Annotated in this window: 349 protein-coding genes, 27 tRNA genes, 3 rRNA genes, 2 other RNA genes and 2 pseudogenes (2 of these 383 running past the window's edge); 209 read left to right on the top strand and 174 right to left on the bottom strand. The window is 25.0% G+C overall.

Annotated elements, in window-relative coordinates:
• From rsmA to UPA3_RS03100, 21 genes are all read left to right on the top strand, one after another.
• Positions 1–713 carry the 3' portion of a 16S rRNA (adenine(1518)-N(6)/adenine(1519)-N(6))-dimethyltransferase RsmA gene (rsmA, locus tag UPA3_RS03200; RefSeq protein ID WP_006688630.1) on the top strand. Its footprint begins 121 nt before the window's first position, so 713 of the gene's 834 nt are visible here — the last part of the coding sequence; its start codon lies beyond the left edge, outside the window; its stop codon occupies positions 711–713.
• A 33-nt stretch (positions 714–746) separates the two neighbouring features.
• The gene (locus tag UPA3_RS03195) at positions 747–1,544 is read left to right on the top strand and encodes a 4-(cytidine 5'-diphospho)-2-C-methyl-D-erythritol kinase (RefSeq protein WP_006688809.1); all 798 of its coding nucleotides are present in this window, start codon (positions 747–749) and stop codon (positions 1,542–1,544) included.
• Positions 1,534–2,982 (top strand): glutamate--tRNA ligase, encoded by a 1,449-nt coding sequence (gene gltX / locus UPA3_RS03190; RefSeq protein WP_006688453.1) that lies wholly within the window; start codon positions 1,534–1,536, stop codon positions 2,980–2,982. Before UPA3_RS03195 ends, gltX begins: the two co-directional genes overlap by 11 nt.
• Positions 2,983–2,990: 8 nt before the next feature.
• Entirely contained in the window at positions 2,991–4,208 is a 1,218-nt protein-coding gene (locus tag UPA3_RS03185) for an HD domain-containing protein (RefSeq protein ID WP_006688577.1), read from the top strand.
• 47 nt (positions 4,209–4,255) lie between these two features.
• Positions 4,256–4,738 carry a DNA-directed RNA polymerase subunit delta gene (rpoE, locus tag UPA3_RS03180; protein ID WP_006688513.1) on the top strand — a complete coding sequence of 161 codons (483 nt, stop codon included), beginning with the start codon at positions 4,256–4,258 and terminating at the stop codon, positions 4,736–4,738.
• A 4-nt stretch (positions 4,739–4,742) separates the two neighbouring features.
• A complete protein-coding gene (gene fba, locus UPA3_RS03175; RefSeq protein ID WP_006688794.1) occupies positions 4,743–5,615 on the top strand; it encodes a class II fructose-1,6-bisphosphate aldolase in 873 nt (290 codons plus the stop codon).
• Between the two features lie 10 nt (positions 5,616–5,625).
• On the top strand, positions 5,626–6,732 hold the full coding sequence (gene ychF / locus UPA3_RS03170) for a redox-regulated ATPase YchF (RefSeq protein ID WP_006688686.1): 1,107 nt from the start codon (positions 5,626–5,628) through the stop codon (positions 6,730–6,732).
• Between the two features lie 6 nt (positions 6,733–6,738).
• Positions 6,739–7,410 (top strand): thymidine kinase, encoded by a 672-nt coding sequence (locus tag UPA3_RS03165; protein WP_006688765.1) that lies wholly within the window; start codon positions 6,739–6,741, stop codon positions 7,408–7,410.
• 36 nt (positions 7,411–7,446) lie between these two features.
• Positions 7,447–7,887 carry a hypothetical protein gene (locus tag UPA3_RS03160; protein ID WP_006688427.1) on the top strand — a complete coding sequence of 147 codons (441 nt, stop codon included), beginning with the start codon at positions 7,447–7,449 and terminating at the stop codon, positions 7,885–7,887.
• An 11-nt stretch (positions 7,888–7,898) separates the two neighbouring features.
• Positions 7,899–8,720 (top strand): ribosome biogenesis GTPase YlqF, encoded by an 822-nt coding sequence (gene ylqF, locus UPA3_RS03155; protein WP_006688464.1) that lies wholly within the window; start codon positions 7,899–7,901, stop codon positions 8,718–8,720.
• A gap of 50 nt (positions 8,721–8,770) precedes the next feature.
• Positions 8,771–9,481, top strand: coding sequence for a DNA-protecting protein DprA (locus tag UPA3_RS03150; RefSeq protein ID WP_006689068.1), 711 nt, complete (start codon positions 8,771–8,773; stop codon positions 9,479–9,481).
• A 74-nt stretch (positions 9,482–9,555) separates the two neighbouring features.
• Positions 9,556–11,589 (top strand): type I DNA topoisomerase, encoded by a 2,034-nt coding sequence (gene topA / locus UPA3_RS03145; RefSeq protein WP_006689031.1) that lies wholly within the window; start codon positions 9,556–9,558, stop codon positions 11,587–11,589.
• Positions 11,590–11,617: 28 nt separating this feature from the next.
• Positions 11,618–11,938 carry a thioredoxin gene (gene trxA, locus UPA3_RS03140; RefSeq protein ID WP_006688452.1) on the top strand — a complete coding sequence of 107 codons (321 nt, stop codon included), beginning with the start codon at positions 11,618–11,620 and terminating at the stop codon, positions 11,936–11,938.
• An 89-nt stretch (positions 11,939–12,027) separates the two neighbouring features.
• Positions 12,028–12,116: transfer RNA gene (locus UPA3_RS03135), tRNA-Ser, on the top strand.
• 78 nt (positions 12,117–12,194) lie between these two features.
• Positions 12,195–13,793 carry a phospholipase D-like domain-containing protein gene (locus tag UPA3_RS03130; protein WP_006688738.1) on the top strand — a complete coding sequence of 533 codons (1,599 nt, stop codon included), beginning with the start codon at positions 12,195–12,197 and terminating at the stop codon, positions 13,791–13,793.
• Between the two features lie 99 nt (positions 13,794–13,892).
• Positions 13,893–14,156, top strand: a complete 264-nt coding sequence (locus UPA3_RS03125) for an HPr family phosphocarrier protein (protein WP_006688423.1) — start codon at positions 13,893–13,895, stop codon at positions 14,154–14,156.
• Between the two features lie 29 nt (positions 14,157–14,185).
• Positions 14,186–16,147 (top strand): transketolase, encoded by a 1,962-nt coding sequence (locus tag UPA3_RS03120; protein WP_006688522.1) that lies wholly within the window; start codon positions 14,186–14,188, stop codon positions 16,145–16,147.
• Between the two features lie 11 nt (positions 16,148–16,158).
• On the top strand, positions 16,159–16,806 hold the full coding sequence (gene deoC / locus UPA3_RS03115; protein WP_006688583.1) for a deoxyribose-phosphate aldolase: 648 nt from the start codon (positions 16,159–16,161) through the stop codon (positions 16,804–16,806).
• Positions 16,807–16,954: 148 nt separating this feature from the next.
• Positions 16,955–18,517: an MATE family efflux transporter gene (locus UPA3_RS03110; protein ID WP_006688716.1), complete on the top strand. Its 1,563-nt coding sequence runs from the start codon at positions 16,955–16,957 to the stop codon at positions 18,515–18,517.
• Between the two features lie 473 nt (positions 18,518–18,990).
• A complete protein-coding gene (locus UPA3_RS03105; protein ID WP_006688420.1) occupies positions 18,991–20,595 on the top strand; it encodes an MATE family efflux transporter in 1,605 nt (534 codons plus the stop codon).
• Positions 20,596–21,927, top strand: a complete 1,332-nt coding sequence (locus UPA3_RS03100; protein ID WP_006688762.1) for a DEAD/DEAH box helicase — start codon at positions 20,596–20,598, stop codon at positions 21,925–21,927.
• A 486-nt stretch (positions 21,928–22,413) separates the two neighbouring features.
• On the opposite strand, the gene nusG is transcribed toward UPA3_RS03100, so the two are convergent.
• The 5 genes from nusG to UPA3_RS03080 form a co-directional block, all read right to left on the bottom strand.
• Positions 22,414–23,190, bottom strand: coding sequence for a transcription termination/antitermination protein NusG (nusG, locus tag UPA3_RS03095; RefSeq protein WP_006688771.1), 777 nt, complete (start codon positions 23,188–23,190; stop codon positions 22,414–22,416).
• 25 nt (positions 23,191–23,215) lie between these two features.
• On the bottom strand, positions 23,216–23,716 hold the full coding sequence (secE, locus tag UPA3_RS03090) for a preprotein translocase subunit SecE (RefSeq protein ID WP_006688437.1): 501 nt from the start codon (positions 23,714–23,716) through the stop codon (positions 23,216–23,218).
• Positions 23,717–23,719: 3 nt separating this feature from the next.
• Positions 23,720–23,866 (bottom strand): 50S ribosomal protein L33, encoded by a 147-nt coding sequence (gene rpmG, locus UPA3_RS03265; RefSeq protein ID WP_010891820.1) that lies wholly within the window; start codon positions 23,864–23,866, stop codon positions 23,720–23,722.
• Between the two features lie 46 nt (positions 23,867–23,912).
• Positions 23,913–25,526 carry an amino acid permease gene (locus UPA3_RS03085; protein ID WP_006688438.1) on the bottom strand — a complete coding sequence of 538 codons (1,614 nt, stop codon included), beginning with the start codon at positions 25,524–25,526 and terminating at the stop codon, positions 23,913–23,915.
• Positions 25,527–25,720: 194 nt separating this feature from the next.
• Positions 25,721–27,301 (bottom strand): hypothetical protein, encoded by a 1,581-nt coding sequence (locus UPA3_RS03080; RefSeq protein WP_006689042.1) that lies wholly within the window; start codon positions 27,299–27,301, stop codon positions 25,721–25,723.
• Between the two features lie 313 nt (positions 27,302–27,614).
• Between UPA3_RS03080 and rplM the strand changes: the two genes are divergently transcribed.
• The 4 genes from rplM (at position 27,615) to UPA3_RS03060 (ending at position 30,428) form a co-directional block, all read left to right on the top strand.
• On the top strand, positions 27,615–28,061 hold the full coding sequence (rplM, locus tag UPA3_RS03075) for a 50S ribosomal protein L13 (RefSeq protein WP_006688786.1): 447 nt from the start codon (positions 27,615–27,617) through the stop codon (positions 28,059–28,061).
• Between the two features lie 19 nt (positions 28,062–28,080).
• Positions 28,081–28,482 (top strand): 30S ribosomal protein S9, encoded by a 402-nt coding sequence (gene rpsI / locus UPA3_RS03070; RefSeq protein ID WP_006688496.1) that lies wholly within the window; start codon positions 28,081–28,083, stop codon positions 28,480–28,482.
• Between the two features lie 69 nt (positions 28,483–28,551).
• Positions 28,552–29,505, top strand: coding sequence for a DUF2156 domain-containing protein (locus UPA3_RS03065; protein ID WP_006688790.1), 954 nt, complete (start codon positions 28,552–28,554; stop codon positions 29,503–29,505).
• A gap of 5 nt (positions 29,506–29,510) precedes the next feature.
• Positions 29,511–30,428 carry an ATP-grasp fold amidoligase family protein gene (locus UPA3_RS03060; RefSeq protein WP_006688475.1) on the top strand — a complete coding sequence of 306 codons (918 nt, stop codon included), beginning with the start codon at positions 29,511–29,513 and terminating at the stop codon, positions 30,426–30,428.
• Between the two features lie 37 nt (positions 30,429–30,465).
• On the opposite strand, the gene UPA3_RS03055 is transcribed toward UPA3_RS03060, so the two are convergent.
• Both UPA3_RS03055 and UPA3_RS03050 read right to left on the bottom strand, forming a co-directional pair.
• Positions 30,466–31,752 (bottom strand): potassium channel family protein, encoded by a 1,287-nt coding sequence (locus tag UPA3_RS03055; RefSeq protein WP_006688606.1) that lies wholly within the window; start codon positions 31,750–31,752, stop codon positions 30,466–30,468.
• A 64-nt stretch (positions 31,753–31,816) separates the two neighbouring features.
• On the bottom strand, positions 31,817–33,553 hold the full coding sequence (locus UPA3_RS03050) for a hypothetical protein (RefSeq protein ID WP_010891819.1): 1,737 nt from the start codon (positions 33,551–33,553) through the stop codon (positions 31,817–31,819).
• 195 nt (positions 33,554–33,748) lie between these two features.
• On the opposite strand from UPA3_RS03050, the gene UPA3_RS03045 reads away from it, so the two are divergent.
• From UPA3_RS03045 to ssrA, 18 genes are all read left to right on the top strand, one after another.
• Entirely contained in the window at positions 33,749–37,852 is a 4,104-nt protein-coding gene (locus UPA3_RS03045; RefSeq protein ID WP_006688805.1) for an AAA domain-containing protein, read from the top strand.
• A 239-nt stretch (positions 37,853–38,091) separates the two neighbouring features.
• Positions 38,092–39,882: a ribonuclease J gene (locus UPA3_RS03040; protein WP_006689021.1), complete on the top strand. Its 1,791-nt coding sequence runs from the start codon at positions 38,092–38,094 to the stop codon at positions 39,880–39,882.
• 30 nt (positions 39,883–39,912) lie between these two features.
• Positions 39,913–40,746, top strand: coding sequence for a Cof-type HAD-IIB family hydrolase (locus tag UPA3_RS03035; protein ID WP_006688535.1), 834 nt, complete (start codon positions 39,913–39,915; stop codon positions 40,744–40,746).
• An 86-nt stretch (positions 40,747–40,832) separates the two neighbouring features.
• Positions 40,833–41,138, top strand: a complete 306-nt coding sequence (gene rpsP / locus UPA3_RS03030; protein ID WP_010891817.1) for a 30S ribosomal protein S16 — start codon at positions 40,833–40,835, stop codon at positions 41,136–41,138.
• A 12-nt stretch (positions 41,139–41,150) separates the two neighbouring features.
• Complete coding sequence (gene trmD / locus UPA3_RS03025) at positions 41,151–41,837, top strand: tRNA (guanosine(37)-N1)-methyltransferase TrmD (RefSeq protein ID WP_006688650.1); 687 nt, start codon at positions 41,151–41,153, stop codon at positions 41,835–41,837.
• A 9-nt stretch (positions 41,838–41,846) separates the two neighbouring features.
• The gene (gene rplS, locus UPA3_RS03020) at positions 41,847–42,218 is read left to right on the top strand and encodes a 50S ribosomal protein L19 (RefSeq protein ID WP_006688591.1); all 372 of its coding nucleotides are present in this window, start codon (positions 41,847–41,849) and stop codon (positions 42,216–42,218) included.
• Between the two features lie 134 nt (positions 42,219–42,352).
• Positions 42,353–43,837, top strand: coding sequence for a YitT family protein (locus tag UPA3_RS03015; protein WP_006689046.1), 1,485 nt, complete (start codon positions 42,353–42,355; stop codon positions 43,835–43,837).
• A 187-nt stretch (positions 43,838–44,024) separates the two neighbouring features.
• The gene (locus UPA3_RS03010) at positions 44,025–44,204 is read left to right on the top strand and encodes a hypothetical protein (protein ID WP_006688494.1); all 180 of its coding nucleotides are present in this window, start codon (positions 44,025–44,027) and stop codon (positions 44,202–44,204) included.
• A gap of 62 nt (positions 44,205–44,266) precedes the next feature.
• The gene (locus tag UPA3_RS03005) at positions 44,267–45,460 is read left to right on the top strand and encodes a hypothetical protein (RefSeq protein ID WP_006688586.1); all 1,194 of its coding nucleotides are present in this window, start codon (positions 44,267–44,269) and stop codon (positions 45,458–45,460) included.
• 34 nt (positions 45,461–45,494) lie between these two features.
• A complete protein-coding gene (locus UPA3_RS03000) occupies positions 45,495–45,935 on the top strand; it encodes a hypothetical protein (RefSeq protein WP_006689058.1) in 441 nt (146 codons plus the stop codon).
• Between the two features lie 14 nt (positions 45,936–45,949).
• Positions 45,950–47,083, top strand: a complete 1,134-nt coding sequence (locus UPA3_RS02995) for an ABC transporter permease (protein ID WP_006688659.1) — start codon at positions 45,950–45,952, stop codon at positions 47,081–47,083.
• A gap of 4 nt (positions 47,084–47,087) precedes the next feature.
• The gene (locus UPA3_RS02990; protein ID WP_006688752.1) at positions 47,088–48,086 is read left to right on the top strand and encodes an ABC transporter permease; all 999 of its coding nucleotides are present in this window, start codon (positions 47,088–47,090) and stop codon (positions 48,084–48,086) included.
• Between the two features lie 3 nt (positions 48,087–48,089).
• Positions 48,090–49,610 carry an ABC transporter ATP-binding protein gene (locus UPA3_RS02985; protein ID WP_006689057.1) on the top strand — a complete coding sequence of 507 codons (1,521 nt, stop codon included), beginning with the start codon at positions 48,090–48,092 and terminating at the stop codon, positions 49,608–49,610.
• A gap of 20 nt (positions 49,611–49,630) precedes the next feature.
• The gene (locus UPA3_RS02980) at positions 49,631–50,950 is read left to right on the top strand and encodes an ABC transporter ATP-binding protein (RefSeq protein ID WP_006688676.1); all 1,320 of its coding nucleotides are present in this window, start codon (positions 49,631–49,633) and stop codon (positions 50,948–50,950) included.
• An 18-nt stretch (positions 50,951–50,968) separates the two neighbouring features.
• Positions 50,969–56,620 (top strand): PDxFFG protein, encoded by a 5,652-nt coding sequence (locus tag UPA3_RS02975; protein WP_006688978.1) that lies wholly within the window; start codon positions 50,969–50,971, stop codon positions 56,618–56,620.
• A gap of 18 nt (positions 56,621–56,638) precedes the next feature.
• On the top strand, positions 56,639–60,034 hold the full coding sequence (locus tag UPA3_RS02970; protein WP_006688653.1) for a peptide ABC transporter substrate-binding protein: 3,396 nt from the start codon (positions 56,639–56,641) through the stop codon (positions 60,032–60,034).
• 8 nt (positions 60,035–60,042) lie between these two features.
• Complete coding sequence (locus UPA3_RS02965; RefSeq protein ID WP_006688639.1) at positions 60,043–60,531, top strand: hypothetical protein; 489 nt, start codon at positions 60,043–60,045, stop codon at positions 60,529–60,531.
• 328 nt (positions 60,532–60,859) lie between these two features.
• Positions 60,860–61,272, top strand: a transfer-messenger RNA (tmRNA) gene (gene ssrA / locus UPA3_RS03230).
• Between the two features lie 104 nt (positions 61,273–61,376).
• Here ssrA and UPA3_RS02960 read toward each other — a convergent pair.
• Complete coding sequence (locus UPA3_RS02960; protein WP_006688484.1) at positions 61,377–61,886, bottom strand: GNAT family N-acetyltransferase; 510 nt, start codon at positions 61,884–61,886, stop codon at positions 61,377–61,379.
• Between the two features lie 168 nt (positions 61,887–62,054).
• On the opposite strand from UPA3_RS02960, the gene rpsF reads away from it, so the two are divergent.
• The 11 genes from rpsF (at position 62,055) to gatB (ending at position 71,922) form a co-directional block, all read left to right on the top strand.
• A complete protein-coding gene (gene rpsF, locus UPA3_RS02955; protein ID WP_006688782.1) occupies positions 62,055–62,537 on the top strand; it encodes a 30S ribosomal protein S6 in 483 nt (160 codons plus the stop codon).
• Between the two features lie 44 nt (positions 62,538–62,581).
• A complete protein-coding gene (locus UPA3_RS02950) occupies positions 62,582–63,082 on the top strand; it encodes a single-stranded DNA-binding protein (RefSeq protein WP_006688666.1) in 501 nt (166 codons plus the stop codon).
• Between the two features lie 8 nt (positions 63,083–63,090).
• Positions 63,091–63,330, top strand: a complete 240-nt coding sequence (gene rpsR, locus UPA3_RS02945) for a 30S ribosomal protein S18 (protein ID WP_006688517.1) — start codon at positions 63,091–63,093, stop codon at positions 63,328–63,330.
• 83 nt (positions 63,331–63,413) lie between these two features.
• Positions 63,414–63,851 (top strand): 50S ribosomal protein L9, encoded by a 438-nt coding sequence (gene rplI, locus UPA3_RS02940; protein ID WP_006688495.1) that lies wholly within the window; start codon positions 63,414–63,416, stop codon positions 63,849–63,851.
• A gap of 5 nt (positions 63,852–63,856) precedes the next feature.
• The gene (locus tag UPA3_RS02935; RefSeq protein ID WP_006688818.1) at positions 63,857–65,317 is read left to right on the top strand and encodes a replicative DNA helicase; all 1,461 of its coding nucleotides are present in this window, start codon (positions 63,857–63,859) and stop codon (positions 65,315–65,317) included.
• 2 nt (positions 65,318–65,319) lie between these two features.
• Positions 65,320–67,086, top strand: a complete 1,767-nt coding sequence (locus tag UPA3_RS02930) for a hypothetical protein (protein ID WP_006688454.1) — start codon at positions 65,320–65,322, stop codon at positions 67,084–67,086.
• Entirely contained in the window at positions 67,065–67,703 is a 639-nt protein-coding gene (locus UPA3_RS02925; RefSeq protein WP_006688756.1) for a uracil-DNA glycosylase, read from the top strand. The genes UPA3_RS02930 and UPA3_RS02925 overlap by 22 nt, the downstream gene beginning before the upstream one ends.
• A gap of 26 nt (positions 67,704–67,729) precedes the next feature.
• Positions 67,730–68,758 carry a membrane protein gene (locus UPA3_RS02920; protein WP_006688584.1) on the top strand — a complete coding sequence of 343 codons (1,029 nt, stop codon included), beginning with the start codon at positions 67,730–67,732 and terminating at the stop codon, positions 68,756–68,758.
• A 20-nt stretch (positions 68,759–68,778) separates the two neighbouring features.
• Entirely contained in the window at positions 68,779–69,063 is a 285-nt protein-coding gene (locus UPA3_RS02915) for a hypothetical protein (RefSeq protein WP_006688729.1), read from the top strand.
• Positions 69,053–70,486: an amidase family protein gene (locus UPA3_RS02910; RefSeq protein WP_006688421.1), complete on the top strand. Its 1,434-nt coding sequence runs from the start codon at positions 69,053–69,055 to the stop codon at positions 70,484–70,486. The genes UPA3_RS02915 and UPA3_RS02910 overlap by 11 nt, the downstream gene beginning before the upstream one ends.
• A gap of 2 nt (positions 70,487–70,488) precedes the next feature.
• Entirely contained in the window at positions 70,489–71,922 is a 1,434-nt protein-coding gene (gene gatB, locus UPA3_RS02905) for an Asp-tRNA(Asn)/Glu-tRNA(Gln) amidotransferase subunit GatB (RefSeq protein ID WP_010891814.1), read from the top strand.
• A gap of 48 nt (positions 71,923–71,970) precedes the next feature.
• On the opposite strand, the gene UPA3_RS02900 is transcribed toward gatB, so the two are convergent.
• The gene (locus UPA3_RS02900) at positions 71,971–78,762 is read right to left on the bottom strand and encodes an FtsX-like permease family protein (RefSeq protein ID WP_012316980.1); all 6,792 of its coding nucleotides are present in this window, start codon (positions 78,760–78,762) and stop codon (positions 71,971–71,973) included.
• 269 nt (positions 78,763–79,031) lie between these two features.
• Here UPA3_RS02900 and rplK point away from each other — a divergent pair, with 269 nt between their 5' ends.
• The 6 genes from rplK to truA all read left to right on the top strand — a co-directional run bounded on the left by rplK (position 79,032) and on the right by truA (position 84,602).
• The gene (gene rplK / locus UPA3_RS02895) at positions 79,032–79,493 is read left to right on the top strand and encodes a 50S ribosomal protein L11 (RefSeq protein ID WP_196792401.1); all 462 of its coding nucleotides are present in this window, start codon (positions 79,032–79,034) and stop codon (positions 79,491–79,493) included.
• A gap of 2 nt (positions 79,494–79,495) precedes the next feature.
• Positions 79,496–80,185 carry a 50S ribosomal protein L1 gene (gene rplA, locus UPA3_RS02890; protein WP_006688527.1) on the top strand — a complete coding sequence of 230 codons (690 nt, stop codon included), beginning with the start codon at positions 79,496–79,498 and terminating at the stop codon, positions 80,183–80,185.
• A gap of 139 nt (positions 80,186–80,324) precedes the next feature.
• Positions 80,325–81,209, top strand: a complete 885-nt coding sequence (locus tag UPA3_RS02885; protein WP_006688425.1) for an energy-coupling factor transporter ATPase — start codon at positions 80,325–80,327, stop codon at positions 81,207–81,209.
• Positions 81,197–82,498, top strand: coding sequence for an ATP-binding cassette domain-containing protein (locus tag UPA3_RS02880; RefSeq protein WP_006688554.1), 1,302 nt, complete (start codon positions 81,197–81,199; stop codon positions 82,496–82,498). Before UPA3_RS02885 ends, UPA3_RS02880 begins: the two co-directional genes overlap by 13 nt.
• Positions 82,499–83,815, top strand: coding sequence for an energy-coupling factor transporter transmembrane component T (locus UPA3_RS02875; RefSeq protein ID WP_006688626.1), 1,317 nt, complete (start codon positions 82,499–82,501; stop codon positions 83,813–83,815).
• Positions 83,816–83,876: 61 nt separating this feature from the next.
• Positions 83,877–84,602 (top strand): tRNA pseudouridine(38-40) synthase TruA, encoded by a 726-nt coding sequence (truA, locus tag UPA3_RS02870; protein ID WP_006689087.1) that lies wholly within the window; start codon positions 83,877–83,879, stop codon positions 84,600–84,602.
• Here truA and UPA3_RS02865 read toward each other — a convergent pair.
• Complete coding sequence (locus tag UPA3_RS02865; RefSeq protein ID WP_006688585.1) at positions 84,599–85,495, bottom strand: DegV family protein; 897 nt, start codon at positions 85,493–85,495, stop codon at positions 84,599–84,601. The genes truA and UPA3_RS02865 overlap by 4 nt on opposite strands.
• Before the next feature lie 152 nt (positions 85,496–85,647).
• Between UPA3_RS02865 and thrS the strand changes: the two genes are divergently transcribed.
• The 6 genes from thrS (at position 85,648) to UPA3_RS02835 (ending at position 90,995) form a co-directional block, all read left to right on the top strand.
• Complete coding sequence (thrS, locus tag UPA3_RS02860) at positions 85,648–87,390, top strand: threonine--tRNA ligase (protein WP_006688784.1); 1,743 nt, start codon at positions 85,648–85,650, stop codon at positions 87,388–87,390.
• Between the two features lie 60 nt (positions 87,391–87,450).
• Entirely contained in the window at positions 87,451–87,612 is a 162-nt protein-coding gene (gene rpmG, locus UPA3_RS02855; protein ID WP_006688661.1) for a 50S ribosomal protein L33, read from the top strand.
• 10 nt (positions 87,613–87,622) lie between these two features.
• Positions 87,623–88,696, top strand: a complete 1,074-nt coding sequence (locus tag UPA3_RS02850; protein ID WP_006688572.1) for an aminopeptidase P family protein — start codon at positions 87,623–87,625, stop codon at positions 88,694–88,696.
• 10 nt (positions 88,697–88,706) lie between these two features.
• A tRNA-Trp gene (locus UPA3_RS02845) sits at positions 88,707–88,782 on the top strand.
• A 124-nt stretch (positions 88,783–88,906) separates the two neighbouring features.
• Positions 88,907–89,302, top strand: coding sequence for a cytidine deaminase (gene cdd, locus UPA3_RS02840; RefSeq protein WP_006688691.1), 396 nt, complete (start codon positions 88,907–88,909; stop codon positions 89,300–89,302).
• 34 nt (positions 89,303–89,336) lie between these two features.
• Positions 89,337–90,995 (top strand): phospho-sugar mutase, encoded by a 1,659-nt coding sequence (locus tag UPA3_RS02835; protein WP_010891810.1) that lies wholly within the window; start codon positions 89,337–89,339, stop codon positions 90,993–90,995.
• Between the two features lie 129 nt (positions 90,996–91,124).
• On the opposite strand, the gene UPA3_RS02830 is transcribed toward UPA3_RS02835, so the two are convergent.
• Positions 91,125–91,880, bottom strand: a complete 756-nt coding sequence (locus UPA3_RS02830) for a tyrosine-type recombinase/integrase (RefSeq protein WP_006688485.1) — start codon at positions 91,878–91,880, stop codon at positions 91,125–91,127.
• A gap of 214 nt (positions 91,881–92,094) precedes the next feature.
• Here UPA3_RS02830 and dcm point away from each other — a divergent pair, with 214 nt between their 5' ends.
• The 10 genes from dcm (at position 92,095) to UPA3_RS02780 (ending at position 108,180) form a co-directional block, all read left to right on the top strand.
• Positions 92,095–93,342, top strand: a complete 1,248-nt coding sequence (gene dcm / locus UPA3_RS02825) for a DNA cytosine methyltransferase (protein ID WP_311590532.1) — start codon at positions 92,095–92,097, stop codon at positions 93,340–93,342.
• Positions 93,343–93,345: 3 nt separating this feature from the next.
• Positions 93,346–96,261 carry a DUF262 domain-containing protein gene (locus UPA3_RS02820; RefSeq protein ID WP_010891809.1) on the top strand — a complete coding sequence of 972 codons (2,916 nt, stop codon included), beginning with the start codon at positions 93,346–93,348 and terminating at the stop codon, positions 96,259–96,261.
• A gap of 210 nt (positions 96,262–96,471) precedes the next feature.
• Entirely contained in the window at positions 96,472–97,983 is a 1,512-nt protein-coding gene (locus UPA3_RS02815; RefSeq protein ID WP_006688770.1) for an HAD family acid phosphatase, read from the top strand.
• A gap of 185 nt (positions 97,984–98,168) precedes the next feature.
• Positions 98,169–98,594 (top strand): 30S ribosomal protein S12, encoded by a 426-nt coding sequence (gene rpsL / locus UPA3_RS02810; RefSeq protein WP_004026220.1) that lies wholly within the window; start codon positions 98,169–98,171, stop codon positions 98,592–98,594.
• 27 nt (positions 98,595–98,621) lie between these two features.
• Positions 98,622–99,089 carry a 30S ribosomal protein S7 gene (rpsG, locus tag UPA3_RS02805; RefSeq protein ID WP_004026103.1) on the top strand — a complete coding sequence of 156 codons (468 nt, stop codon included), beginning with the start codon at positions 98,622–98,624 and terminating at the stop codon, positions 99,087–99,089.
• A 26-nt stretch (positions 99,090–99,115) separates the two neighbouring features.
• Entirely contained in the window at positions 99,116–101,182 is a 2,067-nt protein-coding gene (gene fusA / locus UPA3_RS02800; protein ID WP_006688607.1) for an elongation factor G, read from the top strand.
• 136 nt (positions 101,183–101,318) lie between these two features.
• The gene (gene tuf / locus UPA3_RS02795) at positions 101,319–102,503 is read left to right on the top strand and encodes an elongation factor Tu (protein ID WP_006688507.1); all 1,185 of its coding nucleotides are present in this window, start codon (positions 101,319–101,321) and stop codon (positions 102,501–102,503) included.
• Positions 102,504–102,597: 94 nt separating this feature from the next.
• Positions 102,598–104,433, top strand: a complete 1,836-nt coding sequence (gene pepF, locus UPA3_RS02790; protein WP_006688433.1) for an oligoendopeptidase F — start codon at positions 102,598–102,600, stop codon at positions 104,431–104,433.
• A 62-nt stretch (positions 104,434–104,495) separates the two neighbouring features.
• Positions 104,496–106,298 carry an MATE family efflux transporter gene (locus UPA3_RS02785; protein WP_006688750.1) on the top strand — a complete coding sequence of 601 codons (1,803 nt, stop codon included), beginning with the start codon at positions 104,496–104,498 and terminating at the stop codon, positions 106,296–106,298.
• An 88-nt stretch (positions 106,299–106,386) separates the two neighbouring features.
• Positions 106,387–108,180, top strand: a complete 1,794-nt coding sequence (locus UPA3_RS02780) for a hypothetical protein (RefSeq protein WP_006689100.1) — start codon at positions 106,387–106,389, stop codon at positions 108,178–108,180.
• A gap of 113 nt (positions 108,181–108,293) precedes the next feature.
• On the opposite strand, the gene UPA3_RS02775 is transcribed toward UPA3_RS02780, so the two are convergent.
• The 4 genes from UPA3_RS02775 to UPA3_RS02760 form a co-directional block, all read right to left on the bottom strand.
• Positions 108,294–108,512, bottom strand: coding sequence for a DUF2188 domain-containing protein (locus UPA3_RS02775; protein ID WP_006689081.1), 219 nt, complete (start codon positions 108,510–108,512; stop codon positions 108,294–108,296).
• Positions 108,513–108,583: 71 nt separating this feature from the next.
• Positions 108,584–110,194: a DUF31 family putative serine protease gene (locus UPA3_RS02770; RefSeq protein WP_006688615.1), complete on the bottom strand. Its 1,611-nt coding sequence runs from the start codon at positions 110,192–110,194 to the stop codon at positions 108,584–108,586.
• A gap of 39 nt (positions 110,195–110,233) precedes the next feature.
• Positions 110,234–111,259, bottom strand: a complete 1,026-nt coding sequence (locus UPA3_RS02765) for an iron ABC transporter permease (RefSeq protein WP_006688668.1) — start codon at positions 111,257–111,259, stop codon at positions 110,234–110,236.
• A 1-nt stretch (position 111,260) separates the two neighbouring features.
• Positions 111,261–112,316, bottom strand: coding sequence for an iron ABC transporter permease (locus tag UPA3_RS02760; protein WP_006689097.1), 1,056 nt, complete (start codon positions 112,314–112,316; stop codon positions 111,261–111,263).
• Positions 112,317–112,509: 193 nt separating this feature from the next.
• On the opposite strand from UPA3_RS02760, the gene UPA3_RS02755 reads away from it, so the two are divergent.
• From UPA3_RS02755 to UPA3_RS02710, 10 genes are all read left to right on the top strand, one after another.
• Positions 112,510–112,584 (top strand) — tRNA-Asn (locus UPA3_RS02755).
• A gap of 1 nt (position 112,585) precedes the next feature.
• Positions 112,586–112,662, top strand: a tRNA-Glu gene (locus tag UPA3_RS02750).
• A 46-nt stretch (positions 112,663–112,708) separates the two neighbouring features.
• Positions 112,709–112,784, top strand: a tRNA-Val gene (locus UPA3_RS02745).
• Position 112,785: 1 nt separating this feature from the next.
• Positions 112,786–112,861 (top strand) — tRNA-Thr (locus UPA3_RS02740).
• A gap of 71 nt (positions 112,862–112,932) precedes the next feature.
• Positions 112,933–113,008, top strand: a tRNA-Lys gene (locus UPA3_RS02735).
• A gap of 4 nt (positions 113,009–113,012) precedes the next feature.
• Positions 113,013–113,096, top strand: a tRNA-Leu gene (locus tag UPA3_RS02730).
• Between the two features lie 147 nt (positions 113,097–113,243).
• Positions 113,244–114,119, top strand: a complete 876-nt coding sequence (tsf, locus tag UPA3_RS02725; protein WP_006688642.1) for a translation elongation factor Ts — start codon at positions 113,244–113,246, stop codon at positions 114,117–114,119.
• A gap of 83 nt (positions 114,120–114,202) precedes the next feature.
• On the top strand, positions 114,203–114,910 hold the full coding sequence (gene pyrH, locus UPA3_RS02720; RefSeq protein ID WP_006688575.1) for a UMP kinase: 708 nt from the start codon (positions 114,203–114,205) through the stop codon (positions 114,908–114,910).
• A gap of 17 nt (positions 114,911–114,927) precedes the next feature.
• A complete protein-coding gene (gene frr, locus UPA3_RS02715) occupies positions 114,928–115,479 on the top strand; it encodes a ribosome recycling factor (RefSeq protein ID WP_006688460.1) in 552 nt (183 codons plus the stop codon).
• Between the two features lie 10 nt (positions 115,480–115,489).
• Positions 115,490–116,626 carry a phosphatidate cytidylyltransferase gene (locus UPA3_RS02710; protein WP_006688680.1) on the top strand — a complete coding sequence of 379 codons (1,137 nt, stop codon included), beginning with the start codon at positions 115,490–115,492 and terminating at the stop codon, positions 116,624–116,626.
• Here UPA3_RS02710 and UPA3_RS02705 read toward each other — a convergent pair.
• Positions 116,615–116,977, bottom strand: a complete 363-nt coding sequence (locus UPA3_RS02705) for a hypothetical protein (RefSeq protein ID WP_042467191.1) — start codon at positions 116,975–116,977, stop codon at positions 116,615–116,617. The genes UPA3_RS02710 and UPA3_RS02705 overlap by 12 nt on opposite strands.
• Positions 116,955–118,931 carry a cysteine peptidase family C39 domain-containing protein gene (locus UPA3_RS02700; RefSeq protein ID WP_006689049.1) on the bottom strand — a complete coding sequence of 659 codons (1,977 nt, stop codon included), beginning with the start codon at positions 118,929–118,931 and terminating at the stop codon, positions 116,955–116,957. The genes UPA3_RS02705 and UPA3_RS02700 overlap by 23 nt, the downstream gene beginning before the upstream one ends.
• Positions 118,932–119,070: 139 nt before the next feature.
• Here UPA3_RS02700 and UPA3_RS02695 point away from each other — a divergent pair, with 139 nt between their 5' ends.
• The 3 genes from UPA3_RS02695 (at position 119,071) to UPA3_RS02685 (ending at position 124,541) form a co-directional block, all read left to right on the top strand.
• Positions 119,071–120,741 (top strand): ribonuclease J, encoded by a 1,671-nt coding sequence (locus UPA3_RS02695; RefSeq protein WP_006688789.1) that lies wholly within the window; start codon positions 119,071–119,073, stop codon positions 120,739–120,741.
• 16 nt (positions 120,742–120,757) lie between these two features.
• The gene (locus tag UPA3_RS02690; RefSeq protein WP_006688781.1) at positions 120,758–123,061 is read left to right on the top strand and encodes an FtsK/SpoIIIE domain-containing protein; all 2,304 of its coding nucleotides are present in this window, start codon (positions 120,758–120,760) and stop codon (positions 123,059–123,061) included.
• Between the two features lie 112 nt (positions 123,062–123,173).
• Positions 123,174–124,541: a leucyl aminopeptidase gene (locus UPA3_RS02685; RefSeq protein ID WP_006688463.1), complete on the top strand. Its 1,368-nt coding sequence runs from the start codon at positions 123,174–123,176 to the stop codon at positions 124,539–124,541.
• 967 nt (positions 124,542–125,508) lie between these two features.
• Here the strand turns inward: UPA3_RS02685 and UPA3_RS02680 are convergent.
• From UPA3_RS02680 to UPA3_RS02660, 5 genes are all read right to left on the bottom strand, one after another.
• Positions 125,509–125,583, bottom strand: a tRNA-Trp gene (locus tag UPA3_RS02680).
• A gap of 63 nt (positions 125,584–125,646) precedes the next feature.
• Positions 125,647–125,880: an acyl carrier protein gene (locus tag UPA3_RS02675; protein WP_006688580.1), complete on the bottom strand. Its 234-nt coding sequence runs from the start codon at positions 125,878–125,880 to the stop codon at positions 125,647–125,649.
• A gap of 16 nt (positions 125,881–125,896) precedes the next feature.
• A complete protein-coding gene (locus UPA3_RS02670) occupies positions 125,897–126,706 on the bottom strand; it encodes a DUF5452 domain-containing protein (RefSeq protein WP_006688695.1) in 810 nt (269 codons plus the stop codon).
• 22 nt (positions 126,707–126,728) lie between these two features.
• A complete protein-coding gene (locus tag UPA3_RS02665) occupies positions 126,729–127,871 on the bottom strand; it encodes a hypothetical protein (protein WP_006688980.1) in 1,143 nt (380 codons plus the stop codon).
• Complete coding sequence (locus UPA3_RS02660) at positions 127,861–128,064, bottom strand: hypothetical protein (protein WP_006688530.1); 204 nt, start codon at positions 128,062–128,064, stop codon at positions 127,861–127,863. Before UPA3_RS02660 ends, UPA3_RS02665 begins: the two co-directional genes overlap by 11 nt.
• A gap of 97 nt (positions 128,065–128,161) precedes the next feature.
• Here UPA3_RS02660 and UPA3_RS02655 point away from each other — a divergent pair.
• The 15 genes from UPA3_RS02655 to UPA3_RS02585 all read left to right on the top strand — a co-directional run bounded on the left by UPA3_RS02655 (position 128,162) and on the right by UPA3_RS02585 (position 134,299).
• A tRNA-Arg gene (locus UPA3_RS02655) sits at positions 128,162–128,238 on the top strand.
• 76 nt (positions 128,239–128,314) lie between these two features.
• Positions 128,315–128,391, top strand: a tRNA-Arg gene (locus tag UPA3_RS02650).
• A gap of 86 nt (positions 128,392–128,477) precedes the next feature.
• Entirely contained in the window at positions 128,478–129,416 is a 939-nt protein-coding gene (locus UPA3_RS02645) for a glycosyltransferase family A protein (protein ID WP_006688448.1), read from the top strand.
• Positions 129,417–130,238 carry an RDD family protein gene (locus UPA3_RS02640; RefSeq protein WP_006689090.1) on the top strand — a complete coding sequence of 274 codons (822 nt, stop codon included), beginning with the start codon at positions 129,417–129,419 and terminating at the stop codon, positions 130,236–130,238.
• Between the two features lie 24 nt (positions 130,239–130,262).
• Complete coding sequence (locus UPA3_RS02635; protein WP_006688638.1) at positions 130,263–132,494, top strand: ATP-dependent helicase; 2,232 nt, start codon at positions 130,263–130,265, stop codon at positions 132,492–132,494.
• 3 nt (positions 132,495–132,497) lie between these two features.
• Positions 132,498–133,289, top strand: a complete 792-nt coding sequence (locus UPA3_RS02630) for a TIGR00282 family metallophosphoesterase (RefSeq protein ID WP_006688486.1) — start codon at positions 132,498–132,500, stop codon at positions 133,287–133,289.
• Between the two features lie 120 nt (positions 133,290–133,409).
• Positions 133,410–133,484 (top strand) — tRNA-Cys (locus tag UPA3_RS02625).
• A gap of 3 nt (positions 133,485–133,487) precedes the next feature.
• Positions 133,488–133,564, top strand: a tRNA-Arg gene (locus tag UPA3_RS02620).
• Positions 133,565–133,611: 47 nt separating this feature from the next.
• A tRNA-Pro gene (locus tag UPA3_RS02615) sits at positions 133,612–133,688 on the top strand.
• A gap of 4 nt (positions 133,689–133,692) precedes the next feature.
• A tRNA-Met gene (locus UPA3_RS02610) sits at positions 133,693–133,769 on the top strand.
• 2 nt (positions 133,770–133,771) lie between these two features.
• Positions 133,772–133,849 (top strand) — tRNA-Ile (locus UPA3_RS02605).
• Between the two features lie 68 nt (positions 133,850–133,917).
• Positions 133,918–134,010: transfer RNA gene (locus tag UPA3_RS02600), tRNA-Ser, on the top strand.
• Positions 134,011–134,067: 57 nt separating this feature from the next.
• Positions 134,068–134,144, top strand: a tRNA-Met gene (locus UPA3_RS02595).
• A gap of 2 nt (positions 134,145–134,146) precedes the next feature.
• A tRNA-Asp gene (locus UPA3_RS02590) sits at positions 134,147–134,222 on the top strand.
• Position 134,223: 1 nt separating this feature from the next.
• A tRNA-Phe gene (locus tag UPA3_RS02585) sits at positions 134,224–134,299 on the top strand.
• Positions 134,300–134,346: 47 nt separating this feature from the next.
• Here UPA3_RS02585 and UPA3_RS02580 read toward each other — a convergent pair.
• Positions 134,347–136,038, bottom strand: coding sequence for a hypothetical protein (locus UPA3_RS02580; protein ID WP_006689036.1), 1,692 nt, complete (start codon positions 136,036–136,038; stop codon positions 134,347–134,349).
• A 265-nt stretch (positions 136,039–136,303) separates the two neighbouring features.
• Between UPA3_RS02580 and rpsD the strand changes: the two genes are divergently transcribed.
• The gene (gene rpsD, locus UPA3_RS02575) at positions 136,304–136,912 is read left to right on the top strand and encodes a 30S ribosomal protein S4 (RefSeq protein ID WP_006688490.1); all 609 of its coding nucleotides are present in this window, start codon (positions 136,304–136,306) and stop codon (positions 136,910–136,912) included.
• 98 nt (positions 136,913–137,010) lie between these two features.
• Here rpsD and UPA3_RS02570 read toward each other — a convergent pair whose 3' ends face one another.
• Positions 137,011–138,144, bottom strand: coding sequence for a DUF1410 domain-containing protein (locus tag UPA3_RS02570; protein ID WP_010891804.1), 1,134 nt, complete (start codon positions 138,142–138,144; stop codon positions 137,011–137,013).
• 227 nt (positions 138,145–138,371) lie between these two features.
• On the opposite strand from UPA3_RS02570, the gene UPA3_RS02565 reads away from it, so the two are divergent.
• On the top strand, positions 138,372–155,783 hold the full coding sequence (locus UPA3_RS02565) for a DUF1410 domain-containing protein (protein ID WP_012316995.1): 17,412 nt from the start codon (positions 138,372–138,374) through the stop codon (positions 155,781–155,783).
• A gap of 78 nt (positions 155,784–155,861) precedes the next feature.
• Here UPA3_RS02565 and dnaG read toward each other — a convergent pair whose 3' ends face one another.
• Genes dnaG through ybeY form a run of 5 tightly spaced genes read right to left on the bottom strand, consistent with a single transcriptional unit; the run spans position 155,862 to position 161,308 of the window.
• Complete coding sequence (gene dnaG, locus UPA3_RS02560; RefSeq protein ID WP_010891801.1) at positions 155,862–157,787, bottom strand: DNA primase; 1,926 nt, start codon at positions 157,785–157,787, stop codon at positions 155,862–155,864.
• A complete protein-coding gene (locus UPA3_RS02555; RefSeq protein ID WP_010891800.1) occupies positions 157,775–159,196 on the bottom strand; it encodes a glycine--tRNA ligase in 1,422 nt (473 codons plus the stop codon). The genes dnaG and UPA3_RS02555 overlap by 13 nt, the downstream gene beginning before the upstream one ends.
• A gap of 33 nt (positions 159,197–159,229) precedes the next feature.
• Positions 159,230–159,946 (bottom strand): DNA repair protein RecO, encoded by a 717-nt coding sequence (gene recO, locus UPA3_RS02550; protein ID WP_010891799.1) that lies wholly within the window; start codon positions 159,944–159,946, stop codon positions 159,230–159,232.
• Positions 159,946–160,848, bottom strand: coding sequence for a GTPase Era (era, locus tag UPA3_RS02545; protein ID WP_006688444.1), 903 nt, complete (start codon positions 160,846–160,848; stop codon positions 159,946–159,948). The genes recO and era overlap by 1 nt, the downstream gene beginning before the upstream one ends.
• Entirely contained in the window at positions 160,841–161,308 is a 468-nt protein-coding gene (gene ybeY, locus UPA3_RS02540; protein WP_006688705.1) for an rRNA maturation RNase YbeY, read from the bottom strand. Before ybeY ends, era begins: the two co-directional genes overlap by 8 nt.
• Before the next feature lie 321 nt (positions 161,309–161,629).
• Between ybeY and UPA3_RS02535 the strand changes: the two genes are divergently transcribed.
• The 5 genes from UPA3_RS02535 to UPA3_RS02515 all read left to right on the top strand — a co-directional run bounded on the left by UPA3_RS02535 (position 161,630) and on the right by UPA3_RS02515 (position 171,896).
• Positions 161,630–164,641 carry a hypothetical protein gene (locus UPA3_RS02535; protein WP_006688609.1) on the top strand — a complete coding sequence of 1,004 codons (3,012 nt, stop codon included), beginning with the start codon at positions 161,630–161,632 and terminating at the stop codon, positions 164,639–164,641.
• Between the two features lie 20 nt (positions 164,642–164,661).
• Positions 164,662–165,183, top strand: coding sequence for an adenine phosphoribosyltransferase (locus UPA3_RS02530; RefSeq protein ID WP_006688428.1), 522 nt, complete (start codon positions 164,662–164,664; stop codon positions 165,181–165,183).
• Between the two features lie 213 nt (positions 165,184–165,396).
• Complete coding sequence (locus UPA3_RS02525; protein ID WP_010891797.1) at positions 165,397–168,138, top strand: MBA family surface membrane protein; 2,742 nt, start codon at positions 165,397–165,399, stop codon at positions 168,136–168,138.
• Between the two features lie 151 nt (positions 168,139–168,289).
• Positions 168,290–169,594: an endonuclease/exonuclease/phosphatase family protein gene (locus UPA3_RS02520; protein ID WP_004026782.1), complete on the top strand. Its 1,305-nt coding sequence runs from the start codon at positions 168,290–168,292 to the stop codon at positions 169,592–169,594.
• A gap of 184 nt (positions 169,595–169,778) precedes the next feature.
• Positions 169,779–171,896, top strand: a complete 2,118-nt coding sequence (locus tag UPA3_RS02515) for a DUF1410 domain-containing protein (protein WP_010891796.1) — start codon at positions 169,779–169,781, stop codon at positions 171,894–171,896.
• A 3-nt stretch (positions 171,897–171,899) separates the two neighbouring features.
• Here UPA3_RS02515 and UPA3_RS02510 read toward each other — a convergent pair whose 3' ends face one another.
• Positions 171,900–173,063 (bottom strand): acetate/propionate family kinase, encoded by a 1,164-nt coding sequence (locus UPA3_RS02510; RefSeq protein WP_006688690.1) that lies wholly within the window; start codon positions 173,061–173,063, stop codon positions 171,900–171,902.
• A gap of 270 nt (positions 173,064–173,333) precedes the next feature.
• On the opposite strand from UPA3_RS02510, the gene UPA3_RS02505 reads away from it, so the two are divergent.
• The 3 genes from UPA3_RS02505 to UPA3_RS03375 all read left to right on the top strand — a co-directional run bounded on the left by UPA3_RS02505 (position 173,334) and on the right by UPA3_RS03375 (position 194,136).
• Positions 173,334–176,645 carry an MBA family surface membrane protein gene (locus UPA3_RS02505; RefSeq protein WP_006688723.1) on the top strand — a complete coding sequence of 1,104 codons (3,312 nt, stop codon included), beginning with the start codon at positions 173,334–173,336 and terminating at the stop codon, positions 176,643–176,645.
• Between the two features lie 226 nt (positions 176,646–176,871).
• Entirely contained in the window at positions 176,872–191,079 is a 14,208-nt protein-coding gene (locus UPA3_RS02500) for a DUF1410 domain-containing protein (RefSeq protein WP_012316981.1), read from the top strand.
• Positions 191,080–191,358: 279 nt separating this feature from the next.
• A complete protein-coding gene (locus UPA3_RS03375) occupies positions 191,359–194,136 on the top strand; it encodes a DUF1410 domain-containing protein (RefSeq protein WP_012316983.1) in 2,778 nt (925 codons plus the stop codon).
• A 331-nt stretch (positions 194,137–194,467) separates the two neighbouring features.
• Here the strand turns inward: UPA3_RS03375 and UPA3_RS02495 are convergent, their stop codons facing one another.
• Entirely contained in the window at positions 194,468–196,087 is a 1,620-nt protein-coding gene (locus UPA3_RS02495) for a BMP family ABC transporter substrate-binding protein (protein ID WP_006689019.1), read from the bottom strand.
• A gap of 310 nt (positions 196,088–196,397) precedes the next feature.
• Between UPA3_RS02495 and UPA3_RS02490 the strand changes: the two genes are divergently transcribed.
• The 5 genes from UPA3_RS02490 (at position 196,398) to UPA3_RS02470 (ending at position 205,705) form a co-directional block, all read left to right on the top strand.
• Complete coding sequence (locus UPA3_RS02490; RefSeq protein ID WP_012316992.1) at positions 196,398–199,475, top strand: DUF1410 domain-containing protein; 3,078 nt, start codon at positions 196,398–196,400, stop codon at positions 199,473–199,475.
• Positions 199,476–199,628: 153 nt separating this feature from the next.
• Positions 199,629–199,979, top strand: coding sequence for a hypothetical protein (locus UPA3_RS02485; RefSeq protein ID WP_010891792.1), 351 nt, complete (start codon positions 199,629–199,631; stop codon positions 199,977–199,979).
• A 25-nt stretch (positions 199,980–200,004) separates the two neighbouring features.
• Positions 200,005–201,216: a site-specific DNA-methyltransferase gene (locus UPA3_RS02480; RefSeq protein ID WP_231140604.1), complete on the top strand. Its 1,212-nt coding sequence runs from the start codon at positions 200,005–200,007 to the stop codon at positions 201,214–201,216.
• A gap of 5 nt (positions 201,217–201,221) precedes the next feature.
• The gene (locus tag UPA3_RS02475; protein ID WP_010891790.1) at positions 201,222–203,699 is read left to right on the top strand and encodes a DEAD/DEAH box helicase family protein; all 2,478 of its coding nucleotides are present in this window, start codon (positions 201,222–201,224) and stop codon (positions 203,697–203,699) included.
• Positions 203,700–203,854: 155 nt separating this feature from the next.
• Complete coding sequence (locus UPA3_RS02470; protein WP_006688780.1) at positions 203,855–205,705, top strand: hypothetical protein; 1,851 nt, start codon at positions 203,855–203,857, stop codon at positions 205,703–205,705.
• Between the two features lie 86 nt (positions 205,706–205,791).
• Here UPA3_RS02470 and UPA3_RS02465 read toward each other — a convergent pair whose 3' ends face one another.
• From UPA3_RS02465 to def, 9 genes are all read right to left on the bottom strand, one after another.
• Positions 205,792–209,712 carry a DUF1410 domain-containing protein gene (locus UPA3_RS02465; protein ID WP_006688663.1) on the bottom strand — a complete coding sequence of 1,307 codons (3,921 nt, stop codon included), beginning with the start codon at positions 209,710–209,712 and terminating at the stop codon, positions 205,792–205,794.
• 67 nt (positions 209,713–209,779) lie between these two features.
• A complete protein-coding gene (locus tag UPA3_RS02460) occupies positions 209,780–212,107 on the bottom strand; it encodes a DUF1410 domain-containing protein (protein ID WP_006689018.1) in 2,328 nt (775 codons plus the stop codon).
• A gap of 289 nt (positions 212,108–212,396) precedes the next feature.
• Positions 212,397–212,648, bottom strand: a complete 252-nt coding sequence (locus UPA3_RS02455) for an urease accessory protein UreE N-terminal domain-containing protein (protein WP_004026601.1) — start codon at positions 212,646–212,648, stop codon at positions 212,397–212,399.
• A gap of 106 nt (positions 212,649–212,754) precedes the next feature.
• Positions 212,755–213,447, bottom strand: a complete 693-nt coding sequence (gene mtnN, locus UPA3_RS02450) for a 5'-methylthioadenosine/S-adenosylhomocysteine nucleosidase (protein WP_006688483.1) — start codon at positions 213,445–213,447, stop codon at positions 212,755–212,757.
• Positions 213,448–213,456: 9 nt separating this feature from the next.
• Positions 213,457–214,635 (bottom strand): nicotinate-nucleotide adenylyltransferase, encoded by a 1,179-nt coding sequence (locus UPA3_RS02445; protein WP_006688791.1) that lies wholly within the window; start codon positions 214,633–214,635, stop codon positions 213,457–213,459.
• Positions 214,636–214,661: 26 nt separating this feature from the next.
• Entirely contained in the window at positions 214,662–215,747 is a 1,086-nt protein-coding gene (yqeH, locus tag UPA3_RS02440; RefSeq protein WP_006688742.1) for a ribosome biogenesis GTPase YqeH, read from the bottom strand.
• Positions 215,747–218,299, bottom strand: a complete 2,553-nt coding sequence (gene parC, locus UPA3_RS02435) for a DNA topoisomerase IV subunit A (RefSeq protein WP_010891786.1) — start codon at positions 218,297–218,299, stop codon at positions 215,747–215,749. The genes yqeH and parC overlap by 1 nt, the downstream gene beginning before the upstream one ends.
• Positions 218,300–218,304: 5 nt before the next feature.
• Positions 218,305–220,233, bottom strand: coding sequence for a DNA topoisomerase IV subunit B (parE, locus tag UPA3_RS02430; RefSeq protein WP_010891785.1), 1,929 nt, complete (start codon positions 220,231–220,233; stop codon positions 218,305–218,307).
• A 6-nt stretch (positions 220,234–220,239) separates the two neighbouring features.
• Positions 220,240–220,836 (bottom strand): peptide deformylase, encoded by a 597-nt coding sequence (gene def / locus UPA3_RS02425; RefSeq protein WP_010891784.1) that lies wholly within the window; start codon positions 220,834–220,836, stop codon positions 220,240–220,242.
• Between the two features lie 249 nt (positions 220,837–221,085).
• On the opposite strand from def, the gene UPA3_RS02420 reads away from it, so the two are divergent.
• The 8 genes from UPA3_RS02420 to pheT all read left to right on the top strand — a co-directional run bounded on the left by UPA3_RS02420 (position 221,086) and on the right by pheT (position 229,593).
• Complete coding sequence (locus tag UPA3_RS02420) at positions 221,086–221,811, top strand: DUF5385 domain-containing protein (RefSeq protein WP_010891783.1); 726 nt, start codon at positions 221,086–221,088, stop codon at positions 221,809–221,811.
• Positions 221,812–221,884: 73 nt separating this feature from the next.
• A complete protein-coding gene (gene fmt, locus UPA3_RS02415; RefSeq protein WP_010891782.1) occupies positions 221,885–222,802 on the top strand; it encodes a methionyl-tRNA formyltransferase in 918 nt (305 codons plus the stop codon).
• A gap of 183 nt (positions 222,803–222,985) precedes the next feature.
• Entirely contained in the window at positions 222,986–223,687 is a 702-nt protein-coding gene (locus UPA3_RS02410) for a hypothetical protein (RefSeq protein ID WP_041941993.1), read from the top strand.
• 2 nt (positions 223,688–223,689) lie between these two features.
• The gene (gene obgE / locus UPA3_RS02405) at positions 223,690–224,997 is read left to right on the top strand and encodes a GTPase ObgE (protein WP_006688605.1); all 1,308 of its coding nucleotides are present in this window, start codon (positions 223,690–223,692) and stop codon (positions 224,995–224,997) included.
• Between the two features lie 7 nt (positions 224,998–225,004).
• A complete protein-coding gene (gene nadE, locus UPA3_RS02400; RefSeq protein WP_006689045.1) occupies positions 225,005–225,772 on the top strand; it encodes an NAD(+) synthase in 768 nt (255 codons plus the stop codon).
• The gene (locus tag UPA3_RS02395) at positions 225,765–226,235 is read left to right on the top strand and encodes a hypothetical protein (RefSeq protein WP_006688722.1); all 471 of its coding nucleotides are present in this window, start codon (positions 225,765–225,767) and stop codon (positions 226,233–226,235) included. The genes nadE and UPA3_RS02395 overlap by 8 nt, the downstream gene beginning before the upstream one ends.
• A gap of 6 nt (positions 226,236–226,241) precedes the next feature.
• Positions 226,242–227,243 carry a phenylalanine--tRNA ligase subunit alpha gene (pheS, locus tag UPA3_RS02390; protein ID WP_006689319.1) on the top strand — a complete coding sequence of 334 codons (1,002 nt, stop codon included), beginning with the start codon at positions 226,242–226,244 and terminating at the stop codon, positions 227,241–227,243.
• Positions 227,244–227,274: 31 nt separating this feature from the next.
• Positions 227,275–229,593: a phenylalanine--tRNA ligase subunit beta gene (gene pheT, locus UPA3_RS02385; RefSeq protein ID WP_010891780.1), complete on the top strand. Its 2,319-nt coding sequence runs from the start codon at positions 227,275–227,277 to the stop codon at positions 229,591–229,593.
• A gap of 126 nt (positions 229,594–229,719) precedes the next feature.
• On the opposite strand, the gene UPA3_RS02380 is transcribed toward pheT, so the two are convergent.
• Positions 229,720–230,379, bottom strand: a complete 660-nt coding sequence (locus UPA3_RS02380; RefSeq protein WP_006688574.1) for a ribulose-phosphate 3-epimerase — start codon at positions 230,377–230,379, stop codon at positions 229,720–229,722.
• The gene (locus tag UPA3_RS02375; protein ID WP_006689041.1) at positions 230,379–233,765 is read right to left on the bottom strand and encodes a DUF3713 domain-containing protein; all 3,387 of its coding nucleotides are present in this window, start codon (positions 233,763–233,765) and stop codon (positions 230,379–230,381) included. Before UPA3_RS02375 ends, UPA3_RS02380 begins: the two co-directional genes overlap by 1 nt.
• A gap of 211 nt (positions 233,766–233,976) precedes the next feature.
• Between UPA3_RS02375 and UPA3_RS02370 the strand changes: the two genes are divergently transcribed.
• The 7 genes from UPA3_RS02370 (at position 233,977) to ruvB (ending at position 240,996) form a co-directional block, all read left to right on the top strand.
• On the top strand, positions 233,977–235,185 hold the full coding sequence (locus UPA3_RS02370) for a cysteine desulfurase (RefSeq protein WP_006689089.1): 1,209 nt from the start codon (positions 233,977–233,979) through the stop codon (positions 235,183–235,185).
• Positions 235,172–235,639, top strand: coding sequence for an iron-sulfur cluster assembly scaffold protein (locus tag UPA3_RS02365; RefSeq protein WP_006688443.1), 468 nt, complete (start codon positions 235,172–235,174; stop codon positions 235,637–235,639). The genes UPA3_RS02370 and UPA3_RS02365 overlap by 14 nt, the downstream gene beginning before the upstream one ends.
• Before the next feature lie 25 nt (positions 235,640–235,664).
• Positions 235,665–237,083: a proline--tRNA ligase gene (proS, locus tag UPA3_RS02360; RefSeq protein ID WP_006688815.1), complete on the top strand. Its 1,419-nt coding sequence runs from the start codon at positions 235,665–235,667 to the stop codon at positions 237,081–237,083.
• A 96-nt stretch (positions 237,084–237,179) separates the two neighbouring features.
• Positions 237,180–238,196, top strand: coding sequence for a hypothetical protein (locus UPA3_RS02355; RefSeq protein WP_006688417.1), 1,017 nt, complete (start codon positions 237,180–237,182; stop codon positions 238,194–238,196).
• A gap of 79 nt (positions 238,197–238,275) precedes the next feature.
• Positions 238,276–239,439: a lysylphosphatidylglycerol synthase transmembrane domain-containing protein gene (locus UPA3_RS02350; protein WP_010891778.1), complete on the top strand. Its 1,164-nt coding sequence runs from the start codon at positions 238,276–238,278 to the stop codon at positions 239,437–239,439.
• 41 nt (positions 239,440–239,480) lie between these two features.
• Positions 239,481–240,068 carry a Holliday junction branch migration protein RuvA gene (ruvA, locus tag UPA3_RS02345; RefSeq protein WP_006688612.1) on the top strand — a complete coding sequence of 196 codons (588 nt, stop codon included), beginning with the start codon at positions 239,481–239,483 and terminating at the stop codon, positions 240,066–240,068.
• Entirely contained in the window at positions 240,058–240,996 is a 939-nt protein-coding gene (gene ruvB, locus UPA3_RS02340; RefSeq protein WP_006689015.1) for a Holliday junction branch migration DNA helicase RuvB, read from the top strand. Before ruvA ends, ruvB begins: the two co-directional genes overlap by 11 nt.
• Positions 240,997–241,071: 75 nt before the next feature.
• Here ruvB and UPA3_RS03220 read toward each other — a convergent pair whose 3' ends face one another.
• Entirely contained in the window at positions 241,072–241,515 is a 444-nt protein-coding gene (locus tag UPA3_RS03220) for a restriction endonuclease subunit S (protein WP_267961695.1), read from the bottom strand.
• A 6-nt stretch (positions 241,516–241,521) separates the two neighbouring features.
• A complete protein-coding gene (locus UPA3_RS02335) occupies positions 241,522–241,971 on the bottom strand; it encodes a restriction endonuclease subunit S (protein ID WP_010891777.1) in 450 nt (149 codons plus the stop codon).
• Between the two features lie 58 nt (positions 241,972–242,029).
• Here UPA3_RS02335 and UPA3_RS03360 point away from each other — a divergent pair.
• The 5 genes and pseudogenes from UPA3_RS03360 to UPA3_RS02310 form a co-directional block, all read left to right on the top strand.
• Positions 242,030–243,048: pseudogene (locus tag UPA3_RS03360) on the top strand (DEAD/DEAH box helicase family protein); the annotation flags it as partial.
• Between the two features lie 155 nt (positions 243,049–243,203).
• A complete protein-coding gene (locus tag UPA3_RS02325) occupies positions 243,204–245,090 on the top strand; it encodes a hypothetical protein (protein ID WP_006689030.1) in 1,887 nt (628 codons plus the stop codon).
• A gap of 339 nt (positions 245,091–245,429) precedes the next feature.
• Positions 245,430–246,680 (top strand): hypothetical protein, encoded by a 1,251-nt coding sequence (locus UPA3_RS02320; protein ID WP_010891774.1) that lies wholly within the window; start codon positions 245,430–245,432, stop codon positions 246,678–246,680.
• Positions 246,634–247,986 (top strand): S8 family serine peptidase, encoded by a 1,353-nt coding sequence (locus UPA3_RS02315; RefSeq protein WP_006689094.1) that lies wholly within the window; start codon positions 246,634–246,636, stop codon positions 247,984–247,986. The genes UPA3_RS02320 and UPA3_RS02315 overlap by 47 nt, the downstream gene beginning before the upstream one ends.
• A complete protein-coding gene (locus tag UPA3_RS02310) occupies positions 247,934–249,433 on the top strand; it encodes a hypothetical protein (protein WP_010891773.1) in 1,500 nt (499 codons plus the stop codon). The genes UPA3_RS02315 and UPA3_RS02310 overlap by 53 nt, the downstream gene beginning before the upstream one ends.
• A gap of 81 nt (positions 249,434–249,514) precedes the next feature.
• Here UPA3_RS02310 and UPA3_RS02305 read toward each other — a convergent pair whose 3' ends face one another.
• Positions 249,515–249,766, bottom strand: coding sequence for an urease accessory protein UreE N-terminal domain-containing protein (locus UPA3_RS02305; protein ID WP_006688998.1), 252 nt, complete (start codon positions 249,764–249,766; stop codon positions 249,515–249,517).
• Between the two features lie 92 nt (positions 249,767–249,858).
• Here UPA3_RS02305 and UPA3_RS02300 point away from each other — a divergent pair.
• A pseudogene (locus UPA3_RS02300) lies at positions 249,859–250,232 on the top strand (Holliday junction DNA helicase RuvB C-terminal domain-containing protein); the annotation flags it as partial.
• Here UPA3_RS02300 and dinB read toward each other — a convergent pair.
• From dinB to UPA3_RS02285, 3 genes are all read right to left on the bottom strand, one after another.
• The gene (dinB, locus tag UPA3_RS02295; protein ID WP_006689004.1) at positions 250,221–251,303 is read right to left on the bottom strand and encodes a DNA polymerase IV; all 1,083 of its coding nucleotides are present in this window, start codon (positions 251,301–251,303) and stop codon (positions 250,221–250,223) included. The pseudogene UPA3_RS02300 and the gene dinB overlap by 12 nt on opposite strands.
• A complete protein-coding gene (locus UPA3_RS02290; protein ID WP_006689051.1) occupies positions 251,293–252,036 on the bottom strand; it encodes a TlyA family RNA methyltransferase in 744 nt (247 codons plus the stop codon). The genes dinB and UPA3_RS02290 overlap by 11 nt, the downstream gene beginning before the upstream one ends.
• Positions 252,037–252,118: 82 nt before the next feature.
• Positions 252,119–253,282, bottom strand: a complete 1,164-nt coding sequence (locus UPA3_RS02285; protein ID WP_006689086.1) for an ABC transporter ATP-binding protein — start codon at positions 253,280–253,282, stop codon at positions 252,119–252,121.
• Between the two features lie 301 nt (positions 253,283–253,583).
• On the opposite strand from UPA3_RS02285, the gene UPA3_RS02280 reads away from it, so the two are divergent.
• From UPA3_RS02280 to UPA3_RS02245, 8 genes are all read left to right on the top strand, one after another.
• A complete protein-coding gene (locus UPA3_RS02280) occupies positions 253,584–253,889 on the top strand; it encodes an urease subunit gamma (protein WP_010891770.1) in 306 nt (101 codons plus the stop codon).
• A gap of 46 nt (positions 253,890–253,935) precedes the next feature.
• Entirely contained in the window at positions 253,936–254,310 is a 375-nt protein-coding gene (gene ureB, locus UPA3_RS02275; protein ID WP_006688518.1) for an urease subunit beta, read from the top strand.
• A gap of 45 nt (positions 254,311–254,355) precedes the next feature.
• Complete coding sequence (ureC, locus tag UPA3_RS02270) at positions 254,356–256,152, top strand: urease subunit alpha (RefSeq protein ID WP_006688455.1); 1,797 nt, start codon at positions 254,356–254,358, stop codon at positions 256,150–256,152.
• A 64-nt stretch (positions 256,153–256,216) separates the two neighbouring features.
• The gene (locus UPA3_RS02265; protein ID WP_006688775.1) at positions 256,217–256,666 is read left to right on the top strand and encodes an urease accessory protein UreE; all 450 of its coding nucleotides are present in this window, start codon (positions 256,217–256,219) and stop codon (positions 256,664–256,666) included.
• A complete protein-coding gene (locus UPA3_RS02260; RefSeq protein ID WP_006689006.1) occupies positions 256,653–257,360 on the top strand; it encodes an urease accessory protein UreF in 708 nt (235 codons plus the stop codon). Before UPA3_RS02265 ends, UPA3_RS02260 begins: the two co-directional genes overlap by 14 nt.
• Positions 257,361–257,441: 81 nt before the next feature.
• Positions 257,442–258,062, top strand: a complete 621-nt coding sequence (gene ureG, locus UPA3_RS02255; RefSeq protein ID WP_006688745.1) for an urease accessory protein UreG — start codon at positions 257,442–257,444, stop codon at positions 258,060–258,062.
• Between the two features lie 9 nt (positions 258,063–258,071).
• On the top strand, positions 258,072–258,935 hold the full coding sequence (locus UPA3_RS02250; RefSeq protein ID WP_006688613.1) for an urease accessory protein UreD: 864 nt from the start codon (positions 258,072–258,074) through the stop codon (positions 258,933–258,935).
• Between the two features lie 106 nt (positions 258,936–259,041).
• Entirely contained in the window at positions 259,042–259,554 is a 513-nt protein-coding gene (locus UPA3_RS02245; RefSeq protein WP_010891768.1) for a ferritin, read from the top strand.
• 211 nt (positions 259,555–259,765) lie between these two features.
• Here UPA3_RS02245 and UPA3_RS02240 read toward each other — a convergent pair whose 3' ends face one another.
• Positions 259,766–260,317 carry a hypothetical protein gene (locus tag UPA3_RS02240; protein ID WP_010891767.1) on the bottom strand — a complete coding sequence of 184 codons (552 nt, stop codon included), beginning with the start codon at positions 260,315–260,317 and terminating at the stop codon, positions 259,766–259,768.
• Between the two features lie 56 nt (positions 260,318–260,373).
• Positions 260,374–261,051, bottom strand: a complete 678-nt coding sequence (locus tag UPA3_RS02235) for a hypothetical protein (protein ID WP_010891766.1) — start codon at positions 261,049–261,051, stop codon at positions 260,374–260,376.
• A gap of 250 nt (positions 261,052–261,301) precedes the next feature.
• Here UPA3_RS02235 and UPA3_RS03390 point away from each other — a divergent pair, with 250 nt between their 5' ends.
• The gene (locus UPA3_RS03390; RefSeq protein ID WP_006688975.1) at positions 261,302–261,499 is read left to right on the top strand and encodes a hypothetical protein; all 198 of its coding nucleotides are present in this window, start codon (positions 261,302–261,304) and stop codon (positions 261,497–261,499) included.
• A 157-nt stretch (positions 261,500–261,656) separates the two neighbouring features.
• Here UPA3_RS03390 and UPA3_RS02225 read toward each other — a convergent pair whose 3' ends face one another.
• From UPA3_RS02225 to UPA3_RS02205, 5 genes are read right to left on the bottom strand one after another with little or no spacing between them, the layout of a single operon-like run.
• Positions 261,657–262,421, bottom strand: a complete 765-nt coding sequence (locus UPA3_RS02225) for a DUF3196 family protein (protein WP_006688797.1) — start codon at positions 262,419–262,421, stop codon at positions 261,657–261,659.
• Positions 262,414–263,124 carry a DUF402 domain-containing protein gene (locus tag UPA3_RS02220; protein WP_006688560.1) on the bottom strand — a complete coding sequence of 237 codons (711 nt, stop codon included), beginning with the start codon at positions 263,122–263,124 and terminating at the stop codon, positions 262,414–262,416. The genes UPA3_RS02225 and UPA3_RS02220 overlap by 8 nt, the downstream gene beginning before the upstream one ends.
• A gap of 11 nt (positions 263,125–263,135) precedes the next feature.
• On the bottom strand, positions 263,136–263,639 hold the full coding sequence (locus tag UPA3_RS02215; RefSeq protein ID WP_006688424.1) for a hypothetical protein: 504 nt from the start codon (positions 263,637–263,639) through the stop codon (positions 263,136–263,138).
• A complete protein-coding gene (gene hrcA / locus UPA3_RS02210) occupies positions 263,629–264,702 on the bottom strand; it encodes a heat-inducible transcriptional repressor HrcA (protein WP_006688647.1) in 1,074 nt (357 codons plus the stop codon). Before hrcA ends, UPA3_RS02215 begins: the two co-directional genes overlap by 11 nt.
• Positions 264,689–265,435, bottom strand: a complete 747-nt coding sequence (locus UPA3_RS02205) for a hypothetical protein (protein WP_006689050.1) — start codon at positions 265,433–265,435, stop codon at positions 264,689–264,691. The genes hrcA and UPA3_RS02205 overlap by 14 nt, the downstream gene beginning before the upstream one ends.
• 114 nt (positions 265,436–265,549) lie before the next feature.
• Between UPA3_RS02205 and UPA3_RS02200 the strand changes: the two genes are divergently transcribed.
• From UPA3_RS02200 to UPA3_RS02165, 8 genes are all read left to right on the top strand, one after another.
• Positions 265,550–266,416, top strand: coding sequence for an MPN551 family DNA-binding protein (locus UPA3_RS02200; RefSeq protein WP_010891763.1), 867 nt, complete (start codon positions 265,550–265,552; stop codon positions 266,414–266,416).
• Complete coding sequence (thiI, locus tag UPA3_RS02195; RefSeq protein WP_006689025.1) at positions 266,394–267,566, top strand: tRNA uracil 4-sulfurtransferase ThiI; 1,173 nt, start codon at positions 266,394–266,396, stop codon at positions 267,564–267,566. The genes UPA3_RS02200 and thiI overlap by 23 nt, the downstream gene beginning before the upstream one ends.
• A 17-nt stretch (positions 267,567–267,583) precedes the next feature.
• Positions 267,584–268,549, top strand: a complete 966-nt coding sequence (locus tag UPA3_RS02190) for a DHH family phosphoesterase (protein WP_006688714.1) — start codon at positions 267,584–267,586, stop codon at positions 268,547–268,549.
• 84 nt (positions 268,550–268,633) lie between these two features.
• On the top strand, positions 268,634–268,846 hold the full coding sequence (locus UPA3_RS02185) for a hypothetical protein (RefSeq protein WP_006688799.1): 213 nt from the start codon (positions 268,634–268,636) through the stop codon (positions 268,844–268,846).
• Positions 268,846–271,755, top strand: a complete 2,910-nt coding sequence (locus UPA3_RS02180) for a DNA polymerase III subunit alpha (RefSeq protein WP_006688481.1) — start codon at positions 268,846–268,848, stop codon at positions 271,753–271,755. Before UPA3_RS02185 ends, UPA3_RS02180 begins: the two co-directional genes overlap by 1 nt.
• A gap of 3 nt (positions 271,756–271,758) precedes the next feature.
• Positions 271,759–272,628 carry a 5'-3' exonuclease gene (locus UPA3_RS02175; RefSeq protein WP_006688635.1) on the top strand — a complete coding sequence of 290 codons (870 nt, stop codon included), beginning with the start codon at positions 271,759–271,761 and terminating at the stop codon, positions 272,626–272,628.
• A 41-nt stretch (positions 272,629–272,669) separates the two neighbouring features.
• Positions 272,670–273,497 carry a DNA-formamidopyrimidine glycosylase gene (gene mutM, locus UPA3_RS02170; protein ID WP_006689001.1) on the top strand — a complete coding sequence of 276 codons (828 nt, stop codon included), beginning with the start codon at positions 272,670–272,672 and terminating at the stop codon, positions 273,495–273,497.
• A 63-nt stretch (positions 273,498–273,560) separates the two neighbouring features.
• Positions 273,561–273,642, top strand: a tRNA-Leu gene (locus UPA3_RS02165).
• A gap of 57 nt (positions 273,643–273,699) precedes the next feature.
• Here the strand turns inward: UPA3_RS02165 and metK are convergent.
• From metK to ileS, 3 genes are read right to left on the bottom strand one after another with little or no spacing between them, the layout of a single operon-like run.
• The gene (gene metK, locus UPA3_RS02160) at positions 273,700–274,830 is read right to left on the bottom strand and encodes a methionine adenosyltransferase (protein WP_006688973.1); all 1,131 of its coding nucleotides are present in this window, start codon (positions 274,828–274,830) and stop codon (positions 273,700–273,702) included.
• Between the two features lie 23 nt (positions 274,831–274,853).
• The gene (gene tsaD, locus UPA3_RS02155; RefSeq protein ID WP_006689092.1) at positions 274,854–275,816 is read right to left on the bottom strand and encodes a tRNA (adenosine(37)-N6)-threonylcarbamoyltransferase complex transferase subunit TsaD; all 963 of its coding nucleotides are present in this window, start codon (positions 275,814–275,816) and stop codon (positions 274,854–274,856) included.
• A 3-nt stretch (positions 275,817–275,819) separates the two neighbouring features.
• Complete coding sequence (gene ileS, locus UPA3_RS02150; RefSeq protein WP_006688542.1) at positions 275,820–278,522, bottom strand: isoleucine--tRNA ligase; 2,703 nt, start codon at positions 278,520–278,522, stop codon at positions 275,820–275,822.
• A gap of 151 nt (positions 278,523–278,673) precedes the next feature.
• Here ileS and UPA3_RS03355 point away from each other — a divergent pair, with 151 nt between their 5' ends.
• The 4 genes from UPA3_RS03355 to grpE all read left to right on the top strand — a co-directional run bounded on the left by UPA3_RS03355 (position 278,674) and on the right by grpE (position 281,935).
• The gene (locus UPA3_RS03355) at positions 278,674–279,594 is read left to right on the top strand and encodes a DUF5378 domain-containing protein (RefSeq protein WP_006689037.1); all 921 of its coding nucleotides are present in this window, start codon (positions 278,674–278,676) and stop codon (positions 279,592–279,594) included.
• Positions 279,575–280,024 (top strand): IS3 family transposase, encoded by a 450-nt coding sequence (locus UPA3_RS02140; protein ID WP_006688772.1) that lies wholly within the window; start codon positions 279,575–279,577, stop codon positions 280,022–280,024. Before UPA3_RS03355 ends, UPA3_RS02140 begins: the two co-directional genes overlap by 20 nt.
• A gap of 127 nt (positions 280,025–280,151) precedes the next feature.
• Positions 280,152–281,279 (top strand): molecular chaperone DnaJ, encoded by a 1,128-nt coding sequence (gene dnaJ / locus UPA3_RS02135; protein WP_006689084.1) that lies wholly within the window; start codon positions 280,152–280,154, stop codon positions 281,277–281,279.
• Entirely contained in the window at positions 281,279–281,935 is a 657-nt protein-coding gene (gene grpE, locus UPA3_RS02130; protein WP_006688590.1) for a nucleotide exchange factor GrpE, read from the top strand. Before dnaJ ends, grpE begins: the two co-directional genes overlap by 1 nt.
• Before the next feature lie 92 nt (positions 281,936–282,027).
• Here the strand turns inward: grpE and UPA3_RS02125 are convergent, their stop codons facing one another.
• The gene (locus UPA3_RS02125; protein WP_006688697.1) at positions 282,028–283,224 is read right to left on the bottom strand and encodes a DUF1600 domain-containing protein; all 1,197 of its coding nucleotides are present in this window, start codon (positions 283,222–283,224) and stop codon (positions 282,028–282,030) included.
• 214 nt (positions 283,225–283,438) lie between these two features.
• Between UPA3_RS02125 and plsY the strand changes: the two genes are divergently transcribed.
• On the top strand, positions 283,439–284,212 hold the full coding sequence (gene plsY / locus UPA3_RS02120) for a glycerol-3-phosphate 1-O-acyltransferase PlsY (RefSeq protein ID WP_006688736.1): 774 nt from the start codon (positions 283,439–283,441) through the stop codon (positions 284,210–284,212).
• 59 nt (positions 284,213–284,271) lie between these two features.
• Positions 284,272–285,078, top strand: coding sequence for a transposase (locus UPA3_RS02115; protein ID WP_006688478.1), 807 nt, complete (start codon positions 284,272–284,274; stop codon positions 285,076–285,078).
• A gap of 230 nt (positions 285,079–285,308) precedes the next feature.
• Here the strand turns inward: UPA3_RS02115 and UPA3_RS02110 are convergent, their stop codons facing one another.
• Positions 285,309–286,205 (bottom strand): DUF6856 family protein, encoded by an 897-nt coding sequence (locus tag UPA3_RS02110; RefSeq protein ID WP_006688476.1) that lies wholly within the window; start codon positions 286,203–286,205, stop codon positions 285,309–285,311.
• A gap of 108 nt (positions 286,206–286,313) precedes the next feature.
• On the opposite strand from UPA3_RS02110, the gene mnmA reads away from it, so the two are divergent.
• The 4 genes from mnmA to UPA3_RS02090 all read left to right on the top strand — a co-directional run bounded on the left by mnmA (position 286,314) and on the right by UPA3_RS02090 (position 291,079).
• On the top strand, positions 286,314–287,471 hold the full coding sequence (gene mnmA / locus UPA3_RS02105) for a tRNA 2-thiouridine(34) synthase MnmA (protein ID WP_006688685.1): 1,158 nt from the start codon (positions 286,314–286,316) through the stop codon (positions 287,469–287,471).
• 80 nt (positions 287,472–287,551) lie between these two features.
• On the top strand, positions 287,552–289,000 hold the full coding sequence (locus UPA3_RS02100) for a hypothetical protein (protein WP_006689048.1): 1,449 nt from the start codon (positions 287,552–287,554) through the stop codon (positions 288,998–289,000).
• 10 nt (positions 289,001–289,010) lie between these two features.
• Entirely contained in the window at positions 289,011–290,030 is a 1,020-nt protein-coding gene (locus UPA3_RS02095; protein ID WP_010891761.1) for an iron ABC transporter permease, read from the top strand.
• Positions 290,031–290,032: 2 nt separating this feature from the next.
• On the top strand, positions 290,033–291,079 hold the full coding sequence (locus UPA3_RS02090; protein ID WP_010891760.1) for an iron ABC transporter permease: 1,047 nt from the start codon (positions 290,033–290,035) through the stop codon (positions 291,077–291,079).
• Positions 291,080–291,171: 92 nt separating this feature from the next.
• Here UPA3_RS02090 and UPA3_RS02085 read toward each other — a convergent pair whose 3' ends face one another.
• Entirely contained in the window at positions 291,172–291,777 is a 606-nt protein-coding gene (locus tag UPA3_RS02085; protein WP_006688702.1) for a hypothetical protein, read from the bottom strand.
• A gap of 99 nt (positions 291,778–291,876) precedes the next feature.
• On the opposite strand from UPA3_RS02085, the gene UPA3_RS02080 reads away from it, so the two are divergent.
• Genes UPA3_RS02080 through UPA3_RS02060 form a run of 5 tightly spaced genes read left to right on the top strand, consistent with a single transcriptional unit; the run spans position 291,877 to position 294,140 of the window.
• Positions 291,877–292,827 (top strand): ribonuclease HIII, encoded by a 951-nt coding sequence (locus tag UPA3_RS02080; protein WP_006689032.1) that lies wholly within the window; start codon positions 291,877–291,879, stop codon positions 292,825–292,827.
• 49 nt (positions 292,828–292,876) lie between these two features.
• Positions 292,877–293,155, top strand: a complete 279-nt coding sequence (locus UPA3_RS02075) for a hypothetical protein (protein WP_006688482.1) — start codon at positions 292,877–292,879, stop codon at positions 293,153–293,155.
• 1 nt (position 293,156) lies between these two features.
• The gene (locus UPA3_RS02070; protein WP_006689080.1) at positions 293,157–293,438 is read left to right on the top strand and encodes a hypothetical protein; all 282 of its coding nucleotides are present in this window, start codon (positions 293,157–293,159) and stop codon (positions 293,436–293,438) included.
• 50 nt (positions 293,439–293,488) lie between these two features.
• Positions 293,489–293,788: a DivIVA domain-containing protein gene (locus tag UPA3_RS02065; RefSeq protein ID WP_006688558.1), complete on the top strand. Its 300-nt coding sequence runs from the start codon at positions 293,489–293,491 to the stop codon at positions 293,786–293,788.
• A 4-nt stretch (positions 293,789–293,792) separates the two neighbouring features.
• A complete protein-coding gene (locus UPA3_RS02060; RefSeq protein ID WP_006688628.1) occupies positions 293,793–294,140 on the top strand; it encodes a holo-ACP synthase in 348 nt (115 codons plus the stop codon).
• A 29-nt stretch (positions 294,141–294,169) separates the two neighbouring features.
• Here the strand turns inward: UPA3_RS02060 and UPA3_RS02055 are convergent, their stop codons facing one another.
• The 9 genes from UPA3_RS02055 to UPA3_RS02015 form a co-directional block, all read right to left on the bottom strand.
• Positions 294,170–295,954: an ABC transporter permease gene (locus UPA3_RS02055; RefSeq protein ID WP_006688987.1), complete on the bottom strand. Its 1,785-nt coding sequence runs from the start codon at positions 295,952–295,954 to the stop codon at positions 294,170–294,172.
• A gap of 153 nt (positions 295,955–296,107) precedes the next feature.
• Positions 296,108–298,222 carry an ATP-dependent Clp protease ATP-binding subunit gene (locus UPA3_RS02050; protein WP_006689023.1) on the bottom strand — a complete coding sequence of 705 codons (2,115 nt, stop codon included), beginning with the start codon at positions 298,220–298,222 and terminating at the stop codon, positions 296,108–296,110.
• A gap of 106 nt (positions 298,223–298,328) precedes the next feature.
• The gene (locus UPA3_RS02045; protein WP_006689065.1) at positions 298,329–299,144 is read right to left on the bottom strand and encodes a hypothetical protein; all 816 of its coding nucleotides are present in this window, start codon (positions 299,142–299,144) and stop codon (positions 298,329–298,331) included.
• Between the two features lie 60 nt (positions 299,145–299,204).
• Positions 299,205–303,059, bottom strand: coding sequence for a DUF4011 domain-containing protein (locus UPA3_RS02040; protein WP_006688704.1), 3,855 nt, complete (start codon positions 303,057–303,059; stop codon positions 299,205–299,207).
• A gap of 4 nt (positions 303,060–303,063) precedes the next feature.
• The gene (locus UPA3_RS02035) at positions 303,064–303,939 is read right to left on the bottom strand and encodes an Abi family protein (RefSeq protein WP_010891759.1); all 876 of its coding nucleotides are present in this window, start codon (positions 303,937–303,939) and stop codon (positions 303,064–303,066) included.
• 95 nt (positions 303,940–304,034) lie between these two features.
• On the bottom strand, positions 304,035–305,216 hold the full coding sequence (locus UPA3_RS02030) for a hypothetical protein (RefSeq protein WP_006688645.1): 1,182 nt from the start codon (positions 305,214–305,216) through the stop codon (positions 304,035–304,037).
• A gap of 18 nt (positions 305,217–305,234) precedes the next feature.
• On the bottom strand, positions 305,235–306,161 hold the full coding sequence (gene rsmH, locus UPA3_RS02025) for a 16S rRNA (cytosine(1402)-N(4))-methyltransferase RsmH (protein ID WP_010891758.1): 927 nt from the start codon (positions 306,159–306,161) through the stop codon (positions 305,235–305,237).
• Positions 306,151–306,588 carry a division/cell wall cluster transcriptional repressor MraZ gene (gene mraZ, locus UPA3_RS02020; protein ID WP_010891757.1) on the bottom strand — a complete coding sequence of 146 codons (438 nt, stop codon included), beginning with the start codon at positions 306,586–306,588 and terminating at the stop codon, positions 306,151–306,153. Before mraZ ends, rsmH begins: the two co-directional genes overlap by 11 nt.
• Positions 306,589–306,663: 75 nt before the next feature.
• The gene (locus tag UPA3_RS02015) at positions 306,664–307,761 is read right to left on the bottom strand and encodes a ComEC/Rec2 family competence protein (protein WP_006688634.1); all 1,098 of its coding nucleotides are present in this window, start codon (positions 307,759–307,761) and stop codon (positions 306,664–306,666) included.
• A 135-nt stretch (positions 307,762–307,896) separates the two neighbouring features.
• On the opposite strand from UPA3_RS02015, the gene der reads away from it, so the two are divergent.
• The 5 genes from der to UPA3_RS01990 all read left to right on the top strand — a co-directional run bounded on the left by der (position 307,897) and on the right by UPA3_RS01990 (position 313,438).
• The gene (gene der, locus UPA3_RS02010) at positions 307,897–309,225 is read left to right on the top strand and encodes a ribosome biogenesis GTPase Der (RefSeq protein WP_006688696.1); all 1,329 of its coding nucleotides are present in this window, start codon (positions 307,897–307,899) and stop codon (positions 309,223–309,225) included.
• A 7-nt stretch (positions 309,226–309,232) separates the two neighbouring features.
• Positions 309,233–310,207: an NAD(P)H-dependent glycerol-3-phosphate dehydrogenase gene (locus UPA3_RS02005; RefSeq protein WP_006688719.1), complete on the top strand. Its 975-nt coding sequence runs from the start codon at positions 309,233–309,235 to the stop codon at positions 310,205–310,207.
• Positions 310,207–311,961: an excinuclease ABC subunit UvrC gene (gene uvrC / locus UPA3_RS02000; protein WP_010891756.1), complete on the top strand. Its 1,755-nt coding sequence runs from the start codon at positions 310,207–310,209 to the stop codon at positions 311,959–311,961. Before UPA3_RS02005 ends, uvrC begins: the two co-directional genes overlap by 1 nt.
• Before the next feature lie 167 nt (positions 311,962–312,128).
• Positions 312,129–312,635, top strand: coding sequence for an NAD(P)H-dependent oxidoreductase (locus tag UPA3_RS01995; protein WP_006688984.1), 507 nt, complete (start codon positions 312,129–312,131; stop codon positions 312,633–312,635).
• A complete protein-coding gene (locus UPA3_RS01990) occupies positions 312,635–313,438 on the top strand; it encodes a hypothetical protein (RefSeq protein WP_006689011.1) in 804 nt (267 codons plus the stop codon). Before UPA3_RS01995 ends, UPA3_RS01990 begins: the two co-directional genes overlap by 1 nt.
• A 79-nt stretch (positions 313,439–313,517) precedes the next feature.
• Here UPA3_RS01990 and UPA3_RS01985 read toward each other — a convergent pair whose 3' ends face one another.
• Together UPA3_RS01985 and polC are read right to left on the bottom strand one after the other, a co-directional pair.
• Positions 313,518–315,158: a Vmc-like lipoprotein signal peptide domain-containing protein gene (locus UPA3_RS01985; protein ID WP_010891753.1), complete on the bottom strand. Its 1,641-nt coding sequence runs from the start codon at positions 315,156–315,158 to the stop codon at positions 313,518–313,520.
• A 114-nt stretch (positions 315,159–315,272) separates the two neighbouring features.
• Entirely contained in the window at positions 315,273–319,601 is a 4,329-nt protein-coding gene (gene polC, locus UPA3_RS01980) for a DNA polymerase III subunit alpha (protein WP_010891752.1), read from the bottom strand.
• Positions 319,602–319,770: 169 nt separating this feature from the next.
• Here polC and UPA3_RS01975 point away from each other — a divergent pair, with 169 nt between their 5' ends.
• On the top strand, positions 319,771–319,983 hold the full coding sequence (locus tag UPA3_RS01975; RefSeq protein WP_012316984.1) for a hypothetical protein: 213 nt from the start codon (positions 319,771–319,773) through the stop codon (positions 319,981–319,983).
• Positions 319,984–320,124: 141 nt separating this feature from the next.
• On the opposite strand, the gene UPA3_RS01970 is transcribed toward UPA3_RS01975, so the two are convergent.
• A complete protein-coding gene (locus UPA3_RS01970; protein WP_012316982.1) occupies positions 320,125–320,874 on the bottom strand; it encodes a DUF1410 domain-containing protein in 750 nt (249 codons plus the stop codon).
• Between the two features lie 310 nt (positions 320,875–321,184).
• Here UPA3_RS01970 and mba point away from each other — a divergent pair, with 310 nt between their 5' ends.
• The 3 genes from mba (at position 321,185) to UPA3_RS03380 (ending at position 323,821) form a co-directional block, all read left to right on the top strand.
• Positions 321,185–322,378, top strand: coding sequence for a multiple banded antigen (gene mba / locus UPA3_RS03305; protein WP_012316994.1), 1,194 nt, complete (start codon positions 321,185–321,187; stop codon positions 322,376–322,378).
• 198 nt (positions 322,379–322,576) lie between these two features.
• Complete coding sequence (locus tag UPA3_RS03385; protein WP_010891749.1) at positions 322,577–322,804, top strand: hypothetical protein; 228 nt, start codon at positions 322,577–322,579, stop codon at positions 322,802–322,804.
• 393 nt (positions 322,805–323,197) lie between these two features.
• Complete coding sequence (locus UPA3_RS03380) at positions 323,198–323,821, top strand: DDE-type integrase/transposase/recombinase (RefSeq protein ID WP_010891747.1); 624 nt, start codon at positions 323,198–323,200, stop codon at positions 323,819–323,821.
• A 193-nt stretch (positions 323,822–324,014) separates the two neighbouring features.
• On the opposite strand, the gene leuS is transcribed toward UPA3_RS03380, so the two are convergent.
• Genes leuS through UPA3_RS01930 form a run of 4 tightly spaced genes read right to left on the bottom strand, consistent with a single transcriptional unit; the run spans position 324,015 to position 330,939 of the window.
• Entirely contained in the window at positions 324,015–326,435 is a 2,421-nt protein-coding gene (gene leuS / locus UPA3_RS01945) for a leucine--tRNA ligase (protein ID WP_010891746.1), read from the bottom strand.
• 15 nt (positions 326,436–326,450) lie between these two features.
• Entirely contained in the window at positions 326,451–326,894 is a 444-nt protein-coding gene (gene ruvX, locus UPA3_RS01940; protein WP_006688766.1) for a Holliday junction resolvase RuvX, read from the bottom strand.
• Positions 326,887–329,607, bottom strand: a complete 2,721-nt coding sequence (gene alaS / locus UPA3_RS01935; RefSeq protein ID WP_006689116.1) for an alanine--tRNA ligase — start codon at positions 329,605–329,607, stop codon at positions 326,887–326,889. Before alaS ends, ruvX begins: the two co-directional genes overlap by 8 nt.
• A gap of 30 nt (positions 329,608–329,637) precedes the next feature.
• Positions 329,638–330,939, bottom strand: a complete 1,302-nt coding sequence (locus UPA3_RS01930; protein ID WP_006689156.1) for a thymidine phosphorylase — start codon at positions 330,937–330,939, stop codon at positions 329,638–329,640.
• 241 nt (positions 330,940–331,180) lie between these two features.
• On the opposite strand from UPA3_RS01930, the gene UPA3_RS01925 reads away from it, so the two are divergent.
• From UPA3_RS01925 to UPA3_RS01900, 6 genes are all read left to right on the top strand, one after another.
• Positions 331,181–332,704 (top strand): DUF2130 domain-containing protein, encoded by a 1,524-nt coding sequence (locus UPA3_RS01925; RefSeq protein ID WP_006688803.1) that lies wholly within the window; start codon positions 331,181–331,183, stop codon positions 332,702–332,704.
• A 139-nt stretch (positions 332,705–332,843) separates the two neighbouring features.
• Positions 332,844–333,467: a hypothetical protein gene (locus UPA3_RS01920; protein ID WP_006688418.1), complete on the top strand. Its 624-nt coding sequence runs from the start codon at positions 332,844–332,846 to the stop codon at positions 333,465–333,467.
• 93 nt (positions 333,468–333,560) lie between these two features.
• Complete coding sequence (gene asnS, locus UPA3_RS01915; protein WP_006688779.1) at positions 333,561–334,925, top strand: asparagine--tRNA ligase; 1,365 nt, start codon at positions 333,561–333,563, stop codon at positions 334,923–334,925.
• Complete coding sequence (gene pgsA / locus UPA3_RS01910; protein ID WP_010891744.1) at positions 334,906–335,562, top strand: CDP-diacylglycerol--glycerol-3-phosphate 3-phosphatidyltransferase; 657 nt, start codon at positions 334,906–334,908, stop codon at positions 335,560–335,562. Before asnS ends, pgsA begins: the two co-directional genes overlap by 20 nt.
• The gene (locus UPA3_RS01905; RefSeq protein WP_006688600.1) at positions 335,540–336,529 is read left to right on the top strand and encodes a class-II aminoacyl-tRNA synthetase family protein; all 990 of its coding nucleotides are present in this window, start codon (positions 335,540–335,542) and stop codon (positions 336,527–336,529) included. The genes pgsA and UPA3_RS01905 overlap by 23 nt, the downstream gene beginning before the upstream one ends.
• A 31-nt stretch (positions 336,530–336,560) precedes the next feature.
• A complete protein-coding gene (locus UPA3_RS01900; protein ID WP_006689143.1) occupies positions 336,561–337,988 on the top strand; it encodes an NADP-dependent glyceraldehyde-3-phosphate dehydrogenase in 1,428 nt (475 codons plus the stop codon).
• A 41-nt stretch (positions 337,989–338,029) separates the two neighbouring features.
• Here UPA3_RS01900 and UPA3_RS01895 read toward each other — a convergent pair whose 3' ends face one another.
• The 8 genes from UPA3_RS01895 to truB form a co-directional block, all read right to left on the bottom strand.
• Entirely contained in the window at positions 338,030–338,554 is a 525-nt protein-coding gene (locus tag UPA3_RS01895; protein ID WP_006688461.1) for a hypothetical protein, read from the bottom strand.
• A gap of 157 nt (positions 338,555–338,711) precedes the next feature.
• Entirely contained in the window at positions 338,712–340,346 is a 1,635-nt protein-coding gene (locus tag UPA3_RS01890; RefSeq protein ID WP_006688796.1) for a hypothetical protein, read from the bottom strand.
• A gap of 92 nt (positions 340,347–340,438) precedes the next feature.
• The gene (locus UPA3_RS01885; RefSeq protein ID WP_010891743.1) at positions 340,439–342,073 is read right to left on the bottom strand and encodes a hypothetical protein; all 1,635 of its coding nucleotides are present in this window, start codon (positions 342,071–342,073) and stop codon (positions 340,439–340,441) included.
• Positions 342,074–342,221: 148 nt separating this feature from the next.
• Entirely contained in the window at positions 342,222–343,325 is a 1,104-nt protein-coding gene (locus tag UPA3_RS01880) for an iron ABC transporter permease (RefSeq protein ID WP_006688598.1), read from the bottom strand.
• A gap of 5 nt (positions 343,326–343,330) precedes the next feature.
• Complete coding sequence (locus UPA3_RS01875; protein WP_006688601.1) at positions 343,331–344,401, bottom strand: iron chelate uptake ABC transporter family permease subunit; 1,071 nt, start codon at positions 344,399–344,401, stop codon at positions 343,331–343,333.
• A 14-nt stretch (positions 344,402–344,415) separates the two neighbouring features.
• Entirely contained in the window at positions 344,416–346,083 is a 1,668-nt protein-coding gene (locus UPA3_RS01870) for a Vmc-like lipoprotein signal peptide domain-containing protein (RefSeq protein WP_012317007.1), read from the bottom strand.
• A gap of 142 nt (positions 346,084–346,225) precedes the next feature.
• Positions 346,226–347,077: a riboflavin biosynthesis protein RibF gene (ribF, locus tag UPA3_RS01865; protein ID WP_006688419.1), complete on the bottom strand. Its 852-nt coding sequence runs from the start codon at positions 347,075–347,077 to the stop codon at positions 346,226–346,228.
• Entirely contained in the window at positions 347,043–347,726 is a 684-nt protein-coding gene (gene truB, locus UPA3_RS01860; protein ID WP_006688525.1) for a tRNA pseudouridine(55) synthase TruB, read from the bottom strand. Before truB ends, ribF begins: the two co-directional genes overlap by 35 nt.
• A 105-nt stretch (positions 347,727–347,831) precedes the next feature.
• Between truB and UPA3_RS01855 the strand changes: the two genes are divergently transcribed.
• Both UPA3_RS01855 and UPA3_RS01850 read left to right on the top strand, forming a co-directional pair.
• Positions 347,832–348,857: a hypothetical protein gene (locus tag UPA3_RS01855; RefSeq protein WP_006688625.1), complete on the top strand. Its 1,026-nt coding sequence runs from the start codon at positions 347,832–347,834 to the stop codon at positions 348,855–348,857.
• Positions 348,858–349,083: 226 nt separating this feature from the next.
• Positions 349,084–349,413: an MG284/MPN403 family protein gene (locus UPA3_RS01850; protein WP_006688721.1), complete on the top strand. Its 330-nt coding sequence runs from the start codon at positions 349,084–349,086 to the stop codon at positions 349,411–349,413.
• Positions 349,414–349,442: 29 nt separating this feature from the next.
• On the opposite strand, the gene UPA3_RS01845 is transcribed toward UPA3_RS01850, so the two are convergent.
• From UPA3_RS01845 to rpmF, 19 genes are all read right to left on the bottom strand, one after another.
• Positions 349,443–350,231 carry a Nif3-like dinuclear metal center hexameric protein gene (locus UPA3_RS01845; protein WP_006688492.1) on the bottom strand — a complete coding sequence of 263 codons (789 nt, stop codon included), beginning with the start codon at positions 350,229–350,231 and terminating at the stop codon, positions 349,443–349,445.
• On the bottom strand, positions 350,212–350,877 hold the full coding sequence (locus tag UPA3_RS01840) for a tRNA (adenine(22)-N(1))-methyltransferase TrmK (RefSeq protein WP_006688536.1): 666 nt from the start codon (positions 350,875–350,877) through the stop codon (positions 350,212–350,214). Before UPA3_RS01840 ends, UPA3_RS01845 begins: the two co-directional genes overlap by 20 nt.
• On the bottom strand, positions 350,861–352,207 hold the full coding sequence (locus UPA3_RS01835) for an RNA polymerase sigma factor (RefSeq protein ID WP_010891740.1): 1,347 nt from the start codon (positions 352,205–352,207) through the stop codon (positions 350,861–350,863). The genes UPA3_RS01840 and UPA3_RS01835 overlap by 17 nt, the downstream gene beginning before the upstream one ends.
• A gap of 85 nt (positions 352,208–352,292) precedes the next feature.
• The gene (lon, locus tag UPA3_RS01830; RefSeq protein ID WP_010891739.1) at positions 352,293–354,668 is read right to left on the bottom strand and encodes an endopeptidase La; all 2,376 of its coding nucleotides are present in this window, start codon (positions 354,666–354,668) and stop codon (positions 352,293–352,295) included.
• A 146-nt stretch (positions 354,669–354,814) separates the two neighbouring features.
• Complete coding sequence (gene tig / locus UPA3_RS01825) at positions 354,815–356,164, bottom strand: trigger factor (protein ID WP_006689135.1); 1,350 nt, start codon at positions 356,162–356,164, stop codon at positions 354,815–354,817.
• Between the two features lie 94 nt (positions 356,165–356,258).
• Positions 356,259–357,353 (bottom strand): SMC-Scp complex subunit ScpB, long form, encoded by a 1,095-nt coding sequence (locus UPA3_RS01820; protein WP_006688488.1) that lies wholly within the window; start codon positions 357,351–357,353, stop codon positions 356,259–356,261.
• A complete protein-coding gene (locus tag UPA3_RS01815; protein ID WP_006688570.1) occupies positions 357,346–358,221 on the bottom strand; it encodes a segregation and condensation protein A in 876 nt (291 codons plus the stop codon). The genes UPA3_RS01820 and UPA3_RS01815 overlap by 8 nt, the downstream gene beginning before the upstream one ends.
• A gap of 140 nt (positions 358,222–358,361) precedes the next feature.
• Positions 358,362–359,156: a lysophospholipid acyltransferase family protein gene (locus UPA3_RS01810; protein ID WP_006688748.1), complete on the bottom strand. Its 795-nt coding sequence runs from the start codon at positions 359,154–359,156 to the stop codon at positions 358,362–358,364.
• Positions 359,157–359,207: 51 nt separating this feature from the next.
• Entirely contained in the window at positions 359,208–359,495 is a 288-nt protein-coding gene (locus tag UPA3_RS01805; RefSeq protein WP_006688435.1) for a hypothetical protein, read from the bottom strand.
• 76 nt (positions 359,496–359,571) lie between these two features.
• Positions 359,572–360,246 carry a (d)CMP kinase gene (cmk, locus tag UPA3_RS01800; protein ID WP_006688521.1) on the bottom strand — a complete coding sequence of 225 codons (675 nt, stop codon included), beginning with the start codon at positions 360,244–360,246 and terminating at the stop codon, positions 359,572–359,574.
• The gene (locus UPA3_RS01795; protein ID WP_006689111.1) at positions 360,246–360,821 is read right to left on the bottom strand and encodes a hypothetical protein; all 576 of its coding nucleotides are present in this window, start codon (positions 360,819–360,821) and stop codon (positions 360,246–360,248) included. The genes cmk and UPA3_RS01795 overlap by 1 nt, the downstream gene beginning before the upstream one ends.
• Before the next feature lie 36 nt (positions 360,822–360,857).
• Positions 360,858–361,964, bottom strand: coding sequence for a YbhB/YbcL family Raf kinase inhibitor-like protein (locus UPA3_RS01790; RefSeq protein WP_006688649.1), 1,107 nt, complete (start codon positions 361,962–361,964; stop codon positions 360,858–360,860).
• A gap of 111 nt (positions 361,965–362,075) precedes the next feature.
• Positions 362,076–363,887, bottom strand: coding sequence for a molecular chaperone DnaK (gene dnaK, locus UPA3_RS01785; protein WP_006688469.1), 1,812 nt, complete (start codon positions 363,885–363,887; stop codon positions 362,076–362,078).
• 175 nt (positions 363,888–364,062) lie between these two features.
• On the bottom strand, positions 364,063–365,949 hold the full coding sequence (locus tag UPA3_RS01780; RefSeq protein ID WP_006689120.1) for a hypothetical protein: 1,887 nt from the start codon (positions 365,947–365,949) through the stop codon (positions 364,063–364,065).
• Positions 365,950–366,025: 76 nt separating this feature from the next.
• Entirely contained in the window at positions 366,026–366,835 is an 810-nt protein-coding gene (locus UPA3_RS01775) for a Rossmann-fold NAD(P)-binding domain-containing protein (RefSeq protein ID WP_006688679.1), read from the bottom strand.
• A gap of 57 nt (positions 366,836–366,892) precedes the next feature.
• Complete coding sequence (locus UPA3_RS01770) at positions 366,893–368,200, bottom strand: hypothetical protein (protein WP_010891736.1); 1,308 nt, start codon at positions 368,198–368,200, stop codon at positions 366,893–366,895.
• Positions 368,201–368,223: 23 nt separating this feature from the next.
• The gene (locus UPA3_RS01765) at positions 368,224–370,236 is read right to left on the bottom strand and encodes a hypothetical protein (RefSeq protein WP_041941985.1); all 2,013 of its coding nucleotides are present in this window, start codon (positions 370,234–370,236) and stop codon (positions 368,224–368,226) included.
• 115 nt (positions 370,237–370,351) lie between these two features.
• Positions 370,352–370,609, bottom strand: a complete 258-nt coding sequence (locus UPA3_RS01760; protein ID WP_006688677.1) for a hypothetical protein — start codon at positions 370,607–370,609, stop codon at positions 370,352–370,354.
• An 8-nt stretch (positions 370,610–370,617) separates the two neighbouring features.
• On the bottom strand, positions 370,618–370,791 hold the full coding sequence (rpmF, locus tag UPA3_RS01755) for a 50S ribosomal protein L32 (RefSeq protein ID WP_006688693.1): 174 nt from the start codon (positions 370,789–370,791) through the stop codon (positions 370,618–370,620).
• A gap of 185 nt (positions 370,792–370,976) precedes the next feature.
• Between rpmF and udk the strand changes: the two genes are divergently transcribed.
• Both udk and UPA3_RS01745 read left to right on the top strand, forming a co-directional pair.
• Positions 370,977–371,600, top strand: coding sequence for a uridine kinase (gene udk, locus UPA3_RS01750; RefSeq protein WP_006688441.1), 624 nt, complete (start codon positions 370,977–370,979; stop codon positions 371,598–371,600).
• 28 nt (positions 371,601–371,628) lie between these two features.
• Positions 371,629–371,931: a hypothetical protein gene (locus tag UPA3_RS01745; protein ID WP_006688467.1), complete on the top strand. Its 303-nt coding sequence runs from the start codon at positions 371,629–371,631 to the stop codon at positions 371,929–371,931.
• A 274-nt stretch (positions 371,932–372,205) separates the two neighbouring features.
• On the opposite strand, the gene UPA3_RS03330 is transcribed toward UPA3_RS01745, so the two are convergent.
• The 6 genes from UPA3_RS03330 to UPA3_RS01715 all read right to left on the bottom strand — a co-directional run bounded on the left by UPA3_RS03330 (position 372,206) and on the right by UPA3_RS01715 (position 377,133).
• Positions 372,206–372,328: a hypothetical protein gene (locus UPA3_RS03330; protein ID WP_012317003.1), complete on the bottom strand. Its 123-nt coding sequence runs from the start codon at positions 372,326–372,328 to the stop codon at positions 372,206–372,208.
• Between the two features lie 331 nt (positions 372,329–372,659).
• Positions 372,660–373,643: an ECF transporter S component family protein gene (locus tag UPA3_RS01735; protein WP_006689139.1), complete on the bottom strand. Its 984-nt coding sequence runs from the start codon at positions 373,641–373,643 to the stop codon at positions 372,660–372,662.
• A complete protein-coding gene (locus UPA3_RS01730; protein ID WP_006688610.1) occupies positions 373,644–374,912 on the bottom strand; it encodes a TrbC/VirB2 family protein in 1,269 nt (422 codons plus the stop codon).
• A gap of 156 nt (positions 374,913–375,068) precedes the next feature.
• On the bottom strand, positions 375,069–376,013 hold the full coding sequence (gene holA / locus UPA3_RS01725; protein WP_006689136.1) for a DNA polymerase III subunit delta: 945 nt from the start codon (positions 376,011–376,013) through the stop codon (positions 375,069–375,071).
• Positions 375,997–376,770 (bottom strand): TrmH family RNA methyltransferase, encoded by a 774-nt coding sequence (locus UPA3_RS01720; protein WP_006688821.1) that lies wholly within the window; start codon positions 376,768–376,770, stop codon positions 375,997–375,999. The genes holA and UPA3_RS01720 overlap by 17 nt, the downstream gene beginning before the upstream one ends.
• Positions 376,771–376,773: 3 nt before the next feature.
• Positions 376,774–377,133: a hypothetical protein gene (locus tag UPA3_RS01715; RefSeq protein WP_006688471.1), complete on the bottom strand. Its 360-nt coding sequence runs from the start codon at positions 377,131–377,133 to the stop codon at positions 376,774–376,776.
• A gap of 145 nt (positions 377,134–377,278) precedes the next feature.
• Here UPA3_RS01715 and UPA3_RS01710 point away from each other — a divergent pair, with 145 nt between their 5' ends.
• From UPA3_RS01710 to UPA3_RS01700, 3 genes are all read left to right on the top strand, one after another.
• Positions 377,279–377,938, top strand: coding sequence for a LemA family protein (locus UPA3_RS01710; RefSeq protein ID WP_006688515.1), 660 nt, complete (start codon positions 377,279–377,281; stop codon positions 377,936–377,938).
• Between the two features lie 117 nt (positions 377,939–378,055).
• Positions 378,056–379,855 (top strand): translation elongation factor 4, encoded by a 1,800-nt coding sequence (gene lepA / locus UPA3_RS01705; RefSeq protein WP_006688644.1) that lies wholly within the window; start codon positions 378,056–378,058, stop codon positions 379,853–379,855.
• A 12-nt stretch (positions 379,856–379,867) separates the two neighbouring features.
• Entirely contained in the window at positions 379,868–380,563 is a 696-nt protein-coding gene (locus UPA3_RS01700; RefSeq protein ID WP_006688751.1) for a M48 family metallopeptidase, read from the top strand.
• Between the two features lie 79 nt (positions 380,564–380,642).
• Here UPA3_RS01700 and UPA3_RS01695 read toward each other — a convergent pair whose 3' ends face one another.
• The 7 genes from UPA3_RS01695 to UPA3_RS01665 form a co-directional block, all read right to left on the bottom strand.
• Entirely contained in the window at positions 380,643–381,053 is a 411-nt protein-coding gene (locus tag UPA3_RS01695) for a hypothetical protein (RefSeq protein ID WP_006688592.1), read from the bottom strand.
• Between the two features lie 7 nt (positions 381,054–381,060).
• Entirely contained in the window at positions 381,061–381,411 is a 351-nt protein-coding gene (rbfA, locus tag UPA3_RS01690; protein ID WP_006688602.1) for a 30S ribosome-binding factor RbfA, read from the bottom strand.
• A gap of 7 nt (positions 381,412–381,418) precedes the next feature.
• Positions 381,419–383,263 carry a translation initiation factor IF-2 gene (infB, locus tag UPA3_RS01685; RefSeq protein ID WP_006688753.1) on the bottom strand — a complete coding sequence of 615 codons (1,845 nt, stop codon included), beginning with the start codon at positions 383,261–383,263 and terminating at the stop codon, positions 381,419–381,421.
• A 34-nt stretch (positions 383,264–383,297) separates the two neighbouring features.
• Complete coding sequence (locus UPA3_RS01680) at positions 383,298–383,549, bottom strand: YlxR family protein (RefSeq protein WP_006688432.1); 252 nt, start codon at positions 383,547–383,549, stop codon at positions 383,298–383,300.
• 10 nt (positions 383,550–383,559) lie between these two features.
• Complete coding sequence (nusA, locus tag UPA3_RS01675; protein ID WP_010891732.1) at positions 383,560–384,936, bottom strand: transcription termination factor NusA; 1,377 nt, start codon at positions 384,934–384,936, stop codon at positions 383,560–383,562.
• Positions 384,937–385,048: 112 nt separating this feature from the next.
• Positions 385,049–389,776, bottom strand: coding sequence for an FtsX-like permease family protein (locus UPA3_RS01670; protein ID WP_010891731.1), 4,728 nt, complete (start codon positions 389,774–389,776; stop codon positions 385,049–385,051).
• Positions 389,777–389,984: 208 nt separating this feature from the next.
• On the bottom strand, positions 389,985–390,365 hold the full coding sequence (locus UPA3_RS01665; RefSeq protein WP_006688533.1) for a hypothetical protein: 381 nt from the start codon (positions 390,363–390,365) through the stop codon (positions 389,985–389,987).
• A 165-nt stretch (positions 390,366–390,530) separates the two neighbouring features.
• On the opposite strand from UPA3_RS01665, the gene UPA3_RS01660 reads away from it, so the two are divergent.
• From UPA3_RS01660 to UPA3_RS01640, 5 genes are read left to right on the top strand one after another with little or no spacing between them, the layout of a single operon-like run.
• Positions 390,531–391,076, top strand: coding sequence for an inorganic diphosphatase (locus UPA3_RS01660; RefSeq protein WP_006688700.1), 546 nt, complete (start codon positions 390,531–390,533; stop codon positions 391,074–391,076).
• The gene (locus UPA3_RS01655) at positions 391,076–391,867 is read left to right on the top strand and encodes a lipoprotein signal peptidase (protein WP_006689112.1); all 792 of its coding nucleotides are present in this window, start codon (positions 391,076–391,078) and stop codon (positions 391,865–391,867) included. The genes UPA3_RS01660 and UPA3_RS01655 overlap by 1 nt, the downstream gene beginning before the upstream one ends.
• Positions 391,868–391,869: 2 nt before the next feature.
• Positions 391,870–392,769 carry an RluA family pseudouridine synthase gene (locus tag UPA3_RS01650; protein WP_010891730.1) on the top strand — a complete coding sequence of 300 codons (900 nt, stop codon included), beginning with the start codon at positions 391,870–391,872 and terminating at the stop codon, positions 392,767–392,769.
• Complete coding sequence (gene tsaB, locus UPA3_RS01645) at positions 392,762–393,337, top strand: tRNA (adenosine(37)-N6)-threonylcarbamoyltransferase complex dimerization subunit type 1 TsaB (RefSeq protein WP_006689124.1); 576 nt, start codon at positions 392,762–392,764, stop codon at positions 393,335–393,337. Before UPA3_RS01650 ends, tsaB begins: the two co-directional genes overlap by 8 nt.
• A complete protein-coding gene (locus UPA3_RS01640; RefSeq protein ID WP_006688620.1) occupies positions 393,315–393,755 on the top strand; it encodes a GNAT family N-acetyltransferase in 441 nt (146 codons plus the stop codon). The genes tsaB and UPA3_RS01640 overlap by 23 nt, the downstream gene beginning before the upstream one ends.
• 43 nt (positions 393,756–393,798) lie before the next feature.
• On the opposite strand, the gene rnpB is transcribed toward UPA3_RS01640, so the two are convergent.
• Positions 393,799–394,161: RNase P RNA component class B (gene rnpB, locus UPA3_RS03240), an RNA gene on the bottom strand.
• Positions 394,162–394,343: 182 nt separating this feature from the next.
• Here rnpB and rpsT point away from each other — a divergent pair.
• Positions 394,344–394,598, top strand: coding sequence for a 30S ribosomal protein S20 (gene rpsT, locus UPA3_RS01635; protein ID WP_006688746.1), 255 nt, complete (start codon positions 394,344–394,346; stop codon positions 394,596–394,598).
• Between the two features lie 67 nt (positions 394,599–394,665).
• Here the strand turns inward: rpsT and UPA3_RS01630 are convergent, their stop codons facing one another.
• Positions 394,666–395,226 carry a hypothetical protein gene (locus tag UPA3_RS01630; protein WP_006688579.1) on the bottom strand — a complete coding sequence of 187 codons (561 nt, stop codon included), beginning with the start codon at positions 395,224–395,226 and terminating at the stop codon, positions 394,666–394,668.
• A gap of 336 nt (positions 395,227–395,562) precedes the next feature.
• On the opposite strand from UPA3_RS01630, the gene UPA3_RS01625 reads away from it, so the two are divergent.
• A complete protein-coding gene (locus UPA3_RS01625) occupies positions 395,563–396,708 on the top strand; it encodes a replication initiation and membrane attachment family protein (RefSeq protein WP_006688561.1) in 1,146 nt (381 codons plus the stop codon).
• Positions 396,709–396,710: 2 nt separating this feature from the next.
• Positions 396,711–397,661: an ATP-binding protein gene (locus UPA3_RS01620; protein WP_006688808.1), complete on the top strand. Its 951-nt coding sequence runs from the start codon at positions 396,711–396,713 to the stop codon at positions 397,659–397,661.
• A 233-nt stretch (positions 397,662–397,894) separates the two neighbouring features.
• On the opposite strand, the gene UPA3_RS01615 is transcribed toward UPA3_RS01620, so the two are convergent.
• The 16 genes from UPA3_RS01615 to efp all read right to left on the bottom strand — a co-directional run bounded on the left by UPA3_RS01615 (position 397,895) and on the right by efp (position 408,971).
• The gene (locus tag UPA3_RS01615; RefSeq protein ID WP_010891729.1) at positions 397,895–398,806 is read right to left on the bottom strand and encodes a deoxyribonuclease IV; all 912 of its coding nucleotides are present in this window, start codon (positions 398,804–398,806) and stop codon (positions 397,895–397,897) included.
• Positions 398,807–398,858: 52 nt separating this feature from the next.
• A complete protein-coding gene (locus tag UPA3_RS01610) occupies positions 398,859–399,626 on the bottom strand; it encodes a tRNA1(Val) (adenine(37)-N6)-methyltransferase (protein WP_006688671.1) in 768 nt (255 codons plus the stop codon).
• Positions 399,627–399,688: 62 nt separating this feature from the next.
• Positions 399,689–399,762, bottom strand: a tRNA-Gly gene (locus UPA3_RS01605).
• A gap of 3 nt (positions 399,763–399,765) precedes the next feature.
• Positions 399,766–399,851, bottom strand: a tRNA-Leu gene (locus UPA3_RS01600).
• Positions 399,852–399,911: 60 nt separating this feature from the next.
• Positions 399,912–399,986, bottom strand: a tRNA-Lys gene (locus tag UPA3_RS01595).
• Between the two features lie 67 nt (positions 399,987–400,053).
• Positions 400,054–400,128 (bottom strand) — tRNA-Gln (locus tag UPA3_RS01590).
• 5 nt (positions 400,129–400,133) lie between these two features.
• Positions 400,134–400,217: transfer RNA gene (locus UPA3_RS01585), tRNA-Tyr, on the bottom strand.
• 79 nt (positions 400,218–400,296) lie between these two features.
• A complete protein-coding gene (gene greA, locus UPA3_RS01580; RefSeq protein WP_006688739.1) occupies positions 400,297–400,767 on the bottom strand; it encodes a transcription elongation factor GreA in 471 nt (156 codons plus the stop codon).
• 111 nt (positions 400,768–400,878) lie between these two features.
• Positions 400,879–400,982 (bottom strand): 5S ribosomal RNA (gene rrf / locus UPA3_RS01575).
• Between the two features lie 64 nt (positions 400,983–401,046).
• Positions 401,047–403,957: ribosomal RNA gene (locus tag UPA3_RS01570) — 23S ribosomal RNA — on the bottom strand.
• A 292-nt stretch (positions 403,958–404,249) separates the two neighbouring features.
• Positions 404,250–405,766 (bottom strand): 16S ribosomal RNA (locus UPA3_RS01565).
• The 16S, 23S and 5S rRNA genes sit together here, the layout of an rRNA operon.
• 263 nt (positions 405,767–406,029) lie before the next feature.
• On the bottom strand, positions 406,030–406,977 hold the full coding sequence (locus tag UPA3_RS01560) for a hypothetical protein (RefSeq protein ID WP_012317001.1): 948 nt from the start codon (positions 406,975–406,977) through the stop codon (positions 406,030–406,032).
• A gap of 26 nt (positions 406,978–407,003) precedes the next feature.
• Positions 407,004–407,708 carry an RsmE family RNA methyltransferase gene (locus tag UPA3_RS01555; protein ID WP_006688937.1) on the bottom strand — a complete coding sequence of 235 codons (705 nt, stop codon included), beginning with the start codon at positions 407,706–407,708 and terminating at the stop codon, positions 407,004–407,006.
• A 5-nt stretch (positions 407,709–407,713) separates the two neighbouring features.
• Positions 407,714–408,097 carry a transcription antitermination protein NusB gene (locus UPA3_RS01550; protein WP_006688871.1) on the bottom strand — a complete coding sequence of 128 codons (384 nt, stop codon included), beginning with the start codon at positions 408,095–408,097 and terminating at the stop codon, positions 407,714–407,716.
• Positions 408,098–408,099: 2 nt separating this feature from the next.
• Positions 408,100–408,402, bottom strand: coding sequence for a hypothetical protein (locus tag UPA3_RS01545; protein WP_006688898.1), 303 nt, complete (start codon positions 408,400–408,402; stop codon positions 408,100–408,102).
• Between the two features lie 2 nt (positions 408,403–408,404).
• Positions 408,405–408,971, bottom strand: a complete 567-nt coding sequence (gene efp, locus UPA3_RS01540; RefSeq protein WP_006688853.1) for an elongation factor P — start codon at positions 408,969–408,971, stop codon at positions 408,405–408,407.
• Between the two features lie 142 nt (positions 408,972–409,113).
• Between efp and UPA3_RS01535 the strand changes: the two genes are divergently transcribed.
• Positions 409,114–409,626 (top strand): Holliday junction resolvase RecU, encoded by a 513-nt coding sequence (locus tag UPA3_RS01535; protein ID WP_010891726.1) that lies wholly within the window; start codon positions 409,114–409,116, stop codon positions 409,624–409,626.
• On the opposite strand, the gene UPA3_RS01530 is transcribed toward UPA3_RS01535, so the two are convergent.
• The 4 genes from UPA3_RS01530 to UPA3_RS01515 all read right to left on the bottom strand — a co-directional run bounded on the left by UPA3_RS01530 (position 409,623) and on the right by UPA3_RS01515 (position 422,213).
• Positions 409,623–410,330 (bottom strand): hypothetical protein, encoded by a 708-nt coding sequence (locus UPA3_RS01530; protein WP_012316998.1) that lies wholly within the window; start codon positions 410,328–410,330, stop codon positions 409,623–409,625. The genes UPA3_RS01535 and UPA3_RS01530 overlap by 4 nt on opposite strands.
• Positions 410,330–411,040, bottom strand: coding sequence for a YebC/PmpR family DNA-binding transcriptional regulator (locus tag UPA3_RS01525; RefSeq protein ID WP_006688835.1), 711 nt, complete (start codon positions 411,038–411,040; stop codon positions 410,330–410,332). Before UPA3_RS01525 ends, UPA3_RS01530 begins: the two co-directional genes overlap by 1 nt.
• Positions 411,041–411,049: 9 nt before the next feature.
• Positions 411,050–411,889, bottom strand: coding sequence for a hypothetical protein (locus UPA3_RS01520; protein ID WP_012317002.1), 840 nt, complete (start codon positions 411,887–411,889; stop codon positions 411,050–411,052).
• 157 nt (positions 411,890–412,046) lie between these two features.
• The gene (locus UPA3_RS01515) at positions 412,047–422,213 is read right to left on the bottom strand and encodes an SGNH/GDSL hydrolase family protein (RefSeq protein WP_012316985.1); all 10,167 of its coding nucleotides are present in this window, start codon (positions 422,211–422,213) and stop codon (positions 412,047–412,049) included.
• Positions 422,214–422,549: 336 nt separating this feature from the next.
• Here UPA3_RS01515 and UPA3_RS01510 point away from each other — a divergent pair, with 336 nt between their 5' ends.
• Both UPA3_RS01510 and UPA3_RS01505 read left to right on the top strand, forming a co-directional pair.
• On the top strand, positions 422,550–423,023 hold the full coding sequence (locus tag UPA3_RS01510; RefSeq protein ID WP_038105891.1) for a glutathione peroxidase: 474 nt from the start codon (positions 422,550–422,552) through the stop codon (positions 423,021–423,023).
• A 6-nt stretch (positions 423,024–423,029) separates the two neighbouring features.
• On the top strand, positions 423,030–423,620 hold the full coding sequence (locus UPA3_RS01505; RefSeq protein ID WP_006688876.1) for a TetR/AcrR family transcriptional regulator: 591 nt from the start codon (positions 423,030–423,032) through the stop codon (positions 423,618–423,620).
• Positions 423,621–423,655: 35 nt separating this feature from the next.
• On the opposite strand, the gene msrA is transcribed toward UPA3_RS01505, so the two are convergent.
• From msrA to UPA3_RS01435, 14 genes are all read right to left on the bottom strand, one after another.
• A complete protein-coding gene (gene msrA / locus UPA3_RS01500) occupies positions 423,656–424,153 on the bottom strand; it encodes a peptide-methionine (S)-S-oxide reductase MsrA (protein WP_006688929.1) in 498 nt (165 codons plus the stop codon).
• 40 nt (positions 424,154–424,193) lie between these two features.
• Complete coding sequence (locus UPA3_RS01495; RefSeq protein ID WP_006688886.1) at positions 424,194–425,030, bottom strand: DUF1266 domain-containing protein; 837 nt, start codon at positions 425,028–425,030, stop codon at positions 424,194–424,196.
• Positions 425,023–426,759 carry an aspartate--tRNA ligase gene (gene aspS / locus UPA3_RS01490; RefSeq protein ID WP_006688860.1) on the bottom strand — a complete coding sequence of 579 codons (1,737 nt, stop codon included), beginning with the start codon at positions 426,757–426,759 and terminating at the stop codon, positions 425,023–425,025. The genes UPA3_RS01495 and aspS overlap by 8 nt, the downstream gene beginning before the upstream one ends.
• A 5-nt stretch (positions 426,760–426,764) precedes the next feature.
• Positions 426,765–428,027 carry a histidine--tRNA ligase gene (gene hisS, locus UPA3_RS01485; RefSeq protein ID WP_006688869.1) on the bottom strand — a complete coding sequence of 421 codons (1,263 nt, stop codon included), beginning with the start codon at positions 428,025–428,027 and terminating at the stop codon, positions 426,765–426,767.
• Positions 428,028–428,030: 3 nt separating this feature from the next.
• Complete coding sequence (locus UPA3_RS01480; protein ID WP_006688841.1) at positions 428,031–429,644, bottom strand: CTP synthase; 1,614 nt, start codon at positions 429,642–429,644, stop codon at positions 428,031–428,033.
• Entirely contained in the window at positions 429,644–431,800 is a 2,157-nt protein-coding gene (locus tag UPA3_RS01475; protein ID WP_006688867.1) for a RelA/SpoT family protein, read from the bottom strand. The genes UPA3_RS01480 and UPA3_RS01475 overlap by 1 nt, the downstream gene beginning before the upstream one ends.
• Positions 431,801–431,899: 99 nt before the next feature.
• Complete coding sequence (locus UPA3_RS01470; protein ID WP_006688857.1) at positions 431,900–432,292, bottom strand: HU family DNA-binding protein; 393 nt, start codon at positions 432,290–432,292, stop codon at positions 431,900–431,902.
• 95 nt (positions 432,293–432,387) lie between these two features.
• Positions 432,388–433,107, bottom strand: coding sequence for a purine-nucleoside phosphorylase (gene deoD, locus UPA3_RS01465; RefSeq protein ID WP_006688887.1), 720 nt, complete (start codon positions 433,105–433,107; stop codon positions 432,388–432,390).
• A 73-nt stretch (positions 433,108–433,180) separates the two neighbouring features.
• The gene (locus UPA3_RS01460; protein WP_006688850.1) at positions 433,181–434,272 is read right to left on the bottom strand and encodes a M42 family metallopeptidase; all 1,092 of its coding nucleotides are present in this window, start codon (positions 434,270–434,272) and stop codon (positions 433,181–433,183) included.
• A 3-nt stretch (positions 434,273–434,275) separates the two neighbouring features.
• On the bottom strand, positions 434,276–435,544 hold the full coding sequence (locus UPA3_RS01455) for a phosphoglycerate kinase (protein WP_006688945.1): 1,269 nt from the start codon (positions 435,542–435,544) through the stop codon (positions 434,276–434,278).
• Positions 435,545–435,546: 2 nt separating this feature from the next.
• Positions 435,547–437,199, bottom strand: coding sequence for an arginine--tRNA ligase (gene argS, locus UPA3_RS01450; protein WP_006688892.1), 1,653 nt, complete (start codon positions 437,197–437,199; stop codon positions 435,547–435,549).
• Positions 437,200–437,322: 123 nt separating this feature from the next.
• Complete coding sequence (gene rpsU, locus UPA3_RS01445; protein ID WP_006688933.1) at positions 437,323–437,490, bottom strand: 30S ribosomal protein S21; 168 nt, start codon at positions 437,488–437,490, stop codon at positions 437,323–437,325.
• Between the two features lie 75 nt (positions 437,491–437,565).
• On the bottom strand, positions 437,566–438,657 hold the full coding sequence (locus tag UPA3_RS01440; RefSeq protein WP_006688913.1) for a nicotinate phosphoribosyltransferase: 1,092 nt from the start codon (positions 438,655–438,657) through the stop codon (positions 437,566–437,568).
• Positions 438,658–438,659: 2 nt separating this feature from the next.
• Positions 438,660–439,205 carry a hypothetical protein gene (locus tag UPA3_RS01435; protein ID WP_006688849.1) on the bottom strand — a complete coding sequence of 182 codons (546 nt, stop codon included), beginning with the start codon at positions 439,203–439,205 and terminating at the stop codon, positions 438,660–438,662.
• 179 nt (positions 439,206–439,384) lie between these two features.
• On the opposite strand from UPA3_RS01435, the gene UPA3_RS01430 reads away from it, so the two are divergent.
• On the top strand, positions 439,385–439,597 hold the full coding sequence (locus UPA3_RS01430; protein ID WP_006688920.1) for a hypothetical protein: 213 nt from the start codon (positions 439,385–439,387) through the stop codon (positions 439,595–439,597).
• Positions 439,598–439,611: 14 nt separating this feature from the next.
• A complete protein-coding gene (locus tag UPA3_RS01425) occupies positions 439,612–440,676 on the top strand; it encodes a coproporphyrinogen III oxidase family protein (protein WP_006688870.1) in 1,065 nt (354 codons plus the stop codon).
• Here the strand turns inward: UPA3_RS01425 and UPA3_RS01420 are convergent.
• From UPA3_RS01420 to UPA3_RS01375, 10 genes are all read right to left on the bottom strand, one after another.
• Complete coding sequence (locus tag UPA3_RS01420; protein ID WP_006688961.1) at positions 440,673–441,428, bottom strand: hypothetical protein; 756 nt, start codon at positions 441,426–441,428, stop codon at positions 440,673–440,675. The two genes, UPA3_RS01425 and UPA3_RS01420, sit on opposite strands and share 4 nt — an antisense overlap.
• 9 nt (positions 441,429–441,437) lie before the next feature.
• Entirely contained in the window at positions 441,438–441,896 is a 459-nt protein-coding gene (locus UPA3_RS01415; protein WP_006688907.1) for an HIT family protein, read from the bottom strand.
• On the bottom strand, positions 441,874–443,241 hold the full coding sequence (locus tag UPA3_RS01410; RefSeq protein WP_006688836.1) for a hypothetical protein: 1,368 nt from the start codon (positions 443,239–443,241) through the stop codon (positions 441,874–441,876). The genes UPA3_RS01415 and UPA3_RS01410 overlap by 23 nt, the downstream gene beginning before the upstream one ends.
• A gap of 53 nt (positions 443,242–443,294) precedes the next feature.
• Positions 443,295–443,966, bottom strand: a complete 672-nt coding sequence (locus UPA3_RS01405) for a hypothetical protein (RefSeq protein ID WP_006688847.1) — start codon at positions 443,964–443,966, stop codon at positions 443,295–443,297.
• Positions 443,967–444,097: 131 nt separating this feature from the next.
• Positions 444,098–444,176 (bottom strand) — tRNA-His (locus UPA3_RS01400).
• 37 nt (positions 444,177–444,213) lie between these two features.
• Positions 444,214–444,888 carry a tRNA (guanosine(46)-N7)-methyltransferase TrmB gene (trmB, locus tag UPA3_RS01395; RefSeq protein ID WP_006688874.1) on the bottom strand — a complete coding sequence of 225 codons (675 nt, stop codon included), beginning with the start codon at positions 444,886–444,888 and terminating at the stop codon, positions 444,214–444,216.
• 5 nt (positions 444,889–444,893) lie between these two features.
• Entirely contained in the window at positions 444,894–445,412 is a 519-nt protein-coding gene (locus UPA3_RS01390) for a tRNA (cytidine(34)-2'-O)-methyltransferase (RefSeq protein ID WP_006688833.1), read from the bottom strand.
• 4 nt (positions 445,413–445,416) lie between these two features.
• Positions 445,417–448,041, bottom strand: a complete 2,625-nt coding sequence (locus UPA3_RS01385) for a valine--tRNA ligase (RefSeq protein ID WP_006688900.1) — start codon at positions 448,039–448,041, stop codon at positions 445,417–445,419.
• Positions 448,022–448,648 (bottom strand): ribosome biogenesis GTP-binding protein YihA/YsxC, encoded by a 627-nt coding sequence (yihA, locus tag UPA3_RS01380; RefSeq protein ID WP_006688825.1) that lies wholly within the window; start codon positions 448,646–448,648, stop codon positions 448,022–448,024. The genes UPA3_RS01385 and yihA overlap by 20 nt, the downstream gene beginning before the upstream one ends.
• Before the next feature lie 4 nt (positions 448,649–448,652).
• On the bottom strand, positions 448,653–448,982 hold the full coding sequence (locus UPA3_RS01375; RefSeq protein ID WP_010891717.1) for a YneF family protein: 330 nt from the start codon (positions 448,980–448,982) through the stop codon (positions 448,653–448,655).
• A 150-nt stretch (positions 448,983–449,132) separates the two neighbouring features.
• Between UPA3_RS01375 and UPA3_RS01370 the strand changes: the two genes are divergently transcribed.
• Both UPA3_RS01370 and UPA3_RS01365 read left to right on the top strand, forming a co-directional pair.
• Complete coding sequence (locus UPA3_RS01370; RefSeq protein ID WP_012316988.1) at positions 449,133–452,117, top strand: cation-translocating P-type ATPase; 2,985 nt, start codon at positions 449,133–449,135, stop codon at positions 452,115–452,117.
• A gap of 210 nt (positions 452,118–452,327) precedes the next feature.
• Positions 452,328–454,112 carry a membrane protein gene (locus UPA3_RS01365; RefSeq protein WP_006688877.1) on the top strand — a complete coding sequence of 595 codons (1,785 nt, stop codon included), beginning with the start codon at positions 452,328–452,330 and terminating at the stop codon, positions 454,110–454,112.
• Between the two features lie 7 nt (positions 454,113–454,119).
• On the opposite strand, the gene UPA3_RS01360 is transcribed toward UPA3_RS01365, so the two are convergent.
• The 11 genes from UPA3_RS01360 to map form a co-directional block, all read right to left on the bottom strand.
• Positions 454,120–454,707 carry an IMPACT family protein gene (locus UPA3_RS01360; protein WP_010891715.1) on the bottom strand — a complete coding sequence of 196 codons (588 nt, stop codon included), beginning with the start codon at positions 454,705–454,707 and terminating at the stop codon, positions 454,120–454,122.
• Positions 454,697–455,104: a hypothetical protein gene (locus UPA3_RS01355; RefSeq protein WP_006688902.1), complete on the bottom strand. Its 408-nt coding sequence runs from the start codon at positions 455,102–455,104 to the stop codon at positions 454,697–454,699. Before UPA3_RS01355 ends, UPA3_RS01360 begins: the two co-directional genes overlap by 11 nt.
• 66 nt (positions 455,105–455,170) lie before the next feature.
• A complete protein-coding gene (locus UPA3_RS01350; RefSeq protein WP_006689323.1) occupies positions 455,171–456,466 on the bottom strand; it encodes an aromatic motif membrane protein in 1,296 nt (431 codons plus the stop codon).
• A gap of 6 nt (positions 456,467–456,472) precedes the next feature.
• Entirely contained in the window at positions 456,473–458,338 is a 1,866-nt protein-coding gene (locus UPA3_RS01345) for an aromatic motif membrane protein (protein ID WP_006689167.1), read from the bottom strand.
• A 266-nt stretch (positions 458,339–458,604) separates the two neighbouring features.
• The gene (gene rplQ, locus UPA3_RS01340; protein ID WP_004026179.1) at positions 458,605–458,964 is read right to left on the bottom strand and encodes a 50S ribosomal protein L17; all 360 of its coding nucleotides are present in this window, start codon (positions 458,962–458,964) and stop codon (positions 458,605–458,607) included.
• Positions 458,965–458,991: 27 nt separating this feature from the next.
• Positions 458,992–459,975, bottom strand: a complete 984-nt coding sequence (rpoA, locus tag UPA3_RS01335; protein WP_004027516.1) for a DNA-directed RNA polymerase subunit alpha — start codon at positions 459,973–459,975, stop codon at positions 458,992–458,994.
• A 36-nt stretch (positions 459,976–460,011) separates the two neighbouring features.
• Positions 460,012–460,377 (bottom strand): 30S ribosomal protein S11, encoded by a 366-nt coding sequence (gene rpsK / locus UPA3_RS01330; protein WP_004026006.1) that lies wholly within the window; start codon positions 460,375–460,377, stop codon positions 460,012–460,014.
• Positions 460,378–460,398: 21 nt separating this feature from the next.
• Positions 460,399–460,797, bottom strand: a complete 399-nt coding sequence (gene rpsM / locus UPA3_RS01325) for a 30S ribosomal protein S13 (RefSeq protein ID WP_006688863.1) — start codon at positions 460,795–460,797, stop codon at positions 460,399–460,401.
• 24 nt (positions 460,798–460,821) lie between these two features.
• Positions 460,822–460,935, bottom strand: coding sequence for a 50S ribosomal protein L36 (rpmJ, locus tag UPA3_RS01320; protein WP_006688931.1), 114 nt, complete (start codon positions 460,933–460,935; stop codon positions 460,822–460,824).
• Between the two features lie 23 nt (positions 460,936–460,958).
• Positions 460,959–461,159: a translation initiation factor IF-1 gene (gene infA / locus UPA3_RS01315; protein WP_443080773.1), complete on the bottom strand. Its 201-nt coding sequence runs from the start codon at positions 461,157–461,159 to the stop codon at positions 460,959–460,961.
• 51 nt (positions 461,160–461,210) lie between these two features.
• Positions 461,211–461,373 carry the 3' portion of a type I methionyl aminopeptidase gene (gene map, locus UPA3_RS01310; protein ID WP_006688884.1) on the bottom strand. Its footprint extends 587 nt past the window's final position, so only the last 163 of its 750 coding nucleotides appear in the window; its start codon lies off the right edge, out of view — the gene reads right to left on this strand; the stop codon is at positions 461,211–461,213.

The following is a 461,373-nucleotide window of genomic DNA, read 5'->3' as shown; positions in this document are numbered from 1 at the left end:
TTAATAAAGATGATCTTATATTAGAAATTGGTCCAGGGTGAGGAGCAATTACTGAAATTCTTGTACAAAAAACAAATATTTTAATTGCTATTGAATTAGATAAAAGACTATATGCACACTTAAAAACATACATAAAAACAAGTAATTTTCATATAATAAATAATGATGTATTATGTGTAGATTTAGATAATTTGATTTTAGATTACAATAATACTCAAAAAATTCAAAAAATTAAAGTTGTTGCAAATCTTCCATATGCAATATCTTCAAAGATAGTTTTAAAAATTATTCAATCAAAATTAATTAATGATGCTTATATTATGGTTCAAAAAGAAATGGCTGAACGAATTGGTGCTAAAGTAAATACACGTGGTTATAATGCTTTTACTGTTTTAGTACAATTATTCTGTAAAACAAAAATTCTATTCGAAGTTAATGCTAAAGAATTTCATCCCCAACCTAAAGTTCAAAGTGCTGTCATTCATCTTGAAAATCTTCATAATAGTGTGAATTTTAATATTGAAGAATTAGGTAAATTTTTACGGATTTGTTTTTTAAATAAACGAAAAAAGTTAAAAAATAACTTATCTAATATTTATGATATTAAAATAATTAATCAAATGTTTATTGATTATAATTTAGATATGAATTTACGAGCTGAAAACATTGAACCAAAAATGTTTCTAAAACTCTTTAATTATTTGAATAGATAAGATAATTAATAAAATTAAGTTGTAGGTCAAATTATGAAAGTAAAGTCATTCGCAAAAATTGATTTAGGATATAGTGTTTATAAAAAACAAAAGAATTTTACAAAACACGATTTTGAATCAATTTTTATACTTGTTGAAAATATTTATGACGATATTGAAATTACTAAAATAGAAAAAAATATTGATGATGTTCATTACTACAATGAAACCAATGAAATTTATGTTTATAGCCGTTTAGTTCATAAGACATTAGAATGGATTCGTCATACTTATCATATTAAAAATCATTATCGAATTAATATTAAAAAAAGAATTCCAATTGGTGCAGGCTTAGGTGGTGGTTCATCAAACGCTGCAGCCATTATGAAATATATTCTAGAATTTGAGGGTATTAAAGAAATTAATTATAAAGATGTTGTTAATAAATTAGGTGCTGATATTCCCTTTTTTTTATCAGGCTATAAAACAGCTTATATAAGTGATTACGGAAGTGTTTTAGAGGATTTGACTGGTCAATTTAAATTAAATTATGAAGTTTATTTAATGAATGTTAATGTAAATACAAAAATTGTTTTTGAAAAATTTGATGATAATTCATGACATGTTATTAAAAATAATTTTAAAACAATTATTAAAAATTTAAAAGAAAATATTGTAGTTAACATACATAATGATCTACAAGAATACTGTTTTGAGCTATACCCTAATATTAAATACAAATATAATGAATTATTATCCGATGGTTTTTATACAATTTTAAGTGGTGCAGGTAGTTCATTTATTCGCATAAAATTAAAAAATAAGGAAGATTTAATTATTAATGAAAATTAGAACACGTTATGCTCCATCACCAACCGGTTATTTACATATTGGAGGAGCGCGAACAGCTTTATTTAATTATTTACTAGCAAAAGCTTATGGTGGGGATTTTATTATTCGTATTGAAGATACTGATATTGAAAGAAATGTGGAAGGGGGAATTAATTCCCAACTAGATTTTTTAGCATGAATGGGTATTATTCCAGACGAATCAATTCGTAATCCTAAAGCTTTTGGCCCATATATCCAATCTGAAAAATTAAAACATTATGAAAAATTAGCATTAGATCTAGTTGATCAAAAAAAAGCTTATTTTTGTTTTTGTAGTAAAGAACAATTAGATGCAGATCGCGAATTAGCTGAAAAATCACATCAAACACCTAAATACAAACGGCACTGTTTAAATTTAGATAAAAAAACAATTGAAAGTAACTTATTACAAAATAAAGAATACACAATTCGTTTAAAAATTAATGAAAATATGGAATATAGCTGGGATGATTTAATTCGGGGTAAAATTAGTATTCCAGGTAGTGCTTTAACTGATCCTGTCATTTTAAAATCAAATAAGATTGCAATGTATAATTTTGCAGTTGTAATTGACGATTATGAAATGCAAATTTCACATGTCATTCGTGGAGAAGAGCATATTTCTAATACACCTTATCAATTAGCGATTGCTCAGGCCTTAAATTATGATATAACAAAAATTAAATATGGTCATTTGTCAATTATTGTTGATGAGACAGGAAAAAAATTATCAAAGCGAAATTTATCTTTAAAACAGTTTGTGTCTGATTATGAAAAAGATGGTTATTGGCCACATGCTATTACAAACTTTGTTGCATTATTAGGTTGAAGCCCAAAAAATAACGATGAAATAATGAGTTTAGAAACGATGATTAAAAATTTTGATATCAATAATTTATCAAAATCCCCCGCCTTTTTTGATATCAATAAAATGAATTGGTTTTCAACACAATATTTTAATAATATTACCCAAGAAGAATTTATCAATTTTATAAAGAAACATTCATTAACTAAAGAATTAGTTTTGAATGATTATACTTTTATTAATAAATGTCTATTATTTAAATCTCATATTATTAATTTAAAACAACTAATTGATTTAGTAATTGAACAATTTAATTGTGATAAAAAAGTATTAGCATCAGATGTAGATTATATTAAAAAAAACCAATTAATAACTGTTGTTCGTGTTTTTTATGAACAATTAATAATTAATGATGAATTTAATGAAGAATTTATAAAAGAAATAATTAAAAAAGTTCAAATAATAACTAATAACAAAGGTGCTAATTTATACATGCCAATTCGTATTGCAACTACATTTAGTTCGCATGGTCCAGAATTAGCTAAAACAATTTGTTATTTAGGACGCGAAAAAGTATTAAAAAATTTAATAAATATTTTAAAAATTTTGGATTAATAATTATTATGGTAAAAAATTTTTTTATAAAAGATCCTATTCATGGTTTAATTACGTTTGATGAACAATATGAATGAGCTTATGAATTAATTAAAACAAAAGAGTTCTGGCGTTTAAATAATATAAAGCAATTAGGATCAAGTTGATCAATTTTCCCAAGTGCTACTCATACACGTTTTACTCATTGTATTGGTGTTTTCCAAGTTACAAGAAAACTTTTAGATTCATTAAAATTCATTAAATCTGATACACACGATTTAATAAATAATAAAAAGATTGTTTGTGCTGCAGCCTTATTACATGATATTGGTCATGGTCCTTTTTCCCATACTTTTGAATATGCAACAAATTATAATCATGAAAAAATTGGTCAAATGATTATTACTAATCCTAAAAGTGAAATTAATAAAATTTTAATTAAACATAATATCAATCCAGTTGATGTTGCTAATATAATTGATCATAAATCCAAAAAAATGTGAATGCAACAGGTTATTTCATCTCAAATTGATGCAGATCGTTTAGATTATTTGCCACGTGATTCTCATTTTACAGGAACCAAGTATGGAAATATAGACTATGATAATATCTTTAAAAAGGCAATAGTTTTTAACGATCAATTATGTTTTTCAAAACACTCTTGAAACGCTTTAGAAAACATTTTAATTTCTCGTTGGAGTATGTTTGAAAATGTTTATTTAAATAAAACACCAACAACCTATGATATTTTAATGAAAAAGACTTTAGCAAGAGTGCATTTTTTATACCAAAAACAAAAAAAATATATATTCAAAAATTCACAATTATTAACAATTTTAAAACCATGATTAGATAATGAATCTTGAGATATTACTACTGTTCAAAATTTAGATGATTATTCATTTACAGCTTTAATGCGATCGTTTGCTAATGAACATGATTTTATTTTAAAAACTTTAGCAACAAATTGGTTACAAAATAAAGATTTTGTAACTTTTGAATATGAATATGGTAAAGATAAATCAAAAGATCAAAAGATTATTCATAAAAAATATTTTTATGAAACTATTACTTCAAATAAACAAATTTATGATTTTAATGAACCGGTTTTTTTATATACAGAAAACAAAAATAATGATATTAAATTATTAAAACTTGAAGATAAGAGTTTAATAATTGCTGCTTTAAAATCAATTAAACAACCACGAATAAAAAAATGAATTTTTTACTATAAACCTTTAAAATAAATACTAATATATTAAATACAAAAAAACTAAAATATAAGGAGTTTAATATGAGCCGTCAATTAGTTGATATTGCTTATAATGCAATAAAAAATAATAAAATTTATAACAAAAAACCATTTACTTTTGATGATATTATTAATGAAATTGTCAAGAATAGTAATGTAAATTTAGTAGAAGTTAATTCACAATTAGGTGTTTTATATACAACTTTAATACAAGATACACGTTTTATTTCAATTGGAGATTTAGAATGAAATTTACGTGAACGATTATCACTAGATGAAATTACAAAAATTAATAACGCTATGTATGAAGTTGGTTTATACAAAGATAGTGACCGTGAAGAAGATGAACATGAAATTGTTAAAAATGATAAATTAACACAATCAAAAGAACAAGAGGAAAGTGATGAAGTAAGCTCTTTATCTGATTTTGTTGGCTACGAAGATGAAGATGAAGAATTTAAAAATAATAATACTTCTAATAAAGATGAAATAGAAGACGAAGAGGAATTAGAAGAGGAAGAATAAAAAAATGTCACCATTAGTTAATGCCAAAAAAATGATTCAAAATGCTTATGAAAATCATTATGCAGTGGCTGCAATTAATATCAATAATTTAGAATGAATTAAAGCAGCATTATTAGCAGCTCAAGAAACAAACTCTCCTCTTTTATTAGCGACATCTGAAGGTGCCGTAAAATATATGGGTGGTTATGATAATTGTTATGCAATGGTTGTTAATTTAATAAAACAAATGAATATTAAAACTCCTGTTTGTTTGCATTTAGATCATGGTACATATGAAGGATGTATAAAAGCTATTAATGCTGGTTATTCCTCAATTATGTATGATGGATCAAAACTTTCGATCGAAGAAAACATTAAAAACACTAAAGAACTTTTGACAATAACTAAATTAAAAGGTGTATCAGTAGAAGTTGAAGTTGGTTCAATTGGTGGGACAGAAGATGGGATTACTTCAGAAGGTGAATTAGCTAATATCGACGATTGTTATCAAATGTGTTTATTAGATATTGATATGTTAGCGTGTGGTATTGGAAATATTCACGGAATATATCCTAAAAATTGAAAAGGTTTAAATTTTAATTTATTAAAAGAAATTAACAATAAAGTGAATAAACCAATTGTTTTACACGGAGGTTCTGGTATTAGTGATGAACAAATTTTAAAAGCAATTAATTTGGGTGTAGCAAAAATTAATATTAATACAGAATGTCAAATTGCATTTTCAAATGCATTACAAGATCACTTAACAAAAGCAGGTGATTTAATTCTTTCTAAACAGTATGATCCACGAAAAATTTTGGCTTATGGTGTGGACGCAATTAAAAATACAATCATTGATAAATTCACTAAGTTTAATAGTTTAAATAAAATAAAATAAGGAGAATAAAATGTCGTTATCAGCAGGTCTTGTTGGTTTGCCAAACGTTGGTAAATCCACATTATTTAATACAATTACAAATTCTAGAGTTGAGGCAGCTAATTATCCTTTTGCAACTATCGAACCAAATATTGGAATTGTTAATATTAATGATCCGCGTTTAAAACGATTAGCAAGCTTAGTTGTGCCTGATAAAATTGTGCCGACCACTTTCAAATTTGTTGATATTGCAGGTCTTGTTAAAGGCGCTTCGCAAGGTGAAGGACTAGGAAACCAATTTTTAAATAATATTCGCGATGTTGATGCTATTTGTCATGTCGTTCGCTGTTTTGATGATAAATCTATTACTCATGTTCATAATAAAATTGACGCATTATCTGATATTCATGTTATTAATTATGAATTAATATTATCTGACCTTGATATTATTGAAAAACGAATTAGTCGTATTAAAAAAAAGGCTGATTCTGGCGATAAAGATGCTAGAAGAGAATATCTTATTTTATTTAACATTGAAGAAGCTTTAAAAAAGGGTCAATTAGCATCAAGTGTTAAATTAACCAAAGAAGAATTGAAAATCATTAATTCTTTCAATTTAATAACTTTAAAACCAATTTTATATATTGCAAATATTTCAGAAAATGAGATTTCAAATCCTGATTTAAATAAAGAATATTTAAAAGTAAAAAAGTATGCTCAAGATAATGATGCTAGATGCGTTGCTTTGTCAGCAAAAATTGAATATGAAATTAGCATTTTAGATGAAGAATCAAAATCAATATTTATTCAAGATTTAGGTATTAAAACAACAGGATTAGATGAAATTGTAAAGCAAACCTATGATTTATTAAATTTAAAAACTTATTTTACATATGGAAAACAAGAAGTACGTGCTTGAACATTTATAAACGGAATGAGTGCGCCTGAATGTGCAGGAATTATTCATAGCGATTTTGAAAAAGGTTTTATTAAAGCTGAAATTATGCATTATGATGATTTAATATCATTAGGAAGTGAGCAAGCTGTGAAAGAAGCGGGAAAAATAAGAATGGAGGGAAAGTCATATTTAATGAAAGATGGCGATATTTGCAATTTTAGATTCAATGTGACAAAATAATTTTTTATGGCTAAAGTGAATGCATTTTCAAAAAAAATAGGATGAATAGAATTAATTACTGGCCCAATGTTTGCTGGAAAAACAGCAGAGTTAATTCGTCGCTTACATCGTTTAGAATATGCAGATGTTAAATATTTGGTTTTTAAACCTAAAATTGATACTAGATCTATTAGAAATATCCAATCACGAACAGGAACGTCTTTACCATCAGTTGAAGTAGAAAGCGCACCAGAAATTTTAAATTATATTATGTCAAACAGTTTTAATGATGAAACAAAAGTTATTGGCATTGATGAGGTTCAATTTTTTGATGATCGGATTTGTGAAGTTGCAAATATTTTAGCAGAAAATGGTTTTGTTGTTATTATTTCAGGATTAGATAAAAATTTTAAAGGCGAGCCTTTTGGTCCAATTGCTAAACTTTTTACTTATGCTGATAAAATTACAAAACTAACAGCGATATGTAATGAGTGTGGCGCTGAAGCAACGCATTCATTGCGTAAGATTGATGGTAAACACGCTGACTATAATGATGATATTGTTAAAATTGGCTGTCAGGAATTCTATTCTGCTGTTTGTCGTCATCATCATAAGGTACCTAATCGTCCTTATTTAAATAGTAATTCTGAGGAATTTATTAAATTTTTTAAAAATAAAAAACGAAATAAAAATATATAATTACATTAATAGTTATTTAATATTTAGGTAAATGTTTTGAAAATAGTTTTAGAAGAATTAAAAGATTATTTGATAGGTAAATTATATTTTAAATATAAATTTATTGGAGTTTTTATTAGTATATTTTTAGCTGGTTGATTAATTTCTTTTATCACAAATTTAATTTTAGCTTTAAATTATGGATATAATGAAAAATTATTAAATTATAAAAAATATTTAGATTTTACAATTTTAACATGTATTAGTTTTTTAATGTTATTTATTACAATAATTTATCTTTTATGGATCAATTGTCATAATAGCACAGCAAGATATTTAATTTTAAAAATCAATAAATACCCACCGAAAAAACCGATCAAAAATCTTCCTTTTATTTTTTTTAGATTAGCTTATTATACATTTAATATAAGACAAAAAATTCAATATCAACAAAAACAAATTTATAAATATTTAATATCTTTTAATGAGTATGTGTAGAATTTAACATTATGGACATAATTAATAAAAAAATTAATTGATTTCCTGGGCATATGAAAAAAGCAACAGATGAGATTTTAAAAAATCTTAAAAATGTTGATTTTTTTATTCAATTAGTTGATGCTAGATGTCCATTAACATCAAGTAATATTGAATTATTAAAAGAAGTTTCATCCAAACCAGTTATTAATTTGGCTAATAAGGCCGATTTAAGTGATTGAAAAAAAAATTTCGATAATAATTTTTTATTAATTTCAACTAAAAAAAGAAATGATAAAAATAAGATTATTCAACATTTATATCAATTATTTGATCAAAAAATAAAAATATACCAAAAGAAAGGATTAATAAATCCTAAATTTGTAGGTATGATTATTGGTCTACCAAATATTGGTAAGTCTTCTTTGATTAATTTTTTAGCTCCCAAAAAAGTATTAAAAGTTGAAAATAGACCTGGAGTTACTAAGACTCAATGTATTCGTCAAATCAATCAACATTTTTATTTAATTGATACACCTGGAATTTTTTTAAAAAATATTCAAAATGAGCGTGATAGTTTTGTTTTGACTTTGATTAATTGTGTTAAGAAAGAAGTTTTGGAATTAGAATCAATTGTACATTTTGCATATGATTTTTATTTAAAAAATTATAGGAATGAATTATTTATAAAATATAAAATGAATAAGGTATTAAATTTTGATGATTTTATTCATCATATTTGTGAGTTATATAATTATAAATTAACAAATAATGAATTTGATCATGTAAGAGCTTATGAGAATTTATTTAATGATTTTTCTAATGGATTGATTTGTAAAGTTAATTATGATTAGTAATTTTAAAAATAAATCATTATTGCTAATAATTTAATGAGGTGATACCATTGAATTATTTAACACACTATTTCAGTTTGAAGTATAAAGGGGATTGATCAAAAATTTATTTAGCATTAATAAATCATGAAGATCAAAATGAATATTTATTTTTAGAAAAAGAAGATTACGAAAAAGTTAAAGCTATTGATTTAACTGATGAAAAATATCCTAATAAATATAAAAAAATTAACCAACCTCCTTTTATTTTATATTATTCAACAACAGTTGAATGACTTGATAAAAAAAATATTTGGTTAATAGATTATGAAAATGCAATATCAAATTATGATATACTAACCTTGATAAAAGCAGGATATGGATTTGTTATTTATTATGATAGTGTTGTTTTGGACACACTTATCAATCGTTTAATTTCTCTTAAAGCTAGAATATGTATCATCACAGATGAGGGAATCTATAGTTCTAAAAACATTAAATACTTAAGTTACTGCAATGTTAGTGTAATATCTGAAATTCCAAAAGATTACAATAGTAATAAAATTACACAGGATTTAAAACGTCTTGCATGCGCTTCAAGCGACCATATTTTATGTGTTAATGAGTTATATCAAATAGATGATTATCTTTTTAATAAATATAAAGATTGCCAATTAGATTTGGTGTTATTAGATAAAAAATTAGCTAAGCAAAACACAATTTATCCCAAATACATTAATCGTATTTATCAATTTATTAAAAATTCAAAATTAATAAATTAAACAACAACTATAAAATATTATAATTATTTACAATTGTTAAAACGAGCAAATAATTGTAGTAAATGGGAGAAAAAATGCAAAAAGATTTAATAGTAGTAGAGTCACCAAATAAAATTAAATCAATTCAGTCTTATTTAGGTGATAGTTATAATGTAATAGCTACATGTGGACATTTACGTGAGCTCGCAAAAAAATCTGGTTATGATCCAAAAACTTATGATTTAAAATGAGAAATAATAAAAACAACAAATAAAAAATTATCGAAAAAACAACAAATAAAAACAATTATTGATTTAGCAAAAAAATCAAATAATATCTATTTAGCAACTGACCCTGATCGTGAAGGTGAAGCTATTAGTTGACATGTTTATGATTTATTACCAAAAAAAGATAAAGAACGTGTTAAAAGAATAACTTTTAATGAAATAACACAGAAAGCTATTTTAAAATCTATTGATGAAAAACATGATATTGATTTTAATTTGGTAGATTCGCAATTTGCAAGACGAATTTTAGATCGAGTTATTGGTTATAAACTTTCTGGATTAGTTAAAAAAAACTTACATGGCTTATCTGCTGGGCGAGTACAATCGATCGCTTTATTATTTGTAGTTGAGAGAGAGTTAGAAAGACGTTCTTTTGTTAAAGAAGAATGATATCAAATTGAAGGAATAATTGAAAAAAACATTTTTGTATCTTTAAGAAAAATTCCCTATGATGTTGAATTATATAATCAGAAAGATAATAGCGATAGTGATTTAAAATTTCTACACAAAAAAGATGCACAGCGTGTGATTGATGATTTAAGTGATATTTTTAAAGTTTATAGTATTGATGATTTGAAAATCACCAAAGGCGATGTTCAATTACCATTAACAACTGATAAATTATTACAAATCGCATCCAATAATTTTGGTTGAAGTGCTAATAAAACAACTTTAATAGCTCAACAAATGTTTGAAGGATTAGAAATTAATAATCAGCAATTAGCTTTAATAACTTATCCAAGAACAGATAGCGAGCGATTAAGTGATGATTTTTTACAAGAAGCTAATGCCTTTATTGAAAATAATTTTGGTAAAGAATATCTAGAAAATTTTAAAAATAAAAAAATTAATAGAAAAGAAGTAAATATTCAAGACGCACATGAAGCAATTCGCCCTGTTGATATTAATTTAAAACCTGAAGAAATTAAAGATTATGTTTCATTAGATATTTATAAGCTGTATAACTTAGTTTGAAATAAAACACTATCAGCTTTAATGAAAGTGCCAACTTTTAATAAGCAAGTAATTCGTTTTATTAATAATGAATATAAATTTTATACAGCTTATAAAACAATTCGAACTTTAGGATATTGAATTTTAGATTTTTATAAAAAGCAACGTGATGAATTAGAATTCCAACCTCCTATAATTAATGTTGGTGATGAATTTAAAAAAGAAAAGATCGATTTAATACAAAAAGAAACTACGCCACCGCCTTATTACACAGAAGCCTCTTTAATTGCAGCGCTAAAAAATGCCGGAGTAGGTCGGCCTTCAACATATGCAACAATGGCAACTATTGGCACCACTAGGGGTTACATCAATAAAGATAAGAGTAAATTAATTCCAACAGAATTAGGGATTAAAGTCATCCAAGAGTTAAAAGAAGCCTTTCCAAAAGTGATTTCTATTAAATTTACATCTGAGATGGAAGAACGTTTAGATGTTATAGCTAATGGCAAATTATTTTGAAAAGATTTAGTTAGCACTTTTATTCCTATTTTTGAAGAAGAAGTAAAACAAGCATACACTAAAATCGAAAAAGTTCCTGATGAAAAAATTAATCGATTATGTCCTATATGTGCTCATGATTTATTGATTAAAAGATCTAGAATGAACACTCGGTTCATTGCGTGTTCAAATTTCCCTACATGTCGTTTTACAGAATCGTTAGAGAAACCAGAAATTCTTAACGAATTATGTCCTAACTGTTCAAAATCATTGGTTAAACGTAAAAATCGTAAAAATAAATATTTTATTGGATGCACAGGTTATCCTGAATGTAATTTTATTCGTAATTTAGATGAATCAAACAATGATAAAAACGATTTTAATCAATAATAATATAATATTAAAAAGAGGAAAATTTATGTTAATTAAATTAGAAAGTAACCAAAATTTAAATGAATTATTAAAGGAAAATCATTCTAAACCAATATTAATTGATTTTTATGCGGATTGATGCCCTCCATGTCGTATGCTTATTCCAGTATTAGATTCAATTGAAAAAAAACATGGTGATGAATTTACTATTATTAAAATAAATGTTGATCATTTTCCAGAATTATCAACACAATATCAAGTCAAATCAATCCCTGCTTTATTTTACTTAAAAAATGGAGATATTAAAGCGACAAGTTTAGGATTTATTGATGAAAATTCTTTAGTTAATAAATTACGATCAATTTAATAATTTAAATTCATTAGTTTTAACTATTGCATTATTGCTTATTATTTAATATAATAAATAAGTTATATACATAAAGCAATAATTGTTTTGGAAACATACTCAAGTGGTTAAGAGGGCACCCTGCTAAGGTGTTAGGTCGTTCTGCGGCGCGTGGGTTCGAATCCCACTGTTTCCGCCATTAATAATTAAAAATAGGGGAAACCCTATTTTTTATTTATATAAATTATAATTATTAATAAAAAGGACGATAATAAGTATGAAAAAACGTATTTTAGCCAAATTCATCATAACATTTATTTGTGTATTATTAATAATTAATATTTGTTTAATATCAATATATTTTCACCATCGACCAACGGTTATTGTTACAGATATTTTAATATCATTTTATATTTTAAATACTAGTATTGGCTTATATATTTTATCTTCAAGACATCGGCAAGATCGTTCTAAAAAATCATGATTGTTTATTTTTTTATTTCTACCAATTGTGTCAATTATATTCTTTTGGATTTTTGGATCACGCCCATTTAAAGATAAAAAAATTAATGATATCATTACAAACCGTCGTGCACTTTTTAAATTTGAAGATTATGAATTTTATCATAGTTTTCAAAATATGATTATTAATAATAATGGACTTAATTTAATTCGTAAAATTGGTCAGTATAATTACCAACTTTTTCGTACACCTATTTATTGTGATAATCAAATAACAATTATTAAAGAGACAAACGAAATGTATGAACAAACTATTAAATTAATAAGAAAAGCAAAAAAAACAATTTATTTACAATATTATATTATTGAGAATGGTCGTTGATTACAATCTCTTGTTAAAGAATTAATAAAAAAAAGTAATGATGGTATAAAAATATATATATTATATGACCCAATTGGTTCGTTAAATAAATTTCCTAAAAAATATCGTCAACAGTTAATTAATAATGGTATAGAAATTGCTTGTTTTAAAGCACGTGCAGATTATAAATTTAGAAGTACTATTAATTTTCGTTCGCATCGAAAATATTTAATTATTGATGGTGAAGTTGCTATTAGTGGCGGCTCTAATATTGGTGATTCTTATTTAAATATTGATCCTAAGGTTGGTCATTGAGTTGATTTGAATTATATTTTAACCGGAGGAATTGTGCATACAATTCTTTTAGAATTTATTCATGATTGATACTACTATACACCATTTTCAAAAAAGAATAATTTTAATGTTGTTGTTGACAGTATGCATCCTCAACCTTACTTATGTCAAGGAAAAGATGACTTAATAAATAATTCTATTAAAAATAAAACAATAACAACACTTTTGCATACAGGACCAGACCAATCAACAAGTTCTTTAAATGAAATTCTGGTTATGGCAATCGCTAATGCTAAAAAATCAATTACAATTTTTACGCCATATTTATTTCCTACTGAAGATATTTTAATAGGACTTAAAGCTGCAGCGAATACTGGAATAAAAGTTAAAATTATTTTACCTGGAAGGGTTGATTCTTGAAGTTTTATCATATCAATGAATCGTTTAAGTTATGAATCATTAATTAAGTCCGGTGTACAAATTTATGAATATAGTGGTTTTTTACACACTAAAGCGATTTTAATAGATGATGATATTTCACTATTAGGTTCTTATAATCTTGATAATAGAGCATTAGTAATTAATTACGAATCATTATTAACAATTTATTCAATACAAGTAAATCACGACATTAACGAGATTTTTAATCAATATCTCCGTAATTCACAGTTAATTAATTTAGAAGATTTAGATAACAAATTCACATTCAACGAATTAGTTCAAACAGTATTTATTAATATTTTTCAATTACTTTTATAATAAAAGTTATTATATTAATAATATAAGATATCAAGACAATGCTTTAAGTAATATAATTAAAATACATTTAAAAAATGATATTTTATGTAAAGGTTTAATATGATATCGAAAGAATTTACCATCGTAGCAGAATTGTCAGCATTTATTAAGGCGATCACTTATTTTGTTAATGCAGCTAGTGATTTTAGCTCTTCAATTACTATTAAAGCAAATGGGCGTCAAGCAGATGCTAAATCAATTATCAACATTATGGCTTTAGGAATTAAACAAGGCACAAAAATCGAGCTGAGTGCCGTTGGAAATGATGCAAATAAAGCAATTAACAAATTAGAAGAAATTTTAATTGAACAGAAATTAATTTAAATATCTTTATTTAGTGGAGACTATTAAATATGAATCGTTATGTTAACGCAATGCGTTCACTTGCTTTACAGGCTATTAATAAAGCAAAGCAAGGTCACAGTGGAATGAGTATTTCAGCTGCACCTATTGTTTATACCCTTTATAAGGGATTAATGACTATTTCAAAATCACATCCAAAGTGATTTAATCGCGATCGTTTGGTTTTATCAGCTGGTCATGGATCGATGGCATTATATCCTGTTTTTTATTTTTCATCATTATTAACATTAGATGACATTAAAAATTTTCGCAATGATAATTATTTAACACCAGGTCATCCTGAAGTGTTGGCTAATAATTATATTGATGCATCAACAGGACCACTAGGGCAAGGGGTTGCTAATGCAGTTGGTATGGCAATTACTGAAAGTTATTTAAGAACTGAATTTGCTACTCTTAAAGGTGTTATTGATCATTATACTTATTGTATTGTTGGCGATGGGGACCTACAAGAGGGAATTTGTTATGAGGCAATGAGTATTGCTGGAAAATTAAAATTATCGAAATTAATTATTTTACATGATTCAAATGATTACCAATTAGATTCAGCAGTAAGTGATGTTAATATTGAAGATTTAAAAATGCGTGTTGAATCAATGGGTTGAAATTATCTAAAAACAGATAATAATCCTGAAAATATTTTCAAAGCAATTGCTGAAGCTAAATGAAAAAAGAATGTTAAACCAACGTTTATTGAAGTCAAAACAATCATTGGTGAGGGGACATCTTTTGAAAATAGTAATGAAGCGCATGCTGCAGCAATTTCTAATGATGAATTAGAAAAATTTTCTAAGCGTTTTCATATTAAAACAAATAATTTTGAATTTCATCAGGAAATTTTTGATCACTTCTTTTTTAATGTTGTAGCTCGGGGCGAAAGTGCTTATAATCAATGACAACAATTAGTTGACCAATATATGCAAACTAATCCAGAACAAATGCAACGTTTATTAAATTATATTAATGGTAATTATGAAGATTTAAATAAATTATTAGATGAAAATAAAATTACTAATTTAAATGATTCTACTCGCAGTTATTTAAAACAATATTTTAATCAATTAAAAGATTTAAAATCAGCTCTTGTTTTATCTGCTGATTTAGCTAAATCAACTTTCACAAAAATAGGCGAAGGCGCTTTTAACGATAACCATAAAAATCCATATATTAAATTCGGTATTCGTGAATTTGCTATGGCAGGAGCGATGAATGGAATAAGTTTACATCAAGGCGTTAAAGCGATAGGAGGCACTTTTTTAGCTTTTTCTGATTATATGAAACCAGCAATTCGTTTAGCTGCCATTAGTAATTTAGCTAATTTATTTATTTTTAGTCACGATAGTTATGCAGTGGGTGGTGATGGACCTACACATCAACCTGTCGATCAATTACCAATGTTAAGAGCAATTCCAAATGTAGAAGTAATTCGTCCTGCTGATCATTATGAAGTTAAATATGCTCTTTCATATAGTTTTAAACAAAAACAAAAACCGATTTGTTTAATTACTTCACGTCAAACTATTAAACAAATTAATGATCAAAAACCACAAGATTTTAGTAAGGGAGCATATATTATTAATTCGCCTTTTTCTTTTTGTAAAGATGTAGATTACACGATTATTGCTAGTGGTAGTGAAGTTAGTTTAGCAAATGACGCAGCAAAAGAACTTTTTGAAAAACATAAACTTAAAATTAAAGTTATTTCTGCTTTTAACTTAAATTTATTTTTACGTCAAAAACCTGAAGATATTAAGAGCCTTTTAGCTTCAAAAAATGGTCTATTAGCAATTGAAGCATCAAGCGAAATGCTTTGATGAAAATTATCAATTTATACAAATAAATTTATACAAATTGCTGCTAATCAATTTGGGCGTAGTGCAGATGGTGATAAATTAATGAATGAATTTGGTTTTAGTGTTAAAAATATTATTAATCAACTTTTAAACCAATAATAAGGAATATCATGAATAAGTATAATATTTATGTAGATCACACATTATTAAAAGCTGACGCAAGTTTAGAAGAGATTCATAAGTTGTGTGAAGAAGCAGAAGAAAATGAATTTTATTCAGTTTGTATTAATCCTTGTTTTGTTAAAGTTGCAAAACACTATTTATTAGAAACGTCTGTTAAAATTTGCACAGTTATTGGTTTTCCACTAGGCGCTAACACAATTGAAACTAAAGTTTTTGAAACAAAAAACGCTATAGATTTAGGTGCTGATGAAATTGATATGGTTATTAATATTAATCAATTAATCAATGGTAATAGAGAATATTGCTTAAATGAAATTAATCAAATTAAAGAAGTTTGTGGGGATAAAATTTTAAAAGTGATCGTTGAAACAGCATTTTTGAACAGGGAGCAAAAAGAATTTGCAGCTAAAATTATTCTAGAATCAAATGCTGATTTCATTAAAACATCAACTGGTTTTGCAAAAGAAGGTGCAAAACTTGAAGATATTATTCTATGAAAGCGAATTTTAGGTGATGTAAAACAAATTAAAGCATCAGGTGGAATTAAAAATTTTGAGGATTTTAAATCTTTTATTGAAGCTGGAGCTACAAGGATCGGAACGTCATCAGCAATTAAAATATTAAATAATCACTAAAAAACAAAAAGAAGGTTTTGCATCTAAACCTTTTTTTGTTTACTTAATAAATACTGGAAGTAAAATTTAAATTTATTATTCCAAAAATTACACTATAATTAATTATTATATTATTATCGTTATAGAAGAATGGAAGTAGTGATTTTTATTGTCTTATCAAATTGGTTTTAAACAAAAAAAATTGTCTTTTTTGAATTTTAAAAAAATATTTGGCGATAAACAATTTATCAAGAAAGCATTAAAATTATTTTTTCCAGCGATTATCCAAAATATTATCATTACAGCAATTGCTTATGTTGATAATTTTTTTCTAGCAACATATACCCCTCAATCACAAGGATTAGATGCTAAAACAGCAACAATTCTTGCAACTCAATTATTATATTTACCAACAATTTTTACCGTTGCTGTTTGTTATGCATGCAGTGTTTATAGCTCACAATATTTAGGAAATAAAAATTATCATAAATTTAAAGAAACAACAAATTACATGATTTTAGGATCTGTTATATTAAATATCCCTTTTTTAATTATTTATTTAACTTTTCCACATTGATCTATAACAATATATGCAGGATCAATTAATAATTTTAGTAAAGATATGTCAATGGTCACATCTAATGAGTTAACTAATTTTAAAAAAGTTAATGAATGAGCATCTATGTATTTACAATACGCAATGATTGGACAAGTTTTTTATGCTTTTTCATATCCTTTTGCAATTGCACACCGTCAAGATGCACGTCCAGCAATTCCTTTATTAGGAAGTATTGCCGCACTTTGTCTAAATTGTATTTTAGATCCAGTATTAATGATTTTAGTTGCCAAAACTCCTAAACAAGCGATATTACTTGCAGCATTCTCAACAATCGCTTCTCGTGGTTTTGATTTATTAATTGTTTTGCTTTGTGTTTGTATCTTTAAAAAAAGGGCAACATATGTTATTAATTATTGAAATTTAACATGAAGATTATTAAAAAATATTTTTAAACGCGGGTGGTTCATTGCTATTAATGAAATTATATTTTCAATTTCAGTAATCTTATTAACACTATTTTTATATAAATATCATCCTGACATTCGCTCTTCTATCTCAACAGCTTTATTAATAGCTCAATTTACCAAACTAATTTGACCAGGAATGAACACTATTGTTGCAGTTCTTGTTCTTTCTTATTTAGGAAAAAACGAAATTAATACTGCTAAACAAAATTCACGATATACAGTCGCTTGATCACTTATTATAGCTAGTATTTTAGCAATTATATTATTTATATTATCTTTATTTATTAATCCTTTATTAAACCCTCCATTATCAAATTCGTTATTAGATATTAAAGATGCTAAGAAAGTGGCAAAATTAGCTACTCAATTAGAATGAGTTTTAGTTGTTGAAATTATTATTTTAGGGCCATATGCTGCTATGAATAATTGCATTCGTGGAGCAGGAGTTATTTATGGAGCAATTAATGATACTATGGTGATGATTATATGAGTAATGATGTTTGCTTTAATTAGTACATTTGCTTATAATCCTAAAATCCCACATCTACTAACATTTGCTTTGCTTGAATCAAATTGATTATTAAAGATGATTCTTGTAAGCATATTGTTTACAAAGGTAAATTGAGCTAAAAACTTAATAGGTAGTAATCAATTTGAAATAAGAAAAAACAGTTTTAAATTTAGATTTAATTACAATAAAAAATAAATTAAATATTATCTTAATTTCAATTGAAGGAAGATTATATATTTTTATAAAATATAAAAATTAACCATCTTTTCTTTTAAAAAGGTCGTTAATTTTTGCTATCATTTTTATATACTAGTGTCATTCTTTTAAAATTTTTTATTTATATTATTGAAACGTTATATTTAAAAACATTTCTGCTTGATTTAAGGATGAACGTGGTTGTAATATAATAAGTTTTCAAACAAATGATACTTTTTTGATTATAGGTGCTTATTTATAATTATTCTTAATTTACCACCAAAAAGACTATCACATTTCAAATATTATAATGAGTTTTTCGTGATAATCTTTTAAAAATTAATTCAAAACATTTAATTAAATTAAAAAATTGATTGTTTAAAAAGTTACTATAGATTATTTATTGAAGCTAAATAAAAACTCATTCATCTAACTTTTAGAAAGCAACTAAAAGTATTTTAAAGGAGAAACATATGCGCTTCGATTTTTTTAAAAAATCACAGAAAATAAAACCAAATTGGTTTATAAATCAATTTGGTGATAAAATTTTCATGAAAACAGCTGCTAAATTATTTTTCCCAGCAATTCTTGAAGTTATCATTTTATCGTCTGTTAATTATTTTGATAGTCTTTTCATTGCTTTATTTACACCTGAGAATATGGGGACAGCAGCCAAAACTGCAACCGTGTTAGCGACACAACTAATGTTTTTGCCAACTATTTTTTTCTATTCTATTGTAGCAGCAGCGGGGATTTTAGCCGCTCAATATTATGGTAAAAAAGACTATTTAAAATTTAAAGAAACAATTAACTTTATGTTGTTGTTTAGTTTTATTGTTGTAATGATATTTATTGTTATTTATATGGCAGCACCATTACAAATGATTCAATTATATTCAGGAAATAATTTAGATGTTTCAGCTTCAGAAGAAGCAAAACGAATTTATGATTTAACAAATCATTGAGCAGCTAGTTATTTACGTTGACAATCATTAACTTTAATTCCTTACATGTTTTCATTTTCATTAGCCACTGCTTATCGTCAACATAATAATGCAATCATGCCTTTAATTTCAAGTTCAATTGCAGTAACTGTTAATGTTATTTTAGATCCAATTTTGATTAAATATTGTGCCGTAACACCATTTGAGGCAATTTTATTTGTGGCTATTGCTACAATTGTTGCAAGATCTATTGATGCTTTAATAATGTTAATACTAACATTGTTTCGTAAACAATACCCTTATTATTTTTTAAATTATTTGAAATTAAGCAAAAAGGTCGTTAAATTAATTTTTATTCATGGTTGACAAGTTTTACTAAATGAAATTTTATTTTCAGTTGGAACAACAATTATATTAATGTTTTATACAAGATATAGTCAAGATCATCGTGATGCTATTTCAACTGTTGCTTTAATTATTCAATTTACTAACTTAATTTGGCCAGGTGCCGCATCAACAGTTGCTGTTTTAGTGTTAGCTAATTTAGGTGCTAACAAGCATGATTTAGCTAAGGAAAACACGCGCAAATTAATTAATTGGGGTATGATAGTTGGAATTAGTTTGGGAATTATTTTGTTAGTTTTATCATCGTTTGTAAATAAATTATTAAATCCACCGTTGGATTATACAGAACAAGGTTTAAAACATGCAGCATACACTGCGACAATTGCTATGTATTTAGAATGAATTGTAATTATGGTAGTATTGACACAAGGACCATATTCAGTTATTTACTTCTGCATTCGTGGTGGTGGTAGTCGTTGATTATTAACAATCGACTGTTTATCAACTTTTATTTGATTGATTATTATGGGATGTATAACACATATAAATGTTCCAGAAGATTATAATGATCGTTTACATGTTGTATTATTATTTTTTATCATGGAATCCCAAAATATTTCTAAATTAATTATGGCTATTATTATCTTTAAAAAGACAAAATGAGCTCAAAATTTAGTTGATGAAGAAAAAGAAATTACAAACGAAATTAATGATGATAAAAAAGAGAAAAATAAGCAAATAATAAAATTAGAAAACAAATTAATGGACACTGATATTGAGGCACGATAAATGAAATTTAATAGTAATTATCAAAAATGAATTCTTGATTCATTAATTAACCAAAAAATTTTCGAACCAACACCTATTCAATTAAAAACGATGCCATTAATCGCTAAAAGAGAAAATATTATTGGCGTTGCACCAACAGGGACAGGGAAAACTTTAGCCTTTGTTTTGCCTATATTAAACAACTTAGATTTATCTCAAAAACTGCAAGTTATAATTATTACTCCCACTCGTGAGTTAGCTCGCCAAATTTTTAGTAAAATTATTGTTTTTAAAAAACATCAACCACTTTTACAAGTTAAAATGTTAATTGGTGGTGAAAGTATTGACCAGCAAATTAATTCACAATTAAATAAAAGCCAACTGCTTATTGCAACTCCAACGCGTCTAAAACAAATTTTAACACGACAAATTCTTGATTTACACCATGTTAATGCACTTGTTTTTGATGAAGCTGATATGTTAATGGATCTTGGTTTTATTAGTGATTTAGAGTTTATTAACTCACAATTTACAAATAAAGATGTACAGAAAATAAGTTTTAGCGCTACACTGCACGAAATGTTATCGATCCAATTAAAAAAATATTTTAAAAATACAAAGATTATTAATATTAGTAATTCAATTTATGAAAATAAAAAAATAACCCATTATGTTATTCATAATCACGACAAATGACATTCATTATCTATAATTATGAAGACTATTAAACCTTATTTATGTATCATTTTTGCAAATACAAAAAAAGAAGTTGAAGCAATTTATCAATATTTAATTCAACAAAATAAAAATGTTTGCATTTTGCATGGCTCACTACTTCAACGTGAACGAAAAAACAACTATCGTGATATTAAAAATAATAAATTTCAGTATGTTGTTGCCTCAGATATTGCAAGTCGTGGTTTAGATATTGATGGTGTAAGTCATATTATTAATTGAAATTTGCCTACTGAAAATGAATGATACATTCACCGTGCAGGACGTAGTGGTCGTGGTAAATATAGTGGAGAATCATATGTTTTATATGATCAAAAAGAACATGATAAGTTATTGAATTTATCAAAAAAAGGAATCGTCTTTCACCATAAATTCATTAAAGAAAATGAGTTATTTGATAAAGAATTTCTTTTTAAGAAAAAAAATCAATTTAAAGATTTAAAAACACAAAATGAAATTCAAAAAATAATCTCAACAACAAGTACAAAAATAAAACCAGGATATAAAAAGAAAATTAAAGAAGCTATTCAAAAAATTAATCAAAAAAACAAACGCTCTCATATCGAAAAGAAAATGAATGCTCACCGAATTCGTGGATATAAATTAAAAAATAGTTAATAAATTTTAAAAAAATAATATAATAGTAATGCATATAAGTTTTAAAGGCTCGTAAAACTTATATGCATCGACTTTTGTTTATGATAATAAACATTTCGATAATTAATTACGTTAATATATTTTAGTCTCTATTTTAACAAAAAACTTTTTTCTTTAGAATTCTCATTTATTGTTATAAATCTTTTAATTTAGTTTGAAGATTTAAAAACAAACAAGATAAAAACTATTTATATTTCATAAATACCTTTATTTTTTATTATTATAATAAGTATTTAACTATAAGATTTTAAAAATTTTATTTTTAAAATCAATATTCTTTTTTACAATTCCTTACAAAGTTCTTTTTTAAATAATAAATACAAGTTGTAGTATTCCATTTTTCCCTTTTCAATTAATTACTTTCATATAAATAGGATGAGTTTTTCTAAAAACATTTTAATAAAAAACACCTTACAAACAAAAATGTAAAGTGTTTTTTTATTTTTATTAGTTTTCTAACTTATCACTTTCTTCATCATAAAGTTGAATATCATTAAAATTTAAATCTAGTGTGTTAATTCGGCCAAAAAATTCAAATTCTACAGTGGCAATTTTCTTGTTTTGATCAATTTTTGCAATTTTTGCAATTTCACCAAAAAAAGTATCTGCGATAATTTTAACTTCTTGATCAACTTCAAAGTTCGTAAAATTTTCGTCTTCATGCAATTCAATAACTTCAATATTTTCTTCATGGTCAACTTTTTCATTTAGACTTATTAAAGCACGTTTAGCATCATTATCAGCAATTAATTTTAAGATCTTATCTTCAGGTACAGGAATTGGTTTAACATTTTTTCCAGATGAACCAACTAAACCAGTAACCATTTGGGTATTACGAATTAAAAACCAAATTTGATCGGTCATTTCCGCTTTTAAAAAGATATATCCATTAAATTTATTACCTTCTTTTATTTTTGTACAACGATATTTTGTTGCGCCATCAACAACTATTGTTTCTCATTTTGTGTTTGCACGATTCTTCATTGACCGTGGCGCTTCTGATGGCTCATAAATTTTAACTTCTTTAATTTTTTCTTTAATAATTTTTAAATCTGATAATTTATCACCATAACCATAGCCATTTAATTTATCTTTAATATTTTCAATAACTTTTTGTTCATTACCGCTTACTACCGTAACAATGTATCATTGATGTCTGTGATTAAAATCAATTTTTAAATCACTTAATAATTTAGAATCTAAATCTTTAATCTTATATGCCATAATCTTTTCCTTTACTTTTAAAATTTTATTTTGCTGATAATTTATAAAAACCTGTATCAATACCAAAAAATATTGCAGCAAGAATTAAAACAATAACAATTACAATGATTAAACTGATAATAACAGAACGTTTAGAAGCCCAAGTAGTACGTCTGATTTCTTTATTAATGCCATAGAGCCAACGTTTTAATTTAAAACTTATTTTTTCAAAATCTACACTATATTGTTCTAATAATTCATAATATTCATCAACCATTTGATCAATTGTATTTTTTAATTCTAAACGGTGGGTATTAAATTGTGTTTTTGAAATTGATTTATCTTCTTTTAGTAGTCTTAAAATAAGTTTTTGATCATTTTTAGCTTTTTTAATTAATTTTTTATTAAGATCTAATTGTTGATATGCTTGTTGTGCCAAAATCTTTTTTTGTTGTTTACGTTCTTTTTCTAATAAAAGATTACGTTCATATTCTTGATCTTGGTACGTTAAATATTTATTTGATTTTTGTTTTTTGTCATTAACCATTATTTATCTTGTTTCCTTATGCAGTGTTTTCATATTGCATTTTTTACAATATTTATTCAATTCAAGTCGTGAGATAGCAAATTTATTACGTGTTGTTTGATAATTTCGACTCATGCACATTTCGCAAACTAGTATTATTTTTTTAATCATAATATTCAATTATACCTCATTAATAAATATTAAATCAATAAATCATTTAAACAAAAACTTTTTGCTGTTTGTTTACTTTTTTATGATTAAGATTTAAAATAGCATCATTTAAAAATGGAAATCCTATGAAAAATATAAGCATAACAAAAAATAACAAACTAACGATTCATGGAATGACACTAACATTATTTGCATAAAATAATCCAAAAGTATATAGTTTTAAATTATAAGGATCTAATCAAGCATAAATTGTATATCCATATAAAAATTGGTATAAAAAAACAAATAAACAACTTGTGATGCCAATTATTCAAACACTTAAAATTCAATTATTAGCAATTTTTAATTCCTTATTAAGAATATTCTTATTTTTTAAACTACTATTTTGATAATTAAAAAATCATTTAGGACGTTTTGTAACATCACTTGTATAATATTGTTTTTTAATGCCTTTTATTTTTTGCTTTGTTTTAACTTTTTTATAAAAGGCAAAAGCAATTATTAAACCATAAACTGCAAAAAAGAAAACAATTGGATAATTAGATAATAAATCAATATACGCGTCTGTATTTAATGGAATACTAATTATCATAAAAATGGTTATTCATGTAAAAAAAATGAATAAAACACTGATTAATCCTTGTGCTTCTTTAAAATGTTTTGATTGAACACGTTGGATTCAAGATCATCAAAAAATAATTTTTTCATTAATTACATATTGAGCATTATGAATTGAAAAAATAACAAATGAATTTAAAACACCAATAATTGAAATTGTAATAAAAACATTAACAATAATAGTAATAATTTTTAGGAGATTGATATTATTTTTAAATACTTTATTAATTACACCATAAGCATAACCTTCGCCTACAAAAACTTGCCCTATAGTTATTAGAATATAAACAATAGCGACTAAAAACATACCAACAATTAATGTAATTGGAACATTTTTTTGAGCATTTTTAATTTTGTGTTGTAATGATGAAATGCCTAAAAAAGAATCGAATGAGAATAAGATCGAAGGAAGAGAAGCTAATATTCCTAAAAGACTAAAATTCGCATGCTTAGGATTATTATGATTGAACAATGAATTTTGTGCATTGTTGATACCATATGTAATACCAATAATAGCAATAGCAATAATAGGAATAAATTTAATAATTGTTGCAATGTTTTGTAAAATTGAACTAAATTTAAATGAAATAAAATTAAGCAACAAAAAAAATAAAAACAACCCGATAGCCAAAATAAAAATTTGATATATTTGTGGTGATGATGAATTTTTAGGTATTATTGTCATTAATAATGATTCTGCAGCGAAAAAGGAAATGGAAGGCATCAGTATTCCATTATAAAAAAAAGTTTGCAAAACAGAAATAAAACGAGCACATTTAGGAGCTTTTAATTCATCTATTATACCAGCTATTCCAGAACCAGATTTTTTAGAAAAGGTAATATATGCAAAACTTAATGCTGTAAAAAAGGCGATTAAACTTGCCACCACTCAAGAAATAATAATTCCTATTTCATTAAAGTTATTAAACCGAAAAATAGATCCATTTTTAAAAAAAATACCAATTCCCACAACGCTACTAATCATAATTGCAATAGATGTAAACAAACCTATTTGCTTTGTTTTTTTAACACTAATCTTCATGATACAACCTTATCATTCTTTTAAAAAAGAGGACGCATTTTAACGACCTCTTTTTTAAAAAATTTAAAATTTTATTTTTATATTATACAATAGGAAATTAAAAAAAAATAATTTTCTAAAAAAATATTTTTAATACTGTTTTTAAAATATTTATTAGTTTAATTGAATAATTATTAACTTTAAAGTAAGAATTATTATTGATTGTTCTTCGTTTTTAAAAACTCATCTCAACCAAGAATTGATGCGTTTTGGCTATATAAATCTTCTTCACCTTTTTTAACATATTGGCGTGTTTCATCGCTAAATCTGCGGTCAGTAAAGGCCCAATTTTTAATTTGTTTACCTTCATCCATCATTTTTTTAAAAGCTGAATTTTTAATTAAGCCATGCACACCCATTAAAATTAAATTAACATTTAAATTTTTAATAGGTTCATAATTTGTTGCTGTTCAATTAATGTGGTTTTTTTTAATACTAATTTGTTCTATATCACTTAATTGGTTTTTTATTACATCATTTAAATAATAAGCTAAGTTAGGATCTTCATGGACACTAGTTGATAGTTCGCCTTTAACTAATAAATCTGGTTTTAAACCCAAAGCAATACAAATATCTAAAACTTGGGAATTAGTTGCTCAAATTTTTCAATCATCACGGTTTTGATCGCGATGATATTTAAATGGCGAATCAATGCCTGTTTTAATCGTTTGTATACCATTTTTCAATTCTAATTCATCATTTGTTAGTAATTTTTTTAAAGTTGGAATTTTAAATTTTTCTTGTGCTTTCAAATGTTCTAATTCATCTTTTGGCATTCCAAAAGCTTTTGATAAAGTATATAACATACGATGCATTCCGATGATACCATAACTTGCGTGTCAAACAATACTCATTGGTAAAGGAATTAAATCATTTTTTTGATTTATTTTTAAAAATTCACGAGCTAAATAACCTTTATAATTTTGGTTAATCATTCAATTAGCAAATTCTTGTGTAATTTTTAAATTACGATTGCCATTCTTATCATAAATATTAGGGACAATAGCATCATCATAAATGTAAACAACTTTATCTGCTGTTTTTGCAAATGAATTTTGTAATTTAGATGCTAAAACGCTTTTTTCAACAGAATTACCTTTAGATGAAATTAATGATCCAAACGATTTTCAAGTATCTAAAAGATCGACTGCATCCATAGATTTTGGTGTAGGAAAAAATGCACCGAATCCTGGTAGTTCTTCAAAATCAGGTTTAGAATATAATAATGGGTATTCAGCAGGTAATAAAATACCTGGAGCATTAATTTGGCTATCATCTTTTTGAATAGGTGCATAATTAATTAAAAATAGTGCTGTTTTCTTTTGCTGGCGTCATTTTTTTCAAAATGGTGAATTAGCATACATTTTAATATCATCTTTAATGATCCTAATTACATTTTCAATTTGTGCACTAAAAGTTGACTTATATTCATTTTTATCAATCATTGATTTAAAATTTTTAGATTTTGTTAAATCAATATATTTATCTAAATCTTTTGCAAGTTTGCGTGCTTGTTGAAATGGACTATTTCATCAATGAACTCAATCGATAAAATTATCCTTACCTTCTTTTTTATTTAATATAGCCTCAATAATCTTATTTGCTTGTTCTTGTGAATTAAAATTTTTTGTTTTTTGATTATTTTGTTTTGAGCAAGCGGCAATACTTATCGTTGCTATTACTCCTGTAAACAATAAAGCTAATGATGATGTTATTATTTTATTCTTTCTTTTCATAATTTTTTATAGATTCCTTTTATAGACTCCTAATATTATTTAACGATAAAATTTGGAATTTACGATAATCTATATATCAAAAATATAAAAAATAATTAATTTACCATAAATTGTAAAAATATAAAAGTTTTTTTAAAAAAAGAAACATTAATGAGTGATTATTTTAAATAATATAAAAGATTTGATTTTTATTCTATATTATTTTGTTAACTTTTTAGTATAATAATATTTAGTTACATCTAAAAAATCCAATATTTTTAATTTTTAAAACTTATTTATACAGAAATAAGAACTTTTTTTAAGGAGAGAAAAAATGCAAAAGTCTTCAATGCTTAAGAAAGAAGTCGCTATTGCGCGTCGACAATGATATTTAGTTGATGCAACAGATTTAGTTTTAGGTCGTTTATCTGTTAAAGTAGCAGATATTTTAAGAGGAAAGAATAAAGTTGATTATACACCAAACGTTGATGCAGGTGATTATGTGGTAGTTATCAATTCAGATAAAGTTGTTTTAACTGGTCAAAAAGCATTACGTGAAAATTGATATAATCATTCACACTATATTGGTGGTTTAAGAACACGTAGTGGGGAAGAAATGATTAGCAAATATTCAGATGAACTTATTCGTCGTTCAGTTAAAGGAATGCTTCCAAAAAATAAATTAGCAAAACAAATTCTAAACAAATTATTCATTTATAAAAATGATAAACATCCCCATGAAGCACAACAACCAACTATTTTGGAATTAAAATTAAAATAGAAGAAGGAATTAAATTATTATGCAAAAAAGTAATATTGTTGAATACAAAGGTTTAGGTCGTCGTAAATCTTCAATTGCAAGAGTTAAATTAGTTCCAGGTTCTGGAAAGGTTCTTGTTAATGATCGTCAACCAGAAAATTATTTTCCAAATAAATTAGTTATCCAAGACATGATGCAACCATTGGTTTTAACAAAAACAGCTGAAACTTATGATGTTTATGTTAAAGTTATTGGTGGTGGATTTAATGGACAAGCTGGAGCAATTCGTTTAGGAATTACTCGTGCTTTAATTCAAACTCGCGAAGATTTAAAAACCGATTTACGTAAAGCTGGTTTAGTAACACGTGATTCACGTGTTAAAGAACGTAAGAAATTTGGGCTATATGGTGCACGTCGTGCTCCTCAATTTACAAAACGTTAATTTATTTTTAATTATTAAACATTTAAAAATCCATTTTATATGGATTTTTATTATATCTTATAAGGTTATATGTATACAAAACTAACATGAAATAATTATGAATTTGTTGAGCAAATAAAAGAAGATATTAATCCTGGACAACAAATTTCGACCTTGACATTATTATTATGAACTTATTATGGTTATGATATTTATTTTGAGTATTTAAAAGATAAAAATATTGTTCTATTTTATGCACAAGCAAATGAAGAATTAAAGATAATTGAACAAAATAAAATTGCAACACAGTTTATTGGCAAATTTTTTATTATATTCGCTTATTTTGATGCAAAAAAATATGATTGAACAACATTGATTCCAATTGCTTTAGAAGCATTAAAAACAAATTTTAAAAAAGAATTTTTATTAGCAATTAATGGAATACAAGATGAAAATTATTTAAATAATTTATCTCAATTTAATTTTGAATTAATTTATAGTTGATATTCAAATTTTATTTATGAAACGCAATCATTAAAATACTTTTGTGGAAAAATTCTACAAAAAAAGCGTAATAATCTTAATTTTTTTATTAAAAATTTTAAAAATGATTATGAAATTATTAAGTATAATCCTAAATTTCATTTACATGAGGTTTGCACTTTCTTAAAAGAATGAGATGTTAAAAATTTTATTAATTCAAAAAGAATGCTAGTTAATTCTAATTCTGATTTGTTATTAAACACACAAACTAATCCTTATTTTATGGGATCACTTTTAATAAAAAAATCAATAAATAAAATAGTTGGATTTACATTAGTTTATACTCGTCCAAATATTGCAGAAATTCTTATTGAGCAAACAGATCGTGAAATTAGAGGTATGTATCAATATTTATTATCACAAAATTTAATAATTAATAATATTAATAATTGATTGATAGATCGACAAGATGGGGCGTGGTCTGATAATATAAGTGCTTCAAAATTATCATATGCTCCTAAAATAATTACTAAGAGAGTTAATGTTTTAATCAAGGAATAAAAAATATGATAACTGATAAATTAATTAAAGAATTAAATGAAATTACAAGATTATATTATAAAAATGATCGTAATCAATTTAAAAAATCTTTAATAAATATATGAAGCAAAACAATGGGTTATACTCCGAATTTGCAAGACCCAAAAACTTATAATGAAAAACTACTTTATATGTATTTAAATACAGATCAATCGAAAATTTTAGAAATTGTCGATAAAATAAGTTTTAAAAAATGATTAATAAAACATCGATTATATCAATATCAAGTTCCAACTTTAGCAATTTTTAATCGTCAAAATCAAATTACTTTATTAGATCTTAATAAGTTCCCTAAACCTTATATTATTAAATTGAATAATAGCACTGAAAATGAAGATTTATATATTATTCGTGAAACTACTTCACAAGCAGAATTAACACAAATAATAACTCATTTTAATAACATCTTGCTTAATAAAAAAATTAATCATCCACGTAATTTTTATGAAACATGATGTTATTCACAAATTAAACCACAAGTACTTATTGAACCTTTATTAGGAAAACAAACACTCGTTGCTGATTATAAAATATTTTGTTTTGCACAAGAGCAATTTTGTTTATATATGAATAAGGATGAAATTGAAAAAAATAATTGAAATTGGGATTTTTTAAAAAGTAATATTTTTGATTTAAAAAATAATAAATCAATTTTAAATCATGAAATAATTAATTTTGACTTTAGTGAAATAAAAGATGTTTGCCAAAAAATTTATGAAGTTTTAAAAAATGATTTTAAACACTTTCGTATTGATTTTTATTATGTTGATCATCGCTTGTATATTGGTGAAATTACTTTTAACACATCAAACGCTTTTTTTACTTTTTGAGATGATCCTCAGTGAAAACAAAAAGACATTGAGTGAGGTAAATATTGAAAATAAAATTAAAAACCAGCAATTTAACCTTGCAGGTTTTTAATTATTTTTTTGTTGATGATCGACCTAATACTTTTGTTACATTTGAAGCACTACGTACTTTGACGTTTGAAACACTAATTCGTTTTGTATCATCAAATAAATCATCACTAAAATAAATTTTCTTTCGGCGTTTCGCTTTCATTTTTAAAGCTTCACGTTCTTGATTTTGAAGATCTTCAATTCGTTTAATTTCTTCTGGATCCTGAATAACATTATTTTTAATTAATTCTTGGACAATATCTACTTTAATTTGCTCAGAAAATTCATGCAATAATCGCTCGTTTTCATTTTGAAATTCTAACAATCTACGGCTATCACGGCGTTTACCAAATTCATTAATTACTGAAATTAAAGCTGAAGCAAATAATGAAGTCAGAAAACCATAATAGGTAACACCAATTACACCTAAAATAACGGCAAATACTTTACCAGCTGGAGAAACAGGTGTAACATCACCATAAGCTATCGTGGTAATTGTTCCCATAGAAAACCACAAAGTTTCACCAAAATTTTTAAGTTTGTACAACGGATTACCAGGCAAAATATGCTTTATTTCATAATAATTTTGTTCAATTCTATAAATAATAAAACTTAATAGAAAAGTAAATAAAACTAAAATTAAGAATGATGATAATAATACACGTCAACGCCGTTTAAAAATTTGTCAAAAGAAATTAACTTCACTACTCAAAATAACATTTTTGATAATTTTAGAATGCGCACCTAAGATTTTAATTAAAAACATACAAGGAACAACATTCATATAAGCATTATTATTGATGATTTGATAATAATAATCAAATTTTTGTGAATATGAAGTTGTTTCATTCATTTTTGCTACAAAATCTAATAATCCTGTATTATAAATGATAACAATTGCTACAAAAGATACTAGATCCAATAAATTAACAAAACGAAATGGTGCTATTAAAAAAGCCTTTAGTCTTGAAATTGAATTGTATGTGTAATCAGCGTATGAAATACGAATTAAATAATCAATAATAAAAAAAATATTAAAAGCATAATAAACTTCAAAATATTTAGCAATAAAGTCTATGTGCTCTTCATTAGCTTGTTTTAATTCAATTTGATTATAAATAATAATTGTAACGGAACAAAAAGCAATCATTAAGACGAATAATTGATAAAAAAATGAGAAAAAAGTTTCAGGCACTAACATGCGTTGATATGCTTTCATATCTGTTCATTCATAAAAAAAGTAACGAATTCGATTAAAATAAATAATTTTATTTTTTCTAATAAATTCTTTACGCTCATCATTTGTCATCGTTTTATTTTACTCCTATTATTTTAAATAAAATAATTAAATTTAAAAACTTATATATTAAGTATTAAATAATTGACTCATTAACCAACTCGTATTCATTATCTATTAATGAATATAACATTTTTACATTAAAAACATAAATTAATAAATTTTTAACACCATCATTTTGAGCACGAACAAAGAGTTCATCTAATACATTTAAGATATCAACATTATCTTTAATTTCAATAATTTTAACAAACATGTCTTCATCATCATGAAGATTAGAATATAAAGCATCATATCAATGATTATTTAAATCAATTTCACGCTTTGTAAAACCTTTTTTACTTAAAGCTTCATTGGCTAAATTTAATTGATGATTTTTAGAAAAAATCATGTTTTTATTACTATTTCCTAATTCGTTAAAGATATTTTTATTTACTGTCTCATCAAAATAATCTAATAAGTTAAACAATAATGCTTGTTGTCCAAAATTACGCGCATTACGATTAATGATGTAATCCAATTTTAATGAATTATAAGTTATATTTTTCTTAGTGATTTCAGATGGACGACCATAGACTGTTAAATCATTCATTAGCGTCTCAAATCCTAATTCATCCAAAGCTTTAAAAACCACGAATGTAAAAAAGTCTACAAAAAATAATTGTGATTCATCGTTTAATGGAATTTCTGTTTTTGAAGCGTGTTTTTTAATGTCTAATAAAAGTGTTAATAACTCAGTATTTTTTTCGCTGTAATCTAAAAAACGATATAAAGAGTTGACAAAGAAAGGAAATTTTTGTAAAAGTTTTCGTGTATTAACATTAGCAATGATTGATAATTGATAGAAAATAAAACTCATTAAGCGACGTCCGCTTGTTTTTGTTTTATAACGATCCAAACGGACAACATTTGTTTTCTCTAAATCGATAATGTTACGGAAAATTTTACGTTCGTCTAAATATTTAAAACCACTAGCATCGAAGATTACTGTATTATTTAATTGGTTTAAGGTTTTGAAATATTTTAATATTTTAGGATATTGATCACTATTAATATCTACAACATCATAAAAAAATGTGTAATTATTTTGAACAACGAATTTAGAACGTTCTAAAAAGCGTGAATAAAAAGTTACTTTAGCATTAATCTTTTCTTGAGAATTACTTTCGATAAAATATTTATCATATATTCTTTTAAGACCTTTGGTCATGTTTGAAACAATATAATTACGTTTATTATTTTTTAAACTACTAAATAAAGCGACAAAAGCTGAAATAATAACAGCAACAACTAAAGAAAATAGTAAACTTAAGAAAGCAATATATCCATCTTTACCCCACAAATTAATAATTGCATCACCCCGTAAAAAAGTAACAGATATTAAAGGAACAGCTAGTGTAGTTCCTAAAGTACTAAATGCTGTTAAAACAGGCATCAAAAAGATTTTTGAACGAGATGTTATTTCACGGTCTGCGAACGCTGAGTTGATTTCTTCAATCTTTTTAACAACAGTATTTAAACGGCGTCTTTTCCACCAATTAATTAAAGGGTTATTAGAAGGCAAGTTTTTAAAGTTTTCTAAACTTGCATTTGACAGTAAAAAATTTTTAATATCATTAATACATTGGTCTTCAGTTGCGCTTGAAATTGATGATCAATTAGGAATTTCTACATCCATTAAACTAATTAGATCGTTCATTAGTTTATAAGAAGTGTTTTCGGGAACGCCATATAAAGCTACAACTCTTTTGTTTTTTGATACTAATGTTTTGGTCAATTTTTCGATTTCCAAATCAGATAAATTATTTCTCATATAAATTTAGTTTGCTTACTTAATCCATTTAATTTGTATGTTATATAATTATACAACTTTATAACAAAGTTATTTTTTAAATGTAGATTAAAAATATGAATTATATTAGCACAAATAAGATAAATAATTTGATATTAAAACTTTCTTATTTTTAGTTAAAATAATCATATTATAAAAAACGAGGTATCCACAAGTATGAAAAAAGCGATTAAACAAAAATTGATGAATCTTGTTAATTTAAATCCGCATGATTCAATTATTTTAACAAGACTTTCATCATCAAGAAATATAGACTTATTTAAGTATATTAAAAAAGAAGATCTAATTAGTTTTGTTAATGGCGAAATTAGTTATGTTGAATTAAATGTAGGTAAGAATTTAAATTTATTTGAAGAAAGTTTAAAAAATGCTTTAAATATTGGTGAATTTTTAGAAATCTTAGTAAATTACAATGTAAATTTAGCAGATAATAAAATTAATTTACTACAACGTGATTTTCATGCAAATAAGAAAAAAATTATTCCTTTAGCAATTGAACAATTGTTAGCATTTAGAAAAAAGTTTATTTCTATTAATAGACTAGCAAAAAATTATTTTGAAGATACAACTGTTTGACCTCTTTACTTTACTTTTAATTTTTTGAAAGGAAAATTATTACCAAACGATCCTTTTAAATCACCATTAACTTTATTTAAAGTTGAAATTCGAGAAGAAGCTGATAAAATTTTTATCGCTAAAATTCAAGATGAGCCAATTGTTAATGAAAAAATCCAAATCTTTTTAAAAAAAGGTTATCAAGATTTTAAGGTTGAAACAACAGAATTGTTGACTAATTATGAATTGTCTTCAACTATTAAAATGATTGAAGATATGACAGGTCAAAAAATTAATATTAACGAAAACGAATTTGTTCCTTTCATGAACGAAAATGAGACACAAATTTTAGATCGATATACAACTTTTGAAATTGAACCATCAGCTGTACTGGGGTTATTCGAACCCGATGGGGGCGCTTTAAAAGCTGATTTACATAAAATTATTGAAATGGATGTTGATCCATTTGAATCAGAAAACGATGGTTTGAATAAACCAGTTGAATATTATGAAGATAAAGTAATTAAAGAACAAATGGTGGTGGAAATTGGACGTCCTCTAAATATTTTTCAAAAATATGCTGTTGCATCATCACTTTCACAAAATACTTTGATTTATGGACCTCCTGGAACAGGAAAGTCTGAAGTAATTGCAAATATTATCTTTAATGTTTTATTAAAAGGAAAAAGTAGTTTATTAGTATCAGAAAAACGTGCGGCTTTAGATGTATTAACAGAAAGAATAGGTTCGCTTTCACAATTTGCTTTATATGTTTATGATTTAACAAACAAAGAAACTTTTTTTGAAAAAATTTCTAATTTAAATGATTTATTAGGTACACAATGGTATCGTGAACAATCTCGTTCTACAAAGATTAAAGAAATAGAACCAATTAAATTTACTCCAGAGGAATCAATGTTTTTTAAAAATTATGAGGATTGAAATTCTGAATTACTACAATTAGTTAAAAAACACTGGAGTATAGAAGATTATAATGATGGCATTTATAAAATGGACTATGCTGATTATGTGGCTACCAAAAATGAATTAGGAGAACAAATTGTTAAAGAATGATTAACTCCCCAACAATTTAATGAAGAAAATGAAAAACGAACAACATTATTTGAAGAGATCAGCACTATTTTTAATGAATACAATTTGTTAAAAATTGAAGATTTATTTACAGCTTATCTAAGATTTACTTCTTTTATTAAAAAATATAAGCTAACAGATAATTATAGTTCTATAGAAATTTTAAAACATTTAAAAATGATTACCAATAAAATTCAAACCAATGATGAATTAGTGACAAAATTTTTGATGCATGCTAATAGAATCACCAAAGACATTGATAATTATTACAACTTTTTAGCTGAACATAATCTTGAATCGAACACTATTTTTATGAATAAATCAATTCGTGATAAACGTATTTTTATAGACAAAATTGGTGATTATTTAAAGTTCCGTAAAGATGTGATAGATAAAGATTTTAGTTTGCAATCAAAAACAACACAAGAACTAAATGAAATTATTGATTTATGTGATAATTTTTTTACAAAACACAAAAAATTATTAGCCAAAAATGAATGATTTAGTTTTCTAATTAAAAACAAAGATCGTATTTCAGCATTTTTATCAATTTATAATAATGCAAGTGATGAAAACAAACAAATTATTTTTGCTGAATTTATTAGTAACGGTACAATTATTACTAACGCTGACCCAAGCGATGAATCATCATTAAGTTTAAAAGAAATTAAAACACGCAATCGTGATAGTCAAGAAGTAATTGAATTATTCATAGATTTTTTAAATAATATTGAATATTTATCTAAACCAAAAATGGACCAAATTGCTTCGTATCGTGAATTTATCAACCAGGATGTTGATTTTTTGTCAAAATTACATACGCTTGCTGAAATTTATACACCAACAATGCAAGATATTATTCGTGAATGATCATGATTATCTTTACCATATATTAAAACGCTGTATTTAGAACCATTAATTTTATTTGATCTTGAAAAGATTGGTAAAATTATGAAACATGTTTCAACATTAATCACGCACGATCAATTTAAGAAATTAAAAGTGATTGTTTTATGAGATGAAATTACACATATAATTCCAATGTTTTCTGAAACTAAAGGGCGTTTATTGCAAGATATTATTATTCAATTAAGACGTGAATCAATGCGCTCCGCTAAAATTGTTGGTGAAATTGTTTTTAAAAAATATATTAATAATTTAAGAAATTATTTAACAAAACTACCTCAACAAGAAAAAGATGAAATTACTAACGCATTACGAATTGCTTCATCACGTTCTTGACCATCAATTTCACGTTATTTATCTAAATATTACACTGCTTTAAAACGTTTATTTCCGATTTGGGTTGCGCGTCCAGATAATGTTGCATCTTTAATTCCATTAGTTGAGAATGAATTTGATTATGGAATTTTTGATGAAGCATCCCAAATGACAATTGAACGATCATATCCTATTGTGTATCGTTGTAAAACTAAAGTTGTCTCTGGTGATGATAAACAATTAAAGCCAACATCATTCTTTATTAATAAGTTAGCTGATAGTGACTTTGAAATTGATGATTTTGATAAAGTAGATTCTTTATTAGAACGTGCTAAAACTTCATGATGAAATGAATATCATTTAAAAAATCATTATCGTTCTGATTCAAAAGAGTTAATCGAGTTTTCAAATAAATACATTTATAACAATAATCTAGAAGTAGCCACACGCCAAGGTGCTTTTGAAAAAGGAATTGACGTTATTAATGTTAATGGAGTTTGAGAAAAAGGTAATCCATTAGAAGCAGAACAAACAATTGCAACATTAATTGATAATTGAAAAAAATATGAAAAAATCTTAATTGTAACATTTAATGCTATACAAGCTAGTCTAGTTGAAAACCTACTTTTTGAACGAATGAATATATTTGAAAAGGGATTGTGTGACAAAATTGAAAATAATGAAATTGTGATAACTAATCTTGAAAATGTTCAGGGTAACGAAGGTGATTTAGTTATTTTATCAATTGCTTATGGCCCAAATCCTGAAGGAAATTTACGTAATAATTTTGGACCACTTAATGCTAAGGGCGGAATGAATCGTTTAAATGTAGCGATCACTCGTGCACGTAAAAAAATGATTGTTATAAAATCACTTTATGGTCATCAAATTCAAGTTTCAAATCTTAATAATCAAAATGCACTGACATTTAAACGCTTTATTGAATATGTTGATCGAATTAATGGTCAATTAAGTATTAATGATTCACTTGAAAGTTTAGAACAACAAACATATTTAGAATTTGATAATGATTTAGTTAAAGAAATCTATAGCGAACTAACAAAAAAATTATCAAATAAATACCAAATCTTTCCAAATTGAAACATTGGTACTAAAAAAATTGATTTAGTAATTATTAAAAAAGAAACTAAAGAAATTGTAAAAACAATTCTACTAGAAACTTGAAAAGAAAACCGTAGTGTTCAGATTATGTTTGAGGATATTGATCGACAATATTTTTTAGAAGATCGAGGTTATTCAACTTACAGAATTAAAGAGTATGAATGATATATTGATAAACATAAAATTGTGTCACGAATTAATGATTCGTTATCATCAAATAATAACAATAATAAAATTGATTATGTTTTATGGCAACAAAATAATTTTTAATCAAAATATTCACTAATTGTACAAAGTATTAAGAGTAGTATAATTCTTAATACTTTTTAATTTATTAAATATAACTTCAATATCAACTAAAATAATAATCATTTTTCATATTTTTAACTTTTTCTAATATAATTATTATTAATAATATATATCAAGATTTGTATAAATGATGTTACAACATTGTTTATATGTTTATATAAATAAATTTTTAATAATAAAACCAATTATAAGGAGTTAAAATGGAAAATACCAAAAAAAGTCCTACATATGTTTATGCTTTAGGGGGGCTAGAAGAAATTGGTAAAAACACTTATGTTGTTGAACATGAAGATGAAATTATTTTAATTGATGCGGGCATTAAATTTGCTAATGCATCTTTACCAGGATTTGATGGAACTGTTGCCAATTTTGATTATTTAATAAAAAACAATCATAAAATTCATTCATTAGTAGTTACTCATGGTCATGAAGACCATATTGGGGGGATTCCTCACATTTTGCGACATGTTAAAATTAAGACTATCTATGCACCAACATTAGCAGCAAAATTAATTGAACGTCGTTTAAGTGAATATAAAGATATTAAACCTCCGCGTATTATTGTCTTTGAAGATGAGTCAATGTATAAAACAAAATATTTTGAAGTTGATTTTTATCGTGTTTGTCATTCAATTCCTGATTCATTTGGAATTTGTGTAAAAACACCAAACGGATACATTGTAACAACTGGTGATTTTAGATTTGATTTTGCTACAGCTGGTGATGAGACTAATTTAGCTAAGATTTCACAAATTTCTAATCGTGGAATCTCAGTATTAATGTGCGAATCAACAAGTGCTGAAATTCCTGGATTTAGTGAAAGTGAACGATATGTTATTGATAACATTCGTGATTATATGGTAAATATTAAAGGACGAACTTTTATTTCAACATTTGCTTCTAATTTAGGTCGTGTTGAAGAAATTATTGCTATAGCTGTTGGTTTAAATAAAAAAATCTGTATCATTGGTAAATCAATGGAAGCTAATATTAAAACAAGTCGAAAATTGGGTTATTTAAATGTTCCTGAATCTTCATTTATCACACATAAAGAATTGCCATTTTATAAAGATCATGAAATTGTTGTAATTTTAACTGGTTCACAAGGTGAAAAAATGGCGGCTTTAAATGTTATGGCTAATAATAACCACTCAAAAATTACTTTAAAACCATCAGATACAATTATCTTATCATCAAATCCAATCCCAGGAAACTATGCTCAAGTCGAAGCAATGGTTAATAAACTTTATAAACTCGGATTAACAGTTTATGAAAATTCACCTAACAAAAAGATTCATGCTTCTGGTCATGCCACACGGAGTGAACACCAATTAATGATTAAAGCAATTAATCCATCATATTTATTTCCAATCCATGGGGAATATAAAATGTTTCGTGCTTTAAAACAAAATGCTGTTGACCAAGGTTTTGATAAAGACCATGTCATTATTGCACCAAATGGCCAAAAATTACAATTATTAGATGGTGTTTTAAGTCATACTAATATTTATGTTGATGCTGAACCTAAATTTATTAATGGTTATGAAATTAGTTCTAAAATTAGTAAATTATTAAGTGAACGTGTTGTTTTATCCAGTGATGGTATTTTAAATCTAGTTTTAAATGCTGATTTTAAAAAAGCTAAGTTAAACTCTGCTGTAAGTATTTCAACACGAGGATGTTTTTTTGCCAAAGAATCAACTAATTTAATTAATAAAATTTCTAATGTAGCAAAATCAAGTTTAGAAGAAGCGTTGGCAAAAAAAGAATTTGATGAAAAAAAACTAAAAGAAATAGTTAGTGGAAATGTTAAATCAATTGTTTGAAAATGACGTAAGAAAAATCCAATTATTAATGTCACAATTATTAATAATGATTTGGTCGAACAGTTTAGAAAAGACAATAATTATGTTGAATTTATCAAACAAGCTGAAGTTGAAGAAATTGAACAAGAAGTTGATATTGATGATTTAATTTCAAACGGTTTATAAAAATTAGAGCCTTTAAGGAAATTATAAAATATGCAATATAAGATGTTAGTTATTGATCTAGATGGTACTTTATTAACGAAAACAAAAAACATTAGTAAAGCTAATTTACAAGGATTAAAAAAATATATTAGTTTAGGCGGTAAGGTTGTACTAAGTACAGGACGTTCATTAGAAAATACTTTAAAGATTGTGCATTTAATTCATGATCAAATCAAGGAATTAATCCAATATATTTCATGTTTTAATGGCTCATATATTTATGATGTTATTAATGAAAAAGTATTGTTTGAATCAACAATTAATAAAGATATAGTGAATGAAATCTATAAATTTTCATTAAAACATGGATTAGGATTTTGACCATATAACCAAAGGTTTATGCAAACACATTTTTTAGATGTTTATAATATTAACTATAAATTTTTATTACAACTTCATCACACAAAAAGAAAAGTTTGTTTAAACCCAATTTTTAATAAAAATGATAAATTTTATAAAATTAATATTTTACCTTCAAATTTTGTTAAAAAATTAAAACACGAGGTTATAGATCAATTGATTAAAGAATTTAGTGATCAAGTAAATATTTCATTCACCTCAAAATACATTGTTGAAGTGACTAATAAAAATATTAATAAGGCATCATCATTACGATTTATTGCTAATTTATACCAGATTAATTTAGATAAGGTTGCAACGATTGGCGATTCGCCTAATGATATTCCAATGTTTAAAATTAGTGGTTTAGCAGCGGCTGCTAGAACTAAATCTAAAACAATTATTGAACATGTTGATGTGATTATTAATTATAAAAATAATTCTAATTCTGTTGCATTATTTATTAATAATTACTTACTAAAATAAAAACCAAAGCGTTAAGTAAAAATACTTGACAGCTTGGTTTTTTTTATTTATAATTTAAAAGTTATTTTAATAATAAAACAAACGAGGTGAAAATTTTGGTAAAGATTAGATTAACAAGAGTAGGAACACATAAAAAACCATTTTTTCGTATTGTAGTTATGGATGCTAAAACCAAAGCTAATGGTGCATATATTGAAAATTTAGGTCATTATGATCCTGTTTTAGGACAAGTTGTTTTAAAAAAAGAAGCTATTTTAGCTCAATTACAAAACGGAGCACAACCTAGTGAAACGGTAAAAAATATCTTATCACAAGAAGGTATTTGAAAAGAATTTATTGCTTTAAAAGATGCAAATAAAAAACGTAAAGCTGCTTTAAGTAAAGCTAAATAATTTATAACATTAATGAAAATATCGATTTTATCTTTATTTCCTGAATTATATGAAACATGGATAAAGCATTCAATTATTAGTAATGCTATTAAAAATAACCAAGTTATAATAGAAGTTATCGATTTTCGTTTATATACAAATGATAAACATAAAAAAGTTGATGATTACCAATATGGTGGCGGAGCAGGTATGGTTTTAAGGATTGAACCAATTGTTGCTGCCATTCGTGCAATTCGTTCTTCTAATTCATATGTGATTTTAACAACACCAAAAGGTCAAGTTTTTAATCAAGAATTAGCAAACAATTTTGTTAGTAAATATGATCATATCATCATTATTGCTGGTCATTATGAAGGTTTTGATGAACGTATTAATTATTACATTGACGCCCAATATAGTATCGGTGATTTTGTCTTAACAGGGGGGGAATTACCAAGTATGGTAATTTCTGATGCTGTTATTCGTTTGTTAGATGGCGTTATTTCTCCTTCTAGTTTAGAAACTGAATCATTTAATAACTACTTATTAGATTATCCTGTTTACACACGCCCTCTTGTTTTTGAAGGGCATAAAGTACCGGATATACTATTATCTGGTCATCATAAAAATATTGCTGATTTTCGTAAACAGCAACAAGAGACGATTACTAAAAAGAATCGTCCTGATTTATATCAAAAATATTTAAATAACAAAAAGTAGGTGTAAAAAATGGCTTTATTTAAGATTAACAAAGGCGAAATTATGAATTTTGTTAATTCAACACAATTAAAAACAGATATTCCTAATTTTGATTCTGGTGATACAATTATCGTTCATAATCGAATTGTAGAAGGAAAAAAATCACGAATTCAAAAGTTTGAAGGCGTTGTTTTACGTCGTCGTGGTTCTGGTTCAAGTGAAACAGTTATTGTTCGTAAAGAATCAAGTGGTATAGGTGTTGAACAATCATTCAATATTCATTCTCCACTTGTTGAAAAAATTGAAGTTATCAAGTATGGTAAAGTAAGACGTGCTTATATTTCATACATGCGTAATCGTTCAGGCAAATCTGCAAGAATTAAAGAATTAAATAAACAATAAAATGTTTTATTTGAATAAAAACAACAATTACTATAAATAGTTGTTGTTTTTTTTATGTTTATCCTTAAAATATTATTTTGAGTAGAATATAAAATTCTTTCTTTTTATAAAAAGACTAAAAGGGGTTGATTTAATTGAGTAATAACGAAGAAAAAACGCATCATAAAAACAAAATTAAAAAGATTTTTAATTGAACAAATAAAACTAAAGAAGTATTAAGAACAGAAAATAATTTATTAAAACAAATAAGCAACGAAGCAACTATTCAACAAAGTGTACAAATTGAAAAAATTCGTTATAAAGCAGGCCTTTTAAAGTTTGCCGCTCTTTATTCAACTAAAAAAATCTTCTTACGTTACTTAATTATTGTTATTTTTTCACTTCTTGCGAGTTTATTAGTTTTATTATTAGTTCATAATACTGGAATTTATTCAGCTGGCATTATGGGAACATCACAAGGGATCGCACGAATTTTACAATCAATTATGATTTCAAATCATAGTTCACCAAAAGAAGCCAAATTAGCATACGATATTATGTTTTGATTATTTGCAATTTTTGTAAATATTCCTTTATTAATTTTTTCTTATAAAAAAATTGGCAAGCATTTTACATTAATGACATTGACATATATTATTACTGTGCAAGTTTTTGGTTTTGCTTTAAGTCAAATTCCAAACGTAGAAAAAATTATGATTTTTGGCGACAACCGTTTAAGTTATCCACCTATTAATTTGTTTTTTACTAATGGTATTTTAGATGAAAAAATAGTTAAAAATATTGAAACTGGTGTCTTGAATTATTCTAATATTACTAATTCAAAAATTGCTGATGAATTTATGCATTATGTACAAGCAAATCCTAATGCGACAATTGGTGATTTATTTCATTTAAACCAAAGTTTGACTTATCGACAATCTTTGTATGAATTTGCTAAGCCCTTATATATTTTTCATGATCTTATTATTAATAAAGTACAAATTTTATCTTGAGTAGATCCTGATCAAGCAAGTAAAATTCCTTCAATTCTAATTTATGCAGTTATTTATCCAATTTTTGATGGTATCTTCTTATCGATTGTTTATATTGCTGGAGGTTCGTCAGGTGGAACAGATATTATCTCATTTTGATATTCTAAAAAATATGGAAAACCTACCGGTTCAATATTAACCTATTTTAATGTTGCAACATTGATTATTGGAATTGTTTTAGGATCATTCATTCCTGCTGGTATGATTAACTCTCGTTATTGAGATGCACAATATTTCTTTTCACCAAATATGGTAGCATCAATTCTTGCTTCAATTGTTTTAGGAATTGTTTTTAACATTTATTTTCCAAAACATAAAAGTTTGAAAATTCAAGTTTATTCAAAAAACGTTAATGCTATCATTGAAAATTTACGTGCTAATGATTTTAATAATTCAATTACTTTAAATAGTTTAAGTGATTCATTAACATTAAGAACAAATTATTCATTAGAAATTATTTCTCCATATATTGAGTTACCATCTTTAATTCATTTAGTGCGCGATATTGATAAGAATTGTTTAATAGTGATCTATCCAATTATTGATATTGATGGAGAAATGGTTGTTAAGAAATCTACTATTAGTTAAAAATTTAATGAGAAATAAAATGGTCGTCGTGACCATTTTTTTTATTTTTTTTGAAATAAATTAGTTAAAAATAAGTTTATTAATGATTATTTTTGTAAAAAAAAATGTAATATTTGGTATTTAATTATATATTTTAGTAAAAAAACCTTATAATATAACACAATAACCAAAAGGAGAAAAAAATACGATGATTAATTTAAATAATAATCAAAATAAATTTTTTAATCATACCATTCGCATTTTTTATGGCAAACGTATTTTTTGCTCTCGTTTTATTATTATTTGCATTTCTATTATTTATAAGATGTATATTAATACAATTAAAATTAATAAGCGTTGAAGCATTATTAACAAAATGTATTTTTAATAAATCAAAATAAATTAAAGGAAGTGTAGGCTCTTTAACATAAGATTTTAGGGCAAGTATATATGAAAACAAAAAGTAATCTCAAAGCAAGATTAATAATCTTTATTAGTATATTATTAACAACTATTATTAGTTTAGTTTTATTAACTAGTTGTTCAACAAAAAAATCTAAAAAAGTAACAATTAATCAAGATACGCAAATCAAGTTTCAATCAATCACAAATAATAATATTAATCTTGCAAATGAAAAACAAATATTAAATCAATCTCAAAATAAAGAAACTAAAATTTTTCTAAACCTCTATGAGAGTTTAAAAGATTATTTTGATCAAACAATTAAACGCTCCTTGTATTTATATTATTCTTATAATTTTGCTTTACTAAATTTATATAATGCAAAATATCATGTTAAGTTAAATGATTTTAGTTTAATTTACAATACAGATAAAAATTCAAATAATGGTACTTTTGATATTAATTATAAATTAGGCTTAGTTATTGATGACATTGGTGATATTAATATACAAACTAAACCTCAATTTTATGAGCCAATTCCACCTGACAAAAAAGTGAGAAATGATGATTATCACTTTACTAAGAAAATTAAACGTTTTTGATTTGGTTCAAAAAAAGCAATAATTGATTATTTTAATGAAGCTATTAGCATGCAAATTAATTATTCAAATGTCAAAATTTATCATTCGATTATTAAATATCCAGATAGCAAAGAACATTATGAAGGATATACAATAACTGGTGGTAGTTTATATCGTTGAGTTAAACAAGCTATACCAACCGATGATAATCAAAACAAAGTCCGTTATATGATTAGTAAAATTAATGATTTAAATATTGATAACGATGTTAAATTATTTAATTTAAATGATCTTGTTTTAAAACAAATTTTTATTGTTGATCGTCCTGCACAAACATCTATTAAACCCGAACGTGATCTTGTTTATACCAATATTTGAAATAATAAATTAGATGATTTTTACTTTTCACCAATTGCATTTTTAGCACCAACATTCATTAAAAAGAATGGTAAAAAAATTACACCTTTTAATTTAAAAACAAATAAAGAGTATTTAGATAATTTATATGAAAATCTTCTAATTCAGGGGCAAAAAAACAATAATGCTCTAATTAAAGGAATGTATGTTATTTATAGTATGTATAGTTATTTTGATTTAACACTTGAACCTAAAAAACCAGGTAGTATTCATCATTGCCATGCTGATGGTTTTTGTCATTAAAGTTATTAAGAAAAGGAGTAATTATTAAATAATAATGAGTATAAAAAAACAATCGTTTCCGAATCGTTTATTAAATTATAAAAGCATTATTGTTTTAATTGCATTATTAATATTGATGGTTATTAGTCACTTAATTGTTGAATTAATTAAAGATTATCACCAATACCGTATGAATGTTTTTATAGCTTATACATGTATCTTTATGGTAGTTTTCTTATATATTATCTTCTCGCGCCAAGTTTATCGTCGCCGTTGAGCAGTTAAATTAAGAAAATATAATGAGTATAAACTTAGTTCGTGAGAAATGAAATTAGTTGATCGTTTTTATATCAATGCTAAATATGAATTACGATCTATTGATTATGCCACAATTCGCTTAAATATTTTAATTACAATTATCATTTTACCTAGTTTTATTTATGCATTAGCTTGTATGATTGCTTATATTATTAAAACCACACAATCAATTACTTAAAATAGGAGATTTATATGAATCAGAAAAACAGCTTTGAAGCTAATTCATCGCAAAACAATTATGGTGAATTGCCAATATTAAACCAAAAAAAACGAGTTAATTATTCATTTAGTAATAATTTTATTATTTTTGGTGGTGGTCGTTCACTAAAAACAGCAGCAGATCGCGATCGTGTTGTTGATCCATTAATCGATTTTTTCACTTTTGATTCAAAGTTTATGACATTTATTATTAAATCTTTGAAATTAATTGCTGAATTTTTCTTATTAGCTTGAATTGTAATTACAATTACATTCTTTTTAATTAACTCAGTACCTGGAGAATCTGCTTTAACGATCGGGATTACATCACCAGAAGCGAAAAAAGCCATTCTAGCACAGTATGGTTTAGATCGTCCAATAGGCGTTCGTTATGTTAATTATTTAGCAAATATTTTTAGAGGAGAATTTGGAGTAAGTACTTCAATTCGCCCAGGGGTTGAAATTAATTCATTTATTTGATCTCGTTATTTAGTAAGTTTTGCTGTTGGAATTTTTTCAGTATTATTAACTCTAGTTATTGGAATCCCTTTAGGTATTTTTGTTGGGCGTAAACCAGGAGGTATATTAGATAGTGTATCAACCGTTATTATTTCTGTAATTTCAGCTGTACCTTCGCTTGTATTTGGGTTAATCTTGTTATTAATTGGTAAAGAAGTTGGATTACCATTTACGTTTGATATTAATAATTTTGTGACTTATATTTTACCAGGGTTAGCATTATCACTTGGTTCAATTATTGTTTATGTGCAATATATTAAAGTTGAAATGAATCGTGAATTAAACTCAATGCATGCGAAATTTGCGTATTTAAAAGGTGCAACTGTTAACCGTTTTGTGTGATTACATGCTTTAAAACCATCATTATTCCCAATTGCAACATTCTTTCCATTTGTAATTTTAGGATCATTTGTTGGAGCGTTGTTTATTGAACAAATTTTTCAAATTCCAGGTTCAGGTTCATTATTTTTTGAAGCAATTATCTCAAAAGATTACAACGTGATTTTATTATTAGTAATTATTTATTCATTAATTACAATTATTGGTTATACAATTCGAGATGCTTTATATCAAATTATTGATCCACGTATAAGAAGAGGAGGAAAATAAATTTATGGCGAAGTTTGGAGAATATTTAAAACAAAAATCAAAAAGTATTACTTCATCATTTATAGATGAATTAACATCTGATGCACCAAATAAGTTTTTACAACCTTTTCAACACCAACAATGAAAGATTATCGGTCATTTAATTGAGTTTAGAGATAATGCATACATGGGAGGGCGCCCTCGTCCTTTTCGTGAATTTGCTAACCGATACGGACGTTCTTTTTCTGGATTAATCGGATTAGCAATTATTATTATTTTATTTATTTTGGCAATTATTATTCCTTTTACAACAGGATCACCAACAGAATTACGACCAAATAAACGATATTTAGATTATTTTACAGATGGTTTTATTTTTGGAACTGACAATAATGGGCGTGATTTATGAGCCATGCTATGGTGAGGATTACGTTATTCATTAGGAATTGCTATTATTGTAACTGCTATTGAATTAGTAGTTGGAGTAACTTTAGGGATTTTAATGGGTTATTTTGAAATGTTTGATAAAATCATGACATTCATTATTAAAATTTTAACAAACGTTCCAACAATCATCATTTTAATGATTTTAACAATTATTTTAAAACCATCATTTGGAGTTATGATTTTTGCTATTTCATTTTCTGGTTGAATTGCAATGGCTAATCAAATGCGTTCACAAGTTAAACGTGCTCGTAGTTTTTTATGGGTTGCAGCTTCAAAAACATTAGGAACAAAAGCATGAAAAATTATTTTAAATTTCTTACCAATTTTAATTCCAATGATGATTACTCAATTAGTATTTAGTATTCCAGGAGCTATTTTAGCTGAATCATCACTTGCTTTTATTGGTTTATCTTTACCAAATACACCAACTTTAGGTAATTTAATTGCAGATGGTTCATCAATCATTACTTTATATCCACGTTTTACTTTAATTCCATCATTTTTACTAGTTTGCTTAGTTGCTTCAATTCAATTAGTTGGGGGTGCCACACAAGACGCATTAAGACGTCAAAGATAATTTATGAAACAAAAAAACAACCGATATACTTATATTAACTATCTTCGTAGTCAACGCGCTTTTATTCAAACATTAAAACCACAAATTTTAAAATTAACTTCAAATAATGTTTGTTTAAATGAACAAGAGGTGGATTTAGAACCACAATTAAATAATTTAGAAGACATTAATATACAATTAACTAATGAAAAAGTTAATATTCAAGATATTGTTACTTTAGAAGAAGAAATTAATGTTAAAGATAATAATCAAAATCAAAATTTAAATGAAGAAATCTTAGCAACAACATTAATTAATGAACAGGCTAGTGGTATTAATGAAATTAGTGAACAAAAAGAAACTACAATAGCTAATAAAAAACATAAAAAACAAACAATGGCTTTTAAAGCTGCTAATTCACGAAAAAACTTTGATTTTGAAAAATTTGAAAAAAATGTTAAATATAAAAGTTTTAAAGATGGTACAGTTAAAAAAATTGCAGCTGAAATCGAAAATGTACGTTTAACTTTTACAAACCCATCAAAACCCAATGATCGTGCTTTAGTTTTACGAAATACATCTGTTCAATTTTATGAAGGTGAAGTCCATGCAATTATTGGTGAATCAGGATCTGGTAAATCAGTAATTACTTCTCTTTTGTATGGTTTGGCTGGAAAAAATGCCAATGTTGAAGAAGGTAAAATTTTATTATATAACAATGAAGTTCAAGATTTTAGCTTCAAAGATTGAGAGAAATCACGTTATTTAGGGAAAGTAATTTCTGCAGTTTTTCAAAATCCAATGTCAACATTAAATCCAACCATGAAGATTGGTAAGCAAATTATGGAAGGGATGTTAATTAATGGAATTGTTAAGACAAGAAAAGAAGCCTATAATAAATCAATTGAATATTTAAAATTAACAAAAATTAATAATCCTGAAGAAATTATGGAATTATACCCACACGAATTATCTGGTGGAATGATTCAAAGAGTTGTAATTGCCTCAATTGTTTCATTACATCCAAAAATTTTAGTTTTAGACGAACCAACAACAGCGCTTGATCCAACAGTGCAAGCTTTAGTGTTAGATGTTATTCGTGAGTTACAAGAGAAATTTAAAATGTGTATTATTTTTATTACTCACGATCTTGGAGTGGTTGCTTCAATTGCTAATTATATTTCTATTATGTATGCTGGACAAATTATTGAAGAAGGTCAGCGTGATGAAATTTTATGATACCCACAACATCCATATACTTGAGGTTTAATTATGTCAATGCCTGACGTTAATAAAGGTGATCGTTTAGCAACAATTAAAGGTTCTGTTCCATCACGTTTAAATGACATAGTTGGTGATGCATTTGCTATTCGTAATGATTATGCATTAACTCGTGATTTTGAACATGAACCTGAAATGTATCATGTAAGTGAAACTCATCGTGTTAAATCAGCATTATTAGATGAACGTGCTGAAAAGTATACACCTCCACAAATAATTTTAGATAAATGAAATAATTTTAAAAAACGACAAGAAAATAATTAATAAAATAAGGAGCATCAATTATGAGTGATACAAACCAGAAAAAAGCCTTTTTTAATCACAAAAAACGTTTTTGTTTACCAGACAAAATTACTATTCGCCCAGTTACTGAAGGTTTAATAGAACGATTAAATGCAAATCCTGAAAAAAAGCGTTTAGTACAAGTACGTCACTTAGATGTTACTTATGGTCATGGATTTAAAAAATTTAGAGCGGTTAAAGATATTTCATTTAATATTTATCAAGGTGAAGTTTTAGGATTAGTTGGTGAATCAGGATCTGGTAAATCAACAACCGGATCTGCGTTAATTGGTTTAGCGCGTCATAGTTTTGGGGATATTATTATTGATGGTATTAAATTGCCTAAACAAGGTGAGAAAGTTACTAAAGAACTAACTGATTTTATGGTTAATAATGTGCAGATGATTTTTCAAGATCCATCGAATTCACTTAATCCTTATGTAAATATTGAAACAGTTGTTTCAGAAGGATTAAATAATATTAAAGATTTGAAAAAATCTTTCTTACGTTTAATTTATAAAGATTATTTACGAGGATTAAAAAAAGAACTTAAAGCAAAAAATTTTTTAAATAATGAACAAGTACAAATTTTTTTAGAAAAAGCACAAGATTTAAAGTTTGATTATTTAAATGAAACTGCTCAACAAGAATTAATCCAATTATTCAATGAATTAGAATTAAATCATTTATCATTAGATAATAATGATGAAAAATTACAAAAAGCTTTTAATGATATTAATACTTGAAAATCAAAAACAAGAACAGACATCACGCGCCATTTAATTTTAGATGTTTTAAAATCAGTTGGTTTAGATGAAACCGTTCTTCGCCGTTATCCATTAGAATTTTCAGGTGGTCAACAACAACGAATTGGGATTTCAAGAGCTGTAGCACTTCGTCCGAAGTTATTAATTGCTGATGAACCAATTAGTGCTTTAGACGTTTCAATTCAAGCTCAAGTTGTGAATATTTTTAAAGAATTAAAAACTAAATATGATTTAACAATTTTATTTATTGCTCATGATCTACGAATGGTTGAATATATTTCAGATCGAATTGCAGTTATGAATAAGGGTGTGTTGTTAGAAATTGGTCCAACAAAAGAAATTGTTAATAATTTCTTACATCCATACACACGTTCTCTAATGGAAGCTGTACCTTCAATTGATTCAGAAAAAAAATCACTATTAGGTTATGTATATGATGCTAACATGCATGAATATACACCAACAAAACAACCAAAATGAATTCATTTAGGAAACGATCATTATATTCTTGGGACAGATGAAGAAATTGCTAATTGAAAAGCAGGAAAATATTAGAAAAGGAGCGAAAGCAATATGAAAAAAAGGTTAAAATTATCAGCTAAAATTGCAATTGCTTTTGCATCAGTTGGTGCATTTGCTGGTGCTGTTGTTGGTTTTATGAAATTATATGCTGTTTCTACTGGTGGACTTGGACGTCAAACATTACAAGTTAACAGTAGTTTTGATACGACAATTCCTAATCGTCAAGTAGATCGTGCTTTATTAATGGATCAATTTGGCAAACCAGTTGCTGATTATGATTTTAAAGCAAAAAAAGGTAATAATACACAAGTAACATTATTAATTGATTTTGGAAAATATAAAAAAGGTCAGAAAATTTCTTATCTTGAATTTTTAGATAATTTTGTTAATTTAAATAACAACAACTTACCAAATTTAAGATTAGAAGTGGGCCCAATTGTTTTCAATAACAATTATATCAATAGTATTTCTCCAGACGAATTCATTGAGTTTACTAATTGATTCTTTAAAAATGTTTCTTGAGGACCGGATTTGTTGACTTTGAAAGAATTTAAATTAAGTCGTGGAATTCAACAAAATGGTAACGCAATTACACTAGGGTTACATAGTGGTACAAGAGAAAGAACAGTAATTGAATTCTTCCCAGATGCTTTTTTTGGTTCATTACCAATTTATAATATTAATGCTGGCCCCGGCAATGCTTATGATTCATTAGCACGACAAGTTAATAAAGATGCTATGACATTAGAAGAATTAGAAGAATATCATCAAAAAATTCCTTTAATGATTTCAGCATATAATAGCCATAGTTTTGGTGGTGTTAAATTAATTGATGTCCTAAAAAACGCAAAAAATACTTATTTATTTAATGCTGATAAGTACTTTGATTTAACAAAAGATCCACTAAATTTTCCTAATTTAAAAAATCTTAAAGCAAGTGATCGAACATTAAATTATCTTTTTTATGCTCAAAACGAACAACAAGCAAAACAAAAAGTACAAGCATATTTAAACGAATTACAATTTGTTAAAGGGTTAATTCCAAAAGATAAAAAATTTAATCCTAAAATCGACGTTAAAATGGATGAAATTAATAAAATTAAAATTAATGAATTTTTGGAATTTAATGCTAGTGCTTCATCTCCTTTTGGTGGTTCGCTTGATCTTGAATCAATTGGTAAATCAAGTGGTAATCAAAATTATTTACTAATTGATGCAACCATTGGTGGCCAACAACAAAAAATTAAATACTACATGTTTAAGGATGAATTCACTACTAAATCAAGTTCAAATGATGAATTTATTCAAAATGATAATAGTATTTTAGCATCAAGTTTACGTGAAATAATTACTAAAAATTTTAATGATTATATTGATCAAAAACAAAATTTTAAAAATGTTTATGATGTTGAATCTACATTTAAAAATAAACAATTTTATATTTATGATATTGATGGTAATGGTAAAAATCCCCATTTTTATAAATCAAAAGAATCATTATTAGAATCTGAATTAGTTAACTATGATGAGAAAAAAGTTTCATTGGTAACTATTACTAAAACAAAAGTCGAAGGTTTAAATAAACTAATTTTAACAACAAAAGATGATAAAGATTTAATTTTAGAATCACCTAAAAATAATCCAAAAGGTTATAATTATGATTCAAGTTTTGATGATGCTTTCAACACTCTTAAAGTTGCGGCTAATTATTTTGATGTTTTTACACCTCGTTTGATTAAACAAGGAAGTAAATTTGTTAACGGCAAAATTATTAAAACTTATACTATTTATGTTGATGCATATAGCGGTTTATTAGATAAGGTTTTAAATAAAAATCGTCATTTATTACAAAAAATTAATGGTATTCATACAGAAGTTGTTCAAGATAAATATGGTAAAAATACATATAAAGTTGTTAATGGTGAATACGAAGGTATTTATGTAACTGATCGAATTCCTTATTTATCATTAGTTGCTCAATCTGATCCTGCATTTAAAACAACAGGTATTAACTATTTAAAATATGTAAGTACACACGAATATGGACATCACCAAACATTACAAGACATGAAAGATATTAGTGATAGTAATGATTCAGTTATTGGTGGAGGAATTGATTCTAGATCGGGAGTTAGTGATGAATCATATGTAAATGGTAAGGCATTACAAGATTATTTAAATGCACGTTCTAGCGGAATTACCTTTAGAAAAACTGATGTTGATTATAATCCAACAAAAGATGGGTCATTCTTTAATTTTTCATTAAATAACGATCCTAAAAATCCAGTTTGAGAAACACAAAAAGATATTTTTGGTTCCGTTAATGCTGATGATCCTAAAGCCTTTTTCTATAATAAAAAACGTCGTTTTTTACAAAAATACGATGAATTATTTGAGGCGGCAAAATTACGTAATGTTAAACCATATGATTTATTTATTATGAATTCATTTGATCATGAATCTGCAACTGTTAACCCATCATTTGGCCCTGACATTAAAGATCCAAGTCGTTTAAAAGCTGAATATTATTTTTATAATGATCAAAATAGTCAAGAACAAAAAAATGATAATTTTAAATTTGGTAGTGTTATTGAAAAACCAGGACTTTCAAAATATGATGGTATTTTAAAAGATGGTATGGGAACACCAATTAAATTTAGTAAAGATGGTAGAGCAATTGTTTATAAACTTCACAAGAAAAAACATCCATACAAAAAAGATGATATTGAAATTTTAATTAAAACCAAAAACAATACACCAGTAATTGATTTATCAACTTGTTTAAAATCAGATGGGACAATTAACACAAGAAAACTTAATGAAAAAGTGAGAGAGATACAAGATTCAATTAATAGCCTAATCGTTAAAAATTACTATAATGGTGGTTGAGATGAAAACGGTAATTTTGATACATCAATGTTTAATTTAAAAACATATTTTGATCACCCAATGTTTACTTCAAATGAAAAACGAAAATGAGCTGAACGAATTACTGATGCGATGTTTAAATACCCTGATTTTAACATTAGCAAATCTTTAAAATTAGATGAAAAAGCGAATGCATCATCTGTTCCATATTATAAAAAAGTTCTTTCGCAAATTATTGGCGAAGATATTACAAATAAAACCTTTGACCAATTTAAATATGCTTTATTAACTTTACAATACAATGCATCAAAAATTTGAGATAATAAATCTAAAGAAGAAGTCAGCAAACTTGATCCAGAATTAATAGAAATTAAAAAATATTATGACAAACAGTTTGATCGTTTCGGTGTTAAAAATGTTAATGTAGTTGCTCAAACAACATTATTTAATTATTTTGACGCTGGAATTGAAGGTAATAATGGTTATAAATATTTTGTTAAACCAAAAGAAAAAGAACTATATCAAAATATTTTAAGAACAAAAACAAAAGAATCAGTTGAATCAATTATTGGTATCCGTCCTAGCTATCTTACACAAAATAAAATTACTTCATATGAACAATTATTTAATAAAAGCATGATAAATTTAAATGAATTTGGAACTATTAAGTTGATTGTTGATAGAGGTGATGGAAAAGATAATAAACATTTAAAAAAGCTTGACGAATTAACAGAAAAAGAAATTTACCCATTAATGATTTTAACGCCTGCTGAAGCACAAGCAATTAATTTTGATTATCTAAAATCAAATAATGGATCATTCACTCCTCTTACACTTGAAAATAATGGATCAAAATTCTACACAATTAAATTTAAAGATATTCCTTCTTTAATTGAATTTATGTCTGTGGATCCAGCTAAATATACAATTGTGGAAAATGCTTTAAGCTCAAGTCATGAAAATGTTCGTAAATGAGATTATGAATATTTAAAAGAACGTTATGATGTTGATAAATTTTTCAATGAAGTAATAAAAAAACAAGAAGCATATAAAAATCTAACACTAGAAGAGTTTAAACAAAATCTGACAGGTTTATTATTTGATGGATTTACAGAATCTAATGATATTTTTAAATTTTATAAATCAAAAGATTTTAACCCATCTGAATTAGATAAATACAAACAAGTGTTTGATGGCAAACTAGGTTTATATGGATTTAGAAGTTTTGGTAATAAATATGAAAGACCAGGCTCACCATATGGAGAGCCACTTGATACATATAATTTTGCTGGTAATCCACAGAATGTTTGAAAAGCAAAACCAAACCAAAAAAATGTACGTACTGTTGATTCAATTATTAAAGGAATTCAACTTGAAATTGAACGAAAACACCGTGAGAATAACACTTTAAACTTTGGTCAATTATTACAATATGCTTTTGGATTTACAATTTATACTGATATACCTGGTGGTTCAAAAGATATTTATGGTTGATTAGGATCATTTTTTGGGATTTCTCAATCGTCTGAAATTCCAAATGCTGATGGAACTGTTGTTTCATCAGATTATGTAACATTAAATAAAAAACGTGTTCAAGAAAAATTAAACGAAATTTTTGGGGATTATGTATTTAATATTGCTGAGGTATTAACACGTGATTATGTACAAACTGTATTTATTCCTTCACAAAATGAGTTAGATAACCTACCAAATTATATTTCAGGTTTAAGTGATTTTAATACAGGGAATGAATATGTCTTTAGTGGTGATAATACAAAACAATGAAACGAGCGTTTAATTCCAGTAAATAATTTCTTAAGTGTATCAAATACAATCGCATTAAATACCTTATTTGCAACAAATAATTACGAAAAAATTCAAAATGTTTTAGCAAATCAGGCTTTAAATGTTTATCAAAAAAATCAACAGTTATTTGATGATTATCTAACAAAACCACAAGAATTAGAAAGTAATTTTAATAAAGTTAAGGAAAGCTTTTTATCTAATGCTAACTTTTTAGCATTGACAAAAACTCATGATAGTGATGTTTTAAATAATTTGAATTCATATTCTTTTCTAACACGTTTAAGTCCTAAATCTAATTCATATATCGGTAAAACAAGATTAACAAATAATGGTTTTTTCAAAGACCGTTGATTAAGAAAAATTATTGATTGAGAGATTTATGATGACAATCGTGAACCAATTAAAGATGATCATTTAAATATTTTGGAATTAGATAATAAAACAAAAGTAACAGATCGTGCTCGAGCAATGTGACTATATATATTAAGATCAAAAGGTATTGGTGATCGAACATTAGCTCAAATTTATCGAAATAAAGAAAAAGATTCTATTTTAATGTATGGTTTCTTTAAAAAAGAATATAAGGATAAAGTTAAAAAAATTGCAATAAAAAATAAAAATAATGGCAAAATAGAATATATCGATGTTCACACAGATAATACAAATAATTTATTTTATCTAAAACGTCAATCAGACATTAATTCTAAATGAACATTAGAAGATGAAGGTTATGTTTCATGAACAAGTGATTATGCAATTTTATCTAATTTCACTAACCAATTAATTGGTTATGATTCAATTAATGCCAAAGGAAGTGAATTTGAAATATATTTTGTGGATAAAGATCTAAAAGAAGTTATGGATTTAAGTGATCCAAAAAACCCAAAAAGTTTAATGACTTTAGGTTCACGCAAATATGTTGCTGAAAACGGTAAATCATATACTGTTTCACCAGTTTATGCAAGAAACGAAAATACAAAAGATAAAAATCGTACAATTATTAGAATTTCAAACCAATTCTCAGTTTAGTAAATTAAGGAGTTTAAAATGAAAAAAATAAATAAGAAAATTATATTTTTATCTATTGGAATTGTTGGTTTAATTCCCGTTGCTGCGATTATTGCTTCTTGTGCTAGAACTAAGACCACTAAAGAACAAAATAAAATTAGTCCATATTTAGAAGATGGTAGTAATTTTGGTTTGGCAATGGATGCAATCAACACATTGAATTATGTAAAATTTGCATCGCTTCGTAAAATTGTATTTTCACTAGTAGATGGTTTAATAAAAGAAGCGCCATCAACAAATTCAACAATCGGTAACTTATTAGGAATATCAAAGTTGTTTTTAAATCAATATAAAAATCCAGTTGATGCAGGTTTTAATAATATGACTGATGCACAATTAGAAGGTATGAGAATATCACCATCATATGTTGATTTATCATCTTTTGGAATTAATTCTGGAGCGTTAGCACCAACAGTTAGTGAAGATGATCCAACATGAGTTTTTTATAACAATTCAAATAATCGTATTGTTGCAACAAAATTTACAACTAATTTTGGCGCTTCGAAATGAAGTGATGGTAAAGAAGTTAATGCACAAGATTTCATTGATGCAATTCAGTATATTTTAGACTTAAATACTGGTAGTCAATTACGTTCACACTTATTACGTTTTAACATCAAAGGAACAAACGCTTTTAATGATGCTCAAGAAGAATATATTCGTAAACATGGCGTTCCTTATAAAAACCCTTTTGGTCGTGCTCCATATATTTTAAATAAGCAAACAGGTCAATGAGAAGAAGATCCTAATTTTGTTCCATACCAAAACCAAACTTTTGATAAAAATGGTCACCCTGTTGATGATCTAGAAATTGCGGCAATTAAAAAAGCAGCTTATGAAATTGGATTAAGTACAGGTCAAGCCTATACTAATATTTCAAATAAAGAATTAAAAGAAGCTTTAAAATTACCTGAAAATAAGGATTTCAAATTTCATGAGTCAAAAACTTTAACAATTTTTAATCCTAAATATGATCATAAAAAACCAGATAAAAACACACCTGAAAAAATTGTTATTAATTTAATTGAAAACCCTTCGTTTAATCATCGTCAAAAGTTGGCAAGTGATGATTTACAAACTTTAGCTAATTCAAAAGATTTATTTAAATTTAAATCATTACCAACTTCACGTTTTGATTTACTAATGGAATTTGAGACTTATGCTCCAAAACCTTCATTTAGTGTTTTATTGACTGATATTTTAGGAAACCAAGCTTTACTACCAGTTAATCGTCGTTTTATTGAAACACATGGTGGAATTGAAAAATTCGGTTCTACTCTTGAAAATTTTGTTTGAAGCGGTCCATTTAATATTGCTGATGTTGTTTTAGGACCTCAAGGTTATATGACATTAGAAAAAAATAAAGATTATTTTTCAGCTAATTGAACAATTAGCGATAAGATTAAAATTTATTTTAATTCTAAAAATGAAGTTACATCACTTTGATTTGAACAAGGGATGATTTCATCAACTACTGTTCCACCATCATATCAATTAAAATTCTGAGCGCAAAGTAAAATGCGTGATTTAATGAAAAAACAAGCAGGGGCTGGAACGGTTGCAATGCAATTTAATTTAGATCGTCAATCACGTTATGATAGTTATCAAGAATATTTAAAAAATCCTAATAAGGACATTCCAATCCTAGATCCTGATTTACGACGTGCAATTGCTTTTGCTATTAACAGAGAAAACATATTAAAATTATCTGGTTGAACTTCATCTTTTCCAGTTACAACTTGAACATCATTTCAAAGAATTAAAGATTCAAAAGGGCGTAATTTAGAATATTGATTTGATAATAAACGTTTTGATAGTGAATACATTGATACTATTAAAGATGAAAAAACACATGAAACAAGAAAACAAAACCGTTCTTTTTTAATCCAAAATAATGATTTTAGTGACCACGTTGCTGCTAAAAATTCAACATTTGAAAATATTAACCGAAAAGATACTGGTTTTGATCCACAAGTTGCTAAATTTTATTTAGATAAATATAAGAAAAAACATCCAGATAAAAAACAAGTTGTTTTAAAATTTGTTTATCCTACCGAACCAGCTGATATTGGAAAAGCTGTAATTGCTATTAAAGATTTAATTGACCGTAATCTGAATGGTTATGTAAAATTAGAGTTACAAGCATTACCGCCAAACACATTTGTGACATTTGCAAATAGTGGTAAATTTGATATTTCTTATCAAAACTTTGATAAATATGCTGGTAGTACTTATGACTCAGCATTAGGATTATTTTTAACACCTGATGGAATTGATTTAAAAAATAATAAAAGCTCAGGTTATGAATTAAATCCAACAGGATCTTGAACGCCAAAAAACTTTTTTGATCGTTATAAAAATAAAGCAGAATTAGATTACGCTTTGAAACGTTTACATATTAGTGAAGAAGACGCTGATATTATTCGTGAATTGGTAACGCCAACAAATATTAAAACAAGTGAAGTTTATAATCCACAACACCTAACAAATAGAGCTGATTTACGTAAATTAAAATTAAAAGATAAAGCCATTCCAATGTTTGATGTTAATTATTCTGAATATGACGCTAAGATCATTCATGATTTAGAACACCAAATTAATAAATTAAATCAAAAAATTAAAAATGAGCCTACAAGTAGTTCGAAATCAACGTGAGAAAAAGAAGCTAATAATCTACAGAACGAAATTGATACAATGCAAGAACGTGAATTTTATTTATCAGAAGAGTTCTTAAATAAACACGATCCAAAACGTGAAAATAAACCGTTTTTACTAGTATTGCAAAATAATGTAACAGGTCAATTTACAACGCTACAAATTCAACCAGTTATCGATAAAAAAACAAATCAATATGTTCAAGCTACAAAAGAAGATTATGCAAAATATTATAATAAAGAAAATATTGATGAAATTAATTTCAAAAAACGATTTAAATACAAATTTTCTATTAAAAAATTACCAATTGGATCATATCAAGTAATCAACTTATCTTACATAAATGATTTAAAACCATTATTAAGTAAGTACTTAAGAAATGAGAATAATGAAATATCTGATAAAGTTAATAATGAAATTTATATGACAAAATTAGAAACAGTTGTTGATCAACGTAAAAGAATTATTGATTTCTTTTCAGGGAATCGTCCAGGTTGAGAAGATGATGATAGTATCTTTAGAACAATTTTAAATTTAGAAAAAATTTTACGTGATGAAGCAGCAATTGTGCCTATTATGGAAATTGATACAAACTGAACGATTTCATCACTTGGTGGTATGAAAAATAACTTTACATATTATTTACAATTTGCTTATGATTATCGAAGACCTCCACGTCCTGGTTTACCAACATCACCACAAGCAGAAGGGGATAATTAAAAAAGATTATGGATTTAATTTTTAAAAGATTAAAGTTTATTTCAATTCAAAATTGAGTTTTACTTTTATTTGCAGCTGCGTTATTTGTTTGTGTAGGAGCTTGAATTGGTCATGAATTAGTGCGTCATAATTTATTTGATGCATATACCCTAAATCATGAAAAAGAATTAATTAACATGTTAAATCCTAAAGATTTAGAAGTTTATTTATCACAAAAAGAACAAATTCGTTTATCAATTGGTTTTTTTGGCCTATTTTTAGTTTTATGAACATTAACATATTTAATTAGCTTAGTTGTTAATATTCGCATTTTAATTAAGTATTTAAATGATTTTAATGAAAATAAAACGAAAGTTAAAAAAGCTTTAATTATTTCATTAATTCCTTTCATACACTATGTCTCATCAATTTTATTAACAGTTGTGTATGATAAAGTATTTAATTGAAATCGAAAAAAAAGTCACACTTTACAAGAAGAATATATCTCGGCTTATTAAAATAATAAAAACAGGGTGAAGTTGCGCTTTTAGCACAAAACCCTGTTTTTCTAAATAAATAAAACATAAATACTATAGTATTTTTAACTTTATTTTTCAAAATAAAGTTAAACTTCTAAATAATTTTGATATTCTAAACTAGAATATTTGTGTCAAAAAATGAAGTGGATAATTTTTTAAAAAATACTATTGAATAAACATAAATAATATAACCATGAACTACAAAAAACAAGATAAAAATGTTTACAAACATTAATAATCTTGTTTTTTGTTTTTTAATCCTTTAAAATATTATTAACTATAAATTATTTATAGTGCTATTTTATTTGGGGATGTCACGGTTTCGACGTGACACATTAATTTTTAATTGCAGTGGGGTTAGCCCCTTATCGCTTTCGAGGCATTTTAAATGCAGAAAATAAAAAATCTTCTGAAGTAGAATTAAACCCAGCGTTTATGGCTTCAGCTACTAATGCAAACTACGCTTTTGCGTACTAATTAGTTATTAGTAGAAACGTTCATTAACATAATTACTATTGGTTGGTTTTTGGGCTTATTTTACAATAGTTTTAAATTTAAAATTCTTATTTGTTGTTTAAATTTAAATAGATTTAACAAATAGTTAGTTAATTTTAAATTTGTTTTATTAGTTATTAACTACACTATTTTTAATAAAACTAAACTGTAGATATTATTAATTATGTGTTGCGGAAAGGGGTTCGACTCCCCTCATCTCCACCATCACAATTTCGAGTAGAAATTTAATTATTATTAAAATTTGTTGTGCAATTCAATAAGTTGTGACCAAAAATCATGGTTAATAATTCCATGATTTTTTTATATTATTATAATTCTAAAGTCATATGAATAATGTCTTGACCATCATCTTCTAAAGTCATTTCTTTTTGAATTTTAAATCCCATTTTTAACCAAAATTCTCTAGCGCCTGGCAAGTGATGGTGTGTGTGTAAATAAAAACATTTAATTCCTTGTTTTTTAGCTTGGTCTTTTAATGCGTTAAACAAACGAGTTGCAATTCCTTGACGTCGAATCAAAGGATCAATATATAATTTACCAACCTCACTTGTTTTAGTACTTCTATCTAGATAGAATAGATTATTATATCTATAATCGTATTCATGACATGAAATTGTTCCAACTAATTCATGTGTATCTTCTAAAAAAACACTAAACCATATTCCTAAAGGATTAATAATGTAAGTTTGTTTAAAATTAACTAGTTCCTTAGGTAAGTTATTATGATCAACTTTGGGATAAAGTTTTTTACGGAAAGCAACAACATATGCTACGACGGTATTAATATCTTGTTCATTGATTTTTTCTATCAAAACCATAATTTAAAATCTAAAAATCCTATGCCATACTTAATAATTTAACTTTATTATACTGCTAAATTTGCTATAATTTTAACGTTTATTCAACAATAATTATTGAACTAAACACTCTTGCTAATTTTAAAACAACAAAATTAGCTATTAATATCCATAAGAGGAGTAAAATAAATGGCGAAATACGAAATTATGTTAGTTGTTCGTGGTGATTTAGATCAAGAACAAGCTAATAAAGTTGCAAATGAATTAAAAGCAACTTTAAAGAATACAGAAGTAAAAGAAAATAATTATGATGGCGTGCAACAATTAGCTTATGAGATTAATAAGTTAAAAACAGCTTATCGTTATGTTTATAATTTTGAAACTACTGATGTTAGCCTAATTAATGAATTTAGACGTTTAGCAATTATTAATAAAAATGTATTGAGACATATTATTATTAATTTAGAAAAAGATTACGGTTATAAAGCAACTGTTAATACTAAAAAAGTACAACGTAATGAAAAACGTGCTGAAGTTTATGCACGTCAAAAAGAAGAAGCAGAACGTCGTGCAGTAGAACGTCAAGCAGCTTATGAAGCAATGAAAGCCGAACGAGAAGCAGCTGGTTTGCCAGTTAAAGAATTTGTTAAAAACACAAATTCAAAACGTTAAAAATAACGTATTTTAATTTAACTTTAAAGATATTGAGGCGTAAAATGAATAAAGTAATATTGATTGGTAATTTAGTACGTGATCCAGAAGCTCGTCAAATACCAAGTGGGCGTTTAGTTACTAACTTTACAATCGCTGTAAATGACAATACACCTAATGCTAATGCAAATTTTATACGTTGTGTTGCTTGAAATAATCAGGCTAATTTCTTAACAACATATTTAAAAAAGGGTGATGCCATTGCAATTGAAGGACGTATAGTTTCTCGAAGTTATGTCGACAATAATGGTAAAACAAATTATGTAACTGAAGTTTACGCTGATCAAGTTCAATCATTATCACGTCGAAACCAAAGTCCTAGTGATAACAATAAGGTAAATGTTGATACAATGATGGAATCATATACAGGTATTAATACTGATGCAGCATTTAGTTCAAACAAACCTCAAACTACCCTTTCATCGACAACATCAAATTTAAATAAAAATAATGATGAAGAAGATGAAATTACAAGTTGAATTAATCTTGATGATGATTTAGAATAGGAGATTTTATGGCCAAAGTAACTAATAACCGTAATCGTAAACCACGTAAAAAAGTTTGTATTTTATCTGCTAAAGGAATCGAACATGTCGATTACAAAGATGTAGAATTACTACAACGTTTTATTAACAATAATAACAAAATTGCATCACGACGTGTAACAGGAGCAAGTGCTCGTATGCAAAGAAGAATTGCAAATGCAATTAAACGTGCACGTTTCGTAGGATTACTTCCATACGTTAAAGAATAATTAAAATCAAAATAAAACGAATGTGTCATTTTATAAATAATTAATGATATGTTCGTTTTATTTAAATAATAAGGAGTAAAGTTATGAAAGTTATTTTATTAGAAGATATTGCAAGTCTTGGTAAAAAAAATGAAATTATTGATGTTAGTGATGGTTATGCAAAAAATTTTTTAATTCGACAAAAAAAAGCAGTTGCATTAACAAATAAATCACAAGAAGTTTTAAATAAAGATCTTGCAATTTTAGAAGCTCAAGAACAACAAGCAATCTTAGACGCAACTTTACTAAAAGATAAACTAGAGCAAAAGCCTCTACAATTTTTTTTAAAAACAAATAATTTACAAACTTTTGGATCAATTAGTAATAAACAAATTATTGATGAAATTAATAAAGAACAAAAATTTATAACAAAGCATATGATAACAAAACCACATGCATTAGGTATTGGTGAACATATTGTTGAAATTTTATTGCATAAAAAGGTTACTGCTAAACTTCATGTTATTGTTAGCAAAGAATAATAATTATGCCAACAAAAGACTTAAATGATGCGATATTAGATTTGTTTTGTTTAATTATTAATAATAATGACTTTTGAAAAGATGTTGTTTTACGTTTAGAAGTTAAAGATTTTCCAGAAAAGATTCAGCAAAATATTTTTAATACAATTGCTAATTTAAACGAACAAAAGTATAAAATCAATGAATCAAATATTTTAAATGCATTAGCTAATTATGTGATTATTGATGAACAAGATCAAAATTATTTATTACATAAGAATTATTTACTTCAAATTTTAGATCGTACTGATTATTTAGTAGATTTAAAAGATTGTATTGAAATTATTAAGAATGCTTCAATTAAAAATAAACTTGATGTTTTTGCAAATGAGATTTTAGCAACCCAAATTTCATTAATTAACGCTAAAGATCAATTTAAAGAAATGCATGAAAAATTTTTAGAAATTCTTGCATCACGAACCGAAGATACTATTGAAAATATGGAATTAATTGCTAATCGATATTTTGAGAAATTAAATAAAATAGGCAATAGCGGGATTATTCCTGGAGTTATTAAAACTAAATACGATAATATTGATAAATTCACTAATGGTTATAAACCTGGAGAATTAGTTGTTATTGCCGCTCGTCCTGGAATTGGAAAAACTACATTTTGTTTAAATGTTATGGTTAACAATGTTAATGAAATTATTGAATATAACGAAAATATTCAACCAAATCAAAAAGAAAAGATCATTGTAATGTTTTCGCTTGAAATTACTAAAGAACAAATTTTACAAAAGTTTATCTCAATTAAAACAGGAATTTCTAATCGTGAAGTTATAGAAAATAAATATCGTATAACTAAAGGATATGACACAAGGTCTTTTGCTATGCAAGCAATCAATGATATTAAAAGTTGACCTATTTTTATCGATGATCGTCCTAATATTTCAATTGTAGACATTGAAGCAAAATTATATGATTTAAAAAAACGTTATGATATTGCTTTAGTCGTTTTAGATTATTTACAATTGGTTTCAGGAGGCAATGCAAATAAAAATATGACAAGAACACAAGAGGTAGGTCGTGTTTCAAGTGCATTAAAAATCATTGCTAAAGAAATTAATGCACCAGTAATCGCTATCGCTCAACTTTCACGTAAAGCAGAAGAACGTGATGTAAGCAATAATGTTAATATGAAAAATAACCCTTTAGTAAAAACAATTGATAATTCCCCAAAATTGTCTGATTTGCGAGAATCTGGATCAATTGAACAAGATGCTGACGTTGTTGCTTTTTTACATTGGGATCGAAAACAACGCAATTTTATGCAAAATGATAATCAAGAAACCCGAATGCGCGATGATTTGATTGAAGCAAAATTTATTGTTGAAAAGAACCGAAACGGGTCAACAGGTGAAACTGATATTATTTTTTCTAAATTAAATAGTAAATTTATTCGTGCAACCACTTCAAAGGAGTAAATATGAAAAAAAACAAAAGTAAAAAGCTAATTTTTTCAATATTAGGAATTAGTTTTATTGGATTAACGCCAATTGTTGCTGCATCGTGTTCAGCAGCTGCTCATCCTCAAGTTAATGTTCATTATGTTAGTGCTAATGCTACAACTAATAATATTGGTAAAATTAAAATTCGAGCCTTTGAAGGTAAGAATCAAAAACATGAAATGATTTTTGAGAATCAAAATTTATTAGATGATGTTTATTATGCGGCAGGTGATTTAACTTATACGAGTGTTAAAGATAATAAACGCTTTGATAAAAACAATAAAGAAATCGATCAATTTGGTTATTTGGTTCCCAAAAAAGAAGTTTGAACAAAAAGTTTATCAAGTTCAACTAAACTAACACCAATTGATTTGAGTATTTTGCAAAATGAATTGATTCGTTTAATTGGTAATAAGTTAAATTTTGATTCAACAAGTAAATATGCTAATAATTTAGAAATTCTTGACCAAACAAAAAAACAAACTGTTTTTAACCAAAAACTATATTCAAGTGATGAATTAACAAAAATAAATAAGGTTAGTGAATTAATCAACTCTTTAGTTATTAGTGATGGATTGTATACTTATATTACCTCTATGACAGATCAATTAATAAAATGATTAGCAGAACATGCATTTAATAACCATTCAAATAAAGATTTTGAACTTTTTAAAGGGTTAAAAAACGAAGTTGCTAAAGAATTTTTATTAGCTTTAGTACAAGGTGTAGGTGCAGGTAAACATACATACAAACTTGCTTTATATAATTTTAGTTTTGATTGAGAATATGTAGATGCAATTACAGGTTTAAGTATTAATAAACCTAATTTTGGTGTTAAAGTAAATGATGAATTATTAGTTAATCCAAGTTTAAAAAATGTTCTTGTACGTTTAAAAAATATTAAATTACAATATGCTTGATATAACTCTTCAAACAAAAAAGCTGGATCATTTATGGAAGCTAGTTCTAATGGTAGTCAACTAAATGCACTTAGTTCAATTAACGCTGCTTTATCAAGTGTTGATAAAAAAACTTATGCTGAAATTCATGATGATCACAAACCAGAAATTCGTAATTTAGTTTATGAAATTCCATTAAAAGATATGGTAGTTAATTTTGCACCATCAACAATGCGTTCTGCTAATATTAATCAAAAAGCAACACAAACTCTTCAAGAAAATTTTTTAAAAATTAAAAATCAAAAAACAGGGTTAACTGAGACAGAGAAAAAACGTACAACTGTTTATAATGAATACTACACAGGTACATTATCTAAAATTCATGCGTTTAGTATTTTGGGCCGCGATTTAAAACAAGAATTAAAAAACGAAGCTAAAGTTAATAAAAAAGAGTATGTTGAAGATAAAAAACTTGAAGACTGACAATATTATGAACATGATCGTGGTCTAAATGGTGTTTATCCATATGCTTTCTTAGGTGAAAAAAAGATCAATGAATTAAAAATAGATGATTTCATCAAATCACGCAAATTTGTTGAAGCAATTAAAGCATCTAACAATTCTCGTACTATTTTACCTGTTACTAACCCTGAAAACAACCAAATTTTATCAAAACAATCATATTCGCAATTAGCAATGATTGCTTTAGAAAATAAGGATGCTAATATTCATAATTTGACTAGTTTTAAAGCTGCTAAGAATAATTTTAGAAAATATCTTTTTAACCTTAATGAAATTAAAAGTGTAAATGTTAACTATAGCAAATGAAATGAAAAGAATTCATAATTAATGAAACTAAACAAAGTTATTTAAAAAATATTATTAAAAAAATCAACAACATCGAGAATCATCAAGTAGTTTTTCCTTTAAAAAAACAACGGTTTAGATGTTTTGATTTTTTTGATATTGAACAAACTAAAGTTGTTATTTTAGGGCAAGATCCATACCATACACCTAAAATAGCTAATGGTTTGTGTTTTAGTGTGGATTTAGGAAATAATTTACCAGGATCACTAATCAATATTTTTAAAGCTTTAGAATATGATTTACAAATAAAAAGAACAAACCCTGATTTGTCTGATTGGGCAAAACAAGGAGTTTTATTGTTGAATACTGTTTTAACTGTTAACGCTCATCAACCAAATTCGCATAAAAATTTTGGTTATGAAGAATTAATTAAAAATGTGTTTAACGAACTTAGAAAACAAAAGCATGTTGTTTATTTATTATGAGGAAAACAAGCTATGAGTTACATTAATTTGATTGATCAAAAACAAAATTTAATTTTATGTGCTTCACATCCTTCGCCATTAAGTGCACATCGTGGTTTTTTAACTTGTAAACATTTTAGTAAATGCAATGATTATTTAATTAAACATTTACGCACTCCAATAAAATGATAAAATTTATTAATTAGTGAGGTGAATCTGTGACAAATATAATGAGTGTATTACATACAACTAATACTTCACAAGGTAATGGAATTAATTCATGACAATCAATTTTAATTTTTTTAGCATTTTTGATTGTTTTTATTATCTTTACAGTTATTAAAAAAATCTATTATTCAATTCGTTTTCAAAAGCGTTTTTATATTATTCCTAAAACTTCGGTTAAAGGGATTTCAAATATTGCTATGGTGATTTCGATTTCTGTTGCAGTGATTATATTATTAACAGTTTTATCAGCTAACACAGCTTCTGTAATTTTTCGTGCTTGACCAGGTACACGTGTTACTTTAGAAGGGATTCTTATTAAAATTGGAGGTTTATTATTTGGTCCAATTTTAGGTATTTTTATTGGTGCAATGACTGATTTATTATCTGTGGCTATGACTGCTGGTGTATTTCATTATGGTTATTTAATTGCTGCTATGGCTTATGGATTAATTGGAGGACTAATTCGAATTATTCTAACTACTTCCAAAAAAAAGGATTTACCATTTGCAATTTATAGTTCAATGGCAACTATTTTAATTGGTGTAGGAATTGCCTTATTTTTATATTTTGCTCCAGGAATTGGTGATAAGGGTTTTAATATTCAATTATTTGGTTTTGATATTAAAATTGCACGAACATTGATGATTGGCATTATTTTAGGTTTTTTCTTATTATCAATTATCGTTGTTTGGTTTAGTTTATTGATAAAATATTGATTCAATAAAAAAAATAAAGCTAAAACCAAAACAAATTGATTCATTATATTTGCCCCTGTTTTAGTAACAATTTTACTAACTGAAGCAGTGGTTAATGTACTAATGATGCCATCGTTTGATGCTGAATTATCAAGTCTAAAATATACACAATGATTATCAATTCGTGCTGTTTTATTTATTCCAATGGTGGTTTTAAACTTATTGATTATTTATCCAATTTTTAAAATTGTTGTTCCTTTAATTCGTTATGATTATGAAGATGATATTGTTGAGGATAAACATATTCCAATTCATGTTGACTAATAAAGAAAAGAGAAATTAAGATGAGTTATAATTTACAAAAATTAATGTCATCATGCATGTTTATATTAACTGATGATGAAATTAAACAGGTTGAAAATCGTTTAAATAATTTATTTAATGAAATTAAAGTTTTTGAGCTTTTTAATTTACAAAATATAACACCTTTTGAAATTATTAATAAATCCTTTGATAATTTTTTACGAGAAGATGAAATTAATTCTTGTGTAGGTAATAATAGCGAAGAAGTTCTAAATAATTGCCTAAAAGTAATCGATCATTATGGGGTATTAAAAAATGAAAAATAAAACTATTTTAGCGCTTCATAATCAAATTAAAAAACGTGAAGTTAAAATTTATGATTTGATTAAAAAATCGATTGATCATGATTTAAAGATTAAAAATTTAAATGCAACTTTAGCAAATAATTATGAACAGGCATTGAAACAAGCAGCTTTTTTAGATGAAAAGATTAGTAGTGATAATTTAGAAATTGATTATTTATTTGGAATTCCATATTCTTTAAAAGACAACATTTCAACTAAGAATATTATTACAACAGGTGGTTCATTGTTTTTAAAAAATTACAATCCTCCATATGATGCGACAGTTAAAACATTATTAGATCAAAAACAAGCAATTTTGTTAAATAAATCAAATTTAGATGAATTTGGTTTAGGAGGCACTGGTACTGATTCAGCATTTGGCCCTGTAATTAATCCATTAAATCCAAAACATGTTAGCGGAGGTTCTTCATCTGGTAGTGCTGTTTTAGTTCAACAAGGCGTTGTACCTTTTGCAATTGCTACAGATACAGGAGATTCTGTTCGTCGCCCCGCTTCAATTATGGGTATTGTTGGTTTTAAACCGTCATATGGTCTTATTTCGCGTTATGGCGTTTACCCCTTTGCTCCTTCTCTTGATCATGTTGGAATTTTTACAAATAATATTTTTGATACGCAAATTGTTTTTAATGCTCTTGCTAAGCGAGATTTTAAAGATTTTACAAGTCTTAGTTTTAAAACACAATCACTTTCAATGCTAAAAACAAAAAATAAATATAAGATTGGTGTTTTAAAACCTAGTTTTGATTTATTAGCATCAAAATATCAACAAGAATTAACTAATCTGATTGTTAAATTAAATGATGAGCATGAAATAATTAATGTTGATTATGATATTAATTTATTAAAGGCAATTAGTCCAGTTTATAAATTAATCGCTTTTAGTGAGGCTTATAGTTCATACTCTAATTTTACAAACATCACTTTTGGCAAACATGATATTGATTATGATAACTATGAGGATTTAATTATTAAAACGCGAACTTTATATTTAGGAACACAATTAAAACAACGTTTTATGATAGGTGCTTATGTTACTCAAGAAAGCCAGTTTGAAACTTTATTAGTTGCTGCTAAAAAAATGCGTACATTAATAGTTGATCAAGCTAAAAATTTATTTAAAAATTGTGATTTAATTTTAAATTTAGCAGTTCATGATATAAGTGAAACAATTGATGATGTTAACAACCAAAAGCCCACAACTAATTTAGTTGAAGATGTAATGCAAATTGCTAATTTTGGTGGTTTTCCATCAATTGTAATCCCCTTTTTAACAACTAAATTAGGAAATTTAGGTTTAAATTTGTGAGCAGATTACTTAAATGATAATAAATTATTAAATGGCGCTTATTTAATCAATAATTTACTAGGAAATGAGGAAAAATAATAATGCAAAATTTTGAAGTTATTATTGGTATTGAAGTGCATACTGCACTTAATACAAAAACCAAAATGTTTTCTAATGCAGCAACATCGCATAAGAGTATTCCTAACACTTTAATTAATGAAATTGATTTAGCATTGCCAGGTACATTACCAACTGTTAATCAAGAAGTTGTTCATAAAGGACTTTTTTTAGCAAATGCATTACACATGCGTACTAATCATCAATTTATTGCTTTTGATCGTAAGCATTATTATTATTTAGACTTACCTAAAGGATATCAAATTACACAAAATTATTTTCCAATAGGTCAGAATGGTTATATTCAAATCATTGATGAATATAATAATTTAAAACGAATACGTATCAAACAAATTCATTTAGAAGAAGATACAGCCAAACAAACTAATATAGGTAATCAAATATATTTAGATTATAACCGTGCAGGATGACCTTTAATTGAAATCGTTAGTGAAGCAGATTTACGAAGTGCACAAGAGACGGTTTTATTTTTAGAAGAATTGCGAAAAATTTTATTGTTTAATGATATATCAGATGCAAAAATGGAAGATGGATCATTACGTGTTGATGTAAACGTTTCAATTAGACCTCAAGGGGCTAAAAAATTTGGCACAAAAGTAGAAATTAAAAATATTAATTCTATTTCAAATGTTGCTAAAGCTATTGATTATGAGATAAGACGTCAATTAAATTTAATTTTACTAAATCAGAATGTTGAACAACAAACACGACGTTTTGATGATAATACGAATACAACGGTTTTTATGCGTTCAAAAAATGATGCTATTAATTATCGCTATATTCGTGAAGCAAATATTGCACCAATTCATCTAAGTGATGATTATGTAAAAAAAATGTTTTTAACTAAATCATGTAGTATTAATGATTTGCGTCAACAACTAGCACAAAAAGGTTTAGTTAGTTCTGCTATCGAACAGTTATTAAGTGATGGACCGTTGTTTAAAGCATTTAAATATGTAGACAAAATTGTTAATAATCCTTTAAGTGTTTATAAATGATTATGTTTGGAATTTATTGGTCTAATTAATAAAAATACGCAAAACATTGAAGAAATTACACCAGAATTATTGCAAAAAATTGCTAGAATGATCTTATTATTTGATCAAACTTTGATTAATGGAAAACAAACAAAAATAATTTTAGAAAAAATTTATTTGACAAATAAAGATCCTCAAATTCTAATTAAGGAATTAGGTTTTGAGCAAATTACTAATGAAAATGAAATTACTAAACTTTGACATCAAATTTTAGCTAAGAATCAAGAAATGTTATTACAATACAATGAACGCCCCGACCGTGTTGAAAAATTTTTTATGGGTGAAATAATGAAATTAACTAAAGCACAAGCGAATCCAACCATTTCTTTTAATGTTTTAAAAAAAATCTTACAAAAATAAAAACAAGCAATTAACATTAAAAAAAAGACGGTCTTTACGGCCGTCTTTTTAATTATTAAATTGGTTTAAAGCTTTTGGTAAATTTAGTTTTTTTGTTTTATATAACATTTGTAATCAAGCAAATAATAATACAATCCCGACAAAACCATAACTAATTACAAAGATTCATCAAGGGATAGAAGCTACTAAAACAATATTAAAAGCAGCAAAGATTGCTAATTTATAAATATGAATAATTCCAAAAGAAAGCGGTGTAGCAATAAGAATATTTAATAATCATACGATTGGATAAATAAACATAAAATTATTAACATTTCTAAAATCACGCATTCCTAATACTTTCATAATAGCAATTAAACGCCGTGATTCATTAGCTAGTGTTGAAGCTACTAGAATAATAATAATGACAAGTGATGGAATAATAGCAGTAATGATATTTAATAATAATGTAAATGATGTTTTATCAACTACTGAAGCAAATATTTCGTTTTCAATATTAGCATCAACTGCTTTAAATGATGGTAAATTAGCTTCTTTTCCAAAAATTTTTCCTATTTTCTTTAATAATTTATCTAAATTAATTTCTGAAAAAGGTTCTCAAGTAATTTTATTTTTATCGAAACTAGCATTTAAAATCGAATTAGCTAAATCTCAACTGTAATAAAAAATTCAGTAAATATTAATGCTTTGAACATTACCACCAATATTTTCTAATAAATTTTGTGGTCATGAATCAATTGCTGGTGATAGTCCAGTAGGTGAATAAAATGAAGCCATATTATTAAAGAAAATAGGTTCTTTTTCTTTTGTAAAGAATCCATTGAACTCGCGTTCTTCAATGATTGGATAACCATTTTCGATTTGAATCCGACGGCGATAATCATCAAAACCAATTAGTTTATTTGCAACTTTTTGATTAATAATTAATTGCTCATCCATTAAACTATCATTAATCCCAACAACTTTAAACTTAGTTTTATAATTCTCTGGTGTGTTATTAAATTTATTTGATAGACGTTTGATGTGATTATTAATTTGATATTCAAAAACATCATTAATCTTTAAATGATATTTTTGGGCGACAACTTTATTAATAATAATGTTGTGAATCTCATTATTAGGATCATCATTTTTAATTAGATCAATTAAATTAACACCCTGATCATTTATCAAACTTAGTTGAGTAGTAGGACTTGGTTTTCCATTAATAAATTTATTTTTTTCATAATTAATACCCAATATTTTAATTTCATTAGCAAATCTTTTTGTTTTTGTTTGCATTTTACCTAATAAGTATGTATATGGTTGTTGTACTTTTTCATCTTCAATATTAACAAATTTTAAACCGGCTTTATATTGTAAATAACGAGTTGTTTTGAAGGTGTACATTTGAGTAATTAAACGTAAAAATTCTGGTAAGAATTCTGCGGCGCCCTGCTCTGTTAACACGCCTGGTTTTTCATTGATTTTCCATTGCCCATTTTGTTTTATAAAGAAAGCATTTTCATCATTTTCACTTTTAGGTGGTAAACCATTTTTTGTTCATAATGATATTTGATGAATAATACCATTATCTTCAAAGTTAGGAACATCATATAATTTATTGATTTTTTTACCATTAATAATTTCATAACCAAAAGTTTTAAATGCTTCATCTAATAAGTGTTTTTCATTTAGTTCTGATCGAGCTATTGCTGTGATAGGTAAGAAAGTTTTTGCAAAAACTCAAGGGTTAAATTCAATGTTAACATCCGTTGCTTTAACACTAATATTTCCATCTAAAGAACTTTTTGAAATTACTTTACTATCAAAAAAACGAATATTTTGTAAGATTTCAGGTTGGGTACTAATTGATGGATAATAAACATTTGATAACATTTTGCCATAGACTGGATGATCAGTACCTAAATTTTTAATTTCACGCATTGCGTTATTGTATTTTAGAGACGAATAAGGTAAGCCATTATCTTTTGTTTTATCAATAGAATTAACGTTATCTAAGTATAAGTTTGTATCACTACCCTCTAGTGTTGCTGTACTAATTTGATAAACATAACCCTTTTCTAATTCATTATAATCTAAAATTGCAGTATCAGGTTCAACTAAAGAAGCCATTGCTTTTGTCATTATAAAAGGTATTTTTTTCTTATTAACAAATTCATTACCCATTGCTTTTAAAGTTAAATAAAGATTACGATTAGGAGTTAAGTAATCAATATTAATTTGCTTTTGATTATTATTGTTTAAACCGTAATAATTGTTATCAAAATATAAAATATTATTATTAAATTCATGTTGTTTATTATCATAAATTAATAAATCACTATTTGCGATTCGCATATCGCGTAATTGATAACTTTGTTGGGTATTAATTTTTAATTTTGTTAAGTCAAAAACTACTTCTTTTTCTTTATTAACAATACCATAAATTCGAAATTCATCATTTTGGTTAATTGTATAAGTCAAATAAACTTTTTGGTTAATTAGATTTTGTGGTAAATGATTAAAGTATAAATATGGTAATCTTCCATAATAATCATATAAATAACGTCCATTTTTGGAATAATCCAAATTTTTTAAATCATTACTTATATTATTTAAATCAACTCATGTATTTCCTTTATGGTTTATAACATTAACTAATTGATATTTTTGTTTTTGTTTTAATTGTGAAGGATCAAATACCAAGTATTGACCTAGAGTTTTTGCTTTTAAATAAGTATGTTGATTATTAGCATCAACATAATCTAAAATTACATCATTGTCATTAAAGTATGATTTTAGTAAATAGATATATTGTTTTTGATTAGAGTAAATAAAATGGCCTATCTTTCGATTATCTATATTTAATAATGATGGATTTAAATTTTGTGAATTAATTAAAACTCTATTTGTTTCTTGTTCATAAATACCTTCAAATTGAAAACTACCTTTAACAAGCTGATTAGTTTTAAAAGTGATTATTCCCTTATCATTAATAAGTGCTTCAATAATTACTTTTTGCTTTGTTTGATTATTGATATATACAACATTGACTTTTTTATTAACTAAATTTTTAATTTTAATTACAATCTTAACATTTTTAACAATTTGTTTTAAAGGAGCATATTCATTAGAAACACCCATTTCATCAAACTTTGAAATGTAATAAAATCCTCCCTGTTCTGTTGGTGAATATAAATCAACTGCATATTGATATTCACGTTTAGCATTAGTAATACTTGCTGACTGACTAAAATTATTTTTTGTTGTTGCAATAATAGAAGCAATAATAGAAAAAGAGGAAGCGATTACTAATAAAATCAACATTCTTGCTAAATTGGCAACAACATAAGTAGCTTTTAAAACTCGAATTGCACCAAATTTTAAAAAGATTGCTTTTGTTTTAATGATAAATTTATTGATTTTAAAACCTGCATCGCCTTTCATTGTCTCTGCGGTTGAATGTTTTAAAATATAATAAATTAACACCCAGCAAATAAAGCCTAAAATTAATGTTAAAGCAATTGGAATAGCAAAAATTCAACCAACACTAACAAATTGGTCTGGGATAGGAATTAATCAATATGAGCTAAATAAACGCATAATTAAGGGTTGAATTTCATAAGATATACTATAACCAATAATTAAAACAATTAAAGAAGGAATTGTATAAAAAGGAGCGAATGAAAATCAAACTTGTCATCTTGATACGCCTTGAGCTTGCATAGCACCGAACATGACTTTGTTTTTATTAATCATATTTTTAATACTTGAGGTAACAAAGTAGATTCCTAACAATAAGATTAAAACAATCAAACTAAGTGCAATTGCAATAATTAAATTCCTCAATTGTGTTAAAAAAAAGGTTCGTTTAACATAAATTGGATAAGGGTTATCCTTATCAGTTCTCTTATATATGTTACCTTTTTTAGAATCTAATAATTCTGATTTTATTTCATTATAAACATTATTTTTTTGTAATAAATTAAGATCATTAGTATTAACTTTTAGTGTGTAATACTCTAAAATTGGCACGCTTGCTGAAATAGTTTTAAGTTTAGCAAAACCTGAATCATTAACATATAAAACAGTTGATTTTTGTTTATTAATTAAGATGTCTGAGTCATTTATTGCTGGAAATAAAAATTCAGGACTATCTACAGCACCAATAATAAAGAAGAATTGGCCGTTAATTTCAATTTTATTAGCGGGGCTAACAACATAATTAATTCAACTATAATAATCTTTAGCAATTCTTTTTTTACGACCGTTTGGCAAAGTAATTTCACGATAGTTTGGTTGATCATCGATTATACGATATGGAAGTTTTAGTGCTTGTAAAAAATCTTCATAATTACCAATTTCTTTATAATTATTTATATTTTTTGTTGTTCTTTGATTAGCTTTAATATAAGATGTGCTTACGTATGCTAGATCTGAACTACGATTAATAATATTAATTGTAAACGGCAATAACAAAGCTTTTGATAAAACGTTTTGTGCTTGAATTGTATATCCATAAGGTGATTGCTGAAGTCGTAGAAAATAATAACGTTTAATGATTTTTGATAATCAAATTTTAAACATAGCATAATCTTGTGGATTATTTAAAGCTCACTGATCATAAACTGATTGCTGGTTTGTATTAATATCTTTAATACCTTTTTTAAAATTAATAATCTTTGCATAATCATTTAAATCTTGATCTAAAACATTAACTAAATTGTTTTTTTGATTTATTTGATTTTGTTTAATAATATTAATTAATTTTAAACGTGTTGGCAGATTTTTATTATATTTAACATTAATATAAGCTCGTTGATTTTTAACATAGCCGTTAAAATAATATTCTTTTTGGTCGCTATTACTATCTGCATTTTTATAAATAGCAACCACTTGTTCGCCATCTTGTCAATCTTTATGTTTTAAATTAAAAATCCATTCTTTATCTTGATATGGTTCAAAAATTTGTAGTAAATATTTTTTATAATCACTCATTTCTTTTAGATATTGAATTGATAATAATCATTCAGATTGATTAAATAAGATATTAAAAAATTGTGGAAGTTGATATATATTAATTAGTGATGTATTAATTCAAGGAGTATAATCACGCTCTTCAACTAGTAAATCTTTATCAGTATCTGGATCTTTTTCATAACTATTTTTTAAAATTTGAATGACTTTAATGTAATTTGAATAAAGGTCATAAAAGTTATTAATTTTATTTGAATTATCATCATTAATAAAAATTCGCTTAAATTTTTTATTTGGATTTTGACTATTTTTATTTTTTTCATTAATTTGCACCATATTATCAATTCATTGATTTCTTGGTGCAATTAAACCGTTTTGTGTATATGTTGGATTGCTTGCATTTGTGACAATAAAATTTGAATCACTTTTAACATCATTATAAATTGCTGATTCATGTTTGCGATAATAAATATTATAATTATTTAAAATCGAACGGAAATCTTGTTTAATTAAATCATTATATAAAAAGTGTTTAAATTTTGCTTGATCGAGATTTGCTGCTAATACTTTTTGTTCATTTTTTAATTGAATAAGTTCGTTATTAGAATAATTCGAATTTTGTAGAGCAATATTTATTTGTTTTAATTGCATCTCATAATCACGAATCTTATTTTTATTTTCAAGAGCTGATTTTTGTGAGTTTTCATAAAAAATATTTGTTTCTTCACGAATTTTAGCAATTAACAAGGCTTTGGCTTTTGCAATAATTTTTTGCACTTCTTCTATTTTTTTTGGATCGTCAATTAATTCTTTTGGAATTAAAACTTGGTTTTGAAATAAATCTAAATACTTCTGTTTATAGTTATCGATTTTTAATTCATTTATATAACGGTTTTTATCAATACCTTCATTTTTTAAATAATTAGCAAATAGTAGGTATTTTGTTGATAGTGTGTTAAAATCAACATGTAAATTCACACTATAAAAATCTTTATTTATCGTGTTAGTTTCAAGTGTATCAACAATGGCTTGAAATGTGCTTTGATAGTCTTTAAAATCAATTGATTGATTTGAACGATCGTTTAGTGTTTGAACAACTTGTTTTGAATAAAGATCTATATTTTTAATTAATACAGGATTTGTAAAATAAGATTTATTCTTAAATCCTAATTCTTTATATTTATCAAAGTTAAAAAAAGATTTAAATGGTTTATTTTTTTGGACAATTGCAGCATTAATTTTAAATGTTGTTTCATAATTACCGTTTGCTGATTTTAACGCCGGTGTTTTAAATAAAATATGCCCACCATCTAAATTTTGAAATCCTACTAATTGATTTTTAGAATTATGATATTCATAAACCAAATCATCATAATTGTTAGCAAAATTTTGATTATTTTCTTTATTGTTTTCAAATCAAAAAACAGTTTGTAATTTTAATTGATTAATTTTATTTCAATCGATATTTCCTTCAAGATTTAGTACATCTATTTTTTGATTGTTTACATTAGTTGGCCAAAAAAGGTTATGATTATGAAATGCATTATCAACTAGTTGTAAATAATTATTTGAATTTTTTAAAATATTTTGATTAAAAGTTGCTAATTGAATTAATTTTTCATTATGTTTTACAAGATTGTTGCTAACGTCAATTTCGTTGAAATTAATATTATCTTGCTCTTTTGTATCAATTAAAAAATCACTTTGTAAACCAATTTTTTTAATATCGCTTTGTGATTTTTGCAAACGTTGTACTGTAATCGTTGTTGCAACAATAACAACTGTTGAAACAATCATTAAAATTGAAAGTTGAGTTACTAAAGTTTTATTTTTAAAGAATAAACGCATCATATTCTTCATTAATAGAAACATTTTTTTCATATTAACTCCAAACTAAAAACAAATGTACAACTTGTGTTTATTTAAATCAGTATAATTTTATTATTATACCATCCTTCACCATTAAAACCAAGTATTAATAAAGTGATAGTAATTTTAAATTTTAATTGATTTTAAGTAAGTTGTATAGTATAATTTGATACGTGTAGTAACTTACTTACACAATTTATTAGCATGTGGAAGAGTTTTAAACTTGTTAAACCACGTAGCGAATATCTTAAATTTTAACTTAACAAATTAAGTAGAAAGAGGTGTTGCGTGTGGCTCCTAAAAAGAAAGAAGTTACAAGAATCGCAAAGTTAAATCTAATTGGTGGACAAGCTAAACCTGGTCCAGCATTAGCATCAGTTGGTATTAATATGGCTGAGTTTACTAAGTCATTTAATGATAAAACTAAAGACCAAAACGGTAAGGTTATCCCAGTAATTATTACAGCTTATAAAGATAAATCATTTGATTATGTTATCAAAACTACTCCCGTGACTTTTTTACTAAAAGATATTGCTAAAATCAAAAGTGGTGCCAAAGATCCTAAAAAGCAAACTGTTGCAACAATTTCAAAAGAACAAGCTTTAGAAATAGCTCGTTATAAATTGATTGATATGACAGCATATGATGAAGAAGCCGCTTTAAGAATGATTGCTGGTTCTGCAAAACAAATGGGAATTGTAATTGAAGGCGTAAGTGCATATAAAGAAAAGAAAGGTAACTAATCATGGCTAAAATTTCTAAAAAATTATTTGCTGCTTATGAAGGAATTGATAAGCAAAAAGCTTACCCATTATTTGATGCAATTAAATTAGCACAAGAGAAGTCAATTACTAAATTTGATGGATCAATTAATATCGCTATTAAATTGAATTTAGATACTACTAAAGTTGAACAACAATTACGTGGGTCAATTTCATTGCCAAACGGTAATGGTAAAAATGTACGAGTTCTTGTTTTAAGTGAAGATATTACCAAAGAAGAGGCTGCTTCAGTTGGTGCTGATTATTTTGGTGGAGCAGATTACATTCAAAATATTGAAAAGATGTTAAACCAAATTGATGTAATTATTACTAACCAAAAAATGATGCCATTATTAGCTAAATTAGGAAAAGTATTGGGGCCTCGTGGACTAATGCCTAATCCAAAAATTGGAACAGTTACAAATGATGTTCTAAAAGCTGTAGAAGAATTTAAAAGAGGTCGAATTGAATACCGTACAGATACTTATGGAAATATCCATATGAGTATTGGTCGTGTTTCATTTGAAACAACTAAAATTGAAGAAAATGCTAATGCATTATTAAACTTAATTAAATCAAAAAAACCAGCGACTGTAAAGGGTCAATATATTCAAAATATTGCTGTTTCACCTACAATGGGTCCTGGAATAAAAGTTGTTATTAATAATAATTAAATTTTTTATTTATAATAAAACATGTGAAAGGTGTTAGTTATCTAACACCTTTTATTTACCTATTTTTAATTGCCTTTATATATGTTTTATTAAAAAACATAATATAATATATAAATATCTTCTTTAAGGAGTTGATTAAATGAGTCATAATGATAAAAATACTCATAATTATCAAATTTCATCATTAGATAAGATTATTAATGATTCAAGTGTTGCCATTGAATTTGAAAATGTTTATTTTGCTTATACAGAAGAACGAATGATTTTAAAAAATGTTTCATTTACAATTAATGACAATGAATATGTTTGTGTTATTGGTCATAATGGTTCTGGAAAATCAACGATATCTAAGGTTTTAACAGGATTATTAAAACCTAAAAGCGGTGTAATTAAACTTTTTGGAATTGAGATAAGTGCTGCTAATTTAAAATATTTGCGAAATAATATCGGAATTGTTTTTCAGAATCCTGATAATCAATTTGTAGGTATTACGGCTGAAGATGATATTGCTTTTGGTTTAGAAAATCGTAAGGTTCCGCCAAATAAAATGTGAGATATTATTAATGATGCAGCTGTTGCAACGGGAATTGAAGATCTATTAAAAAAAGAATCACTTGAACTATCTGGCGGTCAAAAACAAAGAGTTGCAATTGCTTCTGTTTTAGCAATTAATCCTAAAGTGATTATTTTTGATGAATCCACAAGTATGTTAGATCCCAAAGGAAAAAATGAATTAAAAGAATTAATGGTTTCATTGCGTGATGTTGCAAAAAAAACAATTATTTCTATTACTCATGATATGGAAGAAGTAGTTAAAGCTGATAAAGTTATTGTCATGTCAAATGGCGAAGTTCAATATATAGGTACACCACAAGAAATTTTTGCTAATGAAGAACGTTTATTAAAAATGCAATTAGATATTCCATTTACATTAAAATTAGCAAAAACCTTAAAGGAAAAGGGGTTAAAAATTGATTTAACTTTGAATAATGAGGAGTTAATTGAAAAAATATGCAAAAATTAATGGATTATTTTTTCAAAAGAAAACTTAAAGTACCACGACCAATATCTAATGATATTAGTGTTCGTGTAAAAAATTTATATGCTGTTTATGATGAAAAACAAGAAAATCAATTAGTCGCATTAAATAATATTTCGTATGATTTTAAAAAAAATAAAATCTATTTTATTATTGGAAATTCTGGTTCTGGTAAATCTACGCTAGTTACTCATTTTAATGGATTAATGATCTCGCGTTATGGTTTCGTTCAAGTCGGTGATATTGTTTCTGGTGATCATTTTGATTTTGAACGCCAATTATTAGGAGTGATTGATTCATATGATAAAAAAATTATTAATTTATTATGACGGAATCAACTAGATCAATGGACCTTTCTAGTTTTATTTTCTAATGAAGTTAATATTCAACAAGCACGGATTTTGTTTGAAGCAAATTTTAAACAAAAACCAATTAGTTTAAAATTTATTAAAACAAAAAATAATCATGAATTAATTACAAATCCTTATGTAAGAGAAAACACTAAAATAGCAGTAGTTCGTGTTGATAAAAATGTTATATTAGAAATTAATGATAAGATGAATTATGAAGAGTTACAACGTTTTGAATTTATTAAAAAAGAAATTAAGACGAACTATCATTTATCAAAAAAAATAAAGCGGTTTAAAGAATTACGTAGACGTGTTGGTTTTGTATTCCAATTCCCTGAATACCAATTGTTTAAGGATACTATTGAAAAAGACATCATGTTTGGTCCAGTTAATTTAGGTGTAAAAAAAAGCGAAGCTAAAAAACGAGCTAAATTTTATTTAAATAAATTAGGTTTAGGAGATGATTATTTAGAACGCTCACCTTTTGGATTATCTGGAGGCCAAAAACGCCGAGTAGCAATTGCTGGAATTTTAGCAATCCAAAATGATATTTTAGTTTTTGATGAACCAACAGCTGGTTTAGATCCTGCAGGTGAACACGAAATGATGCAAATTATTTTAGATGCGAAAGCAAATAATAAAACAGTTTTTGTTATTACCCATACTATGGAACATGTGCTTGAAGTTGCTGATGAAGTGATTGTAATGGATGAAGGTGAAATTATTAAAACAGGGACACCTTATGAAATTTTTTTTGATCAACACATTATTAATTCAACTTCAATTCAAGTTCCTCGTGTAATTGCAGTTATTAATGAATTGATTAAAAAAGATCTTAAATATGAAATTCTAAAACAAAAACAACCACGCACAATTGAAGAGTTAGCAGATGCTATCATCGAATTTAAAAAAGGAGAAAAATAAATGAGTGCTAATGCTTATGTGTTTCGACGTTCACCAATTCATCGTTTAAATCCAGCAATTAAATTTATTTCTTTTATTTTATTAATTGCTATGATTTTTTTACCACTTGGCTTTTTTGCGCAAATGATTATTGGAATTTTTATTTTAATCGTCTTTTTTGTAGCTAAATTACCTAAGCGTACTTTATGAAATGTTTTTAAATCCGTCGTTATGTTGTTCATTATCCTACTACTTATTAATTGAATGACATATAAAGATCCTATTGCTATTTATAATGTCACAGATCAAGCTAAAGTAATTTTAGGTAATAATAGTTGAATTAATGGTCCTATTAATAGAAATTTATCATTTAATTTATTTTATAATGATATTTCATCAACTCATCCCCAAAATTTAGTTTCGAATATTTGAGGTGGAGAAATTAAAAATTATATTAGTCCTGAGATTATTAAAAAACTAATTGATAAACCCGATTATAATGTTGCTAAATTTTTAAATGAAAATAACGTAACTGTTAAAAAATTAGAAAGTACTTTTAATGCGTTAAACCAAGATGTTCGATTGAATAATTTTTATCCAATTTATGGTAATAGTACCTTAAAATCTGGAAAACTTGAAGTGCCATTAAGTCATTTATCATATTATATGTCAACGAATTTATGAAAGATCAATGGTATTAAATATCAAGGTTTAATTTTGTCAGGTGTAGGTGATCAATTAGGTAAGGCTCAAACCGCTTTATTTTATACACGAAGTCCTTTCGCTTTAAGTCCTATTGCTATTCAATTAGCTGTTTATATATCAATAAAAATTTTTTTAATGATAACCTTATCATCAATTCTAACAGCTACGACTTCATCTATTGAATTGACAAATGGTTTGGAAGATTTGTTAAGTCCTTTTAAAATTTTACGATTGCCTGTTGCTGAGGCTTCAATGATGATTTCAATTGCATTACGTTTTATTCCGTCATTATTAGATGAATCAAAAAGAATATTAAATGCACAAGCTTCACGTGGTGTTGATTTTAATAATGGCGGACCTATTCAAAAATTAAAATCATTAATTTCACTAGTTGTACCATTATTTTCAATTGCTTTTAAAAAAGCAGAAGATTTAGCAAATGCTATGGAAGCACGTTCTTATAACCCTCGTTATGCACGAACACGTTATCGTACTTTTCCATTAAACCTAGCAGATTATGCTTTATTTGGAATTTTGTGTATTCTCGTTGGATTTTTAATATCATTGGCCGTGATTAAATTTTATTTCACTCCATTTGGTGTATTTGAAGCAAGTGCATTGTTTGCTAAGTAATTTGATGAAATAACTTGTTAAACAGGTTATTTTTTATTTATTGGAATAGGAATTAATAATTATGAATTATAAAATTAGTCTTCGTTATGATGGTAGTTTATTTTATGGATGAGCTAGACAACCACAAAAAAGAACGGTTCAAGGGGATTTAGAAGAAATTTTTAAATCAATTTTTAAAATTAATAATATCAGGATTATTGGTTCAGGACGTACTGATAAAGGTGTACACGCTTACGAGCAAACCTTTAGTGTTAAACATAGTGCGTTAAAATATGATTCGCACATTATTTATCAAGCACTTTGCTCACGAACTAGTTCTGATATTCAAATTTTAGAAGTGCAAAAGGTTGATGATTCATTTCATGCTCAATATAATGCTACTTCTAAAACATATCAATATGTCATTAATGATTATGAATTTGATTTGTTTAGAAATAATTATGAACTTTTTGTTAATCAAAAAATTAATGATCAAAAAATATTAGAAGCATTAGAATTGTTTGTTGGCGAACATGATTTTAAATCGTTTTCAACTAGTGAATTAACAATGACAATACGTCGCATTAATTGAGTTAAAATCAAAAGAGATACACACTTAATAATTTATATTAATGCAAATGGTTTTTTAAAAAACATGGTTCGTATGATCGTTGCTTCTTGTTTAGATTATGCTTTTAATAAAATAAGTTTAGCAAAAATTCATGAATTATTAATATACCCCAAAAAGGGTGCTAGTATTAAATTAGCACCCGCTTGTGGATTATATTTGTATAAAGTCTATTATTAATGTTTTTTTTCAACATGTTTTTTTGGAATATTAGCTATCACTTGAATACCTAATGCTCCTTTTCAAACATATACTAAAAAGATTGGAGGACCAGATCTAATTACAATCTTTTCCTTATCAACATGAAAATGGTTAATTACATCATTTTTTAGTTCATCAATTCTTTCACTTGATAATCCCGCTTGTAGAATACATACTTTTTCAATTGTATGATTATTTAGTTGATTATCAAAAACATGGTTAATATTTTCAAGAATTTTATGGGGTGCAGAACGAATATTTAATGCCATTCCCGCACGGTGATTTTTTCATTCAGCTTTAATTATGGGTGTTACTTTACTTAATTTTAACATAGTACCAATGATTTTAGGGATTCGACCAGAACGAACAAGGCCAGTAATATTTTCACATGCTAAAAAACTACTTGTATAATCATGGTGTTTGTTAATCATTTTTAAAATATCACCAAAACTAATATTATTGCTTAACATTGCTTTAATTTTGTAAACTAGATGTTCTAAGGAATAGCCAAAGTCTTCTGTGTCTACAACAAATAATTTGTCTTGATATTCTTTCTCTAAATTTTTTGCATTATTGAATTGACTACTAAATCCACTAGAGATGCCAATAAAAATAATTTTTTCATATTCTTGTAGTTTTTGTTCAATAGCTTCAATTAAAACACCATATGGTGTACAACTTGTTTGAAAGGTGTATCCATTATCAATGTCTTCATAAATTCGCTCTGGCTTTGATTCTATACCATCATCTACAATTAAAGTATGATCACTTCGTAAAATAGAAAGCGGCAGAATCATAACATCATTATTTTTAGCTCATTCACGATCTAAAGTCGTTGATGAATCTGTCATGATTAAAAATGATTTTTTCATAACCTTGTCCTTACTTAATTATTTTAATATAGGTTTAAAACAAATTATATTTTAGCAAAATATGGATTTTATAGAATTATTATATTAATATAACGTTATATAATATACTTAGTAAATAAAAATAATATCAAAAATATTTTATCGAGGTATTTATGTATAAGTTTGATCAAAAACTAAATCACAGTGCTGCACATCTTTTAGCAATGGCACTAACAAAATTTTATCCTAACTTAAGCCTTGCGATTGGGCCAACGATTGATGAGGGGTTTTATTATGATTTTAATCTAAATGATCCAAATACCTCAATTACCCCTTTAGATTTATTAAAAATTGAAAAAGAAATGAAGAAAATTACTACTCAAGCTTTAACGTTTGATTATGAACAAGTTACTTATGAAAAAGCAAAGGAATTGTTTAAACACAATAAATATAAATTAGATATTATTGAACAAAATAAAAATAATTCACTTTCAATTTATCACTCAGGTAAATGGTTTGACTTATGTAAAGGCCCGCATGTACAAAACACAAAAGAGATCAAGGCAATTAAATTATTAAATATTGCAGGTTCATATTGACGAGGTGATGCAAATAATGATCAATTAATTCGTATTTATGGGGTTGCTTTTAGTGATCAAGATCAATTAGACGCTTATTTAAAAGATTTACAAGAACGAAAAGAACGTGATCATCGTAAAATTGGTAAAGATTTAAACTTATTTACTTTTAATAATCTAGCAGGCCAAGGATTACCAATTTGATTACCTAATGGAACCATTATTAAAAATCAGGTACAAAAGTTTATTAATGAAGTTGAATTTCAATTTAATTTTGATACTGTTATTACGCCTATATTAGGTAGTATAGATTTATATAAAACGAGTGGACACTGAGATCATTATAAAGATAATATTTTTTCACCAGTACAAATTGATAATGAAATCTTAGTACTTCGTCCAATGACATGTCCTCATCATACATTAGTTTACTCTAATGAACTTCGTTCATATCGAAGTTTACCAATTCGTTTAAGTGAACATTCAATTTTACATCGTTATGAATCATCAGGTGGATTAACAGGCTTTGAGCGGGTTCGTGAGATGATTTTAGAAGATTGTCATGTTTTTTGTCGCTTTGATCAAATTGAACATGAAGTTATTAATGCTTTTAAAATGATTCAAGAAGCTCAAGAAGGATTGGGTATTAAAACATTTGAAATTCATTTATCTTTAAATGATCCTAATGATAAAGAAAAATATTATGATGATCCTCAAATGTGAGAACAATCACAAAATGTGTTACGTAAAATGTTAAAAGATCACAATATTCCTTATAAGGAGATGGTAGGAGAAGCGGCATTTTATGGTCCAAAAATCGATTTTCAGGTTAAAACTGTTTTAAATCGAATTATTACAGTTTCAACTATCCAATTAGATTTTTTATTACCAAACCGTTTTAATTTAACTTATATTAATGAAAGTAATGAACAAAGCGTACCGGTAATGATTCATATTGGTATTATTGGAACTTATGAACGTTTATTAGCAATTTTATTAGAACAAACTAAAGGTATTTTACCGCTTTGATTATCACCTATTCAAGTAGTTATCATTCCTGTTAATGAAAATTTACATACTGATTATGTAAAGGAGCTAAATATTAAGTTAAGAAAGCATTTAATTCGTAGTAATGTAGATTTACGTAATGAGCGTTTATCAAAAAAAATTCGTGAAGCTCAAATTCAAAAAATCCCTTATCAAATTGTTATTGGTGATGAAGAAATTAAAAACAACAAAATGGTTACTTACCGTTGCTATGGTAGTGAAAAAACGACAACAGTTTCTATTACAGATTTTATAAATATGTTAGAAAACAAGATTAGATTAAAAAAATAAGTTAAATAGCTTTATTTTTAATATAATTAATAGATTATTGTTCGAAGAGGTGACTACATAATGGCGATTAAACGAGGCGTTAGATTACAATGTAATGAGAGTAAAAGTATTAATTACATTACTACAAAAAATGCAAAAAATAATCCAGACAGACTTTCTTTAAATAAATTTTGTCCTAAATGTCGAAAAGTAACAACTCACGTTGAAATTAAGAAAAAATAGGTATTAAATTATGAGTGATTTCAAATTACAACAAGTTTTAAAAACAATTAAAGAACATGAAGCACAAGGCGCTGACGGTATGATTTTATTTTCTAATTATAACCGTTATTGATTTTTAGAATTTGCTTCAAGTGATGGTTTTGTGTTTATTAATAAAGATGGTAAAGCAATTTATCTAGTGGATGCTCGTTATTATACAGCAGCGTCTGAAACTGTAAAAAACGCAAAGGTAATTTTATTAGCTCGCACACCACAAAAATCAACTTTTGATCTACTAAAAGACGCAATGGTTGAATTAAATATTACTAATGCATTAGTTGAAGCTGATTATGTAACATTAGATGTTCATGAAATGTTAAAAAAATTAGTAAAAAATACTACTCCTTTTACATCAGCTACATTACGTGCTATTAAAACTGAAAAAGAACTTGAATATTTACAAAAAGCTGCTGATATTGCAGCTTTAACATGTAATTGAATTCGAGAACAAGATATTATTGGTCGAACAGAACTTGAAATTGCAACATTAGTTTCAAAACATATGTTAGAATTAGGTGGAGAATTAAATTCATTTGATCCAATTATTGCTTCAGGTCCAAATGGCGGATCACCACATCATCATCCAGGAAATCGTGTAATTGAAGATGGAGATATGGTAACTGTTGACATTGGTTGTACTTATAAAGGTTATTGTTCTGATATTACAAGATCTTTTATTGTTGGAAATAAAGCAAATCCACAAATGCAAGAAATTTATGATAAAGTTCTTGAATCTCAAACAGCAGGGATTAATCTATTGAGTACAAAAGTAACAGGTCAAGAAGTTGATAAAGTATGTCGCGACATTGTTGATAATTCTAAATTTAAGGGCTATTTCACACATGGAACAGGTCATGGTGTAGGTTTACAAGTACATGAATTACCAAATACTAATGCTGGTAATCCTAATAAATTGCCATTAAATGCAGTTGTTACTGTTGAACCAGGAATTTATATCCCAAATGTTGGTGGTGTAAGAATTGAAGATACAATTGTAGTAAAAGACGGACAAGCCCTGGTTTTAACAAGGTTAGCATATAAATAAACTACAAAAAAAGGGTATAGTTCAATTGGTAGAACAGCAGACTCCAAATCTGCGTGTTGCGGGTTCGAGTCCTGTTACCCTTGCCATTTAAAATAAAAACCATCAATAATGATGGTTTTTTTACTCTTATCATTTATTAAAAGGTTATAACTTTTTTCAAAATGTTATAATATAGTGTTAGATATTTGTAACATTTGGAGTTATTGAAGTATGAAATATAATGATATTTATATGGGATTATTAGAGTTATTAAAAAAAAGTTATAGTCCTTATTCAAATTATCCAGTTGCTGCTTATGTTGATACTGATTTAGGATTTATCTCTGGTGTGAATGTTGAAAATGGATCATTTGGATTAACTTCTTGTGCTGAAAGAAATGCAATCTTTAATGCAATTGCAAATGGTGCAAAAACATTTAAAACAGTTTATATAATTACAAAAAATAATGGTGATATTGCGAGTCCTTGTGGTGCATGTCGTCAAGTGATTTTTGAATTTTTTAAAAAGGATGCAAAAATCGTCGTTTTTAACAATGATGGTACTTATAAAGAATATAATGTTGAACAATTATTACCATTTGGATGAGATCCAAATATATCTCTATAGTTATTCATTATAAAATAAGAAAGGAGATAAAATTATGGAAAATACAAATAAAATTTTTAATTGTTGATTAAATTCACCAAAAATTCCTCAAGTAATTAAAGAAGAATATAAGAATAAAACTCAAAAAGAAATTGATCATATTTTTGATGAAAATTATCGATTTAAATTCGGTACATCAGGTGTACGTTGTATTTATGAAGAAGGAACTCGTTATTTAAATGCAATAACTTATACTCAATTGACATTAGGTTTTATTGAATATTTAGAAACGAAAAAGAATTTTAATAAAATTATTGTTATTGGCCGAGACAACCGCTTTGGCTCACGTGAAAATTTGAAACTAGTTGCTGAAATTTTTAGTAGTTTTGATTATACTGTTTATATTAATGAAGATTATGGGATGTTATCAACTCCAATTACTTCATTTTTAATTAATCAATTACAAGCAGGAGCTGGAATTATGATCACCGCTTCTCATAATCCTAAAAATTATAATGGTTTTAAAGTTTATAATGCTAATGGTGCTCAGCCATTAGTTGATGATACTAATCTCATTGAATCTTTAATGCCATCATATACAGAAGCATTGGATTTTAACTTTGAATTTAAACAAGATAATATTAGATTTTTAACAAAAGAACAAATTCAAAGTTATTTTGATGCAGTTAAAGCACAACTAATTAATACTGATCCTAATATTAAAAAACCCTTCAAAATTGTTTTTAGTGGTCATCATGGAACAACAACAAAGGACATGATTCCTTTTTTAGAATCACTTGGTTATGATATGGTTAGCGTTAGCGAACAAAATTTTGAAGATCCTAATTTTAATGATGACCCAAGTTCTAATCCAGAAGAACAATGTTCATTTGATTTAAGTGTTGAATATGCAGACAATACAAACGCAGAAATAATGATTGCATCTGATCCTGATGGAGATCGAATGGCCATTGCTGTACGTCATGAAAATTATTGAAAATTTTTGACTGGTAATCAAACAGGTGTTTTAATTGCGCATTATTTATTAGAACATAAAAAATTTACTAAACCTACATATATTATTTCAACATTTATTTCAACACGCTATCCAGAATTATTTGCTAAAAATTTTGATTGTGATGTTTTATATGTAGATGTAGGTTTTAAAAATCATGGTAATTTAATTGCCAATCGTAAAAAAACACATAATTTGGTTGTTGGTTTTGAAGAAGCAATTGGTTCATTACCATCTGATATTAATAATGATAAAGATTCATATCAAACTGCGTCTATTTTGTTAGAAATGATTAATTATTATTATGAACAAAAACTTGATTTATTTACCGTTTTAAAAAAAGAGATTTTTGCTAAGTATGGGAATTGATATAGTAAAACTACTCAGTTTGTTATTGATGGTGATAACTGAAAACAAAAAGCACTTATTATTTTAAATAACTTAAGAAATTTTGAATTTAAAACAGTAACCCAATACACCATTCATAACATTATTTTTCATGAACAAGGATCTTATCTTGAATGAAAATTAGACGAATACTCAACAATCAAATTTAGATTATCTGGAACAGAACCTAAATTTAAAGTATATATTGATTTATATGATTTTAGCAAAGATCAAAAACGAGATTTTTATCAAGAACTAAAAATTAAAGCTGAAGATATTTTAGATTTTTTAAAAAATTATTTAGGTCTTTAAGACATTAATTAACAAAAACTAAAAAAAGTTTATTTTTAATTTAGTTTTTTGTTGGTATTTAGAATTGAATTATATTATCTACTTTAGTGCAAAACTGAAGTAGATTTTTTATTTTATATATTTATAAAATTAATTAACTTTTTTATTATCAAAAAGATGATCTAATTCTACTAATTTACTTTCCTTATTTAAATATAAACTTGTTGAATTAATATTGTTATGACCCATAACTAATGATAAATCATAAATATTAATACCATTATTAATGCAATGGTTAGCAAAACTACGACGTAAAATATGAGGCGTTAGCCTAATATTAGTTTTAATTCTAGTAACTTTTTGATACAAATTTTTATAACTAAAATTAAATAAATATTTTGTTTTAATTTGACCAATATATTTTTTAATATTATTTTGTAAATCGTTTGATAAATAAACAAAGCGTTCTTTTTTGCCTTTGCCATGAATTTTTAACTTATTTTCATAAATATCTTTAATTTCTAGTTTTAATAATTCACAAGATCGAATGCCTGTTTCAAATAAAATTCTTAAAATTAAATATTTCTGAAAACCTAAAAAGGTAGCTTGATTAATATTATTAATAATTTTTAAAAAATTATCTCAAGTCAAAAATTCTTTTACTTTAATTTCTTTTTTAGGCATAACAATCAATATAGCATCTTTATGATTAATAAATTTTAAATATGCTTTAAAAGCACTTAAAACAACGCGCTTAGTAACATTAGCGTTATGTTCATATTTTTTAATAGCTTTTAAATAATCTAAATTATTATCAATTAGTACTTTAACATATTTTTGATAAATAGCAATTGTACCATCACTATATCCTTTTACATTTTTTAAATAATTTATAAATTTTTTCATATGTAAAAATTATAAATATATAAAAAACAATAGGATTTTTAAAATTATATTAATTTAAATTACAAAAAAATAGAGAAAACCTTAGTTTTATCTGCTTTATTTTTGCTCATAAATGTCCACATTTTGTTCTAAATAATTTATTCGTACGAAATTAATACAAAAACATCAATTATTATTTAATTTTAGCATTTTTAAATAATTTCAATGTTAAAACATAGATAAAACTAAGGTTTTAAGAGTATTTGAAACTTTTTCTGGAATTGGAGCACAACATCGTGCTTTAGAAATTGTAAAAAAACAATTTGGCTTTGACTACAAAATTGTTGCTACAAGCGAATGAGATATTTATGCAAATATTTCTTATAACACAATTCATTATCCACATAAAAAAATTAATTTAAATATTGATATTAATAGAATTGATAATTATTTAGAAAAATTTAATCACTCATCAAATGGTAAAGACCCAATTCGTAAAAAAATTAGTTCTTTTAGCGAAAATATTAAACGTGAATTATATGATGCATATCTTAATTCTAATAATTTAGGAAGTATTTTAAGTGTGACTGGTGAGCAGTTAATAAAAAGTGTTGGGAACAAAGGGATAGATTTACTTACTTATTCATTCCCTTGTCAAGACTTATCAACAGCTGGAAGCTTTAGTAAAAAAGCTTTTGGAATGAAAAAAGGATCCGGTACACGTTCTGGATTACTATGAGAAATTGAACGCATTTTATTCGATTTGCAAAAATTAAATCAATTACCACAATTTCTTTTATTAGAAAACGTTAATAACATGTTATCTAAACAACATAAGCTAGATTATGATATGTGAACCAAATCTTTAAAACAATTAGGTTATAGTACATGTACTTTTCAATTAAACGCTCTTGATTATGGGTCAGCACAACGTCGTAAACGAGTATATGCAATTTCGATTCTAAACTATGATGGATTAATTGATAGTAATGGAAATATTTTAGATTTAGAAGCACCTATTTTTGATGGAAAACAAAAACAATTAAAGGATGTTTTAAAAACTAATTATAAAATTGAAAAATATTATCAAGAAGCATATTTAGCTCAACCAAATCGCACATTTTCAAGAATAAAATATGTCATTCCAAAATATGATTTATTAAATCCTAATTGTTATTGTACTTCAACAATTACAACACGTCAAGATCGTTTTCCTAATGGTGGTTATATCAATTTAAAAAATACGATTTTAGGTGATGATTATCGTGAAAAAGATCACAATAATTTACCTAAAAAAGCAAACTTTCGTTTATTAACAAATCGTGAAGCCTATCTATTAATGGGCTTTAATGAAAAAGATTTTGAAGCGATTCAAGCTAAGGGAATATCAAAAGCTAAAATGTATCAACAAGCTGGAAATTCAATTGTTGTTGATGTAATGGTTTATTTAATGAAATTAATTCAAGAAAGATTTAATAAATAATTTATGGCTAAATTAAAGTTTTGAAAAATAAGTACAAGTATTAATACATTTATTAAATATTTGATCTGCAATGAAAATAATGTTAAAAAGATTTTTTCGAATGAGAAATTACACCTTGATACTAATGATCAAGAATGAAAAATTTTAATTAATGATAAAAATCAAAAAAAAGTTGAATTTAGTTTTAAACGTTCATCTTATGAATTAATACGTGTTCTTTATTATTTACAAATTATTGTAGATAGTGATAAAAATAAAACAATTAATACATACAAAAATGACACTCTTAAAGATTATATATTTACTTTTAATGTATCAGATAACACCGAAAAAAGCATCAATAAACACATCACAAATGTTTTTGTTAATAAATTTTTAAGAAATTTAGATTTAAATGATTTTTTTCAAAATGAAACAATAGATCAAAAAAATAAAGATTTTGTTTTAACTATTTTCTTATCATTACTACATTATAAAAAACACAATGATTATTTAACTAAAAAAGAATTATTTGAATACTACTATGAACCTAAGCAAAATGATAGCAATTTTAAGCATTTTAAACAATATAAAGAATTTGTTGAAAATTATTTTAAAGATCAAATAATTTCTAATGAATTAATTACCAAATTTGAAAACTATTGAGCAAAAACTAATGATGAAAATAAAGCAAATCCAAACAATCAAACTAATATAAATAAAACTAAAAATAAACCAGATTTTTTAAGAACAGCGAAAACTCAACAAGAAAAAGATAATAAAAAATTTAATTTTGAAGAATATAGTGATTCGTGTGAATTAGTTACTAATTGAAAATTACCATTAATTTCAAATGACAATTCTATTGAAGTGACTAAATTAGATGGTACAAAGAAGTTGGCTTCAGATAATGGTGATGCTTATATTTTTAATTTAGTATGATTGATTAAATTTTTAAACAAGAATGAAACAATTAAAATGAGTATTCCAGTTTTTCAACGTAATTATGTTTGAACAATTGATAATATTGAAAAATTGCTAGAAGATATTAATGATATTAGTAACAAACAAAATAATGAAAACCATTTTTTAGGTAGTATCATTAGTGTCTTAGTTAAAGAAGAATCTATTGATAATATTCAAATTATTGATGGTCAACAACGATTAACAACCTTATTTTTAATTACAAAAGCATTTATTATTTTCTTGTATAACAACAGAGAAGAAATAACAAAATTTACAAACGAACAAATAAAGCAACTAAGTCATTTAAAAGATATCTTTTTTAACAGAGAGTTTATAATTGATCGCTTTAGTCGTATTGGTGGCAATCCTGACTATGAAGCTTTAAAACAAATATTATCTAATGATGAATTAGATAATAAAAACAATCATATTTTTATGAATCTAAAAGATATTGTTGAATGATTTGAAGAAAAACCAAAAGAATTTAAAGAATGAGCGAATTTTGCTAACGCCTTATTTAATAATTTAATCCTCAATTTAGTTATTTTAAAAAATGTTGATGAATTTAAAACTTTTGAATCATTAAATACTAATGCTAAAAAACTTAACGCTATTGAATTGTTAAAAAATAAGTTTTGTTGATATGAAAATTTTAAAGAATCAATTTTTAAAAATAAAGAAGAATTCCAACAGAAATATAATGATTTAATAACGAAAAAATTTTTATTAAAAAAAGATGAAAATATTATTGAAGTAAAACGTTTTAACGAATTTGTTGATTCATTAAGTGCTTTAAATCTTTGTAAAGATGAGGATTTAAAAAGATTTGAAAAAAACGATAAAGATGATGAATATTATAATAAAAGTTGATTTTTTATTATTGAAATTATTAATAAAAAATTTACTTTAAAAAATAATTGAAAAGCGTGTTTGAAATATTTTAGTAAATATATAGATATTTACAATGACTTAACAATCAAAGATAAATTCACAAACAATAATTGTAATTTTTATTTAATTAGTGATTATTTACTAATCTTAACGAACAAAAAGAAAAAGAATTATATTCCTTTATTAGTTTATTTATTAGAGAAAATATTTACTGAGGATGTATTGTATGATTTTGATAACAATGGTAATTTTGATAAAAGCAAATTAAGAATTAATATTGAAGAATATGTTAGCGTGATTGCTAATTTTTCATTGAGAAATGTTTTATTAAATACTCGTGGTCAAAGTATTTTAAATAGTGTTATTAAATTAATTAAGTTAATTGATAATGATATTAACAAAAACAATATAAATTCCATTAAAAATATTAATTTATCAAAAAAATTTTTAGATGTTTTTAATAGCAATAATCAAATGGAAATAAAAAATATTAAAAATTTTTATAACAAAATGCTTGATGAAAAGGTTAGTGATATTCATTTGGCTTATTTAATTAGATTTGAAACTTATTTAACTTTTTTTCTTGATGATACGCAAATAAATAAAAATAAGGATACAAAAGTATTTTTTTATCCACCAAGTAATGCTGATAATGAAAAAGCAGATTTAACAATTGAACACATGTATTCACAATCATTAAAAGATGAAAGATTTAATATTGTTAAAAATAATATTGGTAATTTAATACCACTTACTAAAGAATACAACTCAGCTCTTAATAATAAAGAATTTAAAGATAAAAAACAACGTTATAAAAATGCACCTATCATTCAAAATCTTTGATTATACAAAGGATTAAATGAGGAACAAATAACAAAACTTTACAATGAATTCACAAAAATAAATGAAAAGTTAAAATCTAATAAAATTGATGTTAATGAAGATGTATTTAAAGAAGCACTTATGAGTTTAAAATTAAGTGATAAAGAAGAACTTCAACCAGAACAAATTAAAAAACGAACTCAAGCTATTGCGTTGGTATTATCAATTGCTTTATTTAATGAAGATTGAGATGTAGAATAGAAATTATAAAGTAAAAATTGTAGTTTACTTGTATATACAATTCATAATTATACAATAAGATTCATGATTTAATTTAATTAATTTTTTAAAAAAATAAATAAATTTTTATTATTAATATTTTTAATTTTTCATTACTTTATAATTGGTTTTTCATACTATAATTTTGGTATTAAAAATTTAAAAAAGATGTTTTTTGTTTAAGGAGTTTTTATGAAATTATTGAAAAATAAGAAATTTTGAGCTATATCATTAGGTTCAATAATAGTTAGTACAAGTATTATTGCTACAGCTACTGCTTGTACTAACTCTAATATCGAATCAACTGTAAGTTCATCTTTTGTTAGAACTCAAAATGGTGTTTATGCAATTTATGAGATTACAAATTGAACTAAATTAGATGATAACCAAAAAAAATCATTACAAAATCTTAATTTTAAAACTAGTGTTATTGATAAAGATAATAATGCTGAATTTACATCATCTACAGGGATTTTAAGGGATGGTAGAGTTTATGTAAAATTAGCACGTGAACCAAAAAAAGATGATCGTGTAATTATTAAACCAGATGATGCTAATTTAAAAAAAGGTGCTGTTTATGTAACAACACTAAATATAAGCAATATTGAATTAAATGATGGACCAAAGGTTCAAATAAGTCATAGTAATGAAAAAAATGAAATAAAATCATATAATAGTGCAGAATCAATTATTTACAACCAACGTTGATTAGCTAATATTTGAAACACATTAAGTGCTGAAAAAGATGGGATGCTATTAACAGAGTATAATAGTGCAAAACACCAATTTGATGCAATGATTAAACAAAGTGATTTTGATACAAGTAAAGTAAAAGTAGAAAAAGATTCAAATGGTAATATTACAAAGGTAACAGTTTCTAATCCTGAAAGTAATAAGGCAATTCCTGTAGTATTTATGGATATTGATGAAACAATTTTAAATAATTACGCTAATCAAAACTATCAATTATTAAATAATAAAGCTTATAATCCAAAGGATTGAGATGCATTTGTGAATGACAAGGTTTCAAAACGATTAGCTGGAGCTTTTGAATTCATTAAATATGTTTGAGAACATGGTGGAGTCGTAATGTTCAACTCAAACCGTGAACAAGAAAACCAAGTCGATCCAACTATTGAAAACTTGGTTAGTGAAGGCTTAGAACGTAGTTTATTACCTAAATGAATTTTTTGAATGCAAGGAGTAGATTTTAGTAGCGATAAACCATGAGCAAATATTAAAAAAGATGCACAAGGAAAACGTGTAAAATCTACTAAAGAAGACCGTATGAATGCTATGAATAAGCGTACACAAGGTTATGATTTAAGTGAATTCGGTAGTGGTAATGCTGTAGTTTTAAAAACTGTAATGCGTATTGGTGATAATTTTGATGACTTTAATGATAATGCTTCAAAAGGTAAACTTAATAGTGAACGTGTAGCATTATTAAAAGAATATGGTAAATTATTTGGTAATTTTGATATAAATAATAAAGGTGTTAAATACGAAAAAAATCAAAACGGTCAAATGGTGAAATCTGATGAAACTTGATCAGAATCTTATGTATTAATAGGTGGTAATTCATCTTATGGTGGTTTTGAAGCAGGAATCGCTAAAGGCTATTATGGATTAGGCAAAGAAGGTCAAGCTAAAGCACTAAAAGATTACATAAAACAACTATATTGAGAACCAAAAAGCAAATAAATAATTTTTAATTTCATATTTAAATCCTAAAAAAAGAGTAAAAAATTTGTTTTTGCTCTTTTTTATTTACTTTTATAATTTTTTCGTTTATAATTTGTAACGTGTTTTATCAATCGTAATTTTACTTTTTTGATACGCACGGAGTCGTTGTCTATAATTAACATAAAAAATGAAAGGAAATTTACATGCCTACAATTGCGCAATTGATTCGTAATAAACGAGCACCTAAAGTAAAAAAAACTAAATCACCTGCTCTTTTATTTACATACAACTCATTACATAAAAAAACAACAAAAAACCCATCACCTCTAAAATCTGGTGTTTGTACTAGAGTTGGTACAATGACACCTAAAAAACCTAACTCAGCTTTACGTAAATATGCTAAAGTTCGTTTAAGTAATGGTTTTGAAGTTTTAGCTTACATTCCAGGTGAAGGACATAACTTACAAGAACACAGTGTCGTAGTTATTCGTGGGGGAAGAGTTAAAGACTTACCAGGGGTTCGTTATCATATTGTTCGTGGTGCTGGCGACGCATCAGGTGTTGAAAAACGTCGTCAACAACGTTCACTATACGGTGCTAAACGTCCTAAAAAAGAAGCATCTAAATAATTAAATTTAGTTAGGAGATCGAAAAAAATGAGAAAATTAAAACCACAAAAAAGACAAGTTTTAGCTGATCCAGTATATAACTCTCGTCTTGTAACTAAACTAATCAATGCTATTATGTATGATGGTAAAAAAGGATTAGCACAATCTATTATTTATTCAGCCTTTGAGATTGTTGAACAAAAGACTGGCAAACCAGCTTTAGAAGTTTTTAATAAGGCGATTGATAATGTAATGCCAATTATTGAACTTAAAGTAAGACGTGTTGGCGGTTCAAACTTTCAAGTACCAACTGAAGTAACGCCAGAACGTCGTCAGACTTTAGGTTTAAGATGAATTACATTATATGCACGTTTAAGACACGAACATACAATGATTGAGAAATTAGCACATGAAATTATTGATGCTTCAAATAATGTAGGAGCAGCAATTAAGAAAAAAGAAGATACTCATAAAATGGCAGAAGCAAATAAAGCTTTTGCACACCTACGTTGATAAAATTTGTTTTAAGGAATTGTTAATATATGTCTAAAGAATTAAAATTATTTCGTAACTTTGGAATCATGGCACACATTGATGCTGGTAAAACAACAACCTCTGAACGGATTTTATATCATACAGGAAAGAATCATAAAATCGGAGAGACTCACGATGGTGCTGCAACAATGGATTGAATGGCACAAGAAAAAGAACGTGGAATTACCATTACATCAGCAGCAACTTATGCAAAATGAAAAGGTCATAGTTTAAATTTAATTGATACACCGGGACACGTTGATTTTACTGTTGAAGTAGAACGTTCTTTGCGTGTTTTAGATGGAGCTGTCGCTGTTCTAGATGGTCAAAATGGAGTTGAACCACAAACTGAAACAGTCTGAAGACAAGCTACTAAATATAATGTTCCAAGAATCGTTTTTGTTAATAAGATGGATAAAACAGGTGCTGATTTTTATTACTCAATTGAGACAATGAAGAATCGTTTAGGTGTTAAAGCCACAGCTATTCAAATTCCAATTGGTGCTGAAGCCGATTTTGTTGGAAGTATTGATTTAATTGAAATGAAAGCTTATATTTATGATGGAAAAGCTGATGAAGAATATAAAATTGAAGATATTCCAGCTGATTACTTAACAAAAGCACAAGTAATGCGTTCACAAATGATCGATGATGTAGCTGTTTTTGATGATGAAGTGATGGAAAAATACTTATCTGGTGAAGAACTAAGTCATGAAGATATTAAAAAATGTATTCGTAAAGGAGTAATTTCAACTGAATTATACCCAGTATTATGTGGTACAGCTTTTAAAAACAAAGGTGTTAAAAAATTATTAGACGCAGTTGTTGATTTCTTACCTTCACCAATTGATGTTCCACCAATTAAAGGTGTTGATGATCATGGTAATCCAATTGAATATCATAATGATCCAAATGAACCATTTGCTGCCCTTGCCTTCAAAGTCGCAACTGATCCTTTTGTTGGACGTTTAACATATATTCGTGTATATAGTGGTAAACTTGACAAAGGTACTTATATTTACAATGCAACAAAAGATAAAAAAGAAAGAATTTCTCGTCTTGTAAAAATGCATTCAAACAACCGTGATGAGATTGATTCAATTAGTGCTGGTGATATTTGTGCTGTAATTGGATTAAAAGACACTACTACTGGTGATACAATTTGTGATGAAAAAAAACCAGTTATTTTAGAACAAATGGTATTTGCAGAACCTGTTATTTCTTTATCTGTTGAACCAAAAACTAAAGCAGATCAAGAAAAGATGAGTTTAGCTTTATCTAAATTAGCTGAAGAAGATCCAACTTTTAGAACATACACAAATGAAGAAACAGGTCAAACTATTATTGCTGGAATGGGTGAATTACATTTAGATGTTTTGGTTGATCGTATGCGTCGTGAATTTAATGTTCAAGTTAATGTAGGTGCTCCTCAAGTTAGTTATCGTGAGACATTTACTGAAGTTGCTGATGCTGAAGGTAAGTATATTAAGCAATCTGGTGGACGTGGTCAATATGGGCATGTCTGAATTAAATTTGAACCTAATCATGATAAAGGATTTGAATTTGTTGACAACATTGTAGGTGGTAAAGTACCAAAAGAATATATTAAAGAAGTTGAAAACGGCTTGATTGAGGCATTAACATCAGGGCCAATTGCTGGTTATCAAACAATTGACGTTAAAGCAACTATTTTTGATGGTTCATATCATGATGTTGATTCATCTGGTATGGCTTATAAAATTGCTGCATCTCTTGCTTTTAAAGAAGCAGCAAAAGTATGCAAACCAGTTTTATTAGAACCTATTATGTCAGTTGATGTAACTACACCTGATGATTATTTTGGGACGGTAATGGGCGATATTTCAAAACGTCGTGGTGTAATTGAAGGACAAGAACAACGTGGTAATGCACAAGCTATTAAAGCTAAAGTTCCGCTATCAGAAATGTTTGGATATGCAACGGATTTACGTTCAAATACACAAGGACGTGGTCAATATATTATGCAATTCAGTCACTATGCACAAGCACCTAAGTCTGTTACTGAAGAAGTAATGGTAGCACGTGCAAAAAAATAATTATTTTAACAATTAACAATAAAGTATTTAATTAATAATCTAAAAAGTTAAAATGTTATAATTATAAGGTATAATACCTTTTATTATGTATTCAAAAATTATTTAGAAAATAAATTAATTTTTAAGGAGATTTAAAATGGCTAAAGCTAAATTTGAAAGAACAAAACCTCACGTTAACATTGGTACTATAGGCCACGTTGACCATGGTAAAACTACTTTAACAGCTGCAATTAGTACTGTACTTGCCAAAAAAGGACAAGCTATTGCACAATCATATGCTGATGTTGATAAAACACCAGAAGAAAGAGAACGTGGTATTACAATTAACGCTTCTCACGTTGAATATGAAACAAAAACACGTCACTATGCACACGTTGACTGTCCAGGACATGCCGATTATGTAAAAAATATGATTACAGGGGCAGCACAAATGGATGGAGCAATTTTAGTTATTGCTGCATCTGATGGGGTTATGGCTCAAACTAAAGAACATATTTTATTAGCACGTCAAGTTGGTGTTCCAAAAATCGTTGTTTTCTTAAACAAATGTGATTTCATGACAGATCCAGATATGCAAGATCTTGTTGAAATGGAAGTTCGTGAATTATTATCTAAATATGGATTTGATGGCGATAACACACCAGTTATTCGTGGTTCAGGTCTTAAGGCTTTAGAAGGAGATCCAGTTTGAGAAGCAAAAATTGATGAATTAATGGACGCAGTTGATTCATGAATTCCATTACCAGAACGTAGTACTGACAAACCATTCTTATTAGCAATTGAAGATGTATTCACAATTTCAGGACGTGGTACAGTAGTAACTGGACGTGTTGAACGTGGTGTATTAAAAGTTAATGATGAGGTTGAAATTGTTGGTCTAAAAGACACTCAAAAAACTGTTGTTACAGGAATTGAAATGTTTAGAAAATCATTAGATCAAGCTGAAGCTGGTGATAATGCTGGTATTTTATTACGTGGTATTAAAAAAGAAGATGTTGAACGTGGTCAAGTACTTGTAAAACCAGGATCAATTAAACCTCACCGTACTTTTACTGCTAAAGTTTATATTCTTAAAAAAGAAGAAGGTGGACGTCATACACCTATTGTTTCAGGATACCGTCCACAATTCTATTTTAGAACAACAGATGTAACAGGTGCTATTTCATTACCTGCTGGTGTTGATTTGGTTATGCCAGGTGATGACGTTGAAATGACTGTAGAATTAATTGCTCCAGTTGCGATTGAAGATGGATCTAAATTCTCAATCCGTGAAGGTGGTAAAACTGTAGGTCATGGTAGCGTAATTAAAACAAGTAATTAATAATTTTAAAAAAACAAAAAACAAAAAATGACTAAGTCTTTTAGTAAACTTGGTCATTTTTTTCTATAACTCTATAAAAGGAAATTTAGTTTAAATGAATGATATTAATGATAAAAAATATGATTGAGATATAGATTCATTATTAAAAGGCAAGAAACTAGATATTTTGTTCAATGAATTTGTTGAATCAAATAATGAATTAATAAAAGCTTTTGAAAAGTGGATTAATAGTTTAAATGATTTTATTAATTTTCACGAAGTTTCAGAAAAAAATTTATTAATTAGTAATCGAATTAACAATTATGTTTCAAATAAATTGCAAACAAATTTAATCGATAATGAAATGCTTGCTTGGTCTCAAAAAATTGAACATGAACAACATCGTGTAGCTAAAATTTTTATTAATTTTGAAAATTTAGCAATAAAAAATAAAGATTTAATTAATTCATATTTAAAAAATTCTTCATTAATTAAATACCAATTAGAATATGAAGAATTATGACGTTACGAAAAACATATTTTAAATGAACAACAACAAAAAGTTGTTACAGCTATTAGCCGTTTTAGTTCAAGTTTTGGTGATATTTTTGATGTTTTATTAGATTCAGATATGCAGTATCAGGATGGTATAAACTATAAAAAACAAAAAGTTTGTTTTAAAAATCAAACTGATCTTTATGTTGCATCTAAATCAAATGATCGTGCTTTACGAAAATCAGCTTATGAATCTCATTTTAAAGCGATATATGATTTACGTAATACTTTTAGTAAATTATTATATTATGAATATGTTAAACAAAACGAGTTAGCAAAATTACATAATTTTAAGGATTATATTTCTGCGGATGCTTTTAGTGATAAGGTTGATAAAAATTTTATAAATCATATTTATACACAAACAAAAAAATTTGCTAAAGGAATTAATAGATATACAAAATATCGAACATTATTTCTAAAACAACAATATCAATTAACTAAAGTTGAACCATGAGATAAAAATTTAGATATAATTGATAAAAAAAACATGTTTAGTATTGAATCTGCTAAAAACTTAACTTTAGAAGCTTTGGCATTATTAGGTAGTGAATATATAAATGTTGTACAAAGAGCGTTCAATGAGCAATGAATATCATGAATGCCAAATAATAATAAAATTTCTGGAGCATATTCTATAAGTAACACTAAAGGCTTAGATAAAATTTTTATTTTAATGAATTATGATGAAACTTATAATTCTATTTTAACATTAGTTCATGAATTAGGGCATTCTGTACACACTTATTTTGCTAATCAATCACAAGAAGTATATAATGAATATGAAACCTTTTATGCAGAAATTGCTTCCATTACTAATGAGATCTTAATGAATTACCATTTATTAAAGAAATACGAAAATGATGATTTAATGCGTCTTTATATTTTAGATGAAATGATTAGTGGTTTTATTGCTACAACTACACGCCAAGCGATTTTTTCAAATTTTGAGTGAGTTGCCAATGAATGAATTAATCAAGGTGAAGAATTTAGCTGAAATAAAATAGTTTTAGCTTATCTAGAAATAAATCATGATTATACAGGATATAAATATAATAAAAACAAAATCAGTAAATATGATGAAGCAAACGCTTTAATTTTAATTAACATTCCACATTTTTATACTGGTAATTTTTATGTATATAAATATGTTATTGGACAAATTTGTGGATTAATTAATGCGATAAGAATTTTCAATAATAAAGCAAACGCTAAAGAAAAATATTTCTGTTTTTTTAAATCTGGAGGGAGTTTGTCTCCTCTTGAAACAATTAATATTTTAGATATAAAAATTAATGAGAACGATGTTTGAGAAGAAGTTAATATAATTTTTAATAGTTGAATCGATGATTATATAAAAATAATTAAAAAATTTTTAATAAATAAAAAAATATAATTTTTAGTATATTTTATGATATAATCTATATGGTGTTTTTATATAAAAGGGGGAGATTTAATTTGGAAGAACAGAAACAAATGAAAGTTATTAAAAAATCCGATTCTTATTTTAAAAAAAATCTTACCGTTTTTAGAACACTTTTAGAACTTTTAAAAGAAAGCTCGCCATTTATCGCTGCAAGTGTTTTTACAGGACTATCATTAATTTTAATTGTTGTAATTGTTGCTCATCATAAAGATATTGGTGCTTATGCAGCAACTAGTATTAGTTATTTAACTATCTTTCAGTTAAGTTTTTTACAATTAGGAACAACCTTTGGCATTGTTTTTGCGATTTGGTCAAAAAGATCATTTAAAGATGGTAAGTATAAGTTTGAACCTACAAATGATACAGTAAATGCTGCTAGTTTTTATTCATTTATCTTTGGTTTAGTAGTTTTATTAATTTATTTTACAACCTCTTACATTTATAATCATTTTGCAAATGATCACCAAAATACAGTGATTAATCAAAGTGTAGGTAGTGCATATATTGTTTCAGGATTAGCAGTTGTTGGTTTAGCACCTTTGCGAAACTATTTATTGATGTTAATAAGATCAACCAAGTCCATTAATGTTTTATTAGCAATTGTTTTAGATTTTTGTACATGAACAACCGCATTAATTGCAGCTTTTTTATTAGGTAGTTATAGTGTTTTAAATTATTGGGGCTATGGCCTTGGTATGTCAATTGGTTTTGTTTTTTGAACTATTATTATTGGTATGACTACAATTGAAAAAGCCCAAATTGTTTTACGTCCATTATATATTTCAAAAAGATTATTTGTTTTAAGTATTAAATTATTATGAATTCAAACGATTTTATCATCATTAAAATCAGTTGGTAAAATGTTTATTTTGTTAATTACATTTGTGGTAATTAACTCACGTGTAGTTGGTTCATCATTATTAGATTTTCAATCAACGAGAATTCTAATGTACCAATCAATGATTTTCATACAAATGTTAAATTTAGGATTGTCAGATTTTTTATTTTATTTATATCAAAAACAAGAAGTCAGAGACTGTCGTTATCATTCAAGACAATTATTTTTTTGAGTTTTTATATTAGGTATTTTATTTGCTTTAATTACTTCAGTTATTTTTGGTTTTTCTGTAAAACAATTAGTCCAATTGTATACAAGTGAACAAAGTCCATCTTATATATTTTTAGAAAAGCAAGTTCCCGAACATTTCTATCAATCTTTAAGAAAAATTTTAATTAATGATGAAAAATTATTAGATATTATTACTAGTCATGTGAATATTGGTCGCCAAGAAGTTGTTAATGCTTTATCATCAAATGATAAAAATATTTGATTACCAATGGCGCAAAAAGTGATTGATCCAATATGAAAACTAGGTGATAAATTTGAAACGATATATCAAATGAAAAATCCTTTTACACATCGATTTGTTGATATTTCAGCTTCAAATATTTATAGTTATTTAATTAAAAATAATGCTTATATTTTATTATCATTCTTTTGTACATTCTTTTCTTTTTCTTCTATTTTAAGTCGTTATGTAGGATTAATTGCCCGACGACAACGTCCTCCATATGTAATGATTGTTATTCAATTAGTTATGGTTGCGTTTACTTCTGGATTTGGGTTAACACACCAATCAGATCCACATTTCATTGGTTTAATGGCTTGATCATTTCCTTTATTTATATCAAGTATTTTTATTTTAGGATATAGCACTTATAAAATTTTACGTATTTATCGTAAATATTTAAAGAATCATAAGTACAATGATGAAAAATTATCAATTATGCCTAAAAAACAATTAGAACAACAAATTAAGGTTCGTCAAAATTAATATTATTTAATATCCACATATTAAATAATATTTTTATATTAATGGTATAATTTTTAAATGTATTACTTATTTTGAAAAGGAGAAAATTATGACATCATCGATTGAAAAAACGCCCCTTGTAATTAAACGTCATGTTTTTAAAAAACATTATGGCATTTTTACAACATTATGAGAAGTCATAAAAGATAGCTCATCGTTTATAGCTTCAAGTTTGTTCTCATCGTTAGCTTTATTATTAATTACAATAATAATAGCGTTACATAATTTTAGTGGTGCATTTGCTGCGACAAGTGTTAGCTATATTGTTGTTTTCCAATTTAGTTTTATACAATTAGGTGGAAATATAGGTGTAGTTTTAGCCTTATGAGCTAAAAAACTATATGATGGAAGTAAACACAAGTTTGTTCCATCACATTCAACAACTAACTTAGCAAGTTTTTATGCATTTTCATTCGGTTTAATAATGTTGGGTGTTTATTTGGCGACATCTTATACTTATAATCTTTATGCAAACATTCATGAAAATACCTTGTTTGCTCAACTATTTGGTGAACAATACATATGATCAAGTTTGGGGATTATCGTTTTAGCACCAGTTCATAATTATTTTTTAATTTCTATTTGAACAAATGATCGTCGTAAAATTCTATTAACTATTATTTTAGATTTTGCCACATGAACAATTTGTTTAGTGACAAGTTTTTTATTAGGTAAATATAGTATTTTAGCTTATAGTGGGTATGGTTTAGGATTGTCAATTGGTTATATTATTTCAACAATTGCCATTAGTATTATTAAATTTAGTAAAGATTGAAGGATATCTAAATTAGGTTTATCATTAAATTTATTAAAAATTAGCATTAAACAAATTTGAAATCAAACTTTAATTTCGATTTTTAGTTCAATTATAAAAATGTTTGTTCTATTAGCTTTATATCATTTAATTAATCAAAAAATGACAAATTCTGTTCCTTTAAATCTACAAACTGGTCGAATTTTATGATATCATGCGATGTTGTTTATTCAAGGGATTGGATTAGGTTTTACTGATTACCTATTTTATATTTTTCAAAAACAAACTATTCGTGATCGTCGTTACCATTCGCGCCAATTATTTATTTGTGTTTTTGGTTTATTGTTTGTTTATTTAATGATTGCAGCAATTATTTTTGGTTTTTCAATCAAACCTCTATCAGTCGTTTATGCTAAAGAACAAAATGAAGCATATATTAATTTAGATGCAGAAATACCAGATCATTTTTATATGTCAATTCGTCAAGGAATTTTAAATAATCCTCGATTAGTATACTTTTTAGGGGCACAAGCCCATATTGATCCAAGATTGATTTTAGCACACTTAACAAACCATAATCCTGAGGTATGAAAAGTTGTTATTAAACAATTAATAACTCCAATTTGAGCAGCAGGGCCTAACTTTAAATATTTATATGGTATTGATAATCCAATTACCACATCTTTTGTGCAAATTTCAGCAGAGGTAGTTAAAAAATTATTAATTGGTGATAATACATATATTCATTTAACAATATTTGCAATTTTTTACTCATTGTCATTAACATTAATGCGTTATCGTGATCTAATTGCTAAAAAGCAACAATCACCTTTTCCAACATTATTATTGCAAGTTTTAGTAATTGCTTTTGTTGTTGGTTTTGGTGTTGATTACCAAAGTAGTGTTAAGTTTGCTGGATTATTGGCGTGATCAATGCCATTATCAATATCTAGTGCTGTAATTTTAATTATTTCTTTATTAATGTTTACGATTGTCTACTACAAGTATTTAAATAAAAACGATTATAAAGATAATCAAATTACTAATCAATATTCATTTAAATGAATCCGCCATATTTTATGAAAATAGAATTTAGCAATTATTAACCTTTAATTCGAAAAATAAAAACATTAAGAAATACATTTATTAGGGTGTACTTCTTAATGTTTTTAATCAATTAATTTATCTTTAATTTATCTTGTTTATTTATCACGATAATTTCGAACGTCTTGGAATTTACCATCTTTTGTTTGAATATAAACAACAGCATTTTGATTACGTCCTAATGTTTTGATATATTCTAAAGCTTCTTTTTTAGTGCTAAATAATTTTGTTGCACGTTCGCCACCTTTTTTAAAGATCTTTCAACCCTTATCTTCATTAGGTGATAAATAGTAAACTACTTTATCTTCAGATGCCATAAATAATTATTCCTTTTAACTAAATTTTCATATTTATATTTTATAAAATAGAAACAATGAAATAAACAAAATTATAATAATTGGTCAATTCAATTATTATTTTCATTTGGTTTAGAGATTTCTTTAAAAAAAGTAAAGCTTGTATTGAAATTAACAATATGATTAACATTAAAATTTAACGGTCTTTTTGTTATAAATGTGATTCTTAAATCAATATTTTTGTTACGATTTCATTCAACTTTTACATCAATTATATCTTTTAATTTTAAATTTTCATGTGTATATTTCTCATTAAATGATGGTGAATTAATATCCTTAAAAATAAAATTGTATAAGGTATTAATTAAATCTTGTTTATTTTTAGAATATCCATCAACTGTTTTTAGTGATAAAATATTTTTATCACCATACTGATTATCATCACTTAGAAATTGTTTTTCAAGACTTTGAACAAATTTATCATATATTTCTTTATTTTCTTTTGATAATGCTGAATAACGTAAATTAGTATTAAAATTAGTGTCTAAATATGTAGTTTCATTTGCAGTATATGCTAAATAATATGCTAATAAATCTTGAGATAATCCATTATCTTTATGAACGAATAAAGGGCTAAAATTACCATAAAAAGTTGTTTTTAGACCCTCTTGAATTTTAAATCCACCTCAATAAATTCCAACATAGTTATTATTGTCATCAATTATTGGACTTCCTGATGCTCCTGAATGTAAATCAAAATTTTTTGTTGCATAGTCATAAGCTTCATATTTAGTAGGATTATTTTTACCTATTGTGTTACGGTTACTAACTGTCATATATTCTTCATTATAACTAAAATTTATTGGATTATCCTTCCGATAATTTGATGTTGAAAATGAATTAAATAATTCATCTGGTTGGTTTGAATACTGGTTTCAACGACTATATTTTTCATCATGTGGATATCCTGCGGCATAAAACCTTTGATGATTGCTAATAGTATTACCAAAACCAATACCTACTTCTTTATCAAAATTTCTCAAAGCATCAATATTATTTTTTTGTAAGATATCTGGTGTGATTTTGATAATAGCTAAATCAACAGCAGTTGTTAAATTATTTAAAGAAGCTAAAGCGGCTGGGTTTTTAATACCATAATTTTTTAGTTGGTTTTTTAATCCAACAGGCAAAATTGAAAAAGTGCCTACTGGATTATAATTTACATAGTATTGTGGATTATAAGTTTTTTTAGCGGATTTAAATGATAAATTTTCATTAAAAAAAGCTCTTGTATCTTGGGATTGGGATTCTAAATCGTATTGACCAAGCGTTAAAGAAGCATTTTGTTTTGCTGCTGAAATCAAATTAATAACATGAATGTTAGTTGCCAAGTAATAAGTTCTAATGTTTTTTGTAAATGGATCTTCTTGAAAATCAAAAATTCATCCTGTTCCAAAAATATTAATAGCTTGATTTTTATCTAAAGGTATTGTGAATTTTAAAGCAATAGATCTTTTATTTAAATAAGCAGTACTTACATTGTAATCAAGATTAGATTTTAGTTTACCATGAGTAAATTCATTTTGTTTCTCATTATTACTTTTGAACAAATCAATTAGAGAACAACTTGTTGTTATTACAGGTATACTAATTCCTGTAATAAGAATCAACCCTGAAGTTCGAACTAGTTTTCATTTTTTCATATATCGTCCTTTAATTGTTTTTATATTTTGTATATTTTACTATAAATCTGATTTATTTTTTTTAACAATAATATAAATAAAGTAAGGAGAAATAATTAAGGGAATGGCTAAATTTAGTCATTGACTATCAAAATTTAAAATTTTAATAAATAATAAAAAAGACAACATATATATTAATGACCCACAACATCCTGAACTAATAGCAGCGGATTTAAATCGGTTGTTACTAATAACAGAACCCATGTTTCCAGCCATTAATCCTATAAATATCAAATTTCCATTCAAACTATATGATGCTCCTACCATTAAACAAATTGCAACTAAAAGAAGTCCAGAAGTTAATTTGACGTTGATTCCTAATTGATTAGCTAAGTCTTGATTAGATGAAACTATTTGAATTTTTTTAAAATTAAATAAAACTATTAATAACCCTATGATAATTAAAACTAAAGCGATAAAAAAAGACTCTTGTTGTGGTTCAATACTACCATATGTGTATCTTGAAACGTAAGCATTAGCTAATTTAGGTAAATTTTTAGCAATACTTGCTCCTAATGCAACGCTTAAAAAATTAACAATAACTCCTGAAATCAGCATTTTTTTATAATTAAAACTACTTTGTTCTTTGCATGTAAAATAATAGAGCATACATAAAATAATTGGTGCTATAAAAAATATTATTGGTTCAGTATGCTCTAATGTTGATAATTTATCAGCACTAAAATTATTAAAATCAACCTGAAATGCAATAATAATTACTCCTAAAATATTAACACTACTAATTCCCATAATTGATGTATCACTGAAGCGGTTTTTTGTTAATTTTTGAATTAAATATGCACAAAATCCTAAAATAAAACCTGATAAAAAAATTTGCATAATTATATAAGCCAAGGCAATATTGTCTTGTTTAAAATTAAAATCATAAGTTCAAGCTAATGTAATAATAAATACAACAATACTTATAATTACTGTTATCATTGTTTTTAAATATGCGATTTTATTTTGATATTTTAAAGGGTTTTTAAAAGAATGAGTTTTATTTCAAGTGTTTAAATTAATCATTTTATTTAATAAATCCTTTTCTCTTACTTAGAATGTAAGCAAATACTGGTATAGCAAAAACACAAATAATCATTTCACGGGCACTAGGAATATATTCATTAATGTAACTTGAAAATGATAAGATTCCACTACCAAAAAGTCCTGCTAGTATCATTAGTAATAAAACGTGTGTTTTTTTAAAAATTGTTTGAATAATAATTCCAACAATTACTCCTAATAAAGCAATTATTCCCAATAATATAGATGATGATATAGTAATAGTTACCACACAAATAGCCACTAACCAATAAATTAGATTGACTTTAATCCCCAATGATTTAGCAAGTATATAATCTTTTCTAATAATATTTAAATAAGGAGATAAAAATAATAAAATAATAGTAGAAATAATCATTAGAACACTTGAAACAATCATACGATAATTGTTTATTAATGTATTGTTGATAGTAATAAAACGCCATCATCCCACAATTTTTAAATTGTCATGTGTTGCAATTAAAACAATATTAATTCCCGTCACTAATGCTCCAATCCCAAAAGCAACTAAAATAGGTTTAAAACTATTTTCTAAAAAATTATTTCTCACTAATATAAAATTAACACCTATTATAATAAATGAAAAAATTAAACCTAAACAGTAAATTAAAATTGTTGAAAAAATACCACTTGAAGTAATAATAAATGAAATGGTTGATGCTAATATTGCCATTGGTGTAAAACCAAGTGTTGACGGTCCAGCTAAAATATTTTTAGAAGTAATTTGGATAGAAATTGAACCAATTCCTAAACTAAATCCTGTAATTATATTAGCAACAGGAACAAAAATATAAGTTGAATTTGAAAGAGAACTATTTTCAAACATTCTTTTAATGACGTTCAAATGATTACCTGTAAAAAATAAATCAATTAAGAAAAATAATGAACAAAAGATTATTAGAAAAACAATAAATATGATTTGTATGCCTTTTAATCTATTTCTTTTTTTGTTAAAAGATTTTAAATTATGCATTTTTTTAAAATATAGAAACGAAGATTTAGCATTTTTTATTTTATTCATAATTTCATCTCCTATTTACGCTTATTAAAAATATTTTTTATAGTCTTTGAGATTATAAAATTTATAACATATATAATATATAGGAAGGATTTTTATGTATCTAAAAATTAAAAATTAAAAATTTTAAAAAAAGATTGACATTTTTTAAAAAAATAACTATAATTTTATAGTGTTTTTAAAATTATTATTAAATGGCTACATAGCTCAGCGGTAGAGCAACCGGCTGTTAACCGGTTGGTCGTAGGTTCGATCCCTACTGTAGCCGCCATGGCCTGTTGGTGAAGTGACTGAACACACACGCCTTTCACGCGTGCATTCACGGGTTTGAATCCCGTACAGGTCACCATTTATAAAAACACGAAGTAATACTTAAAAATTTAAGTATTATTTGTGGAGTGCTAGCTCAGTTGGGAGAGCATTTGCCTTACAAGCAAAGGGTCAGGGGTTCGAGTCCCTTGCACTCCACCATGCCGACTTAGCTCAATAGGTAGAGCAACTGACTTGTAATCAGTAGGTTGTGGGTTCAATTCCTATAGTCGGCACCATTATATACTCAACCTGCTTATTAGTGGGATTTAGCTAAACCCCTATCTACTTTGGGTAGGTAGGGGTTTATGCTCTGTTAGCTCAGTAGGTAGAGCAACTGACTCTTAATCAGTGGGTCGCGGGTTCGAAACCCTCACAGAGCACCATTAAGCGCTTGTGGCGGAATGGCAGACGCGCTAGACTTAGGATCTAGTACTTTGCGGTGTAAGAGTTCAAGTCTCTTCAAGCGCACCATTAAATTATCTAAAAAAAACACTTTTGAAAGTGTTTTTTTTAATGTATTTTTATTCATTTAATCAATATATATTATGAAAACAATAATAAATTATATATAATATATAAGATATGCTAAAAACATGTATTTAATAAAGGTGAATATAAATGACAAAAGCTGAATTAGTTAAAGAATTAAGAATAAGAACACAAGCTAGTATGAGTGAATGTATTAAAGCTTTAGATGCGTCAGAAAATGATATTGAAAAAGCAATAGTATGATTACGAGAAAATGGTGCTATTAAGGCTGCTAATAAACTAAAAAATGCAGCGACAGATGGTGTTGTATTGGCCAAAAAAATAAATAATAAAGCAATTCTTATTGAGGTTAATTGTCAAACTGACTTTGTTGCTAAGAATGAAAATTTTTTAGCTTATGCTAATCAAATTTTAGAAGAAGCATTAGCTAAGGTTGAAAATAAAGAAGATTTTGATAAATTAATTATAAATGGAAAACCAATTGCTGAATCAGGATTAGATTTAACAGCATATATTGGTGAAAAAATCGTTTTTAGACGTGGAGAAATTTTAAAAGCTAATGATGACCAAACTTTAGGTGTTTATACTCACAATAACAACAGAGTTGCTGCTATTATTTTAGTTGATGGAAAAGTTGAAGATGAAGTTGTTCGAAATGTAGCAATGCATGCTGCAGCAATGCGTCCACGTTATTTAAATGAAAAAGTTGTTGATAAGTTATGATTAGCGAAAGAACGTGAAATTATTGTTAATCAATTAGAACATGAAGGTAAACCAGCAGCTTTTGCTGCAAAAATTATTGACGGGCGTTTAAATAAAATTTTAAAAGAAAATTGTTTAGTAGATCAATCATATTTTAAACAACCAGAATTAACAATTGAAAAATATTTAAAGAATAATAACGCTGTTGCAGTAGGTTATTTCTCATATGAAGTAGGCGAAGGAATTGAAAAAGCTCCTCAAATGAGTTTTGCTGATGAAGTAGCAGCACAAATGAAAAAATAATTTTTAAATGTAAAAATAGAAGGAAACAAAGTTTCTTTCTATTTTTATAGTGTAGTCAATAAGGAATATGAAAGGAAATTCATATGCGAAAACAACGAATTGTAATTAAAATTTCTGGAGCTTGCTTAAAACAAAATGATAGTTCAATAATTGATTTTATAAAGATTAATGATTTAGCAGAACAAATTGAAAAAATTTCTAAGAAATATATTGTATCAATTGTTTTAGGTGGTGGCAATATTTGACGAGGTAGCATTGCCAAAGAGCTAGATATGGATCGTAATTTAGCTGATAATATGGGTATGATGGCAACTATTATAAATGGGTTAGCTTTAGAAAATGCTTTAAATCATTTGAATGTTAACACTATTGTTTTATCTGCAATTAAATGTGATAAATTAGTTCATGAATCATCTGCTAATAATATAAAAAAAGCTATTGAAAAAGAACAAGTAATGATTTTTGTGGCTGGAACAGGATTTCCATATTTTACAACTGATTCGTGTGCAGCAATTAGAGCTGCTGAAACAGAATCTAGTATAATTTTAATGGGCAAAAATGGTGTTGATGGTGTCTATGATAGTGATCCAAAAATTAATCCTAATGCACAATTTTATGAACATATTACATTTAATATGGCCCTTACTCAAAATTTAAAAGTTATGGATGCAACAGCTTTAGCTTTGTGTCAAGAAAATAATATAAATTTATTAGTTTTTAATATTGATAAACCAAATGCAATTGTTGATGTTTTAGAGAAAAAAAATAAATACACAATTGTTTCAAAATAATTTTTTAAGGAGATTTTATGAATTTTAAAATTTATGAAACTAAAATCAGAGAAGAATTTGAATTAGTGTTAAAATGAATGCACAATGAATTTATTAAATTGCGAACAGGAAGAGCTACGCCTGCTATTTTAGATGGTATTTTAGTTAATTATTATGGTTCAATGATGCCAATTAATCAATTAGCAAATATTTCAGTTCCAGAACCACGTGTTTTAGCAATTAAACCTTATGATAGAAGTAGTATTAAAGATATTGCTACTGCAATTAACGCATCAAATTTAGGTGTTAATCCTCAAGTAGATGTTGATATTATTCGTTTAACGTTCGCTGCTCCAACAGAAGAAGTAAGAAAAAATTTAGTTAAAAAAGCAAAACAGGTTGGCGAAGAAGCTAAAATTCGTGTACGTCATATCCGTCAAGAAGCACAAGATTTATTCAAAAAAGATTCAACAACTATTGAAGACGATAAAAAGTTTTTTCAAACAGAATTAGATAATTTAACAAAAGAATTAAATAAGGAAATCGAAACAGTTGTAAGTCATAAAGAAAAAGACATAATGACTGTTTAATTAATTAAAAATGATTAGTGTCAATAAAATCAATGAAAAAACAAAAAACACTTTTTTTAAACGGTTTTATTCATCGATTTTTATTTTTTTATACTTATTAATTTATTTTGTTTTAGCATTATTAGCAGATCGTAATTATAATTGAACACCTTTAATTAATAATTTATATATTCAACAAGGGATTGCAATTGTTTTATTAATATGATTATTACCATTAATATGTATTGGTTCGTATGAAATGAATAAAGTCATTTTTGATAATAATAAGATAACATTAATCATCTTAACAATTGTTTTTAATATTTGCATTTATACTACAACGATTTCTTATTTTATATATCAATATGAGTTTTTAAATATTAAATACCTTTTAACTATAAATTACCATTACGTCATCAAACTATTTGGCGCATGTTTAGGATGCTCGTATTTTGTTACATTAGTTATTTTATTTTTCTTTTTAGCATTTCTAAAAAAAATTAATTTCAAAAATTGTTTATACACAATTTTAATTTTTAGTTTTTTAAGTGGTTTTTTTATAGGATTACTTTATTTTACTTTTATTAGAAGTTGAATTACTTCATTATTGCTAATGATGATTGTTTTTTTAAGTGATACATTTGCATATGTTGGTGGTGTTTTATTTGGTAAAACAAAATTAGCACCAAAAATAAGTCCTAACAAAACAGTTGAAGGATTAATTTTTGGTTTAGTAATTGCAACAATTGTTATTATGTTAATAATTTTTGGTTTGTCATATGTGCCAATTAAACCTAAAAACGGCATAGTGTTAAAATCACAAAATGTTTTATATAATATTTTTGGTTTAGATTTTTCTAGTTCAAATGAAAAAAATCTTACATTGCATAAACAAGCATTATGATGAATTTGCACAATAGTTGCTTTTTTGTTTTTGAGTTTAATAAGCACTAGTGGGGACTTAGTATTTAGTGCGATTAAACGTAATTATCATACCAAAGATTATAGTAATTTAATTCCTGGCCATGGTGGATTATTAGATCGTATAGATTCACATTCATTTGTAATATCAATCATGTTCATTTTTACACTTCTTATTACAGGCAGTTTACAAGATGAAAATTTATTTCCTAACATTCAAAAATTTTTTATTCAATTAATTGTATAATTTGAAATTATTAATTATAGATTCAATTAATGGTTGAGTATTAGTGTATATACTAATATCAATCATTTTTTGATCTGTTTTTAAACTAAGAAAGATTTTTATTAGGCAATAATCATGAGTTTGTTTTAAAAATTTAAATTTAACATAATAAGTTAAATTTTTAATTTTAATTTCTAGTTGTTTTTTGGTTTTAATTTTTTCATAATTGTTTTTAGTGATTATAGATAATTTTGTTTGAATGTTTAATGTCGTTTTAAAATATTTTTTATTTTTAAATCCAAACATTACACCAATTGCTATTAATAAAGATAATAAAAAACCCAAAAGACTAATACTTATCCATTTTTTCATCATTTAAATTAATTATTTGATCAAAATATTTTTTTAAATAATGATCATGTGAAACATAAATGACAAAATTATTTTTTAGAATTATAGGCAATATTGAGTTTAAAATTATTTTTTTATTATCATTATCAACATGTGCTAGTGGTTCATCAAGTAGTAATAATTTATTTTTGTATTTTAAAAGATTTAAAAAAGCAAGGATTTGTTGTTGACCAGTTGATAAGTTAATATTATGTTCAAAATTATTATTTAATGATCAATCGATCTTTGTTATAAAAATAACTATTTTTAAAGCATTAATAATTTCTTCATTTTTATCTATAAACCAATTTATATCAAAATCATTTATTAAAGGATTTGTTGGATGATAGATAATTAATTCTTTAAGTTGATTTAAATTTATATTATTTACATTTAAGTTATTAAAAAATAAATTTTTATTATTAAAGTTTAAAAAATTTTTTAATAATGTTGTTTTTCCAACACCACTTTTTCCTATGATTAAACAAGATTTGCTAAATTCAAATTCCTTTTGGTTTTCGGTAATTTTACATGATGTAATTTTATTAATTTGTATACCATCATGTTCTTCATAATTATCAATATACAAAATTTTTTCAACAATTTGTTTTCCATTTTTAAAATTTAATAATTCATTAAAAAAATTAAAGATACCAAAAAACAAATTATTTAGATTTTGATGTAAAAAAACTATATAAGTGATTACGCTAATAACTTTATAATCATAATTGGTATTAATGATTAGATAAGTTAATAAAATCAATAAACCAATATTATTAATAATTGATAAATAAAAATTTACATTCGATTTAAAAATAGTAATTTTATTTTTAAAAATTATTAATTCATCAAATTGCTTTTTATAACTATTAATATAGTTATTATATTTATCGATATTGTATTCGAGATTAATTAATTTAATAAAATTTTGATATTTAATAAATAATGAGTTTTCAATATTAATTATTTTTAAACTGTGGATTTTAAAATATTTTCAATTAATCAATCCTATTATAAAATTTAACAAACTAAACCCTAAACTTATTAATAATAAAGATCAATTTTGTAAACCTAATAAACAAATAATACAAATTGCAAATAAAGTATTAACTAATAATTTTATACGACTAACTAATAGAAAATGAATTATATTATTCAAATGAATCTGAATCGAGCTTAATTCACCTAAATTTGTTTTATTAAAAAAAATAATTGATTTATTAGCTAAATTATTAACTATTTTATTATTAATATTAGAAAAAATATTATTACTAATTTTATTTATGTATATAGTAATTAGTAAATCTTTGAAAGCATTACTAATATAAAATAAACTAAAAACAATAAATAAGTATGTTAAGTTTTTAATTTGTGTGTCAATTAAAACTAAATCTATTAGTAAGTTTACAATTTTACTTAAAAAAATATTTAAAGGAATATTTAATAACTCTATAAATAATATGATAATTAACGATGAGAGTTTAATATTTTTTAAATAAGATTCTTTAAATATGGGAAGGTCAAAAATTTGATGATTTTTAGAAACACGCACAATTATATTTAAAAATATTTTTTTAAATTCTTCATTATTTAATTCATATATTTTATTTTCTGGATCATAAATACGAAAAAAATTTTTGTTATAATTTTTAACAATAACAAAATGATTCAAACCGTTTTTGTTAATTAAAGCTATAAAATAGTCATTGATTTTTTCATCAATTAACTCCTCAAAACTACATTCAAATGATTGTGCATCTAAATTAAATTCATTTGCTAAGTTTTCAAGTTCTTGCAAACTCAAACCATTTTTTGTTAAATTTGCTTTTTGAAGAATGATGTTTTTATCAATTGTTTTATTATGATAATAATTTGCTAACATGTTAATAACACACACACCACATTCATTATCAGAAGTTTGTTGAACAATTTTCATTATAATCACCTCTTTTAAATAATTAGTTGAAAATAATGTTCTTTTAAAAAATTTATATTTATATCGATAAGATATAATAGAGTATAATTTAAGGATTAAAACACATATTATTTTACATTTTTATATATAAAGGAGCTTTATGGCTAAAATTAATTTTTTATCGTTAGGAGGACAAGATGAAAGAGGAAAATCTTGCTTTGTTCTTGAAGTGAACGATGATATTTTTATTTTTAATGCTGGTGCGAAAATTCCAACAAGTGATGTTTTTGGCGTAAATATGATTGTTTGTGATTATTCTTATTTAGAAAAAAACGCAAAACGCGTTAAGGGAATTTTTATTGGTACACCAACATTTAATAATGTTATGGGAATTAAATTATTACTAGGACAAGTAGGTTATAAAATCCCAATTTACACAAGCCCAATAGGAGCAATTGTTATTAAAAAAATTTTTGAACAAAAAGTAAACAATAAAAAAATTGAACCTAATATTATTGAGCTAGATCCAATTTCAGATAAGAAAATTGGATCAATTTATGTTACATCTTTTAAAGTTTCAAACTCAATGCCTCATTCATATGGATTTGTATTAAAAACAAGCGATGGAGCAATTGTTTATGTTGATGAGTTTATTATTTCAAATGATAAAAATAAAACCTTTGATTCACAAATTAATCTTTTAAATAACATTACTAAAAATAATACTCTAGCTTTGATTGTAGGAATGGGTCAAGCAGGAAATCCTTATTTTACTGCTCCCAATCATAAAAATAAGGCTTTTTATGAAGCTGCATTGCAAAATACTAAAAATCGTTTAATTGTTGGTTGTTATAGCAATGATGCATATAGTATTTTTACTTTGGCAACAATTGCAAAACAACAAAATCGCCCCTTTATTGTTTATAGTAATAACTTCATTAACACTTTTATTGGTGTATTGAAATTGAAATTATTTAATAGTAAAAATTTAATTTCTTTACCGGTTTCTGAAATTAATAATTCAAAAAATGCAATTATTGTGGTAATTGAAAATCAAGATACTCTTTTTTCAAAATTAAATAAAATTCTACATAACGAAGATAAATATGTTAATTTGTCTTCTGATGATCAACTAATATTAGGCGTTGTTATTACACCAGGTTTTGAAATGTTAGCAGCTGAACTAAGTGATGAAGTAGGTCGTTTAGACATTCCTTATAAAGCATTACCTAAAACAGTTTTACCAATGACACAATCTGATGAAGATTTAAAACATCTAATTAATTTTTTACAACCAAAATTTTTAATTCCAATTAATGGATTATATAAAACTGAGGTTAAATTTAGTTCTACAGTTACAACATCTTGAATTAAAAGTGATCAGATTATTAGTGTTTCTAATGGCGAATTATTCACTATAGAAGATAAAGTTTTAAATCCTAAACCCCAAATTATTGAGTTAGAAGATAAATATATTTCATCTTTTGATGCACTTGATGTTGGTGCTAATATTTTATTTGAACGATCACAAATGGGCGAGAATGGTGTTATTAATTTAATTGTTATTTTTGATAAACAATTCCAAAAACTATTTAATTATGTTGAATTTGATTATTGTGGAGTTGTTAATAATGACGCTCAAATTAAAGAAATTGAAGAAACATTTAAAAAACGTATGGGTGAATGTTTAGTTTATGATGAACGTAAACGCTTAATACTAAAAGATACCAAAGCAAATTTAAAACGTTTATTAACTAAATTATTTGAAAAGAAATTTAATAAGCGTCCATTAGTTTTGCCAACAGTAGTTGACTGTTATAAAACAAAATAATTTTTAGAGGTAATGTATGGTTAGTGACAATAAAAACACATTAAATAAGGAAACAATTAGTTTTTATAGTTATGACAATCAACTAGATGCACAAAAAACAGAATCAAACGGAAAAGAACAAGAAAAAAGCAATTTAAAGACAAAAAAATTCAAAGTTCAAAAAAATTATTTTTTTAATAAAAAAAAGCTTATTGGAATTTGTTTTTTTATATTAAGCTTTTTAATTTTAATACTTGCTTTTTTAAAAGCCCCATATACAGGAGCGATTTTAGACAATGTTTTAGAATTTTTTTTTGGATGAGTTAAATACTATGTTTATGTAATTTTATTATTATTTTTAATTGTTTTTTATATTAAAAAAGTCAGAAGGCGTTTATTTAGTAAATGAATGATTGTTTTTTATATTATTACACTAATTTTATTTGCTTTAATTATTGGTGCAGTTGGTTATGGAATTATCACAAATTCATTAACTTATAAATTCATTATTAATACAAATCAACAAATGATTAATAAGGAAATACTTAATTTACATAAAGATAATTTCGAATATATTAGTTTAGTAAATTTACACTCAAAAAAATTACATTTATGTGAGTGGTGAGCTTATAGCTGATCGCAAGAATTTTTAAAAGCGATTGATGAAAAACATTATTATTATACTAGTGTTTTTGCTTATGGTGGAATTATAGGATATGCTAATTTAGATTTATATCGTGCTAATGCTTGAATTTTTACTATTGTAATTATGTTTATGGTTTTAGTTCTTATTTCTTTTATTCTAATCACTTTTGGCACGAAAAGTCATTTAGGATTAAAATTCAAAAAATGATTAGTTAATAAAATAATCACTAATATCAATAACTATCACAAAAAAGATTATCAATTAAGTGAACAAAACTTTTTCGAAGAAAAACTTGGTGAAGATCACCACAATATTGATAAACAATTGGAGCAAAAAGAAGTTATCCAAGAACAAAATTTACAAATTAAAAATTTTAATGATCGGCAAACTAATTCTTCATGTATCACAAAAAATGATAAACTAAAAACCACTATTTTAGAACCAATTGTTAATGATATTAACCAATTCCGAGAAAATCCATCAACAATCAAGAATAACAAGTACAATTTTTATCCACGAATTGATATTATAGATGGCAAAAGTCAAGATTATTTGCATGAACTTAAATCAAAAGGTGAAAATTTAAAATTAATTATCGATAAATTTTTAGAAAATAACCAATTAGAATATCATTTTAATGCAATTAATCCTTATTTTTCAAATGTTGAAATTGTTTATCAGTTTACTCGTTCATCATTAAACAATTTTTTAAAAAATTTTTTAAATTTAATGAAACAAGCAGTTAATGATACAGATGATTATGAAATCAATATTTATAATGACAATGACTTTTTAATCATTCAAGCCAAAGTCAAAGATTTAAATCCTCAAATTAATATTAAAGATATTCTAACTAATTTAGAATACAATGATAAATTATGTTTAGGAATTGGAAAATTAAAAGAAAGAAAAGTAGTTTGATTAGAAGATACACAAGCTGGAAGTATTTTAATTCATGGTAGTCAACAATTTTCTGGAAAATCAATGTTAATTTCTAACATTATTATTAGTGCTTTATATACTAAATCACCTAATGAATTAGAATTATTTATTATTAATAATGGTTCAAAATCATTAAAAGAATTTGCTAAATTAAAGCATACAAAAAAAAGCGTTGATCATGATGATTTTGAAAATGTTATTAATTTATTAAGGGAAATTATGAATGATATTAACAAGCAAAATACATTATTTGCTGATAATAATGTTGATAATTTAGATGAATATAATCTAAAAAATCAAAATCAAAAATTACCTAAAAAATTAATCATTATTTCTGAATATGTTGAGATAGTAAGTAGTCAATTTAATACACGTTTTGATACCTTAATTCGCAATATAGCAAATATTGCTAAAAAACACGGAATCGTTTTAATAATTTCATCAAATATAACTAACGAAAGCACAGTTTCTTTTAAAAATGTATTTGATTATACCATTGTATTAAAATTAAATAATCCGTATGAAAGTATTTTATTAACTGATCGTAATTGATGTAATAATTTGGTTGGTTTTGGGGATATGTTATTAATTCGCAATTTTGATAATTTGCCACTACGATTGCAAACAGCAAAAATTACAAATGAACAGTTTGCTAATATTATTAATGAAATCAATAGTGCTGATTATGATATTGATGAATATCGTCATGAAACAAGATTAACATCAAGAACCCAAAATTTTTTTAATAAATAATTATATTTGTTTATATTAAAACTAACAAGGCACATAATTTAGATAAAAGCATTATAATAATATAAGAATATTAAAATTAAAACTATCAATATTAAAGAAGGAACGGAATTTTATGACATTAAATGAAAAAAAAGAATTTGTTTATGAATTAAAAGCTGTTGAAAAAAATCACAACCTAAAAGGTTTTGAAGAAAATACAACTGAACATGTTGTTTTTGGAGGTTTATATCAAAAACAACAATACTTAATTTTAACACCAGATTTTGATTCTAATGAACTATCAAGATCATTGATTAGTTTTTTAGAAAAATCACCTAAATCTGTTAGTGTTGATTTAAATTCATTTCTATCACTTGTCCCAGAATCAAGACATGCATCTTTATTAAATGTTGTTATTAGTGCATTAGAATATGTTGAAGTAACGCCATTTTCACTAAAATCTAAAATTGAAACAAAAAATATACATAATTTAGTAGTTGATCAAAAATATCATGATTTAATTAATAAATTACATGTAATTGCTCAATCACAAACAATTACAAGAACATTACAAGATACGCCAGCTAATTTAATGACACCAGGTGATTTTGAAGAACGAATTAAAGAATTATTTAAAGACTTGCCAGAAGTTAAAGTAAGTGTTTTATATCGTAAAGATTTAGAAGCTAAAGGAATGAACGCTCATGTTGGTGTTGGTAAAGCTGCAGTAAGTGATAAAGCACAGCCTCGTTTAGTTGTTGTTGAATATAATAATAATCCAGAAACAAATGAAAAATATGCTTTTGTTGGTAAGGGTGTATGTTTTGATTCAGGTGGATATAATGTAAAAACGGGATCACATATGCGTTGAATGAAATTTGATATGTCTGGTTCTGCTATTGTAAGTATGACAGTGAGAGCTTTAGCTTTAAATAAAGAAAAAGTTAATGTTGTGGCTGTATGTCCATTAGTATTAAATTTATTAGCTCCAGAAGGTCAAAAACCAGATGATATAGTGAAATCATATAATGGTAAAACAATTGAATTAGATAACACTGATGCAGAAGGACGTTTAATTTTAGCAGATGCACTAACATATGCTGTTCGTGATTTAAAAGCTTCTAAATTATTTGATGTTGCAACTTTAACAGGTGCTATGATTTATGCTTTAGGTGATACATATTCTGGTGTATGAGCAACAAATAACGACATCTGAAATGAAGTAGTTGTAGCAGCTGATTATGCTGGTGAATTAGTTTGAAGATTACCATTCCACAATGATTTCTTAAAAATGTTAAATTCAAATGTTGCTGATATTGCTAACTCAGTATCTGATCCTCGTGGTGGTTCTTCACGTGCAGCATGTTTCTTAAAAGAATTTACTGAAGGCGTTCCATATGCTCATTTTGACATTGCTATTACTGCAGATGTTGGTCATAAAGGAACTGGTGTAATGTTAAGAACATTTTATCGTATTGCTCAAAATCAAAAATTTAATTAGTTTAAATTTAGATAAAGAAAAAGAAGTGAATTTAATTCGCTTCTTTTTTATTTGTATCATAATTTACGAGTGTCTACGTATAATTTTGTAGAAGAAGAGGTTATGTTGTTTTTTTTGTATAATAAAGTTTAGAAGTTTTTGTTTGATCAGAAGATGCTAAAAAAGATTTAATTGGATAAAAATACAAATATTTGACTCTTTTTTAATATTCAGAATAAAGGTAAAATATTTACTCTAGATATATTGAGGATAATATGAAACAATAAACAATTAAATTAAAAGATGTTAGTATCGTTATTGGTCACATTTTGACAAAAACATTTTTATCTTAATTAAGAGATATTTTTAAAGATTACCTATATGATCAACAAAAAGTTAAAAAAAATCTCGCTGGAGGTTCAAATATCTTGATATGTTAATTGAAGTTTTGTTTTATTTAGTTGTTTAATGTAGTAAAAATATAACGATACAGCATATAATATGATTGTGCCATAAGAGATAACTGGTGAAGGTGTTGAATTAAATTCAGTTTCAATTCCAAATGATTGATTTTTTAGGCTAACTTCAATTTGATACTTATTTTATATGTCACTGACTTTTCTCTAAATGGTAAAGTTGGTTGGTTAATTAAATTTTCTATGCAATTAGCAACTATTAAATCAAGAAAACTATCACCTATTAAAACTATAAATATAATAATTAGCTATGGTCTATAAATTAAGATTATATTCAAGTAAAAAAATACTTTTTTTATGTTATTTTGTGAACTTTAATACTTCTATTAATTGTTTAACTACTCGTCTTACAAAAACAACTTATGTGAATTTTATTGATTGCTTATGTTCGATTGTATTAGAAACATTTATTGGATAGTTTGAAAATATAATTTTATCAAATTAATAAATAAAATTTTTTTCAAAAACAAAAAAGGACTGATACAAAAAGTGTCAGTCCTGTTGTTATTATATGGCAGGGGTAGCAGGACTCGAACCCACAACACGCGGATTTGAAGTCCGCAGTTCTACCATTGAACTATACCCCTAATAAATGTATTAATAAATTCATACATTTAAATATTATACTAAATTTTTTATTAATACTTAAATTATTTTAATACATCTTCAAACGCGTTAATTAAATCACGTAAATTTTTGATTTTTAATAATTTTTCATCAGGCAATTGAACGCCAATTTGATCCTCAATTTTCATTATTAAATTCATAGCACTTAGCGAATCAATTCCTAATGATTTTAATTCGATATTTAAATTATCCATATTTAAAGCAATTTTATTTTCCTTAGCGATTTTCATGATTAAATCTTTAATATTAATAGACATATAATTAATCTTTCTTTTAATTAATACTTAAAACAAACTCTTCATAATATCTTGTTTCATTTTTAATATTATAATTATCGAATAATCAATTAGCAATAACAATTATGTTTTTTGCATCTTTATTAAATTTATATTTGATATCAATTTTAATATACTGCATGATATTACAAAATTCTTGAAAACTACTTATAGCAGATTTGACTATTTCATAGATATTTTTAATAAACAACTTTTCATTAAATTTAATATCATTATTAATGTTTTCATTAGAAAAATAAGTTTTGAAATCTAATAATTGGTATAAATCTTTATTTTTCGCAATTACATTAATAATATTGAAGCGTTTTAGTTTAAAAGGTTTTTCTTCATAACTTATATTATTATTTTCGTTGATTTTATTGTTTTTATCATTATTAGAAATAAAATCATTATTTTTTAATTTAGTTGAATTTTCTTGTTTGTTTTTATCATCTACATTTTTAACATTAATTATTGGTTTATTTAGATTTTCGTTAGTATTATTTATTTGATCCTTATTTTTTTCTTCTTTATTTTTTAAATAATCCTTTAAAATTTCTTTTTGTTGATTTATTTGGTTAATTTTTGTAATGTCTGTCTTTTTATGGATTATACCACCTTTTTTATCAATAATTGTTATATTTTCATTAACCTTATGTGCATCTTGTTTTTTATTATTAATATTATCTTCAATTTGAGTTAAGGGTTCTTTTTTACTAATTTTATTTGTATTTTGAGTTGATAGAATAACACCTAAAATAATAGCAGTAATTACAATTAATAAACTAATAATTCCACCAACAATCACCTTTATTTTATGACTACGCCAATTAATTTTCAAGTGATTTAAAATTTTCATAATTTTCAATTATTGCTTTCTGTACACTAATTTTTTGTTTATTGATAGAATTAAAATCATTTTCGATGTTAATTAATTGATTAATTACAAATTTTTGTGGTGTTAGATAATTATTAATAACTGTAATTTTTAATTTTGCTATTTGTTTATTTGGTAATCAAATACCATTAAAACCATAATTATTATTAATAGATAATTGATCGTTTTTAAAATCATACAAGAATTTTGTTTTCATTTTTAATAAAAAATCAATAGGTCTTTGGTAATAATCATATGTAATATTAATATTTTGATAATCTTCAATTCATTCAATTTTTTTATTTTCTTTAGCTAAATTTACGTATTCTAAGGAGTATTTAATCAATTCAAACGTTTCTTTCGTAGGACGATTATTTCATGAATTATCATCATTTAAACTAAATTTTGTATTAAATATATAACGCTTATTATTTTTGATTTTTATTTCATTATCAAGTTCTTTATCTTGAATTCAAAATAATGGAATTGTTTCTCAAAAATTAGTAGGATTAACTTTTTCGTGTTTATTTAATAAAAATGTATTTTTGTAAAAATAATCAAAATTAAGATCTTGAAATTCTTTTTGTACTGCCTCAAAAAACAAACTTTTTTCACATGTATAATTAATTTGTTCATGAATTCGTTTATCATCATTAATACGAAGAAAAAAAGCAAAATTAATTTTTTTACTTAAAGTGTTCTTATTAACAAAACCAGCTTGATTAAGATTAATTTTTAAATTGGTTTTATAAGTGTATAAGTCATAAATCACTCCTCCGATTTCATACAAAGAGTGTTTAGTTTCATAAACTTCTAAATTACGAAATTCACCTATATCACTTTTTATATCCATAAAAAAGTAATTAATAGGTAATTTAAAATCTCCTGCAACTTCAAATTCAAAGTCTAAATTTAATACATTTGAATTTAATGAAGTATTAATCATGGTATTTTCACGAATAAAAAGAGCAGGACGTCCTTTATATCGTGCAAATAGCTCGATAGGTTTTTGTTTTTTATTAACATAGTAAGCATATTTTGGAATATATTTTTTATCTTGTAAATAATAATTAATGTTTGGTGAATTATTGATCATTTTTATCACCTTCTTTTTCATTAGAATGTAAGTTTTTAATTTTATTAATGTTTCATTTATTAATAAATTGCAAATCTTTAATTACCTCAGTTTTTAAGTATTGTTTTTCATCTCAAACATCTAAAAATAAATATTGAATACGGAATAATTTTGTTTTATATAAAAAAATTTGTATTATTTTTTCTGTGTTCATAAATTAATACCTCCACTAAATAATTAGTATTAAAATATTAAAAATGAAAATTAAATTAATTAATTTAATAAGATTTAAGTTATAATAAATTGTATTTGCACCTGTAGCTCAGTTGGATAGAGCATACGCCTTCTAAGCGTACGGTCTGGGGTTCGAATCCCTTCAGGTGCGCCATTGATACACTAAAATCTGCATGGTTGCAGATTTTTTTTTTTTTGTTATTAAAATAATATAAAATATATAAAATAATGCACCCATAGTTCAATTGGTTAGAATATATGCCTTCGAAGCATAGGGTTAGGAGTTCGAGTCTCTTTGGGTGCGCCATTAATTAAAATAAAACTAGAGCATTTTATTTTGCTTCTAGTTTTATTTTTATATAATAGTATAATAATAAGATATGAGGTCAAATCATGTTATTAACAATTGCTTTTTATTTATCAAAGACAACTCATTATCTAAAAAAAAATTTTAATTATTTTTTAGATTTATTAAATCAAAATCAAAAAAATATTGAATTAATTATTATTGATGATGCTAGTGATTATAATTTATTTAAAACATTAAAACCATTAATTGAAAATACTAATGCTAAGATTAAATATTTTTATTTAAATGAAACACAAGGCAATGCTTATGCATATAATTTAGCAACGAAATATGCTCACGGTAAATACATTTGATATTTAGGAGGTCATGTTGAATTAAATTTAGATGCTAGTTCATTGTTGTTTTCGGTTTTAGAGAAAGATTACGATGTTATTAGTTTTAATTTAAATGATAATGTTAACCAAAATCCATCATTGGTTTTTGATAGTTTGAATAAAGAGATATTAGTTGGATTATGAGAATCAGTTTCTAATAAAATTATTGCTTTAGATTTTATTAGAAAAAACAAACTAGCTTTTTATAATGATAAATGATACCCTGCTTTATTTATTTATGATCTTTTTACCAAATTTAATTCATGAAGAAATGTAAATATTAACTTCATTAGCAATAATAGTGGTGAGGTTGGTTATAATGTTTATGATTTACTACAACAAATTAATGAATTATACATAAGATTTAGTAATGATGATTTATTAGATCTTTATAAGGACGAATTGTGTTATTGAATTACGGGAATTTGTTTTCATTCTTTTTTGAAAAAAATTTATGAATTATACACAATTAATATTAATTCTAAAAAACAAATTAAAGAACGAACAATGATTATTAGTCATGCCTTATCAAATGCTAAAAAGTATTTAGAGATTTATTTTGCTAATTTTGAGAATAATTTATATGTTCGCAAGTTTAAAATTAATATTTTAAAATATTATTTAAAATCAAAACAGGGATTAAATTAAATGAGTGATAAGTCAACATTAAAACAAGAAAATACGATCGAATATCCCGTTGTTGGTGCACTAAGGCGTGCTAGCGCTAGTGTTTTAGATTATATTTTTATTTCCATTATTGCTTTTTTATTATCTTTATTAGTTTTTATTAATAGTAATTTTAAAATTAGTGATATTTTTGTTAATAATGATGAGCTTGCTCCTGAACCTTGACGTTTATTCTTAATGGGAATAATTGCTTTTTTTGTTTATTCTACATACTACATTATTATTCCTTTATTTTGTAAATCTTATACTTTATTTCGATGAGCATTTTCGATTAGAATGATTAGTTTAGTAAAACAAAACGATAAAAAAATTTTATTTATTGCTTTAATTAAACATAGTTTATTAACTTGATTAATTTTTACCATAATTAATTTATTAGCGATGGGATTTTGTTTTGTTTTTGCTGATGCAAGTTTTAAATCAATTCAAGCTATGAATGAGACTGAGCTAAAAGAGTATTATCATCAAATTAAAGATTTAAAAGCTTATGTGCAGTCAATTTTATCTTTAAAAATTAATGATAATTTCACCAATACTACAACTATGGCTATTTTAAGTATTTTAGTTAAAAGTCTATATTCAATTATGGGTTTAGTTAGTTGTATTATTGTAATTCACATGTTTATGAATTCAAAAAAACGTGCTTTACATGATCAAGTAGCAAAAGTTGTTTTATTATGGATGCATTATGAGAAACCAAAACAAGCGCCTAAACATAAAACAAAACGTGAAGTTGAGATTCAAAAAATCGATAATTTAATTCAAGAACTAGATAAAATATAAAATGAAAAATAAGGAGAAGCTTTTATGGGATTAGGAATTGATTATTCACGCTTAAATCAAGAACAAAAAGAAGCAGTTACAGCAGACTTAGGACCGCAATTAGTAATTGCAGGGGCAGGGACAGGAAAAACATCTGTTTTAACTTTACGTATTGCTTATTTAATTACTGAAAAAAATATTCATCCATCACGGATTTTAGGTTTTACTTTTACTAATAAGGCTGCTGATGAAATGAAAGAACGTGTTGGAAAAACAATTGGCGTTTCTATTCCTTATTTAAGTACTTTTCATTCAATGTGTGTAAAAATTTTACAACAAGATATTCATTATTTAAATTATCATAACAATATTAAAATTATTGATACAGACGATCAAGAAGTTTTGCTTAAAGAAATTTTTGATCAATTAAACATTGAAAAAAAATCGCAAGTTATTAAGAAAATAATTAAAACGATTAGTAAAGTTAAAAATAAATTTTTTGATCAAAACGATATGCTAAATGAAAAAAATCACAAGTATTTAGAATTGGTTGATTTAAATGATGCACAAAGATTAGTTGATATTTATAAGATTTATTGTGATCGATGTTTTAAATTAAATTATGTTGATTTTGATGATTTGATCAATTTAACTCATAAGTTATTTATTGAGTTTCCAGAAGTTTTAGAAAAATGACAAAATAAATTTGATTATATTCTTGTTGATGAATTTCAAGATACTAATAAAATTCAATATGATTTAATTAGTTTATTAGCAACTAAACATCAAAATTTATTTGTGGTTGGCGACCCTGATCAAATGATTTATTCATTTAGAGGTGCTGAACAATGAATTATTAATAATTTTAGTCAAAATTTTAAGAATACAAAAGTAACAATTTTAAAAACAAATTATCGTTCAACTCAGCCAATTTTAAATACAGCTAATAGATTAATCGATGCTAATAACAACAATTATAAAAAAAATTTAACTGCTTTTAATACTAATGACAATAATTTACCAATTTATTTACGAGGGCAAAACCCAATTGATGAAGCTAATTGAATTGCTAGAAAAATTAGAGAATTGTTAGAAGAAGGAACGCCAGCTAACCAAATCGCTGTTTTGTTCCGAAGCAATCACTATTCTCGTACGATTGAACAATCAATGATGCGCGAGAGCATTCCTTATACAATTCTTGGCAGTAAAAAGTTTTATGAACGTGCTGAAATTAAGGACATGATTGCTTATTTAAAAGTAGTTAATGATTTAGATGAACTATCTTTTTTAAGGATTATTAATACACCACGTCGTGCGATTGGTCCAACTACTTTTGAACATGTTAAACATTATGCAATAAATAATAATTTATTTTTATTTGAAGCATTAGCTGAAGTTGAAAAAAACCATTTAATAAATAACACACAAAAAAAGAATATTTTAAATTTTGTTAATTTAATTAAAGAAATCCGTGATGAAATGGAAGATTTAAAAATTCATGAGATTTTAGAATTAATTTACAAAAAAGTTAACTATGAAGCTTATTTATTAGAAAACGAAAAAGCAGAAGATAAAATCGATAATGTTTATGAATTAAAACGCGCTATGAAAATGTATGTTGATCGTCATCCAGATGACACGATTAATGATTATTTAAATTCGATTGCTTTATATTTGAATAAGGATGGTAAAGATAGTAAAGAAAATGTTTTATTAATGACAGTTCATAATTCTAAAGGTCTAGAATATGAAAACGTTTTCGTTGCTGGTATGAACGAAGGACTTCTTCCTTCTGATCGAGCAATTAATGATGATCCAATTAAAGGAGTTGAAGAAGAACGAAGAATTGCTTATGTAGCCTTAACACGAGCAAAAAAAAATCTTTATATTTCATCTGCTTGTTGTTATGATCCATTAGCAAGAAGACAAGTATTTGAAAGTCGTTTTATTAATGAAATTGGTTTTAATAATTTAAAGATTATAAATAGTAGTTTTAAAAATAATAAACCAGAGGATATGCCATTAAAATCATTCTTAAAACAACAAGAAGAACGTTCATGGTTCGATTCAAAACAAAAACAAAAAGAAGTTGAAGATAATTTTTATCAAACAATGAAAAACGATTTTGAAATTGGTGAAAGAATTGTTCACACAAGTTTTGGTGATGGTGTTATTATTGGAATTGATGGTGATATCTTAACAATTGCTTTCAGTAAATATCGTCAACCAAAACAAATTAATTTTAATCATAAAACAATCGTAAGAAGAATAGGTTAAAAAATGAAAATTTTAGCTATTGGAGATATTTTTTCAAAACAAGGAAGAAAAGCAGTGGCCAATGAATTGCCCAAGCTAAAACAAGAGTATCAAATTGATTTTGTAATTGCTAATGCTGAGAATACAACACATGGTCGCGGTTTGTGTTGAAAACATTATGAAGAATTATTAGGTTATGGAATTGATTGTATTACTATGGGCAATCATACTTGAGATCATCCTGATATTTTTGAAATCCTAACAACCAAAACAAATATTATTCGTCCATATAATATTATTAATACGCATCAGTATCACTTAGTAGGTTCTGGTTCACGAGTTTTTTATTGTAATAAAAAAATGATTCGTGTAACTAATTTATTAGGTAATTCTATTGATATGAAAGGTTTACAAACAAATCCTTTTGAATCTTTAGATAAAATTATTGCTTTTAATGAAGCACCGATTCATATTGTTGATTTTCATGCTGAAACAACAAGTGAAAAAAATGCACTTTTTTTAGATTTTAAAAGTAAATTGTCTTTAGTTTATGGTACTCATACACATATTCCAACAAATGATGCTAGAATTGTCGATCATACGGCTTTTCAAACTGATTTAGGAATGTGTGGTGCTGCTAATAGCGTGATTGGGGCAAATCCAAGTAGTATTATTCAACGATTTCGTGATCCAAATAAACGTTTTATATTAGAACCAAGTGATGAAAAATATGTTTTTTGTGCTAGTTTAGTTGAAATTGATGATGAAACAAATTTTCCAACTAATATTACACCTATTGTAATTTATGAAAAATAAAAAAAGATTGACTTTTAAGTTTAATTTTGTTATTATCTTATATGTGTTTTTAAATATTTCAAAACACAAAATTAATTTAAAATTTATTAGGTTTAGTTCCAAAGAATTAATTTTATTCTTGGTGCCATAGCCAAGTGGTAAGGTCAGGAGCTGCAACCTCCTTATTCGTCAGTTCGAATCTGACTGGCACCTCCATATGCATCCTTAGCTCAATTGGACAGAGCGTCTGGCTACGGACCAGAAGGTTAAGGGTTCGACTCCTTTAGGGTGCGCCATTAAATTTTTTAAAAAGATAGTATTATGAAATATTATCTTAATCGTTCGGGAAGTAGCACAGCTTGGTAGTGCACTTGGTTTGGGACCAAGGGGTCGCAGGTTCGAATCCTGTCTTCCCGACCATTTTGGCTGGATAGCTCAACTGGTTAGAGCGCTCGGTTCATACCCGGGAGGTTCAGAGTTCAAATCTCTGTCCAGCCACCATTGCTTCTATAGCTCAATTTGGTTAGAGCCCCCGACTCATAATCGGTTGGTTACAGGTTCAAGTCCTGTTAGAAGCACCAATAAAATATATAAAATTAATGTACTAAACTATGTTATAATAAAAAGGTTGTAGTTTAGTATATACTGTGGAGAAATACCCAAGTCCGGCTGAAGGGATCAGTCTTGAAAACTGAGAGGCGATGCAAGTCGCGCGGGGGTTCGAATCCCTCTTTCTCCGCCATTATATAAATATAAAATACTTTATCAATGTTTACACACAACATTATAAAGTTATTATCGCGGGATAGAGCAGCTTGGTAGCTCGTCAGGCTCATAATCTGGAGGTCGGGGGTTCAAATCCCTCTCCCGCAACCAATGGTTCTGTGGTGTAGTGATTAACATGCCTCTCTGTCACAGAGGAGATCGCGGGTTTGACTCCCGTCAGGACCGCCATGGTTTCGTAGCTCAGTCGGTAGAGCAACGGACTGAAGATCCGTGTGTCGACAGTTCGATTCTGTCCGAAACCACCATTTAAATAAAATTAAAAATACTAGCTTAAAGCTAGTATTTTTTGTTATTAATTAAATTTTAAACGTTTTAAAGCGTGATCAGCAATAATAATATTATCAATAAATTCATTTAATAATTTAGATGCTTGAGGCACATTGTTTCAATTTAAATTTTGAAATTCTTTTTTTATTCATTCATAGTTGATACCATAATAATTTATTTTATTATAAAGCAAATCATAGATTTTTGGCATCCATAATTGGGTTTGGTTAATATATTCAATAAGATAATCAAAACGTTCATTAATTAAATTTAATTGGTGAATAATTAACTCATGATTGGTTAAAATTTGGGGATCAAAACTATTTGAAGCATTTATTTTTTGAAATATATTTTCAATATATTCGAAATCATCTAAAAAAATTTCATTAGATAAATTAAAAAATATATCTTTGTTTTTAATATAAGATTCAAGTTCGATTTTTTTATTATAAATAGTGATAGTTTTTTTAACTAGTGTATTTCAGTGGTGATTCCAATTTGCTAACTTAACATTTAAATCATTTAAATAAAACAATAAATTTTTTAAATTATCATAGAATAATTGTGTTGAAATAATGAAATCAATATTTTGTTTGATATCATTTTTATCAATTTTAGAATTAATAATTTTTTGATTAGCTTGATCTAAGTCTAAAATTAATTGGTTTAATTGGTTTAATTGATAGTTTTTTGAAGTGCTCTTTATTTTTTCTAAAATATTATTTACTTTAATAATAGTGCTATTAATGAAGCTAAAATCATCATAAAAACGTTTTTTATATTTATCAAAAACAGCCCCACCAATATTGTTTTGCGAACTAATATTAAGTCAATTTAAGGCTTGTTGATAATAACTATTTAAATAAAGGTTATTTAAATTAACAAATTTTGAATTATAAATAAAATCAGCTAATTGGTTATTAATAAAATCATTAAAATCATGGTTAAATTGTCTTAATTCTTTAATTTTGTCATCAGTCAAAAAGGTGATTTCTTGCACTTTTTGTAAGCTATTTTTATTAGCTTCTTCAATAATTTTGATTGAATTTAAAACTACAATGATATTTTTTAATAAATGAACTTTATTTTTAATACGATGAATTAATTGAACTAAAAAATAATTATACTTTGAATAATTCATACTAATTTTAGTTTCAATTAAATTATTAAATGAATCAGTAGTTCAATTAATTGCTTTTTGATAATTTAAATTTGGAATACTATATTTACTTATAAGATCTTTATACATTAAATCTAATTTCTTATGGGTATCTTCAATTTTTCTTTCTTGTTGATCAATAATAATAAAATCATTTCAAAAAGATTGAATTAAATCTACAAATTCATCTACATTATTTTTAATTTTAATTTCATTTGCTTTAATAAACTTAATAAGTGATAAATAAGAGAATAATTTATGATTTTCAAGATAATCTTGTAATTTAATTAGACTTTTTTTATGAAAATCTAATTCATTATTAATTGCAATTAGGTATTTATTAATAATTGTTATTTTTTGTTTACTTGTACGTGCATAGATATTATCTGTATGAGTATAAATATCATTAAATTTTGTATTGACTAATTGATCAAAATTAAAAAAATTTTGACGGAATGTGTTATATTTTCTAAGTGTTCAAATGTCCAATAATGCAAAAGTAGAGTAAATAAGTAAAAATAATAAAATAAAACCTATTAGAAGATAAATTAAAGACATTAACAAATTCCTTTATAGATGGTGTATATTAAATTATAATCAAATAATTTTGTATTTTTTAAATCACAAAATATATTATAATAGTTAATAGCATATTAATCAGCTTATTAGATATATCATTTGCCTATTTAATTCATATTAAAAAAATATGTTTATTAGTAAGAAAGTTGCTGACTTCTCTGAAACTATCAAAATTAAATAAAAAATTATAGAATCTAAATTTTTGTGATTATATGCTTAAAATAAATTTGAGGAGAATATAATCATGAGTCGTTATACAGGTAGTATTTATAAAAAATCACGCCGTTTAGGATTTTCTTTATTAGAAAATAATAAAGAATTTAATTCTGGTAAAAAAAGAACATACGGTCCAGGACAACACGGTAATAAAAAAGTTAAATTATCAAATTATGGCCAACAATTAGTTGAAAAACAAAAGTTAATGTTTTTATATGGATTGAATGATCGTCAATTTAGACGTTTATATAGAGTTGCACTAGGCCGTCCAGGCGTACTTACTTTAAATTTATTACAAGTTCTTGAATCACGTTTAGATTCATTAGTTTATCGTGCTGGATTTGCTCCAACACGTCGTGCTGCACGTCAATTAGTAAATCACTCACACGTTTTGGTTAACAATAAAAAGGTTAACATCCCTTCAGCACTAGTTGAAGTAGGTAGTACAATTGCTCTTAAGGCTAAATCATTAGAAATACCTTTAATTAAAAATACTTTAAACAAACCAGCTGATTTTATTGAATTAATCGATAAAGAAAAAAAAGTTGCAAAATTAGCACGTTTACCAGAACGTAATGAATTACCAGCAGATGTAAATGAAGCTTACGTTGTTGAATGATACAACCGATTAATGTAATTACTTATATTACAAGATAAGCAATTAACCAATCAAAAAAAAAAAAAAAAAACGGCGCCGTGCCGTTTTTTTAATGAGTAACTAGATTTTTATTCAAATTAACCTTTGATTTCAAAAGTGCGTAAATCATTAGAAATAAAATTAAATATACTTGGTGCAACATTATATCCATGTTTAGTGTTTGATTCTAAACTTAAGATTTCATATTTTTCATTCTTTTTTGTATTTTCAATTTCAAATAATAGTTCAAAATTATTAGCTAATCGAACTGTTTTTTCAAAGATGACTTCATTTGGTCCTACTTTTTTATATTTAATTTTTAAAATATCATTTTCTTTTAAATTATTCTCACTATCATTAAACTTCAAATTAATTAAACTACTTGGATGATTATCAAATTTTGTATCAATTAAAACACTTTTTATTTCAACAGGTTTTGGAGCTGTAGTGAAACTTAGCTCATTATTAGTAGTTATTTTAGTTTGCGCATTAGTTAAATTTAAATCACTTTGGCTTCCAATAATTAATTCTTTAAAAAGATATTTACGGTTTGATATTAAACCATCTAAAACAAAATTACTATTTTTAATTTCAGCAATTTTTAAAGTATTTGATAGCTTTCAAGAATTATCATTGCTTTTATAAACTAATCGGGCATATTGATTTTCTAATGTTGATTGGTTAATTTCTAAATTGACATTAACATTCACTTTTGTTGCATCATTGCTAAGTGAATTAGTTTTAATATCTTTAATTTCAATACCAACACTATTAGGTAAATTAGGGATATCAGGTAAAAGATTCTCAGCTTTAGTAGTGAATAATGAATCTTTTATTTGAGTTAGATCAACCTCATGTCCTGTGATATTAAACTTTGTAATTTTATATGTAGTGTTTGGTTTTAAGTTTTCTAATTTAAAACTTAGCATTTGTAAATTTTTGTTATATTCGGGATTTATATCAACATTTATCTTATTTCCCTTATCATCTTCTAATTCAATGCTGAATTTTTTAACTAAAATATCATTAACATCAAATTTAGCAAAATAGATTTCAAGGTTAATTGATGTTAAATCAATATCAGTAGATCTTAACGATGAAGCAGTAATTTGCTTTTGTTCTTTTACTATTTTTGTTTTAGTTTTTGAACACATTACAACAAGTGAACTCAAAGGGATTAAAACAAAAATAGAAATTAAAGGCAAAAGTTTCTTATGTGTGTTTTTTTTCATATTTTTAACCTATCATAAAATTTAAATTTATTATCAAATTAAATTATAACCAAAGATATTTTCAATATAGTAAAAACTTACATTATTTGTGTATTTTGTAACAAGAGAGCAAGCGGATAAATGGTATAATTTGTGTAGTTTAACAGTTTACACAAAATAAATTAGTTTTTTTTTTTTTTTTTTAGACTGAAAAACAGGAAAATTTTATAAAAAAGAGATGATTATTTATGAATAATAAAAATAAAAAACGTAATGCCAAAATAGCTACTGGACTTACAATTAGTTCTTTAATTTGAGCTGGTGTAATTACAGGAATTGTATTACGTTTCGCAAATCAGCATTCCAATCAAATTTTTAGTAAATACTATGAATATACAAAAGATGGTAATTTAATTATTAAGGTTCGTTTATTTACAAGAGATAATGATATTAACCAAAAGATTTATGCGATTTTTAAAGATAAATTAGGCAAGGAAACTTCAGTTTTAATTACAAGAAATAAAGAAGTAGCACGAATTGACACAACGAGTTTAGGTTTGAATAATTCTTGAGTTTTAGATCGTATTGTTGATGAAAATAATAATACATTAATCAATAATAATGAGTTGGTATGGCAACAAAAAATACTTGTCGATCGTCCTAATGTCTTTAAAGTTAATTTTAATAAAGAAGGCGATAAATTTTTTGAAATTAAATTAAACCATGAATTGAGTAATCAGTATTTGACTGCGCATTTTATTAATCAAAATAATGCTAAATATATTCAAAATATTCAGGTTGATCATAATGGTAATGTAATTGTTGGAACTAAACAACTACCTTTAGGAAATTTTTATAAATTCGTAGGTTTAACTTTAAAAGAAGATAATAAAAACACAAAAATTGTTAATTTAGATGAAATTAGTGAACCCATTCGTGGTATTGATAAAACACGCAGTTTTGATGATCAAGGAAACGTTATTATTAACGCACGTGTTTCACAAAATTTAGCTAATCAAAATATTAATGCCTTATTTGAAGATGAAAAACACCAATTACACACTTTAAAGGCAATAGTTGGTACTGATGGTCTTGTGCGTTTATTAACAAAAGATTTAGAAAATCACCATGATTATAAACTAATTCAAATTGTTGATAAGGATAATCATGATGTTATAAAACCTAATAAATTAGATGCGGCACATCAAAATATTGTCCATAAACCAAATAAAATAAAAATTGAAACTGATAAAAATGGTTTACAAAAAGCACTTCATATTCAAGTTGATTCAAGTTTAAATGATCGATTATTAACACTTAGTTTTGAAAACGAAAACCACGATAAAACCAATATTATTGCTAAGGTTAATAATGGTGAAATTACTGTAGATTTAAACAATTTAAAAGATGGACACTTATATAAACTAGATAATATTAGCATTAATAATACCTCTCCAGCAAAACGCGTTGCTAACTTAGATGATTTAAATGAAAGTGCTAAAACTATTAATAAATTAAACACTAATGCATTAAATGATCCATATCATTATGATGATAAAGGGAATTTAATTTTTAATGCTAAAGTAGATTCTAAACAATTCGCTAATGATCAAGTTGAAGCCGTGTTTATTGATGAAAAAAATAATGAACATAAAGTGTTGACAAAGGTTGATCTAAATGGCAATATTGTAATTAACACTTCTGATTTAAACTTAAATCATACATATAAACTAAAACATGTTATTAGTTTAGAAGAGCCAGAAACAAATGTTTTAAATGATTATGAACTTGCAATTAATCAAAAAACAAAGTTTAGTAAACCAGCTGCGATTGTTGGGGCATTAGAAGATAATAATTATAAAATTCAACTTTTAAACCCTGATTTAGCTAATAAGTCTGTTGTCTTAACTTTTGAAGATGAAAATCATCATCCTTATCAATTAACTGGTAAATTAAATGATCAACAAGAATTAATTTTAAGAACAAATGATGATCATTTACTACCTAATAATCACACTTATACATTGACTAAAATTACTAATGTTAATAATCAACCAATCGTTAATGTTAATGATTTAGATAGAAAAGATAGATTATTAGAAAAAGTCGATGTAAATAAATTACAACAATTAAATACATACACCTATGATGATTTAGGAAATTTAATTATTGACATTAATGATAATTTAAATAAAATAACAACTCAAGATGCTGTTGCTCATTTTATTGATGAAAATAATAAAGATTATTTTGTTCCTACTAAAGTTGATTTAAATAAGAATAAAATAAGTATTAACACAAAAGATTTAGATGCAAACCACCACTATCAATTGTTAAATATTGTTGATAAAAACAAGCATGAGCAAATTTTATTAAATTCAAACGAAATTAATCCTTTAAACAGAATTAGCATTATTAAACCACTTGCAATTATTAAACAAGATGCAAATAAAAATTTAAACCTACTAACTTTTGATAAGAATTTGTTTAATCGTTCATTAGATGCAACTTTTATTGATGAAAATCAAAAAGAATATCATGTTAAAGCAAAAACTATTATTGATTCATTAGGTCAAACACGATTTATAACTAGTGATGAGGTTTTACCTAACCATCATAAATATCAACTAATTGCTCTTAAATATGATGGTCAAAAAGTAATTAATGTTGCTGATTTGGATCAAAAACAAATTATTGTTAACAAACTAAATATTGGTAAAATTGTTAATAACCAATTAGTTTTTGATGTGCCAAAAAATGTTGAAGAAGGCGAAGACGTTTTTGTTAATTACCAAGATGTTGATGGTAATTTGATAAAAATTCCTGCAATTGTTAATAATAAACACCAACTACAAATTGATCTATCAAACAACCCTAATTTTACAAAAGATAAGATTTATCATTTTGATTCAATTAGCATAGAAGATGAATATCACATTCCTAAAGAAACAATTATTAGTTCAGATGATGTTGATAATTCAGTTAAAACATTAAATAATGAAGTTGATCTGGGCCGTAAAATTATTGTTAAAAATCCTAGTGTTATTCAAAACAAACCCACAACTTTAATTTTAACAGTTAATGACCCTAATAAATTAGCTTTAAATGAACGATTAAAATTAACACTTGCTTTAAAAAACGATCCAAAACATTGTGTTAGTGCTTATGGCTTAATTGATTATAAAAATAATAGTTTAGTTTTTGATTTTAATCATTTACAAACAGATACTGCTTATTACATTAAAAATTTAGTTTTTAAAAATAATAATTTAAATCTTACTGATTTAAACGCTGAAGCTCATAGTCAAACTAAAATCAATATTATTAAAGATCAAGTTATTGGTTATACATTTAGAATTTTTTCTACTAATACATTGGTATTAGAGGATTATCATCAATATGATACTGATCCTAATGCAACTAAATTAAATTTAAATATTAGTACAACTAATAAGCACCCCAAAACAATTACTTATCGTTTATTAGATGAAAATAATAACGCATTAGAACCAGATTTAGTTGCTAACCTAAATTATGATTTAGTGAAAAAAAATTATGTAGCACATTTGCAAAATTTAAAAGGCAATAGTAAATATTTATTGTTGGGTTTTAATGATGAAAACAACAATAAAATTCATTATTCAACTCCAATTAAAACTCCATTAATTTTTGGTACAACTCCACATGCTACTATAGTTAATTTTGATGTTAACAATCCTAAACAAATTATTAAATCACAAGATGCACGAATAGCAATTGATTTTGTAGATCAAGATCAAAAATTAAGAATTGGTAACCCAGTTGAATTAACTTATTTAAATAAGAATAATCAACAAGTTTATAAAACAATAGGGTATGTTAAAGGAATTAACAAAACCAACAAAAGTGGTACGTTAGAATTTGAACTTAATAATTTAGTATCTAATAATAATTATGAATTGTTAGAATTAAAGGCCTTAGGTTTAGCAAATGATGCGTATCAAAAAGTTGTATTTGCCCCTTTTGATCAAAAACATAATCAATTTAGTACGAAATTAATTGGAACATATATTGAATCAATTAGTTCAAATGAAGTAATTAAAAAAGATGAAAATAAACTTGATGTTAATGTAAAAATTGTTTTCTCACAAAAAGATAAAACATTAAATAACGTTTGAGCCCAATTAGTTTATATTAGTAAAGATAATGAAGTTTGTTTATCTCAACCTTTATTATTAAATGTTGGCAATAGTAACTATAAATTCACATTAACAAATAATAAACCAAATGGTTTTTTATCAAATCGTGTTTATAAATTTGTTAAATTAATATATGCACAAGATCAAAATGATTTACAAAGCACTGATGCGGTGATAAAAAATAGCACTGATTTAAGTCATGGTTTTAAAACAGAACCAACAGGAATTATTAGTTTAAAAAATAATAGTTTACAAGTAATTAAACGTACTGATGATAGTATTAGATTATCAATTCCATTAGTTGATAATGATCATGTCTTAGTTGACAGTGATGGTAGTTCATTTACTATTAAAATTAGTGATTTAGATGATCCTAATAATCTTTTTGATGCAGATAATCAAAAAATAGTGATTGATCAAAACGGGAATCGTAATTTAGAGTTTGATGTTCCTAATGTTTCATTAAACCATAAATATCATATTAACAATATCACGTTGATTAATAAACCAATCAACGCTGCTTTTAATCAAAATGAAAATCATGAACAAGTTTATGAGTTAAATAATTCTCAACCACAATTGAGTGAATTTGGTAATGAATTATTAGTTAATACTTATAATTATGAGCCAAATATAACAGATGTAAAAACAAATGTTTTAAATTATAAAGTTAAATTAACCCTTAAACGTTCATTGAATTTAATGAATGAATACTATTTAAAACTAAAGTATATTGATAATAATGGTGATGTTGTTTGATCTGATCCTGTTTCAATTAATAATGTTAATAATGAATATGAATTTAATTTACCAGACAAAAATGCATTAAAATCAAACCGTATTTATAAATTTGATGGGTTATATTATTTCAAAGATGTTAATACTGTTAAGATAACATCAGCTAATAAGGTTAATATGAACAATATAACACCTTTACAAATTCAAACAGCTTCAAAAATCAATCTTAATTCACCAAAAGTAACTATTAATAACATCACTCCTGCTAGTGCGGATTTATATTTACCATTAGTGTCAACCGATGATATTTTTGCAAAAGATCAAGTTATTGATGTTACTATTGGCAATAAAGATAATACGAAAAATGATTTAATGTTTACATCTAATTTAGAATATGATGATATAACAAAAACGTGAGGCGTTAAAATTCATGCAAATAATTTAAGCCCAGAAGTTAATTATCAGATCAAATCTGTTAAATTTAGACAAAAACCAGTATTAGGTGCTTTTAATGTTAATAATAGTGATGATAATCATGTATTAATTGATTCACAAAAAACACCAGGTTTTAGTACTCCAAAAGCAAGTTTTGATTTAGTTAGTGTTACTGCAAGTGATGTAGTAGATGCGAATGTAAAAACTAATAGTGTTCATATTGTTATTAATAATGATGGAACAAGTTTAAATAATTGTAAAGCTAAAATTGTGTATAACGATGGGGAACATGATTTAGTATCTAATAACTTTGTTGTTTTAAATTATGGTGTTAATGAATATGATTTTAATTTAGATGATTTAAAACATAATCGTATTTATTCATTTAAAAAACTGATTTATACTGAACCTAATCAAAATGATTATAAATTTAGTTTTTTAAATAATCAAAAAATTACAAACACTTTTAAAACAGCATCAGTTAACGAGCAATTAACAATAGATACTAAACTAGTTCGCAAACCAGATTCAAATTTAAATAAAATTAATTTAAAACTTCAAATAAATGATCCTAATGATTTTTTAGAACAAGATAGTATTTTAGAAATTACATTCCATGATGAAAAAGATAAAACAACTCATAATGTTATTGGTAAAATCAATGTTGACGCTAATAATAATAAAACACTTGAATTTAGTGTAGAAAACACTAACACATTTAAAATTCAACCAAATCATAAATACATTGTTGATAATATTAATTATGCAACAAAAAATAAAATTCAACCTGCCAATGCTATTAGTAATAATTCTAATAAAAATAGTATTTATGATGCTAGTTCAAATCCAAGTAAAATTCTAAGTTTTACAAACGAATTATTTGTTAACAACATTAATGTTAATCAACCTAATACAAATTTAAATCCTACTGCAAGCATTGATGTTGAATTAAAATCTAGTCAAAACTTATTAAAAGACCAATATTTACGAGCTTTATATATTGATAATAACCACCAAAAAATTTGAAGTGATTATGCTAGTGTAAATAATGTTGATTTAGCACATATTAATTTAAATTTCAATCATTTAACACCTAATCGTAAATACAATTTTGCAGGAATTTATTATTTTAATGATCAAAATCAAAATAATGATGAAACCCAAGGTAAGAAGATTTTTGTAAAAGAGCATTCAAAAACTTATGATTTTAGTACTTTAGCTTCAACTACCCAACTATTAGAATTTAAAACACACAATGTTGATGAAGATCAATTTAATTATGATTTTAACATTAATAATGATGATCAAGTTTTAGAACCTGGAATGCTTGTTGAATTATGTTTTGAAAATTTAGTAGATAAAAACCAACCAGTTTTAAAAACACAAACAACATTAGTTAAAAAAGATGAACATAGTTTTAGTGCTTCAGGGGTAATTACTAATTTATTAGCAGATCATACTTATCGTTTAACAAGTGTTAGTTTAAAACAAAAACCACAATTAGCTAATGTTAATATTAATAACAACAATAATAATGAAATTCTTTTAAACAATATTGAAGATAATCAAAAAACTATTCATACATTATCAAAATCAATTGTTAATGAAATTAGTAATTTAGCAGATGCTTATCCAAAAAATAATAATGGCATATATGATGTTAAATTCAATATTAATATTATTAAGAACAATAATAAGCTTAATAATAAATATGTTAAAGTAGTATTTGAGGACAATGAACACCAACTAATAAGTACAAACGATCTTTTAGTTAATAAATTAGACCAAACTAATTTAATTAGTTTACAAAATTTTAGTTTTAGTAATTTAAAACCAAATCACCTTTATCGTTTATTAAAAGTTGTTTATGGTGATGAACAAAATTTTGATGCTATTAATGAACAAAAAAATATTTTAGCTTTAAATCCCTCTTTAGTTAATTCAAGCTTTAGTACTACGCCAGCAAAAATTAAAGTTAGCAAAAACGCTATTGATGTATGACAAAACCAGGCCTTGATTAAATTAATTTTAGATGATAGTGATAATCAACTACATAGCGGTGATGAAATTAATATCAATTATCGTATTAAAGGAACACAAAATATTATTTCAACCCCAGCTACAATTAGTGATCAAGATAAAAGATATACAAAATGTATGGCAACTAATTTAATTGCTGGTCTTGATTATGAAATTGTGAGTGTTACAATTAAGAATCAAAAAACCAAGAATGTTTCTCCTATCATTTTTGAACTACCATCAGGACCAATTGGTTTTTATACTCTTGCCCCTGTTTTTAAAATAACAAGTCTAAGTATGGATCCTGTTTATCATGAAAATAAAAACACAGCAGATTTAAAAATAAATTTACGAATCGAAAACATTGGCGCTTCTTTATTTAATAAAGATATCAAATTTATTTTCAAACGTAAAAATGATGGTAAGCAAATTTCATTTATTCATAAAGTTACATCAGCAAATGACGCAAATTATGAATGAGAATTTAAAGATTTATTACGTAATCGCGAATACACTTTAGAGCGTGTCGTTTATCTTAAAAATAAAGATTTTAATCAAAGCAACGTTAGTGAAAGTGATTATATTGATCTATGAATATATGAAAATCTTAATAAAACTTTTAAATTATTACCAACTAAACCATTAGGGATTATTGGTGCACCAATTAAAGAAATTAGTGATAATGGTGCAAAAGTACAACTAAAATTTGCTATCAATGATTTTGATGATGTTTTAAAAGAAAATCAAACCTTTAAGTTTAATATTCAACCAAATGAAAATAATGGTGCTAATTTAAATGAGATTAGCGAACATGAAGGTAAAGTAGAAATTATTGATGGGCAAAAATTCTTTGTTGCTAATCTTAATAACATTAAAGTTAACAAAGAATATAAAGTTTATAAAATCTACTTTGATGAAAACCAAGATGTTGGTAATGGTGTTTATAAAATTAATTTTAAAAATGATTATAAAGAACCAAACAATGTTGTTTATGATGCTAGTGTTAATACAACACAAACATACGTATTTACAAATAAATTTGCTATTGCAAGTTTTAGTAATAACTTAACTGATGTTGATGTAGCAAATAAACAAAATATTAGTATTAATTTAGATTCACGAGTTGAAACAATTCAAGGATATCATTTTAAAGCAAAATATATTAGTAATGATAATCGTGTCGTTTGAACTAATACAATCCCTGCGCCAACTAATATAGGTAATAATAAAAATAATATTGCTTTAAATTTTGAATTAAACCAAAACCAACTTATTTCAAATCGTTTATACACTTTTGCTGCTTTATACTATTCAAAAGATGTTAATGTTGATGAAAATCATGCAAATATGGTAGTTATTAAAAATAATGTAAACCCACAAACAATAAGCACTAAACCATCAAGTACGTATGTTGATTTAAAAGCACAAAATGCAGATGAAAATAAAATCACTTTAAGTTTATTGTTACATTCAAATGACCAAATTTTTGAAGATAAGAATAACCATCTAAAAATCGCTAAAATCAGTATTGATGAACTTGATGCACATGATCAAATAATTAATTCAACAACGCATGATTATGATTTAACATTAGAAAAAGAAAATAATGAATGATTATTAAAAACCCAACTGATTAATTTAAAACCTAATACTAAATATCGAGTGAAAAAAGTTTGGTTCACAAGCAAACCAAGTGATACTATCTATAATGGCGTTAATAAGGACAATATAGTTTATCCAATTAATAATCATAATACTAATATTGATTTAAAAACTTTAGAAAAATCAACTTTAAATAGTGTTAAACCAACAAAAACAAACTTTAACAAGAATGAATCAATTAAGTTAATGGTTGGTTTTAATAAAACAGGTTCTAGTTTAGAAAACAAATATGCGAAATTAGTTTATAAAGATAATAATAACCAACAAATTGAATCAGATCCTGTATTGTTGAATTCAGATACAACTACAAAACCATTTAATAAAGAATTTAGTTTTAATAATAATCAAACTAGCTTAGTTGCTAATCGTGATTTTGAATTTGTTAAGTTAATCATTAGTGATACTGCTGATTTTAAAAACGCTAATACACTTGATTTAACACCTAATTTTAATAAAGATGATGCTAAATTTAGTATCGAACCTACACCTATTAGTGTTAATAATGTTATTCAAAGTGGATCAAATACGTATGATGAAATCCATCTATCATTCGATTATGATGATCAAGATCATAATTTAGTTGATAATGACCAAATTACAATTACATATCGCAAAAAAGGTGAACAAGCTTGAACAAGTTCAAAAGCTGGTGAAGTTAGTGTTAAAAATCATAAAATTAATGTTACATTAAAGGATTTAACACCAAATACAACTTATGAAATTGGTGCTATTAGCACAACACATGTTCATTCACCTAATGTAAAAACATCACCAATTCAATATAATGAAACTACTAAAAAACAATTAGAAAAACTAGATTTAACAACTAAGGTTGCTCATAATTTCATTAAAGATTTTAAATTAGCATCAAACTCTAAATTAGTAAATGGAGTTTATGAATGTGCAAAAGACGAAAATGTTAAATTTAGTGTTGGTTTACATAAAGAAGGCCATGAACTTGAAGGATATGAAATTTATGCTAAATTTGTAGATAAAACAAATCCTAACAAACCAGCTATTGAAATTAAAAGCTCTAATAACATTAATTCAAATTCAAATCAAGTTTATGAATTTGAATTGTTAAAATCACAAATTACACCTAATCATCAATATGAGTTGAGTGAAATTTGTGCAATTAAAAACAAGGGTGCAAACAATGAAATTAAAAAAGATTTAAATGAAAATCATCTATCATTAGCTTTAGGGTTAGCGCCAAATAAAATGGATGTGCAAAAACCAACAATTACAATTACAAAAGTTCAAGATAATCAATCTGTTAGTGCACATGTTAAATATATAATTAATGATCCTGATGGTATTTTAAATTCAACTGATTGCTCAAAAGAATTATTAAATGTTAAATATGCTTTATTTAATCAAACGCAAAATGCTAATTTAATTAACAATATTACAATTAAATATGATCAACAAAATAAACAATTCTATTGTGAATTTGATATTGATAATTTAACTTTAAATCAAGATTATGGTATTTTTGAAATTAGTTTTGCTAATAAACCAATTCATGCCGCATTTGCTAAAATTAATGATACCCAACATCCTTTAGCTCTTTTAAGTACTAATAATCAAGATATAAATCAAAAAATTGCTTTAGATTGTGAAGTTAATAAAGTTACAATTAATAAACAAGATCTTGATTATGATCAAAACACCAAGATTAGTTGACCGATTGAATTAAGTTCTAATTTATTAAACAATAAGTACATTCGTGTTAAATATAGTGTAAGTGGTCATAAGTTTAAACAAGATGACCAATTTAGTAGTGCTTTTAAAATTACTAATAATAAAGCTAGTGTGGAGATTGGTCATGACAAATTAATTGCTAATAAGGCTTATGAAATCCAAGCTATTTATTTCTCAGACCAAAATAATGATTTTGCATGCACAAACACAAATCAAATTCCAATTAATTCATCAATTACAAATAAAAAAATAGTTATAAATCCATCAGCAACAACAATTAGTTCACATGAAGTTAAAAATATTACTTCAACATCAGCTGATATTAATTGTTCTATAAGTACAAATGATGGTGATATTTTTAAACCAAATTCACAAATTATAGGTCATTTTGCTAAAGGTGATGATTTAACTAAGACTTTTGTAGCTAATGGTGTTGTTGCGAATGTAAATAACCAAACAAAACTTAGCTTTACGTTAAATAATTTAGAACCAAATACTAAATATATATTAGTTAGTGTTGAATTTAAACAACAACCAAATAATGCTTATAAACATATTAATAACAAATATAATGATCAGTTTTATTCAAATGATCAAACACATTCAATTATTTTTACAACAAGTACACCTATTTTTGAAATTAATAGTATTAAAACTATAAAAAATACTTACGCATCAAATAAAGAAGAAATTAAAGTTAACGCTAAATTTAATAAAATTGATCCATATTTAAATGCTAAAAAACTAAAATTAGTTTATCAATCACAAAATAATAACGAAACCTTTGAAACTCAACCATTATTAGTTAGCACAAATACACATGATTATGTGTTTAGTTTTGATAAAAACGCTTCAAATTCAATTATTGGTAACCGTGAATATCATTTAGATAAAATTTTATATTTAAATGAACATAACCAATGGTGTGAATTAAATAAGAATAATCTTGTTGACCAATTTAATGTTGAACCTACACCAATTAGTATTGCAAAAATTGTTGAAGATGATTCAAAAAGAACACAAAACGATGTTAAATTTAGAATTTATTTTAATGACTTAAATCAAGATCAAATCTTTAATGATAATGATAATGTTAATGTTAAGTTAGTTTATCCAAATACAAACAATGTATGAGTATCTCATGATTGACCTATTCATTTTGACCAACAAGAAAATAAATGATACACTGAAGTTTGATTAAGTGTTGGTAGTTTAAATAACCAAGAATTTGAAGTTGGGGCTGTATCAGTTAATAAAAAACCAGCAAAAGCGAAATTTGATATTCACAAGACAAATCACGGTTATGATAATTTTATTTATAATAAAGATATTAAAAATCAAAATTATCTTGTAGGAAACATATTTAAAGTTAATAGTATTAATGTTGCACACCCTTCAACTCCAACTGATAGTAATACGACAGTTCATGTTAAAATGCAAAATAACATGAAGAGTGCTTTTAAAGGTAAATATTTAGCATTAAAATATAAACGTAATGATACTAACGAATTAGTTTGATCTTCAACTAAAATTAAAATCGACGAAAATATTCATGACGATTTAGATTTTACATTTACAAATTTAGCTAAAAATCACATATATAGTTATGTTGGTGTTTATTGTGTTGATGATCAAAACAAAGAAGTTTTTGTTGCTAATAATATCACAAATTTAAATCCACCACAAATAAAAGTACTAACAAATGCAATCAATACTATAAGTTATATTAATGCAAATGATAAGATTAGTAATCTTAGTGATAACACAGCAAAATTAAAATTAACACTTAATGATCCTGACCATATTTTTAAAGTTGGCGATGAATTAGATCTTGTGTTTAATACAAAAATAAATCCAACTACTCCAAAACAAAAAAACATACATGTTAGCGTTAAAGAAATTCAAAATAATGAAGTAATTTTAAATGATGTAGATCTTAGCGGATTAAGTGAAAATACAGAATATGAACTAAAAACGGTTAGTTTAAATCAAGAAAATTGAAGTCAAAAAGAAACTTATATTTCTTCAAAACCTCATTTTGAAATTAACAATGTTCATTTTGCAACTATAAAACACTTGTTTATTAATAAAATTGAGATTAACAAAAAAGCTCAAGAAAACAGTTATACCCTAAAATTAACTTTAGATGGTGATTATTCTGAATTTATTAAACAAGGGTATTTACGTTTATTATTAGTAAATAATAAAAACGAAGAGTTTAATTATACAAAATCACATAAAGATACAGATAAAAATCAAGATAATAATGCTGTTAAATACTTTACTTTTGACCTTAATAATTTAACATGGGGAATGCAATATACAATTAAATGAGTGGGTTTAGCAAAAAATAATGTGAGTGATAATACTGATTTTAAAAAATATAAATTAGAAAAGGGTTATCTAACAAAGAAAACAGATGATTTAGATCAATTTACAGTTCGTGCAAGTAAACCTTTAAAAATTAAGCAAGTAAATGTTAGTGAAATCAAAGCACATCATGCAAAACTAAATCTAAAACTTGAAGACCAAGATAGTGTTTTAAAAAATTTAAATTATGAGCTTGAATTACGTTTTGGAGTAAAAAATAATCAATCATCTAATTCATGAATTACTAAAAAACTAAAAACTAAAATAGTAAATAATGAAATTGTTTTAGATGAAATTGTTTTTGATAACTTAACTGAAGATATGCAATATGAACTAAAAGATGCTAAATTAATATTTAATGAAGAAGAATTGAAGAAATTTAACAAGGTAACAGCAGTTGATAATTTAAATGTTGATTCTGATCAAATAGTGTTTAAAACAATGAAAAGTGCTTATGTTGAAACTGCAACGATTAATTTTGTAAATAATACTCCAAACGCTACAATTGATCTTAAACTAAATGGGGATTTAAGTGTATTTAGTAAAAGTCAATATATTCGTTTTGAGTGAAAATTAAATAATAGTGATCCAAATACTAAACCACTTTATTACACTATTCCAATATCTTCATTAGATCTTAATAATTTAAATTGAAAAAAAGATTTTGGTAGTGATTTATTATGAAATTCATCTTATACATTACGTATTGGATATGGGGATGATAATAAAGCCACTGATGATAGTAAATGAACATGATTAGCATTAGAAAAAACTGCTAAAGGAAATATTAAAACACCAAATGCTCAACGTATTAGTATTAATCAAATGCAAACTCCAACTAATTATTCACTATTAACACAAGAAGTTAATGAAAATGGAAATAAAGTTAAAAAAGCATTAGGGGCTTTAGACTTATGTTTTGAGTTGAATGATCCAAGTAATATATTAACTAATCAAGATCAATTTAGTATTAAATACGCAATGTTAAATAATCTAAAACAAAGCGTTTCAGCTAGTGCACATGTTGAAATTAAAGAAAATAAAAAAATAGTTAAATTTCATATTAGTGGAATTGATCTAAATCAAGATTATAAAGTTTGTGAACTAATGTTGTTAACAAAACCAGCTAGAATGGGTGAAAACATCAATAATAATGATAAAAACAACTATTCATCTATTTATCAAAATTCAACAAATGATGATAATCAATATAAATTTAAAATTCTATTAGAAAATAATGATTTGTCAACTAAGGAACGTCCATCAAAAACAGGTGATGTTGTTAATAATAAAGGTAAGGTTGATATTACAATTACACAAGCTCCAAAATTATTAGCTAATAAATGAATTAGTGCAGCATATGTTGATAATAATGGGGAAACAAAATGAACTAAACCCCGTTTAATAACAACTAATGATAATAATCAAATTCTTTATCAAGCTGAGATTGATAATTTAACTACAAATCGTTATTATAATTTAAATGGTTTATATTTTGGAAATCAACAAAGTGATTTTGAACAAGGTAATGCTACATATTTACTAAGTTTATACCCAGCAAATTTATTAGTGCCAACCGATGGTGTACGAATTCAAAATATTAAAACACCAGCTACAACTGATGCTGCAACAGTTTGATTTCAATTAGAATCAAAAGATCAAGTATTTGATAAACAAGTATTACATATTCAAATTACACCATTTAATGAAGATATTAATAAAAAAGATATTCCAGCAGAAAATATTCCAGTATTTGAACGTACATACACATTAAATGGAAATTCTAATAGTGCAATTGTACTTTTATCTTTAAATAATTTAGAGCCTAATATTAAATATAAAATTACTAAAATGTGATTTGAGCAAAAACCAACTAAGGCCTATGCTAATTTAAATTCAAAAGCTAATAACAATGTAATTTATGAAAATACTAATGATAAGACACAACCTAATATTTCATTCAAAACTAAAACTGTTGAACCAAAAATTATTAGTTTAGTTAAAAAAGATCAAACTAATGATGGTATAAGTTTTGATTTAAAATTACAGCATGATGGAACTTATATTGGTAAACCATTCAGATTAATTTACGAATCTTCAAAAAGAAAAAGTGATGTGTGGGATGAAAAGAATAATAATTGAGAATCTAATGATAAACAACTAATCTATTCTGAACCAATAAATTTTAAAGCGGGTCAAAAAGACTATTTAGTTCAAATCATTAAAGATCATAATGAATATTTTAAGGGTAATCGTGAATATAAAATATTAGGAATTGAATGAGCAGATCCTAGTTTTTCTCAAGATAAACACCATAAAAAACTAATATCTAAAGATACTGATAGTGAAGCATTCAAAAATGTAAATAGTAATGCACTATCATTTAGTACTGACGCAACAACAATTAAATGATATGTTGCAACCCCTAAGATTGTTTATAATAAAAATCATAAAAAAATGACATTTCAAATTCGATATGACGATCCAGATGACAGTTTATTTATGGGGCAAAGAATAGGTATAGAAAAAATTTTACTGCCAAATAAAAGAAAACAAATACCTTTGAACCCTCCATTAGTTGGTGAAGTTGATAACAAGAAAAAAATCATTGAATTTAATATTGATAATAATGATGATCATTTTAAACCAGGTAATTTATATCAACTTATTAGCATTGATTTAGTTTATGAACCTAAGACACTATCCCATAAGGATTTAAATAAATTAATGTATGAAAATCCACAAACAAAAATGTATAAGGATAAAGTAACTTTTGAATTAGACAATAGTCAATACTCAAGTATTAAAATTGAAGAAAACCAAAATCCTTATGAAGTAAAAAGTGTGAAAAATAAATTAGATAATAAAAATCTAACACTAAAATCAACTGTGACATTTAACAATAAAGATGAACATCTTTATAATAAATACATGTTTGCTTTATTTACTAACACTAAAACAAATGCAGAAGTTTGATCTAAACCAATTCAATTAAATACTAATAATTATTCAAAATTAGAATTTGATTTACCTAATAATGGGGCTTTAGAAGAAAATAGTGAATATCAATTTTTAGGTGTTTATTATAATGAAAAGCAAACTCATCCAAATAAAAATGAGATTGAAAAGCAAATTTATATGATCGATAATCTCAAAATAATTAATATTGATAATCGCATAACAAAAACTATTAAAACAGGTATTCATATTGATGTTAATGAAGTGCAAAATCTTGCGCAATTTAAAGATGGAATTTCAAAACAATTTAAATTAGTTGGAAAAAATGATAGTACAGTTTTAAACCAAATTTTAAATGGTGATTTTTCTATAAATATTGAATACAAACGAAAAGATCAACCTGATAATGAAGCTAGTTTTAGTACTGGAGCATGTAAATTATTTAAGAAAAATAATAATGACCCATTTTGATATTTCAATGCAGATTTTAACAATTTAAATTTTAATCAAGATTATTATATTAAAAGTATTTCATTTGTTAATAAAGGTATTAATAGAATTATTGGATCAATAAATAATGCTGATAATCAAATTATTTACACAACTAATAATTATAATTCATCAAAATATCACATTAAAACCGTAGGGGCTCAAATTGAATTTGATCAAACTACAGTTGTTAAAAACGATATTGTCTTTACAAAAGGTGATTCTGGTGGTTACCCAGCATCAGTGGTTAATTTTAAATTAAAAGGTAAAGAAGCAAATACTTTTGTTGAAGGACAAACTTATAATGTAGTTTTATCAACATGAGATGATCCATTTAATACACGTGATTATGAAAATAAGATTGATAATCATCTAAACTATGATATTAAAAAAGATTACGTGATTGTTTCAATTGTTGCACATAATAATTGTTTAGAATTTAAAAATATTCAATTAATTCCAAACCAAAATTATAATATAGTTAAAGTCTTACACTATCAAGCATCAAATACAATTTCAGCTAAAGATATGGGCTATAGTTTAAAAAATGCATTTAGTACCAAATCAGTCGATTGAAAAGTATGAAAATTTGGTCATGGAAGAAATAACTTTACTTGAAGATATCAAGTTGCTTTATCCCTTAAAGGACCATTTACAGGTTTTGGTGGTTATCGTAAAACAATCTTTGATTTAGGATTAGCTAAATCACTTGGTGTTTATGCTCGAATTTATCAACATAATACAAATAATTTAGCTTTTAAAGGCTATGATATTGATGGTATTAATGAAGGTGAAGATACTTCATTACTAACAGATTTTGAAAGAGCTTCACGACCAACAAGTGCTAACGTGTTATCAAGCAGTTGTACATTAGCAAATTACCTTCGAAGAAATTCAGATAGTTTAAAAAATACAATTGATATTGGTAAAGTGTGATATGAACCACGAATTAATCCAAATCTTCCAAATAGTTCAAACGCTACATATTATTCAGGAGAACCAAAAGCATCAATCTTTAAAATTGATGATCAACACAAACACTACACTGATAGTTTTGGTACAACGAATAATGATGCTATGGATACAAATAACGAAAACCAATTTTAATTACATTTAAACTAATTGATTAATAATAAAAAAAGCTTTCTAGTAAACAAACATTACTAAAAAGCTTTTTTGTATTCATTATTGATTTTTATGAAATAAAGAAGCATTGATTAAATTGTCTAATAAAATTTTTTCATCATTATATTGCTTTATTAATTTTTCATTATTTATGATTTGTTCTTGGTTATTATTCATATTTAAATTTAGATTGATGAGTTTTAAACGTTTAATTTGGTTGTTTAATCATTCATATATAAAATTATTTTTAGCTAGTTCAAATGCCACTATATTATCAAACTTAGGGTTATATTTAATAATCTGCACCATTTTTGTAAGTTGGTTAATAACATTAGTATATTTACTGTAGTTTTTATTAATAAATTCAATAAAAGAATCAGTGTTTTTTAAAATATTATTAATCTTAAAATGGTACAAATAAAAGTCTTCTATAATATTAATCACTAAACTTTGCTCTTTAGTTAACCGGTTACGAACTTGCGTATCAAGACGGTTTAAGAAAACCCGATTCATTAATATAATTACTACTAAGTGGTTAAAATGTTTATCAATTTTTGTTAGGATAACTTTTGGGTTTGAAGTAGTAAGTTTATTAGTTAGTTGTGTTTGTTTTTGATATGATTGAATGTTCTTTTTGTTTTGAATAGAATTACATTGTTTGTTAATTAATAATTCTTCAATAACTTTTTTTAATAAATTTTCTTCAATTGAAAATGTTTGTTTCATGAAATCAACATATTTATCTACATAAAAAATATCACCATATTTTTTAATGATTGTAAAACACTCTTGTTTATAACTGTGTTTTAGTGAGGGGGTAGATTTGTTTGTATTACTAATTTCTAATAATAAAAATTCACTAATATGAAGTTGTTGGTCTAATAGCTTACTTGTTGCACTATAACCGTGCTTATTTGCATATTCATCCATGTCTTTGCAATCATTATCTTTATGATTAACAATAAAAATGTTGAATGGGGAATTAATTAATTTCATAATTTGTTTTTTAGTAGCTAAAAAACCTGCTTGATCGTTATCAAAACATAAAATTAAATCTTTAATTCCATAGCTTTTAATTAATTCTAAATGTTTATTAGTTAATTCAACACCCATTGTTGCTACAACGTTTGGTTTGTTAGATTTATGAATTGTAATAACATCCATAAAACCTTCAACTATAAATAATTGATGATTATTTTCAATGGTGATAACATTATGAAAATTATAAAGAACTTCATCTTTTTTAAATACAGCAGTGGTTTTAGTATTTAAATATTTTGGTGTTTTCTCATTTGTAATTATACGTCCGCTAAAACCAACAACGTTATTGAGATGATCATAAATACTAAAAATAATACGATCATTAAAAAAATCATGGTAATTACCATTCTTATCAATTACTAAAAAGGAATTTTCTATTAATTTATTTAATTCAAACTCGTCATTTTCTTGTATCAGATTATTATAATTAGATTTTATTAAATTTAATAATTCATCATTATTTGGAGCATAACCGATTTTAAAATATGCTAAATCATTTTTATTTAAATTTCGTTTAGTTAAATAATCAATAACATGAATGTTATTTTTATTATTTAAAAAATTAATAAATCATTTTTGAATTTGTTTGTTTAAATCAAAAACCTTATTTTTTTTAATTTCTTGTGGAGAAATTTTTTGTAAATGATTCAATAAGTTTAAATCTAAATTCATTAATTGAACAATCTCTTGTGCTGCTAAAGCATAGGAGATCTTTTTATATTCAGCAACAAATTTAATCACATCACCAGCATGATTACAAGCAAAACATTTAAAGATTTGTTTTTTATCATTGATTGACAATGATTCATTTGTATCATTGTGAAATGGACAAATAGCTCAATAATTATTACCCTTTTTAATTACTTTAATGTAATTTTGAATAACATCGGAAATATTTATAGCATTACGAATTGTTAAAAAAACATTGTTAGTTATTTTTGACATTGCTTTTGAAAATCTTCATGAGCTTTTTGGCTTAAATATAAAGATAACTCTGATAATTTAATTCTTTTTTGAGCCATTGTGTTTCGTTCACGAATAGTAAAAGTAGGATCGTGTTCATCACCAAATGAATCATAATCAATTGTTATACAATAAATTGTTCCTATAGCATCTTGACGGCGATAGCGTTTGCCTATACTTCCGCTATTATCAAAAGTTACTGAAATATTTAAATCCAAAATTTTATTATAAACTGCTTCTGCTTTTTCTTTTAATTTATTAACTAATGGCATTACAGCAATTTTATAAGGGGCTAGATCATATTTTAAATTCATTAAAATTCGGTCTTCATCATTTGCTAGTTTTTCAATAAATGTAGCCTCAGTTAAAATAGCATACAATAATCTTTCTACACCAACTGATGGTTCAATAACATGAGGAATATATTTTTGCTTAGTTTCTTCATCAAAATATGTTAAATCTTTTTTTGATAAATTCATATGCACAGATAAATCATAATTAGTTCGGTATGCAATTCCATATAATTCAGAAAAACCATGTAAGAAATTATATTCAAAATCAATTGTTTTTTTTGAATAGTGTGATAATTCTTCTTTGGGATGTTCATGTTTTCTTAAATTATTCAAATCTAATCCGCAACAAGTAACTAATCAATTTTGAATTTGGTTTAAATATTTATCAAAAACATCATATGCAATTTCTTCTTTTAAGAAAAATTCAATTTCCATTTGTTCAAATTCACGAGTTCTAAAAATAAAATTACCAGGAGTTATTTCATTTCTAAATGATTTACCTATTTGTGCAATCCCAAATGGTAAGTGTAAACGCATTGATCGCTGAACATTTTTAAAGTTAACAAAAATACCTTGAGCGGTTTCTGGTCTTAAATAAACGATGTTTTTAGGATCTTCAATTACTCCTTGGTGTGTTTTAAACATAAGGTTAAAATGACGAATATCAGTTCAATTAAATTGTTTGCATGTAGGACAGAAGATCTTATGATCATTTAAAACTTTCATAAATTCTTCATTAGTAGAATTTTCAGCAATATGAATATCTTTATTAAAAGATTCAATCAATTTGTCAGCACGATATCTTGTTTTACAACTTTTACAATCAATTAATGGGTCTGAAAAATTATCTAAATGTCCACTTGCTTTTCATACTAAGGGGTTTAAAATGATGGCACTATCTAAACCTACAATGTTTTTTTGTTTAGTAACAAATTCCTTCCACCACAAATTTTTTAAATTATTTTTTAATAATACACCTAATGGTCCATAATCTCATGCGTTAGCTAATCCATTATATATTTCTGAATTTGCAAAAACAAAACCAACAGATTTTAAATGATTTACTAAGTCTTCTTGTGTTTTAAATTTATATCTCATAATTATTGCCTATTTTTTAAAATCCTTTTTTATTTAAATATTTTTTATTATCGTTAAATAAATTCCTAATTGATCATAAAGAACAGAATTTAATATTTTTAATAACCCCTTATATATAATTTCATTATCTTTATCCTCGTCTTTTTTTATCTGTGTTGCAAAATAAAGTTTCTGCCATAATTGTAACGCCTTTGGTTCATAATCTATTTTATTAATAATTTTAGATTCACAGTTAATACATATAAGACCATGATCAGCCAAAGAAAAAGTTTTAATATTTTTTGAGCTATTACAATGAACACATGCTTGAAAATTAAAATTAACTCCATTCATTATTAAAAATTTTACCAATAAAAAACAGCTTATATAATAATCATTATATTCTAAAATGATATATTCTAGTATTAGCTGATAGAATTGGTAGAATTCAACATTAAAATTAACAACTTTAGTCATTAATTCGCTTAATATTAGCATTGAATATGTATTTTCGTACTTATAATCAATTTGATCTAGAGAAATAACTTTTTTTAATTTTGAAAGTTTTGTATCATTTCTTGCATAAAAAAATTGTATTTCTAAAAAATTACCAAAAAACAAAGCTCTTGCGTTCTTAGAAGTAATTCTTTTTGTTCCAGGTGCAAACATAATAAAACGATTACCATATTCATTAATAAATGTTAATATTTCATCAAAAACATCATAATCCTGGCGCGCAACTAAATATCCTCTAGTTATTATTTCAGCCATTATTTTTTAATTTTATACCCTAATGATTTAATAATATTATTATTATCACGTCAATTGTTTTCAACTTTAACAAAAATTGTTAATGAAATATGACAATCATAAATTTCATGCAACTGCTTTCTTGCCCCCATGCTAATTTTTTTAATCATCGTACCATTTTGGCCAATAATAATAGGTTTATGAGAATTTTTTTCAATTATTATTGAAGCTTTAATTATCCAATGATTTGCTTCTTGGTTGTATTTACTTTCATCAATTTCTACACCAACACCGTGAGGAACTTCATGGTTTAAATTTAATAAGCATTGTTCACGAATAATTTCAGTAATAACAAATTTATCTTCTTTTTCGGCTTTTTGACGAAAATAATCGGTTACCACATCTTTGTGAAGGTAATTTTTGATTGTATTAATTAATTTATCAATGTTAATAACATGTAAAGCACTTATTTGAACAACATCCTTAAATGCTATATGTTTTTTTAAAAAGTGGATTCTTTCATCAATTTGATCTTGATTTTTAGCCATTTCAGCTTTTGAAATGACTAAAATAATATTTTCTTTATTTGCTTCTTTAATTAAATTAATAATTTCAAAATCATTGGCATCTAATTCCTTGTCCATAGTTGTCACGAATAAGATTACATTTGCTTCTTTATATGAAATTTCAATTTCATGATTTAAAAATAAATCTAGTTTATTTGATGGTTCATGAAAACCAGGCGTATCAGTAAAAATAATTGCTGATTCATCATCTTCATAAATCTCTTTAACAGCATTGCGTGTTGTTTGCGGCTTATTTGAAATGATTGAGACTTTTTTTTTCATAATCGCATTGATTAATGTTGATTTACCAACATTTGGTTTTCCAACAATAGCTACGATTCCGTATTTTTTAATCATTTCTAGCACCATTTATATTTCTTGTAATTTTTAATTCATTTAAAATTTCATCTTGTAAAGCAAACATAATTTTTTCATCTTCAATTTTTATATGATCATAACCTAATAAATGAAGTAAACCATGTGTAAATAAAAAGCATAGTTCACGTTCGAATGAATGAGCAAATTGACTTGCTTGATCAACAACCTTTTGATAGCAAATGTACATTTCTCCCAATAAAGGAGTAATAATTTCGCCATCATCAAATGCAAAACTAATAACATCTGTAATATAGTCTTTATTACGATAGTTTTTATTAATTTCTTGTATCGTTTTTTCATCAACAAAATGACATTCAAAAAATCGCTTTTTATCAATATTTAATTTTGTGGAGACCAAATCGGTTATTTGTTTAAAACGCTGTGAATATAATTTATCATTAAAGATTTTTTTAACTTCATTCGTTATTAAAAAATGCATAACATCCTTATTAAATTGTTTTTTCTAATATAATTAAATTATAAATAATTATAACCTTAACATATTACTCCATTATTTATTTTCTAAAATAATCTAAAACGTTTTTAGTTATTAATTTATAAAGGTTCTTTTAATAATAAATTAGTGCAAATAAAAAATATTAAGGTTAAAAACACAATTTTTGTACAAGTTTAAAAATAATTAGGAATTTAATAAGTGATATCATGACAATTAATATATAATTATTAATTAGTTAATATGAATGTTTTTATGAGTTTATAGTATTTCTAAAAATATGATTCAAGGTTAGTTGGTTTTACAATGTCATTTAAAACAAAAATAAAATTCAAACAGAAATGAAAAAAAGTTTTAGCATTTTTTGGAATTAGTACATTAACAATTGCAGCAATTGTAGGCACTGGTATTGGGGCTGCTAATTATGCTAATAAGAATATAAAAACTGGTGATTTTGGTGATAAAATATCAGCAAGAACACAAGTTTTATTGAATGATTTTCAAACAGAAGCAGAGCAGTTAAATTTATTAAAAACCACAGCGAATCTAAGTCAAAAACACTTACAAGCATTGGGTGTAAATAATGTTAGTGCTAAATATGCTATTTATGAACGTATTAATAAAAATACAAAAAAACATGAAAAATTTGGGGAAATTGTTTATCAATTTTATCCTACAAATTCAAAATTAGATATCGTTAATTTTCTAACTAAAACAAAGCCATACGAAAAAATTAATTCAAAAATCCAACTTTTAAGCTTATTTACTACCGCTAACCGTTTAGAATTACAAAACATTTCTTCACTTTTTTCACCAAAACCTGAACTTTCACAAAACAGGGATTTTGATAATACAAATTGATTAACTTTAAATAATGATCCTAAAAAAATTAGTGTTAAAACAACTAATAATGGTCAGCAAGTTGAAATTTTATTGCCAAAAACTAGTTTTGATCATCAAAAATTTAATTTAGATTTTTTTGCTAAAGAGTTTGATGCTAATTTTAATTTCAATCCAATGGGTAATAAAACAAGAGCTCAAGCTGTAGCGACTTTTGATAGAACAAAACAAAAACGAAAAGCTCCAGTTAATTCTTGATTGTTATGAGTTAATCGTGATGGATTAATTGCAAGATTTAATATGTTATTGACATTAGCGCATGCTCAAAAACAAAAATATGTTGATCCTAAAAGTTGAGATTATGTTGATACTGTTTATAAAAATTTAAATACAAACAGCGAGGAAAAAGCTTTTGTTGATTGATTAGCAAAACAAGATTTTGATAAATATTTTATTAATACAAACTCTATTATTGAACCAATCAATGTTCAAACAGATCAATTATTGAATATAATTCGCGCTTTTTATCAATCTTCATCACATAAAGTAAAAATTAAAAATGCAAATAATCAAGATGAAACACAAAATTTTAAAGATAATGAAATGTTTTATTCATGAAACATTAATAAGTTATCTTTAGTAAGAGGTTTTGTTTACGCAATTGATTATAATAATTTTTTTAACTACTTTCTAGCACCAAAAAAAGATGATAAATTAACTCCTGCCCAACAAAGCATTGTTAAATATACCTCTGACAAGCTAGTTTTAAATAAAGATAATACAACTCAATCTTTTATTAATACAGCTCATAATCTAAAACAATACTATTTACCAACTTATTTTGCACAATCAGTTTTTAGTGAAAATAATATTAAAAAGGATTACGCTAAAACTTTTTATGACTTATTAAATAATTTTAGTACAAAACCATCTAATTTAAAACGTGCAGTAATTAAAACAATTAATCCTATGGATGCGATTTTGATTGGAATTGCAGTTTTAATCTTAATCATCGCTATTATTATTAGTCTTTTATATAAAATTCCAGGTTTAATTTATAGTTTGTTAATGGCTTTTAGTTTTGTTATTAGTTTATTATTAATAAAATCAAGTAATTTAGGATTTAGTACAGAAACTTATAGTGCATTAATTATTGGTATTTGTTGGCCATTATTAAATTTAGTTGATTTCAATAACCATATAAAACATTTAATTCAACAAAAATTTTCTTATAAAAACGCTTTAAGAATTAGTTTAAATAAAACGATTGTTAATCAAGGAATGTTTTATTTATTAATGATTTTTATCAGTTTAGTTTTTATGTATTTTGGTAAAAATAACATTAGTATTTTTGGTTTTAATTTGATTTTAATAACTTTTTCTTGTTTGTTAATATCTTATATATTATTTATTGTAATGATGTATATGTTGTGATCACTTGCTCATCATCTTCCAAAACTACATCTATGAAGAAAATATTTAGTTGCAACTAATGCAATTAACCAAAATCGTTTTGATGATAAATTTGAATGAAACGATCAACAAAAATACCAACGATTGATTTTTAAAATCATGAATCAAAAGGTTTATAGAATTAGTTTTTTAATTTTTATCTTTATTTTAGCTTTTATTGGCTTATTTATTTTAGGTTTTATTGTTCCAAACCATAGTTTTAGTTTTGGTTCTGTATATGAGTTAATTATGAAAAGTGATTTAAAAGACTTTAATTCTCACGAGTTCAAAACTATTTTAGATTATAAGATTAATGATGGAGTAGTATCAATGCAATTTGATGCTAAAAAACCAAATGTTTTAAGTGAAATAGATTTGATCAGTTTAAATCACCGGTTTAGTGATGCAATTGTTTATAGAAGTAGTCAATATCATTTAATTAATAATATTACAAATTCAATTGCTGCGTATTTTATTATCTTTGCTATTATTTTAATTTGATCAAGCATTTGACTAAAACCCCAATCAATAATCCCCATAATAATTAATCTCATTTGTACATCGTTAATTAGCTTTGGTATTGCTGGATTATTACGTTTATTTAATAATCAAATATCAATTATTGCAATTAACACGAGTTTTGTTTTAATGACTAGTTTTAGTTTACATATTTGTTTAAATTTAAAACGAACTTTGGATTTAATGAAGCATGTAACAAAAAAACAATTACAATTTCAAATTCAAGATTCTTTAATTAAATACTTTAATACTTATAATATAATATACATTGTGATATTATTTGCATTATTGTGATTAATGATTTTTACACCATTTGTTTTAATTAGTTTTAATGCAATTATTTTATTTAGTTTAATATCTACTCATTATTTATCAATCATAATTATTCATTATTTATGAATGAAAATGGTTTATATTAGTAAAGGTTTATTAGCTAAGGATGATAATGCAGATAATGTTTATGATAAATTTGATGAACAAGAAATTATGAATATAAATAAATTTTAAAAGAAAGATTTATAACGATTATGATCAATATTGATTACATTAAATCAAAAATCAGGGATGTACCAGACTTCCCTAAAAAAGGAATCGTTTTTAAGGATATTACTCCTTTATTTTTAGAACCAAAAATTATTGAAAAGATTGTTGATGATTTTGCTGACTTTGCTAAATCATTAAATATAGATGCTATAATAGGTGCGGAGTCGCGTGGTTTTTTGTTTGCAGCACCATTATCAATCAAATTAAATAAGCCATTTATTTTGGTACGTAAACCAAATAAGTTACCAAATGATGTTTATAGTGCTGAGTACACATTAGAATATGGTAGTTCTCGTGTGGAGATGCACAAAGATGCACTAAAACCAAACCAACGCGTTTTAATTGTTGATGATTTATTAGCAACAGGAGGGACTGTTGCTGCGATTGAAAATCTTGTTCGTCAAGCTAAAGGAATTGTAGCAGGGAGTGTTTATTTAATTCGTTTAGGATTTCTAAAAGGTGAAGAAAAACTAAGTGGAAAAGTTCATGCTTTAATTAATTATTAATTTTTATAAAAATTAAATTCTTACTTTAAGAACCTCCCAATGTTCTTAAAGTATTTTTTTATATTATAATAATATAGGAAATTTACACAATATAATGTTCCAAAAATTATTTTTTAATTTAACTAAAAATAGCATTAATTTTTATTTAAATTTAACTTAATTACAACCGGTATAAAATATAAATATTTATTTGTTTAGTGGATTGAATAAACTATGAGATTAAAAAATAAAAATAAATACTGAAACTTACTTATTGCTTCATTAATATCAATACCTATTATCAGCACCATTTCTGCATGTAGTTTTAGTGAAACCAGATATAAATTAAAAGTTTTAGATTATTTTTTAAAAACAGAAAATGACGATTATTATATTGCTTATGAATTTAATAAATTAACAAATGAAGATATGCAAAAAATGCCAAAAGTTATTTTTTCAACAAGTATTATTAATAGTTCAAACCAAAAAATTGCTTTTTATGTTGATATAAAACCAATTATTATAAATAATCGTATTTATATTCGCTTACCCCAACGTCCTAAACCCAATGAAAAAATTATTATAAATTCAAGTCAAGAATTTGTTGGCGTTCAAGTGATTCAAACTAATAAAATGTTGACTAGATCCATTAATTTTAATTTTAATAAAGAAGATCATTTAATTAAAGTTGTTGACCAGAGTGCCCGATTTACTAACATTAAAAAAACAGAAGTTGAATTCGAAATTAAGCTTTTAAATTTAAATCTTAATGATATTAAAGATAAAAATATTGAAATTGAATTAACAAATAAAAAAACAAATAAAACCTTTAAATTGCATTTTCTAAAATATCAATTTAATCACTTAACACAACAAAATAAAAAACCAGTATTAACTATTACTGCTAATTTAAATGCTGATGCAAATAACCAATTAGATGATGGCGAATATTTTATTTCTAAATTAGTTTTAGACCAAAAAAAACTTGAAATTAACCAAAGCGTTTATAAACCAAGTGGGTTACAGTTAGATGGAAGTATTAATAATCAAAGACCAACTTATTTATTAATTCCATCTGTTTTTTCAAAATGAACAAAAATAAATGTTTTAGATACTAAAGTGATTAAAAATGATGGAATTCCACAACAATTACAACTTTCATATGATCATTTTATTAACCCATATAATTTTAAAGATAATATGTTAAGTGCAGATATTGAACTTATATCAACTAAAAATAATAAAACTATTATTTTAAAATCATTAAAGTTTAATCACGATAAAAACAATATTGTTTTTGATTTAGTCAATAATTTAGAATTACAAACTCTTATTTTAAAAACTCCTTTTTTTAAAATTAAATCATTAACAATAATGAATGATAAGCAAACTTTGCCATTAAGTATTAGAGAAAAACAGCTTGATTTAACTAATAAACATCTTTCTAAAATCATTAAATTTACATTTGATGATACTGATCCACAAAATATGCTTATGAAATTTCAATTAGATAGTGATTCGCCAATAGTGCAAAATACTAAAAAAGTTTTATTAACAATTAAAAAAATAAATACAGATCAGCAAGAAGATATAAAGACCTTTAGTTTTGATATTTTAGAAAACAAAATAACAACAGGTTCTTTTTATGATGTAAAAAATAAGTATTTTCTATTAAATCTAAATAAAACTTTGAATGCTAAATCGATAGGTCAAATTCTTGAAAATGATTCTAATTATATAATTACTAAATTAACTGTGGTTAATAATGAAGCATCAATCAATGAAATACCAATTGAAATTGATGATTTACAAAATAAACAATTTACGTTAAAATTTGCTGAATACCAATCAAATGTAATTAAATTTAATGCTAAGAATGATCCTGAATTACATCTTAATATCAAACATTTTAAACAACTTAATCTTACAAAAATTAATAAAATTAAATTGACTTTAAAAGACGGTAAGCAAATTATTTTTAATCGTTTAAATAATGAATTTAGTTTCCAACAAGCAGGATTTAAATTAAAAATTAACCAAAACACATTTCCAAATTATTTAAAACAACATCAATATGTAATTAAAAGTATTAGTTTAATAAACGATGATCAGTCTGTGATTGAGTTATTATCAAAACACAATCATGAAGCTATTTTTGAGATTCCTATTACAGCATCTCTTGATACTTGAGAATATGACAAAATCCATAATATATTAAAAATTAAAATGAAATTAGATAGTTTAAGTTTACATCAAAGCTTAAATCCATCAGATTATGCTTTAAATTTTTATAATCTTGATACTAATATTATTAACCGAAAATTTACACTTAGTCCCCAAACTGTTTTATCTTCAAAAGTTAATAATTCAAATGTAATTGAATTAATTTATGATTTAGATAATGATGAAAATATTTATGGAGGTTTAGAACCTGAGAGCACTTATCAAATTAGTTCGTTAATGATAAATGCTAAACCAGTGATTATTAATACTTCTATAACAATGGTTCAAACTAACGCTTCAGCTTCTAAGGTAGAAAAAATTGTTGCTAGTTATGATTCAGTAACCAAAAAAACAAAAATATCATTGCAGTTTTCTAATAATTGATGATATAACAAAAATGCGGATCATAAACTGTTTGCCATTATTTCGTCTTTAAAGCCTAAAAATAATAAAAATGCTAATTGAACATTTTCATTATCTAGAACGTTTAGCAATCCTGAAGCAATTAATTCAAACAAGGACAAAGATTTTGTTTTAGATAAAGCAACTAAAACTTTAACATATGTAATAAATTATGCAAATATTGACTATAAAGATCAAAATGATCATGAGTCATTTGATTGGTATTATGATGATTTAGTACTTAATAAAGTAACAATCATTTATAATGATTTAACAACAAATGATATTAGTCCTTTTTCTAAAGATGATCAAAATTTAACTATTAAACTACCAAACAAAATTAATTCTTAACGATAAAATTTTTTTAAAAAAACTTATTTTTTATAAATAAATAAATAAATGAATTCTATATTATTCATTTGCTTTGCCTTGTTTAAAAGATTAAAAAAGGATTAAATTATTGTTTAAAATTTAATAACTATGAACAAAATTAAGGAAATTTATGAAGAATAATAAAAGCCGGAAATGAGTAATTACTATTTCGTTAACGTTGTTAATCATTTTAATAGCAAGTGCAGTTATTGGCGTTGTTTTTTATTTAAAAAATAAAAAAAAGAATGATACAAGTGTAAATAATGATAGTTATATAATTCAAAATAATAATAATTCTTTAAAAGAACAACCTAACTCAACAAGATCATTTTTAAACCAAAAAACAATTTGTGTAGGTCATTGAAATGTTTTAAATCAAGGTGGAATAAACCAGTTAAAAAATGAAGCTTTAGCAAAGGTGATTCTAAAAAGTAATGTTGATGTAATTGCTTTAACAGAAATTAATAGTGCAAAAAATAATGAACACGATGATTTACCAATGCGTGCCATCTTAAAAGAATTAAATTTACACAAAAATCAATTTGATCAAACAGCTAATTGAAATTATGTGCTATCAAAAAACTTATTTTCAAAAGGCAATGAATCACAAACTGAACGAATTGGCTTCTTTTATAAAGCTAATATAATAAAACCAGTTCAAGAATATATTTACAAAAACAATGATAATAAAGATATTTTGTTTGAACAATATTTTAAGAACTGGAATGATAATACTAAAATTACTTATTCACGTCCGCCTTATGCCTATGAATTTCAAACTTTAGATAACAAATTTAATTTTACAATTGTCGCTAGTCATTTAGATTCACCAGGAGCAAACGAACATAAAACTAGCAAACATGATCATACTTATGGTAATAAAAATTTAAAAATTAATATTAAACAAGGCTCAAAGGAATTAAATGAGGCATATCAATTAGGAAATGTGATGGACTATATTGATAGATTAGATGGAAATAATGATGATTTAATTTTTGTTGGTGATACTAATATTAAAACAAAAAACGAATTAGGAGCCTTTGCTTCACTTTATAAACGTAATTATTTATCCAATTTTAAGGATGATAATGAAAATAACAAAACTACATTAGCAAAAACTTATTTAAAATACGCACAACACTATGACAAAATTTTTACTTCACCATCAATTAAAGTTTTAAATACTTATAAGTATGATTTATGATCAGTTTCTTTAACAAATACATTATTAGATAAAAACTGAAAATTAGCTTTTTTAAAAACCTATTTTCGTTCTTTAAGTAATCAACAAATGCAAAATATTGTTGATAATTGGGATGAAATAGCAAAATCAAATGATGTATACATTAAAAAAGCTACTTCTATTATCTCAGATCATACTTTAGTTGCTGTTAATATTAAAATCGATGAAAATGATATTATTGATGAAAATTAATAAAGAGATTTAAATACATAAATTTATAAAAAAAGAGCACAAAAGTTATTATACTTAACATCCAAGTACCTTTTTAAATTTATCGTAGATTAACAATAAAGTTTTAAAAATAGATTATTTATTGTATGATATAAAAGCTCAATTTGCTTTTTAATAGATAATTTCAAAAAAGGATTTATAAAAGATGATAACTAAAAAACATTTAACTAAAATAATTACAATTTTAACTTGTAGTACTTTAATTATTGGTTTATCTTGCTTAATTGGTGCATGCACTAAATCAAAAAGTAAGGTTGATGATAAACAAGTGCTTTTTAAAATAAAAAAATTTAAAACAACTACTAATAGTATTGAGTTATTTTTAGAAGGTAGTGCAGTTTTAGCATCACATTCATACAGTGTTGTTTTAAAAGAAAAAGCAACTGGTGATTTAAAAACAATTAATAATTTAAAATTAGTTAAGGATAATGATCTTAATAAATTAATTATTAATGAATTAAAACCAAATATGGGTTATGAATTAGTAGATTTATTAATTAATAATCAAAAACAGCTAATAACTAAACTAGATTTTATAACAAGTACATTAACACAAGAAAATGTAGATCAATTTAGTATAAAAAAAATTGATTGAAAAAATATTACTAATAATAGTGCTGATTTAAATTTAGAATTTACAAAATATTTTTTAGCGAACGAAAACCAAAATATTTTTGAGATTAGTTTATTAAATTTACAAACCCAACAAATTACAAAATTTAAGTTTAATTATCAACCAAATTCGCCATCGATAACATTTAATTTTACTCAATTAGAAAACAACGCTAAATACCAAATTCATAGGATTGTTTTAAATAATAAAGAGTTAGTTTTTAGTAACCAAAATTTAGTATTATCTAATACTAATAAGCAAAACTCAAACCCGATTATTAAAGATTTAAACATCACCAAAATTGAAAAAGAAATTTATGATACTAGTGCAAAATTGATTTTTTATTTTAAAGATAATAAGTTAGGTGATTTAAATAATCAAAAATTTGTTTTAAAATTAGTTTCAGCACACCAACCATCAAATACTTTTAGTTTTGAAAATTATGTTTACAATAACTCTAAAAAGACCTTATCATTTAATTTAACGGGTTTACAAACTAGTACAAAATACTCATTAAATTCATTAACTCTTAATGGACAGCCAATATCATTAGCTAATTTAGATTTAAATATTTTAACCTCTACAAAATTAACTACTGTTCAAAGATTAGAGAACTTAGAACATGAAAGCAGTGATTTTTGATTTAATGATGAAAATTTGAGTGTTAAGATTAAATTATATTTTGAAAATAACGTTAATTATTTAAAAAATAAATATTTAAAATTAGTATACATGGATAATGCAAATAACATCATTGTATCAAAACCTGTTTTATTTGATCCCACAAAAAAAGAGTACGAATTTAGTTTCGATAAAGTTTTATCAAACCGAAAATACACTTTTTCTAAACTAGTTTTTGATGATCTACAAGATTTTAGTGAAAAACAAGCTTTAGAAGTAAATACTCAAGGATTAAATGGTAGTTTTAATACACCTCAAGCAAAAATTAAAATCAAAAAGATTTCTTATAGTTCAACCGATAAATCCGCTAAATTAGAGTTTCATTTAGAAGATGATTTTGATTTAGTTGATGGTGATAAAGTTAGTGTCAAATATAGACTAAAACCATCATCTAATAGTATTGATACTACTAATAATACTGTTGAGGGTTTGGTTCATAACCACATATTGAATGTAACAATTAATGATTTAGAATCAAATAAATCATATGAAGTTATTGACTTTGTTATTAATGATTATAAAAATAAACAATTATTAAACAAACCTGAATTTTTAAAAAAAAATACAAATCATCATAACCATCCTTTTAATATCCCGCTTGATTTTGATACTAAAAATAGTGATTATAAAACTAAATTTAATGTAAATGAAATTAGTAAATCTTATAATAAAGAAACTAAATTAACAACAATCAAATTAAAATTTGATAATATTCCCACAAATCCCACTTCATCTAATAATTTTACATTTACAATTAAAAAACGAACAGGATACACTACTAATCTGATAAGCCCAAAAACTTTGGAATATGATGTAAATAAGAAAACTTTAATAGCAAAATTTGAAAATATTGAGGACCAAATTGTTTATGATTTTGTTGATGTTAAAGTAAATAATCAAAATATTGAATTTAACAAATCATTAGATAAGTATTTTTCTATTATTCATAGTGCTGACTATCATGAATAATTTTTATTTTGTCTTATTAATTAAATTTAGCATTTCATAAGCAATTTCGTGCTCTTCATTCACTAAACATAAATATATAGGAATTTGTGATTTAGATGTTGAAATTTTATTTAACGTGTTTGTTAGTATTAAATGATCGTTAATTTCAAGGTTTATTAGATGAATTTTACTAATAATTTTTTCTAAAACAAGATGCTCAAATTCACTAATTCCTCCCGAAAATACAATTGCATCAATCTTTTGTAAATGGTTTAAATACTTAATAAAATAATCAACAATGCTATCAGTGTACATCTCAAGGGCAAGTTCATTATTTTTATTGTGCAAATTATTAGCAACTTCACTAATACTATGATGTTTTGTTAATCCATAAAGACCTGATTGCTGATTTAAAAATAAGATCAATTGCTTCAGTGATTGGTTTTTTACTTTTTTTAAAGTAAGTAAAACACTAGGGTCTATATCACCACTTCTTGTATTCATAATAATTCCTGAAAGAGGAGAGTAAGACATTGAGGTATCAAATGATTTTCCATTTTTAATTGCACAAACTGACGATCCAGAACCTAAGTGTAAAATAATTAAATTAACATCTTGTTTTCCTAAATAATTTTGCATTATTTTATTACTATAACTAAAAGAAATTCCATGAAAACCATATTTACGAATTTTATGTTTTATTGCTATTGTTTGATCAATAGCAATAGTGTATTTATTTTTATTAATACTACGATGAAACCAATTATCAAAAATAATAATAATTTTTGCAGAGGTGTTTAAATGCTTAATGTCATTAATTAACATGATAGTATTTTGGTTGTGAATAGGACATAAATCTGTGTGTTGGTTAAGATCATTATAAATTTCATTATTTAAAAAAGCACTTGCTCCATAAAAATTTTTAACATAAACAGCTCGAATTCCAAAATAAGTGATATCTTCTAATTTTTTAATAATTTTTTTGTTAATTAAAAATTTAATGATTAAATCAACGTGATTGTTGTGATCATCATCAAGTAAATAAACATATTCATTTTTATCAAAGATATATTTTAGTTGGTGTGGGCTAACGTCTAAGCGAATTTTGCCACTAAATATTTGTTTTAAATTCATATCAAACAAGCAAAATTTTCAACTACTACTACCAATATTAATTATTAACATCATAATTAACCACCACTTATTAACTAAACTTTAAAACCAAAAATAAACAATTCTGGCTTTTGATCAGCACTTTATTTATTATTTTACTATATGTGCATATGCTTTTTTAATAATCTAAATTCAATTATTTTTTATTTATTCACTTATTTAAACACCGCTTTTATTAAGGTATTAAAAGCAGTGTTTTTTTTTTTTTTTTGAATTGATGTTTATGGGTTATAATGATGTCGTATTGTTTTGTGTAAAATTAGTTATTATTAAGGATATAAAATTATGAAATTAATTAAGAAAAAGTTATTATTTTTATTTACAGCTGCTTTAGTTCCTATTGTTGCTACAGCACTTGCATCTTGTAGCAATAAATCAAAGTTAAATGTTAATGTTTTAATGAAAGATATAATTCATACCAAGAGTGACCATTATTATGTTGTTTATGAAGTTAATGAACTAAATACTTCGCAAGGTATTTATAAGAATTTAACTTTAAACACCAATCTTTTTAATCCATTGTTAAATAAAAAAGTTGACCGTTTAGAAAATATTCATCCTTTGATTATTAATAACAAAATTTATTTAAGACTAGCTCGTAAACCAAAAATTAATGATCATTTTATCACTAATTTTTCAAATGATGCATTTCCTGCACTACATTTAATTTTTGATCATAATTTAAATTTTATCGAACAAGATATTAATGAAGATTTAAATTTACAACCATCACTTCCTAATACACCAAAGATTGATCATTTAGAAATTAATAATATTTCGTTTACAAATATTAAACAAAACCAAGTTGATATAAAGATTAAGTTAAAAACAGTTTCTTTTAAAGACGATGCTATTCATAATTTTAGTTTAAAAATTATCAAAAAAACTAATCACCAAATCATTACTAGTGATGCTGTTTTCAATAAGCAAAAAAATGAAATTGATGCTACCGTTTATAATTTAACATCTGATTGTGAATATTTATTAGATAAACTTAATTTTAATAATCAAAAAATTCAATTAACTTCAATTCCAAACCACACTTTTAAAACCCTTGATGATAGTGATAATCTTTTAAAAAATCTAGAAATTACAAAGATTAATGATAATGGTGCTAATTTAACTTTAAATTTTAAAGAGTTAAAAATAAAAGATGATAGTGATGAAGCTTTAAATAATATCCACATTAGTTTAGCATATAATAGAGTTTATAAAAAAGGTCAATTAGAGCTTAATAAGAAGCATTTTTTTATTGATAAATTAAACAAGAGAATTATTGTTTATGTTGATGAATTAGAAAGAGGAACTCATTATGATATTAAACAAATTAAGATTAATGATCAAGTTTTAAATTTAAATAATCAAACACATGATTTTACAACAAAAGGCGATTATGCTAAAGTTGAAGCTATTGATTATGAAACAGCTGTTGATAAAATTACAAAAGCAGTTACAATTAAAGTAAAATTATCTGAAGATCTTGCTTTCTACAATCCTAATATTCATAATTTTAAATTTTTAATTAGAAAAGAAAATGATCAAAACCCAATTGAATTCTCAGAAGTTAAATACGATGAACAAGAACGTTTATTAACTGCTGTAATTAATGGTTTAGATGTTGACAAAACTTATGAAATTGATAATATTTTACTAAACGGTAAACCAGTATCTTTCCCTAATGATGATGACTATGCAGGTGGATATTATGGACCTATTAACAAAACATTTAAAATACGTCCTGATCGATCAAGTATTGAAATTTTTAAAGATAAATCATTCTATAATTCTTACTATAGTGCTTTTAATAGTTGGTTTTGATATTTATCAGTTTCTAAAAAAGATGATAATGAAAGATCAAAAGAAGTAAAAAAAGATTATAAAGAACACCTTTTCATTTCGGATATTACTAAAAATAGTGCGATTATTAATATTAAATGTGAAAAATTACTTTTAAGAAAAGAAAATTCTTTAAAACCCAAAATTAAATTAAGATATCATCCATTAAATAATCCAAATGAATGAGCATATAAGGAGTTTAGTTTTGAAGATAAAAATTGCTTCATGAGTATTGATGAAGATCAAAAAACAATTAAAATTAAATTATTAAATTTAGATAATCATATTAATTATGAATTTGTAAGTTTTATCTTAGAAGATGTTGATGGTAATTACCATAGTGATAATTTTAATGTAAATGTTTATATAGGAGATTTTTTTGATTCTCATCCATTTCACTTGGATCTTTCATTTCTTAAATTTAAAACAAATGAGTTCAAAAAAGCTGTTTTTTCATTCACAAATACAAAATCAACTTCAACCGATCTAAATGTTGATTTACAAGACAATCAATATGCTGATAGTATTGAGCATAAAATAAAATATACTTTAGAAGATGAAAATCATAATAAATATAAGTTTGTTAAAAACTTATCAAAATCAGAAACTACTCAACTTAATGCAACAAAAAACATTATTTTACATCTTTTTGCTTTAGATAAAAATCAAACATTTAAACTTATTTCTTTTGAAATAGATGATGACAATTATTTAACTAATAATATTACAGTTAAAACACTTAATGAATCATCTCCACATTTATTATTAAATTTAGAATTTAATGATATTAAAAATACAAATAGTACTTTAAAATTAACACTAAACCAAGCAGTTATAAATATGCCAAAAAGAGTTGATGTTATTTTAAAAAATAAAAAAACAAACAAGCTGTTGTATTTATTTAAAACAGATTTTTATTTTGATAAAAAAACACACCAAATCTCAACTAAATTAGATAACTTAAACATTAATACTGATTATGAAATTAGTGAACTTTTTATTGATAAGCAACAGATTAATTTAAAAAATATCAATAATAAGACTTTTAAAACTTTAGATTACGGCTTTGATCAATTTTACTTAGATAAAATTGATCATGAAATTAACCAACAACAAAAAAACATTAAATTCAAGTTGCATTTTAGCGATTTCATCTTTAAAGATAAAAACGCCCATAAAATGTCATTAGTGTTAGAAGATGAAAACAACCAACAAGAATGTATTGATTTAAATGCTCATAACCAATTAAAAATCGACTATGAGCACCAAACAATTGAATTTGAATTAAAATATTTAAAGCCTGATATTAAATATCGAATTAATTCAATTCAATTGAATGATAAAAATTTAGATTTAACTTGAGTAGATAACCAACGCTATTTTAATTTTCCTGGAATCTTAAATCCCAATTTAAAATGAAAAGTAGATAATATTAAATATGAAGTTAATGGATCTGATCCAAAAATTAATATTACTTTTGATCAAGATATATTTTTAAGTAATTTATCCCAAGATAAAGAATGTAATATTGAATTAAATTATGTATATAACAATAGCGATGGGGATACTTTAGAGTCAAAAATAGTTGCAAAAATTAATAAAAATAATAATAAAAGTGTTGAAATTACACTAACTAATGAAAATTGTTATTGATTAAATGATTTAAAAGATATATGCTCAAATCTTGATTCAAATCAGATCTCTACACAATTTTTAAAGAGTATTAAAATTAATGGTCATAAAATTCCTAAAGTAAACTAAGATATGAGAGTATATTTTACACAAAGATTTTACACAAACTAGTTTTTATAAAAATTTAAGTTTTTTCATTTTACTAAAATTTGTATACGTTTTAGTGGGTTTTATAAGTACAAAGGCCAATCAATGGTCTTTTTTTTTTTTTTTTGCTATCATTTTATGAGCATTTTTAGTTGCAGTTATTAATGCTATAAAATAGTATTTTTTATAGTACATAAAGGAAGCGTTTATGAATAATAAAAAAAGTAAAAAAATCCAAACAATAAAAAACGATAATAATAAAAAAAGTCGTAAGCAACGTCTTTTCTTATTGCTTGCAACGCTAAATTTAGCGTGAGCAGGAGCAATTATTGGGATTGTTTTACATTCAAAAAACAATAATGAATTAAGTAATAATGATTTTTATAGTTTTAATGATGATGGTGACTTAATCATTAAAGGTCAATTACCAAAAACTTATATTAACAAAGATGTTTATGGTGTTTTTGTTGATGAAAACAATCAAGAATATAAAATAAAAACTCAAATTGATTCTTATGCAAAATTTGAATTTGATACTAAGTATTTACCAAAAACAGGTAAATATAAGCTAAATCGAATTATTGATTTAAATAATAACATTGTTCGTGAAAATGAGAAGCTAAAACCTGAACAGAAAATTGAAGTTTTAAAACCAGTTCCAACTAATGTATATGAGGATCAAAAAAACGAAAAGCACATTCAATTAAAGGTAAATAAAATACTTGCTAATAAAATTTTAGTCGCAAAATTTGTAAATCAAAATAATGAAGTTTATAGTATTGAAGCACATGTTGGATTAGATCAAAAAATTGATATTGATACAAGTAGTTTAAAAGATGGCAATGTTTATTATTTAAAAGATCTAATTTTAAAAGATTCAAATCCATTAACAAAAGTTGTAAATGTTAATGATATTGATGAACAGTTTAAAAAAATTGATAAAACACATACTTATGATAATGAAGGTAATCTTGTTTTAAAAGTTGATTTAACAAATAAAACTAAAAACCAAGCCTTGCCAACAGCAGTTTTTAAAGATGAAAATAATAAAGAATATTTAATACCAGCGTTGAGTGTAAAAAATAATGTTGGGTATTTTAATACTAAAAAACTACCTTTAAATCACAAATATGAATTAAACCGAATTGTTAACAATAATGAATTAAATGATGTTTTAGTGCCAAATAATGAATTAATGCTTGAACATAAAGTTAGTGTAAATAAACCAACAAAAGCTAAAGTTAATTTTATTGATAACAAAAAAGTATATGAAGTTGATTTAGGTGTTCAATTAAAAAACACTCCTCTTGAACTTACCTTAGAAGATCTAAATCATCAAACATATAAAATTAATGCAAAAACAGATGAAAAAGGACGAGCTGTTTTTGATATTTCATCTTTAGGTGATAATAATTTATATGAAGTTATTGGTATTAAAAAAACTAATGAAGTTGATGTTGTTAATCTTAAACAGATTCCATACCATAATCGATCAATTAATAATTTAAATTCAAACGCATTAAATACCCCATATCAATATACAAAAAATGGTGATATTAATTTAATTGCTAAAGTAGCGCCATATTATGTTAACCAACAAGTATATGGAATTTTTAAAGATCAAAATAATCAAGAACACCAAATTTTAGCAAAAGTTAAAAAAGATGGAACCATAGCATTTGATACAGGTGCATTAAATAATAACAGTAATTATTCACTAGACAAAATTGTTTCAGTTTCAAACCCACAAAATGTTTTGGTTTCAAATTTTGATTTAACTTCAAAACAAAAACAATTAATTAAAAAGCCAGCTGCTAATGCAAGTGTTGATTCAACTAAAAAAACCCAAATTTTAGAAAATTTAAATAATGATTTAATTAATCAGAAATTAGTAGCAACTTTTGTTGATAATAATGATAAAGAATATAAAGTAGTTGCTAATGTGGATCAAAATAATAAAATTATTTTTGATAGTAATGATTTACCAAAAGGATATATTTATCATTTAGCTAAAGTTGAAAATAACGATTTAAATAAAGTCATTAATCTTAATGATTTTGAACTAAAAGATAAAATAATTGATAAACGAGATTTGAATTTATTAGATTCACATCCAGATTTTACGTACGATAATGATGGAAATTTAGAAATTCACACTCAATTAGCAAATGATTTAAATGATGATTTAAAACAAAAAGCTTTAAATAATGCAAATGTCAAAGGAATTGTTGTTGATCAAGATGGTATAGAACATGAGATAGATGTAAGTATTGATGCTAATGGCAAGGTTATTATTCCAACAAAAAATTTAGCAAATAATGACCCAACTAAACCTAATATATACACACTTAAAAAAGTCGTTTTAAAACAAAATAATCAACCAAATATTGATCTAATTAGTGAAGAGCAATTAAGTGGTGATAATCATATTTCATTTAAAAAACCAACAATAACTGCTAAAACTAAAGAAAATGATGATTATGAAATTAGTTTTTCAAATCCTAGTTTAGCAAATAAAAAAATTAAATTAACATTTAAAACCGATGATAATAATACTAATACAAAAACGGTTGAAGCTAGTATTGGTTTAGATGGAAAAGCTATTTTTAAAACAAGTGATGATGCAATTTTTGCACCAGATCATAAATATACACTAACAAAAATTGAAGCTGATAATAAAAAAGTTGCTAATATTGATGAAATTTCACCATTAGATCGAATAGTTAATAAACAAAAAAATGGTAATGTTAATGCTGATAATAAGCATGAGTTTAAAATACCAGATCAAAAAAATAAAGATTTAACTGCTGTTTATAAAGATAAAAATAACAATGAAATTCATGTTCCAATCAAAACTGATGATAAGGGAAAAGTTATTGTTAATCCAAACAATAATTTATTTGATCCTAACAAAATCTATGATTTTGATAAGATTGTAGATTTAAATGAATATCCAAACAAAACAATATTAGATAGAAATAGTATTAACAAAGATGTTAGTGCAATTAATGATGGTGTCGATCAAGCTCGTAAGCTTGTTTTAAAAGCACCAGCAGTTTCTAACGTAACAGTAAATGCTATTAATTTCCAAGTAAACTTATTTGATTTAAATAAACTATCTTATAATCGTCAATTTGCACTAACAATTGCTAAAGTTAATGATTTAAATGATACACAAAAATACATTGCAACTTATGATCCAAAAACTAACAACTATAAACTAAATTTTGATTTTACACACTTAGATGCAAACACAAAATATAAAGTTGTTGATGTTGAATTACTAGAATTAAACAACAAAGAAAAACCAATAAAATTAATTAAAGATGATGTTTTAAATTTTGAATTCACAACAAGCTCAGCAACTACTATTAATCCACCAATTTGAACTAAATTTGATGTGGTTGTTAAAACTAATAATGATACAACTATCACCTTTGAAATTGATGATAAAGATAATATTTTAAAAAATGATCAAAAAATCTATGCACAGTTAGCTTTAATGGATGATGATTTATTAGATACAGATGTTATTAACCCTTTAGTTAATTTTAGTAAAACTAATAAAATCGCTTCAATTAATGGTCTTGATTTAAAAGGAAATAGTAAATATAGTATTAAAAACTTATATTATTTAAATGACCAAAACCAAAAGGTGTATTTATTTAAAAATGATGTTACAAAATATGAACAACATTTTATTACAAACCCTCATAAGATCAATTTATCATTTAATAAAAGCGCTGTAGAACAAGATATTTTTGCAGACCATGCTAATTTATTTATTGATTATAAAGATTATGATCAAAAATTACGAATTAATGAAGATGTTAAAATTTATTATCAAAATATTGATAACACTAAAAACGAACTACAAATTGGATATGGAAAAGTTGTTGCAAATAATAAAATTAAATTCAATTTGGTTGGTTTAAAAGAAAAAACAACATATGTTATTAAAAAACTTGAAGCTTTAAATAAGAGTGCAAGCAGTATTGTTAATAGTGAATTTGATTTACTAGATCCAAATACTAATTTTAGTACATCTAATAAAAACACAACACTAGTGGGTCTAAATTCAATTGATAATTGAAATAATGATCAAACTCCTATAATAAATGCCAAAATTAATATAGGTGATGATTTTCAAGATAATCAACAAGTTAAATTAATTTATGTATCAAATGATAACAAAGAGATTAAATCAAAAGCAGTTACTTTAATCAAAGGACAAAGAAATTATCAATTCGAATTTTCAAATTTAATTAAGAATCGTTTATATACTTTTTCTAAAATTGTTTATGAAACTAATAATCAAACATTACATAAGTTAGACACGTTAACTCATCAATTTAGCATTAATCCAAGTAATAATGCAGTTTCTTTAAAAAATAACACTAATATTGAAATCACAAAACGTATATTAGTTAATAATGACCAATCATTAATTTCAGCAAAGATTGAAGTTGATGACATTGATAATGTTTTAAATACAGCTGATAAACCAAATATTGTTTATCAATTAGAAAATAGTAATGATGCCAATAATAATTTAAAATTAGCAACTAATGCCCAAGTTGTTGTAGAAAACAATAAAAAATTTTTAAAATTCGATTTAGTTAGTTTAAAAATTAATCAAAATTATGTTATTAAAGAAATTAGTTTTAATTCAAAACCAACTAATGCATATTTTAATTTTACTAATAATAAAACTAATAACATTGTTTATTCATATGATGAACAAAATAAAATTAGTTTATCAAATAATATTAATCCAACATCTTATAAACCCCAAACAATTAACAAGAATGATAAATCAGTAAATATTGATGTTGATCTTCAAGTTGATAAACAATTATTAGCAAACCAATATTTACGTTTAAAATTAAAGCAGTTAAACGATAATAAAACTGTTTGAACTGATCCGATCTTATTCAATAATAATGCTAAAATTAGTTTTAAACTTTCTAATTTAATTCATAATCGTGCTTATGAATTAGAAGGTTTGTATTATTTTGATGATCAAAATTCAGTGAATGATATGACAAATAATCAAATTAGTTTTAATTCAAAGATTCATAAACCAAAAATTGAATTTGAACCATCATTAACAACAATTAATTATGATACTAATAATGCTATTAAAACAGTTAGTGCACATAATGCTCAAGTACATTTTAAGCTTAAAACAAATGATGAAGCATTAGAAAACGATCAAATTGTCGAAGCAGTTTTTGCTCCAACTAATAATTTAAATGATCAAAAAGTAGTTGAAGCAAAATTAAATAATGTAACTAATTCATTTAATGAAGGTGAATTAGAATTTAATTTAAGCGGTTTAAGAGAAGAAACGACATATCGTTTAATCAAAGTAACATTTAAAAATAAACCAAATAAAGCATATGAGTTATTAAATAAAAATGGTGTTATTTTTGAGTATAAAAATGGTTCACAAGCATATGAATTCACGACACAAAAATTTGAACATAAAGTTATTGATGTAGTGTCAAGCACATCAACAAATACAACACAACAAGAAATTACTGTTAAAATTGATGGTATTCAGCGAGCTTGAAATAATAAAAAGCTTGAATTAGTTTATGAATCAAACATTTTAGGTGATCCTGAAATTAAAACAACAGTTGATAATAACAACAATAGTGTTCATCTAAGTTTTGATAAAAAAGAATATAATTTAGTATTAAATAATTTAAAACCAGGTCGACGTTATAGTTTAAAGAAAATTAATATTAAAGAAGTTGACAATGGCCAAGATCACGAATTTGTAAAAGAAATCAATGTAAATAATTCATTTGATGTTAATTTACAAAGCGAAATTACAGCATCAAGCGTAGAAGAAATTAATGATCGTGCTCCTGATAAATTAAATCAAACAACTATTAAAATTAATTTAAAAGATGACAATGATATTTTAAAAACAAATGATATTGCAACAATTACTTATGATAACGAACAAAAAGTTGATGCTATTGTAAAAACTAATGCACAAAATCAAAAATATTTAGAAGCAATAATAACAAATTTGGTATTTAATAAAAATGTAATTATTAAAAAAATTGAATTTAAAAATTTATCTCAAACCTTTATTAAAGTTGGCAAAAATAATACAAATGTAATTTATGACGAAAGTAATTTAAATAAATTAATTATTAATAATGATTTCCAAATCATTGGTCCATTATCAACTGATGTTAATAGTACACAAAATATAGTGGCTAATAATAAACACGTAATTTCTTCAACACTAGATTTTAAAGTTAATCCACATATTAGTAAGAATTTGAAATTTAAACTTAAATTTCAAAATATCAATGGTGAAGTTGTTTATAGTCCAATTTTAACTAATAGTTCAATTATAGTTAATAACAATAAAAACGTAATTAATTTTACTTTAGATAATTTAAAATCAAATCAATTATATAGATTAGTTGATGTTTATTATATTGATGATAATAATGATACTATTAATGACAAAAACAAAGTACCAAAAGCAAATAATGTTACTCGAATAATTGACATTGCACCTGGTAAAACAACAATTAGCAAATCAAATAATACTTGAAATACTACATCAACAAGTTCACAATTTGAGTTTGTAATTAATAGTGATGATGGTAATGAAGTTTTAGATAATTTAGAAGCAACAATTAGTTTTAAAAAAGGTCAAACTCTACTAACACCAGTTAAAGTTAATATTATTAAGCAGAATAATAAATATTTAATTAAGGGTCAAATTACTAATTTAGAACCAGAAAACAGGTATGTACTTGAATCAATTCTATTAGCTAAACCAAATAAAACAAAGAAGCCATTAGTAGTTGAAATATTAAATAAAGACGATATTTCATTTCAAACGCAAGCTGGTAATTATAAAGTTATTCAAATTAAATCACAAAATCCATCAACAGTAGATACAAAACAAAGAATTAAGTTAAAACTTGATGGTATACAAAATGCATGAAATGAAAAACAATTAGAAATAACTTATAGTGCAAACGATAACTCAACAAAAACCGCTATAATTAAATTAGAAAAAAATAAATTAGAATATGAGTTTGAATTAACTAATTTAGAGAAAAACCGAACTTATACATTTACTAAAATTGAATTAATTAATGATAATAACACTAAAACACCATTTAATAAAAGTGATTCGATTCAAGATAAATTTATTGTTTTAAGTAATAACCAAGTTGGAGTTGGTAATATTATTGAAATTCAAGATAGAGATGTAAATCATTTAAATAGTGCAAAAATTCGGTTTGAATTAAATGATTTAGATAATGTTTTAAGTAATGATGAACAAGCAACTATTACTTATAATAATAATCAAACTACTAGTGCAAAAGTAATTACTGATCAAAATCAAAAATATTTAGAAGCAACTTTTAGTAATTTAGTCTTAAACAAAGATACTATCATTAATAAAATTGAATTTAATACAAAACCTAAAAATGCAAGTAAGAATATTGGTATTAATGATACTAATGTTATTTATGATGCTACTAATTTAATAATTAATAATGATTTAAAAATCACTGGCCCACTTCATACACTAAAAGAGTTTGAAGCTAATAATAAAACAAATATTTCAGTTTCATTAGAATTAGATACAAATAATCATATTAGTAAAAACTTATATTTTATTGCAAAATTTGACAGTAACGATGGTCAGAGTGTTTTAACAAACCCAATTGCTGCAGATAAAATTGTTACAAATAATAACAATAATAAAAAAGAATTAACATTTAATTTAACTAATTTAACATCAAATCGTCAATATATTTTCAAAGGACTATATTATGTAAATTCATCAAATCAAACTAATATTGATGAAAATAATAAATTTGAAAAGAATTCAAACGTTGATTATAAAATAACTGTTAAACCAACGATTACTACGATTCAAAAAAATGGTAATTGAACATTCCCACAACCAAATGCTCAAAAATTTAAGTTTAATATTAATTCAGATGAAAATGTTGATTTTAGTACTGATCTAGATGCAACTATCACTTTTAGTGACCAACATGATACTAAAAAAACAATTACAACAAAACTAAAACAAAAAGATAATCAATGGTATATTGAAGATACTATTAGTGATTTGGCTTATAATGATACATACAAATTAGATGACATCTCAATTACTAAACCAATGAATGCTTTTGCTAATTTAAAAATCCAAATTGAAAATAAAGAACAAATTAGTTTTACAACTCAAAGTGGACCAACACAATTAGTTAGCATTACATCTCATGATTTAATGTGAAATGATCAACCTAATGCATCAAATCAACAAACAATTACCGCTAAAGTATCAGGGGTTAATGATTTATATAATAATCGTAAGATTAAGTTAGTCTATGAATATAGAAGTAATAATCAAAAAAGTTTAGTTGAATCAAATGAACTAACTCTTCAAAAAGATCAAACACAATATATTTTTACACTGCCAATTAGTGTTGCTAATCGTCAATATTCTTTTAAAGAAATAAAAATAAAGACTTCTAATAATAATTTTGAAACACTTAATAATTCAACAAATGTTACGAATAGTTTTAATGTAAATGCATCAAAGACACAAATAGTCATTGATAATACTAATTTAGCAACAAATATAACAAGCACAAGTGCAACAATTACATATAAATTAAAATCTAAAGATCACGTATTTCAAGTAGGTGATAGCATTATTACTTATTTGAAATCTAATGATGATGAACGTCAAGAAATATCATATACAAAAACTATCACAAGTATAAGTAGTGATGGAAGTGAGGCAACAGTTAGTTTTAATACTGATCAAACACTAAAAGAAGAAGCAAATTATAAACTAATAAAAGTTGGCTTTGTTAGAAAACCAACATTAGCTTACACTAATATTAATAATGATGCTAATAATGTCATTTTTGAAGACAATAATTCGAATTATAATTTTAAAACCTTAATTGTTGATCATAAAGTAACAAATGTTAGTTCTAATGATTCTATAAATACTACAACACAAACAGTTAATATTGATATTGATGGAATTCAACGAACTTGAATTAATAAAAAAATTCAATTGGTATATACTTCAAATGACGGTGAAGAAATTTTAAGTGATCAAAAAACATTGCTTTGGGCTAATAACCACTATAGTTTCGAATTGTCTAATTTAAAACATAATCGTAAATATACACTAAAAGAAGTAAGAATTATTAATGATGATAATAAAACATCAATAATTTTCCATTTAAAAAATGGAATAGCTGATTGATTTATTGTTAATAAAACACAATCGATTAGTATAAGTTCAATAATTGAGCCAATTGCAAGAGCGAAAAATAATTTACAATCAACACAAATTAGATTTATATTAAATGATCCTGATAATGTTTTAAGTAATGAAGAAGAAGCAATCATTAATTATGGTGAGAATTTATCTGTAAAAGCAAAAGTTAAAATTGTAGGGAGTCAAAAATATTTAGAAACAACATTCAATAATCTAGCATTAAACCAAGATACTATTATTAACAGTATTACTTTTATTAATAAACCAATAAAAGCTGCTACGAATATTGGAATAGATAATAGCAATAAAATATATAACAATACAAACAATATAAATCCATTAAAAATTGATAATAATTTTAGTGTCATTGGTCCTGTTCAAAGTGATACTAATAAACGTATTACTTTGGAATATAATAATAAAACTAATGTAAAAGTTAATTTAGAATTAAAAGCTAATGATAATATTTTGCAAAATTTATACTTTATAGCAACATTTAAAGATCAAAATAATGAAACCGTAAAATCAAGTATTGTTTCTTATAGTTCAATCAAAAAAGAAGGTAAAAAACAAATTATTGAACTTAGAATTCCAAATCTAAAATCAAATCGTTTATATCACTTTGATAATTTATATTATTTATTAAATCAAGACGATAAAGATCTTATAGATAATAATAAATTAATAAGATCTAATAATGTTGTTAATGAAATTGAAGTTAAACCCGGTAATACAACTTTTAAAAAAAATAATGTTGAATGGCAGATCAATTCAAACAGTGTAAATTTTAAATTACAAGTTGAATCTGATGATGAAGACATATTAGATAATAATGTTATGGCTGATGTTATCTTTTCATCAAAATCAAATCAAAATGATACAAAATTTGTTAACAATGTAAAATTAAAAAAAGAAGGAAACATTTGGTTTATTGAAGGTATAGTAAATAATTTAAAACCAGAAACAGAGTATGAGTTAAAGTCTATTGTATTAACTAAGCCACTAAATGCTAACTCTAATCTTAAAACTATTAATCCAACTAATATTTCATTTAAAACAAAACCTGGTAATTATGGAATTATAAATATTGAATCAAATCAAACACTAACAAATTCGCAAAATGTAAATGTTACAATTGATGGAATTCGTAGTGAATGATTTAACAAAGAAGCTAAATTAGTATATATATCTAATACAAATGATGAAGTAGAGGCGAAAGTTAATTTAGAGGAAAATAAATTAAATTATGTTTTTAATTTTAATAATTTAAAATACAATCGCAAATATACTTTGAAATCCATAAAATGATTTGATGGTCAAAATTGAATTGATTTTCCAAATAAGCAAAATCTTCAAAATTCATTTATTATTAAAGGAAAAACACCAATTAGTGTCAATAAGCTAAATGAGATTAGTGATCGAGTAATAAATAATTTAAATGTAGCAAAAATTCAATTTTCATTAAATGATCCTGAGGATGTATTAAGTAACAACGAAATTGCTGAAATAACATATGATACAAATAAAAAAACAAATGCAAAAGTTATTACAGTAAATAATGAGAAATACCTAGAAGTTAGTTTATCTAATCTTGAATTTAATCATGATACAATTATCAATAAAATTGAATTTATAACTCGTCCTAATAAGGCAGTTGATAGTGTTGGCATTAATAATTCGAATAAAATTTATGAATTAACAAATTTAATAGAAGAAACTAGAAAATTAAAAATTAACAATGATTTTAGAATAAGTGGTCCATTATCATCTAATAATTTACATCTTGAAATTAAAAATTATAATGATAAAGAAAGCATTAATTCATCAATTGAATTTACAATAAACAAACATATAGCTAAAAATCTTAAATTTAAGCTTAAATTTAGAAATGAATTTGGTCATGAAGTATATAGCGAATTAATTGATGGTAATAATATTAATAAAACAGGCAAACAAGAAGTTCTTTTTAGTGTTAAGGGGTTAAAATCAAATCAATTATATAAATTAGTTGATGTTTATTATTTAGATAATATTCATCAAAATATTGATGAAACAAGAAAAATATTTAAAGACCATAATGTATCTAAGGAAATTGAAATTAATCCAGGTGTTACAATGATTAGTAAACATGGAAATTGAAAATCACCTACAGATACAACAGCTAATTTTGAATTTAAAATTGAAACTCAAGATGATAATGATGTTTTAAATAACATTGATGCAACTGTTAAATTTAAAGATGAACATAATAATATTAAGCAAAAAATAGTTCGTATAATTAAAGAAAATAATGATTGATTAATCAAAGGTCAAATCGATAATTTAAATCCAGAAACTAAATATAAATTAGAAAATATTGAATTAAGTAAACCATTAAAAACTCACACTAATTTATCTGTATCGATTAATGATAAAGAAAATATAAGTTTAATTACTGAAACTGGAAATCCGGTTTTAAAAGTTATTCAAACTCAAAATGATACTATTAATGATACTCAACAAACTATTAATGTAACGTTATCAGGAGTTAACTCTAAATATAATGGACGTCAGATTAAAGTAGTTTATAAAGATAATAATAATGTTATCTATGAAAGTTCTTTAATTACATTACAAAAAGGTAAAAATGACTATCAATTATTGTTATCAAATTTAAATTCAAATCGAGAATATAGGTTTGAAAAAATTGAAATAAATCATATTTCTAATACTAATAATTTTGAAGATCTTGAAAAATTAAATGGTGTGTCAAATACATTTATTACTCAAACAAAAAATACTACAGTTCAATGAAATGATAGTAGTGCTACAATTGTTGGGACGCGTGGTGTTAATTTTAATTTCAAAATTAAATCAGAAGATAAAATTTTAGAAAATAATCAACAAGTAGTTGCATGATTTGCTCCTAAAGAAACAATTAGAGATACTAATACATGGTTACAATACACAAGACCATTAAAAGATGTAACTAGTGATTTCAAAGAAGGAACTTGAGCGCATGATTTAAGTAATAGTGTTAATTTTAAAGAAGAAACAACTTATAAATTAGTTAAAATCCAATTTGTTAACAAACCAACAAAAGCCAAAAATAATATCAATAATAGTGAAAATAATGTTATTTTAGATAACACAAATTCTATTAATTCAAATTATGAATTTACAACGAAAGTTGGCGACCACAAATTAATAAATATTACATCAAGTAATAACGTTAACACAAATTCGCAAACAATTAATTTTACACTTAGTGGAGTTAAAAAATCATGAGTTGGAAAGAAAATAAAACTAAGTTATAAATCAAATGATACTAGTGAATCAATTCATACTAATGAGGTATTAATTGAATCTAATAAAACACAATATAATATATTGTTAAATAATTTAAAACGTAATCGGACATATACCTTAATTGATGTAAAATTGATTGATAATAATAATGTTTCAGATTTCCCAAAAGAAGGTAATTTAACAAATAGTTTTATTACAACAAGAACAAGCGCCATAAATGTATTGAATATTGAAGAAATTAGTAATCGAGCCTCAACTAATTTAAAATCTACTATTATTAAAATTAATTTAAACGATCCAGATAATGTACTTAGAGATAAAGATCAAGCTACTATTGTTTATGGTAATAATAAACAAGCAATGGGATTTATTACTGTAAGTGGTAATATCAAATATTTAACTGCTACTTTAGTTGATTTAAATTTTAATGATAAAGTAAATATAGTAAATATTAGTTTTAATAATAAACCAAGTATAGCAGCTGAAAATATTGGAATTGATAAATCTAATAATATCATTTATAATAATGATTCAATACCTAAATTAGAAATTAATAACGATATTATTGTTAATGGTCCAATAAATAAAGAAATAGTTGTTAAAAACGCTAATCAAAAAAACAATATCGATGTAGATCTTGGATTGCAAATTAATCCTAAAATAGCACATAATTTAAGATTTATAGCTAAATTCAAATCAACAAATAATGATATTATTGAAACTAATGTTATTAATGGGTCATCTTTAGTAAATAATGACGGAAAGACATCAATTAGATTTACTTTAAATAATTTAAAAGCTAATAAGTTATATTCATTAGTTGATGTGTATTATTTAGTAAATAATAATTCAAATACAATTGTTGAAAGTAATAAATTACCAAAATTAAATAACATTAATTATCAAATTAAAATAAACAAATCACACACTATAATTTCTAAAAATGGCGAATGATCAAATCCTTCAGATACAAGTGCTGAATTTAATTTTCTTCTAAAAACAGATGATAATGATGGAGAATTAGATGCAAATGCAACAGCAACGGTAACATTTAATAAAAATGGTGGTACTTTAAAACAAGTAAATGTTAACTTATTAAAAGAAAATGGGAAATGATTAATTAAAGGTAAAATAAATAATTTAGAACCAAATTCAACATACGTATTAAATTCAATTAATATTACAAAACCAAGCAATGTTTATGAAGATTTAGATGTTTCTATTGAAAATAAAAGAAATATTTCATTTACAACCCAATTTGGGCCTTCAATTTTAAATGAATTGTTATCAACAAATGAAATTAATGTTGATTCTCAAACAATTAATGCAACATTTTCTGGAGTAAATGATCAATATAATGGGCGTCGAGTAAAATTAATTTATCGTGATCAAAATAACGAATTATATGAAAGCAATATAGTTAATTTAAAAAAAGGTATGCAAAAATATAATTTTACTCTAAGTGGTCTGATAGCTAATAGAAATTACACTTTTATTAAAATACAAATTAATGATGATAAAAATAATTCTCAATATATTGATTTAAAAAAACAAAATACTGTAAATAATAGTTTTAAACGAAACCCATCAACAACAAGCATCGAATGGAGCACTCCATTAAATATTACGTATAATAGTGCTGAGTTAAATATAAAATTAAAATCTGTTGATCAAATATTTGAAACTAATCAATCAGTTATCGTATATCTTGAAAATAAAAATAATGGTCAAATAAGTCAATGGACTAGAAAAATTAGTGAAGTTAATTCTAATAAAACTGTAGCTACAATCAATGTTGAAACAGGGGCCACATTAAATGAGCAAACTTAATATAAATTATTAAAAGTTGAATTTGTTCAAAAACCACGTTTAGCATATGAAAATTTATTACCTGGAAATATTATTATTAATAATAATGAAAATTATAAATTCAGAACGATATCAGGACCAACAACTATTGTAAATATTACTTCAAACGATAATATTAATAATACAACCCAAACAATTAAATTAACCGTTTCTGGTGTTAATGATAATTATGCTGGTAGAAAAATTAAATTAGCTTATAAGGATAATAATGAGCAAATTGTTTGAACAAAAGAAGTTACATTGGAAAATAATAAAAAGATTTACGATTTAGTTCTTGATAAGGATTTGATTACTAATCGTGAATATAAATTATTTAAAGCTCAAATTACTGATTCAAAAGATACTAATACAGTGTTTAATGATTTAAGTATTAATGGTGTTAGTCATAAATTTGGTATTAATCCTTATAATACAAATTTATCTATCGATTATTCTAATTGGGTAACAAATTTAACTGAGAATAGTGCTACTATAAATGTAAAAGTTAATTCAACTGATCAAGTTTTTGAAAATAATCAAATTGTTGAAGCTACATTTGTATCTACATCAAATCCATCAGAAATTAAAAAAATTGATGGTGTATTAAGTGAAGTAAGTGCAAATAAAAATAGTGCTAAAATTAAATGAAATTTAACTGATTTAAAACCAGAAACAGAATATAGATTCACATCAGCTAAATTTAAAAATAAGCCAGATTTAGCTAAATGAATGTTAACAATAAATAAAAATAATGTAATATATGGAGGTAATCTAGATACTAAATTCAAAACATTAGTTGATAAACTAAAATTATTGAAATTAGAATCAAATAATGATATTTATTACAATATACAAGAAAATGCTGTTAATCCTAATAGAGTGATAGGAACAATAAAAGCAGAATTTTCAAGAATTAATTCTAATTACATTAACAAAAAAATTAAATTAGTATATGAAGATAACAATCATCAAGAATGAGAAACTAATGAACTAACTTTATCAAACAATAAAACTAGTTATAATTTTGATATTAGTAAACTAACTCCTAATAGAAAATATTCTTTCAAAAAGATTTTAATTTCAAATAATAATATCTTTGAAGAATTGCTAAATTCAAATAATATTGCTGATTCATTTATATATCATCATGCACCAACTGCAGTAACATTTAAAACAGAAGGCGATGAAAATCAATTGTGAAAATCAAATATTGGCATAACTACTGCTAAATTTAGATTAGGTTTAGAATCATTAGATAAAATTTTAGAAAATGGCGATAAGATAGTTGTAACTTTTGCTAATAAAAAATATCCAAACAATCAAGATAAAATGAAAGTTTATACAATGTCAATCATTGATTCAAGAAATGATGGATTATACGCAAATATTAAACATGATTTAGTAAATCTTGATGAAGGAAGTGAATATTACATAAAAGAAATAAGAATGATTAAAAAACCAAACAAAGCTTATGAAGATGTAAATGGTAATAAAATTATTTCACCAATTAATGATGCACAAAGAAGAACGTTAGAGAATACTAATTTTAAAACAAATTGAGCAATATATAATGCAAAAAAATACGGAAATTGGGATCAACCAACAATTAATAGTGCAAAGTATGCTTTTGAAATTACAACTACTAATGATGGAACAATGTTAAATACAAATTCTAAATTCCAATTGGTATTTAAAAAAGTTAGTGATAGTACCAAGACATTTATACAAACAATTAATTTAGTAAGAAAAGATAATAAATGGATTCTTGAAGGAGAAATATCTAATTTAGAGCCAAATACAGAATACATTTTATCTACAATAAAATTATCAAGACCAACAGGCAATGATCTATTTGATACAGAATTAAACACAAACATTAACATTATTGAACAAAATCAAAATAAAATTTTAACTAAAGGTATTGATCCATATATCGAATCAATTACTTATGAAAAAACTAATGATTTAAGAAGAAGAATTATTAAATTAAAAATTAAGGATATAAAAGATTACAATGATGGTGATAGATTAGTATTAGAGTATAGATACAATAATTCAACTTCTAAAAAAGAAGTAAGCTTAACTTTAAATAAAAATCAAGAAGATTATAGCGTTAATATTGAAAATTTAACTTATAATCGTGAATATACTTTAAAAAATATTATTAAAATAAATCATAATACTAATAATATTACTTCAATAGATATTAGTAAATTAAATGATAAAACATTTGTTGTTGAACCAAGTGTGACAAAATTAACTAATTTTAAAAATATTACAAATTTTGATGAAAAAAAACAAATTTGATCAAGAATAATGGAATTTAATATTACTAATGATGATGAGTGATTTTCTCAATCATTATTAAATTCATATAAAATTCGTGCTATTGTGGAAAATTTATCAACCAATAAAATTGATGATAATCCAATAATTAAAATTGTAAATGACAATGGTAAACCTAAATTACAAATTCATATTAACAATATTAATATAAATGATCAAAATAATGAATATAAATTAAGAATTGTAAAATTTGAAAATAAACCAAATTCTTACCTATATAAAAACATAAATAATGATTGAGATAATATTTTTTATGATACTAATAAAAATGGTTCAGTTATATACAAAAGTTCTAATACAAGTAATTATGCTGGAATAGTAGATATTACGAATGTTGATCATAACATTTATACTACAAATAATACAAGTTATACTTATGTTAGTTTTAGTGGAAGTGTTAGAAAACTTATTTTTAATAATATGAATAATCAAAATGATTCTATTTTTGGTGAAGTTATGTACAAAAATTTAGATAATGGTCAAATTTATAATACAACAGTTGGAATAATTGAAAATAATGTTAACAAAAATTATAATACTCCTGGCCAATTTCAACTACTTTTAGATAAAATGCCAAAATCTTCAAGATATCAATTTTATGGTATTAAATATTGAAGAGCAAATGATAAAAAAGATAATGCAAAAATTGCATTAGTCCCAAATGATAAAAAAACAAAAATAATTTGATTGTAACAATTATTCAAAAATAAACATTAGAAAAAATCATAAATTAAATTGTCTACCTTTTATAAAAAGAAGGTAGACTTTTAGTTATAAATTATAAAATCTGTTTTAATTAAAAATTAAATTTGTTCTTTATTGAAGTGCTACAAACATTTTAAATACGCTTTTATATAGTATTTTAAATGCTTATTTACTAAAAATAGATTTATATAACACAAAAATCCAATACCTTAATACTTAAGGTATTGGATTTTATAAAAATTAAAAATGGATATATTTATACTGAATATATTTTGTTAACAGAATAGTTTTATTAAAATTATATATAAATGTTAGATGATTATAATTTTGGAATTTTAATACCATGTTTTGCGTAAAAACCTAACATGCCATCATAACTAATTTCAGAATATCCTCCATCTTTAACATTTGCGCCTGCGAAGGATAAAATTAAACCAACTAAACGACGTTTGTCATCATCATTTTTAGCTTTATCTCATATTTCTTTAAAAATAGTTGAGGCATTTTGTGCAGTATATGTTGATTTAGCAACAGGATAGTAATAATATGAACCATTTGTTGCTTTATAAATGGTTCCCCCATTTGCTTCTGGACTAATTGTTTTTCCATTTATTAATTCACCTTCATTACCCCTAGCGTTAGCAAGATTTTTAGGGTTTATATATCCATCAATTTTAGGATCTTGGTTTAAACTTTTAAATAAAGGATCTTGGATTATTTTTTGAACTAATTGGTCATATGTACTTACTTTATTAGTTTCATCTGTTTGTGCTAGATTAAAAGCATCAATTAAATAGTGATAAGCAGATTCTGAGATTCCTACTACACCATCAACTAGTGAACCTACAGTGTTTACACCTAATTTATATTTATCGTGAACATCAATTTCATCACCAATTTTGTTAACATGTCCTTGAAATTGAGTACCATTTACAGCGTTTTCTAGTAATTTTTCAATTGCTACTCCTAATCGTTTAACAATTGAAAAACGAATAACGCCATTTTTATTTCCACTTATATTAGTATTTTTAAAAGTATTTGCTTCTTTATTAATTGTCTTATCGTTTTCTTGTTCAGTATCTACGCCTATTATTGCTACTTTGTGTGAAGTTGTGCTAATTGCTTCATTAACTGCTAAACTCATTTGGGTAATTGCTACTGGTAAAATTAAATCAGCTTTTTTAGAAATTAGTTCCTTAAGGATTCTTTTAGCATTTTCATTATTTTCATCAAATCCTCCAGCACTACTTTGTGAAGCTTGAACCTCATTTACTTTGATTCATGTTTTAGACTCACTACTTCCTTCTTGTAATACTTTTTTGTTTGCTAAATGCTTGTTTGCTCATTCAATACCCAAGGCAAATCCTGCTAAATAATTAGTAGTGTTTTTAGCATTTAAAGCAACATATCCTCCCCAGTTAAGTTGGCCATCTGTTGCAAAAATGTTTTGGTTTGCATTTAGCATATAAGCGGCAGCAATCCCTCCTAAAAAAGCAGCATCATCAACTTTAAAATAAACACTTGCAACACGATTTGCACCATCAAATAAAGAAGGATCATTATTTGCATTATAAACTGTATCTAATAAAAAACCAACAGCATTTTTATCAAATTTAGCGTTTTTTATTGCGTCTTGTAGATAATTGCTTTGTGAAAACCCTGGTAATAAAAATGCACGTTTTCCATCTTCGACCATACTTTTATGGATTGTTTGAAAACCTTCGCTTGTATCAGATTTAGGCGCTTTTCAATAATAATGTGAATCATTTAATTCACTATTAGAAGAACTTATTTCATCTTTAACATTAACGTTTGGTTCATTATTTTTAGTAACAGAATTATTGTGTTTTGCACAAGCTGTTGCTACAACTGTTGTTGTGATGAACGCTAGTGTACTTAAAGCTCCAATTACTATTTTTTTAATATGTTTTTTTATCATATTTCTACTCTCCCTTTATTTATTTTTAAATTCCAACAATTTTACTTTTTTTAAATTGTCCAAAAATACTGTATAAATGATATCATATTTTAAATTTTTAACTTCCCAACACAATTTAAAATATTAGATTAGCACTATTATTTAAGTTGAATTATTGTTTCATATGCTTTTGCTTAATATTTTTTTATAAAAGGGTTTTAGTGTAGTAATTTATGAAATATTGGTATTTACACAAAATAAATTCAAAAAAAAAAAAAAAAATGTGTTTTAATTAAATTATGTTGAATCGTTTTAGAAAATAAATATTAATATGAAAATGAAAAATAATAAGAAAATACATTGAAAAAAGCATATTAAAATTGCTTCTTTTTTAATATGTTTAAATCTATGTTGATCAGCTGTCATAGTTGGAATTGTTTTAAGACTTTATGATAAGGAGAATTCAATTATTTTTGTAGATCAAAATAATGATTCCTATTGATTAAAAATTCATAATAAAAAAGATCTTAAAACCGAGATTAATAACCATTTACCACAAGGTAATGTTTATCGATTACAAAAAAATAAATTGTCTAATTCCATAATTGGTTTAACTTTATCTAAGATAGATAAAACCAATGAATATTCAAATACTGGTGATATTGTTATTAAAGTTAATTTAAAAAACAAAGCTAAAAAGAATCCGCAAATTATGGGTGTTTTTGTTGATGAAAAGCATCAATATCATTACATACAACCAACTATTAAAGATAAAGTTGCTTATTTTAATACATCAAAATTAGCAAATAATCATGATTATCGTTTAGTAAAAATTCTTGACAAAACTGATTACAATCACGTTTTAATTCAACAAAATGAGTTAGCGATTGAACATCAAATTATGATTAGTAAACCACCTAAAACAGCTTCTTTTATTAACCAAAATAATCAAAAAATATACCGAATAAATGTAGGAAAGTGATTATTTAATTCTTCTCTTAGTTTGCAACTAAAAGATTTAAATAATCAAATTTATAGTATTGATGCTAAAGTAGATGTAGAAGGAAATGTTGATTTTGATGTAAGTAAATTAGCAAATAATAACTTCTATGAATTAGTTAACATTTATAAAAATAACACGCATCCTTTAGTTAAAGTTATTAATCCAGTTAATATCGCATATCATAATAAAACTATTAACAATTTAAATGTTAATAGTTTAAACCAACCATATCAGTATACAAAAAATGGTGATATTAATTTAATTGCTAAAGTAGCGCCATATTATGTTAACCAACAAGTATATGGGATTTTTAAAGATCAAAATCATAAATTACATAAATTATTAGCTAAAGTTGATAATGATGGTCAGATTTGTTTTGATATTGGAAAATTAGTAAAACCAAACCAGTATCGATTAGAAAAAATTGTTTCTGCTAGTGATGAAAATATTGAATTCGTACACAATTTTGATTTATCTAGCAATCAAAAACAAACTCTTAATAGACCAAATATAGTGGTTAATTATTTAAAAAACGGGGATTATACAATAAATTTTAACGATGCAAATTTAATTAATAAAAAGATTGAACTTAGATTCAAAATTGATAATACCAATGAAATAAAAACAATACAAGCAATAGTAGATGTTAATAAAAAAATAACACTAAAGACAAATGATAATACTTTATTTGCGCCAAATCATAAATATACATTAATTGGAATTGTTGATAATAAACTAACAGTCAATAACAATATTGCGAATTTAGATGATATTTTAGAAATTAACAAAGTGATTATTAAAAAACCCTTAGTTAAAGTTTTAACAAGTTCACTAGTTGAAGAACCGCGATCACCAAATAGTATTAATTCAACAAATATAAAGTTTGAAATTAGTGATGAAGCCAATGTTTTAAATACAAATATGAGTGCAACTATTAATTATGATGATAATAAAATTACAAAAGCTCATGTAGTGGCTGAAAATAATAAAAAATATTTAACAGCTCGATTAGATAATTTAGAATTAAATAAAACATCTTTTATTAATAAAATTGAATTTGATCAAAAGCCGCCTAAAGCAATTGTAAATATTGGTTATTTAGATACTAATATTATTTATGATGATACAAAAGAAGAAAAAAATCAACCTTTGACAATCAATAATAATTTTGCATTATTACCATTAGAAAACCAAGAAGATTATTTTCAACGTAAAAATGAAGCTAATATTAAATTAAAAGTTGAATTAAAAGCCAACTCTAATATTCTAAAAAACCTTACATTTGCTGCAACTTTTAAATACAAAGACAACAAGATTGTCAAAAAAATTAAAACTAACGCTATTAGTTGTACACCAATTAAAAATGAAATAAATAAGTGAATGATCGAATTTAATTTAAAGTTTGATGACATTAAAACTGCTACATTATATGAACTAGATAATATTTATTATTTAGATAAAAATAATCCAAATAATTTAGATGAAAAACATAAATTAAATCAAATTACTTATAATTTTGAATTACAAAATCCTTTATCAATAGCTTTGGTGGAAAAATATCTAAAAAACACACTTGATGTTGATAAAAAAACTAATCATCCAGTTTGTGAAGTGAAATTATTTATTTTAAATGTTAAATATCCTTGATTAGTAAATAAAAAAGCACGTTTTGTTTTTTCTTATACAACAGTTGATGGCACAAAAAAAGAGTTTATGGCTTATAGCAATGATATTGGTAGTAGTGATCAAATAATTAATAGAGAAAATCTTTTATTTAAATTAAAAAACCGTATGTATGTTAAAATTCCATTACCAATTGCTAATCGAGAATATAATTTTGAACGAATAGAAGTTTTAAACGATGATAATACTTGAACAATTTTTAATCAAAGCTCTATAACAATTCGTTGTCGTCCAAGTCAAAACACGATTTTAACAACTGCAAGTGATTTTAATGAAAATAAAGAAAATAAGTATATTAAAAACATTTCACCAACCCAAGTTAATCTTAATTTAGAATTAATTTCCCACGACCAAGCTTTTCATGATGGTTTAGTTGCTAATTTAGAATTAATTGATGATAAAGGAAATATTAAAGGACCTTATCAAATCACACTTTCGAAAACAGATAAAGAATTTGATGGATTAATTAAAAATCATATTGACCCTAATAAACATCAAGAATTACAAACAGGTTTAACATCATGATTAATATCAGAAAATAAAATTAATAATTTAGAACCGAATACAAAATACTATATCAATCGTATTTACTTTAGTGAAAAGCCAAATTATTTAACTTATAAATGAAATTTTGCTAATAACAATAACGAAATTTATAACCGTAATCAAGCAAAAAAAGATAATCCTCAACACAATGATTATTCATTTACAACAACTAATTAATATAAATTCAAAAACTTTTAGTGATTATAAATTTACTAAAAGTTTTTTTAATTATTAAAATAACTAAATTTTGGTTAATAATGATATTTAAGTTTATCTCAGCATCATTTATAATATAAATTAGATTATATATTTAATTTATAAAGAGGATTTATGATTAAAGATTTAAATAGTTATTTAAAAGACATTGATGAAATGAGTAAGAGTTCATTAAATGAGGATCAAAAACAATTAATTAAAAAAATTTTAGAAAAAACTGATCCCCAGGATTTAGATAATGTGTTTCAATTATTAATTCAACGTGTTAAAATAGGATTTAGTTTTGATGTTGCTCCAAGCGTGCACCAAACTCAAATTGCGATATTAGCTAAAAATGAGCAATTATCTTTCATGAATGATGCACATAATTTATTTAAAAATGATACTAATAGTTTAATCATTGGTGAAAACTATGATGTACTAAAGAATTTATTAGTGTTAGAGAGAGAGAGAGAGAGAGACTAGTGGGCGCGACGCTTACTATGATGTAATCTATATTGATCCTCCTTATAATACTGAAGCAAGCAAGACTGATGGTAATAATTTTAGCGAAAAAGATGATGTAGTTGCATCTAAGTTTGTTTATCGTGATAAATTTAGTCGCAATGGTTGATTAAATATGATGAACGAACGTTTAAAATTAGCTAAAAACTTACTTAAAAATGATGGTGTAATTTTTGTATCCATTGACGATAATGAACAAGCATACTTAAAAGTTTTGATGGATGAAATTTTTGGCGAAGAGAATTTTGTTACAAATTTTATTTGGCAAAAGAAATCTGGTGGTGGTTTGAATAAATTAATATATGAAGGCCATGAGTATATATTATGTTATTCAAAAAATAATTACAATTTTTGTCTTTCTGAAAAAAATAAAAAAATGAGTGGTTTTATTAAATATAAAGATAAAAACAATAATTCTTTTTTTATAAATAGCGATATTATTAGAAATAATTTTGGAAAAAAAGATAATAAATTCGAACATAGAAACAAAGCTTATGAAGATTTATCTAAAGAAGATAAAGAAAAATGAAATTTAAAATTAGATAATAAAAATTATATTTTAGTTCCATTTAAAAAAGAGCCAGGAAAGCATTTAGTAGCAAAAATATTTAATGATGAAAGAAAAACTACTTATAGCATAATTAAACTTCCATTTACTTTTGTGTCAGGTATTTGAACTAAAGATGGAAATAATGAAGTTGATTCATTAAATATAGATTTTCAAAACCCAAAACCAATTCAATTGATAATGCATTTATTAGATTTACATTCCAATAAAAATGCTCGTGTTTTAGATTTCTTCGCAGGATCTGGAACAACTGGTCATGCAGTATTAGAATTAAATAAAGAAGATGGTGGAAATCGAACATTCACATTAATAACAAACAATGAAAATCAAATAGGCACTAATGTTTGTTATGAACGCTTATATCGTATCAACAATGGTATTGGAACTAAAAACGAAATCGATTTTGATTGAGTTAGTAAAAATAAACCATATTTAAATAAACTAAATGTTTATGATTTAAAATATTTTGACACTAATCCAATTGAAGTTGATAATAGCAAGATTAAAAAAGTATTTGCTAAAATGTTAGTTGATTTTAATAATACAAGTCAATCAAGTTTATTTGAAAATAACCAACGCGAATTATTAATTAATTTAAGTACACTAAAACCAATTGAAAAAAAGGAATAAAATTTATGAAATTAACCAAATCACAACAAAAAGCTGTTAGTCAATTAGTTAATTGTTATTTAGAAAGCGTGAATAACAATAAAAAAGAAATTATTGATTTTCAAGCACCAACAGGATCTGGTAAAACCTTTATTATTACCAATACTATTAATGAAATTATTAAGACAAACAAAGCTAATGGTAGTCCTCAAAAATTAATTTTTGTAATTGCGACTTTATCATCAGCTGATTTACCATTTCAATTAGAACAAAATATGAATGAGTATAAATATTATATTAATGGTTTATTTGATGTCGAACTTAAAGAATCACCATCTTCTAAAAGTGCTAAAAAAGATAGTTCTTACAATATTTTAGCTGAAGAAAATAAAGTAATTATTTTTGGGTCTTCTTCATTTGGTAAAGGAAGAATTATTACAGAAGAAGGAATTTTAGATGCTTTTTTAGATGAAATTAAATCACAAGGATATACATTAGTTTATATCCGTGATGAAGCTCATCATGGCGGTAATGTTAATAAAACAAAAATATTTGAAGATTTTGATGAAAAAATACACAAAAATTCTTTTAAAAAAGAAGAAACACGATTTGAATATAAAATTCAAGAAGCAGCATCTTTTATTATTAAAATGACAGCAACTCCTAAAGGAATTCATAAATTAGTATTCATTGATGAAAAAGATTTAATGGATGATGATACAAAATTGTTAAAAGATGAACATGTTTATAATCTAGAAATTAAAGAACTAAAAGAAGAAAACATTGATGATGAACTATTATTAACAACTGCTTGTGAGCAATTTTTAAAAATCAAAGAGCAATATTCAAAAGCAAAAGAGTTAAAAAATATTCGTCCAGCCATGTTAATTCAAGTTGAAAATGAACCTAATAAAGAACCACAAAAAAGCGAATTTTTAGATAAAATTGAAAAAATTATTAAAATTTTAGAAAAACATAATTTATCATGAGTTAAATACTTTTCTAATGATAAAGAGGTTCAAACTAATATTTTAATTAATAAAAAAAATAATAAAATTTCTCTAAAAGAAATTTCTAAAAAGACTTCAAATGTGGATGTAATTTTGTTTAAAATTGGTCCTGCAACTGGTTGAAATATTCCGCGTGCTTGCATGTTAGTACAATTGCGAAACGTTTCTTCAAAAAATTTATCAGTACAAACAATTGGAAGAATTAAGCGTTTTCCAAATCCTAGCTTTGACAAAAACGAAATTAGCTATAATTCCATATCAAATCAATATTTTATTTATTCTAATATTATTTCAGAAGATAAAATTCGTCAAACTTTGATTTTAAAAGACAAATATAAAAATGATAGATTTTTTTATGGCGAAATTAATCAAGAGAAAATTAATAACTATTTAAATGGAGAAACTTATAAAGAAGAAATAGTAGAGAAGTTTGAAGATTCAATTAGTAATTTTGAATACTATGTTAATGAGGAATATCGTGAAAATTTTGTAAAAAATCAATACTTAGAAGGCGAAACTTCAAAAATTGAAGGTAAAACACGTGTTTATACTAAAATTAAAAATTCAATCGAACTTGAACTTTATATTATTGAACAATTAAGAAAATACAAACATCTATTTCCTCAAAAAATTATTGATTTTCTTGAAACGAAGTTTAATGAGTGAGAAAAAAGATGAAAATTAAACATAAGCATCAACATGTATTGATATGTTATTATTAAAGAATATCTTGATCAAATTGAAAAAATATATAAAAATTCATTAGAACAAATGAAAAAAGATAATCATGAATTACTTTTTAAATTGCAAAATAATAAAAATTTACCTAATCAAAATGAAATTTTTATTCCCATTGAAAAATATAAAAAATGTGAAAACATGTTAGATTTAAATGTTTGTGATAAGTATGCATATAAAGATCTTAAAGAACAAAATCACTATTTTGATTCTTTAACTGAATCTAAATTTGCAAATCGTTTCCTTTCATTATCAAATGATAATGATAAAATTAAAAATAATGTTGAACTTTGGACTAAAAATCCTGTTTTTCATGGATTAAAATATCAATATTTTAATGAAGATGGTCAAATAAGTAATTCATACCCTGATTTTATTTTAAAAATAAAAACACATGATCAAAAAGATCATTATTTATATATTGAAGTAAAAAATTTATATAGTGATTATGATTATGAAAAAACAAAATTATTAATTGAATCATATCAACGATATATTGAAAATAAAAACAATAACGATAATTTAATATTAGATGAATTAGACAAAGCAGAAATTACGATTTTAGTTTGTTATATTAATATGAAAAATCAAAAAGATTTTTATTTTTATGGAGCTAGTTCAAATGATGTTTTAAATAAAAAAGTTAATTTTGATCTTTTAAAAAAGACAAGTATTAACAAAACTCCAGAACAACTAGTTGCGAATAAAGCAAAATTTATTATTGACATTAAACATTTATTAGATTTCTTACTTTAAGAACATCTAACTTTAGATCAATCTACTTTAGGATAAAACTAGAGTAGATTTTTATTTTAATAATGTTAAAATATTTAAACGTTTAATTTGAATAATACTTAAATAACTAAGAAGTTAAGCTAGTAATTGAATAATTAATTATTGGAGTTTTAAATATGAAACACAAAAAATACAAATCAATTTGATTGAAACTAAGTATGATTAGTGCTATACCTTTGTTAGCAACAATAATTACAACTTGTGCAAAAGTTGATACAAAACAAAAAGCTAAAGAAGAATTACAATCAAGTTTAAATAAAGCTGTTTTATTAAAAGAAATTGTTGATCAATCATCTTATGAAGATTTTAAAAAGATATATAATCAAACTCTTAAATCAAATTTAGAAAACATTAATAAATTATCAGAGCAAAAATTAAAACAAGAACAACAAACAATTAAAAATTTAATTACACAAGTTAGTGTTTTAAATGAATTAGATTCAATCAAAAACATGAGTGATTTAATAGATGTTGTTGAATTAGAAAACACTAAAAAACAATTACAAGATTTTTTAAATCAATATGAAAAATTACTTAATCAAGCAAGTGTTGATACTACAATAATTGATAAACTAAAATCTGATGCTCATCAAAAAAGATTAGACACCAAAGCTTTAATTCAAAAAACAATTTTAGATTTAGCTAATAAAATTAAAAGCCTAATTAAAACATCTGGATTAAATAAAAACATTGTTGAGCTTGAAAATGATATTCAAAAATTAGTTAATAATGACACAAAAGCTAATTTTAAAAAACTATATGAAGATTTTAAATTAATTTACACTAAATTAAATGATATTAATGACTTAATTAACAAAGAACTAAAAGCTTTACCTTTTATTAAAAAATTAGATGATATAGTTAATGTTATTAATACTATTTATGAACAAAATCATCATTTTCTATGATTTGATCAAACTAAATTAACAAATTTAAGACAAATTTTAATAAAGAATATAAATCATGTATTAAATGTTAAAAAGACATTAGAGATCAAAGAAATTAAAACTTTAACTAATCAACTTTTGGTTGACCTTCAAAATTACTTAGAAGGTTTAAAAATGATTGCGTTAGAAAGTGAAAATAGTGTTAACAAATTAATCAGTATTATTGAATCATTACAACCAGATGATTATAATCCTTACTATAGTATTGAAAAACAAGAAAATAAGCAAAAAGATGAAAACAATTCTCAAGCAACATATAATGGTTTAGAACACCAAATTAAAAGTTTAAAATCAATCATTAACTTATTTGATTTTAACATTACTAATTTATCAATTGATGCAATCTATAATCTTAATGATGAATTAATTAAAAAATTTCAAAAAGCTAATTCACAAATTAATGATGTTGTGATTAAAATTAAACAAACCATTTTATCAAATTTTAAACAAATTTATTTATTTAAGTACTTCATTAAACATTTAAAAGAGTTTAATATTGAATTAAATAATGAAAACGATCCAATAAAAAAAGCTAATCGAATTCAAACCATTCAAGAAGTCTTAAAAAGTTATGAAAAGGATTTATTTTTAAATACTAAAATTAATTTAAAACTTGCTCCAAACGAAGTATTAACAGTAAATAATCTTGAAAAAATTGATTTAACATATGCTTCTGATTCGCTGCAAAAACCACAAGAATTAATCGCTTATTTAGAATTAAATAATAATCAAGAAAGAGAATTTAGCAAAGAACTTGAAAATCTTAGTGTTAGAGTTTTTACTATCATTGATAAAAAACTTTATATTCCCAAAGCTAAAGAATTAATTGATGAAAGCAAAAAAATTATTCAAACAAAAAATGAACATACAAATAATAAAGCAAAATTACAACGATTAGAAAAATTCACTAGTTTTGTTGAACAAGGAATAAGTAATGAAAATGTTTCTTCTTATACTCTTAATCTTTATATTCAAAGATTAACAAAACTGATTGAAGAAATTAAAAAACCACAGCATTAAAATGCTAAATAATATCAAAACTCCTCTAAAGAACTTTTTCTAGTAGAGGAGTTTTGATATCTTACTATATTAATAAAAATTAATGATTATGAAGGATAAATATATCATTTTCAAGAATAATTTTTATCGATAATAACATTGTTATCATCATTAAAAGGTTTAATTACCTTATGTGGTTTTGCACTTTGTTGTTCATTTGGGTTAGCAAGAAATTTAATTTCTTTTAATGTATATCCGGTGTTTGGTATTAAGTTATCAAAATGGCATTTTAATATTCCAATATTACCATCTTGATAATCTAATTTAACATCAGAAAGTAAAAATTCCTTAGAAATTTCGGTTTGGAGTGCGTCTACTGACACTAGTGTAACACGATATTTTTGGTTATTTTCAAATGCACAGTCTCTTGAACCTAAATGAAGCTCAAAATCTACATTATTATTATTTCTTTCTTGTTTATCAATATATTTTACAGAAGTTTGAGCTGGTTTAAGTTTGAACTTAGATATTATCTTGTTTTGAGAATGTCAAATTTCATATTTATTACTATTAGGACTAGTTTCAATTTCAGCATGGTCAAAAGTATAGTCGCGGTTGTTAGGGATGTTTGATAAAGAAAAATGAAGACTTGTTTCTGATCTGCTTAATGGAAAACCATCAGTTTCATAAGCAACATTGTTATTGTCATGATATATGAATTTAACTTTTCGGTTAGCAAAATCATCATTAACCTTGTTTGTTGTCATTGAAAATTCTGCAATTCCTTCCGCTTCATTATTAATTACACCATTAGCATCACAATTTTCAAATTTTATTGATTGTAAAATTGTTGGTGCATTTTTCATTGTAAATTCATATTCTTTAGTATCATTGGCTTTTCATTCATAAATTACTTTATTATCATTCGCTTGCGTATTTCCATATTGTAGATTATCAACAAATGCAATTTTATAAAGATAGTATTGCGTTCCTGCTTTAAATCCACTTAAGTTATTTAATTGATTAATAATCGCTTCTGATCCATCACTATTAACCTCCCAAGTTCCCCGTGTTCATTTAAGTGCATCATTTGAATCTGTATGGGATTTAAATCACACAATAACCTTAACATTATTATCAAGCGTTTTATCTTCTGAAAGAATTTTAATTTTTAATGCTTTTAGGGTTGTTTGACTAATTTGATCACTAGTTGGTTGTGTTCATTCAAATGTTGTTTTTCCAGGGCTAACTACAAATGAATCTGTTAAGTTTATCTTTTTATTTAAATCCACATAGTTGTTTAAATTATTGCGTTCTTGAATTAAAACTTTCTTAAAAGTATATTTTCGGTTAGGAACGCTGATTGGTAAATTTATTTGATAAACATTTTGGTCTTTTTTAAGAGTAATTAAATCAGATTCAACTGCTTTGATATCACCCCGATAATTATATTCATAAACCAATTTAACATTAAGATTATCATAATTAGCACTTACATGAGAAAAAGTTGCTTGAATTGTTTGGTGATTGTTTTTACCATTGTTAGTAGAATCCCATTTTAAAACCGCACTTGTGGCTTTTAAATCATGCAAGATTAAATTAGGTAATTGCGTTTTAATATCCACTTGTGGAAGTGATTGAATTTTTAAATTAGTATATGCTTTATTTGGTTTTGCTATTGTTATTGATTTTAAATGGTAAGTGGTTTGTGGTTTTAAATTATTTAAATTAAAATCAATCACCCAATCATTGTTAACTTTTTTTAGTTTTGTAGTGTATGATTGTAAATCATGAGGATCATTAGATTCATAAACAAGTGTAGCACTTAAATCCTCACTTAAAATATCACCATCATTACAATTAATTTTAAAAATAGCCTTTGATCCATTAGTAATTGAATCTTGATTTCAATTACCATATTTTACAATCGTACTATCATTAGGGGCAACAATAATTTCGGATTTAACATTTGGTTTGATCATTACAACGTTATGATCATCTAAAGGTGTTGTTTTTGATGTTAAATAATAAATTGTTTTTAATTTATATTTACGATTAGTTTGTAAATTACCTAAACTAAATTGGATTTTATTAGCAATTATATTATTTGCACTTAAAACATCACTATAAATTGCTTCTGATGCGTCATAAATATTTTCATTACCTTGATCGTCAATAGGGACATATTTTAGTTTAAAAAATAAATTTTTATAAATATGTTCATTGGTATTAAAGTCAAGGGTTAAATTAATTGCATTTACCTTTTTAGCATCAGATGCATTAATACTTTTTAAACTTTCATGACTTGATGCTAATGGCCCATTGATTTCAAAATTATTATTAATTACTAAAGGAATTGCTGCTTCATGTGTATTTTGATAAATAATGTTATTTGTTTTATCTAACCCAATATTTTCAATAGCACATGTTGGTTTTTGTTCAAATGTAATGGATTTAATTATTGTAGGCGTATTTAATGTTAATTTAGTTAAGGTTGCTATTAGATACTTAACACCATTGTTAACAATAACAGTTGCTTCACTCTTTTGATTATTACCATAGTTAATAATCGCTTTTTGATTAGCTAATAAAACATTATCCACATCTTTTAAAGTGATTTTAACTTGTGCATTCGTTAAAGCAGTTCCCAAACGATTACTTATTTCACTAATACTTGTTGCTAATACAGCACTAGTTCTTTCAACCATAAAACTATTAGTTAAGTTAGTATCTAATGGTAAATTAGTTTTACCATTGTTATTTATTAATTCAACCGCCTTTAGTGTATATAAACGATTTGCTTTTAAATTATTTAGTTTTAATACATAGTTTGTTTGATTTTTTTCTAAAACTAAAGGTTGAGTTTGAACATCTGAACCATCTGAACTTGAATAAATAACTTTAATTTGCTTATTAACTCAGTCATTTTTTATGTTAGATAGTTTTAAATTGATTTCTCTTTTAGTTTTATCAGCATCATTTTCTAGAGCACTAATACTAATAACTTTATATTCTTTTAAGAAGATATCTTGTTTTTGATTACTTACTAAATCAAAATTATGTATTAAAATTTGATTTTGATTTTTTGCTAAAACAACTTTTTGTAAATGATATTTTTTATTGGGATTTTTAGTTAAAACTTGAGTATCAAACATTATTGTTCCATCATTTTTATTTACGGCAGGAATTAAATGTTTTTGGTTATTTTGGTCTTCAAAAACACCATAGACTTGTTCATTAGCATAGCGTAATGGTATCTTAGCAATTAAGTTAAGATGACCATTTTTGCTATATTGGTATGGTGTATTTAATTCATCAATATTTAAATTATTTATGATCTTATTGTTGTATTCAATCTCATTAACATTAACGATTTTAGTTTGGTCTTGTGTTTGTAAAGCAATTACCTCATATAAATTATTATTTTTTAATTGTGAAACATCAAAACTAACTTCTCCCATATCATTTGATTTGGCTGTAATTTTATATACGTTATGCTCTAAGTCTTTTAGTGTTAATTGAATTAAAGTGTTTTTTAATAACGTGTTTAGTTTAACTTGATAAACTTTTTTATTATTAATAAAGTTAACTTTTGCATCAACTGGCTTACTAAAACAAATTTTTTGCTGACTAACTAAATCATCATTTGTTAATAAAACATGGTTATAGTCATTAATACTTGTAACTTTTTTAAGTTTGTAACTATGGTTTAGTGGTAATGATTTAGTGTTAAATTCAAATCCTTTTTTATCATTAACAAGTGCTTGAATTTTATGTTCTTGATTGCTTTCATCGCTAAAAATCCCAAAAACATAATTAGTATTATCATGTGGTTTTAAATAACCTTTAAGAATTAAATTGCCGTTTTTATCAAATGAATAATATTTTTTTAAGATAGTATGCTTTGAGTAATCTTTACTTTTTAGTCTTAAAACAATTCCTGTGATAACGCCTGCTCACACTAAATTTAAAGTAGCTAGCAAAATAAACATATTGTGTTTATATATTTTATTAACTCTTTTTTTCATAATTATTTTATTTACTTTCATATATATATATATATATATATATATAACTAAAAATTTAAGGATTAAACTAATTTTTTAAAGTTGTAAAGTCATAGGGATCATTTATTCGTAGATTCAAACTATAAATAATATTATCATTATTAAATGGTCTAGCAGCTCTAGTAGGTTTAGCACTAATTTCTTCATTTGGATTAGCAATAAATCGAACTTCTTTTAATAAGTATTTAGTCCCTTTTTTTAATTTGTTTTCAAAATTACAGCTCAAAGTTGCTATATCTTTGTTCTTATCATTATTATCACCAATTGGGCTATCATTTTTATTAATAGAAGTGCCAGCAAGTAAAAAGTCACCAACAACAGCATTGTTTTGATTTTCAGCTTCAACTAATGTCACTCGATATTTTTGCTTATCTTCAAATGCCCGATCTTTTGATTGTAATTGAATATCTAAAATTGCCCCATTATTAGTTATTTTTATAGGATGTTTTCACTGTATTTCTGTTTTACTTGGTGGTGTATAAAACTTGAAAGTTAATCCTCTTTTAATTTCTAAATCATTTGTTTCACCACCATATTCAGGATCATCAGGATATGTTGTTTGTATTTCAGCATGATCAAAAACATATTCACGATTTCATTTTAAATCATGAATTCAAGAATGATATACAAGATCAACAGAATCTATTTCTTGATCATCAGAAGTATATAATTCATTATTATTATCACGACAATATATAGTAACTTGCTTGATTGTACTAGGATCATCACTAGCTTTATTTAGGTAAAAATAAAAATTTTGTCCTCCAATGCTACCATTATCATCTTTTTCTATTTTTTCTAAAATTAAAGGGGCAGTTTTAGTTCGGAATGCATAATTACGTGCAATATTTTTATTATATTCATAAACAATGTTATTACGGTTTGGTGGTAATTTTGAATATTCTAATTCATCTATGAACTGAATTTTATAGATGTAATACTCTGTTTGTTCTTTCATACCGTATAAATTATTTAAATTATTAATGACAGCAGCTGTTCCATTGGCGTTAGTTTGAGATAATTCGCCTATAAATTTAAGTGAATCATTATTTGGTTCGGCATCTGATTTAAACCAAACCATAACTTTTTTACCATTTTGTAATGCATAATCTTGAGAAGTAATTTCAATATTTAATCTCTTTAAACCATCATATGTAATTTGATCATCATTTGGTTTTTTTCATGCAAAATCTGTTTTACCAGGACCAACAATAAAAAAAGATTTTAAATTTGGATCATGATCTAAATCAATAGATTTATTTGGTTGATTTAATTTTTGAATTACTACTTTTTTAAAATGATATAAGCGATTTGGAATACTAATTGGCAAAAGGATATTGTTGTATGTTGTTTTATTTTTTTCTAATTTGAAAGGTTGTGATGCAATTTCTTTCATTTCTCCACGATAATTGTATTCATAAATTAATTTAACAATATAATCATCAAAATCGTTATTTATATTTTTAAAAGTAGCAGTTATGAATTGGTTTTGGTTTGTATTATTTCAAAGAATTAAATCTTTAGCAACTTTTAGTTGTGTTAAGTTAATTCTTTTAATTGGATTTTTATCAACGATTCTATTTTTTAATGGAATTTCATCAATGTTAGCAACTTTTTTGTTATTAGCTTCAATTTTTGTTAGTGTATATTTATGATCTGGTGCAAAAATTGCATCATCACTTGTTTTAAAAATAGCCTTTCCATCTAATCCAATGATAGCTTCAATGGTTTTTGTATGATCATCTTGATCATCAACTTTAAATGTTAATTTAATTTTCTTGTTAACTAAATTAGGATTCGTAAAATGCATTATATAATCATTGTTATCATTAATTTGAGCAACCACTGTTGGTTTTTTAAATGAAATATGATTATCACCACTTAATTGCTCTTCACTAATTAGATCAATATTTGGTTGATTATGTTGTTTTAAAACGACTTTTTTAAGTGTGTATATATTAGGTTTAGTTGGGTCATTATTTACTAAATCTTTTGTTGGAATAATAACCTTACCATTAGCATCAATACTTACATCTATCTCATGTTCTACACCATTTTGGTCAACAACAATTCCTTTGACATTTGCATTATTTAAAGCTTTTTGTTTTAAATCATCATTTAAATCATTTGCTAATTGAGTGTGAATCTCTAAATTTCCATCATTATCATACTCTCAAGTTGGACGAGCAATTTTATGGTCATTTTCACTAAAGCGTTTATCAATATTTTTTAAACGCAGAACAATAGCTATAATAACGCCTGCTCATATTAAATTTAAAGAACACAACATAAAAAAAATGCGATATTTCCGTTTTTTTATGTTCAAAAATTTGTAATTTTTATTATTTGATTTCATATAATTTTTCCCACATTTTTATAAAATAAACAGATAAAAACAAAACATTTATTTACTCATTATTTTTTCAAAAAAAAAAAAAAAACAATAATGTTTTAATAAAATAACACAGAAATTTTAACATAAAAACTAAAAATTTACACAAAATAAAACCCATAATAATTGAAATTATTATTAAATTTCATAAAATAAATAACATAATAAATACTTAATTTTTACAAATAAAAATCTTGCTTAAAACCTACTGGTGTGTTTTAGCAAGATTTCTTAAATTAATATTTTTTACTTTTTATTTACTTTCATCAAAGTATAAAGCAACAAGTGAATGATTATCATCAATAATGCAATCACCATCAACTAATAAGTCAACAAATGCAGATAAATCAACAGTGTATTCTTTGCCATTTTCTGCAACTAAACTAACTTCACCCTTACGTAATTCATCTTTTGAAGTTAGAATTTTATGTAAATGGTAATGTTTTCCTTCTGGTAAGATTAATGGATGCTTGATAATATTACGAACAATTTCTTTATAAATCATAAATAAACTACTCCTTATTTAACTAACTTTTTATATACGTAAATTATAAAACAATTTAAAAAATAATAGTAGATTTTGTAATTTTAATATTTTTTACAAAAATAAATTAGTAGATCTCTAAAATTGCTTCAATAATGGATGGTAAATGCTCATTAAATCATTTATCAATTAGTGATAAGTTTTTATTAAACTGTTCTTGATTGGAATTGGGAAGAGTAATATGATCACTAACTAATTTAATACTTACTAGTGGTGTTAACATACGCGTGCATACATGAGCAATAGCTGCTAATTCCATATCAACTAAGTCGATTTGTTGATCATAAAAAAAGGAGATGTTATCACGATTAATAAATGTGTCACTGCTTCCAACATTTGCAATTCAACATTTTAGTTTTTTCTTAATTAACTGGTTTTTGATTTGTTGATTATAACTTTTATCTAAAATAAAAAATTTATCTAAACGCGGTATTTGATTTTTTAAATAACCAAAAGCGCTAACGTTAACATCTAAGTATTGGCATTGATCAATAATGGCAATATCTAAAACCTGTAACTGATCATTTAGTGCACCACAACTACCAACGTTTAAAATCACTTTAGGTTTAAAATTATTAATTAATAATGCAGTAATAAAACTCGCATTAGTTTTTCCTACATCCGTAAAAACTAAAACAAATTCTATATTTTGATGAGTGCACAAGTAAAAATCAATATTATTAATTTGATAAACCTTCTTTTTAATTTGTTTAAAAAAGGTTTTAATTTCACTATTTAATGCCACAATTAAACCAATCATATTTTTACCTTATTTTCTTTGTCTTTGTTGGTATTGATAAACTTCAATAAATGCCTTATCTAGATCTTCAAAAACTAATTTTCGATAATAATCAATGTTAATTTGATCAATTTCTTCCCTACGGTTAGGCTCTAATTTATCAGCACAATATAGAATTTTATCTAAAGTAGTTAATTCACTATAATCTTTAATAAAATCAAAAGGTCTTGTATGACGACGAATAGCATTTAAAATTAATTGATTTTTAAAACCATATTGGGTTTGTAATAAATGTGCACCAAGATATGAATGTAAGATTCTTCAAGAGATAAAATCATCACCAATATTTAATTCACTTTTATGTTCATTAAAATATGCAACACTTTCTTGTTCATCTAAACATTTTAGTATGTCATGATAAATTCCCGCACAATAAGCTTGATCAATTAGTTTTTTATCATAGACATTCATTAAATCAACACACATTTGAGCAACGCGACGACAATGATTGATGCGTGCAACTTTTTTTTCTAAATTATTAAAATTATCATATGAAATTAAATGTTTTTCTAATAATCATAAAGCATATAAACCATGTTCATTAATATAATCAAGGACTGCTGGATCTATTCCTGATGTTAAATTATGGCGTTTTTTAATTTCAGTAGAACTGATATTGTAATTAAAATCATTAACCAAAAGAATTTCATGTTCGAAAAAATTAAAACTTTCGCATTCACAGCTTTTTTGTGGGCAACTTTTTTTAACACAAACATCCCCACGTTTAAAACAAATAATTTTAACTTCTTTTAGAATTCGTTCCCAATCTTTTCATTGTTTAAAACGTTCTAAGTTATCACTACCCATAATAAAATAATATTCATGTTCACTACCATATATTTGTTTAAAATGCTCAATGGTATTGATTGTATAAGATTTATTAATTTGTTTTAATTCGTAGTCACTTACTTCAATATTTACTAAATTTTTGGTTGCAATTTTTAACATGGCTATACGATGATGTCCAGGTGTTAATTTTGTTTTTTCATACTCTAAATTGTCATTTTTATTAATTGCTTTAAAAAATTTAAAATTTGATGGTAAAAAAATTAGTTTGTCAGCATTAACTAACTTCATGGCTTGTTTAGCCATTGCAATATGAGCATTGTGAACCATATCAAAAGCTCCACAAAACAAAATGATTTTCATAACAAATCTCTCTTTATTAATAATAATTAAATAATCGCATATTTTGCTACTTTTAGACCAACACTTTTTGGTAAACGGATACATATTTGTTCAGCATGAGCATTAATAACTAACAAACCTAGGCCTGCAATACAAATATTGGTTTTTTGATCCTTATTTAAAGTTATTAGATGGTCAACAAATTCAAGATCTTGATTTAGATAATTGAACTTCGCTAATAAATATCGTTTATTAAAATTCATTATAAAATTTTCTAATTTACAACGATGAATATCTAATTGGGATGAAACATATAATGTAAAAGTTGTTTTTTGACCCTTTAAATACTGAATTCCAACCAATCCAGAAATCATAAGAGCTTGTTGGGGATTAATTTGGTAATTAATTGCTTTAGCACCATAAGAAATCATGATTGATTTATTATCTTCATCACGTACATAATTTAAAATGTTTTCATCAAAACAAACTCCGGGAGCATCAAGTATTTGATGTTCTTGTATATTAATTTTATTTAAATTAATTGTTGTATTAGTATAACTACTAATTGTAAGTTTAGTTTTAATTTTATTTAGCGCTAATAAAGCATTGATTAAACTTGATTTACCAACATTTGATTTTCCAAAAAAAATGGATTTTTGTTTTTTATTAGTTGCATTTTTAATATAATCCATAACTTTTTTTAAACTGGTATTAGAATGTGTGGAAACATAGATAATTTTAGGATCAATAAATCCATGATTAATAAGTGTTTTAACAACATTTTCATTAACTAATTCACTATTGTAGCGCTGAGGTAATAAATCAATTTTATTAACTAAAAAAATAATTTTATTTTGATATTCTTTTAGTTCATCAATAATTGTGTGTTCTAAATCTAAAATATCTAATACAGCAAAAATCTGTAAATTACTAAAATTTAAAGTGTTAATTGTCTCTTTAATACTTTGATTTAAATTAGTACTTACTTTTTCAAGTTTATTATAGTGTATTAATTTAAAACAACGTTGGCATAAATTGGTTTTTGTTTCATTTATTTTTGGGGTATATCCAATTGTATTGATTTGATCATTCAAAAAAGCTCCACAGCCTTTACATTTTTTATTTGTTATCATTATTTTTTTTCTTCCTCTTCATCAATTAATTCTAATTGTGAATCATCGTGATTTTTATTAATTTTTAGCATTTCATTATCAAATTCATTTGCGTACATATTAATTTTTTTAAAATCACTAATTGCTTCATCACTTAAAAAGCAATCTTTAACTACATCAGTGATCATTTGATCGTTTTCATAGATACTAATTTTAGTATCTAGTTTTGTTGGTTTGGGGTTTGATAAGTAATATGGATTTATTTTTTGTTGTTGATCTAAAAGATAAAAAACATTTTCATGAGCAACTAAAAAAGCTGCTAAAACATTTTGCACTTTTTTTGTTATTGGATATAAATTTGTTGGTGTGGCCGCACGTTTTGATAATTTTAATTCACTAATATTAAAACACTTACTTCCCCGTTCTAAAAAAAGTTGAACATTATAACCATTATTAGGAGTAATTAAAATAGCACTAACCTCATCATTTGGTTTTAATTTCATAATTTTAATTCCTTTAGCTAAACGATTTAAGCAATTAATTTCATGAACTAAAAATAGCAGGGCTAATCCTAATTTAGAAATTGCAATAATAAATTGATTATGACCTTTTTTGATTAAATTAGCACTGATTAAATTATCATTATCATTTAATTTCATAATGCTAATTTGTTTACTATTTTTATTTATATCCAACTCGCTTAATTCAATTCTTTTAATTAGATTTAATCTAGAAGCCAAAACTAATTGATATTCATCAATTTTAAATTGTTCGTTCCATATATAAACAGCTATAACTTTTTCATTAGCATCAAATTTCACATAATTATTTAAGTGTTCACCAACATCTTTTCACCGCATAGAAGTGATTTTATGAGCAACTAAATTAATTAATTTAGCTTTTGATGTAATGATTAGGATTTTATCATGAGAATTAATGATATTATGATAAAAAAGAATATCATTAGTTTTTAATCCTAATTCATCATATTTAGATGACTCAAATGACTTTTTAGAAACAGTTTTAATGTATCCATCACGACTTATTACTAAATTCAAATTTTGTTTTTCGATCATTTGATCTTCGTTTATTTCAACTTTTACTAATTCATCAAATAATTTTGTTTTGCGTTCAAAACCAAAAGTTTTTTTAAATTCAATCATTTTTTGTTTTAAATAATTTTTGCGAACTTGAAGTGAATTTATTCGTTCTTGTAGCGTTTTAGCTTCGTCTTGTAGCGTTTGTCATTCATTTTTTAAATCAAATATATCAGTACGTGTCAAATTATGTAAACGCATCATAATAATCGCTTCAGCTTGATTATTTGTAAAATTAAAAACTTGAATTAAAGTATTTTTTGCATCTTGACGCGATTCACTAGCACGAATAATTTTAATAATTTCATCAATTAAATCAACGCATTTAATTAAGCCTTCAACAATTTCAATACGTAACAAAATTTTGTTTAGATCATATAAATCGACTTTATTAATTACATCTAAACTATGATTAATTTGAGCATCTAAATATGTAGATAGATTTACAAGTGTAGGAGTTCGGTGAACAATTGCAATAAATTTTGTATTATAGCTGATTTCCAAGTTGGTTTTTTTATATAAATAGTTTTTAACATTTTCTAAATTAATATCTTTTTTAGTATCAATAATTATACTAATTCCCTTAGCATCAGATTCATCACGAACTTCGATTAATCCAGCAACTTCTTTATTATAAATAATATCTTCAATTTCTTTAATGATTAAAGCCTTGTTTGTTTCATAAGGGATTGAACTAATAATAATTTGATTAATCTTATTATCATTGATTTTAAAATCAATGCAAGCACGAATTATAAATTTACCTTCACCAGTTTTGTGAGCATTAGCACATCCATTTAAATCGTGGATTTCCCCACCTGTGGGAAAATCTGGCGCAGGACAGATTTCAATTAGTTTTTCTACACTACAATCTGGATGATCAATACGATAAATTAAAGCATCAAAAACTTCATTAGGGTTATGAGGAGGAATATTTGTTGCATAACCAGAAGCAATTCCTGTTGCTCCATTGATTAACAAATTAGGAAAAAGAGATGGTAAAATTGATGGCTCTTTTTCACTATCATCAAAGTTTGGACTAAATTTAACAACATCTTTTTTTAAGTTGGCTAACATTACACTAGCAATTTTTGATAATCGAGCTTCTGTATAACGCATTGCAGCAGCATTATCACCATCAATTGAACCTTTATTACCATGCATATCTAATAAACATAGATTATTTTTTCAATCTTGACTCATTCTCACCATTGCTTCATAAATTGATGAATCTCCATGTGGATGATATTTACCAATTACTTCTCCTACTGTACGTGCAGATTTTTTATAAGGTTTATCATAAAAGATTCCTAATTCACTCATTGCGTATAAAATTCGTCGTTGAACAGGTTTTAAACCATCACGAATATCAGGTAAAGCACGATCTTGAATAATGTATTTTGCATATTTTGCATAACTTTCACCAACAATGTTGTCTAAAGGTGTATTAATAATTTTTTGATGATTTACACTCATATTTTTTATTTAGACTCCTCATTATTGATTTGTAATTCGTCAATGACACTAAAATCAATATTATTATCAATTCACTGCTTTCGAATACTTACGTCATTACCCATTAAAGTATTGATTTGCCGTTCAGCTTGTAAAATGTCATTAATATTAATTTTTAATAATAAACGATTGTTTGGATCCATTGTTGTTTCAAATAATTGATCAGCGTTCATTTCGCCAAGACCTTTATAACGTTGGATTTCATAATTTTTTTGCTCTTTTTTTAGTTGATCTAATTCAACATCATCCCAAGCATAAAAGAATTTTTTGTTATTTTTATTTGTTAATTTATAAAGCGGAGGTAAAGCTATGTAAATATTACCATTTTCAATTAAAGGTCGCATAAAACGATAAAATAAAGTTAATAATAAAACTTGGATGTGACTACCATCGGTATCTGCATCGGTCATAATAATAATTTTATGATATTTTAATTTTTTTAAATCAAATTCTGCACCAATTCCTGTTCCTAAACAAGTAAAGATTGATGCTATTTCTTCATTTTTTAAAACATCAACTAAACGAGCTTTTAAAACATTAAGAACCTTACCTCTTAAGGGCAAAATAGCCTGGTATTTTTTATTTCGTCCTAGTTTAGCTGATCCACCAGCTGAATCACCTTCAACCAAAAATAATTCATTTAAAACTGGATCTTTACTTTGTGCTGGCGTTAATTTTCCGCCCATTCCTCGCTCTTCTTTAATTTTTTTAACTTTTTTAGTTTCTTCACGAGCACGCTTTGCAGCCAATTTAGCATCACGTGCAAGAATTGCTCGATTAACTAAATCTAAAGCTTGTGTTTTATTTTCTTCTAATCAAAAACTAAAATTATCTTCAATTGTTTTTTTTACTGCTTCATTTGCTTCTGGTGTGAATAATTTGTTTTTAGTTTGACCCTCATAGCTAATTAAGCTTTCGGGGATTCGAAGTGAAATTACACTTGATAAACCCTCACGTATATCATCACCTTCTAAATTTTTGTCTTTTTCTTTAAGTAAATTATGTTTTCTTGCATAATTATTAACAACACTTGTTAAAGCGTTTTTAAAAGCATTTTCGTGTACACCACCTTCACTAGTTTTCACAGAATTGGCAAATGAAACCATAATTTCATTATTTTGATCACTATATTGAAAAGCAATTTCAACATCTATTTTGTTAATATTACTTCTAAAATAAATAACATCAGAAAAGGTCTTTTTAGCTTCATTAATAAATTTAATAAAATCAATTAAACCTTGATTATTAATAAATTCGTACTTTTTTTTATTAATTTTATCTTCAAAAATAATTTTTAAATCTTTTATTAAAAAAGTTGATTCATGTAGACGCTCTTTTATTATGTTAGGATTAAAAACTAAATTTTTAAAAATTAGAGGATCGGGTAAGAAATGAATTAATGTTCCTGTTTTTTTAGTTGTTCCAATTACTTTTAAAGATTGATTAATATGACCTCCATTAATAAATTTCGCTTGGTAAATTTTTTGATCACGATAAACTTCACAAATTAATCAAGAACTTAAAGCATTAACTACTGATGAACCAACACCATGTAAACCACCAGCAGTTTTGTATGCACTTTCATCAAACTTACCTCCAGCATGCAAAACTGTTAGAACAGTTTCAACAGTAGAAATTTTTGTTTGAGAATTAATGTCAACTGGTATACCACGCCCATCATCTAAAACACTAATTGAATTATCTTCATGCAAAATAACATTAATGTTTTTTGCGTTAGCATTCATAACTTCATCAATTGAATTATCTACAATTTCTCAAATTAAATGATGTAATCCAGTGCTACTTGTAGAGCCAATATACATTCCAGGACGCTTACGAACAGCTTCCAACCCTTCTAAGATTTTAATAGCATTCCCATCGTATTTATTTGCCATAAGATTTTATCTTCCTATCTTTGTTCAACTAGGATCGGCATAAAATGGTTGCTGTTGATTGATATTGTCATAATATAAACCAGCATCTAAATGACCAATTTCATGTTGGATGCAAATTGCAATAATACCACTAAATTCTTGATCAATAAATTGTTCGCTAATTAGATCATATGCTTTAACATGAACTTTTTTATTTCTAATAACATATCCAGAACGATCATCATCAACAGATAAACATCCTTCACCTGGATTTAAATAAGCTATTTCAGATGAACGTTTAATAATATGAGGATTAATTAATAAATAATGATGTTCTTTGGCTTCATCATTAAAATGGATATAAGTTGCGCGTTTGTTTCAACCAACTTGATTTGCAGCGATCGCAATTCCTGAACGAATTTTATATTTTTTGGCTTGATTATGATAACAAACATCAATATAACGGACCATTTTTTTAAGATAATAAATATCATCTTTTGATAATTCATTACCTTCTATATCTTGAGTTACTTCGCGTAAAATGGGATGTGGATCTTTAAAAATTCATTGAGGGTTAGGCTTTAAATTTGAATTTAATAAATCTAAAAATTTAATATTGTACATTTACTTACTTCCTATTTTTTGAAATGAAATCATAACTAATTGGTTTTTATTTTATTAACCATGTTTTAATAATAATTATAAATGATATAAAAGTTTATAATGTATGATTGTTACTAATTAAATAAATTATTTAAATTCTATTAACATTCTAATAAATAATTTTTAATCTATTAATTAATTATGAATGTTGCTATTAATTTCATATAATAATATAATGTGTTCATAAATTGATGTTTAGGTGGGGATTACATGCTTGATAACCAAGAAATAATAGAATCTATTTTACAAGCAGATAGTGCAAAGGGTGGTAATGGCAACTTTTTAATGATCTTAATCATTATCATTCCAATTGTATTAGTTGTAGTATTTATTATGCGTAAAAAACGTAAACAAAATGGTGAAAATCAAACTAGTGTTAATAACAAAGATAAGTCAGATACAAATGAAGTTTGAACTACAATTAAAAAATATTTACGTAGCATTGACGATAAAGGAAAAGAAGTTATTGATTCATATGTAGTTAAGCGTGCTGAACCACACAATTTGGTTCAGATGACAAAACAACAAAGAATTGATTATAAAAATGAACAAAAAGCAATCAAAGCACTTAAAACAACGAATCCAGAGCAATATAAAATTGAAATGGAACGAATTAAAAAAGAAAAACGTGCTAAACCTAAAGAACTATATGTAGTTTTGTTTACTACAAGAAATGCTAAAACTTTAATTATAGATGAACCCCGTGCGATTGAGTGTGAAGTTCGTTTGGTAAAAATTAATAAAAAAGAAAACCGACGCGAAATTGATGTTGTGCGTGCTTTAGATTATGAAGAAGAAATGTTATGAATTGAACCAATTAAAGCTAAAGATGATGAGATTTATAACAAGAGATTAGAAGCAGATAAGAAAAAACAACAAAAAGCAGCTCAACGACGTCAAAAACAATTAGAAAAACAAAAAAATAAAACAAACTAATAACTCCATTTTAAGGAGTTATTTTGCTATCTTTACCTTATTTATAAGGTATTAAAATAAGGAATTTAATTAAATGAAATATAAAGTAATGTTTTTTGGTACACCAGAAATCGCTAAAATTGTTTTGGAAACATTGTTTAACATGCATGAAGTTGATTTAATCGCTGTTGTTAGTCAACCAGATGCACATTTTGATCGAAAAAAGAATGTTATCTACTCTCCTGTTAAACAGTTTTGTTTAGATCATAATATTAAGTTATTTCAACCAGAAAAAATCAAAGAAATTGAAGAAGAAATCCGTATTTTAGGACCAGATATTATCATTACTTGTGCTTTTGGTCAATTTATTAATCAAGGGATAATTGATATTCCTAAATACAAAATCGTTAATATTCATGCTTCACTTTTACCAAAATTACGTGGCGGAGCACCAATTCATTATGCCATTTTAAATGGTGAATTAAAAACAGGAATCACTTTAATGCATACGATTAAAAAAATGGATGCAGGTAATATTTTATTTCAAAGAAGTTTAGAAATAAACGATTGCACAACAACCAAATCACTAACTTTAGAGTTAGCTAATCTTAGTGCATTGATGATTAAAGAACATTTTTTAGAATTAGTAAAACCAAATTTAGTTGGAATTCAACAAGATGAAAATTCTGTTAGTTTTGCTTATAATATTCAAAAGGACCAAAATATTATTAATTTTGACCAACCAGCTTTTTTTATTAATCGTTTTGTTAATGCTATGTATGATAAACCAATCGCTATTATGCAATATAATGGCGTTTCAATTAAAGTATATCAAGTTAAAATCACTAATCAAAAGTCATGTCAAAAACCTGGAACAATCATGATTTTTAAAAATCAACTTTTTGTAAGTACGCAAGATTTTGATATTGAACTATTATTGATTCAGCTTCCAAATAAAAAACCTTTATCTCCAAAAGTTTTATTGAATGGGAAAAACCCTTTTATTAATTAAAATATAGTAAATTGTTATAATTTAATCATATTGATTACCAACCATTTATTAAAGAAAGGACAGTAAATGAATTTAAGGCATTCAAAAACTACTTGATTTAGAAAACCCTTTGAAACTAATACACGTTTTAAATCACCTCTTTTATATAAATTTTTAATTACATCATTTTTTGTTGTCATTCCAATGATTGTTTTTTTTATTTTATATGGTGAAATCAATCTTTTAGGTTTTAATGGAATAATTGGTGTTAATGGTCGTTGATATGGAAAAGGTTTTAAATTAGATGAAAACCAACAATGGATTGTAGGAGTTAAAGATTTTTATCATTGAAATCCTATTGTATATGATCAATTAAAACCAAAACCGGGTCCTCTTATGATTGAAAGAATGCAAAAATTAGTTAATGAAATTACTAATCAATACAATCATGGTGTTGAATTTGGTACAAATATAATTAGTTCATATCCAGTTTGAGTTGCAATGTTTTCAACTTTAGGATTAGCAGTTATTGTATGTATTATATTTGCTTTTAGTACGCCAAAGATTCGTTGAGACATTCTTACGCCAGTAGTTTCATGTTGATTTGGAATGTTTATTTTAATTATTTCTGGATTTATTCCTAGTCAAATTTGAGGATATTTAGTACGATTTTTAATTTTAGTAGTTGCTTTTATTTTACCAATTTTTATCATGACAAAAATTACAAATGCTATTATGAATCGCTCAAAACATTTTGAGACATATGCTGCAGATCTATACAATGAACTTAAAGATTCAGAACAATATTATAATGAATTTAACAAAAAACGTTTAGAATTAAAAAAGCGTAATAAAGCAAATGAACGAATAAAATATAAAGTTGAAGATGATCAAAAAGGAAAATAAGCATGGCATTTATTGATAAATGTAAAATCGTATTGATTGCAGGTAATGGTGGGGATGGAATTGTTTCATGACGTCGTGAAACTCATGTTCCAGAAGGTGGACCAGCTGGTGGAAATGGTGGAAATGGTGGGTCAATCTGATTTGTTGGTAATCACAATGAAACTTCATTAGAATTTTTAAAATATAAAAAAATTATTCGTGCAAAACATGGTGAAAAAGGCGATATTAAAAATCAACATGGTGCGAATGCGGAAGATGTTTTTATTAATGTGCCACTAGGAACAGTTGTTTATAATCCTATCACTAATGAAATTTTGGCAGATATTAATATTGATCAACAAAAATATTTAGTTGCCCAAGGTGGTTTAGGCGGTCATGGAAATACACATTTTAAATCGCCTTTTAATAAAGCACCAAATTTATATGAATTAGGAGAATTAGGTGAAAATGTTGAAGTTTTATTAGAATTAAAAACTATTGCTGATATTGGAATTATAGGATTACCAAATGCAGGAAAATCAACATTAATTTCTACATTTACAAATGCTAAACCAAAAACGGCAAATTACATGTTTACAACTTTAAATCCCGTTTTAGGTACAATTTATCGTGATCAAAATCGTATCATTTTTGCAGATATTCCTGGTTTAATTGAAGGAGCACATACAGGAGTTGGCTTGGGGCATGATTTTTTAAAACATATCGAACGTTGTTTTTTATTAATTCATTTAATTTCTTTAGATCCTAATGATAATCCTGATATTATTAATGCTTATGAAACGATTGTTAATGAATTAAAACAATATAAACAAAATTTAGTTAACAAACCAATTGTATTGGTTGCTAATAAAATAGATCAAATTGGAGCATTAGAAAATTTGCAGATTCTAAAAGAATATTTAAAAAATAATCAAGAAATTAAAATTATATCTGCGTTAACAAATTTACATGTAGATAATATGTTAGATGATGTTATTAAAATTTACTTTGCACAAAAAAAGATTTATGAGCAACGACTTAAAGAACAATTACCAGTTGATCAAATTTTAAAATGAACGAGTGATATTCCTAAAAGTAAAGAATTAGATAAAACTATTGAAATTATAAAAGTTGATGATCATATTTTTGAAGTCTTTGGTGAATATTTAAAATATTGAGCACATCGCATTCCCTTAAAAACGCAAGATAATTTAATTCGTTTTAATCAAAAACTTCAAAGCATCAATTTTAACCAGCAATTACTACAAGCTGGAGCAGTAGCGGGGGATAGTATTAAAATATATGATATTACATTAGAATTTGAAGAGTAAATAAATTATGAATAATGATTTGATTAAATATCTACAATGGTTGAAAAATGATTTTATAAAATTTTTAAATGACGCACAAACGAATAATGTTATTTTGGGCATTTCAGGTGGTATTGATAGCACTTTAACATTAGCTATTTTAAATGATTTAAAAAAAGAGTATGATCTTAATATTTATGCTTATTTTTTAGATATTCATAATTCGAGTTTAGATTATGAATGTATTAATGAATTAAAAAATATTTATCCTAACATTGAAGTTATCAATCTTGTTGATATCTATGATAGCTATTGTAAAATGATTAATAAAAAAACAAATGATAAATATGTTCTTTATAATTTAAAGCCTAAAATTCGTACAAATTATTTATATGCAATGGCGAATGCATACAAGGGTGTTGTTGTGAGTAATTTAAACTATGATGAGTACATTTTAGGTTTTTTTACTAAATATGGCGATAGTGCCGCTGATTATTATATGTTAATTGGTTTACTAAAAAAACATATTTATGAATTAGGTGCTTATTATCATTTACCAAATAAAATTTTAAACCGTGCTCCTACTCCAGCAAATGAAGATGATGAACACAAAACTGATGAGAGTTTTTTTGGTTTTACATATAACGATCTTGATCAATTTTTACTTTATCGTAAAATTAATCCTAAAATTGTTAGCATGATTAAAAAACGTTATGAGACTAATGCTCATAAACATTTTGTTTTTGATAAAAAGAAATTATTTTTAAATTATAAATTAGGAAATAAACATGAATAACAAAAAAGGTAAAAAATTTTATGATTTTTTAAAAACAATCGAGGGTTTTAAAATTATTACGATTATTTCATATGTTTTTGTAGCAATTTTATTAGCAATTTTAATCTGATCGGCTGTTCGTTTATCATACTATATCAAAGATTATTATGCGCGAATTGATGAATATAACGAATGAAAACAAAATATTATTAAAATTTTTAAAACCAAAAATTTTCATTTAGATTCTCCTTATAACCAAATTAAAATATTTAAATATGGTTCAATTCTTGGAATAAGTTCGTTTTTAATTATTATTATTAATATTAATATTTTTGCTTATTGATCTTATTCAAACGTTTATATTCCAGAATTAAAAGATAAAAAATTAGTTAAGAATTGGTTTCGTAATTTTCAAAAAAATAATAAAGAAGATCAAAAAGTGATTAAAGATCAACAAGAAGATACTAAAAAAGAAAGCGAGTAAGTGTTCATGGATGTTATTAATCTAATTAAAAATTTAAAACAAATTTTACGAACAGCAAATAATGAACGTCATTTGATTGAATTAAAAAATATTTTTGTTAAACAACATTTATTACCACTATATGATGAATTAAAAAAAAGCGCTAATAAAAAAGAAATGGGTTTATTAATTAATAATTTCAAACAACAAATTGAATTTGTTACTGATCAAATTTTAAAAGAATTAAATGATAAAGATGATCAAGTTGATTTAAAAAAATGAACAAATAAGACTTTGTTTGCTCCTTTTATTAATAATGGGCATCATCATATTCTCAATAGTATTATTGATGATATTGCATCTTTTTTTAAAAAATTAAATTTTGAAATTGTAAGTGGTTCAGAAGTTGTTTCACCTATTTATAATTTTGATCATTTAAATATTGATGAAAATCATCCAGCAAGAGCAAGTGCTGATTCTTTTTTTATTAATTCAATTAAAATGTTACGTACGCATTGCACAACTACAACCGCACAATTTTTAGAAAATAACGTAAACAAGGACATTAGAATTATGTCTTTTGGTAATGTTTATCGAAAAGATGATGATGATGCAACACATAGCCACCAATTCAATCAAGTTGATTTTGTATGAGTTAAAGAAGGTTTAACTGTTGCTAATTTAAAGTGATTAATTGACAGTTTGATTAAATATTTATTTGGTCAAAATTTAAAAACACGTTATCGTTTAAGTTTTTTTCCGTTTACTGAGCCTTCGTTTGAAGTTGATGTTCAATGTTTTAAATGCGATTTAAAAGGGTGTGCAGTTTGCAAAAAAAGTACATGAATTGAAATTATGGGAACTGGAATGCTACATGAAAATGTTCTAAAAGCTGCGAATATTAACGATATTAGAACAGGGATGGCTTTTGGTGTGGGTATTGATCGAATTGCAATGTTAAAATATGAAATTGATGATATTCGTTATTTATATTCAAATAATTTTAAATTTAATGCCCAAATTAAATAAATTCCTAAATTTAATGAAAGAGTAAAAAAAGATGATTTTAAGTTTAAATTTATTACATAAGATTAGTCCAAAACTAAAAAAGATTCCTTTAAATGAATTATGCGCAGCTTTAATGGATTTAGGTTGTGAAGTTGAAACAATTAATAGCATTAAACCATCTACTAATTTAGTTTTTGCTAAAGTATTAGAAAAAACTAGACATCCTAATGCTAATCATTTAAATTTAGTTAAAGTTAAAGCAAACCAAAAAGTTTATGAGATCGTTTGTGGTGCAAATAATTTTAGTGTTCATAATTGAGTTGTTTTAGCAAAATTAAATGCCGAACTAGCAAATGGTTTAAAAATTACGCCACGTGAATTAAGAGGATATGTTTCAAATGGAATGTTATGTGCTTACAGTGAAATTAATCCACAAGCTACTAGTTTTTTAACATCAACAGATTTAGATGGAATTTTAGTTTTAGATGACAATTATGACCATTATAAAACCCCAAATCAAATTTTTAATTTAGATGATGTTATTTTAGATTTATCAATTCCATCAAATCGGAATGATTTAAATGGTTATTTTTGAATAGCTAAGGAATTATGTGCTTATTTTGATTTCGAATATGTTGTTGATGCAACGATTAATCATCGCCCACATAAAGAAATTATTGACGTGCGGATTTTATCTGATGATGTTAATTCGTATGGAATAATCGAGGTTAAAAATATTCAAAATTATATTTTAAAATGGAATACTAAAAGTATATTGATTAATAATCAAATTAAAGTTCTTAATAATTTCGCTGATAATATGAATTTTTTAACATTATTAACTGCTAATCCACTTCATGCATTTGATGCACGAAAAATTAGTGGTCAAATTGTTGTTAAAAATGCTGAAGAAGATGCAATTTTATTGGGTTTAGATCAAAAAGAATATTTAATTAAAAAAGGGGATCTAATTATCGTTGATGATCAAAAAATTTTAGCACTTGCTGGAATTATTGGTTCTAATGATTCTAAAATTGATGCAACAAGCACAACTGCTTATATTGAATGTGCAAATTTTAATCCTATGTTGATTGCAAATACAGCGCGTCGTTTAAAAATCAATACCGCAGCGGCTATGCGTTTTAGCAAACCCTTAACTAATTATGTTACAAAAGTAACATTAAAAAAATTGTTAGCTAATTTTAAATCAGATGCAAAATTAATTTATTATTTTAAACATTCAGTTCATAATGTCATTAAAAATAAAATTAATCAAGTAAGTGATTTTGTGGGTGCAGAAATTGATTTAGACACTGCTCAAACATTTTTAAAACGCTTAGGTTATAAAATTAATAAGTCTAATTTAATTACTCCAAGTCATCGATATGATGTATTAAATGAGTTTGATGTTTATGAAGATATTATGAAAAAAATTAGTATTCAAGAAATCAAACCACAACCAATCAGTTTTGATATTTTAAATTTTGAAAATAATCTAGCTTATGATTTTGAAAAAAAAGTTAGTGATTTTTTAGTTGATCAAGGTTTGTTTGAGTGTAAAACTTATAATTTAAAAAATCAAACACAAGCACATGAGTTTAATTTTTTTAATTTTAAACAAGCTTATGAAATTAATAATCCAACTTCAAATATGCGTTCGCATTTAAAATTAAATAACCTTAACTCCTTACTTGAAGTATTAGAATATAACCAAAACCAAAAAAATGAATTAGAAAATATCTTTGAGATTTCAAAGATTAATCCAGTTGATTCAAGTCAACAAACAGTTTTATCAATCATTTTATGTAAACCATTAATTAATTCAAAAATTAATGATTCATTAATAGTTAATAATTTTGTGACAACAAAAGCTTTACTACATGCTTTATTAACAAAATTAAATATTGATTATGCATATGATAAAAATCATGTTGTTAATGAATTATATGATAATAACCAATTAGCTTTAATTAATGCAAACAAACAAGTATTTGGTTTTATTGGTCAACTAAAAAATCAAGTCAAAAAAACATATGGTTTAAGTAATGATATTTTTATTATTAATTTAAATTTAACTAGTTATTTAAATCAAAAACAAGTAATCACTAAAGTTATTAAGCCAAGTATGTATCATGATGTCATACGTGATATTAGTGTTAAATTAGCTTCTGACGTTGACTTAAATAATATAATTGCTAATATTAAAAAAATTAAAAATATTAGAAAAGTTGAAATCAGCGATCTTTATATAAAAGATGATGGAATTATTTATACTTTTAAATATTATATTAATGATCATTTATCTAATTTAAGTAGTGAACAAATTATAATCATTGAACAAGAAGTAAATAATTATTTGAAACAATTTTAATTTTGTAAATTCTTTAAATAATAAAAAACACCTGCAGTGGTGTTTTTTTATTAATTAGTACATTTCAATTACTATAAGAAATGGTTTTTAAATAAAATAGTTACTAAAATTAATTAAGAATTAATATTAATTAACAAGTTGATTAAATTCGTTAACAGTTTGCTCTAGTTTTTCAATATTTTTCACTAAATAAGAACCGCTTACAAAAAAATCAATTGGAATATTGATTTTTTTAATAACTTCTAAAGTAATACCACCATCAATTTCAATCTTAAATTTGAAATTATTTTTAATTTTATATTCATATAATTTTTTTAGTTTTAATAAACTTTCTTCTAAAAAAATTTGTCCACCCTTACCTGGAATAACCGACATAAAAGTAATATAATCAACTTCTTTTAAATAAGAAGCATAATCGTTTAGTGATAAACAAGGATGAATTGCAATCCCTGCTAAAACATGATGTTTTTTAATTTCATTAATGATTAATAAATTAGTTTGATAATCATTCATTTCAAAATGAAAAGATATGCGAGTTGGTTTATATATAAAATATTGTTTAATTTTTTCTAAAGGGTTAATAACCATTAGATGAATGTGTACTAAAAAATCATTTTTTAGTAGCCATTCTAAATGTTCAGTTTCAAAAGCAGTGTTATTAACATATGTTAGATCCATAACATCATAATGTATTGTTTGAAGATGATGCTTTTTAAAGATCTTTAATTGTTCATAAGGATATTTTTTATCAAATGCTAAAAGGGATGGAACTAGTTGCTTATTCATTATAGATTATTTATGATTCAACCTTTTAAATTACTATTATTAGCTAAACGTTTATCGTAAACTTTAATTTTATGTTCGTTTTCAATTTGACTAAAAGCTTCAATTTTTAAAGTTTGATCATTTAATGCTAAATCAAATAATAAGTTATAAAATTGGCTTTTTGACAATCCTAAATATCCTGTTGCACTTTGATTTAATTGATTGTTAATAACTAAATTTTGCACATCATTTGCATTAAATTGTGAAACTAATAAAATATATTTTAAATTAGCATTATCTTCTTTATTAACTAATGGTGTAGCATTTTTGTCTAATTTGTTATAAACTAAATCTAAATCTAATCTTTGAAAGGCAGTTTGGGGGATTTTATTAATTCCTTTAATCATAATTGTTTTAATTTCATTAGTTGCTAAATCAATATTTTTTATTTTACTATCTTTTTGATTGCCAGGAATAATTTGTTTTTGGTTATCTAAAATAGTTTTAAATTCAGCATTAGCTTCTGCATTAAAATTTAGATCATAAAGTAATTGTGCAAGTGTTTGGTAGTCATGATAAGACACAAAACCATCTAATGTTTTAATTAATAATTCTCTACTACCATAACCATATAGTGCACCTTTAAATTGTTTACTTGGGTTATTAGCGTAAACTAATTTATCAAACAAGTCGATTTTTTCAAAAGCTTTACCTAATTTATCTTTTTGATTATTTTGATCAATTAAGCCAATAAAATTATTATAAACTGAACCATCTTTATTAACGGTTGAGTTTCAATAATTTTTATCGTTAGTGTATGTTAATGCATCTATAAAAGTTTTTTTGAATTTAACTTCTTGACTATTTTGGTCAATTTCATAAACATCAGCTTTTTTTAATTGGTATAGGTCAAGTCCATTATATAAATTAATTTGGTATTTCTTGAAACTAAAATCTTCTTTAGAATCTTTTCCAAAATTAGGAATTTTAGTTACATCATTTAAAGCTTTTCAACCAATAAATAATGGTTGATGATTAGCAGTTTTTTTTAACAAGTAATTAATTAAATTTTGATATGTTGGTTTACCATCTTTAAAATCTAACAAGTAATTAATAATAGCGAGTGTTTCAAATAATGCTTGGTATTTTTGATAATTGATTGATAACTGATTAAAAGGGCCATTTTTAGTATAATTATCGTTTCATAATTTCAAAGCTTGTTCATAAACTTTTTTTAAGTTATCAAAATTACTAAAATTATTAGTTTGTGTTGTTTCCAAAACACTTGTATTCTTAATAATTTGGTTAAATGCTGCTAATAATTCTTGGTTTTCAAGAAAATTATTTTTAAAATTAAAATCATTAAATTCAAAGAATTTTGCTACACTTTTTTTAATTTGTTCTTGTTTAATAATATTTGCAAAAACACTGTTTATTCCTTTACTAAATACTTTATTTATAACATAATCGTCAAAAACAATTGATTGGGAGTTTTTATTATTAGCAACAAGGTGTTTTTTTATATCAAAGTTTTCAACATAATCATTAATCATTGTAGATAATTTTTGATTTTCATCTATAAGATTTTTATTACCCACTAGTTTTATTTTTAAAGTTTGAAATAAACTAATTTGTTGATTTTGGTCTTTAATTAAGTAAATTGGTGTATTAATTCCATTATCATATAAACTATCAACACTAGGAATAATAAATGTTTTTTTATTAAATTTAATTAATTTATCATTTAACTTATCAATTAAATTATCATAGTAATTTAATAAATGAATTTCATTGTTTTCTTTAATAATATTAATTGTTCTTTGATCAAATGCAAAAACTTTTGAATCATTTTTTAAGTTTGATTTAAACAAAAAATCACTATCGTTTTGATGTGTAGCAATATATAGTGCTAATAAGCGCTCTTTATTGTTATTAAAGTAATCTTTAATTTTAGCTTTAATATCATAGCCTTGTTTTTTAACACTATTTGATTTGCGTGAATTTAAGTATAGTGCACCATTGTATAAAAAATCATTTTTTAACTCTGTTAATAGAGCGTTCAAACCTATTTTAGCTGCTTGTTGAAGTCTTTTAAAATTGTTAATACCTCATAAATCAACACTGTTTTCATTACGTAATAGAGTATATCCATTTTTTAAATCATTAATTTGACGGATAGCTTTAACATCCTTAAAATCATTTAAAAAAGCTGTTTTATCTTTTTTAACTAAAGGATAAAATAAATCAACATTATTTGTGTTTGCATTACTTTGATTCTTACTAATAAAATTGTTTAAAATATTATTTTCATCTAAATTATCTAATTGATAAATACCAAAATTTTCATTTCCAAATAATGATAAAAATTTAGCTAATAAACCGACACTTAATGTTAAATTTGTGTTGTCTTGAGTAATAAAATCATTTAAGCTTAAATATTTATTAATATCATTATTGTTGTTGAATTTTTTGTCAATATTATTCGTATCATCTTTTGAATCTAAGTATTTATTTTCTTTTAATAATTTAGCTACTTCTAGATAATTAGTTGTAGTGTTAGTTGATTTATTATCAGTTGGTTTAGGATCAAATCAAGGAAAATTAGGTGATGTGCCAGAAGTTGGTATTTTTGTAAAAAAATCTTTATTATAAATGTTTTGATTTTTTAAATCATCATATTTAAATTCAATGTTGGCAAATGATAAAGGCAGGTTATATTTAATATAATCATCAATTAAGAAATTAAATAAATTAGCGTATCCTTTTTGTAAAAAATTATTTGTCTTAGCAACAATTTTGTTTCTATCTCCAATTTTAGTTGATTTAAAAGTACTTTCATTCTCTAACAACTTAGTAGCATCATTTGAATAGGCATCAATTAGTTGATTTTGATCATTTAATACACTAATTCAATTATCATTATCATCAAAAATTGAAGAAGTAATTGATTTGTATGCTTGATCAATTAACTTAGCTTCTTTTCATGATTTTTCACTACCACCTTCAGTATCATATAGTTCGCTTTGTAAAACAGATTGTCAATCATTTGGGTATGATTTTTTTACATTTTCTTTAATTCTCTTTAATTGTTCATCTAATTGTGTATTATATTCACTAACATCATGAGCTAATTTTGGATCATTATTGTTTTTTGCTCAATCATAAACCACTTTTTTAACATTTGATAATAAAAATTCATTTTGTCCTTCTTTTGAGAATAAAACATCTTTTAAAGCTTGTTTTGTAGTTAAATTACTTGTTAAATTTAGACTATCTAATTTATTTATAGTTATTTTATACTGGTTAATTTTTGTTTTCGTTTGTGAACAATTTGTAGCTAAACTTGCAATTGAAATAACCCCTAAAACACTTAATGTGCTTGTTAAAAGAATTTTTTTAAATTTCATATCAAACTCCATATTATTTTTGCTATGAGAATATATTATAATTTTATCGTTTTAAACAATATAATTTTAATATTATACTATAGAAGTATGTTAGATTTTTTCTAAAGTTGAGCTGACAAAAGCAAACTTTGTTATTGTTTTTAACAAATTTAATTATCAAGCCATCGCAAGAAATTTAGTCTTATTTTTGAAAAATAAGCAAGGATACGCTATGAATGATTACAAACAATTTTTTCCTTGATTTAAAAATAACAAAGATGTTATTTATTTAGATTCAAGTGCAACTTCATTAAAACCTCAAGTTGTAATCGATGCAATTGTTGATTATTATACAAAATATTCTACTAACCCCCATAATACTGATTCAAATTTTACTTTTCACACTCATGAAATTATGAATGAAACAAGAGCAAATGTTGCCAAATTCATCAATGCTAATTTTGATGAAATCATTTTTACAAGTGGTGCTACAGAATCTCTAAATTTGATTGCAAACGGTTTAAGACCTCATTTAAAAAAGGGTGATGAAATTATTTTAACTTATATTGAACATGCTTCTAATTTATTACCATGATACAAACTTCGAGATGATTTAGGTGTCAAGATTATTTTTGCTAATCAAAAAAATCAATTTCCACAACTTAGTGATTTTCTAAAAGTAATTTCACCTAAAACAAAAGTGGTTTCGTTTGCTTCTGGTGGTAATTTAATTGGTAATGTTTTAGATGAAAATCTTATTATTAAAAATATTAAAAAAATTAAACCAGATGTATTAGTGTGCGTTGATGCAACTCAAAGTATTCAACACCGTATGTTTGATGTGAAAAAATGCAAAAGTGATTTTATGGTCTTTTCAGCACATAAATTATTAGGACCTACAGGAATTGGTGTTGCTTATATTAAAAATGACTTGATTAAAAAAATGCAACCATTAAAATATGGTGGTGGAATGAATTTTAGCATTGATTTAAATAGTTATCAGCTCTATGATAATTACATGAAATTTGAGGGTGGAACTCCGCATGTTGCTGGTTTTTATGGTTTTAATGCTGCTTTAAAATTTTTAATGGATATAGGTTATAATAAAATTCATGAACATGAATTAAAAATTACTAAATATGCACGTGACCAATTAGCTTTAATTCCTGAAATTAAAACATATGTGCAAGATGCTACTTCAAGTACTATAACTTTTAGTTATAATGGTGTTTTTTGCCAAGATTTTGCTAATTATTTAGGATCAAAAAATATTATTGTGCGAAGTGGATTATCATGTGCAAAAATTATTAATAACGTGATTCAAACCGAATGTGCTATTCGTGCATCTTTTTACATATATAATGATTTTAATGATGTTGATAGATTAATTAAGGCAATTAAAGAATATCAAAAAGGAGATGAATTAAATGGCATCTTATAATATCAATGACAATCTTTTATTACGTAAGATTATCATGCAACACTATGAACACCCTAAAAATAAAGTTTGTTTTGTACAAGATGAAATAAATTATTTGTCATATCATAATACAACAGAAGGATGTGGTGATGACATTACAGTTTATGTTAAATTAAATCATCAAAAAATAATTGATGTCGTTTTTTTAGGTACAGGCTGTGCAATTTCCATATCATCCACTGATATTATTTGTGAACTTGTAAAAAATCTAGATCTTAATAATGCGTTATTATTAATTAATAATTATTTAAATATGATTGAAGGGCTAGATTACAATAAAGATATTATGCAAGAATTAATTGCTTTTTATAATGTAAAAAAACAAATGAATCGTATTCGTTGTGCCCGTATTGGCGCAAGTGCTTTAAAAATGTGTTTAAAGCAATTTACAGATAAACACAAAACAATTGTTTAATAAAAGTTTAGGTTGGATTGATAAAATGAGTAAAAAATTAGAAAAGATTACAACAAGAAAAGAAAATTTTGCTGATTGATATACAAGTATTGTAAATAATGCAAAATTAATTCAGTACACTGATATTAAAGGAATGATGGTTTTTCAACCAAATGCTTGAGCAATTTGAGAAGCAATTAAAAACCAAATTGATGTCGAATTTAAAAAACACGGAGTACGCAATCTTGCCATGCCAACTTTAATTCCTTTAAGTGAATTTCAAAAAGAAAAAGATCATATTGAAGGTTTTGCTCCTGAATTATTTATGGTTAATCAAATTGGTGATAAAAAATTAGATAATTCTTATGCAATACGTCCTACGAGTGAAATTTTATTTTGTAATTATTTTAAAAATATTGTTAATAGTTATAATGATTTACCGATTAAAAATAATCAATGGTGTTCAGTAATGCGTGCTGAAAAAACAACACGTCCATTTCTTCGAAATGCTGAGTTTCATTGACAAGAATTACATGCTATTTTTGCAAGTGAAAATGAGGCCGATTCTTTTGCTAAAGTAATTTTAGATGTGTATACAGATTTTGTTCAAAATTATTTGTGTATACCTGTTATTAAAGGATTAAAAACACCATGAGAACGTTTTGCTGGTGCTCAAAAAACATATACAATTGAAGCTATGATGCAAGATGGCCAAGCATTACAATCTGCAACAAGTCATTATTTAGGGCAGTTTTTTGCAAAAGCTTATGATATTAAGTTTCAAGGTCAAGATAATCAAATGCATTATGTACATCAAATGTCTGCTGGATTATCAACACGAATTATTGGAGCATTAATTATGGTTCATGCTGATGATCAGGGTTTGATTTTGCCCCCTGATATTGCTTTTAATCAAATTGCTATTTTAACGATTTTTTCTAATAAAAATCCCCAATTATTAAAAATTAGTCAACAGATTTGTGAACAATTAAATAATTATCGTTTGTTTGAAGATCATAGTGATAAAGGAATTGGTTATAAATTAGCACAACAAGAAATTGAGGGAACGCCTATTTGTATATTAGTTGGTGCTAAAGAATTAGTTAATCAACAAGTTGTTATTGTGCGTCGTGATACTCATGAAAAAATTAATGTTGATTTAACTGATTTGAAACTAATCATCCCAAAATTATTAGCAGATATTAAAAGAAATATTTATGAAAAGGCAAAAAAAGATTTAGAGGATTCGATTGTTTTTGTAAATAATATCGAGGAATTAAAACAAGTTATTGCACAAAATAAAATGGCTAAGGCATTCTTTGATGGTACAAAAGAAGATGATGAACAAATTAAATTATTAACTAATGCTTCAACACGTTGTATTTTTGATGAAACTCAAAACGGGCAGTGTTTTTATACAAATAAAAAAACAAACAAATTGACTTTATTTGCACGTGCTTATTAGATTTAATAAATGAAATAAAAAAGTTTATTTTCATATATAATTTAAGTTAGTTAAAGAAGTTAAAATTATAAAAATAATTAATTTTGGAGTTGAATTATGGGATTATTTAGTAAGAAAAATAAATTAAATCAAAAGTTAACTGAAGATAAAAATATAAATATTACTGATGTTTTAGATAATAACAAAGATATTTATCAATTATATGATGAAACTATTGTTACTAAAAAAGTTAAAGTAAGATGCAAAAATTGTGGCGTTTTTATGTGAGTTGATTACACAAAAACGATTAAAAGTTTACGTAATTTAGCTTTAACAAACATCCAACAAGAACAAATACCTGTAATGGATGAACCACAAATTTTACAAGATTGCAATGATCTATCATCAGCTCCAGTTAATAACCAAGAAGATGATATTGTTAACGAACATGAATCTACACCTATTGAACCATTACATGAAGAAGTTGAACCTGAGCCTATAAAGAACGAAAATCAAAGCAATGAAGAATTTATACAGGAGAATATTGTAGCTCCAGTTGATGAAGTTGATAATTCAGTAAAAGAACATACACCTTTTACTCCTGTTTCTTTTGAATTTGAAGAACCTGTTTTTGAAAATATTTATTCAAACCAAAAAGTGTATGCTGAAAATTTATTTTTAGAATCTTTATTTTCTGAAAAAGAAAGTTTAATTAATGATGATCAAAATGATTTTAGTTGGTTATCAAAGTATGTAAGTGTTTGAAATAAACGTGATGAAGCTGAACTAGCACAACTAGTTTATGATGAATGTTTATTAGCACCTCAAAGTTCAGTATTTCCTAATAATGAATACTTTATAGAAGAAGAATATGAACATATTGATCCAGATAATCACCATAATAAACATAAAGCGCAACGTCATCATCGTGGCCATGATTTAATTGTTAAAAAAAATGGAAAAGAACAAATAGAAAAAGCAATTGATGATGTTTTACCCATTAATAATGGTTTAGATAAAAAACAACAATTATTATTAAAAACAGTATTAATTGAAGAAGAATTTCAAAGTGATCCAATTTCGAAAAAAACATGATGAGAAACTGAATCAGCAAACAAATCATCAAAAAAGTAAAATTTTTAGAAGGGGGTGCCCTTCTTTTTTATTAGGAATAAAATTATATAATTAAATTACTAGAATAAGGATTTTTAAAATGGATAATAATATTAATGAAAAAACTAGTTTTTGAACGAAGAAGAATATTTGTTTTTTAATAATTGGTTTAATAGTTTGTTTATTAATGATTATTATTTCAATTCTTTTTATTTTAGATATTGATTTTCAAAATTTATTTATAAAAATAAATCATAGTTTAAAAACTATTAAATTAGCTATTTTATGATTGTTAATTCTTATTAGCTTTATTTTCTTTAGGGCTTTTATGTTTATAGTTATTGCAGTCATTGATACTTATAAAAACCAAATCAAAATTGCTTGATGGAAATGAATCCTTTATAGTTTTAGTTTAATTTTTTTAAATGCTGTAACTCCTTTTTCTGTTGGAAGTGAACCTTTTTCAATTTATTTTTTAAATAAAAATGGTTATCATAATCTAAAAAAAGTTTCTGCACTATTACTTGTTTCATCAACTTTTTATGAATTGGGCCAAGTTATAGTAACTGTACCATCTTTTATTTATATTAATTATGAATTAATAACTTATGCAGTTAATAATAAAACAAGTTTACCCTTTTATTATTATTTGGCTGTTGTTGGTATAATTGCTGATTTATGTATGACAGCTATTTATTTTGTTTTAGGCTTCTCTAAAAAATTGCATTTTCGTTCAGTTTTAATTTATAATTGAGTCAAAAAACTTTTTAAGCTTAAATATTTAACAAAAATTGAATTAATTCAAAAAAATAATCAAAATATAAGTTTTAAAGCTTTTTATTTGTATTATTTTAAAACACTGCGGGTTTCATTATTGGCTTTTGTTATTGGAGTAGTCTATAACATTGGTATTTATGCACTAATGTATATTTCATATCGTTTAGTAGAACCAAAACCACATAACATCTTTTTTGATTTATTTAATTATACAAATATTGCTGTCACAGCAACTAATTTTGTCCCTTTGCCTGGATCTGAGGGTTCAATTCAATTTATGTTACGTGTTTTTTTAACAAATGATCAAAATCAAATTCGTTACGCAATGAATTGATTATCAACGCAAGATATAAATAATATTATTTTTATTTGAAGAATGTTTAGTATTTATTTAGGTAGTTTAATTGGGATGTTTGGGTTTGGTTATTTTTTAATTTTTGATTTATATAAATTTATTAAAAAAGCTAAAGTTGATAAAAAAAGATAAGAATAATTAGTTTTAACTAATTCTTTATTGAGGTGGTTAAAATGAACTATTTAATTTTTAAAGTTATTTATGCAAATGCAAATATTGTTGTTGGCGAACATAATTTTATTGGTTATCAAATACGTATCCCAAAAGATTATGAATTAGAAATTAATAAATTTTGCAAATTATATTTGTATGAATATATTAGCATAATGCCTAATAAAAATTTAATTATTAAAGATTTATATGGTTTTCGTACTTATAATGAACGGTTATTATTTATAGACTTGATTAGTATTAATTCAATTGGCCCAAAAACAGCTATTAATATTCTAAAATATGATATTGATACAATTATTGATGCAATTGCTACTAAGAATATAGATTATTTAATAACAATTAAAGGAATTAACCAACGAAATGCTAATTTGATTTGTGATCAATTAAATTATAAATACATAAATAAAGTAAATGATAAAAATAACTGAGCTAAAGAATTAAGTATAGGTCTTGAAAATTTAGGATATACTAAAAAAGATATTGAGTATGCTATTACTAAAGTTAAAATTAATTCTCAACAAGATATTGATATTAGTGAAATTATAAGCTCTGCAATCAAAGAAATTTCATTGCGCCATGAAAACTAATTATGAGTTTCGTCCACAATATCTAAAAGATTTTATTGGTAAAGAACAATTAAAAAACAATTTAAAAGTTTATTTAACTGCTAGTAAACGATTAGAAAATAGTTTTGATCATACATTATTACATGGATTATCAGGAACAGGGAAAACAACATTAGCACTTATAATTGCTAATGAAATGAATGTTAATTGTCACATAACACAAGGGAACTTGTTAAATAAACCTATTGATATTATTAATTTATTATCTTTAATTAAAGAAAATGACGTTGTTTTTATTGATGAAATTCACGCTTGTGGTTTAGGTGCATTTGAAACACTTTATTCTGTATTAGAAGATTTTTGTATTGATATTAATATAGGTAAAGATTTTAATTCAAAAATGACGAGGTTAAAGATTCCTCATTTTACACTTATTGGTGCAACAACAATTTTTGGAAAAATCCCAAAATCTTTAGAAGAACGCTTCGGACACATCTTTCATTTAAATGAATATGAACCATCAGAAATTAGTGCAATTATTTTAAAGAATAATCAGATGCATTTTCAGATTGATTTAAACGAAGAAGAAATTGATTTGATTGCTAATAATGCTAAAGGAATCCCACGATTAGCAAATAGATTATTAAAACGAGTTGTAGATTTTAAAATTAATGGGTTTAATGATATTAAAAATATTTTTAAAAAAATTCAAATTTATGAGTTTGGATTAGATGAACAAGATATTAATTATCTAAATGTTTTATATCGACAAGATAATGAAATTGGTTTAAAATCAATTGCACAGATTTTACGTTTAGATCAATATACAATTGAAACAAAAATAGAACCTTATTTAATTCAACATCATTTTATAAATAAGAATTTAAGAGGTCGAAAAATTACAATTGAAGGAATAGATTTTTTAAAAAACAATCAACTAATCAAATAAAAATAATTGTTTTTAACATTTTCTTTTTTTACTAATTTATTTAGTGAGATACCAATTAAACGTATTGTTTCATCTTTATACATTTATATTAAATGGTAGATTTTCAAGCTTTTTAGGCTCATTATTACCTATATTCTCATAATACGACTTATCATCACTTTTATAAATTATAGATTCTTCTAAATCCTTCTTTTTAAGTTTACCCTCTTTGTATAATTTTTGTTTTTCTTTATGAATTTGTTTTAATAAATCTTTTATAGAATCATCATTTGGATCTTGTTTAATTAATTTGCCTTGCATAGCATATTGTAAAACCGATTTTTTTAGCTTTTCTGGAAATTCATTTTCAAGCTTCGATAATTTTTGTTCTATTTCATCATATTGTTTAATAAAAAATTCTAATAGATTAATTTTGTCAACTATTCGTTGTTGTTCATCTAATGGTGGCAATGGTATTAATAAATTATTTATATCTTTTAATGAAATATTGTCGTTAGTTGAGTTTTTCGAATCGTTTATTAATCCTTATATATAAGTAGTATTTATTAAATAATAAATATAATTATAATTTACATTAAATGTTCTGATTCTAGCAACTCTTTGATTTAAATAATAATCATTAGCTTTTTTTATAATTATATTTTTTCCAACTGTACCGCCAGTCATGACTAAAATAATATCGTTATTTTCAATTTTGTAAGAATTAAATTTTTCATTATATTCATAAAAAATAGGTTCATTATTATCAACTTCTTTACTATCAAAATCAGAAATTCTTATTATTCTTATACCTGAACTAGTATACTTTGATGACTTAAAAGAATATCCACTTATGACATTGGATATGTTATTTAGTTTTACTCAAATTCAATTATTAGGTATATTAAATGGTAGATTTTCAAGTTTTTTAGGTTTATTATTACCTATCTTCTCATAATAGTAATTATCTCTAGTTATAATATTTAAATTTATCAAAATGAAATGTTAGGCATGTTTAAGTATTTAAAAAGTAATTTTCAATGCCCTGCTTAACTATCGAGAAAATTTTGTAAAAAATCAATACTTAGAAGGTTAAACTTCACAAATTGAAGGCAAAACACGTGTTTATACTAAAATTAAAAATTCAATTGAACTTGAACTTTATATTATTGAACAATTAAGAAAATACAAACATCTATTCCCTAAAAAAATTATAAATTTTCTTGAAATAAAATTTAATGAGTGAGAAAAAAGATGAAAATTAGACATAAGCATTAATATGTATTGATATGTTATTATCAAAAAATATCTTGATCAATTTGAACAATTATATAAAAATTCATTAGAACAAATGAAAAAAGATAATCATGAATTACTTTTTAAATTACAAAATAATAAAAATTTACCTAATCAAAATGAAATTTTTATTCCTATTGAAAAATATAAAAAATGTGAAAACATGTTAGATTTAAACATTTGTGATAAGTATGCATATAAAGATCTTAAAGAACAAAATCACTATTTTGATTCTTCAACTGAATCTAAATTTGCAAATCGTTTTCTTTCATTATCAAATGATAATGATAAAATTAAAAATAATGTTGAACTTTGGACTAAAAATCCTGTTTTTCATGGATTAAAATATCAATATTTTAATGAAGATGGTCAAATAAGTAATTCATACCCTGATTTTATTTTAAAATAAAAACACATGATCAAAAAGATCATTATTTATATATTGAAGTAAAAAAATTATATAGTGATTATGATTATGAAAAAAACAAAATTATTAATTGAATCATATCAACGATATATTGAAAATAAAAACAATAACGATAATCTATATTAGATGAATTAGACAAAGTAGAAATTACGATTTTAGTTTGTTATATTAATATGAAAAATCAAAAAGATTTTTATTTTTATGGAGCTAGTTCAAATGCTGTTTTAAATAAAAAAGTTAATTTTGATCTTTTAAAAAACACAAGTATTAACAAAACTCTAGAACAACTAGTTGCGAATAAAGTAAAATTTATTATTGACATTAAACATTTATTAGATTTGTTACTTTAAGAATATCTAACTTTAGATCAATCTACTTTAGAATAAAACTAGAGTAGATTTTTATTTTAATAATGTTAAAATATTTAAACGTTTAATTTGAATAATACTTAAATAACTAAGAAGTTAAGCTAGTAATTGAATAATTAATTCTTGGAGTTTTAAATATGAAACACAAAAAATACAAATGAATTTGATTAAAACTAAGTATGATTAGTGCTATACCTTTGTTAGCAACAATAATTACAGCTTGTGCAAAAGTTGATACAAAACAAAAAGCTAAAGAAGAATTACAATCAAGTTTAAATAAAGCTGTTTTATTAAAAGAAATAGTTGATCAATCATCTTATGAAGATTTTAAAAAGATATATAATCAAACTCTTAAATCAAATTTAGAAAACATTAATAAATTATCAGAGCAAAAATTAAAACAAGAACAACAAACAATTAAAAATTTAATTACACAAGTTAGTGTTTTAAATGAATTAGATTCAATCAAAAACATGAGTGATTTAATAGATGTTGTTGAATTAGAAAACACTAAAAAACAATTACAAGATTTTTTAAATCAATATGAAAAATTACTTAATCAAGCAAGTGTTGATACTACAATAATTGATAAACTAAAATCTGATGCTCATCAAAAAAGATTGCACACTAAAGCTTTAATTCAAAAAACAATTTTAGATTTAGCTAATAAAATTAAAAATTTAATTAAAACATCTGGATCAAATAAAAATATTGTCGAGATTGAAAGTGATATTCAAAAATTAGTTAATAATAACACAAAAGCTAATTTTAAAAAACTATATGAAGATTTTAAATTAATTTACACTAAATTAAATGATATTAATGATTTAATTAACAAAGAACTAAAAGCTTTACCTTTTATTAAAAAATTAGATGATATTGTTAATGTTATTAATACTATTTACCAACAAAATTATAGTTTTTTATGATTTGATCAATTAAAATTAACTAATTTAAAACAAAATCTAAACAAGAATATCACTAATATTGTTAATGTTAAAAAATCATTAGATATTGAACAAATTAAATCTTTAACTAATAAATTATTAAATGATTTACAAAATTATTTACAAGGTTTAAATACAATTGCATTAGATAGTGAAAATAGTATTAATAAATTAATTAGTATTATTCAATCATTAAAACCAGACGATTACAATCCTTACTATAGTATTGAAAAACAACAAAATATCCAAAAAGACAAAAACAATAGTTCAAAAGCTACATATAATGGTTTAGAAAATCAAATTGAAAATTTACAATCAATTATTAGTTTATTTAGCTTTAATACAAATAGCTTAACGATTGATAGTGCAAATAATCTTAATAATGAATTAACTAAAAAATTTGAAGATGCTAATACTAAAATTAGTTCAATTGTTGATCAAATCAAACAAACAATTCTATCAAACTTTAAAAAAACTTATTTATTCAAAGATTTCATTAAACATCTAAAAGAATTTAATACTAAAGTTAATAGTGAAAATGATCAAGCAAAGAAAACTAATAAAACCCAAACAATTCAAGATGTTTTAAATAGTTATAAAAATGATCCTTGAATAAATACTAAAGTCAGTTTAAAACTTAGTGCAAATCAAACATTAACAATTGATAATCTAGAAAATATTGATTTAGCTTATTCTAATGATTTTTTATTAAAACCAAAAGAGTTAATTAACTATTTAAAATTAGATAATAATCAAGAAAGGGTGTTCACAAAAGATATTGAAAATTTTAGTGTTAAGATTTTTACGATTGTTGATAAAAAATTATATATTCCTGAAGCTAAAGAATTAATTGAAGAAAGTAAGAAAATTACTGAAACAAAAAATGGAAAAACAAATAACGAATCTAAAGTAGAAAGATTAAAAAAATTTACTAAATTTGTTGAACAAGGAATTAACAATAATAATGTGTCTTCTTATACGTTAGATCTTTATAATAAAAAACTAAAAAAACTAATTGAAGAAGTTAAAAAAATACAAAATGGAACTTCGCAAAAGATTGAAAATAATAGTAAATAATAGCGATTACACAAAACCATTTTTAGATTGTTTTAATAGTATTTATTTAAAAAAGTTATTTTATTTACTAAAAAGTATTAATTTAAAGGTGTTTTTGCATTTTAAATGATTAATTATTATAAAAAACATAAAATAATATTGCGTTAACATTAAAAATTATTTTTAGGAATTTATTAGTTATGAAAATTAGTCAAATTATTATTAATATCAAAATTTTGAGCTAATACTTTCGTTTCGTAATTTGAATTTCACTAAATTGAGAAAAGTATTAGTTTTATTTGACTAATACTTTTTTTAACACCTATTTTAAAAATTTAATAATTTTAAGGATAAAATAATATGAAATTTAAAAAGAAAGCAATATTATTGTCGACAATAAGTTTAAGTTCGATGGTTTTAGGATCGTTTAGTTTGTTAGCAAAAAATAAAAGTCAACAAACAATTAGTTCGAAACTAAACCAACAAGTTAATTTGGTTGACAATCAAAATCAAAACAAAATTAGTTATAGTGTTATTGAAATTGATGAAAGCAATAAAGATTATTTTAAAGATAAATTAATTATTCGTTTGATTTTTAATACAACAAAAGCTTCAAAAACAGAAATTTTTGAGCAACATTTAAAAATTAAAACTTGAATTAAAAATGCAAAAATATCAGGTGTAGATCAATATAATGAATTTGATTATTTACCTTTTATGGATTTAATTATTTTTAATAATAAATTGGACTTAAAACAACTTGAATCATTATCAAATAGTGATTTTATTAATCAAGTAATTATTAATAAAATTAAATTTATTTTATTTAATAAAAAGATTGATCAAAAACCAATGGCTGTATTTGGTGAGTGTAAAAATTTAGTTTTAAAAAATGAATGAGGATTTGATCAAGATGTTGGAGAATTTTGTCAAATCGATTCAAGTAGTGGAACAAGTTTTGAACCAGTTTATTCAAAAGATTTGCTTGAATTAAGAGAAGAATTTATTGAAAATGTAGAAGATCGTTTAAGTGATGAGTTTTTTGCAGATTTTTATGATAATACTAATTTATTTGAACAAACTCCAACGCCCAATGATCATTTATTAATTAAAACCAATCCTATAAAAGATGATTTTGAAAGTTTGTTATCAAAAAAATCTGGATTACAGTATAAAATAATGCGATTAGTGTATCAACATGAACATGGTAAAGTAATTAAAACATTACCTGTTAATGCCCTAACATTCTTAAATCATGAAGATTTAAAATTTGAAGAATTGTATTCAGGGAATTATCGATTTACTGGTATTGAGTATTGAGATAAAGAAAATAAAATTTGAGTTTTTGAGGAATTAATCAATCATAATGAACAATATTATCAAATGCAAGTAGTTTTTAATAACAACATTACTGTTCATGATTTAATTTCAAAAGTTTATTTTGATGCTCATTTTAATAAACCACAAGAAGAAAGTACTTCACAAAGTTTAACTTTATCATTAAATCCTAATTTTAATAATATAAATAAAGATGAATCAATTGAAATAAAGTTAATGAATTTAAATGATCGTGAAAATTGAGAAAGTCCATCTTTATTCACTAGATATTAATGCAAAGGATGAAACATCAGAAAATAGTCATATTAAAATTTGAAAAGAGTTAGATTGATTAATACAAAATGACGTAAAAATTATTAACCATAGTTATGGATGAAGTCCAAATGATTTTTTAAATATTGGTTTTTATAATTTTATTAATGGTAAAGAAATAAACGATGATAAAGATTTTAAAAGAGAGTTAAAAAAATATATAGATACATTGAATAAGGATGATATTGTTAATAATACTATTAATAAATATAAATTTAAAAATTATATTTATGATTTCATATCATATTATTTTGATATTATAAATATTTTTTCAGCTGGAAATTCTTATAATGATGAAATACGATATAGAAATAAAAATGGACATATTTTAGAAATTAATTGATTTGATATATCTAAATATAGTTTTATGGATAGATTTAATCAAAATTCAATATATGTAGGATCTACTAATAAAAATAATGAAAAAGTAAGTAATTTTTCAGATCGACATCACTTGAATGATGTTAAAAATAAATATGGAGATTTATTGATGCCATTTTTAGTTGCTCCTGGAGAAGGTATTTATGACACTTCAATAATTACAAAGTTTATTAAAAATAAAGGAGATAAAAATATAAATCTAGGTACTAGTTTTTCTGCGCCTATTGTCACTGGTGCGATTAGTTTATTGCAATCTTATTATATGGTTAATAACGCTAATAAAACAATTCCACTAACACATATTCGCTCAATTTTAGCTGCTTCATCAATTCCTTTAAAAAATAATGAAAATTATGATTTTTATAAAAATAGTTTTAGTCATTTATATGGTGCTGGTCATTTAGATTTTAAAAGAGCAATAGAAGCATATAAAAACGCAAAACAAACAAAAATTTTAACGAAACACAAAGATAAACAACTAGTTAAAGAAATGGATATAAGTATTGATAATGATCAAACTAATTTCAATTTTGCTTTATCATGATTATTTAAGCCAACATCAAATAGTTTTTCAAAAAAACATGATTATAATAGTGTATACAACGAATATAAAAAACTAACATATTTTAAAAATGACAATTATGATATCTATTTAGTTAAAAATGAAGATCTAAAAAATATTGATTATCAAAATTTTGATAACTTTGGCGAAATTTTAAGAACTATAAACATTTATCGTTCAGAATCAGATTCGAATGTTGAATTAATTAGAGCACCAAATCTAAATAAAGGCGAATACAAAATTTTAGTTTATCAAAAAGGAGAAGTAAGAAATGAACAAACGTCATTTAGTTACACATTCATTAAAGAAAAAGCTATTCATTAAAACTAGCTTATTATCATTATTTTTAATTGCACCTTTGATTATTGGTTGTACAACTAATAAATCAAAATCCAATAATTCTAATAAATTGTCAAAGCAAATAGAAATCAAAGAAAATAAACAACAAGAAAAACCAAAAACTAAAGAACTATCACCAATAATTGATATTCCAAAAAATGATTATTACAAAGTTTTATATGCTAATAATATTAAAAGCTTTGTTTATGATGGTAAAGTTTGAGATGACCAAAAACAAACCTATGATTTAGAATTTGTTAATAAATTACTAGCATACATTGACCAACATATAAGTAATTTAGTTGATTTTGAATTAGTTAAAAATAACCAAAACAAACCTTGATTTAAATGATTAATTGATTATTATATGTTTTTAAATGTGACATATTTTATTGATAATAAACCAAAATTTTTAGCAAATTCTATTAAGTATATTAGTTTAAGAGATCCAGAACATTATTTTGATGAAGCAACAAGAATATTTAAAAAATATTATCATCCTAATAAATTAAGTTCTAATAATAAAGATTATTTTTATTCTTGATACAATTTCATTTATTTTGCTCATATAAATCATTATTACAATGCTAGAGAATTATACAAGTATTACAATCAAAAATTTAATTTAGATCTTCCAAGTAAATATATTAATCATAGCTATCCAATAAGTCGTATTTATAAAAATGATAGGTATTATTTCTCTAACGTTAATCGTATATTATTTAAAATAAAAACATATGATAAAACAAGAATCAACACTTTATTTTTAGCGTTTAAAAAACTTAATCAAAGCAATGATGAAAATAAAAATTTAATTATTAAGTATTTAAAACAAGAAAATTTAATCGATCAAAATTATGAAATAACTAATAAATTAGATTTTAATATCTTTTTAGAAAAATCATTTTTAAATAACAAAGAATATTCAAGTACAAAAAATGAATTAAAACGATTTTTTGAAAACATTAATGATCAACTTAATAAGTTCAATTTATTTGTAAATGCATATTGATATGATAATAAATATTATTCGATTAGTACATCTAATACTAAATTAATGAATGATAAAATTCGTTTTAGTATTATTAACATGCTTTGACGAGATTATGATATTACTGATTACATTAAAGCTAAAAAAGATGAATTAATAGAAACTAATCCTATAAATTCACACTATGAAGATCGTTATTTAAACTTATTAAAACAGTTATATGAAAACGAATGACAAATTAGTATTAACAAAGATAAAAATAATGAAGAAATTAATCAATTAAAAACTAAAAATGAATCATTAAAAACCCGAATGCAAAATATAAAAAACGAATTTTTACAATACTTAGTAAAAATGGGTATTATTGATGATGCTAAAGAATTAGCAGATTTTAGTGTTAGTGAATTTTATTTATGATCAACTTATTTGTCTACTAAATAATTAGTGATTATATTTATTTTAAAAATAAAATCTACTTTAGCACAAAAACTAAAGTAGATATTTTTTATTTTATATTATTAATTATTTTGCATCATCAAAATATAATGCAACTAATGAGTGGTTATCATCAAAGATGCAATCACCATCAACTAATAGATCAACAAAGGCAGATAAATCAACTGTATATTCTTTGCCATTTTCTGCAACTAAAGTTACTTCGCCTTTACGTAATTCATCTTTTGAAGTTAAGATTTTGTGTAGATGATAGTGTTTTCCATCTGGTAAAATTAATGGATGTTTAATAATATTACGTACAATTTCTTTATAAATCATAAACCAATATGCTCCTTTAAATTTTAATAATATAAACAAATAATAAGTGTTTATACATATTAATTATAAAACAGTTTAAAAAACCTCTTGATTTAAACGAAGAAGAAATTGATTTGATTGCTAATAATGCTAAAGGAATCCCACGATTAGCAAATCGATTGTTAAAACGAGTTGTAGATTTTAAAATTAATGGGTTTAATGATATTAAAAGTATTTTTAAAAAAATTCAAATTTATGAGTTTGGATTAGATGAACAAGATATTAATTATCTAAATGTTTTATATCGACAAGATAATGAAATTGGTTTAAAATCAATTGCACAGATTTTACGTTTAGATCAATATACAATTGAAACAAAAATAGAACCTTATTTAATTCAACATCATTTTATAAATAAGAATTTAAGAGGTCGAAAAATTACAATTGAAGGAATAGATTTTTAAAAAACAATCAATTAATCAAATAAAAATAATTGTTTTTTAACATTTTCTTTTTTTACTAATTTATTTAGTGAGATACCAATTAAACGTATTGTTTCATCTTTATACATTATTTTAAATAAGTTTTTAATTGCTAGAAAAATGGTTTGATAATCATCAGTGTAATAAGTTAATTGTTTTTGCTTAATTTTTGTTTTAAAACTAGGATATTTAATATAAATACTGATGTTATTAGTCATTAAATTACATTTTTTTAATCGATTAGTAACAGTTAAAATTAAATCGTTCATTTCATTAGAAATTTCATAAAAATCATTCAAATCTTCGTTAAATGTTTTCGAATGTGAAATTGTTTTATAAATATCTTCATCAATTATTTTAATTTTACTTAAACCTTTTAAATCATTGACTAAATTTTGATATATTGAACCTAAAACTAATGAAATTTTTTGTTTATTTTCAGTTGCAATTAATTCTTTAATTTTAAAAATGTTAATCGCATATAATTCTTGTGATTTTATTTCGCCAATATAGGGAATTTTATTGATATTTAATTCATAAATTAAATTAATAATTTTATTTTCATCAATAATTGATATACCAGAAGGTTTATTTAATTCCGTTGCCATTTTTGCAATTGTTTTATTATATGAAATTCCAATTGAAATACTAAGGTTTAGTTTGTTTTTGATTTCTTTTTGTATTTTTGTTGCTAACAAGCGGATATTATTATGATATTTTTTAACTAAATCTGTTGCATCAATAAAGCATTCATCAATTGAAGTTATTTCAATCTTATTTGTATATTTATTAATGATTTGAAAAAAATGTTTTGAGTAAGATTGATAAATATTGTGTTCAGAAGGTAAAATAATTAAATTTGGACATAATTCTTTAGCTAAAAAGATAGGCATTGCAGCTTTAACGCCATAAGAACGTGCTAAATAGTTAGGTGAAGAAATAATACCTGTGCGTGAATTTAATGAACCAACAGCAATTGGAAAATTTTTATATTCAGGATGTAATAGTTCACTAACAGTAGCATAAAAAGCATCGATATCAAGATGCATGATGATTTTTTGATGATTATTTTTCATGCTTTTGTAAAAATATCATATATTCTTGATTTTGTTTTTTTTCATCAAAAATATCAGTAGGAGTTAAATGTTTACATTCAAAGTCATAATTTTTTGCTAAATTGATTATTTTGTTTATTGCTAATTGTTGTAATTTTTGATTTTGAATTAGACCTTTATATTTACTAGCTACGTCCTTTCCTAATTCAAACTGGGGTTTTATCAACAATAAAAGCAAAGTTTTAGGGGATGAAATTTTTTTAATTATTGGAAAAATTTGCTCTAAAGAAATGAAAGATAAATCACCAACAATTAAATCTAAATCTTCTAAAAAATAAGATTTATCTAAATTTTTAACATTAGTTTTTTCATAATTAATAATTTTATAACTTTTCTTTAAACTAGGGTGTAATAAGTCAACACCAACATCGATTGCGTAAATTTTTTTAGCACCCAATTGTAAACAACAATCAGTAAAACCTCCTGTTGAGCTCCCTAAATCAGCTATAACAAAATTTTTAATTATTAAATTAATTTCTTTAATAATTTTTAAAAGCTTATATCCACCTTTAGAAACGAAATACATTTCATCATTTTTAATTTCTACAGAATCAGTCTGTTTAACTAAAAATGAGGGTTTTAATACTTGAAAATTATTAACAAACACACGTCCACGTTTTATCAAATCAATTGCTTTGGATCGTGTTTCACATTGATTAGTGTTTTTCAGATAATGATCTAACCTTTGATTCATTTATAAGCTTACCTTTTTTATAAATTATTAATTAATAATAAAATAAAAACCACTTCAATGCGGTTTTTATTTTAATTTTGATTTATTTTTTTGTTTTATCAACTTCTTTTTCTAATTCATTTTCAATTTCTACTTCATCACCATCATTATAAATTGAATTAGTTTTTTCGTTTTCTTTGATTTCATTAATTTTATAGTCTTTTGGTAAACTAAAATCTGTTACAGAAACTTGTGGATATGTCGATTCATTTTTCACAATAATTGATTCAACACCAAAAACATCTAATAAAATTTCATGATCGATTGTTTCTTTTAATTTTCCATAACGAACCATTTCACCATTTTTCATAATCATGACTTTATGTGCATATTTTAAACCATTATTAATATCATGAATAACTAAAACAATTGTTTTTTTCATTTCGTGGTGTAATTTATGTAAAAGTTCAATAATTTCTAATTGACTTCTTATATCTAAGTGGTTAGTAGGTTCATCTAAAACAATTGTTTCAGTATCTTGAGCAAGTGCTAAAGCAATTAATGCTTTTTGTTTTTGACCACCTGATAAATCTTCAAGATTTTTGTGGCGGAATTCATAAATACCAACATTTTTCAAAGCTTCATCAATAATTTGTTTTTCACGTTCTGTATTTGTATTAATTCCCAAAGCATTTGAACTTGGAAAACGACCCATTTTAACAAAATCATAAATTGATGTAGCTTCTGGGAATACAGCAAGTTGTGGGACATATGCTAAATTTAAAGCTAATTCCTTTGACTTATAGGCATGAATTTTTTTATAATTTTGAATATGTCAATCAATTGTTTCAATAACTTCTTTACGATCTTTTGTAAATATATTAACAATAGAAGATCATGCTTTTTCTAATCAAAGAAATGGTAATAATGGTCTTGATATCAATTTATCTCTATACATTATATAACCACTTGAAGGATTATTGATACGACACAATCCTTTGATTAATGTGGATTTACCAGAACCATTAGGCCCTAATACAACAACAAAATCGTTGCGATGAATTGTTGCCGTTAGGTTTTTAATAATCATTTTTTTTCCGTAACCTAATGAAACATTATTAAGTTTAAAAATTGGCTCATTAGAATCAATTTCATCGTTTTTAAATTCTTCACTATCTTCATAGCTTAAAATTTCATTCATATCTACAACACTAACGTGTTTGTGTTCTTCTTTTTGTAAATCATTCTTTTTTTTAAAAAAACTCATATTTACTCCCAAAACTAAAAAATTAAATTATAAGTTAGAATTTCATTTTATCTACAAGAAGTTTATCTTGTATTCCCATAAAAAAATAAATGCAAATTATTTTTAATTTCATCATTAAAGCATTTATTATTTTTGTTTTTATTAATTCTCCAATAAGAATAACACATTTTTTTATTCTATATATTTTACATTTACCTAAAAAAAACACTTTTTTTTAATTTTAGTGTATTTTTTTGTTTTAAAAGCGTTAAAATAAAATTGCATTATTACTTAATATACAAGATATATTAGAGGTAAATAAATGAATCTATCATTAAGAGAAGTCCAAAAATTATTGATAACAGTTGCTGCTGACGTTGCAAGAAGACGTTTAGCTAGAGGTTTAAAATTAAACTATTCAGAAGCTGTTGCTTTAATTACTGATCATGTAATGGAAGGGGCAAGAGATGGTAAGCTAGTTGCTGACCTAATGCAATCTGCTCGTGAAGTACTACGTGTTGATCAAGTTATGGAAGGTGTAGATACAATGGTTAGTATAATTCAAGTTGAAGTTACTTTCCCTGATGGTACTAAACTAGTTTCTGTACACGATCCAATTTACAAATAACATTTACAATTCGTAAAATTTTTTTATAAAAGGAGATAATGATTATATGTCAGGATCATCAAGTCAATTTAGTCCAGGTAAATTAGTACCAGGGGCAATTAATTTCGCTAGTGGTGAAATTGTGATGAATGAAGGTAGAGAGGCAAAAGTAATTAGTATTAAAAATACTGGGGACCGTCCTATACAAGTTGGATCACATTTTCACTTGTTTGAAGTGAATAGTGCATTAGTATTTTTTGATGAAAAAGGAAATGAAGATAAAGAACGCAAAGTTGCTTATGGACGACGTTTCGATATTCCATCAGGTACTGCTATTCGTTTTGAACCAGGAGATAAAAAAGAAGTTTCAATTATTGATTTAGCCGGAACACGCGAAGTTTGAGGTGTAAATGGCTTAGTTAATGGAAAACTTAAAAAATAAAACTCTATTTTACAAGTTTCTACTATAGATAAAAAGGGGAACATTATGTTTAAAATTTCAAGAAAAAATTATTCAGATTTATACGGTATTACAACTGGTGATAGCGTTAGATTAGGAGATACAAATCTTTGAGTTAAAGTTGAAAAAGACTTAACTACTTATGGTGAAGAATCTGTTTTTGGTGGTGGAAAAACCCTACGTGAAGGTATGGGAATGAATTCTACTATGAAGTTAGATGATAAATTAGGTAATGCTGAAGTAATGGATTTAGTTATTACAAATGCACTAATTGTTGATTATACAGGTATTTATAAAGCAGATATTGGTATTAAAAATGGAAAAATTGCTGCGATTGGTAAATCTGGAAATCCACATTTAACAGATAATGTTGATATGATTGTGGGTATCTCAACTGAAATTTCAGCTGGTGAGGGTAAAATTTATACAGCTGGTGGTTTAGATACTCACGTTCACTGACTAGAACCAGAAATAGTTCCTGTTGCATTAGATGGTGGTATTACAACTGTTATTGCTGGTGGTACAGGTATGAATGATGGTACAAAAGCCACAACTGTTTCACCTGGTAAATTTTGAGTTAAATCAGCTTTACAAGCAGCTGATGGATTATCAATTAATGCCGGTTTTTTAGCTAAAGGTCAAGGTATGGAAGATCCAATTTTTGAGCAAATTGCTGCTGGAGCTTGTGGACTTAAAATCCATGAAGACTGAGGGGCAACAGGAAATGCGATTGATTTAGCATTAACAGTTGCTGATAAAACTGATGTAGCTGTTGCTATTCATACAGATACATTAAATGAAGCTGGATTTGTAGAACATACAATTGCAGCTATGAAAGGGCGAACAATTCATGCTTATCATACAGAAGGTGCTGGTGGAGGGCATGCTCCAGATATTCTAGAAACTGTTAAATATGCCCATATTTTACCAGCTTCTACAAACCCAACAATTCCTTATACAGTAAATACAATTGCTGAACATTTAGATATGTTAATGGTATGTCACCACTTAAATCCTAAGGTTCCAGAAGATGTTGCTTTTGCTGATTCACGTATTCGTAGCCAAACAATTGCAGCTGAAGACTTATTGCACGATATGGGTGCAATTTCAATTATGTCATCAGATACATTAGCTATGGGACGTATTGGCGAAGTTGCAACTCGTACATGACAAATGGCTCACAAAATGAAAGCACAATTTGGATCATTAAAAGGTGATAGTGAATTCAGTGATAACAATCGTGTAAAACGTTATATTTCTAAATATACAATTAACCCAGCTATTGCACATGGTGTTGATTCTTATATTGGTTCACTAGAAGTTGGTAAATTAGCTGATATTGTTGCTTGAGAACCTAAATTCTTTGGTGCAAAACCTTATTATGTTGTAAAAATGGGTGTAATCGCTCGTTGTGTAGCAGGTGATCCAAATGCTTCAATTCCAACATGCGAACCTGTAATTATGCGTGACCAATTTGGAACTTATGGACGTTTGTTAACTAATACATCAGTAAGTTTTGTTTCAAAAATTGGGTTAGAAAATGGCATTAAAGAGGAATATAAATTAGAAAAAGAATTATTACCAGTTAAAAATTGCCGTTCAGTAAATAAAAAGAGTATGAAATGAAACTCTGCGACTCCAAATTTAGAAGTTGATCCGCAAACTTTTGATGCTGCTGTTGATTTTAATGATTTAGAAAATTGACTAGAACAATCAGCTTCTGAATTAGCTAAAAAATTAAAAAAGACTTCAAGTGGCAAATATATACTTGATGCTGAACCTTTAACAGAAGCGCCATTAGCACAAAGATATTTCTTATTTTAATTGTCAAACTAAAATATTATATTAATTTATTTTCGTTACATTTTAAAAAAGCGAGGTAATAATCTTGACTGTATTTAAAGAAATTTTAGATAATATTGCTAACATTAAAAATGTTGAAAGTTATCAAATTGAGAACATTCATTTAACAAGCGACGACGTTTTAAAACGTGTAATTATCATTTCATCAGATCAAAATGTTGAATATGGAATTCGTTTAGAAGAGGACAAAAAATTAATGGATGGTGACATCTTATACAAGGATGATTATAAACTAGTTGTTATTAGATTAGAGTTATCAGATGTATTAATTATTACAGCACACACAATTGGTGAAATGGCAAAAATTGCCCATAATTTAGGTAATCGTCATATGCCGGCTCAATTTACTGAAACACAAATGATCGTTCCCTACGACTATTTAGTAGAAGAATACCTTCAAGATAATAAAGCCCTATATGAAAGAAAAAAAATTAAACTTAAAGAAGCATTTAAACACTGTAGTGACGCTAAATAGTGACTATTTAAATTTATTAGACCTAATGCAGATCACTAACGCAAACTTTCCAATTGGAACATTTAGTCATTCTTTTGGAGTTGAAACTTATATTAGAAAAGATATTGTTTTTGATGGAGAATCATTAATTAAAGCGTTACTTCTGTATATGAATGAACAATTGTTACATGGTGATTTATTGGCAATTTATCAAATTTTTAAACTATTGCCAAAACAAAAAATAAATGCAATTTGAGAAATTGATCAAATGATAAACTTTCAAGGTTTAGCAAGAGAGACTCGTGAAGGTCAACGTCGAATTGGACAACAAATGGTAAAGATATATAATGAACTTTTTAATTGTGAACTTTTAGTTGAATATGCTGAAAGAATAAAAAATAAAAAATCTTATGGAAATCCTGCTGTTGCGTTTGCTTTATTAGCTATGCATTTAAAAATAGATTTAAAAACTGCTTTATATACGCATCTTTACTCTACAGTTGCTGCATTAACGCAAAACTGTGTACGTGCAATTCCATTAGGACAAGTTAAGGGACAAAAAATAATTTATCAACTTAAACATGTTTATTTTGATGATATTGTTAATAAAGTCTTTACATTGGATTTTAAAACAGATTTTTGCAAAAATATACCAGGCCTTGAAATTGCACAAATGGAACACGAAGACACACCTGTTCGATTATTCATGTCATAATTAAAGTTTTAGTCAACATTACATTAATCATAAAAATACCATTTAATATTTTTAAAAATTAAAAAAGAAAGAGAATTAATTATGAAAAGACCATTAATTATTGGTGTAGGTGGACCTGTAGGAGCAGGTAAAACAATGCTAATCGAAAGATTAACAAGATACCTTTCAACAAAAGGTTATAGTATGGCAGCAATTACTAATGATATTTACACTAAAGAAGATGCTAGAATTTTATTAAATACTTCTGTTTTACCAGCTGATCGTATTGCTGGTGTTGAAACAGGAGGATGTCCACATACAGCAATTCGTGAAGATGCTTCAATGAACTTTGCTGCAATTGAAGAAATGTGTGATAAACACCCTGATTTACAATTATTATTTTTAGAATCTGGTGGGGATAATTTATCTGCAACATTTAGTCCAGATTTAGTTGATTTTTCAATTTATATCATTGATGTTGCACAAGGAGAAAAAATTCCTCGTAAGGGTGGTCAAGGAATGATTAAATCAGACTTATTTATTATTAATAAAGTTGATTTAGCTCCTTATGTTGGTGCTAATGTAGAAGTAATGAAAGCCGATACATTAAAATCACGTGGTAATAAAGATTTCTTTGTAACGAATTTAAAAACAGATGAAGGTTTAAAATCTGTTGCTGATTGAATTGAAAAGCGTTTGCAATTAGCTTTACTAGAAGAATAAAGTTAACAAATGATTTTAAATAAAGAAAAAATTAAAAATTATGCTGCTTATTTATACATTAAAGTAGCATATGATCAAGCTCATTCAAAAATGGCACATACTGTCTATTTTACGAATTTTTATCGTTCATCTAAACCTTTATTTTTAGATGAAGAAGATCCAATCAACCCCTGTTTTCAAACAATTAGTATGGGTGGTGGATATGTTTCAGGTGAAATTTATCGTTCTGATTTTGAAATTAATGATGATGCTCGTTGTATCATTACAACACAATCCTCAGCTAAAGCTTATAAAACGGTTGATGGAAAAACTTCTGAGCAACATACAAATATCACGTTAGGAAAAAATAGTATTTTAGAATATATAAGTGATAACGTAATTGTTTATGAAGATGGAAAGTTCGCACAATTTAATAATTTTAAAATGGATTCAAGTGCTACTTTAATTTACACAGAATGTTTTGGCCCTGGTTGATCGCCACATGGGTCTGCTTATCAATACGAAAAAATGTATTTAAATACTAAAATATATTATGATGATAAATTGGTTTTATTTGATAATTTAAAATTTCAACCACGTAAAAATGATGAATCAGCATTTGGAATCATGGATGGCTATCATTATTGTGGAACCATGATTGTAATTAATCAACAAGTTATTGAAGATGATGTTATTAAAATTCGTGATTTAGTTAAGGAAAAATATCCTGACATGGATATGATATTTGGTGTATCACGTATGGATATTCCTGGTTTGGGATTACGAGTTTTAGCTAATACTTATTATCATGTTGAAAAAATTAATGCTGTTGCTCATGATTATTTTAGAAGAAAATTATTCAATAAAAAACCTTTAATTTTACGAAAACCATAAAAGATTTAAAAAACCTTAAAACGTTAAGTTTTAAGGTTTTTATTTCTTATAAATTGTTAAATAATTATATAATATATATGAATTAGACCACAAGGAGGATTTTTAAATGGTTAAATCTCAAAAAGTTATAGATGTTTTAAATACACATTATAATTTAAATTTAGAACTAGGTAGTATTTATGCACAATATGCTCATATTGCTGATGACCAATTCAGTATGCCTTTTTTAGCAAAATTTATTGCTGATTTAAGCAATGATAAATTAGGTGTTCACAAGAATTTAATTTCTGAATATGCTCGTAAAGTTGAAATTCCATTACACACTAAATTTAGTGTAGATGTTAATTTTAAGCCAGCGAATCCTAAGGAATTAATAAAACACATTTTAGATACAGAATTAAAAGTTCGTAAGCATGTAGCCAATATGGCAAAAGTATGTTTGGAAGAAAATGATTTTGAAACATTTAGTTTTGTAAAATGATTTGTTGATGATGGTATTAAAGATTTTGATGATGTTCGTACCATCCATGATTTCTTTGAAAATGCTACTAATAATTTGCAAGTTGAATATGCCATTCGTAAATATTTAAAGCAAATGAAAGTTGAAGAAGAAAAATAATTTAATTATATATTAAACAATAAAAACCATTTATAAGGTTATAAAAATACTTATAAATGGTTTTTAATTTTCTATTAGTTTTTAAACTAATTGATTATTAATAATAAAATCTAAATTGTGATATTTTGGATTTAGAAATAAATGTGGATATTAACTAAATAAAGAATATAATTTAAAATTATTTAAATAATCTTTTAATTGTCTTTGATAATTAAAAGAATTTTTTTAAAATTTTAGCAAAAATTAATTGTCCATATATTCTTTCTAAAATTTGCAAATTTTCGTTTGTATAATCTTTATTTGGTTCATAATCACGTCTTAAAATGTCATAATTTTTACCAAGTAAAAAATTATCAAAACCTATAATTGATTGGGCTTCATCATTTGTTAGTTTAGTATTATTACGAATAAAATCAAAACTCGTTAGAAGTGCTGATGTTGTTGGTTGAAAACCCCATAATGAAAAATTAGGTGTGTTTTTGTTTTTAAATAAAACTGCTTTGTTATTTTTAATTGATAAATAATCTTTTAATAAGATATTTTCTCATGGTGTTTTTGCATCTAAAATAATTGGTTTAAAGATTCCATTAGTGATTTCTTGAATGTAATCTAATACTTGATTTTGATTATAAATAGGGTGTAATTTAAAAAAGTAATTAGCATTAGGATATTTGTTTTTAATTTTTAGTGCTCATTGTTGTAATTCTTGTTTAGCAATTTTACGATCTTTTAAAACATTATTTTTAAATAGTGAAGAACCCATAAAAATTAAGTTTTGCTTTTTAGGATCATAGTATTGTTTACCATCAATAATAAAATCTAAAAATGTTTTATTGTATATTCTAAAAGTGTGCTCAAAATTTTTTTTTTAAATTGATTTTTAGCATCTAATGATAAATTTAGTGAATTTAGTACGCTTGCATAATTTGTGCGAATTTTATAAGATTTAGGCATTAGTTCCTTATTAAAACTAAAGTACTTAGAATCGACTCAACTTTCACCAATTGTAAAAATTTTAAACAACTTATTTAAGACAAAAACTGTTAATCAATCTTTATTATTATTTAATTGTGAACTAAAATAATTTTTTGCTTCTAAAAATGATTTCATATTAATAAAATTATTTAAATGATCATTAATCTTTTGTTTTGATAAATGGGGATCTTCCCTAATTAAATTTTTAATTGCCTGTGCGTAATAATTTGCAACATAATATAATTCAGCATTTCCATTCGGGTATAAAATTATTTTATTAGCATTATAAATTAGTTTTAAAATAACATCTAAACGATTTTGATCAATTCAATATTGATAACACCAATGGCTTAGATAAAAATCATATTTAATATCTTTAAAAATACTTAAATGATAATCAACATTTTCGCTTAGTCAATTATTATTTTTAACAAAATCTTCTTTTAGTTTTTTATTATCTATTTGGTATTTAGGTGTTTGTTTTAAATTAGAATAAATTAGTAAATCATTGCTAGTTGCCATTAAATTATGTTCATTATTATTCGCATATTGGTTAATAACAGATATTCAATTAACTCTTGTATCCTTAGAAATTGCTTGGTTTGTTAAATATTTATTAGAATCAAGTTCAATATAAGGAACAAAAGTAATAATTTTATTAGTTTTAGCTTTAGAAAAATTTTGATTATTTAAATTGTCTTTTTTAGCTTCTATTTCACCAATTATTGCATTAAATTGTTGTAAATATGCAAATGATGCATTTCACTCGTTGATGTGAAAAGTTGGATTTTTGTTTTTTGCTGAATCAAGAATTTGTTTTTATCGCTCTGTTGCTTGTTGCTCACTAAACTCAAATGAGTTTTTCGTAATTCATGTTTTATTATTACAAGCTGTTGCAACTATAGTAGTTTGAATAATAATCATTGTGAATGATAATGATGAAAATAAGATTTTTTATTTATTTTTTTAAGCACGACTTATATCCTCTAAGATGAAAAAATAACTCCAAATTGTATTTGGAGACACTATGTTAACATAATAATTAATATACTTCATTTTGATCTCAAAATGCTTGCCTAAAATATTCTAATTATTTGTTTATTTTATTTTAACAAATTTAAATAACTTTATACTTGCTCTTCTTCTAAAATTTTATTAATACAAGCCACAATAGCTTTTTGTTCTTCACTATACTGACAAACATGATTTTCCATAGCATTTTTTACATAATCAATAATTGTTTTAGCAATTAAATTATGATTATGTGCAAATTTAAATGGAAAATAATATGTAATGTACATCATTAATAATTTATTGGCTAAATGTAATAAAGAAGGATTTTTAGCTAAATACTTATTTAGATAATTTTGAATTTGGTCAATTTCTTGGTAATGGTTATTAAAATTAACAGGGTTAACATTTTTTGTTTGTTTTAAATATTTATTGTAAAAATTAAAATTTTGATCAATATTATTAGTTGCTAATAAATCTAAAATATCTAATTTTGTTGATCCATTAATTAATTTATTTGTTAGCAAGCTATTTAAAAATGTAATATCTAATTCATCCATTTCATTAATGAAACGCATTAAAAAAGTTTCTAAATATGCTAAACTAACATAAGTTGTTTTTGGATCATGAATTTTACAATAAAAATCTGTTTTAGCTAATTTTGCCTCATTTTCATCAATAAAGTTAAGTTCGGCACTTTTTTTAATTTCTATAGCAAATGCTTCAAATTCTTGTAAAGTTTTTAAATCAATTAATGGATTATTAAATTCATTAGAAATTAAATCATATGCATACGCATAATCATGTTTTTTTAAAACCTGTTTAGCCTGTATTAAAATATCATCAAAATATTTTTTAATGTAGCTTTTATTATTATTCATTATCTTTAACATTCCCTTTTTTATTTTTAAAATGATGCAAACCATTTTTTTTATTAAAATGTTTTTTTAAATTATAATTTCATTCATTAGTGTGTTTATTAAAATTAGTTTTAAAATCATCAATATCATCTAAAACGTGTAGTTTAATCAATAATTGACGAGTGACAAGTTTACGAAAATAACCTTCTTTAATATAATTTTCAATTTTAGTTTCAACGCTTAAAATTTTTTGAATCAAATCTTCTGAATAATGATATTTTTTGGCATTTTCAATAAATTCATTAACATCAACTTCTTTTCATTTATCATCTGATGAAATTTTAAAATCTAAATCAAAATCATAATACTTAACTGCTTGCTCTTCATAAATAAAAGGAGATGCAACATTAATATAAAACTTGATACCATCATTTTCAACCGTTGCAATTAAATTAAACCACTCATTTTTAAAAAAGAACCAATAACTCATCTTATTTGTAAATGATGGAAAATTACGAACAGATTTTTCTTCGCTAGTAATTACTAATGTATTAGTTGAAGATAAAATTAATAATTGATCATCAATATAAACAACTTTTGGATTATTTCAAGAACGATACAATCAACCATTAAGTTTATAAGCATGCACCATTAGTTCATCACCAATTTTTAATTGATCTAGATCTTGAAAATTTTCATTCTTTGTTTGTTTTTTTTCTTGCATATGTTTATCCTTTATCTAATTTGTTTGATAACTAAATTAATTAAAATATCAACATTAATATGATAATATTCTTGTAAAATTTGCATACAATCTACAAATGCTTTATTGCGTAAACAAATAATATTAAAATCATCAATTTCATAATTTATTGGAATATTAATGTTATACCAATAAAAAATTATGTATTTCAAATATATTTGTTCCAATTGCTTATTCAATAAAAAATTACTAATATTTAGTACTTTTATTAATTCTTTAATTTCTAAGTATCAACAATCTAAATCAAAATTTTGTGATTGATTATTTTTATTAATTATTAAAAAAAATCGATAAACATAATCGCTAAATTTTTTTCAACTATCTAATGATATTTCTTTAAAAACCATTTTAGAATTAAAATAAATTGTTGCAATTAAGAATTCTAATTCTTTTTTATATTCATTTAAGTTTTTAATTTCTTTTTTAATCAATTCGTAATGAGTATTAAATTCACGTTTAATTTTTTTAATGTTCATTTGTTGATCCTAAAATTTTTTCAATTTCAATTTTTAAAAAATCTAATAAAGCTTTGATTTTTGCATAATCCATTCTTGTTGGACCTACAACGGTAATTTGATGATTAGTGTTTGCTAAATTAATTTGAGTTGTTGCAATGGCTAAATGTTCGTGGCCAATTTCATTTCCTAGCATAATTTTTGCTAACCCATCAGTTTTTTTGTTTAAAGCAATTTGTTGTCAAATTGTACTGTCTTCTAATAAATTTAGTAAATCATTTAGTTTTTGTTGATCTTCAAATTCAGAATGTTTAGTTAAGTATTTAACTCCATAAGTTTTAGAATCAATGTTAGGTTTATAAGCGTAAAAATCAAAAACACGATGTACAATTTTACTAAAATAGTATTCTACTTCTTCAAGTTTATTACGAACTATATCGACAATTAAATCTAATTTAGAACTGATTAAACTAAGTTTAGTATCAACTAATCGTTCATCTAAAACACTAAAACACGTTTGTAAATCATTAAATTTTGTGTTTTTATCAAGCTTAATTGAATGAGTTAAAATGTTTTCGCTTGAAGTTACAATTAACACTAACGCCGAATTATCATTGATTTTTACTAAATCAATTCGTTTTAATAATTCATCACTACTTGTTTTTGTAACAACAGCTGGTAATTGGGTTGTTTCATTAATGATACTTACAGCAGCATTTAAAATTTCATCAATATTGGAATATCGTTTACTAAGGATTTTATGTAAACGCATTTTAAAATTATCAGAAACATTATTATTTTTATTAATTAAATTTTTATTATAAAAATCATAACCTTTTAGTGATGGAACACGCCCACCACTAATGTGCTGTTTTTCAATTAATCCGTTTTTTTCAAGAAACATCATTTCGTTACGAATTGTAGCAGAAGATTGATCTTTGAATTCTTTTTGTACTAAAAGTTTTGAAGAGACCGGTGTTGCACTAATAGTGTATTCATCGACGATAGATTTTAATACTTTTTTTTGCCGATCACTTAATTTTAATTCTATTACTTGTTCTTGCGATGTTTTAGTATTCTTCATTAAGGAAACCTCCACCTTTAATTCATAATTCTTCAAAATCATTAATAATTGTACTTAGTTTTGATTCAATTTGAAAAGCGATTGATTCAATGTTATTCTCAAGATAAAACTTAGAAAAACCAGCATTTCATTTTTCTAACTCATAAATTTTTAAATCATAATTTCCTTTTAAGTCTCATTCTTTAGAACTAATTTTATTACCATTAGTGCTTTTTATTAATCATACTTGTGGTTTTTGTTGGAATGAATAAATTAAACTATATTTTTCATTACAATAATTGATATCAATAACTTGATTACTTTGTTTAAAATTTAAAAAACCTTCTGTTAATAACCTAAATTCTTGAAAAAAAGTACTTATTTTTTTAATTAGTTGTCCCACATTAACTTCATTAAAATGATATTCAATATATTTATGCATAATTTTTTTATTTTGATTTGCAACAATAGTGTAAGGAATTAATAAACATAACAAAAAGAAAATTCCTATGATAACACAAGTTATTGCCCCATTATTTAAATTAGCGCCATTACCTTTATTAATAAAAGCACCAAGAATTAAAATTCCCACACCAATTATAAAAATGATAATTAAACTAATTAATCCAATTAAACGATTTTTTAATAATTTTTCTTTTAATTTTTCATCATTAAAGTATTGTTTAATAAGATCTTGAGTTTTTAAACTAATACAATATTGATTAAATTCTTTTTTTAAATTTATTGTTTTCATTTTTGAACTTTCTTTTTATTAAATATGATTATTCATTTATACATAATTATAAAAAATAAATAATTATATAAATTATAATTTAAAGTTAATGGATCTAAAATAAGGAGTTAGTTTATGCCATTTATTAAAACGCCAAATAAAGATTTTGGATTAGTTGATAACCAAATTGTTTTATCAAGCGATTATAAAAAACGTTATCAACGATATTTTGCAAAAATTACAGGTAGTAGATTAGGTTCTATTTTGAATATTGGTGATTTTACTAATCCAGTTCGTACCTGAGCAATGATGGTTAAAATTTATAATGAACCAATCGATCCAATATACGCTCAAGCCGGTGTTGTAATTGAACCAAAAATCAAAGATTATGTTGAGACTGTTTTAAAAGTTAAATATAAACAATACGAACCTGCGCAAATTGGTTATGATGTGTTTAAAGATAATCAAATTTTTGGTGGAATTCCGGATGGTGAACCAATTGATGAAAATGGTCAATTATTGTACCCAAATCAACCAATGTTAGAAATTAAAACAACATCTATTGATAGTTTTTCATTTAAAACAATTGATTATGTTCTTGTGCTACAAAAAGATGAACATAATCATCCAATTATAAAAAAGAAAGGCGATAAACGTGCAAAATGATTTAATAATGATGAAAGTGAAGTTATTATTTCAGATGAATATCAATTACAATTAGGATTGTATTGTTATTTAAGAAAAATTAGTAAAGGAATTTTTGCTATTGCTTTTTTAACAAGTGAAGATTATATTAATCCGCAAGCATTTGATATTAATAAAAATGAAATTATTTTAGTTAATTATGAGCTTGATCTAAATGAATTCGAAAAAGTTATTTCAAAAGCAAAAACATGATACGAAGAGTATATTATAAAAGGTATTAGTCCTAAATTAACTAAAGAAGATCTTGAATGATATAAGGTGTGAATCAATAAATATGAAACCAATAATTTATATTAAATATGGGGAATTAACACTAAAAGGTAAAAATCGAACACAATTTATAAAAGTTTTAGTGCACAATATCAAACAAATATTAATACAATATCAAAATTTAACATATTGTGTTGGTTATGATAATTTGAAAATTATCAATTTAGAAAATTATAATTTAAAACAAATTATTGATGATTTGAAAGAAGTTTATGGAATTGCTTTTATTTGTATTGCTTATCAAGTTGATAAAGAACTTAGTGAAATTCAATTAGCTTGTAAAGAATTTATAAATGATTATGAACAAACATTTAAAATTGAAGCCCGTCGTAGTGATAAAAGTTTTAAATACAATTCAATGGAAATTAAACAAATGTGCGCTGCTTATTTATTGCAAAATTCACCCCTTTTAAAAGTTGATGTTCATCGTCCACAACTATTAATTAATATTGAAATAAAATATGATTGTGCTATAGTTTATGGTCATAAAATTATGGGTGCTAAAGGATTGCCGGTAGGTATTAATGGTAAGGCCTTAGTGTTACTGTCTGGAGGAATCGATTCTCCTGTTGCTTCTCGTTTAATTATGAAACGAGGAATTAGTATTGATTTTATTACATTTATTACTCCGCCGCACACTTCACAAAAAGCTTTAGATAAAACAATTGCATTAGCAAAACAAATAACATTAGATAATAAATTAACAAAAGCGAATCTATATGTATGCAATTTCACTAAATTACAAGACGAAATTGCGCACATTTCTAAAGAATCTTATCGAATTACACTTATGCGTCGTTATTTTATGCGTATTGCTAAACGTTTAGCAATAAGTGTTAAAGCAAATGCTTTAGTAACTGGGGAGGCACTTGGACAAGTTGCTTCACAAACTTTAAATAGCATGCAAACAATTAGTAGTGTTTTAGATAATTTTTTAGTTTTAAGACCTTTAATAGCTTACGATAAAGAAGAAATAATTAGTTTAGCTAAACGGTTTAATACTTATGAATTATCGATTTTGCCATACGATGATTCATGTAGCTTGTTTGCACCTAAGAATCCAACAACCAATCCTAATGTTCAAACAGCTGCTAAATTAGAAGAAGAATCATTAGTTTTAGATGCAATTTATGAATTAGTTTACACTAAAGAAATCACTAAAATTAATTTATCATAAAATGGGAGAAAATTATTATGCAAAAAGATTTGTTAACAAAATTAATTGAACAAACATATGGTTTTAATAAAATCACTATTTTTGTTCATACAAATCCTGATTGTGATGCTTTAGGTTCTGCTTTCGCATTAGCACGAATTTTAAAATTAAATACTTTTGGAACAAGAGTTAAAATTGTTGGGGTTAACGCATTAAATCCTAATGATTTTAAAAATTTTTTTACATTTGATCCCAATGAAGTTGATGATGAATTTATTAAAGATTCAATAGCTTTTATTGTTGATACAGCTAATCAAGAAAGAGTTTTATCACAAAAACATAGATTAGCAAAAAAAACAATTTTAGTTGATCATCATGTAAAAACAATAACTTATACTGATCTTGAATACATTAATGATCAATCAATTGCAGCTTGTGAAATGATAGCATATTCATTAATGCATACTAATTTAAATTTTGATTTAAAAACTTTAAATTATCTTTTATTAGGTATTACTACTGATTCAAATCGTTTGATGTACGATAAAGTAAGTGATTTTACATATGAGATTATGTCTTGATTTTTTAAAAATAATGTCAAACATTATCAAATTTATCAACAATTGTATGAACGTAATTTAAATGATATTTTATTTGATAATGAATTGGTTAAAACAATCAAAACACAAGGACAAGTTGCATACTTAAACATTGATCCGCAATGAAATCAAAAATATCATTTTACAAGATGAGGAGATAAAGTTTATTTATTAAGTAATATTAAAAATTATCCCATTTGATTCATCGTATATTTTGATGAAAATACAAATACTTATAAAGTCTCATTACGAAGTAATAAGTACAAAGTACGTTTGGTTGCTAGTCAATTTAATGGAGGCGGACATGATTTGGCAGCAGGTTGTAGTTTAACTAATATAGATCAATTAGAAAATTTATTAAGTGCTCTTGATGCACTAATTAAAAATAAAATAGTTGTTGATTAAATAAAAATATAAGCCATTACCTAATTTTATTTATAATATTAGGTAATAAATTAATAAAATTTTTATAAGGATGTGTAATAAATTATGAGTGATAAAAAAAGTGATTTTGAAAAGTTATTTGAGCGTTCAAAAGTACAAGAAACATCTATTTTCGATATTAATGATATTGATGAACAAAAACCGTACGAAGAACATTCGATTGAAGAATTATCATATATCTTAGAATATGAAAAAATTGATAAGAAAACACGTGAAAAGATCAAAAAAATTATTAAAGAGAAACAACAAAATTTATAATGTTTATTAATTTAAATGTGCATTCACATTATTCTTTACTTAATAGTACTTTAAGTATTGATGATTTAATTAAATACGCATTAGATAACAAACAACCATACGTTTGCTTAACTGATTTAAATAATATGTATGGCTGTATCGAATTTTATGATAAAGCAAAAGCACATAATTTAACTCCTATTATCGGATTAGAATTTGAATATCAAAATGCTACTTTAGTAGCTTATGCTAAAAATTATAATGGCTATTTAAAATTAATCAAATGATCATCTTGAATTATGACAAGTAAAGAATTTGAAATTCAAGATGATTTTGATGACTTAATTATTGTTTGTAAAAAAGGAACTATAGTTTTTAAGAGTCCTAATTTTTATCAAACGCATGATCAAAATGCTCCTAATGCGATTGCATTACAAAGTGTTTTCTATGCTAACAAAAATGATAAAATTGTTTTTTTAGCAATGTTAGCAATCAAAAATGATTTAAAGTTAGAAGATTTTAAAAATTGTTGCGATTTTGATAATAATCATTTTCTAAATGATAATCTAGCACAATCATTTTTTTCACCAATTGCTTTAAATAATTTAAATAAAGTTTTAAATGAATTAAAAGTACAAATTCATGATTTACCAATTAATATTCCGGTTTATGATAAACAAAATTCAATTATTTCAAGTGAAATTTTAAAACAATTATGTATTAGCGGATTAAAAAAACGCTTAAATGCTAACGATGGCCAAGTTAATAAAATTTATGTTCAAAGATTAAAATATGAATTAGATGTTATTAATGAAAAACAATTTGATGATTATTTTTTAATTGTTTATGATTTTATTAATTTTGCTAAAAGTAATGGTATCATTGTAGGGCCAGGACGTGGGAGTGCTGCTGGTTCGTTAGTAGCTTATTGTTTACATATTACAGATATTGATCCTATTAAACATAATTTAATTTTTGAACGTTTTTTAAATCCTACCAGAAAAAGTATGCCAGATATTGATACTGATATTATGGATGAAAAACGCGATCTAGTTATTGAATATTTATTTGAAAAATATGGCAATGATCATGTTGCTTACATTTTAACGTTTCAACGTTTAAAAGCGAAGATGGCTATTCGAGATGTAGGGCGGATTTTGGGAATTGATTTAAAAGTAATTGATAAAATTTGTAAAAATATTAAACCTGAATATGATGAAGATCTTGATTTAGCAATTAAAAAAAATACGATTTTAAAAGAAATGTATCTTTTGCATAAAGAGTTGTTTGAAATTTCTAAAAAATTAATTAATGCTCCTCGCCAAATAGGCACACACGCTGCAGGGATAATTTTAAGTGATAGTTTAATTTCAAATATTATTCCAATTCAACTAGGTATTAATGACCGTCCTTTATCACAATATTCAATGGAATATTTAGAGCGTTTTGGTTTAATTAAAATGGATTTATTAGGTTTGAAAAATTTAACAATTATTGATAATGTTTTAAAAATGATTTATGAAAATCAAAATAAAAAAATTGATCTCTTTAACATTAACTATAATGATAAATTTGTCTTTGAAGATTTAGCTAAAGCAAGGACAAACGGAATATTTCAACTAGAATCGCCCGGAATGAAAAAAGTACTATTAAAGGTCAAACCTCAGAATATTGAAGATATTTCTATTGTTTCAGCTCTTTTTCGTCCTGGTCCACAACAAAATATTAAAACATTTGTTGAACGTCGTTTTAAACGTGAAGAGTTTAGTTATTGAAACGAAGCCACAAGGAAAATTTTAGAACCAACTTATGGAATTATTGTTTATCAAGAGCAAGTGATTGAATTAGTTAAAACTATTGCAAATTTTGATATTGCTACTTCCGATAATTTTCGCCGTGCAATATCAAAAAAAGATGAAAAAATTTTAATCCAATTAAAAGATGATTTTATCAATGGTGCTTTGAATAATAATTATAAACAACCATTGGTTAATCAAATTTTTGAATATATTTTTTCGTTTGCACATTATGGTTTTAACCATTCACATTCACTAGCATATTCATATATTAGTTATTGATTAGCGTATTTAAAACATTATTATACATTAGAATTTTTAAGTGTATTATTATCACATACTAGTGCATCAAAAGATAAATTATTATCATACTTAAATGAAGCAAAAGAATTTAATATTAGTATCAAGGGCCCTGATATTCAATATTTTAGTAATGATTTTGTTATTGATACTCAAAAACAAATAATTCGTTTTGGTTTCAAAACAATTAAGGGTTTTGGTGATGAATTACTTAAAAAAATCAAATCTGCTCTGCAAAAATCAACTTTAAGCGATTATATTTCATACATTGATGCTTTAAAAAAAGGCAATGTTAGTTTAAAAAACATTGAAATTTTGATACGAGTCGGCACTTTTGATAGTTTTGGAATTAATCGTTTATTTTTATTAAATAATTTGAATGAAATTTTTGAAAAAACAGGATTGAATGGTCATTTTTTTGATTTAAATTTAGTGGGTTTAGATTATGCAAAAGATATGAGTGTTAATGATCGTTATTTAGATGATGAAATTCAGTATTTAGGAATTGATTTGAATAGTTTAAATTACGCAAATTATAAAACTGAAATTGATTATAATAAACTAAAATATACAATTAAAGACTTTTATGAAATAAACACAAATTATGAAACAAACATTCTTGCACAAGTTTTAAACATTAAGCAATCAAAAACTAAAAACGGGAATGATATCTTTTATTTAGAAACACTAATTGATAATAAAAAACAAACACTAACAATTTTTCAAAATAGTAAATATTTAATTGATGAAATTAGTATTGGAGGTATTTATGTTTTTGGAGTTAAATTATTAAATCATTTTAATTTTATTGTAAATATTAAGCAAAGGATTTAGATTATGAAAAAAGCAATTGTTATTGATGGAAATTCATTGATTTATCGAGCCTTTCACGCTACTTATAAACAAGCTGAATGAGCAGTTGAAAAACAATTAATGCCTACTAATGCCATTAAATTAGTAGCCTCAATGATTTTTAAGATTTTAAATCAAGAACAATTTACTTATGGTTTAATTGCTATGGACGCTTCTAAACAAACTTTTCGTGCTCAAGAATATGCTGCTTACAAAGCGACACGTAAACCTATGGATGCAAAACTAATTGTTCAATTACCCTATTTAAAAAAACTATTCGTTGCTATGGGTTTTCGAATAATTTCACAACCTGGAATTGAAGCTGACGATTTTGTTGGTTCTTTTAGTAATTTAATGAATAAGTTTGATGTTGATACAACTATTTATAGTTCAGATCGTGATATGTTGCAATTAATTAACAAAAACACAAAACTTAAACTCTTAAAAACAGGGACAAGTGTTATGCAAGAAATTAATTTAACAAATTTTTCATTATTAAATAATGGCATTTTACCGTATCAAATTATTGAATATAAGGGTTTAGTGGGTGATAGTAGTGATAATTTAATTGGCGTGAAGGGAATCGGCCCTAAAACAGCTATTAATTTACTTTTAAAATATGATAATATAGAAAATATTTATACTAATTTAGAAAAAATAGCACCTAGTGTTAAAAATAAATTAATTGAACACAAAGATATGGCTTTTTTATCAAAAAAATTAGCGGCGATTCAAACGGATTTATTGTTTGATGAAAAATTAGAAAATTTTGTTTTAAAACCATATAATACTCAAGAATTAGATGAGTTATTCACATCTTTAAAAATAAATAATATGCAAAATTATTATAAATAATTTATCCATATTATAATCTGCTATATAAGGGGGTTTAAAAAATGCCAGAGCTACCAGAAGTACAAACGATTGTTGATTATTTAAATCATCATGTTCTCGATATTTTTATTAAAAAAACTATTGTTCATTTACCTAAAATTTTAAAAAATAAAACACCACAAGAATTTGAAAAACTGTTAATTAATCATAAAATAGTCAAAATTAAACGTCTTGGTAAATATTTATTATTTTTTTTAAGTAATAATTTAGTATTAAGTGTACATTTGCGGATGGAGGGAAAATTTTATTATCAAGCAAAAGAGGAATGATTTAATTTAGCACATACTCATATTATTATTGAATTTAATAATGGTATGCAATTAAGATATAATGATACGCGTCAATTTGGAACTTTTCACATTTATGAGCAACAATCTTTTTTAGATTCAAAAGAATTAAAAAAGATTGCTTTAGATCCGCTAGATAATAATTTTTCAGCGCAGTATTTGTATGAAAAATTAAAAAAAAGTAATAAAGCCATTAAAACAGCCTTGTTAGATCAATCTGTTGTTTCAGGAATTGGTAACATTTATGCTGATGAAATTTTATTTGCAGCTAAAATTTTTCCTACAATATTAGCTAAAAATCTTACTTTAAAAAATTATGAAAAGATCACAAAAGAAGCACAACGAATCTTATTATTATCAATTAAAAATAAAGGAACAACAATCCACACTTATAAATTTGGTAATGATGAAACAGGTTTGTTTCAAAAGATGTTATTAGTTCACACACACGCTAAAGAACCATGCCAAATTTGTGGAACAATTATTCAAAAAACAAAGGTCAACGGTCGGGGAACTTATTATTGTCCAAATTGTCAAAACTAAAATTAATTAATCTTTTACTAGTATTTTAAATTCAAAATTGTTATAATAATTAATGTTTAATTTGCTCAAGTGGCGAAATGGCAGACGCAGTTGACTCAAAATCAACCGAGAAATCATAAGGGTTCGAGTCCCTTCTTGAGCACCATTATATTATTTATTAAAAAAACGATATGCCCTTTATTGTGCGTATCGTTTTTTAAATTTATTTACTATATTTTATTAAATCTTGAACCTTATTTAATTTTTCTCAACTTAAGTTTAAATCATCACGACCGAAATGACCATAAGTTGCTACTGGTAAATATTTAGTTGTTCACAATTCTAAATCATTAATAAACGTTTTGATATCAAAATTAAAACTTTTATTAATTGCTTCAAAAATTTTCTTTTCATCAACCAAATTAGTCTTGAATGTATTAACAAACATTGCCACAGGTTGTGGTTCTCCAATTGCAAAAGCTAATTGAATTTCACACTGTTTAGCAAGCTTAGCTGCAACAACATTTTTAGCTATTCAACGTGCAAAGTATGAAGCACTACGATCAACTTTAGTAGGGTCTTTGCCACTAAAAGCACCACCACCATGATGACCTATTCCTCCATAAGTATCTACGATAATTTTTCTTCCAGTTAAACCAGTGTCACCAATTGGACCACCAATTACAAATCTCCCTGAGGAATTAATAATTTTTTTAAAATCGGTATTTAAACCATATTTTATAGCAATTTGATCCATAATTGTGCTAACTTTTTTATTAAAATATTCAATGTTATAATCTTCATCATGTTGAATACTTACCAACATTGTCTCAATAACAGGCGTACAATTAGAATAATCAATACTTACTTGTGATTTCATATCAGCTTGAATTTTAACAAATTCTTTATTACGTCTTTGTTTTTCGATTTCTTTTAGTAATTCATGAGCTAACACTGTTGTTAATGGCATATATTGAGGTGTTTCATCACAAGCATAGCCAAAAACAATTCCTTGGTCACCAGCTCCAATTAAATCTTTATTTGCTTTATTAACACTTTGCGCTATATCTACTGATTGTTTATTAACATTAGAAATAATCGTAAAATCATTTTCATTATAGCCTAAAGGTTTAATAATTTCTCAAGCGGTTTTTACTACATCAACATATGCATGCGTGGTAATTTCCCCAGCAATAACAATTAAACGATTACAAGCTAAAACTTCACAAGCTACACGTGAATTTTTATCTTGTGCTAAGCATTCATCTAAAATTGCATCACTAATCTGATCACATATTTTATCTGGATGGCCTGCACCAACAGATTCGCTCGTTATAATTTTTTTATATTTCATACTAAATTCTTTTCTTTCTACCATTATTTTATTAATATTGATTTCTTATGATTTTTAATTAAAGCATAAGCATAAGCCCCAATCATAGCAGCATTATCACCTGTATAAATCATTTCTGGAATATATGATATAACATCTAAAGATTGAATTTTTTTACGGAGTAAACTATTAGCTGATACGCCTCCCCCAATTGCTAAATGATTTAATTTGTATAAATTTAAGTAATATTTAATTTTCTTTATAATTTCATTAATTGCAAATTTTTGAAAACTTGAAGCAACAACAACAGGGTCAAAACTTATCTTTTTTTGTTTAGCATTATGAATGTAATTAATTACAGCAGTTTTTAACCCACTAAAACTAAAATCTTTAGCAGCGGGCTGTGATTTAATAAATTCTAATGTTGCTAAATTTTCTTGATAATTTTTATCAATAATTGGACCCCCTGGATATTTTCAACCAAGAACACGAGCAATTTTATCATAACATTCACCAATTGCATCATCGTGTGTTTGATTTAAAACTTTGATTTCATCATAATCATTTACTAAATATATACAACTTTCCCCTCCTGAAACCACTAATCCCAAAAATGGAAAAGTCAAATTTTGATTAATACTTGCACTAAAAACATGCGCATGTAAATGATTGATTGGCACTAATTCAGCATTAATTAAAACAGCTAATTGTTTCGCAAAAACTTTTCCTACATGTAAACAACCTGGCAAACCAGGCATTGCAGTGTAAGCAACGTGAGTGATAGTTAAAGGGTTGATTTTTGTTTCATTTAAAATTTCATTAAATAGGTGATTAATATTTTGTTCATGATAACGACTTGCTAATTCAGGAACAACACCGCCATGAAGTGATTGTATAGATGCTGAACTACTAATTTTATGAGCAATTAATTTATTATTTTCAAATAACGCTAAACTTGTTTCATCACAACTTGATTCAATGCTTAAAATTAAATAATTATCATTCATGTTCTATTTTATTTTATTAATTACTTTATAACAATTCATTGATAATTCATCATTGTACATTTCTTCATCAGGGAAATGATTTCAACAACGTAAGCACTTTTTAAAATTAGCATTAGCCACATTTGTGTTATTAGCAAATTCAATCTTAGCAACACCAAACCATTTTGCTAATAGTTTTGGATTATTTATCAAATAATCATCTAAAATCAAATTTTTTGCAATTGTTACAAAAGCTTCATTATTTTTCTTTAAAATATTATTTTTTCGTGCATTTTCAAGTTCATTAAAAATTTGATCTTTAATACTAAAGAATGCTTTAACATGAGCAATGCCTTTTTTGAATTGAAATTGGGATTGATCATAAAAATCCTCTAAACGGATTGATTCTTTTTTATTAGCATCTTTTAAAAACGAGTAAGCTTCTTCAGTTGTGTGTGGAATAATTGGTGTTAAATCAATTAATGAATTTTTTAAAATTCAATAAACTGCTGATTGAATTTGTTTGCGAATTGGATCATTAATTGCCAAACAGTACATATCATCTTTAATATTTTCAAAATATCATGATGATAAATCTAAGATAAATTTGTTAAATAGTTTAACAACGGTTTGATAATCAAAATTCTCATATGCTTTAATAACTTTTATATGTAACTCATTAAATTCATTTAAAACAAATTGCTCTTCTTGACGAACATTAAAACTAAAATCAACACTTGGTTCAAAATCATTTAAGATTGATAATGAATATTTAAATAAAGTATTTCTAATTCTTCGGTAAATTTCAGCATTTTGTTTTAATATCTCTTCTGAAATTCTTGTATCATTCTGATAATCTGAATTAGCAATTCATAATCTTAAAACATCTGCTCCATAAATCTTACATACATCTAATGGATCAACAACATTTCCTTTTGATTTTGACATCTTATATCCTTCACCATCTAGAACCATTCCATGTGCTACTAAATATTTATAAGGTGCGCGATTGTTTAAAATTGTCCCTGTAATTAATGAAGAATTAAATCAACCACGATATTGATCATAACCTTCTAAATAAACGTCTGCTGGATAATTTAGGTTATAGTGTCCTAAAATATTATATGAACTACCAGAATCAAATCAAACATCCATAATGTCTTTTTCTTTATAAAAAGTTTTATTTTTCATACTTAAATACTTAGGTGTTAAAAAAGCATTTACATCTAAATCAAATCATGCATTAACACCTTTTTCATTTAAAACATTAATGATATTTTCTACTAATTCATGATCCATAATTGCATTATGATTCTCATCAAAAATCATAGGAATAGGAACACCTCAAACGCGTTGACGTGATATACATCATTCCTTACGATTAACAATCATTTCATGCATTCTTTCAATTCCTCTAAAACTAGTTGATTTAACATCGTTATTTAGGGTCTGCAAAATGTTAGGTAAAATTTTTTCAATAGAAACAAACCATTGTTTTGTGGCACGATACATAACAGGTTTTTTTGTTCTTCAATCATGTGCAACACTATGAGTGATAACTTCATGATGGATTAATAAATGTTCATTCATCAAACGATTTAAAATAACTTGATTAGCATCTTCATAAAACATATTTTCTAATTCTAAATCATTTACTAATGCATTGTATTTACCAAATTGGTCTATCATAACTACTGTTTCAATACCATATTTTTTACATGCATAATAGTCTTCTAAACCAAAAGCAGGCGCATTATGAACTAAACCCGTTCCGTCATTAGCACTAACATACTCATCCATGATCACAAAAGCATGCTTTTTACTAATTGGTGAAATATATTTTATTTTTTCTAAAGTATTAGCTTTAAAATCTTTAATTCATTTATAATCTTCAAACCCAACTTTTTTTACAAAAGTTTCAACAAGAGGTTTAGCGATTATATAATTTTCATTTTTATATTCAATTAAACTGTAAACTAATTCTGGATGAATTGCAATTGCTAAATTAGCTGGTAATGTTCATGGAGTTGTTGTTCAAATCACTAATGATGTTGGTTTATCAGTAAACAAATCATTATGATCAACTACCTTCATTTTTACGTAAATAGCTGAAGATTGACGATCAGCATACTCGATCTCTGATTCTGCTAATGCTGTTTGTGATGATCATGACCAAAAAACAGGCTTAAAGTCTTGATAAATAAAACCTTTTTTTAGCATATAAGTAAAAAGTTTTAATTGATCTATTTCGTAATTATGGTCTAATGTCAAATAGCGTTGTTTAAAATCTGATATCATTCCTAATCTTAAAAATTGTTGTATTTGATTATTAACTTGTTCTAAAGCGTATTTTTTACATTGTTCACGACGTTCATTAACACTTAGATTAGATAATTTAATTTTTTTAGATAAGGCAACCTCAATTGGTAAACCATGTGTATCTCATCCTGGAATATAAGGAGAGTAATAATTATTCATATTGTGATATGAAACAACAAAATCTTTTAGTATTTTATTTAAAGCGTGACCAATATGAATATTTCCATTTGCATATGGCGGCCCATCATGCAAGATAAAAGGCTTCTTGTCTTTATTTTTAGTTAGCAATTTTTCATAAATTTGGTGTTCAACTCAAAATTGTTGAATTTTTGGTTCTTTAACGTTTAAATTAGCACGCATTTCAAAACCTGTAGTAGGCATATTAAGGGTGCTTTTATAATCTTTCATACTCTCTTTTTCCTTTTTTTGTTTGAATTATTTACTTAAAACAACATTACTAAGACTCGTAATAATGTTGTAATATAATTATTAAAGTTAAACATTAATTTGGTTTAATTAATACTTAGAATTATACTAAAAAATAAGGAGTGCTTGTTATTTGTCAGCAAATTATTTTTTAATTGGTTTAACTATTTTTTGCATTACTTGTATTGGTTTAGCTAATTTTCTTATTAAACCAATACAAATTAAAAAACATAATTGGTTAACATGAAATTATTTTATAAACACTAAATGAATTATTAATACTCTAATTAGCATAAGTTTTTTAATTTATTTTTGTTGTTTGCGATGAGCACCAAATATTCATGTTTTTTTTATTAATCATATTGAAATAATCAATGTTTTAAGGGATAAATTTAGTGATGATATTGATTTATATGAAGCATCTATTACAATTTCACGCACATTTTTATTAGATTGATGTCCTTGTTTTTCAGTATTAATTTCATGTGTAGCCATTTTTGATAAAAAACAGATTATTATTAATCATTTAGGTTTTTTGTGCTTTTGTTTTGGTTTGTTAACAATTATTGGTGGACTAATTGGTGATGAACCAATTAGATGAAATCGTTTAATAACTTATATTTTTATAGGGGACAAGCCTAATCCCATTTATTTTAGTTTACACTTTTATTTGTGTCTTTTTGGATTTTATTTATTTGTAAACACGCGTAAAACCATTAAAATATACTGGATATATATCATCATTCATATTATTCTAATTACTTATATCATTTATGTTAACGTGATGATATTAATTTTTAATATTAAGAATAACGCTAGTGGTTTTAGTTTTGGTGATTGATATTCTCCAATTTATGCACAATATGGTACCGTAGCACAATTCTTACAATTAAATTACCGATTAAACGCTTTAATTATGTGTTTATTTATGTATGCAATTTTTATTGTAGGTTATTTAATACGTTATCACTTGCAAAAAATTTACATAAACAAATATAATATAAAGTATAGTCAAGAGAGGAATTATTTTGCTTATGTCAAAAATTGTCGATAACATTGATATCAATGCATTAAGAATTAATCATTATGAAGAATGAGAACAAAATCATATTATTAAGGTAATTAATGCTTATCGTCATCATGAATCAAAAAAAGAAAAATTTAAAATGATTCATGAATTGATTAAAAACCACCAAATGCATTTAACGAAATTAATTCCGTTGTTTGATGTATCAATTTCTGGTTATTATAAATGACTAGAAGACTTAAAAATAGATCAAGTTTGTCCAATTAAAAAAAGAAATATGGATTTAATTGAAAAAATTTGTAAAAGTCATAAGCATTATATTGGTTGTCGTAAAATTCAAAAAATTCTTGAAACACAATATAATGTTAAATTAAATTACAAAACAATTAATTTATATATGAATAAAATGGATTTATGCAAACCTTGTCATCATGAACATCATGAAAAAAAGGAATAACGTTGTCTATTTTTTCATAATTAATTATGATTATTTTTAGCAATCAGATATGATGATTGCTAATTTTTATTATTTTAGGTTATAATATATCATTGTAATTATCATATTTAGGGGGAATGTTTTAAGTATGGCAAAACGTGATTATTATGAAATTTTAGGTGTTAGTAAATCAGCAACTCCTGAAGAGATTAAAGCGGCATTTCGTAAATTAGCAAAAGAACACCATCCTGATCGTAATAAATCTGCTGATGATACTCTTTTTAAAGAAATTAATGAAGCATATGAGGTTTTATCTGATTCTAAAAAACGTGCACAATACGACCAATTTGGCCATGATGGTCCACAAGGTTTTAGCAGTGCTAGTGGGTTTTCTGGGTTTAGTGGAGGATTTGGTGGTGTTGATTTTGATATTAATGACATTTTTGGCAGTTTTTTTAATAATGCTTCTAGTTCACATAATTCATCAAACCAATATGAAACATATGATATTCACTTACGTTTACATTTAGATTTTATGGAAGCTGTTAATGGTATTTCTAAAAATATTAATTATGATCGTAAAATTACGTGTCATAAATGTCAAGGAACAGGTGCAAAAGATCCTAAAGATGTCAAAATTTGCACTAAATGTCACGGTAGAGGAACTAGCATTGAAAATGTTCATTCCTTATTTGGAACAATTCAACAAGAAGTTGAATGTCATGAGTGTGAAGGAACAGGTAAAGTTGCTAGTAGCAAATGTGAACAATGTTATGGTAAAAAAGTTATCAATGAACGTGTTAATTTAACTGTTGAAATCCCAGCAGGTACACGAGAAGGTGAAAAATTATTAGTAAGCAAAAAAGGTAATATTGTCAATAATCAAGAATTTGATCTTTATTTACACATTAGTGTTAAACCATCAAAGTATTTTGCATTAGATGGTTTAGATATTTATTCAGAAACTTACATTGATCCCATCAAAGCAATTGTTGGAGGAATAATTGAAGTAGTAACAATTAATGGTATTAAAACCATTGAAATTCCTTCAAATACTCCTGAAGGTAAAAAATTTAGAATTAGTGGATCAGGAATCGTTAATAAAAAATCAAATATTTTTGGTAAAAAGAATGGAGATTTTTATACTACAATTCGTTATGCAAAGCCAGTTGAATTATCCAAAGATGAAATTGCTTATTTAAAAAATATTTCTACTCGTACAAACCAAAATGTTGAGTATTATAAAAATAAAGTATTAAAGGAGATTAGTAAATAATGAGCAAAAATAATGAAAACATCAAACACCAAAATAATGACAAAGTTAACAACCAAGTTGATAAAAAAGAAACTAAAAATCATAATAAGCAAGAATTTAAATATAAAGAATTATATGAACATGAATTAAAGAAAAATAAAGAATTACAAAATATCAATACACTTTTAAAAGATAAAAATCAACAGTTAGAAGAGCAAATTAGTCAATTAAATCAAGATTTTATCAAACAATTAGAAACAAAAGCAAAACAAGCACAACAAATTCTAGAACAAAAAGTTAATGAACTAGAAGCACGCCATGAAGCCAAAGTAAATGATGCTGTCTTTAAAATTTTCAAATTTAAAATGGAACCTTTATTAGATGCAATTAATCATTTTACGAAAATTGTAAATCAAAACTATGATGATCCTAAAATCCAAGCTTTCATTGAGGGGTTTAAAATGTTTTCTCAAAACATGATTGATGGTTTAGATAATCTAAAAATTACAAAAATATCTCCACAGGTTAATGATAGTTTAAATGACGAAATAATGGAAGTTTTTGAAGTTGTTGAAAACACAAACAAACCATCAATGCATGTAGTTGAAGTTATTAGTGATGGTTTTAAATATAATGATAAAGTTATTAAATTTGCAGTTGTAAAAGTTGCTAAATAAAATAAAAAAAGTGAATAGCATTTTATAAATTGCTTTCACTTTTTTTATTTATGCTCTATAAATGCATGGTAATAAAATTGCATTTAAAAAAATTAGCCAATTAAGATTTTATTATTTTTGTATTTGTTAATGAATTTTAATATGGTTCAATTTATGCTAAAAACAAGAATTTGATAACCGATTAGTGCGAATAACATTGTTACAAAAATAGGATTACCATTTGCGCTTGGTCAAATATTCGTAATTGCTCCATAAACAGTAACATTTGCTAAAAGAGGTAAAAATAGCGCATACATTGCATAAATTACTACATAAAACATAAATCCTTTTCATGCATAAAAATACTTTATGTGAATTGCATATTTATTTTTGATAATACAATAATAAGCAAAAATTGTAAAAGATATTGGAGTAATTAAATGATTATAAAAACCCACCATATTATTAAATCAAACTCAAGTTGATTGCCGTGAAAACATTGGAAACAAAACACATAATCAAATTGAACTAATAATTAAAATGTAAGACAAAACAATTAATAAAACACGATTGTTTTTTGTACAACGTGCTTTTGGATTAATAAAATATAAGAATGCAATTCCAATACACATTCAATTCCCTTGAGAAGTAAAATAATGCATATTATGAAATCAGACATTGTTTGTGTAAATAACCTTTTCGCCTAAACTATTTTTGTTAAAAATAATCAAACGCCCTGGATTCTTCGGGACATAATCAATCGATGAAAAAATTATAAAAGGAATAGCAATAATTAAAAAAACTAAAGCGAAAATTGTTTTTGAATTTTTGATATTAAATTCAATTTTATTATTTTCACTTAATACATGATAAAAACTACGTTGTCAGTAAAAAGATCATGATGTTCAATTTTTAACAATAATAACATAAGCATAAGGATTAAATAAAATTGACGCTAATGCAAAATTAAATGTTTCAAATTTATTTAATTTTACATATTCTAATAAATAGCCAAAGAAGAAAAAATTCACCATTATATATCATGCTAAAACATATAAAACAATTGCGATTGCTGTTTGCTGATATGTAAATATAAATTGGCGATATTGGTTCGAAATGACATCGTTTCGATATAAAAAATGTGGATCAGAAAAGAAAATACACAAACTAATAATCATAATTAATACAAAAATATTATTAATAATAATTAAATTTAAAAATTTAGGAGCATAAGTTTTTAAATTATTTTGCAATCGTATTTGGTTAGTATTATCAAATGTTTTATTAATAAATTTCTTATTATTAATCAAGTTATCACATCCTTATCGCTTTAATATTTAAATATTATTATAGACAAAAAACATTGCATAATTGAAATTTATGCTCAAAATAATTTTTATTTTTAATATTTAAGATTGAACTTGTGTGTTATATTTAATATTGACAAATATGAAAATGTTTGTTTTCTAAAATTATTTGTTTTAAAACTTATGATATTAATTAAGTCAAAAGAAAGGAGTTTTTATGGATCAAGTATATAACATTGTCATGGCTTATATTCTTACATTAATCATATCTCCTTTATATTCGTATTTAATTGGTAGTTTAAATGCAAGCATCATTTTATCCTTAGTTTTTAAAAAACAAGATGTTCGTCTTTTTGCTTCTAAAAATGCAGGCATGACTAATATGATACGTGTTCACGGAAAAAAATTAGGTATATTAACGCTTTTTTTAGATATTATTAAACCAATCACCACAGTTAGTTTAACTTACATTATTTACAAATATGCTTTAGACGCTCCATTTGATTTAAGTAATGGTTTTAATCAAGCCATTTTAGTTTATTTTGGTGGTATTTTCACCATTATTGGTCATTGTTACCCAATCTTCTTTAAATTTCAAGGCGGGAAGGGAGTTGCATGTTATGGCGGTTTTTTAATTACAGTTGATCCAATAGTAGCGCTAATTGGAATCATTACACTATTGGTCATTTTACTAATTACTAAATATATGTCTTTATCTGCTATGATTACTGCAACTTTCACTTGTTTTTTAGTATTAGTTCCAGGAATTAATTACATACCATACTATAATCAAAATTTCACTACGTATTTTTTTGATTTAAATTATGTTATAAAAGGAATCTGATATGTTTGGTTTTTCTTATTAGTTAGTGCAAGTTTATTAATATATCGACACAAAACAAATATTTTAAGCATCGCTACAAAACAAGAAAGAAAAACAATTTTATTTCACACTAAGTCAAAAGATAATCTTAGTGATGTTAATAAATAATATTATTAATTAACAATGAATCTATTTTAAACATTGTTATTTTGCAATGGAGTTTTTTTATGGACAAAAAGAATATTTTTACAATTCTAGAGAAGTTAGTTAAAAAATACAAGTATTTGCACAAACCAATTCTAGATGACTATATTAGTACTTTTACAAGAACCTTTTTAGAATATATATTGACAATCGAAATGAAATATCATTTAAATTATGAACGTTTTGAACGTTATTTAAGTAGTAATTCTAAAAACTATCGTAATGGTTTTTCTAAAAAACAACTGTATATGAACGATTTAAAAGTTTCAATTAATATTCCACGTGATCGTAATGGAGCTTTTGAATCAAAAATTATTTCAAAATACCAAGTTGATATTTCACATTTTGAATATCGCTTATTATCGTTGGGAATCAATAATTTACAATTAAATGAATATGAAAAAATATTAGAAGATATTTATAATATTTATAATGACAAAATGGTTGATAAACTATGTAATGAAATTGCTTTAAAAATTTTTGATTATTTAGAGAATAAAAAACAAGAACTAAATAATATAGATGTTGATCAAATTTTTATCGATGGTTTTAATTTATCATCAAATAAATGATTAACAATCGTAATTACTAAAGATTTAGAAAAGCGTTTAACAATTTTAGGTTTTTGAGTTATTAATAATTTAGAAGACAAATGATGAAATGATATTATTATAAAAATTTCAAAATATCATCCACAAGTAATTAATTATAAAGTTATTTTTAAAGATAATGATGAACTGTTAATGTCTTTAAAAAATCATACTTCTAATAATTTTGAGCGTGCTCGTTTTGTTTTTATTAATAAATCTATCTTAAACCAAAAAAACTAGTATTGCATAATCAATTCCTCTTAAATCACGACATTTCTTTATCCAATTATTTTATATTATATATATATATATATAGAAAGTCAACTAAAAAATAAGTTTAATGTTTTTTGATAACATTAAACTTATTTTTATATTATTTTTTTTGAATTTATTTTTAATTATTAAAAATATTTTTAAATATGAACACTTGTAATTAAGTATGAAAAAGGACCAATAGTTTTTATATTTGATTATTTTTTACCATAGACACTATAAATAGCAGCGTTTAAATCTCCACCAAATTCAAAACGTGATGAATTATAGACGTTGTCCCCAGAAACATATGATTCTTTACGTTCATTTTTTGATTTGTCATATATTTTTGAACTAGCATAAACTTGTGGACCCTTGCTAAGATTGTCTTGAGAATAAAACAAAACAATTCCAGGAGTTTGTGATGTACTTAATTCAATTAGTTTTTCTTTTGATAAATATTTTTTTAAAAAATTTAAAATTTCACGAAATTTAACAGCTTGAGTGTCGTTACGAAAATAAACTTCTCTTCCACTTTTATCTTTATACTTTTTATTAACATCAAAAGAATAATCTGTTGGTGCATTGTTAGCTCAATTTTGATCTTCTTTAATAGTGCTTGATTTATTTTGTTTAATTAAATTTTCATAATCTTGTTTTTGTTTAAAAACATTAGTATCCATTAAATCAATAAAACTATAGAATTCTGGGACATGCTCATAAACACCTTTATCTGCATAATTTTTGACATTATTAATTGATTTTGCTAATGATCCATTAAACTTCAAATTATCATTATATTTTAAATCACTAATCGAATTAATATGGTTAGTTTGATTATCATAAACAAAATTTAAATTATCAAGGTTTGATTGTGTTCCAATATATAAAACATAATTTCCATTATTAATTTTATTAGTACCTAAAAGCATTTCTTTAATTCCAATATTAGCATCTGATAAATTAGTGTAATTTAAACTTTGATTAAGATCGCTTGATTTTATTAATTTTGCATAAATATTTGTTTTGGCTGATAATGACAAAAAAGTACTAGTTGCGACAATCGCACTAATCCCAATTAATGAAGAAATGGAAATCAAAATTGCTTTTTTCATTTAATATACCTCTTAAATTAATATTATAAATAAATTCACGCATCAAGAATTCACTATTAAAAAATTATATAATATTATAATAATTAAAGATGGTGATTTCTAAATATTATGGAAGTTAAAGTAAAAAAACGTGTCGTTGTTGGCTTGTCTGGTGGCGTAGATTCTTCTGTTAGTGCTTTATTATTAAAACAAGAAGGCTATGAAGTGATTGGTTTATTTATGAGTAATTGGGATACAATTGCAAATTTTGAAAATAACCATGAATTTAATAAAACGCATCAGGGTTGTGAGAGTGAATTAGATTACCAAGATGCTCAGGCTGTTGCTCAAAAGATCGGTATTCCATTATATCGTGTTGAATTTATTAAAGAATATTGAGATAACGTTTTTGAATATTTTTTAAGCGAATATCAAAAGAACCGTACACCTAATCCTGATATTTTATGTAATCAATTTATTAAATTTGATTCTTTTTTAAATTATGCTAAAAATGAATTACAAGCTGACTATATTGCAATGGGTCATTATGCAAGAGTTAAGCATGATAGGAATTCATCTTTTTTACTAAAAGCTATTGATACAAATAAGGATCAAACTTATTTTTTGTGTAATTTAAACCAAAATCAACTACAGAATGTGCTATTTCCTATTGGGCATTTAACTAAACTACAGGTGCGCGCTATTGCTAAAAAACACGGTTTGATTACAGCTAATAAGAAAGATTCAACAGGGATTTGTTTTATTGGTGAACGTAATTTTAAAACTTTTTTACAAAATTATATTCCTAACCAACCAGGGCAAATTATAAATATTGTCAATAATCAAATTATTGGTCATCACATAGGAACAATGTATTATACAATTGGACAACGAAAAGGATTGAATCTAGGTGGCATGAATGAGAGAATGTTTGTTTGTGATAAAGATATCGATAAAAAAATAATCTACGTTGCCCCTTCAAGTTTTGAAAAACAATATTTAATTTCAACTCAAGCATTAATTGAAAATATAAATTTTATTGAACCATATAATCCTCAAATTCCAATTATGGTACGCTTTCGTCACCGACAAGATTTAATAATAGTAAACGATTTTTTACCTATTAAAAATACCAAAAATGTACTAATAAATTATGAGTCAGCTAGAGCTATTACTCCTGGGCAATATGCTGTCTTTTACCAAAATGATCATTGCATTGGCGGTGGAATTGTTTCTAAAACTAATATTGGACATCAAAAAGTGGATTTTTTGGTATATAAATCATAGAATATTTTCTTTTTACTATTAGAATGAAATTGTTTGTCAAAACAAAACAATATTATTTTAAAAATGAGGATAATAAAAATATGTTTAAGAAAAATAAAAAATCTTTAGCAGTATTGCTAGTAGGTTTTTCAACTGTTTTAATTTCAAGTATTGCGGTTGCTGCTACAGCATGTGCAAGAAAAGACAATAACGTTAAAGAGGAAGGAAAAACAACACTTAATAAGTTAATTTCAAAAAAAGCTCCAAAACAAAATGCAACTAAATCTAGTGAAAAATATATCTTAAGTGATGTTAATAATAGTAGTACTTTTTTTAATTCACTAACAGACCCTTATAAATGTTTTGAAATGTTTGCAAAATCATTGGATGATGCAGGTTATGAAATTACATCACATGAACCTTTGAAAAATAGCGGTAAAACAAGTTTTTTAGAGTATGCTAAAGAACTTAATAATAAGATTCGTGAATATGTTAGAAAAGTTGCTAATTTACCAACTATTAAAAAATTAAGAGATAATAATACAACTGTTTTATGAGCAGAATCAACACAAAGTTTTAATAGTTCAGATGCATCTAAATTAGATTTATACTATTTCCAACAAGAAGATTTATTCCCTTTATTGTATTCTCAACCAGATGATTCAAATGTTCCTGGGTTTGGTTTACGTTTTCCTAAACCAAAAAACCATAATGCTGATAAATATTTTGATAACTGACATGGAATTGGTGCATCCCAAAATAATGCGTCAAAAAATGACTATGATTGAATGCTATCAATGCAAGAAGCTTTTTATGGAACTGCGGATTATGTTTTCTTTAATTATGACTCAAACAATCTTGAAGGCAATGAAGATGGAGAGATTTTAAAATCAAATTTTGAAAAATTCTTTAAGAAAACTGTTAATAATAACAAAATTATTCCAGTTGATTTTCAATTTGAATATTCTTCAATTTGAGGACCTATTGGAACAGTACGTTTAGTTCAATCACTTGCTAAAAGATTAGGGGTAAGTGATAGTGAATTAGCAAGTGTTAGTCTTGATTGAACTATGCCATCAAAACAAACATTAAAACACATTCGTCCAAAAAATTCTAATAATGATCATAATAAATTTGCAATCTGATTCTATAATTTATGAGATCATTGTGTGGCATTGGGAATTCAACCAGACTATGCTTCATTCGTTAAAGAAAAAGGAAAAACATATACTAAACTACCAGGATTTTTAGCTGATTTAGTAGATGAAACAAAAACCGAATTTAAAGATTTCACTGGTGATGCTCAAAAAGTTGCTGGTATGAATTTATATGCTCTAGGTGGTAATAATTCTCATATTAACCGTTCTTTTAAAACTCTTATTGGCAATGCAATACCAAAAGCTGTTCCTACTGAACGTGGCGATTCAAATAATTCTCGTTCACCAATTAATTTTGAATTCTATGATCGTACAACAAACACATTACAATCTGTTGAAGGAACAAAAGTTGTAAGTTGAACAGATCCAGCAAAAGAAAATAAACAAAAATAATTAAGTTTTTATGTTTAAGAATAAATCATTAAAATTTAAAAATAAATTAGATTGAAAAACACATTTTAGAAGACTTATAACATCTTTATTAATTATTTTAAGTATTTGTGTGCTAATTTGTTATTGTCTTTTTGATGGTAAAGAGTTAATGAATTTTAAAAATGTAGGTGAAGAAATAAATGAGGGAAGTGCCCCTTATATTCGTAAATTTATTGCTACTCCAATTGCAATCTTTTTATCTGCATTAACATTATCATTTAGTGGGTACAGTATGCAAGTAGTTTCACGAAACCCACTAGCTTCACCAACTACATTAGGATATTTACCTGCTGCAATTTTAGGTTTAGCAATTAGTAAACTTGCTATTAATCAAATTTTATATCTTCCTTTCATTATTGGTATTGTTTTTGCTTCATGTCTAATTGTAATTAATTTTTTCTTGGTAAAAGGAAATGCTTTAGAAGCAAGTTTTAAACCAATTTTAGTAGGATTTGCAATTGGAGGTATCATTACTGGTATTAATGTATTATTAGAAGACCTTGTAAAAGATATAAACATTAAAATTACAGGTTTCGTTGAACCTCCAATTAATTTTCAATGACAACAATTATGTATAGGTGGTCCATTAATTATTATTTCTAGTTTAGCAAATTTATTTATGGCGCCATATTATACAATCATTGCTAAAGATTATTTATTAGCAAAATCTTTAGGAATTAAAGTTAATTTGATTTTTTGGCTAACAGCTTTTTTTGCAGTTGTCGCAACTGTTTCAAGCATCATTTTAATTGGTGTTTTAACACTATTAGGAATGATAGCGCCTCATGTGGCACGAATATTAAATCCAAAAGGCAATAGTTTTAAACAATTATTATTATCATTTGTAATTTCATTATTACTATTAACATCTTCACGTTGATTAATTAATGTCTATAATCAATTTGATATTAATTTATTCTCAGCTATCGCTGCCTTACCAGTCTTTGCATATATTTTTGTTTCAAAACAATACCGTCGGAATGTGGAATAACTATGAAAATGAAATTTAATTTTTTTAAAGATAAACAAAATATATTAGGACAAAATCACATCTTAGAATTAAATAAAAAAAGTTTTATTCCATATCATTTTAAACCTTTGTTAATAACAATAACTTTATTGATTGCTTTATTAGTTGTCATTATTTTAATTTTTTCTGTTACCTTATCTAATAAGTTAGGCTTTAGTGAATTAGCTAAAGTAATATGACAAGAGGTTGTACAATTAATTATTACTGGAGTTGCTTTAGGTGTAAGTAGTTATGTCTTACAACGCATCACACGAAACCGTTTTGCAGATGTATCAATAATGGGTATTGGGACAATTAATTTAATTTTATTATGTGCTTTAAGTATCCCAGTTGATTTTACAAGTGCAAACGAATTAAGCATCTTACAAAAAAAAGAACCATGAATTTTTATGTTTATGAGTTGTTGTTTAATGGTTTTATATTTCTTTGTTTCACGTCAAAAAGAAAACTTTAATTACAAAAAACTAATTTTAATAGGAGTTATTTTAACATTCTTTTTAATTGCAATTGCACAAAGTATTCGTGGTTGATTAAATTATCACGCTAATGATTATGTTGTTGGCCATATTGTAGGGTCAGTACAAAAAGCACCATTAAATTCATTAATTATTGCAGCAAGCTTTGTTATTTTAGGCTTATTATGATTATTATTTAACTCATACAAACTAAACATTATTGCTACTAACCAACAAGTAGCAAAACAATTAGGAATAAAAATTAATTTTCAAATTTTTATTGCTCTAATCTTTGTTGGTATAATGGTAGGTGCAAGTTATTCAATATCAGGCGATTTTGTTTATGTTGGTCTATTAGCGGGTAATGCAGCAATGCGTCGTCGTAATAATAGTTTCACATACGGAATATTAAATTCAGGGATATATGGAATGTTGTCAACATTAATTACTTATTGAATTGGTATTTCATTGATCGGAATGAGTGTTTATCACGTTGGTGCTATATTACCATTATTAATTGGTCCATATTTCATTTATAAAGTTTTAAGATCATAACATACAAAAGAATATCAAATTATAAAAACCCTTAGATTATTTATGAATCCAAGGGTTTTTATAATGCAACTGTATCTTAATTATTTGTTTTATTATGAAGGACGACGTTTTATAGTATTAAAATGATTGATTTGTTGGGTTAATTTATTTTTAGTTGAAATTGAATTTTCTAAACTATGATTAATAACATTTTCAAAATTGTTTAAAAATTCATCATAAATGTTAATAAATTGCTTTAAATGAAATATCAATAACGCAATTGATGAGTTTTTAATATATGAATAAGTAAGATTTTGATCAAAATTAAAATGCGATTCTATTAATAATAATTTATCAAAAAAATCTTTTTGTAAAAGATCAAGTTTGTTATGAGCTAAGAAAATGACTATGTTCTTTGCCATATTAACTAAATAGATTGCTTCATCAATAACACAGGCTTCAATTAAATTATTACATTTTGTTTCATAAACGCTTAAATCAGTGTTGTCATCATTACCCAGTTTATTACTAATTTCAATGTATAAGCTAGTTAATTTTTTAGCATTCTTTTTAGCAATATTAGGATCTTCAGCAATTTCTTTTAGAAAAAAAATAAAATCAGTTGTGTCATTAAAAGACAAATTAATTTCACGTTTTGTTTCATCAACTTGTAAAAAACGTAAAATCGATTTTTTACTATCAAACTTCTTAAATTTCATAATCGAACTCCTAGTATTAAACTAATTTAATTAATTATAAACAATATAAATACGTTTAAACTTATAATTTTATTATAAGACATTAATAAAAGGTTTTTTATGGCAATTGTTTCTGTTAAATTAACATCTAATCAAGTTGATAAATTCTTAATTCTATGAAGACCATATTTAGTACATAACAACCATAATTATGCTAAATATACTTTTAAGATCGATGGTACTTTAATCATTATTTACAATACTAACACATGTACTATTAATACTCATGATATAAATTCTTTTTTAAACACATTTTTAAAAAGAGAAGATTTAACACTATTTAATGTTATAAAACAACAAGTAAACACTAAAAAAAATAATCAAAATGTTATGAGCCAATCAGAAATTTATGAAAGTGCCCAAGTAATTATTGGGTCTGATGAGGTTGGAGTTGGCGATTTATTTGGAGGTATAGTTGTTTGCGCAGTGAGTTTAAAAAAAAGTGATTTTAAAAAAATAAATCATTTAAAAATCATAGATTCTAAAAAACTCAATGATCAGCAAATGCAAGAAATATATCAACAAATTAAAAATCAGATTTCATATACAATTGTTTCTTATAATCCTAAAGAATACAATGAATTAATTAAAGAATACAATAATGCACATATTCTTAAAACTATTTTACATTATAAAGCATTACAAAGTGAAATTCACAAACACGCTAAATATTCAATTTTTAGTGTTGTTGATGCTTTTAGTTCATTAAAAAACTGAAATCAATATTTACAAAAAGTCAATTTTCAACCTTATGAACCAAACTTATTAATCCCTAAAGCCGAATCAATTTATACAAGTGTAGCTTTGGCGTCAATAATTGCACGTGTTATGTTTTTAAAAATGATTGCAATTATTGAAGAACAATTTAACGTTAAAATCCCGTTAGGAAGTTCAAATCCTTTAGTTAATGACGTCGCTAGTAATATTTTTCAAAAATTTGGCTTAAAAATTTTAAAACAAGTCGCTAAAGAACACTTTAGTAACTTTCAACAAATTATTAAAAATAAATAAAATCTTCTTTTTTAACTAATTCTTTTAATGTAAGAAAGGAATTAACAATATGCAAAAAATATCTGATAATTTTAAAAAAGTTTATTATGGTGGTTTTTCAACTTCTAACTCTTTTAATTATATGTGAAATAACGCTTTAATTTCATCAATGTTAGGTCAAACAGTTGTTGGATTCTTAGGAATGATTTCACAATTAGTTTATGCTTTTAACCCTCAACCAAAATTTAATCCTCAACAAATGATCGATAACTCTGTTGCTCGCACTTATGCAAGAATCGCACAAAAACCAATGAATTCAACGATTAGTTTAGGAACTCCATTTTTTTAATATGCAAAGAATAATTAATAAAAACATGATTTATGGAGGATTTATGCCACTTGTTTCTGGAGCATTAGGTTTTTGAAATAAAATGTTATTTGGGACAATTATTGCTAATACAGCTATTTCTATGATTGGAGGCATAACAAATATTGTAATGGCTAGTTCATCACAACAAAACCACGATTCACAAGATATAGATTCGATTAAAATAGAAACAATTAATGTAGATATGAGTACAATAGTTGGTCCTAAAATTCCCTATATGAATATTTATTATTTAAATTCTTAAGTTATAATTTAAACTAGTAGAGAAGATAATTTAAATCAATAGGTGTGTGCATGGTAAATGATAATAAAATTAATGAGTATAAAAATAAAAAATTTGTTGCTAACAAAGTTGGTTACGATCCTGAAAGTGTAGATGTTTTTTTAGACGAATTAATTAATGAATTAGAAATATTTATAAATGAACATAAAAATGCAATATTAAAAATAGAAGAACTTAATGAATATAAAAGAAAATTCGAAAAAGAACGTGAATACACAACATCACTAAATAATTTTATTGATCTTTTAGAAAAAGTTGTTGATAAAAAAAGCACTTTTGATGTTTGAGAGAAACGTCCGGTAAGGAAATAAAAAAATGAAATTAGTTCATGGAATTGATATTATTGAATGAAATCGTGAAGAATTAAATAATCCTTTATTTGCAAAACGGATTTTAATTGATAATGAATTAGAATACTATTTTCAACTTAATTCATCAAGGGAAAAAAAACGCTATCTTGCAAGCGTTTTTGCCTGTAAAGAAGCAGTTATGAAAGCTTTAAAATTAAAATATGGATATGGAGATATTTTAATTCTGAAAACAGAGAATCAACGCCAAGTTTATCTTAATAAAATTTTAATAAAAGAGTTAGAACTTTCAATTTCATACACAGAAACTTATATAGTTGCTTCTGTAGTAGGTTTAATTAATAATATGAACTAAATAAACTAAGTTTTAGTAAGTAATTATAATTATTTATAATCTCGTTTTAAATAAATTAAAGCCAAGCTTATAATTAAAATCGTACTAAATAAAATTCAAATTAATCAATAATAATTTTTATTAACAATTTGATCAGCACGTTTAATAGAATAAACTTCTTTTGCTGTTTGAAAAACATAATTATTACTTTTTTGTAGTTGGTAACGATATAAAGTTTTGTTATTAACTACTTTTTTCATTAATTCATAACTTCCAATCCCTCCAATATCATATGCATAATTATTTACATTGATTCTTATTGATGATGGACGATAAAAATTAATAACTTTATCGTTTTTTAATAATTTTTCTAAAAGATTTCAACGTTCCTCATTAAAATATAAATAATACATTAAAGCTACAATGAAATAAATTTTCTTTTCAACAAGATTTTTAACATAATAATTATTTATCTTTTTAGCAAATAGAATACTATTTTCATCAACGATTGTTGAAAAATTTATTGATGATTGTTCATTAATTACATCATTATAAGCAGCAATAATTTGTGGTTTATCAATATCTTCATCAAAATTATCATAAAATTTTTTGGCAAAGTTATTGAAAACTTTTGATTCTAATGTATTTCTAATAACCGCTCATTTTAATTCACCAACAAAATCATTAGTTGATGAAAATAAATTATCATCCTCAATGAAATTAACGTCAAAACGATCTACATTTTCTCTCGCATAAATTAAATTACGATTCTCAAGTGTTGGGAATTGACTCGTATTTTTTAAAGCTCCAGGAACAAAATATTCTTTTTGATTTTCATTAATATTAAATTGTGGTAAATGAGGGTGTTTGTTAAGTTTATAATCATATAATTTTGATTCTAAACCATGATAATTAAAATATTTATCTAAATAATTTTCGTGTTGGCTATTAACACTAAAAGGATCAATATCATTCTTATAAAAACTATTATTTAATTGATAAGGAACAGATAATCAAGATAAGACATGAAAAAATGTCGATGCATTTTTTGCGTGATCAAACGCTGCTTTCAAAAAATAATTCTGACGTTTACTAAATTGTGGATTATTTAAATTTTTAGTGATTAAATAAACTTCATCATTATGATTATTTAAATAAAATTTTTCTACATCTAAAATTGTATTACTATCATATTTATCATAATTAATATTCATGTATTTGGCTACTTGATTAATTTTAGATGTTGAATACAAATTAGCAACACCACCAGCAATTAAAAAGGGGAGAAAACAACTAATTGGAATAATCATAGCAACTTTATTTGATCAACGACTAACAATTAAAGCAGCAATACTAGCAAAAATTAATCCACAGAAATAATAATTAAAAAAAGCATATAAATAAAAAAAATTAATACCGTTATTATTCTTTATATTTACTACGTAAAAAATAATATTTAAAATATAAGTTATTAAACTTCAAAAAACAATATTTAATATTAAAAAACCTATTTTAGTAAAAATAATGTTTTTACGTGAAATACTTTTTGAAAAGACTAAAATTTCAATTCCTTCATCCTTTAAATCTTTGAATAAATTAATAGCTTTAATAGTGCTAAAGACTATTGTTAAAAGTGAATTAATACTAGTAAAAAGATAAAATAAAATCAAATACGTTTTTATATTATTAGCAATATTTAAACCATTTATAATTATAAAAATTAAATTAACAAATAAGCTAATTCCTACTAAAAAATATGTGCTTTTTTTAAAAAGTACCAAACGTGATAAAAAGGTTGTATATAATCAACTTGATTGAAAATAATTTTTTAACATTGCTAATGTCTATCTTTCTAAAAATTTAATAATAATTATAAGAATAATACTAATTAATAAAAATAATCTTTTTTACTTTATATTACTAAAAAAAGGTTTTAATTAAATATTTGGAATAAAAAACCACCATTTTATTGTTGGTGATTTTTATTATTATTTAATTAAAACTTGATCTAGTTCACGATCATAATTTATTTTATAATTTATGTTTTTTGTAATACGATTTTCAATTATTAATTTAGCAATTTCATTTTCTAAATGTTTTGTAATTCATCGTTTTAAAGGTCTTGCACCATAATTTGAACTATAAGCATCTTCAACCATGATTTGAGCAATATTATCATCAAATTTAATTAAATAATCTTGCTTAGCTAATAAATTTTCTAATTCTTTAAGTAAATTTTCACTAATCTTAAAAATGATTTCTTTTGATAACTTATTAAAGAAAATAATTTCAGAAATTCGGTTTAAAATTTCTGGTTTAAAAGTTTTTTGTAAATCAAGTAATGCCTTTGTTTTATTATTTTCTAATAAAGCTTCTGCTCCAATATTAGATGTCATAATAATAATTGTATTTTTAAAATTAATTTCATTATTTTTAGCATCCTTAATGCTACCTTCATCCAATATTTGTAATAAAATATTTAAAATATCAGGGTGTGCTTTTTCAATTTCATCAAATAACAAAATACTATATGGTTTGCGTTTAACAGATTCAGTTAAAACTCCAGCATTTTCATAACCAATATAACCAGGTGGAGCACCAACTAATTTTGATACACTATGTTTTTCCATATATTCACTCATATCAAATCTAATTAAGGCTTTTTCTGAATTGAACAATTCTTTTGCTAAAGTTTTTGCTAATTCTGTTTTACCAACGCCCGTAGGTCCTAAAAATAAGAAAGAACCAATAGGTTGGTTAGGATTATTAATACCTGCACGACCACGGATTACCGCATCACTTATTAATTTAACTGCTTCATCTTGACCAATAACATGACTAGCAATTCGTTTGTTTAGCGATAATAATTTTGTTTTTTCATCAGCTAATAAATGACTTAATGGAATTCCTGTAGCACGCGCAATAACATCAGCAATTTCATTCTCTGTTAATGAATCAATAATCATTTTTTGATTATTATTCTCATTAATTTTATTTTCTAATTCTTCTCGTTGTTTTTCAAATAATGGTAAATCTGAATAAAGTAATCTTGATGCTTTTTCATACTTACCCTCAGATTGATAAAATTCAATATCATGTTGAATTCTTTCAATTTTTTGCCGTAAATTTTTTAAATCGTCAATTTGCTTTTTTTCTTTTAAATACAAATCATTTAAATTGTTAAATTCATCTTGTTTTAATTTAATTTTTTCTAAAATTTCATTTAAACGTTTAATTGATTTTTCATCTTTTTCTGGTTCTAAAGCGGCTTTTTCAGTTTGTAAATGTTGTAAATCACGTTTAATTTCATCTAAATATATTGGTTGTGAATTAATTTGCGTTTTAATCTTTGCAGCTGCTTCATCAATTAAATCAATAGCTTTATCTGGCAAATTACGATCATTTATGTAACGTTCAGATAAATTAACAGCAGCAATTAATGCATTATCATGGATTTTAATCCCATGAAAGGCTTCTCACCGTGGCTTTAAACCTCGCATTATTGTTAAAGTTTCTTGAATTGTTGGTTTGTTAACTAAAACTTTTGTAAAACGACGTTCTAATGCCTGATCTTTTTCAATATATAAACGATACTCATCAAGCGTTGTGGCGCCAATTAATTTGATTTCTCCTCTTGCCATCATTGGTTTTAAAATATTAGCAACATCCATATTTGAACCTTGATTTCTACCCATACCAACAATTTGATGTATTTCATCAATAAACAAAATGATATTACCATCTGCTTTTTTGACTTCTTTTAAAATACTATTAATTCGTTCCTCAAACTGGCCTTGATAACTAGCGCCTGCAATTAAAGATGATAATGATAATTCAATAATTGTTTTATCTAATAAGTTTGAAGGAACATCTTTATGAACAATTCGGTATGCAAGCCCCTCAACAATTGCTGTTTTACCAACACCAGGTTCACCAATTAAGACAGGATTATTCTTAGTTTTACGACTTAGAATTTCAATGGTTCTTCTAATTTCTTCATCTCGACCGATAATGGGGTCAATTTTATTATCTAAAATTTCCTTATTTAAATTACGTCCAAATTCCTCTAATGGATTGTTTGAGTTTTTTTGTTTAAATTCCATAAATAATCACCTACTTTACTATTATAATTTTAGCACTTTAAAATAATGAGTGCTAAAAAATAAATGTATTGTCATAAAAAAACAGGTTTAAACAAACCTGTTATATTTATACTCTTTTAAACAATAAAAACAAACGAATTACATATAATAAAATACGATTGAATGAAGCAAATAGTAAATAACTATTTCAAGTTGTAAAATCACGCATTATTTTTTTATTATCTAAATTATGATGTTCGGCCATTACTTTAATAATGTAAATCGTCGAAGCAAAACCAATACTTAAAGCGAGCAATCAAATAATACTTAATACAATGTCAGCAATAATAACACCTTTGTTAAAACCAGTATGGTTATATCTCGTTGTAAAAAATACAATCAATAAAATAATTGAACCAATTGTAGCAATAGTAAATAAAACGATATTAGCAATGCCTAATTTAAAAGCAATTTTATGATTCATAATAAAACCTAGTATTCCCATTGCGACAATGATTGATAAACTAATTCCAATGGCTATTAACGTCAAATCTAATCCTACAATCGCCGCTACATAACTAATCATAAAACACATTGTAATACCATCCAATAGATACAATATGATTGATCATGCAAATTTAGGAGCTAAAAAATTATTTCTTTGTCTAAAGTAAATGATTAAATGAACAATAAAATAGACAATTGATAAAGTAGCAACAATGATTGTAATTATTTGAAAAATCAAACGAGAGCTAATAATTAAACTAGATGCATCTGAAAAATAAAATAAATATTTTCGCATTAAAAAACCAAAAATAAGAACTAATATACACATAATTGCACATGAAAATGATGCTTTAATCAAACTAGTATTAATAGCTTTTTTTATTTGGTTATCAACAATTGCATCACCTTTTAAAAATTCAAATGACTTTAAATTCAAATTAAACCTCCAGAAAAGATAATAAATATTTCATAAATTTTAACAATTTAATAATATATATTAATCAATTAATTTAATAATATTATTTTTAACTTGATTATAGTTTAAACAAATTTCATAATCATTAATAACGATTGTTTTATAACCACGATCCATTAAGAAGTTAAATTGATCATAAATTTCTAAAAGATTATATGATTTTCATTCATTAAACTCTTCTATAAAAATAAGTAAATCGATTTTTTGTTTTTCTTCATTATATAAAGCAAAAGTGATTTTAAAATTACCAATTTTTAGTTTATATAAAATTTGTTGATTTGTTTTTTTATAATCTTTTAAAATTTTCAATATGGTTTTTTCTAAACTTGTTAAAAATTCTTCATCAAAATGACTACAATCATTAAATTTATTTTGATTAGTCAAATGAACAATTTCATCACAATAACCAATAAAATTTTTAAAAGTCCTAATATTATCATTATTAATATTAACCATCATATCCACAGCTTTAATTGATTTAACAACAATCATTTTATCTGCTGCTCTTGTAATCGCTACATTTAACCGATTAGCACCACCTTTTTTCATTAATGGGCCATAATTATTGCGTAAAATTCCTTCTTTATTTTTGGCATAAGTAACCGATAAAATTACTAAATCAGCTTCATTACCTTGAACGTTTTCTAAATTAGTAACAATAATTTCATCATTCTCAAAACGTTGATAAACAACATCATTAAAACTAAAAGTTTGTAGTATTAAATTTTCAATTAATTCACTTTGTTTGATATTAAAAGTTATAACAATAATTTTTTGATAATTGGCTGCTCGTTCTTTTAAAACCTCCATAATTTTTTGTGCTTCAATAACATTTTCATTTTCAAATACACCTTCAACATCTATAATTTCCATTCCTGGATCAAATAACCCATTTTTAGATGCAAAATGTAAATCGCCATTATAAATATTATCGTTACTAAAACTAATTAAATCTTCTCGATTAGAACGATAGTGGTTTTTTAATAAATATTCTGACCATAGAGCAGTTTTAGCACGATCTAATAAACTTTCTGCAACATCTACATCTGCTAATTCAAACTCATCGTTTTCATTTTCTTGACGATTAATAAAAAAATTAGTAGGGCATAATTGTTTATCATCGCCTGCAACAATATTAATATTACAACGATAGATTGAAGGATAAGAACGTTCTAAAAACATCTGAGAAGCCTCATCAAAAATTCCATAATCAAAACTCTTACTTATTAATGGTAACATCTCACTAACAAGTTCTGGTTTACTAATTCAAATAGGGAAAAGAAAACGTAAAATTTCATAATATTTTAAAATAAATTTCACAATATTAGGTTTTTTTGCTAAACGACAAATTTGCGCAATTTCTTTAATTTTTGTTTGGATTTGTTTAGGAGCAGTAACTAATTTAATTTGCAAATAATCTAAATAGTTATTGTAAATAATTTCATCAGCATTTTTAGAAAATTGAATATTTGCATCTCTTAATTTTTTACACAAATTAAAAAAATCAGTATTTTTAATGAATTGATAATTAACTAAAACTTCGTTTTGATATTTAATTAAATTTTTAATAATATCATATTGCTCACTATTTAATTTTAAATCTTTAAGGCCATAAATTAGTTCATATGATAAATTCTTATCAAAAGCATTCTCATATAAATCTTTAACGTATGCTTTATTTAATAAATGTTTGTTATTTAAATAAACAAGATTTTCAACATTGAAAATCTCTATTGGTTGTTTGATTAAATCTTCTAAAAAATCAAAGCTAAATTTTGATAAAAAAGGATTATTAATATATATTTTAAGTAGATCAAGTTGTTTTCATAATTTTTTTTCATCACCTTTAATTTTTTTAAATAAACCTTTTTTAGCAAATGGATTATTTATTAATAAATATTGCTCAAAAGCATAAGTTCATTCATTATTTTTTAAAGTATTTAAATGACTAAAAAACAATGAATGACTTTTTATATTATCTTCAATAAATTTTTTAAAATCATCTTTTAAAAGATGATTAAAGTTTGTATAAAACTCATTAGCTTCAACATATGTATTACTTAACAAGTTAACATCATCATATATAAGACTTGTTAAAGTCATATTATTTTTAACTAAAAAGCTTTCTAACAACTTAATACGTGGTAGAAAAGTTTGTGATTGATATAAAGATTTTGTAATTAAATTAAAATCAATTTGTAATTTATTTAATTGTTCGCTTTCTTCTTTAAATTTTAAAAAATTATTTTTAGAAAATTCATAATTATATTTTTTAAAAAAATCATAACTAGCTTTAACGTGTGTAATAATTTCATCAAAATTATAAGAATAATTCTCAATTAAATTATTAATTTCATTGATCAATAATGGATCGTTAATAAATCTAATTTCTACTTCATTAAAGCGTGATAATCAATACAAATAATTAGCAAAATTATTATCATTATTATCTTTTTCATTATGTAAATTTTTAATTAAAGATGTAATATTAATAATTTCTTTTTTTAATTCATGAATCTTTTTATAATAAATGTTTGAAATAATATTATTTTTATATTTAAAATCATTGAATTGGTTTAAATCTTGATTCTCAATAAAACGCAATCCTCCTATTTTTTCAATTAAATTAAAAATGTTATTATAAAATTGATCATCATTATTTGTATCATAAATAAAAAGTGTGAAAAAATTAATTTTAGCTAATCTTTCATGTAATACATCTAAAGCAGCTTTTTTCTCCGAAATAATTAAAATCGATTTTAAATCATTAATTACGTTTGCAATAATACTTGCAATCACCTCTGATTTTCCCGTTCCAGGCGGTCCATATATTAAAGTATTTTTAACTAATCCTGAATGAATAGCATACTTTTGAAAAATATTTAAAGGACGATTAATTTGGATTAAAGGAAGCTTATTTTCTTCTGCTAAAAAATGATAGTTTTTATAATAAATTTGTTGATTAACATTATTTATTTCTTCGTCAAAAGGATCAATATTATTACTAATAATCACTTCTAAGTCATTTTTAATCGCTCCTCCATGGGGCTCAAAAATTCCTAAAACATATGCATCATATAAAAAAAAGTTATTAAATTGCTCATTAATTTCATTTTGTTTTAAGTTTAGAAATTCATTATTATTAATAATCGATTCTAAATGATCTTTTAGTATTATTTTTTTAATTAGAGTTTGAATTTCTAAATAACTAAAGTTTTTAATTTCATTTAAAGAAACGATATTATTTTTATAATCATTTTTTAAAAAAGATAGTATTTTTTCGTTAACAATAAAATTAGTATTTTTTCGTTTTAAAAAAATTTCACCATTATATTTTTTAATCTCAACATCAACAAAAATTAAGGGCGCGTTAATATTTGAAGCTTTAGGTGTTGTACCAATCAAAAAATTTTTAGCTATATATAAAGGTCAAACACCTGTTTGCGCATAAATATTGCGTGCTTCACGACTTAAATATTCAAATTTTTTTGGTTGACTTTCAATCGCTTTAATCATATCAGCAATTCGTTCATTTTTATAAAATACAAAGTCTTGGCTCCATTCATTAATTTTACGTGTCGATAAAAGATCTTTTAGTTTTAAATTGAAATCCTGTAAATAATCAATCAATTCATCCATTGAATTTATATTTTTAACATCATTTTCAAACGTATTGATGTTAATAAAATTTCTAATTTTAAGAATGTTAATTTTACCTTCAATAAAATCTTGAAGTTCATATTTATTAAAAGTGTGACTAATATCTAAATGGTATTTTGTTAAGCGTGTTCTTATACAACTATCACGCGTATCAGTTGATAGTAAATTTAAGACTTTTTGCTTAATTGCCTTGTTATTTACTCCTTGATCTTGCATAATTTTAATCTTCAACTCCTAATAAATTATTAATATGTTCTAAAACAACGCCTTTGAATTTTGCTTTTTTAATTGCTTGTAAAATTTTGATGTGTAAATTACCATTTAAAACATGAAATTTATCGTTTGTAAACGCCGTTAAAAAAGCCGCAACATCTAAAAATCCCACTACTTTTTTAATACTTTTTAATTTTAATGATTTAGCAAATGCACCTACGTTATCATTGAAACTATTAGTAATTACCATATCGTTATGAGAAATACTATTACGAAAATGTTTTATGATATGTAAAATATCAATAAATTCTAATGGTGTAATATGATTTAATTGAAAATACTCTAAAACACTAATTTGAACATTATTATCAACTGCACGATAAAAGCCAATAGTGGTATTTAATGTTCATGATAATGCTAAATTAATTAAAGGAATTTCTTGTGCGTTAGTATTAAATTGACTTAACAAATTAGAAGAATTAGCATATGTGTAAATATTTTCTGATAATATTTCATAATGTTTTGGTGATTCAAATTTTATAAAAGGATCTGTTCGCATATCTATAACATATTTTGAATTTAAATTATTGATCTTTAAAAAATTTTGAACAACAATAGCATTTAATTGTTGTTCAAATAGCATAATACAATCACCCATTAAATTAGCAATTTTACGATCTAATAAAACAAAATTAATTAAATCCTTACTTTTTAAGCCTTTTACATATTGATTATCTTTTTTTAAAAAAAATGAATAACCATCTATAACTCTTATGACTCCATAATTAAACAAGAAACTAATGAATTTTTCTTTATTTTTAATAGTCAATCCTTTATTCTTTAAATTTTTAATCAAACCAATACTGTGTTTACTTAACGCCATATAAACAAAATCACATCCTATCTTTCATATATTATAAAAACAAAAAACTCATAAAAATGAGTTTTTTTAATAATTGTATACTTTTTATATTTCTATTAAAAATTTTTTATGTTTATTGTTTGATCATGCATCTTTGTTAGGATATTTTCATTGCTAAAGCTATCAAAATTTTTCATGTTATGTACATTGTAAAAATCTTGCTTAGCTAGGGCTTGACTATTACTATATTCATAACAATTTGAATAAATAAAAAATTTATTTTGAAAAACTTCAATTTTAACTTCTTTAAAATATGAACTAAAAAAATAATAAAATATCTTATTTAAATTATTGAAAGGAGTGTTAATAAAAAGAAAGGCTAAATTCTTTGGATTAAAATCTAGTAATGGATGATCAAATTGAGATAAAATACTTTTTTCAAAATGTTCTTTAAAAATTTTTAAAAAAGTATTTTCAATATCCGCACCACAAATAAAACTATAAGTAAACAACTCTTTAGGATCAATATTAATTTCAATAACTTTTTTATTATTATAATTAATATCATTAAAGTAGCTCTCAATCTTTTTAGGATTAATATTTAATGATTGTGCTGTTTGAGTAATGATATCAGCCAGGCAAAAGTGGTTTTTTGTCTCACTAATAACATTACTAATTAAATTATATTCATTATAAGTTCTAAAATTTATTTTAAAATTTTCTAATTCTAATAATAATGAAGTTTTATTATCTTCATTATCAAATTTTAAACCGTTTAAATGAGCTTGTGAAACTATAAATTGCTTAATTTTTAAATTAAATGATTGGCACAAATCAATTATTAATTGATAATCATATTTCAAAATATAATATGAAATCAACTTATAACTATTTTCTTTAGAATAGTGGCTTATTCCAAAATCAACTGCTATATAACTTTTTTGATCTGAACTTAATAATTCACTGTGTTCATTATTAAAATTTGATCTTAATTTCATAAATTCATTATAGTTATAAAAAGTAGTATGTGTAGTTTGAAAGCTACTAAAACCATAACTAACAATAATTTCATCAATAAAATTAATGTGCAATTCTTTTTTAAAACAGTTAATCAATGTATTAAGTTGGATTTTTAAATCTGTTTGCAAAAAATTTGATGATTCATAATTATTTTGATTATTGTTTGGAATAGATTTTATAAAAATTAAATCATTAACTTTAGTTACATCATTATAAATAAATACCAACAATGTAAAATAATAATTATCTAAACGAAGCAAACACATTGGTTTGTTCATAAATAAAATCCTCCATTTTTAATAATTTCTAATTAATCCCCTTAAAATAGATGATCGTGAACGATTGTTATCATTTAGTTCCTGGGTGCTTGGCATAATTTTTTGATTCAATAAACTATATTTATTTACATAATTATTTATTGGGACTTCTTTAGGTAATTTAATTTTTGCATAATTATTAAAGACCTTTTTAACAATTTTATCTTCAAGACTATGAAAGCTAATAATTGCCACAACACCTAAGGGATTTAACATTGAAATAGCATCATTAAATGCTTTTTCTAAAATGTTTAATTCATCATTAACTTCTATTCTAATTGCTTGAAAAAATAAACGTGCAGGATGTTTTTTTTCAAATAAATTTTTTTTAGGAGAATATTTTTTAATGATTTCAACTAATTCCAATGTTGTATTAATCTCTTTAATACTGCGTTCTTTAACAATTGCATCAGCAATAATTTTTGGATATTTTATTTCTCCATATCGTTTAAAAATACTTACTAATTTTGCAAAAGAATAATTATTAACAATATAGTGAGCATTTAAGTTTTGCGATTGATCCATTCGCATATCTAATCAAGCATTCTTATGATAACTAAAACCTCTTTTTGGATCATCAAGTTGTGGACTTGATAAACCTAAATCAAAGATAAAGCCATCAACATAAAAAATTTTATGTGCACTTAATGCTGATTTTAAATTTTTAAAGTTTGTTTTAATAACAATTACATTTGTATTATTTTTAAATAAATTATTTGCAAAATTAATTGCTTCTTGATCTTGATCTAAACAAATTAATTTACCTTTTTTTGAGAGTTTTTTTAAGATGAGTTGTGAATGTCCGCCACGACCAAATGTACAATCAACATAAATGCCATCTGGTTTAATATTTAATAATTCGATTGTTTCGTTTAATAAAACGGTAATGTGTTGATTAAATTCCATTAATTAATAATTTTTCAGCTAAATCACTTAGCGTACTTTCTTGATTTAAGCTAAAATCATCATAAACTTCTTTAGCCCAAATTTCATATCGATCATTTGTTCCAATAATATAAATATCTTTTTTAATTTTAGCTTTATCAATAAGGTTTTGAGGTATTAAAATTCTTGACGCACTATCGATTTCTATTTTATAAGTTTGGCTTAATATTAATCTTGTAAGATTTCGCGCTTCTTTTGAACCAATTAATAAATTATTAATATTGTTAACGAATTGATTAAATTCACTCTCTAATCTCATATCTATATTTCCATCAAAACCAAGTGATAAATAAACAAAAATGGCTTCACCTAATGTTGCTTTAACTTTTGATGGAACTAACATACGATTCTTTGAATCAATTGAATGATTATAAGTACCAATAAACATTTTTATACATTTTTCCCCACTTTTTTACACTTGGCAACTATATTATATATCACGAATTTGAAAAATAGTATACTCTTATACTTTTTTTAATATTTTTTTATAATAAATTCAAAGAGAAGTTGTTATTCAAATAGTCGTATAAAAAATCGTAACAATTTTTACGTAAGCTTTAATTAGAATACTCGCATCAATTTCACTAATAAAATAAATAGATTTTACTAATGTATTAGTAAATAAATCTAAAATTAATTCAAAATGAGGAATAAACATTAATCAAAAAAGTATTTGATATACAAAAAGAATTGGTAAATTCATTACATAACCAAAAACAATACTTAAAAAATTGATTTTTTGGTTTAAATTGATTGAAATGACAAAAGTGATTGATAAAATATACAAATTTATGTAAATATTTTTTAATACCGAATTGTTCTTTATAAAAATATTAATAAGGTAAATGCAAAATAAAGCTAAATATGCAAAAATAAAACTCAAAATCGATAAATTATAAATACTTAAACAACCAATTAACATTCCGCTAATTGCCAATTTATCCATTTTAGAAATTTTTTGAAAAAATTTAATTGATAAAATATGCATAATAAAAACTCGAATAAAACCAATTGAAAATTCAAGTAAATATCCATAAAAAAGTAAAAATAATATTCCTATTAAAAAACTTGTTTTGGGTCATCGTTTAGAAAAAATCTTATTAATGATTAGAATAAATAAATTCAAGTGCAATCCTGAAACAATAAATAAATGAGCGATATTAAGATCATATAAAATTTGCTTAAAATCACTGTTAATCTTTTCATTAAAAATCATTAATTTAATTAACATTAAAGTATTTTCATTTGAGTACTTTTTACTAAGATATATTAAAATTTGTGTTCGTAACGAGTAATTATATTTTTTTTCGATATTTATAACTAAAAAATGTATATTAAAATCTTTGTGAATTAATAAACACAAAATAATACATAAAGCGCTGAATATAATGATTAAAATGATAATTTTATAATTAAATTTAATTGAATATAATCAATAAAATTGACAAATATTAACTATTAAAATTCAAAAATTATTATAATAGAAACAGCAAGCAATACTAGTTGCTAAAATTAAAAAACTAATATAATAATTTTTAGTTTTAAATAAATTATTAATCACAAAACCACCCTTTATTTAAATGTTTGCCAAATAAAGAAATAATTTATATTCAAAATATGAAAGCTTAATCAAACATTATTAAATTGTTTTTTATTATAATTACATATAATGTTTGTGATTAAAAAGGAATAATCTATGCGAACTATTGCTATTGTCGGAAAGCCAAATGTTGGTAAATCATCATTATTTAATCGTATTTTAATGCGCCGTAAATCAATTGTTGACGATCAGCCAGGAGTAACAAGAGATCGAATATATGATATTGGTAATTGATTAACGCGAAGCTTTATGTTGATTGATACAGGAGGTATAATTAGCTCAAAAGATACTTATCAAGATAACATCAATGAACAAGTTTTATTTGCGATTAATGAAGCAAATACAATTATTTTTTTAGTCTCAGCAAAAGATGGAATTAATAATGATGATAAAAAAATAGCTAAAATGTTAAAAGAAAAAGCTAAAGATAAAAAAATTATTTTAGTTATAAATAAGATCGAATCAGAAAAATATTATCTTAATGAAGGAGAACTATATTCGTTTGGGTTTGGTAAATTTTTTAAAATCTCAGCTGAGCATGGAATAGGAATGGGTGATCTTTTAGATGAATTAGTAAAAGATATGCCTATACAAAATAATTTAGAAAAACAAGAACGCTTTAAATTTTGCATTATTGGAAGACCAAATGTTGGTAAAAGTTCACTAACAAATACCATCTTAGGTGAGCAAAGAGTAATTGTTAATGCTGAAGCAGGTTCAACACGTGATTCAATCGATAATGATTTTAATTACTATAATAAAAAATATACAATCATTGACACTGCAGGAATACGACGAAAAGGTAAAATTGTCGAATCTGTTGAAAAATATGCTGTATTACGAACTAAAAAAGCAATTGAAAGATCCCAATTAATTTTATTAGTACTTGATGGATCTGAACCTTTTAAAGAACAAGATGAAGTTGTTGGTGGTTTAGCATATAATGCAAATATTCCAACAATTATTATTGTTAATAAATGAGATAATATTATTAACAAAAATAGTCATACAATGGAAATGGTAAAAAAACAGATTCGTTCACAATTTAAGTATTTATCATGAGCACCAATTGTTTTTGTTAGTGCTTTAGACAATAAAAGAATTCACACTATTTTTGAAGCAATTGAATTCGTTCGTGAGCAAGCAATGCGCAAAATTGCAACTTCATTATTAAATGATGTTGTTATTAAAGCAAATGCTTTTCAAGAACCACCACCATTTAAAGGAGGGAGAATCAGTATTTCATATATCGTTCAAGTACAATCACAAATCCCTACTTTTGTTTTAAAATGTAATAACCCTAAATTTTTGCACTTTAGCTATGCTCGATATATTGAAAATGAAATTCGTAAAGCTTTTGGATTTGATAGTGTACCAATAACATTATATTGACAAGATAAAAATAAAAAATTACGAGGAGAATAAAATAATAATGAGTAAAATTTTAATTGTTGGAAGCGGAGCTTTTGGAAGTGCTTTAACACAAGTTTTAGTTTCAAATTCTCATATTGTTGATGTTTATGGAATTAATGAAAATGAGCTTAATGATTTGAAAGAAAATCAAAAAAATAAGAAATATTTTCAGGATCAAAAATTAGATTTACCAATTAATAATACATATTTGGATATTAATTTAGCACTTCAGAATCAATATGATTTTATCATCATTGCTATTCCTTCATTTGCTATTAAAAACTTTGTTGATAATATCAAAATTTTTAATTTATCAAAAACTATTGTTGTTAATGCAGCGAAAGGATTAAATCTTGAAACAAAATCATCATGGTGTGATTATATTAAACAAAATTTAAAAATTAAAGCCTTAGTTGGATTAGTTGGCCCTTCATTTGCAATTGATGTTTTTTTAAAAAAACCAACAGTCGTTAATTTAGTAGGCAATAATTCAAACGCCCTTATAAAAGTTAAAGAAGAATTTGAAAACAATTGATTTAAATGCATTTTATCTAAACAGTTTGATGCTGCTAATTATATTTCTTGTTTTAAAAATGCATTAGCAATAGGTTGTGGTATCATTTATGGATTACAAAATTCAAATAATTCTTTAGTAGCTTTTTTAACTAAAGGAATCAATGAAATGCAACTAATTTTAGAGAAAATTTTTCACAAAAAAGTCAATCCGTTAGAATACTTTTTTATTGGTGATACAATTTTAACTTGTACTGATCAAAAATCACGTAATTTTAGTTTTGGTTTACTGATTGCACAACAAGGCGTACAAGAAGCTTTAGTAAATAAACAACAGACTATTGAAGGTTTAAATAACATCAAAGTTATTTATGAAATTATTAAAACAAATCAAATTAGTGCTCCACTTTTCCAAAATTTATATAAGGTAATTATTAACGCCTTAAATCCCCAGGATTTATTTGATAAAAGTTTTTGTTAATGAATGATTTATTAAAAAATAAACTAAAACTGATTCCTCACAAACCTGGTTGTTATTTATGAAAAGATCAATTCAATCAAATTATTTACATTGGTAAAGCGAAAGATTTATATAATCGAACCCATTCATATTTTAATGGTTGTAAAGACAATAAAACAAGTAAATTAGTTAATAACATTAATGATCTTGAATATATTGTCGTTAATAATGTTAACGAAGCTTTAATCTTAGAAAACAATTTAATTAAAACACATCTTCCAAAATATAATATTTTATTAAAAGATGGTTCAAACTATCCTTATATCATGATTACAAATGAACAATATCCCCGTTTAAAATATGTTCGTACTTATGATAAAAATAAAGGAATTTATTTTGGGCCATTAGCTGATAGCACAAATAAATATCAATTATTTAATTTATTAAATAGTATTTTTCCATTTAATAAATGTAATCATCAACCATATAAAAAATGTATTTATTATGACCTGCATCAATGTATTAATCAAGTTCAACAATCAACATATCAAGAAGCAATCAGTGAAGTTAAAGAAATCTTTAAAGGTAATTTAGATCACATTTTAATGATTCTACAAACTAAAGAACAACATGCAGTTACTAAATTAGATTTTGAAAATGCTCAAAAATACGCTGAGCAACAAAAAGCACTTACTTCAATTATTAATTCAGGATTAGTGCAATTGGATAATAATGAAAGTTTCGATATCATCGGTTTTTATGAAAAAAATAATTATTTAGTAATTATAATTTTTAATTATGTTAAAGGCAAATTATTAAATAAAAGTGCTGATACATTTGCCATTTATGATTATGAAATTAATGAATTAATAACCTCATTTTTAATGCAATACTATTCACAAAATAAAATTAGTTCAAAAATTATTGTAAGTTTAGATGATGATAATTTATTAGCTTTATCACAACGTTTTCACACAAAATTTATTAATGCGCAAACAAAATTTCATAAACGAATTCTTAAATTAGCTCTTGATAATGCTATTTTGTATTTTGAATCTAATATTAAAAATGTAATTAATAAACAAAATGAATTAGATGATGCTTTAAATCAATTAAAACAAATTTTAAAATTACCAGATTTAAATATCATTGAGTGTTTTGATAATTCTAATATTAATTTAAGTTTACCAATTGCTGGGATGATTGTTTATCAAAACGGTAAATTAAATAACAAATTAAATCGTAAATATAATTTAATGACAACTAAAAATGCTTCTGATTATCATTTTATGATTGAAGTTATCACACGACGTTATCAACGATTAGTTTCACAACATCAAAAATTACCTAATCTAATTGTAGTAGATGGGGGAAAGTTACAAGTTAATGCAGCTTTATATGCGTTAGCACAGTTACAAATAAACATTCCATTAATAGGACTAAAAAAAGATCAAAAACACAAAACTGATGCCATTGTTTTAACTAATGGCGATGAAATTGTTTTAGATCGTAAAAGTATTTTATATAAATTCTTAGCAAATATGCAAAATGATGTTCACAATTATGCAATTTCGTTTTTAAGAGATAAACACACAAAATCTATTTTTAATTCTTTATTAGATAATGTTCAAGGTCTAGGTAAAAAACGTTTTAATGAACTTTTAAAATATTATGATAGCATTAATGATTTAAAAAGTGCATCTGATCAAGAATTATTACAATTTTTACCTAAAAATGTCTTAGTTAATTTACGTGAAAAACTAAATAAAATATAATTCTTTTTTATATATTATTCCTTCAAATCCCTTATCAAAAAGAGTTTTCTTTAGAAGATAAGATAAATATTTTATATAGTTTTTTTCATCATTATTAATAATTAATGATATTAATTTTTATTAAATTATGTTTTAATTTAATAAATAAATTTAAGGAGTTAAATAACATGAAAAAAACATTAGTTTTATACGCACGCGTTTGTCCAACTAAATCGTTTCATACACAACAAATTTTTGAAGCTTTTCAAAAACAAACAAATTTTGTTTGTGTTAATCTTGATGCAAATCAACCTTTTGATGTTTCAAAAGAACAAGAATTTATTTTAGGGTTTGATCGAATTATTTTATTGTTTACGCTAAATTGATATAACATTCCTTGATCATTATCACGTTATTTTATTGAAGTTTGAAGAACTTTTCCTTTTAGTTTAGAAAATAAAGAAGTTTATAAAATCATCACAACTGGAGCTAATCAAGATTTTTATGAAAAAAAAGATCCTAATATTAATAATATTTCAGTTGAAGAATATTTGAATAATGTAAATGGAATGCTGAAAAAATTACGAGCAAGTATTCAAAAAAGTTTTTATTATTATGGTGCAATTAATCAAGATCAAATGCGTTTAAATCAATTTGTTAATGAATTAATAAAATATTTTAAAAATCAAAATTAATGAAAAATTGAGCAAAATCATTATTAATTGATTTTATCAATATTGATTTTCATAATTTTAAATCGATTCAAATTGTTTTAGATGCTTGAACTAATCAGGTATTTGAAGTTGTAGACATAATCAATTTAAGTTGATATATTAGAATTAAAATCAAAAAGGGAAATACTTTAGAGCATTATTTGTTTACTAAATTTTTCAAAGGTTATTTTTATTATGATCAACAATCTCATCACCTAATTAGTCAAAAAATAAATGTCAAAAAACCTTATGTAATTAATGAATGATTTATGGCTAACGTGATTCATAATATCAAAGAATTACAAACGTTAACCATTAACAAAAAAATTAAAATTAAAGATTTTGATTACTTATCTTATTTACCTTTGGTAAAAGATGATCCATTAGCTTCATATTTTAAATCTATTTATGAACAAGAAGTAAAAAGAACTAAACTTGTTTTGGCTCACAATGATTTTTCAATTAATAACATTTTAGCAAATGAATGCGAAAATCTTTTTATATTAATTGATTTTGAATATAGTAGTAGAAATTTAAAAGATTGAGATTTATTTAATTTTTTAAGAGATCTCAATGATGTCCAATTAAATTTTGGAATTTCTTTTATAAAAGAAAAATTAGGATATGACGAATGCTTGATTTATAAATACTTATTTTTAACATCATATTATGGTTTTTTATGAGCTACAAACGCTTTTTTAAAAACTAATGAATTAAAAATTAAGATATATGGCGAAAATGCTTATCAAAAAGCTGATTTTTATTTACAAAAATTAAATAAATAATAAAAAATCCATCTTTGTTATAAACATAATAAGACGGATTTTTTATTGTATTATAATCTTTATCTTTATTAATTAAAAATTAATGTAAATCTTTTGTTTTTAAGTAATCTTCTCAATCAACAAGAGCTGCATTTTGAGAGTATTTATCGCGATCTTGAGGAGCAACTACTTTTCTTGTTTCATCATTAAATCGGCGGTTAGTAATTGCAAAATTGGCAATTTCTTTATGTTCTTTCATTAATGCACCAAACATTTTTGTTGCAGCTTCCCCATGAATTCCAGCTAGAATCAAATTAACATTTAAATCTTTAATTTTAGTTAATGATGTTGTTTCTCAACGAATTCCATCATTTGGAGTAATTGTTCTACAATCTTTTAGTTGTCCATTAATATAATCTGATAAATATAAAGCTAATTGATTTTCTTCATGTCCACTTGTTGATAATTCACCATTTACTAATAAATCAGGTTTTAGTCCTAAAGTAATAGCAATATCTAAAACTTGTGAATTTGTTGCTCAAACTTTTCAGTCAATTTTATGATTTGGATCACGGTGTGATTTAAAAGGATCGCATTCATCTTTAATTGTTTGTTTATCTTCTTTTAAATCTGTAGCTTGGTTAACTAATGTAACTAATTGTTTTGGCACTTTAAATTCTTCTTTAGCTTTTAAAGCATCTAATTCAGATTTTGGCATACCAAATGCTTCTGAAAGGGCATGTAATGAATAATTAACTCCTAAAATACCATAACTTGCATATCATAAACTACTCATTGGCATAACAATTAAATCGTCCTTATTATTTGGATTTTTTAACATGCGTTTTGCAACGAAATCATTAGCATTTTGACTCTTCATTCAGTCTTCAAATTGTTTAATTTTTTCAGGTTGACGTTGATTGTTTTTAAACGCTTCTGGTAAACCTGAATCATAGTATAAGTAAATTACTTTATCAGCTGTCTTTTCAAATGATTCAATTAATTGACCAGGTAGATTTGCTTTTTGAGTATCTGAACCATCTTCAACAATAATATCTCCAAATGAGAAACCATCATCTAATAATTTTTCAGGAGCTACTTTTGATTTAGGTGTTGGAAAACGTGCACCTAATCCAGGAATACCATCATAATCAGGTTTTGAATAAATAATTGGAAAATCAGCAGGTAAATCAATTGATGTTACATTCATAGCTCCTAAATCTTCACGAGGAGCGTTGTTATTTACTAATGTAATAACAGTCTTTTTTTCATCACGTCATTTTTTTCAAAATGGTGATTCTGCATACATTTTAATATCATGTTTAACTTTAGTAATAATATCTTCAATTTGTGCACTAAATGTAGATTTGTATTTTCCATCAGCAATTAATTTTTTAAAATTTGAAGATTTTGTTAAATCAACTGCTTTATCCATTTCCCTTGCTAGTTTTCGTGCTTGTTCAAAAGAACTATTTCATCAATTAACTCACATCTTATCACGATCTGGTTTTTTAGATTTAGCATTCAAAATTTCAGAAATGATTTCATTTCTTAACACTTTTTCTTGCGTTAATGATTTACTTGTTGTTCCTGTACTACTTCCGGGTTGAGTAGTGCCTGTGTTGATTGTTTTTTTAGTTTTCTTATTGTCACTACATGCAGTTGCAACTGCAACAGTTCCAATAGCTACAGTTCCAAATAACAATGAAGAAAACAAAATCTTTTTATTTATTTTTTTCATTTTATATCTACTTTCTTATTTATCCTTAATGAAAATAATTTGGTTTAAAAAATAAACACAGTTAAATTTATACTACTAAAAAAATAAAGAAAGGGTTTTTATATAACAAAAAAATTAAAATAATGTTAGTTGTTCAGTTTCACTTAAATGATCTAAAACGCCTAATACTCGTAAATTTTTTAAATCTGTACGCGAAATTTTTGTACGGTTTTTTAAATCCTCAATTGTTGAAAAAACTTTTTGATTACGAGCTTCAATGATTGAATTAGCTACTGTTTCACCCAATCCTTGAATCGCAATAAATGGTGGAATAATAGCATTGTTTTCTTTATCAATTACATAACTAGTCGCCTGTGATTGTTCAATACTAATATTTGAAATTTTAAAACCTCGAGCTAATAATTCAATCACAATTTCATAAATTGGTTGTAAAGCAAGTTCACGTGAACTAACTTTTTTTTGTGGATCGCGTGATTTAGAACGTTGTTCGATATCATTATAAGTTTTTTCAATAAATTCTTTACCTTGATTAATTACAAATAAATCAAAATTATCAGCACGAACACTAAAAAATGCTGCATAGTATTCTAGTGGATAATAAATTTTATATCAAGCAAATTTTCATGCATGCATAACATAAGCTGTGGCATGTGCTTTGGGAAACATATATTTAATTTTATTAGCTGATTCAATGTATCATTCAGGAACCTTTAATTCTTTTAAAATGATTTGGTGTTCTGGTTTGATCTTTTTACCTTTTCTAACATCTTCCATAATTAAAAAGGCAGTTTTTGGTTCAACATTTTGACGAATTAAATATGTCATAATATCATCACGACAAGCAATAACATCCTTTAGCAATTTACCAGATTTAATTAATGACTGTGCATTTCCTAATCAAACACTTTCTCCATGTGATAATCCTGAAATACGAATTAAGTCAGCAAATGATTTTGGTTTAGTATCCACTAGCATACCACGTACAAAGCGTGTCCCAAATTCAGGAATAGAAATTGCTCCTGTTGTTTCATTTAAAACATCAGACGGTTTAATATTTAGCGCACTAATATCGCTAAATGATTTCATAACTAATGGATCATACATTGGTACATCACGTTCATCAATCCCCGTATAATCTTTTAAAAGTTTTAAAATTGTTGGATTATCATGTCCTAAAATATCAAATTTTAATAAACTATCATGTAGATATTCAAACGCAAAATGAGTTGTTTTTCAAGTTTCATTAATATCATTAGCTGGAAAATTATAAGGTGAAAAATCCCAAATACTATATTCTTTAGGAACAATAATAATACCCCCAGGATGTTGACCAGTTGTGCGTTTAGAATCAATGCACTTTTGTACATATAAACTAACCGTTGAATCACGAATAATTTTATTTTCATTAAAACGGTTTTCAAAATACTTCTTAACCGTATTTTCAGCGCTTGTTTGGGCCATAGTACCAATTGTACCAGCACGATAAGAATGTGTTTCTCCAAAAATACTTTTAATAAAATTATGTGCAACTGCTTGATAAACTCCAGAAAAATTAAGATCAATATCTGGTACTTTATCCCCATCAAAACCTAAAAAAGTTTCAAAAGGAATATTATGTCCATCAGTTAACATTGGAGTTTGACACTGCTCACAACTTTTAGGAGCTAAATCAAATCCATCATCAGCGTTTGTTATAAATTCACATTTTTTACAATTAGGACATAAATAATGTGGTGTAAGCGGATTAACGTCAGTAATATTTAAAAACGTTGCGACAAGTGATGAGCCAACCGAACCACGACTACCAACACCATAACCATCTTGCATTGATTTTTCTACTAATAAATGTGAAATTCAATAAACAACACTAAAACCATGTTTAATAATTGAATTTAATTCTTTTTTAATGCGCTGTTCAACAATTGTTGGTAAATTCTCTCCATATATTTTTTTAGCAGTATGATAAACATAATCGATTGTTTTTTGATCAACACCTTCCATTTTTGGAGCATACAATCCTTCTTTTAAAGGTTGTATGCTATCATCAAATCAACTATTAATATGCACAGGATTCTCATTAATAATCAAGTTAATTAACTTTTCATCTTCTAAATAAGCTAATTCATCAATGGCATTTTTTTGATCAATATATTCTAAATCAGGAACATAAACTTCATTAGCAAATCGGTGTGCTTTACCTTCGAGACCTTTCGTATTAACATAAACATCATAAAATTTTTTATCATCTTTAAAGAAATAATAAGGCGAGCTTGAATAAATAATAATCTTGTTTAATTCTAAAGCTAAATAGATCAATTTTTTAAAAGCTTTTTGTACATTTTCAATTGTAATTTTTTTAGCATATACTAAGTGTTTTTGTGAACCTAATGATGGTAATGTTATAAAATCATAACGTTGAATTAACCTTTTAATTTCTTCATCGTTTTTTGAATATAAAGCATTGATTAAATCTGATTCGTGAATCGAGTTAGAAATAATTAATTTATCTTTTTTATTTGCTAAAAAGCTTGTCGTAATTGTTGGTCTTGTATAATACATATCAGTATGAGATATAGACACTAATTCATACATATCTTTAACATTTGCTTGATTTTTAATATAAAGATTAATTCAATTACCAAAACTACGATTTTTTAACATTGTTGTTTGTAATTTAGTATTAATTTCACTTAAATTAGTAATTCCAAAATCATTAAATAAGTTATTTTTCATAACTTTAAAAACATCAGCTAAAACTATGGCATCATAGTCTGCACGGTGTGCACTTTCATCATTATAATCAACTTCATATTTTTTACAAATCGCTCCTAATCGATGACTTTTAAATGGATTTATTGCTCGTGATATCATTAATGTATCAATACTAGGATTTTTAAGAGGTTCTAATCCTCATTTTAACAGTCTCTGATTAATAAAATTAATATCAAAATTAATTCCATTATGTGCAACTAAAATATGGTCATCAAAAATTTCTTTAATTTTTAATAATGCTGTTTTTTCATCAATTGCATTATTGACCATTTCTTGACTAATATTAGTTAGATTAGTAACATTCTCATTAATTTGTTGAATAGGTTTTATAAAAAATTGAATTTTTTCCCCAATTTGCTTATTATTTTGCATAATCACGGCCCCAAATTCAATAATTTCATCAAAATTAGGAAATAATCCTGTTGTTTCAATATCAAAAATAACATATGTAGCATTATCTAAATTTTGATCCCGAACATTTAAAACTAATGGGATTTGATCTTCTAATTCTTCTGTTTCTAAACCATAAATAATTTTTAAATCTTGTTTTTTAGAAAATTTAGCGATTTCAGGATATGCTTGTACAACATTTCGATCAGTGATGCCAATTGTTTTTAATTGATTCTTAACCGCAAAATCAATTAATTCTTGTGTCGAAATAATTGCATCAAGTGATGACATTTTTGTATGAAAATTTAGTTCTAAACGAGGTGTGATTTGTTTTTTTACATGTTTATCTTCAACGCAACAAATTTTTTTAATTTTACCAATAGGAACTTGACCACTCTTACTCATATTATCTAAAACAATATCAATTTCAGCCTCGATTAATTGATCAATTTTCAGTTCATCTAAAAACTTTTTTAAAGGATGTTCACCGCTTGGTAAATAAGTCATAATTGTTAAGGTTTCACTATCATCAATAACATTTAGTTTATAAGCTATTGCTCCACTTTTTAATATATCAATCTTTTTTAAAAAAACATAAGCTCGAATTTTTGCATTATTCATTAAAGGATTAATATCAATTAATTTTGTAATTGTTTTATTTGAAGGATTTTTATAATAATTAAAATTTGCCTTTTGATTATTATAAAAATTTTGCTGCTGACTAATTTGTTGTTCTAAATGTTTTTGTTGTTGAATATGATGACTAATAATTTCATTTACTGCTTGTTCATGCTTTTCATTTAATAATGAACTAAGATTTTCAAAATGAATTTCAAAATTACTATAAGGTAGTGATCAAACTTTTAAGATGTTTAAAATTTCTAATTTATTTGCTATAAAATGATCATAAATTAATTTATCATTAATTTTTAAAATTAATGAATTTAAATTAGAGTTATATTCTATTTTTGTATTTAAATCATTTATTTGTTCTAAAAAGATTAAATTAGCATTTTGTTCACTAATTTTTTTAAAAAAAGTTAATATTTTTTTATGATCAACTTCTTTTAAATTATTAATATATCAAATTTGTAAATCATGCATTAATGTTGTTTTTGATAATTGATGTAATTCATCAATAATTGTTACATCAACAAATTCGTCAAAATAAACAAATAAATTATTTTTTTTATCTTTAGTTAATTTTTTGATACTAATTTTATTTAATAATTGATCAGAAATTTTTACAATCTTTTTAAATAATGCATTCTTTGTTTCCATTTTAACACCTATATTTATAAAAATAAATGCAGACCAATAATATTAAGTTGCATTTATTACTTGAATAATCTTATTTTTATTATTTTATAATATATAAGTATTTATATAACAAAATTTTGTTTCAAAAATGTTTTAAAATATAAATTACTTGATATTTTATATTTTTAATTTGAATTATCAAACAGAAAAAGAATTAACAACTGCTAAAACTGATGTTGAAAGCAAACAAAAAGTTGCTGATGCTGCTAAAACAAAATTAGATGAAGCAACTAAAGAATCAAAAAACGCAAATCAATTATTAGAAACAGCTAAAACTAATCAAACAACAAAACAAGAAGCAGTTGATAAAGCTAAAGAAGAATTAGAAGAAGCTAAAAAATAAAAATTTATTAATAAATACCACTCAAAAATCTTAAAAACAAGATCTATTGATTGGTTTTTTTATTACTTTAAAACTGATAATTTTTAGAATTTGAATTTTAATAAATAAAAAAAGCCCATTTTTGAGCTATTTTTATTTATATTATTTTTGTGTTTCTATGTTAACATTTAACAATTTAGCATTGGTTAATTTAACATCATAATTTGCATTATTTCCATTCATTTTATCTTTTAAATCAATTTCTAAACCATTAAGATTTGATAATTGATTCTTTGTTAATGATTTATGAACTACTTGTAAACTACTATCTTTTTTAATTTCAATATCAAATGTTAATATAGGTTGATTTTCTTCTAAAGAATTTAAAATATCAAAATTTTGTAATTTAACATTAATTTTCTTATTTTCTTTGTTGAATGTCATAAATAATTTTGCATTTTTAACATATGATTTTAACAACTCTTCTTCATTAAATTTGACTTCTTTACCATTTAAAGTTAGTTTTGAAATTTCATAGTCAACATTTGAATTTAAACCACTTAGTTTACCGCTTAATGTTTTAGATGCTTCATCATATTTTAAATCACTTGCTTGAATTGGATTTGTATCAGCTTTCTTAATAACTTCTAAAACAAAATCTTTTTTATTAGCATCTGCTAATTCAAATTTACTAAATGTAACTTCAATAGTAGCAGTATTATTTTTGACTTCACTAATTTTTACACCACTAGCTACAACATCATCTTTTTTAGAATTTTCTGGTTGATCAGCTTGCTGTTCGCTACCACCATTTTCTTTTGGTTCTTCAGTTTTTGGAGCTGGAGTCGGAGATGGTTGTTGGCTTGGAGCTGAAGCTGCTTCAAAGTTCACTTTTTCTGTTTGATAATTCAAATAATAAAACTTATTAAAAATAATATAGATATATAATTAAATTTTTAATCATAATTTATAATAAAAAATATCTAATAATGTTATCGATAATGCAGAAAAATAAAAAAATAAAAAAAATAGTAAAAATTATATAATTAAAAGTGCAAGTGCTAAATAAAAAGTATTTGCAATCTTTATATGTTTTCGTTAAAATTAAAAATTAATTACTGTAGAAATTATGTAAGATTACCAAATCTTAGTGTTCATATTTTTTACATATATTAAATAAAAACAATAAAATGACATATTTTTTATATTAGGAGAATCATAAATGAAATTATTAAAAAATAAAAAATTCTGAGCTATGACATTAGGTGTTACCTTAGTTGGAGCTGGAATAGTTGCTATAGCAGCTTCATGTTCTAATTCAACTGTTAAATCTAAGTTAAGTAACCAATTTGCTAAATCAACAGACGGTAAAAGTTTTTATGCGGTTTACGAAATTGAAAACTTTAAAGATCTAAGTAATGATGATAAAAAATCATTAAGTAACATTGAATTTAATGCTGCACTTACATCAGCTGAAAACAAAACAGAAAGTACACTTGAAAAAGGTCATTTAGTTGGTGAAAAAATTTACGTTAAATTACCTCGTGAACCAAAACCTAATGAACAATTAACTATTATTAGTAAAAGTGGATTAATCAAGACTTCAGGTTTGTTAATATCTGATAATTTGAATTATCAAACAGAAAAAGTGAACTTTGAAACTACACAACCAGGTAAAGAACAACCAGCAGGTAAAGAACAACCAGCAGGTAAAGAACAACCAGCAGGTAAAGAACAACCAGCAGGTAAAGAACAACCAGCAGGTAAAGAACAACCAGCAGGTAAAGAACAACCAGCAGGTAAAGAACAACCAGCAGGTAAAGAACAACCAGCAGGTAAAGAACAACCAGCAGGTAAAGAACAACCAGCAGGTAAAGAACAACCAGCAGGTAAAGAACAACCAGCAGGTAAAGAACAACCAGCAGGTAAAGAACAACCAGCAGGTAAAGAACAACCAGCAGGTAAAGAACAACCAGCAGGTAAAGAACAACCAGCAGGTAAAGAACAACCAGCAGGTAAAGAACAACCAGCAGGTAAAGAACAACCAGCAGGTAAAGAACAACCAGCAGGTAAAGAACAACCAGCAGGTAAAGAACAACCAGCAGGTAAAGAACAACCAGCAGGTAAAGAACAACCAGCAGGTAAAGAACAACCAGCAGGTAAAGAACAACCAGCAGGTAAAGAACAACCAGCAGGTAAAGAACAACCAGCAGGTAAAGAACAACCAGCAGGTAAAGAACAACCAGCAGGTAAAGAACAACCAGCAGGTAAAGAACAACCAGCAGGTAAAGAACAACCAGCAGGTAAAGAACAACCAGCAGGTAAAGAACAACCAGCAGGTAAAGAACAACCAGCAGGTAAAGAACAACCAGCAGGTAAAGAACAACCAGCAGGTAAAGAAACTACTGGAAAATAATTACTTTAGTTAAAAAATAAAATTTAAATTAAATAGCTCAAAAAATTGAGCTATTTTTTATTATTTTAAAACTGATAATTTTCAGAATTTAAATTTTAGTAAATAAAAAAAGCCCATTTTTTAAACCTGAACAAAAAAATTAGACTCGTAATGAAAAAAAGCGAGTCTTTATTTTTATTATTGAAAGGTTAAATTATTATGGGAAGACAATTAAGAGAAGATGAATGATTATCAATATTTTTTTGATATGAACAATATTTAAATTATGATATTTCTAAAGAATTTTTATCATATAAATATTGTGAAATTAGTAATGGAAGGCAACTAAATAAATATAGTTTAAAACTAATTAAAACCAAATATAAACTCTATAATTTAGGTATGAATATAAATTCGCAAACAGGCAAGGCTACCAAAAAAAGGTAAGGGCTCAAGTCGCACGAGAAAAAGAGATATTGAACAAGAAAAAAACTTCGTGAAAAAACTTTAAAAGAAATGTCAAGAGAACAACTTGAATATCTCATTACTGATATTTTTTATGAAGAAATTTTAAAACGCAACAATAGCAAAAATTTAGAAGAAGTTGTTGAAAAAAATTAAAAAGAAGCATAATTTTTCAATATCAATAAAGCAAAATTATCACTATTTTAGGAATTAAAAAATTTAAATTGCCAGCCAAAAACAAGGCAATTCAATATGAAAAACAAATAAAAGAGGCTTTTATTGAATGCAAAGGAAGATTTGGAAGGGAAAGACTTTCACTTTTTTTAAAAGAAAAAGTACCAAATCGATATAAATCCAAGGACTCTGGGCAGAATTATGAATAAATTGGGTTTGCTATGCGAAATAAGAAGAAGCAAAAGAAAAAGAGAAATAAAGAATGTTAATGCAACATTCAAAAACTTAGCCAATAGAGATTATGATGGCCAAATGAATGATATATATGCTACCGATGTGACATATATTCCTTCACCCACTGATGTTATAGAAAATCATGTATATTTATCGGTTTTATTGCATCATAAAACAAAGAAAATTGTGAGCTGGAATTTATCAAAATATAATGATACTAATCTTGTTTTAAAACATTTTAAACTAACTAAATTTCCTAAAAAATTCATTGTACATTCAGATCACGGATATCAATATTCCTCTAAGGAATTCCTTGATTACATAGATTCAATTAATGGCACTATTTCTATGTCAAGAGTTGGAAATTCTTTGGATAATAGAGAAGTAGAATATTTCTTTTCTATTCTAAAAACTGAAATATTTTCAAATTTTTTTCAAAAAGCAAAAAGTTTAACATTTAATGAATTGCAAATAGAAATAGACAAATTTATTAATTTGTATAATAATGAAAGATTTATCAAAAAATTTGATTTAAAAACACCCCAACAAATGTGGGATGTTTATATGAACAATAAATCTATTTGAGTCTAAATTTTTTGTCCTAGTTTACAATGGTGGTTTTTTATTTTGTTAGTAATTGCTTTAACAAGCTATAAATATTTATAACAATAGGTTTAATCTATCATTAAAATGAGCCTATTGAAAAAAATACTGGGGTTTTGTTAATTATTTTTTTATTGTAAATAAAAATCAATATTAGTGTCTTTTTACATAGTAAAAAACATTAAATAACAAAATTAATAATTTTATTAACAACAACGATTTGTTTTTTAATTGGTTGATCCCCAATTTCTTGTTTAACTTGTTCACAAGCCAATGCTAAATTAACTAACTCTTCAGCATTTGTATCTCTTAAAACATTGATTGTGTGCTTTAATTTACCATTAATTTGAATTGGAATTGTAATATTTTGAGCAATAATTTTTTGTTCATCATAAATAGGCATTTTTTGTAAACAAACAGATTCTGAATGGTTTAAACTATATAATTCCTCCGCTAAATGTGGTGCATAGCATGAAAGTAAAATTAAAAAATTATCTAATAATTCATAATTAATAACTTTATTTTTGTATAAAACATTAACAAAAACCATCATTTCACTAATCGCAATATTAAATGCTTGTTCATTAATTGCTTTTGTGTAATTTTTAATTAAAGTATGATAGGCAATAATTATTTCTTCATTTAGTTTATTAAGATCTTCGACAACTTCTAGTTCACTTAAATTATGATATAAACGATAAACGCGATCTAATCATTTTCGCATCGCATCTAACCCATCCGGATTTCATGGTAATGAAGCTGTTAATGGTCCCATAAACATTTCATAAATTCTTAATGTATCAGCACCATGCGAAGCAATAATATCATCAGGATTAATAACATTCCCTTTTGATTTAGACATTTTTTCATTATTTTCGCCTAAAATCATTCCCTGATTAATTACTTTATAAAATGGTTCTTTTGTTGGCACTACACCAATATCATACAAAAAACGATGTCAAAAACGCGAATATAGTAAATGTAAAACAGCATGTTCTTGTCCACCAATATAAACATCAACTGGCAATCATTTAGCAAAACGCTTTTTAGCTTCTTCACTATTTAATGGTGTGTATGAACCATCTTCATTTTTTAAAATATAAGCTAAAAAATATCATGATGAGCCTGCTCATTGTGGCATTGTATTTGTTTCGCGACGATATTTTTTACCATCAATTTCTACATATAATCATTCTTGGGCATTTGCAAGGGGAGATTCACCAGTTTTAGAAGGTTTAAATTCATTTAAATTTGGTAATAAAACAGGTAAGTCTTCGATAATCTTTATTTGATTATTTTCATCGAATAAAACTGGGAATGGTTCACCTCAATAACGTTGACGACTAAAAATTCAATTACGCAATTTATAGTTTGCAACTTTTTTTCCTAGATGATTTTTAATTAAATAATCATTTAAAACATTTTGAGATTGTTTAATATTTAAACCATTAATCATTGCTGAGTTAATATGTAAACCATCACCTGCATATGGTAATTTTTGTTTTGTATCAATTACACTTTTAATTGGTAATGCATATTTTTTAGCAAAAGCATAATCACGTTCATCATGTGCTGGTACACCCATAACAGCTCCAGTTGCAAAATTCATTAAAACATAATCACTTACTCAAATTGGAATGATTTCTTGATTGATTGGATTAATAGCATATGCACCACTAAAAACACCAGTTTTATTAGTATCAGCAATGCGATCTAAATCGCTTATTTTCTTTGTTTGTTCAATATATGATTGAACAACATTAATTTGTTGCTCACTAGTAATAGATTTAAGAATTGGATGTTCTGGTGCAACTACTAAGTATTGTACCCCATAAATAGTATCAATTCGTGTAGTGAACACATCAAGTGTTAAAAGTGAATCTTTAATCTTAAATTGCACACTAGTACCGATTGATTTACCAATTCAATTACGTTGCAACGATTTTAATGATTCACTAAATTCAACTTCATTTAAACCATCTAATAATTTATCAGCATAATCTACAATTTTTAAAACTCATTGTTTCATTGGTTTACGAACAACAGGATGACCACCTCGCTCACTTACCCGTTCGTTTTTATCATTTAAAACAACTTCTTCATTACTTAAAACAGTTCCTAAATTTTCGCATCAATTAACATCAATATCTTGAATTTCAGCTAAATTATGTTTATATAATTGCACAAAAATCCATTGCGTTCATTGATAAAATTGAGGATCGGTTGTATCAACTTCTTTATCATAGTCAAAATCAAAACCAATCATTTGTAATTGTTTACGAAAAATTTTAATATTTTGTTGCGTAAAAGTATGAGGGTGATTATTTGTTTCTAATGCATACTGTTCTGCTGGTAAACCGAAAGCATCTCAACCAATTGGATGTAAAACATCATAACCATTCAAACGTTTAAAACGACTAATTACATCAGTTGCTGTATAACCTTTGGGATGACCAACATGCAATCCTTTTCCACTAGGATATGGAAACATGTCTAATACATAAAATTTCTTAGGATTGTTAGGATTATCAACAAATTTAAAAGTCTTATTATCTAGTCAATACTTTTGTCATTTTTTTTCAATTTTATTGTGATTATACATAAGTCTTACCTTTCTTTAATTAAAATGATTTTTACTTAAATAACTTTCTAAAATAACAACAGCACTCATTTTATCTTTAACTTTTTTGATTTTAGCTGCTTTAACACAACTATTTTTTAAACGTTGAGTTGCAATTTTAGTGCTAAAACGTTCATCCTCATAAACAATTTTAATTTTTTCATGGTTTAAAAAGTGTTGTTTTAATAATGCATAAAATGATTCGATTAAATATGTTCGTTCATTTTTTGATCCATCATAAACATTAGTTGGATAACCTAAAACAATTGTGTCAATTTCATGATGATAATTAATCATGATTTCATCAATTTTAGCTAAAACAGCTGTAAAATCATTTTCTTCATAAATAAAATTATCAAGTCCGCTAGCAATTATTCCTAATAAATCACTAATTGCAAAACCACATGATTTTGTTCCTAAATCAAGTGCTAATTTACGCATTAATAACTCATTTATCTACAACAGTTAATAACTCATCTAATTTTTCTTGTTCACTTGTTCCACCTTGAACAAAATATGGCTTGCCCCCACCTTTACCATTAGAAATAGTATTTAATTCTTTAATATATTTATTTAAATTAATTTGGTTTGTAGTAGCAAACTTTTCATTAATTGCTAATAAATATTGAATTTTATTATCATCTAAGTTGAAACTAATAAATAATGTATCTTGATTTTCGTTAATTAATTCATTTAAAGCATTGAAGATATTTTTATTATCAGTGTTTTTAAAAACGTGTACACGTTTATTAGTTAGTTGTGTATTAAAAGTGTTTTTAATATCAATAATAGCTTGTTTGGCATTTTGTTTATCAAATTCGATTTTAAAATTAATTAATGATTGTTTTAGTTCAGCAAATTTTTCATTTAATAAATCATAATCATCAATTGATAGATTTTTTCAATTTGCAAAAGCATTATATAAATCATTTAATTTATGATCATTAATATCTAAATTAACTTTTAAGTGATTGATTTCATTTAAGTAGTCTACATATAAATCATGAATGTATTTTGCTAAATTATCATGACCTGTTACCATAGTAATTCTTCAAGAGCCAGCCCCTTTAGAAGCACATTCAACAATTTTAATTCGCTCGATTTCTGATGTATGATGTGCGTGTGTACCCCCACATAACTCAATTGAAGGTCCCATTTTAATTACACGTAATTTGCCTTTTAATTTTTTATAAACATCTTCAAAATAAGCAGCAGCACCAACAGCTTTAGCTTCATCTAAATCCATGTGTAATTCTTGTACATCAAAATTACTTTGTACCATTTCATTTAATACATTTTCTAACTTATCTAATTGTGCTTTTGTTGGTTGAGCATGATAAGTAAAATCAAATGTTACTTTATGTGGATATTTAGCAGCTCCTTCTTGTTTAATATCAGGACTTAAAACATGTTTTAAGCAATAGTGTAATAAGTGTTCGGCTGTATGGTTTGCTGTAATTGATTTACGATCTTGCTCGTTGATTTGTAAAATAACATGCTCATTCATTGATAAACTAGCATTTTTAACATGATGAACGTGTTGACGATTAGGTGCCTTAAAAACATCATCAACAAAAAATTGTTGATCATTTTTAATAATATAACCTGTGTCATGTTGTTGACCACCTGATGTTGCATAAAAACATGTGTTATCAAAAACAACATAACCATCTTCATGATCTAAACCATCAACCAATTCAAAATCCTCATTAAATAAAGTAATGATTTTAGCATTTTCTCATCTAAATATTTCATAGTGAAAGGTTGAATCAACATCTAATTGCATTAGTGATTCGTTTTGTGATTCCATTACTTTTAAATTAGCTTTGTTTGCTTTTGAAATTAATTGGTGATGTTTAAACATAGCATCAAAAGCTTCTAAATCAACTTTAACATTACGTTGTTCACAAATTTCTTTAATTAATTCAATTGGAAAACCATATGTATCAACTAGTTTAAAAGTAATTTCTTTATCTAATTCTTGATTACGAATAGAATTTTCAAAAATATTTAAACCTAATTGTAAAGTTTTTTCAAATAATTGCACTTCTTTATTTAAAATCATTTTAATTTTAGTAAGTGTTTTTTCATCTTTTAAATAAGTATAAAAATCACCCATTGTTGAAGCGATAGCGTCAACAACTGCATCAACTCATAAAAGATTGTTAATATTTAAACGACGCACTAAAACCATAGTTCGACGAATTAAACGACGTAAAATGTAACCTCGTTCTTTATTTGAAGGAATTGCACCATCTGCAATCGCAAAAACAGTTGCACGCATATGATCTGCAATTACTTTATAAGCGAAATTAATTTTATTTTGAGTAACATTGGGATGAAAGTATTCATTCATGTCATATTTATATTCTGAAAACTGTTCAACACTTTTTGTAATTCGCATAAAAACATCGCTATCAAAGTTAGTTGGTACATCTTGTGAAATACAAGCAATTCTTTCCAAGCCAGCTCCTGTATCGATATTTTTTTGTAATAATTCAGTGTAATTGTTATGGCCATCATTATTAAATTGTGAGAAAACAATATTTCAAATTTCAACATAACGATCATTTTCAATATCTTCTAAAATTAATTTTGATCCTATTTTATTTGGGTCAAAACGTTCACCACGATCATAATGAATTTCAGTACATGGGCCGCAAGGGCCATTACCTACATCTCAAAAATTACGATCACGATTGCATTTAATAATTTGCTCTTTAATAATTCCTAATTTAATTCATTCATCATTCGTAAATTGATCATCTTCAAAAACAGTTACTCATAGTTTTTTTACATCAATTTTTAAAACGTTAATTAAAAATTCATAAGCTCAATCAATAGCTTCTTTTTTAAAATAATCACCAATTGAAAAATTCCCTAACATTTCAAAAAAAGTATGGTGACGGCTCGTTAATCCAACATTAAAAATATCATTTGTACGAATAGCTTTTTGAGAATTAACTAAACGTTTATGTGGTGGTTTAACCTTACCACTAAAATAATCTTTTAAGGTTGAAACACCAGAATTAATTCATAATAGTGTAGGGTCGTTTTTGGGAATTAATGACTTTGGTTCAATAAATAAATGATCCTTTGACTCAAAAAATTCAATTCACTTTTTTCTAATCTCATTCGTACTTAATTTCAGCATAATAAATATTCTTCCTTACTTTTTTATTATTTAACGCATTACTTTAATAATTGATGGTGCAATTTGTTTTGGTGTTTTTAAATAAACTACATTGTTATGGTATTTATTAACAACTTCATCATTAATTGGCTCGCTAGCATAAAGTGTAGCAATAACTTCATTTGTTTTAACGAAATCATTATTTTTCTTATTTAAATAAATTCCAGCTTGAAAATCTAATTGATCAGTTTTAACTTTACGTCCTGCTTTTAAATCAACAGCAATCATACCCAATTCTTTTGTTGATTTAAAGTCTAAATATCCATCTTGTTTTGCTAAAATCTCTAATTTGTATTTAGGGTTAAAATATGTATCATTTTCAAGACTAATATAATCACCTTTGTATCATTTTACTCAATTCACAAATTTTTGATAAGCTAAACCATTTTTAATGACGTTATCAATCTTAGATTGAGCATCTTCCTTGTTTTTAGCGAATTTTGTATCAATTAAGATGTCTAAAGCAAACTGATTAATTAAATCATATAAATCTTGGGGCACTGGTTTACCTAATAAATAATCCATACTTTCTTTAATTTCAATAGCATTACCAATTGCTTTTCCTAAAGGTTGGTCCATATTTGTTAAATGGATAATTGTATTACGATTAAATTTCTTTGATAATTTTAACATCTTTGTTGCTAAAGATTCTGCTTGTGCAACATTTTTACAAAATGCTCCTTCACCAACTTTAACATCTAAGAAAATATAATCAGTAATTAAAGCTAATTTTTTAGCCATAATTGATCCTATCATAAGATCAAACACATCACTTGTTGCTGTTACATCTCGTAATGCATAAATATATTTATCAGCCACAACCATATCATCTGATTGACCAGTTAATAATAAACCATTATCTTTTAGCTGATTCATGTATGTTTTTAAATCAAAATCTAAATTTAAATTCAATGATTCTAATTTATCAACTGTACCACCAGTATGCCCTAATCCTCGACCAGACATTTTTCCAACGTATAATCCTAAAGCTGATAGTAAAGGAGTTAAAATAATTGAAACTTTATCTCCCACACCACCAGATGAATGTTTGTCAACAACAATTTTATTTTCAACACGCAAATCTAATAATTTACCAGATTCAACCATTGCTTTAGTTGCATAGTATTGTTCATTTTCACTATATCCACAAAAATTAACAGCCATTAAAAAAGCTGCCATTTGATAATCTGGAATTGTCTTATTAACAAAACCATCATAAACAAATTTAATTTCTTGTTCACTTAATTCAATATTATTTTTTTTCTTGCTAATAATTTCTACAACATTTAACATAAATTTCACCAATTTAATTTTTAAAAACTTATCTTTAATTTTAGCAAAGAAAAACACGAAAGTTTTTAAAATAAGTGAGTTTTACTAATCTATATTAATAAATTAAGGATTAAGATTTTAATTATGAATAAACATTAATTATTAACTAATGTACCAAAAATAAATATTTATTTAAAGATGATATTTTTTAGAACACATTATAATAAAAGTATGATCCTAAAATAACACAAAGGAGTCGTTTATGAAAACTACAGCTAATAAAAAAATTAAATTAATTAATATTGAAAAATTAGAATTTGAAATTCTTGAGCCGATTAATACCAATGAGATTTTGGTTTTCAAAGATGAAAATTCAACTATTTATGAATCTTTTAATCAAAATTTAGAAAAACAACGTGATGAATTTATCAAAAAAATTCGTGAAGAAGAAGAACAAAATTGAAGAAATAATTTTTTAGCTAATGATCGTGATTACAATGAGTTAGTTAAACAAAGATATGATTTAGAAAAACAACGTGATGAATTAAAAGAAAAATTAAAAAATGAGGGAAATAAAGCAATTGCTCATTTTAAAGATAGTGATGAATACAAAAATTTAATTAAAGCACAAGAAAAAATTAATTCTTTAAATAAGACAATTGAAAGTAATGAACAAAGCTACAAAAAAGAAATTGAAAATATAGAATTAAAGTTAAAAAGCCAATTTGATGAAGAAACAAAATCGTTAAAAAATACTATTGCTAAACAAGAAATTAAATTAGATAATGCTGAAAAAATGGCAATTATTAATTTTAAAGAAAGTAATGAATATCAAAAAATTATTAAAGATAAAATAGATTTAGATATTGAAATAGAAAAATTAAAATTTGCTATTCAAGCTCATGAAGATAATATGAAGGCTGCTAAAGAAAATTGAGAGTCTAAAAAAATTGTTGAAATTAAGGAACTTGAAAGTAAAAAAGATAAAGAGATCCATAAATTAACAGAAAGTATTGAACAATTAAAACGTGAAAAATCATCAAATGTTAAACTTGTTGGTGAAGAACTTGAACAATGATTAAAAAATAAATTTGATGAAACTTACTCATTTTCATGTCCTGATATGACATTCACTAAAATTAATGAAGCAATTGATGGTAAAAAAGCTGACTTTTTATTAGAATTTTTTGATTTTGGTAAAGAAATGTCAAATGATGATAAAAAATTAATTTTTAGTGCGACAATTGAAGCGAAAACAGAATTTTTTGACAATCAAAAAGGTACAAAAAATAGTGCTCACTATAAAAAATTAGATCAAGATCGTATTAATCAAAAATCTGAATATGCAATTTTAGTAACTGAATTAGAACCAGAAGATCATTTTGTAATTAAAAAAATTAATGAATACAAAAATATGTTTGCTGTACGGCCACAATACTTCATTCCTTTAGTTGATATGATTCGAAATTTTGCAACCCTTAAAGCAAAAATTAATTCACAAATCATAAGATATGAAGATCGTGCAAAAATTGAAGAAAATCTTGATGAATTAAAAAAAGATATTGTTGATAACACTCTAAAATACATCAATGATAAAACTAAAAAAATAATCGATGATTCAAAAGCTATTATTAAAAAAGCAGAAAGTATTGAAGAAAGTGCTGAAGATATTATTAACAAAAAACTAAATACTTTAAAAAAGAAAATCAATGAATTAACAATTAGAAAAATTGATCCAAATAAACTTTTGTTAGAAGTTAGTGATGATGAAAATGATGAAGAATAAATAAATTTCATAAATTATTAATTCTTGATGATCATAACCACATTTCAATTCCTTATATTATGTTAAAATTATTAATATTTAATAATATTTTAATGTTATATTTAAATATAAATGTCCAAGTCGTTTAGTGGAGGAACAAATGTCTGCAACTAATAAAAAATATGATCCACAAATTAGCGAATTATTAGAGCTTCGTGATTTAGCTAATAAAGTTGATAATTTAAAAAGAAAATTAAAAACAATTGAATATAACCATTATTGTGAACACGAAAATTATGATAGTGATGATGGTGAAACTAATAATGTTTATGAACAAGAAGTGTCATTAAATCATGAAACACAAATTGTTAAATTACGTGTTGATTTAAATGATTTAACAAACCTAAGCAATACAAAAATTGTTGAAGTTGAAAAACCTGTTTATATTGAAAAAGTTATTGAAGTTGAAAAGCCAATCGAAAAAATTGTTGAGAAAATTGTTTATGTTAACCAAGATAATCAAGTTAATAAACAAGAAAGTATTAAAGAAGAAAAAGAACCAAAAACACCTGTTAAATCTGGCAAATACGTTAAATATCGTCGTTTAAAAAATAATGGTATGTCAGATGCTGGTTGAAAGATTTTTGAATTAGTAAAACAAACTCAACAAGATAAGGTTGCTGCTGAAAAGCGTTTTGATGAACAACAAGAAGAAAAGAAACGTCAACGTGAACAAAAGCGTCTTGAAAAGCAACAAAAACTAGAAGCAAAAAACGAGCAATAAAAACTAATTTAAAGCGAAACTTATTAATCAATGATGTTTTGCTTTTTTATTTATATATTATTTAAAAAAGAAAAAAAAGGTAATGATTTTATTATGCAATTAAAAATTAAAGAAATTTTTAATCAAGACTATGTAAAACTTGAAGGCCAAAAGATACAAATTAAAGCTTGAGTTCGTTCAAACCGTGATTCAAAAAAAATTGGTTTTTTAGTTCTAAATGATGGTAGTTCTTTAACAAATTTACAAGCTGTATATCGTGTTGATAAAATTGACAATTATGAAGAAATAGCTGCAGCACGAATGTGAGCCGCTGTTGTTATTGAAGGTGTAATTAAATTAACTCCAACAGCTAAACAACCATTAGAACTAGAAGTATTAAATGCTCAAATTTTAAAACAAAGTGATGAAGATTTTTTATTATCAAACAATGATTTAAATTTAGAAACATTGCGTTTAAATGCTCATTTAAGACCAAGAACAAATTTATTTCATGCCATTATGAAAGTGAGGGCAACACTTGCTTTTGCAGTTCATGAATTTATGAATCAAAACGAATATAGTTGATTAGCTGCACCATTGTTTACAGGAAATGATGCTGAAGGAGCTGGCGAAACTTTTAGTATTCAAAAATTTGATAATGAAGAATTTTTTGGTAAACAAACTCATTTATCTGTAACAGGTCAATTACAAGCTGAAGCATACGCACAAGCTTTTGGTAATGTTTATACATTTGGTCCTACTTTTAGAGCTGAAAAATCTCACACAAATCGTCATTTAGCAGAATTTTGAATGATTGAACCTGAAATGGCTTTTGTTGATTTAAAAGGTATGCAAGATATTGTTGAAGATTTAGTTAAACATGTTATTAAGGCTGTTTTAGAAAAAAATCAACAAGAATTAGAATTTTTAGCTCAAAGAAATGATGAAAATTTAATTAAAAAACTACAAAAAGTTGTTGAGTCTAAATTTGAACGTATTGAATATAAAGATGCAGTTAAAATCCTAGCTGATGCTGTTAAAAATGGTCATCAATTCGAAAATAATGAAATCTTTTTTGGAATGGATTTAGGATCAGAGCACGAAAGATACATGTGTGAAACATATCATCAAGGTCCTGTGTTCTTACAAAATTATCCAAAGGATATTAAAGCATTTTATATGAAATTAAACGATGATCAACAAACTGTAGCTTCAACAGATTTATTAATTCCAGGCGTTGGCGAATTAGTGGGTGGATCACAACGTGAAGATAGTTATGAGAAACTATTAAAACGATGTCAAGAATTAAAAATGCCAATTGAAAGTTTACAATGATATTTAGATTTACGTCGTTTCGGATATTATATGTCATCAGGTTTTGGAATTGGTTTTGAGCGTTTAGTGATGTATGTAACAGGAGTTAATAATATTAAAGATACAATCCCATTCCCACGAAGTCATGGCCAAATTGAATTTTAAAAAAAACATCTCATCATCACCTTTTTTTAGAAACATTCCTAATATTATCACTATCTTTAGAATTTTTTTAGCACTTATTTGCATCATCTTATTATTAGTTGATTTTTACACAAAAAATTTAAATATTGTCTATGAAGTTTTAGATGCCAATATTAGTGCATTGCGTTTAAGTGCAACAATTATTTTTATTATTGCTGCTTTTTCTGATTTCTTAGATGGATATATAGCTCGTAAATATAATTTAGTTTCAAATTTAGGGAAAATCTTAGATCCTATTTCTGATAAAATCCTTGTTAATGGTGTTTTAATTTGTTTAACACTAGATCATACAGCACTAGCTTATTTAACAATTATTAATATCTTACGAGATATTTTTATTGATGGTTTACGAATGTTTGCTTCAAGTAAGAAAATTATTATTCCAGCAAATATTTTTGGCAAAATTAAATCCATTCTACTATTTATTAGTATTTGCTTTATTTTATTTTTACTAAGCTTAACCTCATCATGAAAAAACGTTTATTTATTTAATATTCCTTTATTTTTTGCAACATCATTATCTGTAATCAGTGGTATTATTTACTACATTAATTTTTACAAAGGAGTTAAAAAACGTGGATCAATTACAAAAAGCTAAAATTAATCAAACACAAAAAGCAATTGTAGAGATTAAAAATTCTTTTCAAAAACATTTTGCAAAAAATTTAAATCTTTCACGTGTAACAGCACCATTATTTGTTGAAGGACAATCAGGTCTAAATGATCATTTAGACCATAAACAAAAAGCAGTAAGTTTTTATGCTAAAAAATTAGATAAAACACTTGAAATTGTTCAATCACTAGCAAAATGAAAACGTTTAGCTTTATTAGATTATGGTTTTAGTTTATATGAAGGTTTGTATACTGATATGAATGCAATTCGTGCAGATGATGACATCGATGAAATTCATAGCATTTATGTTGATCAGTGAGATTGAGAAATTTTAATTAATAACCAAGATTGTAACTTAGATTTTTTAAAATCAATCGTTAATAAAATTTATTCAACAATTAGAATTGTTCAATTAGAAATTGATCAATTATATAATCCAAAACAAATTATTTTACCAGATAGTATTACTTTTATTAGTTCACAAGAATTAGAAGATTTATATCCACATTTATCACCATCTCGACGTGAATATGAGTTTGCAAAAATTCATAAAGCAATTTTTATATACCAAATTGGATATCCACTAAAATCAGGTTATATTCAATCAATACGTTCTCCAGAATATGATAATTGAAATTTAAATGGAGATTTAATTGTTTATCATAAATTAAATGATCAAGCCATTGAATTATCATCAATGGGAATTCGTGTTAGCAAACAAGATTTTATTAAGCAAACAAATTTTGCTAATTTAAAAAATGATCAAGAAAATAATTTTTATCATCAAATGATTTTAAATAATCAACTACCCCAAACAATTGGTGGGGGAATCGGTCAAAGTCGTTTATGTATGTTTTTATTAAACAAAAAACACATTGGTGAGGTACAAGTTTCAGTTTGACCAAATGAATATAAAGATGAATTGTTAAAAAAAGGGATTAAATTACTATAATTTAATTTAAATAATAAAGGAGGTTTTTAATTTGAACTATAAAACATTAATTAATGGAGCATTTGTTGATGCTAAAGAAAAACTACCAGTTTATAATCCATCTAATAATCAAATTATTGCTTATGTTCCTAACATTCATAATGAAAATGAAATTAATACTATTTTTGAAAATGCTCATATAGCATATCTAAAATTTAAGGACACACCAATTAAATATCGTTGTGATCTACTTTTAAAATTAGCCGATAAACTAGATGAACATAAACAAGAATTAGCACAAATTATTAGTACTGAAATTGCAAAAGGATTAAAAGATAGCCTAATTGAAGTTGAACGAAGTGCTGATTATTTACGCGAAACAGTTTTTGAGTATCAAAAATTAATGCAAAAACCAATTATTTTTGATGAAACAGTTCACCATGTTAAAAACAAAGTGGCAACATATTATCGTATTCCAGTTGGTGTTGTTTTAGCAATTTGTCCTTTTAATTATCCTATTAACTTATTGATTTCAAAATTAGCACCAGCATTAGTTTCTGGTAATAGTTTAGTTTATAAACCATCAACACAAGGTTCATTAATTGGTATTCGAATTAGTGAATTAGTTCATGAAGTAGGTTTTCCAAAAGGAGTTGTTAACTGCTTAACAACTGAAGCACGTATAACAGGTGATCTACTAGTTACTAATAAATATGTTAAAGCGATTAGCTTTACGGGCGGACCTAAAGTAGGCAATCATATTGCTGAAATAACATCAAAGATTTCTTTAGTTTTAGAATTAGGAGGAAAAGATCCAGCCCTTGTTTTAGATGATGCGGATTTTGAACTAGCTGCTAATGAAATAGTTAAAGGTGCTTATGGCTTTAGCGGGCAAAGATGTACTGCAATCAAACGAGTATTTGTTTCGCATAAAAATCATGATTTATTAGTTAATTTAATTAACAAAAAAGTTGACGCTTTAACAGTCGGTTTACCACAACAAAATCCCATAATTACTCCATTAATTAATTCTAATTCATTAAAATATAACTTATCATTAGTTGAGGATGCAATCAAAAAAGGAGCAATAGTACACCAAAAAATCGTTTATAATGAAAAAAATAACCTTTTGCATCCTTTAGTAATTGATAATGTTACAAAAGAAATGCGCGTAGCTTGAGAAGAACCATTCGGTCCTATTTTACCAATTATAACTTATAATAGTATACAAGAAGCTATTGATTTAATTAATCAATCACAATATGGTTTACAAGCTTGTATTTTTACAACAAATTATGCAAGTATTGAACAATTAGCTTTACAAATTGAATCAGGAACAATTAACATTAATAAATCAAGTTCACGTGGTCCAGATATTTTACCTTTTTTTGGTGTTAAAGATTCTGGATTTGGTGTTCAAGGTATTGTTGATGCAATTTTATCAATGACAACAATCAAAGGAATAATCATTAATAAATAAAAACCTCCTTCTTTAAAAAGAGGTTTTTATTTATTAACAAACTAAAGCATTTTGATAGGAATTGGTTGAAAATGTTTAGCATTCATTATTAAGTTATCTGTATCAAAATAAAATGATTTTAGTAAATCATCACCAACAACTAACATTTTAGTATTAGCTAATAAAACAGGAATCTTTACGTAAATATCAACATATTTATTATTACTTAAAACTTGTACAGGTAATGCGCGCATGCATAAATCTTGTTGCTTAATATTTTGTTTTGCGTTTTCTTTTGGAATAACAGTTTCAACATTAATATAAGTTTTTTTAAGTTTATTAATGAAAGTATTTCATTTAAGATCATCTTTAAAATACTTTTTATTTTCTTCATCATTACGACTAATACGAAACTTAACAGTTTTTTCATTATTCTTAGTGATATAAATCTGATCATCTGCAAATGTATTAGGATAAAAATTTTTCTTTACACAAGCAGTAGCAACTAATGTAATACTTCCAAGACTTACAAAACTTATTGGTATTAATAACCAAAATTTATTTTTTCTAAAATACTTATTTTTCATTAATTAATCCTTATTTTTATAAAACTAATATATATTCTACTTTAATTCTTTTTGTAAGAATTAAATTTTTAGATAAACTCTAAAAATAATAAATAAAATGTGAACGCTTTCTTATAAATATAAAGAAATAATTCACATTTTTTATAATTACGAAGGATTATTCATCAGTATTTTTAACATTTAATTCATCTCTAAAAGCACGTAAATGTTTAACATTATCCTTAGTAAAATTAGGAGTACCCAAATCAACTTCTGGACTATTTTCACCATTCATTCAACGATTTAAAATATTAACAATTGTTTTTTGACCCATAAAACCATAACAACCATCGCAGAATGTTCCTTCACGTTCAATAAAGAAATTTTTACCAACAACTGGCTTTTCTTTTAAAATCCTTGTAGGATTAAAACTATTTTTTGTATTTATATCTAAACTATTTACATATTTTGCTAAATTAGCTTCGAATTTTTTAATTACAGCTTCTCCTTCTGCTGTTCCTGGTTTATATCCTTTAATTAAATATTCATTATATGAATAAATTACTTTATCAACCGTTCCTTCAAAAGCTTCACCCAATGTTGGACCAACACGTTTTGCAGCATCAGGATTTTCTGCACTAGATGATAATATTGCACCGCCTATTCAACCTCAATTATCAATATATTTTTGTACATCTTCTAAGTGTTTTTTAGGAATAGGGAATTTACAACCCATTCCAGGTGTATAAGGATGATTTTGATCAGCATATAAAATTGGTAAATAAACGGGTTGGGTAATAAAAAAATTACTTAAATGTAATAAATCTTCTTTAGTAATGTTTGGATCTACAATTCGACCATTTGGCATTACATCAGGACTAATCATAACCGTTGTTTTATCTTTTCATTTATTATTTTGTTTTGCTCATTGTGAAACTCTTTTTCGAACAGCTTTTACAGCAACATTAGCATAATCTGTAAATGTTTGAAAATTGCTTTTACCATCAATAACCGCTTTATTAACATTATCAAATTTTTTTGCATCATAAATGCGATCTAAGGTTTTACCTGTAAAGATTAAGCCATCATATGGATCAACAAAAAAATCTGTAATTCCAGCTGAAGCATTAACATCAGTTTCTAAATAAGGATTATTTTTACCAAACAACCAGCTAGGCATGAATAAGGCTGGTGTTTTTGAAGGCAAACCTGATGATCGTGATTGCATTGCTACACCACCAATTTCATTTTTATCTAAAAAATTTTCTTTATACTTATTGAATTTAAAATCAGCAATAAATAATGTACCCACATTTAATTTAGCAAAATTCTCTGGTAATGCTCCTTTACCTGTGAAATTCATTCCCTTTGTTAGTTTAGAGTTGTATAAATAATTTAAATAATGAGGATGTACTTCTTCAAGTTCGCTTGTTTTTCAACGAAAGCCAGAATAATCAGGTGCGATTCCAAATGCATATAGTGCATCATCTTGACATAACGAACTAGAATCATTAGTAACCGCAATTTTTTGGTTTTTTTGATAATAAGAACTAGCTTTTGATGATAAAGTTTCAATTCGATTAAATTTTTTTCCTGACTTACTTACTCCACCTTCAAAATAAACTTCTAAATCAGCTTTTCATGCTTCTTCTCTTTTTTTAAGCTCAGTCAATTCTTCTAAAGTTGGTGTTGTTTTTGAAAAATTTGTTTTAGATTTTACTTGATTGCTACATGCAGCAATTGTAATAATTGATGATAAAATTATTAAACTAGTTGATATAGATAATAAGATTTTTTTAAACTTCAACTTCATATATTTTTAGTAATTCCTTTTTTAAGTTTAAATGATTAATTAATAAATTTAAAAAATTTATGCATAAAAACTTCCAATGCGTAAAATTTTTATTATTCATCAGTATTTTTAACATTTAATTCATCTTTAAAAGCACGTAAATGTTTAACATTATCCTTAGTAAAATTAGGAATACCCAAATCAACTTCTGGACTATTTTCACCATTCATTCAACGATTTAAAATATTAACCATAGTTTTTTGACCTATAAATCCATAATTAGCATCGTAAATATTACCTTTTCTTTCGATAAAAAAGTTTTTACCTACCACTGGCTTTTCTTTTAAAATCCTTGTAGGATTAAAACTATTTTTTGTATTTATATCTAAACTATTTACATATTTTGCTAAATTAGCTTCGAATTTTTTAATTATAGCTTCACCTTCTGCTGTTCCTGGTTTATATCCTTTAATTAAATATTCATTATATGAATAAATTACTTTATCAACCGTTCCTTCAAAAGCTTCACCCAATGTTGGACCAACACGTTTTGCAGCATCAGGATTAGTAGCATCACTTAAAATTGCTCCACCTATTCAACCTCAATTATCTACATAGCGTTGAACTTCATTTATATCTTTTTTAGGAATAGGAAATTTAGCTCCTAATCCAGGTGTATATTCATCATTTTGGTCTGCATATAAAATTGGAAAATAAACAGGTTGTGGAATAAAAATATTACCTAAGAATAGTAAATCATCTTTACTAAAATTAGGATCAATAATTCGTGCTCCTTTCATTACGTTTGGCATTGTCATAACAACAGTTTTATTTTTTCAATAACTATGTTGTTTAGCTCAATTCGAAACATTCTTTCGTACAACACTAACAATTGCTTTTGCATAATCTGTAAATGTTTGAAAATTGCTTTTACCATCAATAACCGCTTTATTAACATTATCAAATTTTTTTGCATCATAAATGCGATCTAAGGTTTTACCTGTAAAGATTAAGCCATCATATGGATCAACAAAAAAATCTGTAATTCCAGCTGAAGCGTTAACGTCAGTCTCTAAATAAGGGTTATTTTTACCAAATAACCAATTAGGCATGAATAAAGCTGGTGTTTTTGAAGGCAAACCTGATGATCGTGACTGCATAACAATTCCACCTATTTTATTTTTATCTAAAAAATTAGTTTTATAATTTCCAAATTTAAAATCTGCAATAAATAAAGTACCTACATTCTCAGCAGCTAATGTTTCTGCTTTAACACCTTTAAGTTCCATACCTTTAGTTAATTTAGGATTATAAAGGTAAGATAAATAATGTGGTACAACTTCTTCTACATCACCTGCTTTTCAACGATAATTAGAAATATCTGGTGCAATTCCAAATGAATATGCGGCATCATCTTGACATAATGAGCCAGAATCACGCGTCATAGCAATTTTTTGGTTCTTTTGATAATATATACTTGCATTTGTTGCTAAAGTTTGAATTCGCTCAAATTCTTTTCCTGAAGCAGACTTTCCACCCTCAAAATAAACTTGTAAATCATTAGCTCAATCCTTACGTCTTTTAATTAAATTTGTAAGTTCTTCTTTAGTTGGTAATATTTGTTTAAAAATGTCATTTGAAGACTTAACTTCATTATTAACTTTACTACAAGCTGTAGTTGTACTTACAATAGTTGTTATAAAAGCAATAGAAGCTATTGAAGTAATTCAAATTTTTTTATATTTCATAACAATATTCTTTCTTTATTTTTTATTTAAAAAAATTATTAATACCTTTAATTTTAATACACAAAAATAAATATATTTTTTTCCATTTACCACCCAAAAAAAAAAAAAAATAGTGAACAATATGGCTTGTTCACTACTAAGATTGTGCTTAAATATTATTTTTAAATAAGATAATAAATGTAAATATTGGAGCTACTAATAAAGGAGTTACAATAGGGGCGTCAAATACCAAACTAGTTAAATTTTGAACGATATTATCTAAAATAAATTGACCAAAAATTAAAAAGATAATGGTGATGAAGCTTGAAAAAATTATTGATGAACTAAAGCGATTACCAAAAACCGCATACCCTAAATTTGCTGCAGCAATTCCTAAAAATAATACATTTCCTCCCATAATATATGAAACAGCTGTTAAACAAGATGAGATAAAAATCATTTCTAAATTCAATAATTTTACTTTTAATCCTAATTGTTCAGCAATCATTGTATCTGTAATAACAACTTTAAATTTAGCAGAACGCAAAAAGCATCATATCATTAAAAATAAAAAAACAGCATAACTTAAATATTTTTCAGTACTATTACGGTTTGAAAAATTACCTAACAAACGATCGTCAATATAATTTGATGCAACTAGAGTTAAATTGTCTTTTAAGCTAATTGATAAAGCAATAGCAATAAAATTAATGAATACACCAGAGACAATTAACTTTGTATGGCTAAAACCGGTTCGTTTTTTTGAAAATCAATACAAAATTAATCCGGCACATACTCCTGATATTATAAAAATAAAAGGTAATAAATTTTCAAAAAGTTTTTGAGAACCATAATTTTCAAAATTAATTGATATTGCTAAAAAAAATAACCCAATCAAACAAACATTACCTATCCCAAGAGTTGATGTATCAACTAATCGATTTTTAGTAATCCGTTGGAACATATAAGCTGATGCTCCTAATGATGCTCCTGTAATTCAAATTTGTAAGATTGTTTCATAATTTACTTTAAACAAATCTAAAGGAGTCCGATTATTTAATAATTGACCTTGGTTATTAATTTTAATAAACATAACTAATAACGATAAAAAAAGAATTGTAACAATACTAATAACTCAAGCTGCTAAATGTTGCTTGCGTGCATAAACCCGAAATTTTTTCTTGAAATTTCCATTTTCAATAAATGATGCATTGTTAATGGTATTTAAAATATTATTTTTTATTATAAATATAAATCGTGATGGATTTTTCATATTATTTATCCGTGTTTTCGCATAATAAAAATTAACACAAATGCACTAACAATAGCCATTAAAAAGTTAGGACCAAAACGATAATTTAGTGATAAAAATAATGAAACTTCTAACAATGCTAATGAAAATACAATAGATACAAAAAATACAAATAATGGTTCATGTTTATTAAATGTTGCCCTAACTATATTTGGAATAATTAAACCTAATAGAATCATGGGACTTGTAATATTAACAGTTGCAATTGTTACAATTGCTGTTAAAACTGTCACGACTCAAAAAATTAAATTAACTTTGATTCCTAAAGATTTTGCCAAAGCAAAATCGCGTTGCATAATTTTTAATTTTGGTGATAATACTAAAAAAGCAAATAAACAAATCAAAATTAAAGGCATTGAAATATATAATTTTAATCACTCATAAACATTTGGTAATTCACCAGTTCAAATTGTCACTCGATTTAAAATATTTGGACGTGAAACAGCAATTACTAAACCTACCGCTGTAATTGTTGCAGATATAGCAAATCCAATTAAAACTGGTTTAAATGAACGATTACTAGATTTTTGTCGTTGTAAAATATAATTAACTAAAATGATAAATGATGAAAATATAAACCCAAAAACATATACTAATCAGCTTTTACCTTGATCAATCATCAACATTGCTACATAAGCCAAAATTGAAACTGGAATGTATCCTAATGTTGAAGGTGATGATAAACGATTCTGAGTTGTAATCTGAATGGCATATCCAGCAACCGGCATAGAAATTGCTACAAATAATTTAACGATAGGTGGATACCAATACAATAAAATACTTTTATCATCAGCTACTACTTTAGCTCAAGTTCGAAAATAGGTTACATGAGTATTATAATTCGCATCAAAATATGTAGATTTTTCATAAAAAACATTCATAAAAAACATACCAACAGCTAAGATAATAAATGTTAATACAATAATCGTTATCATATAAGGACGACGAATTTGTGTACTAACAAATTTTTTTGCTTCAATGAGTTTTTTATAAATAGAAAGATCTTTTTTATTAATATTTACTTGTTTTATTTGCATAACTATTTATTTCTCTATTTTTGTTTGTCTAAAACTTTAACACCTAAAGAATCCTTAAATGCTCTAATGTGTTTAACTGTATTTTTATTAAAAATAGGATACCCTAAATCTATATTTTGAGCGTTAGCTCCCCTTGTTCATTTATTTAATGTATTAACTACTAAATCTTGACCAGCAAAACCATAACATGCATCATAGAACTTACCTTTACGTTCAATAAAGAAATTCTTACCCACGACTGGTTTTTCTTTTAAAACTTTTGTTGGCACAAATTGATTTTTTGTTTCTTTTGTTAAACCATTAACATAATTTGTTAAATTCTTTTCAAATTGTTGTACTAAAGCTTCGCCTTCTTCAGTTCCGGGTTTGTAATTTAATAAACCGTATTCGTTATAACAGAAAACTACAACGTCACTTGTATCTTTAAAAGCATCACCTAAAGTTGGGCCAACTTGTTTTGATGCTTCTGGATTACCAGTACCATTTAATACTTTTCCACCAATTTGTCCATAATCATCAATATAATTTTGCACTTGTGAAATATGATTTACTGGAATAGGGAATTTTGCACCTAATCCAGGTAAATATTTATCATTTGGATCACTATATATTGTTGGACAATACATAGGTTCATTAATGCAAACATTACTCAAGAATTCTAAGTCTTCTGGTTTAAAATTAACATCTACCATTTTAGCTGTTGGAGTAAAGTTAGGCATAACCATTAAAACTGTTTTATCTTTTCATTTATCATTTTTTAAAGATCATTGTGAAATTCCACGACGCGTTTCATCAACCATTGCCTTTGCAAAATCTGTGAATGTCTCAAAATGTGTTTTGCCAGCTACATGTGCATTATAAACATTAGAAAACTTTTTAGCATCATAAATACGATCTAAAGTTTTTCCTGTTAAAATAATCCCATCTAGTGGGTCAGAGTAATAATTAGGTAACGCATAATTAGCAGAAGCATATTTTTTTAAATTTGGATTTAAATTAGGATCAAATAAAAATTTTGGTGTTAGAACAGCAGGATAGTGTGATGGCAAACCAGAAACTCGTGATTGCATAATTAATCCACCAACAGTTTTTTTGCTTAAAAAATTATCATTTCATTTACCATAATGGTGATCAGATATTAATAAAACACCGATTCCATTATCATCCAAAGTCTTTGGGTCTAATTTTGAAAAGTTTCTACCTTCAGTTAAATTTTTATTTCAATATGGTTTTAAATATGATGGAGAAACGTCGCCACCATCTTTTGAAACTCATTTATAATGAACATAATCGGGTGCAATTCCAAATGAATAAGCTGCATCATCTTGTACCAATGATCCAGAATCACGTGTTGCCGCTAATTTTTGATGATTCTTAAATCATTCCGTTGCATTTGATGATAATGTATTTATACGGTCAAAATTTTTGCCACTTTTACTTAACCCACCATTAAAATAAACATCTAAATCTTCACTTCATTGTTGTCTTTGTTTTTCCAAATTTTCTACATCTTGTTGAGTTAAATTAATATTTGGATTTGTTTTTAAATCAGACTTATTATTTACTGTATTAGCCTTTTGATTATTGCCATTTGTACAAGCTGTAGCTACTGTGGTAATAGTTGCTAAACTAACTACACCTAATAATCCTGTAATTAAAAATTTCTTAGCTTTCATCTTCATAAAATGATTAGTCCTTACTCTATTTATAATAATTAAATATACAACTACTTTAAACAAAAAATAAACCATGAAAGTTTATGTTTTTTTTATAATAGCCATTAAGATTTTACTACTATAAAAAATTATTTATTGGTTTATATACCTAATTTGTTTTATCAAGAACCAATTTAATATAATTTTTAATTGCAGTGATTAATTCATCTATATTATTAAATTTTAAATTAGGAGCTAAATATTTCAAAAAAACAATCTTAATTCTTTCGTCATAAATATTTTGATTAAAGTCTAAAATATGTGCTTCAATCATTGAAAAAGAGCGAGTATTAATTGTTTTAGGGATTCCTAAATAAACTACACTATCATACTTTTTATTATTAAAAATTACTTGTGCTTTGTAAACACCTTCAGCAATATCAATTAAATTATTATCACATAAAATATTAGCAGTATTAAAACCAATATTACGAGCTATTTGATCGCCACGTACAACATTTCCCACACGATAATATGGTTTAATTAATAATTTATTAGCTATTTCAACCTGTTTATTTATAATTAATTCTTTAATTTTAGTTGTACTAACATCATTAGTAATAATTTTAATTTCAACATTAAAATATTGTTTTAGACTAGATGCATTACAAAAATTATTGCCATAAGTAAAATTAGCACCAACAATAATTTTTTTTGGAGTTAGTGGCTTTAAAATTTGATCAATAAATTCTTCCCCACTTAAATTGTTTTGATCAATATCATAAATAAAAATCCTTTTAAATCCTAAATCTTCTAATTGTTGAATTCGCTCATTAAAATCATATAATTTTTTTATTTTACGTGGGATATTTTTAAAAGTTAAAATAGTTTGGTTATTAGGATCTGATAATAAATTCATATGACCTAAATGAATTCCATCAAAAAAACCAATAATTAATTCATTAATGACGAATTGTTGCTTAATTTTATAAATATTTGTTGATGTTATTTCAATAATCATAGACTTGTTCAATTTCAATTGCATCTTTAATCTCAAAAGGTCCACTTTGCGTCCTTATTAATGTCAATAAATGAGCTAGATTATTAATTTTAGTAGCTAAATCAACAGCAAAAGAACGAACATAAAAACCTTTAGAAACATGTAAAGAAATTTTTAAAATTTGTTTTTCATAATTGAAATCCATAATTTGATATTTAAATATTTTAACTAATCGTGGTGCTATTTCAAAATCAACTTTTTGACGTGCTAAAACATAAGCTTTTTGCCCGTTGATTTTTAAAGCGCTAAATTGTGGGGGTTTTTGTCAATAATCATTTTTATAAAAATCTTTAACTATTTTAGTAACCTCAGTTAATGTAACCATTCGGTTTGTAGATGAAACAATTTCACCTGCTGCATCATAAGTATTTGTTGATGTTCCAAATTTAATTTCAGCAATATATGATTTATTATCTAGTATTAATTTTGTTAATAGTTTTGTTCCTTCATTAATTCCCAATACTAAAACACCTGAAGCATTAGGATCTAAAGTTCCAGCATGTCCAACTTTTTTAGCACCAATAACCCGTTTAACCTTTTGAACAACATCATTAGAAGTTCATTTTATTGGTTTGTTAATGATAATAATATTTTTACTAATAGCACTCATAATGTTATTATTTTATCAGTAATAAGAATAAATTATTAATAATAATTTGTTAATATTAATAAATAAAGTTTATATAGTATTAATTAAGATAAAGGAAAATATTTATTGAAAACAATTTTAATTGTAAATAAATCATTTCGTAAAAAGCGCAGTTTTGACACTCGTTTTTTGCATGATAGTGGAACGATTTATAGTAATGATCGTTTTTTAAAAATTGTGCGTGAAAGCTTTGATGCTCATATTAAGAAAAAAAGTAAAATTCTATTTTATTTCATGGAATGATGATTTCAAACTACAAATTATAAATTAAATCCTGAAATTTCACATGCAAAACGTTCTTTACGTTCATGATTAATCGAAATCTTTTTTTTATTTTGTATCGTTGCATTAATTGTATGTATTCTCGCTGGTGTTGCAAGGCCAATTATTGACTGTGTTATCAAATCAATTACATTAAGTCGTGGTCAATTTAAAGGAGATTTAATTATTGATGGACAGATTATTATGAAAAATTTATCTCCTTCTAATATTAATGGATTAACTGGTGGATCATCAATCTTAAATGTCGATCAATGAGAATTAATTCCAAAAGTTTGAAAAGCTTATTTTTCAAGTCCTAGTGTAGTTGTATTGATTTTATTAGTCCTATTTTTTTTATTTTTTAGTTGTTTATATATATACATGATTAAAAAAATTAGACCTAGAACTAATAAAATGAGCTTAGAAGATTATTTGATCGCAAGGATGAATTTAATTAATTCATTCAAATTTATACTAAAACGTAAAGTATTATTTATTGAAGGGATCAAAGAATATAACCATCGTTTTGTTTTTAATATGAATGCTGATTATAATTTAATGAGAATAATGAATTATATTTATTCTGGTTTGGCAGAATTAAACATCATTATGGTTATTGATATGGATAGTGATGAAAAAATTTTTGAATTACAAAAAGTAATTAAACAAGATTTTGATAATTTAGATTTAATCATTATAGAAAAAGAAATAGCAGAGTCACTAAAATCAAAATACCAAAATGGTTGTTTAAATAAAAAAACTAATTTAATTAACATTAATAATAAAGAAATTGATCAAAGTCAACAAACTCAAGATATTAACATTTACTAAAAAAGATGATTTCACATTTAAAATGCTATCATCTTTTTTTGTTCCATGTAAATATAAATTATTTTTATATTTAAAGTTCAAATATTAAATAAATTTAGAAAAAATTTCTAAAATTTTATATAAAAAAATAAATATTTTCTGTACATTTTTGATATTCTTAAACTGAAAAAATATATTTTAATTTAATTATACTTGCTTTATTTTTATTAAAAAAGATGGAGGTTTTATGTGTATTAGTAAAATAGATATGGCTAAGGTAAAAAAATTTTTTAAAGAATATTTATTTGCTAAATTTCAATGCAAAAATCGAGAACTATATCGTCAATTAAAAGATTATGATCCAAAAGATGATCAAAAATATTTAAAATGGGAGCATTTTGTTGAATATGTTGAGCAAGTTCTAGAAGCATTAGATAAAACTAGTGCTCAAATTATTAAAGAAATTTATATTCAAAATAAAAGAATTTGTGAATTACCTTATAGTTATTCAACATATTATGCATATCGTAAAAAAGCAATTATTGAATTACTTGCATATCTTGATTTAAAAATTTAATTAAAAAAGGCCCTAAAGGCTTTTTTTAATTAAATATAGTTAATTTTTATAATTGATAAAGATTTATTTAAATTTGCATCATTTCCATAAAATTTTGTTAATTCATCATAAATTACATCTATAAAAATTGATTCAGACAAATGGTTCATATCAATAATATTTTGTTTTTTAGCTTGTGCATCTAATCAATTATGATATTTTAAATCACTTGTAATTAACATATCTAGTTGATAACGATTAAATGCGTCATCAGCAAATTTATAACCACTACCTCCTATAATACCAATTTTTTTAAGATTTGTTTCTAGTCTAAAAACGTTGTTATATTTAATAATAGGTGATAAAAATTTTTGTTTAATAATCCGACTAATGTAATCAACACTAACACCTAATTTTAATTCTCCTACAACAAGATATGGATTCTGTTCATCTTGCTTAAGATTCAATAAGCCTAAACGTTTAGCCATTTGCATGCTCATTCCATTTGCTGATGCATCAAATGCTGTATGTAAATGAATTAAGCTGATTTTATTTTTTTTAATTTTTTCAATTAAATCGATATTAACAAAATAATTTACTTCATCATTTGAATCTTGATTTGTAAATAATGGATGATGACTAATAATTAAATTAGCATTATTTAATATTGCATCATTAACAACATCATCTGTGATATCTAATGCTATTTGTACATTATTAATTGTTTGTTGTTCATCAAAAAATAAACCATTTTTATCTCAAGCTTCAGCTTTTGATAAGTCATATTTTTTAGTTAAAAAATTCAAAATATCTTGTGCTTTAATATCCATTTTTTTCATTAATAAATTCCTTTATATATTCATATTCTTTAACTATATTTTCACTAACTAGCGAAATATCCAAAGCTTTTAAGTATTCATAACGTCTCTTTAAAAATTTAAAATATAAATTCAATGAATCCTTATGCATCTGGCTACTTATATAATAATCTTTTTCTATTAATTTTGGTACATTAATAGTTTTAGAACAAATGATTATTTCATAAAAAATTTTTTTTTCAACAAAAATGTGTTCAACTTTAATTTGATATGAGTGATTATTTAGATATTTACGTATTTTATATGATTGAGTATTTGGTTGTAAAATATAATTTTTAATTTGATTTTTATTCTGTTCTAAAATTTCTATTATACTTGTTGCTCCCATCCCTGCAATAACACAATAATCAAATGTTTGTTCCAAAATTAATCCCTTGAAACCATCATTCAAAATATTAGTAGTTCGTTTTAAAAGATTATTTTTAGTCAAATTATTGATTCCGTTTTCTAATGGACCTTGATTAACTTCTATATTAGTAACATGTTGTGCTTTATTGTTAACCAATAAGATTTTAGCTAAATATGCGTGATCACTACCAACATCGACAACATTTTGAGCGTCATTAATTAAATCAGCAATAAAAGCAATTCTAGTTTTCGGATTCACCAATAAATGAACGTAGTTTTGCGGTTTTTGATGGATGTTTTAATTTACGAATTGCTTTTGATTCAATTTGACGTGCACGTTCGCGTGTAACTCCTAAATATTCACCAACTTCTTCAAGTGTATAAGGACGTTCGAAGGGTAATAAACCATACCGCATTTTAATAACACGTTGTTCATTATCGTTTAAAACTTTTTCAAACATTTCATTAATCTGATCATTTAATGCTTTTTTTTCAGTATATTTTTCTGGAGAAATAATTTCATCATCAGAAATGAAATCTGAAAATTGTGATTCTTCATCATGACCAATTTGTTTATCTAATGAAACTGGGTCAACATTTAATTTTTTAATCTCAACAACTTTTTGTGCAGTGATTAACTGTTCTTTTTGATTTTTTGCTTGTGAAACTTTGTTCATAGCTTGCGCAATTTCTTCAGCCGTTGGATCCCTTCCTAATTCTTGAATTAAATTTCGCTCGGCTTTAGTTAATTTGTTAATTGTTTCAACCATATGAACAGGAATTCGAATTTGTCGAGCTTGATCAGCAATTGCGCGCGTAATTGATTGGCGAATTCATCATGTTGCATATGTACTAAATTTATGTCCTTTTTCATGATCAAATTTATCAATTGCTTTTAATAAACCGGATGACCCTTCTTGAATTAAATCTTCTAAGTCTAATCCACGATTTAAATATTTTTTAGCAATAGAAGTAACTAAACGCATATTTGATGTATAAAGTTGATTTTTACCAATTTTAACTAGAGATGGATCGTCACTAATAACCATTTTAGCATATTCAGTTTCCTCATCAGAGCGTAACATTTTTGATTCTCCAAGTACTCCTAAATAAGCTTTAATACCATCATCAACTTTTTCGGTTGTTGTTGATGAAAAACCAATTTTTGATGTGCTAATTTCTAAAGTATCATCAATACCATATTCATCCTTTTTTTTGGTGTTTGTCTTTGATTTTGATTGCATCACCAAATCATAATCAGGCACACGAATTCCAATAGCTTCTAGAACATCAATAATTTCACTAAAGTGTTCTTCACGTAAATTCATATGAATAAAATAATTTTGAAGTTTATTAAATTTAATTTCATTTCGAGAACGTTTTTTCTTACTAACATCTAAAACCACATTTAATAAAATTTCTTCAGGATCACCAGCATCTGCACCTTTTAAATTACGACTTTCAAAAATTCCTGCTTCAAGTTCAGAAAGTGCATACGAAAATGAGAATTCTTCAGTAAATGATAATTTAACTTTTTGTTTTAAATCCTCTAGATTTACAAATAATGGTTCATTTTGTTTTGTTGACATCTAAATATCCTCATCGCTCATATTTTAATTTTAATTATAACATAATTAAAAAATAAACACTTCAGTGTTTATTTTTTAATATTTCTTATTTTTCTCCAAAAACAATATTATAAACTTCATCATAGTGTTTTACCAAATGAATTTTAATATCATCTAATATATACTTTGGAACATCTTCTAAGTAACGTTCGTCATCAATTGGTAAAATAATTTCACGAACTCCAGCACGATATGCTGAAATAACTTTTTCTTTAACACCACCAATAATTCCAACATTACCACGTAGCATAATTTCTCCTGTCATTGATAGTGTTGTACGCACTGGTCTTTGACTTAATGAACTAATAATTGCTGTTGTAATCGCAATTCCAGCAGACGGTCCATCTTTAGGAATTCCTCCGCTTGGAACATGAACATGAATATCAATTTCTTTAAAAGAAACTTTTTTAGTATCAATGCCATATTTATCTGCATTTGCTTTAACAAAACCTAAAGCAACAGATACAGATTCATTCATTGTTTTTTCAAGATTTCCAGTAATAGTTACATTTCCACCTTTTCCATTGGTTGAATGATTAACTTCAATAGGCAATAAATCGCCACCAGCCGCTGTATAAGCCATTCCATTAACAATTCCTGGAATTGTTGTCTCTTCTTTTTTATTAAAATCAAACTTAATTTTACCTAAATATTTAATAATCATGGCTTCATCAACTTTTAAATTCAAAGGTGATTGATTATTTTTATTCTTATAAGTTTCAACAATGTACTTGCGTACAATATGACCTAATTGACGATCTAATTCTCGTACTCCAGCTTCTTTAGTATAATGATTAATAATAAAATCTAAAGCATCATCAGTAAAAATAAGTTCATTTTCATTTAATTTAGCATCCATAAAAATTCTTTTTAATAGATGTGATTTTGCTATTTCACGTTTTTCAATTGCTGTATAACTCGATAGTTCAATTACTTCTAAACGATCAATCAAAGCATAAGGAATTTGTTGATAATAATTAGCTGTTGCCATAAACATCACTTTGCTCAAATCATATTCTTCTTCAATGTAATTATCTGAAAAATTTTTATTTTGTTCAGGATCTAATACTTCAAGCATTGCGGCAGCAGGATCTCCTCGTTGATCAGATGTCATTTTATCAATTTCATCTAATAGGAATAAAGGATTGATAACGCCAGCCTTTTTCATACCCTTAATAATACGTCCGGGCATAGCTCCAACATAAGTTTTACGATGACCTCGAATTTCAGATTCATCTCGCACACCACCTAAACTAACTTTAACAAATTTTTTATTTAAAGCTTGTGCAATCGAAGTAACAAGTGATGTTTTACCAACACCTGGAGGGCCAACTAAACAAATGATTGGACCTTTAAGATTAGGGTTACGCATACGTAATGCTAAATACTCTAAAATTCTTTCTTTTACCTTTTCAATACCATAGTGATTATCATCTAAATGAGTTCTTACAGACATCAAATCAGTATTATCAACACCCTGTTGAGTTCATGGTAAATCCAATAATCAATCAAGATATGATTTAATAACTGATGATTCATTTGATGACATAGCATTCTCAAAACGATTTAATTCAGCTAAAGCACGTTCTTTAACATTTGGTGGTAATTCTAAATCTTCAATTTTTGCACGAATTTTATCAGCGTCTTCTTCACGACTACTTAGTTCACCTAATTGTTCTTTAACAACTTTTAATTTTTCGCGTAAATAGAACTCACGTTGTTGTTTTTGAAAATTATTATTAATTTTATCAGTAATAGTTTTTTCAACTTCATCTTCAATAACGCGCTTATCTACTAATTGATCAAATAATAAATGTAAAATTGTCTCATGAACTAATAATAAATTAGGTTGCAATAAGATATTAATTCGATCTTCAATAGTTTTTTCACTAATTTCATTATCATAATCATTAATATAAGTTGCCGCAGCTAAATAAGCAAACTTTTCTTTTTCAAGTGAAATTAAAGCGTGCATATTATCAAAATTGATATTTTTATGTCTTGAACGCTTGTTAATTATATTGAAAATTTCAGAATTAATACCATTGATTGCTATTTCATCTTTATTTGATAAAATAGGGTTTGTAATGACATCTTCATATTCATATTCAATAGCATCAATAACATCATTCTCATTATTAATGTAAACAGCTTTTAATCCTTCAACTTCAATTGAATAACCTTCATCAAAATTATCAATAATAGATTTAATTTTAACTAACGTTCCTACTTTATACAATTCATCAAAATTAACAACTTCATCAGTATCAATATCTTTTTGTGAAATAATAATAATTTCTTTACTTGAAGATTGTTTAGCTAAATCAATCGCTTGGATTGATTTAGGGCGTCCTACTTCAATTGTTGTTGTTTCATAAGGTAAAACAACAATTGCTCGTGATATTAAGATAGGTTTTTTCATTAACAACCTCTTTTCTAATCTTTATTGTATTAAGATATTATAACAAAAACAAATAAAAATTAGCAAACTATTATTACGAGTGCTAATTTTATACATTGATTTTGCCTTTTTGTCCTAAATTTTCTTTAATTCTTATTTGATTGTCTTTATTTTGAAGATAAAGTTGTATTTTTTGGCTGATTATTTTTGTTTAAGTCAATTAAATAATTAACAACTTTTTTATGTAACAAGAACTCTTTAACAGCATCAGGATTTTTTGATAATTGTTCAATAACAGCTTGTTCTTCCCCTTGGTATAGTTTAGCCATTTCCGCAACACGTTCTTTAACTTCTTCATCAGATACAACAATATTTTGTGTTTCAGCAATATCATCAACTAACAGTGCTAAAGTTATAGTTTCTTTAGCTTGTCTTATCAAGTCTTCTTGAAATTGTGCTTCTGATTTTTTACTAAATTCCAAATATTGTTTTAATTCAATTTTATATTGTGATAATTGTGATAAAACTTGTTGTCTTAATGTTGAAACTTCACGATCAATTAATGATTGAGGAATTGGTGTTATCTTTGCTTTAGCTAATAATTGTTGAGCAATCTCTAATCAGGCACGTTCACTATTCTTTTCTTGTTTAGCTAAAACAATTTGATTGTGAATATAATCTTTTAATTCTTGAACTGTATTAACATTAGGCAAATTAAATGATTTAGCAAATTCATCATTTAATTCTTGTGGCTTTACATTTGTAATTTCTTTGATAAAAACTTCAAATACTGCTGCTTTGCCTGCTAAATCGGTTGCATGATAATCATCTGGAAATTTAACATTAATATTTTTACGTTCATCTTTTTTTAAACCTATCATTTGATCTTCAAATCCTGGAATAAATTGATTAGATCCAATTGTTAATAAATGATCTTTAGCACTTCCACCTTCAAAAGGCACACTATCAATCATCCCTTTAAAATCAAATCGAACTTCATCCCCTTTTTCAATGAATTCATTATCATCTTTAACACGTCTTTGTGATTTAGAATTTAATGCATGTTCAATTTCAGCATTAACTTCATGTTCAAAAGCTTCATTCACAATTGGTGTTAAAATTAAATCGTTATAACTTTCAATTGTCGCAACAGGGTATAAATCATAAACAACTTTTAAACTTAGTTCTCCATCTTTAAAATCTAATATATCAACACTTGGAGTGTCAACAGTTTCTGAATCATCATTTATAAATGATTCATCTTGTTCTAAAAAAGTTAAAACTTGCGGTATTAAATCATTTGTTGTTGTTTCAAAAACTTCAATTTCATTAACGTGTTTTTTAGCTTCTTCAACCGGAACTTTTCCTGGACGAAAACCAGGAATTTTTAATTTTGAAGCTGTTTTTTTTGCAATTTTTTCAAATGATTCTTTGTGTTTTTTCTCTCATTCTGATTTTTCAATTAAAATTTGAAATTCAATCGCATTTTCGTTCTTAATTTTATTTAGTAATTTCATATATATTCCACCAATTAACGTTTATTACATCATGTATGTTAATATAAAGTTTACATAATATTTTTATATTTTAACATTTATAAAGATTTTTTTATTAGTTAGTTGATTCATCAATAGGACTAAATTCATTTATTTCTTTATTTAATCTTGGTAATTCTGTTAAATTTCTTATACCAAATAAATCATAAAATTTTTGACTAACAGTATATAAAATTGGGTGACCTGGTGTGTCTTGACGGCCTGCTTCTATAATCAAATTCAATTTTAAAAGAGCGTCAATGGCAGGTTTGGGATCACGATCACGAATTGCTTGAATTTTTGCACGAGTTGTTGGTTGATTATAAGCAATAATAGCAAGCGTTTCTAAATTTCTTTGACTTAAGGGAGTTCTAAAACTTGTTGTAACAAATTTTGATAAAGCATCTTTATTTTTGGATTGAGTTAATAATTTAAATTTTTCACCAAATTGTACTAAAACTAAACCCGAATCATCAACGTCATAGTCTTTTTGTAATTGATTTAAAATTGTTTTAAGTTGAGAACTCTCATTTAATCCTGTTGTTCTTTTTAAATCTTGCAAAGAAACACCTTCTTCACCAGCTAAAAACAGTGTAGAATCAATAATTGATTTAATGTTTGTAATTTGATTTTGATTCAAATCATTTATATTAAATGAATTTCGAAAAGAAACACTACTATTTTTTTTAACATCCTTAATTTTAATTTCTTCAGTAACATTAATATCTTTTGTTTTAAATATCTTGTTAAAATCTTCTTGTGGTTTTAATTTTTCACGTAATAATTCATGATTGGTTAATTGATTCTGCAAGAATTTAGAATTTTGCTTAAAATTATTATTTTTTTGTACTAATTTAGAATTAACAAACTCTAAGAAATCTTGACCTGATAATGCTTTTGGTTGATTAATAATTTCGTTGCCTGATTCAATTTGTTCATGATTATTTAACTTATCATCTTTTTCTATAAATAAACGAGTTTTATGATTAATGTGTTTTTTTTGATAAATTTGTTGATTGTTATCAATAATTTCATCATCAATACCATCTCAATCTAATTCTAATTCATTTTCATCATCATTGTTATCTGCGGATAGATTATGTAATGTATATTTAGCTAAATCTAATTCATTATTTAATAAATTCTTTTTATTTTTTTTATCATTATTCATTGTCTTCACCTTTAAAATTAATAATTGTATCTTTTGTTAAATTACTTGTTAAATTTTTAGCTTGTTCTACACTACTAGAATTATAATCATCAACAACTCTTTCAATATTAATTTTTAATAAATAATCATTATCTAATTCTTCAAATAAAATTTCATTACGATTAATTAAAATTAAAATAATTAAAAACATTATTGCAAAAAAACGTTTATTTTTATCAATCACTGCTTGTATATCAAAAAAACTAAGCATACTTGCTTGTTGATTAGGCGATTGTTTTAAATAATTTAATAACAATTGTTCTAATTGTTTAACATCATATTCATGAACTTTAATCTTATTAATTTTATAATTTTTTAATTCATTTTCATAAATGATTTTATCCATAATATTTTTTAAGATCATGGAGTCTAAATGATTTGGCAAAGGCTTATAAATTGCATCTTTTAAATAAAATTGCTCATAATCTTGTTGTGGTAAATCCATCATAGTTGCTCTAAATTCAAAACGTTGTTTTAAATGTTCGCTTAAATTTTTATAACCATTGTATTCAATTAAACGATCAATTAAATTTTGGCGATCTTCTTCAATACTCATAATTTGTTTTTCATCAACAGTTGGCATCAACATTCGAGTCTTAAGTTCTAGTAAATAAGAAGCCATTGCTAAATGGTCACCTAAAATATCAATATCGATCGTTTTAATTAATTGATTTACAAAATTAACATATTGTTTTGACAACTCTAAAATATCTAAATTATTAATATCTAAACGTTTTTGTTTAATTAAAACACACAATGTATCTAATGGACCGTTAAAATCAATAAACTTATATTCAAATAAACTATTTTGGATTTGCTTTTCACTCATTCTATTCACCAAAAATTATTATATTAAACTTATAAATTAATTATAAAAAAAATTAGTTTTAAAAATACTTTTAGTATAAAAAAACAATAAATTCAATAAACTTTTTTTAATTTATTTAAAGTATTTACTGTTAATGAAAATTAATTTGTTTTAATTGTTGATTTTAACAATTCATCATAATTTTTTTTAATGTTTGATTGAATCTTACGCATTAAAATATCTTTATTAATATTAATGTAATTAAAAGAATGAATTGGTTCTAAAAAACTAACTTTAATATGTTGGGTTTTAAAAGGATTTGATCTTAACTTTTGCTTTTGATCGTTTTTCATTTCAAACGAACCTTGTGAGTTAAAAATCACAAAAGGTTGAATCGAAGATAATGTATTATAAGCAGCTGTTAAAGCGCCTGATTTAAACTCATTAAATTCATGATTAAAATTTCGTGTTCCTTCTGGAAAAATAACTAATCCACGATAATCTTGTTTTAAAGCATTAACTTGTTCATTAATTGTTGAAATTGATTGTCTTAAATTATTACGGTCAATGTAAATTACATCAATTAAATTAAATAAAAATTTTAAAAATGATTTTTTTAATTCAATTTTAGCAACAAAACGCACATTATGAGGGCTAATTTGATAAAGAGCCTTTAATAAAACAATTGGATCACCATTAGATTTGTGATTACCTATGTATAACATGCTTTTTATACTAACATTTTCTTTACCAATCAAATCTACTTTAATATTTTTTAAATATAAAATAGCATCAATAATACCCATTATTTTTTTATAGCGCTCATTAACGCTAACAGACTCTGGATCATTTTTATATTTATTTGCCATCATAGCCGCTAAAATCATTTGAATTATTATGTATAATGCTACAAAAGGATATGCAACAAATCACAGTAAGGTTTTTAAAAAATTCATTATACCACCATTAATTATTATAAATATGATTAACTAATTATTTGAAAATAATTAGTTAATACTTAACTCTAGTTTATTAATATCTTTAAGCAATAATTGTTTGTTATTTTTATTATTTATAATTAAACTTGCTTTTACAATAATTAAATCTCCATCATTAAGATTTTTTAGATCAATATGATCATTATTATATAAAGTTATGATTTTGGCTTCATCATTAATAGGATCATCGCCTAAATAAGTTAGTAATTCGATAATTTCTTCATTGTGTTTTTTTAAAATAATGTATCCACTAAAAACATAATCATTTTCATTAATTAAATTAATATCAAAATTCATAAATATATACACCTCATTAATAAATTATGAGATTTATAGAAAAATGAAAGTTTTAATTTTGTTTGTTATTTTTTTATTAAAAATTTAGCTTTTTTATTTTTTTTAAATAAATTTCATACAAATGTTGTACACATTCATCTAATTTCATGTTATCGTTAAAAATTTCAACAGCATCGTTTGCTTTTTTAAGTGGAGCAATTTTGCGAGTCATATCACGATGATCACGTTCTTTAATATCGTTATATATTGATTCATAATCCAAATTTTCAATATCTTTATTCTGAAACAAACGTCGTTTAGCGCGTGTTTGAATGCTCGTATTTAAATAAAATTTAAGATCAGCATTAGTTAAAACAATACTTCCAATATCGCGCCCATCCATAACAACGTTGTTTTCACTAGCAATTCTGCGTTGTTCATTAGTTGCTAAATCTCGAATTTTTTCATTAGCAGATACAACACTAGCAATCATTGCCACATCATTACTTCTTAAGATAAGACTAACATCGTTGTCATTAATTTTCACATTATCACCATTAAAAATAAAATTAGCATTTTTAATGGCATTAATACAATCCATTTCGTTAACATTAATATCTAATTTATTAATAGATAAAAAATAAGCATAAGCACGATACATTAAACCAGTGTTAATATATAAAAATCCCAATTTCTTGGCTAATTCTTTTGCTGCTGTACTTTTTCCAGAACCTGAAGGTCCATCAATAGCGATACTGATATATTTTTTCATTAATTAATAACTCCTGCAATTAATAATGCACATATAATTATGACGATTAATAAACATAATAAACAAGAAGTTAAAACTATAAAAATGATGGTTTTGATGTTTAATTTTGAATCAAATGGCATTTGATGATTTAAAGTATGAATTTTAGGTTCATCCATTGTAATTTTAAAATGTTCATATGCATCATAATTTTTTAATTGATAATCTTCAAATTCACTACTAATTAAACTTAATTTTTTATTATTTTTAATATAAAACTCACTATCTTTAGTTTGAATTTGAATATTAACTTGATTTAATTCAAGAATTATTTCACTAATTTGTCTTACATCATAAACACTAACCAGATCTTGAACTTGTGAAATAACATATGGTGTCATATTTTTATAATCAAATTTAAATTCATCAAATAAATTTTGATTTTTAATCTCACTAAAGTTAATTCAATCAAGTTTTTTGATTTTATCTTCAATCTCTTTTAAGCTTTGTTTTTGGACTCTAATTAAAGTATAAAACTTATTTAACTCATTAATTGTTAATCTAGTTTTAACATGAATTTGTTTACGATCTATCATTAAATAATTTAATATTTCATTATTCTTTTAAAAATATTACTTAAATAACTTCGCTTTATAAGAAATAACACTACCGCTAATCATTTCAAATAAATCACTAATTGAATTTGCAACACTATCAATCTTATTTAAATACTTAATTTTTTTATTTAATCCAAACACATGAATTGTGAATAGTCCACTTTCAAAATTAGCATCTTTATCTTCTAAAATCAATAATTCATTACCTAAATGATCATATTTTGAAGGACTAATTTCGCTAAAGGCATGATTTAATTTGTAGGAATTATTGAACTTAATTCGTTTATTAGTTTTTTTCTCGATAACGTGTGCATAATTAACAACTGGACGACCAAATTTTTTAAATAGATGATTTGAAGTAATTATAACTGCATACGATAAAGCATCACTAGAATCAATAATTTTAATTTTTGCTTGTTCTAGATCTTTAAAATTATCTAGTTGATTTTCACTATAAATATTCTTATTAATATCTGTAACAATTACATCTTCTATTACATGATATTCATTTTCACAATTAGCAAACAAATAAGGATGTTTATGCTCTAATGAACCAATAATTAATTTATCATCTTCAAAACTAATCTGTGGAGCACAAACATAAGTAGAACCTGTGGCAATAATTTTTGCTTCATTTAATTTCGCTTCAAAATCGTCTAAATATAAAATATTGTTTCGGTTTGTTGATAGCTTATGATGCACTGCATAAACTTTAATTTCATATTTATGTGATTTATTTGGCGGGCAAGGAGGGAAATAATTATTTGCTATATCAGTTTGATAATTTGCATCTAATATTGAATGTGAAAAATGTTTTGAAGTTGAATTTTCACCTTGATATAAATTAGCATAACCAAGATTTGCAACATTTAATGCTAATTCGGGTTCAAAAATGTTTAAGGCATATCAATGCACAAATGGAGCGCCTCCTACTGCTTCATAATCAATAATTGCAACCGCATAACTTGCTGTTTCAAGTACTGGTGATCAACGAATTTGAGGTGAAATATTATTTAAACCATAATTTTGTTCGTCAAAATTATTAAATTTATCCAAACCTTTAATTTCAATTTTAATTTGCTCTCCCTCTTTAATTTGCTTTAAAAATTTATTTTCTACCATATACTCAAATTTTCCTTTATTTTTAATATATATACATAAATTAAATATTAACTTATACATTATTATATAACAATAACCAATGGTATTTAAACCATTGGTTATTAAAATTAATTATTTCTTTGTTGAATCATCAGTTACAGTTGCTTCAGTAACATCATCTTTATTATTGTTTTGATTATCTGGATTTTGCTGTTGAGCTTGTTGAGCAAATTTAGCAGCATTAGTTAATAAATCTTCAACTTTTTTAACTTCAGCTTCTAGTTTTACATAATCTTGAGCATCGCGTGCGTTTGTTAAATCTTCAATTTGTTTGTTAAATACATCTTTTTGTTCTTGTGGAACATTTTCAGTTTTTGACACTTGTTCTAATTGGTTAATTAGACTATCAGCACGATTTACAAGTTCACGTTCATGTTTTACTTTAGCATCTTTTTCTTTGTTTTCCTCAGCTTCCTTAATCATTTTGTCAATTTCATCTTGACTTAATCCTTGTGAATCTTTAATTGTGATTGATGTTTCTTTTTGTGTTTTTAAATCTTTAGCGTTAACACTCATGATCCCATTAGCATCAATATTAAACTTAATTTCAATTTGTGGAACACCACGTGGAGCTGGTTCAATTCCGCTTAATTCAAAATTACCTAATAATTTATTATCAGCAGCTAATGAACGTTCACCTTGCACAATTCTTATATCAACACTTGGTTGATTATCAGCAGCTGTTGAAAAAATTTGTGATTTACTTACTGGAATCTTTGTGTTTCTTGGAATTAAAGGAGTTGCTACACCTCCCATTGTTTCAATTGATAAAGTAAGTGGTGTTACATCAAGTAATAGAATATCATCAATTTCTCCTGCTAATACTCCACCTTGAATAGCTGCACCAATTGCAACAACTTCATCAGGATTTAGTGAATGGTTTGGTTCTTTACCTGTTAATTCTTTCACTAAATTTTGTACTGCAGGCATACGTGTTGAACCACCTACCATCAAAACTTGATCAATATCAACCAATGATAATTTAGATTCTTTCATTGCATCTAAAACAGGTTTTTTTAATCTTTCAATTAAATTTTTAGTTAGATTATCAAATGTCGCTCGATTTAATTCTTTTTCAAAATTAATTGGCTGACCAGAACTATCCATTGCAATAAAAGGTAATGAAATAGTTGTTGTGTTTATACCTGATAATTCAATTTTAGCTTTTTCAGCAGCATCTTTTAAACGTTGCATAGCCATTTTGTTTTTACTTAAATCAATATTGAATTCATCAGCAATAGATTTTAATAATCAATTAATAATAACTTGATCTCAATCATCACCACCTAAATGGTTATCACCACTTGTTGATAATACTTCAAATGTACCATCTGCCATATCTAAAACTGATACATCAAATGTACCACCACCTAAATCAAATACCAATATTTTTTGTTCTTTATCTAATTTATCAATTCCATAAGCTAAAGCTGCAGCTGTTGGTTCATTAATAATTCTTTCAACGCTCAATCCTGCAATAATTCCTGCATTTTTTGTAGCTTGACGTTGTGCATCATCAAAATATGCTGGAACTGTAATTACAGCCTTATTAACTTTTGCTCCAATTTTCTTTTCTGCATACTCTTTAATATAAGTTAAAATTTTTGCTGAAATCTCTTCTGGAGTATAATCTTTATTTAAAACAGTTACTTTTTCTTTTGTACCCATTAAACGTTTGATTGATGAAATAGTATTTGGATTAGTTATTTGTTTACGTTTTGCAGCATCACCTACTAAAACTTCATCGCCGTTAAATGAAACTACAGATGGAACTGTTCGTTTTCCTTCTGGATTCTCTAAAACAATTGGTTTTTTATTTTCAATTACGGCTACACATGAATTTGTTGTACCCAAATCAATTCCTAAAATAATTTCTTTTGCCATAAATATCACATTCTCCTTTTAAACATATACCATATTTGAAAGTATAAGATATTATACATTATTTTTTGGCACTTGTCAATATTGAGTGCTAATTTTATAAAAATAAATTTTCGTTTGTTAAAAATAATTTGATTGAGTTTAATTTTTAATGCAAATTATTTTTTATTTTTGTTTTCTATAAGCTTACTTTTCTTAATCAAGTTGATAATTCTTGTTCAGTTTCTTCGTCTAATTCTATTTTATTACTTATCGTAATGAAATAACCATCATTGTCTTTTAAGAAGCTAAATTCATTTTTATTTAAATTCGCATTTGTGACGATTGTATCTAATTCTTTTAAATAAATTTTAAAATCATTATCGCTATTATTTTTGGATTCATTATCATTAAAATCAAGAATTTCATCAATAGAACAAGCACTATGATCTTCAAAATTTGTTAATAAAATATTATTAAATGGGCGTGTAAAATATTTTAAACCTATTTCTTCTGTTAACTGTTTATATTTTAAAACATATAAACAAATAAATGGATATTCATATTCGATGTACTCTTTGTATTGTACAGGAACAATGTGTGTTCTGCCATGCGCATATACTGGTACATTATCTACACGATTATAAACATGATAACTTTTAATATTAAACTGTGCTTTATTAATGCCGAATCGTGTTTGATTATTAACTAGTTCAGCAAAAGGAATTACTTCACAATCATTAACAAAAGCTATTTGGTTTTTTAAAAAAAGTTTTGTCGAAACTGATAGTGGAGTTAATTGATTTTGATTAGTATAATAATAACTTTCATAATCGTAATTATCACCAATTTTATAAGTATCATTATTAATATATCATTCTCGGGCAATTACACTTGATAAACTTGTTGTAGTTAAATATAAAATATATTTTTCAAATAATTTTACTAATTCATATTTTAAAATATTTAAATTCGTTTGTAGGTCCGCATTAATATCTGTATCAATTAGAAAATCACAAGTTTTTACATAACTATTATTTGTTAATAAATTTATAAAGAATGGTTTTCTATTATCTTTTAATAATTGATCATCAATAATAAGGGATGTCGCAGTTTTTGTAAACATAGGAACTGTGATATCATCTTGTTTTAAATATTTAGCAAAATTTTCATAGTTTTCTTGACTAAAAGGCGTAAAAAATTCTAGCATTTTTGTATCAAATTCTAAATTTTGAGTAGCAATTCCTAAGCCATAATACTTAGAAAATTCTAAATTAGAAAAAATTGTTTTTGAACGAGAATTAACAGTTTGAGCGTACGTTGAAAAGTTAAAGTTTGGAGAGTAATTAGTTTTATGAACAAAATTACTGTGAAGATCAACAAACGGTGTTGGTTCCTTATGATGAGCAACGATCGTTTCACTAACCATTTGATCTCCTTTTCGATAAGAAATTTGAATACAACCACTTGTTACAACATCTTTAATTGAAAATTCCTTATAATACACTAAAAAAGTATCCGTACTTTTAAATTTAACTTCTAAACCACCAAAAAATCCAACAAATTTTGCGTTTCGTGAAATTAATAAATCGGTTTGTTTAATATTTTCATATTGAATTTCTGGCATTAAATATAAACCATTCTTAGCAAAAATTTCTTGCGAAATTTTATAAGAATTAATTTGTGATAAAACATTATAAATATATTTATTTTTTTGGCTGTTACATATATTAATTTGATTATTTTTTTCAATTTCATACTTTTTAAAATTTTTAATAAATTTGGAATTTTTCAAATAAAAATGTAAAAAAAACAAACCAATAATAATAACAAAACAAACTGCGATTAGAATATTACAAAAAGTCCGTTGTTTAATTTTTTCATCTTTTTTGCGTTGTTTAATATCATTTTTTAAATTATTAATATCGGTTACTAAATGATTAATTTTATCAATATTATTATCTTGATCTTTTAATTGTTCTAAAATTACATGATCAAGATCGCTGTTTAAATTTTTTTTAAATTCATCAAAAAATCCATAAACAGGATTTTGGATTAGTTGTTTAATTTTTTGCTTGTCAATCATAATAAATACTATTTTCTTATTTGATTATTTATATTATTATATAATACTACAAAAAAATATGGCTGATAAGTAACACTTATTTAAAATAATTCAAAAATAAAAATAACGTCGTTAATTTACCGATTCCACCTGGTACAGGAGTGTATTTAATGTTTCGATTTAATGCATCATTTTTATTAATTAAAAAAGAACCACATAACTTATTATTGATGTATTCTGTAGTAACATCAATTAAATAAGAATTATCACTTAATGCATTAGAATTAAAAATGTGTGCTTTATTCACACAGCTAATAATAAAATTAGATTCTTTAATAATTCTTAATGGATTTTTAGTTTGTGAATGAATAATATTAATTTTATTATTTTTAGGATTTAATAACTTATATAAATAATCCCCTAAATAGGGTGAACGACCAATAATGCAAATTCGATAGTCATTTAAATTTACATCTAATTCTTTAATTAATGTTAAAATTGCATTAATTGTTGCTGGATGGTAAATAATTTGATTTTCTTGTTTTTTATTTAAAAACAAATGTGAATTAATTCCATCGAGATCATTTTGAAAAGTTAAATATTGAAAATAATTTTGATCCAAATGTTTTTTTGACAAAGGGAATTCAAAAAACAAAAAATCCTTATTTGCTTGTTTAAGTTTTGATAAAAAATGATGATTTTCTTGAATTTGGTATGCATTTAAATCATAAATAATAAGTTTAACAGAAAATAATTTAGCATATTTTAATTTTGATTGAATATATGCACTATTAAAATTTACTAAATCTGAATCATAAAAAACATAAATACGTTTTTTAGTTTTGTTTTTTTTAGTTAATAATTCTGTTAAGACTTTTTCGTATAAAAAATCAATTTTTAGTTTCATTTTGAAATAAAAAGGCTTTTATTATTAAAAGCCTTTTTTGTGTTTCCTTTAAAATAATTATTTAGAAAGAATTTCTTGATCGTTAACGTAAACCTTAACACCATCAACTTTATCATCTTTTGAAATTAATTCTAATTCATATTTTGGCTCAATAATCGTTTTAATAACTTTTGTTTTATTTAAAACATTAGAATTATGTTTAATCTCATTTATTTTTGTGATATTACTTTCTAAATCATCTAAAATAACATCAGCATTAAAATCATAATTATCATATTTTAAAGTTTCAATTTTTGCTAACAATTGTGTTTGTTTTTCAATTCGGTTTAAAATATCAAAATAAACAGCATAATTTGAAAGAGGGTGGTTTAATGTTTCTAATCTTAAACGTAAACTATTTAATTTTTTATAATGCTCAATTAAAAATTTTAAAATAACAATTTCTGAACCTAAACCATACATAAATTTAACACGTAAATCATACAAAGATTTCAAATATTTTTTTTCATCTTTAAAGTGACCATTAATATGATGTTGATTTAAAATAGCACGTTTTGTATAATTTCGAGTCCGAATTAATTCTTGATGGTTTAATAGATCTTCTAAATCATTAATGATTCCGATCTCGTTAGAAATAAATAAAGTTATTTTTTTAAAATTGTTTCAATTATCGCCTGAGCTTAACTCAAATAATTTATCATCTTTTAATAATTCATCATATTCTTTCTTGAGAATATCACTACGTTTATTTAAATAATTTTGTGTAATTTGTGAACGATGTTTTTCAAATTCAGTAAGAATTTTATTTTTGTTTTTAACTTGTCTTTTTGTTAAAAAACTATCTTCATTGATTAATGATTTTACTTTCAATTTATGTTCTTGTTTTTGATCGATTTCTATTAATTGTTGTTGAAATTTAAAATTAACTTCCCCTAAAATTTCAATTTTTCATTCATCAATTAGCTGTTCACAAATTTTTTCGACTTCTTTTAAATGAGAATTTAATAATTCTTCATTTTTCATAATTATATTATTCGCACTTGTATTCTCATTTTTTTGATAATCTTGAATTAGTTGGTTAGAAACATTATTGTATAAATCATCTACTTTACTTTCTAATGTTTTAGTATACTCTTCAATTTTGCTAATATCAACACTATTATTTAAAATAGTTAATTCTTTTATTTTTTCTTGTTCACAACCATTACCTAACAAAGGATCATAAACATTACTTAAGCTAATAGTAGAATCTAAAATATCTTTGAATTCTTGTTCATTTTTAACAAAAACTAGATTATCGCGTCTTTGAATTGAATTATTTTGTTTATTGGTTAATAAATCCACAATTTGATTAGTTTTATTCATAATTAATAATTCCTTTTTTTTATTTATCTTTTTTTTGAGTTAAATCATGTCCAAAATTTCTTCTTTTCTTTAGGTTTATTATTATTTAATTCATCCAATAAACGTTCAGTTTCGTCATTAATTTCTTGTGTCTTAAGTTCAAAATCAGCAGGTGTTAATTCAATTTGTGATGATAAATCATTATTTTCTATTTCTTTTGGTGTTAAGAAAGTATTTTCTTTAGCTTTTTCTTCTTTAAAATTATCAATACTATTACTATTTAAAACATCTTGGTTAACTGATTCTTTTTGGTTTTCAGGTATTTCAAATTCAAAATTAACCATTTCCTCTTCAGGTTCATATTTTTTTTCAACACTCATAACACCAACATCAGCTTTATTATTTAAATTTTTGGTATTAATTTCTTCTTCAATAATTACATTTTGATTATCTGATGATTCTAATTCTTGATCTTGAATTCGTATTTGTTCATTTAAATTATTTAAACTATCATCAATATTTTTTTCATTACTATCTATCATAATTGAATTTAGTTCGGTTTGTAATTTAGTATCTTTTTCATGTACATTAATAATTTCATCTAAACGAATTTGAATTGATGAAAGATCATTTTTAATAATATTTTCTTGAGATGATTGCTCTTGTTTAAGATCGTTAAAACTAGTTATTTGCTTAGTTTTAATTAAATTATCAACATTTTCATCCGTTTTTACTACTTGAGTAACTTCAGATGAATCATTAAATTCAACAGCACTTGTAGAATCTTGATTTTCTAATTTATCAGTATTGTCCAATAATTCTTCATTTGCTTCTTGATCATCATTTTTAACTTTAAAATCATGATCATCTTGTTCGACAAGCTTTTGTTGTTCTAAAATGGTATTTTTTAATATTTCTTGTTTAATTGCATATGGATCATCATTTTTAATAATTTCATATCCTGCCATTAAAAAGTCTACCCGGTTCTCAATGTCAACCATAAATGGAGTTTCATGATGACGTAAGTAACTACGTGGCTTCAAATACCCATTTTTTTTATCGATTACTAATTGTTCTTTGTTTAATTCTTGTTTATTTTCGCTAACTTCGTCAAAACAGTTAATTCTTCCAATACTATAGAACTCTTTTTCTAAATTAGATTGTTGTTCATCACTTAATTGTGAATTTTCAAATTTTTTTAATTCAGCTATTTTAATTGATTCATTATTTTTTTCTAGTTCTTGTTTTGGTTTCTTATTGTGCAAAAAATCATATTCAAGATCGTCAAAATCAATTGAGGTATCAACTAATTGACGTGAGTTTCTAATGAAATTACGTCTTGATTCATAATCATAACGTTGAAATGAAAACGGCAAGTATTCTAAATCATTAACTAATAATTGACGAATACTTATTTTATTTTGATCATCTTTAAAAAGATCGTCAAAATCTAACTCAAGTAATGAAGATCTTAAATAAATTAAAATTTGAAGAATATCTAAATTTGATTCAAGGGTTGCTTTTTTATCATAAAATTTCTCATAATCTAATTTATTTTGACCATGAATACTTAAATTATGAATTTGTTTACTAATTCGTGCATTATTAAAATGTAATTCTTGTATTCATAAATCATATTTTGTTTTTAGATTAACGATTTCTTTGCTCGTTAATTGTTTTCTTTTAAAATCATCACCAATAAATGCATCTAAACCATCATTAGTTCAAAATTCTTTATTAATTAAATATTGACGAGTTTTTGTGTAAACTAATTGATCATACTCATCTAAATTAGTAGCTGCTATTTTTGCAAATTGATAGTTATCTAAAACATCAAGCTCCATAGTCTTAAATTGTTCTAAACTATTAAAATAAGCATAACCTTTACTAATACTTTTTTTTAAGTAAAACTCATCTTTTATACTATTAATTAAATGAACTTTTAACTTTTGATCATCTAAAAAAATCTCTTGTGTTAAAGGGTTATTAATCCCTAGTTTTTGAGCTTGTTCTACATTCAAAAACAAAGTCTTGTTGTTTTTTAATTTTTCCATCATTGTTTTCACCCTTAAATTAATATAAAACATTATTTAAAATTATACATTAATAGCATACGTCTAAATTAAATTATATCTAAAAAAAATAAAAAAATAACAACTCATGAAGTTGTTACTAACTTAATTTAATACCAATAGCAATAGCAATAGTTATAATAATCCCAATTACAATAAACATTGTTGTAATTGTAATGATTAAATTAATTGAAAAATTTTTACCATTTTTTTTAATTTTTGATTCCGTATATTTAACAACGCTAGGAATATTTAAAACTTTTGTTAATTGGTTGTTTTTATCATCAAAAAAGCTTTTTGTAGTTGGTTTTAATTGATTTTCATCAATATTATTGGTTTGTTTAACACTATCATTCATCATAAAAATTATTTGATTGATAACTTAATACTTCTGTAAGTTTTGCAATCACGACAAGCTCTATGAGGTAGTAATGCTTTACCACATTCATTACATGCTACTGTATTAGAAATTGTAAGGTGATCGTGACTACGACGCATTCCTTTTCTTGATTTACTTACTCTTCTTTGTTGTACAGCCATATTATCGCCTCATTTCTAGTTTGTGTATCTTATAAGATATTGAATTTTATAACATTTATAAATTATATATGATTTTATTATTTTTTAATATCTTTTTTTAAAAAAATATTTAATTAATTAAAAGGAAAAGCTACGCATAATCTATAATAATAGTAATATGTTTAATGATATTAAGGTTCAAAATTATGAATACTAAATCCCCAATTCTTATACTAATTGCAGGAGCTTCTGGTTCTGGAAAAACAACCTTTGCTAATGAAATTATTGCAAGAATTCCTAAAAATACAACAAGTGTTGTTATTTGTCAAGATTCTTACTATATTTCTAATTCACAACTAAATAAAAAAGAACGCCGCTTAATTAATTATGATCATCCAAGTAGTTTTGAATGAGAGTTAATGCGAGAGCAATTAAGTGACATTAAAAAACGTAAAAAAATTAAAGTACCAATCTATGATTATAAAACTGAGATTCGTTTAGATAAAACGATTGATATTAGTGATGTTGATGTTATAGTTCTTGAAGGTATTTATGCAATTTATGATGATGTCATTAATCAAATAGCTGATTTGAAAATTTTTATTGAAACTCCAAAAGATGAATGTTTAATTCGACGAATTCTTCGAGATGTTAATGAACGTAATCGATCATTTGAATCTGTAATTACTCAATGACGTAGCACTGTTAGCCCTATGTATGATCAATTTGTTGAACCAAGTAAGAAGAATGCTAATGTTAGTGTGCTATGAAATGAACACAATCGTGTTGCATTACATTTAATTCATAAATGAATAAATAATATACATTAAAATATCATAACTAATTTAATTTTGAATTATGTCATATTATTATAAAAGCAAATTTAGAATTACAGATCATGCATTAGCTCGTTTTCGAGAACGTGCTGAATGAACTGATGTTAACATTAAAAATCTAAGTGGTACATTCATTATTCCAATTATTAATGAGCGAATTTTAGGAATTCGTCCTTTAAATTCTTTAGACAATAATTTCCATATTTACATGGACCCTAAAAATAAAGGTTATTATTTTTTAGTTGATAAATACACAAATACAATTATTTCTTACACTAAACGAACTAATAAAAATGATTTTTACCATATTAAAAAAATTAAATAAACTTTATTTTTTAACATTATCAATAGTATCATAAGTAAATGTGAAATGTTTTTTTTAGTTTTTCTAAACGTAGTATAGTTAAACTTTCTAAAATTCAAGGTAGTTTTGCTTGTTTTAAAATATTTATTAAATTAGGATTATTATTAATTTACTGGAAAAATTTTAAATTTATAATTTTTACTAGTTGTCGCACACTTATTGTTTGTGTGAATCGACGACTAGCTTGTTTACTTTCGCAAACTTTTTTAGTTAAATATTCGCCAATTTCTGGATTTTAACCATAAACAATGAATAATAAATCAGCCATTTTATCTCAAACGCCTACTGCTAAAAAGGTTTTTATATCACTAAATGCTTTAGCTTTTTCTAAACTTGTATCATTAAAATTGCACCTCATGTTTTAGTATTAAATGATACTTGTTTAACTTCTAATCATTGGTTAAATCCTTGCTTTTTAGCATCTAATCGGTAATAAACGCCTACAAAACCACCTTTAAATTCGTTTAAAAAAGTATCGTTATCAAATTATTTATATTTTTCTTGAATTTCCATAATAGGAATCATAGCATTAAATGATTCAGCTAAAAATTCTGAACTTATAGGTTTATAATCCCCTTTTTAAAAATATCTAAATCTAAATCATTAAATTTTTTAGAATCCATAAACTACTATCATTTATCTCTCTTTTAAAACTTATGATTATATTTTATACCTTCAAAAGTGTATTGTTAATGTTTTCATTTGTGCATATTAATTTGCTTAATATTTAGAAAGACATAATCAAATGCACTAATTATTGAAGATAATAAAATGATATAAATTGGTGTTTTAATGCTTTCTTTAATAATGCGTGGTAATAAATAGTAATTAACTCCGTATTTTAAATAATTCGTAATTGGGACTTTTATATATTTTAAATACGCTACACTTACGTAAGGTCCTAGTGCAAACGAAAATAACATTGTTGAAAAAATTACTAATAATGAGCAATAAATAAAATTAATTAACTGTACTTTTGAACGATTTCTATTACGTAAATAATAAATGATAACAAAAGCTTCAACAAGCAAAACAAATGTAGCTAAAAAAGCGATTGCTAAATATTTAAAAATACTAATTCAATCTTCATTAATTTCTTTATCACGTTTTTTAAGAATGCTAAATAAGGAGTTTTTACCATCATTAACTAAGGTCAAAATCATAAACAATGTTAATATACTAAAAAATAAAATAAAGATTTGATTAACTATTAGATCAATTATTGGTCGTTTAGTTTTTTTTCTTAATGTAGCTACAGATCCTAGAAATCCAGCAATAAAGCCTACAATAGGTTCTTGAATAGCATACATTCAAAACCAAATTCCACCACTAATTAATCATGCTAAAGTATCAACTAAAAATCCAGCAAATATTCCAATTAATGGTCCAAAATACCACCCTAAAACCATTAATGCCATTCATGTAAAAGAAATAACCATATTAAAACCAGGAATTTTAATATGTAAAAATCCCATTCCTAAACGAATTGCAACTAAAACAGCAAAAACCACGATTAAATTAATCGTTTTAAAAAGTTTTAAAGGATAAAAGGGAAATAAAAAAAGCAAAAATTTTTTTTTATTTTTTTGCTTTTTATTAGCAATTAAATCCTTTGTAAAGGATAATGCTAATTTATTATTTATATCATAGTTAAATTTAAATCTTGAATTCATCTAAAAACCAAACAAGTCTCTAAAGGGATTTTTTGTTCTTAAATATGTATTAGGATCAATTTTACCTGTTAAAATATCATCATGAATTTCTTGTAATAATAATTTTATTCTTTGAATATCACGTTTAGGATTTAAAATAAAAGTACTAATAATTAAAATTGTTCCTAAAATAATAACTACAAATACTAAAATTTGGGCGATACTATAGCCATAAAAAATACTTTGTAAATACGAATAATCAAAACTAAAACTATTATTTCTTGCTAAGTTAGCTAATACATCATTAATTTGTGCTTGACGAAACATTTCATCAAATGAACTACTTGAAAATCTTAAATTTCCAGTAAAAATATTTGCTAATGCAACTACTAATAATGCTCCAAACAAAATAATTCAAATAAAATTTTTAAAATGAAACTTCTCATTTTCACTAATTTTTCTTTTAAAAGCATTTATTCCAGCATAAATCATAATGAATATTGATATCACTAACTGGGTTGGAAATGTTGGCGAAACTAAACGAACAATATGAGTAATACCATTAACATTAATAACACTTGACATATGTGTGCCAAAATCCATTAGAAAAGCATACGTTAATGTTGTAAAAAAAACCAAAGCTAAACTAACAGCAAAAAAAACATATTTTAAGAAAGGAATAACTTTTGGTTTCGTTTCATATAAATAAATTTCACCATTCATAACCCGAGCACTAAATACCATATTTGTTAAATTATCGATATTTGCTGTTGTAAAATCAGAAGTTGGTTGATAAGTATGATTCATACTATCTTCATCACTAATAGATTCAGCACTTACCTTTTCATATTCTGTACTAGTATTATTTTCTTGATTTCTTGGAGTATAAAAACCCATTGATGCTTGCGTCTTTTCATCATACTTAAAATCAATATCTGCAATTCTTTGTGATTCTTGATCTAAATCTATTTGAAATGTATTTAAAACATAAATTTTTAAACCATTTACAATATCTTTTAATTCATCAAAATCGTTATAATCATTAACTATTTTTTCATAATGAACATATGACTTAAAAGCCTGTCAATAACTATGAAAATTTTTATTTGCTATTTCATAATTATCTTCATAATATTCAAAAATATTCATTACTTTATTTAATTGATTTCGATAATCATTATCATTTTTAATAGCATAATTTAGTTTTTGATTCAAAAAAATTGTGTTTAAATATAATTTAATTGATTTATATAAATCTTTTTGTGCACTTGACAATTCTGCATTTAGCATCTAATAACCACCTCATTAATCTAAAATAAAATAAACTGAACTGACATTAAAACAAAAGTATTTTATTTAATTTGGTCTATTAATTTTAACAAATATAAATATAGTTTTTTTATCTTTATCTTCAATAAACTTAAATTATAAGAACTTATTGTAGTGTTAAAAATTCAAAACTCAATTAATTAATCCAAAATATTTATCAATTTTATTTTCCTTGACTTTAATTTCTAATTGTAATAAATCATACATTTTTTTAAGTAAAAATTTAGCTGAATAATTTCTAATTAATTTTAAATTTAAATCAATAATATAAGGTTTTTGATTTAAAGAGCTAGATATAACGTTTTTGTTATATTTTTTTTCATGTAATAATTTAATTAAGTAATGTGTACTCATTATTGTCGCTAACATATTAATTATTGTGAGTTCATCAATTTTGTCAATGAGCATTTTATTAATTAAATTTATTGATTCATTTATTTTATGTTGATACAAAAGATTTAATAAACTAAAAATTTGATATTCACCATAATCACATATAAAATTATTAATATCAAACATACCATGATTTTTTAAAAAATCATTAATTAATTCTATTTTATCTAATTCATTATTAAGAAAATTAATATTAAAATTTGTTTTTTGAATAATCGTTTGCATTATAGATTTATTTAATGATAAATTACGCTGATTTAACTCTTCTTTTAAGAAAGCCATAGCATTTTCATTTGTATATGTCATAAAAGTAATTTGATGATTAAATTTTGCAATTGTTTCTTGAATTTTTTTTGCTGTAGAAATTTTTGTAGATTCAATTGTAATAATAATAGCAACATGATTATTAAAAAAATAATCAATTAAATCACTAACATTTTTTAAATGTTCTAAATTTTCGAATCAGTTAACGTTTTTAAATAAGTAGATCTTATTACTATTGAATAAATCATCTTGTTCAATAAGATTTTTAAAAGAAATTAATGAAATTTCTTGATCATTAATTTTAACTAATTCATCAAAAGAGGTCGCAATTTCATTAATTTTTTGATCCATTTTTAAACGATTGTCACCAGTAATTAAAAAAAGTTCTTTATTTATTAAGTTCATATAAAAAAATTGCTGCTGCTACTGCAACATTTAATGATTCTGTTTGATTCATTTTAATCATTGTTTTAATGTGAGCATGATCAATAAAAGTTTGTACCAAACCATGACCTTCATTACCTACCATTAAACAATATTTTTGTTTAATCGTTATTTCGTTTAAAGAAATTGCGTTTTTATCTAAAATAGTAGCAATTAAATAGAATTTATTTTTTAATAAAAAATTTAATGCTAGTTTAGAATCATTAAAACGTAAAAAATTAATTTTAAAAATGGCCCCCATACTTGCTTTAATTGTTTTAGGATTATATAAATCAACACAATTATTAAAAATAACTTGTTTAATATTGAAAGCAAAGCAGGTTCTTAAAATGGTTCCTAAATTACCTGGATCTTGAATATTATCTAACAATAAAATATTATCGTTAATATCACACATTTCTTGTTTTATTTTAACAACTGCTAAAATTGGACTTGGTTCGATATTAACTGATAGTTTTTTAATAATATTTCCACTAACTTTATAAATTTGAATATTGTCATATAATGTATATTTAAAAATCGTTTCAAATTCTTTATTATAAACATGTTCATTAATAATAATTGAAACTATTGTTTGTTGATTTTGCAAAGCTTCATCTAATAATTTAAAACCCTCAATTATGAATAATTTATTAGCTTCGCGATATTTTTTATCATGAATTAAACGATAAAAATGAATAATTTCTTCATTTTTATTAGATGTAATAATTTTTAACATAAATTAAGATTTTTTAGTAGGTTTAGTCGCAGTTTTTATTTCAGTATCGTTTTTTATTTCTTTTTCTTCATCCTTTTGTGATTTACTAAACTTTTGGAATTCATTCATTACTGAATTAAAATCGAAACTAGATGGATCGTTCGCTACGTTTCCTATTAGATCTTTTAAATCATTCATTTGCTTTGCAATACTTTCAAATGATTGGTTTGAAAAATTTAAATAATCACGCGCTAAATCCTTAATTAAATCTTTTAAAAATACATTTAATTCTAAATTATTATTAGGATCCATTTTATCTTTAATTTTTTTTATTGATGCTAATTCTTCTTCATTAAATTCCAATTGAATTATTGTCTTTTCCATATTTTCTCCTTGATTATGTGCAAAATTCGCTAAATTGTCGTAAATATTTTTAACATACTAAGCATGTTAGAAAAATTTTTACTATTTTTATATTATATAATTTTAATTGATTATTAAAATCATTTAATTATAAGGAGCAAAGTTTATGGATTTATGAAAAGAACAAGATGAAAATGGAATTAGCCCTAATGTATCTAACGAACGAAAAGTAGTAGTTGCTTCAAATGGCGAAAAAACTTTATATATTTTCATCATAGTTATTTCAATTATTTCAATTATTGGTTGAATCTTTTTATTAGTTTGATGATTTAATACTAAAAATCATTTAATTCAAACTAAAAACAGTGTTAATGAAGCTTCATCAAGCATCCAAGTAGCACAAACAAAACGGTTCGATTTATTAAATAAAATGATTGAACAAACTAAATCATATTACAAATATGAAGAAAAAGTATTAGATGAAATAACTAAAAATCGAAGTATTCAAATGTCAAATGATATTAACAAAAATGAAGAAGTATTAAATAAACTTCAAAATTTAGTTAATGTTCAATTCGAACGTTATCCAGATTTGAAATCATCCAATATTTTAATGGAATTGATGAGTACATCAAGTTATTTAGAAAATGAAATTGCTTCATCACGACGTGCTTATAACTCACGTGCAACTGATTGAAATATTATGATTTTTCAATTTATGACTGTTATCGTTGCTGAAAAATTAAAACTTGAAACTTTCCCAATTTATGCTGCAAACAAACAAGAGCGTAAAGATGTAGATATGAAATCACTGTCAGATTTTTAATATAAAATCAAAAAAACATGAAACAACTCTTTAAATAGAGTTGTTTTTTATTTTTATTACTTTAAAATAATTTAAAATATATTGATATTTTTAAAAAAAGTAAAGAGTGATTGTTATATGGATAAAAAATTCATCCGTAATTTTAGTATTATTGCCCATATTGATCATGGGAAGTCAACATTATCTGATCGAATTATTGAATTTACAAATACTTTGAGTAAACGTGAAATGACAAACCAAATTTTAGATTCTATGGATATAGAACGTGAACGTGGAATTACTATTAAATTAAATGCTGTACAAATTAAATATCATGCTAAAGATAAACATGAATATTTAATTCACTTAATTGACACTCCCGGTCACGTCGATTTTACTTACGAAGTTTCACGAAGTTTAGCAGCATGTGAGGGAGCAATTCTAGTTGTTGATGCTGCACAAGGAATTGAAGCCCAAACTTTATCTAATGTTTACTTAGCATTAGAAAACAATTTAGAGATTGTTCCAACAATTAATAAAATTGATTTACCATCAGCAGACCCTAATCGTGTTAAAAAAGAAATCGAAGACGTTATTGGTTTAGATACAGCGGATGTGCCTTTAATTTCAGCAAAAACGGGGTTAAACATTCAAGATGTATTAGAAGCAATAATTAAACACGTTCCACCTCCATTAGATGCTAAAGATGATGCTAAATTACAAGCCTTAATATTTGATTCTTTTTATGATTCTTATAAAGGTGTTGTTTGTTTAGTACGTGTAAAACAAGGAACAATTAAAGTTGGAGATAAAATTCGTATGATGGCTAACAATAAAGATTATATTGTTAGTGAATTAGGAATTAGAACACCAAAAATTGTTAATAAAACAGAATTGGTAGCCGGAGAAGTTGGTTGGGTAGCTGCAGCTATCAAAACAGTCAAAGATATTAATGTGGGTGATACTATTACTCATACCAATAATCCTGCTGATAAACCACTACCAGGTTATAAAAAAATTTTACCAATGGTTTATTGTGGCTTATACCCAATTGATACTAGTCAATATGATGATTTAAAAGAAGCTATGGCTAAAATCTCCTTATCTGATGCTGCATTAACTTATGAATATGAAACATCGCAAGCACTAGGATTTGGAATTCGTTGTGGATTTTTAGGTTTATTACATATGGATGTTATTCGTGAACGAATTGCTCGTGAATTTAATATTGAATTAATTTTAACTGCCCCTTCAGTAATATATAAAATTGAATTAACAAATAATCAAGAAATTAGTATTGATAGTCCTGCTAAAATGCCTGAACCAACTAGTATTAAACTTATTAAAGAACCATTTGTTAAATTAGCAATCATTACACCAGATAATTATGTTGGTGCAATTATGGAATTATGTCAGTCCCGAAGAGGAATATATGATGATCTAGAAGTTATTGACGGTACAAGACGAAAATTAATTTATAAAATGCCATTAGCTGAAATTATGTACAGTTTTTTTGATTCACTAAAATCAATTACTAAAGGATATGCAACAATGGACTATGAACTAATTGGTTACCAAGCTGAAAAATTAGTCAAAATCGATATTATGTTAAATGGTAATAAAGTTGATGCTTTAAGTATTATTGCTCATCGTGATTTTGCTTATGGGAAGTCAAAAATTATTTGTGAACGTCTAAAAGAGGTTATTCCAAAACATCAATTTGAAATTCCTATTCAAGCTTCAATTGGTTCAAAAATTATTGCTCGTGAAACTATTAAAGCAGTACGCAAGGATGTGATTGCTAAATGCTATGGTGGAGATGTTTCAAGAAAGAAAAAACTTCTAGAACAACAAAAAGAAGGTAAAAAACGTCTAAAAGCGATTGGTAATGTTGATGTTCCTCAAGATGCTTTTGTAAAAGTTTTAAGTGAAAACTAATATATATTATTTATGTTAAGTTTTGTTAAAGAATTAAATTTTGAAATTAATCAAAAAAAATATTTTATTAAAATTTATTTACAACCAAGAATTAAATATATTAAAATCAAAATCATTAATCATCAAATTGTTTGTTTGATCAATCACTTAAAATTAATTAATATTGCTGAAGAATTTATTAAAAATAATAAGTTAAAAATTTTAAAAATATATGAAAATGACTTAAAGAAAATTAAGTATGATGAACAATCTTTAGATTGAATCATCTTATTAGGAATAAAATTTACGACTATAAAAATAAAAAATAACAATTTTCATTGTCAATTCAATTTTCAAAAACAAATCATTTATCTTTATGATCAAAATCAGAATTTAACTAATACAAAATTGCTTTATCAAAAAATTTTAATATACCTAGCAGAAATAATTTTTCCACAAATTATTAAAAATGCCCAAAATATAACTACTCTAACTGTAAAAAAATATGTATTTGGCTTTTACAAAAGCCAATGAGGTGTCTATAATAAAATAAAACACACGATTGGCCTTTCGTATTTTTTAGTTCATTATGATCAAGATATCATTAATTATGTTGTTATTCATGAATTAGCCCACATAAAATATCAACATCATCAAAAATCCTTTTGGGACTTTGTTTTAAAATATTGTAAAAATGCAAAAATATACAACAATCAACTTAAATTTTAATATTTAAAAATGATTATAATATTAAGATAAATACAATAAAAAATTAATTAAAAAAGATAGGAGTATGACCCTATCTTTTTTAATAATATATGTGTGTCGCAATACTTAAACAAATGGTAATGATTAATAAAATAACACTAATGAAATAAAATAATCAAATAAACACATGATAGTATAATGATTCGTGCACGCCATTAATTCCAGTAATTCAACAACCTAATAAAAAAATAATTGGTAAATAAATTAAAGCAAAACCGATATAATCTAATATTTTAGTAATATTAACTAAGTATTTATTGAGATTAATAATAAAGCTTAATTGAATACTTAAATTATTTGAGTTAAAAAAATGTAGAATTAAACCAAAACCAATTGATAATAAAACTAAAACACCAAAAATAATTGATCAAGAAATAATCAAACCTGTTTTTTGTCGTAAATGTTTTTCTAATCAGTGTTGTTCTTTATTTTTATTTTGTTTTTTTAACATTGGATAATTAATTTTCTTGTTGTTTAATTTTTTTAAATAATTCATCAATATGATTAGCATAATCAATAGTTTCATCGATTACAAAGCGCAATTCCGGTACTTTATAACTAGTTCATTCCGCAGCTAATTTTGAACGCAATAAGCCACTAACTTTATTAACATTTTCTAAAACTTTAAGCATACTTTCGCGTTTATGAGCGTCTAAAAAAATCTTTGCTACTGATAAATCATTACTTAAACGCACTGCAGTTACACGTGCTAATTTTGCAATTTTATCATTAATTTCATTCGCTAACGCATTATTAATAACATCTTTAATTAAAGATTCTAACCTTGCAACTCGAACTTCGTTTGCCATATTTTATTTATTTAACCTCATCATGTTTCTTTTCAACTTTAATATAAACTTCAATAATATCGTTCTCTTTAATATCATTAAAGTTTGCAATTGTTAATCCGCATTCTTTATCAGCAATAACTTCATTAACACTATCTTTATTGTGTTGTAATGTCGCAATTTTTGAATTATATATAACAATACCATCACGTAAAACACGAACCAAAGCATTTCTTTTAATTTTACCATTAATTACTCGACAACCACAAATTGTTCCAACTTGACTGTGTTTAAATAATTTAAGAACTTTGGCTTCGCCAATCACTTCTTCAATAATAATTGGGTCTAATGTACCTTTCATTCATAATTCTAAATCTTCTTTAAATTTATAAATAATGTCATAATTCATAATTTGTACACCGACTGAATCAGCTAAATCTTTAATAATTCGACTAGCACGGACATTAAAACCAATAATTATTGCATCAGAAGTCTGTGCTAAACGCACATCACTTTCACTAATTGTTCCAATTGCACTCCGTATTAGTGTCGTAGTCACACCTTCAATGTTAATGCTACTAAAAATTCCTTTTAAAGCTTCAAGTGAACCTTGAACATCAGCTTTAATAATTAAATTAATATTTTTTAATTCACCATTAGCAATTTTTGTTCGAATATCCGAACTTTGTAACATTGCACGTTCTAAACGCATTTTCTTTTGTTTAACATCATTTGCTATTGCACGTGCTTGTTTTTCATCAGCTAAAGCTAAAAATTTATCACCGGCTGTTGGTACTTCTTCAAATCCAGAAACTTTAACAGGTTTTGAAGGTAATGCTATTTCAATTTCGTTGTCATATTCATCAAACATATTACGAATTTTTCCATATGTTGAACCAACAACTAAATAATCACCTTTTCGTAATGTGCCATTTTGAACTAACAATGTAGCAAGAGGACCATGACCTTTATCCAAATTTGCTTCAATTGTAGTTCCATAAGCTAAACGATTAGGATTAGCTTTGTAATTATTTAATTCAGCAATCAATAAAATTGAATCTAATAATTCAGAAATTCCTTCATTTTTCAATGCTGAGCCTTTAACAAAAACAACATCACCACCAAGCTCTTCAGCAACAATTTCTTTAGCACTTAATTGATTTAAAACTTTTTCAGGATTTGCTTCGTATTTATCCATTTTATTAACAAAAACAATAATAGGAACATTAGCAGCTTTAGCATGATCAATTGCTTCTTCAGTTTGCATTTTAATACCATCATCAGCAGCAACAACTAAAATCACAATATCTGTTAAATTTGCTCCGCGAGCACGCATTTCAGTAAAGGCTTCATGTCCGGGTGTATCAATAAAAGTAATTGCTCTATTGTCTTTTATAATTTGATAAGCTCCAATATGTTGAGTAATTCCTCCAGCTTCTGATGCTGTTATTGATGATTTACGAATAGTATCTAAAAGTGTTGTTTTACCATGATCAACATGACCCATAATTGTTACAATTGGAGCACGAGCAACCAAATCAATTTCTAGATCATCAAAATAAATATTTTCTAAAAGATTTTCAGTGTTAACATTCTTTTCAATTTTAAAATCTAAATCATATTCTAAACATAACTCACCAATTTGTTCTTCATCTAAAATAGTGTTTAAGTTATAAACAACACCTTTTTTGAAATAACGCATAATAATTTCGTTTGGACTTTTATTTAGTTTTGGTGCTAATTCTGAAATACTAAGAGGTGATGTGAAAACAAATGTACCATCAAAAACCCCAACATCAACTTTTTTAATGTGTTTTTTTACATCGATTGCTATCCGATTATCTTTCTTTTGTTTGATATTTTTTTTCGCCATATTTTTACCTCTTACTTATATTACTCTATATATTTTAAATTAATGATTGAATTAATTGCTCTAAAATCCGATAAACTTGTTCTTCGTTTTTAATCATAAAACGTTTTTTTAGAAATTGACACACCTTTTGAATGTTTGTATTCTTTTGAATCATTAAATAATACCCACGATGATAATTCAAACTAAAAATTAACTCACCGTTAATAATAACAAAGCGAACTAAATGATCTTTAGGATATTTTTCTTTACTAAAAACACAAGTTCTTTCATTAACTTTCATTGCCATAATATTTAAATTAGAATTTAAAATCTTCGAATCCTTCAAGATATTCTAATTGTGTTTCATCATTTTCACCATCTTCATCATTTGAAGAAACAACTTTTTTTTCTTGTTGTTTTAATGGGTGATTTAATTGGACATCTTGTTCAATTTTATCATCTTCTATACTATCAATTAAAGCTAACATTTCATCATTTGTGACATTTTTTTTATTAATTGATTCAATATTTCATGAACGATAAATTTTTTCATCAAATTTTTCGTATAAAATATTTTCTTCGAATGCTTGCTCAATTGTTTTTACATCAATATTTCATTCAGTAATTTTAGCAATTAAACGAATATTTGCTCCACCACGACCGATAACACTTGGTAAATCATCCTTGCTTACAATAGCAATTGCAGAACGTTGACCACTTTCATTTTCTTGAACTAAAAGTCCTTTTAATTTATCTAAACCAATGGCATTAGCAATAAAAATACGTTTGTCATCAGCATAACGAATAATATCAATACGTTCATTATTTAATTGTTTAGAAATTGACGTTATAGTTAAACCTTTATTTCCGACAACAACAGCAACTGGTTCAATATTTAATAAATTAGTGCTTACAGCTACCTTAGTTTTAAAACCAGCTATTCGAGCAATTTTTTTGATTTCAATATTTCCATTTTTAATATCAACAACTTCGCGTTTTAAAATTTCTTCAACTAATTCTGGCTCTGTTCTAGATAGTAAAATTGGCCATAAACGGCTTTGTTCTTTAACTTCTTTAATAAGAAAATCATAAGTTTCACCAACCTTAAACTTTTCATCACCAATACGATCTTTACGACTTAAATAACCTAATGTTTTTCATTGGTCATCTAGTTCAACTTTTACTCCAGTAATTTCATTACGTTGTTTGTTATAATTAACTTCTGCAACTTTTGCACGAATCATTTTCATTAAAGATGGTTTTCAAAAATCAGCTACTCTTTTATTATGAATTTCAGTAATTTTTTGACGCAATAAACTTCCAATTTGACCTACTTCAATACTTTTAAAATTATCAATTGAAATATGTTGTTTAATAAGATCGCCAATTTGAGCATTTGCATTGATTTTACGAGCATCATCTAATAAAATTTCAACAGCATCATCCAAACATGTTTCTAAATCTTCATTATGTACTTTTTCATTCTCAACGACCACTAAATTTCGAAAACAATTAATTGTTCCTTGTTTAAGATCAATATTTGTTTCAAAATTTTCACCAGGATGTGTTCGTAAATAAGCTTTTTCAAATGCTTCTTTAATAATTGAAGATAAAACTTCAAATTCAATTTCATTTTGTTTTGCTGTATCTTTAAAGTATTCAATAAATTCTTTTGATTTAAATGAGTTAGACATTTTTTATAACCTTTCATATAAATAAGAAATGACAACCCTAAGGTCGTCATTTCATTCACATTTTACTTATTGGTTAAATTATATCATAACATTCTAAATATTTTTTAAATTTCTAATTACGTTTACTTGCATCAGCAATATTTGATCTTCTTAAGATTCAAATTGCAATCGCTCACATTAATAAGAAAATGATAGCAACAATTAATAAAATAATTAAAAAATGTCACCAAATAAAACTAGTTGTTAATAAAACATTTAAACTATTAAATATTATTTCGCTAAATACTTGCATTACTACAATAACTAGTGGAATTGAAATAATTGATCCAATTATTAATGATGGTAAAAAAGCCATTAAAAATAACTTAGCATTCTTTAAATCACTATAACCAATATTTTTTAGTAATTTAGCGACTTTTAATGTATCAGACAATGAATTAATAGAAATTAAAACAAGTACTAATATAATAATAAATAATATTAAAAAGATCACAACAATTTCAACAGTTTGAATTGTTTTTGAAGCAGTTTCTAAAACTGCAAATAATACGTCAACTACTTCAACATTATTTAAAGTAGATGAATAAGTATCACGCCCATAAATACTGATTAGTTTATCAATTACCCATTCTGCTTGAGCTTGTTCATCTCTTAATCCTAAATAATTATGGTTGTCATCATAAATATTGCGTGCATCTAATTTAAGTTCATCAAAATTTTTATAACCTAAGGCTTTAGTTAAAGATAAGCGAGAGTTTAAAACTAATGATTTGGGATCTCATTTATTATTTAATTCATATGTAGTATATTTATCACTTAAAATATTTTTAATTAGATTAATAGTTGGTGCATCTTTTTTTCATGTTTCAGAAATAGGATATAGTCCCGAAGGTGAGTAAATAGAAATAATACGTGTTAACATTGCTGGATTATTTTTATTTGTAAAAATTCCATTGAAAGCACCATCGTATTCATCATAAAGTGATTTATCAGCATATGGCGAACTATGCATTCCTAAAATTTCAGCGGCATTTTTAATCCCTGTATAAATTTCGATCCCCTGATAAGTATCAATTATACCAACTACTTTTAAAGTGATTTGTTTTTTTATGTAATCTTTGGTATAACGATTTGTTTGATTATTAGCAACAAAACTAAAATGATCACCAATTTTTAAATTGTAATATTTGGCAGCTACTCGATTAATAATTGCTACTTGCTCATCATTTTTATTAAATAATAAATTATTAATCTGTTTTTTATTGGATAATAAATGCACTAACTTTGAATTCTTAATAATTCCAATAATTTTAGGATTTTTAGCTTCTTCATATTTTTGATTATTAATTTTATTAATCTGAGCATCAATTCAAATATAAGGTTCATCAAATTCGTTTAACTGTGTTTTATCATTTTTTGTTAAATAATCAAAACCTACCATATTAAATGTGATACCTGACCAAACATCTGCATACGATGGATTAATTGATGGATGAGTTAATAATACTAAATTAATAAAATCATTATCCAATTTAATAGATAATCCTGTTTTAATAGCATTTGTAGCTTTTGCTGGATCAATTCTATAAGAACGTTTAATGGGTTTTGGAGAATAAAGATAAATCTGTTGATTAATAATATTTTTAACTTGATAAGTTAAATCATTGATTTTAGTAACAACTATATCATTATCACTTTTAAAATTAATTTTTTTAATGATTTTATTTTCGTCATTTTTAAAAAGAATTTCATTATTAATTGCATTCTCTAATAATTCTTTTCTAACAATTGTTGCATTAAAATATTTTAATGGTAAATAATAATCAAAATCCCCTTCTGGATCAAATTTTAAAAAACGTGCTCTAAAATAAGAACTAAAAGTTTGATAAGTTAGTTTATGATAATTTTGTTTGCTATTACGTTCAAAATAAACTTCATCATAAATCAAATCATCATTTTTAAAAATATATTTTTTTAAATCATAATTTTGCTCATTAGGTTTTTTATAATAAATAGCACTAACAAAGTTTTGATCATCAATTGGAAAATTATTATCTTTAAAATTAATTATTCATTGATTATTTTTAAAAACCAATTTTCCATAAATATTTTTATAATTAAATAAATTATTATGCACGCGTACTAAAATTTCATACGTAACATGTTGATCTAAAAAAGACTTATTAAATCGTTTTAAATATGTATCAACAATACTCTTAAATGTAAAATAATTAAAATATTCATTAGGATCATAACTATTACGAATATTTAAAATATCATAAGCTAATTCATTAACACCTTTTTCAATTAATTGTTTCGAAAAAATGCTATGGTCATTAATTAATTTTGAACATCATTTTTTATAAGTTTCATTTAAAATTTGTAAATTATTTTCAGGTATTAAAGACTTTGTAATACTTCATGGATTACTTGAACTACCACTATTAACATCACCAATGCCAAAATTAAAATCTAAAAATTGCTTAACTTGAAAGGCATTAGCAATATAGTTTAAATCATAAATTCGACGCTGGTCATCTTTTGCACCAATTAACTTCAAATTCTGTAAATTTTTAAATAACGGTGAATTAATAAAATCTTTATAATCACTACTTTCATATTTCTGTGTCAATTCATGATTATCATTATCATTTAATGTAGAACCAATTTGATTTGTACTTAAAGAAATATATTGACCACCTTGATCTGTTGGTGTTATTAAATCAATTCCATAACGATATTTTTTTGTTTGTAATGTTGCATCTATAGTTTGTTTAATTTTACCTCTTGTTCCAGTTAAAAACATAATCGATCCAAATGATAAAGCAATCATAATTGAAAAAATAATAATTCTTGTAATTGATGAAAAAGATAGTGTAATTAAATACTTATTAAAACCACTAATATATTTAAATGGAAATTTAATTACATAAACAATTTTAGAAATTTTAAATGTTTCAGTTCCACGCATTAAATCAATTGGTGGTTTTCTTATTGATCAATAACCTAATCCAACTATTAAAATAAAAAACAACAAAAAAGGGAAAATAATAACTGTTATTAAAGCACCAAAATTAAAGTTTTCTAAAACTGTAGGAATTAATCAATAACCACTAAAAATATTAATTGCTAAATTTTGAGTAAAATAAGCTGTTAAATAACCGCATAATCCACCAATAACACATGGAATTAATCCAATAAAAGCAAAACTTAAAATGATTTTTCAACGAGGAACACCATTAGCAATAGAAATACCAATATTAATTTTATTTTGTGCTAAAAAACGGTTGATGATGATAACAATTACAAAAATTGTTAGAATCAAAATAAATAAAGTTATTAAAACACTAAAAGTTTGTATTGTGTTCGTAATTTTGTTAATGAAAACTAATCTTAATGGGCTTGGTGTAATATGATTATTAGTATCATCTTTTAAATAAGCAGCATCTAAACTTGTTGGTCAGTTCATGATAGCATCTTTTTTAATTTGATCATTTAAATTTTTAACAATTTTTTTTAAAATACTGATATCAACGGATTGATGCTTTTGATTTGTGATACGAATTTGTAAATTATTTTCAATTGGATTAGATCTAAAAGCATCGTAAATACGGGCATATCCATTTAAGTTAACATATACTAGTCCTTCTTTTTTTGGATTAGGAATAACAGAAGTGAATGAGATAATCGGATACATAAAATCAGGAGTAATACCACTATCTAAAATTAAATAAGGTGTGTTATCAATATGAATAATATATTTTTCATCCAAACTATTGAATCACTTTTCAAAACTTTGTTGTTCTTCGTGGTCGACTAAAGCTTTTTGTCATAAATACATTGGGTATTTTTGTTTGTTATGATTAGACAAAAAAGCACCTAAACCAACTAATGCGTATGCAGATTTAACATCAAAATAGACTGGAATAGGAATCCCTGCGGGTTCAAAACTAAAAGTTATTCGATGCCCTTTAACAATAGTATTAACATTACCATTTATACTTATACCTTTTTTTGATGGATATAACATTAAAATGAATTGTGTGCTAATCTCTTTTGCTTCTAAAATATCAAAATTAGCTTTGTTGTTTAATTTTATATTACCAATTAAAGGATCGTAATTTTTATCTTCTAGACTATATTCATAAGCTTTTTTAAATTTTTTATATAAATTATTGGTTTTTGATGGTCATGCACCATAAACAATATTTTTTAATAAATAAAGTCGTGCTTGTTGACTAATACTAACATCGTAATTATCAACTTTAGCTAATTTTACCAAATTACTTTTTTGTTTATTGTCTAATTCTTTTAAATTATTAATGACAAAACTGGCATTTAAAGTTTTAGTTTTGATTAAATCAATAACATCTACTTTAGCATTATTTAAAATCCCATATAAATCAATATCAGAAAAACTATTTTTAATCAAACGTTCACTTGTTTGTTTATCGAATGTATTAATCGTTTTACTTGTTGAATACTGAACAATTTTATAAGTAATATCATCTTTTGTCGAATTAACAATCAATGAATTAGAACGAGTTCAATCAAAATTCAAACCTTTTTGTGCATAAAAAACTTTTAATTCTTCTAAAAGCTTATTGAATTGAGCTTGTTTAATATCTTTTTGATCTTCAATATAACTTTCATTAACAGTTATATCATGTAATTTTTGTCTATTGACTAAGTTTGTATATGATCTTGTTAATGTTTTAGAAAGATTTGTTAACATACTAAAACTAAAGATTGACACAAACAATAAAAGGCAAAGACCTATAAAAGAGGCTTTGCTTTTTAGCAAATAACGATAGACATTCTTAATTAAATTTCTAAACATAATAATAATTTTAAGCAAAAAAATGTTTTTATCTTCTCTTTTTTTGTTTTCATTGTTTAAAATTATACTTTTCAATAAATTATTTTTTTATTATGTTTATAAAATTTATTAGAACATAAAAATAATTTTTAATGCTTTTTGATAATTAAAATTCTCTAAATTAATGAAATAAATTGATTTTAAAATTTAATTCATATGTTAAAAATTTTTAGTTTTTTAATTCATTTTCTTTTTCTAATAGATTATTTAAAAAGATCCGTAAATTTCTATCATGAGATAAAGTGGGGTAAGAACGACGTTTGTTTTTAATTTCAATAGGATGAATAATTTTATAATTTAATCAATAAACATGACGAATTGGGTCAAATTTTGAAACTAAAAATAAGTGTTTACTGTTAATTAAAAAACGCGAAGAAATTGTATTTCAATGATAATCTGTCAAATTAATAAACTTACAAACTCCTTTTTTATGACTATTAACAAAATCAATTTGAAGTTCATTATTTTTAATTTCACGAACAATTCCTTCAATAACTCTTAAAGGGTTTTTAAAATTATTAATATTTCTATTTTTTGAAAAATTTTTCATCTTCTATATCCTTACTATTTTTATTTCTATGTTAATGATACTAATTATTTCTAAGTATATTTTATTGGTAATCAATTATTTTTATCAAATATAAAATAAGACAAACATAATATAATTATAAAATATTAGTTAAGGATATTTAGATTAATAAAAAGGAGAGGTAGTATGAAATTAAATGTAACTATTGAAATTCCAAAGAACTCAAATATTAAATATGAATATGATCGTGCAACTAAAGAAATCATGGTTGATCGTATCTTACACGGTTCAATGGTTTATCCTCATAATTATGGTTTTTTAAAAGAAGCATTAGATTATGATGGTGACGAATTGGATGTTTTGGTTTTTGCTGATCAAGCATTCCAACCAGGAATTAAAGTACCTGCACGTGTTTTGGGCGCCATGAAAATGATTGATGGAGGAGAAACAGATACTAAATTATTGGCAGTTATTGATGTTGATCCTCGTTATAAACACATTAATAATTTCAAAGATATTCCATTACATTGATTAGCAGAAGTGCAAGATTTCTTTGAAAATTACAAAAACTTACAAAATAAAAAAGTTAAAATCTTGGGGTTTGAAGATGAAATATGAGCTCAAAAAGAATATGAAGAATGTGTTCTTTTAATGAAAGAATATGGCCATCTTAAAAAAGATGAATTTGTAACTAAAATGATGAAAGAACGTCCAGAAAAGTACATTAAATAATGCTTCAAAAAATCAAAAATTCAAATTTTTATATAATAATTAAAAAATTTAATCAATCACTTAGAAAAATAAATTTTTTTGAGAAAATTATTTTAAAAATAAACAATAAAAGCATTCGTGATTACTTTTTATCAATAACATCATTAGATGTAATTTTTTATAAAATAATTAATTTTATTATTGTTGCTTTAATTGTGCTATTATCAGGTTTTTTGGTTCGTGAATGAGCTATTGATTTAGTTGTCAAAACAAAAGAAACGCATCATGGTCCTATTTTTCATTTTACACTTAATAATGGGATTGCTCTTGGTAGAATTAATAACCATAGCGGAATTGTTTATACTTTACAATCAATCCCCATCATATTAGGATTTTTATCATTTATTTTTTTAAAAAATTCTTGTTATTATGTTCCATTGCTTTTTCTATTATTTGGCGGTTTAGGAAATATTATTGATCGCTCAATTCCAGAATTTGAATTATTCAATGCTTTACCAAATATATTTCACAATAGCCTTATAAATCCTAATAGTGTTGGTGGAGGCGATGATGTTATTAATGGTGTTGTTGATTATTGAAAATTTGTTAATAGTATAATTAATCTTTTTGATGTTTATATTGTTGTTGGTGTTTGTGTATTAGTTGTTATTTTAGTTATTAGATTTATTATCAAATGAAAAAATGATAGTGATAATCAAGACATTATAAAAAAAGTTGCCGATGAGAATGATTTAGAAATCAACGAAATTTCTAACAAACCATTCGGATATGATGACTTAAAAAAATCATAGCAATGAAAATACTATATTCTTTAATGTCGTCTCAACGCATCGATAAATTTTTAGTAGAAAATACTAATTATTCACGAACATTAATTAAAAAAATGTTAGACCAAAACCTAATATTAGTTAATGACAATTTTATTAGTAAAGCAAGTTATTTATTAAAAAAGAATGATTATATTCAAATCAATAACGAACTACCTATAGTGCAAGAGCAAAAAAAATTGTTACCGTTTGTATATTCATTAGAAATTATCTTTGAAGATCAGGATCTATTGATCGTTAACAAACCTTCTGGTATGTTAGTTCATCCAACTAGTTTTCATGAGCAAAATACATTAGCAAACGCTTTAAAATATTATTTAAAAACTGATAATTTTTATATTACACATCGTTTGGATAAAAATACATCTGGATTAATTATAATTTGTAAAAATCAAATAGCGCTTAATTCTTTGCAACAACAATTTATGCAAAAAACCATAAGAAAAAGTTATTATGCTATTGTTCATAATCGTTTTGATATGCAGCATTTGCATTTTATGATCAATGAGCCTATTGGCCATAGTTATCAAGATAAATTAAGAATGAAAACAGGCAATTCTAAAAATACTAAAGAGGCTATCAGTATCGTTAAAGTACTTGAGCAATATAAAAATACCGCCCTTGTTGAAGTAAGTATTATTACTGGTAGAACTCATCAAATACGGGTTCATATGCGTTATATTAATCACCCTGTTTATAATGATCCTTTATATGGGATTAGTAAACATACCACAGAATACGAGCAATACTTGCATAGTTTTTATATTAGTTTTAATCATCCATCCACTAATAAAAAAGTAGAATTTAAAATCAATATGCCAAAAGAATTTATGGAATTAATTAGAGAGTTAAAAGCAAATGAATAGTACATACCAATTGTTTATTGATGTTACATCAAGAAAATGTATTTTAGCAATTTATAAAAACTTTAAAATCCATACTAGCATTATTGTTGATACAAACAATAATCTTACAGATATTATTGTTGAACACCTTAATAATTTATTAAAAATCACTAACTTGCAATATCAAGATCTAGAAGCAATATATTTAAATACTGGTCCAGGATCATTTACTGGAATACGTGTTGGTGCTATTGTTGCTAAAACGATTTGTACAATTTTTAATAAAATTAAACTTTTTATTAATGATAGTTTAAATATTATAGCCAATGGTAAGAATGATGTTTTTGTTTATTTAGATGCTAAAGGTAATAAATCGTATGTAATAACTATTACTAATAATATTCAAAACGAATATAAAATTATTACTAATAAAGAATTACAAAATGAATTAAAAAATACATCATTAACAATAATTGATGCAAATCAAATTGACTATCATGATCTCATATATAACTTAAAATTTGATAATTTTAAGTTAACTAATATCTTAGATTTTAGATTAAATTATGTTAAAAAACCTCTTAATTAGACCTGCTGATCAAAAAGATTTGAATGATATTGCTATTTTTGAAAATAGATTTTTCTTAAATGATTGTTATTCGATGAGAAATTTAGAAGAAATTTTTCATAATTCAAATTATCAAATAATAATTGTTGAATATGAGCAAAAAAACATTGCTTATTTAATTTATATGAAGAGTGTTGATTTTAATGAAATTTTAAAAATTGGTGTTGATGAAAATTATCGTAATTTAAAAATTGGTAGTTTATTAATTGATTTATTAAAACAAAAAAAGCAAAACATATTATTAGAAGTAAGCGATCTTAATACAAATGCATTAAATTTTTATTTAAAGCATGGTTTTATAAAACAAAACATTCGCAAAAGATATTATGCCAATGGTTCTGATGCTATTTTAATGATTTGAAAATATAATCAAACATAATACAAAAACCCACTCTTTTTTATAAGAGTGGGTTTTTGCATGTAAAAATAAGCCGTGTTCTGTTCTACAAAAATGTAGCGCTAATTATTTATCTATAGAATGTAAACAATTCTATCCTAATTTAATTTCTTAATTTACTAAATTAGATTCCCTTACCGAAATTTAGGTTTCTCACTTGTGGGGTTTACCAACGTTTCATCTCATCAATTTCTTGATTAATCGTCTCTGTGGCACTTTTATAAATTTTTAAACATATAATTTAAATCACTTAGCTTAAAAATTTGCCGTCATATGCCTATGCTATGCCTTATTAATTATACATACACAAACACTACTAACATCACAGTTAGTGTGAGCACGGACTTTCCTCTACATTTTTTAAAAAATGCAGCAATTAGCTTTTTACACCATTAAAGTATAACTTAAAAGTTATGAAAGCTTTAGAAAATTCATCTTATTTTTAATAAATAAATTTAATCTGTTAAAACATTTATTTTTTTTTATTTATTATTTTTGATATAATAAACAAGTTATATTCAAACATGAAATTAAACTTTAGAATTCAAATATTAGGTAGGAGGCGAGTATATGGCAAATATTGTTTCAAATGAAAAAACATACAGACATACGCAAAAAGTACGTAAGGAAAATCATGCTAAAATGTCTAAATTAAGAACAATTGTTAAAAAAACAAGAAGTTCAAATGAACAAGCTCAACTTAATGAAGCTTACAAAGTCATTGATACAACAGCTTCAAAAGGTGTTATTCACAAAAATAAAGCAAATCGTTTAAAATCAAGAACAGCAAAAGCTTTTAAAACAAACTTAGAAGTCACAGCATAAATTAAGAAAATCTTTTGATTCTTTTATAAAAATACTGGGAAATGAAAGTAACTTCACCCCAGTATTTTTATAATAATTTTTTTATATATTTTTTTAAAAGTGCTTTATAATAATAAATTTTTGCAGAATTAATTTTTAAAATTTCACTAATTTCCTTTGTATTATATCCTTTAATAATTAAAATAGTAAAATGATATAAAAATAAATTTTCTTTCTGAATACTTCTTAAAAATTCATAAATTAAAAATCTGTTGTTTAATTCAGCACCAACTTCATCTGAATTGGTACTAATTAATTCATAATTTTCAAAATTATTATTATTTAAATGATTAACTAAATTTTTATTAGATAAAGATTTACGTAATAAATATACTAAATAAAAATAAATTTGCCGTTTAACAAATCCTATAAATTGATTTAAACTTTTAATTCTAGTTACTTGAAATATTTTTAAAAATATTTCATAAATAATAGTTTTTAAATCATTTGCTTCAATCTCTAAAGTATAAAATTTAAAATTCAATTGCTCATTAATATATTTTAAAAAAATTTTATGATAACGTTCATATAATCATCTAATAATCTTTTTGTCGTTAATGGATGCTAAAAAAAATACTTGTTCAAACATTTTATAACCTCTTTTTTTATATAAATAATAACGGTTTTATAAATATATAATTTAATCTTTTTTATTTATAAAATGTTCACAATTTTTTAGATTTTTTTTAGAATTTTTTATTAATGTTTATAATTTATAAACATCATTGTGTATATTTTTTTTAAACATATAAAACATTGATTTTTAATAAAAAAGAAGTATTTTAATAGTGTGCATAACTCTTATTATGTTTATATTTAATAGCATCAAATAAATAAATTGACAATTAAATTAAATAAAAGCATCTAAAATATTGATTAATGAAAAATAGATTTGATTAAAATTCAAAGGGAATATGTAAGGTTTATGGATATAGTAATTAAGAAAAATTGTAATTTTGTTAAAAATGATGACCATTTATATTCTTTTTATACACCACTAATTGGTATGCAAGCAGTAGCTTTATATTCTTGATTCGTTAATAGAGAAAATATTTTTAATAAAAAGGGTACAATTAATTTAACTCATGAATATTTATTAGATGAACTTAATATTTCAATTAATACATACAACGAATTAATTACTAAATTAATTAATGTTGATTTAATTAAAATTTATTCTTTTGAAAATAATTCCCAACAAGTAATTGAAGTTTTTCGACCATTAAAATTTAGCGAATTTATAAATATTGAAAAATTTAATGAAGAATTAAAAAATAATGTTTCATTAAATCATTATAATGTTTTAAATTTATTAAATAAAGAGAATAATATTGATACTAATCGTTTAATTGATTTATCAGCTCAATTTAAGACAAATCATTTTAACAATCTCGAAAATAAATTAGATAAAATTAAAAAAATAATTTTAAAAGAATATGGATTATCACTTCAAATTGATGAATCAACAAAGTTGTGCTTAATAAATTTTTTCAAAAAATATAAATTTAGTATTGATCAAATGTTAAATTTAATCAAAAATAATTTAATTAATAATATTGATTTTTTAACAATTGATTTAAATAAATTAGAATTAACAATTTTTTCAAATATGGAATTCGAAAAAAATAAAACAAAATTTCAATATTACAATATTGAACGTGATTTTAATATTTTTAATAAAAACAGTAATTTAGATCGATTCAAAAATGTAATTAATGATTATAATAATTTTAAACCTTCAGATTTTTTAAAACATATTCGTAAAGAAAAATTAAGTTTAAAAGATAAAGAGGCTATCAATTTATTAACGTATGACAAATCATTAAGTGATCCAATTGTTAATGTTATCTTAGATTTTGTTTTATTTAAAAATTTAGGGCGTTTAAATGTAAAATATTTAAAACGTATTAAAGAAACAGTACTGGGAATCAATATTAAAGATGAGTATGAAATGATTAAATTTTTTCAAAATAAAAAGAATGATCATAAAGAATTAATTTGTGAAGATAGTGATAATGCTAATACTTTCAAAAATACTAATTTTATTGAAGTAAAATTTGGAGATTTATAAAAATGAACAATAATCAAGTTGATGATGAATTAGATTTAGAGAATTTTAATTATCAAAAAGCATTAGAAATTCCGAATATTAAAGCAATTAATTTAACAGAAGAAGAATTTAATTTATACTTTTGAGATATAGTTGAAGTTTATCGTTCTTATTTGAATAATTTAAACAATCAAAATGATAGTTATTACATTTATCAATTAAATCGTAATGAATATAATCACTTATGTTTAGTAGTAGTTAAAAAAGAAAATAAAGTAGATAAAATTAAAAGAAATTATATTTTAAATACGATCAAAAATATGGATTATAATATCTCATTAGCAGATGATAGTCAAATATTTTCTAAAAAAACTGAAATATTAGATGCTAATTTATTAGCAGAACGAAATAAATTAATTAATTTCTTTTTAGAAGAAGCACGAAAAAATAAAAAAAATACGTTAATTAAAAATAATAATCAACAACCAAAATCTGCTTTTATTTATGGTGATTTTAGTGTAGGCAAATCAATAATTACTCAAGCTTATACCAATACTATTTCATTAAAATATAACTTAAAGATAGCTTATATTACTTTAAATGATCTATTTAAAAATGTAATCCAATTTTTTAACTACAAAGATACATCAGATTTAGTAATTAATGAATTAGTTAATCTACTTTCAAATGTTGATGTTTTAGTAATTGATGATTTTTCTAGCGTTAATTTAAATTACTGATCGATTTCAACAATTTTAATGCCTATTATTGAAAATAGATTAAAATCAACAAGACAAACCATTTTTATTTCTAATTTTTCAATTGAACAATTAATTAATTCAACAAAAAATACAACAAATATTGAAGAACAAAAAACTAAATTACGCTTATTTAATCGTATCGAATATCTCACATATGGTAATATTTTTAAAATAACAGGGCCAAGTGTTTTTAAAGTTGTAAATAATTCATAAAAATATTGCTTTTTTATTAAAAATAGTGTATTATTATATCAATGGCTTGTATGGTTATTCGAGCACTTCTAGTTGTTAGATTAGTCTTCAACAATCTAGTTGTAGCAAAAGTCGTTATGTTATAACTATTTAAATAACCAATAAGATCATAAAAAATTGTGATCGAAAAAAAGGAGAACTTCTCCTTTTTTTTTTTTTTTTTAGAAATACTTATTTGTATTTAAAAATAGTTTTTATTTCTTCGATAATAATTTGTTTTTAATGTCATACCACTTGCAGTCGCGAATCATTTTTATTTCATGCTTATATAAAGGAATTAATTCATCATTAACATTAAACCAAGGCGTTTCTAAAATTTTAGGGATGTTATTTAATAAGGGATGGTAAATAATATTAATTAAATTTGCAAAACCTATCGTTCCATATCCTAAATTTTCGTGGCGGTCTTTGTTTGCACCACAAGGGTTTTTAGAATCGTTAATATGTAATACTTTAATATAATTAATACCAATTTGTGCATCAAATTCTTTTAAATATTGATTAAAATTATAATAATCTAAAATCAAACCGCTATCATTCATATGGCAAGTATCTAAACAAACGCCAATATTTTTTTTAGAATGAACATTGTCTATAATGGTTTTTAATTGTTTTATATTTACCCCAATTTCAGAACCTTTACCAGCCATGGTCTCTAAGCAAACAATTACATTAGTATTAATAGTTGAAAAAATATCATTTAACATTGTATAAACTTGTTCTAAAGCTATATCTTCATTTTGTTCTAAACGTGATCCTGGATGTAAAACAAGTTTAGTGATCCCCATAGATTCTGTTCGTTGGATTTCCTGAATTAAAAATTCTTTAGCAAGTTCACGAACATTCTTTTTAGAAGAACAAGGGTTGATAATATATGGAGCGTGAACAATTAAATCATCCAAATTAATATTATGTTTTTTTAACAAATTATGTGCTTCTTCAATTTTAAATGATTTAATCGGTTGACGTTTTGTATTTTGTGGAGCTCCAGTATAAACCATAAACGTGTTAGAACCATAAGATAATGCTTCTTTTACACTACCATAAAAGAAATCTTTAGCTTTTAAACTTACATGACTACCTATAATTAAATTATATTTATCCATATTATTCATTTTCATCATCCTTAAAATAGAAATTTAATTAATTTACTTACAATTATTTTTTAAACTTAATTGGTTTATATCAATTTAAAACTTCTTCAGTATATTGATGATTTTGTTTATCTTCATAATGTAAATAAAGATTTGGTTCAAAGTGTGTACCTCAACCACTTTTGTAACGCGCTTCTATTAAAACTAAATTTGATTGTTCATAGATTCGTGGATAAATCATTTTAATTCGTTTTGGTTCAAATTGATATTTACGCATAATTTCTAAAAGATCAACTAAACGCGTTGTAGGAATAACCATTGCTAAATTTCCTTTTTGTTTAATTATCTTAGCACACCCTTGCATAATTTGTTCAAAATTAAGCGTGATTTCATATAAAGCTAAAGTTTTTAATGGATTTTTAGTTGATGGAATAATTTTATCTTGTTTATAAAAAGGGGGGTTACAGATTATTGCATCATATTTATTATTTTCGCTTTTATCAAAATCTTTCCAATATTGATTAAAATCAGCATGTATAATATTAATTTGTTTTTCAAAATGATTTTGACTAACATTTAATAATGCAAGGTTAATTGCTTCTATTTGAATTTCAATCGCATCAATTTTTATATCCTCTTTGCGCAAAGCTAAAAAAATACTCAATGCAGCATTATTTGTTCCTATTTCTAAAATTTTTTTCGTCTTAGAAGATAAGCTTATAAAATTTGCTAACAGAATAGTATCAATTGAATAATTGAACATTTTTTTATCTTGATATATAAATAAATTTGTATCAAAGCCTAAAGTATTTTTAATGTATTTTTTTTGCATAAGTAGTTCTTAATTAAAGAAAAACTCCACTAATAGGGTGGAGTTTAGTTAAATATTATTAATGGAGCGGGTGATGGGAATCGAACCCACACTAATAGCTTGGAAGGCTATAGTTCTACCATTGAACTACACCCGCAAATGGTGCTGGAAGAGGGACTTGAACCCTCACGACCGTGAAGTCACTGGATTTTAAGTCCAGTGCGTCTACCATTCCGCCACTCCAGCAAAAATAAAAAAGTAATACAATGTATAATTGTTAACCATGCATTACTTTAAAATAATAAATGGTGCCCCATAAAGGTTTCGAACCTTTGACCCCTTCATTAAAAGTGAAATGCTCTACCACTGAGCTAATGAGGCATAAACACACAATAATTATTATAACATAATAACGAAAATAATTGTGGTTAAAAAATAAATAATTTAATGGCTGGCCTGGTAGGGATCGAACCTACGCATGGAAGAATCAAAATCTTCTGCCTTACCTCTTGGCTACAGGCCAATAAATGGTGGACAGAGTAGGATTCGAACCTACGAACCTCTCGGAGCCGGGTTACAGCCGGATGCGTTTGGCCACTTCGCTATCTGTCCAATTTATATAGTGTGTTTAATAAAACACTATAAAATTATAGTAAAATTATTATATAATGTCAATCTTTTTTTAGTTAAATTAATCAATAATTTTTATAATTTTTACTTTATAAGGTGATGCTAAAGTATGAACTGTAACTTCAGTACCTTTTTTTTGTTTTACAAGAGCTTTTCCAAGTGGTGTGTCTATTGAAATTTTGTTTGCAAAAGGATCTGAATCCATTGAACCAACTAGTGTAATTACTTCTTCACAATCTTTTTGATAATTATAAATTTCAATTGTCGATCCAATGGAAACTTCGTCAGTTGAACGTAAAACATCTTCAATTAATTCATAATTTTCTAAAATTTCTTCAATTTCATCTTTACGTTTTTTTAATGCTGCTTGTTCATTTTTTGCAGCATCATAATCAGCATTTTCAGATAAATCACCTTGTTCGCGTGCATCTTGTAATTGCTTTGTAATTGCTGGTCACTTAACATCTAAAATTTCTCTTAATTCTAATTGTAATTCTTCAAGACGGTGTTTTGATATCGTATACTTTGCCATAGTGTTGCCCCATATAAATAAAAATATATTATTTAATTATATCATTACATAATATATAAAAATTAATAATAAATAAAAAAACCAACCTCTTAAATTTCAAGGTTGGTTCTAGCGTAGCGATGACCTATTTTACTTGCGCTATTTTCGGCTCTAGAGTGCTTGACTTCTGTGTTCGGGATGGGAACAGGTATTTCCACTCTGATATAATCACTACACAATTATGATCGACATCTGAAAACTAAATATTATCAACTATTCTTCTAAAAATTAACTAAGAACTTATATAAGTCCTCGAATTATTAGTATCGGTTAGCTAAACACGTCACCGTGCGTACACATCCGACCTATCAACGTTATAGTCTTTAACGATTCTTACTTCATTTAAGAAAGGGAAGATTAATCTTGAAGTTAGTTTCACACTTAGATGCTTTCAGCGTTTCTCTATTCCACACGTTGCTACCCTGCAGTGCCGCTGGCGCGACAACAGGATCACAAGAGGTGTGTCCATTCCGGTCCTCTCGTACTAGGAACAGCTCTTCTCAATCTTCCTACGGGCATGACAGATAGGGACCAACCTGTCTCACGACGGTTTGAACCCAACTCACGTATCTCTTTAATCGGCGAACAGCCGAACCCTTGGAACCTGCTTCAGCTCCAGGATGAGATGAGTCGACATCGAGGTGCCAAACAGTGCCGTCGATATGAACTCTTGGGCACTATCAGCCTGTTATCCCCAGAGTAGCTTTTATCCGTTGAGCGATGGCCATTCCATTCTGAGCCACCGGATCACTATGACCTAGTTTCCTACCTGTTCGACTTGTAAGTCTCACAGTCAAGCACCCTTATACCATTACACTCTATACACGATTTCCAACCGTGCTGAGGGTACCGTTGCGCGCCTCCGTTACCTTTTGGGAGGCGACCGCCCCAGTCAAACTGCCCACCTAACACTGTCCCCCAGCCAGATTCATGGCTGCAGGTTAGAGAAATCTTATCACAAGGGTAGTATTCCAACGTTGACTCCATATACCCTAGCGAGTATACTTCACAGTCTCCTACCTATGCTCTACAAGTAATAAAATTTCCCAATATTAAGCTACAGTAAAGCTTCATGGGGTCTTTCCGTCCAATCACGCCAAGAGGGCGTCTTCACCCTCACCAGGATTTCACCGAGTCTACAGTTGAGACAGTCAAGAGATGGTTACACCATTCAAGCGGGACGGAATTTACCCGACAAGGAATTTCGCTACCTTAGGACCGTTATAGTTACGGCCGCCATTCACTGGGGCTTCAGTTAAAAGCTTCGCTTGCGCTAACATTCTTCTTTAACCTTACAGCATTGGGCAGGTGTCACCCCATATACATCGTCTTACGACTTAGCATAGAGCTGTGTTTTTGTTAAACAGTCCCCCCTCGCTATTCACTGCGGCTCACCTTTTACAGCGAGCACCCCTTATTGCTAACGTACGGGGTTAATTTGCAGAGTTCCTTAACTGTAGTTAACTCGCTAACCTTAGGATATTCTCCTTGACCACGTGTGTTCGTTCTCGGTACGGACTACCAATTGTTTAACGCTAGAAGCTTTTCTTGGAAGCATGATGTATATGTCTTCGCTACTGCCCGAAGGGGTCGCTCGTATTCATAACTTGGTCCTAATAGTAAGCGGATTTGCCAACTTACTAACCTTGTTATTTAAACCGGAATCCAATAACCGGCACATAATAACCTTCTCCGTCACTCCATCACACAATTTGTAGGTACAGGAATATTAACCTGTTTTCCATCGACTACGCTTTTCAGCCTCGCCTTAGGATCCGACTTACCCTGGGAGGACGACCCTTGCCCAGGAACCCTTAGTCAATCGGTTTGAGAGATTCTCACTCTCATTCGTTACTCACGCCAGCATTCTTACTTGTATAAAGTCCAGTAGTCTTCACAGTCTACCTTCGCCCCATATACAACACTCGTCTACCGCTACATATATAATATGTAACCCATAACTTCGGTTATATGCTTAGCCCCGTTACATCTTCCGCGCAGAGTCTCTCGACAAGTGAGCTGTTACGCACTCTTTAAACGGTGGCTGCTTCTAAGCCAACATCCTTGCTGTTTATGAAACTCAACATCGTTTTCCACTTAGCATATATTAGGGACCTTAGTTAATGATCTGGGCTGTTTCCCTCGCGACAATGAAGCTTATCCCCCACTGTCTGACTGCTAGAATAGGTAATATGGTATTCAGAGTTTGATTCTATTCAGTACACCGAGGTGGCGCCATCATAGATTCAGTGCTTTACCCCCATATTCCCAATAATCTAACGCTATTCCTAAAAATATTTCGACGAGAACGAGCTATCACGGAGTTCGATTGGAATTTCACCACTATCCACAGGTCATCCCCTGTCGTTTCAACGAAAGTGGGTTCGGTCCTCCAGTGAATGTTACTTCACCTTCAACCTGCCCATGGATAGATCACCCCGTTTCGCGTCTATTATAACATACTAAAACGCCCTATTAAGACTCGGTTTCCCTACGGCTCCATCTCTACGATTTAACCTCGCATGCTATAATAACTCGCTGGCTCATACTTCAAAAGGCACGCTATCACACATTAATGTGCTCTAACACCTTGTAAGCTTATGGTTTCAGGTTCTATTTCACTCCCATCTCTGGGTTCTTTTCACCGTTCCCTCACGGTACTATGCTCTATCGGTGACAAACTAGTATTTAGGCTTACCCAATGGTCTGGGTGGATTCAGACAGGATTTCACGTGTCCCGCCCTACTCAGGATCCTACTAGGTAAAAGAATAATTTCGTATACGGGATTATCACCCTCTATGATTTGGCTTCCCAACCAATTCTACTATCATTCTCTATTCCATATTGTAGTCCTACAACCCCGAATCGAAATTCGGTTTGGCCTGCTCCCCTTTCGCTCGCCGCTACACAGGGAATCACTTCGTTTTCTTTTCCTCTGGTTACTGAGATGTTTCACTTCACCAGGTATCGCTCTGTTAAACTATGAATTCATTTATACAGTAATCTAATTCTCATTAGATTGAGTTTCCTCATTCGGAGATCAACGGATTAAAGCCTCTTATCAGCTACCCGTTGCTTATCGCAGATTAGCACGTCCTTCATCGCCTGTTTGTCCCAAGGCATTCACCATAAGCTCTTAGTAACTTATTATAAATCCTTAAAGTTGTTTATTTATGATTGTTAACTATATTTAATTTAATATAGTTTCTGTTCACTGACAACTTAATGTCAATGATTAGAAAGATTTGTTGATAATTATTCAGTTTTCAAAGATCGATCATCCATAATAAATTAATTATTATGGGAGAGAATAAACTCTCAAAACTAAATAGAATCCGACCATATGAATTTTTAAATATTTTTAAAAAAGTGGCTTATATTCATATGGATTTTAATAAAAATGTACACTTATTAGTACGTAAATTAAAAATTTACTCCGAAGAAAGGAGGTGATCCATCCCCACGTTCTCGTAGGGATACCTTGTTACGACTTAACTCCAGTCACCGATCCTACCCTAGACGCATGCCTCCAAAAGGTTAGCTTTGCGGTTTTAGATATTACCAGCTCCCATAGTTTGACGGGCGGTGTGTACAAGACCCGAGAACGTATTCACCGCGACATGTCTGATTCGCGATTACTAGTGATTCCAACTTCAAGAGGACGAATTGCAGCCCTCTATCCGAACTGAGACTAACTTTTTCTGTTTCGCTTCATCTTACGATTTTGCAGCAGTTTGTATTAGCCATTGTAGCACGTTTGCAGCCCTAGATATAAGGGGCATGATGATTTGACGTCATCCCCACCTTCCTCTACCTTGCGGTAGCAGTATCGCTAGAAAAGTAACTAACGAAAGGGGTTGCGCTCGTTGCGGGACTTAACCCAACATCTCACGACACGAGCTGACGACAACCATGCACCACCTGTCATATTGTTAACCTCAACTATATTTCTATAGCATCGCAATAGATGTCAAACCTAGGTAAGGTTCTACGTGTATTGTCAAATTAAGCAACATGCTCCACCACTTGTGCGGGTCCCCGTCAATTCCGTTTGAGTTTCATTCTTGCGAATGTACTACCCAGGCACATCATTTAATGCGTTAGCTACAACACCGACCCATTCGGGCCGACATTTAATGATGATCGTTTACGGTGTGGACTACTAGGGTATCTAATCCTATTTGCTCCCCACACTTTCGAGCCTAAGCGTCAGTGATAGTCCAAGTTGGCGCCTTCGCCACCGGTGTTCTTCCATATATCTACGCATTTTACCGCTCCACATGGAGTTCCCCAACTCCCTACTACACTCTAGGTTTACAGTTTTTGATACAGCTAGACGTTAAGCATCTAGATTTAATACCAAACTTACAAACCCGCCTGCGCTCGTTTTACGCCCAGTAAATCCGGATAACGCTTGCATCCTATGTATTACCGCGGCTGCTGGCACATAGTTAGCCGATACTTATTCAAATGGTACAGTCAAACTAAAATCATTTCCTATTTTAGCGTTTCTTCCCATATAAAAGAACTTTACAATCTATAAGACCTTCATCGTTCACGCGGCATTGCTTCATAAGGCTTGCGCCCATTGTGAAAAATTCCCTACTGCTGCCTCCCGTAGGAGTATGGGCCGTGTCTCAGTCCCATTGTGGCTGTTCTACCTCTCAGTACAGCTACGCGTCATTGACTTGGTGAGCCATTACCTCACCAACTATCTGATACGTCGCACCCTCATCCAAAAGCGTCGCCACAAAGAGCGACTTTCTACATCTTCTCATGCGATATTGATGTTATTATTCGGTATTAGCTAATCTTTCGACTAGTTATCCCCAACTTAAGGGTAGATTGGATACGTGTTACTCACCCGTTCACCACTAAGCCTAAAAGGCTTCGTTCGATTTGCATGTATTAGGCATGCCGCCAGCGTTAATCCTGAGCCAGGATCAAACTCTTTAAAATTGACGGATTCTATTTAGTTTTCAAAGAACATTCTTATTGTGATTAATTATTAATAAGCTTTAAACACAATACATTAAAGTATAAACAACTTTTTTTAAAATGTCAAGAAATATTTTATTTTTTTTAAAATTGTTTAACTATATACTTAAAAAGTACGTAAAAGATTATAATCAAAAAAATAATAAATATCAAGTTTTTTGTTTAAAAATAAAACAAAAAAGTGGTTTAGACCACTTTTGAGATTTTATTAAGATTAAATTAATTTAGAAATTTCCAGAAGTTACTAGATGATCATTATGTTCAGCTTGTTTCTCAAAAACAATTCGTGTTGCTTGTTCACGATATTTAACTTTTTGTTCAATATTTAGAGAATTAACTACAACCTGATCTTTTTGCATCAAAATTTGTTCTTGGTCATTAATCGCTAAAAAGACTATACTTGATAAATTATTTTTTTGATATAAAACTAATTTATCATACTCATTTAATAAATTTAAATCCTGATCAAAATATACACCATTTGATAATTGATTTTTTTGTTCTTCTTTTTGTTTTTGAACTTCTAAAGTGGCTTTTTGTGTTTGTTCTAAGGCAATTTTTAATGAAAAATAATTTACAAAACCAATGATGCTAACAGCAAAAGCAATTATAATAGTTAAAAATGCAATATAAACACTTTTTTTTGCATAAAAACTTGGTTTTAATTCTTTTCAATATGTTAAAAAAGGGTCTCTATCTGTCGCATAAAAATCTCCTTCTTGCAACGTAACATTAAAATTATTAGGACGAAAGTTGATACCAATAGCAATGTAACTAAGAATTCAACTAATAATAATTAAGGATCCTACTAAATAAAGAGTGGTAATTGAAGTGTGATAATAAAATTTTTCACTAATAGGAAAATCAGCTTTAGATCGTGATTTTTTATTTAAAAAATAATATAAAAATAATAAAATAAATGATAAAATAACAAAAACAATTGGAACCACATAACCAGCAATATTATATTTACTAAACCCTTCTAATTGTTCTAAAAAAATGCCATTGTTTGGGTTATATAATCTTTTAACTTCATTACCATCAATTTTGTTTTGAGTTAACGTATCAAAATTTTTATTAGGGCTAAATCAAACGGCAAAACCAACGACAAGACTAACAATACATAAAATACCAATTAAAACAATAATATAATTTATTAATCGTTGCTTCATACTTTTTTTTCCTTTCTTAAATAAAACTAAATAAGCTTATTAACAAGATTTGCAAGTAAATAAAGACTTGCAGTTTCTGATCTTAAAATAGTTTTTGTCAAACTAATACAAATAGCATTATCGAATTGTTTTAATAAATTAATTTCCATTTGTTCAAAACCACCTTCTGGTCCAATCACTAAAGCAATTTTTTGATAGGTCAATTCTTCTTTAAAAGCATTATTTAAAAGATTTTGTTTTTCATTTTCATATGCTATTAAAATTAGATCATAATCTCTTAAATATTTTAATAATTCATTAAAACTAAATTGAGCGTAATAATTAACAAGATGATTACGTCGTGCTTGTTCGCACGCTTCTTTAATAATTGTTAAAATACGATTCGTTTTAATTAGTGAATGATTATAAGTTCTTTTAAAAATTGTTTGATAAATACTATTAACACCTAATTCACATGCTTTTTGAACAATTCACTCAAAATTATTTGGTTTAATGCTTGCTTGAAATAAATCAATTTTAGTAGCTAATTCACAATTAAGAGTATATGGTTTAATAATTGTTGCATGTAATGGTTCAAGATTAATAATCTCAGCAACAAATGCTTTTGTTTTATTAATAACAATAACTTTATCATGTAATCTCATACGCATAACATTCTTGATATGATGAACATCAGAATCATAAAAATAAACTTTTTTGTCTTTAATTTTAGAAACAAAGTAACGTTGCATAATTTTTAATTTAATAATTGATCTAAAATTGCATTAATAAACTTATATGATTCGTTGTTAGAATAATTATGTGTTGTAATTAAAGTTTGATCAATAATAATTTTCTTAGGAGTTTTTAAAACCAGATATTCACCATATGCGCTTAGCAATAAAGCTTGCTCAACATATGATAAACGTTCAAATGTTCAATCTTTACTAATAAGAGGTTTAATCATTTTTGTTAATTGTTCATAATTATCCAAAATATATTCACCAACATTTATTCAATTAAGATCTAAATCAAAGTCAACTAAAGCACATTTTAATGCTATCGGTTTATTTTTTTTTGTAATTAATCAATGATAGATAAATTGAAATAATTTAACACGTTTAGCTCATTGAGTTTTCATTTTTATAAATCAATCCCTATATTTACACTTTTAGTATCAACGCCTAAATTTGAATAAATAAAAGAAGCTAAATGATTTTGTACATCTCTTACTTCATCAAGATCAACTTTTTGATGAATATCAAATAATGAAATAATAATAGATATATCAACAAGGGATTCATCATACTGAACAATATCGATATTCTTAATTACAAATTTTTTATTAACAATCAAATTAAATTTTTGTTCAATAAACTTTTTAATATTTGATTTTGAGATTAAAATCTTCCCTGATTTTGTATTATTAATGGTAATGTACTGCATTATTATTTAGCTCTTCCTACATATTGACCATTTGATGGATTAATAATCACTTTTTCACCAGATTTAATAAATTGTGGAACTTGAAACTCTCATTTTGATTCTAATCATGCACGTTTTGTAGCATTTTGAACTGAATTACCCTGAACCGCTTCTTCTGCTTCAATAATTGTTACGACTAATTGATCTGGTAAACTTACACCCATTAATTCACCATCATAACGCATAACACTTACTTCAGTACCTTCCTCAATAAAATTTTTCTCTCAACTTAATTGACTGTAAGGAATTGAAATTTGTTCATATGTATCATTATCCATAAACACATAACCACTACCATCATCATAACTAAAAGTCATTTTTGATTTTTCAATCACTGCTTGTTCAAGTTTTTCTCCAGTTAAAACTTCAATAGTGATTGCACCAGTACGTAAATTTTTAACTTTACATTTTACAATTCCTTCACGCATAGCTGTTTTATTAAACGAATTTTCTATTACTTGGTAAATATTACCTTTATATAAAAAAGTGTGGCCAGCACGTAAATCTTTTGCTTGAATAATTGTTGCCATTATTATTACCTCATATTTCTACAAAAATAATATAAAATTATAACCTAATTATTAGCATTATTATGTATTTAAAAGGTTATTATGTTTTATATTCATACAAAATAATTATTTTTCCCTAATTATATTAATATAGGAGTTAGAGATGAATAATAAAAACAATGGAATGCATCTTGAAGTATTAATTAATAAATCAATTAGCTTGTTTAATTTACAATATCAAGCTTTTTTTAAAAAAAGGTGTGTTGATATTATTATTAAAAATATTGATAATTCTTATGTTCAAGGAAAAATCAAGCAAAAAAGTGAAACTGATTATTACGGATTCTATAAAGGTGATTATTTTGATTTTGAAGCTAAACAAACAAATAAAAACTCATTTTTAATAAAACAAATACAACCGCACCAACTAGCACATTTGTATTTAATTCATAAAAATTCAGGTTTCTCTTTTTTAATTATTTGTTTCATTAATTACAATCTATATTTTATTATCACTTTTCAACAATTAATTAACTATTATCAAAAAACTAAGCGGAAATCCATTCCCTTTCAATGATTTAAGGATCAATGTATTGAATTAGAAATAATTTTTCCAGGTGTTATTAATTTTAAAAAAATGATTAATGATTTGAAATTAAAATATTATGATGATTAAATAGGTTTATTATTCTTTCGAACATAGTTTTTGTATAGAAATAAATCCTTTGCCGTTTCAATACTATAAATTTTAATTTGTTTAAGTTTTATGTTATATTTTTTATTAATACTAAAAAATTTAACTTCTGTTTTAGTAGTACTTAGAGCTGAATCTGTATAAAAATTTTTATTATCATACTCATCATTAAAAATCGATTTAGTGTTTAAAAATGGTAAATATAAATTATTGTAATCAAAACTCAAAATTGAAGTTAAAAAATATTTTGAGTCTAATGAATTATAAGAAACATATAACAGATCGTTATTTTTGAAAAAATTTTCATTATATTTCTCTAATAAACTAACCTTTATTTTTTCATAAATCAAAGCACTATTATATTTATCAAAATTCAAATCGTTTTTTATTAATTTTTCAAAATCATGATAATTGTTAATCAAATTATAATTATACAAGTCATTAGATATACTTGATTTCTGAAGAATATAAAAATCTGAATAAGATGAAACAAAATTAGTATCAATTGTTTTTAATTCTCGTATACTTTTAGTAATAAATGAGTATTGTTTATTATATGATATCTTATAAATTAAAGGTGTTATTATAGTAACTGATAAACTAGAATATCCAAGCACACGAAATAAAATCTTTTTATTCTTTTGATTTAATTTTCAAAAATTAGTTTTTACATCAATATTTGACATTATAATTCTTCTTCGTAATTCGTAATTACTCATGAAATATCATCATCGTTTTCACAAGCATTTACAAAACGTACTAAACGTTCGCGAGCATATTCGTCTAAACTAATGAAATCATTAGGAATAAGTTTGATTTCCGCACTTTTTATATCAGCATTATTTTTTTCAAGAATTAATTTTACTGTGCTAAAATCTTCTGGCTTAACTAATATTTCAATAATTTTATCATCTTCATTTATATCTATAATACTTTGATCAATAAGAATTTCAAATCATTCATCTAAAGATTTAGTTTCTTTATTAATTAATAACTGTCCACATTCATTAAACAACATACTAACAGAATTAGGTTTAGCAATCTGACCTTGTAATTTCGAAAAATAACCACGAATAGCTGATATTGTCCGCTGCTCATTATCAGTTAAAGCACGAACAATAATTGCTAATCCATTTGGTCCATATCCTTCGTATGTTAATTCTTTTAAATTATCAATATCTTTACTGGCACCATTAATGTTTCGTTCAATTGAATCACGACTCAAATTATTATTTAAAGCGCGTTCAATAGCAACTTTTAAACGCGAATTTGCCTCTGGGTTAGGACCACCCATTTTTGCGGCAGCTTTAATTTCTTTTGCACATTTCATTCAAATTTTAGCTTGTTGTTGTTGTTTCTTATTAATTCCACTAGCGATTAAATGTTTTCTTGGCATATCTTTCTCCTATTTTAGTGCATCTTTTAATAAAAAATGATTTAAAAAATCAATATCGTTTTTTATACCTTCATTATAATATTGATATAAAAATATATTAATCATATTTTCATAATATCTTTTTCATTCATTATTGACTAATAAAGATTCATATTCACTATGATTAATATTTAATGATTCATTTTTAACAATCATATCATATAAAATTTTCGAACGAGTAGCAATTTTATTTTCATTTTTTTTATAATCAATAAAATTTTTGGTCATAAAATCAGTTGGCCTGATATAAGTTTTTGTTTGATCATTATAAATAATTGTTCAAGTAAATCCTATATCTAATAAATTTTCTGTAATAACAGATTTAATAGTTTTTTTAGAAATAAAATAATTTTTTTTATTAGCATTGACAAATTGATAATTATGGAAATAAAATGTTTTCGTATAAATAGTTAGATTTTTATCTTTAAAATCATATAAGGTACTAATATCAGCATCATTCACAACTTTAATTATTTTATTCAATGTTTTTTTTTCGTTTTGAATTTCATATCTTAATTTTTGAATAAAACGCAGACGAGAAATATATCCAGCATAAAATTTTGCTTTTTGAATCATTTCATTCGTTAAACTAATTTTTTTATTTTTATTAATAGACTCAATAATTTTGTGTTGATTATCAATATAATCATTAGCTAATTTTGAAATATCATTAGTAATTGAAGAAACATTTGATTTTAAAGGAATCGAATCAGGAATAATAATAGAACAAGAACTTGCTAAAATAGGAATTATTCCTAACCCTAAAAAAGTGCTTATTTTTATTATTATTTTTTTAATATTAATTTGCATGAATTATATTTACTTAAATCATTTTTTATTTTTATTGACTAATATTATTATATTTTAACATTTAACAAAATAAATTAATAGATACAATATCATCAAAATTATTTTTATAAAATAAAAAAATATTAAAGATTGTTTAAAATCTCTAATATTTTTATAATTATTTCATTGTTTTAACTTTTTCACCATAACCGCGTTTTAAAGCTTTGAAAATATAAGTTGCTTTATTTTTCTCTTTAGAATCGTTAAAACGTGAATTTGTTCTTCATTTTCAATATGTAATCATATATAAAAAATCATTTTTATTATAATTCCACTCTTTTGGTGTATTTCAAAGCATTGCACCACGATTCCCCATAATCATTGAGCGTACTCGTTTTTCACTTTCAGATCCCATATCTGCTTTTAGCAATAAATAGACACGTCCTTCACCCGATAATGAATCAGAACCAGTCCATCATAGCCCACCTGAAACATTTCTAAAATATGTTTCATGAACATATCATTGCATCACAATTCCTAAATGAATTAGCGAACGCATATATGGATTATCTTGTTCATATTCTAAATTAGGATGATTTTTAGCGTATTCTGCACGAGCTGATCATAATTTATTAATTAAATGTTGGATAGCATCTAACATATTAATTTCACTAACTTTTGCTGCTTCTCCTATTTTCTTTTTGCCACTAGCAAATAAAACAGCATTTAAACTATCTTCTTTAAGATTTTTTAAACCATAATATAAAGGATTTTTATCTTGTGTTATACTTTCGAAATCTTCAGCTAATGGTGATTTTTCAAATACTAAATTAATTAGATCACCTATGGTTTGGGGTTTAATTTTATTTGGTTCGACAAGTTTTGCAATTTTTAATAAATTAGTTGTTTCAGTTAAACCAAACGTTTTCATAGCTTCATTTACTTTTTTTATACCCTCTTCTTTTGTAAATAAATCAAGTCCATTTTCTTTTATTAAAGTAAATATTTTATCAATGAATAAATTTACAAAATCTAATTGATCAATTTGATTAATTAATTCTTTTACAAATGTTTGAACAATTTTTACATCTTGATCATTAGTATTTTCTAATTTTAAAGTTTTAAAAAGGTATTGAGCCATAAATTGTGTTGAAGAATCAATAACTAAATAACGTTTTATAAAAGGTACAAAATCAACTTTTTGTTGATCAACATTTCGTTTAATTAACATATTTAAAATAATATTAATTGATGGTTGATTATTGTTTGTAATTTCTTTTAAATATTCATCTTTATGATCAACTAAATCATTAACTACTTCATCAATAATCTTGATTAATTTTTCATCACTTATAATAAATTTATATGATTCTTTTAAAAATGATTCACTATATTGTTTATCCACACCACTAAGATTTGAAAGTTTTTGTGCGAAAGTATTACTAATCAACTCACCAATATAATTATTTAATTGTGATGATTTAGATATAGTTACTAAAAGATCTTTAAAAATATGTTTAATTTTTACAATTGTATCTTGTTTTTTTAAGTAAGAAGAATTTAAAATAGTTTTTACATAATCTAATATTGTATATTTTTGAATTACACTTCTATTAGTTTTTTGATTTGTGTTCTTTGTTATAAGATTAATTTTATTACCAAATAAAATAGTATATGCGTTTTGAGGCAAATGAGATAAAATAACTTTTAAGAAATTTAAAATGTCATCATTTTTATCCAAATCAACAATTTGAAGTAATTTTGCAATTTGTTGCGGAGATGTTAAATATGAAATAACATCATTTTGCATAACAGTTACAAAATTAGTGTTTTGATCAACAATTTTTATGGCGTTTGAACTTAAAGTCGTAATTAATTTAACTAAACCATCATTAACATATTCAAGATTGAAAATATTTTTGATAACAAAATTAATAAATGACTTTAGTTTATTGATATCTTCTACTGTTAAATTTTCTAATTTAAAATATGTTTTAATTGTATTAGCAAATGATGTTGAAATTTCATCAATTAATGAAGATGAACCACTGATTATTTTATTAATTGCTTCTTTTAATTTATCAATAATTTGTGTTTGATTCTTATTAATGTAAGTTGTTAATAATTCACCAAAAGTTTTACAATTTTGATATTCATTTTTATGATCAATCAAACTATTGATTGCATAAGTGATCAAATTTTGAACTTGCTCAAACAAGTTTTGATTAGTAAATACTTTTTGTACTAGTGTTTTATAGTTTTGTTTTAAATTAGTTAACCCAGGGAATGTATTAATAATTAAATTACTTAGTTTTTCACCTAATCCATTGCCCAAATTGTACAACAAGCCCTTATTATTATTTTCAACAATTTTTTTTGTTAGTTCATCAATAATTGTTTTTAATTTTTCTTTTGATGTAGAATCCATTTCATGCGCAAATAATGTTTTTACATAAATATAGTACTTATTTATATCTAATTTACTATCATTATCATTTTCATGTTTATTCAATGGATAATTTGAAAGATTACTGTTTTTGACAGCTTGATTAAAGAAATGATTAAAATCAATTTCATCTAAAATTGATTTAATAACTTCAATATAATCATTACTTGTAATCTCGTTGACTTTTAATACATCAATTAGTGAAATAATTTGTTTAGGATCACTAAAATCAAAAATCGTTTTAATAAAATTAATTACACTATCTTGCTGTTCACTCAATAATTTTGTTAAATTTGTTTGATTTGTAATTGAACTAAATAAATTATCGAGTAATTTATTATATAAATCAAATTTTGTCAGATTGTCACCAAGCTTCTTAATAAAAGTGACCACTTTGTCTTTATTTATTTGCTGAATTTGATCATATTTTTTTTGTGGAGAAATTTGTTTAAATATTACACGCGCTAACAATTCATCAATTTTATCGTTTTGAAGTATTTTTTGAATAAAATTATTTAAATTACTTTTTAAATTAGTTTGCTCAAAACTAATAAGTTTAACAATTAATTCTTCAAAAGAATTTGTGTTCGCTAATTCACTAGCATGTAAAATAAAGCTATTTGTTATGGTTTTTAAAATTGTTTTTAAATCATTACTACTAATAATAAATTCAACTACTGGTTTAATTAAACTATTTTTTTGATCTTCGTCAACATTTAAAATTTTTGCTAAATTCGAACTGAAAATCCAATTTGATAATGTATTACTAATTAAAGTTTTAATTTCTTGATTAGCAAATAAAGAATCAATTAATGTTTTAATTGTTTCGTTAATTTTTACAACACTAGTCTTGGCATGGCTTTTATTTAAGGTTTGTGTTTGTAAAACTTTTTTAATAAGTAGATAAATTTTATCAATTTGTTTTTTAATATCTTGTTTTTGTGCTTTATTGTTAATTATTGAATTTGATGTTATGTTTCTAATGATTTCTTCAATTTTATCAATAGGTGCATGATTAATTAAAATCGTAATTAATTGGTTTCATTCATTATTTGTAATTTCATTAGTTTCAAAAATTTCTAATAAGTTACTTAAAGCACTAATATCTGTAACATTTTTGTTAATAAAATCGTTTCATGTTGTGTTTTTAAGTGGTTGATGATTAATTAATGCTTCAATATTTACTTTTAAAAAATCTACTGATTGATCAACAATATTTTGTAAATATAATAAATTAGGAATTTGCTTTAAAATTTTGTCAAAGATATTAATTAAATTTCTTTTATCTTCTTCTGTTAGATTTTTAATTTCAAAATAATTTAAATACGAATTAATAATAGTAGTTGATGTAGCTTTTGTTAAATTTATGTCTTTTGTAATTGCACTTAGGAGTTGTTTTAATTGTTTTTTAATTCATACATCATCTATATTGATAACTTTTTGAATTAAATCTCCAAAATTTTGTGAGTTCTTTAATTGTTGTTGATGATCAATTATTTTTGCAAAGCCTTCAACAATTAAATTTTGGACAACATTTTTAAAATCAATACCATTTAATAAATTGTTAACTAATTGTTGATATTCATTTTTCTGTGGAGTTAATACTTGAATTTTTTTAATTAATAAATCACTTAATTTATGACTAATAAACGATGTCATTTTTTTTCATAAATGGTTATGATGGTCATCATTCATTACATCTTTAACGAATAATTTGACGATTTCTTTTAATTTTGTTTTAGTTAACTCACTAAAATTATGTTCAACTAAAGCTTTTAAATATTCAAAGTAAATATTAATATCGTATTTTTGATCATTGGTAATATTTTGTTTTGTTTGTTGATTATTAAAACCAATATCATTAAAGATAACATTCAAAACATTTACATAATCTTGGGCAGTAATGTCTTTGATACTAAAAATATCAATAACTTTTATTAGTTGTGATGGTTGATTTATATTAAAAATTTCTTTTAAAATACTTCCAATTGATAAAAAATCATCATTTAATAACTTATTTAAAATAGATTTATCGCTTAATTTTGTAAATAAACTATCTAAAAGATCATTATACATACTAAACTTATCTAAATTATTTGCTAACTTAGTAATTAAAATTTTGATTTTATTAATAGCTGAATTATTAATACTATCGTATGTTTTTGTTGTATTAATTTGTGGAATAATATAACGTAATAATAATGTTTGTATTTCATCATCTAATAATAAATTTTTAATAATTTTAGTAATAGCTGGCTTAATTTTCTCTCCACTTTTAATAATAATCTGACTAATAAATTCTGATAAAGTTTTAACATTATCAAAATTATTGTTATTTGATAAAATAGGTTCAATTAAGGCGTTAAAAATTGTTTGTAATTGTTTATCTTTTAAAAGAGAATTAATTACATGTTCAATAAGTTGTGTTTGCTTTTTATCTTGAACATTAATTGATTTCAAAAAAGATCTAATGGGACTTAAATTTGATAATAGATTATTAATAAAATTTTTAATATTATTTGATGTTAAAAGCTTATTAAAAGTAAATTCGATAATGTTTTTTGCTTTAGTTAAGGTATTATTATCAAATGTTTTAGCTTTTTGTGATAATGCTTTAAATAAATCTAAAATGATGTTTTCAATTTTATTTAATTCTGGTTTTGTTTTTGAAATTGAAATATTTCTAACAAATAATAAAGAATTAGTAGGCAAAATTTTAGAGTTTATTAAATTATTTATTGGCAAATAATCAATAAAGAATGTAATTGCGCTTTTTCATTCTTGTTCGCTAATTTCATTATATTTAAATAAGTCTAAAAGAGATGCAAAATCACTTATTTTAGGTATGATAGCTTGGAATAAACTACTTTTAAATTTATTAAAATTCAATGTTTTTGTGTCAGAACTTTTTGTATATTCACTAAAAAAATTAAAAAAATTATCCACTAAATTAGTATAAATTGGCAATTCTGTAATGTGAGCAAAAATTTTATTAATAAATGAAATCGTATTTTGTTCAAGATCACTATCTAGAATACTTATTTTGTTTTCTAGTTTAAATGATTCTATTATTACTTGTCCAATATTAGTGATTAGTGTTTGGTTTTTTAAAATTGTATTTAGTAAATCTTTTAATTGTGTTTTTAGATCGCTAGCTTTATTTTTAAAGAATACGGAGATTAATTCACTAAACGAATTAATGTCTTTATATTTATCTTTATGATCAATCAGTTCATTTAAAATTGTTGATAATAAAGTTTTGGCTTTTTGTAAAAAATCTTGATTATTTAAAATCGATGAAAAAATCTTTGTATATTTATGTTTAATTGTTAATGATTTAGGTAAAACTGCGGTAATTTTATCAACTAAAACATGTGATAATTGTTCTAATTGAATTCTTAAAAAACTACTTGAATCATGAATTTTAACAATATCATCTAATAAATAATTAACAACATTTTTAATTTTTTGTAATTGTTGATCACTAACACCATTATTTAAAGCTTTTTTCAAAATTTGAAAAGCAAAATCATTTGTTTTTTTATCAATTGTTTTCAAATTATTATTAACATCATTATTTTGAATACTTGTAACATTAAAACCAATTTCAACTAAAATAATTTCAATAATATCAGCATAATCACGAGCATCAATTTCATTAATATCTAATAAACTACTAATTTTCAAAACTTTTTCTGGTGTGTCAATGTTAAATGCTTCTAGTAGTGTTTTATTTATTACACTCACATCATTTGATAATAATTGTTGCATTTTTGTTTTGTTAGAAAAAACTGTAAATATTGAATTTTTTAATTGTTGATATAAATCCAATTTACTAATTCCTGTAGCAAATTTTGATATAAATGTTTTCAATTTATTAATTGAAACTACACTAATTGAATCATAAGACTTGTTAGGATTAATTAATTTAACAAAAATACGTAAAATTAAATCTTGAAGATTATCATTTTTTAAAGTTCCTATTAATAATTTATCAAACGCATTTTTTAATTCATTTTGATTATATTTTATTGTTAATGATAAAATTGTTGCTAAATCTGTTGCTTCAGCATATTCATCAGCGTGATCAATTAAGTTAGTTATTAAAACATTAATTAAATTTGATAATAATTTTTCTTTATTTAATAATTCAACAATAGCCTTAGCAAAGTTTAAACGTTGTTGATTTGATAAATTTAAATTTTTAAATAAATCAATTGAACTAAATAATTGTGATAATTGATTATTAAAAAAATTCATAAGATTAGAATTTTCAAAAATGTTTGTAACACTAGTTGTTAGAATAGACTTAATTTTAGCTTTATTAGATTCAATCTTAATTTTATTATTTTTATTATCATTTACTTTTAAAATTGGTGAATTCAAAAGATTTTTTATTAAATCGAAAATTAATTTTTTAGGTTCTAAATTTAATTTAAATTTAAAATAAAATTGATTTAAAGTAGTACTATCTGTTGTTTGGTTATTATTAGACTTTATATTGACAAATAATTTATTAAAATCTAAATTGTCTATAAATATTTTAATAACATCAATAAAATCTTGATCTTTAATTTTATCGTTATCAATTAATTCAATCAGGGTTGATAATTGTGGCAATATGTTTGATAATAATTTGTTAATCCCATCATTTAATATTAATAAAGTGTTTTTAGGATCCACTAAAATTTTATTAATATTGTTTGTTAAAAATTCAAAAGCTTGTTTTCGGATTTCTTTATATAAAGTTAAATTAGGTATTGTTGGCAAAATATTAGTGATAAAATTATTAATCTTTTGTTTTTGATCTACTGTTAATTCTTTAACAAAGAAGTTTTTGACAATTAAATTTGTTGTTAATGTTCCTACTAAATTTGGTATATTTTCATTGTTAATAAGTTTTTTAAATAATATATCAACCTTATCTTGAAGTTCTTTATTTGTAGATTTTAAAATTAATGGTAATAAATCATTAATATTATTTAAATTATCATAATTTTGTGGATGATCAATAAAGTCATTAATAATTGAAAATATTAGATCATATGATTCAGAACTATGAATTAAGTCATGAACAACTTCTTTGATTAGTTTTCAAATATCAGACATATTTGATTTTAGTAAACTATTATTTGCACTAATTACCAGATCGCCTAATTTATTAGCAATAAAATCTTCTATAGAAGTAACAAAATTTTGAGTTTGTGGATTTTTTAATAATTCATCAACACTCATTCTTAAAAGGCTTTTTAATTTTGTTTTTTGGTTGGTTGTTCAATCTTTTTCCTCTAAAACAGCAATTAAATTTTTTAATAAAACATTAAAATCAAAATGACTGGTTTTTAATGGTGTGGTATTAGAAGAAACTAAATTAACAATACCATAATTAAATATATTTTTAATTGTTGAAGAGTTTAAAATTGTTTTAATAAATTCTTTTCATTCGTTTAAATCAACATTATCTGATGTTAATAAATCTAAAACATCGCTAATAAATGATTTTGAAGTAAAATCGATGGATTTTTGAATAAGATTGATAATTGAAGTTTCTGATGAATCAAATATGCCAGCATATGTTTTTGAATCAGTTAATAAATCAATCGTATTTAATTTTAAAGTGTTTATTAATTTTAAATTTGTACCTTTTGATAAAATTTTTTTAATTATTAAAGATGCTTGCGGAGTTTTTATAAAATCAGGAATATTTTGGCCTAAAACTCTTATTAGAATGTTATAAGTTGCATCTAATGTTGTTTGATCTTTAAATAAATCATTAAATAAATTGTCAATTCTAGTTGTTAACAATGCTTTATTAGTCTTAACAATTTTTGCTAAAACATTTGATAAAGGACCCTGCAATAAATATTCATTATCATTATCAAACAAAGCATCTACAAAAACATTAATAATGTTATCTAGTGATTTTGTTTGAGTTAATTTATTTTGGATTATTAGTAAATTTTTTAAGAATTCATTATTATTCTTTAAATTATCAGTTGCAAATTCACCAAAAATTATTTCTAATAATTTATGGGAACTAACCAAATCACTTAATAAAGCTTTTATTAAAGATTTAATTTGAGATTTATTTTCATTGAATAGCTGAGAATGAAACATTCCTTTAATTAATTCATATAAATTCTGATCATTGATAATATTTTTTCTAAAAACATCATATAAAATTTTTTTAGAAATATTTTGTGTCCCAATTATATTATTTTTATCTAAATCTAAATTATCTAAATCATTTTGAATTCCAGAAATAACCATATCAATATATGGTGTTGATGCTAAAGCTGATGCTAATTTATATAAATTATTAGTGTTATCAGCATCTTTTTTTGATAAAAATTGACTGATATATCCATTTTTATCTAATCCTAATGATGTTAAATTTGAAGTAATTAAATTAACAAAACTCCCAAAACGTCGTTTATTTGAAATTAATCAATCTTTAACAATTGTTGAGGTATTTTTAAAATTAGAAAAGGATTTACGTAATTCTTCATCATTTTCAAGAGCAGTTTTCGCTCAAAATGCCGCACCTTTTGAAGAACCTAAAGTTTTTTCTACTAGATCTTGATTTGTGTTATTAGCAAAACCAATTTGTTGTTTAAAACTATCGCTATCTTTATTAAAATATTCACTATCTCATGCATCATAAATAGCATTTGCAATAGAAGCAGTTTTTTGCTGAGCGTAATTTTGTCCCAAAGACATTTTTAGAAAAATATCTTGAGCCATCCGTTTATATCCTAATTCAGTTGGATGAATATCAAAAATTGCTTTTGCAAAATTAAAACTGTTTTCTTTTCAATCATTCTCATCAAAAGCATCGATATAGTTGATATTATTATTTAAATCATATGTTTTTTTAATGGCACTATTTAGAATATTTATAATTTCATCACTTAAACGACGTTTATTTGTTAATTTAAATGAACTATCTATTACATCTTGTAAACGTAATAGTGGTAATGGATAACTTACTAATGTAATAGATACATTAGAATTTAAAGTACGAATAAGAGCGATTAATTTCTTTAGATTTTTTGTAATTTCTAAAGATGCCTTTTGTAAATTATTTTCGAACTCTTTAACTTTTATTTCTAAATCATTACCTTTCAAATTTGTTAAACTAACAAGTTTTGGAATGTCTAAATATCTTAAAAAATCATTAGCACCTAAGGTGATTGTCATTAAATTAGCTTTTTTAATTTGCTCTTTTAAACCATTAAAATCATTAATATTAACTTCATGATTATTTTTTGGTGTTAATTTTGAATCATAACCAAAATTTTTAAAAAACTTTGATAAACGGTTTTTAAAAGGATTATCTTTTTGTTGATCCATTTGTTTAGAAAAATCAAAAAATCTATATTCTTGATTTTTAAAATACTCATCACTTCCAGCACCTAACATATATAATCAGTCTTCGATGCGTGATCCTGTGATTCCTAAATTTTCATAAGAAGCTAAACGATTTGGTTCAACTTTATTTATGTATTGCGCAATAAATGAAGGAAAACTTAATCCACTAATTTTATTAGTTATTGGATCATAGCGACCTGGGGCTTCTCAACCTAATTCTGAATTAAAACCAGCTGTGATTGAATCACCAATCGCTAAATAATTAATTTTTGTTTGGGGTTTAATACTTACCTTACTAAAATCAAGTTTAAGATCTGTATTTTGATCATTAATATTATTTAAATCTTCAACTTTGATATCATCTTTAGTTTCACCAGGTATTTTTCGCGTAACATTATCTAAATTAATATCTTTTTTACCCTCTTCTTGTTTTTGTAAACCAAAATAAGTAGATGGAGCAATAATCGCAAGTGCTGCAATAATTGAAGCAACACTTAATCCTAGAATTTTCTTACTTTTTTTATCCATATTGAACACTTCCTAACGTAATTTGTTTTAAAATGGACATTTATAAAAACAATAATATAGTAAAAATAAGATAGACAAAGATCTAGTAAATAAATTACAAAAAATCTTTAAACATCTTTTTATTTTTAATAATTACCTAATATATTTTAGCAAAAATAATATCATAACTTTTTTTAATATTTTTTATTAAATATCAAAAGCAACTAATGTTTTAATAGATACTTAGATTCCATCTTATACTTTATAATAAATATTACAAAAACTAACTAGTATATAATATTGTTAAATTTAGAGTATAATTTCAATGTTTTACATTAAAATATGGAAAGGCTAAATATGAAATTAAGTGATTATCCGGTCTTAGATATCGATAAAAAATTGTTTAATTGATCAAAAGTTAAGAATAAACTAGTCTTAATTGTTAATGTAGCAAGTAAATGTGGATACGCTAAACAATATGAACAATTAGAATATTTATACAAAAAATATAAGAATAAAGGATTCATCATTGTCGCTTTTCCTTGCCGTCAATTTATGTTTCAAGAATTTGATGACAATAATAAAATAAAGGAATTTTGTTCAACAAAATACAATGTTACTTTTCCAATAATGGATCTAACTAATGTTGTAGGTTCTAATATTTCTCCATTATACAAACAATTAATTACTGAGTATCCATGAAGTCCAAAAGCAAAAGCAGTAAAATGAAATTTTGAGAAATTTTTTGTTAAAAATGATGAAATTATTGGACGTTTTGAATCAAAATGTGAACCAAATGATTTAGAAGAATTTATTAAAAATAATTTATAAAAATAAATGGCAGTAGAAAAAATTAAAATTTCAAAAGTTAAATTAAAAATTGTTTCAGCTTTATTTAATTTGTTGAAAACCAATTCATTTAACAAAATTAAAATTTCACAAATTATTGAGGTTGCAGATGTTTCGCGACCTTCATATTATCGTAATTTTAGTGATAAAATTTCGATTATTAATTATTTTATTAAAAATATTTATAATTGGAAAGTTGTAAGTAAATTAATAAATAATAACCTAAATATCAATTTTGATGAAGTTGGTTTTACTAAATTTTATGAAATTTCATTACAAATTAGTTTAGAATTCAAAGAATATTTTCTAATCTTAGATAAAAATAATTTTAGTGGATTAATTGTTGATTTAACCACTGAAAGTGGTTTTTATGCTATAGGTAATATGTCAAATAATTCAATTGATAAATATTTAATTAATTATTTAACAGGATTTTTTTGTAATATTAGAATGCAATGGTTAAAAAATGGTGCTAAAGAATCAATTCATGATATGGCGGTATTTTTAACTAACGTTTTAAAAGATAATGTTATTAAAAAATTAGAGAAATATCAATCTTGTAATAATATTAATGATTAAAAAATATAAAAACCAGACGCAAAAACGCCTGGTTTTTATCTGAATTCTTTTTTAGATAATGATAAATCAACATGACAATAACTATTAGGATTTTTATCTAAATATTTTTGATGGTATTCTTCAGCAATATTAAAATTGCGTAATCTTTCAACTTCAATCATAATTTTTTTTGGTGTTTGATTTTGTTTTTTTAATAAAAAATCTTTAATAATAAACTCATCATCGTGATCCACATAATAAATACCACTACGGTATTGACTACCAACATCATCGCCTTGCTTATTTAAACTAAAAGGATCAATGATTTGATAAAGATGTTCTAAAATACTTATTAAACTAACAAAACGATCATCATAATCGATTTGAACAGTTTCTGTATGGTTGGTTGTTTGAGTGCAAACTTGTTCATAACTTGGATTAATAACGTTTCCTTGACTATAACCAACAACTGTATGATTAACACCAATAATGCTATCAAAATATTTTTGAATACCTCAAAAACAACCTCCAGCAATTCAAATACTCTTAATCATAAATTTATCTCTCTCTATTGACTTTCTTATTTTACTATAATTATTCTTCAAAAGGAATAATTTTTTTAATTCATTGATCACGTTTATCTAAACCATAATCAATAATTATTTCATTAATATGATTAAAGAATTTTTGCGTTGCTAAAAGAACATTTTTAGGGTCATTAATATCTAAATTATGATATGCAACGGTCATAACATAGTTAATTAAAAATTCTTTTCAATTCTTGAAATATTTAATTGTTTCTAATCCAAAAACTGGTATAAGATTACTAAAATGCTCATTTTCTAAAAAATGTAAATCTAGCCCTGTTCGCAACAATAAAATTACTTCAGAAATATCATAACTATAGGCAAAATTAATAGAGATTTTTGCTCTTAAAAAATTAATGAAAGCAAATTCTAAATCAATATTTTCTAAACCTTCATTCGATATAGTTTTTAAAATATTTTCATGTTGTTTTAAATCATAAATTAAACTTAAACGTGCAATATTTTTTGCATTTTCTAAAGGAATTTGATTATCCATAAACGTAAAAAATTCTTCAATATTATATAAATTAAAATAATTATGCAAAACTTTAATCTTAAAACGATGCGCTACTTCATCATCATTTGTTAAATAAAGCGAAGATGATTTATGATTTAAACCTAAAGTTTTAGACAAAAGACCAGATAAACATAAAGTAAAATCAAAAATTTGTTTGTCGTTTTGATGATAAATATTTTTGTTATTTTTATCAACAATAATATTATTAGTCAATGAAATTAATTTATCATATAAATCATTTCAAACTAACAAATGCTCATGATAATTAGAAATTTTTTGTTTAAAATATGTTATATTTGGGTTAATCTTTATCTTTTTATTAATCATTTTTTATTTTTAAACCTAATTCTTTTAAATCTTCATCATTCATGTTAGATGGTGCGTCTAACATCATATCAACGCCGTTGTTATTCTTAGGAAATGCAACAACATCGCGAATATATTCACTATTCACTAAAATCATCATCAAACGATCTAAACCCAAAGCAATTCCACAATGTGGCGGAACACCATATTCGAATGCAGTTAGTAAAAAACCGAATTTTAAATTAGCCTCTTCATCACTCATATTAATTGATTTAAACATACGGCGTTGAATTTGTTGGTCTATAATCCGAACTGATCCTCCACCTAATTCATAACCATTTAAAACAATATCATAACTACGACCTCTAGCGTCTTTTTTATTTACATCAAAAGTATTTAATGTTTCTAAAGTTGGCATTGTGAAAGGATGGTGTGCAGCAACAAAACGTTGAGCCTCATTATCATATTCATATAATGGTCAATCAATAATTCAAACAAATTTAAAAATATTGGGTTTTTTTAAATTAAGAATAGATGCTAAATTTATACGTACTAAACCTAATGCTTGAGATGCAATATCAAAAGTATCAGCAACTAATAAAATTGATCCAGTTGATAAATTAAAGTCTTTAAAAATCGTTTTATAAATTATATGATCTTCTTGAATTGATAATAACGAACCATCTATAATTTTTTCATCTTTAATACTTATTCAACTTAAACCTTTAGCACCTTTGTCTTTGGCAAACTTTTCAAGAGTTTGTACTTGTTTTTTATTTAAATTAATATTAGGTACTAAAATTGCACGAATACTTTGATTATTTAAAAGTGCTTTTTGAAAAAATAATGTTTTTGAATTTTCAAAATATGTGTTAAGTGTTTTAATTTTCAAATCAAAACGTAAATCTGGTTTATCACTACCATAATCATTTATCGCTTGCTCATAACTCATTCGCATAAAAGGAGTTGTTAAATCAACATTAATGGTTTGTTTAAAAACATATTTTAATAAATTTTCAATTAATGTCTGAATTTCTATTTCATCAGCAAATGATAATTCTATATCAACTTGAGTAAATTCTGGTTGACGATCGCTTCTTAAATCTTCATCACGAAAACATTTTGTAATTTGAAAATATTTTTGAAAACCCGCAACCATTAATAATTGTTTAAAAGTTTGAGGTGATTGTGGTAAAGCATAAAATTTTCTAGTTCTTGTTGGCACATAAAAATCTCGTGCACCTTCTGGCGTTGGTTTTGCTAAAATAGGAGTTTCAGTTTCAATAAAGTCTTGTGAATATAAGTAATTTCTAAAAGCTTGGTAAACTTTACTTCGCAATTCAAAAATTTTTAAATTAACATCACGACGTAAATCTAAATAACGATATCTAAAACGAATTTCCTCATTTGCATCAGTTTCATCTTCAATAATTAATGGTGGTGTTTTTGCTTTTGAATAAATAAGTATTTTTTTGACATGAATTTCAAATCTACCTGTTTTTAAATCATTATTAGGGTTTTTTCTCAACAAAACTAAACCTTCAACATTAATTACATCCTCACGTGAAAGTTGTGTTAATTCATTAAAAACACCATCACTTTTTGTTGCAAAAATTTGTACAATTCCAAATCGATCTTTTAGGTCAACAAAAACTAAATTACCCATTTTACGAACTTTTTTTACTCAACCATTTAAAATAACATTTTTTTCTAAATGTTCTTCACCAATATAACCACAATAAACTTTCATTTTTATTACCTTATTCCTTTAATTTCATCTAAACTTAATAAATCTTGTTTAAAATTAAGTAAATCTTTTAAAATTATTTTTTTATCTGATCATTCTTTTTTAGCTAATATTATAAGCTTTTTTACATTTAAACGTTGTGCTAACTTAAAAATTTTGTCAGCTTTAGTTGAACTTAAGATAATGTCAACATTTAATTGATTATTGATACGTAATATTTGAGTTAGTTTTATAGCTTCATTCTCTAATTCTTTATCAAAAAATGCAATTAAATATTTATCATCATCAGTGTTTAAAATATTTTTATTGGTTTCAGATAAAGCTATTAATAAACGTTCAATTCCTATACCAAAACCAATACCTTCATAATTAGGGCCACCTGTTTGTTTAATTAATTCACCATATCGGCCTCCACCTATAATTGTTGATTGACCTAATAATTTAGGTGAAGTTGAAATAAATTCAAATACTAATCCACTATAATAATCCAAACCTCTTACTAATCCTTCGTTAACATAATATTTAATGTTATAATCATCAAGCATTTTTTTAATTAGATTAAATTCTTCTTTTTCTTCATTTGATAAAAAATGACTAATTTTTGGAGCTTGTTTTACAACTAGTTTTTGAGATTCTAATTTATCATCTAAAATACGCAAAGGATTGGTTGTAATACGTTCTTGACTTAATGGAGTTAATTCAGTACGATGTAAATGAAAATATTCTTGCAAACTTTTAACTCATAATGAACGATTATGAGGAGATGAGATATAATTAATTTCTAAAATATAATTAGATATCATTAATTTTTTTAAAATTGTATCAGCTAAAGCAATTAATTCAAAATCATAATAAATATTTTTTGTTCCCAACACTTCAACACCAAATTGATGAAATTGGCGTTGACGTCCAGCTTGAGGGCGTTCATAACGAAAACAAGGCTCAAAATACATTAATTTTAATGGTAGTGGATGATTTAATAGTAATTTATTCTCAACAACAGCACGAATAACACCTGCTGTTCCTTCAGGTCTTAACGCTAGTCAGCGATCTGATTTATCTTTAAATAAATACATTTCTTTTGAAACTAAATCTGAACTTTCACCAGCTGATTTCATAAAGAGTTCTGCAAATTCAAAAACAGGTGTTTTAATTTGCTGAAAGCCATATCTTTTAGTAGTTGATAATAAAAAATTTTCAAGTAATTTAAAATCATTCATTTCTTTATTATATAAATCTATAGTACCTCGTGGTTTACTGTAATTAATCATATTCTAACTTTCTTTTATTTTTAAACTCATCTTTAATAAATTAATAAAATAAGGATTTGCCTTTGAAGGTTTTGATGTATATTCTGGATTAAAAATTGTTAAAACATAAAAATGATTTTTTGTGTATTCTAAAACATCAATATAATTATTATCCACTGAAATTGCTCCAATTTTTCAATTTTGATTTAAAAAATAATTATTAATATAATGATTGTTAAATTCAAAATGATGACGATGGCGCTCGTTCAATTGATTTTGTTTGAGATAAATTTGGCTTGTTATAGTGTTAGCTTGAATATTAGAACAATACTCTCCAATTCGATAATTTTCAATTTCATTTTTAACGAAAGCGTCTTTTAAAAAACTAAAATCACCATTGCCTAAATTAATAAATTCAATTGGAAGTTTTAGTACATTATTAATGAATTCACCAATACCAATATTAACGCCAGTTCCCACAGCTAAAAATGGAATATTGTTTTTTCTTGCATAAGATGCAGCTAATAAAGCTCCTGGTCAGCCTTTTATTGAACCTGCAATACTTGGAATAACAATACCATTTATTTTTTTTAGTTCTTCATTTATGTTGTTTTCATTTAAATTTTGGGGTTGAATATATTTAATCTTTAAATCAATATTTAATTCAATTGCTGCTAATTCTAAACTCGCTAATACTGATTTATAAGCATCGGGTAATTCAACATATTTTCCAACTAAACCTATAACTAAATTATGTTTTTTAAAGGTTGTAATTTTATCAGTAAAATCTATTCATGAATTAATATTATCATTTTTTAAAGGTAGACTAAAAAAATCTAAAATAGTTTTATGAATCCCTTGCTCAAACAAAACATTTGGTAATAAATAAACTGACTCAACATCATAAGCAGCAAAAATCATATCAATATCTAATCCACAAGATCATGCTAATTTTTTAATCGTTACTTCATCTAATTTTTGATTAGTTCTTAATAACAATAAATCTAAATTAATTCCTAATGAACGTAACGTCTTAACGCTATGTTGAGTTGGTTTTGTTTTTAATTCACCTACTTTTTCAATATAAATAAGCGGTGAACAGTGAATAAACATTACATTATTTACACCATAAATTGTTTTAAATTGACTAATAGCTTCAATAAATGGAAGCGATTCAATATCTCCAATTGTTCCTCCAATTTCAACAATAATAAAATCAGTTTTTAAACTATCTTTAATTTTTTTAATGTAATCAATAACTGCAGATGTGACATGTGGAATAGTTTGAACAGTTTTACCGTCAAAACCATTTTCACGCTCTTTTGTTAAAATTTCATAATAAATTTTTCCTGAAGTTACTGACGCATATTTATTTAAATCAGCATTAATAAAACGTTCATAAGTACCTAAATCTAAATCTGCTTCTTTACCGTCTTTTGTAACAAATACTTCTCCATGTTGTAATGGTGATAAATAAGTGGGATCAATATTTAAATATGGATCAAGCTTTTGCATTGCAACACTATATCCTAATTCAACAAGAATTCGACCAATACTACTAGCACTAACCCCTTTACCTAATGATGAATAAACACCACCAGTTACAAAAATAAATTTTGTTTTTTGTATATGTTTCATTAGATCAATCTCCATTCATTAATAACATTTTTAGCTTGAAGTTCTAAAATAATCTTTTGTAAGTGATCTAAGTTTTTTACATAAATTTTTAAAAAAGTATCATGAGTGCGTGCAGTCTTATTTTTACTAATATCAACTTTTGAAATATTTGCTTTCATGCGTATTAATGTGTTGCATAAAACATTTCCAACAGATTCACTTCAATTGCCTTTTAATGTTAAGTTAACTTTAAAATAACGCGGACGATTCTCAAGTTTTTCTTTTGATCATTCAATTACAATTGTTTTTGAGCGAGAATTTTTAACTTTAGAACAATCATTGCGGTGAATTTCTACTTTATTGCGAACAATTTTAGCAACACAATTAATTCCAGGAATTTTAGAACAACAAGGCGAAATTTCAAAATCTGTAAAATACAAGTTCTCTAGACCACTAAAATATGAAGAATCAGCTAATCATTTTCATGCTTGATTTTTAATTGTATTAATTGCTTCACGTGAAACTTGTTTATTTTCTGAAAATACTTTATATTTTGTTTGTAAATCAATGTCAGTATTAGCAATATTATCTAAAAAAGTATTGATACTATTAACTTGAAATTCTTTTTCTAGTCTTTTAATAGCATGCTCTTCACTCATAATTTTGCCTTCTAAAAAAAATTCAGCATTAGCTAAAAATTGTTCTTTTGTAATTTGTTTATTCAGTTCATATTTTTTTAAATGATTGTTAATATGTAATTTAACAACATCATTATTAGCTAATGTAATCCAGTTTGGTCTAATTGTTTCAATTCCATTTGAATAACTAATTTTAATTGTATCGCCAGTTTCTACATGCGTGTCAAAATGTGAACGCTCACCATTCCGATAAATTGCTAAAATATTGAAAAAATTATTTATATCGTATTTATATGCTACATCTAATAATGTTGAACCATTTGAAACAGTGATTCATTTATTAGAATTAAGAATTAGTACATCAAAAATAGTTCCGGTTGTGACATCTTTAATAGTTTTAATTCCTTTATCTGTGCTCAATAAAAAATCACGCAATAAAACATTATTAACTGTTAATAAAATTTCAGTTTTATTATCTTTTTGTTCTTTATATTTTCAGTGTGCTGCTAAACCATTATTAGCAAATAAATTCATTTTTGTTGTTCTGATTTGAATTTCTACTAAAGTTCCTTCATACGAAATTGTTGTATGAATAGATTGGTATAAATTTCATTTTGGTGTTGAAATATAATCTTTAAAAGTGTTAATAATATACGTAAAATTCATGTGTACTAAACCTAATGTTTGATAACATAAATATACATCATCTAAAATTACACGTATAGCATAGATATCATGAATATCTTTAACTTCATAACCACTAGTTATTTTTTTATATGTTGAGTAAATACCTTTAAGACGCCATTCAAATTCAGCCTTAATATTATTAGCTATTAAAATATTTTTTAAACGAGCTAAAATTTCATTTCATTTTTTTTGATTGTTTTCAACCAATTTATTAATTGAATCGTTTACTAATTGATAATTTTGTGGGTCTAAAATTTTAAAAGACATATCTAATAAATCTGTTTTAACACGATACATCCCTAATCTTCCAGAAATATTTGCGTAAATTTCTAGTGTTTCTGTTGCAATTCTTTTCGCTTTTTCTAAACGTAAGTATTGAATAGTTTGCATATTATGATAACGATCAGCAATTTTAATAATCATAGCACGAATGTCTTGTGTCATTGACATAAACACTTGAATTGAATACTTTTCTTCAAGATTGGTGTGTGAAACTTTATTACGTCGATTTTTTGAATAAAGAGATACTTTTGTTACAAAACAAACAAGTTGCGTCACTTCTTTACCAAAAGTTTTTTCCATAACTTCTTCTGGACAATTTGTGTCTTCTAAAACATCGTGTAACATACCTGCTACTAATGTACTTTCATCCATATCTCATGAAGCTAAAATTCGTACAGTTGCAATTGGATGAATGATATATGGTTCTCCCGACTTTCTTGTTTGATCACCATGATAATAGTTTGCAAAATCAAATGATTTATGGACTAATTCGATGGTTTGGCTTGAATATTTTTTTTGTTTAAGAAAATCATATAAATCATCTAATTTTTTTTTAACTAATTCATTCATAATTACTCCATTATTAAAAATAAGTTATAATCATTTATTATACTTATTTAAATAATAACAAAACACGAGTTATTAAAACTCGTGTTTTCATATTATTAATTAATTATTTTCTGATACAATGTACTCTTCTACAAATTCATCGTCATCATCAAAATCATTATCATCAATCGATACTCTTTCATTATCAATTGAAATACCAGCATTAATAATTTCTTTAATTCCTTTAGTAAAAGTAAATTTAGGAATTGTTTTCTCGGGAATAATTACAGTTTCACCCGTTTTAGGGTTAATTCCCTTACGTTCTGCACGTACACTAACCTTGAATTTTCCAATATTTCCTAAACGAACTTCTTTAGCTCGTGATAATTCAAGAATTAAAAAAGCTTCGTAAGTATCCATAAATGCTTTTGTTTGTTTTTTTTCAATATTTAACATTTTTGATAATTCATCTATCATTTGTGAACGTGTTTTGGCTTTAATTTTTGCATTCATAAGGCTTTGTTCTTTCTTTGAATTTAGTAAATGTTATTTTTATAATTAATTTTATAAAAATTAACCATTAAATAATAATTTATTTATTTTTAAAATTAAAGTAATTTAATTGCGCTTTCTAAGGCTAATGTTACCATTTTTTTAAAAGTATTAGCACGCTCTGCGGGTGATAGTGCATCACCTGTAATCAATGAATCACTAACTGTTAGTAAAGTTGCTGCATTTTTATTTAAAATTTGTGCATTTGCGAATAAACCAAATGATTCCATATCAACACAATCGGATTTAGTTCGATGAATAATTTCATCTAATGTTTGAAAATCATTATTATAAAACACATCAGAAGCATGACAAGTTGCTAATGATAATTCTAAATTTAATTCCTTCGCAGTATTTTTAATTAAATTATTAACTTCTCTTGATGGTAATAAAACCTTATCATCGCCAACTTGTGCACCAATCAGTGATGCGAATGTAGAATCACTATATGATTTTTCAACTAAAACCACATCATTAACATTCAAATCTTTTTTATATGAACCAGTTGAACCAACACGAATAATTGTTTCAACTTCATAAAATTTATATAATTCATATGAATAAATTCCGATCGAAGGAATTCCCATACCATGGCCCATAATTGATATTTTTTTGCCTTTATATGTTCCTGTATAGCATAGCATGCCACGAACTTCATTAACTAAAATTGCATTTTCTAAAAAAGTTTCAGCAATTCATTTAGCGCGCATTGGGTCCCCTGGCATTAGTACTACTTTAGCTATTTCTCCTAATTTAGCTTGATTATGTGCAGTCATATTTTATTCTCCTAAAAATAAATTTATTACGATATTTAATTTTATATTAAAAGGTTTTTATTTGATATAAAAATTATTTAAATTTTACTTTTTCAAATTCGTTTTCATCAAATACTTCTAAAAACTCACGTACTAAGTCAAAGGCTGCTTTTATATCTTTAACCGTTGCTACGCCAATTGGAGCATGTAAATAACGTTGTGGGATAGACAAACCAATTGTTAATACTCCACCATTAGGCCCATATTGCAATTCTTCAGCATCAGTCCCGCCTCCTCGTGCAACATATTTATATAAAGGAATGTTGTGTTTAATAGCTAATTCTTCAAAATATTTTACTAATTTAGGATTAACTAAAGTTCCACCATCTTTAATTCTAATACATACACCATCATTTAATTTTGTATCACCCTCTGGACACTTGTATGTATCGTGTGATGTTGTTGTATCAATAACAATCCCAATATCAGGTTTTACTTTTGAAACAACTGTTTTTGCGCCACGTAATCCAACTTCTTCTTGCACTGTTGCAGCAAAATAAGTTTGGTTGGGAATTACTTTGTCCTTTAAACTATGTATTAATAAATCTAAAACCGCAACACTTACACGATTATCAACAGCTTTACCAACAATATAATTTTCATCATAAAAATTTAAAGTTGGTCCTTCCATATAAACTTCCGTACCTATTTCAATTCCTAAATCAATAGCTTGTTGTTTTGAATTAAAACCGCAATCAACAAATAATTCTTTAACTGGAACTGCTTTACTGCGTGCTTCAGGTTCTAAGATATGAATTGAAGTATGGCCAAATACACCAGTATATTGACGTTGTTCATCAACATACACTTTTGCTACTGATCCAATAGCAATATTAGGCCATACACCACCTACCATTGATAATAGTAATTGACCATTATCAAGAATTTGTTGAACTACAAAACCAACTTCATCCATGTGTGTAGCAATTAAGATTTTAGGTCCTTTATTTGAATTTGTTTTTTTAAAAATAATTGAACCTAAATTATCACGTTCATAATCAACTCCCGCATCTTTTAATGATGCTTTTAGTTTGGAAGCAACACGTTCTTCATGACGTGACATACCATATATTTCCATATATTCAATTGCTTTATTTCTAATTTCTTTTTCGTTAAATTTACTCATAAATTACTCCTTCTTTAAAACATTTAAAGGAACATTATCAATGGTTTCAAGACCATCAAGAACTCCTTCTTCAATATATGATAAGCTAGCGCCCCCACCAGTAGATATAAAATTAATATATTTATCTAATCCTAGGTATTCAGCATGACTCGAAGTATCGATATCACATATAATTGTATAAGCGCCACGTGTTGTTTGTTTTGCCATTGATTTACATATTTCAGTAGTACCTTGTGCATAATTCTTAATATTTTCAATAACACCAAAGGGACCATTTAGTAAAATAGTTTTAGAACGATAAATTTCATGTTTAATAAATTTTAAACTTCTTTTACCAATATCTAAACCATATAACCCTTCAAGACCTTCATCTATTTTACGATAAATCGGTCTTGTATCACTAAAATCATTGTTACATAAAAAATCAAAACAAATTAAAATTTTTTTACCGTATTTTTCTAATATATTATTGCAATCATCAATCATATTGCGTTCTACTAAATTTAAACCAACGTTATACCCTTGAGCATATAAAAATGTATAGACTAATCCTCCCCCAATAATAACTTGATCAGCCCGTTCACATAATACTTCAATTGCTGCAATTTTATCAGCAACACGGTTACCACCTATTAAAGCTAAATACGGACTTTTAGGAACTTCTAAAGCAATATCTAGATGGTTAATTTCATTAACAATTAAAAAACCTAATGCACTTTTTTTAGCAAATTTAGCTGTTTGATAATTTGATGATAATTGTCGATGAGCAACTCCATATGCATCATCAATAAAAATATCCCCTAGCATTCCCCAAAACTGTCCTAAAATCTCTGAACCATCTCATTCAAGCCCAACATATTCACCTTCATCACTAATATCACAATAACGCGTATTTTCTAAAATTAAAATGTCTCTTTCTTCTAAATCATTAACCATTTGTACGACCGTTTCTCCATAATTTAAAGGTGAAAATACAACACGATTAACATTCTTGGATACACGATTACGGAGTTCATCAACAATAATTTCTAAACTATATTTACCACTTTGTTTATCTGCTAAGGTTTTAATTCGACCTAAATGACTTAAAATAACAATTTTAGCGTTATGATTAATTAAATAATTAATAGTTGGTAGTGATGCTCGTAATTTACGATCATTTAATATGCGTTTATTTTCATAATCAACAACAACATTTAAATCTAAATGTAAAACTATTGTTTTACCATTTACATCAAGATCTTTTATACTTTTTTTATTTAAACTATTCATTTTTAATACATCTGATCATATGGAGTTATTTTCATAATTGCCAAACCATTAGCTAAAACCTGTTTAACACATCATACTAATGTATAACGTTGTGCTGATAGAACTTTATTATTATCATTATTAATTTTAACATTTGCATAATAATTATGAAAAATTTGAGCTAAGTCATATAAATAATTACTAATTCGGTGTGGTTCACGATTATTTGCAGCATTAGCAATTGTTTGTTTATAGAAATGAAGTTGATTCAACAATTCACGTTCACGTGTTTCTGTTAATAGATCAGTTTTAAAATCTAATTCATAAACTTGTTTATTTAATACTTGATTGGCACGAGCATGTGCGTATTGAACATAATATAAAGGATTATTGTTATTTTTTGATAAGGCAATATCTACATCAATAATAACATGCGAATTCATAGATGATGACCCTAAAAATCAACGTAATGCATCTTTACCAATAATTTCAACTAAATCCTTGATTGTTAATGATTGTCCGCTCCTTTTTGAAAGTTTAAATTCTTGATTATTTTTAACTAATTTCATTACTTGAGCACAAACAATTTCTAAATTATTTGGATCATAACCTAAAGCATTCATTGCCGCTTTTAAACGCGCAATATAACCTAAATGATCTGTACCCCACACATCAATTAATTTAGTTGTATTTGTCTTATTAAATTTATAGTCATGATAAGCAATATCTGGTGTGAAATATGTATATGAACCATCAGATTTAATTAAAACACGATCTTTATCATCACCAAAAGTAGTTGTTTTTAATCACAAAGCACCATCTAGTGTATAAGTGTAAGGTTTTATTTTTGATAAAACTTCTAAAATACGTCCCGAATTTCGAATTCAATTTTCTGAAGTATAAGTATCAATGAATGTGTTAATTGATGCTAAATCGTTTTTAATTTCATTTAATAAGTATTTAACTGCAAAATTTTTAATTTCTTGATTAGCAATATCATCATCAATTTCATATTTTTCATTTAAACGTACATTAATAAATTGATTTTTATAAGTTTGGTATAAAGTTTGTGCAACTAAATGAATTTCTTGCCCATGGTAGGCATCTGCTGGTAATTGAATATTAATATTTTGTAATTGTAAATAACGAACTAACACTGACATTGCTAATTTATCAATTTGATTTCCAGCATCATTAATTCAATATTCAGTTTCTACATCATATCCATAAATTTTTAATAAATTAGCTAAAATATCACCATAAATAGCATTAGCAGCGTGAGCAATATGCAAATAACCTGTGGGGTTAGCTGAAACATATTCAATATTATAAGTGATATTCTTTTTAGAGAATTGACCAAATCTATCTTTTTCATAATAAATTTGTTTCAATAAATTTTCATGATCTTTTGCTTTTAATTTAAAATTTAAAAATCCAGGTGGCTGCAAATTAACTTCTAAAAACAAATCTTGTTCAAAATTATTAGCTATTTCTTTAGCTATTTCTAAAGAACTCTTATTATTTTTTTTACTTAAAATCATTGCTATGTTAGTATAAAAATCACCAAATTTAATATTTTTAGTTTTATCAACGAGAATCTTTGTCTCCTGTGTATCATGAATACCCATTTTCGCCAAAGCCTTATTTAATTCTTCACTTATTTTTTGTGTAATCATATTTAATTTATTCCTTAAACATAAACCATTTTTATAATTCTAGCACTTCTGAAAAATCTTAATATTAAAGAAAAAACCAACCAAAACATTCAAGTAATGGTTGGATTCATGTGCGTTTCTAATTTAGAAACTACGATATTTATTAGCCTCTTTAATTTTTTCTTTACGACGAATTCTTGGACTTAAATAATATTCGTGACGTTTAGAATCTTTTTTTGTTTCATTAGAAATACGTTTAAATTTCTTAAGAGCCTTTTCTAAATCGCCTTCAACGCTTACACCTCTTGACATAAATTCACCCACATTTCTGTTAAAAATAGATTATTTAAAATTATAATCCTTTTCCAGCATTAAATTCTAAAAACTTTAATATAAAATCATTTCAGAAAAATTCTTAGCGATTTTACGGCCAACTTTAGCACCATAAACATTATCTAAACAAACCAAGTCAGCAGTGATGTGAACTGATAAGTGACTTAAATATGTGCCTATTCCATAAAAATCAATTGCAGAATTGTGTTTATTAAAATTTTTAATACCATTTAAATCAATCCCACTTGAAGCAATTATTTTAATATGTTTTCCTCCATTATTATCTAAATATTCACGTACTAAAGCAATAAGATAAGGATTACAACCATGTAAATCACGATTACCAACATTATTAAAAGTCGATAATAAACTTTCATCAATTAAATCCTTAGCTGTATCAATTCGTACTGCAAACAAACGATCAAACATATATCGTAGTTGTTCAAGATCATTTAAAACATTGTTATTATAATCAATAACAGCAATTAAAGGATCGCTAGGAAAAGTTTGTGCAAACATTTCACATGCTAAATCAATCCGACCATTGTTTTGTTGAATTAAAGCATGTGGCATTGAGCCAATTACCTTACATTCATAATTAATATCTTTTAAAAATTCAACCTGCTTTTGCGTAACAAAGTATTGCATTCCACCAACAGCAGCAGCATACCCATCATATGGTTGTAAACTATAATCATCAGAACGATCACTCATATAAATTACTTTTTGTTCATCATTAATTAAATTTAAAACATTATAGCAATTCGTTGCTATAGAACTACGTCGTGCTAGAATTGAGTCAATAATATTTTCTAATCAGCCAAAAATTTCATATGGCCCTTCGATAACAAATAAAGCTTCTTTTGGTTTAATAACATGTCCATCTGGAACATAATATATTTTTAATTGTTTTAGTTCTTTTTTAGATAAACAAAACTCTAATAATGCTAAAACCTCACTTGTTCCACACACCATGATCGGTGTTTTGCTAAAGTGTGTAAATTGCATAATAACTGAATGATTTGGTGCATGCAATTCAATTATCTTGCATGTTTTAATAAAATAATGAGCAGTATAGGCACTATTTAATAAGTCTCGATCAAATTTAAAATCAATTAAACGTGTATTTGGAATAATTGGTCCCATAATTATTTTGAATTTTTTTCTTTCATAAACATATTATTAAAAGTATTGATAAAAATATAAATACAACTTGTAATAACTCAAGCTCATAACCCGCCTTTTAAAGCAACTCCAAATTCATCCACTGTTGCTTGTGTTAAAACAACAAAATTAGCGCGTGAATCTTGTTGTTTTAACAATAAAAGATGTTCTTTTAGTGATGAATATTGTATAGTTGTTGTAGTTGTTGCTCATATTCAAAAAATAATTGATAATACTAAAATTGCGCCCATAACGGATTGTCAAATAATTTCACTTTTATTTCATTCTTTTTCTAAATGAATCATTAAAATTCGTCAAACACTAAAAGCAATCGTAATAAATAATGAAAGCCCTGATCCAATGCCAATAGCATATTTTGATGCAATAGCTTCAAAACTTCCTATAATTGCTAAGGCAAATGTTAAAAAGGCAAAAGCAATAATTAAATAGTTCGCAATTTTGCGTTTTTTAATTGTTCCAAATAATAATTGAATCGTTGAACGATCTTTTTTTTCTTTTTTTAATCCCATAATTCTAACTTTTAAATCCTCCAAGATACCTAGAATATAAATAAATTATTTTTATTTATGATAAGTAATAATATAATTATTAATTATAACAAGTTTGATATTTTATTATCAAGCTGACTAAATAAGTTTTACGTTTAACTATTTTTTTATATAATTCAGCAATCAAGAGGATTTTTAAAATGAGTACAAAAGCATTTAACCCAAAAGACCGTGTTACCAAAACTGTCGTTTTAAGCGATTTTGATCAGCATCAAATTTATTCAAAAAAACATAAAAAAATGGACTTTAAAAAACGCGTTATTTTATCGATTTTTCTAATAATATTAACTTGCGGAGCAATTGTTTTATTAGTTTTTGTTATTACTGAATTATTTAGATTATTAAGTGCATAATTAATCTCTATTTTATGATTTTTAACAAAAAAACTAAACATTTATACATTCATATTCCATTTTGTAACTATATTTGTATATTTTCTGATTTTAAACGTATTTTAAAAACTCCTCAAACAAAAAAATTTTTTAAGAATTTTTTAGAAAATATTAAAATGCACATTAATAATTTTAAAATAAAGCAATTTAAAACAATCTACTTAGGCGGAGGTGTTCCAAATTGTTTAAACAATCAAGAATTAGAAATTTTATTAAAAACAATTTCTCCTTATGTTGATGATAATTGCGAATATACCATTGAATGTAATCCTGAATTAATAAATCAAACTCAAATTAATCTCTTCAAAAAATACAAAATTAATCGCATTAGTCTTAACGTTCAATCAATGAATAATGATGTGTTAAAACAAATGAATTTTATTCATACAAATCAAGATAGTAAAAAAGCGATTAATTTATTACATAAAAACGGATTGTATAATGTGTCTTGTGATTTTTTATTTTGCATATCAATCTTAACATTAAAAGACTTAGATGATGTTTTTAATTTTATTTTAAATCATAAAATTAATCATGTTAGTTTTTATAGTTTAGAAATTAAAGAACAGTCACTTTTAAAAAAGTACCATATTACTATCGATGAAGAAAAAGAAATTGAACAAATGAATTATATAATTAATAAATTTGCAGGATTAAATTTTCATCGTTATGAAGTATGTAATTGAACAAATAACTTCAGATATATTGCAAAACATAACTTAGCTTATTGACGAACTGAAGACTGGGCCGCAATAGGATGGGGAGCACATGGCTATGAAAAAAATATTGTATATTTTTTTGATGGATCTATAAAAAACCCTATATTAATTAAAAAAGTATTAACAAAACACGAATTATATCAACAAATTTTAATGATGGGTTTAAGGTTAAAAGATGGATTAAATCTAAATAAAAAAATTAATTATGAAGCTTATTCATATTTTAAAAATCAATTGAAACACGTTAGTATTAATAAAAAAAATCATCTTCTTATTGATGATTTAAATTTACTAAATTTAACTATTTTAGATATATTTTAATTAATAATAAACAAATCTAGTAAGAATTGTGTTGAACTTTTTAAGGATTCACTATTACTTAAACCAAAATATAAACCTAAAATCAAAATTAATAAAACAATAAAAATGATAGGAATTCAAATAAAATACATCAAAAAACGAATTGCCTCTATGTATTTAACTTCTCGTTTAGTTCAATACACTAAAATAAAATTATTAAATAATTTTACAAAACGATTGTGTTGTAATTCTCGTTGTTCACAACTAAATAAATTGATTGCCTTATTGTTATCTTCAATTAAATTTGTTTTTAATTTAATAATTTCCAATGTTTGACGTTCAATTAAATCTCATTCTTTAAATAATGCTAAATTATTTCTAATAATAAATTTACACATTATTTTATAAATTGGTTTATTAAGGTGATAAGATTGATAAAGAATTTGAATCAAATAAGGTATTAAAATAAAACAAGATGAACTTTGGTAATAATAATCAACTAAAGGCTGTTCTAAAATAATTTCTTTTTCTAAAATGTCATTAGCTATTTTTTTAACTTGATTTAATGGAATTTTAGAAATAATATCTCGGTTTTTGTTTAAAAAAACTTTTAAAATCATATAAATTTCTAAAATAATTTTTTTGTTTTGTTCATGAGTTTCTTTATTATTATCAATTCCATTAATAAATGTTTTTGATCACGCATCATAAAATGCTTTTTGGATTGGTTTTAGTTTGATTTGTAAATCAATTAAATTTCTAATTTGTTCCATATTTTTTGATTAAACCATATAATGCTTACTTAAACGTGATTTTTTTAATTTTTGTGTTTTAATAATGATTTTTTTATAAATTTCATCAATATTACTAATATCGCCTTCTTCTTTGATTGCTTTAAAAACAAAACCACGTCCATTACTTTGTTTTGGAATGATGTGTAAATGTGTGTGCATGATTACTTGACCAGCACTAGAATTTGAATTCATTAAATAATTAAAACCTAAAACATTAGGAAAAACTTCTTCTAAAACAAATGTCATATTTTTTGCTAAACGCATCATACCATCTAGATAAATAGGATCAGTTAGTGAAAAATTGCGATAATGTTTTTTAGGAATAATCAACATATGACCATCACTTGCAGGTTGAATGTCTAAAATTGCTATAGCAAATTCGTTTTCATCTATTATTTTTGAAATAATTTCACCTTTTAAAATTTTACAAAAAATGCAATCTTGCATCACTATCCTCCACTTTTCTTTTTATACCACTATTTAAAACTATTGCTTTCAATTTATTATAATCTACAACTAGAATAATTAATACTATAAAATTAATAATGAATAAAATTAAAAATAAAAATTGTAATAATAAAGTGCTTATAAGATATATTTTTTTTAATTTAGCTTCTTTAAAAATTTTATTAAAATCTTTAATTTGTTTTAACATTAGAATATGAGAAATAAAAGATGCAAAAATAAAAATTGTATAAATTACTATAAACAATACAAATCCAATTAAAGATGTGATGTTTAAAGCATTGGTAATTTCAGATTTATTTTTAAAGAAATCTAAAAAAACTTTTTTGTTAAGGAATTGAATTTCTTTGGGTTGTTTATAATCAATTATTTTAATTAGTGCACGAACAAAATTCCTTTTTTGTGTTAAAAGATCAAAATCAATCTTTTTAAAATCATCAATTAAATCAGGATTTTGTTGAATAATATCAATAATTTTTTGATTGTCCTCAAGATTTTTTATGTAGTCATAATTATTTAAAAAAACTTCAAATAATTGATTATTATTTTTAATAATATTAAACAAATTATCATCAACTATAAATTTATTTAAATCAACTGTTTTATAAAATTCTATTATTTGCTTTCATTCTTGTAAAGTTAAATTCTTAGTAAAATTATTAATTAATACTGAATATTTAATAGCCAACATTAAAATATTATTTTCTTTATCATTTTCTAAGCTTGTCTTTATAATATTAAATAAATTATCATCTACATGATAGAGATCTTTTAACATTTGAGGATTAGCTTTAATAACTTCTATATATTTTTCGTTAGTTTTTAAGTGATCAATTAAATTTTGGTGTTTTTTAATTAAATCTAATAATTCAGGTAAATTTTGTATCTGTTTAATTAATTCTTTATTATTTTGAACAAATTTTAAAATTTCAGGTTGCTTGCTAAGAATTTCAGCAAATGGCTTATATTCAACAATTTGTTTTAAAAATTCGCGGTTATCATTAAGTGTTTTTAAGATCTGTGGATTGTTTTTAATAACATCTAAAATTTCAGGTTCGTTTTGTAAATCTTTAATCAAATTCTTATTTTTAATAATAAAATCAAAAATTTCTTCTAAATTTTTAAAAGGTTTGATCTGAATATTTGTTAAATATTTTAATTGTGGACTAGCATCATAAATCTTTTTTTTAATAAAATCAATAATTGTTTGAACATTACCTGAAATAATTCATAAAATCAAAAAAGTAATTAATATTAAAACAAAAAAGAAAATAAAAATTTGAAAGTTTAAATGACGTTTCCTTTTTTTAAAGATTTGATCAAACATAAACATCTCCTGTCTATAAATAAATAATAATGTAAAAAATTATTTTTATAATTTTAAACTAATTTACATAAATATTTGTTTTTTAAGGCAACAATAGCGGGAATTGAAATTATATATAATACAAAATTAATTGCCATTGAACCAAAAGTTACCAAAGAATTATAAATCATAGAAGGAATAAAAGCAGTATTGTAAAAAAGTGTTCCTTGAATACTATAGCCCATTCAAACAATAAAATAACCAATGATTGAAAAGCTAAAAATTAATAAATAGGATAAAAATATTTGCTTTTTAATTGACTGACATGACTTTTTAACAATAATTAAAATGACATCCGTAAATAAAATTAAACCAAAACCATAATGTGGCATTAAATATCCAAAGAAGGGCTCAGCACTAAAACCAATTGCTAACATCACTAACGGCGCAATAATATAATACATTAATTTATAATAAAAATTGGGAATACAAACGATTGCTAAAACAAAAATTCCCATTTGCAATTGTCAACTAAAACCATTTAAAAAATCTAAATTTTTAGTTAAAAAACGACCAATTAAAAATAATGCAAGAAAAAATGCTGTTAAAACTAAATTAAAAATAATCAATTTTACACTTTGAGACCTAAAATTAAAATATCTTTTTAATGTTTCTTTAGTAGAAATTGATTGATCGTTATCTTTTTTAAAATACTGAAAATGAAATTTTTTGTTTTTATTGATCATAATAATAAATTATAAATAATTAAGATAAGATATATAAAATTTTACTAAATTATTAACTTTTTAAATCTTTATTATTTATACAAAGAAAAAACTTAATGTTTTTTTATAACATTAAGTTTTTTTAATTTTAATGGGGCGATTAACGGGACTCGAACCCGCGAAAATACCTGAGCCACAATCAGGCGTGTTAACCAACTTCACCATAACCGCCATATAACCATATAATTATAACATTATAGTTATCTTTTTATTGATTATTTTTAAGAAAACGAAAATTGACTTTTTTAATACGCTCGCCCTGCATAACAAATTTTTTTTCATATTCGGTAGGAATATTTTTTAATAATTCAACATTGTTAACAAGTGTGTATAAATTATAAGTTAAAAATAAAATTTCATACTTTGTTAAATCCTTTAGCAATACATCATAAATAGTATACATAAATAAATTTTCATTATCTGTTTTAAATTCAACAAGAGCATTTTGTTTTAAAATAACTGCAAACTTCTCTAAAAAACACGGATGTGTCAGTCGTTTTTTTGCATGACGTTTTTTAGGTCAGGGGTCAGAAAAATTTAAATAAATTTTATCTACACTTTCAGAATTTAATAATTCTAAAATTTTATTTGCGTCAAAACAAATCATTGCTAAATTATCTAATTTATGTTTTAAAGCTTTTTTGTGAGCTTTAACAATTACTGTTGGAAATTTTTCAATACCTAAATAATTAATTTGTTGGTTTCGTAAGGCATTTTCAATAATAAAATCACCCTTACCCATTCCAATTTCAATATAAAGAGGCAATTCAGGATTTTTAAAAATTTTTCCTAAATTATCTTTTAAAAGGTGTGGATCATTAATTATATATTCGTGTTGTGATTTTAAATAAAGTGGAGCATTGGCATTATTTCGTAAACGCATAAAAATTACTCAAATTTCTTATGAGGTTCATATTTGAATAAATCTTTAAAATTATTTTGCCGCACTACTTCATAGATTCCCATAGCAACACTATTAGCAATATTTAAACTTCTCAAATTAATGCTTGTAGGAATACGGATCCAATTATGAGGATATTTTTTTAAAATATTATGATCTATCCCTGTTGATTCTTTACCAAAAACTAAATATACATTATGTTGAATTATATTTTGATATTGATAATCGCACGGAGTTTTAGTACCATATCTAGTAAAAAAATATATTTCATCACCACTAATGTTGTTTTTATTAATAAATTCATTAAAATCATCATATTCATATAATTTTAAGGCATTTAAATGATTGGTTGAGGCACGTATAAAATCTTTGTGAAAACGTTTTTTATCTAAAATAAATCCATATGGTCTAACAAGATGTAAATTTGCATCAAAACCTACACACATACGAGCGATATTACCAGTGTTTAAAATAATTTCTGGTTCAAATAAAACAATATTTAACATAACATTATTTCACCTTTTGTTTTAAGTCAGTAAGAGTTTTTAATAAATTTGCGTGTTCTTTTTTTAAATTAATTAATTTATTTTTTTCTTTAATTATTAATTGAGCAGGGGCTTTGTTGATAAAACCTGAATTATTTAATAAATTAGTTGCTCGTTGAATTTCGTTTTCCAAATAGTTTAACTGTTCACTAGCTTTTTTCATTTGAAAAACATAATCAATCGGTTTTTCATACGAAGTTTTAAGAATAAAATCATCAATAACTAGCTCATAAGTATAATTATTAGAACTTGTTTTTTTAATTTCATTTATTTCAGCATTAACTAAGATTAATAACAAATTAACTAATTTTATCTTTGATTTATAAAATGCATCATTGGGTGATATTAATTCAAAACAAAGATTGATTCTATTATTAATATTTTCTTCTAATCGTAGCTTTCTAATTTCTAAAATAATTTTCGCAATCTTATCTATAATTATTGTTTCAAACTCAAAATTAATTATTGGATATTCTTGTAATAATATTGAATTATTTGTTTGATTTAAACATAATCAAATTTCTTCGCTAATATTAGGAGCAAAAGGCTGTAGCATGATTAAAATTTTATTAAATACATAGCGAATTGTTTTAATTGTTTCATTTTTTAATGTTAAATCTTGTAATAAAACTTTTGTGTACTCTAAATAATAACTCGCAAAAGTATTTCAGATAAAATCATATAAATATTTTGTAGCAACAACTAGATTATATTTATCCATATTTTTATTAATTTCCAAGGTTAATTTTGATAATTCAGTCAATATTCATTTATTGACGTCACAAAATTTATCAACATCTTCAAAATTAAGATTATCGTTAATTTCATCTAAATTTTCAATATATTTAGCAATATTTCAAATTTTATTTAAATAATTTCAATTAGCGCCTAATCGTTCTGTTGAAAAATTTAAATCTTCACCAATTGTTGTACATGATGCAAAAAATAAACGCATAGCATCTAATCCATATTTATCAATAATGTCAAAAGGATCAATACCATTCCCTAATGATTTTGACATCTTACGTCCCTGTGAATCACGAATTAAACCATGAATTAAAACATCCTTAAAAGGTTTTTTTTCAACCAAATATTGGCTAAAGTTCATCATTCTTGAGACTCAAAAAAATAAAATATCCATACCTGTAACTATTAAAGATGTAGGGAAATAACGGTCAAAAAAATGACTATTATAATTTCATTTTGTCGTTAATAAAGGTCACATTCCACTTGAAAACCAAGTATCTAAAACATCTTCATCCTGAATTCAATTTTCTAAATCCTTTGGGGGAATAGTGTCACAATAAATTTGATTAGTTTTTTTATGATATCAAACAGGTATCTGATGACCTCATCATAATTGCCTTGAAATACATCAATCTTCTGTATTTTTTAATCATGTAAGTAAAGTCTTATTAAAACGATTTGGATAAAAATCTACTTTATTATTACAATCATCTTGCATTTTGATTGTATCTTTTATTAAACTATCCATTTTAATAAATCATTGATGTGATAAATAAGGTTCAACAATTTCATTAGTTCTCTCACTAAAACCAACGCTGGTTCGATAAGATTCTACTTTTAATAAATGATTATTTTTCTGTAATTTATCAATTATTAAAGAACGAGCTTCTAATCGATCTAAACCCTTAAATTCCCCACATTTTTCATTTAAAGTACCATCAGCGTTCATAATATTAATAATTTCTAAATTATGTTTTTTAGCTAATTCATAGTCATTAAAATCGTGAGCAGGCGTACACTTCATCACTCCTGTTCCAAATTCAATATCAATATAATCATCCAAAATAACAGTCATTTCTATATTATTAATTGGATTAATAAAAATTTTATTATGTAAATGAAAATAACGTTTATCTTTAGGATTTATAACTAAATATTTATCACCAAACATAGTTTCAGGGCGTGAAGTGGCTACAACAACAAAATCCTTTTGATCTTGACTTAAATATTTTATATAATACAGTTTTTGTTCAACTTCTTTATGAATCACTTCAATATTACTAATTGCCGTTTTTAATTGAATATCTCAATTAACTAATTTTTTATCACGATAAATAATATGTTCATTAAACATTTTTACAAAAACTTCGCGCACTGTTTGAACAACTATTGGATCTAATGTAAATAAATAATTACTATAATCTAAACCCAAACCTAAAGCATTTCATTGTTTATGAATATAATTAATTTGTTCATCTTTTCAAATTTTTAACTTTTCTAAAAACAGTTCTCGCCCTAAATTGAAACGATTGGTTTGTGCGTTTACTTTTAAATTTTTTTCAAATTTTGTCTGTGTTGCGATCCCTGCATGGTCTGTCCCAGGAATAATAAAGGAATCATATCCTTTTAGTTTCTTATAACGCATTAAAATATCAGATAAGGTAAAATCATAGGCATGTCCAATATGTAAATGACCTGTAACATTAGGAGGGGGCAAAACAATTGTGAAAGGTTTTTTTGTACTATTTATTTGAGCTTTAAATAAATTATTTTCTTGTCAAAACAATAATTTATTAGCTTCAACCTCTTTGAATGAATACTTCTTACTTAATTTCTTCTTCACTACTCATCTTCTCCTCTTTTTTTGAAAGTATTTTTTCTTGTTTTGCTTGGATTACAACTTTTTTCATTAACGCAAATAATGTGATAATATTTATATTATTTTGTGCAGAAACACATAATAAACGATCGGTGCTAATATTTAAAAATTTAGCTATTTTATGCTTGTTATTATTAAAATATGATTTATTAACTTTATCTAATTTATTTAAAACAACAAAATGAGCGTATTTTTGATTCTCAAAATATCGACTCATTTCTACATCATCATTTGTTAATACGTTAATATCGCAAATTTGAAAAACAGCACACAAGTTTTGGCGATACCCTAAATATTGATCAATAATGGCTGCTAAATCCGTTTGTTTTTCTTTACTAACTTTTGCAAACCCATATCCCGGTAAATCAACCAATCTAAAATTATTGAAATCAAAAAAATTTACTAACTGTGTTCTTCCAGGCGTATTTGAAGTCCTTGCAATTTTTTTATTTGCTAATGCATTAATTAAACTTGACTTACCGACATTTGATCTACCAATTACACATATTTCAAACTGCTTATCAATTGGATATTGGTCAAAATAGTGTGCAGATTTAATAAATTTTGCCATATATTTATTTTTGTTTTACTGCCCGATTATAAATCTCATTAATTTGTGACTCACTTGGCTTACGTCCTACTTGTTGATAAATCATACGAATTGTATCCTTTGAAATTGGTGGATTCTTCTTCAATTGGCGTTTCATAATTTTCATCGAAATAAAATAACCGATAATAAGTCCTGCGATTAAAAATAAAACAATTCCAATACCTAAGCCAACTGCTAATGAATGTGTATGTGCATTAGCATTATCTAAATCTGCTTTAGTAACAACATCTGAAGCTTCATGAATAACTGATTTAAAAACATCAGAAACTTTAAATATAAAACTTGAAAAATTCATAACTACCCCTAAAAAAAATTACTTTTTATTTACTTAATTGACATTATTAAATATAATATTTAGTCATACAGTTATATATTATAATAAATGACTAAGTTAAATTTTAATAATTTTCTTATAGTTTAATTTAAAAACCAATGGAGGTTTTAAGTGAAAAAAAATAATGAAAATCAAACCGACTCCTTTATGTCATTTGATCCAGAAAATATAAATCCATCAACAGGTCTAAATGATGAGCAGGTTTTAAAAAGTCGTCAAATTTATGGTTTTAATGAAATCAAAAAGAAAAAAAAATCCCACATTATTACAAAATTTTTAAAGCAGTTTTTAGATTTTATGGTTATTTTACTTGTAATCGCTGCTGCTGTTACTTTAGCTTTAGTGATTATTAAACCTCCTCATGATACAGCTGAATTAGTTGTTCAATATGTAGAATTTGGAATAATATGTTTTATTTTATTGTTAAATGCAATTTTTGGTACCATTCAAGAAGTGAAAGCTGAAAAAAATACGGATGCATTGTCTAAATTAGCGTCTCATCAGGTCAAAGTATTACGTAATAATCAAATTAGAATTATTAATTCTAACCAAGTTGTAATGGGTGATGTTTTGATTTTAGAAGCTGGTGATCAAGTCCCAGCTGATGCTTTATTAGTGAACAGCTCATCACTTGAAGTAGATGAAGCTATTTTAACAGGAGAATCTTTACCAGTTGTAAAAAATGCCAAGGCAATTGTTAAAAAAAATACAGTAATTGGCGACTGTTTAAATCAAATTTTTTCTGGAACATATATTACTAATGGAACAGCAAAAGCAATTGTTACTAATATCGGTATGAATACTGAAATTGGTAAAATAGCCAAATTAATTAATGATCAAAAAACTAAATTAACGCCTTTACAAAAAAAAATTAATAAGTTATCTAAAATTATAGGTCTATTTGCTTCTATTTTATGTATTGCAGTATTTATTATTTATATTTATTTAATTGGAGATGGAAATTGAAATATTAGTTGACATCCCGCTTTAATAATGGCTATTTCATTATCTATAGCAGCTATTCCTGAAGGAATTGTGGCAATTGTAACAATTGTTTTATCATTCGGTATTAAAGAAATGGCAAAACAAAATGCTTTAATTAAACGTTTGCCAGCTGTTGAAACTCTAGGAAGTGCTAATGTTATTTGTTCTGATAAAACAGGAACCTTAACACAAAACAAAATGACTGTTACTAAAGTTTTCACTAATAAATTAAAAATAACAGATTTAATTGATAATGAGAGTGTTTTTAATTTAATTAAATGAGCTACTATAGCAAATAATGGAATTAAAAATTTTAATGAAAAAAAACAAGAATATGAGTTTATTGGCGACCCTACAGAAACTTGTATCATTGAAGCTGCTTTAAAATTAAACATAGATAAATATAAATTAGATCAAGAATTTATTAGAATTCATGAATTTCCATTTGATTCAACTCGAAAATTAATGAGTGTTGTTGTAAAACATCAAAGTGATTATTATTTAATTACTAAAGGAGCAATTGATGCTATTGACAAAATTGTTCAAAATCCAATTACAAAAGATGTTTATGAAGCAAATGATTTTTTAAGTAAACAAGCTTTAAGAATTTTATGTGTTGCAATTAAAAAACTATCATCTATACCAACTAATTTTAACCAAGATGAACTTGAAAAATGTTTAGAATTTGTTGGTCTAATCGGTATGATAGATCCGCCTCGTCCTGAAACACAAGAGGCAGTAAAAATTGCTATTAAAGCTGGAATCCGTCCGATAATGATTACTGGCGATCATATTAATACAGCATCAGCCATTGCTAAACAAGTTGGTATTTTAAACGAAGGACAAGAAGTTTTGAATGGTAATGAATTGAATATGATGAGTGATAATGAATTAATAAATAATATTGATCGTTATAGTGTTTATGCCCGAGTTTCTCCAACAGATAAAATCCGTATTGTTAAAGCTTGACAGCACCATGATAAAGTAGTAAGTATGACTGGAGATGGTGTCAATGATGCACCTGCACTAAAAGCTGCTGACATTGGATGCGCAATGGGTATAACTGGAACTGATGTTTCAAAAGCATCAAGTGATATGATATTAATTGATGATAATTTCGCAACAATTATTAATGCTGTTAGTTTAGGACGTTCTATTATGGACAACATTAAACGTATTATTGTTTTATTATTGATCACTAATTTATCTGGATTAGTTTCATTAATATTTGGAATTATTATTCTAGGAATTAATCCTATGTCATCACTACAAATATTATGAATTAATGTAATTGCTGAAACTTTACCTGGAATAGCATTAGGGTTACATTTAGCGGATGTTAATTTAATGCGACACAAACCATTAAAAAAATCAGCACCGATTGTTAATAAAAGAATGTGAGCTACTATTTTTACCAATGGTTTTTTTGTTGGTTTAATTTCTATTTTATTATTTTATTTAGGAGCTTCTTCACACTTTAATTTTGACTTTATGCTAATGAGAAACGAGTTTAAAGAACTTACTAATCTTGAAAAGATATATCAAGACACATGAAGTTGATTTGGGCAAAATCACGAAATTTCCAATATTATTCATGAAAAAATTTTAACCATAAAAACAGCGATTATGGCTGGTTCGTCTTTAACATTTGTTTTTATGGGAATGAGCTTAACGTTTAATGCATTAAGCTTAAGAACAAATCATTCAGTATTCGTTAATTTTTGAGAAAACTGTAAATACGTTGTTTATTCAATATTAATATCAATAGTTATGATTATTGTTATCGCTTATACTCCTCATTTAAATCAAATATTCAATATGAATCCATACAACATAAACGGTTATGAGTGATTTAATATTCTTCCATTTGTTCTTTTTGCAATACCTTTAAGTATTTTTGAAATTATCAAATATTTTAGATATTTAAAACTACGTAGTACTTTTGATTATAAAAATAAAACTTATGCATTATTAAACCAAGAAATACAATCAACAAATTTAAAAATTAATAATACAAAAATTAGTTATGAAAAACAGTATTACAAGGCATTGTTGAATAATTTAATTATTAAAAGAAAAATTTTAATAAATAAATGCCATAAAGAAATATAAAAATAAACCTAACTAACTTTAATAATAAAGTTAGTTTTTTAAAAAGGTAAATGATTTTATTAAATTCATACCTAACTTTAAATAAACATTTAAATTGAATTTTTGTGTAGAAATATAATATAATTCATATTAGTCAATATCTGTATTTATATAAAGAACTAATATATATATATATATATATGATATTAAAACTAATGGATATTTTACATTATGAAAATAAATTTTAAAAGAACTTTTTTATTATCATTTATAGGAGTTATAGTTACACCAATTCCTATAATTTTGAGTTGCTCATTAACAAAAATTAAAAAAGAAGACAATAAAAATTTCTTTAATCTTTATTTGAAAATTAAAGAAGAAGCTAGTTCTAAAGTTGATTTTGTTCTTAAAAATAATCATAAATACAATTATCTTCTTAATAAAGCAGATATAATCAATAATTATATTAATTACTTGGTGAATTTAAATTTAAATGAAAATAGTGAGAATGAATTATTAGCATTTACTTATTATGAATTATATAAATTAATAAAAGATTTTAATTATCTTTTAAAAGAAAAAACACAAGAATATGAATCATGATTAATTAAAATTGATAACTTTGTTAAATTAATAAAAAAAAGACAAGCCGATTTTTTAAATTTTAAAAATAAAAACAAAATTATTCATGATATCGATCATATCAAAAATAATATTGAAGAAATTTTAACTAATTATAATCAAATTCCTGATAATGAAAATATTGATGATATCAAATTAAGATATAAAAAAATGATTGAATCATACGATGGTCTTTATAAAAAAACAATTAATGATGAAGCTAATAAAATCAAAAATATTAAATCTGATGTTAAAAATTTAAAACATAATTATTTTGAAAAAATTGATAATGGTGAAGAATATTATAAGTTATACAATAGAGAAATTATGGAATTATTTCATGAAGCTAATCAACTTCATGAAAATATTTCTTCAGTACTACAGAGTATATTAAACAGAAAATTAATTGAAAATAAAATCGATAATATTAAAAGAGAAATCCAAGAACATAAAAAAGTTTCACAATATATTAAACAAAATGGCCACAAAAATAATCAAGATTTTTGAGATACATGAAAAGAAGATATTTTAGGTAAAAAGTTTATATATCAAACTTTAATGGATAATACTAATGTTGCTATTTGATATGGATTAGCATTAAAAATTGAAGATTTAGCAAAACAAAAATTTATAAACACTAAATCTCTAGAATTAAAACAATTAATAGAAAAATGAAAATTATATGGTCAAGCACTTATTAGAGATAGTTTAGACGCAGCCAATTTTTCGGGTCTATTTTTTACTATTAAGTCCAAAACTTCAATGTTAGATAATTGACAACCATCAATAGATCCTAATTCTCTTTCAAAAAAAGGTAAATACTACCTCTTAATTAAAAAATTAAAAGATTTAACAAACGAAATTGAGAAAAAAGCACGTAATGCTAATCAAAAACTTTCTAGATTTTATGATAGCGTTGTCAAAGATGATGTTGAGCAAATTGTTCCATATATTAAAGCCGTTGGTTATGGTTTTTATCCCCAAGAAGAATTTGGTGAATTAATGTATTGATCTAATTACTATTTAAATCAATTACCAGATGTTTTTCAATATTATAAAGAAAAGATAATTAAACCTATTATTGATCAAATTAAATCAAAAAGTGATTCAGCAAACGATGTTTCAAAATTAGAAGAACTTTATAATTTTAAATATCATTACACTAATATCTATGAACCTTTTAATCAAAAAAGAGATAATTTTTATTATTATTCTGACTATAAAACAGATGATAAAGGTGAAAAAATTAAAAATAGTGATGAAATGTTTATATTAACAAAACAAGTTCCTAATCATTTAAAAAATGAATATGATACAGCAAGATTGTTTTTTAGAATAGAGAGAACAATTGGTGAAATATGTAAAAAATACGCGTTAACTAATCCTTTAGAGTAAAACATTATTAATAATCATGTTTTATAAAAATAAATTCAATCTTAGACATAAATATATTAATTTTGGTGTTAATTCGGATTTTTAAAATAACTCTATCATCTTCATAACTCTCTATTAGTTTTTCATAACTAATTGATGTTAAAATTTGCTTTGCAAATTTAGTATTTTTTAGCTTATAAACAACTTTATAGTAAAAATATTTTTGTAAAATTATTATTTCACAGTTATCTATAATTTCTTTAGCACATTGTGAATAAGCACGAATTAATCCTCCAGTGCCTAATTTAATGCCACCAAAATAACGTACAACAAATATAATCACATTGGTTAATGATTTGATCTTAATGATATTTAAAATAGGTATTCCAGCTGTTCCATTTGGTTCACCATCATCATATGCTTTCATATAATTAAATTCACGACCTATCACATAAGCAAAACAAATGTGCGTTGCATCGTAATATTGTTCTTTATATTTTTTAAATAATGATTGAACTTCATTTTTATCGCTAATAGGTTCAACGATCGTTATAAATTTTGATTTTTTAATAATTTTTATATTTTTTTGGGTATATGCAATTGTTTTAAATGACATTTGTTTTTTTAAATTCTTCCAAATCTATGCAAATTTGTTGGACTTCTATAATTGTTAAGTTTAAATATAATTGTTTATTTAAAATAAAATCAAGAATATTAATAATATACTTATAAGATAATTCTTTTTGATTACGTAGTCATTTTAATAAATTTAAACTATAATTATTGATAATTTTTATATGAATACAAAAGACAACTAAAACACTAAAAATTAATACAACACCAACTAAACTAACCAAAGGATTAAAATAATTTGATAAACCAAATACTAATAAAAAAATAAAAATTATTAATGAAGTCAAAAAAGCAAATGCATATTTCTTTATAAAATATGTCTTATTTTTATAGGTTTTATCATTAACATAATCAATAACTTGCTGTATGTAATTGTTCATATTTTTATACTTCTTTTCTAATTAAATTATAATAAAAAGAAATAAAAATAACACTTCTAATTCATATTAATTAGGATCAATATCAACAAATGAAAAACGAATTGCTTTTCCGCCAAATTGATCTTCATAAACTTTAATTTCAAGAGGTGAATGAAAATTAACAGCATTGTAATCGTATGAATTTTCAGTATAATTAGCTAAATTAAATTCTTGTTTTATTACATGATCATTAAACATTAATCTTGGTAAAGTTTTAATTCATGGCAACAAACTAACTTTACGCGAAATTAGTTTTTTGGTTTTATCATAATTTTCTTCAATGGAGATTGTAAAAACAAAACCTTCATTATTCAACAGAGTAAATTTAGCTGTTTTACTAAAATCAGTATATTCATCTAATTCTTCTGGTTTTTTATTTAAATTAGAACTTTCTACAACATATAACCCATCAATAAATTCATTCGATTGAGCACGATAAAAAGAACTACGATTATTGATTTTTGAATCTTTTAATCCTTCTGCTGTTTCCTCGCTCGATTCTTGAAATAAATTATCATCAGGATATAACATGAAAATTTGTCTTTTTAAATTAAATAAAAATCACAATCAATTTTTATTAAATAATGTATTGTGAAACTTACGTGCTTGTTCATAAGCAAATGGATTGCTTAATGATACATTATTAAAAAGATTGTTATTAAGTTTACTTCTAGCTGTATTTTCATTAAATACTGCTGCTTTATTAGCATCATTTTGCACTGTGTTATAATAATTTAATCAATTCGCTATTTCATGAGCATATTCTATTTTAATTTCTTGTTGTGATTTAATATATTCATCACGGTCTTTTTTATTAGGAAAAATAGTTATTAAAAGATTATTAATCACTTTGTTATTTAAAAAAGCTATTCAAGAATCTTGTGTTTGATTATTTGTTCTGATTATATTCAAATCAATTAAATTATCAATATTAATTATTTTTCTAATAGGTATGAATGAAGCATTATTGCTTGTAATAATTAAATGATCATTAAGTTTTATTAAACGCGGTAATCTAATTAAAATTTTGTTATCTTTAATTTGATAATCTTTAACTAATAAATTTAACTTCGTATTTTTTTCATCAATTAAACTAACGTTAAAAATAGTTTTTTTATCATTTTTTAATGTCTGATCAACAATTAAACCAACATAACAATTTTGGGATTTATCCATAAAAAAACTAATTTCATTATTTGTTAATATCTGTTGTTTTTTTAAATTTGATGTGCTACATGAGGTGATAAGGATTGAAATTAATGTTAGAGGAATAAAAAATAAACTTAATTTTAGTAGATGATTTTTTTTAAAAAAAATAAACATTAATTACTATTCCCTTCATAAAAGTAACATTTGGGCTGGGATACCATATTCATATTTATCAATCATATCAGTTTCAAACAATTGATAGTATTCTTTATTTTGGTGAAATATAGCTTGATGAAAAATTGATGTGATTAAATCAACTGATAATTTATTTTTAGTTTTAGGAAAAAAATAAATCAAAGGATTTAAACTTAATCTGTTTTCACTACTTGAAAAATCGATCTTAATATTAAAAATAGATTGATTTTTTGTAATATATAAATCCTTAAATGAACCAATCAACATTGAAGTATCTCCTTCTTGTTTTTTTTCTAAATAATTATTAATGAAATAATAATCCTCATATGGTTTAAGTTTTTTTAACCTTTTTAAATATTTTTCACTTGGTCCTAACATCTCTTTAGTAATAGGATTTATTTGTTTTGGTAAAGTAAATCAATTATTAAAACTTAATTCAAAGTGCTTTAAATTCATTAAAATAAAATACCAATTTTGTGAAAATATTTTTTCATAATCATTTAATTTTTGCTTATATTCATTAGAATCTCTTGGTGTTTTTTGGTTTTTAAAATAATTACTAAATTCTATTAATTGTTTAATTAATTTATTTTGGTATTCCTTATCATTTTGTTGAATTAGATATTTTGTAATTTGAACATCATTATTATTGAAAGCATCTAATAAAAGATTTTTAATTATTTTTTGTGTAATATATGCTTCCTTTGAAATTTTATTAATATTAATATCTAAATTATGATCAATATATTTTTGAAAATAATTCAATTCTTTATCAAAAGATCTAAAATAATTCTTATTTTGTTGTTTTTTTTCATTGTCATTAAAATGATCACGTGCTCTAACTTCTTTTTGATCAATATTTCTTAAAACATAACGTTTAAAACCCAACTTATCTTTTAATTCTAAAAACATTTGATAACTAAATTTTTGAAAAAGTGGTTTTTTAGTATTAAAAAAATTAAAATTATTGACTTCATAATATTCTTTATTTATTTTATCTAATCCCTGTTGATAAATACTTGAGTTAAGCTTTTCATCATAATATAAATAATCTTCATAATTTTTTTTATAATCTAAAATATCTTTTTTAAAATTATCTTCTCGATGATAATCAATACTTGTTTGCATTTCTTTTGCTATTAATTCCAAATTTATAATTGGTTTATTGAATTGAAAAAGATCTGTATCAAATCGAACATCAAAATGATTTTTTTTATTAAATTTTAATAAACGTAAGATTAAGTGATCACCAAATTGCAAATAATAAACATCAACACTACGATAATTTTCTTTATCGAATAATTTTTGCTTAATTTTTATGTAATTTGTTAAGGGTTTATTAATATTAATAACTTTGTCAAAAATTGATGATTTAGTAAAATCTTGTTTTTCATTTATATAGGGGGCATAAAAATTAGGTTTATAAGGAGTGTAAGAAAATTCTAAACTCTTTAAATTGGTAAATAATCAGTATCAATTATTAGATAAACTTTGAAAAATAATTTTTTTAGCATTATTTTTCATAATGGCAATTGTATCGTCATCATTAATATCTAATCTGTTAGGATTTAATAATGTTAAAGCAAATTTTAAATCTAATAATTGTTGATCTGATACATTATTTTGATCATACATATAAGCATTTAATTCTAATTTATCTTGATTAAAAACATCTAAAAACAATTGTTTTGATAAATCATTAATAAAAAAATTGCTACTTTTTTGAACTTTAGAAGTGATGGAATTTTCATTATTTTTTATTAATCCCAAACCTAACCCAATACTTAAACTAATAATTAAAAATAATGATATTGAAGTTAATACTGAGATTTTTCTTTTTTGTTTATTCATTAGTCTATAAAACCTAACTTTTGTATATCTTAATAATAAAATATATTAAAAATATATGACCAAAATTACAAAATTACTTGTAAATATTATTGTTTATCATTTTTTTAAAAAAAGGTGGAACAAATCAATTAACATATAATAAAAAATAATTAAAATTTTATTTCGTTTTTTGTTTGTAAATAAATTAATTTATATTTTATATAGTAAAAAACCAGTTAAACGAAATGTAAAACTGGTTTTTATTGATCTATTTTATTAAATATTTACTAAACTAATTGTAAAACAGCTTCTTCTGTATTATCTCCTGGACGATTACCAAGTTTAATAACACGAGTGTATCCACCAGCACGATTAGCATACTTAGGACCTAATTCGTTAAATAATTTACGTAATAAATCATCCGCTGAGTGTTGATTTGTTCCTAATAAAATCGCAGCTGCTGCACGACGTGAAGCAAGTGTGTTTTTCTTAGCAAGAGTGATTAAATGATCAACATGACGTTGTGATTCTTTTGCTTTTGTTTTTGTTGTCACAATTGAACCATGACTTATAACATCAGATACTTGTTGACGACTCACCATTTTTCTTCATGCGCGTGTTTTACCTGGTTTGTTAATGTAACTCATATCAAATTATTCCTTTCTTTTAAAGTTTTAATCTTTTTTTAACTCAAGTGAACGTTCAGTTAATTTTTGAATAATTTCAGTAACTGATTTACGTCCTAAATTCTTAATTTTTTCAAGTTGTGATTTTGTTAATTCAATTAATTCAGCAGTGGTATTAATACCTGATTGTTTTAAAGCATTATATGCACGCACCGTTAAATCTAAATCATCAATTGAAATTGAAGCGTTTTGACGTTTTTCTTCTTCCTCACGCTCACGCATAATAATCATTTCATTAATTGTTTTATCAATGTTCACGATTGGTTCTAAATGCGCTTGCATAATCTTAGCAGCAATCGCAATTGCTTCGCTTCCTGATATCGTACCATTTGTTGCAATGTCAATTGTTAAAATCTCAGACATTGATGATTTTGAATCTTTAATCATTTCTACATTATAAGCGTAATGTAGAACTGGTGAATAATTTGAATCGGTTGCGATAATATGTAGTGTTGAAACAAAATCCTTATTTGTATTAAAATCGACACGACCACGTCCTGTTTTTGCAAAAATTTCAATTTCTACATCAATTGGTTTTGTTACTTCTGCAATATATAAGTCTTGGTTAACAATTTCAAAACCTACTGGACATACAATATCTTTAGCTGTAATCACACCAGGTCCTTTGAAATTAATTTTCATTTTTGGTCATTTATCAATTAATAAATTGTTGAAATAGTCTTCACTATAAATTAATTCATCAATTTTAATTGCTAAATTTTTTAAGTTTAAAATGATGTGAGTAATGTCTTCTTTAACACCTTCGTATGGTTGAAATTCATGCGAATATCCCCCAAATTTAACAGCGAACATTGAGGCACCAGGAATTGATGATAAACAAATTCGACGTAAGGCATTTCCTAATGTGTCACCAAAACCAATTTCAAGTGGGGCAATTTTAACAACTGTACGATTTTTGTCTTCGCTATTAATTGATGGCACATCAAGTTGGTATTTTAAAAATTTACGCATGTTATTTCTCCTTTTGCAATAATCAAAACCAAATTACTATCTTGGTTTTTTAGGTGGACGACACCCATTATGTGGAATTGGAGTAACATCTTTAATTTTTGTTACTTCTAAACCTGCTGCTTGTAGGCTACGAATTGCTGTATCACGACTTGCACCTGTTCCATTAACATGAACTTCAACAGATTTTAATCCCATATCAATCACAGCTTTTGCTGCAGCTTCAGCAGCAATACCTGCTGAATATGGAGTTTTTTTCTTTGTTCCTTTATAACCGATTGAACCAGATGATGCTCAAGATAAAACGCTTCCTTGTTCATCAGCCAAAGTAATAATCGTATTATTTTTAGTTGCATGAATATATGCAATTCCATTAGTAAAACTAAGTTTTTTCTTCTTTGCCATAGTTTGATTATTCCTTTCTTATTATCTAGTTTCAATCTTTTTATTAGCAACTGTTTTACGTGGTCCTTTACGTGTACGAGCGTTTGTTTTTGTTCTTTGTCCACGCACTGGTAAACCACGACGGTGACGGATTCCACGATATGAACCGATTTCCATTAAACGCTTAATATCCATGGCTACAGTTCTTCGTAAATCACCTTCTAATTGTAATTTTTCGCCATTTGCTTTAACAAAATTTAAAGCAACTCGACGAATTTCAGCAATTTGTTCATCAGCTAAATCCTTTACACGAATATTTTCATCTATATTAGCTAATTTTAAAATTTGTTGAGATGTAGATTTTCCAATACCAAAAATGTATGTTAATGAAATTACAACTCTTTTATCATTAGGAATATCTACCCCTAAAATACGTGCCATATTATTTATCTTCCTTTCTTTTTATTAACCTTGACGTTGTTTGTGTTTTGAATTAGCACAAATAACACGCACAACACCTGATCGCTTTACGATTTTGCAATCTTTACAAATTGCTTTAACTGAAGCTCTAACTTTCATTATAGTTTTCCTTTCGTTTAATTTTAGTTATCACGATGACGATATGTAATTCTTCCACGTGTTAGGTCGTATGGACTTAACTCAACATCAACAGTATCACCTGGTAAAATGTTAATTTTATTAACACGCATTTTACCTGATACGTGGCTCATAATCGTGATGCCATTTTCTAATTGAACTCTAAAATTTCCGCCTTGTAAAACTTCAACAATTTTACCAAGCATTTTTAATTTTTCTGTATCTGCCATTTTTATTCCTTGTTTAAAATATATCCCTTAATCTGTTAAAACTTCACAACCATCTTTTGTAATTAGAATCATATGTTCTCAATGACAAGTCATTTGATGATTTTTAGATTTTACAGATCATTGATCGTTTGGATCAATATAATAAGCATTTGATCCACTTAGAATCATTGGTTCAATACAAATTACCATA

This window comes from Ureaplasma parvum serovar 3 str. ATCC 27815 (assembly GCF_000019345.1).
GTDB lineage: Bacteria > Bacillota_I > Bacilli_A > Mycoplasmatales > Mycoplasmoidaceae > Ureaplasma > Ureaplasma parvum.
This window is presented reverse-complemented; position numbering and strand designations above follow the sequence as displayed.